Below are 461,373 nucleotides of genomic sequence, written 5' to 3'. Positions count from 1 at the left end.
TTTTTGCTAACGGAAATGCTCATACAAAATATCGTCTATGATATTAGGGAGCTGATACCGGGTTCCGATGCCCATCAAAATGCAAAGGCGTTACTTGATAAAACATATTGGAAGGTCAAGAAGCCCGGCTCGCGCATTGTCACCATCACTGCATCGCTTGGGGCGGAATTATTTATTGAATTCGAAAGCGTACAAAAACTGGTTCATTGATCATTCGCGCGTAGCGGCGCACGGCGCTTATTCTGGTTGACCGCTTAGTAAAAAGGCGCTGAATCTCCCGCCAAGGAAGAAGGCCCGCTATTGTGCGAGACTGGAACCCCGACACCGATGGCTGGTGGATCATTAAGGCACTTCTCGAAGATGTACGCAAAGGCGTCCGGCTTGCCATTAAAGGCCCGCGCGATAGCCTGTTTCCATCACCCTACAGCAGCAAGCCGTTGAGGAATCTCGTCGCGAGGTCCGTCCAGTACGATCCGGCCACCTGGCAAGCCCAGTTAGCTACCGCGCGCGCAGCCAAGGCTAGTGGCAGGGACACCTCAACGCCGCTTGGCGACGCGCAGCCGTTTGACTATCAGCCGGACATGCCCGATGTGGACGCCGTCCAGGTCGCGGGTAGTGAGGGAACACCTCGCAACAATCAGGTGCAAAACAAGCAGTTCAAGGCTGTTGTAAAGGCGCTCGGGCTGAATAAAAATCAGGCTAGGCAACTCCATGACGACATCAGTAAGCAAAGCCTCGGGTATCACGAAATGTTGGAGCGGGGGCAGGACATGTTTGGAGGTAGTGATGATTGATACGAGGACCGAAATTGCGGGGCGGCTTGCTGTGCTCGTCGGGCTTGATGTGAGCTGGGTTAGCCATGCGGGAGACATGGTCACAATGCAATTTGGCCCACAGCGACGGTACACGCTTAGGGGAAAAAGTCGGGAGGATGGAGCGTGGGCGCTTCATGTGCAATGTGCCTGGGAACTCGAACGAGAGGGCTTCACCGTAGCAACGAGAGAGGATCTGCGGGGCTCAGATGAAAAGGCGCACGCCACGGCCCGGCGCTTGCATCAAATGCTCGTAGAGCAAGGGCCTATCAAGGTCGAGGATGCGTCGGCAAACCTCGCGGGCGGCATCGTCGTTTCGTTCTCACGAGGGTATCGCCTTGTCGTGGTCCCGGACGGCGTTGAAGATGACGAGGACTGGCGCTTCTTCGCGCCGGGCAACGATGCTGCACATCTGGTAATTGAGGCGGGCGCGGTCGCCCCCGAGTCTTTCGACTGATACGCAAACGCCGACCCTCGCGAGTCGGCTTTTTTGTGCGGGCTTGGCTCCTTGACCTTCATGACGTCGAGAACGCGATCCATGAAGTTGCGCCACATCGCGTCCCATCTGTCGGCACACCCGGTCGCTTCGTTGAAGTAGTACTCGTCGTTTCGATTGCATAACAACCACGGCGCAACTAACACCGGGCGCGCGCCGAGGACCGTGTGCAGTCGCATGCTGTCGAGAAGGGCGGCGGTGGAAGCCTCTCTGAGACGTGGGGCATTCGATCCAGGAGGACTCGGCCATCAGTGTCCGCGATCTCTGTCGCTATGAGGCTCCTACTGGTCATCCCTCTCCCGCACCTCCCGCATATTCCCCCGCTCCGCACAAGCCCCCGTAACAGGCGGCCGCCCACGCGTCACCCCCGACAACGGCACCTGCTGCTGAATCCCAGCCTTCGCCAGCATATGAGCGCTAATCGGCGCCGTCAGAAACAGAAACGCCGGGATCAGCAACTCATGCAGACTCGCAAAGTTGTGATGCACGCTGAAATACACCACCGACGCGAGCACGATGCCGCCCACACCCAGCGTGGTCGACTTGGTCGGCCCGTGCAGCCGCATGAAGAAGTCGGGCAGCCGCGCGAGTCCGACCGCGCCGATCAGCATAAACAGGCTGCCGACGAGCAGCAGCAAACAGACGATCGTTTCGACAAAAATTTGCATCGACAGGCCCCTCGCTAGTTGAGTTCGATGATGTCGCCGCGCTGCAAGTACTTGGTCAGCGCGACGGTGCCCACGAACCCCATCACCGCGATCAGCAGCGCAACCTCGAAGAGGACGGTCGAGCGCAGGCTGATGCCATACACGACGATCAACGCGATCGCGTTGATGTTGAGCGTATCGAGCGCGACGATGCGATCGGGCAGCGACGGACCGCGCACGAGGCGCCAGAGCGTGAGCAGGAACGCGATGCCGAGGATCGCGAGCGAGATCGGGATCACGATGGCTAGCATGCGAAGATCTCCATCAAAGGGGCTTCATAACGGGACTTGATGAGCGCGATGAGCGCTGCTTCGTCGTCGAGGTCGAGCACGTGCACGGCGAGGCGAGTGCGGTCGTCGCTGAGTTCGGCGCACAGCGTGCCGGGGCTCAGCGAGACCACGCTGATCAGTAACGTGAGCGCAATCTCATGGGTGCTGTCGAGCGGCACTTCGATGAACGCTGGGCGCAGCCGCCGGGTCGGGCCGAGTACGAGCACCGCGACCTCGACATTGGCGACGATGATGTCGACCAACACACGCCATGCGAGCAGTGCGAACAGCCGCGGCCGGCCGAAGTGCACCGGCCGCAGCCACAGGCCTTCGGTTACGCGAAACGAGATCACGCACCCCAGCACCGCGCCGAGCAGTAGATTACCCGGCGAGATGTCGTTCATCAGCAGCACCCAGCAGACGATCAGCACGACAGCAAGCCAGGGGTGAGGGAAGATCCGTTTCAACATCGTCAGTTCCCCTTGACGTCGTCGGCAGGTGCAGGCAGCGCCGTTGGCGCGTCGCCCGCTGTGGCCAGGATCGCGAGCACGTAGGCGGGGCGATCGAACAGCTGGGTCGCCGTATCGGTCAGATAGTGCCGCACCGCGCCCGCACCGAGCGTGATGGCCACGACGCAGCCGAGCAGCAGCGCGCACGCGGCCAGCTTCGCGTGACTGCCCCGCGGTGCGCGTTCCTCCTTGCCGGCGGCGGCGCGCGCGGCGGGCTCCGCCCACATCAGGCGCGTGCCCGTGCGGCTCAGCGCAACGATCGAGAGCAGGCTCGCCACCAAGACGGCCGGCCACAGCACGGCTGCCGCGCCGCTCGGCGTGGCGGCCAGCACCATCGCCTTGCCGAGGAAGCCCGACAGCGGTGGCAGCCCCGCGGCGCCCACCGCGGCGATCAGATAGAGCAGCGCGGCGAGGTTCGAAGGCCACGGTGCATGTGTGCGCGGCGCCACCTCGACGTTGGCTTCGGCTTCGGCGTGAGCGCGTTCCACTGCAAGCGCGGCGAGCGCAGCGGCCGTCTCGACCGGCTTCGGCTGCACGCGCGCAAGCGTCGCCACTGCGTCGCCGTCCGGGTCGGGCAAGATGGCTGCCACGGCCGCGTCGTCGAGCGCCTCGAGCGAGCCGGGCTCGATCGGATCGATCGGGGCGGGATTGGCTAAAACGGCGGCAGCGGCGAGGTTCGGCGCAGCAGCCGCGTCGGCTTCGAGCGTGTCCGCGAGCAGGAACAGCGCGCCGGTGCAGAGCGTCGTGCTGATCAGGTAATAGAGCAGCGCGCTCCATGCAATCGGCGTCTGCTGCGAGACCGCCGCGATCAGCAGTCCCACCGAGACGAGCACGAGATAGCCCGTCGTCGTCTTGAGACTCGATACCGCGAGTGCGCCTAGCGCGCCGAACACGATCGTCGCGATCGCGAGCCACCATGCCCACTGATGCATGAACGCATCGAGCACGCCGCCCGCCGCGCCGAACATGAGTGCGTCGCAGCGCAGCATCGCGTAGATGCCGACCTTCGTCATGATCGCGAACAGCGCGGCCACCGGGCCGATGGCGCTGCGGTAGGCCTGCGGCAACCAGAACGACATCGGAAACACGGCGGCCTTCAGGCCGAACACGAGCATCAGCGTCGCGCCCGCGAACTGCGCGAGCGGCAGCGACTCCGGACCCAGACGCGCAAGACGTTCGCCCATGTCGGCCATGTTGAGCGTGCCCGTGATGCCGTAGAGCACACCGATCGCGATCAGGAAGAACGACGAGCCGACGAGGTTCATCAACAGATAATGCAAGCCGTTGCGCAGCCGTCGCGCGCCGCCGCCATGCAGCAGCAGCGCGTACGACGCGATCAGCAGCAGCTCGAAGAACACGAACAGGTTGAACAGGTCGCCCGCGAGGAATGCGCCGTTCAGGCCCATCAGCTCGAACTGGAACAGCGCACGGAAATAGCGGCCGCGCCGCGCGTCTTCGCTCGAGGTGCCGAGCAGGCAGCAGAGCGCGAGCACCGCCGTGAGCAGCAGCATCAGCGCGCCGAGCCGGTCGAGTTGCAGCACGATGCCGAACGGCGCGGGCCATGCGCCGAGCGCGTAGCTGGCGATTTCGCCTTGCGCGGCATGCGCCATCAGCACACCCGCGAGCGGCAGCAGCGCGATGATGGCGAGCGCATTCAACGCGCGCTGCAGGCGCTTCGCGCGCAGCGGCAACGCGACGATGAGCCCCGCGGTAAAGAGCGGAATCAGGATCGGGAGCAGGAGCACGTGGTTCATTCGCTGCGCGTCTCCTCGCCATTGACGTGATCGTTGCCCGTCATCGAAAACGAGCGAAGCGCGAGCACCACGGTGAAGGCTGTCATCGCGAAGCCGATCACGATCGCCGTCAGCACGAGCGCCTGCGGCACCGGATCGACGTATTGCGCCCCCGCCGCGATGACGGCCGGCTTGCCGATCGCCAGCCGGCCCATGCCGAGCAGAAACAGGTTGATCGCATACGAGAACAGCGTAATGCCGAGAATCACGGGCAACACGCGCGCGCACAGCAGCAGGTAGATGCCGCACGCGCAAAGCACGCCGACCGCGACGGCAAAGGCGGCTTCCATCAGCTTTTCTCCACGGATTGCATGTCTTTGTCGCGCACGCCGAGGTGCGAGACGATTGTCAGCGTCGTGCCTACCACCGCGCCCATCACGCCGAGATCGAACAGCATCGCCGTCGACAGCTCGATTTCGCCGACCAGCGGCAGATGCAGGTGCCCGAACGCGCTGGTCAAAAACGGCCGGCCGAACGCGAGGCTGCCGAGCCCGGTGGCCGCGGCGAGCAGAATGCCGTAGCCCGCGAGCGCGCGGTAGTTGATATGGATGCGCGACTCGGTCCACAGCACGCCATTCGCGACGTACTGCAGCAACAACGCGATCGAAATGATCAGCGAGGCGATGAAGCCACCGCCGGGCAGATTGTGGCCGCGCAGGAACACGAACACGGCGACCAGCACGGTGAGCGGCAGCATCAGCCGCGCGAGGATCGCCAGCATCAGCGGGTGCGATTGCGACGACCACGGCCGTCCGTCCGGCCCCGCATCGGGCGACTTCAGGCGCACGCCGCGCAGCAACGCTTTGACGGCGAGCCCAGCCACCACCAGCACGCTGACTTCGACCATCGTGTCGAAGCCGCGGAAATCGACGAGGATCACGTTGACGACGTTGTGACCGCCGCTGCCGGGCAGCGCATTGGCGAGGAAGTAAGGAGCGATGCCCGCCACCGGCGCGCTCGTCATGATCCGGTAGGTCACGCCGCCGAGCAGCACGCCGCCCGCGAGCGCGAGCACGCCGTTGCGCAGCCGCACGGGAAGCGGCTCGACGGCGCGCTGCAGCGTGGGCAGGAAATAGACGGCCAGCACGAGCAGCAGGATCGTGACCACTTCGACGGAGATCTGCGTGAGCGCGAGATCGGGTGCGGAGAAGCGCACGAAGGCGAGCGACACGAGCAGACCGCAGGTGCTCAGCATGATCAGCGCGTACAGCGTGTGTGCCCGCACGAGCACCACGCCGAGCGCGAGCACCGACATCAGCACGAGCCCGCCCAGCGTGAGCGGATCGAGCGGCAGGCGTGCGTAGCTGCCGCTCCATGCATCGAGCGCGACGAGCGAGGCACCCGGCACGATCAGCATCGCCGCGATCATCCATGCGAGGTAGGCCGGCAACGAGCGCGTCTCGAACCCACGCACGATCACGCCGGCACTGCGTTCGAGACGCTGCACGACGCGGTCGAAGATTTCGCTCGCGTTCAACTCGGTGAGCACCGAGCGGCGATGGCGAAACGCGTTGCGGCGCAGGAAGAAGAGGACCGCGCCCGCCGTGAACGACAGCACGCTCATCACGAGCGGCGTGTTGATGCCGTGCCACAGGCTCAGGCTGTAGTCGGGCACCTTGCCGCCGAGCGTGATCCACGCCGCCGACTCGAGCAGCCTGCCGATGCTTTGCTGCGGGAACAGGCCGATCAGCAGGCACACCGCCACAAGAATCTCGACCGGCAGCTTCATGAAGCGAGGGGGTTCGTGCGGCGGATAGTGCGGCAGATCGTGCGGCGTCTCGCCGTCGAAGAACACGCCCCAGACGAAGCGCAGCGAGTACGCCACGGAGAGCGCCGCCGCCACGATCGCGACGACCGGCACGGCGAGGTTCAACGGCCCGAACATGCTTTGCGCGAGCGTTTCGCCGAAGAACATTTCCTTGGAGAGAAAGCCGTTGAGCAGCGGCACACCGGCCATCGCCAGCGACGCCACGCCCGCGAGCGCGGCCGTGTGGGGCATGTACCGGCGCAAGCCGCGCAGACGGCCCAGATCGCGCGTGCCGGTTTCGTGATCGATGATGCCCGCGGCCATGAAGAGCGACGCCTTGAAGACGGCGTGGTTCACCGTGTGAAAGAGCGCCGCGACGGTGGAGAGCTGCGTATCGAGGCCGAACAACAGCACGATCAGGCCGAGATGACTGATGGTCGAATACGCGAGCAGGCCCTTCAGATCGCGCTGGAACAGCGCCATCGCCGCGCCGCCCACGAGCGTGACGAGCCCGGCGAGCGTCGCCGTGTATGCCCACAGGTGGCTTCCTTCGAACACGGGATAGAGACGCGCGAGCAGGAACACGCCGGCTTTCACCATGGTCGCCGAATGCAGGTACGACGAGACGGGGGTGGGCGCCGACATCGCGTGCGGCAGCCAGAAATGGAATGGAAACTGCGCCGACTTCGTGAACGCCGCGAACAGCGTGAGCAACAGGATGGCCGGGAACAGCCGATCGTGCTGCACCTTGTCCACCTGAGCGAGCACGTCGTTCAGCTCGTAGCTGCCGCATACGTGGCCGAGCAGCAGCACCGCGGCGAGCAGCGCGAGACCGCCGGCGCCGGTGATGGTGAGCGCCATGCGCGCGCCGCGCCTCGCGTCTGGCCGCCACGGCCAGAAGCCGATCAGCAGGAACGAGACGAGGCTCGTGAGCTCCCAGAAGATGACGAGCAGCAGCAGGTTGTTCGACAGCACGACGCCGAGCATCGCGCCCATGAAGAGCAGCAGCAGCAGGTACAGACGCGGCAGCGCGTCGCTGCCGGCGAGGTAATAGCGTGCGTAGATGAAGACGAGCAGGCCGATCGCGAGCACGAGCAGTGCGAACATGAACGACAGGCCATCGAGGCGCAGCGACAGCGCAAGGCCGATGTCGGGCACCCACTCATGACGCCATTGCATCACGTCGTGGTCGGCCATGCCCACGCGCTCGCTGAGCAGCAGCCCGCAGCCTAACAGTGCCGCTCCGAACGCGATCCACGTGCAGAGCGCGGCGGCGCGCTGCCTCGTGAGCGCAATGAGCGCCGCGGCGATGAATGGAAGTACGACGAGCCACCCCAGTACCATTCGATGCCCTCCGGGAGTTCGAAGCGTGCGCTACACGATGAGGCTGGCCGGCGGAGGCGGGCTGGAGTGCCGCCTGCCTGGAGGCTGTCCACGGCGCACCATCATAGCCGCAAACCGATGGCGGTTCACACCGGGAATTGTAAGGTCCTCGCAAGGCGTGGCCGGCTCAACTGCCCAACGGGTTCAATCCCAAGCTCTACCGCGAAGCGAATCCCGACGTCGCCCCGGCGGGTGTCGACGCGCTCGATCACTGCGTCGAGTTCGGCCGCGCGGAGGGCCGGCCGCTGCGGCCCTGTGTGACGCTGCGCACCGAGGCAGGCGAGGGCGGCCTGCTTCGGCGAAGTCGAAGATTGCCCCCGCCAGCCCCTTTCTGCACGCCCGCCGATCTTGCTCTAAACTAGCGCCCGCCCAACCTACGCTCCGCCGCGCCACGTCACGAGCAACAACCGATGCCCCCAGCCTCTTCCGATCCCGCCGATTCCCCGAATTTCAGCCTGCCGAAACACCTGCCGTTCCAGCGCTTCTGGTGCACCCGCATCCTCGCGTCGCTATCGTTCCAGATGCTCGCCGTCGCGATGGGCTGGCATGTCTACGCGCTCACGCATAGCGCGTTCGCGCTTGGCTTCGTCGGCCTCGCGCAGTTCCTGCCGATGTTCCTGCTGACGCTCGTCGTCGGCCATGTCGCCGATCGTTACGATCGCCGCCGCATCGCCGCCGTCTGCCAGAGCCTCGAAAGCGTCGCCGCGTTGCTGTTTGCGATCGGCACCTTCGGCGGCTGGATCACCGCACCGCTCATCTACGTGCTGGCCGCCTGCGTCGGCGCGGCGCGCGCGTTCGAATCGCCGGCGGTGTCGTCGCTGCTGCCGGCCGTCGTGCCGCGCGGCTATCTGCCGAAGGCGACCGCGTGGGCCACCTCCGCCAATCAGACCGCGCAGATCGCCGGGCCCGCGCTCGGCGGTCTGCTGTACGGGATCGGTCCGGGCGTGGCGTATCTCGCGTGCGCGCTGTCGTTCGCAGCCGCGGCGACTTCGGTGTGGAGCATTCCGCTGCAAACGAAGCCGGCGCGCCGCGCGCCCGTCACGCTCGAGTCGGTCTTCTCGGGCATCAGGTTCATTCGCCGCGAGCCGGTGATTCTCGGCGCGCTGTCGCTCGATCTGTTCGCGGTGCTGTTCGGCGGCGCGACCGCGTTGCTGCCGATCTTCGCGCGCGACGTGCTGCATGCGGGCCCGCTCGGTCTCGGGCTATTGCGTTCGGGCACGGCGATCGGCGCGCTGGCCGGCACGATCTGGCTCGCGCATTTCCCGTTGCGCAACCGGCCCGGTGCGGCGATGTTCGGCGGCGTGATCGCGTTCGGCATCGCGACGATCGTGTTTGCGCTGTCGCATCAGTTCTTCCTCTCGCTACTCGCGCTGATGGCGCTCGGCGCGTCGGACACGATCAGCGTGGTGGTGCGGCTCTCGCTCGTGCAGCTGCGCACGCCCGATGAAATGCTCGGCCGCGTCAGCGCGGTCAATTCGCTGTTCATCGGGACGTCGAATCAATTGGGCGAATTCGAATCGGGCCTGACCGCTGGATGGTGGGGCGCGCAGCCGGCGGTGCTGGTCGGCGGTGTCGCGACGATCGCTATCGCGCTGCTGTGGATGCGCCTGTTCCCGGAACTGCGGCACACGCGCACACTCGAGCGCGAAGAGGCGCTGGCGGCGAGCGCCTGATTGCCGGGAGTGGCCTTGTCCGCCATCGCCCCATCCATGACACGACGAGGAGACGAACCCCATGAGCCAGTCCGAACTGAATCCCGCCGCGCCGGTCGCGGCGACGATCTATCGCGGTGATTCGATCGAGAACACGCATCTCGCGCACGTCGCGGTCGTCGATGCGGACGGCCGTCTGCTCTATTCGTTCGGCGACGCCGCGCGCATGACGCTCGCGCGTTCCGCGGCGAAGCCGGCGCAGGCGCTCACCGTGCTCGAAACCGGCGCGCTCGACCAGTGCGGTTTCGACGAAGCCGATCTCGCGCTGATGTGCGCATCGCACAGCAGCGAGCCGCGGCATATCGAACGCACCCGCGGCATGCTCGCGAAAGCTCAGGCGAGCGAGGCCGATCTGCGTTGCGGCGGTCATCCGCCGTTATCGGATGCGGTGTACGTCGACTGGATCCAACGCGGCTTTACGCCCACCGGCGTGTGCAGCAACTGTTCGGGCAAGCACGCGGGCATGCTGGCCGGCGCGCGTTCGATCGGCGCGGCGCTCGCCGGTTATGAGCTGCCCGAGCATCCGTTGCAGGTGCGCGTGAAGCGGACGGTCGCGAGCGTCTGCGATCTGCCGGACGAGGGGGTGGAATGGGCGATCGACGGCTGCAATCTGCCGACGCCGGCCTTTCCGCTCGACCGGCTCGCGCGCCTGTTCGCAAAGCTCGCGGCGGCGCGCGATCAGCAGGAAGCGGGCGCCGCGACGCCGCCGCGCACGGCCGCGCTCGCGCGGATCTATCGCGCGATGACGTCCTATCCGGAACTGGTCGGCGGGGAAGGGCGCTTCTGCACGCTGCTGATGCAGGCGTTCGATGGTGCGCTGGTCGGCAAGGTCGGCGCGGACGGCAGCTATGCGATCGGCGTGCGCGCGTCGCATCAGACCGCACGGCTTGGCGCGCAAGGCGCGCTCGGCATCGCGCTGAAAGTCGAGGACGGCAGTCCCGGCGTGGCCTACGCGATCGCTGCCGAGTTGCTCGCCGTCCTCGGTATCGGCACGCCTGATCAACGCGCGGCGCTCGAAGGCTTTCGTGCGCCGAAGCGGCTCAACACGATGGGCATCGAGATCGGCCGCATGGGGTTCTCGATCGAGCTCGCGGCGCATCGTTGAGCACGGCTGCCGCGACCCGATTGGCTACTCGATGTAGCCGCCCTCAACCCGCCGCCACTTTTACCGGCGCGGCACCCAACGCCTGCCGAATCGCATCGGCGAGCTCGCTCGCCGCGAACTTCGCGACATAGCCGTTCGCGCCCGCATTCTTCACATGCGCTTCGTTCGCCGCGCCCGTCAGCGACGAGTGAATGATCACCGGAATATCGCGCGTGCGTGCATCGGCCTTGATCTGGCGCGTCAGCATGAAGCCGTCCATCTCCGGCATCTCGAGATCGGTCAGCACCAGCGCGATGCTGTCCTTCGCGCGCGTGCCGTTCTGCTGCGCTTCGCGCGCGACCCGCTGCAGCGTTTGCCACGCTTCTTCGCCGGTCTTCGTCATGATGTAGTCGGCGCCGATCGCGCTGAGCGCCTGCTCGATCAGCTTGCGCGCGAAACCGGAGTCGTCGGCGGCGAGGATCTTCGCGCCGGGGCGGATGCCGAGCGCCGCGCCGACCGACGTCGGATCGACGCTCGGATGCTGCGACGGAAACACGTCGCGCAACACCTGCTCGACGTCGATCACCTGGGCGAGCCGCGAGTCGCCGGTATTGCCGTCGATGCGCGCGATGCTCGTGACGAGCTTGCCGCCCGCCGAACCATCGGCCGACAGTACTTGGTTCCATTCGAGCCGCACGATCTCGTCGACTTCTTCGACCGCGAAGGCCTGGGTCGAACGCGCGAACTCGGTGACGAGCAGGATGTTCAGGCCGCGGGTCGGCTCGCAACCCATCAGTCGCGGCAGATCGATCACGGGGATGATCTGCCCGCGAATGTCGACGGCGCCCATCACGAACGGCGACGATCCGGCAATCGGCGTGATGCTCGGCATCGTCGAGATCTCGCGCACCTTGAACACATTGATCCCATACAGCTCGTGCGTGTCGCTGCCCGGCACGCAGCCGAGACGGTAGAGCAGCAGCTCGAACTTGTTGGAGCTCGTCAGGTTGCTGCGTTCGGTGTTGCGGTCGTGATTGGCACGGTGTTCATCTGCCATTGGAATCGTTCTCCGGGATTGCGGTGCTCAGCGGTGCCAAGCGGTGCTTCTCTCTGGTTATCGGCGTCGATGGCGAAAAGTTCAGCACTGCATGGCAGTTTCGCGGGGCGCATTCATCTGAGGGTTACCTAAGGTTACAGAAGCGACAGCAGCGTTTCACCTGCCTGACGACGTGGCTTCTAGAATCGGCAGCGATAAAAGCGTGGCGCCGCGCTGGGCTCGCAAGCCGGCCGCGGAGTTTGACATCGCACGCTTGATTCGCGGCGCACACGTGTCCTTCGTTTTACTTTCAGCTGCTTACACCTCAAGGAGAACGTATGATCCGCCTGCCTTCCGTCCCCTTCGCCCGCATCGCTGCCGCTGCCTGCTTCGGCGGTCTTCTGACGGCCGCCTCGGTGGCCAGCGCGCAGAGCGCCGCGCCCGCGGACACGGGCCGCCTGCATGCCGCCGACCAGAGCTTCATCGCGGACGGCACGCAAGCTGTCGCGACGCAGCGCGATGCCGCGCGCATCGCCACCGCGCGTTCGACGGACCGCGACGTGAAGGCGTTTGCCGAGCGCGTGTCGAACGACGACGCGAAGATCACCGACGCGTTGCGCGCGGCGAGTCCGCGCGGTGTCGACGTGCCGAAGAACGACCCCGATGCAGCCGTGCTCGCGAGCATCAACAATCTGCGCGGCGCGGAGTTCGACAAGACGTACATCGAACAGGTCGCGCTCGCCGGTGAACAGAAAGCGCTGTCCGCGTTTCAGGCGGAAATCGCATCGGGCCGCGACGAGCAGTTGAAGAACGCTGCGAAGCAGGCGCTGCCGACGATCCAGCAGCACTATGCGATGGCGCAGGATCTGGCGAAGCGCAAGCATCTGTCGGTGGCCGCGCAATAAGCAGCGCGAGGCTGCCACGACGGTCCTTCGAATCCGGGCTTTTCGGCGATAATCGAGCGCTTCTCGCGGTCACGTCACGTCACGCGCGACGCGACCGCTCCGACGATTCTTCGCGCCTTCGATTCCAGGTACCGCATGAGCAAGCCCGCCAGTCTCCCGCAACAGTTGGACCATCTGCTTCGACAAGCCGTCGCGCTCCAGCAGAACGGCGCGCTCGTCGAAGCGGAGGAGCTGTATCGCGAGATTCTCGACCTGAAGCCGAAGCACGGCGACGCGCTGCGCTGGCTCGGCGAACTCGCGCTGCAAACGGGCCGCTTGCACGACGGTGTCGATCTGCTGAAGAAGGCGCTCGCGGTCAACCCGAAACAGCCGGCCGTGCATTCGAATCTCGCCTACGCGCTGAACGCGTTGCAGCGTCATGACGAAGCGCTCGCCTGCGCCGAGCGCGCGCTCGTGACGCAGCCGAAATTCGCCGATGCGCTGAACAATCGCGGCAATGCCTTGGCGGCGTTGAATCGTCCGCTCGATGCGCTCGCGAGCTACGAGCGCGCGCTTTCGCTCGCGCCGGAGCTTGCGGCGGCGTGGAACAACCGCGCGTGCGTGCTGCGCGATCTCGGCCGTTATGCCGATGCACTCGATAGCTGCGACAAGGCGCTCGCGTTGCAGCCGAACTATCCGGATGCCTGGAGCAATCGCGGCAACGTGCTAGGCGATCTGAACCAGCCGGACGAAGCGCAGCGCTGCTATCAGCGCGCGCTGGAACTCGCGCCTGGGTTCGTCGATGCATGGAACAACCTCGGTCTCGCGCAGATCGATCTGAATCGGCGCGAAGCGGCGTTGTCGAGCTATGAACGTGCGCTGACGTTGAATCCCGCGTCGGTCGAAGCGCACTGGAACCAGTCCTTGTGTCTGCTGCAGATGGGGCGCTTCGAAACCGGCTGGCGCGAATACGAATGGCGCTGGCAGCGCAGCCGCATCAAGGCCGGCAAGCGCGCATTCGCGCAGCCGCTGTGGCTCGGCGATTTTCCGCTAGACGGCAAGACGATCCTGCTGCATGCGGAGCAGGGTCTCGGCGACACGCTGCAGTTCTGCCGCTATGCGACGCTCGTCGCCGGACTCGGCGCGAAGGTCGTGCTCGAAGCGCCGGGCGCGTTGTTGCGGCTGCTGTCGACGCTCGACGGTGTAGATCAGTTGGTCGAAGCGGGGCAGCCGTTGCCGCCCTTCGATTGTCATTGTCCGCTGTTGAGCTTGCCGCTTGCGTTCAACACGAACGAAGCGAGCATGCCGGCCGTGAAGCCGTATCTGTTTGCGCAGCCCGCGGCCGTGAGCGAATGGCGCGAGCGTATCGAACACGATCACGTCACTGACACCCAAGCAGGCAGGCCACTGAAAGTCGGCCTCGTCTGGGCCGGCGAAAACCGCGCGCATGTCGCGGAGTTGCGCAAGATCGACGCGCGCCGCTCGCTCGCGTTCGAGCAATTCGCGCCACTTCTCGCCCTCCCGAACGTACGTTTCTTCAGCGTGCAGAAGGGCGCGGCCGCGCCGCAACTCGCCGACAGCGCACACCGCGAACGGGTCGCCGATTACACCGACCTGCTGCACGATTTCGCCGATACCGCCGCGCTCGTCGCCAATCTCGATCTGCTGATTTCGGTGGATACGTCGACCGCGCACCTGGCCGGCGCGCTCGACAAACCCGTCTGGATCCTGAACCGCTTCGACACCTGCTGGCGCTGGCTGCTCGAACGCAGCGACACGCCGTGGTATCCGTCCGCGCGGCTGTTCCGTCAACCGGCGCTCGGCGCCTGGGACAGCGTGATCGACGCCGTGCGCGATGCGCTGGCGGAGTTGAGCGTGTCGCCGTCGTGACCTGTTTTCGCCCACGCGGGTAGACTGAACCTCCGTTCATCGACGGCAATGCCACGGAGATTCTTCAATGGAATACAGACATCTGGGTGCATCGGGTTTCAAGGTGCCGGTGCTGAGTTTCGGCACCGGTACGTTCGGCGGCAAGGGTGAATTTTTCGAGGCGTGGGGCGCGACCGACGTCGCCGAAGCGCGGCGTCTGATCGACATCTGCTTCGACGCGGGCGTCACGATGTTCGACACCGCCGACATCTATTCGAAGGGCGCGTCCGAGTCGGTGCTCGGCGAAGCGCTCAAGGGCAAGCGCGACAAGGCGCTGATCTCGACGAAGGCGACCTTCCGTTTCGACGACGATCCGAACGGCGTGGGCTCGTCGCGCTTCCATCTGATCCGCGCGGTCGATGCGTCGCTCAAGCGTCTGCAGACCGACTACATCGACCTGTTCCAGTTGCACGGGTTCGATGCGAAAACACCGATTCCCGAAGTGCTGTCCACGCTCGACGACCTCGTGCGCGCGGGCAAGATCCGCTATATCGGCGTGTCGAATTTCTCCGGCTGGCATCTGATGAAGTCGCTCGATATCGCGGACCGCTACGGCTATCCGCGTTACGTCGCGAATCAGACCTACTACTCGCTGGTCGGGCGCGATTACGAGTGGGAACTGATGCCGCTCGGCATCGACCAGGGCGTCGGCGCGGTGGTGTGGAGCCCGCTCGGCTGGGGGCGCCTGACGGGCAAGCTCAAGCGCGGTCAGCCGTTGCCGGAAACGAGCCGTCTGCACAAGACCGCCGACATGGGGCCGCCGGTGCCGCAAGAATATCTGTTCAGCGTCCTCGACGCGCTCGACGACGTTGCCGCCGAAACCGGCAAGACCGTGCCGCAGATCGCGCTGAACTGGCTGCTGCAACGGCCGACCGTCGCGACGGTCCTGATCGGCGCGCGCGACGAGGCGCAACTGCGGCAGAACCTCGGCGCGGTCGGCTGGAGTCTGACGCCCGATCAGGTCGCGAAGCTCGACGCGGCGAGCGCCGTGCGCCCCGCGTATCCGTACTGGCATCAGGAAGGCTTCGCCGAGCGCAATCCGAAGGCGGTTTGAGCGGCAGGTCGCGGTGGCCCGGCGCGGCGACGCGCCGGACCACCGTATGTCGTCAGGCGAGACCGCCGTTGGCCCGCAGCACCTGTCCATTGACCCAGCTCGCGTCCGGGCCGACCAGAAACGCGATCACGCCCGCCACGTCTTCCGGCTCGCCGAGGCGTTGCAGCGGCGGCATCTTCGCGAACGTCTCGATCTGTTCGTCGGTCTTGCCTTCGAGGAACAGCGCGGTCGCGATCGGTCCCGGCGCGACTGCATTCACCGTGATGTTGCGCCCGCGCAGCTCCTTCGCGAACACGCGTGTGAACGCTTCGACGGCCGCCTTGGTCGCGGTGTAGATGCCGTAGCCGGGCAGGTTCAGCGCGAGCACGCTGGTCGAGAAATTGACGATGCGTCCGCCGTCGTTGAGGCGCGCGGCCGCTTCGCGCAGCGTGTTGAAGGTGCCGCGCACGTTGATGTCGAAGGTCTGGTCGTAGAGTGCGTCGGGCGTGTCGGCGAGCGGCGTGGGTTTCATCACGCCCGCGTTGTTGACGAGCACGTCGACCTTGCCCAGTTCGCGTTCCGTGATCTCGAACAGGCGGCGCACGTCGTCGGGCTTCGACACGTCGGCTCGCACCGCGACCGCCTTGCCACCGGCTTCGCGGATCGCGGCGACGAGCGCCTCGGCTTCGCCCGCGCTCGATGCGTAGTTGACGGCGACCGCGTAGCCGTCCTTCGCGAGCCGCTGGGCGATCGCCGTGCCGATGCCGCGTGCGGCGCCCGTCACGATGGCGACTTTCGGTTGGGGTTGGTTGGTGTTCATGATTCGGTTCCTTTCAGAAGGGAGTAGATCGGTGAGGTGAATCATGAACGCTTTCGACGCTGGGATAATCCGGTTAGACTCGCCATCATCATTCCATTCGCTTTAATAATCCGCCGATATGGACCGTTTCGAGGAAATGCGCGTATTCGTGCGGATCGCTGAGCGCCAGAGCTTCACGCGAGCCGCCGACGATCTGCAGATCCCGCGCGCGACCGTCACCAACCTGATGAAGCGCCTGGAAGAGCGGCTCGGCGCGCGCCTGCTCGAGCGCACGACGCGCACGGTGCGGCTCACGCCCGACGGCGACGCGCACTACCAGCGCTGCGTGCGCCTGATCGCCGACATGGAGGAGGCCGAGGGGGCATTTACCGATCTCGCGCCGAAGGGGCTCCTGCGCGTGAACGTGCAGGGCACGCTCGCGCGACATTTCGTGGTGCCGGCGCTGCCCGCGTTTCTTGCGCGTTTTCCGGATATCGAACTGATGATCGGCGAGGACGACCGGCTCGTCGACCTGGTGCGCGAGGGCATCGACTGTGTGCTGCGCGCGGGCGTGCTGCAGGATTCGTCGATGGTCGGGCGGCGCGTCGCGCAACTGCAGCAGGTCACGGTCGCGAGTCCCGCGTATCTGGCCGCGTATGGCGAGCCGTCCGATCCTGCGGCGCTGTCGACACACCGGGCGGTCAACTACGTGTCGAGCGCGACCGGCAAGCCGGTGCCGCTCGAATTCCGCGTCGACGGTCGCGATACCGCGCTTGTGCTGCCGTCGGCGGTATCGGTGAGCGGCGCCGAGCTGTATGCGGGCGCGGCCATCGCCGGACTCGGCATCGTGCAGGTGCCGCGCTATCGGGTCGAAGGCGAACTGGCGGCGGGGCGGCTGCGGATCATTCTCGCGGACTATCCGCCGCCGCCGCTGCCCGTGTCGGTGCTGTATCCGCAGAACCGGCAGTTGTCGCCGCGAGTGCGCGTGTTCGCGCAGTGGTTGCGGGAGATTTTCGAAGCGGTGAGCTGAGCGAACGAAACCGCGCGCTCAGGCCGGGCGCGCCGGCGCACGCTGCCCGGCATCACGCAGATACTCGACGAACCGGTTTGCCACGGGCTCCGCGTCGCCGCTGCGCCGCAACAGCAGCACGTCGGAGCGCAGCGTTGGCCCGTTGAGCGGCACGAAGCTGACGCGTGGATCGTGGATCTGTCGCAACGTGTACGGCACGAGCGCGACCCCCATGCCGAAGCCGACCATCGTGACGACCGTTTGCCATAGCCGCGCCTCGTGGCGGATCAAGGGACTGAAGCCGGCGCCCACGCACTGCGCGATGATCAGATCGTGATAATGCGGCGACACGGTGCGCGGAAACAGGATGAACGGCTCCTGCGCGAGCGCGCGCAGATCGACCTTGCGCTTCTTCGCGAGCGCGTGATCGGCCGGCAGGCAGCACAGGAACGGCTCGGAAAACACCGTCGTCGACGTCACGTCCGACGGAAAATTGCCCCAATGCGCGTAGCCCATGTCGATCTGCATGCGCTGGATCGCTTGCACCTGCTCGCTCGTGTTCATTTCCTTCAGCACGATTTCGACGCCCGGATGATCGGCTTCGAAGCGCCTCACCGCCTGCGGCATGCCGCGATACAGCATCGAGTTCACGAAGCCGATGCGCAACCGGCCGGCGAGGCCATGCGCGGAGCGCACCGTGATGCGCTCGGCTTCGCTCGCCTGCAGCAGCAGCCGGTGCGCTTCGCCGAGCAGCGCCTGGCCCGCGTTGGTCAGCGCGACCGACTTGTTGGTGCGCGCGAGCAGTTGCACGCCGAGCTGCTCTTCGAACTTGCGAATGTCGAAACTGAGCGCCGGCTGCGAAATGAACAACCGCTTCGCTGCGCGCCCGAAATGCAGCTCCTCGGCGACCGCCACGAAATAGCGCAACTGCTTCAGATCCATCGCCGTCTCCGTTCTTCGATCGATAAGCACCGTCTATCGTACCGGATATAAGTTGTATTAGACGATTATCGAAGCCGCTTCTATGCTGCTTTCCACAACAGGAGACAAGCATGAGCGAAATCATCGCCGAGCCGGCCCACGGCTCGTCCAACATCCCCGATAGCCGCGGCATCAACTTCTTCTCCAGCGATCCCGAACTCGCGCGCCTGTTGAGGCTGCATCTCGGCGAGGCGCTCTATCAGGAACTCGAAAGCCAGTTCGTCTCGCTCGGTCAGCGCGCCTCGGACGAACTCGACCTGTGGGCGCTCTCGGCCGACAAGAACCCACCCACGTTGCGGCACCGCACGCGGCGCGGCGAAGCGCTGCAGAGCATCGACAAGCATCCCGACTACGTCGCGCTCGAACGCGTCGCCTACGCGGAGCTCGGCCTCGCGTCGATGAGCCACGACACGCGCGACGGCAAACGGACCCCGCCGCCGCTCGTCAAATACGCGCTGACGTTCCTGTTCGTGCAGGCCGAGTTCGGCCTGTGCTGCCCGGTCAGCATGACCGATTCGCTGACGCGCACATTGCGCAAATTCGGCGCGCCGGAACTGGTCGCGCGGTTTCTGCCGATGCTCGCATCGCGCGATTTCGACACGCTGTATCAAGGCGCGATGTTCATGACCGAGCAGGCGGCCGGCTCCGACGTCGCGCGCATCGCGACGCGCGCCGTGCTCGAAGCCGACGCGCACGGTGAACAGCAATGGCACCTGTATGGCGACAAATGGTTCTGCTCGAACGCAGACGCCGATCTCGCGATGGTGCTCGCGCGCCCCGACGGCGCGCCCGAGGGCATCAACGGCCTCGGTCTGTTCCTGCTGCCGAAGACGCTGCCGGACGGTTCGCGCAATCGCTACCGGATCGTGCGTCTGAAAGATAAACTCGGCAGCCGATCGATGGCGAGCGGCGAGATCGTGCTCGAAGGCGCGCTCGCGTATCTGATCGGCGAAGTGGGGCGCGGCTTCCACCAGATGGCCGACATGATCAACATGTCACGGCTGTCGAACGGCGTGCGCGCGGCGGGTCTGATGCGCCGCTCGCTGACCGAAGCGCTGCACATCGCGCGGCATCGCGAAGCGTTCGGCCGCAAGCTGATCGCGATGCCGCTGATGCAGCGGCAGCTGATGAAGATGATGCTGCCCACCGAGCAGGCGCGTTCGATGTTCATGCGCATCGCCCTGCTGCTGCCCCAGGCTGACGCGGGAGATCGCGTGGCCGCGAAGTGCGTGCGCATCCTCACGCCGCTCATCAAGTTCCGTGCATGCCGCGACGCGCGCCGGGTGACCGGCGACGCGATGGAAGTGCGCGGCGGCTCGGGCTACATCGAGGAATGGAGCGACGCGCGGCTCGTGCGCGACGCGCACCTCGGCTCGATCTGGGAAGGCACGAGCAATATCGTCGCGCTCGACATCGCGCGCGCCGCGAAGCGCGACGGCGCGCTCGAGCCGCTGCGCACGTATCTGCAGGATCTGCTCGGCGCGGCCGGCTTGCCCGCGGCAAGCCTCGCGCTGCTGCGTTCGACGCTGGCGCGTGCTTGCGACGCGCTCGCGAGCGTCGCTGAATCGGGCCGCGACGAATGGGTGCGCCAGGCGGGCTCCGCGCTGTACCACGCGAGCACCGCCGTGCTGATGGCCTGCGAAGGCGCGCGGCTCGGTCCCGACTACCGGCGTCTCGCGCTCGCGCATCTGGTCGTGCGCCACAAGCTGCTGCCGTCCGACCCGCTCGATGTGCGCGGCGGGCAAGACGAGATCGAGGTGCTCGACGCGCTCGTCAACGACCGTCCCGTCACGCTCGATCAGGCGCTGCGGCTGCTGCCGGCCGGAGGGGCGCAATGACGGCCTCGCTCAATCACGGCAAGCAGCGTTGCGACGGCGCGCTGCAAGGTATCAAGGTGGTCGATCTGAGCCGCGTGCTCGGCGGCCCGTACTGCACGCAGGCGCTGGCCGATCACGGCGCCCAGGTGATCAAGCTCGAACCGCCCGACGGCGACGAAACGCGCGGCTGGGGGCCGCCGTTCTTCGGCGACACCGCGTGGTATTTCGCGGGCGTGAATCGTAACAAGCAGGGCATCGCGGTCGACCTGTCGCGTGACGAAGGGCGCGAGCTTCTCTGGAAGCTGCTCGACGATGCCGACGTGCTGGTCGAAAACTTCAAGCCCGGCACGCTGAAACGCTGGGGCATGGACTACGAAGAAGTGCTGCGCGAGCGCTTTCCGAAGCTGATTCATTGCGCGGTGTCGGGCTTCGGCCCCGACGGGCCGCTCGGCGGTCTGCCGGGCTATGACGCGGCGATCCAGGCGATGACCGGCCTGATGAGCGTGAACGGCGAGCACGACGGGCCCGCGCTGCGCGTCGGCCTGCCGGTCGTCGATATGGTCACCGGTCTCAACGCGCTCGCCGGCATCCTGCTCGCGCTCGCCGAGCGCGCGAACAGCGGCCGCGGCCAGTCGATCGATATCGCGCTGTACGACTGCGGCGTGTCGCTGCTGCATCCGCATCTGCCGAACTACTTCGGCTCCGGCCGCACGCCGCAGCGCACCGGCAACGCGCATCCGAACATCACGCCCTACGACAGCTACCGCACCGCGAGCGCGCCGATCTTTCTGGCGGTCGGCAACGACCGGCAGTTCGCGAAGCTGTGCGCGCATCTAGGCGCGCCCGAACTGGCCGACGATCCGCGTTTCGCCGATAACCGCAGCCGCTGCGGGCATCGCGAGCCGCTCAAGGCGGCGCTCGAAAGCCTGCTCGCGAAGCACGATTGCGAGCCGCTCGCGCAACAGCTGATTCGCCTTGGCGTGCCGTGCGGACCAGTGCAGTCCGTCGATGTGGTCGCGAAGCATCCGCACACGCTGCATCGCGGCATGGTGGTCGACATGGGTGAGTACCGCGGCACCGCGTCGCCGATCAAGCTGTCGCGCACGCCGGCCACCTACCGCAGCGCGCCGCCGTCGCTCGGCGCCGATACGCGCGAGGTGCTCGACGCGCTCGGCATCGACGGCGAGACGCAGCGGCGTCTGTTCGAAGCGGGCGTGCTGAAGTCGGCGACGCCCGTCGTCGAAGCCGAAGCGGACGCGCTCAAAAGCTGACGCGTCGCCGCCGCGCAAGCGGGGCTATTCCGGTGACGGCACGCAGAAGCCGCGCCATTCATCAGCAGTACGCGGCAATCCGGTTGCCGCGGATAGGAGACAAAGACATGCATCGCGAGCCAGACGAAGCCGCCCATCACGTTCAACCTGCGCGCCAGCCCACGCGCGCGGCCGCCGCCGCGTTCGTCGGCACCACGATCGAGTGGTACGACTTTTACATCTACGCCACCGCGTCCGCGCTGATCTTCGGCAAGCTGTTCTTCCCCGGCAGCGATCCGTTCTTCGCGACGCTCGCCTCGTTCGGCACGTTCGCGGTCGGCTTCTTCGCGCGACCGTTCGGCGGCCTCGTGTTCGGCCACCTCGGCGACCGCATCGGCCGCAAGAAGGCGCTCGTCGCGACGCTGATCATCATGGGCGTCGGCACGGTCGGGATCGGCTTTCTGCCGACCTATGCGAGCGCCGGCGTGATGGCGCCGGTTCTGCTCGTGCTGCTGCGCGTCGCGCAGGGCATCGCGATCGGCGGCGAGTGGGGCGGCGCGGTGCTGATGGCGAGCGAACACGCGCCGCAGGGCAAGCGCACGTTTTTCGCGTCGTTCGCACAGCTCGGCAGCCCTGCCGGTCTGATCCTGTCGCTGCTTGCGTTTCGCGCGGTCGCGTCGATGGACAAGGACGTGTTTCTCAACTGGGGCTGGCGCTTGCCGTTTCTCGCGAGCGCGGTGCTGTTGCTGGTCGGTCTGGTGATCCGCGCGGGCGTCAGCGAATCGCCGGAATTCACCGCGGTGAAGGAGCAGCGCCGCGTCGCCGCGCTGCCGATCGCGGAAGTGCTGCGCGACGCGTGGCGCACCGTGCTGCTGTGCCTCGGCGCAAATGTGATCGGCGTGGCGGGCGCGTGGTTCGTCAACACCTTCATGCTCAATTACACGACGCAGACGCTCGGCCTCGATCGGTCGCTGATTCTCGATTGCCTGTTCATCGTCGCGTTCATCCAGCTGTTCACGCAGCTCGGCTCGGGCTGGTTCGCGCAGCGCATCGGCACCGGACGTTTTCTGAAAGGCGCGGCCGCGCTCGCGATGCTCTCGCCGTATCCGATGTTCGCGCTGGTGTCGACCGGGCGGCCGGTGGCGATCGTCGTCGGTATCGCGCTCACGGTGATGTGCATGTCGAGTTCTTACGCGGTGATGGCCGGCTTCATGTCGACCGCGTTCCCGGTACGGGTTCGCTATTCGGCGATCTCGCTGTCGTATCAGGTGTGCGCGGCGCTGGCCGGCGGTCTGACGCCGCTGATCGGCACCTTGCTCGCGCATCAGTATCCGGGCGCGTGGTGGCCGCTCGCGGGGTTCTATACGTGCCTCGCCGCGGTGTCGCTGGTCTGTATCGGCACGCTCGAGCGCCGCAAGCGCGATCTGACGCAGGGCGTGGCCGAGGCCGAGGCTGTCTGAGTTTGCCTTGGCGAGCATCGTCGTGTGCTCGCCCATCCCGCGCAAACGCAAGGCGATGTTTTTTTCGTGGTTAACCCCTGGACATGTGCGCGCCACATAATGTCATTCTCAAGCGCGCAGAAAGCCACCCGTGATCGAGGGTGGATGCACGGAAAGACGGGGGATCAGATCATGAATCGCTTTCGTTCGCTGGGTGTGGTGACGGGCGCGGCGCAGTTCGCCAGCGCCGACATTCTCAGCCGGATGAGCACGGCGTCGAGCCGGCCAGGCACGGCACGTCCCTACGATCTCATTTTCGAGCCGCGCTCGTGGCAGGGGACCGCCGTGCCCGCCGCAACCGATGCGCAGTTCAAGATCCACGTGTTCGACACGATGCGCGGGTTCGAAAAGCGCGGTGTCGATGCGATCGTTTTGCCCTGCTTCCTGAGTCACACCTTCATCGACGAACTCGCGGCCAACCTCGCCGTGCCGGTCGCCAACATCATGACCGCGCTGTTGGCGCACGTACGGCGCACCTATCCGTCGGCGCGGCGCATCGGCGTGCTGACGTCGGCGGCGATTCGTGCGAACGGTCTGTTCGAGCGGTATTTCGAAGCTGGCCAGTTCGACGTGCGCTACCCGCGCAACGAGTCCGGCTTCGACTGCGTGACGAGCGCCGTTTATGGCGACGAGGGCATCCGCCATGGGCATCTGTACGGCCGCTCAGTCGAACTGCTGCGCGCGGCATGCGCGGATCTGCTTGCGCAGGGCGTCGACGTCATCGTGCCGGGACTCGCGGAGATCGGTCTCGTGCTGCCCGCGCTCGGACGCGTCGAGGTGCCGGTCGTCGATACGAACCAGGTGTACGCGCGTTACGTCGCGGCGGCGCAATACACGCAGCCGGAGCGGGCGTTCCGGCTCGGCGTGGTCGGCGGCATCGGGCCGGCGGCGACCGCCGATTTCATGGGCAAGGTCGTGCGCAACACGCCGGCCGCGCGCGATCAGGACCATCTCAGGATCATCGTCGAACAGAATCCGCAGATCCCGGACCGTACCGCGGCGCTGCTCGGCCGCGGCGACGACCCGACGCTCGCACTCTATGCCGCGTGCCGAACGCTCGAGGATGGCGGCGCGGATCTGATCGCGATTCCGTGCAATACCGCGCATGCGTTCGTCGAGCGGATCCAGCCGGCGCTGCGCGTGCCGATCCTCAATATGCTCACCTGTACCGCCGATTATCTTCGAGAGACCTTTCCGGGCTTGCGTGAGGTCGGTGTGCTGGCGACCTCGGGCACGCTCGCGAGCCGCGTCTACGAACAGGCGCTCGGCGCGCGCGGCTTCGTGCAGATCGCGCCGTCCGCGGCCGCGCAGGCGCGTCTGATGAACGCGATCTACGGACCGTGCGGCGTGAAGGCCGGGCATCTGTCGGGCGAATGCTGCGACGACCTCGCGGCGGCCGTCGACGACCTGGTCGCGCAGGGCGTGCAGGTCATCGTGCTCGCCTGCACCGAACTGCCGTTGCTGTTGCGCGAACCGGCGCTCGCATATCCCGGCGGCCGGGTGGTGCGGCTGGTCGATCCGACCGACCTGCTGGCGAGGCGTTGTGTGGCCCATGCGCTCGGCGACCGTGCCGCGCGCGCGACGCCGGCGGGCTGCGCAACGCCGGCGGCGACCGGATGCTCGCAGGTGGAAAGCGCGCTTGGCTAATCAGGCGGTGTCGGCGCGGCGCGGCGCGGCGATTGCGCGCCTTGGCGCCTCCGCGCCGATCGAGGCGCCAGGCGCGCCTGCGCCTGTCATGGAAAACTGTATAAACATACAGTATAGTATCCCCCTACAGCCAGGCTTCCGGGCGCCCCTCGCGCCGTCCCGGCTGCACCGAACTTGCGCGGTCGCGAGAGCCGGCCGTGAGAGGTAGCCCACTCCTTCAGACGGTCGGAAAAATTGTCCTCCAACGACGCAACCCCTGACACCCTCGCTGACCAACCCCACGCCAGCACGCCGAGCAGCAACAAGATCCAGGGCACGATCCGCATTCGCGGCGCCCGCCAGCACAACCTGAAAAACGTCGACCTCGACGTGCGCACCGGCGAAATGACGGTCGTCACCGGGCCGTCGGGCTCGGGCAAGTCGAGTCTCGTGTTCGACACGCTGTACGCGGAAGGGCAGCGTCGCTACGTCGAAACCTTCAGCGCGTACGCCCGCCAGTTCCTCGACCGGATGGACCGGCCGCAGGTGGACCGGGTCGACGGCGTGCCGCCCGCCATCGCGATCGACCAGACCAACCCGGTGCGCAGCTCGCGCTCCACGGTCGGCACGATGACCGAGCTGAACGACCATCTGAAGCTGCTGTACGCGCGCGCGGCCGAGCTGTTCGACCGCCAGAGCGCGCACCCGGTGCGGCACGACACGCCCGAGACCATCTACGCGGAACTGCTCGAACGCACCGCGCAGGAGGAGCCGCGGCTCGTCGTCACGTTCCCGGTCGAGCTACCCGAGTCGGCGTCGCAGCAGGAGGTCGAGCAGTGGTTGTCGGCGAGCGGCTATACGCGCGTGCAGGCACAGCGAGAAGTCGATTCGCCGACCGGCAAGCGCAAGTTGCTCGACGTCGTCGCCGACCGCTTCCGGCTGCGCTCGGTGGACAAAGCGCGCGCGGTCGAAGCGATCGAAGCATCGCTGAAGCGCGGCGGCGGCCGCGTCAATATTTACGTGCTGCCGGCCGCGTCGGACGAACCGCAGGCTGAAGCTGCCGAGCCGCGCATCTGGCGTTTCTCCACCGGTCTGCACAGCCCCGAAAGCGATCTGCGCTACGCCGACCCGCAGCCGGCGCTGTTTTCGTTCAACTCGGCCTATGGCGCGTGCGACGCCTGCCGCGGCTTCGGCCGCGTGATCGGCGTCGACCTCGGCCTCGTCATTCCGGACGCCCGCAAGACGCTGCGCGAAGGCGCGGTCAAGCCGATGCAGACGCCCGCGTGGAAGGAGTGCCAAGACGACCTGATCCGCTACGCGGCGAAAGCCGACATCCGCCGCGACACGCCGTGGGGCGAGTTGAGCGAGCGCGAGCGCGAATGGGTCATCAACGGCTCGCCGGACTGGAACGGCAAGTGGCAGACGCATTGGTACGGCGTCAAACGCTTCTTCGACTACCTTGAATCGAAGGCGTACAAGATGCATATCCGCGTGCTGCTGTCGAAGTACCGCAGCTACACGCCGTGCGAAACCTGCGGCGGCGCGCGTCTGAAAACCGAATCGCTGCTATGGCGCCTCGGCAGCAAGGCGAATGCGAACGAGGTCCTCGCGCCCGCGCAACGCTTCATGCCGCGCGGCGTTCAGTGGTCGCGCGCGCAGCTCGAAGCGTTGCCTGGCCTGACCGTGCACGACCTGATGCTGATGCCGATCGAGCGCATCCGCCGCTTCTTCGACGGCATCACGCTGCCGAGCGCGTTGCTCGACGACGCGCTGAAGCTGCTGCTCGCGGAAGTCCGCACGCGCCTGAAGTATCTGTGCGACGTTGGCCTCGGCTATCTGACGCTCGACAGGCAAAGCCGCACGCTGTCGGGCGGCGAGGTGCAGCGCATCAACCTGACCACGGCGCTCGGCACGTCGCTGACCAAGACGCTATTCGTGCTGGACGAGCCGAGCATCGGCCTGCATCCGCGCGACCTGAACCGCATCGTCGAGGCGATGCACCGGCTGCGCGACGCGGGCAATACGCTCGTCGTCGTCGAGCATGATCCGTCGGTGATGCTCGCGGCGGACCGGCTGATCGACATGGGGCCGGGTCCCGGCGAGCGCGGCGGCTCGATCATTTTCGACGGCGCGCCCGAGGCGATCCGTTCATCCGGCACGCTGACCGGTGAGTACCTCGGCGGCCGCCGCCATGTCGCCGATGCCGCGCACTGGTCGCGTCGTCCGGTCGAGGCGGGCACGCCGCGCATCGTCCTCGAAGGCGCGAGCGAACACAATCTGCGCGACGTCACGGTGGAGATTCCGCTGCAACGGCTCGTGTGCGTGACCGGGGTGTCGGGCTCCGGCAAATCGACGCTATTGCAGGACGTGCTCTATCCGGCGATGGCGCGCCACTTCGGGCTCGCCACCGAAGCGCCGGGCGCGTTCAGGGCGCTGAAGGGCGCCGACCAGGTGACCGACGTCGTATTCGTCGACCAGTCGCCGATCGGCAAGACCGCGCGCTCGAATCCGGCCAGCTACGTCGGCGCGTTCGACGAAATCCGCAAGCTGTTCGCGAAGGCGCCGCTCGCGCAGCAGCGCGGTTACGGCCCCGGCATGTTCAGCTTCAACTCGGGCGACGGCCGCTGCCCGACCTGTGGCGGCTCGGGCTTCGAGCACATCGAAATGCAGTTCCTCTCCGACGTGTACCTGCGTTGCCCCGATTGCGACGGGCGCCGCTATCGCGCGGAAATCCTCGAAGTGAAGATCGAACGAGACGAGCCCGCTCGCGCGTTGAGCATCGCCGACGTGCTCGAGTTGACCGTCAGCGAGGCCGCTGCTTACTTCGCGAAGGACGCCGAAGTATTGCGTGTGCTGCAGCCGATCATCGACGTCGGGCTCGAATACGTGAAGCTCGGCCAACCGGTGCCGACGCTGTCGGGCGGCGAGGCGCAGCGGCTCAAGCTCGCGGGCTTTCTCGCGGAATCGGTGCAGGCGCGTGGCACGCGCGGCGCGAAGCAGGCGGTCGCGAAGCGCCTGTTCATGTTCGACGAGCCGACCACGGGCCTGCATTTCGACGACATCGCGAAGCTGATGCAGGCGTTCGGCAAGCTGCTCGCGAGCGGTCATTCGCTGATCGTGATCGAGCACAATCTCGACGTGATCCGCGCGGCCGACTGGATCATCGATCTCGGCCCCGAAGGCGGCGACGGCGGTGGCCGCGTGCTCTGCGCGGGCACACCGGACGAAGTGAAAGCGTGCGCCGACTCGCATACCGGCGAGGCACTGCTGCAGTACGACCGCGCGATGGACACCGCGGCCGCAGGGGAGCCCCAGGGCATCCCATTGCAGAAAGCGCTGAGCGCGGCCCGTGCGCGGCGCGCGATCGAAGGCGAGGACGTCGTGCGCATCGTCAACGCGCGCGAGCACAACCTGAAGGCGCTCGACGTCGATATTCCGCACGGCAAGTTCAACGTGATCACCGGCGTGTCGGGCTCGGGCAAATCGACGCTCGCGTTCGACATCCTGTTTCACGAAGGTCAGCGGCGCTACCTCGAATCATTGAATGCGTATGCGCGCTCGATCGTGCAGCCGGCCGGACGGCCCGAAGTCGACGCGGTGTACGGCATTCCGCCGACCGTCGCGATCGAGCAACGGCTCTCGCGCGGCGGCCGCAAGAGTACCGTCGCGACGACCTCGGAGGTGTGGCACTTCCTGCGTCTGCTGTACGTGAAGCTCGGCATGCAGCATTGCATCCACGACGGCACGCCGGTCACGTCGCAAAGCGCCGAGTCGATCGCGGCGCAGTTGCTGCGCGATCACAAGGGCCAGCATGTCGGCTTCCTCGCGCCGCTCGTCGTGAACCGCAAGGGCGTCTATACCGACCTGGCGAAATGGGCGAAGGCGCGCGGTAATACGCATCTGCGTGTGGACGGCGAGTTCGTGCCGGTCGATCCGTGGCCGAAGCTCGACCGCTTCCGCGAGCATACGATCGAGCTGCCGGTGGCGGACCTCGTCATCTCGGCCGATCATGAAACCGAGTTGCGCACGGCGCTCGAGCAGACGCTCGACCTCGGCAAAGGCATCATGCATCTGCTCGCGCCGCTCGACGGCCTGCACGACGCGATCAATGGCGGCCGTTCCACCGCCACGCTCGGCGACGTGAAGGTGCTGTCGACGAAGCGCGCCTGCCCGGTGTGCGGCACCAGCTACCCCGAGCTCGATCCGCGCATGTTCTCGTACAACAGCAAGCATGGCTGGTGCACGAGCTGCGTCGGCACCGGTCTGTCGCTCACGCGCGAACAGCGCGCCGCCTACGACGACACGATCGTCGTCGACGACAATCGCGGCCGCGAACAGAGTTTGCCGTCGGAGGAGCAGGAACCGGAAGGGCTCGTCGACGAGCCGTGTCCGGATTGCGCGGGCACGCGTCTGAATCCGGTCGCGCGCGCGGTTACGTTCGACTCGCAGGCGATCGTCGACGTCGCGCAATGGACCGTGTCCGACACGCGCGCGTGGATCGATTCGCTACAGATGACGGGCCGCGACGCAGAAATCGCGCGCGACGTCGTCAGCGAAATCGGCAGCCGGCTGCAGTTCCTCGAAGAAGTCGGGCTCGGCTATCTGAGCCTCGATCGCGCGGCGCCGAGTTTGTCCGGTGGTGAAGCGCAGCGCATCCGGCTCGCCGCGCAACTCGGCAGCAACCTGCAGGGCGTGTGCTATGTGCTCGACGAGCCGACCATCGGTCTGCATCCGCGCGACAATCAAATCCTGCTGAACGCACTGCGCAAGCTGGGCGAGAAGGGCAACACGCTCGTCGTCGTCGAACATGACGAAGATACGATCCGGCGCGCCGATCACATCATCGATATCGGACCGGGCGCGGGCAAGCGCGGCGGTACGCTGATCGCGCAAGGCAGTGTCGCGGACCTGTCCGCGCAGCCCGATTCGCTGACCGGTCGCTTCCTCGCGCAGCCGATCGTGCATCCGCTGCAGCCGCGTCGCCCGGTCGTCGCGCCGGGCAAGCGCGCGGCCGCGGTCCCCGAGAACTGGCTGACCGTGCATGGCGGCAAGCTCCATAACCTGCGCGACGTGACGGTCGGCATTCCGCTCGCGCGGCTCGTCGCGGTGACGGGCGTCAGCGGCTCCGGCAAGTCGACGCTCGCGCGCGACGTGCTGATGACCAATCTGCTCGATGCGGTCGGGCGCTCGGTGTTGTCGTCGCCGGCCACGCGGCGCGCGCGGGCGGCGGCCGAGGAAAAGCCGGCCGCGAATAGGCGTTCGAGCGTGCTCGCGCGCTCGGCGCCGCGCGCGCCGCTGAACGTCACGCACACGTGGCAGGGCTGCGATTCGGTCACGGGCTGGGAAAGCATCGACCGCGTGCTCGAAGTCGATCAGACGCCGATCGGCAAGACGCCACGTTCGTGTCCCGCCACCTACATCGGCGTGTGGGATGCGATCCGCAAGCTGTTCGCGGGCACGCTCGAGGCGCGGGCGCGCGGCTATACCGCGTCGCGTTTCTCGTTCAATACCGGCGAGGGCCGTTGCCCGGCGTGCGAGGGCCAGGGCGTACGCACGATCGGCATGAGCTTCCTGCCCGACGTGAAAGTGCCGTGCGACGTCTGCCACGGTCAGCGCTTCAATCCGGAGACGCTCGCGGTCACGTGGCGCGGCAAGAACATCGGCGACGTGCTGACCATGGAGATCGACGAGGCGGTCGAGTTCTTCGCGTCGATCACGAACATCGGGCATCCGCTGCAACTGATGAAAGACGTCGGGCTCGGCTATCTGACGCTCGGTCAGCCGTCGCCGACGCTGTCGGGCGGCGAGGCCCAGCGCATCAAGCTCGTCACCGAGCTGAGCAAGGTGCGCGACGACATCACGCGGCGGGGTCAGAAGCCGCCGCACACGCTGTACGTGCTCGACGAGCCGACGGTCGGCCTGCATATGGCGGACGTCGCGAAGCTGATTCGCGTGCTGCATCGGCTCGTGGATGGCGGGCATAGCGTGGTCGTCATCGAGCACGATCTCGACGTGATCGCCGAGGCCGACTGGATCATCGACCTCGGTCCCGAGGGCGGGGTAGGTGGCGGCACGATCGTCGCGGCGACCGATCCCGAAAGCCTCTCGCGCGTCGCCACGAGTCATACGGGCGCGGCGTTGCGGCCGGTGCTCGCGCGCACCGCGGCGCCGGCGACGCTGGCCGGCGAAGGGACGAATGGCTGAGATCATGTGACGAGTGGTGGTGTGCCGTTGCAACCTCGCCGGTTGCAACGGCCGCGTCTTTATCGCTCGCGCACCGCGTGCGATTGCTGCACTGCATCCAATCGTCTGAGGTTCGATCCGCGAGGCACGCGGCGCGCTTTTAAATCATACGAAAGCGGCTCGCGATGTTTCAATATAGAAACATTTTTAGAACCCTCGATAAATCTGCATTCAGGTATTAATTAGTGGGGCTCAAGGAATGGCCACGGAAACGCCTATTGCCGATGCCGATAAATTCCCGCTTTGCGAATAAAATACCGAATTACAGGGGCATTATCAGGGTGATAAGCCGTTCAGGTTTGAAACATTTTCGAACCGCGCAAGAAACGTACTCGGCAGCGCGAATCAGCCTGCTTCGCATTATCGGCAACTTTGTCTGAATGCGCGAGAGTGCCGTCCATAAAGGCTTTGCGGTAAGATATCGACACCATCAGCCGCGCGGCCTTGCAGCAGTAGTTCGCCCCGTTGCTGTGCTCATATCAAACGCTCAATAAACGGTTTTCGTCAGACGTTGGCTTTCATGATGAAATCTGTTTTTCAAATTTACTGTAGCGGGCCATTCCGCTAACATCACGCTTAATCCTTTATGCGGCGCCAGTCTGCTTTACCGCCGTAATAACGCATTCTCCACTCCGTCTGGTTACGGGGCATCGGGGTCCACAACGTATGACCGTTTGGGGAAAGATCATGCCGCACATGCACCTTGATACAACGAGAATTACGTGGCTACACACGCCTGCCTTGAACGTCCGTACTGCAGCGCGGCGAATCGGCGTTCTGCTGTTCGACGGCTTCTGGCTGCTCGGCCCAGGTACCGTCGTCGAAATGTTTCAGACCGCCAATGAGTTCGCGGGCACGCGAGCCGGCGAGGATCCGCCCTACGAAGTGCAGTTTCTGTCGATGGACGGCGGCAATGTCGCCAGCTCCTCGTCGGCCCGTATCTGGACCGAACGCATCGACACGCGCTTTGGCGGCGGTTTCGACGTGCTGTTCATCGCGGGCGGCTATGGCGCCCACGTGGCCGCGCGCGACGAACGCCTGCTGAACTGGCTGCGCGCGGTGCAATCGCGCACGCGCGCGATCGAAACGATCGGCGAGGGGCGCCTCGTGCTCGAAGCGGCCGGCCCGACCGAGCACGACAGCCTGATGAGTCGCTATCCGGGCGCGAGCGCGAGCGAAGGCGCGTTCAGCGCGGCCAACGACCGTCACGACTGCGCCCGCAGCGCGCTGATGTTCATCAAGCGCGACCTCGGCGCCGAGCTTGCGCGCAGCGTCGCCGATCGTGTGATGCCCGGCATGGCCGCGACGTGGGTGCCGCTGCCCGCCGAGGGCGGCACCTTGAGCGTCGCCGAAAAGATTCGCGCGGCCGCGCGGTGGATGGAGGCGAACTGCGACCGTCCGGTCTCGGTCGCCGATGCCGCGCAGGTCGCCGCGATGAGCGAGCGCAATTTCCTGCGCCGCTTCAAGCACGAGATGCAGGTCACGCCGTCGGACTACCTGCTGCAGGTGCGGCTGCGCATCGCGTGCAACTTCCTGACCGAGACCGAGTTGCCGGTCGACAAGATCGCCCGTCGCAGCGGCACGGGCAACGGAGATCGTCTAGCGAAAATCTTCCGCAAGCGCATGGCGTTGTCGCCAACGGAATATCGTGCCCGAAGCCGGGCGGCCACAGAGGCGTAGCATGTCTCTTTAGGCATACGTTTGCGCGCCCGCGCCGCGGGCGCGCCTCGTCTGTCGGACGCGGCCGCGAGAGCGGTCGTATCTTCGCTGGCCAGCCTTTTTACGAGCACAGTGGCGATGGGCAACAAGGTCATGGGGACGGCATTGCCGGAGGTGAAACTCATCGAGCCGGAAGTGTTTGTCGACGAGTTCGGCTTCTGCTTCGAGAGTTTCAGCGCGGACGAGTTTTCGGACGACGTCGCGCAGGGTTTCACCTTCGTGCAGGACCGCCATTTGCGCGCGGTGCGCCGCGTGCTGCGCGGCTTGCATTATCAGGTGCAGCGTCCTCAGGGGCGGCTGCTGCGCGTCGTGCGCGGCGAGGTCTTCGACGTCACGGTCGACGTGCGCCTGAACTCACCGAACTTCGGCAAATGGAGCGGCGAGTATCTGAGCGAAGCCAATCAGCGGCAGATCTGGGTGCCGCCCGGTTTCGCGCACGGTTTCGTCGTGCTGTCCGATGTCGCCGAGTGCGTGTGGAAGACCACCGAGTACTGGTTTCCCGAACTCGAGCGCTGCCTCCTGTGGTCCGATCCCGACATCGCCATCGAGTGGCCAATCGACTTCGAGCCGATTCTCGGCAGCAAGGATGCGGCGGGCCGGCGTCTCTACGAAGCCGAAAACATCGCGTGATCGGCCCCGGTTTTTACGACATTTTTTCTTGAGACGCTCACGGCCGAACCCTACACTTCGGGCACGCAGTCAGTACGAGGTGCTCAACGTGAAGCGTCGCGCAAGCCAGCCGAAAACCGTTCCCGTGCGTTATGTGTGTCGTGGCGTCGGCCACGTCGAACTCAGGCGCTTCGACGCGTCGCGCGATTCGTTCGTCGCGCTGACGGCGCTCCTGCATCGCGCGTTCGCGCCGCTCGGCGCGCAGGGGCTCAACTGCACGTGCGTGGATCAGACCATCGAGACGACCCGCGCAAGCGCGCTGCGCGGCGACTGCCATGTCGCGGTATGCGAAGGACAGATCGTCGGCACGATGACGCTTTATGCTTCGGATGGCGAAGCATCGTGCGAGTTGTACCGTCGCAGTGATGTCGCAAGCGTGCGGCAGTTCGCGGTCGATCCCGCGTGGCAGGCGCGCGGCATTGGCACCTTGCTGCTCGCATTCGCCGAGCACTGGGCCGCGACGCGTGGCTACGCGCAACTCGCGCTCGATTTACCGCAGTCGGCCACGCGGCAGATCGGCTTCTATCGGGGGCAGGGGTTTCGCATCGTCGATTTCATGCGCTTCGCGGACAAGTGCTATGACAGCGCGATTCTGAGCAAGCCGCCGGTCGCGATGCGTACGCTCGCGAACTGGTCGCGGCGTCTGCGTGCAGCGCCGCAGATCGCGCATGCGGCTTGAAGTTGGCGATGTGCCGCGAGAGGCGGCGAAATAGAAGCGGAGTAGAGGCGCCCGAGGAATCGGCAACTATTGCAATATGTTGCGGCAAGTATTGCAACGGCGAGAGGAGCGGTGCGAACGCCAACGCGACATCGACGCCGCACCGCCGGTTCTCATCGAGCGAGGCATGAACTCGCGGAACACTGGATGCAAGCGTCAGCGTCGGATCACGCCCATCAGCAGGGTGACGAGGAAGATCACGATGAAGATGAAGAACAACACCTTGGCGATTTCCGTTGCGCCCGCGGCAATGCCGCCAAAGCCGAACACCGCGGCGATGATGGCGATGATGAAGAAAATCACAGCGTATCGAAGCATGGTGCCTCCACCGGTGGATTGTTGAAATGACGTTGGAACGGCGACCCGTTGCGTACGTCACGCGGCTTCATGGCTGAGATGCCGGCGAGCGGAAATCAGCAATAGGTGTGCCACCGCGTCATTCGTGTCGACGGCCGCGCGAGGCATGCTTCGCGGCACGCGAAATCGCACCCTGCGTCCAAACCTCAACGCAACTGCGTAACCGCCAGCAGCAACACCATGCTGCCGATCGCGCCATCCAGGACCCGCCATGCGCTCGCGCGGCGAAACAGCGGCGCGAGCATGCGCGCCCCATAGCCGAGCCCGAGGAACCAGACCGCGCTGACGGCCATCGCGCCGAGCGCGAACGCGACCCGCGCGCCTTCGGGCTCGCGCGCGCCGGCCGTGCCGATCAGCAGGAACGTGTCCAGATAGACGTGCGGATTGAGCCACGTGAACGCGAGCGTCATCAGCACGATCGGCAACGCGCGTTGCGCGGGCGGCGCTGCATCGGCGGATGCGCCGCTCGACGTATCGAGCACCGCGTGCCCCGGCCGCACCGCGCGGCGTAACGCGCTGATGCCGAACCAGGCGAGATAGGCGAGGCCGACGTAGAGCATCGCGTGCACGAAGCGCGGGTAGCGCTCCATCAGCACCGCGGCGCCGCCGACGCCCGCGCCGATCAGAATGAAATCCGACAGCGTGCACAACAGCACGATCTTGCCGACGTGCGAGCGCATGATGCCCTGCCGCAGCACGAACGCGTTCTGCGCGCCGATCGTCACGATCAGCGACGCGCACAGCGCCGCGCCATGGGAAAAAGACAACCAGTTCATAAACGGTCTCAGGAAATCGAAGCAGAGGGGATAGACGGACAATTCCAACAGCGCTAGTCTGCGTGTTGCCAATCCCTAAGAGAAGCTAATTTACTTAACGCAGATTAAGGAACGCTAATGCTCGATTACGCCTTGCTCGACGCGCTGGCCGCCGTGGTCCGCCACGGCTCGTTCGACCGTGCCGCGGGCGAGCTCAATATCACGCCGTCCGCGGTATCCCAGCGGGTCAAGCTGCTGGAGGAGCGCGTCGGCAGCGTGCTCGTGAAACGCGGCCAGCCGTGCGTCGCGACTACTTCGGGCGCGCTGCTGTGCCGCCATACCGAGCGCGTGCAACTGCTCGAAGCGGAACTGAACGGCCGCCTGCCCGCACTGCCGGGCGCGCTCGTCGAGCAGTGGCCGGCGCTGCGCGTCGCCGTCAACGACGACAGCGTCGGCACCTGGTTCATCGACGCGGTGGCGCCGTTCTGCGTCGAGCGCGAAATGCTGCTCGATCTCGTGATCGACGATCAGGACTACACCGCGCAGCGCATCCGCGACGGTAGCGTGCAGGGCGCGATCACGACCCAGGCCGAACCGGTGCAAGGCTGCCGCTCGACACGCCTCGGCCGCATGCGTTACCTCGCGGTCTGCTCGCCCGTGTTTCGCGCGCGCTATTTCGCCGATGGCGTCACGCGCGACAGCCTGCGAAGCACACCGTGCGTCGATTTCAATCCGAAGGATCAGCTGCAAAAGCGCTTCATGCGACGCATCACGCGCGCGGAACTCGATCCGCCGTTGCACTGGATCCCGCACGTCGCCGGCTTTCTGCGTGCGTGCGTGATGAGCCTCGGCTGGGGCATGTGTCCCGAGCGGATGGTTGCCGGGCACCTTGCGCGCGGCGAACTCGTCGAAATCGCGCCGGGCAAGCATATCGACATCGATCTGTACTGGCAGAGCTGGCGGCTGTCGATCGGCTGGCTCGACGATTTCAGCGCAATGCTCAGAAAGCGAGCGGGCGAATTTCTCGATTGATGCGGCGGCTCGCCTGAAAAGCCTCGGCAGCCGCTACAGCAACAGCTCGATCGAATGAAACAGCCGGCGCTGCTCGGGGTCCTGCGAGCGCGCGCCTGTGTCGATCGTCTCGCGCAGGCAGTCGAGAAAACAGGCGGCCGCGGGGCTCGTGGGCGCGCCGCGCCGCGACGTGATGCTGATGATCGTTTCGTCCAGCGTTTCGCGCAGCGGCAAGGCCCACAGGTTTTCTTTCGCGCGTATCACCTCGACGAGCGGCCACGGAAAGATGCTGACCATGTCCGTGTGGGCGAGCAGGCCCAGCACGATCGCGAGCGAATGCGCGAGCACGATCGTGCGCGGCACCCGCATGCCGCGCTTGACGAACAGATTGTTCGACATCGATTCGCGGCTGGCCGGATCCCAGTTCAGTATCCATTGCTCGTCTTCGAGGTCGAGCAGCGTACGGCAACCGGCCTTCGGATGATCGCGCCGCGCGACCACCGCCGCATGCGTCGAAAAAAGCGGCACGTTCTGAAACTCCGACTGCGGCGAAGCAGGGGCCGGCCGGCCGATCGAGAAATCGAGGCTGCCGTCGCGCAGCCGCGGCTGCACGACCGCGAGCAGACCTTCGAAGAATTCCAGTTGCACGTCCGGCATCCGCTCGCGAAAGCGCTGGACGGCCGGCGGCAGAAAAGTCAGCGCGACCCACGGCGTGACGCCGATCGACAGCTTGCCCGCCGCGGCGCCGCGCAACGCCTCGATCTCGGCTTGCGCGCGCTGCAACTGGCCGAGCACGAGCCGCGCGTGCACGACGAGCGCGCGGCCGAACTCGGTGAACGCGACCCCGCTCGCGCCGCGCACGACGAGCGGCGCGTGCAGATCGGCTTCGAGCTCGCGCATCGCCTTGGTCACGGCGGCCGGGGAGAGCCCGAGCGAGCGGGCGGCGGCCCGGATACTTCCGGTATCCGCGATTGCCGCCAAGGTATTGAGTTGATGCAGTTTCATCCGGATCAGCAGCGTGATAACGGCAACCAGAAGTTGCCACTGCGAACGATTCTACGCCTGCCGCTCGAATATCGGCGGGGCTATGCTGGGTTCACGCTGACATGGAGACGAGACGACACATGAACACGATGGTCATTCCGGCGGGCATCGCCGAAGTCGAAGAAGAAATGATCGCGCTGCGACACACCATCCACGCACACCCGGAGTTGGCCTACGAGGAGTTCGCCACCGGCGATCTGGTCGCCGAACGCTTGCGGGAGTGGGGCTACACGGTTCATCGCGGGCTGGGCCAGACCGGCGTGGTCGGGCAACTGAAGCTCGGCAACGGCACGCGCCGGCTCGGCCTGCGCGCCGACATGGACGCGCTGCCGATCCACGAAACCACCGGCCTGCCCTACGCGAGCAAGCTGCCCGGCAAGATGCACGCATGCGGTCACGACGGCCACACGGCGATGCTGCTCGCCGCCGCCAAACATCTGGCGCGCGAAAAAAGCTTCGACGGCACGCTGAATCTGATCTTCCAGCCGGCCGAGGAAGGGCTTGCCGGCGCGAAGAAGATGCTCGACGACGGCCTGTTCGAGCAGTTTCCCTGCGACGCCGTGTTCGCCATGCACAACATGCCGGGCTTTCCCACCGGCAAGCTGGGCTTCATGCCGGGCTCGTTCATGGCGTCGTCGGATACGGTGATCATCAAGGTGATCGGCCGCGGCGGGCATGGCGCGGTACCGCACAAGGCCGTCGATCCAGTCGTCGTGTGCGCGCAGATCGTGCTCGCGCTGCAGTCGATCGTGTCGCGCAACATCGCCCCGCTCGATATGTCGATCATCACGGTCGGCGCGATTCACGCGGGCGAAGCATCGAATGTGATCCCCGAAACCGCCGAGATGCGTCTGTCGGTGCGCGCGTTGCGGCCCGAGGTGCGCGACCTTCTGCAGCAACGCATCACCGAGGTCGCGACCGGCCAGGCGGCGGTGTTCGGCGCGCGTGCCGAGGTCGACTATCAACGCCGCTACCCGGTGCTCGTCAACGATCCCGCCATGACCGCGCTGGCGCGCCAGGTCGCGCTCGACTGGCTGGGCGAAGACGGGCTGATTCGCGACATGCAGCCGCTCACCGGCAGCGAGGACTTCGCGTTCCTGCTCGAACGCTGCGCGGGCAGCTATCTGATCATCGGCAATGGCGACGGCGAGGGCGGCTGCATGGTCCACAACCCCGGCTACGACTTCAACGACGCTTGCCTCGCCACCGGCGCGGCCTACTGGGTCAAGCTCGCGCAGACGTTCCTCGTTTGACGCGACGGCGGCGCGCGAGCGCGTTGCCAAAACAGCAAGATCACGATGGAGACACAGATGGACTATTCCGCCACACCGCGCGCCGCGCGCGCCGATGGGCTCGAAACGCTCGATGCGCAGCGCCTCGCCGATGCGCCGCAAAAGCGTCTCGGTCACGCGAAGGCGATCGCTGCGATCACGCTCGGCAACGGCCTCGAGTTTTTCGACTTCACGATCTACAGCTTCTTCGCGACGATCATCGGCAAGCTGTTTTTCCCGGTCGAAGGACAGCTCGTGCAACTGATGCTCGCGGTCGGCACGTTCGGCGTCGGCTTCATCATGCGGCCGTTCGGCGGCGTCGTGCTGGGTGGCTACGCGGACCGCGCGGGACGCAAGGCCGCGATGAGCCTGACGCTGTGGCTGATGACACTGGGTTCCGCGATCATCGCGTTTGCGCCGACGTACGCGGCGATCGGCGTCGCGGCGCCGATCCTGATCATTCTGGCGCGGCTGATTCAGGGCTTCGCGCTGGGCGGCGAGGTGGGCGCGTCGACGGCGCTGCTGCTCGAGTACGGCAGCGATCGCACGCGAGGCTTCTACGGTAGCTGGCAGTTCGTGAGTCAGGGGATGAACACGGTGGTGGGATCGCTGCTCGGCGTCGCGCTGGCCTCGACGCTGGCGCCGGCCGCGCTCGAAAGCTGGGGCTGGCGCGTGCCGTTCGTGATCGGCATGGCGATGGGGCCGATCGGCATCTATATCCGGCGGCATCTCGACGAGACGCTGCCGGGCGTCGAAGATGGCACGGCAGCGGGTGGCGAAGGGGCGGCCAAGGCTGCTTCAAAGCCCGCTGAACAGCCTGCCTCGCTGCCGGTCCGCGACCTGTTCCGCGATCACGCGCGCTCGATCACGACCGGCGTGGTGACGACGATCGGCGGCACCGCGGCGAACTACATCGTGCTGTTCTATCTGTCGACCTACGCGATCCGCATTCTGCATCTGCCGATGGCGACCGCGCTGTGGGCCGCGTGGACCGGCGCCGTGGTCACGGTGATCTGCTCGCCGCTCGCGGGTACGCTGTCCGATCGCATCGGCCGCAAGCGCGTGCTGTGGGTGTCGCGCGTGCTGCTGATTTTCGCCATCTACCCGGCGTTCATGACGCTCAACGCGTCGCCGACGGTGCCGGTCCTGCTCGCGGTGGTCGCTGGCCTCGCGCTGCTCGTCACGTTCACCGCGGTGCCCAATATCGTGATGTTGCCCGAGCTGTTTCCGCGCGCGATCCGTGCGACCGGCATGTCGATCGTGTACTGCCTCGGGGTGTCGATTTTCGGCGGCTTCGCGCAGTTTTTCGCGACGTGGCTGATCGAGATTTCGGGCAGCAATCTCGCGCCGGCGTGGTATCTGATCGGCTGCAGCGTCGTGTCGTTGTTGCCGTTGCCGTTCATGCGCGAGACCGCGGGCAGGGCGCTCGATTGATCAGTGGAACAGTTCGGCGCGAGCGAAGATTCCGCGACCGAGTCCCCCCGCTATGAGCACTCTGCCGTCCGCTAGCAGCGTAGCCGTATGCTGCTCGCGCGCCAGGCTCATGCTGGCAGTCTGCGCCCAGGTGCCGGTAGTGGGATCGTAAAGTTCATCCGAGGAGAGATCGCTCCCGGCTGCTAGCCCGGCAGCGGCAAGCACCCGGCCGTTGGGCAGCAACGTGGCAGTCAGGAAGTCGCGCGCATGGATCAGGCTGCCGGTCTGCGTCCATGTCCCGACGGCGGGGTTGTACCGTTCGGCTGATGACAGCTCGGTGTTTCCGTCGGTTCCCGCTATCGCCAGCACGGTTCCGTCGGGCAGCAACGCGGTGGCGAAGTCGGTGCGTACCTGACTCAAGCTGCCCGTGGGCGACCAGGTCCCCGTTGCTGGATTGTAGAGTTCCGCCGACGAGAGGACGCCTGAATCGCTCGACCCACCCACGACGAGTACGAGGCCGTTGGCCAGCATCGTGGCCGTATGGGAAAAGCGCGCTTGCGCCATGCCGCCTGTTGGCGACCAGCTTCCCGTCGCCGGGTTGTACAGTTCGGCCGACGACAGGGCTCCCGCCTTGCCCTCGCCACCCGCTACGAGCACGAGGCCGTTGGGTAACAGCGTGGCCGTGTGCAAATCACGCGCATCGGTCATGCTGCCGGTGGGCGACCAGCTACCCGTGGCCGGATCGTACAACTCTGCCGACGACTGTTCACTGCCCGCGCCCGTTTTGAATCCACCCGCCAAGAGCACGCGGCCGTCTTGAAGCAGCGTCGCCGAGTGGGACTGGCGCGCCTGGCTCAGGTTGGCGGTCGATGTCCAGGTGTTGGCGACCGGATCGTACAGTTCCGCGGACGCAGTGGCTTGCTTTCTGGTTCCCCCAGCGACGAGAACCTGGCCATTGGGCAGCAGTGTCGCCGTGTGCCGGAACCGTGCCTGATTCATTGAATCTGCCGGTGTCCACTCTCCGGTCACCGGATCGTCGACGCCGATGACGATATGCACCGTGACGCTGCCCGCGCTGTTGCTGCCGGTAATCGTATAGGTCGTCGGCGGCTGCACTGTGGTCGGCGTACCGCTGATCGCGCCTGTCTGCGGATTCATGCTCAATCCGGCAGGCAGCGCTGGCGACACTGAGAAGAAGGTGATTTCATCGCCAGTGGACAGTGGCTCGTCGTATGAGATTGGCTGGCCCACGACGTAGATGGGAGCCGCATCCCAATAGCTCAGACTCGCCGGTGGCTGAGTCGCAGCGTGCACCTCGATCGTGAGCTGGGCCTCGATAGAATCGACGCTATTGCTGCCGGTTACGGTGTAGACGGTCGATTGGCTTGTTGCCACGGGCGTGCCGGAAATGATGCCGGTGTGCGGATCGAACTGAAGCCCAGCGGGCAAGGCCGGCGAGATGCTGTAGAGGGTGATTTCTCCGCCGGTGGCAATCGGTGTGTTGGGAATGATCGGTGCGTTGGTCGTGTAGATCACCGCGGCGTTCAGGTAACTCAGGCTTTCCGGGGCGACCGCTTCGGGCTTGACCTCGATCTCGACCTTGATGGACTCGCTACCCGCCGCGTTGCTGGCGTCGATCGTATAGATAGTGTCAGGTGAGGTGCCGCTCGGCGTGCCGCTGATCGCGCAGGTCTGAGGATCGAGCGATAGCCCCGCGGGCAGAGGCGGCGACACGCTGCACTGCGTGATGGGGCCGCCGCTGCTGCTGAGCGTATTGGGAATAATTTCAGTGCCTTGCGCATAGACCACCGCGACATCGCGTTCGGTCAATCCGGCCGGCGCCACTACTGGCGTGTTGTTGTTGACTCCATCATCATGGCTGCAACTCGCAGCCAGCATCGCGGCAAGTAGCAGCATGCAGGTCACGACTCGCTGGATATGCATGGAATCGACCCTCGCTCACTATCATCAGCTTAGGTCGGATGGCGAAAAAATCAGCCAAAAACTCGGTTCCGTTGGCTGCTTCAGAGATTCCCTACTGGCTGCGTTAAATACCCTGTGGTTAGAAGACATGCCCGGCAATTCCTGGAGTGGACAAGCCATCTGCATAGCGGCTGATCAGGCATTACACCTGACTTACGCCCTCCAGGGTTCAAATCGAAAGCCGAGTGTCGATAGAAATACGAACTGGGTGCACACGCAATCAATAAACCGCGGGCATGCCCTCTGGACGATGTTTGAAGCGTCGATGCACCCAATAGTACTGGGCGGGGATTTTCATTATCTGGGTCTCGAGAAACGCATTCATGGAACGCGCATCGCTTGTATCGCTGCCCGATGGAAAATCGTCGAGCGGTGCAAAGACGTTCAACTTATACCCTTTGAAGTCCGGCAGTACTTCCGTGACGAATGGCACGACGCGCGCGTGGCCCATTCGCGCAAGTCGCGAAACAGAAGTCAGCGTGCACGCGGGGACGCCAAAAAAAGGCACGAAAACCGAGTTTTCGATGCCGTGGTCCATGTCCGCGGCGAGCATGACAGGCGTGCCGTCCTGGAGGAGTCGCACGATCTTCCTGGCGCTTGTCGAACGTTCGATCATCTTTGCGCCGAATCGGCCGCGTTGACGTTTGGCCAGATCGCAAAGACGCGTGTTCGACATGTGCGTGTACAAGGATGCGGCAGGCATATTCAGCGAGTAATGCAGGCACCCGATCTCGACGCCGACGAAATGAAAGCCGAGAAAGATCGTGGGCGGAGCATTGCTGTCTTCGAGATCGATCGCGCTTTCGATCTGGACAAGATCGCGGATTCTTTGCGCGCTACCAAACCATTGAACGCCTCGTTCGAGATAGCTGCGGACCACATGGCGGAAATGTTCCCTCGCAAGCTCATCGCACTCACGTTCCGACTTTTCAGGAAAGCAGAGGTGCAGGTTGACGAGGACGATATGTTTGCGGCGGCCGGGAATCGCATACAAGGCCGCGCCGACCGCGCTGCCAAGCCTTGCAACCAATGGATACGGAAGTGTCGAGAGCGTGCGAAGCAAAGCTACGACGAGTAAATGACCCAATTGTCCCAAGACCAACTCCTGTGTGGTGGACAGCCATCCTACCTGAGGCGTCCACCCGCTGATCGAAACATTTAACAGGACTTGACCAAGGCTCCGTCGCAGTGGTGCGTCGCTCGTTCGCAATCAGGTAGCAAGACGGCCGACAAATTGCCGGAGGTTGTCGAGGACGGGTTGCTGATCGCCCGCGAAGACCCAGTGATCGGCGCCTTCGAGCTCGACGAACTTCGCCTGAGCGATGTGGCTCGCGAGATGCCGGCCGGCGCCGACGCGAACGGCACGATCGTCGTGACGGTGGAGCACCAGCGTCGGCATGGAAATCTGGCCGAGCAGGTGCCGCACATCCATGTCGCGCAACGCCTCGAGCACGCCCTTGAGCGCGCCCGGGCTCGACGCCGCGCGCAGCAATCCTGCCCACCAGGCTCGCGCCTGAGGATCGCCGGCCAGGGTCGGTGCGAATGTCTCGATGCCGGCGGGCCCGCCCCAGACCGCTACCAGTTTCTGCAGCCATGCGTCGTACTGGCTGGCCAGCAACGCGTGCGAATAGTCGGGCGTCGCACAGCCCTTGGCCAGCGAGCCAAACAGCACCAGGCCAGCGACCCGTTCGGGGTGGTCAGCGGCAAACTTGATGCATGCCGGGCCGGCCTCGGACGCACCGAACAGCACCACGCGGCGGCTCGCGGTAGCGTCCAGCACCGTGCCGATATCCTCCGCGGTCGCATCGACGCTGGGGTTGAAGCCAACCCGGTCGGAAAGGCCGATACCGCGACGATCGAACAGGATCAGACGACCCGTGCGGGCGATGGACGACAGCAGCGCGCGGCACCGTGGCTCCTCCCAAAGCCGTTCGACGTGAGACACGAAACCGGGCAGCACCAGTATGTCGACGCCGCCGGCGCCGTAGGTCTGGTAGGCCAGATGGACGCCACCTCCAGTGACGTAGCGCGTCGAAGGCGGGTCTTCGAGGGGCAACGTCGCGGCGCCGACGTTCAACAGCGACCGGGTTTCCAGTTCGGGCTCGATGTCGAGCTCGTCGCGCAGGCGCTGCGTCAAGGCCTCGAGGCTGCGCTCGGCAGCGGCCCGATGTCCCGCGAGCAGCAGATTGCGGATCAGATGCCGGCCGTACACCTCGCTGAGCGGATCGAGCTCGACAAGACGAGCCGCGTGCGCGGCTGCCGCGGCGTAGTCGCCGGCCGCATTCCTGTCGCGCACCTCCCGCTCCAGCGCCTGGATCAGGCGACCCCGCAGGGCCTCACGGCGAAAGAAGGCCCACTCGTCGAACTGCGGGCAATCGCCCGGCGAAAAACCCGCGAGAAAGTCGCCGGAATAATGGCGGCACGCCCACTCGAATTCGCCGCGGTCGCAGGCTTGCTCAAAGAGTTGGGAATCCACGCGCAGCTCGAGCGCCGATGACCATCGAACCGTGGACCGGTCGGTTGTTAGCACGTCGTCACCGAGCATCAGCTGAAGGCGATGCAACAGACGCCGCAGCCGCGCGCGGACGACGTCTTCGCCGCATTCCGGCCACAACATGGTTGCGATGACCTCGCGCGCGACGGCCCCTTTCGCTTCGGCCAGATAGATCAGCAGGGCGAGTCCTTTTCGCAGGGGCAGCTGGCACAGCTGCCCGTCCCGACGGATCTCAGGAAATCCGAGTGTCCGCACGCTGAACAGAGCCATGATGATGCGATCCTCGATGACAGCGTCCAGGGGACGCTCAAGGGACGAGGCGATCCTACCATTCGCGCCAGACGGTTGTCAGTGACTCGTCGCGCTGGACCGAACTGGAGGATTGCCATGAAGAATCTGGGTACGCATGCGATCGTGATTGGCGCCAGCATGGGTGGTCTGATGGCCGCCCGCGCGCTGGCGGATTTCTACACCACGGTGACCGTGCTGGAGCGCGACCTGCTTCCGGCAGCGGACACGCCGCGCAAGGGCGTGCCGCAGGGACGTCACACGCATGGACTTCTTGCGCGCGGCAACGCGGTGCTCGAGGAATTGTTCCCTGGCTATACGAATGAAGTGGTCACGCAAAGCGGCGGCCTGGTCGGCGATGTCGCCAACGATATTACGTGGATAGGCCGCAACGTCACGCTTGCCCACGGCAAGAGCGACCTGTTCGGCTTGCTGGCGAGCCGGCCCGTGCTCGAAGGTCATGTCCGCCGACGGCTGCTGGCATTGCGCAACGTGCGCGCCATCGACAATTGCGCCGTGCTGGGTCTCGCCAGCGATGCCGCTCGCCAACGCGTGACCGGTGTGCGCATGCGTGTCGACGCCGGAGCGGAACAAACCATCATCGCGGACCTCGTCGTGGATGCGACTGGCCGCGGCTCATCCGGTGCGGCCTGGCTCGAAGAACTCGGATATCCGCCTCCGGCTATCGAGAAGGTCGAGATCGGCATCAGCTACATGACCCGTACCTATCGCCGCCGGCCGACCGATCTTGGCGGCCGGCAGGGCATCGTCGTGGCGGGCAGTGCGCCGAACTGGCGCAACGGCGTGCTGCTCGCGCAGGAGGGCGATAGCTGGATCGTCAGTGCCGGCGGCTTTCTCGGCGACGACGCGCCGGATAACGATCAAGGCTTTCTCGCCTATCTGGCGACATTGCCCACCATGGAGATTCACGACGTGGTCGCAAACGCAGAGCCGTTGAGCGACTTCCGGCGCTACCGCTACGCCGCCAGCCAGCGACGACGCTACGAAGCTCTCGCACACTTCCCCGAACACTACCTCGCCTTCGGTGATGCGATCTGCAGCTTCAATCCGGTCTATGGACAGGGCATGACCGTGGCGGCACTGGAGGCGCTGGCGCTGCAACGATGCCTGCGCGCGGGCTCGATCGATCTTGCGCGGCGATTTTTCAGGCGTGCTGCGCGGATCACCGACATACCGTGGGAGATCGCAGTGGGCAACGACCTGCGCCACCCGCGAATCAAGGGCGAGCGAGCGCCGATGCTTCGCTTCCTCAACTGGTACATCGGAAGGCTGCATCTTGCCGCGACGCACGACAGCACACTGACCACCGCATTTCTGAAGGTCGTCAACCTGATGGCCCCACCGCCTTCGCTACTGGGCCCTGCGATTGCCTGGCGGGTCTGGCGTGGCAGCCGGCGGGTTGCGCCGCCCGTTTCTTCGCCCTGGATCGAAAGCTCGGACTGCACCCCGGCAGATTGATTTTCCATCATGAACGAGGTGACAAATGGAATACGACGAACAGAAGATAGAAGACTTCATGGGGCGCATGGTCGGCGAGTTTGGCGCGATTGCATCCGCGCCGCTCATTGCGCTCGGCGACCGGCTCGGCCTGTACAAGGCCATGGCCCAACAAGGCTGGATGAGCTCGACGCGGGTGGCCGAGCGCGCCGGGCTGGCGGAACGATACGTGCGCGAGTGGCTTGCGGCACAGGCGGCATCGGGATTTATCCAGTACGACGCGGCGACGGGAACCTATCAGCTTGAAAACGAAATGGCGTTGTGTTTTGCCGAAGAGAGCAGCCCGACTTTCGTTCCAGGTTTCTGCGACTGCGCCGAAGCCATGTTTCGCAGCCTGCCGAAGCTGGAAGCCGCGTTTCGCACCGGGCTAGGAGTCGGCTGGCACCAGCATCACCCGTCATTATTCAGGGGAACGGAACGATTCTTTCGGCCCGGCTATGCCGCCCATCTGATCAACGACTGGATTCCGGCGCTCGACGGCGTCGAAGCAACGCTCAAGGCGCAGGCTGCCCGGGTAGCGGATGTCGGCTGCGGTCATGGCGCATCCACGATTCTGATGGCGCAGGCTTATCCGCATGCTACGTTCGTCGGCTTCGACTACCACGCACCCTCCATCCAGAGAGCACGCGAAGCGGCGCACGAAGCCGGGGTCAGCGATCGCGTCAGCTTCGAAGTGGCCACCGCGCAGCAATACCCCGGCGCCGACTACGACCTCGTCGCATTCTTCGACTGCCTGCATGACATGGGCGACCCGGCGGGCGCTGCCGCCCATGTGTTGGGTTCGCTGAAAAGAGATGGCACGTGGATGATCGTCGAGCCCTTCGCAAACGATCGACTGGAAGACAATCTGAATCCCGTGGGACGCTTGTTTTACTCGGCCTCCACGATGTTCTGCACCGGGGCATCGTTATCACAGGAAGGCAGAATGGCGCTAGGCGCACAAGCCGGCGAAGCCCGGCTCATGCAGGTCGTGAGCGCGGGCGGCTTCACGCGCTTTCGTCGTGCGACGCAGACGCCCTTTAACCTCGTCTTTCAAGCGCAGGCGTGAGCCGATTCAAGATTTTTTGGGGGGCGCTTTATCAAATGTCCCGGGCGGAGGATTTGGAGAAACTGACGACCGACCCGAACGGCAGCGGTGCGTCTTGTGTGAAGAAAAACAGCCAGTGTCCATCGTGCCGGAAATAGGCGCGGTAGCGGGGCGTGCTACTGCAAGTGCAGGGTTCTTCAGCCGAGCACGGAAACCAATGGGTCGCTCCGTTCAGGACAGCGTGAGCGAGATGCCTCTCTGGCAATTCGGCGGCGCACAGCGCTTCAAAGGCCCGGGCAGTGCTGATCTCGCCGCCTGGCAGCGCGACCGTCACATGGCCCCGTACCCGATCACGGTAGGTCTGTTCGGCCTGAGCCGGGATCTCGTTGGTCGCGTGCCCTGAGTCGGTCGCCCGTAGCAACGACTGCACATGGGCGAGATGGAACTGAGACACTGCCTTTTCGCGGAACGTGAGAATGACGGGTTGCATACAGACCTCCTGTTTGCCTGCTGTCTTGCCTGTTACAAGGATAGGGCGTTTGCGGCAGCGCTCGGCGCGACGAACGGACGCGATTGAGTGCTCGCTCTAGCGTGCTTGAGCAGGAAATCGCTCATGTCCAGTTGCCCGTCGGTTGGATCGATGAAACTGAGCGGCTCCTGCTCGTCTGCATGGACGGCGGCGCAGGAGGCCGCGGTTACCGCAACGATCGCGGCAAGCCATCTGCGTCATCGCGATCGGCGATGGTGCCTTGCCAAAAGACCACGTCCAACCCGTCTCGCGTGCGGCATGATGTTTCCACATCGGGATCAACCGAGAGAACGCACGGCCCCTCCCGCAGGCGGCCGGCAACTTGATGGAGCGAGACGAAGCAATGCAACCCGACCAGGCAACGGCCGGCCCGCGTACGCTTTACGACAAGATCTGGGACAGTCACCGGGTCATGTCGCGCGACGACGGACAGGATCTGCTGTTCATCGACCGGCATTTCATTCACGACGTCACCGCGCAATCGTTCGACCTGTTGCGTGAACGCGGCCTCAAGCCGCGCTCGCCGGAGCGCATCTTCGGCACGGCGGACCACTACGTGTCCAGCGCGGCGAACGAGATGGCCGCCGTGGCCGACCCCGAGCGGCGCGCGATGATCGTAGCTCTCCAGCGCGATACGGCCGAGTCGCACATCACGCTGTTCGACATGGACGACTCGCGGCGCGGCATCGTCCACGTGGTCGGGCCCGAGCAGGGGCTGAGTCTGCCCGGCATGACCGTCGTCTGCGCCGATAGCCACACGTCGACGCACGGCGCACTGGGTGCGCTGGCGTTCGGCATCGGCGCGACCGAGGTCGCTCACGTGCTCGCCACGCAATGCCTGTGGCAGCGCAAGTCGAGCAACATGCGCGTCACACTCGACGGCACGCCCGGTCAGGGCGTCACCGCCAAAGACCTGATCCTGGCCGTGATCGCGCGGATCGGCGTGGCGGGCGCGGCAGGCCACGTGATCGAGTACGCGGGCTCCGCGATCGCCGGTCTGTCGATGGAAGGCCGGCTCACGTTATGCAACATGACCATCGAGGCGGGCGGTCGCGCTGGGATGATCGCTCCCGACGAAACCACGTTCGCCTATCTGGCAGGGCGCCCCTTTGCGCCCGCGGGCGAAGCGCGGGAGCGGGCCATCGCGCACTGGCGCAGCTTGTTCACCGACCCCGGCGCGAGCTTCGACCGCGAGGTGCATATCGACGTGAGCGAGATCGCCCCGATGGTGACCTGGGGCACCACGCCCGGTTATGCGTGTTCGATCGACGCTCGCGTGCCCGATCCCGCAGATGAGGCCGACCCCGATGTGCGCGCCGCGATGTCGCGTTCGCTCGATTACATGGGATTGGTCCCGGACGAGGCGCTCGAAGGGGTGGCGATCGACCGGGTCTTCATCGGCTCGTGCACCAACGGACGCATCGAGGACCTGCGCAGCGCCGCCGATGTCGCGCGCGGCCGCCACATCGCGCCGGGCGTCGAGGCGTGGGTAGTGCCGGGCTCGCACCAGGTGCGCGCCCAGGCCGAGGCCGAAGGGCTCGACCGCGTGTTCGTGGAAGCCGGTTTTCAGTGGCGCTTTCCTGGCTGTTCGATGTGCCTCGCGACGAACGGCGATATCGCGGCGCCCGGCCAACGCTGCGCCTCGACGTCGAACCGTAATTTCGTGGGCCGCCAGGGGCCCGGCGTGCGCACCCATCTGATGAGCCCTGCCATGGCGGCCGCAGCCGCGGTCACGGGACGTCTGACGGACGTGCGCCGTCTGCTGGGAGTCTGAACATGGAATGCCTGACGTACCTCGACTCAGTGGCCGTGCCGATCGCCAGCATCAACTGCGATACCGACCAGATCCTGCCGGCGCGCTTCCTGCAAAAACCCCGCTCCGACGATTTCGGCCAGTTTCTGTTCCGCGCGCTGCGCTTCGGACCCGATGGCGCGGAGCGGCCGGACTTCGTGTTCAACCAGGCGCCTTTCCGCGGCTCGCGCATCGTCGTGGCCAATCACAACTTCGGTTGCGGCTCGTCGCGTGAGCACGCCGTCTGGGCGCTGTACGACTACGGTATCCGCGCGGCGATCGCTCCGAGTTTCGGCGACATCTTCTTCATCAACTGCCTGAAGAATGGACTGCTGCCCATCGTATTGCCCGAGTCCGTGGTGCTGCCGCTGCTGGACAGCTTGTCTGCGAGGCCTGGCAGCCGCATCGCGATCGACTTGCCCGCGCAGACGGCGACGCTGCCCGACGGTTCCAGCCATGCGTTCGAGATGGAGCCCTTCGCGAAAGAGTGTCTGCTGCGCGGCATGGACGAGATCGACTACACGCTGTCGCATCGGGACCGCATCGATGCGTTCGAGCGCAACTACAAGGGCGCCTGGTGAAGGCGCGCTCCACCTGAGCACAACCCAGCGATAACAACCCAGGAGAAATTCAGATGAAGATTGCAGTCATGCCCGGTGATGGCATCGGTCCGGAAGTCGTGGCGCAGGCTGTCAAGGTGCTGCGGGTCGTGGCGCCTCATGCCGAGACCGAAGAAGCCGCTATCGGCGAGGCGGGCATTCAGGCGCATGGCGTGCCGCTACCCCAGCCCACGCTGGAGCTGGCGCGCAAGGCCGATGCGATCCTGTTCGGTTCGGTGGGTGTGGCCGACGAAGCCGACATTCCGCGCGAGCGTCGTCCCGGCACCGGGCTGCTGCAGTTGCGCGAAGCGCTGACCCTGTATGCCAATTTCCGCCCGGCGTACATGTTCCCCGAGCTGATCGGCGCTTCGACGCTGCGGCCGGAAGTGGTCGATGGGCTGGATATCGTGATCGTGCGCGAGTTGAACGGCGACGTCTATTTCGGCCAGCCGCGCGGCTTCGAGACCAACGAGGCGGGAGAGCGGGTGGGTTTCAACACGATGCGCTATTCGGAATCGGAGGTCGAGCGTGTCGCGCGTGCGGCCTTCGAGGCCGCGCGTCGGCGGCGCGGCAAGCTGTGCTCGGTGGACAAGGCTAACGTGCTGGAGGCGAGCCAGTTGTGGCGCGAAGTGGTCACGCGCGTCGGGCGCGATTACAAGGACGTCGAGCTGAGCCATCTGTTCGTGGACGCGGCGTCGATGATGCTGATGCGCCGGCCCAAGCAGTTCGACGTGATCGTCACGGGCAATATCTTCGGAGACATTCTCTCGGACGCCGCGGCCATGTTGACGGGGTCGATCGGCATGCTGCCTTCGGCCTCGCTCGGCTACAACCGCAAGGGGCTTTACGAGCCGGTGCACGGTTCGGCGCCCGACATCGCCGGCAAGGATATCGCCAATCCGCTCGCGGCGATCCTGTCGCTGGCGATGATGCTGCGCGAGAGCTTCGAGATGGAAGCCGCCGCGAGCCGCGTCGAGAAGTCGGTGCGTGCCGTGCTGGCCGCGGGCTATCGCACTGCCGACATCCAGCAGGAAGGCACGCAATGCATCGGCACGCGTGACATGGGCGATGCCGTCGTCGAGGCGCTTCGCAAGCAGGCGGCATAGACGGCAGACGCATCACACGGATCGGGTGCCACGCGGACTCCGGCCCGTCTTCGGCAGTCGTTGGTCACACCAGAATATCCCTCGAAAGGGAGGAGACAACCATGAAGCTGAAATTCGCCATTGCGCTGTGCGCAGCGTTCGAGCTTGTTTGCGGTTCCGTCGCGGCCGTGGCCAAGGATGTGCCTGAAAAGCCCGAGCTGCACATCGCGGCGGCATCGGTAGGCATCACCTATCTGCCGATGCTTGTCGCGCAGCAGCGCGGCTACTTCAAGGACGAAGGGCTGGACGTGCACATCGCCGCTTTCTCGGGCGGTTCGAAGACGCTGGAGGCCCTGCTGGGCGGTAGCTCCGACATGGTCGCGGGCGCCTATTCGAACACCATCACGATGGCCACCAAGGGGCAGCATCTGGTGGTGATCGCCGCGCAGGTCATTTGTCCGGGCTGGATCTTCGGCGTGTCCCAGAAGCGCCAGGGCGAAGTCAAATCGGCGAAGGATCTGAAGGGCATGCGTATCGGCGTGAGCGCGCCGGGTTCGAGCACGCACATGGCAGTCAACTACATTCTGCACAAGGCGGGGTTGCAGTCGTCGGACGTGTCGATCATCGGTGTGGGCCAGGCGGCGGGCGCGGTCGCGGCGGTACGGGCCGGGCAAATCGATGCGCTGATCGTCAACGATCCGAGCGCCACGATCCTGACCAAGGACGGCAGCCTCAAGCCGCTCGAGAACATGCGCACGGCCGAGGGTAACGTCAAGGTGTTCGGCTCCGACTACCCCGAGTCCAGCCTGTTCGCGACGCAGGACTTCATTAACAAGAATCCGAAGACGGTGCAGGCGGTCGCCAATGCGATCGTACGCGCCGAGAAGTGGATCGCGAAGGCGACGCCGGAACAGGTCGCCGACAACGTGCCGCCCGAGTACCTGGAGGACAACAAGGCGCTCTACGCCGAGGCCTTCAAGAACAGCCGACGCTGTATCGCGCAGAACGGCGAAATCACGCCGAAGGGCGCGCAGACCGTGCGTGACGTGCTGTCGGCCTTCGACCCGACAGTGGCCTCGGCGAAGCTCGACCTCGCCACGACCTATGACAACCACTTCGTCGAGAAGGCAGCGGAGATCCAGCCATGAGCACGGCGCCGTGTAGTGTCCCGCTCGATACCGGCCCCGCCCAGGTGCGCGAAGCGCTGCGCTTCGACAACGTGACGTGCACCTTCGCCGGCAACGGCAAGAACGCGCCGACGTACACGGCCGTGTCCGGCGGCAACCTGACGATCGGCGACGGAGAGTTCGTCTCGATCGTCGGGCCCACGGGCTGCGGCAAGTCCACGCTGCTGAACGTCGCGGCCGGGCTGACGCGGCCTTCGTCGGGCAGCCTGAGCGTATTCGGCCGCAAGCTGACCAACGGCCTGAACACGCAAGCCGCCTATCTGTTCCAGGTGGACGCGCTGATGCCCTGGAAGACCGCCGAAGAAAACATCGCGATCGGCCTGATCTTCCGCGGCATGCCACGCGAAGAGGCTCTCGGCGTCGCGCGCGAATGGCTGAAGCGGGTGGGCTTGCACGGGCACGGCAAGAAGTACCCGCATCAGCTGTCGGGCGGCATGCGCAAGCGTGCCGGGCTCGCGCAGGCGCTCGCGCTGAATCCTCGCATCATCCTGATGGACGAGCCATTCAGCGCACTGGACATCCAGACCCGGCATCTGATGGAAGACGAGTTGCTGCGGCTGTGGTCGCAAGACCGGAAGTCGGTGATGTTCGTGACGCACGATCTCGAAGAGGCCATCTCGTTGTCGGATCGCGTCATCGTGCTGTCGGCGGGGCCCGGTACGCGGCCTATCGCCGAGTTCGAGATCGACCTCGAGCGTCCGCGCGAAATGTCGGAAATCCGTATGTCGCAACGTTTCCTGCAACTGCACACCCAGATCTGGGACGTGCTTCGAGGGGAGGTTCTGAAAAGCTATGCGCGCAACCGTGTTTGACCCGAACAACAAGTTCACTGTGCTCGTCACCCGGATGGCGCTGCTGTTCGGCGTCCTGTTCCTGTGGTGGCTCGGTACCCACCAGAAATGGCTGTCGCCCTTTTTCTTCGGCGATCCCATCGGCGTCGCTCGTCGGATCGTCGACTGGATCGTGACGGGCTCGGTGTTTCGCCATCTCTATACGACGCTGGTCGAAACCATGCTGGCGTTCGCGATCGGCACGGTGTTGGGCCTCGGGTGCGGTCTGTGGCTCGCGCTCGACCCGTTCCTCGCGGTCGTGTTCGATCCGTTCATCAAGGCCATGAATTCCATGCCGCGCCTGATCTTTGCACCGATCTTCGCGCTCTGGTTCGGCCTCGGCATCTGGTCCAAGGTGGCATTGGGCGTGACGCTGGTGTTCTTCGTGGTGTTCTTCAACGTCTTTCAAGGGGTCCGCGAGGTCAGCCCGGCGGTGCTATCCAATACGCGCATGCTGGGCGCCAGCCCGCGTCAGCTGATGCGCCACGTGTACCTGCCTTCGGCGACGAGCTGGGTGTTCTCGAGCCTGCACAACGCGATCGGCATCGCGTTCGTGGGCAGCGTGGTGGGCGAGTACCTGGGCTCGGAGAAGGGCGTGGGTTATCTGATTCTGCTGGCAGAGGGTGTGTTCGACATGAACTCGGTCATCGCGGGCATCCTCGTGCTGACGGTGTTTGCACTGGCGCTCGATACGGCGGTGTCGATGGTCGAAGGTTACCTGCTGCGCTGGCGCCCCGTGGCCGGGCAGACCGTGGCCGCGAGCGCATGAGCGTACGCACGCATGCAGGTGAATGGGCCGCGCTCGACGAATCAACTTTGAGGAAAACATTTTGCAGACCAACGCTATCAACCTGAAGGACCGCGTCGCCGTCGTGACGGGCGGCGCACAAGGTATCGGCCTCGCGGTCGGCCGCCGGCTGCTGGGCTCCGGCGCGCGCCTCGTGATCTGGGACATCAATGCCGCGGGCATGGAACAGGCGCGGGCCGAACTGGGCAATCACGACGTTCACTTCGAGCGCGTCGACATCGCCGACTACGCGAGCGTCGAGGCGGCCGTGGCGGGCACGCTGAAAGCAACCGGACGTATCGACATCCTGATCAATAACGCGGCCATCGTCGGGCCCAATGCCACGCTGGCCGAGTATCCCGTCGACGTGTGGAAGCAGGTGATCGATGTCGACATCAACGGCACCTTCCACTGCTGCCGCGCCGTGGTGCCCGTGATGGTCGGCCAGAACTATGGCCGTATCGTCAACCTGGCGTCCGTCGCCGGCAAGGAAGGCAATCCGAACGCCGCCGCGTACAGTTCGGCGAAGGCCGCGGTCATCGCGATGACCAAGTCGCTCGGCAAGGAACTGGCGCGCCACGACATCGCGGTCAACTGCGTCACGCCTGCCGTGGCGCGCACCCCCGGCGCAATGGAGCAGGCGCCCGAGCACATCGAATACATGCTCGGCAAGATTCCGCGCGGACGTTTCCTCGAACTCGATGAAGCGGCCGCGATGATCGCGTGGCTTGCCAGTGAAGAGAATTCCTTTACGACGGCCGGGGTTTTCGATCTGTCCGGCGGTCGCGCCACCTACTGACGGGGACGTATCTATGAAGCTGCTGCGCTACGGTCCGGCGGGTCATGAGAAGCCGGGCCTTCTCGATGAAGATGGGAACGTGCGGGATTTGTCGGGCCACGTGGCCGACATCGCCGGCGACGTTCTGCTGCCCGGGAGCCTCGCTCGCCTGAGAGCGCTCGATGCCGCGTCGCTGCCGCGCGTGGAAGGCAATCCGCGCCTGGGTGCCTGCGTGGGCGGCACGCGCAAGTTCATCTGCATCGGCCTGAATTATTCCGACCACGCCGCCGAGACGGGCGCGCAGATCCCGCCGGAGCCCATCGTCTTCATGAAGGCTACCAGCGCGATGGTCGGCCCGAACGACACCATCGAGATTCCGCGCAACGCGCTCAAGACCGACTGGGAGGTCGAGCTCGGCGTCGTCATCGGCAAGACCGCGAAGTACGTGAGCGAACGCGATGCGATGGATCATGTGGCCGGCTATTGCGTCGTCAACGACGTGTCCGAGCGCGCGTTCCAGGCCGAGCGCCAGGGGCAGTGGACCAAGGGCAAGTCGGCCGACACCTTCGGTCCGACGGGCCCGTGGCTCGTCACTGCCGACGAGGTGCCCGACCCGCAGGCGCTGCCGATGTGGCTCGAGGTCAACGGCCATCGCTATCAGAACGGCAGTACCGCCACGATGATTTACGGCGTACGTTTTCTGGTGGCCTATCTGTCTCAGTTCATGTCGCTGCAGCCTGGCGATATCATTTCCACGGGCACGCCGCCGGGCGTCGGCTTGGGGCAGAAGCCGCCCACCTATCTGAAGCCGGACGATGTGGTGACGCTCGGCATCGCGGGCCTGGGCCAGCAGCGTCAGAACGTCGTGCAGGGCTGAAACACTGGGCCGCGCTGTTCCGCAAAACCTGGAGACAAACCATCGTGACAACGATCAGGCGCCTGCTCTTGCCAGTACTGTGCGCGTGCGCGGCGCTCATCAGCCAGTCGGCCGCGAGCGCCGCGCCCGTGCCGGAGAAATCCAAGGTTTACCTGGCCGCCGCGGGCGTGGGCTTTCCGTATCTGCCGTTCGTCATCGCGGACAGCCGGGGGTACTTCAAGCAGGCCGGGCTGGACGTCGAGATCGGCGTGTTCAGCGGCGGTGCGAAGGCGCTGCAGGCGATGCTGGGCGGCAGCGCCGACATCGTCGCCGGCGCCTATTCGAACACGATCACGATGGCGGCCAAGGGACAGAAGCTGGTGTCGTTCGTGACCCTGGCCTCCTGCCCCGGCTGGGTGTTCGGCGTGACCCGCGCGAGCCACGGCAAGGTCAAGTCGTATGCGGACCTGAAGGGCATGCGCATCGGTGTGAGCTCGCCAGGTTCGAGTTTCCACATGGGCGTGAACTACCTGCTGAACAAGGCCGGCGTGAAGCCGGGCGATGTGTCGATCATCGGCGTGGGCTCATCGGCGGGTGCGATTGCCGCGGCGCGCAGCGGGCAGATCGATGCGTTGATGAGCAACGATCCCGTCGCAACCGTGCTGCAGGGCAGTGGCGATCTCTACCCGCTGGCCGTGATGCGCGATCCCGCTGGAACCCGCGCGACGCTGGGCGGCGATTATCCGGAAGCGTCCATCTACACGACCCGAGAGTTCGCCGCGAAATATCCCAATACCGTGCAGGCGGTGACGGACGCCATCCTCGAAGCCGAGCGCTGGATGGCGCACGCGACACCTGAGCAGGTCGCGGCAGCCGTGCCGCCCCAATATGCTCTGGCGGACAAGGATGTGTTCGCGCGAGCCTACGGCAACATGCAGAGCTGCATTTCACGTGACGGCCTGATGACGGACGCCGCCGCGCATACGGTCCGCGACGTGCTGGCCGCTTTCGATCCCGAGATCGGCCGTGCGTCGATCGACCTGAAGGCCACTTACGACAATCACTTCGTCGAGAATGCAGGCAAGCACTGATTTGCGAGGAGGGGTAACGATGGAGAGCGGCATCCGCATCCTGGCCGAAGGACTGAAATTTCCCGAAGGGCCCGTGGCGATGGCCGATGGCTCGATCGTGCTGGTGGAAATCGAGCGCGAGACCCTCAGCCGCGTAGCCGCCGACGGCACGGTGAGCGTCGTGGCGGAGATCGGCGGCGGACCCAATGGGCTGGCGCTGGGACCGGATGGCGTGTTCTACATCTGCAACAACGGAGGTTTCCTGTTCCGTACCGTTGCCGGCTTGAATCGCACGAAGCCCGGTGTGCATCCGCGTTATACGAGCGGCCGCATCGAGCGCTTCGACCCGCGAACAGGCGCACTGACCACGTTGTACGACCGCTGCGGCGAGCATCCGCTGTGCGGGCCCAACGACATCGTGTTCGACCACGACGGCGGCTTCTACTTCACCGACTTCGGCAAGAACCGGCTGCGCGACCGGGATCATGCGGGTCTCTACTACGGACGCGCCGATGGATCGGCGATCGTCGAAGTCGCTTACCCGCTGACGACGGCCAACGGGGTCGGCCTCTCGCCGGACGACCGTGTCGTCTATGTGGCGGAGACCGAGACTGCGCGGCTGTGGGCGTTCGATCTGGAGGAGCCCGGCCGCGCGCGCAAGCATCCGTATCCGTCGCCGCACGGCGGCCGGCTCGTGTGCGGGCTGCCGGGTTATCAGCGCTTCGACAGCCTGGCCGTGGACGCGGAAGGAAACATCTGCGTGGCCACGCTCGTCACCGGCTGCATCACGGTGGTCGCGCCGTCGGGCGAGGTGCTGCGACAGGTGATGGTGCCCGATGGCATGGTGACCAACATCTGCTTCGGCGGCGCCGACATGAAAACGGCTTACCTCACGCTATCGGGCACGGGACGGCTCGGCACGATGCCCTGGCCGCAAGCCGGATTGAAGCTGGCGTATTCGTAAAGGGCTGGTCGTGACGATCAGGTGTCTACTGCATCGTGACGCGCGAGCAGGTGCTTGAGCAGGAGTTGCACGGGCGCCGGCAGCGACTCGGCTTCGCGCACGCAGATTTTCCAGTGCCGTTCGGCCCACGGCTCGTCCAGTTCGACGGCGACCACCGGCGCCGAGTTGACGTAGCGCCGCGCATGATGATCGGGCACGAGGCCGACGCCGAGCCGCGCTTCGACCATGCTGCGCACCGGCTCGAAGCCGTTGACGCGGATCGACAGCTTGAGCGGATGGTCGAGATCGGCCGCCGCGCGCAGCACCAGCGAATTCAGATAGCTGCCCGGCTGCGGCCCCACCAGCGGGTACTCGGCCACTTCGCGGAACTTCACTTTATCGAAGCGGCTGAGCGGGTGATCCGGCGGCATGATGACCACCAGCCGGTCGCTGCGGTACGGATAGACCTGTAGGCCCGTGGTGACGGTCGTGCCGCCGAACACGCCGATGTCGGCCGTGTTTTCGGCGACGGCGCGGACCACGGCCGGGCTCAGGCTGTCCTGCAGATCGATGCGCAGCCCCGGATGCAGCGCGAGGAAGTCGCGGATGTCGTTGGCGATGTACTGGACGATGGTCGAGAGACTGGCATGCAGCCGGATCTGTCCGCGCAGACCCTCGGCATGGTCGAGCAACTCGCTTTCCATCTGTGCGATGTCGCGCAGCAGGACGCGGGCATGCTGCAGGAGAGCCGCGGCTGCGGCCGTCAGTTCGAGCCCCTTGTTGCTGCGCACGAAGAGGGCGTTCTTGAGCGTGTCCTCGAGATGGGACATGCGCTTGCTGAGCGCGGAAGGCGCGATATTTTCGGCTTCTGCCGCGCGGGCGATGCTGCCATGCTCACAGACAGCGACGAACAGTTTCAGCGACTGCAAATCAAAACGCATTGCATCTCCGGGGAAGCGGTCTTCTCGCCGCGCCACGCTTTCATAGTGAAAAGAGAGTATGCACGGGGTCAATTACAAGTGCAAAAATCGGCGGTGCGCGAGAGTTCCTGTTGACCGATACCGGCGGATGTCCCCAAAAAAAGAGGCGCGATCTTTTCGATCGCGCCTCTTTCGCCATTTGCAGTGCGGCGTTAAAACGAACGCCGCGCATCACTCACGTGCCTCACCTCGCCGCCGACTTCCCCCGACCGGTCACAGGCGCGCCATCCCCATTACCGTTGCTGAGCGTCGCCGCATCGCGCGTCTCGGGCATCGCCGCCCACACCAGCAGCACCGCGAGCGCACCGGCCGCCGCGAGACCGAAGAAGCTCACCGTGTTGCCGAAACGATCGGCGACGAAGCCCGCCGCCGTCGTGCTCAGCGTCGCGCCGATCCCGGCCGCGAGCCCGAACAGACCGATGCACAGGTTGTAGCGGCCCTTGTCGCCGGCGACGTCGGCGGCGATCAGCGGCAGCATCACGCCGAACACCGCGGCGCTCAAACCGTCGAGCATCTGCACCGGCACGAGCAGATAAGGACTGCTGATGCCGGCGAACAGCAGCGCGCGGATCGGCAGCGCCGAGAAGCCGAGCAGCAGGATCGGCCGGCGGCCCCAGCGTTCGGCCGAACGCCCGACCCACGGCGACATCATCGCGACGATCGCCTGCGGCACGATGATGCACGCCGCGATCACGAGCTGCACGTTATCGCCCATGCCGGCCGTCACTTCGCCGGCGGCCAGGTTCAGCATCGCCGCGTTCGACAGATGGAACAGCACGATGCACGCGGCGAACAGCAGCATGCGCTTGTCGCGCAGCAGCTCGCGCAGGCTCTCGCGCCGCTCGAGCTGCTCGGGAGTGGGCACAGCTTGCGGCAGCTCGATCGTGTCGGTGCGCTGGATCATCGCCAGCGCGATCAGCGCGGGAACGGCGAGGCCCGCGGTCAGAAAGAACACCGCACGCGGCGAGTAGTACTCGCCGAACAGGCCCATCAGACCGGCCGCCACCGCGCTGCCGATCGACGCCCAACGCGCGTTGCGCCCGAGCCGGTCGCCGAGGTTCGCGCGTCCCACCAGCGCGAACGAGATCGCGGCGAGCGCCGGCGTCAGCATGCAGCTCGCGAAGCCGTGGAACACCTCGGCGGCGATCACCGGCAGCACGGTCGGGCTGATCGCGAGCAGCATCGCGCTGAGGATGATCGCGCCGATCGCCCACGCGGCCGCGCCCTTCTTGTTGCGCAACGCGTCGACCGCGGCGCCGCCGGGCACCTGGCTCACCATCGCGCTGATGGTGCCGACCGACAGCACCATGCCGATCTCGCCCTGGGTCCACTTGTGCGACGCGAGGTACGACGCGATGAACGGCCCGAAGCCCGTCTGCACGTTGGCGACGAAGAAGTTCAGCCAATCGAGCGCGCGCAGACTTCGCGCCGTGACCACAGTGCGGACCGTCATCGGACCGCCCGTGCGTTGGAAACCGCGACGGCCGTCGACGCGCCCGGCGGCGCCGAGGCCGTCGGCGCCGAGGCGGCCGGCGCCGAGGCGGCCGGCGCGGCGCTCGCCGCGGGCGCGGGGGGCGGGGCCGGCGACACCGCGCGGATCGGCTTGTCGCTCGTGTAGGGTGGCGTCGCGTTGATCTGCGCGTCGCTCAGATCGATCTGCGGATGCAACTCCTTGTCGCGCGTGACGAAGCGCAGCGCCGACCAGTTCGCGGCGATCGTGCGCCGGTCGGTGCTGACCATGCCGCTCACGTCGAGCACGACCGCCTGCGGCTGCGCATTGCCGTCGATCAGCACGTCGACCACGCGACCCACCTTGGCGCCGTTGGCGCGCTCGACGGTCGCATCGAGCAGTTGCAGCTCCAGCGCGTTCGACTTGTTCGGGCCGCTCGGCACGGCCGTCGGGGTCAGCGTGATCGGCGCACCCTTGGCGCCCGGCGTGAAGTGGAACGCGCCCCACGCGAAGTTGACCTTGCGGTCGCCGACGCCGAGGAAGCCTTGCAGATTGACCACCATCTCGCGCGGCTTGCCGGCCGCGTCGGCGGTCATGTCGACCGCGCGGCCGACCACCTTGCCGTCGGGCTTCTGTACCTCGCTGTCGAGCAGCGTGTGCGCGGCGCTGCGCTCGATCGTACGCAACACGATCAGCGGCGGCGGCGGCGGGGGCGGCGGCGGAGCCGGCGCGACGACGGGCGGCGGCGGTTCGACCTTGTGCGGCTTGACGACCGGCTTCTTCGGTTTCTTCGGCTCGCCGGGCCCCTCGCTCGCCTCGGCCTCGACCGGCTCCGGCGCGGAAGCCGCGACCGGCGCGCTCGCCGGCTCGACGGGCATCACCGTCGCATCGACGATCGGCGCCTGCTGCGGACCCCACAGCAGGCTGCTGCAGCCGGACAGCGCGGCGAGCGCGAACAGCGCGGCCACGGTGCACAGCAAGCGCAACTGACGAAACAGGTCGAGCGAATCAGGCGAATCGAGCGGGCCGAACGGGACAATCGGCAGGCGCCGGGCGGGGCGCGGAAAACCGCCAGTCATCAGGAAAAACTCCACGGGCTGGTGCGGACGGGCGCGATGAGCCGCCGCGGTTGGATGGGGCACGGCCCAGAGTTTAACCCGCGCGGCCGCGCGGACCGGCTTTCGCGGGCTGCCTGGCGAGCTGTTTTGCAGACCGCTGCAGACTGGCTGGCCGTACCGCGCTGCACGCCGCTTGCCCGGAACCTCGGCGCCGATAGCGGCCCCATGCCGTAGGTGTAAACGCGCGGCGCGGTGGCGCGAGCGACCGTCGCGCAAAAGTTATATGTCGCGCGACATGTCCGGCATGCCATTCATGCGATTGGACACATATTTGTCTTCACCTACATTGCGACTCAGAAAAGCGCGATTCACACCGATAAATCCACGAGACGAACCCTGATGACGGCCGCAGAAGCGGCCGTTTCAGCACGCTGATAAAGGAGGCACTCATCATGATGGAACCCCAGGCCCTCGCGAATACCGACGTCGCGAGCGAATCCTTCGATTCGAAGGGCTTTCTCGACCGCTACTTCGACATCACCGCACGCGGCAGCACGCAGCGTACGGAGATCGTCGCGGGCATCACGACCTTCCTCGCGATGGTCTATTCCGTGTTCGTCGTGCCGGGCATGTTCGGCAAAGCGGGCTTCGATACGAGCGCGGTGTTCGTCGCCGTGTGTCTGACCACGGCGTTCGGCTCGCTGCTGATGGGGGTGTGGGCGCGTCTGCCGATCGCGATCGGCTGCGCGATCTCGCTGACCGCGTTCACGGCGTTCGGCCTCGTGCTCGGCAAGGGGCTGCATCCGACCGTCGCGCTCGGCGCGGTGTTCCTGATGGGTGTCGTGTTCACCACGATCTCCGTGACCGGGGTGCGTTCGTGGATCCTGCGCAATCTGCCGGCCGGCATCGCGCATGGCACCGGGATCGGCATCGGCCTGTTCCTGCTGCTGATCGCCGCCAACGACGTCGGCCTCGTCGTCAAGAATCCGGGCGCCGGGCTGCCGGTGTCGCTCGGCAATATCACGGCGTTGCCGGCGCTGATGTCGGTCGCGGGACTCGCCGCGATCGTCGGACTGGTGCGGCGGCGCGTGCCGGGTTCGATCCTGATCGTGATCGTCGCGATCTCGGCGATCGGGCTGGCGATCGATCCGGCCGTCGCGTTCCACGGCATCTTCGCGGTGCCGTCGTTGAGCGCGCCGGGGCATGCTTCGCTGATCGGCGCGATGGACGTGAAGGGCGCGCTGTCGATGGCGGTGCTGCCGAGCGTGCTGGCGCTGGTGATGACCGCCGTGTTCGACGCGACCGGCACGATCCGCGCGGTCGCGGGCCAGGCGGGGCAGCTCGACGAAAACGGCCGCATCATCAACGGCGGCCGCGCGTTGACCGCCGATTCGCTGAGCTCGATCTTCTCGGGCCTGCTGGGCGGCGCGCCGGCGGCGGCATATATCGAGTCGACGGTCGGCGTCGCGGCGGGCGCGAAGACCGGGATGGCGGCGGCCGTCGTCGGTCTGCTGTTTCTGGTCGTGATGTTCTTCTCGCCGCTCGCCGCGCTGGTGCCGTCGTATGCGACCGCGCCCGCGCTGATGTACGTGGGGCTGCTGATGCTGTCGAACGTGAGCAAGCTGCATATGGACGACATGGTCGACGCGATGGCGGGGCTCGTGTGCGCGGTGTTCATCGTGCTGACCGCGAACATCGTGACCGGCATCATGCTCGGCTTCGCGACGCTCGTGATCGGGCGCATCGTCAGCGGCGAGTATCGCAAGCTCAACGTGGGTACCGTGGCGATCGCGGCGGTGCTGGTCGGGTTCTATGTCGGCGGCTGGGCGATCTGAGTTGGGTAGCAGGTAGTGAGTTGATCTCCACCTTGACGCGGCGCGTCGCGGATTGATCCGCGGCGTGCCGCGTCTCTTTTTTGCTCCCGCCCTTTGCCCGCTTTTCTTGACTTTCGCGTCTGCGCTTCTAAACCATAACCTTATGGTTGGGGCCTGCATTCAGCAGGAAAGGAGACGCAGATGGAACCGCAACATCGAATCGGCAGCCGCGAAGAGTGGCTCGCCGCGAGCCGCGCGCTGCTGGCCGACGAAAAAGCCCATATGCGCGCCGGCGACGAACTCGCGAAGAAGCGCCGCGAATTGCCGTGGGTCAAGGTCGACAAGCTCTATACGTTCGATACGCCGCAGGGCAGGAAGACGCTCGCGGAGCTGTTCAATGGCCGCAGCCAGCTGATCGTCTATCACTTCATGCTGGGGCCGGACTGGGAGGAGGGCTGCATCGGCTGCTCGTTCCTGTCGGACCATATGAGCGGCATTCTCACGCATCTCGAACATCACGACGTCAGCTACGTGACGGTCTCGCACGCGCCGCTCGAGAAGATCGACGCGTTCAAACGGCGCATGGGATGGACGTTTCCGTGGGTGTCGTCGAGCGGCAGCGATTTCAATTTCGACTACCACGTGTCGTTCACGCCCGAGCAACTGGCGAGCAGGAAGGCGTTCTACAACTTCACCGAGCAGGACGTCGGCATCGACGAACAGCACGGCCACAGCGTGTTCTTCAAGGACGAAAGCGGCGACGTGTACCACACGTACTCATGCTACGGACGCGGCGACGAGCGCTTCCTGAACACCTACGCGCATCTCGACATCACGCCGAAAGGCCGCAACGAGAAGAGCAATCTGATGGACTGGGTCAAGCATCACGACCGCTATGGCGACCAGGCGCACGGAGCTTGCCCGGCGTGCGGCTCGTACACGGTGTGAAGGGGTGAGGCGGGGTGGCGCGCTAGAGCGCCATCTCGAAGGCGGGTCGGAGAAACATCTCGATCGCCATCACGATGAGGCTCATCGCGGCGGCGGACAGCGTCAATACGCCGTATTCGTCGTAGCGCGTGTCGTACAGACACGCGACGACGAACAGAATCGCCAGCAGGTTGGTTAGCCAGTCGAAATTCAGCGCGAGGGTCATCGATCGAATCGGGCTCGTTTGCAACGGTGCGAAGCGCACCTCCAGATGCACGCGATTCTATCGAAAGGAGCTTACGGATTCGCAACGGCCGGGCTTACACAGCTTACGGCGCGCGCCGCTCTCGCGCGGCGCGCAACGCCTTGTCACACGGTGCTTTGCGACGCCATCATGTCGCGCTCGATCCACTCGATCACCGAGGTGCGCCGCGGTTGCCAGCCGAGCAGCTCGCGCGCGCGTTCGCCGCGCACGCGGCTGTTCGAGCCGAGACCGTACGAGGCCATTTCGTAGCCCCATTCCTGTTTCGCGTCGTCGAGCGGCCAGTCCTGCGGCGCGCCGAGCTTCATCGCGCGCGCGATCGCGGCGCTCATGTCGCGGAACGACGCTTCGCCGCTTTCGACGAAATAGAACGTGCCGGCAGGGGTTTTATCGAGCGCGAGGCGATACAGCTCGGCGACGTCGTCGATATGCACGTTCGACCAGATGTTGCCGCCGCTGCCCACATGACGCACGACGCCGCTCTTCTGCGCCTGGCGCACGAGGCGCGGCAACTGCACGCTCGCGCTGCCGGCCACCGCGCCGTGACCGTAGATCAGCGTGTTGCACAGCACGGCCGAGCGAACCTTGCGTTGCGCGGCGTCGAGCACGAGTTGATCGATCGCGACGCGCGCGGCCTTGTCAGCGGTCGGGGTCGGCAACGCGTCTTCATGATAGATGCGTGCTTCACCCGCTTCGCCGCCCGACGCATCGCCGACGATGCTCGAGCCGCTGGTGTGCAGCAATACCTTATCCGAACCCGCGAGTCCGTCGATCAGCGCGCGCACCGCGCCTTCGTGATCGCTGCTCGCGGCGTTGACGACGGCGTCGGCCGCTTGCGCTTCGGCGATCAGCAACGCGCGATCGTCGAGCGTGCCGATCACCGGTTCGATGCCGAGTCGTTGCAGCTCGGCGCTATGTTCGGGCTTGCGGATCAGCCCGCGTACCTGATGGCCGGCGCGCGCCAGATGCGCCGCGATCGAGCCGCCGATAAAACCGCTTGCGCCAGTAACGAAAATCTTCAAGACGTACTCCCGATGAAAAAACGAGGACAGGTGCGCAGTATCGCTCGCGCGGATTCTCGCAAAAAGCGTGTTAGTCTCAAATCAATCTTGATTTGAAATCAACAATGAAAACGTCCACCGACGAATTGCTCGTGTTCGTCACCGTGATCGACAGTGGCTCGATCACGGCGGCGGCCGAGAAGCTGGGGCAGACCGTCTCCGGCGTGAGCCGCGCGCTCACCCGCCTCGAACAGAAGCTCGATACGGCGCTCGTGCGGCGCACCACGCGTCGGCTACATCTGACCGAGGAGGGCGACGCCTTCCTGCGGCGCGCCCGCGCGATTCTCGACGCGCTCGAAGAGGCCGAGGAGTCGGTCGCGCGCGGCCGCGAACGGCCGTCGGGGCGCTTGCGCGTGGACGCGGCGTCGCCGTTCATGCTGCATTGCGTGGCGCCGCATATGAGCGCGTTTTCGGCGCTGTATCCGGAGATCCGGCTGGAGCTGACCAGCAACGAGCGGATCGTCGATCTGCTCGAACAGAAGGTCGACATCGCGATCCGGATCGGCGCGCTGCAGGATTCGACGCTGCACGCGCGCGCGCTCGGCGAGAGCCGGCTGCGCGTGCTCGCGAGCCCGGCGTATCTGGCCGAGCACGGCGAGCCGACGACGCTCGACGCGTTGCGCGGGCATCGGCTGATCGGTTTTACGGCGCCCGAGCATCTGAATCGCTGGCCGCTGCGCGCGGCCGGCAACAGGCGCCGCGGCAGCCGGGCGCAAGACGACGACACCGCGCTGCTGAAGATCGAACCGTCGATCACCGCGTCGAGCGGCGAAACGTTGCGGCAACTGGCGCTGTCCAGCTCGGGCGTCGCCTGTCTCGCCGACTTCATGACCGCCGCCGACGTGCGCGAACAGCGCCTCGTGCCGATTCTCGGCAACCTGCTCGTCGATCGACGGCAGCCGGTGCATGCGGTGTACTACCAGAGCGTCTCGCTCGCGGGGCGCGTGCAGTCCTTTCTCGATTTCATCGCGGCGCGGGTCAGGCTCTAGTCCGCGCCGCAAGCCGGCTCGCCTATAACTGAATGGTTGGGCGGGCCGGCGCGTCCGGCTTGCCGTGCGACCGGCGACGCGAAGGTGTATATACAAGTACGGGATCAACCCACAGCGGTCACACCGTCCCACGCATCCCGGACTCGCCGCCCCGACCCGCGGGCCAGCCTTCCGATCTCCCTCGCCGAAATGACGCGGCAAATAATGGAAATCCCCAGGCACAAAATCTCGAAAAAGAAGTTGTATATACAAGAACGGCCCGCTAGACTTATTTGAACTTGTATAGACAGGACGACAACCATGATTCTGAAGCCCGGCTACCTGACCCTCCCGCAACTGCGCCAGATCGCGCGTGAGCAGGTCACACTTCAACTCGATCCCGCCAGCCACGCCGCCATCGACGCGTGCGCACAAGCCGTCGCCGACATCACCGCCAAGGGCGAGCCGGCCTACGGTATCAATACAGGCTTCGGCCGTCTCGCCAGCACGCACATCCCGCGTGACCAGCTCGAACTGCTGCAGCGCAATCTGGTGCTGTCGCACGCAGTGGGCGTCGGCGAGCCGATGTCGCGCCCGGTCGTGCGTCTGCTGATCGCGTTGAAGCTCTCGAGCCTCGGCCGCGGTCATTCGGGCATCCGCCGCGAAGTGATGGAAGCGCTGATCGCGCTGTTCAACGCCGACGTGCTGCCGGTGATCCCGGTCAAGGGTTCGGTCGGCGCTTCGGGCGACCTCGCGCCGCTCGCGCATATGTCGGCGACCCTGCTCGGCGTCGGCGAAGTGTTCGCGAAGGGCGAGCGCATGCCGGCGACCGAAGGCCTCGCGCTCGTCGGTATGAAGCCGCTCACGCTGCAGGCGAAGGAAGGTCTGGCCCTGCTGAACGGCACGCAAGCTTCCACCGCGCTCGCGCTCTACAACATGTTCGCGATCGAAGACCTGTTCCGCACGGGGCTCGTCGCCGGCGCGCTGTCGGTCGATGCGGCAATGGGTTCGGTCAAGCCGTTCGATGCGCGCATCCACGAACTGCGCGGCCATCAAGGCCAGATCGACGCGGCGACGGCTTATCGCTCGCTGCTGCAAGGCTCGGCGATCAACGTCTCGCACGCCGACTGCGACAAGGTGCAGGACCCGTACAGCCTGCGCTGCCAGCCGCAGGTGATGGGCGCGTGTCTCGACCAGATGCGCCAGGCCGCCCAAACGCTGCTGATGGAAGCGAACGCGGTCTCCGACAATCCGCTGATTTTCCCGGACACCGGCGAAGTGCTGTCGGGCGGCAACTTCCACGCCGAGCCGGTCGCCTTCGCGGCGGACAACCTCGCGCTCGCCGCGGCCGAAATCGGCGCGCTTGCCGAACGCCGCATCGCGCTGCTGATCGACGCGACGCTGTCGGGCCTGCCGCCGTTCCTCGTCCGTGATGGCGGCGTGAACTCCGGCTTCATGATCGCGCACGTGACGGCCGCCGCGCTCGCCTCGGAGAACAAGACGCTCGCGCATCCGGCCTCCGTCGACTCGCTGCCCACCTCCGCGAACCAGGAAGACCACGTGTCGATGGCGACGTTCGCCGCGCGCAAGCTCGGCGACATCGCCGAGAACACCGCGAACATCCTGTCGATCGAACTGCTCGCCGCAGCCCAGGGCGTCGATCTGCGTGCGCCGCACAAGACGAGCCCGAGCCTGCAGAAGGTGATGGACCTCGTGCGCAATGACGTGGCGCATTACGAGCTCGATCACTACTTCGCGCCGGACATCGCGGCGATCACGAAGCGCGTGCAGGACGGTTCGATCGCGAAGCTGAGCCCGTTCTCGTTCGCGTCGGAACAATAAGCCGTCGGGAGCGCGGATCACTGCCATGAACGCACCGGCTTATCAGGGCATCAAGGACTTCATCCTCGCGCGCATCCATGCGGGCGAGTGGGCCGAAGGCGACCAGGTGCCCTCCGAAAACGAGCTTGCACGCGAGTTCAGCGTCGCGCGCATGACGGTCAACCGCGCGTTGCGCGAGCTGACCTCGGAGCAGGTGCTCACACGCGTACAAGGCTCGGGCACCTTCGTCGCCCGGCCCAAGTACGAGTCGACACTGGTGGCGATCCGCAGCATCTCCGATGAAATCGTCGCGCGCGGTCATCGCTATCAGGCGAAGGTGCTCAACATCGGCGCCAGCATCGCCGATGCGGCGCTCGCCGAAGAAATGCAGGTGAGCGCGGGCAGCCCCGTGTTTCATTCGCGCCTGCTGCATTTCGAAAACGACGAGGCGGTGCAGCTCGAGGAACGCTGGGTTAATCCCGCCGTCGCTCCCGAATACGCCTTGCAGGACTTCACGAACACGACGCCGAACCAGTACCTCGTGCGCGTCGCGCCGCTGCAGCGCGTCGAGTACCGCATCGAGGCGCTCGCCGCCGACGAGATGACGCGCGAGCTGTTGCACATGAGTGAACGCGAGCCGTGTCTCGTGCTGCACCGGCGCACATGGTCGCAAGGCGAGGTCGCCTCGATCGCGAATCTGTGGCATCCGGGCACCCGTTACCGCTTCACTGGACACTTCTGATTTCGTTTTTTGTCTTCGCAGAATCTTTATCGAACATCTTCACGCATCCCGAGGCACACCATGAACAATCCGAAACATATCGATCCGCGTCTTGACCCGTCTCGCACGATCCGCGCACCGCACGGCGCGGAAAAGACCTGCAAGACCTGGATCGCAGAAGCCGCGTACCGGATGATCCAGAACAATCTGGACCCGGAAGTCGCCGAGCACCCGCACGCGCTCGTCGTGTACGGCGGCATTGGCCGCGCCGCGCGCAACTGGGATTGCTTCGACCAGATCCTCGCGTCGCTGAAGGACCTGAACGAAGACGAAACGCTGCTGATTCAATCGGGCAAGCCGGTCGGCGTGTTCCGCACGCATGCGGACGCACCGCGCGTGCTGCTCGCGAACTCGAACCTCGTGCCGCATTGGGCAACGTGGGAACACTTTCACGAACTCGACCGCAAGGGCCTGATGATGTACGGCCAGATGACCGCGGGCAGCTGGATCTACATCGGCAGCCAGGGCATCGTGCAGGGCACCTACGAAACCTTTTTCTCGGTCGCGAACCAGCACTTCAACGGCGATCCGAAGGGCCGCTGGATCCTGACCGGCGGTCTCGGCGGCATGGGCGGCGCGCAGCCGCTCGCGGCGACGATGGCGGGCTTCTCGATGATCGCGGTCGAATGCGACGAGACGCGCATCGACTTCCGTCTGAAGACGCGCTACGTGGACAAGAAGGCGAAGACGCTCGACGAGGCGCTCGCCATGCTCGACGAAGCGAAGAAGAGCGGCAAGCCGGTCTCGGTCGGTCTGCTCGGCAATGCCGCCGACGTGTTCGCCGAGTGCGTCGCGCGCGGCATCACGCCGGACTGCGTGACCGACCAGACGAGCGCGCACGATCCGATTCACGGCTACCTGCCGCAGGGCTGGACGGTCGAAGACTGGCGCGAGCGTATGAAGACCGCGCCGGAAAGCATCGTCACGCCGGCCAAGCAGTCGATGGCCAAACAGGTGCAGGCGATGCTGACGCTGCAGGAACGCGGCGCGGCAACGCTCGACTACGGCAACAACATTCGCCAGATGGCGCTCGAAATGGGCGTGGAAAACGCGTTCGATTTCCCGGGCTTCGTGCCGGCGTATATCCGTCCGCTGTTCTGCGAAGGCAAGGGCCCGTTCCGCTGGGTTGCGCTGTCGGGCGATCCCGAGGACATCTACAAGACCGATGCGAAGGTCAAGGAACTGATCCCCGACGATCCGCATCTGCACAACTGGCTCGACATGGCGCGCGAACGTATCGCGTTCCAGGGTCTGCCGGCGCGGATCTGCTGGGTCGGCGTGAAGGATCGCTATCGTCTCGGCCAGGCGTTCAACGAAATGGTCAAGAACGGCGAGCTGAAGGCGCCGATCGTGATCGGTCGCGATCACCTCGACACGGGTTCGGTCGCGAGCCCGAATCGCGAAACCGAATCGATGAAGGACGGCTCGGATGCGGTCAGCGACTGGCCGCTGCTCAACGCGCTGCTGAACACGGCAGGCGGGGCGTCGTGGGTGTCGCTGCACCACGGTGGCGGCGTCGGCATGGGCTTCTCGCAGCACTCGGGCGTCGTGATCGTCGCGGACGGCACGGACGCCGCGCACAAGCGCCTGGGTCGCGTGCTGCTGAACGATCCGGCAACCGGCGTGATGCGTCACGCGGATGCGGGCTATGAACTCGCGCAGCAGACGGCGCGCGAGGCGGGCCTGAATCTGCCGATGCTGGGCCGCTGATCGTGCACGTGGCCAACGACGCGGGCGGCATGGCAAGCGTCACGCTGATTCGCGGCGCCGACCTCGTGGCGGCGCCGTGGAAAAACGGCGGCGGCGTCACGCGCGAGGTCGCGGCTTTTCCGTCGTCAGGCGGCGGGCAGGGCGCGGCGAGCGCCGACTTCGTGTGGCGCGTGAGCGTCGCCGATGTCGCGCAGGCGGGGCCGTTCTCGCGCTTCGACGGCGTTGACCGCACGCTCGTGTTGCTCTCCGGCGCGGGCATGCTGCTCGATGAACTGGGCGACGCGGGCGTCGTCAGCACGCATGTGTTGCGGAAGCCGCTGGAGCTTGCGCGCTTCGATGGCGAGACGCGCATCGACGCGCGGCTCGTCGACGGCGCCACGCGCGACTTCAACCTGATGGTCCGGCGCGACGTGGCGCAAGGCGAAGTGGACGTGTGGCGCACCGGCGCGCAGCCTGCGCTGCGCGCGCTCGACGGCGACGTGGCGCTGCTGTTTTGCGCGAGCGGCGCGGTCACGGTCGCACTGGCGGGGCACCATGCGCAAGCCGTGCGGCTCGACAGCGGCGATACGCTGCGCGTCGACGGGCCGCACGCGCTCGCTTGCACGCTAACGGGCGACGGCGCGGTACTTGCGATCACGATCCGTTACACGCGATGACGCTTCAACCGTGACGAGGCATTGCAGGCGACCCGTCACGGACCACTCATTCACAGACACGCAACGAGCTGCAAAGAGCACGCGATGAAGCAAACCGTCTGGCATCACCTGAACCTGTGCCCGCAGGGCGATCCTCACCACACCCTCGCCGATGCCGCGATCGCGGTCGAAGCCGGCCGCATCGTCTGGCTCGGCGCGGCTGCCGAACTGCCCGCGCAATACGCCGCGTGGCCGCGCGAAGATCTGCGCGGCGCGTGGGTGACGCCGGGTCTGATCGATTGTCATACGCATCTCGTCTATGGCGGCCAGCGCGCGGACGAATTCGCGCAGCGGCTCGCCGGCGTCAGCTACGAAGAAATCGCGCGACAGGGCGGCGGCATCGTCTCGACGGTGCGCGCCACGCGCGCGGCCGACGAAGCATTGCTGCTGCGGCAAGCTGCCGCGCGGCTCGAACCGCTGCTCGCCGAAGGCGTGACGGCGATCGAAATCAAATCCGGCTACGGCCTCGACCTGGCGAGCGAGCGCAAGATGCTGCGCGTCGCGCGGCAACTCGGCGAGCGCTATCCGGTCACGGTCTATACGACGTTTCTCGGCGCACACGCGCTGCCGCCTGAATTCGCGGGCCGCGCTGACGCGTATATCGACGAAGTCTGCAACACGATGCTGCCCGCGCTCGCGGACGAAGGCCTCGTCGATGCGGTCGACGTGTTCTGCGAGCGCATCGGCTTTTCGCTGGAGCAAAGCGAGCGCGTTTTCAACGCGGCCGCGCGCTACCAGTTGCCGGTCAAGATGCACGCCGAGCAGTTGTCGAACGGCGGCGGCACCGCACTCGCGGCTCGGCATCGCGCGCTGTCGGCGGATCACCTGGAGTTTCTCGACGAAGCCGGCGTCGCCGCGATGAAGGAAGCGGGCACCGTTGCGGTGCTGCTGCCGGGCGCCTACTACTTCATCCGCGAGACGCAATTGCCGCCGCTCGAACTGCTGCGGCGCTACGAGGTGCCGATCGCGATTTCGACCGATAGCAACCCGGGTACGTCGCCGGCAACCTCTTTGCTGTTGATGATGAACATGGCGAGCACGCTGTTTCGCATGACCGTGCCCGAGGTGCTGCAAGGCGTCACCACGCATGCGGCGCGTGCGCTTGGCAAAGCCGGCGAGCACGGGGCGCTGCAAGTCGGCCGCGCGGCCGACTTCGCGGTGTGGTCGGTCGATTCGCTGGCCGAGCTCGCTTACTGGATGGGCCGGCCGCTGTGCGCGCGGGTCGTGCGCGCGGGCGAAACCGTTTATACGCGGCGCGAGTCGAGTGTGAACCTGGAACCTGAGAAATGACGCAATCCAATCAATCGCTGTTCGCCGCCGACGCGTATCTGCCCGAGGGCTGGCGCCGCAACGTGCTGCTCGAATGGGACGCTCACGGCACGCTGAGCGCGGTCACGCCGGATCAACCCGAAGCGCCGGCGGGCGTGCCGAAAGCGGCGGGCCCGCTGATGCCTGGCATGCCGAACCTGCACTCGCACGCGTTTCAGCGCGCGATGGCGGGGTTGACCGAATATCGCGCCAACGCCACGGATAACTTCTGGTCCTGGCGCGATCTGATGTATCGCTTTGCCGCGCGCATCACGCCGGAAGGACTCGCGAGCGTCGCGCAGTGGCTCTACATCGAGATGCTGAAGGCGGGTTATACGTCGGTGTGCGAGTTTCACTACGTGCATCACGCGCAGGACGGCCAGCGCTACGCGAATCAGGCCGAGCTTGCGCAACGCGTGGTGGACGCGGCCTCGGCGAGCGGCATCGGCATCACGATGCTGCCGGTGCTGTATCAGTACAGCGGCTTCGGCGCGCGCGCACCGCGCGACGATCAGCGGCGCTTCATCAATACGCCCGAGAGCCTGCTCGATCTGCTCGGCACGCTGCGCGCGGCACGGCCCGAAAACGCCGCGCTGCGCTATGGCGTGGCGCCGCATTCGTTGCGCGCGGTTTCCGAGGCATCGTTGCGCGCGCTGCTGGGCGGCATCGATGCCAGCGCGCCCGTGCATATCCATATTGCCGAGCAGACCGCCGAGGTCGATGCCTGCATCGAAACCGAAGGCGCGCGGCCCGTGCAATGGCTGCTCGATCGCTTCGAAGTGAACAGCCGCTGGTGTCTCGTGCACGCAACCCACGTCGACGCGAACGAAACGCTCGCGCTCGCGAAGAGCGGCGCGATCGCGGGCCTGTGTCTGACCACCGAGGCCAATCTCGGCGACGGCATCTTCCCCGCGTACGATTATCTCGAGGCGCACGGCCGCATCGGTGTCGGCTCGGATAGTCATATCGGGGTCGACTGGCGCGCGGAGTTGCGCCTGCTCGAATACGGCCAGCGTCTGACGCGCCGGCAGCGCAACGTGCTGGCGTCGGCGGATGCCACGCATGTCGCCGATCGTCTCTACGCGGCCGCGCTAGACGGCGGCGCGCTCGCGACCGGCCGCGCGGTCGGTGAGTTGCGGCCAGGCCATCGCGCGGACTGGCTCGTGCTCGATGCCGATCATTCGAGTATCGCCGAGCATTCGCCACAGGCGTGGCTGTCGGGCGTTGTATTCTGCGAGCACGGTGACACGCCGATTCGCGACGTCTACGCGGGCGGCGTCAAGGTCGTCGCCGATCGCAGGCATCGCGACGAAGAGGGCGCCTATGCGCGCTATCGCGCGGCACTCGCGGAACTGCTCAAGTAACGGCGCCGATCCGCGCGATGCGCCGAACCGATTCTCCGATCTCACCGATTCCGGACTGACATGACTGCTTCGAACCTCACGCCGGTTTTCTCGCTGCATCAGGGAAGCCTGCCGCTTCTGATCTCGATCCCGCATCTGGGCACGCAAATCCCCGCCGACATCGCCGCGACGATGACGCCGGTCGCGCAACGCACCGACGATTGCGACTGGCATCTCGATCGCCTGTATGCGTTCGCGAAGCGCCTCGGCGCGTCGATCCTGACGCCGACCAACGCGCGCTACGTCGTCGACCTGAACCGTCCGCCCGACGGCGCGAACCTGTACCCGGGCCAGGACACCACGGGTCTGCTGCCGGTCGATACGTTCGACAAGGAGCCGCTCTATCTGGACGGCCATCTGCCCGACGACGCCGAAATCGCGCGCCGTCGCGACACTTACTGGAAGCCGTATCACGACGCGCTCGCGAGCGAGCTCGCGGCGCTGAAGGCGAAGCACGGCAAGATGTTGCTGTGGGAAGCGCATTCGATCCGCTCGCACGTGCCGCGCTTTTTCGACGGACGCTTGCCGGACTTCAACTTCGGCACGTCCAACGGCGCGAGCGCGGCGCCGGGCATGGGCGAGGCACTGGCCGCGCTGGTCGAGCGTCACGGCGGCTATACGGCGGTCGCCAACGGCCGCTTCAAGGGCGGCTATATCACGCGCCAATATGGGCAGCCGGAGCAGGGTGTGCACGCGGTGCAACTCGAACTGTCGCAGATCACGTATATGGAAGAGCAACTGCCCTATGCGTACGATGAAGTCCTCGCCGCGAAGGTCGAGCCGTTGCTCGAAGCGCTCGTGACGACGGCGCTTGCGCGCGTCAAAGCGGCCGACGCGAGTTAGCGTATCGCGAAGGTGTAACAGCATGTGTCCGTGATTGCATGCTGGCGCGTTCATATGGAATGGTTTGAGCGTCGAGCGCGCAGTGCGTATCGCGCGCCGGCTGTTTCACGACGCGGCGCGCCATGAAAAAAAGCCCCGTGAATGCGGGGCTTTTTTAATGTGCACCGCGCCCATTGGACGCGGTTTCACCGCCATTAATGGCAGCGCTTTTCCCAATGATGATGAACGCGCACCTTGTGGCACTCGTGATGATGCTCATCAGCTTGAGCGGGAGCGATCGCGCTCAGGGTTGCGACGGCTGCGGCAATAGCGAGAACGATTTTCTTCATTACAAAACCCTTAAGTCAATGTTGTGGAGCAACCAATGCAGCACGACGCGTGCCGCATCGGCGTGTAAGCATGCCACATGAGGCCGCCAAACGTAGGAACAGCGCGCGAATCCGTGTGTCAATGCAACACGCGATGTGTCGTCAGCCCTGTTTTAGCGCGCTTTGCGTTGAATTGGCCGGTGCGGACGGGCTGCCGCGTGTAACTTCGTCAAGCAGGGCACCGCGCTATGCGAAGCTGTACACGCATGGCACGCGGCATCGTGCGACGACTACCCTTTCAAAACGATGACATGCGCGACGCGGTCATCGATTCATCAGGCGAAAAGATGGAAGACCCAGCGATGGAAGATTCCGACGAATTGCTGCTGCCAGTCTGGCGCGCGAACCTGGTGTTGCTGACCAGCGAGGTCGGCGCCGCGACCCGGCTCGCACGCATGATGACGTTTTCCGCGAGCTATCTGAAGCTGATGCTGGCCGGCCAGCGCGAGTTCAGTGAGGAATTCGTGCGCGGCGTCGAGGCCGTCACCGGTTTGCCGGGCGGCTGGATGAACGTGCCGCACGCCGGGCACGAGATTCCGGCGAATGCGCGCGAGGCGATCGACAACGAGCAGCCGCTCGCGCGCTTTCGCGGCACCGCGCATCCGGTGCGCAAGAAGACGGTGCTGCGGCCCGAGCCGATTTTTGGGCAGCCGGGGCCCGCGCGGCGCATCGAGGAAGAAACACTCGACGTCGAAGCGCATCGTCGTCACGCGCATTTTCGCAAGGTGCGCGATATCGCGACCCAGGAAGTGCGGCGCTTCGAACGGCATCTGCTGCATTCGCCGGTGGAGCTCGCGTCGATGCGCGCGAAAGTCGAGGACGTGATGGCCGCGGCCGAGCTCGACGATCGCATCCAGGCCGACCTCGAGGGCCGGCTCGAGCAGATCGACAAGCATCGGCACATGCTGCTCAGGCACGTGGAGAAACTGCAGGCGCTGCTGAGCCAGCTCGACGACGGCGACTGACACCGGCCGCCGCGGGCCGGCGATGTGCTACAACCACGACACGAAGCTGGCCGAGGTGGATCTTGGGGAACAATGTCGTCAGGTTGGCGCCGCCGTCGATCGTCGGGTGCGCGCTCGCGCGAAACGTGCGGGGCATGGCGTTGTTTGCCGCGCTATTTGTCTCTGTCGCGAGCGGCGTCGCCTTGCCCTTGTGCGCGATCGCCGGCGAAATCACCACGTCGGGCAATGACGTCGCCCCCGCGACGATCGAGCGTGACGTCCATCTATTCGTGATCCAGAAAGACGGCTCGATCGAAGAACACGACGACACGGTGTTGCGCGCGGACACGGCCAGCGGCGTCGACGATATCGCGCAGCGTTACGTGTGGTTCAACAAGGACATCGAGCAGGTGCAACTGCTGGGCGCCGAAACGATCGATCCCGACGGCACCGCGCATGCGGTCGGCCCCGAGGCGATCCGCGACGTCGAGGAGCCGCGCTCGGCCGGCGCGCCGAGTTTCGAGGATGGCGTGTTGCGCACGGTGATCTTTCCCGGCGTTCAGACCGGCTCGCGCGTGCATCTGGCGTTTCGCAAGACGCGCGCAAAGGCGCTGCAGGCGGGCACCTTCGCGTATCTGGTCGAACCGTCGCTCGATCCCGTCGACGAGCAGCGTCTGATCTTCGATCTGCCCGCCGACGTGCCGCTCTACGCGGACGCGCGCGGCTACGTCGCGCTGCCGCCCGTCACCGCGAACGGCCGCACCCGCTACGAGTTCGACTACCGGCATGGCCCGTATGCGCGGCTCGAAGCGGGCGCGGTCGGCTACGCGAACTGGGGCGATCGGCTGATGGTCTCGACGGTGCCGGATTTCGCGAGCTTCGCCGAGCGCTATCGCGCTCCCGCCGACAGCGACACGACCCTGGACGATCCCGCGATCGTCAGCCTCGCGCAGCAACTGACGGCAGGCCTCACCGATCCCGGCGACAAAGCCCGCGCGCTGTACGACTGGATGCGTCTGAACATCCGCTACGTCGCGCTGTTTCTCGGCGAGACGGCGGCGGTGCCGCACAAGGCAGCCGATATCCTGCGCAACCGCTATGGCGACTGCAAGGACCACGTCGCGCTATACGGCGCGCTGCTGGCGGCGGCCGGCATTCGCAGCGAGCCGGTGCTGCTCAATCTCGGTCCGTACTACACGCTGCCCACGGTGCCCGGGTACGGCGCGAGCGCGATCAATCACGCGATCATCTGGATTCCTGAGCTGGCGCAATTCGCGGACACCTCGGCGGGCGGCACCGAATTCGGCTATCTGCCGAGCGCGGTGATGGACCGGCCGGTGCTGCTCGTCGACGACGGCGTGCTCGCGCGCACGCCGGCCACGCAACGGCGCGCACGCAACGCGCGCATGCAGATCGACATCGACGACAGAGGCACCGCGCACTACGCGTACCGCGTCGAGGATGCGGGCTTTACCGCGGAGCTCGAGCGCAACACGTTCCGGCGCGCGACGCGCCCGGGCGCTCAGCACCTGGCCGCGAGCCGTCTGCTGCAAACCGGCCTGCACGGCACCGCGCAGCTGCAGACCGACGACGTCAGTGCAACCGCCGGATCGTTCGCGACGTCGATGCAAGGCAGCGTGCCGCATCTGATCTGGCCGGACGGCACGAGCGCGGTGCCGGCGCTGACGAGCCTCGCCGGCGGCATGGCCTCGCAGGTCGAGGCCTGGCTCGCGGAGCCCGTCAGAACGCAACCGTGGGCCTGTATCGGCGGGGAATTCGATGAAACGCTGGAGATGAGCTTGCCGCGCTTCGTGCGCGTGACGGACCTGCCGACCGACAGCACGGTCGAAGACCCGCTGCTCACGTTCGCGTCGCACTACGTGTTCGATCCGGCAACGCGCACCTTGCAGGTCAACCGGCATCTGCGCGCCAGCTTCGGACATCAGATGTGCACCGCAAGCGAATTCGAGGCGATTCGCGACGACCTGGTGCGCATCGAGCGCGATCTCGATGCCGAGGTCGTCGTCAGGGCAGTGGGGGCGAAGTAGTGGCAGCCCCGCGTCGGCCGTAAGCCGGGCAGGGCCGCCACGCTTTACCCCCACGTCGTTACGTGCCGCTCTTCGTGACGACTGGCACCCACGCGCCGTTCTTCACCTGGTACAGCGTCGATGCGCCGCTCTTCAACGCGCCGGTGTTGTCGAACGAGATCTTGCCGGTCACGCCGTCGTAATCGATCGACTTGAGCACCGGACGGTACGTGTTCGGCGAGTCGGACTTCGCCTGCTGCATCGCCCGGATGGCCACCCACGCGCCGTCATAGCCGAACGGCGCGTACGACAGCACGTCCGCGCCGAAGCGCTTCTTGAACTTCGCGTTGAAGTCCTTGCCGCCCGGCAGTTGCGCGAGCGGACGGCCGTATTCCCAGGCCATCGCGCCGTCGGACGCATCGCCCGCGAGCTTGATGAAGTCCTCGTCCATCACGCCGCCGCCGCCGACCAGCTGGGCGTTCAGCCCGAGCTGCTTCATGCGTCGCGCGAAGCCCGCCGCCTGGCTGTCGAGTCCGGCGAAGAACACGAGGTCCGCATTGGCGCCCTTGAACTTGGTGATCTGCGTGCTGAAGTCGACCGCGTGGTTGTCGGTGTAGTCGCGCGCGACGATCGTGCCGCCGTGCGCCTTCACGGCCTTCTCGAACTCGTCGGCCTCGCCCTGGCCGAACGCGGTGCGATCGTCGATGATCGCGATGCGCTTGGCCTTCGTCACATCGACCGCATAGACGCCCGCGTTGCCGGCGTTTTGGGCGTCGGTCGAAATCACCATGAAGGTGTTGGCGAAGCCGCGGCCCGTGATGATCGGGTTCGTCGCCGCGGGGTCGAGCACCGGAATGCCGGCCTGCTCGTAGACCTGCGAGGCCGGAATCGTCGTGCCCGAATTGAAGTGGCCGACGACCACCGCGACGCCCGAGTCGACCAGCTTCTGCGCGGCCTGCACGCCGACGCGCGGGTCGGCCTGATCGTCCTGCGAGACGATCTCGAAGTGCGCGACCTTGTCGCCGATCTTGATCTTCTGCGCGTTGGCCTCGTCGATCGCGAGCCGCACGCCGTTTTCCAGATCCTTGCCGTAGCCGGCGTTGGCGCCCGTCAGCGGCGCGGCAAAACCGATCTTGACCGGCAGGTCGTCGGCGAAAGTGGCGACAGGCGCGACGACAAACATCGCACCCACGAGCATGGCCAACGGTTTCAGCGTGTTGCGTAGACTCATGGTCTCTCCTTGCATCGACGGTTGTTATGAAAGCGGCAAGACGGCAAAGCGGTGCGACACGTGAAGCATCGCAAGACTACGAAGGATCGGCCGCCGCTCACAATGCTGGAATACGCCAGTCGCGCAGAGCTTCGCAGCGTGTTTGTGCGGTCGATCTGGCCGGAATATAGAAAGCCAAATTGCCGTCGTCTTGGCAATTCGTGGCGTTTTGGGTGCGCATTTCGGCATAGGCCAGCGGATGGGCGCGACGTGCACATATAGCGTGCATGCGGCCTGCAAGCTGGCGTGCCGTGCGAAGGTCCGCCGGAGCTGCGGATTACGGCATATGCTTAAGAAGCCGGCGCGAGCGCGCCGGCGGGTGTTGCGGTGTTGCGTCGTTGCGGGGGAGGTTCGGGGCTTTCGTCTAGCGCTCGCCTTGCTGGCGCAGCAACTCCTCACGCAGACGCAACAGCGGCGCCTTGGTGTCTTCGTCGGCCCACGTGTCGAGATCGTCGATCGCGCGCTGGCAGCCGTCGAGCACCAGGTCGAGATCGACCGGCACGCCGTTGTTCAGCGCGAATTCGATCGTCTCGGCGAACTGCTGGCACTCGTCCTCGCCGTATGAGATGTCGAGATTGTCGGCGATGATCTCGGCGATGTTGCTGCGCTCCTTGTCCTCGGCGGTCACCATGTCGACGATGCCGCTCGCGACGGCGCGCGAGTAGTAGAGCGCGATATCGAGCCATTGCGCGGGATCGAAATCGGGCTGGTCGAACTGGTTCTCGAAGAACTCGATTGCTTCCTGTTCGTGCGCTTCGTCGGCGTCGACGCTCATGCACAACTGCTCAAAAAATTCTTCCCGCTCGCTGCGGATATGACCGTCCATCGATGCCTCGTCTACTGAATGCCGGATGCTGAAAAAAACCGTGAAGCGCGGGCGCAAGCCCGGTCCACGAGGCACGCATTATAGGACGGCCGCCGGCGAGGGCGCTCGGCAACGCGCGAGCTGCCGAAGTGACGGACCTCAGTGACGGACCTAAGTGACCAACCTAAGTGACCGACCTAAGCCGCCTCCGCGACCCACGCATCGAACCACTCGCGCGGCTGCGCGATTTCGTTCTGCATCGCGACCAGTTCGAGCTCGTAGCGCCCGGCCTGCCAGGTCGCTTTCACGACCGCGTTCACCGCGGCGAGGGTGTGCTCGAAGGCCGAGCGGACCGAGTCGCCGAGCAGCGTGCGCGCGACGAATATCGCGCTCGTCAGATCGCCGACGCCGACCGGTTGGCGCGCAAACGGATAGAGCGGACGCTGGCCCATCCACGCTTCGCGCTCGGTGACGACCAGCATGTTGAAGCGATCGGCGAGGCTGTTGCGATCGAGCAGATGCTTGACGAGCACGAGCTTCGGCCCGCGCGCGAGGATTTCACGGCACGCGGTGACCGCTTCTTCGAACGTCTCGATCTCTCGGCCGACGAGGCGCTGCAATTCGATGTGATTCGGCGCGATCGCATCGGCGACTTGCGGCATCTCGCGCACGAGAAATTCCTGGATGCCCGGCTCGGCCTTGTGGCCGCCCGCCGCGCTCATGACCGGATCGCAGAAGTACCAGGCGCGCGGATTGACCGCCTTCACCGCCTTGACGATTTCGATCACGGCCTGGGCCTGTTGCGTCGTGCCGAGATAGCCCGAGAGCACCGCGTCGCAGCGCGGCAGCATGCCGATCGCGCCGATGCCTTCGACGAGCTCTTCCATCTGCGAGGCGTCGATCGCGCTGCCGCTCCAGTGTCCGTATTGCGTGTGATTCGAAAACTGCACCGTGTTGAGCGGCCACACGTTGACGCCGAGCCGGCACATCGGAAACACGGCCGCGCCGTTGCCGGCGTGACCGAACACGACATGGGATTGAATGCTCAGAACGTTTTTCGTCATGGTAAGGCGCGCGCAACCGGTCAAGCGCGATCAACAAAGCGGCTAGGGGAGGGCCGCGCGAGCCACCCGATGGCCGTGGTGCCGCGCGGCAGACATGCCTGATACAAGATGGTGCAGGAAAAACGCACAAACCGCATCACCGGCAAGTCAGCCAACAATACAGGAGTTTGACAACCGCGAGGCGATCGGTCCCCGTGTTGTTGCGTCGAACCATCAAACGCGCCTGAAGATTAACGAAAGCTGACAATGCCGCACGCGGCCGGTGCGTCAGACCAGCTCCCGATACAAAGCCAGATAGCGCTCGGCCGACGCGCCCCAGCCGAAGTCCTCGCGCATTGCGCGCCGCTGCGTGGCCTTCCATTCGGTGCGGCGGCCATAGAGCGCGAAGGCTCGCCGGATCGCCGCGGCGAGTCCCTTCGGATCGAAGCGTTCGAACACGAAGCCGGTCGCGAGATCGTCGGCAAGGTTTTCGAGCGACGCGTCGGCGACCGTATCCGCGAGACCGCCGATGCAGTGCACGAGCGGCAGCGACCCGTAGGCGAGCGCATAGAGCTGCGTGAGCCCGCACGGTTCGAAGCGCGACGGCACCGCGACCACGTCGCTGCCGGCGATGATCGTATGCGCGAGCGTTTCGTCGAAGCCGAGCTCGACGGCGACCGATTCCGGATGCGCCTGCGCGACCATCTTCAGGCCGGTCTCGAGCGCCGGGTCGCCGGTGCCGAACACCACCAGCTGGCCGCCGCGCTTGACGATCTCGGGCACCGCGCCGAGCAGCAGATCGAGGCCCTTCTGCTCGGTCAGCCGGCTGACGACGCCGAACAGCAGCGCGTCGCTTTTCTGCGCGAGGCCGAAGCGCTTTTGCAGCGCTTCCTTGCAGGCGGCCTTGCCGGCCAGCCGCGAAGCGCTGTAGTGGGTCGCGAGCAGCGCATCGCTGGCGGGATTCCACACCGTGTAGTCGACGCCGTTCAGGATCCCGCTCAGATCGTGCGAGCGATGGCGCAGCAGTCCATCGAGCCCGCCGCCGTGGGCGATCGTCTGGATCTCGCGCGCGTAGGTTGGACTGACGGTCGTGATGCGGTCGGTGTAGTAGAGCCCCGCCTTGAGGAACGATAGCTGTCCGTAGAATTCGATGCCGCGCATATTGAAGAAATCGTGCGGCAGGCCGAGCAGGCTGAACTGATGCGCGGGAAAAATCCCCTGGTAGGCGAGGTTGTGAATCGTGAACACGCTGCGCGCGGGCGCGCGGCCGTGCTCGCGTTCGGCGGCCTTCAGATAGGCGGGCGCGAGCCCCGCGTGCCAGTCGTGCGCATGGACGATCTGCGGCGACCACGTCGGGTCAAGCTGCTGCGCGAGTTGCGCGGCGACCCAGCCGAGCAGCGCGAAACGCTGCGCGTTGTCGCCGTACGGCACGTGCGCGTCGTTCAGATACGGGTTGCCGGGCCGGTCGTACAGCGACGCGGCGCGGATCACATAGACGGTGAGGCCGTTGCCCGGCAGCGTGCCGCGCTCGAGCGACACGTTCGGCGCATCGAAACGGCTCCCCAGCGGCGCGACCGGTTGCAGATCGGTCAAGCCGGCGAGCACCGCCGGAAAGCCCGGCAGCAGCACCCGCACGTCGGCGCCGAGCTCGATCAGCGCGGACGGCAGCGCGCCCGCGACGTCGGCGAGACCGCCCGTTTTGAGGAGGGGATACAGCTCGCTTGCGACGTGCAGGGCGCGAATCGTCATAGGCCGGGTCTCTGTCGGGGTGGCGGGTCGTTTCAGTGATCCGCGAGGGTTCGGGTCCAGCGTTGCCGGCGGCTGCCCGCCGCCGGCATGCACGGGCGGCAGGCAGGCGCGCTACTTCTGCGGCTTGCGCAACGCCTCCTGGGTGACCAGCACGACGCCTTCGTTGGTGCGATAGAAGCGCTCGGCGTCGCGCACCGGGTCTTCGCCTATCACCGTGCCTTCCGGAATCGTGCAACCGCGGTCGATCACTACCTTCTGCAGCCGGCAGCTCGCGCCGACCGTGACCTGCGGCAACAAGACTGCCTCATTGATGTTACAGAACGAACTGACTTTCACGTTCGACGACAGCACCGAGCGCGAAATCTGCGAGCCCGAGATCACGCAGCCGCCGCAGACGATCAGATTGTTGCCCGAACCCTGCAGCCCCTTCATGTCGCGCACGAACTTGGCGGGCGGCAGCTGCTCCTGGTACGTCCAGATCGGCCAGCTCTCGTCGTACAGGTCGAGCGTCGGGATCGTCGAGGCGAGGTCGAGGTTCGCGGACCAATACGCGTCGATCGTGCCGACGTCGCGCCAGTACGGCTCGACGCTCGGGTCCGACGACACGCACGACATGCTGAACGGATGCGCGATCGCGACCCCCTGGGTGACGACGCGCGGCAGGATGTCCTTGCCGAAGTCGTGATCGGTGTCGATCGCGGCGATGTTCTCTTCGAGCAACGTGTACAGGTAGTCGGCGCTGAACACATAGATGCCCATGCTCGCGAGCGCCGTGTCGGGGCGGCCGGGCATCGCGGGCGGGTCGGCCGGTTTCTCGACGAAGCCGGTCACGCGGCGGTTTTCGTCGACCGCCATCACGCCGAACGCGACCGCGTCCATGCGCGGCACCTCGATGCAGCCGACCGTGCAGTCGGCGCCGCTGTCCGCGTGGTCGGCGATCATGCGGGTGTAGTCCATCTTGTAGATGTGGTCGCCCGCCAGCACGACCACGTACTTTGGACGGATCGAGCGGATGATGTCGAGGTTCTGGAATACCGCGTCGGCCGTGCCGCGATACCAGTGCGCGCCTTCGACGCGCTGCTGCGCGGGCCACAGGTCGATGAACTCGCCCATCTCGCCGCGCAGGAAGCTCCAGCCGCGCTGCAGATGACGCAGCAGCGAATGCGCCTTGTACTGCGTGACGACCGCGATGCGGCGGATGCCGGAGTTCAGGCAGTTGGACAGCGCGAAGTCGATGATCCGGTATTTGCCGCCGAAGTGCACCGCCGGCTTCACGCGCTTGTTCGTGAGCGGCCCGAGGCGGGTGCCGCGTCCGCCTGCGAGGACGATCGCGAGGGTAGTGCGCTGTAAGTCGTTCAGCCGTGCCGGAGTATTCATATCTGTCTCCTGTGGAGCGAAGCGGGCGCCTCTCTCCGATGCAAGATGGTTGCCTGATTGGTATGCCCCCGGGATGATCTGCTCGCTTGCTCTCCGCTGATGATGGGTGCTGCCTGGCAATCGTGCCGTCTCGCCGATTTTTCGCCGCGTGTTTTTCGCGGGCCCGTGTGCTAGTTCTAGCACCGATTGGAGGCGAGCGACGAGCGTTTATTGAGCGGGGCCGCGTAGCGGATCATCCTCGAACGATCGGCTGTTAGCGCGCGACGTTCGGTGCGGCGCAGCACATAGAGCACGAGGTCACGGTCCGACGATGTGCGATCCAGGTAGCCGCAATATGCATGCCACGACGCCGAGACCGGGCGGCGTGCTCCGCCATGCGCGGCTGACGCCAGAGTTCGGCGGCGCGTCGTAGAATCGTGCGCTCCGAACCTCGTCCGTTTCCTGTTGCGTTTTTTCCAGAACCTGCCGATGAATCTTCAGCGCCCATTCCTGCATGCCGTGTCGAGTGTCTGCGCGGGGGCCGCGCTGTGCGCGGCGTCCGTCGCGTTGGCTGCCACGCCGGCGAACGAGGCGAGCCCGGTCGTCGCGAGCGCCGCTTCCGCGTCCTCGCTCGCCGATGCCGGCCCGGCCTACGGTCCCGAGTTGCAGGGCTTCAACTATCCGGCGCCGGTCGGGCGCTTCGAGTTCACGTCGCAGGGCGTGCCTTTGCAGATGGCCTACATGGACGTGAAGCCGGCGCATGCGAATGGCCGCACCGTCGTGTTGCTGCACGGCAAGAATTTTTGTTCGGCGACATGGGACGCGACGATTCGCCGGTTGAGCGACGCCGGTTATCGCGTGATCGCACCGGATCAGATCGGCTTTTGCAAATCGAGCAAGCCCGAGCATTACCAGTACAGCTTCCAGCAACTCGCGCGCAACACGCATGCGCTGCTCGAATCACTGGGCGTCAGCGACGTGACGGTGGTCGGCCATTCGACGGGCGGCATGCTCGCGATTCGCTACGCGTTGATGTATCCGCGCGAAACGCAGCAACTGGTGCTGGTCAACCCGATCGGGCTCGAGGACTGGAAGGCGAAGGGCGTGCCGTCGCTATCGGTCGACCAGTGGTATCAGCGGGAGCTGAAGACCACCGCCGACGGAATTCGTCGCTACGAACAGGCGACGTACTACGCGGGTCAATGGCGCGCGGACTACGAGCCGTGGGTGCAAATGCTCGCGGGCATGTATCGGGGTCCGGGCAAGCAGATCGTCGCGTGGAATTCCGCGCTGCTGTACGACATGATTTACACGCAGCCCGTTTTCTACGAACTCGGCCAACTGCAGATGCCGACGCTGCTGCTGATCGGTCAGAAGGACACCACCGCGATCGGCAAGGATGCGGCGCCGCCCGAAGTGCGTGCGAAGCTTGGCCATTATCCGGAGTTGGGCCGCGCGGCCGCGAAGGTGATTCCGCATGCGACGCTGGTCGAGTTCGCGGGGCTGGGGCACGCGCCGCAGATGCAGGACCCGGACGCGTTTCATAAGGCGTTGCTCGACGGCTTGGCGGCGGTGCCGGCGAATCGGTGAGCACGGGAGCATTGCGCTCGGCCGAGGTAGAAAAGAAAACAACGCCTGAGCATGAGCCCAGGCGTTGCCCGGCATAGCGCGAGCGCCGCTCAGGCCTTGATGAACGCCAGCAGGTCGGCGTTGATCTGCTCCGCATGCGTGGTAGGCATCCCGTGCGGCAAGCCCGGATAGGATTTAAGCGTCCCGTGCTTCAGCAGCTTGACGGATTGCGCGCCAGTCGTCGGGAACGGGCAGATCTGATCGTCCTCGCCGTGCATCACCAGCACTGGGACGTCGATCATCGCCAGATCGTCGTAGAACTCCGTTTCCGACAGTACCTTGATGCAATCGTATTGGGCCTTGATACCGCCCATCATGCCCTGTCGCCACCAGTTCTCGCGGATGCCCTCGGAGACCGTCGCGCCAGGGCGGTTGAAGCCGTAGAACGGAATCGTGATGTCCTGATAGAACTGCGCGCGGTGATTCGCCGTGCCGTTGCGAATCTCGTCGACCACTTCCCTGGGAACGCCTTCGGGATTCCTTTCCGACTTCATGAAGAGCGGAGGAATCGCGCTAATCAGTACCGCCTTCGCCACCCGTCCGTTGCCCGTGCCGTGCCGGGCGACATAACGCGTCACCTCGCCGCCGCCCGTGGAGTGACCGATATGCACCGCATTCTTCAGGTCGAGAACCTTCACGAGTTCGGCGACATCGGCGGCATACGTATCCATGTCATGGCCATTTACCGTTTGGGTCGAGCGCCCGTGGCCGCGGCGATCATGAGCGATCACCCGATACCCTTGATCCAGGAAAAACATCAATTGGGCATCCCAGTCGTCGGCGGAGAGGGGCCAGCCATGATGAAACACCAAGGGTTCGCCTGTGCCCCAGTCCTTGTAGAAAATCTGGGTTCCGTCCGCGGTGGTGATGTATCCACTTCCAGGGTTCGCTTTCATCTCGTATCCTTTTGAGGGCGGTTATAACGAAGCAATGAATTTCCCACGAGCGCAGACGCGACTTCTGGAAACAGGTAACTTCGCGTTGATCCGAACGTCGGACCCTCAACGAACTGACCGTTTTAGAGCCTGGACACACCGACTCCCCGGCCGAACTTGCCCGGTCTCTGTCCAAATGGGTCTGCCGCTGTCAGCGTATTCGGCGCACCCGAACACCACAACGGACGAATCAGACAAAAACCATGGCAAAAACGGCACCGGCGTCGACTTCACGAATCGAGATTGGACTCGCTTGCGATGCGGGCTCTTCGAACGCGGGTATCTACGGGCTGACCGATCTGTTCACCTACGCGGGCGAGTTCGCGGCGAAACGGCAAAACCGCACCGCAGGGCCAGCCGTGCGAATCACGCACTGGCGTGTGGACGATCGCGCTGCCGAGGTTCGGTGTGCGTTTGACAGTTGTCCCGGTTCACCGCACGCGCTGTCGCTGGTGGTGATCCCCGGGAATGTGCAAGCTCCCGAGCAGCCCGAAAAGGAGAGCCCGCTGCTGAACTGGCTGCGTGAACACCATGCCGAGGGCGTAGTCATCGCCGCGGTATGCGGCGGCGTTTTCATCCTGGCAAGAACGGGTCTTCTAGGCGGGCGGCAAGCCACCACACATTGGTCATTCAGCGATCAATTCGCGTCGCAATTTCCCGACGTGTTGACGGAAACCGATCACATGATCATCGACTATGGCGACGTCGTCACCGCGGGGGGAGTGCTCGCATGGGCAGACCTCGGCCTGCGGCTCACCGAGAGGTTTCTAGGCACCACGGTCATGCTGGAAACGGCGCGATTCATGAACGTCGACCCGCCCGGACGTGAGCAACGCTTCTATAGTGAATTTGATCCGCGCACGAAACATGGCGACCGAGCCATCCTGAAAGCGCAGCAGTGGCTCCTCACTCAACGCGAGTCTGCGGTCAGCGTGGCGGACATTGCGCGGTATGCCGCTCTCGAGCCCCGCACATTTTTGCGTCGCTTCGTCGCGGCTACGGGGATGAAGCCCAGCGTGTACCAGCAGAGGCTGCGAATCACCCGAGCGCGGGAAATGCTGGAGTTTTCGCAGGCGAGTATCGAGGAGATTTCGTGGAATCTCGGCTACGGTGACGTCGCAGGGTTTCGTCGCGTGTTCCGCAAAGTCATGGGGCTGACGCCTTCTGACTACCGGAGGCGTTTTTGCCAGCCGGGTGCGCTACCGGCCACAGTTCCCGCTCGGGAGCTCAGTCTGAATTCACAGCGGTCGTTCGCGGAGAATGGGTGAGGGGGTGCGCCAGGCCAGCCGGATACACCTAACGACGATTGCGCAGGCACCTTGATGTGCGCGTTTCTGTAGTTGTCTAACCGAACGCAAAACTGCAACATGGCTCGAATCACTCAATCCCCAAGTCGCCGGAGCCCACGTCATGGTCGCCCAGCTCAATCACACCATCGTCTGGTGCTCGAATCAGAGCGCCTCAGCCAGGTTTCTGGCCGACATGCTGGGCCGACCGGCGCCGAGTCGTTTCGGCCCCTTCGACGTCGTCGAACTGGACAACGGCGTCTCGCTCGACTTTGCCGAAGTTGAAGGCCACGTCCAGCCGCAGCATTACGCCTTCCTGATCAGCGAGGCTGACTTCGACGCCGTCTTCACCCGCATCAAGGATCGCGCACTGGAATTCTGGGCCGATCCACGGGGCAGCCGGCCGGGCGAGATCAACCACAACGATGGCGGGCGCGGCGTCTATTTTCGCGATCCTGACGGCCACTACCTCGAAGTGATCACTCGGCCTTACGGTAGCGGCGGATGAGCGAAGTTCTACCATCCGCACGAGAGCGACGCATCATCGAACAACGCGGGGCGCCCTATGCGGGCTTTCGTATCGAAGGTCGCGACCAGCACGGATGCCGTGCTGCCCGATCGATTCGCGTACCGCTTATTTCCCCGCCATCAATTCATCGCGCACCTGCGCGCCGATCTCGAACGAGCGCAGCCGCGCGTCGTGATCGTAAATCTGCGCGGTCAGCATCAACTCGTTCGCGCCGGTCTGCTCGATGATCGATTGAAGACCTTCGCGGATGGCGTCGCGATCGCCGAGCACCGTGCAGGCGAGCGCGCGCGCGACGTTGTTCAGCTCCATCTCCGATGCGTCGAGCCGCTCGACCGGCGGCTGCAGTTGCCCAGGCGTGCCGCGTCGCAGATTGATGAACTGCTGCTGCAGCGACGTGAACAGACGGGCGGCTTCATCGTTCGTCTCGGCGGCGAACAGATTGACGCCGACCATCGCGTAGGGCTTCGCGAGCGTCGCCGAGGGCCGGAACTGCGCGCGATACACCTGTAGCGCGGTCATCATGTAATCGGGCGCAAAGTGTGACGCGAACGCGAACGGCAACCCAAGCGCCGCAGCCAGTTGCGCGCTGTACAGTGAAGAGCCGAGCAGCCACAGCGGCACCTGCAGGCCCGCGCCGGGCACCGCGCGAATGCGCTGGCCCGCGACCGGCTCGGCGAAGTAACGCTGCAACTCGACGACGTCATCGGGGAACGTTTCGGCGCTCGCCTGCAGATCGCGGCGCAGCGCGCGGGCGGTGGTCTGGTCGGTGCCCGGCGCGCGGCCGAGGCCGAGATCGATTCGTCCCGGATACAGGGACGCGAGCGTGCCGAACTGTTCGGCGATCACGAGCGGCGCATGGTTCGGCAGCATGATGCCGCCGGAGCCGACGCGAATCGTCTTCGTGCCGCCGGCCACGTAGCCGATCACGACCGAGGTCGCCGCGCTGGCGATGCCGGTCATGTTGTGATGCTCGGCGAGCCAGTAGCGCTTGTAGTTCAACTTTTCCGCGTGCTGCGCGAGTGACAGTGTGTTCCTGAATGCGTCCGCCGGTGTGGCGCCGGCGGTGACGGGTGAAAGATCGAGAACCGAGAAGGGGATCATTGTGGATTGATTGCAGTGGGCGGCGCTTTCGCGCGATGGGGCATTGTGGCAAAGCGGCGGTTTTTCTGCTGGCGCGCCGGCGATGTCCATGTCGCTCGAAGGGTTTGCAAGGCGCAGCACGGCGAGGCCGATTCGTGGCGCGAAAATTGCGCCTGCGTAGCATGTTCGCGCGGCGCTGCGGTGCATTCGCAGTGGCCGCGTATAAGCAATCACGCGAGTAACCGTGCGCCGATCGGCAATCGAGTGTACGGTTTAAGTATCGATGCGGTGACGCAAGCCGTCGCCGGAAATCCGCAGTGAAAGCGAAGGAGTTCCCGATCCCATGAATGTCGTCAAAGAGTTCCGTACCCGGTCATTCCAGGACGTGTGCCACGCCTTGCTCGATCGCGAGGAGATCGCGCTTATCGACGTGCGCGAGGAAGAGCCTCACGCGCGCAGTCATCCATTGTTCGCCGCCAATCTGCCGCTGTCGCGGCTCGAGCTCGACGCGCCGCCGCGGCTGCCGCGCCCGGCGGTGCCGATCGTCGTGTTCGATGCGGGCGAGGGCCTCGCGAGGCGCGCGGCCGAGCGCCTCGCCGCGCTCGGCTATGACAACGTCGCATTGCTCGAAGGCGGCCTGCAAGGTTGGCGCGAAGCGGGCGGCGAGCTGTTCAGGGACGTCAACGTGCCGAGCAAGGCGTTTGGCGAACTGGTCGACAGCGTGCGCCATACCCCGTCGCTGGCGGCGCAGGAGGTGCAGGCATTGCTCGATAGCGAGGCCGGCGTCGTGGTGCTCGACGCGCGCCGCTTCGATGAGTTTCAGATGATGAACATCCCCGGCAGCATCAGCGTGCCGGGCGCCGAACTGGTGCTGCGCGCGCGGCAGCTCGCACCGGATCCGGTCACGCGCATCATCGTCAATTGCGCGGGGCGCACCCGCAGCATCATCGGTGCGCAATCGCTGATCAACGCAGGGGTGCCGAATCCGGTCGCCGCGCTGCGCAATGGCACGATGGGCTGGACGCTCGCCGGTCAGCCGCTCGCGCACGGCAGCGTGCGGCGCGCCGAAGGCACGGTCGACGACGTCGCCCGTCTGGCCGCCGCCGAGGGCGCGCGTGCGGTCGCCGATCGCGCGCGCGTGCGCCGTACCTCGCGCGACGAAGCGCGGCGCTGGGCCGACGAGGCAGTGCGCACGGTGTATCGCTTCGACGTGCGCACGCCCGAGGAGTACGAGGCGGGCCACGTGCCCGGTTTTCGCAGCGCGCCCGGCGGCCAGCTCGTGCAGGAGACCGACGTGTTCGTGCCGGTGCGCGGCGCGCGCGTGATCCTCGCGGACAACGACGGTGTGCGCGCGAACATGACCGCGTCGTGGCTCGCACAGATGAACGTCGAGGTGTACGTGGTCGACGGTCTGACGGGGGCCGATTTCGCCGAGAGGGGGATCGCGCCGCTCGCGCGCAACGCGATCGCGCCACCCGATGTCGACGAGATCGCGCCGGCCGAACTCGCCGCGCTGCTGCAATCGCCGGGGACCGTGGTGCTCGACTTCACGAGCAGCACGAAGTACCTGAAGCGGCACATTCCGGGCGCGTGGTTCGTGATTCGCAGCCAGCTCGCCGACGCGCTGCGCACGCTGCCCGACGCGAAACGTTATGTGCTCACCTGCGGCAGCGACGTGCTCGCGCGCTTCGTCGCGCCCGAGCTCGCCGCGGCGACCGGGCGGCCGGTGCAGGTGTTGCGTGGCGGCACGATCGGGTGGATCGATGCGGGCTTGCCGGTCGAAGCGGGCGGCACGCGAATGGGCTCGCCGCGCATCGACCATTATCAGCGGCCGTATGAAGGCACCGATAACCCGCGCGAAGCGATGAGCGCGTATCTGGAGTGGGAGCATGGGCTCGTCGCGCAACTCGCGCGCGACGGCACGCACGGCTTTCGGGTGATATGAGGGGCCGGCCGGCCGCCTCTCCCGAGAATCTTCTGCCGATTCGGTGTAAACGCGCTCTCGTCGAAAGCCTCCAATGCGTTTAGATTATCGGCATCTGGAAGGCTTATCGAGGGACCAGGGCGGCCATAAAAGGCAGCGGTTTGTCATTCGGCGATGGCGCAAGGTGAGCAGCCAAGGTTGCTCATCGCTTCGTCCGAAGCGGACCGCTGCGCGTCGTCCGCGGTGCTTCGCGCAAGGCGGCTGGTGAGCCGCCGTCACTTCCGGTTGATCGTATCGACCGACATGGCGACGCTGTACACAGCGTCGCCTTTTTGCTTCTGGCGAACCCCTTTCCGTCGATCTTCGCCTGACCCCCGTCGACCATTTTCGCGCTGCGCGCAACACTTTGCGTGGGCAGCCGCACTTGCAGCGCCGGCGTCGCTCGCGGTTTTGTTCGTGCCCGGTTATCCTTGTAGCACACACTACAGACCGGCCATGCACCGGGACGGCTGATCCCGTGCGCATCCGGACAGGAACCGACGTGAGCCTCAAATCGCTGGGCGTCACGCTGCTGATGGCGTGCTTCGCGCTGACCGGCTGCGACCAACAGCAGAGCGACCAAGCCGTGCAAAAACTCAAGGACTTCTTCAACGCCGTCAAACCGGACGCGTTGCTGCTCAAAGACATGACGCCGGGTGTCACGACCGAAGCGCAGATCCTCGCGCAAATGGGCAAGCCCGAAACCGCGCGTACTTTCACCGACGGCTCGAAGCGCTTCGAATATCCGCGCGGCCCGCAGGGCCTCAACACGTACATGGTCGACATCGATCGCGACGGCAAGCTGCAGGCGATCACGCAGGTGCTGACCGCGGCCAACTTCGCGAAGATCCGCTCCGGCATGACCGAGGACGAGGTGCGGCGCTTACTCGGCAAACCTGGACAGATCGCGGTGTTCCCACTGAAGCCGGAGACCGTGTGGAGCTGGAAGTGGCGCGAGGGCGGCGTGACCGAAGAGGGTATCTTCAACGTGCACTTCGACCAGGGCCAGAGGGTGTACACCACGTCGCGCTCCGACGTGATACGGGGACGATAGGCGAGGACATACCGCCCAGAACGAGGACCGAAAAAGCGGGGTAAGCATGATACGTCGACGTCGATACAGCCGGATCGGGCTGGTGTTGGGAGGCGGCGCCGCGCGCGGCTGGGCGCATATCGGCGCGATTCGCGCGCTGCACGATGCGGGCATCAAGCCCGATGTCGTGTGCGGCACGTCGATCGGCGCGCTGGTCGGCGCGGTCTATGCGAATGGCGATCTCGACTGGCTCGAGGAGTGGGTGTCGCGGCTCACCTGGCAGACCGTGGTGCGGCTGCTCGATCTGCGCATCTCGGGCGGGCTGCTTGGCGGGCGCAAGGTGATCCAGCTATTCGCCGACAAATTCGCCGGCCGCTCGATCGCGCAACTGGACTTGCCGTTCGCGGCGGTCGCGACCGAGCTCGACACAGGCCGCGAAATCTGGCTGCAGGACGGCAGCACCATCGACTCGGTGCGCGCATCGATTGCGATTCCGGGCATCTTCACGCCCGTGTGGCATAACGGCGTATGGCTCGTCGACGGCGGGCTCAGCAACCCGGTGCCGGTGTCGGTCGCGCGCGGCATGCGCGCGGACTGCGTGATCGCGATCGATCTGAACAACGACATCCTGAACGGTCGCGACTTCGGCGGCCCGGTCATCGAAACGCCCGCGCTCGATCCCACCGCGCCGCCGCCCGTCGCGTTGCGCCGCAACGGCAAGCCGTGGCCGCGCTGGCTCGCGCCGGCCGAAGCGAGCGCCACCAACGACGTGCGCGTGCCGCCGAAGCCGAGCACGCATGTGCCGTCGATGCTGAGTTCGATTGCGCAAAGCATCGACATCATGCAGGTGCGTATCACGCGTAGCCGGCTCGCCGGCGAGCCGGCCGATATCCTGATCCAGCCGCGTCTGGGCGGCATGGGCATCTTCGATTTTCACCGCGCGGCGCCGGCCATCGAGGAAGGGCGCGCGGCGGTCGAGCACATGCTGCCGGCGATACGCGCGCGGCTCACGCTCGAGTGAGGTCGCCGTCAGATCGCGCCCACGGGTACGGCGGCGGCTCTACTGCAGCAGCGCCGCGAGCGCGGGCGGCGCGCCTTCGAACGCAAACGGATTGAGAAACTGGCGCCGCCACATCAGCGCGCGATCAACTTCGCTGAGTTGTGCGTCGGTGCACACGGCGTCCCACTGGTCGCGGATCATCTCGATCTGCTGCCGCGCGATTGCCACTGCCTCTTCGTGCGACAACAGGAAGAGCGGCGCTGCGCGTAGACACGTGTCGATGCGGCTAAAGCGATCGTCGCCGACGATCAGCATCGCCTGCGTTGCTTCGTTGCCGGCCCGCGCCTGCGGGCAGATGTCATAAGCTGGCGTCAGCGTCAGCTCGCGGCCGTCCCAGTAGGCGGCGTGATTGCGCGCATGGTCATCCGTATTACCGCACAGCACGTTGAAAAGCAGCCGTGCGAACAGCTGAATGAGCGTCGCGCCAGGGTTCGTGAAGCGATGCCGGATCAGTGTCGCGAACTCCTCGTAGCTCGCATAGCGCGCCATCATTTCGTCGAGCTCGAACATCGTCAGCGCCGACACCATCGCACGACGCTGCCAGCCATGCTCGCTACGGACGCGATCGAAGCGCTCGATCAGCAACACGTCCTTGCCACCTACGCGCTCGAGCTGGACCGGCGCAGCCTGAATGCCGACCAGCGACGCGAGGCGCATCGCGATGTATTCGGCCTTCACGACGCTGTAGATGTCGCTTTGCGACGAAAACTTCGCGATGAATTTGCGCTCGTGCGTAGTGATCATTGCCTTCGGGCGTGCGCCACCGATCGAGCTACCATGAAACAGCGCGCGCTCGAGGTCGGGGCTGAGCTTCACGCCCCGCTCGACACCCGATATCGCGTCTTGCAGATCGCCGAGCGACGCGCTCGGTGTCTCGCGTGGGACGTATTCGCTCGGCGACAGCTGGAAGTCGAGCGCGCCGATGCGGTCGGAGCCGGATTCGAGCAGGTAGGTCATCTCGTCCAGTTCGCCGGTGTCGATCTGCGCGCCGCGCATGCCGAGCTTGCGATTGATAATCACGCGCCGGCCCCATGCGTCGGGCGCCGCGTCGCGAATACAACCGGGCATCGTGAGGCCGTTAAGCAGCGGCAGCGTGCCGCGCCGCAGCGGCAGCTCGGGCGCATAGAGGGGAATCGCGTTGTCGCGCCCGAGGTAGCTCTGACCGTAGTTGAACAGCATCTGGCCGCCGGCCGCGGCGAGGCGCCCGGCGACCACCGGCTCTGTCATGCCGGGCAGCCAGGTCCATACGAAGGCTTCGTCGTAGGCGTCAGAAATCATCTTTGGGTTCCGGGTGAGGTGCACGCACCCTGCGCGGCAACAGCGTCAGCACGTCAGTGTTGGCGCGCATCGTGGCGCTGATGGCCGATGTGTCGGCATCGAACAGCCGTACGCCGACGACCGCCGCGGCTTCGAACACCGCGCCGATCGAGCAGCGCGGATCGCCTTTTTCGATTCGCTGCACGAGGCTGCGCGACAGCCCGGCGCGCTCGGCAAGCTGCGCCACGGTGATCTTGCGCTCGATCCGTGCGCGTCGAATCAGTTGGCCGAGCAGACGGGCAGCATCCAGACTGTAGCGCGAGGCGGCGCGGGTGGCAGTGGTGGGCATGAGGAGGAGTGGCTCGTATATAAGTCGTAATTGGCCTTTATGACTCATTTGTGAATCATTATCGGCAGACATTGGTGAGAAAGCAATCAATGATTCATATGTGAGCCACAAAATCGCTTTATGACTCACACATGAGTCAATCGAAGAGTATCCAGTGGAGCGCCGGCTGAAGCGACGGCCTCACAGCCTATCGAAAAAGCGACCCGAAACTTGCGAAATCGCGGCACGGCCGAGCGCGCCCCGCGCGCCTGACAAAACGATAACCCTCATGAAACCAAGCGCTACGAGCGTTCCGCCAAGCGTCGAGGCATCATGTTGCGTCGCAGCAAAATGATCGCCCGGTATTTGAGATATTGATTTTCGCTTGCGAGACTCCGCGCCATGCCGGAGTAGCGCGTAGCCCACGAAGCCGCCGCCATCCGCGCGATTTCAACAATCCTGGATGGAGACAAGCGTGTTCCTATACGGCTTTGGCCCGGTGCTGCTCGCCGGCACGATCCAGACGATCGAGCTGTCCGTTCTGTCGCTGGCGGCCGCGGTGTTGCTCGGGCTCGCGGGCGCAGCGGCGAAACTCTCGTTCAACCGGCCCTTGCGGGCCATCGCGACCGGCTACACGACGCTGATCCGCTCGGTGCCCGACCTCGTGCTGATGCTGTTGCTGTTCTACAGCATCCAGATGGCGGTCAACGATGTCACCGACGCGCTCGATCTGCCGCAATTCGACATCGATCCCTTCGTGGCTGGCGTGATGACGCTCGGCTTCATCTACGGCGCCTACTTCACCGAGACTTTTCGCGGCGCGTTTCTGGCGGTGCCGCGCGGCCAGCTCGAAGCGGGCAGCGCGTACGGTATGAGCGGCGCGCGCGTGTTCACGCGCATCCTGTTTCCGCAGATGATGCGCTTCGCGCTGCCCGGCATCGGCAACAACTGGCAGGTGCTCGTGAAAGCTACCGCGCTCGTCTCGATCATCGGTCTCGCCGACGTCGTGAAGGCCGCGCAGGACGCGGGCAAGAGCACCTTCAACATGTTCTTCTTCATCCTCGTGGCCGCGCTGATCTATCTGGCGATCACCACCGTATCGAACGTCGCGCTGATCTGGCTGAACCGCCGCTATTCGATCGGCGTGCGACACGCGGAGCTCTGAGCGTCATGATCGATATCATCAATCAATTCTGGAAGGCCTACCTGTTCTGGGACGGGCAGCGCCTGTCGGGTCTCGCGGTCACGTTGTGGCTGCTGGTCGCGTCGATTGCGATCGGCTTCGTGTGCGCGGTGCCGCTCGCGGTCGCTCGCGTGTCGAAGAAGCGCTGGCTCTCAACGCCGGTGCGTCTGTACACCTACGTATTTCGCGGCACGCCGCTCTACGTGCAGCTGCTGCTGATCTACACCGGTGTGTACAGTCTCGCGTTCGTGCGCTCGCACAGTCTGCTCGACGCGTTCTTTCGCAGCGGTTTTCACTGCGCGATCCTCGCGTTCGCGTTGAACACCTGCGCCTACACGACCGAGATTTTCGCGGGCGCGATCCGCTCGACGTCGCACGGCGAAGTCGAAGCGGCGCGCGCCTACGGCATGAGCTGGTTCACGATGTACCGGCGCATTGTGATACCGTCCGCGCTGCGTCGGGCGCTGCCGTTGTACAGTAACGAAGTGATCCTGATGCTGCACGCGACGACGGTTGCGTTCACGGCCACGGTGCCCGACATCCTGAAGGTCGCGCGCGACGCGAACTCGGCGACCTACCAGTCGTTCAACGCGTTCGGGCTCGCGGCGCTGATTTATCTCGTGGTGTCGTTCGCGCTGGTTGCGCTGTTCCGGCGCGCCGAGCGTCGCTGGCTCGCATATCTTGCGGTGCGCACGCACTAAGGGCGCGTCGGCGCTATAGCATCGGGCGCGCCGCGCTTCGGCACGGCGGCGTCCGCACCAGACTGATCCGTATTTTCACTGGGAGAGCATCTTGCTCCATACCACTCAAACCGAAGCTTGCAAGCTCGCCGTACAGGACATCCACAAGCGCTACGGCGACAACGAAGTGCTCAAGGGCGTGTCGCTCAACGCGAACAAGGGCGACGTGATCAGCATCATCGGCGCGAGCGGCTCGGGCAAAAGCACCTTCCTGCGTTGCATCAATTTTCTCGAGCGGCCGAACGCCGGGCAAATCGTCGTCGATGGCGAAGCGGTGAAGACGAAGACCGATCGCGCCGGCAATCTCGAAGTCGCCGATCACAAGCAGTTGCAGCGCATCCGCACGAAGCTCGCGATGGTGTTCCAGCACTTCAATCTGTGGGCGCACATGAATGTGCTCGAAAACGTGATCGAAGCGCCGATTCATGTGCTCGGCCTGAAGCGCAAGGAAGCCGAGGACCGTGCGCGTGAATATCTGGAGAAGGTCGGCCTCGCGCCGCGTCTCGAGAAACAGTATCCGTCGCATCTGTCGGGCGGCCAGCAGCAGCGCGTCGCGATTGCGCGCGCACTCGCGATGGACCCGGACGTGATGCTGTTCGACGAGCCGACCTCCGCGCTCGACCCGGAACTCGTCGGAGAAGTGCTGAAGGTGATGCAGAAGCTCGCCGAGGAAGGCCGCACGATGATCGTCGTCACGCACGAAATGGGCTTTGCCCGCAACGTGTCGAACCATGTGATGTTCCTGCATCAAGGCCGCACCGAGGAAGAGGGCAACCCCGCCGAGGTGCTCAGCGCGCCGCGCAGCGAGCGCCTGAAGCAGTTCCTGTCCGGCAGTCTGAAGTAACGCGCGGCTCGCTCGCGCGCTACTTCTTCCTTCACACCCTTCGTCACCGATGGCCCGCACGTCCAGCCCGGCTCGCACGACACAGGTCGCGATCGTCGCCCTGCCGCCGGTGTCGATGTCGGGCGTCGGACCGATCGTCGATGCGCTCAATCTCGCCAATGAAATCGACGGCCGCGCGCTGTATCGCGTGCAGGTCTGTTCGTGGGACGGCCGCGCGGTGCCACTCTCGGGCGGCGCGCAATGGCCGGCCGATGCCGCGTTCGGCGACGCGATCGTGTGCGACTGGCTGATCATCGTCAGCGAGCGTTTCCAGCAGTTCGCCGACTATCGGCTGTTTCTCGCGAGCCTCGCGCGCGTCGGCCAGCGCACGCCGCTCGTCACCGGCATTCATCACGGCGTGTGGTGGCTCGCGATGGCGGGGCAGCTGTCCGGCTATCGCGTGAGCGTGAATTGGGAAACCTATCAGCAGTTCTCCGAACAATTCGAACGCTCCATCGTCACCCAGCAGATCTTCGAAATCGACCGCGATCGCGCGACCTGCGCGGGCGGTCAGGCGACCGTCGACTTCATGCTCGCGATGATCGGCCGCGAGCACGGGCCCGAACTCGCGGAGCGCATCGCCGATACGCTCGGCGTCGGCGTGCTGCGCGCCGGCGAGGAGCGCCAGCGCATTCCGTTCGTGACCGCGCCGGGCGAGCGTCATCCGCGGCTGAACGACGCGTTGCTGCTGATGGAAGCGAACATCGAGGACCCCCTGACCACCGATGAAATCGCCGGCCTCGTCGGCGTCTCGCGGCGGCAGCTGGAGCGTCTGTTTCGCCAGTATCTCGGCTCGATGCCGTCCAAATACTATCTGGGGTTGCGGCTCTCGAAGGCGCGCACGCAATTGCAGCGCACCAGCAAATCGGTCGTGCAGATCAGCCTCGCGTGCGGGTTTTCGTCGGCGGCACACTTTTCCAACGCGTATCGCGAGCGCTTCGGCGTCACGCCGCGCGAGGATCGCCGCAACTGGATCGACCGGCAGACCGGCGCGCATGGCGGCGGCGCGAGCGAGCCGCGGCCGGCCGCGCTGATCGAGCGGCCCGAGGTGGAGTGACGCGCATGCGCGGGCGTTTGCCGGAAGCTTCCTGAAAGCAAGCTGACATGCGAGCGACCCAAACACGACACGAAGCGCGCACAGAGTACGCGCGAAGCCACGAGAAGTCGCCCGCACCGCGACACGAAGCCCGGAAACCTCATGGAAAGCGTCGCGTATGCGCAAGACTTGCCGCGCGCGGTTTCCTACACTAGCTGTATTACCTGTCACCCGTAAAAGGATTTGCCATGAACGACCTGACTGTGACACGCCAGACCTTCGACGAAGTCATGGTGCCGGTGTTTGCCCCCGCCGCCTTCGTACCGGATCGCGGTCTCGGCTCGCGCGTGTGGGACACGCAAGGCCGCGACTATATCGACTTCGCCGGCGGCATCGCCGTCACCGCGCTCGGTCATGGCCATCCCGAGCTACTGAAGGTGCTGCACGAGCAGGGCAGCAAGCTGTGGCACATCGGCAATGGCTACACGAACGAGCCGGTGCTGCGTCTCGCGAAACGCCTCGAAAACCTGACCTTCGCCGACCGCGCGTTCTTCGCGAACTCGGGCGCCGAAGCGAACGAGGCCGCGCTTAAGCTCGCGCGCCGCGTCGCCTTCGACCGTCACGGCGAACAGAAAGCCGAAATCATTTCGTTTACGCAGTCGTTTCACGGCCGCACGCTGTTTACCGTCAGCGTCGGCGGCCAGCCGAAGTATTCGGAAGGCTTCGGCCCGGTGCCGGCCGGCATCACGCATCTGCCGTACAACGACATCGAAGCGGCGAAGCAGGCGATCGGCGCGCAGACCTGCGCGGTGATCGTCGAGCCGATCCAGGGCGAGGGCGGCGTGATCCCGGCGGATCCGGCCTTCCTGAAGGCGCTGCGCGAAGCGTGCAACCAGCACGGCGCGCTGCTGATTTTCGATGAAGTGCAGACCGGCGTGGGCCGCAGCGGCTACTTCTACGCGTATCAGGACACGGGCGTGACGCCGGACATCCTGACCACCGCGAAGGCGCTCGGCAACGGCTTCCCGATCGGCGCGATGCTGACCACCAACGAGCTCGCCGCCCACTTCAAGGTCGGCGTGCACGGCACGACGTACGGCGGCAATCCGCTCGCCTCGGCGATCGCGGACAAAGTGGTCGAGCTCGTCAGCGACCCGAAGGTACTCGAAGGCGTGCGCGCACGCGGCGAAGCGCTGAAGGGCCATCTCGCGAAACTCAACGAGCGCTTCGGGCTTTTCACCGAAGTGCGCGGCAAGGGCCTGCTGATCGGCGCCGAACTGAACGACAGGTTCCGGGGTCGCGCGAAGGACTTCGTCACCGCGGCTGGCCAGAATGGCGTGATCATGCTGATGGCGGGTCCGGACGTGCTGCGTTTCGTGCCGTCGCTGATCATGCCGCTCGACGACATGGCCGAAGGCTTCGCGCGTCTCGAGAAGGCGTTCGGCGAGCTTGTCGGCGCGAACGCGCAGGCCGCGTCGCATTGATGCTCAGGCAGTCCCGCATGCCCACGCTGATGCAGCGGATCATGCGTCACATTCAACAGGAACGATGATGCTCTTCGTACGTCCAGGCCGCCTCGCCGATCTCGATGCGCTCGAGCATATGGCGCGCACCGCGCAACCGGTGCTGCATTCCCTGCCGCACGACCGGCGCGCGCTCGAAGCGCGCGTCGCGTTGTCGGAAGACTCGTTTCGCGCGGAAGTCGATTTTCCGGGCGAGGAGTTCTATCTGTTCGTGCTCGAGGACTCGGCGAGCGGCAAGCTGATGGGCACCGCGAGCATCGTCGCGGCGGCCGGTTACGCGGACCCGTTCTACGTGTTTCGCAACGACGCGCTAATTCATGCGTCGCGCGAGCTGCACGTGAACCGCAAGATTCACGCGCTGACGATGTCGCACGAGCTGACCGGCAAGAGCCGGCTCGCGGGCTACTACATCGACCCGTCGCTGCGTGGCGATGCGGCCGCGCAGCTGATCTCGCGCGCGCGCATGATGTACATCGCCGCGAATCGCAAGCGCTTCACGCCCGAGGTGTTCTCGCTGCTGCTCGGCGTCACTGACGAGAACGGTGTGTCGCCGTTCTGGGAAGCGGTGGGTCGCAAGTTCTTCGGCCGCAATTTCGCCGACATCGAAATCGAATCGGGCGGCCGCAGCCGCACCTTCATCGCCGAGGTGATGCCGACCTATCCCGTGTATGTGCCGCTGTTGCCCGAAGCGGCGCAGCGCGTGCTCGGCGAGCCGGACGCGAACGCGCTGCTCGCCTATGAGATTCACATCGAGGAAGGCTTCGAGACGGATCGCTACGTCGACATCTTCGACGCGGGTCCGGTCCTCACCGCGCAGGTGGATCGCAGTGTCAGCGTGAAGCACAACGAAACGCGGCTCGTGCGCGAGGCGCCGGCAACGCCTAGCCAAACCTATCTGATTGCGCACAACGGTGCCGACGGCGAGTTCCGTTGCGTGCTCGGCGATCTCGCGCCGGGCAAGCAGGCGGGTGCGGTGCTGTCGCAGGCGGCGCGTGCCGCGCTCGGCGTACAGGAGGGCGATGCGGTGCGTTGCGTGCCGCTGCATCAGCCGCAGGATGAACCATCGGGAGAAGCGCAATGATCGTCGTTCGCGTAGTCCAACGAGGCGATGTGGATGCGCTGATGCGGCTCGCGCAGGAAACCGGGCCGGGCCTGACCACCTTCAAGCCGGATCGCGATGCGCTGGCCGCGCGGGTCGAACGCGCGCGCCGCACGATGGAAGACAAGGCCGAGGCGCACGAGGCCGGCTATTTCTTCGTGATGGAAGACACCGCGACCGGCGACGTGGCCGGCGTCTGCGGTATCGAAACGGCGGTGGGTCTGCAGCAGCCGTTCTACAACTATCGCGTCAGCACGGTCGTGCACGCGAGCCAGGATCTCGGCATCTGGACGCGCATGCACGCGCTGAACATCTCGCACGACCTCACCGGTTATGCGGAAGTGTGCTCGCTGTTCCTGAGCCCGCGGTATCGCACGAGCGGCGTGGGTGGTTTGCTGTCGCGCTCGCGCTTCATGTTTCTCGCGCAGTTTCGCGAGCGCTTTCCGCAGCGTCTGTGCGCGGAGTTGCGCGGCCATTTCGACGAAGAGGGCACCTCGCCGTTCTGGCGCGCGGTCGGCTCGCACTTTTACCAGATCGATTTCAACGCAGCCGACTATCTGAGCTCGCATGGCCGCAAGGCGTTCCTCGCCGAGCTGATGCCGCGTTATCCGGTGTACGTCGAGCTGTTGCCGGAAGAGGCGCAGCGCTGCGTCGGCCTCACGCACAACGACACGATCCCGGCGCGCCGCATGCTCGAAGCCGAAGGGCTGCGCTACGAGAATCACGTCGATATTTTCGACGCCGGTCCGGTGCTCGAATGCCATATCGCCGACCTGCGCACGGTGCGCGAAAGCGTGCTGGCGGTGGTTGAAATCGGCGAGGCCGGGACTGATACCGGGACCGCGCCGCAGGATGGGCCGAAGTCGATGGTATCGAACACGTCGCTCGGCGATTTTCGCGTCGGCGTCGTCGCGGGTGTGCCGCGCAACGGCGTGTTCCGTCTGAGCGCTGCCGAGGCGGCCGCGCTCGACGTGAAGGCAGGCGATCCGCTGCGGGTGCTGCCGGGCAAACACAAACAAGGATGATCATGAGCGAGCTTTTCATCGACGGCGAATGGGCCGCCGGCACAGGACCCGTATTCGCATCGCACAATCCCGGCACGGGCGCGGTGGTGTGGCAAGGCAACAGCGCGTCGGCGGACGACGTCGATCGCGCGGTGCGTGGCGCGCGTCGCGCGTTCGCCGCGTGGTCGGCGCTGTCGCTCGACGAGCGCTGCACGGTGGTGCGCCGCTTCGCCGCGCTCGTGACCGAGCGCAAGGAAGCGCTCGCCGAAGCGATCGGCCGCGAGACCGGCAAGCCACTGTGGGAAGCGCGCACGGAAGCGGCCTCGATGGCCGCGAAGGTCGAGATCTCGATCCAGTCGTACAACGAACGCACCGGCGAAAAGCGCTCGGCGATGGCCGACGGCACTGCGGTGCTGCGGCATCGTCCGCATGGCGTGGTGGCGGTGTTCGGGCCGTACAACTTCCCGGGCCATCTGCCGAACGGGCATATCGTGCCCGCGCTGATCGCCGGTAACGCGGTCGTCTTCAAGCCTTCCGAACTCGCGCCGGGCGTCGCCGCGCTGACGGTGCAGATCTGGCGCGACGCGGGGCTGCCCGCCGGCGTGCTGAATCTCGTGCAGGGTGAGAAGGACACGGGCATCGCGCTCGCGAATCACCGTCAGATCGATGGTCTCTTCTTCACCGGTAGTTCGGATACCGGAACATTGCTGCACAAACAATTCGGTGGCCGGCCGGAGATCGTGCTCGCGCTGGAGATGGGCGGCAACAATCCGCTCGTGATCGGCCCGGTCGCGGACCTCGACGCCGCCGTGCATCACACGATTCAATCGGCGTTTCTGTCGGCGGGGCAGCGCTGCACCTGCGCGCGCCGCATCTTCGTGCCCGACGATGCGTTCGGCGAGCGTTTCCTCGCGCGCCTGACGGAGGTGACCGCGCGCATCGGCGTGGGCGAGTACAACGCCGAGCCGCAGCCGTTCATGGGCGCCGTGGTGTCCGCGCGCGCGGCCTCGCGTTTGATCAGCGCGCAGGAGCGTCTGCTCGCGAGCGGCGCGAAGGCGCTCCTGAAGATGGAGCAGCGCGATCCGCAGCTCGGCTTCGTCACGCCGGCGATTCTCGACGTGACCGATGTCAAGGAGCTGCCCGACGAGGAGCACTTCGGGCCGCTCGCGCAGATCATCCGCTACCGCAACTTCGACGACGCGCTCGAACAGGCGAACGATACCGAGTTCGGTCTCTCGGCGGGACTGCTGGCCGACGACGAAGCGCTGTGGACGCATTTCCAGCGCACGATTCGCGCGGGCATCGTCAACTGGAACCGGCCGACCAACGGCGCTTCTTCAGGCGCGCCGTTCGGCGGCCCGGGCCGCTCGGGCAATCATCGGCCGAGCGCGTTCTATGCCGCCGATTACTGCGCGTTCCCGATGGCGTCTGTTGAAAGCGCGCAACTGAACATGCCCGCGAGCGTTTCGCCGGGCCTTCAATTCTAAGGATCGACGATGCTGCAAGCCACTGAAGCCAATTTCGACGGCCTGGTCGGCCCGACTCACAACTACGCGGGATTGTCGTTCGGCAACGTCGCGTCGCAGAACAACGAGAAGTCGGTCGCGAATCCGAAGGCCGCGGCCCGCCAGGGTCTGCGCAAGATGAAGCAGTTGGCGGATCTCGGTTTCCATCAGGGCGTGCTGCCGCCGCAGGAACGTCCGTCGATGCGTCTGTTGCGCGAGCTCGGCTTTTCCGGCGACGACGCTTCGGTGATCGCACGCGTCGCGAAGAATGCGCCGGAGTTGCTGGCGGCCGCGAGTTCGGCCTCGGCGATGTGGACCGCGAACGCGGCGACCGTGAGCCCGTCGGCGGATACGCACGACGGTCGCGTGCACTTCACCCCGGCCAATCTGTGCAGCAAGCTGCATCGCGCGATCGAGCACGAGTCGACGCGCCGCACGCTGCGCGCGATGTTCAGCGACGCCGACCGCTTCGTCGTGCATGAGGCGCTGCCCGGCACGCCCGCGCTCGGCGACGAGGGCGCGGCGAATCACACGCGCTTTTGCGAGCAGTATCGGGCGCGCGGTGTCGAATTCTTCGTGTATGGCCGCAGCGAGTATCGGCGCGGGCCGGAACCGAAGCGCTATCCGGCGCGCCAGACGTTCGAGGCGAGCCGCGCGGTCGCGCATCGTCATGGCTTGCAGGAAGCGGCGACCGTCTATGCGCAGCAGAACCCGGAGGTGATCGACGCGGGCGTGTTCCATAACGACGTGATCGCGGTCGGCAATCGCAACACGCTGTTCTGCCATCAGCTCGCGTTCGTCGAACAGAGCGCGGTATACGACGAGCTGCGCTCGAAGCTCGCGGGCCTGCACGCGGACTTCAACGTGATCGAAGTGCCCGACGCGCAGGTCAGCGTCGCGGATGCGGTGACGTCGTATCTGTTCAACAGCCAGTTGCTGACGCGCCCGGACGGCAAGCAGGTGTTGGTGGTGCCGCAGGAGTGCCGCGAAAATCCGCGCGTGGCCGCGTATCTGGATGAGCTGACCGCGCACAGCGGTCCAATCGACGAGGTGCTCGTGTTCGATCTGCGCGAGAGCATGAAGAACGGCGGGGGCCCCGCATGCCTGCGTCTGCGTGTCGTGCTCGACGACGCCGAGCGCGCGGCGGTTGCGCCGGGTGTGTGGATCGACGACACGCTGTTCGGCCGTCTCGATGCATGGATCGAAAAGCACTACCGCGATCGTCTGGCGCCGACCGATCTGACCGATCCGAAACTGCTGGTCGAATCGCGCACCGCGCTCGACGAGCTGACGCAAATCCTCGCTCTGGGTTCGCTGTATGACTTCCAGCGCTGAGCACGCGATGCCGGCTGCGAGCGCGATGCTCGACGATTTTCTCGCCTTTACGCTCGCGGGTTCGCGGCCTCGCGCGGATGAAGCGCAAGGCACGTGCGCGAACGGCGCGCGCTTTACGTGGCAGGGTGACGGTATGCTGGTCATCGAGCCAACGAATCAGCATGCGGAGATTCGCAGCGTGCTGGTCTCGGCCGGCGTGCATGGCGACGAAACGGCGCCGATCGAACTGCTGTCGCGCATCATCGCCGATATCGCGCAGGGCCGTGCCGCGCTCGCGTGCCGGCTGCTCGTGATTCTCGGCAACATCGATGCGATGCGCGACGGCGGCCGCTATCGCGACGACGATCTGAACCGGCTGTTCAGCGGTCGTCATCTGCAACTGCCGCACAGTCACGAAGCGCCGCGCGCGGCTGCGCTGGAGGAAGCCGCCACGCGCTTTTTCGCGCAGGCGTCCGAGACGCCCGGCGCGCGCTGGCATATCGACATGCATACGGCGATTCGCGCCTCGGTGTTCGAGCGCTTCGCGCTGCTGCCGCATACCGGCAAGCCTTTTTCCCGCGCGATGTTTGAATGGCTCGGCGACGCGCGCATCAGCGCGGTGCTGCTGCACACGACGAAGGGCAACACGTACTCGCATTTCACCGCGCAAGCGTGCGGCGCCGATGCGTGCACGCTCGAACTCGGCAAGGTCCGGCCGTTCGGCGAGAACGACCTGACTCGCTTCGAGGGCGCGGATCTCGCGGTGCGCGCGCTGCTGGCCGGCACGCGAATCAATGCACAAGACGACGATGAAGCCACGCTGCCGCGCGTGTTCACCGTCGTCGATCAGCTGACCAAGCACAGCGACGCATTCGAACTGCTGCTCGCGTCCGACGTGCCGAATTTCACGCCGCTCGCGAAGGGCAGCTTGCTCGCGCGCGACGGCGACTATCAATACACGGTGCAGCGCGACGACGAGCGCATCGTGTTTCCGAACCCGACGGTCAAGCCCGGTCTGCGCGCCGGTCTGCTCGTCGTCGACACCACGGCCGAAACGCTGTCCAAGCTTGTCTAGACAGGTTGCGTGTACAATCGCGGGCGTCGCGGCTGTCGTCCCCATCGATTACGCCGGCCGCGCGAGTCCGCAGCGCGACGGGCGTCAATCGTCCGTGCGCGCCGTCCGGCTCCGTTTTAGTCAACACCGTAGAGGAACACCCGTAATGAAGATGAATTGGCCCAACCTGGCCGCGCTCGCGCTGGTCGCGACGGCGGCGCTGACGGCAGGCACCGCGTCGGCGGCTGAGATCAAGGAAGTGCGCTTCGGCGTCGAGGCGTCGTACGCGCCGTTCGAATCGAAGTCGCCGGCTGGCGAGTTGCAGGGCTTCGATATCGACGTCGGCAATGCCGTCTGCGCGAAGCTGAAGGCCAAATGCGTGTGGGTCGAGAACTCGTTCGACGGCCTGATCCCGGCGCTCGAAGCACGCAAGTTCGGCGCGATCAACTCGGACATGACGATCACCGACCAGCGTCGCCAGGCGATCGACTTCACCGATCCGATCTACACGATCCCGAACCAGATGATCGCGAAGAAGGGCAGCGCTCTGCTGCCGACGCCCGCGTCGTTGAAGGGCAAGCACGTCGGCGTGCTGCAGGGCACGATTCAGGAAACCTATGCGAAGGCGCGCTGGGCGCCGGTCGGTGTCGAGGTCGTGCCGTATCAGACGCAGGACCAGATCTACGCGGACCTCGCGTCGGGCCGTCTCGATGCGTCGTTCCAGGATGCCGAAGCGGCATCGAAAGGCTTTCTGAAGAAGCCGCAGGGCGCGGGCTTCGAGTTCGCCGGTCCGGCCGTCAGCGACGAGAAGCTGCTCGGCGCGGGCGTCGGCTACGGCGTGCGCAAGAACGACAAGGCGTTGAAGGACGCGCTGAACGGCGCGTTGAAGGAGCTGAAGGCGGATGGCACGATCGACCGTCTCGCGGCGAAGTACTTCGACGTGAAAGTCGTCCTGAAGTAACGGCGACTGCAATACGAAAAAAACGGCCGCTTATGCGGCCGTTTTGCTTTTCCGCGCGGGTCGCAAACGTTCAACAAATATTTCTGGATATTGCCTCGTAAGGGGTTCGCGCCCGATGACGCTGCGATAAAATTGCGACGCACGCTGCGTGCAACGAAAAACAGAACATAGCGGCGAGGCGCCAGCGGCGCCGAGCGGGGGACCGGAATGACCACCATCGCAATCGAGACTCTGAGCGACAGCGGCGCGAGCGGCGACGCATCGCTCACCGCCAGCTTTGCGCGGCAACCCATTCTGAATCGGGACGGCATGCTGTGCGGTTACGAGCTCAAGGTGCGTGCGCCTGATTTGCCGCTCGCCGACGCGGACCACGCTACATCGCAAGCCGATACTCCTGCTCATACCGACACCTTGACGGGCCGCGCGCCGACACCGGTGCAACGCGTCGCGCGCGCGATCGTGCGAGGCCTCCTGCAGGGCGACGTGCGCGGCGCGCTGACGGAGCATCCCGCCTACGTCGACGTGAGCCGCGAACTGCTGCTCGATGACGCGATCCTGCGATTGCCCGCCGAGCGCTTCATGCTCGAGCTGCCGGCATCGCTCGAAGTCGACGACGCGTTGATCGCGCGTGTCGTGTATCTGCATAGCCGCCGCTACCGCTTCGCGCTCGACGACGTCACGCAGCCCAACGAGACCTTCGCGAAGCTGCTGCCGTACGCCGAAGTCGTCAAGATCGACGTCGTGCGCGCGCCGCGCGCGCTGCTGCCGAAGCTCGCGAGCGTGCTGAAGTCCGCGGGCAAGCTGCTGCTCGCGTTGGGTGTCGATGCGCAGGCCGACTTTGAAATGGCGCATGAGCTCGGCTTCGACCGCTTCCAGGGCTACTACTTCGCGCGCGCGCAAAGCTCGGCGACGCGCCGTGTCAGCGCGCCGCGCCATGCGCTGCTCAATCTGCTGCAACTGCTCGCGGGCGACCCGACGGTCGCGCAGCTCGAAGCCGAGCTGAAGCTGAACCCGGTGCTCGTCATGCATCTGATGAAGCTCGCCAATTCGAGCGGCCTCGCGGTCGGTCACAAGGTCACGACGCTGCGCGACGCGATCAACGCGACCGGCACCGACCGCATCGCGCGCTGGACGCAACTGCTGCTCTACGCCGACGGCCGCAAGATCGCGCTCGAGGACGATCCGCTGCTGCAACTCGCGGCCACGCGCGCGCGCTTCATGGAGCTCGCGATCGAGCGCATGCCCGAGGCAGGGCGCGACGAAGCCGATGCGGCATTCCTGACTGGGGTGTTTTCGTTCGTCGACGCGGTGTTCGGCGGCTCGCTCGAAAAAACGCTGAATATCCTCACGCTGTCGCGGCCGATCCAGGCCGCGATCCTGCATCGCGAGGGCACGCTGGGTCTGTTGCTGAGCACGGTCGAAGCGCTCGAATGCGGCGCATGGGGGCACATCGCGGCGCTCAGCGAGCGTCTTGCGCCATTGACCCTGGAAGAGGTTGCGCAGATGGGTCTCGCGGCCGCCGCATGGGCCGGCGTCGCGGATCGCAGCGCGCAAGGGCTGGAGCGGATCGAGGACTGAGCGGGTCGAGCGGGTCGAGCGCCTCGCGAATCCGAGGCTCGACGACCCACCTGCTATCGACGCAATCGTTTTCGGGCAAACACGGAAGGGATCAAAGTGAAGCAGGGTGATCAACGATCACGCCAGGTCTTCACATCGTCTCCATTTCCCGCATCTGCCCCTGGCCGAAAAAACGTCCTAACTCCTGTGCCATTTCGTTGAGCACGCCCATCTCCTTCTGTGAGATGCGGCGCGCCTCCTGCGTATGCGACCAGTCGCCGTACATCAGCGCGACGGTCTGATCGGATTCGTCGAGGATCGGTAGCAACACGAAGGCTCGCGCGTCGTCGAACGAGCGGCGGAACCACGCGGGCAGCCGCGCCACCATCTTGGGATCGCGCGCATTTTCTATAAAGATGCCCACCGAGTTCGCGATCGCGAGATGAAACACGTCGGGCTCGAACGCGGTGTTGAACGCGAGCTGCGGCAGCGCCACGTCGATCTTCGGCCCGAGGCCGAGACGCGCCTTGAAGGTGCCGTTGCTGTGCTTGACGAATACCACGGCGCGTGCAAACCCAAGGGCCGCGAGCACGGTCTCCGCGGCCATCGCGAGTGCCGGCGCGAGCGGACTGCCTTCCGGCAGGCCGCGCAGGTCCGTTACGCCGACCGAGATGCGCGCCTCGGGCGTGAGCGCTTCGCGCGCGATCGCATCGGCATTCGCGCGCAGCTCGCTGATTTCCGCCATCACGCCGTCGCCGCCTTCCTCGCGCGCAAGCGCGACGCTCATCTGCAGCAGCACGTCCGGGTCGGTGTTCAGCGCGCCGCTGTACTCGGTCGCCAGCTCGCCGATGCGCGCCTCGCGTTCCCACTCGGGCATGTTCTGCTGCGTGAGCACGTCGGCGACCGCGGTCGAGTAATTGGTGATTGCGCGCAGCCACTGCACCTGGCGGGGCTGCGTCACGTCCTGGGGGTCGAATTCCCCCATGCCGGAGCGGATCGTGTCGGGCAGGCGCCAGCGCACCGCGGCTTCGGCGCCGATTTCATCGAAGGTGACGCCGAGCACGAGCACGCACGCATCGGTTTCGAGTGCGCCGTCGTCGATGTGCCGGCGAATCTGGTCCCACTCGGCGTCGAGATAGAACACGACCAGCAGCTTGCCGATCTGCCGCATCAGCGTGCAGACCACCGCTTCCTCGCCGGCGCGCAGGTCGCCGCGCTCGGTCAGCTTACGGGCGACGCAGCCCGACAGCAGCGTGCGGTTCAATTCGAGTTTCGCGTCGATGCGGCGCGGCGCGCTGTGATGAAAGTGATCGACGATCTTCAGACCGACGACCAGATGGCCGACCGCGTCCATGCCGAGCACCATCAGCGCGCGCGACACCGTCGTGATGTTGCCGCCGAACGCCATGTACATGGCCGAGTTCGCGAGTCGCAGCACCTTCTGCGTGAGCGCGAAGTCCGACAGCACCACTTGCACGAGGCCGGTGAAGTCGAGGTCGTCGTTGTTCACCGCCGCCATGGTGGTGCGCAGCGATTGCGCCAGCATCGGAAAATCGCCGCGCTCGCTCATTCGCGTCCAGAGCCGGTCGAGCACTGCCGCCTTTACCATGTGAGTCCCGCAAAAGCCATACGTATTCCAGTGAATGCCATGCCGGTCGTAAGCCGGCTTGTTCCGCTGCGCGTGCGTCGCGTCTGCATCGTTCGTTACGCGCAGTGCAGCTGAAGCTCGCGCGACTCGAAACGCTGCGCGAGTTCTTCGGACGGCAGCGCCTTGCAGACGAGCCAGCCCTGAATGTGATCGCAGCCCATCTCGGTGAGCAGCGCGCGTTGCGCTTCCGTTTCGACACCCTCGGCGACCAGTTCGAGATCGAGCGTCTGCGCGAGGCCGACGACAGCGCTAACGATTGCCTGATCGTTTCGCGAGGTTAGCAGATTCTCGACGAAACTCCGGTCGATCTTCAGCTTCGCCAGGGGAAAACGCTGCAGGTACGCGAGGCTCGAATAGCCGGTGCCGAAGTCGTCGACGGCGAAGCGGATGCCCATCGCGGTCAGGTCTTCGAGCAACGCCTTCGCATGCGCCGGGTCGTGCATCAGCAGACTCTCGGTGATTTCGAAGACGACGCGGCGCGGATCGATGCCGGTCAATTCGAGCGCCTCGCGCACCGAGTCCTTGAAGCGCGGGTCGCGAAACTGCTGCGGCGACACGTTGACGGCCACGTACTGCAGCGGGATGCCCTGCGCGTCCCACTGGATCAACTGCATGCACGCCACCTTCAGCACCCAGTTGCCGAGGAAGTTGATGAGCCCGATCGATTCGGCGAGCGGAATGAACATCGACGGCGGCACGAGGCCATGCACCGGATGCGTCCAGCGGATCAACGCCTCGACACCGACCACGCCCCGCGTGCGGCTGCTCGTGATCGGCTGGAAGTGTAGCGAAAACTCGCCGTTGCGCACGCCGTCGTAGAGGTCGGCCTCGAGCTTCAGGCGCTCGGCGTCGGCCGGGTTGTCGTCGGGCACGTAGAACGCGAGCGTGTTGCCGCCCGCGGCCTTCGCCTGCAGCAGCGCGTGGTCGGCCCAGCGCAGCAGATGGGTGTCGTGGCCGGCGGTGTCGTTCGCGTGGCGCACGTCCGGGTACAACGCGATGCCGATGCTCGCCGACAGGTGCACCTGCTGACCGTTGAACACGTACGGCTGCTGGATCGCGGTCAACAGACGCCGCGCCAGCGCTTCGGCGGCGGCGGCCGCATCGGTGCGGCTCGCGGCCGGCTTGACGAGGATCGCGAACTCGTCGCTCGCGACGCGCGCGATCGTTTCGTTCGGGCTCGTCATGTTCAACAGGCGCCGCGACGTGTCGCGCAGCATTTCGTCACCGGCGTCGTAGCCGAGCGCGCGGTTCACGCGCTGATAGTCGTCGAGATCGAGCAGCAGCAGCGCGACCGGCGTGCCGTGCGCGTCGGCCTTGTGCTGCGCGTCGAGCAGGGCGTGCAGCAGGCCCGCCTGGTTCGGCAGGCTGGTCAGCCGGTCCAGATGCAGGGCCTGGGTCAGGCGCTCTTCGGTGGCGCGCCACGACGACACGTCGAAGCCGGCGATCGCGTAGCCGTCGACGCCGTCGTGGCTGCTGCGCACGACCCGCAACTCGACCGTGATCGGGTAGGTGAGCGACTTGACGAGCCCGAGCGTCGCTTTCTCGACGTTGCCCGAGGCCGCTGCCTGCTTGAGCAGCGCGTCGAGACGCGGCACGTCGGCGGGCGCGACCAGATCGTGCAGCGTCGCGGTCTTCAGGTACTCGCGGTGATAGCCGATGAAGCGCAGGCTCGCGTCGGACACGTAGACGAAGTGCAACGCATCGTCGATGTGCGCGAGCAGGTCGACCGCGCCGACCACCTGTTCCAGTGGGGGCGGCGGGCGGCTCGTGCTGCTCGGACGCGGGTCGTCCTCGCGACGGCCGAACGCCCGCAGCCGGTCGAAGACCGTGCGCAAGGAGCCCCGGCGGGGCGCGGTGATCGTGTTCGCTTCCATGTCTGTCGCTGGCAACCTGGGTTCGTCCGCGGGCGGGCTGCTGGTCCGTTGGCCGGAGCGGCTGGCAGGTAGCAGCCCGCCCCATCAGAACGAGATAACGACGGCTGGCGGGAAATCTTTAGCGGCCGGCGGAGAAAAACATCCGGGTAAGGAGAAGCCTGATGCCGTGGCCGGGACGATTCGGTTAAAGTGACGCCGCTTCGCGGCCGTTAATACAACGAATCTCCATTAATGGCGACGCTCATGACGTCGCGCAGCCTAGCCTTTCCAAACCTTGCACCGATGACTCCTATTCGAACGCCTCGTCGCCAGGTCCGCCACACCCCGTCGCCCCGTCTTGCGGGGCGTCGAGGTGCGTGACGTATCCGCCGGCGCGTCGGCCGGCTCTCCCGGATACCCACAGCCGGACGTTGCTCCGCAGTACGTCTACGTCGGCCGTCAGCCGATTCTCGATCGCGACGGCGCGCTCCATGCGTATGAGCTGCTGTTCCGCGCAGGCACCTACAACTACGCCGAAATCAACGACGACGCGCAGGCCACCGCGCAGGTAGTCGCCCGCACGATCGGCGGAATCGGCGTGGCGGCCGTGCTCGGCCAGCATCGCGGCTTCGTCAATATCGATCGCGCACTGCTCTTTAGCGACATCGTCCACCTGATGACGCCGGAGCATTTCGTGCTCGAAATCCTCGAAACCGTGCGCTATGACGCGTCGCTCGCGCGACGTCTCGGCGAGCTGCGCCGCGCCGGCTTCCAGGTCGCGCTCGACGACGTGCACGACCTGTCCGACGAGCTGAGCGCGATGCTGCCCTACGTCGACATCGTCAAGATCGACTTCCTGCAGACGCCCCCGGGCACGGTCGCGAAGCTCGCGGCGATGCTGCGCGGCCACGGCAAGACGCTGCTCGCCGAGAAGATCGAAACCCGCGAGGACTTCGCGCTCGCCCACGAGCTCGGCTTCGATCTGTTCCAGGGCTACTTCTTCGCGCGCCCGCAGGTGCTGGCCACGCCGCGCAATCGCACGCTGCGCCCGGGCCTGTTGCGGCTGCTCGCGCTGCTGACGCGCGACGCCGGCATCGTCGAACTCGAAGCCGAGCTGAAGCTGAATCCGAGCGTGGTCGTGCAGTTGATGCGGCTCGTCAATTCGAGCGCCTTCGGCCTCGGGCGCAACATTTCATCGCTGCGCGAGGCGATCATCGCGACCGGCACGCAGCAGATCGCGCGCTGGGCGCAACTGCTTCTCTACGCGGACACCGGCGATCTGCCGTGGCGCGCCGATCCGCTCGTGCAACTGGCCGCGACGCGCTCGCGCTTCATGGAACTCGCCGCGAGCCGGCTGCGTCCTGCCGACGGCGAATTCGCCGATGCCGCGTTCATGACCGGGATTTTTTCGCTGGTGCACGTCGTGCTCGGCAGCACGCCCGAGGCGGTGCTCGAAAAGCTCGGCCTCGCGCCACGGATCCGCGAGGCGATCGTCGCGCGCAAGGGCGAACTGGGCGCGCTGCTGCTGATCGCCGAGGTCGCGGGCGAGGGCGGCGAGGCCGCGCCGGTCGCGGAGGCGGCGGGCCTCGCGGCGCTGACACCCGACGTGCTGTCGGAGCTGAACCTGGCCGCGGCGGCGTGGTTCGGCACGCATGTGACGGAGTCGGCGGCTTGAGGCGCTGAGCCGCACGCCACAAGCTTTCGATTCGCTTGGAATCCGTGCGGGGCCTGACGCGGTGTGGGCATCCGTGGTCCAATATATCGTTCAGCACCGGCCGTTGCGATGGCGGCCGAGCCCGCTGTCTTCGAAGGACCGGATCAAACGCGTGCGCTCACGCATGGAGGAGCAGATGAAGACAAGACACATACCGGCGGCGCTGGCCGCCGTCATGGCGTTCGGTTTCGCGATGTATGCGCCGCTCGCCTCGGCCACCCTGAAGCCCGGCGACACGGCGCCGGCGTTTACCGCCGAGGCCTCGCTTGGCGGCAAGACCTACACGTATTCGCTGGCCGACGAACTGAAGAAGGGGCCGGTCGTGCTGTACTTCTATCCGGCCGCGTTCACGAAGGGCTGCACGATCGAGGCGCACGAGTTCGCTGAGGCGGTCGACGAATACAAGAAGTACGGTGCGTCGGTGATCGGCGTGTCGCACGACAACATCGACACGCTGACGAAGTTTTCGGTCAGCGAATGCCGCAGCAAATTCCCGGTCGCGGCCGACGCCGACGCAAAGGTGATCAGCGCGTACGACGCGGGTATGCCGATGAAGGCCGGCATGGCGAATCGCGTGTCGTACGTGATCGCGCCCGACGGCAAGATCATCTACGAGTACACGGACCTGTCGCCCGAGAAGCATGTCGAGAACACGCTGAATGCGCTCAAGGAGTGGGCGGCCGCGCATAAGGGGCAGTGAAGCGGGCAGTAAAGCGGGGCGATGAAGCGGGGGCAGTGAAGCGCCGTGCGCGCGGCATCGCGTAGGCCGGTGCCGGGCTGAAACGTCTTACCGGATGAGCTTGCGATGCCGATTCTCGTAGGGTTGATTGCGCTGATCGCGCTGGGCTACGGCGCGGTGCGCGCCTTCGATGCGCTGCGGGCCGATTTCGGGCTGGCGGTCGCGGAGGGCGTGGCCGTGCTGGTTGCGTTGCTGATCGCCGGGGCGCTTGCGTACTGGCGGCAGCGGCGCCGCGAAGTCGCGCCGAACGCGCGCGACGGCGACTGGACGCACGAGCTGAAGGGCAACTGGGGTTCGGTGCGGCTCGCGGCGGCCAAGCGGCTGTGCGAGATTCACGTCGGCGATGAGCGGGGCTCGTATATCTTCGCCGATCTGCTCGGCGCCGAAGCGCAGGGCCGCGACGCAGAGGCGCGGCTCGCGCTGAAGGTCAAGGACGCAAGGCACGGCGAGTGGCTCGTGCCGATGTCGAGCGAGCGGATGGCGCGCCGATGGCAGCGGATTTTCTCGCTGGCCATCGAGCAGAAACTCTGAGCGCCACCCCTCATCACGTCACGACGACATCATGACGACGTCGGCGCGGCACCACCCGCGCGGCGCGCCTTTCTGGCCTCCCAGCGCACGCGGAGGCGATCCATATACAGATAGACGACCGGCGTCGTATAGAGCGTCAGCATCTGGCTGACGATCAGCCCGCCGACGATCGAAATACCGAGCGGCGCGCGCATCTCCGCGCCTTCGCCACTGCCGAACGCGAGCGGCAGCGCGCCGAGCAGCGCGGCGAAGGTCGTCATCATGATCGGGCGGAAGCGCAGCAGACAGGCCTGATGGATCGCGTCGCGCGACGACATCCCCTTGCGCGACGCCTCGATCGCGAAGTCCACCATCATGATCGCGTTCTTCTTCACGATACCGATCAGCAGGATCACGCCGATCAGCGCGATGATGCTGAACTCGGTATTGAACAGCAGCAGCGCGAGCAGCGCGCCGACGCCCGCGGACGGCAGCGTCGACAGGATCGTCAGCGGGTGGATGTAGCTCTCGTACAGGATGCCGAGCACGATGTACACCGCCGCCAGCGCGGCGAGGATCAGGATCGGCTGATCGGACATCGACTGCTGGAACGCCTGTGCGGTGCCCTGGAAGCTGCCGTGGATCGTCCCCGGCATGCCGATCTCGGCCATCGTGTCGTAGATCACCTGGGTGGCGGTGGACAGCGACACGCCCGGCGGCAGGTTGAACGAGATCGTCGAGGCGACGAACTGGCTCTGGTGATTGACCGACAGCGGCGTGGTGCCCGGCCCGAAGCTCGCGATCGCGGACAGCGGCACCATCGTTTCCTTCGCGGTCGACACTGCCGAGCCCGACGACGCGCTCGACTTGCCGCTCGCCGCGATCGAGTTGATCGCCTGATTGCGCGCGGAGTCGGCCGCGATGCTGGCCACGCTCGTGGCGGTGGTGGCCCCAGTGCCGCCCGTGGCCGCGCTGCTCGGGTTCGACGCGGTGCTCGCGCTCACCGTGCCGGCCGGCGCGTTCGTGGTCTGGGCGCCGCTCGCGCTGCCGCCCGACGTGCTGACGAAGATCTGCGGCAGGATGTCCGGGTTCTGCCAGTAGCGCGGCGCGACTTCCATCACGACGTGATACTGGTTCAGCGGGTTGTAAATCGTCGACACCTGGCGCTGGCCGAACGCGTCGTACAACGTGTTGTCGATCTGCGCGGGCTTGATGCCGAGCCGCGATGCCGTTGCCCGGTCGATCGTCACCATCGCTTCGAGACCGCCTTGCTGCTGGTCGGAGTTCACGTCCGCGAGCTCCTTGCGCGCCTGCAGCGCCTCGGTGAGCTTCGGCCCCCACTTGTACAGATCGGGCGTCGAATCGGCGAGCAGCGTGAACTGATACTGCGCGTTCGATTGCCGGCCGCCCACGCGGATGTCCTGCACCGCCTGCAGGAACGTGCGCGCGCCGGCCACGTCGCCGAGCGGCACGCGCAGCTGCGCGATCACCTGGTCGGCCGAGAGCTTGCGCTCGCTTTTCGGCTTCAGCGACACGAACATGAAGCCGGAGTTGGTCTGCCGGCCGCCGGTGAAGCCCGCCACGCTTTCGACCGCCGGGTTCTTGCTGACGATCGCCATCATCTCCGAGAACTTGCCCTTCATCGCCTGGAACGACGTGCTCTGGTCGGCCTGGATGCCGCCGATCAGACGCCCGGTGTCCTGCTGCGGGAAAAAGCCCTTCGGCACGATGATGTAAAGCGCGACGTTCAGCGCGATGGTCAGCAGCAGAACGATGACGACCGGCAGCGGATGTCGCAGCGCCCAGCCGAGCGTGCGCTCGTAGCCGCGCTGCATCGACATGAAGCCGCGTTCGAGCCAGCGGCCGAAGCGGCTTTCCTCTCCCTTTTCGTGCGGCTCGCGCAACAGGCGCGAGCACATCATCGGCGTGAGCGTCAGCGATACGATCAGCGATACCCCGATCGCCAGCGACAGCGTCAGCGCGAACTCGCGAAACAGGCGGCCGACGATGCCGCCCATCAGCAAGATAGGCAGGAACACCGCGACGAGCGAGATGCTGATCGACATCACCGTGAAGCCGACCTCGCGCGCGCCGAGAAACGCGGCCTTCATGCGCGGCACGCCGTCTTCGATGTGGCGCGAGATGTTTTCGAGCACGACGATCGCGTCGTCGACGACGAAGCCGGTCGCGATGGTCAGCGCCATCAGCGACAGGTTGTCGATCGAGAAGCCCATCAGGTACATCGCGCCGAACGTGCCGATGATCGAGATCGGCACGGCCACGCTCGGAATCAGGGTGGCGCGCCAGTTGCGCAGGAACAGGAACACCACCATGACGACGAGCGCGACCGCGATGACGAGCGTGCGCTGGGTGTCTTTTAGCGACGCCCGGATCGTGGTGGAGCGGTCGGAGGTGGGCAGGATGTCGACGTCGGCGGGCAGCGACGCATGCAGTTGCGGCAGCATCGCCTTCACGCGGTCGACAGTGTCGATGATGTTCGCACCCGGCTGGCGGTACAGGATCACGAGCACCGAGCGCTTGCCGTTCGCGAGGCCGAGGTTGCGCAGATCCTCGACCGAATCGACGACTTCGCCCATGTCCGACAGCTTGACCGGGGCGCCGTTGCGGTAGGCGATCACGAGGTCCTTGTATTGCGACGCCTTGCTCGCCTGGTCGTTCGTGTACAGCTGCACGCGGTTCTCGCCGAACTCGATCGAGCCTTTCGGGCTGTTCGCGTTGGCCGCGGCGAGCGCCGCGCGCACGTCTTCCAGGCCGATGCCATAGTGCGACAGCGCGTGCGGCTCCAGCTCGACGCGCACGGCCGGGTTGGCCGAGCCGCTCACGTCGACTTCACCGACGCCGTTCACCTGCGAGAGCGACTGCTGCAGCACGGTGGCGGCCGAGTCGTATAGCTGGCCGGGCGTCAGCGTGTTCGACGTGAGCGCGAGAATCAGGATCGGCGCGTCGGCCGGGTTGACCTTGTGGTAGGTCGGGTTGCTGCGCAGGCTCGCGGGCAGGTCGGCGCGCGCCGCGTTGATGGCCGCCTGCACGTCGCGCGCGGCGCCGTCGATGTCGCGGTTCAGGCCGAACTGCAGCGTAATGCGCGTCGAGCCGACCGAGCTCTGCGAGGTCATCTCGGTGACGTCGGCGATCGAGCCCAGGTGCCGCTCCAGCGGGCTCGCGACGCTCGTCGCCACCGTCTCGGGGCTGCCGCCCGGCAGCGTCGCCTGAACCGAGATGGTCGGGAAGTCGACCTGCGGCAGCGGCGCGACCGGCAGCTTCGTGAACGCGAAGATGCCCGACAGCGCGATGCCGATCGCCAGCAGCGTGGTGGCGACCGGGCGGGAGATAAACGGACGCGACAGGTTCATCGCTCAGTTCCCTGCATCGGTGGCGGGCGGCGTGGCGCTACCGGACGAATCGCCGCGGTGAAAGCGCTCGCGCAGCCGGCGGCCGAGCGAATCGAACGCGAGGTAGATCACTGGCGTCGTGAACAGCGTCAGGAGCTGACTCACGATCAGACCACCGGCGATCGCGATACCGAGCGGCCGGCGCAGCTCGGAGCCCGCGCCGGTGCCGAGCATCAGCGGCAGCGCGCCGAGCAGCGCGGCGAGCGTGGTCATCAGGATCGGCCGGAAGCGCAGCAGACACGCCTGGTAGATCGCCTCGCGCGGCGGCTTGCCTTCCTCGCGCTCGGCGTAGAGCGCGAAGTCGATCATCATGATCGCGTTCTTCTTCACGATACCGATCAGCAGCACGATGCCGATGATGCCGATGATGTCGAGATCGTGGCCGGTGATCAGCAACGCGAGCAGCGCGCCGACGCCGGCCGACGGCAGCGTCGACAGAATCGTGATCGGATGGATGAAGCTCTCGTACAGCACGCCGAGCACGATGTACATCGTGACGATCGCCGCGAGGATCAGGAACAGCTCGTTCGCGAGCGATGCCTGGAACGCGAGCGCGGCACCCTGGAAGCGCGTCTGGAACGAAGCGGGCAGGCCGATGTCCTTCTCGGCCTGCTGGATCGCCTGCACGGCCGCGCCGAGCGACGAACCCGGCGCGAGGTTGAACGACACCGTGGTGGCCGGGAACTGGCTCAGGTGCGTGACGAGCAGCGGCGCGGGTTGCTCGATGAACTTCGCGATCGACGACAGCGGCACCTGGCCGCCCGACGAGGTGGAAGAGGGCAGGTAGATCGAGTTCAGCGACTCGGTGTAGCGCTGCATCGTCGGCTGCGCTTCGAGAATCACGCGGTACTGGTTCGACTGCGTAAAGATGGTCGACACGATGCGCTGGCCGAACGCGTCGTACAGCGCGCTGTCGATCGTGGCCGGCGTGATGCCGAAACGCGCGGCGGTCGCGCGGTCGATCTCGATGAACACCGAGCGGCCGTTGTCCTGCAGATCGGTCGCGACGTCGGCGAGCTCGGGCGACTGCTTCAGGCGGTCGACCAGCTTGGGCACCCACGTCGTGAATTCGCTGATGTTCGGATCGGTCAACATGAACTGATACTGCGTCGGGCTCACGGTCGAATCGATCGTCAGGTCCTGCACCGGTTGCATGTAGAGCGACGCGCCCGGGATGTGCGCGACGTCCTTCTGCAACTGGCGAATCACGTCGCTCGCGGTGTTGCTGCGGTCGTCGCGCGGTTTCAGGTTGATCAGCATGCGGCCGCTGTTCAGCGTGATGTTGCTGCCGTCCACGCCGATGAACGAGGTCAGGCTCTCGACGTCCGGATTCTTCAGAATCTGCTCGGCGAGCGCCTGCTGACGGTCGGCCATCGACGCGAACGACACCGACTGCGGCATCTGCGTGATCGCCTGGATCACGCCGGTGTCCTGCACGGGGAAGAAGCCTTTCGGAATGAACACGTAAAGCAGGCCGGTCAGCACGAGCGTGAGCACCGCGACGACCAGCGTCGAGCGCTGACGGTTCAGCACCCACGTGAGCCCAACCGCGTAGCGCGCGATTACCCAGTCGATCGCGCGGTGCGCCTTCGCCTCGAAGCGGTGGCTTTCATGCGGCGGCGTGTGGCGCAGCAGCTTTGCGCACATCATCGGCACGAGCGTCAGCGACACGACCGCCGAGATCACGATCGTCACCGCGAGCGTGATTGCGAATTCGTGGAACAGGCGCCCGACCACGTCGCCCATGAACAGCAGCGGGATCAGCACCGCGATCAGCGAGACCGTCAGCGAGATGATCGTGAAGCCGATCTGCTTCGAGCCCTTCAGCGCGGCTTCGAGCGCGCTCTCGCCTTCCTCGACGTAGCGCGCGATGTTCTCGATCATCACGATCGCGTCGTCGACGACGAAGCCGGTGGCGATGGTCAGCGCCATCAGCGAGAGATTGTCCAGCGAGAAGCCGCACAGGTACATCACGGCCAGCGTGCCGATCAGCGAGAGCGGCACCGACAGACTCGGAATGATCGTCGCGTAGACGTTGGCGAGGAACAGGTACATCACCAGCACGACCAGCACGACCGACATCGCCAGTTCGAACTGCACGTCGCGCACCGAGGCGCGGATCGTCGTGGTGCGGTCGGTGACGACCTCGACGTCGAGCGCGGCGGGCAGCGACTGCTGCAGTTGCGGCAACAGCGCCTTGATGCTGTCGACCACCTGGATCACGTTCGCGCCCGGCTGACGCTGCACGTTCAGGATGATCGCGGGCGTGTTGTCGACCCACGCGCCGAGCTTGGTGTTCTCCGGTCCTCCCACGATGCTCGCGACGTCGGTCAGCATGACCGGCCGGCCGTTCTTGTACGCGACCACGGCGGACTGGTACTCCTCGGGGCTCGTCAGCTGGTCGTTCGAGTTGATCGTGTAATTGCGCGTCGGGCCGTCGAAGTTGCCCTTCGGCGTGTTGACGTTCAGGTTCGAGATCGTGGTGCGCAGGTCGTCGAGGTTCAGACCGTAAGCGGCGAGCGCGCGCGGGTTCGCCTGAATGCGGATCGCCGGGCGCTGGCCGCCCGACAGACTCACGAGACCCACCCCCGCGACCTGCGAAATCTTCTGCGCGAGCCGCGTGTCGGCGAGATCCTGCACCTGCGTGAGCGGCAGCGTCTTCGAGGTGATCGCGAGCGTGATGATCGGCGCGTCGGCCGGGTTGACCTTCGCGTAGATCGGCGGCGCGGGCAGGTCGGACGGCAGCAGGTTGCCCGCCGCGTTGATCGCCGCCTGGACTTCCTGCTCGGCGATGTCGAGCGGCAGGTCGAGGCTGAACTGCAGCGTGATGATCGACGAGCCGGCCGAGCTTTGCGAGGACATCTGGTTCAGCGACGGCATCTGGCCGAACTGCCGCTCGAGCGGCGCCGTCACGGACGAGGTCATCACGTCCGGGCTCGCGCCCGGATAGAAGGTCTGCACCTGGATCGTCGGATAGTCGACCTCGGGCAGCGCGGAGAGCGGCAAAAAGCGCAGCGCGACGAGGCCGACCAACATGATCGCCGCCATCAGCAGCGCGGTGCCGACGGGACGCAGAATAAAAGCGCGGGATGGATTCATGCGGTAAGTGCCGTGCCTTTACTTATGACGATGCCTGCGAGGCGTGCCGGCCGCGATGCGCGTGCGCGCCGGAGGCGCCGGCCGGGGCGCTCGCGCCGTGCGCGCCGGATGCGGCACGGGGACGTTCGGCCGGAATCGTGATCTTCGCGCCTTCGCGCAGACGGTCCGAACCGTCGATCACGACGCGCTCGCCAACCGCGAGACCGGACTGGATGCTGGTGCGCTCGCCGTCCACCGGGCCGGGCTTGACCTGGCGCACGGTGACCGTGTTGTCGTCCTTCACGACGTAGACGAACGGACCCATCGAACCGTTCAGCACAGCAGAGGTCGGCACGATGACCGCGTTCTTGATCGTATCGACGAGCAGCCGCGTGTTGACGAACTGGTTCGGGAACAGCCCGTTGTCCTTGTTCTCGAAGATCGCGCGCAGCTTGATCGTGCCGGTGGTCGTGTCGATCTGGTTGTCCATCGTCTTCAGCGAGCCGACTTCGAGCGGGTGCGTGTTGCTGCGGTCGTACGCAGTCGCCGACAGCTGCTCGCCGTTTTGCGTGTGCTGGATGATCTGCTGCAGATTGTCTTCGGACGTCGTGAAGACCACGCTGATGGGATCGAGCTGCGTAATCACGACGATGCCGTTGGTGAGCCCCGAGGTCACGTAGTTGCCCGGATCGACCTGACGCAGGCCGACGCGCCCCGACACCGGCGCGGTGATGCGCGCGTACACGAGGTCGAGCTTGAAGCTGTCGATGTTCGCCTGGTCGGACTTCACCGTGCCTTCGTATTGCCGCACCAGCGACGCCTGCGTGTCGACCTGCTGGCTTGCGATCGAGTCTTGCGCGAGCAGCGTCTGATAGCGCTTCAGATCGAGACGCGCGGTGGCGAGCAGCGCCTCGTCGCGCACCAGCGTGCCCTCGGCGTTGCGCAACGAAATCTCATAGGGGCGCGGGTCGATCTGGGCCAGCACGTCGCCCTTCTTGACCATCTGGCCTTCCTTGAAATAGACGTCCTGCAGCACGCCGCTCAACTGCGGCAGCACGGTGACGGTGGCGAGCGGCGTGACCGTGCCGAGCGCGGTCAGCACGACCGGCATCTCGCCTTGGGTGGCGGCGGCGACGTGCACCGGCTGCGCCTGGTTGGCCATCGCGTTCGGACCGCCGCGGCCGAAGCGGCCGCCGCGCGCGCCGCTCGCCGCACCGGGCGCGCTCGCGCCGCCGCTGGGCGCGCCCCACGGATGCCAGCGCCACAGCACGACGCCGAGCACGACCAGCGCCGCGACGATCAGCGCGATGGTGCGGCCACGACGGCGTTTCACCGGGCCGGGCGCGCCCGATGGCGCGCCGCTCGTGGACGGCTGGGAAGCGGCGGGGCGTTGGGTTTCCGGGTGCTTTTGTTGTTCGTCCATCGGTTCGGTCAGGTGGCAGGCTGGGTGATGTGAGCCGCTCGTGCGTTCGACGCCGTTGGAAGGGCGGCTAAGCGGCACATGGGCGGCAGGTCAGGCGGTTGTCGCAGCGGGCGCCGCGCAAAAGTTCAGCGCGATGCTACCCGAGGCGCGGGACAGAGATGTTAACGCAATGCGAAATCATCACGGATGGGCGGGGCCATTTTCGGCGGCGCTCACGACTCGCCGCGCGCGTTCCCACGACGGGATGCGTGATCGTACGTTGCGGCCTCCGTAACAGTCCAGCCACGTATTTTTCGTTTGATTACGAAGGTTACAGGATGTTGGCGAATTGTCGGGTGAGGGCGCCGTTGGGCAATCGTCGCGGCCGCCGGCTCACTCGTCGAGCCGGCGCCCCGGCGCGCCGCCGATCTCCAGCACGATCTTGTCGATGCATTCGAGCAGCGCGGGCGCGGCGCGCGAAATCAGCCAGTCGCGTGGACACTGATCGGCCGAGCCGCCGCAATTGACCGCGTAGCGCTCGCCCGAGGGCCCGACGAAACCCAGCGCGATCGCATTCAGGCCGTCGTACCACTCGCCGGTGGCGATCGCGAAGCCTCGCTCGAGCGTGTCCTGGATCGCGCTTTCGAGACGACTGCCGATATAGCCCCAATCGTCGCCTTCGGCGGTCTGCAGCCCGGCGAGCAGCCGGTCACGGTCCGCCTGCGTGAGCGATGCGAGGTAGGCCCGGCCGACGGCGGTGCGCGTCAGACTCATGCGCGAGCCGATTTCGAGACGCGACACGAGCACCGCCGAACGCGGCCGGATCGTATCGATCACGACCATGTCATAGCGGTCGCGCACCGCGAGATGCACCGACAACGCGGTGCGTTCGGCCAGCTCGATCAGGAAGGGCCGGGCACGGGAGCGAATGTCGAAATTGCGTAGAAAGCCGTTGCTCAGTTCGAGTACCGACGAGGTCAGCACGAAGCGTTCGCTATCGGGCAGTCGCAGCAGAAAACCGGCGCCCACGAGCGTGGCGGTGATGCGCGACACGGTGGGCTTCGGGATGCCGGTCAACTCGGCAAGTTCACGGTTGCTGAGCGGGGCGTGCGCGGCGGCGACCGCGCGCAGCACGGTGAGCCCGCGTGCGAGCGCGGTGACTTCATCGCCCGGGCTGTCCTTGTCTTTACTGGTCTGGGCCTTGGTGGGTGCGGTCTGGTTGGGCGCGGATCGATTCATGCGTTTTTTTGGAATGATATTTCAAATTACTCGTTCGACTGCCTGTTGACGAGCGCTTGCCGAGGGCGCTGGCATCTCCAAACCGGGGTATCCATTCATTTGTCTTTGAGAAAGGTCATTGTATCGAAGCGCATTGCCGATCGATCCGCGTTACTCGATGTTTTGCTTGACTTAGTCAGCATAACCATAAAAAATGGAACCTCATTTCGAAAGCCCGCTTCCGCTGACTGCTTTTGGTGCATGTAGGCGGAAAATCCCCGAAATCCAGGATCGACTGCCCATCCAATGGGCTCAATGGCTTCTTCGTGGCTTCCGAATACCGTCTCTCAGGTTCTAGCACGGCCCTCGGAATGGCTAGAACTTTTTAAGGCGTCACGGCAACGTGACGCCTTTTTTTTATTATCAGCGCAGATCGTAAACAAAGAAAGCTATCGGCACACACGGGGGCTGGAAGCTGCAAATATTGGGATGGAAATGCTTGCGTGGCAGCTACGCTAGCTTACATTTGCAACAAAGTAATTTTCGAATTGCCTGTCGGGCAGGTTTTGATTTTCCTGCTCCGGTTTTTGTTCATTTTTTCCGGCACCTGATTCTCATTATCGCGCGGGTAAAAGGGGCGGTGAAACCGCGCTTTTATCCGTCCCGCCTGTAAAACCCGGTTTTTGCGGCGCCATTAGGTGCGAAACCGCACATACCGCTTGCTGCCCGTCAATGAATCATGCTTGGCGTATTGAGTCGCGCAAATACTTTCAATTGAAAAAAGAAGAATCATCTGATTATGAAAGGGTGCGCAATAAATAGATATTTCCATGTAAGAAAAAGGAAATTGAAATGAAGGGGATGCTGCCCGGGCTGGACGTTCTGCGGTTCCTGCTGGCCTGCTATCTGGTCGTGTTCCACACGCTCGTGACCTACCCCGAGGCCCGGACGATGCCATTGGCCGACCTGTTCAAGTTCGGCGGCTGCGCGACGAGTATCTTTTTCATCCTGTCAGGATTTATTCTGTCGCACGTTTCGGTGGAAACTAAAACCGGTGAAATAAAAAGAGTTTCAGCATCGAAATTTTTTATCAATCGCTTTAGTAATATCTATCCGATTCACATTATTACGCTGGTGCTGAGCATTGCACTGCTGGCCGTGAATTCCCATCCATTTGACACCGACCTGAGTAATCTCGATTCGGCGCCGCCGATCATCCACACCATGAGTGGTGGAGAAATGGCTGTCAATGCGGTTTTGCAGATTCTGTTATTGCAGGCGTGGAATCCATTTTATCTGTCGTTCAATATTCCTTCGTGGTCGCTGTCGACGCTGTTCTTTTTCTATTTGTTGTTTCCGGCACTCGCGCCACGCCTGCTGTCGATGCGCCGCAAGTCGATGATGCTGCTGGCGATGTGGGCCGCTAGCCTGTTGCCGCCGCTGATCGTCGTCGCAGGTGGTTGGTATGGGGTGTGGACCATTGGCATGTTGCACACCAATCCGCTGATACGGCTCCCGGAATTTCTGGCGGGCATTCTTGCTTACGGGATATTCGCGGCGAATGCTGAACGCATTACCCGCATCATTACGCGTTATCAATGGATCATATTCGGGTGTTTAGGGGCGCTTTTCATCGGTGCGACTTTTCTGTTTACGGCGGGTCTGCGTTCCTGGGAAGTGCTGCTTCACAATGGCGCGCTATTACCTGCGCAAGTCGCCGTGATTTTCGTCGGCGCGAGCGTCATGCAGACTGCGTCGCCGCGCGTCACCGCGTGGACGAGGCGGCTTGGCAACGCTTCGTTGTCGATCTTCGCTCTCCAATACCCGATATTTATCGCGTTTCTCAAAGTGCAGAAGCTGCTTCGCATGCCGAATTCGCTTTTATCCTGCGTGCATCAACCGCATCTGTGCAGTCAGGCAGCGAGCCAGGTGCAGGTGCACTTTTCTGCCTATCCGGTCTATCTGGTCGTGGTTCTGGTGGCGTCGGTGCTGTTTCAGGAGCGGATCGTGGTGCCGGTCAGGACCGCCTTGCGCCGAGTGTTGAGGCGTCGTTGGGACACTGCGCGGCCCGCGCCGCTGTCCGTGCCATCGGTAGCCGAGACACCGTGAGACATTTGAGCTGATGCTGAGCCGGCCAAGCGCTGACGTGTCAGAGGCTGCGCGTCAGCGCGCCAGCAGCGAAACGGTCGCGATGCCGAGAATCGTCATGATCAGCGACGCGCTCACATGGATCGCCACTTCGCCCGCCGCCCAGCCGAGCCGGCCGTCCTGCAGCCGCTGCACGACCTCCGCGGAGAACGTCGAGAACGTGGAGAGGCCGCCCATCAGACCCGTGATCACGAAGAGCCGCCATTCCGGCGCGAGCTGCGGCACGCGCGCGAAGCCCGCCACCGCGACCCCGATGATGTAGCCGGCGATCACATTGGCGGCGAGCGTGCCGAGCGGCAGGTCGCTAAAGACCGCGTTCAGGCGAATGCCGAGGAACCAGCGGAACAACGAGCCGAGTGCGCCGCCGATCGCGACAGCGAGAAATGACCAATACATGGAAGAGGATCGAAACCGGAATGTCGACAAACCGGTTGAGGCGGGCGAGTTGATGCCGCGTCCGCATAACCGGGCGTAGCAGGCATCATCAGCCCCAAGGGCGGTTAATGGAGAATGCCATCTCCAGGCGCGCAGTCTAACACCGGCGCGGGCATTTGGGGACAGGCGCGTGAGCCGCGCCCGTGGTGTTTCCCTCGTGCGCCGCCGGGTCTTACTCTGCTGTTGCCGAGATCTTGTGAATCGACAGATCGGCGCCGTTGTACTCCTCTTCCTGGTCGAGCCGCAGTCCAACCGTCATGCGGATCACGCCGTACACGACGGTGCCGCCGAGCGTCGCCACGACGATGCCGCCAAGCGTGCCGATCAACTGCGACGCGAACGACACGCCGCCCAGGCCGCCGAGCGCGTGGCTGCCGAAGATGCCGGCCGCAATGCCTCCCCAGGCGCCGCACAGGCCGTGCAGCGGCCACACGCCGAGCACGTCGTCGATGCGCCAGCGGTTCTGCACGCAGGTGAACATGTAGACGAACAGCACACCGGCGATGCCGCCCGTGACGAGCGCACCGAGCGGATGCATCAGATCCGAGCCCGCGCACACGGCCACGAGTCCCGCGAGCGGACCGTTGTACGTGAAGCCCGGGTCGTTACGGCCCGCGAACCACGCGCTCAGCGTGCCGCCGACCATCGCCATCAGCGAGTTGACCGCGACGAGGCCGCTGATTTTGTCGAGCGTCTGCGCGCTCATCACGTTGAAGCCGAACCAGCCGACCGTCAGCACCCATGCGCCGAGCGCGAGAAACGGAATGTTCGACGGCGGATGCGCGGCGATGCCGCCGTCGCGGTGATAGCGGCCGTGACGCGCGCCCAGCAGCAGTACGGCCGGCAGCGCGACCCAGCCGCCGAACGCGTGCACCACCACCGAGCCCGCGAAATCATGGAACGGCGCGCCGAAAGCCTGCGTGAGCCAGTCCTGGATGCCGAAGCGGTCGTTCCACGCGATACCCTCGAAGAACGGATAGACGAAGCCGACCAGCACGAACGTCGCGAACAGCTGCGGGTTGAATTTCGAGCGCTCGGCGATGCCGCCCGACACGATCGCGGGGATCGCGGCGGCGAATGTCAGCAGGAAGAAAAAGCGCACGAGGCCATAGCCGTTGTGCTCGGCGAGCGACGCGGCGTTGCCGAAAAACTGCACGCCGTACGCGATCGTGTAGCCGATGAAGAAATACGCGATCGTCGAGACCGCGAAGTCCACCAGAATCTTGACCAGCGCATTGACCTGATTTTTCTTGCGCACGGTGCCGAGCTCGAGGAATGCGAACCCCGCGTGCATCGCCAGCACCATGGCGGCGCCGATCAGAAGAAACTCGGTATCGGCGCCGTATTTCAGACTTTCCATCGATGTGTCCCGCTTAGCCAAAAAAGTGCGCTATGTCAGCAAGAAGTGGGCCAATGTTGTGCCGATCGCGTCGACACGGTGCAATCGGGCACCGGGATGGGAATCCGGACGCGTTGGCGCGATGCGCCGCACGCAGGCGGCATGCACCTGATCGGCGAGAAAAAGCACAATAAAAGTGCATATCCTTGCGAGGGTGAAACGGATGACCCAACCGGGGGCGAAATATTCGATTTCAATTACACGGTCCTTCGGAATCCTGACGCATATGACGCCCGCCGGTCGCGCCGATGCCCATTCCTGGCGCACCATCGCCGTGTTTTCGACCCTCTTTGTTTTTGTCCGCAAACGCCGACATAATGTGCCGACTCCGTGCGTGATCCGCCGGCCAACTACTCCAATGCGCACGCATGAGACTGACCACTAAGGGCCTGTTGCTGATCGCGATCCCGGCCGTCCTCGAACTCGCGCTGCTCTCCGGGCTCGTGAAGGCACAAGCCGACGCGACGTCGGCGGAGCGGTGGGCGATGCACAGCGAGGAAGTGCTGCGCCAGACCACCGCGATTCTCGATCCGGTGCTGTCCGAATCGGTCGCGCTGCGCGGCGCGGTGCTCGCCAACGACGTGCATTTCACGACGCCGGTCTCGGTGTGGGTGGATGTCGACCGGCGCATCGATCAACTCGCCGAACTCGTCGCCGACAATCCCGCGCAGGTCGAGCGCGTGGTCGAGGTGCGCCAGGCGGTGCAGGCATACCGCCAGTGGTCGGACCGGATCCAGGACCTGCTGCACGCCGGGCGGCGTGGCGAAATTCTCAAGCGCTTCCACGATCTCGCCCAGGCCGATGTGCTCGATCGTTTTCGTCTGGAGGTGAGCGCGTTCCAGGCCGAGGAGCGCCGCCTCGACACCTCGCGCTCGAATACGGTCGCCGCCGTGCGCGAGCGCGAGCAGACGCTGATCGTCGCGGCCGCGTTGGGCTCGCTGCTGTTCGTCGCGCTCGCCATCGGGATGTTCACGCGCGGCGTGCGGGGCCGGCTCGCGCTGCTGTCCGACAACGCCGGACGGCTCGCCGGCAACGAGCCGCTCGCGCCGATCGGCACGGGCCGCGACGAGATCGCGCGGCTCGATCTGACCTTGCACGAGACGAGCCGGCGTCTGCTCGAAGCCGAGCGCATCGAGGCGCGCTTTCACGCGGACCTCGAGCGTCGCGCCGCCGAACTTGCGCGCATCAACGAGACGCTGCGCCAGCAGACCCAGGAAAACGAAATGTTCATCTACAGCGTGTCGCACGACCTGCGTGCGCCGCTCGTGAACCTGCAGGGCTTTTCGAAGGAACTGATCCGCGCCTGCGACGAGTTGCGCGACGCGGTGCGCGGCTCGTCGCTCGCGGTGAGCACGCGCGAACGTATCGAGCGGATCGTCGACGAAGACATCGGCGAGGCGTTGCATTATCTGCAGACCGCCGTGCTGCGCTCGTCGCACATCATCGACGCGCTGTTGCGGCTGTCGCGCGTCGGACGGGTCGAGTACCGGCGCCAGAAGGTCGACGTGCGCGACATCGTGCAGCGCGTCGTCGATGCGATGCAGGGCTCGATCCGCGCGCGGCGCGCCCGCGTGACGGTTGGCGAACTGCCCGCGGTCTGGGGCGATCCGACCGCGCTCGAACAGATCTTCGCGAACCTGGTCGGCAATGCGGTCAACTATCTGCACCCGGCTCGCGAAGGCCGCATCGAAATCGGCACCACGCCCGCGCCGCCGGGCGTGCATTCGCTGCGGATCTTCTACGTGCGCGACAACGGCCTCGGCATTCCGGCGATCGCGCTGCCGCGCCTGTTCATCGCGTTCCAGCGCCTGCATGACAATGCGGCGGTCGGCGAGGGCATTGGCCTCGCGCTCGTGCGGCGGATGGTCGAGCGGCACGGTGGCCGCGTGTGGGCCGAATCGAAGGAGGGGGTGGGGACGACGTTGTATCTGTCTCTGCCGGAGGCGGGGGCGGCGCGCTCGGCGTTGTCGGCGGCAGGCGCGCCTGCACTCGCCGTCGCGGGCGCGGCTCTGACGACGCAGGCGGCCCAGGCGACGCGTGGTGCGCCCGGGAGCGCGCAAGGCGCGGCAGGTTCTGGTTTGGTCGCGGGCAGTGGTTCGCCCGCACCTGCGATCGACGCGGTGCGAGGAATCAGTACGCGGTAGAAGCGGGTGGCTGCTGTTGCGCGCAGTTGCGGCGACCGTCGCTGCATGTCGACGCTCGCCGCCCGAGCGGGGTTCCGGCTCAGTGCTCGATACGCGTGCCGAGCAGCACGAGGAACTGGCGCAGCCACTCGGGATGCGCGGGCCACGCGGGCGCGGTGACGAAGTTGGCGTCGGTGATCGCGGCATCGACGGGGATGTCGGCGTACTCGCCGCCCGCCAGCTTGACTTCGGGCGCGCAGGCCGGATACGCGGAGATGCGCTTGCCACGGATCACGTCGGCGGCCGCCAGCAGTTGCGCGGCATGGCAGATCGCGGCGATCGGCTTGCCCGCCTCGGCGAACTGCCGGACGATGTCGATCACCTTCGGATTGAGCCGCAGATACTCGGGCGCGCGGCCGCCGGCGATAGCGAGCGCGTCGTATTGGCGCGGATCGACGTCCTCGAAGCTGGCGTTCAGCGTGAACTGGTGGCCGGGCTTTTCGGTGTAGGTCTGGTCGCCCTCGAAATCATGGATCGCGGTCTTCACGCGCTCACCCGCGCGCTTGTCCGGGCAGACCGCGTCGACCACGTGGCCGACCGCCTGTAGCGCCTGAAACGGCACCATCGTTTCGTAATCCTCGGCGAAGTCGCCGGTCAGGAACAGAATCTTCTTTGCCGCCATCGTATGTCTCCAGTTGATCAACGGAACACTGAGATGCTGATAGATGCTGGTCATTGCTCAGGCAGTCTACTCCCTCATGTTTGACAGAACCGCGACCGGCGCGCCGCTGCAGCGCAAACCGGCGGCGCGGCGCAACGGCGGTATCATGGCTGCATCTTCGCTTGCGCGAGCCGCCCCGCGCGGCTCCTTCCAGATCATGACTTCATCCCATTCCTCATCGTTATTGCGCCGCGCGGCAGTCGTGGTCCTCGTGTTCGGTGCGCTGGCCGCGTGCGAGAAGCACGACGCGGCGGCCGACCAGGCGGCGAGCAAGCTCAACGACGCTGCGCAGCTGGCCGGTCAGAAGCTCAATCAGGCCGCGAGCTACGTCGGCCAGCAGGTCGCCGCGACCAAGGACGCCGCGCAGCAGAACCTCGCAGCGGCGTCCGCGCCGTCGATCAGGATCGACCCGGGCGCATTGGCGTCGAGCGCGCAGGCCAATCTGCAGAACGCGGCGAGCGCGGCCAACGCGCAGATCGGCCGAGCCGCGTCGGTCACGGGCCAGGGCCTCGAAACGGCGGGGCGCAAGCTGCAGGCGTGGTCGGCGCAGAATGCGGGCACCTCGGCTTCGTCGAGCGCGTCGACCGATTCGTCCGACGCGCAGAAGCAGATGGACAAATGACGGGCGCCTCGTTCGATGCGCGCGACCCCGGTTTGACGTTGCGCAAAAGTGTAATTATCATGCGTACACATTGTCGTTGTGGGACGGGGTTGCGGTGAACACGAGTAGCCGGTTTTCGTTTGCGGTGCATGTGCTTGCGCTGCTGTCGTTGCAGGGCGGTGTGCCGTTGTCGTCGGAGATGATCGCCGGGAGCGTGAATACGAATCCCGTGCTGATCCGCCGGCTGCTGGGCATGCTCTCCGAAGCCGGGCTCACCACCTCGCAGATGGGCGCCGGTGGCGGCGCGCTGCTTGCGCGGCGGCCCGAGCAGATCACGCTGCTCGAGGTTTATCGCGCGGTGGAGGACGCGCGCCTGTTCGCGTTGCATCGCGAGGAGCCGAATCCCGCATGCATGGTGGGGCGCAATATCCAGGAAGTGCTGAGCGGTATCATCGACGAAGCCCAGCAGGCCATGGAAGCATCGCTGGCCGCACGCACGCTCGCGGATGCCACCGCCGACGTCGTGCGCTCGGAGAAGCGGCGCGAACGCAAGCGCCGCGCTTGAGTGTGCGTTCGCGCATGACAAACGGACAAGCGGACAAACGGACAAACGGACGGGGTGAACGCCCCGCTTTTTTTCTGGTTATATGTAACCTATTGGATTACATATAAGACAACCTGTGGAGTGTATTGAAATGAGCAAGCAACTGAAGATCGCCTTGTTTGGCGCGACCGGCATGATCGGTTCGCGGATCGCCGCGGAAGCCGCGCGTCGCGGGCATCAAGTGACGGCGCTCGTGCGCGATCCGGCGCGCGTGCCGGCCGGCGTCGCGAATCTGCAGGCGGCGCAGGCCGATCTGCTCGACGCCGCGAGTGTCGGCGCCGCGGTGCGTGGTCAGGACCTCGTCGCCAGCGCGTATGCGCCGCCCCAGGACGATCTCGCGACGCTGACGAAGGCCACCCGCGCGCTCGTCGAAGGGGTGCGCTCGGCCGGGCTGAAACGCCTCGTCGTGGTGGGCGGCGCGGGCTCGCTCGAAGTCGCGCCGGGCAAGCAACTGGTCGATACCGACGGCTTTCCTGACGCGTACAAGGGCATCGCGCTCGCGCATCGCGACGCGTTCGACTACTACCGCGGCGTGACCGATCTCGACTGGACGTTCTTCGCGCCGGCCGCGCTGATCGCGCCGGGCGAGCGCACCGGCAAGTTCCGCACGGGCGCGAATACGCTGATCGCGGACGCGGAGGGCAACAGCCGCATTTCGGCCGAAGACTACGCGGTCGCGTTCGTCGACGAGCTGGAGCAGGGCCGCTTCATCCGCCAGATCGCGACGGTGGCGTACTGACGACTGGCGTAGCGAATCCGCCGGGCGCGCAAGCGTACTAACATTCGGTTACGCATGTTCGGGCGCGCCGGGTAAAACTGCGGCTACACTGGCGTCTCCCGTTTTCTTACGGATTGCCATGCAGTCATGCCCGTCGCGGCGTGAGTCCGAGGCTGCGCCGTCTGACGGCGCACAGCAGCCGGCGATTCGCGACGCTGCCCATTTCTCCTTCGATCCCACCGCTCGCGATCCTTCCAGCGGCGCCGCCAGCCCGCGCGCGCCGGTGCGCGTGCGCGCGTCGGCCGGCGCCTGGTTCATCGCGCTGCTGTGCGCCGCGCTGGTTCTGTGCGCCGGCGCGCTGCCGCGCACCGCGCAAGCCGCGGGCCCCGCGGTCGGTGGTGGCACGCCGGTGATCCCGGCGTTGCAGAGCCTGATCAACAGCGCGACGGTCAACGCGGCGCCCGCGTCCGCGGCCTCGGCTGCGTCGGCGGCCGAGGCGGCCTCGGCGCCGTCGCCCGCAAGCCAGGCGGAGCTCGCGCGCTCGCTCGACAGCGTGATCGCCACGCTCGACAACGACCGTCAGCGCAGCGCGCTCGTCGCCCAGCTGAAAAAGCTGCGCGACGTGTCGCAAGGCGCCGCGCAGGCCGTCGGGCCGGCCGCGCCCGCGCAACCGAGCCCGGGCCTGCTCGGCGCGATCGCCTCGGGCATCGCGTCGTTCGAATCGGATGTGCATCAGGGCCGCACGCCAGTGCGCTACTGGAGCGGGCGCGTGACCGCGGCCGGCAACGAGCTCTACACGATCGTCTCGGGCCAGGGACGCGAGGGCCTCGGCGAGATCCTGTTGTCGATGGTGGCGATGCTGGCCGGCTGGGGCGCGTGTGCCGGCGCGCTGATCTATCTGCAGCACCGGCTGTACCAGCGCTTCGGCATCGAGTTCGCGCTGCGGCCCAATCCCACCACGCTCGAGCTCGTGATCTTCGCGCTGCGCCGCGTCGGACCCTGGATCATTGCGTTCATCGCGGCGCTGCTGTTCGTGCGCGCGATGCCCGATGCGCTCGGCCGCACGCTCGGCCTCGTGGTCGCGTACGCGATCGTCGCGGGCGCGGTGTTTTCGGCGATCTGTCTGATCATGTTTTCGCTGTTCGGCTCGGGCCACCGGCGCGTCGCGGTGCGCCTGCTGATCGATCACGCGCGCCGCGTGCTGTTCGTGATCGGCGTGTGCGGCGCGCTCGGCGACGCGGCCGTCAATTACGACGTCGAGCATCAGCTCGGCACCAATCTCGCCGCGCTGATTTCGACCGCGGCCAACATGACGGCCGCCGTGCTGACCGGCTATTTCGCGCTGGCGTTCCGCCGGCCGGTCGCGCACCTGATCCGCAACCGGCCTTACGAACAGCGCAACGACCACAAGGCCGCCACCGATGCGTTCGACGTGCTCGGCGCGCTGTGGCACGTGCCGGTGCTGGTGCTGGCGGCCGCATCGGTGGTCGCGACGCTCGGCGGCTCCGGTTCGAGCGAAAACGTGTTGCAGATCTCGATCGTCACCGCGCTGTTGCTGGTGCTGGCGTTCTTCCTGTCGGCGATCGTGCTGCGCATGACGCGGCCGCGCAGCGCCCGCGCGCGGCGCCGCTCGCCGTACCTGACGCGGCTACTGCGCTTTTGCGGCACGTTGCTCACGCTGTTCATCTGGCTATTTTTCTTCGAATTGGCGGCGCGCCTGTGGGGTGTGTCGCTCGCCGCGGTGATCGAGAAAAACGTCGCGGCGCGCGGCGTCGCGCATGCGATGACGGCCATCGTCGCGACGCTGTTCATCGCGTGGCTGCTGTGGATTCTGGTCGACACCGCGATCACCGAGTCGCTCAATCCGGCCGGCCCGCGCAACAAGGGGCGCAGCCCGAGCATGCGCGCGCGCACGATGCTGCCGCTGGTGCGCAACGTGTTGCTGGTGACCATCATGACGATCGCGGGCATCGTCACCGCCGCGAACCTCGGCATCAACGTGACGCCGCTGCTCGCGGGCGCGGGCGTGATCGGTCTGGCGATCGGTTTCGGCGCGCAGTCGCTGGTGACCGACCTGATCACAGGGCTCTTCATCATCATCGAGGACACGATCACGGTCGGAGACTGGATCGACGTCGATGGCGGCCACGCGGGCACGGTCGAGCATCTGTCGATCCGCACGGTGCGGCTGCGCGACGGGCAGGGCGCGATCCACGCGATTCCGTTCTCGCAGATCAAGATCGTGAAGAACCTGTCGCGCGATTTCGCGTACGCGGTGTTCGAAGTGCGCATGTCGTTTTCGACCGACGTCGACGTGATCACGCAACTGATCCGTGAAGTCGGCGCCGAGCTGATGGCCGATTTTCGTTACCGGCGCGAGATGCTCGGTCCGATCGAGGTGTGGGGCCTCGACCGCTTCGATCCGAACTGGATGGTCGTCAAAGGGCAGATCAAGACGCGGCCGCTGCAGCAATGGAGCATCGCGCGCGCGTTCAACCTGCGGCTCAAGCGCAAGATGGACGAGGCGGGGATCGAGATTCCGGTCGCCTACATGCGGGTGTACAGGTCATCGAAGGATCATGAGGGCGAGCCGTTGCGCGACGATGAGATGGCCGGTTTCAGCGCGCCTGCGGATACCGCCGGCGATGACGGCAGGCACTTGCAGGGCGACGTGCCGCAGCGGACGCGGGACAGCGGGCACGACAAGGCTCAGGGCGTGGCGTCGGAGCGAGGTCGCGAGAAAGTCCATGAAAGCGCGCACGAAGTTACGCACCGAGCCGCGCACGAAGGCCCGCGCGAAAGAGCCCGCGAAGCAGCGCACGGGTATCCGCGCGAAGCGGAGTATGAAGCGGGCGGTATGGGCCCGGCGGCGCGTGGGGCGGCGCATGTGCCGCTTGCGCCGGCGCGTGACGTGTCGCACGAACCGCGTCCGGCGCCGCCGCCGACCGGACAGAGCGAGCCGATTCCGCCGCAGATTCCGACGGCGGGTGATGGGAGTGGGAAGACTTGAGGCGGGCTTTGGCCGCGGGCCGTGCGACGACGGCCGCGCGCTGCGTCATGGTGTGATGGCGTGTTGGCGTAAGCCTGCGCGGTTATATCAGGTCGTAACCTGAGAACAGAACAACGTCAAACCAGCTCCGCCTCGTCCGCCAGACGCACGATGTCGTTCACGTGGGTGCCGATCCGCGCGCCTTCGACGCCATAGATATGCAGCGACACCGCCGGCGCATCGCTGCAGTTGCCGAGCCGATGAATTGCACTGCGGCCGCCGCGCACGAACGACACCGCGCCGCGTTTGCGCGCCTGAGCGCGCAGCGGGTTCGCGCATTGCTGCGCGTCGTCCCATTCGAAGATCGTTTCGCTCAACCTGCCTTCGACCACCGCGTAACCGCACCACGTTTGATGCGCGTGCACCGGACTCGCCTGGCCCGGCTGCCAGACCAGCGCCGCGATCGCGTAGCGGCCGTGCGGATCGGCGGCGAGCAGATGGCGGCGATAGGTCCCGGCGGAACCTTCGCGTTGCGCGGGCGCGAGCAGCGCCGGGTCGGCCGCGGCCTCGACGAGCGCGAGTCGCATGCTGCGGGCGAAGAACGTCGAATGCGACGGTTCCGGGAATTTCGCGCAGGCTTCGAACATCGCGTTCAGTGTGTCGCAGAGCCGCTCGAGCGGCGTGCGCCCGATTTCGCCCAGCGTGCCCGTCGGCAAAGAGGCGGCATCGAGTCGAGCCGGATCCGGCAACGACTTCAGGTAGTCGGGAAGATGCTCGTAAGCGGTGGCGTGCAGGTCGTCGCTCATGATTTTGAGGCAGCGTGTCCGCTGCTTATGGGCTATTTTCGGTATCGATATTTATACCCGTTTGACCGGAGAAAGAGTTTCCATATAATTCCCTCGACGCTTCGAAAAGTAGAATAATTTCCTATGAGGGGGTGGTGGTATGAGTATGGATATCATCGATCGGAAGCTGCTCGAACTGCTGCAAGCAGACGCGACGATGCCGATTGCCGAACTCGCGCAGCGCGTGAACCTGTCTCAGACGCCTTGCTGGAAACGGCTGCAACGCCTGAAGGAGGCCGGCGTGATTCGCGCGCAGGTGGCGCTGTGCGACGCGCGCAAGCTCGGCGTTGGGACCACGGTGTTCGTGGCGGTGCGCACGAATCAGCACACGGAGGCATGGGCCGCGGCGTTCACGCAGGCGGTGCGCGACATTCCGGAAGTGGTCGAGGTCTACCGGATGAGCGGCGAGACCGACTATCTGCTGCGCGTGGTGGTCTCCGATATCGACGACTACGACCGGATCTACAAGCAGCTGATTACGGCCGTACCGCTTTACGACGTGAGTTCGAGCTTCGCGATGGAGCAGATCAAGTATTCGACGGCGTTGCCGGTGCGCTCTTCGGCGGTGACCTGATAGTTCGGAAGAATGGGCGGGCGCCGGGTGCGCGGTTTGCTGCATCCGGACCAGGGGTGCCGCGGCGCGTCCAGGCCGCCCCGTCGGCTGCAAGCCGCGTGCAAGCCCACTGGGCGTAGAATGCCGCCTTCCCGACCCATCCGCGACTGCTTCGCGAACCGAGCCCGCTTCATGAACAAACCGCAGCGCAAGAAAAACCCGACCTTCGGCGTCGCCGTCTTTATCGTGGTGGCGATCCTGCTGGTGATCGCTACGCTGATCTTCAACGCGATCCGCGAAAAGCACGAGTTCGAAAGCCAGAACGCGCAGGCGCCGTCGGTGAGCTCGCAGGCGGCCGCGGCGGCCGATGCGATCAAACCGGCGAGCGGCGCCGCGCAATAACGCCGGCGCGCCTCTTCTTTCACTCCTCCGGCAGCCTGATCATGCTCGCGTCCTTGCGAATCTGCGCGGACGCCGCGAGCATCTGTTTGCATTGATGCGCGAGCAGCTTGGTGTCGTGCACGGCATCGGCCGTATAGTCCGGCGATTTCTCCGTTTCGACGACCATCGCATCGAGCTCGCGGTTCATCAGTTTGATCTGCTCGCCCTGCTCGGCAGGTAGCGCGGTACCGGATTCGGCCGCGCTCAGGTTGTCGCGCACGAGGCTCAAGGCGCGCTGCAGTGGCTGTAGCGAGATGTCCTCGACCTGCTGCTGTTGTTGCGCAGAGGTGCGCAACAGCGGCGCGGCAGCCGTGATCTGCGACGCGAGCACATGGCTGCGCACCAGCAGACCGTTCAGCTCCGGCACGAACTTCTGCGCCGACTTCGGTTCGAGCATCATCCGCTGGAACGCCTGCCCGAGATTCGCGAACGCGACGTGGACGTTCTTGCGCGCGAGCCGATAGCGATAGTCGCGGTCGAGCGCGGTCGCGGCCGCGCTAGCGGCAGCCGAGGTACCGCTTGCCGGCCGCGCGGCCGGGTTGCGAAGCGTGGTGGTGTCGGCGGAGGTGGCGCCCCGGCTCGCATCGGCACCGGCGTCGGCGCGCGGCTGGGCCGAGGTGGCCCGCCCAGCGCCGTGAGGCCCTGCACCGTTCACCACTTCGGCGCCGGCGACCGCGAGCGCCGGTTCGCCAAAGCCGATCGCCGGATCCGCCATCGCCGCCGCCGGCGCGCGCGCGCCGGCTTCGGTTACGGCTGCGACCACCGCCGCGGCCGGCTTGCCGCTCCACCACCAGCTTGCTTCGAGATACTGCCGCGTCGCGCTGATCATGTTGTTGACGAGCTTGCCCATCAAGCGGTATTCCCAGTACGGGAACAGATGGCTCGCCGCGATCGCGATCGCGCAGCCGACCACGGTGTCGATCGCGCGCTCGCCGATGATGCGCATGCTGCCCGGCGCGAGCAGATGGAACAGCAGCAGCACATACGACGACGTGAACACCACGCTCGCCGTGTAGTTGAACAGCAGCAGGCTGTAGCTCATCACCATCGACGCGAACATCACCACCATCAGGATGTGCGGCTCCTTTACGAAGATAATCAGCGCAATGCTCGCCGCGCAGCCGATTAGCGTGCCGATGATCCGCTGGCCATTGCGCTGCTTGGTCAGCGAGTAGCCGGGTTTCAGGATGATCACGGTGGTCATCACGATCCAGTACGCGTTCGTGAGCGGCAACAGGCGACCGAGCCAGAAGCCGATGGCGACCGCGATCGTCACGCGCAACGCGTGGCGAAAGCTCGGCGAGGCCATGGTCAGATTCGAGAAGATCTGCCCGAACGGTACGCGCCGGCTCGACACGAAGCGGGTCAGCGCCTCGTCGATGCGCAGTTCGGTTTCGGTCGGACTCGGCTCGGTGGTGAGGCTGCGCCGCATTCTGTCGATGAGCCGCGTGGCGCTCCAGATGCGGCGGAAATTCGACGACACCGCCGAATACGCCTCCGGGTTCTGCGTCGGCAGTTCCTGCTTGCGCATCAGTTCGATTTCATACTCGATCGCGCGCAATTCCGCCTTCACGTTCACGCGCCTGCGCGGCGCCTGGTTCTGTAGCACCGCGAGGCCGATCTCCTCGAGATCTTCGGCCGCCTTGCGGATCAGGTCGCGGTAGAACACCAGCAGATCGGAGCCGCCGAACGTGGTGCGCACGAGCGTGTAATCGGTTTGCGCGCCGACGAACAGCTCGTGCAGATCGACGGTATTGATGAACAGGTTGTACAGCATCGCGCGGCGGGGTTCGAGCTTGCCGCGCTTGAACTTGGGCAGATTGCGCAGCACGATGTCGCGCGCGGCATCCTGGCGCTCGACCGCGGAGATCTGCTTGTCGACGAGATTGCGGTAGCACTCGTCGAGATCGTTGTCGAGATCGTAGAAGGCGGCACGCGCGAGCAGATAGTCCGCGCAGGCGAACACGCTTTCGGCGAGCGCCTGCTGCTCGATCCGATACATCATCCAGCGGCTCACGAAGGTCGACCAGTACGTGAACCACAGGCCGCCGAGCAGGATCCACGACGCGTTGACGAGCGCCTGCATCGGGGTGAAGTGCTCCTCGAGCGTCATGATCATCATGAACAGCGTCGCGAAGCTGATCTGCGGCCAGCGGTTGCCGTACACGACGATCAGCGACAGCACGAACGTGAGCGGCACGACCGTGCACCACAGCGCGATCGGATTGACGGTGGCGAGGCCGGTGGCGAGCGCGGACAGAAAGCCGATCACCGTGCAGGCCAGCATCTCGTTGTGCTTGTACTTGAGCGGGCCCGGCATGTCGACGACGCAGGCGCCGAGCGCGCCGGTCGCGATCGTGAAGCCGAGCTCACGATTGTGAAACACGATCAGGCAAAGGATGGCCGGTAACGACACGCCGACCGCGATGCGCAGGCCGCCATAGAAATACTGGCTATAGAGGAATTTTCTTATTTCGACCGAATAGCGCATCGACTACCTGAATCCATTCACCGAGGGAACCGCACTTGGGAAGACAGCAGCGAAACTGCCGTCGAGTCTAACTGATTTTGCGGGCGTTCTGACCTCGTCCATTCGGCCAGGTTATGCCCTGGTGGATGGGTTTGTTATGCTGTCGCTTCAATGTCCGCCAAGGCTCGCGCGCATCGCTCGCGGGCCGTCGGCGAGCCAATCGCCATCTGGAATCCATGCTTCAGCTCTTCTACTCGAACCGCTACGAAACGTTGGTGGGCGCGCTGCTCGACGACCTCGCGCAGGCGCCGTCGGACCCATGGACCGCGCGGCCCGTGATCGTGCCGAGCGCGGCCGTGCGCCGGCGGCTCGAACTCGATATCGCGACGCGCCAGGGCATCTGCGCAAACATCAACTTTTGTTATCTCGCGCAATGGTTGTGGGCGCAAATCGGCGGAGTGATCGAGGTGCCGAAGCATTCGCCGTTCGCACCCGACCGGCTCGTGTGGCGTTGCTACCGGCTGCTGGGCGACGCGGACGAAGCGCTGCCATGGAATGCTTCGCCGCGTTTGCGCACCTACCTCGACGCGGCCGACGCGTCGATGCGCTACGAACTCGCACGGCGTGTTGCAACCGTGCTCGACCACTATCTGACCTATCGCCCTGAATGGCTGCTGCAATGGCAGAAGGGCGGCTCGATCTTCGCAAGCGGCGCGGCGGACGACACCGGTCCGCGTCTCCCCGGCGCGAGCGACGCGGCGCGCGAGGACGAGCGCTGGCAGGCGGCGCTGTGGCGCGCGGTGCTCGCGGAACTCGCGGAACTCGCACAAGCCGGCGCTCATGCGCAAACGTCCGCGGCCGCGCTGCCGCCCGCGTACCGGTTCCTCGATGAAATCGGCGCGCTCGATCTCGAGGCCATCTCGAACGCGCAATGGCCCGAGGCGGTCAGCGTATTCGCACTACCGACCATGCCGCCGCTGCATATCGCATTGCTGCGTGCGCTGTCGCGCTGGATCGACGTGCGTCTGTACGTGATGAACCCGTGCCGCGAGTTCTGGTTCGACGTCGTGAGCGAAGGGCGCGTGCAAGCGCTCGATGCGGCGGGGCAACTCGACTATCAGGAAGTCGGGCATCCGCTGCTCGCGGAATGGGGTCGCCAGACTCAGGCTCAGCTGCATATGCTGCACGAGCTGACCGAAAGTGCCGCCTCGGCCGAGACCGGCGAGTTCAGCGAAAACCCCGAGCCGAGCTGGCTCGCCGCCGTGCAGAACGGCATCCTCGAGTTGCGCGATGAAGCCGACGGCGAGCGGCCGATCGAGCGCGGCATCGAGGTGCATGTCTGCCATAGCCTGTCGCGGCAGCTCGAAGTGCTGCACGATCGCCTGCTCGGCTGGTTCGACGAGTTCGACGATCTGCAACCGTCCGACGTGCTGGTCGCCGTGTCCGATCTCGCGGCCGCCGGCCCGCTGATCGACGCGGTGTTCGGCACCACGCCCGCCGGCGACACGCGCCGCATTCCGTACCGGATTACCGGCTTGCCGCCGTCGCAGGCCAACCCGGTGGCGCGTCTGCTGCTCGACTGGCTCGCGCTGCCCGAGCGCAGTGTCGGCGCCCCGGATCTGATCGAATGGCTGCGCGTCGACGCGGTCGCGGTGCGCTACGGCATCGATGCCAACTCGCTCGAAGCCGCCCAGGAATGGCTCGCGGCGGCCGGCGCGCGGCGCGGGCTCGCGCCGCTCGAACCGGTCGGCGAGCACGTGCCGGTGGCGCGTCATACGTTCGCCGATGCGCTGACGCGCCTGTACCTCGGCTATGCGATGCCGGCCGGCGGCGAGCCGGTCGATGCGTGGCTGCCGGTCGAAGGCGCGGACGGTTCGGACGCCGAATTGCTCGGCCGCCTGTCGCGTTTCGTCGACGATATCGACAGCTTCGCGGCGAACTGCGCGATCGAGCGTACCCCGGCCGACTGGTCGCAGTTGCTGCTCGAAACGCTGGCGCAGTGTTTCGACGGCGGCGTCGAGTTCGCCGATTCGCTCGCGGCGGTACGCGACGCGCTCGATGCGATGAGCGCCGCGATGCAGGCAGGCGCGCAACATGTGCTGTTGCCGGCTTCGGTGGTGCGCACCGCGCTCACCGAAGCGCTCGACGATCCCGCGCGCGGCGGCGTGCCGTGGGGCAGCGTGACGTTCTCTTCGCTGACGAGTCTGCGCGGTCTGCCGTTTCGCGTCGTGTGTCTGCTCGGCATGGACGACGGCGTGCTGCCGTCGCTCGCGCGTGCCGACGAGTTCGATCTGATGGCCGCGTTCGGCAAGGCCGGCGACCGTCAGCGCCGCGACGACGAGCGCAATCTGTTCCTCGATCTGCTGCTCGCCGCGCGCGAGCGGCTCTTCATCGCCTACACGGGCCGCAGCATTCGCGATAACGCACCGCTGCCGCCGGCTGCGCTCGTCGATGAACTGCTCGATCATCTCGCGCAGGTGTCGGCGGGCGAGGACGCGAGTCCGGCCGAGGTCGACCGCGCGCGGCGCGAGTTCGTCGTCGAGCATCCGTTGCAGGCGTTCGCCTCGGACTACTTCGCGGCGCAGCCCGACCTGTTCACGTACGACGCCGATCGCGCCGAACTGGCCACGCTGCTCGCCGAGCCGCAGCATGCCGCCGCCGCGCCGTTCTTCGATCAACCGTTGCCGCCGGAAGACCTTCACGAGGTCGGGTTCGACGACTTCGTGCGCTTCTGGCGTCATCCGGCGCGCGCGCTGCTGCGCGACCGGCTCGGCATCGCGTTGTCGGATGCGCAGGGCGAGTTGCTCGATACCGAGCCGTTCGATCTCGACTACGCGGGCCAGGACGCGCTCGCGGAGCGTCTGCTGCCGGTCCTGCTCGACGCCGACACCGGCGACGACGCGATGTACCGCCGCGTGCAGCGCGTCGCCGAGGCGAGCCCCGAGTTGCCCGGCGGCGCGACTGGCGCGGTCTGGCGCGCACGCGAGCTGTCCTCGCTGCGGCAGTTGGCGCAAAGCGTACGGAGTGAAGTGGCCGCGGGCGTCGAGCGTTTGCCGTTCGTGCTCGATGTCGTGCCGCGCTGGCCTCAGGGCGGCGAGGGCATCGATAACACCGTCACCCTGTTCGGCGACTACGACGCGCTGCTGCGCGAGTCCGCCGAAACGCCGCTGCAATTGCGCGGCACGTTGAACCTGCTGACCGGAACCGGACAAGTGATCTTTCGTTACGCCAAAGCCAGCGCGCGCGACTATCTGTCCGCGTGGCTCGCGCATCTGGTCTATTGCGCGGCGCAGCCAGACGGTCCGCGTCGCACCGTGTGGCACGGCAGCGGCGACAGCTTCGAACTCGCACCGGTCGCGGCTCCGCTCGACGAACTCGCGCCGTTGCTGGCGCTCTTCAAGGCTGGCCGCCGGCTGCCGTTGCGCTTCTTCCCGAAGAGCGCATGGGCGAGCGTCAACAAAAGCGAATCGGTGGCGCAAGGCGTGTGGATCAACGACCGCGTGCGCGGCGAATCCGACGACCCCGCATTGCGCATCGCGCTGCGCGGCACGCCGCTCACGCTCGACGAACCGTTCGGCAGCCTCGCCGCGATCGTCTTCAAGCCCTTGATCCAGCACATGCGGAGCGCCTCATGAGCGACGCGCTGCGCCATCACAGTCTCGTCGCCGACGAACTCGACGTGTTCGCGTGTCCGCTCGACGGCGTGAACCAGATCGAAGCGTCGGCGGGCACCGGCAAGACCTGGAACATCTGCGCGCTGTACGTGCGGCTGCTGCTCGAAAAGAACCTGAACGCGGATCAGATCCTCGTCGTCACGTTCACGAAGGCGGCGACCGCGGAGCTGCACGAGCGTATACGTGGCCGTCTCGCGGAGCTGCATCGCGCGATCGAGATGGACGACGACGGCGATGATCCGTTCATCCGCCGGCTGTTCGAGACGACGCTCGCGCCGGAGAACGGCATCGAGCGCGAGGCCGCGTTGAAGGTCGTGCGCCGCGCGTTGCGCACGTTCGATCAGGCCGCGATCCACACGATTCACGCGTTCTGTCAGCGCGCATTGCAGGAAGCGCCGTTCGCCGCCGCGATGCCCTTCGCGTTCGAGATGGAAGCCGACGACGCGGCACTGCGTTTCGAACTCGCCGCCGATTTCTGGCGCGAGCAGGTCGAGCCGGTCGCGCATGCGCATCCGGCGTTCGCCGCGTGGCTGGTGGCCAGGCGCGCCGGTCCCGCGTCGCTCGACGCGCAGTTGGCGCGGCGCCTGAAAAAGCCGCTCGCGCAATTGCGCTGGGGCAGCATCGCAGCGGATGACGCAAGCACCGATCCGCAGGCCGGCTTCGATGCCGCGTGCGCGATCTGGCAGGCCGAACGCGACGTGATCGTCGCGTTGCTCGCCGAGGCACAGGAGCGGCTCAACAAGACCACCCACAAGCCCGATCAGGTGCGCGCCGCGATTGACGCGTGGACCGATTACTTCGCGCAGGGCGACTGCCATGCGCCGCCGCCAGACGCCGCGTCGAAGCTGAAGGCGTCGGCGTTGAAGAAGGCGACCAAGGGCAAATTAGTGCCGCCCGAGCACCCGTTCTTCGAGCACGCCGAAGCGCTGGCCGCGGCCGTGGTCGCCGCCGAAGACGCGCAGCGCGCGCGCTGGCTCGCGCTCGTGCAGACATGGCTCGACTATGCGCCGGCCGAGTTGGTCGCGCGCAAGCGCACGCGCCGGGTCGTGTCGTTCGACGATCTGCTCGCGAACCTGTATCGCGCGCTCGCCGCGCATGCGTGGCTCGCCGATGCGCTGCGCAACCGCTATCCGGCCGCGCTGATCGACGAGTTCCAGGACACCGATCCGCTGCAATTCGCTATTTTCAGCCGCATTTTTGCGCCGGCCGGACCGCTGTTTCTGGTCGGCGATCCGAAGCAGGCGATCTACAGCTTCCGCGCGGCAGACCTGCATACGTACCTCGCGGCGCGCGAGTCGGCGTCCGCGTGCTACACGCTCGCGGTCAACCAGCGCTCGACCGCGCCGATCGTCGACGCGTGCAACCGGATCTTCGAAGCCAATCCGCAGGCGTTCGTGCTCGACGGGCTCGACTATCAGCCGGTGCGCGCGGGCGAGCGGCGTCGCGCGCCGTTCGTCGATCCCGACGCGAGTGGCGGCGATTTCCGCATCTGGACGTTGCCGCAAGGCGAGGCCGCGCTGAGCAAACCCAATGCGCAGCGCGCCGCGAGCGAAGCGTGCGCGGCCGAGATCGTGCGGCTGTTGCGTGGCGCCCGTGAAGGCGTGGTGACGATCGGCGACGAGCCGCTGGCACCGGGCGATATCGCCGTGCTCGTGCAGACCCACAAGCAGGGCAGCCTCGTCAAACGCGTGCTGGCGGCGTGGGGTGTCGGCAGCGTGGAGTTGGCACAGGCGTCCGTGTTCGCGACGCTCGACGCCGAACAGATCGAGCGCGTGCTGGCCGCCATCGATACGCCCGGCGATCTGCGGCGTCTGCGCGCCGCGCTCGCCACCGACTGGCTCGGGCTCGACGCCGCCGCACTGTGGCGTCTGACACAGGTCGCCGATGCGCCCGCGGCCGAAGCCATCGATGAACCCGCGCCAGCACTCGATCCCGCCGACGCGATGGGCTGGGTCGAGCGTTTTTCACGCTACCGGATGCTGTGGCACGAACGCGGCTTCGCGGTGATGTGGCGCACGCTGATGCGCGAGCTGCGCGTCGCGCAACGGCTCGTCGCGGGAGTGGACGGCGAGCGGCGCCTCACCAATGTGAATCATCTCGCCGAGCTCGTGCAGGCGCGCGCGGCCACGCAGCCCGGCATCGCGCCGACCTTGCGCTGGCTCGCCGCGCAGCGCGAGCAGGGCGGTGGTGAAGAGGCGCAGCTACGGCTCGAGTCGGATCGCAATCTGGTGCAGATCGTCACGGTTCACAAGTCGAAGGGGCTCGAATACGCGGTCGTGTTCTGTCCGTTCCTGAACGACGGCGGCTTGCGCGAGCCGTCGTCGTCGGGCTTGCCCGATGCGCGCGAGTATCACGACGATAGCGGCGACGCCGTGCTGCACTACGGCTGCGACGACGAGGAAGCCGACCGCGCGTCGCGCTACGCGGTGCGCGAGCAGGCGGCGGAACGCGCGCGGCTCGTTTATGTGGCGCTGACGCGCGCGGTGTATCGCTGCTACCTCGTTGCCGGCACGTATCTGTCGTCGCGCTCGACGAAGGAATCGCGTCGCAGCGTGCTGAACTGGCTCGTGGGCGGCAGCGGCCATACCTTCGACGCGTGGCGCGACGAGCCGCCCGACGAAGCCGCTCTCGCGGCGAGCTGGCGCGCGCTCGCCGGCGGCCCGGTTACGTTGCAGGCGCTGCCCGAACTGACGCGCCGCGTGCCGCTCGAAAGTCTGCAGGATCAGGGTGCGCATCTGCATGCGCGCGCGAATCGGCGGCCGTTGCGCGATCAGTGGCGCATGGCGAGCTTCAGCGGCTTGATCGCGGCGGGCGGCAGGAGCGGGGATGCGCAGGCCCACGCGCCGCAGGAAGACGTGCGGCCCGATCACGACGAAATCGCCGATGCGCTCGGGTCCGCGCCGCTCATCGCGCCGCTCGTCGCGCCGCTCGGCGCGGCGAGCGCCCAGCCGCACGCGGAGGACGACATCCTCGCGTTCCCGCGTGGCGCGGCGGCCGGCGAGTGCCTGCATCGCATGTTCGAGCTCGCCGATTTCACCGACGCGAGCACGTGGCCCGATGCGATTCGCGGCGCGCTGCGCGAGCGTCCGGCGCCGGCCGCGCCCGAGCTTGCCGCGCGTTTGCCCGCGATGATGCATCGGCTGATCGGCGACGTCGTCTCGACCGAACTGGTGCCGGGCATGGCGCTCGCGCGGCTCGATCCGCGTCGGCGCCTGAACGAACTCGAGTTTCTGTTCGCGGCGCCCTCGCTCGATTTTCCGGGGCTGCGCGAGTTGCTGATCGAATACGGTTATCCCGATGTCGCGCTGGAGCCCGGCGTGTTGCGCGGATATGTCAAAGGATTCATCGACATGATCGTCGAACACGACGGCCGCTTCTGGATCGTCGACTGGAAATCGAACCATCTCGGCGACACCGCCGCCGACTACGCGGCCGCGCCGCTCGAAGCGGCGATGGCGAGTCACGCGTATCACCTGCAGGCGCTGCTCTATACGGTCGCGCTGCATCGCTATCTGAAGACGCGCGTGCGCGACTATGCGTACGACACGCACATCGGCGGCTATCTGTATCTGTTCGTGCGCGGCGTGCGGCCCGACTGGCGCGATGCCGAGGGTGCCGCCGGGGTGCATAGGCGGCGCGCGCCGTTCGAACTCGTGGCGCTGCTCGACGCGGCGATGATCGGAGGTGGCGCATGAGCACACCCGGCACGCTCGATGAGCACGCAATCGCGCCGCTCGGGCTCGAAGACATCGGCGTCAATCTGCCCGCGCCGGCCGATTTCAGCATCGCGCTCGCCGAAGGGTTCGCGCGCCGTATCGGCATGCTCGCGCGGCGCGGTGGCGCGTCGATCGAGGTGGTGAAGTGGGCTGCGCGCGCCGCGTTCGCGGCGAGCCGCGCGACCGCCGAAGGGCACGTGTGCGTGCCGCTGGCGACGCTCGCGCGCCGCTTCGACGCGTCGAGCGCCGAGGTGCGCACGGCGCTGCTCGCGAGCGGCATGGCAAGCACTGGCGCGGTGGACGCGGCGGCGTTGCGGCCGCTCGTGATCGACGCCGAAGGGCGGGTTTATCTCGCGCGCTATTACGACTACGAGCGGCGTCTGGCGCACGCCCTGGTCGCGCATGCGTCGGGCGAGGCGCAGATCGCGCAGGCCGAGGTCGACACTACTCCCGCCGCCTTGCGCGAACGCCTGCTGCGCTACTTCGGGCCGCCGAAAGACGACGAGATCGACTGGCAACGCGTCGCGGCCGTGATGGCGCTGTCAGGGCGGCTGACGATCGTCAGCGGCGGCCCCGGTACCGGTAAGACCACGACCGTGGTCGGCGTGCTCGCCTGCCTGCTCGATGCGCGCGCCGATCTGCGCATCGCGCTCGCCGCGCCCACCGGCAAGGCGGCGCAGCGGATGCAGGAAGCGTTGCTCGCGCGCGCGGGCGAACTGCCGCCCGAACTCGCCGCGCGTTTGCCGCAGACGTCGTACACGTTGCATCGTCTGCTGGGGTCGGGGCCGGGCGGACGCTTCCGGCATCATCGCGATAATCCGTTGCCGTATGACGTGGTCGTGATCGACGAGGCGTCGATGATCGACGTCGCGATGGCCACGCATCTGCTCGACGCGATCGCGCCGCACACGCGACTCGTGATGCTCGGCGACAAGGACCAGCTCGCCGCGGTCGAGGCCGGCGCGGTGTTCGCCGAACTGAGCGCGCGGCCGGCGCTGAGTTCGCCCGGATTGCGTCGCGTCGCGCAGGCGCTCGATATCGACGAGGCGCGGCTCGCGCGGGCTTTGCCGGGCGCGTCTCGTGATCCCGATGAAGCGCGGCTGGATGAGTTTTTTGTGCCGCCCGGGGCGCTGCATACCTTCGAGGCTTCACCGTCGGGCGATCTGTTCGACAGCGTCGTCACGCCGGAGGCCGGTGGGCAGGCGGGACCCGATGCGCGATTGGTGAACGAACGCAATCCGCTCGCGGACTGCGTCGTCTGGCTCGAACGCAACTACCGGTTCGGCCTCGAGTCGCCGATCGGCCGTTTGTCGGTCGCGATTCGCAACGGCTCGCCGAGCGACGCGCTCGAGGTCTTGCGGATCGACCCGACCGACGCCTGCGCCGCGGCCCTGCATGAGGACGCGCACGCGGCTCTGGCCGAGCGCACCATCGCGCGACTTGCCGCCGGTTTCGCGCCCTACGCTGAGGCACTGGCCGCCGCGCTCGCCACCGATGCGCCTGATCCATTGCCGCTCTTCGACACGCTCAATCGCTTCCGCATCCTGTGCGCGACGCGGCTCGGACCTCGCGGCGTCGATCAGGTCAACGCGGCGATGGCGGCGCAGGTGCGGCGCGCCGCGAGCGTCACGCTCGCGGTCGGCGCGCAATGGTTTGCCGGACGTCCGGTGATGGTCACCCGCAACGATTACGCGCTGGGTCTGTTCAACGGCGACATCGGCATCGCGCTGCCGGGCGCGGGCGGCGCGCTGCGCGTCTACTTTCGCACCGGCGACGGCGGCGTGCGTGCGGTATCGCCGGCCGCGCTGCCGCCGCACGACACCGCGTTCGCGCTGACGGTCCACAAGTCGCAAGGTTCGGAGTTCGAGCATGCGGTGCTGGTGCTACCGTCGGCGTTTAGCCGGGTGTTGTCGCGTGAGTTGGTGTACACGGCGATTACTCGCGCGCGCGAGCGCGTCGAGTTGATCGGTGCGCGGGCCGTGCTCGCGCAGGCGATCGCGACGCCGACGCAGCGGGATTCGGGGCTGGCGGCGCGGATTGCGGAGGCTGCGCGTTGATCGCGTGACAGCGGGCGGAACGTTGGGAGCAGGGGCTGATCGTGCGAAACGGTGCGAGCGGCGCTCAACCGGCCATCCCGCTCGCCCGCTCGTTCGTCTCGACGCGGCCGTGCATCGTCTTGCGGTACCACAGCGTCCAGAGCGCGAGGCATCCGTAGATGCCGTAGCCGATAAAGGGCGAGACGACGAGGAAGCGCTCGATCGGCCAAGTCAGCGCCATCCACGCGCGCAAGGCGGTTTCCGCGGTCAGACCGATGCCCCAGACGAGCGTCATCATGCGCATCGCGGTGGCGAGGCCTGGGCGGTCGCGCCACAGTGTCTCGAAATGCGTGGCGCCGCCTTCCATTTCGCGCGCGACCGTCGCGCGTGCGAGGTAGAAGATCAGCGGACGACGCATCGGCATCGACAGCAGAAACGCGACGCCGATCGCACCGGACACGAGCGACTCGCGCAACAGCAGCATGCGCGGACTGCCCCCGAGCGCCATGGCCGCGACCGACAGCACGATGCCCGCCACCACCATCACGCTGAGCGCATCGACGCGCCGGAAGCGGGCGAGCTCGATCACGCTCCATACGAGCGGCGGCACCGCGGACGCGATCAACGCGCCGGTCTCGCCGAGGCGCGGCAACGCGAGCCGATAGGCGAGCCATGGCAGCAGAAAGTTGACGGCCAGTTCGAGCACGAAACCCGGACGGATTTTCATATGGATTTACGCTGTAAGCGAAAGACCTAGTATCGATGAGCGAGCCGCGCCGACGCAAATGCTTTTTTGATAGCGTTTGCGAGCGCGTGCCACAGGGCGCGACATCCGGTGCATCGGGCAACTCGCTCCGCGCGCTTGTACACTGACGCATCTTCCTGTCCCATCACCGATGACATTCCGCTACCCGATCCCGCTCAACGAAATCGAATTGACCGCCGTGCGCGCGCAGGGGGCGGGTGGTCAGAATGTCAACAAGGTGTCGAGCGCGATTCATCTGCGTTTCGATGTGCGCGCTTCGTCGCTGCCGGAAGTGCTGAAGATGCGCCTGCTCGCGCTCTCGGACCATCGGCTCACGCGCGACGGCGTCGTGATCATCAAGGCGCAGGAGCATCGGACCCAGGAGATGAACCGCGCGGCGGCGCTGGCGCGGCTCGATGAACTGATCGAAAGCATCAGCGTGACCCGCAAGCCGCGGGTCGCGACCCGGCCGACACGCGCGTCGAACCGGCGACGGCTCGACAGCAAGGCAAAGCGCAGCGAGGTCAAGACGGGGCGCGGCCGCGTGCACGACTAGCGGGCGGCCCGCTAACGCTTCGCGCCGCGTCGGGCGGTGCGCACCTCGGGAGCCGACGACTCCGGCACGAAATCGACGCACAGCACGTGCGTGCCGTCGCGCTCGAACGCGATCGCCGCGGTGTAGCAGTCTTGACCATCGGCGAGCGAATAGTGCGGTCCCATCATCGCGACGCGTCCCGGCGCCGCGAGCGCGTGCCGGAAATACGCGCGCCGCGACCAGTTGCTGCGCGTCTCCGAATAGAGCGGCGCGAGGCGCTTTGGAGGAGGCGGGACCGATGCCGCCGTCACCGAAGGCTGGGTCTGTTCGCCTTGGCCGTCGGTGAGAAAGACACGGCGCGCCTCGGGCAGATGCCAGACCTTTTGCGCAGCCTGGTTGAGGTCTCCGGTTGCTTTATAGGTGTCGGCGGCGGCGAGCACCGCTTCGGCGAAGCCTTCGAATCCGAGCCGCTGGTGGCCGGCGTGTGCGCGCTCGTATTCGGCGAACTTGCTCCAGATCGACGCGACGAGCTCCGGCACCTTCGTGCAGGAGGCCTGCACGCTGCTCTTCGGCTGACCGAACCAGAAGCCCTGCACGAAATCGACGTCGGCCTGCATCAGGATCATCAGTTCTTCATCGGTTTCGACGCCTTCGGCGAGCACCAGCGTGCCCGACTGATGCAGCATCGCGATCAGATGGCTGATCATCGATTCGTCGCCCTCACGCCTGCCCGCGCGCGCGACCAGCGAGCGGTCGAGCTTGACGATGTCGGGACGGAAGCGCCACACGCGGTCGAAGTTCGAGAAGCCGGTGCCGAAGTCGTCGATCGCGATCAGGAAGTCGCGCGGCTGCGAGGCGGCGAGCATGCTGGCGACGGCGGATTCATCGTCGGCGGGCTGCTCGAGCACTTCGATCACGATGCGCTCCTGCGGCAACCCGAAGTGCGCGGACAGCTCGTCGATGAACGCCCGCTGCGGCCAACCGGTTTCGAATACCTGCGGGCGCGTGTTCAGAAACAGCCACCCGGTGCTGATGCCTTGCTCCATGAAGTTCGCCACGTGCAGGCAACGCGCGATGCGGTCGAGTTCGCGCGCTTCGGCGGCCGAGCGCGTGCCGGAGAACAGCACTTCGGGCGAGACGGGCAGGCCGACCGGGTCGAACGCGCGCAACAGCCCTTCGTAGCCGACCACGCATTGATGCGTGACCGACAGCACCGGCTGGAACACGCTGTGCAGTGTCAACGCGCGCCAGGTCGCGGTCCAGCCCGACTCGCCGCGGACCAGGTGCGGGAGCAGGCCGCTCACGGTCAATTCGCTGGCGGATGGCATAGAAGCGGGCATGAGAGCGGACATGGGATTTTTGCGGCAAGCGGGTGAAAGGGCACGCAAACCCATTCGGCGCGTAGCGCTCGCACATCCGAAGCGTCGACGGAACGAAACGGATTCGGCCCGCGAACACGGAGGGTGGCACCCGCCACGCTGGACTCCGGCGAATTGGTCAAAATCAGTCTATCAGTTTGCCGCGCGCGACAATGTGCGGGGTGTCACAAACGCATGAGCGCGAAAATTGCCCGCGAAACAGGCGCAGACGGCCGTGCGGCAACGCATTGCGGTAGTGCGCCGGAGGGTTTCGCGCACTTGCCTCGCGCGAAACCAATTCTCAATCGCAATCAGATGCCGTACCAAGCCGAGCGTAGCAGGGCGCCCAGTGGTCGCCCGCCAAACTCCAGGCGGCGACGGTGCTCACATGTTAGTGCCGCCGCGGGTGCGCGCGCGCTCGTCCGGGCGGGGGCTTGGCGCTGCTTTGCCTGGCGGGTTCCGGCCTGATCGGACGCTGGTGCGGCGTGGCGGGCGGAGGCGAGATTCGTGCGTTGCCATGCTGGCCGGTGCGCTCGTCGGCAGGTTCAGCGATCGACGGGTATGCTGCTGCTTTTCGCAAAAATGGAGATCAGGCATGGCGGAAATCGCGGTGGTCGCAATCTCGGTGGCGAAGCCGGGCTATGAGGAACAGTTGCGCGAGGCGCTCGAAGGGATCGTCGGACCGACGCGCAACGAAGCGGGCGCGTTGCAGTACGACCTGCACCGCGACGTGCAGGAGCCGCGCCGGTTCGTGTTTTTCGAGCGGTGGCAGAGTCAGGACGCGCTCGCGGCGCACGCGAAATCCGCGCATATCCAGGCTTATAAGAAAGCGGCCGCGGATTGGATCGAGCACGCGGAAATTCGCGTCGTGTCGAAGATCGCCTGAGTGTGCTGGCGCGAGCGGCGGCGCGCGGACACGCTGAGCAGGTGCCGCGGCGCGCCGTCGCCGATTAGTGGGTCGCTTGCGGGACGTCGAGAATCAGGATGATGGTCCAGTCGGCGTCGCCGTCATGGTGATACTGGCGCTCCGCCACGATGAACGGCTGCTGCTTGCCAGCCGGGCCGAGAAACAGCACGTCGCCTTCCATCGGCAGGCATTCGACGGGCGGCAGCGCGAGGTACGCTTCCTGGCCGCCACGCGGCATCAGTTTTTCGATCTTGCGCGATGCTGCTTCGGTCCATTCGATATCAAGCTGGATGTTGCTCATGCTGTCCTCCGCACCAGGGTGCGCACGGGTTAGGGGATGCCGGCGGCTCGCCGGTCGGTGCGCGACTTTAGCATACCGAAAGCATGCCGCCAGCGACCGCGCCGGCGCGGTGCACATCATTCGAGGTGCGTCGTCGGCATCGACCGGATCACGCAAATAAAAAAGCCGAAACCGGCACCGCCAGCTTCGGCTTTTTCACCTTCACGGCGAGACCGCGAGGCGTGATCCTGGCAGCCCCTCAGGTGCCTGCGTCAGCACCCTTCTTGGGATGATGCGGAGCCATCTTATGATGCTTGGCCGGCGCGGCGGGTGCGCTTCCCATCGATTGCTCGCGGTTTTGCAAATCTTGCGCACGCTGCTCGATGTCCGCAGCCTTGGCCGGATCGGTGCTGGTCATGATGCCGTTGTCCTGCGCGTAGGCCGCACTGGCTGCGGCACAGAGGGAAACCAGGATCGCCAGGGACACTTTCTTCATCGTTACCTCCGTAGAGTGGTGGTGGACCCGAGTATTGCCTGTCCAGTGGGAAAGACAATGCATTCTAGCGAGCAAACTCTGCTCCAGCCGATGGCTTTGTAACCGCACTGAACATTTGTTACTTTTTGTAATGGGTGAGCTGAGTCGTGAAAGCGGATCGGCCGTCGTCGTTCGTCAGAACCACCCTATCGCGCGATACACGTGAAATTGCGCGAGGCCGACCAGTTCGTGCAGCGCGATCTCCGCGGCCACGAGATTACCGTAGCGCGGCAACACGCCGAGCCGCGCACGCCGCGCGCTCGAAATCTGCGGCTGCGGCTCGATGCCGAAGCACTGGAAGTCGAGCAGGGCACGCGGCATGTGATAGGCGGATGTGACGAGTATCAACGTGTCGTAATGTGATTGGCCGACAATGGCAGAGACGTTGCGCGCGTTCTCATAGGTCGTGCGGCTGCTTTTCTCCAGCACGATGTCCGAGCGGGCCACCTGCTGACGCAGCAGATACGGCAGGTAGGTGTCCGCTTCGGTCGCGCGATGCCGCTGCGGATTGCCGCCGCTGACGATTATCCGGCACGTGTTCTCCGTGCGCTTGCAGGCCGCGTAGATCTGTACGGTGACCGCGATGCGCGAGAGCACGTCGGGCATGGGCACCAGCTCGTCGTCGTCGTAGGTCGTGCCGCCGCCGAGCAGAATGATCGCGGTGCGCGGCGCGAAGGTGGCGGCCGCGACGCTTTGTCGTTGCGGTTGCGCCAGATCGAGCAGCGGCGCGGTGAGCCAGCCAGCCGCGAGCAGCCAGAACAGCGCGATCCCGCCGACGATGAGCGGACGACGCGCGCGTTTCCATAGCACGATTGCTGCAAAAAAAAGCGCTAATAAAGTGAATAGAATCAATTTAAATGGGGTAACGTATGTCTTTCGGGACAAATCCACGGACTTGCCATCGCGCCGCGGCGGTTGCATCGCCGGTTTGTGGAGAGAACGCTACCATGCCGTTCTGACGGGGGTTCCGAAAGCGAGACCAGGCAGCACCTGGCGGAAATCCGCTGTCAGACAGGCGGTGAGCTTCTGACCAGGGGCGGGTGCTACGCGCGTCGCCGGTGGCGCAGTGACGCGTGGGCATGAATGTGTCATAGCTGCACTTTAAGAAAGAAGTGAGATGACCACGTATTCCAACGAAGCGGTACTTGAAGCGCTGCGGCGCGCGCAATATCGTCAGGTTCCCTGGGCCAGAAGGCCGGGCGTTTTCCAATATCTTCGCGCACTGGGACTGATGGACACCGTTCGGCAGCGAACTGTCGCGCCGGCACCGGGCTTTCATGCCCCCGTCGACATCGCCGTGCTCACCGAGCGCGGCAGAGCCGAGTTTGCGCGGCTCGAGCACGACGAGCGTCTGCTCACGTGGACAGCTCAACGCATGAACGACTACGTTCTCGGTGCGACCGAATCGCGGTCCCCCGCGACAGCCGAAGTCAGGCCTTAGCTCAAGGTTCATCGCTTATCCGAATCATTGTCCGCCCGGGCTTGTTACCCCTCGGCGGGCTGCACCTTCCGTCGACCGTTCGCCGTGCGCGTCCGGGGGCGAATCTCGGCTTCCCTATCGACCCAACGGCGGACGCAGCGGCGACGCGTTTCGCACCGTCTATTGCGCTTGAGCATCTTCCACGCCATCAACGTCTTGCGGGCGAAAAAAAGCCCGTATCGCGAAGATACGGGCATACCGGAATTACTACTGCCACGCTGTGCTAATGGCGTTGAGTCTGACTGGCGCCGCGCCCAGTGGTTCCCCGATTCTGCAGGCGCAACGCGACAGACCGCTTATAGGCTCTCGCGAGGCGCCGTCCGCGCGGCGGCCTGGAACATCAACGCCGCCGCTGATCCTCGCGCGGCGCATCAGGCCGTGCCCGTACGTTGCTGGCGATGTCGCCGCGCAGATCGCCGCGCGGCGCCGGTGGCGTGAACTCGCGATTGCGCGCCTCGCTTTGTTGCCACGCCTCCAGCGTCGCCGAACGGTCCGGGCGCCAGTTCCACCCCTGCGGGCGTTGTTGAGCGAATGCCGGCACGGCCATCGATGAAATCACAATGCCGCACAACAGCAGTGACATTGGTTTCATTCCGAAATCCCCTTCAACCTCGAGCCCATCGGTTCAAGGCCTGTTTGCATACGTATTAAGGTATGCCGCGGTGCGAAAGCACGCTGTAATTAATAGTAAATGGATGTTTCACCGGGAGTTATCCGGGGGATTGGGAGTCTGAGGCAGCGCGGGAGCAAGGCCGCGGCAGTTGTGTGCAAGGACCGCTAAAAGTGGTGAGTGCAGTAGGGAAGAGGCGTCTCGCCGCGACCGTCGAACCGAGCGGGACGATGCGGGTACGCAATGCGGTGGATGAGTCGGCTGAATAAAAAACCGGGCGCCCGCAGGCGCCCGGTGTCAACTACGTAGTATCGCGTCAGGCCATCTTGACCGGCGCGCGCCACGATTCCGGATTGGTCCAGAATGCGCCGCGCAGACGGTCACGGCTCGGCGGTGCTGGCGGTTTCGCAGCCGTTGCGCCGATCCGGCCACGCAACGAAATTTCACGGCCGCTCGTGCCAAGCCGCTTCACAATCTCAGTGAGCGTGCCGTCGGCCTGCCACTCGTCGAAACGCCGGCGGCAAGTCGGCGGGGACGGATAGCGCCCCGGCAGCTTGGACCAGCCTTCGCCCGTCGACAGCACCCAAAGCACGGCATTGACCACCGCCCGAGCTTCCACGCGCGGCCGACCGCGCCGTTCGCTGCGCGCCGGTTCGGCACAGAACAAAGCCTCGACCAGCGCCCACTCGTTATCTCTCAAATCGTCGAACAGCATCATGTTTCACCTCAGCGAAGCTAACTCCGGTGCGCTGCCCCGCGCCGCGCACTCTTCCTGCACTCGATGGGCGAGTGCCAAAGGGGACGGGCTTGCCACGGTTTGCCTGTTCAGTCGGAAATCATGGCGCCGACCCTGTGCGTCTCATAACGCACGAAGTGTGCCAATTTGTTTCCGATTCCCTGAGAGCCCCGTGGCGGCGGGCCAACGCGGGCGCCAACCAGGGCCGTATATGAATCCAAAAAACCCATCTCGCAAATCAGGACAATCACCAATCTTGTGCAAGGAGGCCCGGCCAGCGTGCGTCCGCGCCTTTTTGCTGCATTGCAGCGACCGTCATTGAAGCTGAAATACGACAGGCATTTCGACGTACAATGCGCATCAAATTGAGCTATTAATGAGGTGGACAAATGAATGTGACGCTGCGACAGCTCAGGGTTTTCATCGAGGTGGCGCGCCTGCAAAGCTTTAGCCGGGCCGGCGATGAAATCGGCCTCACGCAGTCCGCGGTCAGCCGCTGCGTGCGCGAACTGGAAAGCGAGATCGGCCTGAAGCTCATCGATCGCACGACTCGCGAGGTGCAACTGACCGACGTCGGCGGCAACCTCGTGTCGAGCGTCTCGCGGCTGCTGTCCGATCTCGACGATGCCCTGCGCGAGATCCGCGAAATCGGCGAGCAGCGCCGCGGGCGCGTGGTGGTCGCGGCGAGCCCGACCGTCGCGTGCCGGCTGATGCCGCGCGTGGTTGCAGCGTGCATGGAGCAGTTTCCTTATGTGACGCTGGGCCTGCGCGACGACGTGCAGAGCGACGTGGTGCGCAAGGTGAAGTCGGGGGAGGTGGACTTCGGCGTGATCATCGGCCCGTTCTCCGACGACGATCTGCTCAGCGAAACGCTGATGACCGACTCGTTCTGCGTCGTGTCGCGCGACGATCATCCGCTCGCGGCGCGCAAGCAGGTTACGTGGAAGGAACTCGACGGCGAGCGAGTCGTCATGCTCGATTACGCGTCCGGCAGTCGCCCGCTCATCGACGCCGTGATGCAGGCGCAGGGCGTGAGCGCCACCGTGGTACAGGAACTCGGCCACTCGGCGACGGTGTTCGGGCTCGTCGAGGCGGGCGTCGGGATCAGCGTGCTGCCGTGGCTCGCGCTGCCGCTGCCGGAAGGGGCGTCGTTGGTCGCGCGTCCGCTGGTGCCGCGCGCGGAGCGCCTCGTCGAGCTGGTGCGGCGGCGCGACCGGTCGCTATCACCCGCGGCCGAGGCGGTATGGAATCTGATCCGGCAGCTGCCGAGGCGGGCCGAGGAGTTGAACTGACGGGCGGGCCTCGCGCGCTCGACCACGGCTTGCCTGTCCGATCAGTTGGCGGCTGGCGCGGCCCCTCTCGAATCCGCCCGCTTCGCCGCCTCCCGGTCAACCGGCGCGCTAAACTACCGCCTTCATCGCGCACGCCTTCTCGGTTGCGCCCCGCGCCTCTTATCCTTCATCTCCCCGGAAGCCTCGATGAGCGAATTGGACCCGTCCGTGCCCTCCATCCCGAATGCGCGCGACGCCGTGCGCGCGCTGCGTCCATCGCAAATCCGTGAAGTCGCGAACGCCGGTTTTGGCGTGGACGACGTGCTGCCGTTCTGGTTCGGCGAGTCCGACCGCGTGACGCCCGCTTTCATCCGCGACGCCGCGAGCGCCGCGCTCGCCGCCGGCGCGACGTTCTATACCCATAACCTCGGCATCGCGCCGCTGCGCGCGGCACTCGCGGGCTACGTCAGTGAGTTGCACGGCGCGACGTCGGCCGAGCACGTCGCGGTGACGAGCGCGGGCGTCAACGCGCTGATGCTCGCGGCGCAGCTGGTGGTAGGCGCAGGCGACCGGGTGGTCGCGGTGACGCCGCTGTGGCCGAATCTGGTCGAGATTCCGAAGATTCTCGGCGCGCACGTCGAAACCGTGGCGCTCGGCTACGGCGACCACGGCTGGCAGCTCGACGTCGGGCAATTGCTGGACGCGCTGACGCCCGACACGAAGATGCTGATGATCAACTCGCCGAACAATCCGACCGGCTGGGTGATGAATCGCGACGACCAGCGCACTGTGCTGGAACACTGCCGGCGCCACGGCATCTGGATCGTCGCCGACGAAGTCTACGAGCGACTCTACTATCCCGATGATGGTGCCGCCCGGGCTGACGGCGCGCACACCGCGCCGTCGTTTCTCGACCTCGCGACGCGCGACGAACGCGTGATCTGCGTGAATTCGTTTTCGAAAGCCTGGCTGATGACCGGTTGGCGGCTCGGCTGGATCGTCGCGCCGACTTCTTTGATGGACGACCTCGCGAAGCTCGTCGAGTACAACACGTCGTGCGCGCCATCGTTCGTGCAGCAGGCCGGCATCGCGGCGCTCGAGCAGGGCGGGCGCTTTACGCAGGAGCTGGTGCGCGACCTGAGAGCGTCGCGTGATCATCTGGTGCGTGCGCTGTCGGCGGTACCGGGCGTCGATGTGAAGGCGTCGCTGGGCGCGATGTATCTGTTCTTCTCGATGCCGGGTTCGGCGCGCAGTCTCGATCTGTGCAAGGCGATGGTGCGCGAGGTCGGGCTCGGGGTGGCACCGGGCAGCGCGTTCGGGCCGCAGGGTGAGGGCTTCGTGCGCTGGTGCTATGCGTGCGATACGGCGCGGCTCGATGCGGGCGTCGAACGCTTGACGCGCTTTCTGGCGCGCCACCCCGGCGTCTGAACACTCGATCCGGCCGGCCCGCGCTGCGCCTTGCGCGCGGTCGGCGACGAGAACTCGCGCACGGCGAAATGATCGTTCTGGCGGCTCAGCCCGGCGCTCGTGAGCGCAGCGCTCCGCGACGCCGCAGAAGATGCACAGGGGATCGCAGCTTTACGCCCCGGTCGTTTTTGCGTAATATGGCGCTCAGTCACGCGATTCCTATCAGGAATATCGCCGCTCCGTCCGGCTGGGTCTGGCTCGATAAGTCTGTTCGCCACCCCCCGGTGCGTGCTCCCATCAATATGACCGATCAGAATCGGGCGAGCGCGTCTTCAGTTCCACATCGTCTGTTTGATCCGGTTCTTTGACCACAGGGTCTGACCTAGCTGCATGAATACCCAAGAGGCGAAGATCGTCCTCGAGACTGCCTTGATCTGCGCGCAGGAGCCGTTAAAGCTCAGCGAATTGCGCAAGCTCTTTGCCGACGGCGTGTCGGCAGACACTGTTCGGACCTTGCTCGAAGACCTGAAGCGGGATTGGTCTGGGCGCGGTGTGGAGCTGGTCGGGCTGGCGTCGGGCTGGCGGTTTCAAAGCAAGCCCGCGATGCGTACGTATCTGGATCGGTTGCATCCGGAAAAGCCGCCGAAATATTCGCGCGCGGTGCTCGAAACGCTCGCGATCATTGCCTATCGGCAACCGGTGACGCGGGGCGATATCGAAGAAATTCGCGGTGTGACGGTGAATACGCAGGTCGTCAAGCAGCTCGAGGATCGCGGCTGGATCGAGGTGATCGGTCATCGCGACGTACCGGGTCGTCCGGCGCTGTATGCGACCACGCGCCAGTTCCTCGATGACCTCGGCCTGACGGCGCTGGACGAACTGCCGCCGCTTGCCGATCCGTCCGCGCAACTGAACGCGGATCTGCTGGGTCAGCACGCCATCGAGTTTGCCGAGATCGACGCGCAAAGCGAGCAGCAGGCCGAGCAGCAAAGTGAGCGCGACGCGGCGCTCGAGGCTGGCGAGCCGGCTGCGGCGGAAGCGGGGCAGCACGCCGCGTTGGAATTTGAAGCGGAGCCGCACGAGAGCGGCGCCGAGTCGACGGTCGAGTCTGAGCCCCAGGCGCAAGGAGCCGAGCACGCCGGCACGACGAGTGCGTCAGAGGCGTCGAGCGCGGAGCACGGCACGCAACAACAGCCCGAACCGGCACCCGCTGCAGCGCAGGCCAGCGTCGCCGGTTTGGCACAGCATCACGATCCGGCAACACCCGCGCACGACTCGGGCGTCGCTCGCAATCCGGGGCGCGCCGCCGAGCCGAACCCGATCGAGGCGCCGCACGACGATCCGCAGGATCGCCACGATGCCACGCAGGACGCAGGCTTTCTGACCGACGACGAAACCGAGTCGCGCAGCGCCTGACGTAACCGAATTTTTATGCCGCGCCCGCAACGGGCGTGCGCGACCTGACATTTTGAGGTTGTTTTGACACATACCCACGACACCGATTCGTCCGAATCCGAACGCGCCGTGCCGTCGGCGCGGACCGACGAACGCACCACGCAAGCGTCGGCAGGCGAAGGCGAGCGCCCGGCTCCCAGCGCGGAAGTAGAAGGCGAGGACCGTCCGCGCCGCGGTTTGCGTCGCGGGCCGCGCAGTCTGATCGCGCGACGCCGCGCCGGCGCGAAAACGAAGGCAGCCGAGGGTGCGCCCGCGCAAGGCGCGCCGGTCGTCTCCGAAGCGCCGCCGGATGGCGAGGTCGTCGCGCAGGTGCGCACGCCGCGCAAGGATGCGGGTGCCAATGCGGGTGCCAAACAAGGCGGCCGACGCAACCCCGGCGCAGCGAAGCGCGAGGGCGCATCACGCGAAGGCCAACGCGAACGTCAGCCGCGCGAAGGTCAGCGTGAAGGTCAACGCGAGGGCCAGCGCCAGAGCCAGAGCCGCCGCGGTGCCGACGTGGCCGCGGATTCGGGTCAGGACGATCTGTTCTCGTACGTGACGTCGCCCGCGTTCGACGCGGACAACAGCACGACCGGCGGCGTGCGCGCGCCGATGCTGCGCCAGGGCAAGGCCGCCGGCCCGAAGCGCGTGCTGTCGCCCGACGACGACGCGCCGAAGCTGCACAAAGTGCTCGCCGAGGCGGGCATGGGCTCGCGCCGAGACATGGAGGAACTGATCATTGCGGGCCGCGTGTCGGTGAACGGCGAGCCGGCCCACATCGGCCAGCGCATCATGCCGACCGACCAGGTTCGCATCAACGGCAAGCCGGTCAAGCGCAAGCTCGCCAACAAGCCGCCGCGCGTGCTGCTGTACCACAAACCGACCGGCGAAATCGTCAGCCACGCGGATCCGGAAGGCCGTCCGTCGGTATTCGACAAGCTGCCGCCGATGAAAACCGCCAAGTGGGTCGCGGTCGGCCGTCTCGACTTCAATACCGAAGGTCTGCTGATGCTGACCACGTCGGGCGATCTCGCGAACCGCTTCATGCATCCGCGGTATAGCGTCGAGCGCGAGTACGCGGTGCGCGTCGTCGGCGAACTCGCCGAGGGGATGCGTCAGAAGCTGCTGCACGGTGTCGAGCTCGAGGATGGGCCGGCCAATTTCCTGCGCATCCGCGACGGCGGCGGCGAAGGCACCAATCACTGGTACCACGTCGCGCTCGCCGAAGGGCGGAATCGCGAAGTGCGTCGGATGTTCGAAGCGGCCGGCCTGATGGTCAGCCGATTGATCCGCACGCGCCACGGCCCGATTTCGCTGCCCAAGGGCCTGAAACGCGGCCGTTGGGAAGAGCTCGAGGACAACCAGGTACGGGCGCTGATGGCATCGGTCGGCCTGAAGGCGCCGGCCGAGGAGCGCGGCAGCCGCAATGCGGCGCCGGAGCGTCGTCAGCCGGATCCGATGCAGACGTCGATGGGCTTCATCAACCGCGAGCCGGTGCTGATGTCGCACAGCCGGTTCGAGCAGCAACCCCGCGGTCAGGGCCGTCGTGGTGCGGCGGGTGGCGGCTTCGGCGCGGGCGTGGGTAGTGGCACCGGTTTCGGTGCCGGCGCGGGCAATCGGGGTGCCGGTGGTCAGCGCGGCCGCGACGTCGACGGCAATCGCGCGCCGTCGCCCAACGGCAACCGTACCCGCACCGGCGGCAAGCGCGCTGGCGCGGCGCCAGGTAACGCCGGGGGCAATCGCGGACCAGGCGGCAACCGCGGCGGTAACCCCAATCGCGCCGGCGGCAACGCGGGTCCGGCCGGCGGCGGCGCCAACCGTGGCGGCGGCGCCCCGCGGGGGCGCTCGCGCGGACGGTAAGCGGCGCGCGGCACGACGCCAGAGGATTGGCCGGTCTTCGGCCGTCCTTTCATGACGGTCGCTTCAGACGGCTCGTCCGGCAATTGCGAGGCATCTACGCCGAGCGCTTGCCGGGCGAGCCGTTTATCGTTTCAGCGTGCTTTTTCAACCCATCGTTTTGTCGTAGTCGATCGAGTTCCGAAAGCGTCAAAACGCCATGTGAAACCGCGCTTAACGCGCAAAAAAGTGGTTTGCCAGAAAGCATTGGCGTGGTTCTTCCGGTTGTGGTTCCGGACCGCACGCGCGACCTTGAGAATGCGAGGACTTGCCGCCACATGGTCGAAAGATTCCCATGAAATCAAGCGGAAATGCGCGGCGCCCGGCGTACTGCGGATTGCGTTTGGGCCGAAAAATGGCTACAATCGCGAAGTCGCTGGGCGTACGGTTTCATGTGCGGCTCAGGTGCGACCACCGGCAATAAGATGATGGGCGTTTAGCCCATTTTTTTTTGCCGCTCAGTTAATCGTGGTTCGGCATCTCGGGTTCGCACGAACGTGCGCCGGCTTGGCGCGCGGCCCGCATTGGTTGTTTGCAGAAGAGGCGAGGCTCGCTGCGCGAACATCTAAGAGGGCACTGTGCAACTGACGGAACTGATTGAAACCACGGTCGTGGGACTCGGCTACGAGCTCGTCGATCTCGAGCGCACCGGGCGCGGCATGTTGTGTATCTATATCGACCAGCCGGCCGGCATCGCGATCGAAGACTGCGAGAAAGTCACGCGTCAGCTCCAGCACGTTCTGACGGTCGAAAATATCGATTACGAGCGGCTCGAAGTCTCGTCGCCTGGTCTCGACCGCCCGCTGAAAAAACTGGCGGATTTTGAACGTTTCGCGGGCAGCGAAGCGGTTATCACACTGAAAAAGCCATTCGACGGTCGGAAATCGTACCGGGGTATTTTGCATGCCCCGCAGGGCGAGACGATCGGTCTGGAATTTGAAGGAAAAGAAGGCGCCGCGATGCTCGATTTCACGCTCGCGGACATGGACAAGGCGCGCCTTGTTCCGAAAGTTGACTTTAGGAGCCGCAAACAATGAGTCGCGAAGTGTTGATGCTGGTGGATGCGCTGGCACGCGAGAAGAATGTCGATAAGGACGTGGTATTTGCCGCGCTCGAAGCGGCTCTCGCTTCGGCCTCCAAGAAACTCTTCGAAGAAGATGCGGATATCCGTGTTCACATCGACCGTGAAAGCGGCGAGCATGAAACGTTTCGCCGCTGGAAGGTGGTGCCGGACGAAGCCGGTCTGCAGGAGCCTGATCAGGAGATCCTGCTGTTCGAGGCGCGTGAGCAGCAGCCCAATATCCAGCTCGACGAGTACATCGAAGAACCGGTGCCGTCGATCGAATTCGGCCGTATCGGCGCGCAGGCCGCCAAGCAGGTGATCCTGCAGAAGGTGCGCGATGCCGAGCGCGAGCAGATCCTGAACGACTTCCTCGAGCGCGGCGAACACATCATGACTGGCTCGGTGAAGCGCCTTGACAAGGGCAACTTCATCGTCGAATCCGGCCGCGTGGAAGCGCTCCTGCGCCGCGACCAGCTGATTCCGAAGGAAAACCTGCGCGTGGGCGACCGCGTGCGCGCATATATCGCCAAGGTCGATCGCACCGCGCGTGGTCCGCAGATCGAGCTTTCGCGTACGGCGCCGGAATTCCTGATGAAGCTGTTCGAGATGGAAGTGCCGGAAATCGAGCAGGGCCTGCTCGAGATCAAGGCGGCGGCTCGCGATCCGGGCGTGCGCGCGAAGATCGGCGTGGTCGCCTACGACAAACGCATCGATCCGATCGGCACCTGCGTCGGTATCCGCGGCTCGCGCGTGCAGGCCGTGCGCAACGAGCTCGGTGGCGAAAACGTCGACATCGTGCTATGGTCGGAAGACCCCGCCCAGTTTGTGATCGGCGCGCTCGCGCCGGCAGCCGTACAGTCGATCGTCGTCGATGAGGAAAAGCATTCGATGGACGTCGTCGTCGACGAGAACGAACTTGCGGTCGCGATCGGCCGCAGTGGCCAGAATGTGCGGCTTGCCAGCGAACTCACCGGCTGGCAGATCAACATCATGACGCCGGACGAATCTGCGCAGAAGCAGAATCAGGAGCGCGGCGTTCTGCGCGACCTGTTCATGGCGCGTCTCGATGTCGACGAGGAAGTCGCCGACATCCTGATCGACGAAGGCTTCACGAGCCTCGAAGAGATCGCCTACGTGCCGCTCAACGAAATGCTCGAAATCGAGGCATTCGACGAAGACACCGTTCACGAACTGCGCAACCGCTCACGCGACGCGCTGTTGACGATGGCGATCGCGAACGAAGAAAAGGTCGAGAATGTAGCGCTCGACCTGAAGAGCCTGGACGGCATGGACGCCGACCTGCTCGCGAAACTGGCCGAACATCAGATCCAGACGCGCGACGAACTCGCCGAGCTGGCCGTGGATGAACTGGTCGAGATGACTGGGATGGGAGAGGATGCCGCTAAGGCGTTGATCATGAAAGCACGTGAACACTGGTTCCAGTGAGAAATGACCATGGCGCACTAAATTGACGCGGCCGTTAGGCCGCATGACACGATGCTAACCGCAAGGAATCGGTCCTTGCATTAAGAGGAATGAATGGCGAGTAACAACGTAGCCCAATTTGCCGCGGAACTAAAAATGCCTGCAGGCGTGCTGCTCGAGCAGCTGCAGGCGGCGGGCGTCACAAAAGCGAGCGAAGACGACAACCTGTCCGAGGCGGACAAGGCGCGTCTGCTCGACCACTTGCGCAAGTCCCACGGCTCGACTGATGCGGACAAGCGCAAGATCACGCTGACGAAACGGCATACGTCGGAAATCAAGCAATCCGATGCGACGGGTAAAGCTCGCACCATTCAGGTCGAGGTGCGCAAGAAGCGCACGTTCGTCCGCCGCGACGAGGCCGTCGCGGAAGGCGGGGATGCATCGAATCATGTGGCCGAGAACGCGGACGCCGAAGATCTCGAACTGCAGCGTCGTGAGGAAGAAGCACGTCACGAAGCCGAACTGCTCGAAAAGCAGGCGCAGGAACTGAAGGCGCGCCAGGAGCAGCTCGAGCGCGAAGAGGCTGAGCGTCAGGCGCGCGAGCAGGCTGCTGAAGCCGAGCGTCAGCGCGCGGAAGAAGACGCGAAGAAGCGCGCGGCGGCGGTGGCCGAGGCGGCAGCTCGCGAGAAGGCCCAGCAGGCTGCGGCGCAAGCCGCCGAACCGGTTGCTGCGAAGGCAAGCGAGCAGGACGACGAACGCGCGGCAGCTGAGCGCGCCGCGCAACGCGAAGCCGCGAAGAAAGCGGAGGACGCCGCGCGTCTGGCCGCCGAGAAGGCGCGGGCCGAGCAGGAAGAAATTGCCAAGCGCCGCGCGGCGGCCGAAGCCGAAGCACGTGCGATCCGCGAAATGATGAGCACGCCGCGCAAGGCGCAGGTGAAGGCGCCGGAGCCGGCACCGAAGCCCGTCGAGCCGCCCAAAGCTGCCGAAGCCAAGGGCACGCTGCATAAGCCGGCGCGTCCGGCTGGCGAGGCACCGGCGCGTCCGGCAGCCAGGAAGCCGGCAGCCGCGGCTCCGGCACCCGCGAGCGCACCGTCGGCCGGCGACAAGAAGAAGCCGGGCGCGGGCGGCAAGGGCGGCAACTGGCAGGACGACGCAGCGAAGCGCCGCGGCATCAAGACGCGCGGCGATTCGAGCGGCGGCGTCGATCGCGGCTGGCGCGGCGGTCCGAAGGGTCGCGGCAAGCATCAGGAGCAGGCCACCACGTTCCAGGCGCCGACCGAACCGATCGTGCGTGAAGTGCACGTGCCGGAAACCATCACGGTCGCGGATCTCGCGCACAAGATGGCGGTGAAGGCGTCGGAAGTCATCAAGGTGATGATGAAGCTCGGCCAGATGGTCACGATCAACCAGATGCTGGACCAGGAAACGGCGATGATCATCGTCGAGGAACTGGGCCACCACGCACTCGCGGCAAAGCTGGACGATCCGGAAGCCATGCTGGTCGAAGGCGAAGCGACCGACGCGGAAGCACTGCCGCGTCCCCCGGTCGTCACCGTGATGGGCCACGTCGACCACGGCAAGACCTCGCTGCTCGACTACATCCGCCGCGCGAAGGTTGCGGCTGGCGAAGCGGGCGGTATTACGCAGCATATTGGCGCTTACCACGTCGAAACGCCGCGCGGCGTGATCACGTTCCTCGACACACCGGGTCACGAAGCCTTTACGGCAATGCGTGCTCGCGGTGCGAAGGCGACCGACATCGTGATTCTGGTAGTCGCCGCCGACGACGGCGTAATGCCGCAGACGAAGGAAGCGATTTCCCACGCGAAGGCCGGTGGTGTACCGCTCGTCGTCGCGATCAACAAGATCGACAAGCCGGATGCGAATCCGGAGCGCGTGAAGCAGGAACTCGTCGCCGAAGGCGTCGTGCCGGAAGAGTACGGCGGCGACTCGCCGTTCGTGCCGGTGTCGGCGAAGACCGGCGCAGGCATCGACGATCTGCTCGAAAACGTGCTGCTGCAGGCCGAAGTGCTGGAGCTGAAGGCACCGGTCGAATCGCCGGCCAAGGGTCTCGTGATCGAAGCAAAGCTCGACAAGGGTAAGGGTCCGGTTGCAACGATCCTCGTCCAGTCGGGTACGCTGAATCGCGGTGACGTCGTGCTGGCAGGCAGCGCCTACGGTCGCGTGCGTGCCATGCTCGACGAAACCGGCAAGCCGACGAAGTCCGCTGGTCCGTCGATCCCGGTCGAAATCCAGGGCCTGTCGGAAGTGCCGCAGGCAGGCGAAGAAGTGATCGTCATGCCCGACGAGCGCAAGGCGCGTGAAGTTGCACTGTTCCGTCAGGGCAAGTTCCGCGACGTCAAGCTCGCCAAGCAGCAGGCCGCCAAGCTCGAGAACATGCTCGAGCAGATGGGCGAAGGCGAAGTGCAGTACATGCCGCTCATCGTCAAGGCTGACGTGCAGGGTTCGCAGGAAGCGCTGGTGCAGTCGCTGCAGAAGCTCTCCACCGACGAAGTGCGGGTGCAGATCGTGCACGGCGCGGTCGGCGGCATCAGCGAGTCGGACGTCAACCTCGCGACGGCGTCGAAGGCGGTCATCATCGGCTTCAACACGCGCGCGGATGCGCAGGCTCGCAAGCTCGCGGAAGCCAATGGCGTCGATATCCGCTACTACAACATCATCTACGACGCCGTGGATGAAGTGAAGGCGGCGATGTCGGGCATGCTGGCGCCGGAGAAGCGCGAAGTCGTGACGGGCACGGTCGAAGTGCGCCAGGTCTTCAAGGTGCCGAAGGTCGGCACGGTGGCCGGCTGTATGGTCACGGACGGTTTCGTCAAGCGCTCGTCGTCGGTGCGCGTGCTGCGCAACCACGTCGTTATCTTCACGGGCGAGCTCGATTCGCTCAAGCGCTTCAAGGACGACGTCAAGGAAGTCCGTCAGGGCTTCGAGTGCGGTATGTCGATCAAGAACTTCAACGATATCGTCGAAGGCGATCAGTTCGAAGTCTTCGAGGTTACCGAAGTCGCGCGTACGCTGTAATTCACGCGGCACGGCACAACAACGGGCGGAACGGGCTTGACGCCCGCTCCGCCCGTTGTTTTTGAGCCCGCTGTGTCGAGTTTGTCGCTGGCTTCGATGCCGCGTTCGTCGTGAGTGGGCCTACGGCGCGAGACCATCGCGCCGACAGTCTGCTCACTTGCCGCGGCGACGCGCGACGCCGCCGTATCGAATGAATAACAAACACGGCCCGCGCGAACCATTTTTTGCATCCGTCATCGCGGAGCACACAACACCATGTCTAAAAAACGTACTTCTCCCAATCGCAACGTGCAGATCGCCGATCAGATCCAGCGCGACCTGGCCGAGCTGCTGCGCGAGGTCAAGGATCCGCGCATCGGCATCGTCACGTTTCAGAGCGTCGAGCTGACGCCCGACTACGCGCACGCGAAGGTCTACTTCACGACGCTGACGGGCGACCCGCAACAGACGCTCGAAGCACTGACGCACGCGGCCGGCCATCTGCGCAATCTGCTGTTCAAGCGCCTGCATATCCATACGGTGCCGACGCTGCATTTCCACTACGACAAGACGATCGAGCGCGCCGTCGAAATGTCGCGTCTGATCGACGAGGCAAATTCCACGCGCGCGAAGGACGACTGAGCGACTGCTTCGCCGCGGCGTTCGATGTAGCGCGCGGCGCCGTTTTTCGCATTTCCCGAACGTTCTGCCTCATTCGATATGACCGCACCTCAACGCCCCCGCGTGCCGCGTCGCGCGCTCGACGGCGTGCTGCTGCTCGACAAGCCGATCGGCCTGTCGAGCAACGACGCGCTGATTCGCGCGAAACGTCTCTATCTGGCGAAAAAGGCGGGCCACACCGGCACGCTCGACCCGCTCGCAACCGGCCTGTTGCCGCTGTGTTTCGGCGAGGCCACCAAGTTTTCTCAAGATCTTCTCGAAGCTGACAAGACCTACGAGGCGACGATGCGCCTCGGCATCCGCACGACCACCGGCGACGCCGAAGGCGAGGCGCTCGAGATCCGCGCGGTCGACTGCGACGAAGCGGCGGTGCGGGCGGCCTTGCCACGCTTCATCGGCGGGATCGTTCAGATTCCGCCGATGTACTCGGCGCTCAAGCGTGACGGCAAGCCGCTGTACGAGTACGCGCGCGCTGGCCAGACGGTCGAGCGGGAGGGGCGGAGAGTGACGATTCACGCGCTCGAGCTGATCGCATGCGCATTGCCGGATGTCACGTTTCGCGTGACCTGCAGCAAGGGCACCTATGTGCGTACGCTTGCCGAGGACATCGGTGAGGCGCTCGGCTGCGGCGCGCATCTGGTCGCGCTCAGACGCACGGGCGTCGGCGCGCTGACGCTCGAGCATTCGATCACACTCGACGCATTGTCCGACGCGACCGAGGTCGAACGCGACGCATGGCTGCAACCGGTCGACGCGTTACTGTCGACGTTCCCGCAGGTCTCTCTCAATGACGACGACACACGCCGCTTCCTTCACGGTCAACGACTGAAGCTGTCGTCGTTGACGATCGCCGCCGACGCGCTGAGTGCTGCGCGCGTGAGGGTGTACTCGGCGCAGGGGCGGCTTCTTGGCGTCGCGAAGCCCGGCGATGGCGTGCTTGCGCCCGAACGTCTGGTCGTGACGGCGGAGAGCTAGATACTTCCGTTTTGCCAGTCGAACGCGGACGATAAAAAAGCGGGATCGCTCGATGGCGATCCCGCTTTTTTCATGCCCTCTGCTGCAGCCGTGTCGAACTAAAGCAACACCACGAACAACCCGCTCAATGCGCTGCGGCCGCCGCCGCTCCCGCGTCTCCGCCTGCGCGTTCCGGCCGCGTGATCCAGATCAGCGCGATCAGCGCGACAAAAATGCCGGCCGAAATGAAGAACAGATCGTTCACGCCGAGTTGCGCGGCCTGCTGCGTGACCATGGTGTTGAACAGACCATAGGTCTGCTGCTGATCCAGGCCCGCCGCACCCATCTGATGAATCGACTGACCAAACGTAGGGTTGTAGGCGTTCGCCTGCTCGGTCAGTTGCGCATGATGCATGATCGTGCGGTGATCCCATGCGGTCTGGAAAATCGACGTGCCGATACCGCCGCACATGATCCGCACGAAATTCGACAGCCCCGAGGCGGCCGGAATCCGATGGCCCGGCAAACCCGACAGCGTAATCGACACGAGCGGAATAAAGAAGCCGGCCATGCCGATGCCCTGGATCAGCGTGGGCAACATCAGCGAGTACGTATCGACGCCGGTTGTATAACGCGAGCGCATCCAGAAACACAGCGCGAAAATCAGGAACGACAGCGTCGCGATATAGCGCGGGTCGGTGCGCGGCAGCATCTTGCCGGTCAGCGGCGAGAGCAGGATCGCGAACAGACCGACGGGCGCCATCACGAGTCCGGCTTCGGTCGCGGTGTAGCCGATATCGGTCTGCAGCCACAGCGGCAGCAGCACGAGATTGCCGAAGTACAGTCCATAGCCGATCGACAGCGCGATCGTGCCGCCGGTGAAATTACGTCGGCTGAACAGCGACAGATCGACCACCGGATGCTCGGCCGTCAGCTCCCACACGATAAAAAACGCGAGCGCGATCACCGCGACGAGCGCGAGCACTACGATCGTGGTCGAGGAGAACCAGTCGAGGTCCTTGCCTTTGTCGAGCATGACCTGAAGCGAGCCGACCCAGACGATCAGCAGACCGAGGCCGACGCCGTCGATTGGCGCCTTTCGGATGACCGAATCGCGGTTGCGGAAGATCATCCACGTTGCCACGGCCGCGATCGCACCGACCGGAATGTTGACGTAGAAAATCCACGGCCACGAGATATTGTCGGAAATCCAGCCGCCGAGAATTGGGCCGGCAACCGGCGCGATCAGCGTGGTCATTGCCCACATCGATAGCGCCATCGGCGCCTTCGCGCGCGGATAGCTCGCGAGCAGCAGCGTTTGCGACAGCGGGATCATCGGGCCTGCCACCGCGCCTTGCAGCACGCGCGACGCAAGCAGGAACGGCAAGTTCGGCGAGAGTCCGCACATCCACGACGACAGCACGAACAGGATGATCGACGCCATGAACAGCCGCACCTGGCCGACGCGGTCGGTAAGCCAACCGGTCAGCGGCACCGAAATTGCATTGGCCACCGCGAACGACGTGATCACCCACGTGCCCTGGTCGGACGACACACCGAGGTCGCCGGAAATCGACGGGATCGACACGTTCGCGATCGAGGTGTCGAGCACGTTCATGAACACGGCGAGCGACACCGCGATGGTGCCGATCACCAGTTGCGCACCCTCGAGTGGCGGGTGAGCGACTTGTGCCTGAGGCTGAGCCATTAAGAGAGCCTTCTATGAATCGTCGCGCGGAGCCTTAGCTCTTCTTGTTTGCCGCCGATTTCGCGGCCGCGCCGTTCACCGCGGTCGACTTCTGCGAGCCGCCATTCACGTTCGGACCAGCGTTTTCCGCGATGATGCGCGCGATTTCCGCGTCGGCTTCCGCGCCGTACTTGTCGAACACGTTGGTCTGGTAAGTCGTGGTCGGCGCCTGGCCGAGCTGGCCGCCTGTGTCGTCCTTGATGTTCACGTCAGCCTGCATCGACAGACCGATGCGCAGCGGGTGCTTCTCGAGTTCTTGCGGATCGAGCGAAATACGCACCGGCAGACGCTGCACGACCTTGATCCAGTTGCCAGTCGCGTTCTGCGCCGGCAGCAGCGAGAACGCCGAACCCGTGCCGGCCGAGAAGCCGACCACCTTGCCGTGATACGGCACCGACGAGCCGTACACGTCGGCCGTCAGTTCGACCGGCTGGCCGATGCGCATGTGCTTCAGTTGCACTTCCTTGAAGTTCGCGTCGACCCATACGTCATGCAGCGGCACGATCGCCATCAGCGGCGTGCCCGGCGATACGCGCTGGCCGACCTGCACCGAGCGTTTCGCGACATAGCCGGTGACGGGCGCGGGCAGCGTGTTGCGAGCGTGGTTCAGGTAGGCGTCACGCAGCTTGGCGGCGGCTGCCTGCACGTTCGGGTGATCGGCGATCGTGGTGTTCGCGGTCAGCGCGCGGTTTGCCGCGAGCTGTTGCTTGGCGGCGTCGAGCCCGGCTTCCGCGGACTTGACGGCGTCGCGTGCGTGCGAGATTTCTTCCTGCGATACCGCGCCGGTCTGCGCGACCGTCATACGGCGCTTCAGGTCATCCTGGGCGCGCGACAGGTCCGCCTGGCGCGCCGCGACCTGCGCTTCGTACTGGCTGTCGTCGGCGAACAGACCGCGCACCTGACGCACCACCTGCGCGAGATTCGCCTCGGCCTGTTGGAGCGCAACGCGCGCGTCGGCCGGGTCGAGCACGACGAGCGGGTCGCCGGCCTTGACGACCTGGGTGTCGTCCGCGTTGACCGCGATTACCGTGCCGGTGACCTGCGGCGTGATCTGTACGACGTTGCCGCTGACGTAGGCGTCGTCGGTGTCTTCATGGAAGCGCGCGTCGAGGAAGTAGTACAGACCGTAGGCGACCGCGGCGATCAGGATCACGATGACGAGCAGCGTCATCATGCGCTTGCGTTTGCCGTTGTTCGCCGCTTGCGGTGGAGTGGCGGGCTGCTGGGGGGTGCTCATTGATGTGCTCCGGGTTCTTTTGAACGTCGTCGTTTATTCGGGTGTTCGTGCGTGTGCGTTGGCGCGGGCGGGCTCGCTCAGTTTGCGGCGGTGCTCGTGGCGTGGTTCGCTGCGTTGGCCGATGCGGGGCCATCGTTCGGCGGCACCACGAGACCGGTCTGCGTCGCGTCGAAGCCGCCACCCAGCGCCTTGATCAGGCCGATCTGCAGACTGCGGCGGCGCATCTGCAGACCCGTCACCGTCTGCTCGGCGGCGAGCCGGTTTTCGTCGGCGGTCAGCACCTGCAACTGCGGCGACAGGCCCGCCTTGTAGCGCACCACGGCGAGCTGGTAGGCCTTGGTCGACGCGTCGAGCGCGCGCTGGGCATCGCCCTGCTGGCGGTCGATCGAGCGGATCGACGAGACCTGCGTCGACACGTCCTGCAACGCATTGATCAGCGTCTGGTTGTAGCTCGCGACGTCGCCCTCGAAGTCGGCATAGCGGCCCTTCAGTTGCGCGCGCAGCGCGCCGGCGTCGAAGATCGGCAGATGGATCGCCGGTCCGAACTGGATCTGACGGCTCGACGCGGTCAGGAAACGGCCCCAGCCGAACGCGTCGAAACCGAAGCCGGCTGCGAGATTCACATCGGGGAAGAACTCGGCTTTCGCCTCCTTCACGTCGTGCATCGCGGCTTCGACCTGCCAGCGTGCGGCGACGATGTCCGCGCGGCGCGATACGAGATCGGCCGGGATATTGTCCGGCAGCGCGACCACGTTGCCGCCCGTGAGCACCGGCTTGTCGATCTGCAGGCCGCGATCCGGCCCTTTGCCGAGCAGCGCGCCCAACTGGTAGCGCACGACGGTGATCTGGCCGTCGAGGTCGGTCAGGTTCGACTGGCTCGTCGCGACATTGCCGGCGGCGGTCTGCTTCTCGACGTTGGTGTCGAGGCCAGCCGTCACGCGGTCATTCGTGATTCGACCGACATCCTGACGGTTCGCGATCTCACGCGCGGAGATGTCGCGGAACGCATACAACTGCGCGAGTTGGTTGTAGGTGCTCGCCACCGACGCGGCCAGCGTCACGCGTGCCTGCTGCACGTCGGCCTCGGCGGCCTTCTGCTGCGACACGGCCTGGCCGAGCCGCTGACGGTTCTTGCCCCACAGGTCGAGGTCCCACGACGCGCTCGCGAGCACGTTGTTCTCGCTATACCACGTGCCACCGAACGGAGGCGGATAGAGGGCGTTGGCCGAGTACAGCTCGCGGGTCCACGAATAGCTCGCATTGACCTTCGGGAACAGCGCCGCGCGCGAGCTTTCGATATACGACGAAGCCTTCGCGAGCCGCGCCTGCGCCTGGGCGATCGACGGGCTCCCCTCGAGTGCTTCCGCGATCAGCTTCGGCAGTTGCGGGTCGCCGAACTGGTTGGCCCAGTCGAGCGATGGCCACTGGCCGCCCTCGTTGGGCAGGCTCTGCGTCGACTCGTACTGCGTCGGCGAGGCGATCTGTTTGTCGCTTTTGACGCCGAAGTAGTTCGCGCACCCCGTGAGGGCGAGCGCTGTCACCGCGGCGGCGACAGCGGCCCGGCTTGACAGCGCGGGCGCGGACAGGGAAAGGGATTTCATCGCTCGACTCTTTGAGTGGAATGTAATGGTGGACGCAGCAAGCAACTTCTTAAGATTTGGTATCGAGATGGCTTGCGGCATCGCGGGAAAGTCCCGTTTGTTCGCCGGAATTGATCAGCACGCGGCGCAGCATGCTCTTCAGGAACCCGACTTCCTCGGGGGTGAACCCGTTCAGCAGGTTATCGAGCACGCCGTTGAAAATGCCCGGCATGCGGGCCGCGATCGCATGGCCTTCCGGCGTCAACGCGAGGCGCACGACGCGTCGGTCCTCGTTGCTGCGCACGCGCGTGAGCAGGCCGCGCTTCTCGAGCCGGTCGATCAGCCGCGTGACGGCGCTTGCGTCGATACCGTATTCACGGGCCAGTTCGGCCGCCAGCAGGCATTTGCCGCTCGCCACCATGAACAGGATGCTGCCTTGCTGGCTCGTGATGCCGAGTTCGGCCACGGTGCGTTGCGTGATCAGGTTCGACAGGGTCGATTTCACGCGCGAGAGGAGATAGCCAACGCTTTCGCCGAGCTGGTACTCGCTGAGGTCAGGCGTGGATTCGTGGGACGGCTCCGTCATGATTCTCGTGCGAATGCAATGGTTGACTAGGCATTAGTATAACGGGCTGTTGATTGACACGACAAGCGTTATTACAGCTTAGGCAAGGATTTCTTCGCGCTCAAGAAGCAAGCGGTACGGATTGACGTAGGGCGCGGGGGAGGGCCCGTGCGACCGCCGTTGATGAGGCGAAGAACGGACGGTCTATCGGGGAATACCAGAAAGGATCATTTGTACATGCTATAATGTTGGGTTCCCAAAAGTGCGCTTTGGGCTTGTTGTCGTGGTTTAGCTCTTCGACCAGCAGCATTAGCAAGCGGCGCACTCAACCGTCTTCAGGTTTCCTATGACCCGCGCCCTACGCAACATCGCCATCATTGCTCACGTCGACCACGGCAAGACTACGCTCGTCGACCAGCTCCTCCGTCAGACCGCCACGTTCCGCGAGAATCAGCAGATCGCCGAGCGCGTGATGGACTCGAACGACATCGAAAAGGAGCGCGGCATCACGATCCTGTCGAAGAACTGCGCGGTGGAGTACGAAGGCACGCACATCAACATCGTCGACACGCCGGGACACGCCGACTTCGGCGGCGAAGTGGAGCGCGTGCTGTCGATGGTCGACTCGGTGCTGCTGCTCGTCGACGCGGTCGAAGGCCCGATGCCGCAAACCCGCTTCGTCACGAAGAAGGCGCTCGCGCTCGGTCTGAAGCCGATCGTCGTGATCAACAAGGTCGACCGTCCGGGCGCGCGCATCGACTGGGTGATCAACCAGACCTTCGACCTGTTCGACAAGCTCGGCGCGAACGAAGAGCAGCTGGACTTCCCGATCGTCTATGCATCGGGCCTGAACGGTTATGCTGGTCTCTCGCCGGACGTGCGCGACGGCAACATGCGCCCTCTGTTCGAAGCGATTCTCGAGCACGTGCCGGTTCGCCCGGCCGATCCGGAAGGTCCGCTGCAGTTGCAGATCACGTCGCTCGACTACTCGTCGTACGTCGGCCGTATCGGCATTGGCCGGATCACGCGTGGCCGCATCAAGCCGGGCATGGCCGTCGCGGTGCGCTCGGGTCCGGACGGCGAAATCCTCAATCGCAAGATCAACCAGGTGCTGTCGTTCGAAGGCCTCGATCGCGTGCAGGTCGACTCGGCAGAAGCCGGCGACATCGTGCTGATCAACGGTATCGAGGAAGTCGGCATCGGCGTGACGATCTGCTCGCCGGAACAGCCTGAAGCGCTGCCGATGATCACCGTCGACGAACCCACGCTGACGATGAACTTCCTCGTCAACTCGTCGCCGCTCGCGGGCCGCGAAGGCAAGTTCGTCACGAGCCGTCAGATTCGCGACCGCCTGATGAAGGAGTTGAACCATAACGTCGCGCTGCGCGTGCGCGACACCGGCGACGAAACCACATTCGAAGTGGCGGGTCGTGGTGAGTTGCACCTGACCATTCTGGTCGAGAACATGCGTCGCGAAGGTTACGAGCTGGCCGTGTCGCGTCCGCGCGTCGTGATGCAGGAAATCGAGGGCGTCAAGCACGAGCCGTACGAAAACCTGACCGTCGACATGGAAGACACCCACCAGGGCGGCGTGATGGAAGAGCTCGGCCGCCGTAAGGGCGAAATGCTGGACATGGCGTCGGACGGCCGTGGCCGCACACGTCTCGAGTACCGTATTTCGGCGCGTGGTCTGATCGGCTTCCAGTCGGAATTCCTCACGCTCACGCGTGGCACGGGCCTGATGAGCCACACGTTCGATTCGTACCAGCCGGTCAAGGAAGGCGCGGTCGGCGAGCGTCGCAACGGCGTGCTGATCTCGCAGGACGACGGCGCAGCCGTCGCGTACGCTCTGTGGAAGCTGCAGGATCGCGGCCGCATGTTCGTGACGCCGGGTGATGCGCTGTATGAAGGCATGATCATCGGCATTCACAGCCGTGACAATGACCTCGTCGTGAACCCGATCAAGGGCAAGCAGCTCACGAACGTGCGCGCCTCGGGCACCGATGAAGCCGTGCGTCTCGTGCCGCCGGTTCAGATGTCGCTCGAATACGCGGTCGAGTTCATCGACGACGACGAACTGGTCGAAGTCACGCCGAAATCGATCCGTCTGCGCAAGCGCTATCTGAAGGAACACGAGCGCCGCAGCGCGAGCCGCAACAAGGTTGCCGGCGAGTAAGCAGGACTCGAACCTGTCCGGTTAGCAGGGAACGGAAGCCACCTTCGGGTGGCTTCTTTGTTTTCGGCGCAGCAATCTTGCGGCGCTGCATCATGCCCGCCGTATTCCTCGGCCGCCGATCAGTGGCAACCCGATCACGCTCTTCGTTTTCATTTCCCGCAGAACATTGTTGCGCGCCATGAAGAGGTGCCTGACTACCCGTGAAACGCCCGTCATCACGGCGTTTGCGCCTACGCGGTTCGCTATCTGGGCTATTCGTTCTGTGCTATGCTCCCGGGTGCAAAGTTTTAGGTCCTTCCAAGCAAGACTTGATTCGCGCAATCCGCTAAACGGTCAGGCCGTGTCGCGGAAGGTTCTGTAACCCGCTATTTCTCGAGAAGCTCGAAGAAAGGTGAGCGTAAAAATGATGAAGCAATTCCAGTCGAACTCTTATCTGTTCGGCGGCAATGCTCCGTACGTTGAAGAAATGTACGAAGCGTATCTCGATAATCCGGCGTCAGTGCCCGAGACCTGGCGCAGCTATTTCGATGCGTTGCAGAACGTGCCCGCATCGGATGGCAGTAATGCCAACGACGTGGCCCACGGCCCGATCGTCGAATCGTTTGCCCAGCGCGCCAAGGCCAATGCCTTCCTGCCGCGCGCAACGGCCGGCGGCGAAGATCTCGCAACCGCCCGCAAACAGGTTTACGTCCAGTCCCTCATCGGCGCATATCGCTTCCTCGGCTCGCAATGGGCCAATCTCGATCCTCTGAAGCGCCGCGAACGTCCCGCGATCCCCGAACTTGAACCCGCGTTCTACGACTTCACCGAAGCCGACATGGACGAGGAGTTCAGCGCAACGAATCTGTACTTCGGGTTCGAGCGCGCGACGCTGCGCGAGATCGTCAAGGCCCTGCGCGACACGTATTGCGGCACGATCGGCGCCGAGTACATGTACATCAGCGATCCGGAGCAGAAGCGCTGGTGGAAGGAACGCCTCGAGTCGATCCGTTCGACGCCGAGCTTCAGCAACGACAAGAAGAAGCACATCCTGAACCGCCTGACGGCCGCCGAAGGCCTCGAGCGTTTCCTGCACACCAAGTACGTCGGCCAGAAGCGCTTCTCGCTCGAAGGCGGCGAGAGCTTCATCGCGGCGATGGACGAAGTCGTGCGTCACGGCGGTCTGCGCGGCGTTCAGGAAATCGTCATCGCGATGGCTCACCGTGGCCGTCTGAATGTGCTGGTCAACACGCTCGGCAAGATGCCGGCTGACCTGTTCGCCGAATTCGAAGGCAAGCACGTCGACGATCTGCCGGCTGGCGACGTCAAGTACCACAAGGGCTTCTCGTCGGACGTCGCGACGGAAGGCGGTCCGGTTCACCTGTCGCTCGCGTTCAACCCGTCGCACCTCGAAATCGTCAACCCGGTGGTCGAGGGCTCGGCGAAGGCGCGTATGGATCGTCGCGGCGACGAAGACGGCCTCCAGGTGCTGCCGGTGCAGATCCACGGCGACGCGGCTTTCGCGGGCCAGGGCGTCGTGATGGAAACGCTGAACCTCGCGCAAACGCGCGGTTACGGCACGCACGGCACGCTGCACATCGTCATCAACAATCAGATCGGCTTCACGACGTCGGACCCGCGCGACTCGCGCTCCACGTTGTATTGCTCGGACGTCGTCAAGATGATCGAAGCGCCGGTTCTGCACGTGAACGGTGACGATCCCGAAGCGGTCGTGCTGGCCATCCAGATGGCCATCGACTTCCGCATGCAGTTCCACAAGGACGTCGTCGTCGACATCGTCTGCTTCCGCAAGCTGGGCCACAACGAGCAGGACACCCCGGCGGTCACGCAGCCGTTGATGTACAAGACGATCGCGAAGCACCCGGGTACGCGCGCGCTGTACGCTGAAAAGCTCGTGCAGCAAGGCGTGATCAAGGCCGACGAAGGCGACGAATTCGTCAAGGCCTACCGCAAGGCGATGGACGAAGGCCATCACACGATCGACCCGGTACTCTCGAACTACAAGAGCAAGTACGCGGTCGACTGGGTGCCGTTCCTGAACCGCAAGTGGACCGACGCGGCCGACACGGCCGTGCCGCTCGCGGAACTGAAGCGCCTCGCCGAGCGCATCACCACGATTCCGGAAAACTTCAAGGTTCACCCGCTCGTCGAGCGCGTGATCAACGACCGTCGCGCCATGGGTCGCGGCGAATCGAAGCTCGACTGGGGCATGGGCGAGCATCTCGCGTTCGCCTCGCTGGTCGCATCCGGTTATGCCGTGCGCCTGACCGGTCAGGACTCGGGCCGCGGCACGTTCACGCACCGTCACGCGGTGCTGCACGACCAGAACCGCGAGCGCTGGAACGACGGCACGTACGTGCCGCTGCAGAACATCGCCGAAGGCCAGGCGAAGTTCACGGTGATCGACTCGGTGCTGTCGGAAGAAGCGGTGCTCGGCTTCGAATACGGCTACTCGACCGCTGAACCGAACACGTTCGTCGCGTGGGAAGCGCAGTTCGGCGACTTCGTGAACGGCGCGCAGGTCGTGATCGACCAGTTCATCTCGTCGGGCGAAGTGAAGTGGGGCCGCGTGTCGGGCCTGACCATGCTGCTGCCGCACGGCTACGAAGGCCAAGGTCCGGAGCACTCGTCGGCGCGTATCGAGCGTTTCCTGCAACTGTGCGCAGACCACAACATGCAGGTCGTTCAGCCGACCACGCCGGCGCAGGTCTTCCACCTGCTGCGTCGCCAGATGATCCGCCTGTTCCGCAAGCCGCTGATCGTCTTCACGCCGAAGTCGCTGCTGCGCCACAAGGAAGCCGTCTCGGATCTGTCGGAACTCGCGAAGGGTTCGTTCCAGCCGGTCATCGGCGAAGTGGACGAAACCATCGACGCGAAGAAGGTCAAGCGCGTGGTCGCCTGCTCGGGCCGCGTGTACTACGACCTCATCGCGCATCGCCGCGAAGCGAAGGCGAACGACGTCGCGATCATCCGTATCGAACAGCTCTATCCGTTCGCGCACAAGCAGTTCGAAGCGGAAATGAAGAAGTACGACAACGCGACCGAAGTGGTGTGGGTGCAGGACGAGCCGCAGAATCAGGGCCCGTGGTTCTACATCGAGCACCACCTGAAGGAAGGCATGAAGGACGGGCAGAAGCTGGCGTACAGCGGCCGCCCGGCTTCGGCTTCGCCTGCAGTCGGTTACTACGCGAAGCACTACGAGCAGCAGAAGGCGCTGGTCGAAGGCGCTTTCGGCCGCCTCAAGAGCGCGTCGATCGCTAAATAAAGAAACAGACGAGCCGGGAGAGCGCAGGGCGCTTTCCCGCGCCGCGCCGAACGTTTCCCATGAGGGTCAGGCGCGGCGTTCATGGTTCGCAGGCGGTCGTGAAGAAGCGCCGTCACCCGATACGTATTCAGGATACTCATAATGGCTATTGTTGAAGTCAAGGTTCCCCAGCTCTCCGAGTCGGTCTCGGAAGCGACCATGCTGCAGTGGAAGAAGAAGCCCGGCGAGGCTGTCGCTCAGGACGAAATCCTCATCGAAATCGAGACCGACAAGGTCGTGCTCGAAGTGCCGGCTCCGGCAGCAGGCGTGCTCGCGCAAGTCATCTCGAACGACGGCGACACGGTCACCGCCGATCAGGTGATCGCGAAGATCGACACCGAAGGCACCGCAGGCGCCGCCGCTGTCGAAGCCGAAGTGAAGCCGGCTCCGGTCGCCGCACCGGCTGCCGCTCCCGCGCCGGCCGCTCAGGCTGCCGCCGCAACGGGCTCGAACACCGCTGCTTCGCCGGCTGCCGGCAAGCTGATGGCCGAGAAGGGTCTGGCTGCGGGCGACGTCGCCGGCACGGGCCGTGACGGCCGCATCACGAAGGGCGACGTGCTCACCGCCGGCGCTCCGGCTGCCAAGGCGGCACCGGCTCCGGCCGCCGCTCCGAAGGCTGCGAAGCCGTCGCTGCCGGACGTCAAGGCACCGGCATCAGCCGACCAGTGGCTGAAGGACCGTCCGGAACAGCGCGTGCCGATGTCGCGTCTGCGTGCGCGTATCGCCGAGCGTCTGCTCGAGTCGCAGCAAACCAACGCCATCCTCACGACGTTCAACGAAGTGAACATGGCGCCGGTCATGGATCTGCGCAACAAGTACAAGGACAAGTTCGAGAAGGAACACGGCGTGAAGCTCGGCTTCATGTCGTTCTTCGTGAAGGCGGCTGTTCACGCGCTGAAGAAGTTCCCGCTCGTGAATGCGTCGATCGACGGTAACGACATCGTCTATCACGGCTACTTCGACATCGGTATCGCTGTCGGCTCGCCGCGTGGTCTGGTGGTGCCGATCCTGCGCAACGCGGATCAGCTGAGCCTCGCCGACATCGAGAAGAAGATCGCCGAATTCGGTCAGAAGGCGAAGGACGGCAAGCTGTCGATCGAAGAAATGACCGGCGGTACGTTCTCGATCTCGAACGGCGGCGTGTTCGGCTCGATGCTGTCGACCCCGATCATCAACCCGCCGCAGTCCGCGATTCTCGGCGTGCACGCCACCAAGGAGCGCGCTGTGGTCGAAAACGGCCAGATCGTGATCCGCCCGATGAACTACCTCGCGCTGTCGTACGACCACCGCATCATCGACGGCCGCGAAGCAGTGCTGTCGCTGGTCGCGATGAAGGACGCGCTGGAAGATCCGGCTCGCCTGCTGCTCGACCTGTAAGCGCTCGTTCCACTGACGCCGGCCTGCGCTTTGCGTGAACCGGCGTCATCCGTAGTACGTCTTTAGCATTCCGCAGTACAGGAACGGCGCGCGCCACCCCAGGTGGCCCGGCGCCGTTCCGCCATCAAAGGGATTGTCATGTCCAAAGAATTTGACGTCGTCGTGATCGGCGCAGGCCCTGGCGGTTATATCGCCGCCATCCGCGCAGCGCAGCTCGGCAAGACCGTCGCATGTATCGAAAAGTGGAAGAACCCGGCCGGCGCGCTGAAGCTCGGCGGCACCTGCCTGAACGTCGGCTGCATTCCGTCGAAGGCGCTGCTTGCGTCGTCGGAAGAGTTTGAAAACGCGTCGCATCACCTCGCCGACCACGGTATCTCGGTCGAGAACGTGCAGGTCGATATCTCGAAGATGATGTCCCGCAAGGACGGCATCGTCGAGAAGATGACCAAGGGCATCGAATTCCTGTTCCGCAAGAACAAGATCACGTGGCTCAAGGGCCACGGCAAGTTCACCGGCAAGACCGACGCCGGCGTGCAGATCGAAGTGAGCGGCGAAGGCACGGATGGTGCAAGCAGCGAAGTCGTCACCGCGAAGAACGTGATCATCGCGACGGGTTCGAAGGCGCGTCACCTGCCGGGCATTCCGGTCGACAACAAGCTGATCGCCGACAACGAAGGCGCGCTCTCGTTCGACACGGCACCGAAGAAGCTCGCCGTGATCGGCGCGGGCGTGATCGGTCTGGAACTCGGCTCGGTGTGGCGCCGCCTCGGCGCCGACGTGACCGTGCTCGAAGCGCTGCCGGAATTCCTCGGCGCGGCTGACCAGGCGCTGTCGAAGGAAGCGGCCAAGCAGTTCAAGAAGCAGGGTCTCGACATCCACGTCGGCGTAAAGGTCGGCGAAGTGAAGACGAGCGAAAACGGCGTGACGATCGCCTACACGGACAAGGACGGCAACGCACAGACGCTCGAAGCCGACCGACTGATCGTGTCGGTCGGCCGTGTGCCGAACACCGACAACCTCGGCCTCGAATCGATCGGCCTGAAGGCCAACGAGCGCGGCTTCATCGACGTGGACGACCACTGCGCGACGGCCGTGCCGAACGTGTACGCGATCGGCGACGTGGTGCGCGGCCCGATGCTCGCGCACAAGGCCGAAGACGAAGGCGTGATGGTCGCGGAAGTGATCGACGGCCAGAAGCCGCACATCGACTACAACTGCGTTCCGTGGGTGATCTACACCGAGCCGGAAATCGCATGGGTCGGCAAGACCGAGCAGCAGCTCAAGGCAGAAGGCCGCGAGATCAAGACGGGCCAGTTCCCGTTCATGGCGAACGGCCGCGCGCTGGGCATCAACAAGGCGGATGGTTTCGTCAAGATGATCGCCGACGCGAAGACCGACGAACTGCTCGGCGTGCACATCATCTCGGCGAACGCATCGGACCTGATCGCGGAAGCCGTGGTGGCGATGGAGTTCAAGGCGGCGTCGGAAGACATCGGCCGTATTTGCCATCCGCACCCGTCGCTGTCGGAAGTCATGCGCGAAGCGGCACTCGCTGTCGACAAGCGCGCGCTGAACATGTAAGCACGCACGCCTGACCGAAACGCAATCTTGGCATCACCAAAGGCGGGCGGGGTTCACTCCCTCCCGCCTTTCTTTTTGCAGCAACACGATGAACGTCACCGAATACTACGAAAAAGAACTGCAGACGCGCGGTTATCAATCCGATCCGGCCCAGCGCGCGGCGGTCGACCGCCTGCAGCGGTGCTTTGAAGAGTGGACCGAATACAAGTCGCGCCGCTCGAACGCGTTCAAGAAACTGATCATTCACCCCGATCTGCCGCGCGGCGTGTACATGTGGGGCGGCGTGGGCCGCGGCAAGAGCTTCCTGATGGACAGCTTCTACACGATCGTGCCGTTGCATCGCAAAACACGTTTGCATTTCCACGAGTTCATGCGCGAAGTGCATCGTGAGCTCGAAGACCTCAAAGGCCAGGCCGACCCGCTCGACGAACTCGCGCGCCGCATCGCGAAGCGTTATCGGCTGATCTGTTTCGACGAATTCCATGTGTCGGATATCGCCGACGCGATGATTCTCTACCGTCTGCTCGACAAGCTGTTCGAGAACGGCGTGCAGTTCGTGATGACGTCCAATTACGATCCCGACACGCTATACCCGGACGGCCTGCATCGCGACCGCATGCTGCCCGCGATCGAGCTGATCAAGCAGAAGCTCGACGTGATCAACGTCGACGCGGGGATCGACTACCGGCAGCGCACGCTTGCGCAGGTGGAGGTCTATCACACGCCGCTCGACGCCGCCGCCGGCAAGGCGCTGCGCGACGCCTTCGCGCGCCTCGCCGCGGTACCCGACGAAAGTCCGCTGCTGCATATCGAGAAGCGCGAGCTGAAGGCGCTGCGCCGCGCGGACGGCGTCGTCTGGTTCGACTTCGCGACGTTGTGCGGCGGCCCGCGCTCGCAGAACGACTACCTCGAACTCGCGAGTCGCTTTCACGCGGTGATCCTGTCGGACGTGCCGCAGATGTCGGTGCGTATGGCGTCGGAAGCGCGCCGTTTCACATGGCTGATCGACGTGTTCTACGACCACAAGGTCAAGCTGCTGATGTCGGCCGCGGTGCCGCCGGAGCAACTGTACGTCGACGGGCCGATGGCCAACGAATTCACGCGTACGGTGTCGCGCATCGTCGAGATGCAGTCGAAGGAGTATCTCGACACGCCGCGCCGGATCGTCGATACATCGCTGACCTGAGCCGCAACGTACAACGCAGTTTGAGGAATCGGAGTGGTCTTATATTCTGCGCACGGATGACTGGCTATCTTTTGTCGTCGTTTTGACAAAGGAGAAAGCATGAACCCGTATCGCGATATCACAGATGAAGAATGGCAGCGCGTTGCGCCACTGCTGCCCGAACTCAGGCCACGTACCGAAATGCGTGGCCGCCCGCTTGCCAATACCCGCTCGGTGCTCAACGGCGTGCTGTGGGTCATGTATAACGGCGCCACCTGGTCGGCCATGCCGCGTCGGTACCCGTCGTATCAGACCTGCCATCGCCGCTTCAAGTCGTGGTACGAATCGGGCGTACTCAAGCACGTCATGGAGCAACTGCTCGGCGCCGCGAGCGAAGATCTCTGCAGTTTGATGGAAGCGCGTATGCGCACGCACGCGAACCCGCAGCACAAGGGCACCGCAGCTGAGCGCGTACCCCCGGCGTTCCGTGTTCCGCCCGTCGTATACAACCCGGCATCGGCCGCGCCGGTGTCCGCCTCGCCATTCGCTGGTGCTGCATCGTTCAAACAGGCCGCATGACCATTTCAAACAGCCCGCCACAATGGAAACGGCCGCGCGATTCGTGATCGCCGGCCGTTTTTTTATGCTGCATTTACTCTAACGACGTGTGAGGCGCTACCCATGCGCAGCACGTCGAATCTCACTGCTGCCGGATCCACGTCTGCGAGCGGCCGAGCAGCGCAACGCCAATGTAGCCGCGCACCACGAGCTTGTTGCCGCTGTCTTCGAGATGCATCTTGCACTTGTAGAGTTTGCCGTTTTCCGGATCGAGAATCTGACCGTGATCCCACGCGTCGCCATCCTTCTTCATGCTGTTGATGATCGTCATGCCGAGAATCGGCTGATCCTTCCGCGCGTCGGTGCATTCGGTACAGCGGCGATCCGGCTGGTTGTTTGCGCCGAGCCCTCTGATCACCTTGCCGCTCAGTTCGCCGTTACCGTCCTGGGTGATCTGTATGAGCGCCTTCGGCTGGCCCGTGTGATCGTCGATGGTTTGCCACGTGCCAATCGGCGTTTCGGTCTGCGCCATCGCGGTCGCGGCGCTGGCGAGCAGGGCGCCGGCCAGCGCGGCGTGGCGGACGGTGCGCATTGCGAGCGCGCGAGCACGTTGAGTGAATTGCGTCATTGTCTTCCTCCTTGATGTGAGTCCGCGCGATCATGGTCGCGCGGCGTTATGGGCATCGCGGTCGGGTGTGCGGCACCGGCCTTTGCGATGCAGGACGATGCCAGCGGCGTGCCGTTTTCATCGTCAGCGCAGAATACGCGAAAGCGCACCCGTCGTTTGATAGTGGGGCTTCTAATCAGCACGCGACGCTTCTAAAGCGCGTCAATGCGGCTGTGAGAAGAATGTCGCGTTCGCGGGGCGGACAGATCGAGGCTGCAAATCAATTTCCGCACCGGTTTGTTCGGTGCAATCGCGATCCTCTTGCTCGACGCATACGCCGACACGCAGCCGAGCACGTGGCGCGAGTCGCTCAGCAGCAACGGACAGAGCCCGAAACCCGCGAAAGTAAGTAATAATGGCCGGCTTCTACTAAAACAAAATCTGTTCAGCAGGTAATACATGGACCGAAACTCAAAGCTACGAGAGATTGCTCTGGCCGCATGCATCGTATTGGGGGCTCTTCGGGGCGCGGATGCACAGGCTCTGGAGATCACTGGCGCCAGCAGCGCAATCGTTTCACAACCGGGTGCGACGACCGCGTTGCCCGACACATCGCAGACCGGCCAGGCCGAGACCACTGCGCTGACGCCGGATGAAAACCGCCAATCCGCCACTGGCAATGTCGCGGAATTGCAGCAGATGATCCACGGCTCGGATCTGAGCGAACTGCGCACCACCTATAACGGCACGTATGGCGCGAGCCTGATGTTCTACGGCAAGGAGATGACCTACTACGTCGCGCTGTTCCAGCAGAAGAATTTCTGGCGCGTGATCAAGACCCAGGACGTCGCGCGCGCCGAGCTCATCTATAAGGATTTCGTGCGCCAGACCGTGCAGCTGTCGGACGTCGAAATCCGTCGCACGCAACTCGAAGCGCAGAAGGCGTTCACGCAACGCCTCGTCGCGTTGTCACAGGACCGCGCGAGCCGCCTGCAGGCCGACCTCGAGATCGCGCGTCAGCAGCAGAGCATCGTCGCGAGCCAGCAGGAGCAGAAGCGCGCCGAGGCGACCGAATTGGCACAGCAGAAGGCCGCCGCGCAGGATCAGTTGCGCGTCGCGCAGCGTCAGGTACGCGACCTGCAGCGTCAGCTCGATAGCGGCTTGCCGCTGCACTGAGCGCGACGAGCTGAGCCTTGGTGGATCGGCGGGACGGCGCGGGAATCGATGCGCCGTCCGGCCCGTCTGCGAGGTGAGGGCTGATCGGCGCTTTTCCGCATATCACTAACCGGCGCAACGCACTTCAGCCGCCGGGCGCTTCGGCATTTCCACTCCTCAACTCTTCGCTGCCCGCGACCGACGCAAGCCGGCTCGATTTCAATGCCGCTTGCGTGTGTCCGCCTGAGTTTTGCGTATCCGCGCCCGCGATGGCTCCGTCATGTCGACGGCGATCGGATCGCTGGCGGGAAAGCTTTCCATCAGCGCCTCGTCGAGTCGTGTCTCGGCGGAGGTCGGCGGCGCCCGGCGCGTGCGCGCAGGCTTGGAAGCATGCTGGCTTTTGCTGATCATGACGCGCTCCATCATTACAGGGTCAATCATTCAGCATAGCGCATCGCGGCCGCCGGCGAACGTGGGCCGAATGGCCTAAGTGCGTCGTTTGAAACCGGCCGCGCCCGGTTCGTTCTCCGGATGTCCGGCCGCGCATGGGCCGCGAACGACACACCGATCGATCACACAGCGAACCACATGAACGGAAAAAAGCCGGCGGGGACTGGGCGTGTGTTTGCAGCCCACGTCGTGGAAGCCGAACTGGAACACCTGGATTGGGCGACGCAGCAACCGGCACTGCAACTGTTCGACGCCGGCTACTGGCGGCGCCGCGTGCTGGCGGTCAAGGGGAGGTTCGAGCTGACCGATAGGCAGCTGATGCAACTGGAGAAAATTCTGCGGCGCCTCGGTTCGTCCACGGAGTAGCGAGGCGCGGCCGTTACCGCTTATTCGTATTTATTCCTGATTGCCACCGGAGCTGCCGCCGCCGTGGTTGCCGCCGTGGTTGCCACCGTGATTACCGCCGTCGCCGCCGGTGCCGAACAGACGCCGACGCCGCGTGACGACCACCGGGCCTTCGGAGTTGCCGCTGCCACGCTCGCCCGGCGAGCGCTCCGACGACGGCGCGCCATACGACTCACGCCCTTCGCGCGGTTCACGATGCTCGCGCGAGCCATGCGGGCCGCGCGCGCCATGCTCGCCATGCGAGGTTCGACCGGTGCGCGGCGCCGGCCGCGTGCCGGTGTCGAGCTGGATCGTGGAGATCGCGCGCTTGTAGATGCCTTGCAGGCCGACCGGCGTGCGCAGCATCACCAGGTACTGATCGAACGACTCGATGCATCCGGTCAGGCGGATGCCGTTGACCAGATAGATCTCGACGCGCTTTCGTTCCTTGCGCGCAGCGTTCATGAAGTCGTTTTGCGGATGCGATTCTGCGGAAGCCATGGACAATTCAAGTTAGAGAGACGGTGATTCGCCGCGATTTTACCCTTTCTACTCTACGCGGGGGCAGAACGCGTCGACGGGGCGAACTTTGCCCACTATAACGACTTGTGAGCACATAAGCATCCGATAACCCGGCACTGTAACGTTGAGTTACGAATCTGCTGCTCAATGGCGTCTTCTTCCGGTCTCTCCAGGCGTTGCCGGCATGTTTGGCGGAAAAGGAGGAACATGGCAGAGCGTTGGACGCCCACGGCCAGCGTCGACGCGCCGGGAAAAAGCTCCGCGAACAGGCGCTACGAAGGCGGTGGAATAAAACGCGCGATCGCGCCGTTAAGTCCAGTATGGCAGCACCGCATTGCGCGGCCTGCCGCCCGCCGCGCCGGTCAGTGGATCGCGCGCCGGGCATCTGCCAGGAGGCTCACCATGAAAGTGTCCCGTATTCTGTCAGCGCTCTTCGTGCTGCTCGCGCTCGCCTGTGGCTCGCTCGCGCACGCCGGTGATACCGACAACGCGGCGTCGGGCTCGAGCAGCAACAGCAGCAGCGGCGGCGGCTACTGACGCCGCGACCGAGCCTGACACGCCGGGTGACATTCGAAGCGGAAGTGATCGCGTGGTTGCCGCAGTTGCGCCGTTATGCGCGCGCACTGACTGGCGACCGCGCCTGGGCCGACGATCTGGTACAGGATACGGCGGAGCGTGCGCTCGCGCGCTGGTCGGCATTCCGGCCGAACAGCAATCTGCGCGCATGGCTGCTGACGATCCTGCGGCATCTGTACATCGACCAGCTGCGCGGGCGCCGGGAGATCGCCGTCGACGACGAAAGCGCGCCGTGGCGCAATCTCGAGGCACCGCACGGCGAGGTCGATGGCCTGGTGCTGCGCGACGTGCAGCGCGCGCTGTACTGCTTGCCGCACGAGCAGCGCGAGGTGCTGCTGCTGGTGTGCGTCGAGGAGCTCTCGTACCAGGAGGCGTCGCGGGCGCTGGGTGTGCCGGTCGGTACGGTGATGTCGCGGCTGTCGCGGGCGCGCGAGCATATGCGCGCGTTGCTGGGCGAGGAACCGCGAGGGCCGGTGCAGGGACCGCATCCCGGTGCGCCGCAAACGGCGCCGGCGCCTAAATTCGCGCCGCTGAAAGTGGTGAGAAACCGACAATGAACAACGATCGCTTCGAATCCGGTCTGCCCGACGAGCTCGATCTGCGCGCGTTGTCGGCCTATGTCGATGACGAATTGCCGCAAGAGCAGCGCGCCGCGATCGAAGCGCTGCTTCGCGAGCATCCGCAGGCCGCTGCGCGCGTTGCCGCATGGCGGGCGCAGAAAGCCGCGTTGCGCGCGCTGTGCGGTGCGCCGCACAGCGATACCGGGCGAGCGCAAGCAGGGCAGCAGACGCACGATCAGCGGCAAGCCGCGGAATCCGGCGAGCCCTCTTACGTTGGCAGCCCGCCCGCGGCGGCGGAGGACCCGGCCTTCATCATCGTGCGTCGAACCCGGCCGTGGTGGCAGCGCGCGGGTCTGGCCGCCTGCTGGCTCGCAGCCGGCGCCGGTCTCGCGCTGGCGCTCGGTCCGCTCGCGCCGCGGCTGACCGGCGGTGCGTGGGGCGGCTTCGGCGCCCAGCCGGCGGGTTTCGCGCAGCGCGCGGATATCGCCTACGCGGTGTACACACCCGAGCGGCGCCATCCGGTCGAAGTCGCAGCGAGCGAAGAGGAACATCTGATCAACTGGCTCTCGAAGCGGCTGAACCGTCCGCTGTCGGTGCCGTCGCTGCAGGAGTATGGTTATTCGCTGGTGGGCGGCCGGCTGTTGCCCGGCGAGGCGGGACCGGCCGCGCAGTTCATGTACGAGAACCAGAACGGCGTGCGCCTGACGCTGTACGTGACCGGCATCGCCCGCGACGAAACCGCGTTCCGCCTGCTGCGCGACGGCAATCGTCGCACCTTCTACTGGGTCAACGACGGCATGGGCTACGCGCTGTCCGGCGTGATTGGGGAAGGCAAGCTGCGCGAGATCGCGATCGACGTGTGTAGCGCGCTCGGCGGTAAGCCCGAAACCTGGCAGCAATAGAAAGGCATAGCATGTCGAGAAGGCCGTCCGGGGCGCTGCGCGAAGCGCCGCCCGCGCGATTGCGCCTGCCGCCTGCCTGACAAGGAGACGCCTTGCCCCAGACGCTGCCGCCCAACCTGTCCGCCGCGCAGTTCGATCGCGCGCTCGCCGGCTGGCGCGCGATCCTCGGCGACGCGCACGTGGTGAGCTCCGCTGCGGGCCTCGCGGCCTATCTCGATCCGTTCGCGCCCGGCGAGCCCGGCGCGTTTGCCGCAAGTGCCGCGTTGCTGCCCGCGTCGGTCGATGAAATCCGCGCGGTGCTGCGGGTCGCCAATCAATACCGGATTCCGCTGTGGACCGTGTCGACCGGGCGCAACTTCGCGTACGGCGGCGCCGCGCCGCGTCTGACCGGCTCCGTCGTGCTCGACTTGCAGCGCATGAACCGCATCCTCGAGGTCAATGAAACGCTCGCCTATGCGCTCGTCGAACCTGGCGTCAGCTATTTCGATCTCAACGCGCATTTGCGTGACAAAGGCTACAAGCTGTGGGTCGACCCGCCCGCCGCCGGCTGGGGCAGCGTGGTCGGCAACACGCTCGAGCGTGGCTTCGGCTACACCGACTACGGCGACCACGCGGCCGCGCAATGCGGCATGGAGGTGGTGCTCGCCAACGGCGACGTGCTGCGCACCGGCATGGGCGGCATCGAGATCGGCACGGGGTGGCAGCTGTATCAACCGGGCTACGGGCCGTCGTTCGATGCGATGTTCATGCAGTCGAACTACGGCATCGTCACGAAGCTCGGTGTCTGGCTGATGCCCGCGCCGCCCGCCTATCTGCTCGGCGAGATCCAGTTTCGTCGCGAGGCGGATCTGGAGGCGATCGTCGAGATTCTGCGGCCGCTGCGGCTCGACGGCACGATCCGCAATCATGCGGTGGTCGAGGGCGGATTGCGGCGCGCGGCGAGTCTGTCGGCGCGCCGGCAGTGGTACGACGGCACGGGCGCGATGCCCGAGAGCGCGGTGGCCGCCATGCTCGAGAAGCTCGGCGTCGGCCGCTGGAACCTGCATTTCGCGCTGTACGGCACGCCCGATCTGATCGACGCGCGCTACGCGCTGATGGAGCGCGCGTTCGCGCGCGTGCCAGAGGCGCGGCTCACGGCAGCGCGTTATGCCGGCGATGCACAGCCGACCGGCGGCGGCGACCGCAACATGGCCGGCATTCCCGCGATGACCGCGTTTCGCATGCTCGACTGGCGCGGCGGCGCGGGCGCGCACGTCGACTTCGCGCCGATCTGTCCGGCGACCGGGCGCGACGCGATGCGCCAGTACACGATGGTGAAGACGCGCGCGGCGGAATACGGTTTCGATTACTACGGCGGTTTCACGGCGGGCGAACGGCATCTGCATCACATCTTCGCGGCGATTTTCGATCGTGACGACGCGAACCAGGTGGAGCAGGCAGGCCAGCTGTTGCGCTCGCTGATGAGCGATACGCGCGCGGCCGGCTACGGCCAATATCGCGCGCATCTCGCGTATATGGATTTTGCGGCCGCGCAATACAGCTTCAACGATGGCGCGTCGCTGCGCCTGGCCGAAACGGTGAAGGATACGCTCGACCCGAACGGTATTCTCGCGCCGGGCAAGCAGGGTATCTGGCCGGCGGCGTGGCGCGACCGGCGGGGGTACACGTGAGCGGCCCGCGCGAACGCGCAGGGCCCACTGAATCGGACGTGCACACACATGGATCGACGCACTTTCATGCTGACCGGCGGGTGGCTCGCGACGGCCGCGGGCGGCGCATGGCCGTGGCTCGCGCAAGCCGCCGCGCGCGCCGATAACGCGCGCACGTTCGCAATCGTCGACTCGACGCTCGACTGCGGCGCATCGTTCGCGCGCTATGCCGCGCATCTTCGTTTGCCGACCTTCGAAACCGGCGACGACGCCGGCGCGCTGTGGTTCACCACACTCGCGCCGCTATTCGACGATGGCAAGACCCCGCAAGCACTTGCGTCGCTGATCGGCTTCACGCGCGCGTCCGATTATTTCGTCTTGCAACATCTCGCGCTTCGCACGACACGCTTCGTCGAGCACCGTCACGAAGCGCGCGAAGGGCGGCCGGCGCAATCCGCCTACGTGGCCTTCGCGCTGACGCCGCGCCACGCGCGTGACTAGAACTTATAGGACTTGTTCTTCGGATCGAACGTCGAGTCATCGAACGTCTTCGGCGTGATGTTCTCGAACACGATCCGCTCGAATATCTTGCCGTCGTTGTCGTAAGACTCGACGCTGCGAAAGAACGGATGCCGCAGGTCGAGCCCGAGCGTTTCCTTCTTCGCGTAGAACTGCGGCTGGCCGACCGGCGTTTCGAACGTGAAAGCGACGACGCGCACGCCGTCGATCGTCTTCACTTCGATCCGCGTCGAGCGCGGCAAGCCGGCCTCGGTGTATTTCTTGCCTTCGCTGAGGTATTGGTCGGCGATGTACTCGATGCCGAGATCGCGCACGTTGTGATTCGATTGCGAGCGCGCGAGCGCACCATCCAGCGACGTCCACAGCGGCATCACGTTCATGATGCCGCCGAGGTGGCCGTAGGTTTCGTCGCTGCGCTTCGATTCGTCGTAGATGATTTCCTGGCCCGCATGCTCGCCGTCGGGCAGCCACTTCGCGTAGATCCGCAGCGGGTCGTGCGCGACGCGCACGAGCATGTGATCGGGCTTGTCGGGCCACACGCCGCGAATCCGTTCGGAGCGCGACATCGTAAACTCGTACGACGGATAGCCGTTCGGCCCTTCCTTGATATAGCGCGGCAGCGCGAGCGGATCGAGCGACTGGAACAGCGCGACCAGTTGCGCGTCGTCGAGTTGTTCGAGCGCGCCGCTCTGCTGCGCGGCGCGCAGCCATTTGACTTGCCGGTCGAGCGTGAGCTTGCCGACCTGCGCAGCCGGCGTGGCGGGCGGTTTGACGGCGCTCGCGGTGTCGAGCGGGGGCGGGCGGTCGTCGTTCTGCGCGAAGGCTGTCGGCACTGAAAGCAGGGCGGCGCCGGCAACGAGCACACTGAGCAACGAACGGTGCTTCATGAATGCCTCCAGAAAGGTGCCACGGTCGATAAGGCAATAACGTAGCAACGCAAGCCTTATTCCCGTCAGGCAGACTTCTGCTTCGCGAGTTCCTCGTCGCGCAACGCGCGGCGCAGAATTTTGCCGACGTTGGTTTGCGGCAACTCGTCGCGGAACTCGACGAGCTTCGGCACCTTGTAGCCGGTCAGATTCTTGCGGCAGTACGCGATCACCTGCTCGGCGGTGAGCGTCGGCGTGCGCCGCACGATGAAGACCTTCACGCGCTCGCCCTGCGCGGGGTCCGGCACGCCGATCGCCGCGACTTCGCGCACGTCCGGATGCGCGGCGATCACGTCCTCGATTTCGTTCGGATACACGTTGAAGCCCGACACGATGATCATGTCCTTCTTGCGATCGATCAGCCGGATAAAGCCGCGCGAATCCATCACGCCGATGTCGCCGGTCGCGAGCCAGCCGTCGTCGTCGATCACTTTCGCGGTTTCCTCGGGCCGGTTCCAGTAGCCTTTCATCACTTGCGGACCTTTCACGCACAGCTCGCCCGCCTCGCCGATGTTGGCCCAACTGCCGTCGTCCTTGCGAAAGCGCACCTGGGTGGACGGCGCGGGCAGACCGATCGAGCCTTCGAAGTCGCGCAGATTGGTCAGATCGACCGGATTCATCGAGACGATCGGCGAGCACTCGGTGAGCCCGTAGCCCTCGACGATCGGCTTGCCCGTCACCGCCTTGAAGCGCTCGGCGACGGCTTTTTGCGTCGCCATGCCACCCGCCATCGCGAGCTTCAGGTCGGAAAAGTCACGCCGGCAGAATTCCTCGTTGTCGAGGAAGGCGTTGTAGAGCGTGTTGACCGCGGTCATGCCGGTGAATTTTTCGTGACGGATGATCATCATCACGCGCTTCATGTCGCGCGGATTCGCGATCAGGATGTTGCGACCGCCGAGCCCCATGAAGATCAGCGCATTCACGGTCAGCGAGTAGATGTGATAAAGCGGCAGCGGCGTGAGCACCGTTTCGCCTTCGCCGGACAGTTGCCCCGCGGCCCACGCCTTCGCCTGCAACAGATTGGCGATGATGTTCCGGTGCGTGAGCATCGCACCTTTCGCGACGCCGGTCGTGCCGCCCGTGTATTGCAGGAACGCGATGTCGTCGTGCGTCACGGCCACCGGGGTGAGCGGCCGCGCATAACCGGTCGCAAGCGCTTTCAGGAGCGGCACCGCCTGTGGCAGTTTGTAAGCGGGCACCATCTTCTTCACGCGACGCAGCATGAAATTGAGCAGACGCCCCTTCGGATTCAGGCCGTCGGCGAGCAGATCGCCGAGGCCGGTCACCAGCACGTTGCGCACCTTGGTACCAGGCAGTGCATCTTCGAGCGTCTTCGCGAAGTTCTCGAACACGACGATCGTCTGCGCGCCGCTGTCTTTGAGCTGATGTGCAAGTTCGCGCACCGTGTAGAGCGGATTCACGTTGACGACCACCGCGCCCGCCTTGATCGCGCCGAACAGCGCGACCGGATACTGGAAGGTGTTCGGCAGCATGATCGCGACGCGCTCGCCCGGCTGCACACCGATGCTTTGCAGGTACGCGGCGAACGCGGTTGCCTTGCGGCCCAGCTCGCCGTACGTCAGGTTCGCGCCGACGCTCACGTAGGCGACGCGCTCGCGGAACTGCGCGACGCAGTCGTCGAAGAACTGGCCGATCGACTCGTATTGCGTGACGTCGATGTCGCGCGGCACGTCGTGCGGGTAGGACGCGTACCAGATGCCGTCGGTGTTCGGCGCGCGAGTTGGTCCGCGGTTTGGTCCATCAGTGCCGCCTGCGTCGGACATTTGCAGCGGAGCCTGAATAGGCTGGGTCATCAGTCGTCTCCTGAGATGTTGGTATTCGTAGCCACGCTATCGTTCGAGAATCGCGACCACCCCCTGGCCGCCCGCCGCGCAGATCGAGATCAGCCCGCGCGCGCCGCCGGCCGGCTTGTCGAGTTGCGCGAGCATCTTCGCGAGCGCGGCGACGATGCGTGCACCCGTCGCCGCAAACGGATGGCCGGTCGCGAGCGAGCCGCCGTTCACGTTGAGCCTCGTGCGATCGATCGTGCCCAGTGCGCCGGCGAGTCCGAGCTGCGTGCGGCAATATTCGTCATCCTGCCATGCCGCGAGCGTACACAACACCTGGGCCGCGAACGCTTCGTGGATTTCATAGAAATCGAAGTCCTGCAACGCGAGGCCCGCGCGTGCGAGCATGCGCGGCACCGCGTAGGCGGGCGCCATCAGCAGGCCTTCCTTTTTGTCGAAAAAGTCGACGGCCGCCGTTTCCGACCAGCTCAGGTACGCGAGCACCGGCAAGCCACGCTCGGCCGCCCATGCTTCGCTCGCGAGCAGCACGGCGGATGCGCCGTCGGTGAGCGGCGTCGAATTACCGGCGGTCAGCGTGCCGGCATCGCGGTCGAACACCGGCTTCAGATTCGCAAGCTTTTCGAGCGACAGGTCGGCGCGCAGATTGTTGTCGCGCGCGAGGCCCTTGTACGGCGTCATCAGATCGTTGACGAAGCCGCGCGCATACGCGTCGGCGAGCTTGCGATGGCTCTCGTACGCGAGCACGTCCTGCGCCTCGCGCGAGATGTTCCAGCGCTTGGCCATCAGCTCGCAATGCTCGCCCATCGACAGCCCCGTGCGCGGCTCGACGTTGCGCGGCAACTGCGGCTTGAAGAACATGCCGGGCCGCAACTTGCTGAGCGCGCCGAGCCGTTGGCCGGTGCTCTTGCCGCGATTCGCTTCGAGCAGGATCTTGCGCATGCGCTCGTTGACGCCGATCGGCGCGTCGGAGGTGGTATCGACGCCGCCCGCGATGCCCGCGTCGATCTGTCCGAGCGCGATCTTGCCGGCGACGAGAATCGCCGCTTCGAGGCCGGTGCCGCAGGCCTGCTGCACGTCGTAGGCGGGCGTTTCCTTCGCGAGCGTGGTGGACAGCACGGACTCGCGCGTCAGATTGAAATCGCGTGAATGCTTGATGACCGCGCCCGCCGCGACTTCGCCCAGACGCACCCCATGCAGGCCGTAGCGATCGATCAGGCCTTGCAGCGTAAAGGTCAGCATGTCCTGATTCGATGCGCTCGCATACGCGGTGTTCGCGCGGGCAAACGGAATCCGGTTGCCCCCGACGATGGCGACGCGACGCACAGCGGGTTGCGGGTGGGACATGCTCGGCTCCTTTGGGTCGTGCCCGGGTGACAGGTCTATCGGCCTACGGTGCGCTCGCGGCTCATAGCAGCCGCCACTGCATGCGCCCGCGCAAATGCGGCTTGTCGCCGGCGATATCGCGCACCTCGAGATCGCGCTCGATCAGCGACGGCGATGCGCTCCACAGCGACGCTTCGCCCGGCAGCAGCATCGGCACCTTGAACTCGGCGCTGAGCGTCGCTTCGGCGAGCGGTTTCGGCGGCTGCAATGACGACGCGGCGCGCGCGAGCGTCCACATGCCATGCGCGATCGCGCGCGGAAAGCCGAACGCTTTCGCCGATAACGCGCTCATGTGGATCGGGTTGTAGTCGCCCGACACGCTCGCGTAGTCGCGGCCCAGTTGCGGCGCGAGCTGCCAGCGTGCGATCCGTTGCAGCGCATCGGGGCCGGGCGTCAGTGCCTGGAGTGGGTGGCCGATCGCCGGCACCGCGCGCTTCAGATAGATGCTGTCGCCGTCCCACACCGCCTCGCCGCGTCGAAAGATGCGCGTGTGCACGACGAACGCCTGGCCCTTGTCGTGACGCAGCAGCGCGCCGAATTCGACCTCGATGCGCAGCAGATCCTTGTACGCGAGCGGCCGGCGCAGCCGCACGTGATTGGCCAGATGCACGAGGCCGAGCGCGGGCCACGGAAACGCGGGATCGGTCAGCATCAGCAGATGCAGCGGAAACGCGAGCAGATGCGGGTAGGTGAGCGGCACGCCATGCTCGGGGATGAAGCCGCACACGCGCGCGTAGCGCCATACCGGTCCGGGGTCGAGCGCGACGGCGGGGCGCACGAGCCGCAGCGCCGGCAGCCGCGAGTCGCGGCCGCGTTTGACGATGCCGGTCAGCGCGCGCCCATACAACTTCGCCGGCGCGGGCAGCGTTTCGATGACGACGGTTTTCGGCCGCGCGCCGTCGCCGCCAGGCGTGGGCGCGGGCTGAAGGCTGCCGAACGGATCACCCGATTCGCTCATGCTGATGCTCCCGTTCAGGCGCCGATCAGGCTTTGACCGCACACGCGCACGACCTGACCCGTCACGCCGGCCGAGCCCGGATGCGCGAGCCATGCGATGGTCTGCGCGACGTCGACCGGCTGGCCGCCTTGGCTCATCGAGTTCATGCGGCGGCCGGCCTCGCGAATCGCGAGCGGAATTTTCGCGGTCATCTGCGTTTCGATGAAGCCGGGCGCGACCGCGTTGATCGTGATGCCGCGTGCGCGCAGATGAGGCGCCATGCTCTGCACGCGGCCGATCACACCCGCCTTCGACGTCGCGTAATTGGTCTGGCCGGGATTGCCCGCAATGCCGCTGATCGACGACACCGCAATGATGCGCCCGCCGTCGCGCAGGATGCCGCCCGCGAGCAGCGCCTCGTCGATGCGCTCCTGCGCGCTCAGGTTGATGTCGATCACGCTTTGCCAAGCGGTGTCGGTCATCTTCGCGATGGTCTTGTCCTTCGTGATGCCGGCGTTATGCACGACGATGTCGACCCCGAGCTCGTCGAGGGCGGCGGCGATCTGCGCGGGCGCTTCGGGCGCGGCGATGTCGAACGCGAGCGCGCTGCCGTTCAGCTGACGCATCGTTGCGTCGAGCGCATCGCGCGCGGACGGAACGTCGAGGCCGATCACCTGCGCGCCCTCGGCCGCGAGCACGCTCGCGATCGACGCGCCGATGCCGCGTGCGGCGCCCGTGACGAGCGCGCGGTGGCCGGCGAGCGGCTGTCGCCAGTCGAACGCGGGCGGGTTTTGCGGGAGCGCGCCGTGTGCCGCGATCCGCACCACCTGGCCCGACACATAGGCCGAGCGCGGCGACAGGAAAAAGCGCAGCGTCGCCTCGATGCCGCTTTCCGAACCTGGTTCGACATACACCAGATTCGCGGTGATGCCGCGCCGCGCTTCCTTGCCGAGCGAGCGCACGAACCCTTCGAGCGCGCGCTGGGCGGTCCACTGACGCGGGCTCGCGCAGGTCTCGGGCGGCCGGCCGAGCACGACGATGCGCCCGCACTTGCCGAGCGAGCGCAGCGTGTCGTGGAAAAAGCCGTGCAGCGGTTCGAGCAGGCTGCTGTCGTCGATACCGCTCGCGTCGAACAGCAGCGCGGCGAGCTTGCCCGGCGCAGCGGCTTCGGCCGGCTCGAAGCGGCCGGTCATCAGACCGTGGCGGCTGGCGAGCGGCACCCAGAGCCCGGCGCTTTCGTGCGCGACGCTCGTCATGCCGATGCTCGCGATCAGACTCGCGAGCGCGTCGAACAGGTGTGGCTCGCGGCCCGCGCCGATCGCGACCAGGCCGTCGAACTCGGGGCGATCCGCGCGGTAGCGCCGCAGCACCTCGGGCTTCGGCAGGCCGAGCGAGCGCGCGAGGCGGCCGCCGAACGGCGAGTTGACGAACTTCAGGTAGGAGTCGTTCATGTTATCGGTTGCTCCGCTGGACGCGCCGCGCTCAGCCTCTGGGGTGTTCAGGGGCGTTGGACGTGTGTCAGTGTGCCTTGAGTTGCGTGACTCCGGTACGATTTGCCGCGCCGCGTCGATAGTTTTTCCCCGTCGACCGGCTCATCAGGCCGCCAGTTCCAGGGCCTTTTCGAGCGCTTCCTTGCGCATTTGCAGACTCGCGAGCAGGTCGAAGTCGGCGGGGAAATCGTCGACCTTGACGACCTGCGCGGCATAGCGCGCGTAGTCGTCGAGCACGCGCCGTTCATCGGCATCGATGAAGCCCTGGCGCTCTGCCGTATCGGTCCACGCGGCGAGTTGCGGCAGGCTTTGCGGCATCGGTTCGAGTCGACCTTGCCGGAGCGCGTCGCGCAGCTTCTGCTCGATTTGCGTGAAGCGCGGATTCAGGGCGAATACGAGCTCGCCATAGCCGAGCGCGTCGACGTCGGGATGCGGCACGTACGAGCCGGCGACGAGCCGCTCGCGCGCGGCGCCCGGTGTTTGCATCAACTCGGCGATCTCGCCACCGAGCTGGTCGGACGGCTCGCGATGCGGCAGACCGAACGGGAACGCGAGCACGCGCACGAGCGTCGCGACGAGGAGGTTCGGGTAGTTCGCGAGCACGCCGTCGAGCGCGTGCTGCGCCCTGTAGAGCGCATCTTCGACGCCCCAGCGCACGAGCGGCAGGTCGTCCTGCTGACGGCCTTCGTCTTCGAAGCGCTTCAGGGTCGCCGAGATCAGATAGAGCTGCGACAGCACGTCGCCGAGGCGCGCCGAGATGCGTTCGCGACGCTTCAGCTCGCCGCCGAGCACCAGCATCGACACGTCGGCGAGCAACGCGAACACGGTCGACAGACGCGTCGCCGCACGATAGTACGCGTGGAGCGGCGCATGCGCGCGACGCGGCTTCGCGATCAAGGCGCCGCCGGTGAGCCCATCCACGACGCTGCGCACCGCATTCGACAGCGTGAAATTCACGTGACCGAAGAATGCCGCGTCGAACTCGCGCAAGGCCTTCGCGCGATCGGGCTCGCGCGTCGCGCTCATTTCCTTCAGCACGTACGGATGGCAGCGAATCGCGCCCTGGCCGAAGATGATCAGGCAGCGCGTCAGAATGTTCGCGCCTTCGACGGTGATCGAGACCGGCACCTGCTGATACGCGCGCGCCAGGAAGTTCGACGGCCCCATGCAAATGCCCTTGCCGGCCGTGACGTCCATGCCGTCGTTGATCACCATGCGTGCCCGCTCGGTGACGTGATACTTGGCGATCGCCGAAATCACCGAAGGTTTCTCGCCGAGGTCGACCGCCTGCGCGGACAGGCGCCGCGCGGCATCCATCACGTACAGATTGCCGCCCATGCGGCCGAGCGCTTCCTGGACGCCCTCGAACTTGCCGACGGCGGCGCGGAACTGACGGCGTATCGCGGCATACGCACCGGTGCCGCGTACCGCGAGCTTCGCCATCCCGACGTTCGACGACGGCAGCGAGATCGCCCGGCCCGCCGCCAGACACTCCATCAGCATCCGCCAGCCGTTGCCGACCTGGTCGCGTCCGCCGATCACCCAGTCGAGCGGAATGAACACGTCCTTGCCCGAGTTCGGGCCGTTCTGGAACACCGCGTTCAACGGCCAGTGCCGGCGGCCGATGTCGACGCCAGGATGATCGGTCGGAATCAGCGCGCAGGTGATGCCGGGTTCGTCGTTCGCACCGAGCAGATGGTCGGGGTCGAGCGCGCGGAACGCGAGGCCGAGCACCGTCGCAATCGGCCCGAGCGTGATGTAGCGCTTGTCCCACGTGACGCGAAAACCGAGTGTTTCGCGGCCCTCGTGCATACCCTTGCAGACGATACCGATATCGGGAATCGCGGCGGCGTCGGAACCGGCATACGGGCTCGTCAGCGCGAAGCAGGGGATCTCCTCGCCGCGCGCGAGACGCGGCAGATAGTGGTTCTTCTGCGCGTCGGTGCCGTAGTGCATCAGCAGCTCGGCGGGGCCGAGCGAGTTCGGCACCATCACCGAGACGGCCGCGGCCGAGCAGCGCGTCGCGAGCTTCATGATGACCTGCGAATGCGCGTACGCGGAGAACTGTTTGCCACCGTAGCGCTTCGGAATGATCATGCCGAGAAAGCCGCGCTCCTTGATGAACTGCCACGTTTGCGGCGACAGGTCCTGCCAGATCATCGTGGTGTCCCAGTCGTTAGCGAGGTCGCACAACTGCTCGCATTCGACGTCGAGGAAGGCTTGCTCTTCGGCGCTGAGCGTGGCCGGCCCGTAGCCCAGCAGCGTGTCCCAGTGCGGACGGCCCGAGAACAGCTCGGCGTCCCACCAGACCGTGCCGGCTTCGATCGCGTCGCGTTCGGTCGGCGACATCTGCGGCAGGATCGTGCGGAACGTATCGAGCGCCGGTTTGGCGAGCCATGCGCGGCGCAGCGGCCTGATCGTCAACACGAGGGCGGGGCACACCAGCACGATCGCGAGTAGTGTCGTGAGTAGCGGGCCTGCCGCGCCGCTGACGTGCGCGGCCGCGACCCAGACGATCAGCGTCGCGAGCCACCACGAGGCGCGGGCCTGAAAGTAGACGAGGGCAAGCGCGGCGATGAAGAGCGCCAGGATGAACCACGGCATGATGTTTCCTCCTCTGTCGATCTCTTGTGTGTGTCTCTTTTACGGTGACGCAATCGCCGCGCCACATGCGGATCGCTCTTCCTCTCCGCAAGCCATCGCGCAGTCCGCGGCAGCATCGCTTGCATCGCCGAGCACTGCGGCGAATGCGGCCAGTTGCGTGCCGTCCGGCAGCGGCGCCTTCAGTGCGGCGACCATCAGTGACGCAAGGCGCGCGATCAGTTGCAGATCGTTCATCGACTTGCCTTGCGAGAACTCGGCAATCAGGCTGTCGGTATCGGTGCCGGCGAGCACGCCCGAGAGCGCACCGATCGCGAAATGCAGCCGCCAGCCGAGTTCCTCGCGCGGCAGATGCGGCAGCGCGCGCTGGAACGCGTCGAAAAAACGCACCGCCACCGACTCGTAATGCGCGTTGAGAAAGTCGCGGATGAACGATGACGGATCGGTGTAGGCGCGCCCGAGCAGCCGTAGAAACGCCTTGCCGCCGACGCGCGGATCGCGCGACAGACGCAACGCCGGAATGAACATCGCGCCGAGCACGTGCTCGCAGGTGAGGCGCGCGCCGAGCATCGCGTCGAAGCGGTCGAGCAGTTTCAGGCGCTCGTGATTGAGCTGATCGAGCCGGCGCGAGAGCATCGAATGAATCAGCGATTCCTTGCTGCCGAAGTGATAGTTGACCGCAGCGAGATTGACTTCGGCGCGCGAAGTGATCTGGCGCAGCGACATCGCCTCATAGCCGCACTCGATGAACAGTGTCTCGGCGGTGTCGAGAATGCGTGACTTCGTATCGCCGGCATGTCGGCCGGTGGTGCGAACTGCCATGTTGCGTCTCCCAGTTGCCGGGGCTGCCGGCTCGCAAACACGTGATTCAAATCGGTATTTGAAACGATCGTTTTTTTCAGGATAAGAAAGGAGGGGCGCTTCGATCAAGGGGCGGGGTCGACTAAGTCCTCTAGAAGACTCGGGGAGGGCATGCTGGCGAGGCGCGGCGCGTGATGCGGCGCGGAAAATAGAAAGGTTCTTCCTGGATTATCGGGGAGACCGCTTGCGGACAGGCTCCTTGGAGGGTACGTACACGCCTCGGCACGGCGAACATCGGCGACGCGTTCGCGCGAATCGTCGTATAGGCTCTACGAAACGATTCGACAGGCACAGATGATCGCTCAGGTAGCAAACAGGTGTTTTCGAGCGGGGGATGAACGGTGTCATTGCGTCCATCCATGACTCGCAACCCTACTTCGGTGTAGCCGCCGCGTTGGCCCGCGCCTTGTGCAGTTTTTTGTAACTGTCGATCAGGCGGTGGTGCCTGTCGAGGCCCTCCAGTTTCATACTCGTCGGCGTTAAGCCGTAGAAGCGCACGCTGCCGTCGACTGACCCCATTACCGCATCCATCCGGGCGTTGCCAAACATCCGGCGGAAGTTGACCTCGTAGTCGTCCAGATCAAGGTCGTCATCGAGCAGCACCTCCAGCACCACGTTCAGGGCCTGGTAAAACAATCCGCGCTCGGCTGTGTTGTCGTTGTACTGCAGGAAGGCTCCCACCAGCTCCTGCGTCGCCTCAAATTGCTGCAAGGCGAGATTAATAAGCAGCTTCAACTCGATAACGGTTAGCTGCCCCCAGTCCGTATTCTCGTCAAATTCGATGCCGATCAATGTGGCGATATCGGAATACTCATCCAGTTCACTGTTATCCAGCCGCTCAAGCATTGCTGCCAGGGCGACATCGTCCAGACGGTGCAAGTTCAAAATATCAGCGCGGAACAACAGCGCCTTGTTTGTGTTATCCCAGATCAAATCGTCTACCGGATAAACTTCAGAATAACCCGGCACTAAAATCCGGCAGGCGACGGCACCCAACTGGTCATACACCGCCATGTACGCCTCTTTGCCCATGTCCTCGAGAATTCCGAACAAGGTTGCCGCTTCCTCGGCATTGGAGTTTTCCCCCTGGCCAGAGAAATCCCACTCGACAAACTCGAAATTCGCTTTGGCGCTAAAAAAGCGCCACGACACTACACCGCTGGAATCAATGAAGTGCTCAACAAAGTTATTTGGTTCAGTCACGGCGTTACTGACAAAGGTGGGCTGAGGTAAATCGTTCAGGCCTTCAAAACTGCGCCCCTGTAGCAATTCGGTCAGACTCCGTTCCAGCGCCACCTCAAAGCTCGGGTGAGCGCCGAATGAGGCAAAGACACCGCCTGTGCGCGGGTTCATCAATGTGACGCACATCAGCGGGTAGACCCCGCCCAGCGATGCATCCTTTACCAGCACAGGGAAACCCTGCTCTTCCAACCCCCGAATCCCGGCCAGAATGCCGGGGTATTTCGCCAGCACTTCCGGCGGCACATCGGGCAGTGCGATTTCACCCTCGATGATTTCACGCTTTACCGCCCGTTCGAAAATTTCGGACAGACATTGCACCTGCGCTTCGGCCAGCGTATTGCCGGCACTCATGCCATTGCTGACGAACAGGTTCTCGACCAGGTTGGACGGAAAGTACACCACTTCGCCGTCCGACTGCCGCACAAACGGCAGCGAACAGATACCGCGCTGCACATTGCCGGAGTTGGTGTCGTACAGATGCGAGCCACGCAACTCGCCGTCGGGATTATAAATCTCCAGGCAATACTCATCCAGAATTTCAGCCGGCAGCGCATCCTTGGGTCCGGGCTTAAACCAGCGCTCGTTCGGGTAATGTACAAACGCCGCATTGGCGATGTCTTCGCCCCAGAACGTACCGCCATAGAAATGGTTGCAATTCAGGCGCTCGATAAACTCTCCCAACGCCGACGCCAACGCGCTTTCTTTGGTCGATCCCTTGCCATTGGTAAAACACATCGGCGAGTGCGCATCACGGATATGCAGCGACCACACATTTGGAACGATATTGCGCCACGAAGCAATTTCAATCTTCATGCCCAAGCCCGCCAGAATGGCCGACATATTGGCGATGGTTTGCTCCAACGGTAGATCCTTGCCCGTGATATAGGTGCTGGCGTCAGAAGCCGGCTTCAATGTCAGCAACGACTGAGCATCGGCATCCAGGTTTTCTACCTCTTCAATGACAAACTCTGGTCCGGCTTGCACCACTTTTTTCACCGTACAACGGTCAATAAACCGCAAAATACCTCGGCGGTCTACTTCCGAGATATCCGGCGGCAACTCAACCTGAATCTTGAAAATCTGTTGGTACCGGTTTTCCGGATCAATAATATTGTTCTGCGACAGGCGGATATTTTCCGTAGGAATATTGCGATTTACGCAGTACAACTTCACAAAGTAAGCTGCACACAAGGCCGATGAAGCCAGAAAATAATCGAATGGGCCAGGCGCGGAGCCATCGCCTTTATAACGGATAGGCTGATCGGCCACTACCGTGAAGTCATCGAACTTGGCTTCAAGACGTAGTTTGTCGAGAAAATTGACTTTAATTTCCATGGGAGAATCCTAAAACGGTGCTCAAAATGATGTAGCCGCTATTATCCGTCACCCGGTGCAGTTGCTGTTGCAGATTGCTAGCGGTGGCCACTGAAGCGCTGGTGCTCTCCGTCAATTCCGCTAGCGCCGCTTTGCCCCTGGAGCACGAACCCACTGCCCGGAACGACGGACAAAGCGCGGCGCCATAACACTCTCACCGCCATCAGTACGAACAGTGGTGGAGGCCGCCGAAGAAACATCTCGAGTGCGAAACCGCCTGGCGTTTTTGATCTGCGCGCTGAGATGTCCGCGGTTCGAGGCGATGATATGCAGCGCTCAGACTCGCTTGCGGTCACAACTGGACCCGCGGATCGGGACCGCTCCAGATCGTTGGTTCCAGTTCGAACGGCCGTTTTGGAGAAATCCGGTCGACTGCTGTCGGTCGACTACTGTCCACCGCGCGGGACGGCGGTCGGCCATGAGCGGTCATTCCCACTGCTGCCGCAAACGACCGTAGACTGGCGCCAAGCTGACGTTACGGCTGTCGCGATGCGTGAATTCTGTGGGGCTCCCCGTTGTCGTTAATGGGTCAAATGAGCAGGAGTATCTATAGAGCACCAGCAGCAAGTGGTAGCGTCCGGCGCGAGACTTCTATCCGATGCGTGGAGTTGTTGTGCGTCGCTGTCTGCCAGACTTTACGTGCCCCATTTCAAGCGACATCATCCATGCACGATACCGCGATGGAAGAGAGTTGCAAGGATGTTCCGACGCTTGTCCGGAGATGCGTGGCACTCGAAGCGGCCAAAGCGGATACTGCCCGCAGGCTGGACGAGGCACTGGAGCGTATCCAGGCGCTTGAAACGTCTACTTGCTGGCGCATTACCGCTCCGATCCGAACCGTCAAGCGAGTCCTCTTTGGTTTGCGAACCCCCGCGTCACCCGAGGCGCTAGCCGATATGTCGGGACATCCCGACAAAGGCGCGCCGCCCACTCCAGTTATCGTTGCCCTGACACCGGCCAGCGCGGAAAATACTCCCTCGGTCGCGCTGGCCTTCGCGGGCCGCGAGGGGGGCGATTCTGCCCAAGACGCAAGCAAGCCTAGCTCGCTCGCTGACGAGTCTCCAATTCACCATAAAGCCAAGTCAGAAAGCCACGTAGTATTGCCCTCGGATTTCGATGCCGACCTGACGGGAGACGTTACGAGTTCCAATAAGCTGTCGCTGAAGGAAACCTATCAGGGCTGGGTCGATCACTGAAAGAATGCAGTCCCGGAAGACCACGACGTGGCAATGGAGATGGCGGTCGGCGGGTATTTCGACGCCATGGGCCCCATTCAGGCCGCTCTGGTAAAGAAATTCGGGCTCGGTGAGGACGGCTATCTTATCGATGTAGGTTGCGGCTCAGGACGTCTTGCCAAGCCCCTCTCGAAGATTCATACGGGCCGTTACTTCGGCTTCGATCTGGTACCAGAACTTGTCGCCCACGCCAAGAAAATCTCTGCACGTCCCGACTGGAAATTTGGCGTTATCGACCACATTGCTATCCCGGAAGAAGACCGCGCAGCAGACGTCGTATGCTTCTTCTCAGTTCTCACGCACCTGCTGCACGAGCAATCGTACTGGTACCTCGAAGAGGCGCAACGGATCCTGAAGCCGGGCGGCCGGATCGTGTTCAGCTTTCTCGAGCTCGACCAGCCGCCCCATTGGCCAATCTTCGAAGCAACGTTGAAAGATGCGAAGAACGGCGGCGATCAACCTCTTAACGTTTTGTAGATAGACTCGGCATACTGACGTGGGCGAAGCACCTCGGAATGCAGGTGGCAAGCATCCACGATCCACTAGAGCGCGTCGTGCAAGAAGGCGCGCTTGGCCAATCTATCTGCGTTCTGCAAAAAGTCTGATAATCGCCGCCGCAGGCGGCGGCGGATCTCATTGTGATGTTGTCGCTTGGTCAAGGACCGCGCCGAGAGGAACTGACGGCGTGCGTCTGGACTTTGCTTCTCAGTACTCCGGACAGGCTCAACGACACGACGGTCGATAACGAACGTGGCAGTTTTCGGGGCTGCGCAGCAATCACCGGAAATGACCTTCGCTTGCCTGCTGCCTCGACAGGTATAGCTGCCGCTATGCCTTGCAAACGGCCCTCACTAGTATGCGCTCGACGGGGCTCACCCAGCCCCAACCCGTTAGCGCGTATTGTCGTCGTGGCGGCTTGAACCGCCTTTGCGGTTACGGTGCCGCCCCAAGCCCCTAAACCCGCCCCCCAACCGCACCCCCCGACGCTTCCGCCCCAACAACTTCACGCGCGGACTGCGTCATGTCGATACCACGACGCTCGCGGCTGAACGGAATCAGCGCGCAGATCACGACCGCGACGATGCCGATCACGACCGCCATCACGAGCGCGTAGTCGTTGTTGTGCAGCTCGGCGATTTTCGATTGCAGCGGACCGTTGACCGACGCGATCAGATTGCCCAACTGATACACGAGACCGGGGAAGGTGGCGCGGATTTCATCGGGCGAGATTTCGTTCAGGTGCACCGGGATCACGCCCCAGGCGCCTTGCACCGAGATCTGCATCAGGAACGCGCCGAGCGCGAGCAGGATCGGCGTGCTCGAGAAGGCCCACACCGGCAGCACCGGCAGCGCGATCAACGCGGCGATGAAGATCGCGCGCTTGCGGCCGATCTTCTCCGACGCCCAGCCGAAGAACAAACCGCCGCAGATTGCGCCGATGTTCAGCGTGATCGTGATCAACGACACCGTGTGCGCGTCGAACTGGTGTTGTACGCGCAGGAAGGTCGGATACAGATCCTGCGAGCCGTGCGAGAAGAAGTTGAACGCGGTCATCAGGATGATCGCGTAGAGCGACAGGCCGATGTTCTGCTTGAGCGTCGTGACGAGGCCGGGGCGGACCTTCTTTTCGAGCGTCCGGAACGCGGGCGACTCCGGCACGTGCGCGCGAATGTAGAGCACGAGCAGCGCGGGCAGCACGCCGACGAAGAACATGCCGCGCCAGCCGATGTATTGATAGAACAGGCCGAACACGATCGACGCGAGCAGGTAGCCGCTCGGATAACCGGCTTGCAGCAGACCCGAGACGATGCCGCGCGACTTCGGCGGCACGGTTTCCATGGTCAACGCGCCGCCGACACCCCATTCGCCGCCCATCGCGATACCGAACAGCGCGCGCAGCACGAGCAACGTCATCAGGTTCGGCGACAGACCGGAGAGCAACTCGAGCAGCGAGAAGCACGCGATGTTGACCATCAGCGTCGGACGGCGGCCATACTTGTCGGCGAGCCAGCCGAAAATCAAGGCGCCGAGCGGACGCATCATCAAGGTCAGCATGATCGCGACCGCGACCGATGGAATGTCCGTATTGAATTCCTGCGCGATGTCTTTCAATACGAACACCATCAGAAAGAAATCGAATGCGTCGAGCGTCCAGCCCAGATAGGCGGCGATCGTGACGTTTCTCTGTTCCCGAGTCCAGCTCATTGATTGTTCTCCTGAGTCTCCACAAGCCCGTGTTTGACGACGGACGGCATCATTGGTCTCGCGCCTTATGCGAGGCGACTTCCGGCGAGTGTACGCCGAGCGTTAAGCGTCTGCATGGTTGAAGCCGTTTTTATCCGTGTTAATCCGGAGAGCAAGTTTCGTGCTGAATTAATAATGAATGTTTAATGTCGGTTAAATGTAATAATAAATTCAATTTACGTTCGATTTTTGTAATACCTATTGGGCATCGGCGAATATTTTTCAACAGGTTTATGGCCATGGCGTTTTGACCGGTCGACTGCGGTTCGAAGGTGGACGCTGCACGCCGTCCGCATCTCGCAACGTGGGCGCGAAGCCGAGCCATAGCACCAGCGAACCCAGCGAGACCGCACCGAGTGCGACGAACGCGCCGGCATAGCCGAAATGTTGCGCGAGCTCGCCACCGAGCAATGGACTGAGCGCGGCGCCGACACCTTGAGCGGTCGCCGCGGCGCCTTGCGCGACATTGACGCGGCCGGTACCTTCCATCAGCCGCACCACGAACGCAGGCACCGCGACGCTTTGGAGACCCGCGCCGATGCCGTCGAGAAACTGCACGGGCCACACGCCCGTGGCGTCCATCATCAGTGCGGCCAGTACGCCGCGCACGGGCAGGGCGAGCCACGAGATCAGCAGCACCCACCAGTAGCCATAGGTCCGCAAGAGGCGCGGGGCGAGCCATGCCGCGCCGACCATCACGAGTTGCGCGACCACGATGGTCTGCGCCGTGAAGGTGCTCGGATTGCCGCGATGCGCGGCGACGACGCCCATGCCATAGAGCGGCAGCATCGCCGCATTGCCCAGATGAAAAAGCGCGAGCGACGCGCCGAGCAGCACGAGCGGCCGATTGCGCAGCATCGTTCGCAGGCTGCCCGCATGCGGCGGCGCGCTCGCGGGCGGCGGGGTATCGCCTGGTTCGCTGACGACGGTTTCTGCGCTGCGGCGGCGCACGTCGCGGGGTTCGAGACCGCGCGCGCTCGCGTAGTCGATCGAGTCAGCCGGGATCAGCGCCACGCTGACGATCGCGAGCACGACGAACGCCGCGCCGAGCGCAAATACGGCGGCGAAGCCGTAGCGCCAGCCGAACCATCCCGCGAGCGCCGCGCCGACGACATTGCCGGTGTGATTTGCCATCTGGTTGCGCCCGAACTGCCGGTCGAAGCCGGCGGCGCGCACGATGCCGAGCGTGACGCCGGCGACGGCCGGCAGCAGCACCGAGGCGCTGAGCGCCGCCAGCATCTGCGAAGCGAGCACGGCCGTGTAGGCGCGCGCGGGCAGTAGCGCGAGCGACGCGAGCGTGGTCACGACCGTCGCCGCGACGATCAGTGCGCGCTTCGACCGGGTCGAGTCGACGAGTGCGCCGGCGAACGGCGTGGCGGCCAACGCGGCAAGGCCGGCCAGCGTCATCACGGAACCGATCTCGTCGGCATGCCAGCCGCGCGCGAGCAGATACACGCCGATGAACGGGCCGATGCCCGCCTGCACGTCGGCCATGAAGAAATTGAGCGCTTCGAGCGCGCGGGCCGGTTTCATGGCCTTACGCTTGCCGTCGGTCCGCGCGTGTTCGTGCATCCCGGACAGCATGGCTCGCGCTCCAGAAGGAGAACGAAATAACCAGGTAAGGCCGCTTTCAACGAGCAAGGATGCGGCACGTCGGTTCCGATTTTCAACTGCTGCTGTGGCATGGCATCCTCGTCCAGGGGGCGGCGGGCGAACGCTCGCCTCACGCTGACGCGGCGATCGAGTGGCTCCGCCGGACTGATCCAGCACAATGCGCGCCAGCCACGCGCGGATAGCCCGAGCGCACGCGGCACCGAACCTTCATGTACAGTTACCTCGCCAACCTATCGACATATCGCCATGTCCGTGAAGTCATCGCCGTCATTGCTGGACGAGACGCTCGACGCCGTCGCGCGTCGTTATCGTCTGCCGGCGCTCGCGGCGCTCTGCGCGCCGCCGCGGGGGGCGAGTCCCGTCGCCGTGCTCGCGCTCGCGATCGAGCAGGCTCGCGAGGCACTCGCACGTGGCGAAGCACCGGATGCGGCGAGCGAGCGGCTCTTCGTGGAGGCGCTCGCGCGCATGATTCGCGAGGCGATGCGCGAGGAAGCCGGCGACCCGGTGTTCCAGGCGATGCTGCTCCGGCATCGCAACGCAGTGGTGCGCGAGTACGCGTCGCTGGCCGCGCACGCGAACGTCGATCGCCGGCTGATTTACGCGGCCGTCAACGCGATCGCTCATCCGGCCAAACAGCAACGGCTGCTGCCGGGCCCGCACCGCGATGCGTTGGCGCGACTGCACGCGCTCGCGTTCGCCGAGGCGTGGCCGGAGTTGGGGGTGGCCGTGCAACGATGCATCGAGACGCCCTCGATCGCGCACGAAGCGGCGCTGCAGCGCGGCCTCGCGCAATTGCTCGAGAGTGCGGCGTTGCATCGGTTGCAGCGTCTCGTCGCGCTCACCGCCGATGAGCGCGTGCGTCACTACCAGTCGCTGTGGGATCGCCAGGGGCCGCGTCCCGGCAGCTCGACCGCGGTCGCACGAGGCTTGAGCTCGAAGCAGCGCGGCGCCGCGGTCGAAGCATCGGCCACCGATGCGCTCGACGCGCTCGCAAGGCGCCTGAACGACGCGCAGGGTGCGTATGCCACGTACCGGGTGGTGAACTCGATGCGCGTGCCGGCCGCGATTCCCGCGAGCCACGAGCGCGCGAAGACCGAGTGGGATGTGGTGCTGCTGAGCCAGGCGAAGCCGCCAGCCGACCCGACGACGTGGGATGTGTGCCTGCTCGTCGAAGCAAAAGCATCGGTCGATGCGGCCACCACCGATCTGCCGCGGCTCGTGCGCGGACTGACGCTGCTGGCGCACGCGGATGCGCATACCGTGTACTCGTTCCGGACGCACCAAGGGGCGGTGCGGCTGAGCGGCGCGTCGCTCGCCGCGCTAGCAGGCGACGCGGCCGCGCTGCGCAGGACTGTGCTCTATTGCTGCGACGCGCCCGTCGAAGCGGCGCCGCGCGTGTTGAGTCCCGCGAGCCGGATGCAACTGCTGTCGGCCCACGCCAGCCTCGAATTCGCGGGCGCGCTGACGGACGGGCGCGATGCCGAATGCGCGGACCTCGAACCGGTGTGGCGTCAGTTGCTCGAATCGCCGAGATGGCGGCCCGTGCTCGACCAGTATGCGACGCTGCGCGAGGTCCGCGAACTGATGGTTCATCCGGAAGACTTGCGGGCCGCGGTCGATATCGCCACGCAAGAGGGCTGAACGCGGCCCGGTGCCTCTCACGCGCCGATCGGCTTCGCCTGTCCTGCCGCGAAGTCCCAGTACAGCGCCTCTTTCGTCTCGACTGGCGCGGGCAGCAGTCCCGCGCGATAGAACGCGTCCGCGATGGTCTGCTGCTCGGCGAAGTTGCGCGGCGCGACCGATCGCACGAGGTAGCTGCGCCGGGCGTTCGCGCGTTCGATCGTCGCCGCGTCGAGACCCCACACCGGCGCGAGCGTGTTGGCGGCGTCGAGCGGATTCGCGCGCAGCCAGCCACCCGCCGTTTTCAACTGGTCGAACACGGTCTCGATGATCTGCGGATGCGCGTCGGCGAACGTGCGCGACGCGAGATAGTAGCGCTGGTAGGACGCGAGGCCCGCGCCGTCGCTCAGCACGCGCACGTCGCCGTCGCGCTCGACCGACGCTACATAGGGATCCCAGGTAATCCAGGCATCGACACTGCCGCGCTCGAACGCGGCACGCCCGTCGGCCGGGCTCAGGTAGTTCACGCCGACGTCGGCGGGTTTCAGCCCCGCGCGCGCGAGCGCCGCCAGCAGCAGATAGTGGCTGCCCGCTGCCTTCGTCACCGCGATGCGGCGGCCTTTCAGATCGGCCAGCGTGCGCAGCGTGCCGTCTTTCTTCACGATGATCGCCTGCGCGCCCGGCGAGGGCGCTTCCTGTGCGACATAGACGAAGCGCGCATGCGCGGCCTGCGCGAAGATCGGCACGGTGTCGGCGACATCGGCGCTGAAATCGACGGCATCGACGTTCAGTGCTTCCGTCAGCGGCAGTCCGCTCGCGAACTCGTTCCATGAGATGCGCACGTTGAGCGGCGCGAGTGCCTGTTCCAGCGAACCGCTTGCCTTGAGCAACGTGATCAGCGTCGAAGACTTCTGATAGCCGATGCGCAACGCGACAGGCGTTGCGCTGGTGTGGGTGCCGGTGGTCTGCGAGAAACCGCGAGGAGCGTTGGCGGCCAGTAGCGAGGCCAACGCGAAGCGGGTGAATGCGCGTCGTGTGATTTGCGCCATGGCGCGGGCGTCCTTTCGAGCGGTGGAAGCGGGGAGAATCCACCATCGTAGCAACGCGCCATGGTCACGCTAACAGATGGATCGAGCTATCGATCGCACCGATCGTCATAAGCGGCAAGCCGGGGCGGCCATCGGCCTGATCGCCCAAACCAGACCGGAGCTTGCAATCGCCGAGGTGGCGATGCCCTTATGGACGCGTGACGACCACCGTGGACTCGGATTCATACGCAATCTGTACGCGACTATGGCGCTTCAGAGATTGCATCACTTTCACGAGTTCGGGGCGGCTGACCCGGACCGAATGCGCCATCCCCGTCTTGTCCTCGACCGTCAGCAGGTTGAGCTTGTGATCCACGCCGGTGACTTCGGCCACGCCCCGGAAGACTCTGAGAGCCTGAAACTGCATCAATTCAGTGCCCGGCGAAGACCGGGTCAGCTTAACCGTGCGATCCAGGCGCGTGAGCGGTTCGCCTTTCGCGATGGAGAGCTCGGTGACGTACGGCTCGAGATAGTGGGTGGTGACCTTGTCGCCGACCTTGAGGATCTTAAGCGCGTCCTCGTGATCTTTTGCGTTGAAACTCAGATCCTCGCGGCCGGGGACAGTCACGACGACGATCGCGTTTTTCTGGTCGATCAGGCTGATGGTGCCGCTCTCGCTGTCAACCGACGCGCCGCTCGGGACGGCTTGCGCCGCCGACGCCGCGGCGGGGTCGGCAGCGCCGCACTCGGGAATCCATAGGGCGGACAAGCCGAGCGCCGCCACCAGGCAAACACAACGGCGAGTAAGGGGGAGGGAAAGGCTTGGATTCGATCGGAACGGCATGGCAGTCACCTTGTGCGTCAGGTTGTTGTTCGCGATGCACACGTTGCGCGCGGCCAGCTTTCATCTGCTGGTATGGGACTTCCGCGCACCATTCTGGTCCGTCTTTGGAGGTACTGGATATCAGTGTAGGACTTTCAGGCGCATTTTCCTCCCTGGTTCGCATTTGTACCGGCAAGCGACACTGCGCGGGCGCGCCGGTTCAATGCAATTCGTTGAACTCGACGCGGCCGCCCTTCATGACGAGCGGGATGTGCTCGCCTTGGCCGGCGAGGCAGCTCAAGTCGCGGAACGGGTCGCCGTCGACCACCAGCACGTCGGCATAGGTGCCCGGTGCGAGGCGTCCGAGCTTACCCGTCATGCCGAGAATTTCGGCGCCGATGGTGGTGGCGCTGCCGATGATCTCGGCGGGGCTCAGCACTTGCGCGCGGATCGCAAACTCGTCGCTTTGCATCCGATGACCCGGTCCGAGCAGATCGGAGCCGAAGCCCATCTTGACGCCGGCGCGCTTGAACAGCTCCAGCGACTTCAAGCCGCCTTCACGCACGATGTCGATCTTGGCCGCGCTCTCGGCCGAGAGGCCGAAGCGCACGCCCTCGATATGCAGTGCCTCGTAAGCCACCAGCGTGGGGACCACGTAGGCGCCGCACTCGGCCATCAGCGCGGCGGTCGGCGCATCGATCAGATTGCCGTGCTCGATGGTGCGCACGCCGCAGCGCACCGCGCGCTGGATCGATTCGGCCGTGTACGCATGCGCCATCACATAGGTGCCGCGCGCCTCGGCTTCGGCCACGACCGCGCGGATCTCGTCCTCCGAGTAGCCGAGCGCGCCGACCGGATCGGTCGGCGAGGCGACGCCGCCGGAGGCCATGATCTTGATCTGGTCGGCGCCCATCTGCAGTTCTTCGCGCACCGCGCGGCGCAAGGCGTCGACGCCGTCGACGACCCGGCTCAGCGCGCCGACGCGCACGCAGCAGTTGCAAGGCGCGTCGCCGGGCATGAAGTCGGTGCGAGCGCGTCCGTCGCCGTGGCCGCCGGTCTGGCTGAGCGCGCGCCCGGCCACGAACAGGCGCGGCCCTTGCGCGAGGCCCATTTCGACCGATTGCTTGAGCGCGAAGCCGGCGCCGCCCGCATCGCGCACGGTCGTGAAGCCGCGCCGCAGGATCCCGCGCATGATCGGCAACGCCTTGAGGGTGACGAAGACGTTGGGCATGCTCACCTGGCTCGGCAGATCGAACTGCGTCGCGACCATGTGCGCGTGCAGGTCGATCAGGCCCGGCATGATGGTCTTGCCTTTGAGATCGATGACCTGAGCGTCGGGGGCATCGATCGGCTGCTGCGATACTGCCTTGATCGTGTCGCCTTCGACCAGCAGGTCGTGACCCGGCTGCAAGGCCTGCTGCAGCGGATCGAGCAAAGCGCCGTTCTTGAACAGGATGCGGTCCATATGTTGTTCCTTGGGTTGCCGGGCGCGGGCGTGCGGTGCGCCGGCTGTCAGCGGGTTCAGCGTTCCAGCCGCAGCGCGGCAATTTCTTCCAGCGACCTGCCGCGGGTGGGCACGCCCATGATCAGAACGGCGAGCGCGCCGACGATCAGCATCAGCGTCGTGCCGCCGAAAACCCCGGCGAAGCCCAAACGCGGATAGAGATAGCCGACCAGAATCGGCGCGGCGATCGCACCGAGGCGTCCGATTGCCGAAGAGACGCCCATGCCGGTCGCGCGCACCTCGGTGGGGAACACTTCGGGCGTGTAGGCATAGACGCCGGCATAAGTGCCGTTCATGAAGAACGACAGCAAAAAGCCCGACATCAGAATTTCGGTGTCGCTGTGGGTCAGGGCGAGCCCCAAGGCGGAGATTCCCCCCAGCGCCATGTACGTGACGATGGTCGCGCGCCGGCCGATCTTTTCATTGAGCCACGCGCCCGAGAAGTAGCCGGGAATCTGCGCGAGGTACATGACCAGCGAATACGAAAAACTGCGCGTGATCGTCATGCCGCTTTGCACCAGCAGACCGGGAATCCAGGTGAAGAACGCGTAATAGCTGAACGTGATCGACAGCCACATCAGCCAGGCCATCACGGTGATGCCTGCCAGCTGGCGCGACCAGAGTGCCTTCAGTTGGCCCAGTGGCGTGCGGCGTTCGACAGGGGCCGGGGGGCTCGTGTCGAACGCTTGCTCCGGCAGGAGCGGCAAGCCGGCGGCGCGCACCACCGCTTCCATTCGCTCGACGATCACCGCCGCTTCGGCAGTTCTGCCGCGGCTGTCGAGCCAGCGCGGCGACTCGGGCAACGCGCGGCGCCACCACAGCAGCATGACGATCGGCAGCGCGGTGATGACCGAGACGGCACGCCAGGCGTCGGGCGCCAGCGGGATGACCAGATAACCGAGTATCGCGGCGGCGACGAAGCCGAACGAGAAGAATGCCGCGAGGCAACCCGTGAAAGCGCCGCGATACTTGCGCGCGCAGAACTCCGAGAGAAATGGCGCGACGATCGCGCTTTCGGCACCGGTGCCGACCCCCGCGATGATGCGCATCGCCATGAAGAAAGGCCAATCCTGCGCGGTGGCGCTGATCAGCGATGCAATGCAGTAGACGATCAGCGCCGACACCATGACCTTGCGCCGGCCGATCACATCGCCGAGGATGCCGGCGAACGCCGCGCCGAAGAAGTAGCCAATGAAGGTGCCGCTGGCGAGCACGCCGGTCTGCACGCTGCTCAGATGCCACTGGGTGCGCAGCACGGGCAGCATGAAGGCCAGCACGGCGGCATCCATCGCATCGAAGACGTAGCCCAGTCCGCCCAGCCACAGCAGTTTGCGATGAAAGCTCGAGTACGGCAGGCGTTCTATCCGTGCGGGAATCGTCGACATAGCTTCCTTCCAGAAAGGGGAGCGCCGTGGCGCCGGGGGCATCGTCGGACGAGTATAGGAAGCCGAAATGGACGGGTCTTGGACGAAAACCGCATCGAACATGCGGATTCCAGCATCACGGCGTCGCTGGCGCCGCCTGTGGCATGGCCTCTCGCAAGCTTGGGTGATCGCACCGGCGCACAGCCTGCGGTCGACGCCGCGCCACCGGGAAACCATTTTTCGATAGCTGTTTACTATGGAAAGATCGAAGCGCATCTGAGGTACGCATGGTTTGATCGATTCGATGGCACGGCATACAGTTGGCGAATGCGAAACACTTTCCTCGGAGATCGACGCCATGCCTTATCTACAGCTCGATGTAAACGAGCACTACGCGGTGGAGAGCAAGAAACAGCTCGCGGCGAAGATGAGTGAGACCTATGCCCGCATGATGTCGGTCGATATCAGGCGAATCACCGTGGCGATACGCGAACTCGGCCCGGGCAGCGTCTGGCGCATTGCGCAGGAGGACGGGGAACCCGTGCCGGTGGCGTTGATGATGCTCGATATCAGAAGAGGGCGGCCGCCGGAGTTGCGCATGGAGTTGGCCAAAGCCCTCTGCGCGCACTGCATCGAGATTCTGGGCTTGCACGAGCACCGGCTCAACGTCGAGTTCACCCAGCACTCGGGCGACGAGATGTATCACCCGGCGCTCGGCGGTTACAGCCCGGAATGGGAGCCGGGCCAGCGATGAGCGTGTGAGTTCTGCGACCGGTATTTCCAACCAGCGAGGGCGCGACGATCGGATGCCCATCCGGTGCGCCGCAACCCGAGCCAAAGTAGGAGGCGGACCATGAGCAGGCTTGCCAGAAAGCTGGCCGGCAACCGGCGGGCGCGACCGTGGTTGATGGTGGTGATGACGACGGTGTTCTGTTTCCTGTGGCAGAGCGCCTTCGCGCAAACGGACGACAGCGCGACTCGCCTGCGCGATAAATATCAGAGTCTCACGCAGCAACTCGCGCACAACCAGTTTCAACGACCGCTGTACCTCGAATCGCAGGAGTTGCCCTCGGCGCTCAAGGGCGATATTTACGGCGTGCTCAACCATCCGTTCGCCGTGGTCAGCGGCGCGCTCAGCGACCCGGCCGCGAGCCCGGCCAACTGGTGCGACGTGCTGATCCTGCATCTGAACACCAAATACTGTCATGCCTCGACCGGCGCCAGCGGTACGGTCCTCACCGTGAACATCGGCAAGAAAACCGAGGAATCTCTGTCGTCGTCGTATCGCGTGGAATTCAACTTTCGCGTGGCGGCAAGCACCCCGGATTATTTTCGCGTCGAGCTCAGCGCCGCCAAGGGGCCGCTGAGCACGAAAGACTACCGTATCGTGCTGGAGGCGATACCGTTGAGCGAGAACCGCACCTTTATCCATCTGACCTACGCGTACGGCTACGGCACGGCGGGACGGCTCGCCATGAAAACCTATCTGGCGACGATCGGCAGCGATAAAGTCGGCTTTTCGTCGACGCCCGATTCGTCGACGGGCGAGACGCAATACATCGGCGGCGTACGCGGTCTGGTGGAACGCAATACGATGCGCTACTACCTGGCCATCGAAGCTTATCTGGGCGCGTTGTCCAGTCCGGCTAGCGCTCGGCTCGACAAGCGTCTCGCCGACTGGTTCGATGCGACCGAGCTGTATCCACGGCAATTGCACGAGGTCAGTCGCGCCGACTACATGCAGATGAAGCACAACGAGTATCAACGTCAGCAGACGGCGCAGTAGTTCGCGCATCGACTCGAAGCTTTTTTCAGGTTGGGCGTCGATCCGGCGGATCGTCGATCGTCGTTGTCGGGTAGGACAATCGGTCACGAACCTCGGATTCGCCGTTCTTCTCCGGTTCTGGCCGCCATCGCAATCCGACTCAGGAGAACACACTGTGGACAAACTCAGTAATCCGATCCTGCAAGTCCTCGAGGACTATAAAGCTGCGGTATGGGCAAAGAACGTGGACGCGTTCGTCGCGCTCTACGACCGGGAAACGGTGGTCTTCGATATGTGGGGCGCATGGTCGCACAACGGCATCGCGTCGTTGCGGGCCGTGGCGGAGGGCTGGTTCGGCTCGCTGGGTCAGGAACGTGTGGTCGTGGATTTCAGCGATGCGCAAACCATCGCCGCCGGGGACCTCACCGTCGTTCACGCCTTTGCGAACTACAAAGCCGTCGACGCCGACGGCCTGGAATTGCGCTCGATGGACAATCGCCTGACCATGACGCTTAGGCGGCAGGCCGACGGGTGGAAGGTCGTCCACCAGCACACGTCCTCGCCGATCGAGGTCGGCACGGCGCAGGTTATGTTCAGGCGCTAACGGCGCGGATCGCCGGCCTGGCTCGGCCGGCTTCGCGGGTTCGACATCGGCGCTCGACTCGCGAATAATCAAGGGTGCTTCACTTTCTAGTCAATTTGCGAAGTGCCTTCTGATCAAGAGCAGCCATGAAACCCTTGCTTGCCGGCCGATGCCTTTGTGGTGCTGTCCACTACACCGTCAAAGACGAATTCGTGTATGCGTTGAACTGCCACTGTTCAAGCTGTCGGCGTTCTACCGGTTCGGCGTTCAAACCATTCGCGGGGATCGAGCGCGACAAGCTGCGCATCACCGAGGGCGAAGACAGCCTATTGATTTTCGGAGACGAACGAGCGGCGCACGATGTGCGCTGCAAGCAATGCGGAAGCCTGATGTTTTCCGTGGTTCGCCAAGGGGAATACGTTCACGTCACGCTCGGAACGCTCACGGATCCGCCCACCATGCGTCCCACTGCGCATATTTTTGTGGGTTCGAAGGCGCCGTGGTATTCCATCACCGACCAGCTGCCGCAACACGACGAATTCGGCTAAAAGAGCTGGCTCTTGAAGGCCCGGGAAGGGCCGCCGCCCGCTCTCGCGTCAGCAGAAGTTACCTGAACGAAGACGGCAATAACTGCCATTCCGACGCCAGGAAAATTATCGCGACGCGGATCGGTACTGCGCGTACTATGGGTCTGTCGCCCGACACCCGTGTTCGCCCTGAAACCCTCCCGATGGTTGGCGTATGCGTCGTGGTGAGGGCGACCTTGGGTTTCTGCGCGAATAGGGTCGCTGGACAACGACCGGTTGCCACTAGACTCCCGAAAACGTGCCGCCCGCGCGCGGCGAAGCAGAGGTATCTATGGCAAACGGTATTCACCTGTACAAGGGACTGGAAGTTTGTCCACTGATCTTCCCGCACGTTGCCACCCGGCCCGGTTTCGCTCACGACTACGATGGAGGCTTCGACGCGGCCGTTCGGATCAAGGAGCCGGACGGAGGCAAGTTCGAGGCAAGAAGTCGCGTCTTTCGGCTCCATGTCGAGAGGCCATTTCTGTGTGCGGGTGACGCAAGGCGCGCCTCAACCGCGTACGGCGAACTACTCATCGACAAATACACGCCGGGCAACATGATCTGGGATGGTGAGTAGCTAAACGGGCCCGGTTCGGCTCGATCCGCGGTGACCTTAATCTGGTACATGTCTGGCAACGCCCACGTGAGCGCGTTGCGTGCAGCGCTCGTCCCCTGAAGCGCATTCTTCGAACTACTGATCTCGTGAGATGCCATGTCCCGACTCGACGACCTGATCATGCAGCATCGCAGCGTGGAGACTGAGGTTGGACTTCGAGAAAGAGAACTGAATACCTGTCGGCTATCTATCGATGAACGCGAGGGAACCGGCACGACGATCTTTCCGCATCACGACACGCTGACGTTTCTGGAAGCGCAATTGCGGCAGTGCAAGCTGAGATGCGAACAACTGCGTATTGCGATCGCCCGAAACCGCGCCAGACGGCCGGCTCGGCAACAGGTCGAGCGTGGGTCGAATCCGGTTTCGTGCCCGTTGTCCAATGGGCAGGCTCAAGTCCGCGGTAGGCGGTGAGGAGAAACAGATGGGCGCTAACCCGGCAGTTTTTCATGTCGATCCCACGCCACGTCGGGCCGACGGTGAATATATCGCCCACGCGAGAATCAGTAGTAGCGGCGACGACGGGCGTGAGTACGACGTCCATCTCAGCGGAGATCTGGCCGGCTTCGACGCGCGCGAAGATGCCATTCGCTTCGCCGCCAATTGGGCCGCGCAATGGATCGAGACGCACCGAAGTTCGTCGCAGCGACCGGCCGCCGATCGTCTCGTGTGTTAATTCCGACGACGGCGTTGGCTCGAACGATAGAGGCGATCGTCACCACGGAAGCCGACGCTTGCGACGGTTTGGTTGCGCGCGTCTTCGAGCGCGCGTAGAGCGACGCTCAGCCTCGGTCGTCGACCCAGGCACGGGCCCAGCGGGCTGAGTGCTGCAATGCCTCGTCTTCGTTCCGAAAATAGTCGAGCGAATAGAACTGGTAACGACCTTCGTTGCGGGCGCAATCTGCGCGTTCGAGCAACAGGTCGGAGGAGAAGCTGCCATCGGGCAAACGATGCGCCGACGGTTGGACGGCATAGCCGTTGTAATGATGAATATATTTATTCTGCATTGTGTATTTTAGTGATGTATTAATGCGTGGCCGCTGGTTTGGCGCTCGCTGATCGGGCGATGCAGACGAGTTGCTCAAAGCCATTGCGAACCGGATCGAGACTGACTAGTCGCGAATCGAGCAATTCGGCACGGAAGCCGGGAGGGGAGAGTGACGTGCAATGAGACGTTGGGCGCACGGCAAGCTGCTTGAACCGCTGCTGCCGAAAATGTTTGCGCCAACTGGGAGCGACGAAGCTCCGCGAGGATGTCACTGCAGCCCGCCAACCGTTGTCGGATAGCGGGCTCTTCCAACTTACAGCGGCTTGATGTTAGCCGCTTGCAGACCCTTCGGGCCTTGCTTCGTTTCGAAGCTCACTTTCTGGTTTTCCGCGAGCGTCTTGAAGCCGTCGCTGCGAATTTCCGAAAAATGCGCGAACAGGTCGTCGCCGCCCTTGTCCGGGGTGATGAAGCCAAAACCCTTGCTGTCGTTGAACCACTTAACTGTACCGGTATCCATGAAGAATCCTTGACGAAAAAATAAATTAAAGAATTTGCTCAGGTAGCAAGCGCATGAAGCGTCAAGGAGGGAGAGGACAACGAATACCGCTGGGGGAGCGAGACATTGATGAACAGCAATCGGACTTCTTGAACTTCGGACGCAAGAGTAACCGCCTTCGTATGTCGCAGTCAACGCATATCTTGTAACTGCCTGTCACTCGATGCGGCGCCATCGCATTTGACATCGCGCATGCTGATCGTCGTCGGGCATCTGCATTCCTGCAGATGCCGTCTTCGAAACGCTCAGGTGCGGGTAATCGAAGCCCCACCGTCGACCAGCGAAGCCGTACCCGTCACGAACGACGAATCATCGGAAGCGAGATAGAGCGCCGAGCGTGCGAGCTCTTCCGGCTTTGCAACGCGCTTGAGCGCATGCAGGCCCGTCACGAACGCCTGCGATTCGGCCGTATCGTTCATCCCGCGATACATCTCCGTGTCCACCGCGCCCGGCAGGATCGCGTTGACGCGCACACCTTGCGGGCCGTATTCGGCCGCGAGCGCTTGCGTGAGTCCGATCAGCCCGGACTTGCTCGCGGCATAGGCGGCCGTCCCCGGAAACGCGAACGAGTAGCCGACGAACGTCGACGTGAAGATGATCGAGCCGCCGCCATGCTTGATCATTTCAGGAATCTGATGCTTGGCGCCGAGAAACGCGCTCGTCAGGTTGGTGGCGAGGGTGGCGGACCAGCCTGCTTCCGAGACCCCGGTGGACGGTCCCATTTCGCCGAGCGTCCCCGCATTGTTGTAGGCGATGTCGAGACGGTCGAAGCGGCTGACGGCCAGTGCGACCAGCGCCTTCGCAAATTCTTCGGATTGCACATCGCCTGCCAGCGAGACAGCGGTACCGCCATCGCGAGTGATCTCGGCCACGAGCGCGTCGAGTTCGGCCTCGCGGCGTGCCGCCACGACGACCTTCGCACCTTCCGCGGCGAACAACTTTGCGGCAGCGCGGCCAATGCCCCCGCTGGCGCCCGTGACGATAGCGACCTTTCCTGTCAGGCGTTGCATGTTCAATCTCCGGTTTTATCGTGAGCCGATGCCCAATGCGTCAGCTCGTTGAAATGCACTATAGGATTGCGTTATTGAGAAAGAAAGATCAAAAATATCGTCATGGCATTCACATTTTGTGAATGATCGGAGGGCGATATGGACCGGCTGCGCGCGTTCGAGGTCTTCGTCACTGTGGTCAATCGGGGCAGCTTTGCGCGCGCGGCCGATGCGCTCGAAACCTCGCCCGCGAACGTGACCCGCTATGTGAATGAACTGGAGGCGCATCTCGGTGCGCGACTGCTCAATCGCACTTCACGCAGGTTGTCGCTGACCGAGGGCGGTGAGACGCTCTATTCGCGCTGCAAGGCCATCCTCGAAGACGTCGCCGAAACGGAAGGGCTCGTGTCCGCGGCCTCGATCGAACCGCGCGGACGGCTGCGCATCAATGCACCGGTCAGCTTCGGCATCCGCCATCTCGCGCCGCTGTGGCCACGGTTCATGGAGCAATATCCCGACGTCGAACTCGACATCACGCTGATTGACCGCGTCGTCGATATCGTCGAGGAGGGCTTTGATCTCGCCATTCGTATCTCGCGCGCCGGCACGCTCGATCATGCGGCCCGCAAACTGGCGACATCGAGAAATATCCTGTGTGCGGCTCCCGGCTATCTGAAGCGTTGGGGACATCCGCAGAAGCCAGCGGACCTGCCCGGACATCGATGCATCGGCTATACGTATGCGGCCACGGCGGACGAATGGCAACTGATCGACAACCGCGGCAAAACTCATGCGATTCAGGTCAACTGTCACATGCATACCAACAACGGCGACACGGCACGCACGGCGGCGCTGGCGGGGCACGGCGTGATCTGGCAACCCACCTTTCTGATCGGCGCGGATCTCCGCGCGGGCAGGCTCGTTCAGGTCTTGCCCGACTACCGCTTGCCGGATATCGATGTGCTCGCACTGTATCCGAGCCGGCGCCACGTGAGCGCGAAAGTTCGTGCGGTCATCGATTTTCTGGTCAACGCGTTCTCGGGCGGGCCACCGTGGGACAAGACGTGACGCGGATGACGCTTGTATGCGCGTCTTCACCCCGCAATGATTCTTTCCTATGCTTGTTGCAGCGGCGAGCCCGCCAGAGCCGCCACCGCCGCGTCCTGGGGTCGAGACTCGCACGCCTGTGCCGTGAAGTCGAATACCCGCAGCCGACAACTCAATAAGGAGCAGCCACGATGAAAATGCAACGCAACACTCCCCGGATCGCATCGACCATGCTCGCCGCCGCGTTCGCACTCATTCAGGCAGCCGGCGCAGTGGCGCAAACCGCCGCTCCAGAGGCCGCCAGCGAGATCCACAGGACGGGCATGCCAGCGACGCAGCAGCAGGGCGACGTATCGTACGTGAGTGGCGGAGTCGGCCGCGACGAGTCGACTGCGCTGCGGCAGGCACGCAGGCAGTGGCCGCTGTCGCTGCAGTTCACGGGTCCCGGTGCGAGCTATGTCGCCGACGTCCAGGTGAAGATCGCCAAAGGTGGCACGACCGTGCTCGATACGACTTCGCATGGTCCGTACATGCTCGTCCGGTTGCCTCAAGGGCGCTATACGGTCAATGCCACCTACAGCGGCGTGACCAGAAGGCAGACCGTGAATGTCCGCGGCAATGGCAGCGCGCGCGCGACGTTCTCGTTCCCGTCCGGCGGCCACTGAGCGCGATCCCGTCGCGGTGTTCAAGGTCACGCGCGGCGGGTTCGGTTGGCACCGCTACTGACGTTCGCGTCGGCGCGCAGCTGCTGGCGGGCGCGCTCGCGGGTGCCGTACACGAAGCGGCGCGAGAGGGACACTTGCGTCGCCAGTCCTTCCTATCGCGGCATCGCCAGGAAAAACTGCACCACCTCGGCGTTGAATCGTTGGTGGAACGCCGCGCGGTCGAAGCCCGGCCGGCTGCCGCAGATCTCCGGGCGCCTGCGCGCAAGACGCGCATCGCACGGTGGCAGGAAGTCGTAGTGGCCTGCGCCGGCCACCGCGTGATAGTCGGGAGTGCGAGGCAAGTCGTCCCGTACCGGCTCGTCGTACCAGGAGTGCGGCTGATGAAGATCATCGGCGGCGCTCCAGAGTTGGACCGGGGCGCGCACGCCGCTGAGTCCCGGGCGGCCGAACGTAAATCCGAACGATGGCGCGGCAATGACGACCGCCTTGATGCGCGCATCGTGGACCCAGGCGCCAGCGGCAACCTTCGCGCCGAAATCGGGGGCGACGCCCGCATGCCGCAGGGTCTCGCACAGATCATGATCCGGATGGACTTCGCAAAACGGGGCGACCTTCGAAAGATCCGGAATACCGCCCGCGGCCACCAGCACGGTGAAGCCGCCGTTGGAAAAGCCGAAGGCGCCGACGCGGGCCGCATCGAGCCGCTCGTGTCCACGCCAGTTCTCGAGCAGGTAGTCGACCAGTCGATGAAGCTGCGCGGGACGGCGCCAGAGCTCCAGCACGTGGCTCTGGTCATCGAACGTGTCGCCGGCGTGACTGACCGCCGCTGCGACGAAGCCCGCATGAGCCAGCGCGAGCGCCGTGTCGTAATGGCTGCCGTACCAGCCTCCGCCGCCGTGCGACAACACCACCAGCGGCAGGCGATCACCCGCGATCGGAGCATTGGGCGCGACAGTCTGGGTGACGTTGCCCAGCGAGTGCGGCGCCGCGCTCTCGCTGGTCGGATACCAGATGCCGGCCGTGAGCGGCGGCGCGTCGCCATCCGGTATCTCGACCTCCTCGAAGCCGACCTCGGCCGCGAGAACCGGCACGGCCAGCATCAAGGCCAGAAGGGCAGCGACGAGGGGCATCCGTCTCACTGTGGTCTCCGTTGTCGTCGTCGCTGAGTTGAACTTCGGGCGCCCCGGGGCTATGAGACCAAAGTCCAATTGAATATTTCTGGATCGGGTTCAATAGTAGTGAAGAGTTGGGTTTTGTCGACCACAAAACCATCGCGACTCTTTTCTTGAAGATGCCGGAATTGCGGGCAGGTTCTGGTATTGCCGTCAAAAACGTTCCAGTGGGTTTGAGTTTTCGCGACTGCAGGCCTAACACGGTGTCGCCGCCGAATCGCGGCGAGATTTGGCGGGAGAACAATCTTATGCTGCTTACACCGACTCCCGAGCGGACTTCGTCCAGAGAAATGCTCGATGTACTGATCCGCGCCGGACTCATTGCGATCCTGGCCGTGTTCTGTTTCCGGATCTTCGCGCCGTTTCTTAACCTGATGGCATGGTCGGTGATTCTCGCGATCACGCTCTATCCGCTCCAGGTCCGTCTTCGCCCGATGTTCGGCGGCAAGGATGGTTGGATCGCCACGCTGATCGTCCTTATCGCGTTTGCCGTGATCCTGGTGCCAACCTATGCGTTGGGCATTGCGGTGGCCGATTCGATCGAGAAATCGATGGCCATTTTCAAAAGCGGTGGCTTCCGGATTCCGCCGCCCGCGGAGTCGGTATCGGGTTGGCCGGTGATCGGCCAGCGTGTGTACGACTTCTGGCTACAGGCCTCGACGGACCTGACCGGCCTTGCGCAAAAGTTCGCTCCGCAGCTGAAGGAGGCCGGCCTCGCCGTGCTTGCAACGTTGACGGGCCTCGGAGCCGGGCTGGTGATATTTTTCGTCGCGTTGATCATCGCTGGCATCCTGATGGCCCACGGTGAGTTGGGCTATCGCAGCGCGGTGCAAATCGCCTCGCGCATCTCGGGCCCCGAGAACGGCGTGCAGATCGCCGATTTGTGCACGGCGACCATTCGCGCAGTCGCACAGGGGGTGGTCGGCATTGCGTTCATCCAGATGCTGCTGATCGGCATCGGCTTCATCGTGATGGGGATACCCGGCGCGGGACTGCTCGCGCTCGCCGTGCTGCTGCTCGGCATCATGCAACTGCCGGCCACGCTGATCACGATTCCGGTGATCGTGTTCGTGATCCTCACGGAAGGCGTGAGCGCCGCGACGATCATCTTCTCGGTCTACATTTTCGTCGCGGGCCTCGCCGATAACGTGCTCAAACCTTTGATGCTGGGCCGCGGCGTCGCGGTGCCGATGCCCGTCGTGCTGATCGGCGCGCTCGGCGGCATGGTGACGGGGGGCGTCATCGGACTGTTCGTCGGGCCTGTGATGCTCGCGGTCGGCTATCAGCTGTTCTGGCGTTGGGTCAGGGACCAGCCGCAAGTCGAGCAGACCCAGCCACAGCCCCAGGAACAGAAGCCGGCCTGAAGGTCGAGGATGGTTCCGTGTCACCGTTCATGCGTCCGTACCGGATCGCGGTGCTGCTCGGGGCGCTCGGCCTGAGCGGATGCATGCGGGTGGGACCGGACTTTCAGCCGCAGCATGAAGCGTGGAGCGAGCACTGGAGCAGCGCGTCGATTACCCAGGTCACGCAGCAGGACACCCAGCCCGATGTGCGCCAATGGTGGCTGATCTTCGGCGACCAGAATCTCGAACGTCTGATCGCCGAAGCCGACGCGAACAACGGCGACCTGAAGATCGCCGGGCTGCGCGTGCTCGAGGCACGCGCCCAGCTCGGCATTGCGCTGGCGGGACGCTATCCGCAGGTGCAGCAGGTGAACGCCGATGCGCTCGCGTCCGCGCGCAAGCGCTCGGATGGATTCAATCCGCGCTCGGGTGCTTTCGTGCAGTACGGCGTCGGCTTCAGTATCGGCTGGGAGCTGGATTTCTGGGGGCGTTTCAGTCGGGCGATCGAATCGGCCGACGCCGCGTTCTTTGCCGCGCAAGCCAATCGCGACGACGCGCTGGTTCTGCTGCACGCCCAGGTCGCGGATACGTATTTCACGCTGCGGGTTGCGCAGGCGAGACTGCGCATCGCGCGTGAGAATGCCCAGTTGCAAAAGCGCAGCTACGACATCGCGCACAAGCTTTTCAAGGCGGGCGAGAGCGATGAACTCGACTTCCAGCAGGCGAAGACGCAGTACCTGGGAACCCTGAGCAGTATCCCCGATCTCGAAAGCCAGATCGTCCTTGCGGGTCACGCGCTGTCGGTGCTGATCGGACGGCCGCCGGGTCCGCTGCCTGAGCTCGACGTGCAGGCCGGCAAGGAGGGCGTCGTGCCGTTGGTGGATCATGCCGTACTGCAGGATGTGCCGGCCGATCTGCTGTTGCGGCGCCCCGACGTTCGCGCGGCCGAGTATCAGATGGCTTCGCAGTCGGCCTTGATCGGCGTGGCCAAAGCGGACCTGTACCCATCCGTATCGTTGCTCGGCTCGCTGACGTGGACCGCCAGTTCGCTCTCAGGCTCGCCGAGCACGCTGCTGTTCGCCGCGGGCCCGAGCGTGACGTGGAACGTGTTCGATTACGGCAGGATCAGGAACAACGTGCGCGTCCAGGACGCGCGGCTGCAAGAGTTGACGGTCGCCTATCAGAACACGGTGCGCGAGGCGGCGCGCGAGGCCGATGATGCCGCCACGTCGCTGATCGCCGCATTGCAGCGCGACACCGTTCTGAACGACGCGCAAAGCGCGGCGCGTCGCTCGCTCACGCTCGCCAACACGATCTATCGGGAAGGCTATTCGGACTTCCAGCGGGTGCTCGACGCACAGCGCGCACTGTTCGCGCAGGAGGACGCGTACGTGGTCAATCGCAGCAATGCCGTCGGCAGCGTGATCGCGCTTTACAAGGCCCTTGGGGGAGGCTGGGACACGGCCCAGCCGCTCGTCGACGCGGCGACGCGCGCGCAGATGCGGAAGCGCACCGACTGGGGCGACCTGCTCGACGATACGACGCCCGCCGCCGTTGCGCCCGGTCAAACTGAAGGGCCGTCACGATGAGCGATACCCCCGAGCCTCAGACTGCCGCCTCGCCGAAGCCGCCGGCACCTGCTGCCGATCCGTCGACGAAAGCGGTCAAATGGGTCGTGTGTCTGATCGTGCTGAGCCTGATCTGGTATCTGCTCGCCGACCGCTTCACGCCGTACACGCAACAGGCGCGGATTCAGGCCTATGTCGTGCCCGTCGCCGCCGAGGTGTCGGGACGTGTGACCCGGGTGTTCGTCCATAACAACCAGGATGTCAATGCGGGGGACGTGCTATTCGAAGTCGATCGCGAGCCCTACCGCATTGCCGCCGATAGGGCGCGCGCCGATCTCGAGTCGACGCGCCGCCAGGTTGGGGCGAGCACGGCCGGGATCGAATCGGCGCGGGCCGGATTGCGCGCCGCGATCGCGAACGAGGTCAAGGCGCGGCAGGATAGCGACCGGCTCGAGCGGCTCTATCGCGAGGACGAGGGCACCGTGTCGCTGCGGCGCCTCGAGATCGCGCGGGCGACGCACGAACAGGCGCAGAGCCAGGTGGAAGGCGCGCGTGCCGAAGTCGAGCGCGCCCGCGAGCAGCAGGGAGGGAGCGAAGCCGAGAATGCGCAGTTGCGCAGCGCCGCGGGCGCGCTGGAAAAGGCCGAGCTCGATCTCGCCAACGTGAGCATCAGAGCTCGTTCCAGCGGCGTGGTGACCGATCTGCGCACCGAAGTCGGCCAGTTCGCGGCGGCGGGCAACCCGGTGATGACGCTGATCGCGATCCGCGACGTGTGGATCAGCGCCGACATGACCGAGAACAACCTGGGCCATCTCGAACCGGGCACCCGTGTCTCGATCGCCCTGGACGGGCTGCCCGGCGACGTGTTCGACGGGCGGGTTCGCAGTATCGGCTATGGCGTGAGCGTAGGCCAGAGCACGCCGGCCGGCAGCCTGCCCACCGTGCAGAACAGCCGCGACTGGCTGCGTCCCGCGCAACGCTTTCCGGTGATCGTCGAATTCGACGCGAGCGAGCGCGCGCGTCTGCGCAATCTGCGCGTGGGAGGGCAGGCCGAAGTGATGGCGTTTCCGACCGAGGGTAATCCGCTCAATCCGCTCGGACGCGTGTTCTTCCGGCTGATGAGCTGGCTTTCCTACGTCTATTGAGCATCCTATGCAGCCCGTGACCCAGCGCCTCGGCTATCGCGCCATACGTGTTGCGACGGGAACCGCGCTCGCTCTGGTCGTCAGCTTTGGACTCGATTTCCCGATCCCGGTCGTCGCGCCGGTATTTGCGGTTTTTCTGCTGGCTACGCAGAGCCGTCCGCTGTCGTTGAAGGCCGGGCTGATTCTTTCGCTGGTGGTGGCGTCGACCACCGGCAGCGGCCTGCTGCTCGTGCCGCTGCTGCGTCATTACGCGTTGGCCGGCGTGATGCTGATCGGCCTCATGCTGTTCTTCGCGTTTCGTTATGGACTGCGCGGCGGTAACAATCTCGTCGCGACGTTTCTGGTCGCGGGGCTGACGATGATTTCCGCAGCGGGCACGGCCGACTTCGAGCTGGCCTTGACGGTCGTCGGCGCGCTGGCGAAGGGACTTCTGCTTGCCGTGCTGGTGTCGAGTCTGGCTCACACGCTGTTTCCGGAACGTGCGGGCGCGCGCGAGCAGCCCGTCAAGGCCGCCATGGCGGACGACCAGGCCGCCTATATCGCACTGCGCGCCGCGCTGGTCGTCATGCCGGCCTATCTGCTCGCGATGACCGATCCGGCCAGCTACATGCCGATCATCATGAAGTCCGTGAGCCTCGGCAGACAAAGCTGCACGACCTCGGCCCGCGGCGCCGCACGCGATCTGATCGGCTCGACGCTGTTCGGCGGCCTGCTCGCCATCGCGTTCTGGTTTGCGCTGAAGCTGTTCGTGGATCTGTGGATGTTCTTTCTATGGATGCTGCTGTTCGGCCTGTTCGTGGGACGCAAGCTCTACGGTCTTCACCGGACGCGTTGTTCGCCGGGCTTCTGGCTGAACAGTCTCGTGACGATGATCATTCTGCTGGGGCAGTCGGTGCAGGACAGCGTGGCGGGCAAGGATGTCTACACCGCGTTCGCAGTGCGGATGGGGCTCTTTCTGGCTGTCACGGTCTACGCGTGTTTGATGCTGCTGCTGTTCGAGCAACGCCGCCGTGTCGAATGAGGCGCCGCGGTATCACGCATCCGGACCCTGACTGATGGCCGCAACGCCGATCCGGTGATCGCAAGAGGAGCGCGCAATGGGAAATGCGAGAGGCGATGGTGCAGGCCGTCTCAAGGCCGGTGAGATCCTCAAGGAGATGGCGCTGACGCTCTGGTATCTGAGGGCAGTCCTGATGGGCCTGGTTCTATTGTTCGTCCTGCTGACGTTCGGCATGTACTACTGGGGCGCGCCCGTCGAGACAGCGAACCGGACGCCTTCGTCGATGGCTGAAACCGTGTACTTCTGCGCGATCACGGCGCTGACGATCGGGTACGGCGATGTCGTGCCGACTTCGACGTTTGGCCGGATCGACGCCGTATGCCTTGGGCTGATCGGATTCGTATTCACGGGGTTGTTCGTCGCCGCGGCTGTGCGAGGTGTGCAGGAGGCGGCGCAGCGGTCGGCGGCGGGTGGGGGCTCCTGACTCTTGACTACCGTCTGGAAAAGGGGGAGCGTGTCTGTCTGGGCTTGGGTTCGCTGTTGTCTCGATCAGACCGACTATCCGAGGTAACGATGTGGATCTTCCGTGTGGATGAGCCTCGTCTCGGGGCCATCCGGATTCGCGAATGGCGCCGCCGCGCGCGCCACACGATCGGCCTCCTCGTCCTGCTGCTGGGCAGTGCCGTCACCGGGCTGGTCATCCTCGATCAGTCCGATACCTCCTTTCCCGACAAAATGCTTGCCGCCCTGTGGAATGGGCTCAACCTCGTCACGACACTCGGCGCCTTCGGCCAGTTCAATCCGCCTCAAAAGGTCTTCATGCTGCTGGCCATGGTCGCGACGATGGTGATCGGCGGATTCGCGCTGTCGAGGCTCACGGGCATGCTATCCGGCGACGACGTGATGGCTTATCGGGAGAACAGACTCATGGAACGCAAGCTCGACCAACTCGCCAATCATGTCGTGGTGGTGGGATTCCACGCGCTCGGTGAACTGGTCGCCGAGCGCCTGCGCGACGCGGGACAGACCGTGCTCGTGCTGGTGGGCGATCAGGCTCAGGCCAACCGCGCGGCCGATCGCGACCATCTGGTCGTGCTCGGCCCGGCGGGCGAATTCGACGACGTGCTCAAGCGTGCGCGGCTGGAGCAGGCCAAAGCCCTCGTTGTCACGACCCCCGACAGCAATAACAATCTGGCGATCACGTTGCTGGCGCATACGCTGAATGCGTCGCTGCCGATTGCGGTGCCCGGCGAAAGCCCGTTGAGAAAGACGCTGTTCGAGAGCGCGGGAGCCTCCAACGTGGTGATCGCTGATGAGATCGTCGCGCACGCGCTCGTCGGCAAGCTCACGACGCGCATGGAGGTAGACAGATGAAACCAGCGGCGTCCACGCGGTCCCAGCCGCATCACATGCCCTTTCTGCAGGGGCTTTTGCCCGTCAATGCCGCTCAACTGCCGCACGACATCATCGCCGGACTCACGCTGGCGGCCCTCGGCATTCCCGAGGTGATGGGATACACGAAGATCTCCGGCACGCCCACCGTCACGGGTCTCTATACGATCCTGTTGCCACTGGTGGCGTTTGCGCTGGTGGGCGCCTCGCGTCAACTGGTGGTCGCGGCCGACTCCGCGACCGCCGCCATCCTCGCCGGTACGCTGACGGCCGTGGCCGCATTGGGCAGCAAGGAATACATCGGCCTCACGAGCACGGTGGCCCTGACCGTTGCCGTGATGCTGGTGATCGCGCGTATCTTCCGATTGGGTTTTCTGGCCGACTTTCTTTCCCGCAGTGCACTGATCGGTTTCCTGACGGGCGTGGGGATACAGGTGGCGGCGGGTGAACTCGCCGGCTTGATCGGGCTCGCGAAAGAGGGGCATGGCCCCCTGATGCAACTAGTCAGCGTGGTGCAACGGGTCGCCGGGGCGAACTATCCGACCACGCTTCTTTCGCTCGTCGTGCTCGCCGTGATCCTCGGCTGCAAGCGCCTCGCGCCGCGCGCGCCGGGTGCGCTGATCGCCGTGATCGGCTCCATCGTGGCCAGCGGAATGTTCAATTTCGCCGGACATGGCATCGCGGTCACGGGCGACGTGCCCGGCGGTCTTCCGTCGCTGTTCGTGCCGCCGCTGCACGCGAACGAGATCAACCAGGTGCTGGCGACGGCGGCCTCGTGCTTCATCGTCATCATCGCGCAGAGCGCGGCGACCGCTCGCGCGTACGCCAACCGCTACAACGAGAAGGGCGACGACAATGCCGACATCATCGGACTCGCGGCAGCGAACGCGGCGGCGGCGTTGACCGGTACCTTCGTCGTGAACGGCAGTCCGACCAAGACCGAGATCGTCGACGATGCGGGAGGGCGCACCCAGGTCGCCCATCTGACGACCGCGGTGATCGTGCTGCTGGTGCTGCTGTTCCTCACCAAACCGCTGAGCCTGATGCCGGCGCCCGTGCTGTCGGCCATCGTTTTCATGATCGGTGTGAAGCTGATCGACGTGAAGGGGATGGTCGAGCTCTATCGCATGCAGAAGGACGAATTCGTCGTTGCGTTGCTCGCCGCGGGCGTCGTCGTGTTCGTCGATGTGATGCACGGTATTCTTGCCGCCGTCGTGCTGTCGCTGATCGCGCATGCGCGGCATAGCTACCTGCTGCGCACGCGCGTGTTGACACGGGGCCCCACCGGCCATCTGATTCCCCATCACGTCGAGCCGAATCTGCTCGCGGCACCCGGCATCGTCGTCTACCGGTTCGAGGCGGACCTGTTCTATGCGAACACGGGGCGCTTCACGGCGGAAGTGCTGAAACTCGCGAACGAGGCGAGCGTTCCATTGCGCTGGATCGTGATCGACGCGACCGAGATCAACAATATCGACTACACGGCGGGCAAGACGTTGATCCAGCTGGGTGCGGAACTCGATCGGCGCGGTCTGGGTATCGCCGTGGTCGCGGTTCCGACGGGCGTGCGGCACGAACTCGACCGCTACAAGGCCCTGCGGATCAGTGGCACGCATCGCGAGATCTTTGCGACAGTCGATGAGGCGATCGACGCGCTGCGCGATCTCCCGCCGTCTACGTCCGCGTCCGCGCCGCCCCCGGACACCAAACCGCCAGGCAGCCCGGCGAAGTGACGCAACGCCCCCTGGCCTCGAATCAAAACAGGAGTGACACGTGTCCGATTCCACTGCTGCAAAGCCCAACCAGACCGCAACCCAGCCCGCAACCCAGCCCGCAACCGATCACGCTGACCCCACGACGCTGGCGGCACAGCAAGATCCGTCGACGCTGTTTGCCGGGCGTGGCTCGTTGGCCGCGCGCGTCGACAAAGGCAAGACGGCGCGCAAAAAGATGCCGCGCGCGCAACTGGCGGTCTGCAAGATCGACGATCGCGATCCCATCGCGCTGCTCGACGCGTCCAACGTCGGCCGCGTGACGGAACTGATACCGATCCGCTACGGACGCATGGTCGCGAGTCCGTTCGCGTTCTATCGCGGCGCCGCGCCGCTGATGGCGCATGATCTCGCGAAACTGCCGCATTCCGACGTGACCGTGCAACTGGGCGGCGACGCGCATCTCGCCAATTTCGGACTGTTCGCGAGCCCGGAGCGGCGCATTCTGTTCGGACCCAACGATTTCGACGAGACCCTGCCGGGCCCCTTCGACTGGGATGTGCGCAGGCTCGCCGCATCGTTCGTGATCGCCGCGCGCGAATGCGGCTTTGCGATCCGTGAGCAGCGCGCCGTGGTGCGCCGGCTCTGCGCGACCTTCCGGCAACGGCTCGCCGAGTTCAGCAGCATGGATACGCTCGACGTCTGGTACGGCCAGTTCAAGGCGTCAAGCATGCTGGAGATCGCCGATTCGCTGGAGGAAAGAAGGAAAGAACTGGCTGTGATCGAGAAGGCGAGGCAGCAGTCGTCGCGCACCGTGATGACGCATGCGACCGAGTTCGTCAACGGCAAGCTGCGCATCAAGGACGTACCGCCGCTCGTGTACCACGTTCCGCTCGAGAGCCCGCACGATCAGAAACAGTACCAGTCGATGGTGCGGCGCTTTTTCGCCGACTACCGGTTGACGCTGCCCGATGACAGGCGCGCCCTGTTCGACCGCTATGAACTGGTGGATGTCGCGATTCGCGTCGTGGGCATCGGGTCGGTGGGAACGCGTTGCTACGAGGCGCTCTTCATGGCCGATGGAGCGTGCCCGCTGTTCCTGCAACTGAAGGAGGCGCGGACTTCCGTGCTGGAGCAGTACCTGCCGCCGAGCCGTTATCCGAATCACGGTCAGCGCGTGGTGAACGGGCAGCGCCTGCTGCAGTCGGCGAGCGACATTTTTCTCGGCTGGTCGAAGATGCGTCACACGGGCAATGACTTCTATGTGCGGCAATTGCGCGACATGAAAGGCGCGTTCGACTTCACCACGTTCGACGTCGAAGATCTCGGCGAATACGCGGTGTCCTGCGCTCACGCGCTGGCCCATTCGATGGCGAAAGCAGGCGACCCCGCATTGCTCAGTGGTTATCTCGGCAAGTCGAATGCATTCGACGAAGCCATCGTGCAATTCGCGCTTGCTTACGCGGAACAGAACGAGGCGGACTGGACGGTGTTGAAAGGGGCGGTGAAGGCGGGGCGTATCCAGGTCATTCGGGATTGAGGATAGATCCCGTTACGGACGCTAATTGCCCTCTGGCATTTTCGATGAATGATGGCTGGTAATCAGCCACTTGTGCCCATTCCACGCATAGGTGAACGTATAGCGCGCCTTGACGACCGAGCCGTCTCCGAGCTTGAAGGTGTAGATACCCGCGTCGATCGCCGTGTTGCATTCGATCATGATGTCGCGAAAGTCGATCGTGCCGACGGGTTTGCTTTCGAGGAAGTGTTTGAAATAGTCGAGCTTTTCGTCGGCGGTCAAACGCGGCTTGTTCGAGACGGTCGGCAGCAGGATCGACTGCGGCGCATAGTTCGCCACGACCTTCTGCGGGTCGCCGGTTTTCAGCGAGTCGTTCCAGCGGTCGAACAGTGCGGCAATCTGTTTTTCGGAGGTGGAATGGCAGACTTCGGACCGGGCGAATGCGCCGCCATGGACCACGGCCGCCACCATCGCGACAACGACGGCCGGCCTGGATACGCTGATTCTCATGATCATCTTCGCAATTCGTTGCGGGGGGACGCTTCCTTCAGTAAATCGAATGTGAGTCGGGCGCATCCGCCACAGCATCGGCATTACAGGACAAGAGCCCGTTTTATTTTTCAGCGATCGAGGGCGATCCTCACCGGCTCGATCTTCCAGATCTTCTCGCAGTATTCGGCGATGGCTCGGTCGGAGGAGAACTTGCCCGCGCGCGCGGTGTTCAGGATCGACATGCGGGTCCAGCGCCGCGTGTCCTGCCAGGCGGCGCTGACGTCGTCCTGACGCGCGACGTAGGCGGCGTAATCGGCGAGCACGAGAAACGGGTCCGCCTGCGTCAGATTGTCGATGAGCGGACGGAACATCTCCCTGTCGCCGCGCGAGAAACGGCCGTCGGCGATCAGCTCCAGCACATCGCCCAGTTCCGCGTTCTCCTTCACGTAGTCCGCGGGGCGATAACCGGCACGCTTGACACGTTCCACCTCGTCGGCGGACAGGCCGAACAGGAAGAAGTTGTCGTCGCCGACCTCCTCGCGGATTTCGATATTGGCCCCGTCCAGCGTGCCGATCGTCAGCGCACCGTTCATCATGAATTTCATGTTGCCGGTGCCCGACGCCTCCTTGCCGGCCGTCGAAATCTGCTCGGACAGGTCGGCGGCGGGGTAGATGAAGTGCGCATTCTTCACATTGAAGTCCGGATAGAACACGACCTTCAGCCGGCCGTTCACCAGCGGATTGTGATTCACGACTTCGGCGATGCCGTTGATCAGGCGGATGATGAGCTTGGCCATCGCGTAGCCTGGCGCGGCCTTGCCGCCGAATACGAAGCAGCGCGGCGTCAGCGCGAGTTGCGGGTTGCGCAGCAGGCGCCGGTACAGCGTGACGATCAGGAGGGCGTTCAGATGCTGCCGCTTGTATTCATGGATGCGCTTGACCTGCACGTCGAACAGCGCGGCAGCGTCGACCTCGATACCGGTCGCGCCGCGGATGCGCTCGGCGAGCACGGCCTTGTTCGACTGCTTCACGTCACGCCAGCGCGCCTGGAACGCGGCGTCGTCGGCATACGCTTCGAGCTTGCGCAGTTGCGCGAGATCGGTCTCCCAGCCTGCGCCGATGGTGTCGTCGAGCAGCCGCGCGAGCGCCGGATTGCACAGCAGCAGGAAGCGGCGCGGCGTGACGCCGTTCGTGACGTTGTAAAAGCGCTCGGGCCACAGCTCGGCGAAGTCGCGCAGCACGGTCTGCTTGAGCAGCGCGGAATGCAGTTCGGCCACGCCGTTGATGGCGTGGCTGCCGACCGTCGCCAGGTGCGCCATGCGCACGAGCTTGTCACCGTGCTCGTCGATCAGCGACATGCGCGCGACGCGCGCTTCATCGCCTGGAAAGCGTTGCCGGACCTCGTCGAGGAAGCGGCGGTTGATCTCGTAGATGATTTCGATGATGCGCGGCAGCAGGCCGCGCATCAGCGGCAGTCCCCAGGTCTCGAGCGCCTCGGGCAGCAGCGTGTGATTGGTGTAAGCGAGCGCGCGCCGCGTGATCGCCCAGGCTTCGTCCCATGACACCTGCCGTTCGTCCACCAGCAAGCGCATCAGTTCGGCGACCGCGATCGACGGGTGCGTGTCGTTCAACTGCACGTTGAACACCTTCGCAAAGGACCCGACCGGCTCGCCTTTGATGTCGAGCAGGCGCAGCATATCCTGCAGCGAGCACGACACGAAGAAATATTGCTGCGCGAGACGCAGGCGCTTGCCGGCCTCGGGCTCGTCGTTCGGATAGAGCACCTTCGACAGCGTCTCGGAGATGACCTTTTCGTTGACGGCCTCGTAATAGTCGCCCGCGTTGAAGTCTTGCAGATCGAACGACTCGATCGCCTCGCTCTTCCAGAGCCGCAAGGTGTTGCATGTGTTGACGTGATAGCCGGCCATCGGGATGTCGCAAGCCACGCCTTTGACTTGCCGCGTGGGTGTCCAGCGCACGCACAGGCGCCCCTGGGCGTCCGTTTCATTGTGAGTGTGGCCGCCGAACCCCACGTAGAACGCGACCTCGGGACGCACGATCTCCCATGGATTGCCTTCCTGCAGCCACTTATCGGTGGTTTCGACCTGCCAGCCGTCGCGAATCAGCTGATCGAAGATGCCGAATTCGTAGCGGATGCCATAGCCGATCGCCGGTATTTCCAGCGTCGCGAGCGAGTCCAGATAACAGGCCGCGAGCCGGCCGAGCCCGCCATTGCCGAGCCCCGGTTCTTCCTCCAGCGCGAGCAGCATGTCGAGGTCGACGCCGAGCCCGCGCATCGCCTCGCGCGCGCTCGTCTCGATGCCGAGGTTGACGAGATTGTTGCCGAGCTGCGGGCCGATCAGGAACTCGGCGGAAAGATAGCAGGCCACCCGCACATCGGTTGCCGCGTAGGTCCGCACGGAGGCCGCCCAGCGCGCCAGCAGACGGTCGCGCACGCTGTACGCGAGCGCCATGTACCAGTCATGCGGGCGGGCGATCTCGGGATAGCGCGCCCGCAGGCAAAGCAGGTTGTCGAGCACGCCGCGCTGCAGCGCCGCGGCGCTCAGGCCGGTGCGTGGCGCATCCGCGCCATCGGGCGAGGTCGTGGTGGGTGCGTCGGCCATGGTGCGGGTCCCGGTGCAGGCTGCGCGTGAGGTTCAGAACGGCCAGACCCAGTCGGCGACCTCGGCGCGATCCGTGCCGTGCGTGTGCGCATAGTTCAGGTTGCTGACGATCGCGTTCCTCATGTCTTCGCGCAGGTGCGCCGATCTGCCTTGCAGGCGCGGCACGCGGTCGAGCACGTCGATCACCAGATTGAAGCGGTCCACCTGATTGAGGATCGCCAGTTCGAGCGGCGTGTTGATGTTGCCTTTCTCCTTGTAGCCCCGCACGTGCAGGTTCTCGTGATTGCGGAAGCGATAGGCGAGCTTGTGAATCAGCCACGGGTAGCCGTGGAAATTGAAGATCACCGGTTTGCTGGTGGTGAACAGGCTGTCGAATTCGCGTTCGGTCGAGCCGTGCGGGTGCTCGCTCGCCGGCTGCATCCTGAACAGGTCGACCACGTTGACGAAGCGCAGCTTGAGCTCGGGCAGGCGTTCGCGCAGGATCGCCGTGGCCGCCAGCGCCTCCTGGGTGGCGACGTCGCCGCACGAGGCCATCACCACGTCCGGTTCGGCATCCTCGTCGTTGCTCGCGCGCCGCCACACGCCGATGCCTTTGGCGCAGTGCGCGACGGCTTCGTCGATGGTGGTGAACTGCAGGTGTTTCTGCTTGTCTGCCACGATCACGTTGATGCAGTCGGTGGTGCGCAGGCAGTGGTCGGCGACCACCAGCAGCGTGTTGGCATCGGGCGGAAGGTAGACGCGGGTGACCGATGGACTCTTGTTGGTGACGAGGTCGATAAAGCCGGGATCCTGATGCGAGAAGCCATTGTGATCCTGCCGCCATACGGTCGAGGACAGCAGAATGTTCTCCGCCGATACCCACGCGCGCCAAGGCACATGATTCCGGCTGATGTCGAGCCACTTCGCGTGCTGGTTGAACATCGAGTCCACCACGTGCGCAAACGCTTCGTAGGTATGGAAGAAGCCGTGGCGGCCCGTCAGCAGATAGCCTTCGAGCCAGCCCATCAGCGTATGCTCCGAGAGCATCTCCATCACCCGCCCGTCGCGCGCGAGTTCGCCGCCGTCCTCGTCCTCGGGCAGCATGTCGGCCATCCACACCTTCTTGCTGACCTCGTAGATCGATTGCAAACGGTTCGACGCGGTTTCGTCGGGACCGAACACGCGGAACGTGTTCATGTTCGCGCGCATCGTGTCGCGCAGAAATTCGCCGAGCGGCCGCGTGTTCTCCTGCAGCACCTTGCCCGGGTGGTGCACATCCACCGCGTACGCGCGGATGTCGGGCAGCTTCAGTTCGCGGCGCAACACGCCGCCGTTCGCATGCGGATTGGCGCTCATGCGGCGCGGGCCTGCGGGCGAGAGCGCCTTGAGTGCGGGGATCAGCGTGCCGTTGGCATCGAAAAGCTCCTCAGGCCGGTAGCCGCGCATCCACTGCTCGAGCACTTCGAGGTTTGCGGAGTTGTTGCGCACATCCGCGAACGGCACCTGGTGCGAGCGCCACGAGCCTTCGACCTTGTGCCCGTTGATCTCCTTCGGACCGGTCCAGCCCTTGGGCGAGCGCAGCACGATCATCGGCCAGAGCGGCCGTTCGAGATTGCCCTTCGCGCGTGCCTGCTGATGGATCTCGCGAATCTGGCCGAGCACGGTATCGAGCGTGTGCGCCATCTTCTGATGCATTTCCGCGTGATCCGATCCTTCGACGAAATACGGGGTGTAGCCATAGCCGACGAACAGCGCTTCCAGTTCCCGGCTGCTGATGCGCGACAGGACGGTCGGGTTGGCGATCTTGTAGCCGTTCAGATTCAGGATCGGCAGCACGGTGCCGTCGCGGGCCGGATTGATGAACTTGTTCGAATGCCACGCCGTGGCGAGCGGTCCGGTCTCCGCCTCGCCATCGCCCACTACGCAAGCCACGATCAGGTCGGGGTTGTCGAGCACGGCGCCATACGCATGCGACAGGCTATAACCCAGCTCGCCGCCTTCATGGATGGACCCGGGGGTCTCCGGCGTCACATGCGAGCCGATATGGCCGGGAAACGAGAACTGCTTGAAGAACTTCTGCATGCCCTCGGCGTCCTGACTCTTGTCGGGATAGATCTCCGAATAGGTGCCTTCGAGATAGGTCGGGCCCAGCACGCCCGGTGCGCCGTGTCCGGGACCTGCCATGAAGACGACGTCGAGGTCGTCGCGTTTGATTACGCGGTTCAGATGCCCCCAGACGAACGAGAGTGCCGGGCTCGCGCCCCAGTGTCCGAGCAGGCGATACTTGACGTGTTCGACTTTCAGCGGCTCCCGCAGCAGCGGGTTGTCCAGCAGATAGATCATGCCGACCGAAAGATAATTGCAGGCGCGCCACCATGCATCGATCAGCTGAAGCTCGTCGCTGTCGAGCGCGGTCTGCTGCGAAGCGTCCGCCGTGGAATGCTTGCCCATACCGACGTCTCCTGTGCGTGCAGCCGGAACCCGAGGGTGTGGAGCGAGTCGGGTGCGCTGCGCAGGCGCTGCGATGAGTGATGGGGTCCGAGTCGCGCCTGTTGGCGGACCTCTACAGCGAGGGATGTTTCGTCAGCCGATCAACATTCAATTAGGCAGAATACGTTACTGCGCTGAGATTGCAAGGATGATCCGGGGGCGTGACAAGCCCATGAACCGGCGCCTTCACGCCGCGATCCGATGCTCGTAAAACGGCCGATCCCGATCGTCGAGAATCGCGTACAACGCGCCCAGATCGTGCGGATCGGGATTCAGCCACGCGTCGATATGCTCGAGCTTGATGGGAATGATGCAGCGATCATGCCCGGCCGCGGCGACCTCGGGTGGCGGCTCGTCGGTGATCGCCGCGAACGACAATAAATCCGCTTCGTCCTTGCCGCTCCAACGGGACCACAAGCACGCGACCAGCATGTCGTGCGGCGGGTTGGGCCTGAATTCGAGCCGGACGTTTTCATCCTTCTCGCCGGGCGCGAGCTCACGGCCTTCCATCTGCGCGCGCGACACGTTCTCATAGAAGGCGCTCGCGAGCACGAGTCCATGCGAATAGCCGAACAGCGTTTTCCAGAAGCCTTCGAGACTGTCTCGCCGGGCGTTGTAGGTGCCGGGATAGCGGGTGTCGTACGAGGCGGGCTTGCCGGCGAGGCGGCACTGATAGCGCATCGGCTTGACGACGCGATGGCCGTTTTCCATCACCATCACCGGCGCGTAGTAGGCGGGGAAGATGCGCGAGTCGGCGGCTTTGGGGTCGCTGCGCCGGAGGTCTTCGAGCCGCTCGAGCGTGCGCTCGATCTTGTCCTGCGCGATCCGCTTGCTCTCGCTGGCCGCCTTGGTGAGCTTGCTTTGCAGCGAGCGCTCGGCGTCGGCGAAGCGGGTGCGCTGTTTGAACAGTTCCTGTTCGAGCTTCACCGCCTGCTGCGATCTGAAGCGCTCGATCAGCGCCCAGACGGCCCGTTCCGCGTCGGACTGCGGTTGCGCGAAGGCGTCTTCCATCGCTTTGGGAATTTTGGCCTGACTATCTTCTGCACGTTCGAAGAAAAGCCGCGCGAATTCGTGAAGGCTCATCTGCGCGCCGAACATACGGACATAGCGGCGGTAGTCCGCCAGAATCTGAGCCGAATAGCACATGGACGTCTCCGTTGGCTGTTCCAATGATACGCATTTATATACGCGATCCGCTCAGCAGAAGTCCCGGCTCGTCGTCTGCAATTCGCCCAGCAGATGAGACATGTCGACGAGGCGCTGCGCCACGAGGTGCCGGACTTCTCCCTGGCATTGCCATGTGCCGTACACGGCGAGCAGCGCGGCGCCGAGCGCCTCCTTGCGCTGCTTGTCGAGCAGGGCCGGCCAGATGATCACGTTGACGTTGCCGGTCTCGTCTTCGAGCGTGACGAACACGACGCCCTTGGCCGTGCCGGGACGCTGACGCACCGTCACCAGTCCACAGGCGCGCGCGAGCCGGCCGTCGCGATAGGTCCGCAGCGTCGAGGCCGGCATCAGCCGGTTCGCGAGCAACTGCGGCCTGAGCAGTTCCAGCGGATGGCGGTTGAGCGTCAGGCCGAGCGAGCGATAGTCCGCCACGATGTCGTTCGCTTCGCTCGGCGCGCCCAGCTCGGGTGTTTCGTCCTGAGTCGCCGCGGCCGCGAGCATATCCTTGTCCGGCACCGCGACGACCGACTGCCACAGCGCTTCGCGGCGGTTTCCCGCGAGCGCGGCCAACGCATTGGCCTGCGCGAGCGCATGCAGGTCTTTGCGATCGAGCTGCGCGCGGCGCGCGAGATCGTTGACGCTCGCGAACGCACGCACCGCGCGCGCGTTCTCGATCCGTTCGGCTGCGCCGTCCTTCATGCCGCGCAGCAGCGAAAGACCGAGCCGCACGGCGGGGCGCGGCGCGTTGGCACGAGGTTCGAGCGAGGAATCCCAGCCGCTCACCGTCACATCGACCGGCAACACCTTGACGCCATGCCGCTGCGCATCCTGAACCAGTTGCGACGGCGAATAGAAGCCCATCGGCTGGCTGTTCAGCATCGCGGCGAGAAAGGCCTCGGGTTCGTGACACTTGAGCCAGCTGCTCGCGTAGACGAGCAACGCGAAACTGGCCGCGTGACTTTCGGGGAAGCCATATTCGCCGAAGCCTTTGATCTGCTCGAAGATCGCCTCCGCGAAGGCCTGGTCGTAGCCGCGCTCCTGCATGCCGAGCACGATGCGGTCGTAGTATTTTTCGAGTCCGCCCTTGCGTTTCCAGGCAGCCATCGCGCGCCGCAGCTGGTCGGCTTCGCCGGCCGTGAAGCCGGCCGCGAGAATCGCCACCTGCATCACCTGCTCCTGGAAGATCGGCACGCCGAGCGTGCGGCCCAGCGCGATCTTCAAGTCCTCGCTCGGAAAGGTCACCGGCTCGAAGCCCTGGCGGCGCTGCAGGTACGGATGCACGGCGCCACCCTGAATCGGACCCGGCCGCACGATCGCGACTTCGATGACGAGGTCGTAGAACTTCTCGGGCCGCATGCGCGGCAGCATGCTCATCTGCGCGCGCGATTCGATCTGGAATACGCCGACCGTATCGGCGGCCGAAATCATCGCGTAGGTCGCCTCATCCTCGGCGGGAATGTCCTGCATCTCGAAGCGCTCGCCGCGCTGCTCCGAAACGAGGTCGAGCGTGCGCCGGATCGCCGACAGCATGCCGAGCGCGAGCACGTCGACCTTGAGCAAGCCTAATGATTCGAGATCGTCCTTGTCCCACTCGATCACCGAACGGTCCGCCATCGCGGCGTTTTCCACCGGCACGAGCCGCGTGAGCTTGCCGCGGCTGATCACGAAGCCGCCCGAATGCTGCGACAGGTGGCGCGGAAAACCCAGCAGTTGCGAGGCGAGCTTCGCCCATGCCTGAATCAGGGGCTTGTCCGGATCGAGGCCGGATTCCGCGAAGCGCGCGAGCAGACCCTGGCTGGTATCGAACCACTGATGCGACTTCGCGACCGCATCGACGATCTGCGGATCGACGCCGAGCGCCTTGCCGGTTTCGCGCAGCGCCCCGCGCGGACGATAGGTCGACACCGCCGCCGCGATCGCGGCCCGGTCGCGGCCGTACTTGCGATAGATGTACTGGATCACTTCTTCGCGCCGCTGGTGCTCGAAGTCGACGTCGATATCGGGCGGCTCGCCGCGCTCCTTGCTGATGAAGCGCTCGAACAGCATGTTGCCGCGCGCGGGGTCCACCTCGGTCACGCCGAGGCAGTAGCAGACCGCCGAGTTCGCGGCCGAGCCGCGCCCCTGACACAGAATGTGCTGGCCGCGCGCGAAGCGGACGATGTCATAAACCGTCAGGAAATACGGCTCGTACTGCAGGTCCGCGATCAGTTCGAGTTCGTGCTCGATCTGCTGCTGCACGTGATGCGGAATTCCCGACGGAAAACGCCGCTGCGCGCCGATGTAGGTCTCCTGGCGAAGATACGAGGCCGGCGTATGGCCCGCCGGCACCAGCTCGTCCGGATACTCGTAGCGCAGTTCGTCGAGCGAAAACGTGCAGCGGCTCATGATGTCGACCGTCGCGGCCAGCGCGTCGTCCGGGTACAGGTTGGCGAGCCGCAAGCGCGAGCGCAGATGCTGCTCGGCGTTCGGCGCGAGATCGTAGCCGCACTCATGGACCGGTTTGCCGACCCGGATCGCGGTCATCGTGTCCTGCAGCGGCTTGCGCGAGCGCACGTGCATCACGACTTCGCCAAGCGCGACGACGGGTACATCCCGCCTCTTCGCGACGAACTCGACCGCGCCGCGATGCAGGTCGTCCATCGCGCGCTGATGCAGCACGAGGCCGACCCATGCGCGGCCGGTGAACGTGTCGTCGAGCCATTCGACCTGCGCGTCGAGCGCGTCTTCGCTGGCCGGGAAATCCGGCACGAGGATCGCGAGGCAGTCGGGCATGCCGAGCAGATGGCGAGAGTCCTTCTCCGGCCGCGACAGATCCTGCGGCGTGAGCCGGTATTCGCCCTTGGGCGCGCGCATGCGCGCCAGCGTGATGAGCTCGGACAGGTTGCCGTAGCCGTTGCGGTTGCGGGCGAGCAGGATCAGGCCGAAGGCCGGCGAACCATCGGCGTTGACGAGCCGGAAATACGCGCCGACGATGAACGGCAGCTGTGCCTGCTTCGCCGCGACATGCGCGCGCACGACGCCCGCGAGCGAGCACTCGTCGGTGATCGCGAGCGCGGAGTAGCCGAGTTGCGCGGCCCGCCCGGCCAGTTCCTCAGCGTGCGAGGCGCCGCGCAGAAACGTGAAGTTGGAAAAGCAGAACAGCTCGGCGTACGCCGGCAGCATCGTGAAGGGGGTGTCCATGGCCGCTCATCCGCGCCTGTCAGCCGAACAGGCCATGCAGGAACCAGCGTTGCTCTTCTTCCGCGTCGCGGCTGCTCACGCGTTCGCGGTAGATCCAGTAGCAGCTCTGGTCGTCCGCCTGCGCGACGAAGTAGTCGCGCGTGACGAGCTCGCCGTCGAACCAGCCGCTCTCGATGCGCTCGCCCGGCGACACCATCCGTAACGGCGAGCCATAGAACGGGCGGTGCTGGCGCATCAGCAGACGCACGGGCGTGTCGAGCATCCACGTCGGGCGCGGCAGATTCTGCGGCAGCGCTGCGGGTCTGATCGGCTGCGACACCGGCAGCCAGCGGTTCGCAATCTCCGGACGATGATCGGCGCTCGGCGCGGGCTTCAGCACGTTCTGCTCGCCGAGCCGCGCGACCAGCAGTTCGAGCAGGCGCTCGTGGTCCTCCTTCGAGCCGCCCGGTTCGGGAAACAGCGTGTCGGACGCGGGCGCGGCCGACTCGACGTTCGATGCATCGAGCCGCAACGCGATCACGGGCGCGGCGAGCTCGATACGATGCAGCCGCTCTTTCAGCAGGCGCATCAGATGTTCCTCGCGCCAGGTGGGCTCGCCGAGTGCGATGTCGATCGTGGTCGGCTCGATCGCATTGCGGCCGCGTTCGTGTTCGAGCGACAGGCGAATGCCGGTGAGCGCGAGCTGTTTCGCGCACAGCCAGCCGCACAGTTGCACGACCAGCCGCTGCGCGCCGAACACCGCGCCATCCGCGTGTTCGAGCCGGTCGGGCATCTCGATGCGCGCGCTGAACGTGGGTGGCAGCTCGAGCCAGTCGAACAGTTCGGGCGCGGTCCCGAACGCGCGGTCGAGCGAGTCGAGCAGATGTTCGCCGCAGCGGCGCTGCAAGCCGGCGCGGGGCAGGCGGCGCAGATCGGCGATGCGCTCGCATCCGAGGCCCGTGAACCAGTCGGCGAACGGGCGGACTTCGGGCACGGCGAGCATCGGCAGCGCAGCGAGGCGCTGTTCGAGCGACGCGAGCTTCAGCACCCGCCGGTTGCCATATTTCGCGAGCAGCCACGCGCCCTGGCCGGTCGGCGCGGCGCTGATGCGCGCGGTGAAGCCGAGCGCGGCGAGGATGGCTTTCGCGTCGCGGCACAGCGCGAGCAGGCCGCCGAAGAGCCGCAGACTCGCACCGATCTCGACCACGACCGTCGCCTCCTCGAGCAGCGCGACTTCGGGCGAGAAGCGCATCAACGCGACGCCCACCTCGCGATGGGCCGCCGCCTCGCGGCCGCTATCGCGCTCGAACATCTCCGTGTCCGGCGAGAGCGTCAGCACGCCCCCGCGCTTCATGCCGGGCCGCACGCCCGCCGAGCGCGCGGCGGGATCGGCCATGACCACCTTGTCTTTCTCCAGCACCGCGCAGCCATGCGCGGGCTCAGGCGACCACTTCGGTCTGAACACCTCGAGCGGCAACTTTGGCAGATGAACGGCGAGAAAGACGCGCATGTCGGGAAAGCAGAACGGGGGGGGGTTGAAGGGGAATCGACAGGGGCTCTGCGCGAGCGGGCCCTCGTCGTTTCACGATGTCGATGGTGAGGCCTTCGGCCGAGGGCCTGAGCGCGAGCCGCAGCAGCGCGGGCGAGGCGTCCTGCGCGGTGGCGAGCGGCCGCACCATGATGAAAAGCGTCTCCGACGACTGCGCGGCCAGATGCAGACGGCGCAGCGACGACGCCTGCGCGTACTGCGCCCAGAAGATCAGCGCGCCGCAACTGCCGGCGCGCAGGATCTGCTCGGCGGACCATAGCGCGTCGGCGGTTTTCGGCGCATTGATGCGCAGCACCTGCTGCAACGACAGGCCGATGTAGCTGAGCCCGAGGCCGTCCGGCGTGTGCGGCGGCTGCACGAAGGCGACCGGACGCTCGCCGACGGCGCTGAGCGCCGGCCGCAATAGCCTCAGCTCGCCGACGCCGGCCTGCTGCACGAGCAGATCGACCAGCGCGCCGAGCGGCCAGCCGCCGCCGGGCAATTCCGCCGACAGGGCCGGATAGCCGGTATCGATGCTGCGGCCGCGGCCCGCGCCAAGCTGGGACGCCCGCCACAGGGACGGGTGAATGGCTTCCGGTGCGGGCAGGGCGGCTGTCATTTGCGAAAATACCTGTATGGATATACAGTATCCTACATGGTTTTTAAGAGATAGCGAACAGGCATTTTTTTCGGGAGCGGATGAATGGACATGCGAGTGCGCAAGCCGGCCGGGCATCCGATGCCGGAGATCGCGGCGTTCGGCGAAGCGGGCATCGACGAAGCGATCCGCCGCGCCAAGGCGGGCGAGCCGACGTTTCACGCATGGGAAAACGGGCGCTCGGCGGGTACGGCCGCGCCGGCCGCCGCGAACGTCTGGCGGGTGGATCGCGCGGTGCGCGACCGCCATTACTGCGACGGTTGCGACGGCTCGTGCGTTGGCAGCACGAAGTCGTGCCGTCCATAATTGCCGTTGTGCCGTGCCCCCTCAACCTCGGAGAACCCCATGCTGCGCACGTACCGCGGAAGCTGCCATTGCCAACTCGTGAAGTTCGAAGCTCGCATCGATTTCGACCAGGGCACGTCGAAATGCAATTGCAGCTACTGCAGCAGGCTGCGCTTCTGGCACGTGCAGGTTCGCCGCGAGGACTTTCGTCTACTCAGCGAAGAAACCGCGCTCGCCGAATATCAGGGCGACAATCCGGTCGCGCATCACCCGTTCTGCAAACGCTGTGGGGTGCACGTATTCGATCGCATCGATATGCCCAACGGCACGGGGTATCCGTATATCAACGTGAACATCATGTGCCTCGATGAACTCGATCTCGACGCGGCGCTGAATGCGCCCGTGACCTATCGGGATGGGCTGCGCAACGACTGGGGCAATCCGCCTGACGAAACGCGGCATCTCTGATCGCGCCGCTCAGGGCGCTCTGCGCGGATGGTGGGGGATGTCCGGCTGGTGGGCGTCCAGTCGATGCCGCTCGCTCGCAAACTGAACGAATTCTGGTTTGAACCGCGCAGGCTCGTCGAGCGTGCCGGCATAGAGCGTCACGATGTCCGGCGCGTGATGCGGCGTGGCGAACAGCAGGCTGCCGCAATGAGCGCAGAAGTTGCGCGTCGTGGGCATGCCGCTGCCGCCGATCTTCGTATAAGGCCTGATTTCGCCTGTGAACGAAAAGTCGGCCGCTCTCACCACGACGACCGGCAATCCCGCCGAACCGGACGCACGCTGACAATCGCGGCAATGGCAGATCAGTTGCGCGAGCGAATCACCGCGCGCTTCGTATTGCACCGCGCCACAGAGGCAGTGCCCCAGCCAGGGTGTCGTCATCGATCTTCTCCGGTTCAAATGGATCCAGCGGTGTGCCGCCGGGTGCGCAGAGTATGCCATCCGGACGGCTTCGGCTTCGGCTGATGCGGATACCGATGCCGTTTCGTGCGCTCGGCGCTCCTTCACTGCATAGACCTTTCCAGCCGCAACAAAAGCGCATTGCCAGCGGCCTGCTTGGCCGGCGAGCCTTGAGCATCTACAGTTGTGCTGTCATGGCAACCACCTCCATTTCATGCCCGGCGATCCGAAACAGCTGGCTTCCGGCTACGAGCTGACGCGCGAACACCTGTCGCAGGGCACGCTGCTGCACGCGCTGCGTGCGGACCCGCCGGCCGGCCTGATCTTGCGTAGCGATGCGGAGCTCGAACGGACGCTGCAGGCGTTGCTCGGCTCTCATGAGGCCGGGCAGGACCTTCACGTGTTCGGCTACGGCTCGTTGATGTGGAATCCCGCGCTCGAGGTCGCCGAGAGCCACGTTGCCCGCGTACACGGCTGGCATCGCGGCTTCTGCCTGCGGATGATCTTCGCCCGCGGCACGCCCGAAGAGCCCGGCGCGATGCTCGGGCTCGACCGCGGTGGTGCGTGTCGCGGTCTGCTGCACCGCATCGATGCCGCCAAGGTCGAGGCCGAGTTGCGCCTGTTGTGGCGGCGCGAGATGCTGGCCGGCGCCTATGACGCGCGCTGGGTCCGAGCGACCGTCGGCGCTCGCCCCATCCGCGCGCTGACGTTCGTCGTCAATCGCGCGCACGAGCGCTATATCGGCGGCTATCCCATCGATCAGGTTGCCCACCTGATCCGCACGGGCCGCGGGCCGCTCGGCACCGCGCGCGGGTATTTCGACGAAACCGTGCTGACGCTCGAACGTCTCGGCTTGCTCGATGCGGGCATCGAACGCCTGCGGCGCGCGATCCGCGCCGCGGATGCAGCCGACTCCATCGATTGAACATGACCCGCGTGTCACCCACGCGTCACCGACGGCGCAACTCGTCGTCGCGCTCGAACAGTTCGACGAGCCAATCGATGAAGACCCGCACTTTCGCGCTCAGATAACGATTGGGCGGGTAGATCACATGCACCGGCATGGTCGGTTGCGGCCAGTCTTCGAGCAGCGGCACGAGTTTGCCCGCGCCGATCGCGTCGCGCACCGAGTAGGTCGGCGCCTGGATCAGGCCGAGACTGGCGAGGCCGGCGGCGAGATAAGCGTTCGTATCGTTGACGATGAGCCGGTGCTTCAGCTGCAAACCGCTTTTCCGATCGTCGTACAGAAATGGAAACGAGGGCGGGTAGCCCGCGTGCGACGGAATCATGCCGATGGTCGGCAGACCGCGTAACTGATCCGGCGAGTTCGGCTTGCCGTGCGCCGCGAGAAATGCCGGCGTCGCGCAGGTCGTGAAACCGAAACTGCCGATCTGCCGCGCGACCAGAAACTGCTCGTCGACCTTGCCGGCCCGGATCGCGCAGTCGAAGCCCTCGGCGATCAGGTCGGCGCGCTCATTGCCGACCTCGAGTTCGATCTCGATGTCGGGATAGGTGCGGTAGAAATCGTCGAGCGCGGGCACGAGCACGAGCGCGCCGATCGCGGTGGCCGCATCGACACGCAGTCTGCCCGACGGTTTCAGGCGCGCATGACTGGTCGACGATTCGATATCCGCAAGCTCCGCGAGCAGGCGCACGACGCGCTCGTAGTAGATCGCGCCTTCCGGAGTGAGCGTGACCGAGCGCGTCGTGCGATGCAGCAGGCGGACCTTCAGGTCTTCCTCGAGTTTCTGGATCAGCCGCGTCAGCGACGCGTTCGGCATGTCGAGCGTTTCGGCCGCCTTCGTGAACGTGCCGGCTTCCACCACACGGACGAAGGCGTTCATCGCAGCGATGCGGTCCATGACGGACGTCTCCATTCGATTTGGGGAGACCTCATTAGACCGCACAATTTCGCTGCCTGCTGTTTGGGCGCACTACCTGCGTTCGCGCTTAGCGCCCCTTGAAGTCCATCACCGGGCGCGGGCGTCCGGCTTTCAGCGCTTCGACCGCGGAACGGATGCCGCGCTGTGCGTCGTCGGATTCGAACAGAGGCATCGCGATGTCGAACATGGCCTGGTCCGCGGCTGCGACGCCGCCGACTGCCCACGCGCGCAACAGCGCCTTGTGCGCGGCATAGGCGCGGGTGGGGCCGAGCGCGAGCTGGCGCGCGAACGCGGCTGCGTCCTGCAAAAGATCGGCGTCGGCCACGACCCGATTGACGATGCCGAAGCGTTCCATCGTTGCGGCCGGGACTTTCTCCGAGGTCAGCGCCCACTCGGATGCGCGCGAGCGGCCCGCGCGCTCCGCGACCCGGTAGATGCCGCCGAGCACCGTGACGATGCCGAGCGTCTGTTCGGGATGGCCGAACGTCGCCGATTCCGCCGCGAAGATCACGTCCGCGCGCAGCGCGAGCTCGAAACCGCCGCCGAAGCACAGCCCTTGCACCGCGGCGATGACCGGTACCGGAAGATGCTCGAAGCGGTTGAACACGGACATGTAGTGGTCAAAGCGCGCACGCAGTTCACGCACGCTCGCATCGGGCCACGTCATGATGTCGCCGCCGAACGAGAAGTTTTCGCCTTCGCTGCGCACGAGCACCGCGCGCGCGTCGCTGCGCTCGATCGCGGCGACGGCCGTGGCCAGCTCGTCGATCATCCGGTCGTCGATGCGGTTTTGCGGAGGGCGGTCGATGACGATCGTAGCGAGCCCATCGTCGAAACTGACAGTCAGGTGAGCCATGGAAGATTCCTTGGTCGGAAGAAGGGAAGTTAGCCGAGGTGCTGCTTGAACCATTGAACAGCGGCTTCGCTCGAAACGCGGAATTGCGACAGATACGGATCGAAGTGGCCGCCTTCGATCGTCACGAGCCGCTTGGGTTGCAGCGCGCGTTCGTAGGCAGCGAGTTCGAGATCGGTCAGCGTGATCGCGTCGCGCGTGGCGACCACCATCAGGAGCGGCGTCGGCGAAACGCGCGCGATCCATTGGCCTGGCTCATACATCCGCGCGGCACGCGTCGAGCGGACCGTGACGTTGTTTTCCCAGGCACCATCGGGCAGCGGCTGCAGATAAAAATCGATTGCGTCTTTGGCGCGATACGACGCCGCCACGGCGGGGTCGCCACTGACGATCGCCTGACGGCGCGGCGGCTCGCCGCGCAGTTGCGCGCGGTCGTCGTCGGCGAACGCTTCTTCGATCGCGGCGACATTTTCCGGCGCAATGCGGCGCAGCCCCTGTTCGTAGCCGCTGATCGTCGGCACCTGAGCGACGACGCAGCGCAGGCGCCGCTCGGTCGCGCCGAGCACGATCGCATGACCGCCGGCGTAGCTCGTGCCCCACAGGCCGATGCGCTTGGGGTCGACGACGTCGAGACTTTCGAGGAAGCTGATCGCGCGCCGCCAGTCCGTGATCTGACGCCACGGATCGATGTCGTGGCGCGGCGTGCCTTCGCTCGCGCCAAAGCCGCGATGATCGTGCAGCAGCACGACGAAGCCCGCTTCGGCGAAGGCGCGTGCGAACGGCTCGAGCCCGTGTTGCTTCACGCCGGCGTAGCCGTGCGCCATCGTGATTGCGGGGCGCCGTCCCTCGCCGGGCGGAACGAACAGCCAGCCGCGCAGCTTGACGCCGCCGTCCACTTCGAATTCAACGTCGGTACGTTTGACCATATCCATCTCCGGGGAATGTGATTGAGCGCGCGCATTACGCGCTGCGATAAAAGAGGCTCGCGTCGAGCGCGCCTTGCAGCCGGTGGCCGAGTTCGGCCGAGAATTTCAAAGCACCGCCGAGCGGACGATGATGGATCGCGATGTGCACGATCTTGCCTTGCGGGTTCTTCGTCAGCACGGTAACGCCGCGCATCTGTTCGCCGCCGAAGGCCTGCACTTCCCATTCGAGGTAATCGCGCAGACCGCTGTGCGCTTCATGCGTGAACGAGAGCGCTTCGTAGATCCGGCTCGCGGTGGTCATGACGGTCTTAACCTGATCGATGCCGACGGCGGGCCTCGCCAGCACGCTCGCTTCGAGCACGACATCGGGCGAGAACGTTTCGGCGAACGCATCCGCGGATTTCTGCCCGAATGCCCGGGTCCACCCTTGCGGCGCGACCGGCACATCGGAGGTGCTCAGTACACCCTGGTGTCGATCGAGGTTCGCGAGAAACGAGGTGACGGCACGCGCGATCGCAGCCGGTTGCTCGACGTGCGGCCAGTGACCGGCGCGCTCGATCGAGACGAGCTCCGCAGCCTTGAAACGCGGCGTGACGCCGAGCGAGATCAGCTCGGCGGTGACGAAAGTGTCGCCGTCGCCGCGGACGATCAGCACGGGGCCGCGGTAGCGCGAAGGTTCCGCACCGCTCGGATGGCCCGCGTTCCAGAGGTCGGCGAAGGTGCCGGCCGCAGTTGCGTCGACACGGTCGCCGAGTTGGCCGAGGCGCTCGAGCTGGATGTCGTCGAGATGCACCGACACGTTGCGACGTAACGCGCGTTGCGCCGCCGGATTACCGCCGAGGGCATGGAAGCTTTGCATCGCCTCGGCAGCCAGGCCGGTGCCGTCGAGCGGTACTGGCGTCAGCAGGACGAGGCCTCTGACCAGCTCGTTCAGCCGTACCGCGACGAGTTCGGCGATCTGCGCGCCCATGCTGTGGCCGATCAGCACCACGGGCCGCGAAAGGGCGCGGATCTGCGTCGTGATGTCCGCCGCGAAACGATCGAGGCTGTAGGGGCCGGGCTCGGCGGCGCGCGCGCCCATTCCTGGCAGATCGACGCGCAACGCGTCGTTCGCGCGCTCGCCGAGCTGCGGCGTGAGGTCGTCCCAGACGGCGGCGCCATCGAGGAAACCGTGGATGAACACGAGGGCGGGCTGGGTCGGATGAGTGGGATTCATGGATATTCCGTCAGTCGATTCGAAACGAAGATCAGCGCGTCGCGCCGGAGGCGGACCAGTTCGCCGTGTCGATCGGCGAGTAGCCGTCCTCGAAGTCGTCGAGCCGGCCGATGCGTTTGTTTTGCAGACGCGCGAGCACCTGCGGGTCGAGCGGCGTCGTGAATGCGCTTTGCACGACCGTGTATTCGGCGGCAAGGCGACCGACCGCCTGCAGCGCGGCGGTGTCGATACGGCCGCGATCGAGATAGAGGTCGTCGCGAATCTGGAAGCGCAGCACTTCGCCGAACACCACATGGTCGTGCTGGTTGCCGATCGGGATGATCCGCTCCACCTTGCATTCGAGCGCGATCGGCGCGGCCTTCACGCGCGGCGGGCGGACCGTCAGCGATTCGGCCTTTTCAAGGCCGATCGCCTCGAACTCGTCGACCTCGGAAGGGAATTCGAAAGCACTGCGATGCAGCGCATCCGCGAGTTCGAGGTTCGCGATGTTGACGACGAACTCGCCCGTGTCGCGGATATTGACGAAGGTGTCCTTCAGCGTAACGCCGTCGGAGCGTGGCTGCATCGAGATCGAAATCATCGGCGGCTTGCGGCCGACCGCGGTGAAGAACGAGATCGGCGCGAGGTTCGCCACGCCGTCTGTTGAAAGCGTGCTGACCCACGCAATCGCGCGCGGCAGGATCGAGCCGATCAGCAGCTTGTAGTTTGAGGCGGCGTCCTGGGTGGAGGGATCGACGATCATGATGGAGGTCCTTGCGAAGTGGTGCTGAAGTGTTTGAATAAGCGGCGGCGTTACGCGGGGCGGCGAGCGACGATCAGTTTGGCGGTCATGTCCTGCACGGTCTGGCCGTGCTGATTGATCGTTCTCGAGCGCAGCACCAGCGTGCCGCGATCGGTGCGCGAGCGCGAAGGGATCAGTTCCACCACTTCGCTTTCGACGTGCAGCACGTCGCCGGGGCGCGTCGGCAGCGTCCATTGGAGCTCGCACCCGGCGCCGAGCACGCCGTTGGCGAGCTTCGGCCCCTCGCTGACGAGCAGACGCATCGTGATCGCCGCGGTATGCCAGCCGCTCGCGGCGAGGCCGCCGAACATCGAGTGGCGGGCGGCTTCGTCGTCGAGATGGAAGGGCTGCGGATCGAACTCGCCGGCGAACCGTCGGATCGCGGCGGCGCTGACTTCATACGTGCCGGTGGTCGTGGTGTCGCCGACCTTGAGGTCGTCGAAATAGAGCATCTCCTGACTCATGAGCGTGTCCTTGCAAGAGGGAGGCTGCGGGCTGGCCGGGTGGTCGCGCCGCTGTCCCGTGGATCGTGCAGCTACTGTAGGGAAGGGCTCGGGAAGGAGTAAGAGGGTGCCGCTGAATGCATCATTTCAGGCGGATCAATAATCGGCGGCGCTGGCGGCGCGCGAACGGTGTCGATCATGGCGATGGCGCGGCACACGATCGCGATTATTGTCGCGGGTGAAAAACCGGATTGATCAGGATTCGCTTTGGGCTCGATGTTCCGGCTCCTACACTGAATGCATGTCAGTCATGCAAGCCGGTCGACCGGAAGCGGCACAGGTTGGTCGTCGGCGAATTGGATATGTCGGCGCAAGCGAATCGATACTGGTGGCTAGCGGGGGACGGTACGAAGGTGCTGTTGCGCCCGATCGACCCACGCGATTTCGAACTCGAACGCGATTTTGTCCGTGGACTGTCGCGAACGACGAGATACCTGCGCTTGTTGTCGGGCAGGCAACCCTCTACCGATGAGATACGCCGCTGGACCGAAATCGATCGGTCCCGTGAAGGTGCGGTCATCGCGACGGTGCGGATGGACGGACTCGAACGGCAGATCGGCGTCGCGCGTTACGCGGCGCAGCCAGGCGAGCGCGAGGCCGAGATCGCGATCGTGCTCAGCGACGCGTGGCAAGGACATGGCCTTGGCGTAACGCTGCTGGCAAGCCTGATCGAACTCGCGAGGCAATCCGGCATGATCCGCCTGTTCGGTACGACGTTGAGCGAGAACGCCGCGATGATCGCGCTCGGGCGACGCCTTGGGTTCAGGCCGTCTCGCCAGCGGGGCGCGGCCTATTTGACGGAGCTGTCGCTCGACCTGTAGTGACGAGCCGCTCTCCCACAGCGCCTCAGGTCTCGCCGAGCCATTCAGCGATGTTGCGCACCGTATCGCGATAGAACGTCTCGTACAGCTCGCGCGACACATAGCCGAGATGCGGCGTGGCGAGCAGCTTGTCCGTCGTGCGCAACGGGTCTGCCGGGTCGAGCGGCTCGGTGTCGTAGACATCGATGGCGGCGCCCGCGATCCGTCCGCTGTTCAGCGCGGCGAGGAGCGCGGCCGTGTCGACGATCGGGCCGCGCGACGTATTGACGAGGCGGCTCGTCGGCTTCATGCGCGCAAGCTCCGCGGCGCCGACCAGACCTCGCGTCCGGTCGCTCAGGCGGACATGGATCGACAGAATGTCGGAGGCGGAAAACAGCGTGTCCTTGTCGACCCGTTGCACGCCCTTGGATTCCGCTCGCTCGTCCGTCAGGTTCTGGCTCCAGGCAATCACGTTCATCCGGAACGCGCGGCCGATCACGCCGACCGCCGAGCCGACGTGGCCGAGTCCCAGCAGGCCCAGGGTCTTGCCCGCCAGTTGCGTGCCGAGCGTGCGCTGCCAGCCGCCCTCACGCATGGAGCGCGTTTCCACGGGGATATTGCGCGCCATGGCAAGGATCGTGGCCCATGTGAATTCGATGGTTGGCGTGGACGAGTAGCCGGTGTGGACGACCTTGACGCCGCGTTCGGCCGCCGCCTCCATATCGATCGACGCGTTGCCGGGACCTGTCGAGGCGATCAGCTTCAGATTGGGCAGGCGCTCGATCAGCGTGCGCGTGAGTGGCGTGCGCTCGCGCATCACGCACAGCACGTCGAACGGCTTCAGACGTTCGATGAGCTGCGCGGTGTCGGCGACGTGGTCGTTGAAGACCGTGATTTCCGCGCGGTTATTCAGCAGCGACCAGTCCGCCAGTTCGAGTGCGACGTTCTGGTAGTCGTCGAGGACGGCGATGCGGATGAGCGATGGACTGGACATGGGGGACATTCTCCAGAGATCGAGCGGCGACGGGCAGAGGTGGCCACGCCGTCAGTCATGCATCAGCGGCAGATGAGAAAGATCATAGTCGCTGGGCCCGCCGATGACACAGTCAGTTACTCAGTGCGGAAATCGACGTTGCGAAAGTCGATCGTGACGAGCAACGGATCCTCGACCTTGCGTCCCGCTTCGTCGTAGGCGAAGACGCGCCGCGTCATCGGCACCATGATGCCTTGCACCTTGCGGTAGTTCGACGCGTAGTTCGCGCCCGGCGCCCCGCCCATCACATCGACCGTGTAGTCGTGGCGGCGCAGCAGTCCGTCCGCGCCGAAGTAGGAAACCTGCTCGCGGCTGTGGCTCGCGATCGAATCGGGGAACGTGACCTTCAGGCGCCGCCAGACTTCGCCGTTCTCCCGCCACTCGGGCAACTCTTCGGTCTCGAAGCCGGGAGTCGTGTAGAGAAAGGGGATCGACAGATAAGTCCACAGTGCGTAGCCGGTGAAGTACAGCGCGTGCAGACGATCCCACTGACTGTCCTGTACATGACCGCGGTACGACTCTCGCGGTGCGCGTCGTTCCTCGGCGGCGTCGCCGTCGAACGATTCGATGCGCACCGCGTCCGGTGTGAACGTGCCTGCCCAGCCGGCGGAGGGCGACGTGATCGACATATGCTGGCGTTGCAGGCTCGCCGCCAGCGCGATGTGGCGGAACATCCCGTCTCGACCTTTGAGAGGCCATATGGCGCCGCCGATATCGAGCGCGGCCGACGCGGTTCGCAGCCTGTTCCAGTTGTCGATTCCGCCGTGGGCCACTACGGCCTCTTCGAGCAGCGTACTCATTGTCTGTTCCTTGTCGGTTGCGGCATGGCGCCGGCGTTACTGTTCGCCGGGGAAGGCGTGGCCGAACATCGGATAGCCGCCGGCCGATTCGGCGCGCGTCGGTTCATCCTGCAAGACGTCCCAGTGCTCGACGAGCTTGCCGTCCTCGATACGCAGGATGTCCACGCCGATCAGCGCAGCGGGCATGGCCGAGCTCGTGTAGCGGCTGTGCACCCAGACGAAGTCGCCGTTGGCGGCGACCATGTCGTACTCGAAGCGCAGATCGCCGAACGAGCGGACGAGGCCGAACAGCCCATCGCGTCCGGCCGGCACATGCCGGCTGTGCTGGACGTAGGACTCGGACCAGAACTGCGCGGCTTTGTCGTAATCCTTGCGGTTGAACAGCGTGTCGAGCGCATCGAGAACGAGCGCGGTGTTCTCTTCTTCAAGAGTCGTAGTCATGGCGGACCTCATTCGACCGGAATCGGATTGTCGACGACGAACTGGTTGAACCGTTCGACGAAGGCATGCTCGTTGGGCCCGACGTTCTCGCGCATCGGCTTCGCGGCTTCGACGATGACTTCCGTCGTGGCGGTTTCGAGCAACGTCATCGTCTCGGCGATGAACGCATCGAGCGGCATCGCGCGCGGGTCGCCGCTCTTGTGAACGAGATCCGTATCGACCCACGGCGGCGCGATCTCGAGTACGCGAACGCTCGTATCGCGGAGCGCGAAGCGCTGCGACAGCGTGTACGAATGGATCGCGGCTTTGGTGGCCGAGTAGAGCGCGGTCGCTGCGAGCGGCACGTAGGCGAGCACCGAGCTGTTGTTGACGATCAGCGCCTCGGGCTGCCGCTTCAGGTGCTCGACGAAAGCCGCGCTCACGCGTACGGGGCCGAGCAGGTTCGTGTCGACGAGACGCACGGCTTGCTCGTCGTCAAGCGGGCCGCCGGCGTCGTCGAACGGCATGATGCCGGCGTTGTTGATCACGACGTTCAACGCCGGATAGCGGGCGATCAGTTGCGCGGCGACCTCGCGAATCTGGGCGGCGTCGCCGATATCGAGCTCGATCGTATCGATGCCGGGATTGCGCCGGGCGACCTCATCGAGCAGCGCCTTGCGCCGGCCCGCGATGATGACCTTGTTGCCGCGCTCGTGGAAGGCTTCGGCGAGACCACGGCCGATTCCGGAAGTACCGCCGGTGATCAATATCGTATTTCCGCTGAGTTTCATGATGGGTGTTCCTGCTGATAGAGAAGGGGGAGGGCTACCGGTGCGCGTCGTATTGGCCTCGCGCACTGCGCTCTCACTGAGACGAACAATGGTCGAATTGTGGTCTACGCTCGCGGGCCGATAAATCCCGCAATCACTTCAACAGTGTTTCGCCAGAGAAGAACAATGGGTGTTCCGCCGTGGCGCGTGCCTCGGCTAGGCGATCGGTTCCGCTTCGTCGCCGTCGAGATCGATCGGCTCGGCATCGGGGCCGGCGGCGCTAGTGGGGCGGCAGCGCGCATCGAGCTCGGGTGTGCTCGCGAACAACGGGCTATGGCGAAGCAGTTCGGCGATCCAGTCGATGAACGCGCTGACGGTCGCCGACAAATGGCGGTTGTGGGGATACACCGCGGAAATAGGAAGTGGAGGCGGCTTCCACGGCGAGAGAATCTCGATCAATGCGCCGGATTGCAGATAGGGCAGCGCCATGAAGCGTGCGCCCTGGACGATGCCGAAACCGCTGAGCGCGCTGCGCAGATAGGCCTCGGCGTCGTTCACTGCGAGCGCGCCGCGCATCTTCACCTCGACCACTTCGCCGTCCACTTCGAACGTGAGCGGCATGACGCGGCCCGTGCGGCTCCAGTAGTAGTTGACCGTGCGATGGTTGGCGAGCTCGGCCAGCGTTTGCGGCGTGCCCGCCTTCTGCAGGTAAGCCGGGCTGGCGACGGTGACGGCCTCGTAGATACCGACACGTCTCGCCACGAGCGACGAGTCCTGCAAGGTGCCGATGCGCACCACGCAGTCGATGCCTTCCTGGACGAGATCGAGCGGCTTGTCGCCGAGGCCGAGCATCAGGTCGATCTCGGGATACCGCTCGTGAAACTCGCCCAGCGCGGGCATGACGACGAGACGCCCGAGCGCGCCCGGCATGTCCACCCGCAGCCTGCCGCGCGGGGTGCGCTGCTTGCCGAGGAACGAACTTTCGATGTCGTCGATGTCCGCTAGCACGCGCAGGCAGCGCTCGTAGTAGGCGGCACCGTCCGTTGTGAGGTTGAGCGTGCGGGTCGTGCGTTGCAGCAGGCGTGTCTTGAGGCGTGCTTCGAGCGCCTGGACGGTCACGGTCACGCGGGCGCGTGGCATGTCGAGGGTTTCGGCCGCGCGGGTGAAGCTGTTCGCTTCGACGACGCGCGCGAACACTCTCATGGCCAGCACGATATCCATTGCCCACTCCTCGACGCAGTTGTGGCGAATGACGCTGGCCGGCCTCGACATCGGCCGTGGCGCACCGCTTCGACGCGCTCTGGAGACCGGGCCCTGCGCGCAGTCTAAACCGCGCGCGCGCAGGGCGCCAGATGCTCAAGTTCGTGGCGCATAGACGTTGCACCAGCCGTCAGCCGACACGGATTTGCCCGGGAACATCGGGCATGGGCCGGCGGCGTCGCCCGTTGCGCCGGTGTAGAAACGGCAGTTCGCGCAGGTCTGGCCGGCGTGGTACTTGGGGAACTTCGCCGCGTCGACGCTGCTCGCCTTCGCACGGTAGCCGAGCGAACTGGCCGTGGTGTCGTTTTCATCGACGGGGGGCGGCGCGGCGAGCGCGATGTCGGCGCTCGCGAGTGCGGCACACAGGCCCGCGGCCTGGAGAAGGAAACGTCTGCGGTGATGAGAGACCATGACGATGTCCTGAGCAAGAAATGGGTCGCCCGCGCCGCATTCCCGTGAAGCGGCGTGGCGAGGTGAACCAGTGCAAGGGAATACGACGCAATGCCCTAGTGGCGCGGTCCGGCGTTCAGCGGTGTCGTCGACGCTTGCGCGGCCTGCGCGGTCAGCTTCGCGCTGCCGGTGTCGTAGCCATTCGTGTAGAGCAGGAAGGCCATCAGGTCGGCGTAGTCCTCGTCGCTCATCTTGCCGGGATGATCGGCGGGCATGTTGGTCGACATGTACTGATAGATGCCGCCGATCGTCAGATGCGAGTTCGCTGCCGGCGCGAAGGCCGGGCCGCTCAACGATGGGGCGGTGTTGCCTTCGAGCTTCACACCGTGGCATTTCGCACACGAATCGGCATACAGGTGTTCGCCGTGCGCGACCTGATCGTGATCGAACGACGGCGCGTCGGCTGTCGCCGCGACCTTGATGAAGCCGCCGGTGGCCGGCATGCCGCTCGTGCGCCAGACGTCCGCGCGCGGCAATGCCTGGGTCGGGCCGTCGAGATAACGCGCGGGGCTATGCATGAGGCTCGCGTGCGTGCAGAGCGCGCTGGCCGCGGTCGACGGGTCGCTTGCGGTGCCTACGTTGCTGGCGGGTAGCGCCCATTTGCGGGTCAACGCGGCGAGCCGGCCATCGTTGCGCAGACGCGTGAGCGCCTCATCGATGCGCTTTTGCAGCGACTGCGTGCCGGGTCCCGATGCGAACACGAGATTCCAGTCGGCATAGGGCGAATCGGCGACGGCTACATCGAAGTGTTGCTGCGGGTGCGCGTGCCGGTAGGCCACCACGGCCGGGTACCAGACGATCGCCCGTTGGGCGCGTCCCTTCGCGAGCGCGTCGACGGTCGACTCGGAGGTGGTCTCCAGATCGAAGCGGGCGTTCTTCTGCTGGACCGCGATCAGTTGCGACGGGCTCGACCAGGTGGCGGCAATGGTGATCTTGCCATCCGGCGCCGCGACGCTGGTATGGTTTGCATGGGCGCCGCGCAGTGTGACGCTCACATAGCCGGAGTGCAGATAGCCCTGGGAGAACAGCAGGTGCGAGTCGGAGCTATCGGCCACGCTCGAACGCGGAAAGCCCGCGATCACATCGCAGTCGCGCTGCAACGATTTCGTGAGTTCGTGAGCGGAGATGCCGTCGTCGCCGCCGTCGTCGCCGCCGTCGTCGTCGATGCCGCGCGAGGCGAAGGTCGCGGCGATGCCCGCGGCGCTCAACACCGCGCGAGCGACCGACTTGTCGAGTTCGGCCGAGGGGCTGCCGGGCAGCGTGCAAACGCGCACGCTCGACGATGCGTGCGCGGGAACCTGAGCGGGAACCTGAGCGGGAACCTGAGCGGGAACCTGAGCGGGAACCTGAGCGGCGCCGGCGACGAGCGCGCTGGCGAGCGCGACGTGAGTGAGTCGAATGTTCATGATGGTGCGTTCCTGTGATGGCGGGAACACCGCGCCCGGGTGGGCTGCTGTCGGGCGCGGAGAGGTGCGACGGCGAGAGCCGGATGCGAAAGGCGACGGTGCGGTGGCGGCTCAGCCGCGATCGAGCGCGAACACGTAGAGCGTGCCGCCGCGCGGAACGTCCTTCGCGACATCGGCCATCGGGCCACCCCAGATCGGATTCGCACCGCCGTAGCCCGCCAGCACGGCCACGTATTCCTTGCCGTCGACTTCGAACACGGAAGGTTGCGCGACGATGCCGCTCGCGAGTTGCGGGCTCTCCCACAGCACCTTGCCCGTGGACACGTCGAACGCGTACAGATGTCCGTCGAGCGAGCCGCTGAAGGCGAGGCCGCTGGCTGTCGTGGCGACGCCGCCGTTCCACGGCATCTTGGTCCAGTGGCCCCACAGCTTCTTGCCGGTATTGACGTCGATGGCCTGCAGCTCGCCATAACCCTGGCTGCCCGGTTCAGGCTGGATCTCGAAGCCTTCGCCGAGGTAGGGCAGGCCCTCCATATAGCTGACCGACTTGCCGGACAGGCTCATGCACGCGTGCAGCGCGGGCACGACCGCGATGTGCCGCTCGGGATCGTAGGAGACGGACCACCAGTTCTTGCCGCCGAGAAAGCTCGGACAGGTATTGATCGTCGTGCCGGCCTTGGGAAAGCGGGTTTCGTCCTGCACCGGCTTGCCGTCGGCGGTGTAGCCCGTCACCGAGAGCGCCTTGACGAATGGCTCGGCGTAGATCAGCTTGCCGGTCTTGCGGTCGATCGCGTGGAAGAAGCCGTTGCGGTCGGCATGAATGATGGCGTCATACTGCTTGCCCTTGTAGCTGATGTTGGCAAGCACCGGCGTGTTGACGCCGTCGTAGTCCCACGTATCGTTACGCGTGTACTGGTAGTGCCACTTCAGGTCGCCGGTCTTCGGGTTGAGCGCGAGCAATGAATCGGAGTACAGATTGTCGCCGGGACGCAGGGCCGCAAGCCATGGCCCCGGATTGCCGACACCCCAGTACAGCGTCTGCGTTGCCGCATCATAGGTGCCGGTCAGCCACGCCGCGCCGCCACCGTGTTCCTGCATGCCGTCGGGCCAGGTGTTGCCGCCTTTGTCGCCCGCATTCGGGATCGTGTAGCGCTTCCATAGAATCGAGCCGTCGTCGGGATTGAGGGCGGCGATATAGCCGCGAATTCCGTATTCACCGCCGGACGTGCCCACGACGAGCGCGCCGTCGAGCGCGAGCGGCGCCAGCGAGAACGCGTAGCCGAGACCCGGTTCGAACATCTGTTTCTTCCATACGACGTTGCCGGTCTGCGCGTCGAGCGCGGCCACCTCGCCGCTCAGCATCGCCACGTAGACGTTCTTGCCATACAGCGCGACGCCGCGATTGACGACATCGCAGCAGGCGGTCTTGAACGATTCCGCGCCGAGCTTCGGCTCGTATTTCCAGAGCTGGGTACCGGTCTTGGCATCGAACGCATAGACGTTGTCTTTCGGCGTACTGACGAAAAGATAGCTGCCGTTGACGATCGGTGTCGCCTCGAAGCCCTGCTTGAGATCCGCTGGGAACTGATAGCTCCAGGCCTCCTTGAGCCCGCCGACATTCGATGCATCGATCTGCTTCAGCGGTGAATGCGACTGGCCGCTATAGCTGCGGTAGTAGGTGAGCCAGCCCGGGTCGCTCTGTGCTTTCGAGAGCCGCTCGTAGCTGACGGCGGGATAGTCCGGGGCGGCGTCCACCGGAGCCACGTTCGCTGCCATCGCAATCGCGAGGCTCGCTCCATAGACAGCCAGCCGGCCTGCGGCGGGCGCACGGTTCTTCATAGTCGTCTCCTGAGGGGATTGTCGATGCAGTGCCGGGGGAGGTGGGGCCTCGTTGTTCTGTGTCGATCCGGTTGCGATGCCCTTACTGCAAGTCGTATGCCATTCGCGGGAGCGAGTCGGCAAGGGCGGCGCGCCTGAATCGTGTGGCTGGGAGCGCTGGGCGCACGGCGCTCCATGTGTTGCATCCAGGTACAACCAGGGCGATGGAGTGTTGAGAAAAAGGACAGTTGCAGCGCTGTTGCACCGGGATCAGGGTGACGATCGCGGGCGATCGGCAACACTCGGGGGGTGCGGCTCCGCTTTTCGGCAGCTGCGACACATGGCCTGGAGCTTGCTTAATAGAACAGGGAAAAAGTCCGGCAAGTACCGGGCTTTCCAGGAGGGAGACAATGCGCGACGACGTTCACCCGGCCGTCACTCAGACGGCCGCACGGTCCGATGACCTGCCCGCGCCGGCGATTCAGAAGGCGCACGAACGGTCCGAGACCTTTGGTCTGTGCGCATCGGCGCGACCGGATTATGAAGTTCTTTCGAACGCGGGACTCGAGCTCCAGCGTGAGCAGAACCGCGTGCTATGCGCGCATGCGACGCCGGTCATGGAGACGCTGCACGAGCAGATTGCCGACACGCAAAGCATGATCGTGCTGACCAACGCGGAGGGGCTGATCCTGCATTCGGTCGGCGACGACGACTTCCTCGCGCGCGCGGAAAAAGTCGCGCTGCGGCCCGGCGCGAACTGGGCCGAGGACCGTCAGGGCACCAATGCGATCGGCACGGCGCTGGCCGAGCGCTGCGCGATGGTCGTGCACGGTGACCAGCACTACCTGGCGGCAAACCGCTTTCTGACCTGCTCGAGCGTGCCGATTCTCGATCCCTACGGCGACGCGATCGGCGTGCTCGACGTGACGGGCGACTACCGCAGCTACCATCAGCACACGATGGCGCTCGCAAAGATGTCGGTGCAGATGATCGAGAATCATCTCTTTACGACCACCTTTCACGAAACGCTGCGAGTGTCCTTCCATAGTCGTCCTGAGTTTCTGGGCACGCTGATGGAAGGCATCGTGGCGTTCACATGCGACGGCCGCTTTCTGTCGGCTAACCGGAGTGCCCAGTTTCAGCTCGGCATGTCGCTCGCCGGGCTGCGCGCGCATACGCTCTCGTCGCTGTTCCAGACGACCAGCGCGCAACTGATCGATCGCGCGCGCGTGAGCCTCGAGCCGCACCTGATGCTCAATCTGAGCAGCGGCGCGGTCGTCTGCGCGCGTGTGCAGTTCAGACGGCCGTCGCTGGCCGAAGGCAGCCGCCCGCTCGCCGTGCGCGAAGGGGCACGCACGGCGCCGCGCGAGGATGCGTCGCAGTCGGCCGTCGGGCTCTCGCGCCTGAGCTATCTCGACACCGGCGACCCGCAGGTCGCCGCGGTGATTGCGAAGGTCAAGCGGGTGATCGGCAAGGACATTCCGATCCTGATCAACGGCGAGACCGGCACCGGCAAGGAGTTGCTCGCGCAGGCGATTCACAACGATTCGCCCCGGCACGCCGCCCCATTTGTGGCGGTCAACTGTGCGTCGATTCCCGAGACGCTGATCGAATCGGAGCTGTTCGGCTACGAGGAGGGCGCCTTCACCGGGGCGCGTCGCAAGGGCGCCGTCGGCAAGCTGCTGCAGGCGAACGGCGGCACGCTGTTTCTCGACGAGATCGGAGACATGCCGTATTCGCTGCAAGTGCGGCTGCTGCGCGTGCTTCAGGAACGCGTGGTCAACCCGCTCGGCTCGACGAGGAGCATTGCGGTGGATGTCGCGATCATCTGCGCGACGCACCGCGATCTGCGCGAGATGATCGCCCAAAACCGCTTCCGCGAGGATCTCTACTACCGGCTCAATGGACTCGTGGTGCGGCTGCCGCGGCTCTCCGACCGTACCGATCTGGCGATCGTGATCCAGAGTATGTTGCTGCGCGAATCGATCGCTTGCGGAAACCGGCAACCGCTTCACGTCGCGCCCGATGTGATGGCGATGTTCGAGCAATGCCCGTGGCCGGGCAACTTCCGGCAACTCGGCAACCTGCTGCGCACGGCGGCGGCGATGGTCGACGCGGACGGCGAGATCCGCCGCGAACACCTGCCCGACGACTTCTTCGACGACCTGCGCTGCGGCGCTTCGCAGCGTAGCGCGGTGAATGCGTCCAGCGCGGGCAATGCGTTCATGCCGGAGAATGCACGCCTGCAGGAAGTGACCGTTTCGGTGATTGCCGCTGCGCTCGCGCGCCATGGCGGCAATGTTTCGGCGGCCGCGCGCGAGCTCGGCGTGTCGCGCAACACGATCTACCGCAAGATGCCGGGCGTCGAGCCGGGTCCTGCCGTGGACGACTTCTGAGCCAACTCTTCTGAGCCCACTGCGGCGTTCTTCTCAGCACACCTGTTTCGCCTGCGTGCTGTCACACCGCTGTTGCATCCCGCAGCAGCGGTGTTCCAAAACTCAACACTGCAACAACCGTCCCGAACGGCTCGTGCGGCGACGGGTTCGTGCTGCCTCTGTCAGCCGATTGCCGATGTCATGGCCGCAGTCCCTCGGCGGCTTGCGTGCGAAGTGTATGTGCCTCGCGTATCGACATCGGCATGTCGTTTGCTTTGAAGGGAGCGGCCGCGCATCAGGCGCGGTTTGCCATCCAATCGCCAACAAGGAGACATGCCATGCTTTGGATCACCCCGTCGTACACCGAGTTGCGTTTCGGCTTCGAAGTCACGATGTATATCGCCAATCGTTGAGCCCGTTGCGGCGTGCCGTCCGCGGTGCCCGAGTGGCGTCGCGGGCCGTGCGCGCTCGATATCCAGCGGTTCAGATTCGATCTTCTCTGCTCGATCCGCGATGCGACCGACAAGGCGTGGCCCCTATGAACCCGATTGACGCGGACAGCGGTGTGCCGCTGCGTCCCCGCCTGCGGAGCATCTTCCGCCTGCAGTGGGAAGCGGAGCAGGACGCCTACGTGCTGCTCTATCCCGAAGGCAGGGTGAAGCTCAATACGAGCGCCGGCGCAATTCTCGCGCGTTGCGACGGAGAGCACGAGCTCGACGACATCATCGGCGAGCTCGAGCGGCTTTTCAGCACGTCCGAGCTTGCGCCCGACGTCTACCGTTTTCTCGATCATGCGCGACTGCGCGGCTGGTTGGACTGACAGGGCACAGGACCATTCGCGAACATCAGCGTTGAGAATGTGGCCGCACGTTGAGCGTTCCTGTTCTGAACTCTGCTAGCGCATGTTTGGCGAGCTGCTCAGGCGTTGCCAATTTCAAGCCTCGCCCCTTGTTTCAGCAATACCGAAGTGACCACATTGACATGACTATGGCAATCGAAAAGCGGTTGCGATAATCTCCGGCGTGCGCGCCGGACCACCGGTCGCGGCTGAACCCGCTCAGGAACTTAACCAGGGGGCTCGATTCACGATGTCCGACCAAAGCGGTAGTCAATCTGTGGCGATGCCTGACCGAGCCGGTAGCAAATCTGCCTTGCGTCAAGTTGCAGGGTCGAGGTTTTTTCTCGGCGCAACGATTGCGATGTTTCTGTCGGGTCTCGGCACATCGGCGGCTGCACCACAGATCGTTCTGTTCCTGGTGAAGGAACTCGGCGCCTCGCTGCCGTTGGCGGGATTCTATTACTTGACGAGCCTTGCAGCGCCAGTCGCCGGGTATTTTGTCGGTCGCTACTCCGATCGCAGTGGCAATCGCCTCGGTCTATTTCGCCTCTGTGCCGTGGCAGGCTTCCTGGGCTGGGCCGGGATAGCCGTCTCTACGTCGATCTGGATGCCTTTCGTCATCGCCGTCGCATTGCTGGCGGTTTCCGGTGCGACTGCCTCGCAAATTTTTGCGGCGGTCCACGATGAACTCAGCGACAAGCCCGGCGACGCAAATGAAAGTGTCGTTGCCATCATCCGTATGGCGCTTACCGGTGGATGGATCGTCGGGCCAGTCCTGGGAGCGTGGGTGGCCGCTGCCTACGGCCTGCGCCCCATGCTTTGGATGACGGCCATCTGCATCCTTCTACAGATCGCACCTCTCGGTGCGCTGAACCCAACCGCCAGGCTCAAGCCGGAGTCGGTGAATGAGCCCGCGAGCCACTCCAGCTTGCGTGCCATGCTTCCACTCCTGACCTTCACTGGACTCTTTGTCCTGGTCTATGCAGGGGAGCCGGTGAAGTACGGATTTCTGCTGGTCTACATGGAAGAGCAACTCAAGTTGAGCCCGGCCGTACGGGGAGCGGTCATCGGGATACAGCCGTTCATCGAGTTGCTCATCATGCCCTTCAGCATCGGGCTGGGCCGCAAGCTGGGTAACCTGTGGTTGATGTGTCTCGCGGCCGCGTTGGGGATATTCGCCAATCTTTGCTTTGCGCTGTGGTCGTCCGCGGTGGGCATGTTCGCTGGACAAATCCTCATGGGCGGTGTTTGGGGCATCTTTATGGTTCTGGGCATCATCGTAGCCCAGCGGCTCCTTCCCAACGCGGTCGCAACGGCGTCAGCCATCTTCATGAGCTCGACGGCGCTCGCCTCGGCCCTGGGAGGCGTCGCGGGTGGTTTCGGAGTCGCATTGTTGGGCCTTCCCAACGTCTTCCTGCTGCCGGCGCTCTTCGGCGGCATTGCCGTGGTCGGACTGGCACTGATGGCACGCAGCGAAAACTTCGAGGCGTATTGATCTCGGCAAGTCACTTTGCGCGCTTTACCGACGCGACCGTGCTCCGGCTCAAAGACGGCAAAAGAATTTCCGCGAGACGCAAATGCCGCAGAAGGCGCAAGTGGTGTAGATTAGGACGCTGTTGCGACTTGCCATGGTGTCTTCGAACCGGTCGCCATCGGAGTCAGTTCTGAAGTTGCCAAGGAGCCGGCGTGAACACGAAACATAGCAAGAAAGGTCATCTCGAAGCGGCGGCGTCACACCACGAACAGGCCGCGCGACATCACCGCGAGGCGTCGCGGCATTTCGAGGACGGTCGAGACTTTGCCCACGCCGCACATCAGGCGATGCTGGCCCATGGCCACACGTTGCATGCGATCGACCAGGCACACGACGCTGGCGCGCACAGCACCAATACGTCGTCCATAACGCCGCCATCCACCGGGGCAGGCGTCACTGCCGCCGACGTCGCAAAACTTCATGCGGCAGCCGTGGAGCTTCACACGCAGGCGGCGCAGCATATGCGCCACGCGGTCAAGCTGTTCGATCAGGATCGTAGCGCGGTCTCCCACGACGCACAGCTAGCGCTCTCGCTCGCACTGCGCGCTTTGTCCCATGGCAACGAAGCGGCCAGACTATTTGTCAAGCTCGCTGCGAGTGGTCCTTCGTGAGTTGAGGCTCGTTGAATCCAGGCCGGTCACATCCTGTTGGGTGGAGGATTCGGGGGGTACGGTATCCGTTTGTTCTGCACGGCATGGACAACGTCAGGCACCACGTTGTCGCGCGGATCTACGGTTGTGGGACTGCCGTAATGATCCGCGCATCGCCAGGTATGGCGCAATTCAAGGTGCCACTCTCGACTAGGCCTTTTGCTCCAGCAGGTCTGTTGCGAAAGACTTGGCATGCGCTATGGCCTCTTTCGCGTCGGGGAAAACACCGAGCTGCTCCCAGCGCTCCTCGACCCCGTATGTTCCTTTCATACCGAGTGCCCTCTGAACGCGCAATTGCGCTGCGTACCTGCCGTCCTCCAATGGACGAGCGGCCGCGATTATCCTGTGCGGAAGATTGGGTCTTTCTGGCTGAACCAATTCGACAGGGCCGCCAGGTACACCAACATCTTTCAACTCGTTCCTGACTTTGCAATCCGGACAGTAGAAGCACCAACCCTCGTCCTCGCGATTGGATCTGACCTGCCCGCGGGCCAGCACGGCACGACATTCAACGTTTTCGCAGATGAACGGCATAGCAGTCTCCGGAGTTGTTTGAGGGAAATCCTAGCATGTCCGTCGACGGCTAACCATTGTCATTGTTGCCATGCCGGAGGCTAAGGAAAACCCTCAAACGCGAGCTGGCGAGGTCGCGTTACCCGGCCGCAGGGTCGTCATGATCAGGTATAGACCGCCGCAGATCGCCGCAGCCGGTGAGTCTGTTGGATCGCCTGAACGATCTCATCGCGTTGTTGCATCGACCGATCGAATCCGTCATGGTAGCTCGGTCATTCCTGATCGCAGTGAACCGCGAAGTGCGTTAGCACCGCGGGACCGAACGCATTGCTGATCGCCACATCGGCAGCGTCACGACCGTACGCCATCAATACGCGCCCAATGCGCGGCGCGTTGTTGCGCGGATCGAAGGTCTGCCAGCTACCTCCCACATAGGCTTCAAACCACCCCGCGAAATCCATCGGCGCGGCAACGGGCGGCAAGCCCACGTCGCTGATATAGCCGGTGCAGTAGCGCGCCGGAATATTCATGGCGCGGCATAGCGTGACGCCCAGATGCGCGAAATCGCGGCAGACGCCTTTGCGTTCGCGGTACACGTCGCATGCGGTCTTGGTCGGCCGCGCATGCCCGTAATCAAATTCGATGTGCCGGTGCACGAAGTCGCAGATGGCCAGCACAGTGTCGCGGCCCGGGGTGCATTGGCCGAAAATCTGCCACGCTGTTTCGACCAGCAGATCGGTTTCGCAATAGCGACTCCCCAACAGGAATGTCAGCGTATCGTCGGGCAACTGCTCGACCGGATGACCCCAACCGTCGCTGGGCCGTGTTTCCATGGCGCTTGATACATTCAGGAGCGCTGTCGTGCGCAATGCGACACGCCCGGCCGGCGCGACGATCCGGCTGCACAGGTTGCCGAACAGATCGCGATACTGCCTGATCGGCAGCGGCGGATCGGTAACGAGCAAATCCGCCACGACCATGTCCTTCGCATGCGAAAAATGCGTGTTCAGCATTAGCATCATCGGCGTGGGTTGCGGGCACTCGTATGACAGTTCGTATCCGACTCGAAGCTTCATGAATCCTCCTTGGTTCGGCTGATTCAGGGGTGGGCTGGCCTGGCATTTCGAAGGCGCATTGCCGAATGCAGCCGCAAGAGATGATCCCGCGATGCAGGCAATGAAGCGCGCGTTCAAAAACAGTCGCCCGATGTCGGTCGTACCCCATACGACCACTGAGTGCGCGGGGCGAGGGAACAAAGATGGAACTCAGTCGTCTGGGCCAAGTAATAAGTCGATTGCGGCTTGACCGGCGATTTCCGCTATCAGGTAGGCCCATCGTTCGGTAAAGGGGCCGTTGCGCAGCGGTATTCTGCCTCCCCGCGCGCCAAGCACCTCGAGGTTTGTGCCGCCTTTTACCTGAAAGGTCACGTCAAACGTGTCCTGAGTAGCCGGAGTCAATTCGACGTGAATCTCGAAGCTGCGATACGCAATCACCCGCTGCATGAAAGGCTCCCTCTGGTGATCAGAGACTAGCATGAACAACATTGAACGGGTTACGCGACTACTGGGCCAGATGGTCACGCATACACCACCATACGGCCTTGAAATGTCTGTTGGCGGGAACGTTCAGGATCACAATTACCGATTCGGTAAAGTGCACTACGATTGTTGGTGATTCAGACCGATGTGTCGAACATCGCTTACTGGACGAGGCTACGTGAGAAAGCAAGCCTGCTCAGCGGCTTGTACACCGAACCGCGCCGCTGACGGATGCTTTGGAGTAGCTTTCGAGAATCTCGATGATTCGCCAAAGGGAGCGCGGTCGCCTGCAGTGGCCGTCGAACCCGGCCTCCCTCATCGCATGAATGGGATCGAGTGGCCAGATATCGCTCATGGCCAGCATCAACATGTTGGCGGTCGTCGCTTCTGTTCGGATTTCCCGCGCAAGCTGGTAATTCAAACGCAAATCCAGACGTGTATCCATCAGGAATGCGTCCGGCTTCCAACTCCGCAGATACGTTCGCACCCGCGTGAGATCGGTTGCTTCCAACGTTTCATACCCTCGTAGCGATAAGAGACGCGACAGCGACTCTGCGATGGCTCTGTCCTTGTGGCCCACCAGGACGCGACGAAACGCATTCTTATTGGTCTGCCGCGCGGCTTTCCATAGCGAGAATTCTGTTTCGTCATCGAGCAGAATCTGTTTCGTCACATCGGACTCCAGTGACCTCGTGCTAATTCGATGTGATTCTCGAAGCCGCGATACGCGGTCAGTCGATTTCAAGTCGCTTTTCTCGACATTCGTCAAAGTTCAGGGGAAACGAGCGTTCATCGAATCCGAGTACGGGTCGGAGGTCTTTGAGCGTTGCGCTATGGACCTCGAACGTGATTTCCCGGGAATATTTATATTCCCTGAAAAACGCAATGCCTGGCGGTATCGTAGCGTCGGCTCGGATTCGGAATATCGAGCGTAACGAACGGCCCTTTTATGGTGTCAGCGGAAACCGCCACTTACTTGCGGTGGGATCGATGAGTGAATAATGGATGCGCCTCTGGTCTGCCCGGTCAGCATCCGCAGTTTTGAGCATGAGAAGCTGCGCCTGGCGATCCTGCTTGTAAGCAGTGTCATTTGCCGCGAGAGGGATTGCTTTCTTGATATTTGATCGCATGACTACCTCTGAAAGACCGGTCCACATAGTGTGGACGGTCTCTTCACTGTATACCCTTTCCGGCGCGCGAACTCTTTTTACGGTAAATCAGCGATACCAGGCTTCCGCGCTATCTCGGGTTAGGTGCGCGAATCAGTGGATTCCACACCAGCAGCCCTTTCACATGTCGATGACCGAAGCTCCGCTCACCTTTCCGTCGATGATGTCCTTTCCCTGCTGCCGAGCGGTACGCCTTGCCATACCGAAGTCGGAGAATGCATGCGGTTGATTCAGTCTGAAAACACGGCTTGCGATGGAGCTTGCAATTGCGCCCGGACGACAAATCCGTACTGCAATGTCATAACCTTCGGCGTAACGGGAATGCCCGTCAAAGCGGTTGAATGTGCGGGCGAAGACGAGGGGATGAAGTTCGTACCCCTTATAGAGAAGAAAAGCGTGCGTCGACATGGTGGTCACTCCACAGGGGGAGACTCACTATACTCCTGGAACGTGCGATTCGGGGCGGCGCAGAGATTGCTATGAGAATTGAATTGACCGAGGGCGCCCTCACGCGTATCTTGAATCAAGAGGTCTGCAAAGCGGATCACTGTCCGCACCGTTACCGGGTTTATTCCGAATGACCTGACGACGGCTATCAACCTCGGTCCCTCTCCACTGCCCGTGGCAACCGGCGGATCCAGGATGCCGGCTTCGTCGCACAAGCGACGGAAGCGGCCCCCGATGATGTAGCGAAAGTGAGGCGAAGCTGGCGGTGGCGCGTTTCGTGAATTCGGGGCAACGCGGTGTGCAAACGAAAACGGAATATCGGCTGAGCGAGCGCTTGCCGATGTGAAGTGCGAAGCTCGCAGGCAGGACGGGCGCAAAGCCGCTTAAATCACCGTTTGGTCCGTGTACCGGGTTTCTCGCCGAGAGGCTCGGATCCGGGCTGCTTCGCCTCGCTGGTGTGGCTCGCCAGGTGGTTCGGATATCGCCTTCGGCAAATCCGCACAACGATCAAATAAACGGCTGCGTGCTGCGGCCCAAAGGAGTTACATCATGACAACCATTCGCCATTATCGAGGCCTCGATATTTCCCTGCTCGTGTATCCACATCGCGCGACCCAGACGGGATATGGTCACAATTACGAGGACGGATTCGATGCGTCGATTCGTATCAGCGAACCCGATTCCGTGATGGACAGCCCCCGGAGCCGCTTATTCCGTGTGCCAGGCGAGCGTCCTTTCATGCACGCCGGCGACGCACGGCGCGCATCCATGGCCTACGCCGAAATGTTGATTGACGGTGATGGGTCTGATCGCACCATCTGGGAGCCCGCCTGAGTGGTCCTGAGTGGTCCATCCACAGCGGGCGGGTCGGTTACCCGTACGACAACTTTCGGTCAGTACAGCTGTTTCGGCGGCATCGACCGTTTGATCTGTTTTCGTAGCCGGGCCACAGCCGCAGCCTTCTTTCGCTTGCGCTTCGCAGTCGGTGTTTCATAAGCCATCCTGGCCCGCAGTTCCTTCAACAGACCAGTGCTCTCGATCGAACGTCGGAAGCGGCGCAGCGCGACTTCCACTGGTTCGTTCAGTTTGGGGGTAACGGTAGTCAAATTTTCTCCTGGTGGTGAGTTTGCGTCGTGAATCGTTTGGACGTTCGCGACGGTGTTCGCTGCTGTAAACCGTCGTCGATGAGTGATGTCTGATGAAGGGGGCAGGGACAGCGATCCTTGCTCCGGTGGCGCGTGCGATGACCTTCGATCGCATTGGATATAGTTCGAATTCCAAATTGAAGAAGGTCAGGCACAGCCGCTCTGCGAGCGGCCACTATACGCGTGATACTCCGCTACGTAACGATATTTCTCGCTCAATGTCAGGCAAAATCCGCGCAATTCGTGCTGTTACGTCTGGTACCGTGAAATCGGTTGACCGGGCCGCGGCGTACGAGCGACCGACCACGCCCATCGCGTTCGAATGCGTGTGACCCTTTAGCCGAAGTGTGCGTCCAGCCACTCCTGCGCCCAGTTCTTTGCATAGGCAATGGCATCGTCGCGTACGTCGAAGCCCGCAAGATCACCGCTTAGGCGAACGTCGTAGGCGCTGCCGTCCGCACGACTGGTGCTGATGCGGGCATGAGCCATGTACTCGCCGTCGGCTCTGCGTGGCGTCGGGTCGATGATGAATCGTGTCGAATTGAAGCGCATTCTCTTTCCTTGCCTGGTTGTCGCGCGGCCATGATCGTTTCGGGGCGCCTGGTGGGGGAGGGCCGAATTACGCGTTCAGAAGTGCCATGATCTGGCCGGCCTCACGGTCCGAATCACAGCTCGCCATGCCGCCCTTGCGTAGCAGTGCGCGAATTGACACGAACATCAGATAGGCATCCGAATCGACCTCGTGACGGCCATCGCGGATGACGCCATCCAACTCGGCACGTGCCCCCAACGGCAGAAACCGGCCAACAATGCTGGAACCGTCGCGTTGAATCCACATCAACAGATCAGTTCTGCTCATATCGAATCCCCAATGTTGCCTGCATGTCCTGCCGCGGGCGGGCGCCGATGGGTTCCGGCCTGGCAATGCGGATAGACCCATGAATAGATTTCCAGCCCACGGTAAAGACGGAAACCCGTTGTCACGAGAAACCTTTTGCGGCCGCGTCACTACGCGGTGGAACGAAGAAGGCGTGTGAACGACCGGATTCAGTCTCCACACGATAGGCCACGTTGTTCGGCCTGCGATGAAAGCGAGCGGCCCGATTCCGTTGGAAAAGGCTGCCGGGGAGGCGCCGGGAACGGGCGTGGGTCAATCATTGATTTCATGCTACGCCCATTGCGAGACTTGTACAGCGAAAGTTTTTCTGAATCCGGCCTCGGACGCGAGCCGGGTAAGGCGAGTCGAGTACGGGCATCCGTGCAGCGCCATGACATAGGTGAGGCTGCAGTCGATATTCGCGGACTACCTCGTCAACGACGGCGAAATGCCGCTCTTTGCGTGGGGGCGCCGCTGCGCTCGTCCTTGTGGCGAAAATTGATTCTTCCCTTCGTCAGGTCATACACCGAGAGTTCCAGCGTGACCCGATCGCCCGCCAGGATGCGAATGTGATTCTTGCGCAAACGGCCGGACGCATAGGCGCCCACCACCACGCCATTGTCGAGCGTGACGCGGTAGCGACTGTCCGGCAGCACTTCGTCGACGATACCGTCAAGTTCCAGCAGTTCTTCTTTTGCCATTCAAGGGTCCTGATGAAGCGATGGGACATCGCTGTGCGATGTCCGCTGAGAAAGAAGCCGGGAGCGTCGATCTGTGCACGCGCGTGATAGTCGGATGCACGGGGTTTGGTGGGCGGCTCCCGCGTTCTGGAAGTCGTGAATATCACCCTGTCCGGGCGATGAGTCAGGTACGCGAGGGGATTCGGTCAGACACGACAGCCCGCCATCCCGATCCGACGGAATTCGGGACGTGCAGTCCAACGGGCGCTACTATCGCCGGCCTTACTGGGCGATCAGTCAAAGGATGATTCGCGGTGAACCAACGCGCGATTTGTCGGCGTCGTGCGAAGAGGAGGAGGCAGCGCATTGTAACCGAAGGCCGCCTGTGCACGGGTACTGCCGACGGCGGCGGAAGGGCGTTGGTTGCTGTCGAATACGGGAGCGCGCTTTGATGCTTCGATGCAATCCGGCAAGAGCTGAAGACTGCGTGCTCTAGCGGCCGCCCGGCGCGCATCCGTAAGCGTGACCTCAGGGTAGGGACCGAGGATGAGGAACGCTCTAAGCAACAAAAAACCCCGTAAGACTTTGATCTTACGGGGTTTCTCGAACTACTTCGGCTTATGCCGGAACAACTTGTGGTGCCAGGAGAGGACTCGAATATTGATCGTAAGTGCATGAATATAAAGACTAAAATATACTATTCCAAATGGTATATACGCACCCGTATACGTAAAAATCGGGCATGTCAGCGACTTATCGCGCAGTGCGCCGAACAGATCAGTGCCCGACCAGTTATGGCGACCCGCTAGGGCGTTCAGTTCAACGGTCTTCGCCAGCGTGACGATCATCAATGCGTCCCGAACGGATTCGCACTTCGGAAACGAGCCCGGCTACGCGTCTCAGATACGGATGGCGGCACAGGCTGGAGTGCCAAGCGCACAATTCATGTCAGTTTCGAGGGGGCAGAGTCGTGATCGATGTCGTCGTTGCGAGTGACCATAAGTCGAACTCGAATTGCGACGCGATTTGGCGCTTGGCAAGCGCAGGGTTCGATGGACATGTCCGATGACCTGCCACTTTGTCGCATCATCGAACTTAAGCGGACCGGGCAGTACGCGAATGCGGCGGGATTTGTCGACCACTTGATGAAAGCGCAGTGGCGAGTGCGACGGCAAAGTTCGCCCGTTGAGCAGTGGAGGGTGTGAATGGTGCCCACTCGCGGCGTCGGGTTGCGCAGCCGCTTCGCCGCGTATGGGTCGATCTCGTGCCTGCCGCAATTTCATTTTGCCCTCATCGTGACTGTCTAGGTAGCAGGCACATGATATGCGCTTTGGATAGTTCTCGCGCAAAGCCGGCGTACTGACCAGGGCCTACCATGCAAAACCAAAGCTGCGTGCCATATCGCGGATACACCATCGATGTCCGGGTCACCCAGACAAAATCTCCGTCGCTTGACGGCCAGCAGCTTCGGTACGCCGTCTCCTGGTTGATCCTTCCCGCTGCTCCGCCCGCATCGGCCATTGCAAGCTTGCCGGAGCACCTTAACTTCCTCTCGGCTGAGGCCGCGTTCGCGTATGCAGAGCGGCAGGCGCGGCGATTCATCGACGGTTGCAACAGCGATCCCGAACTTGATGGGGCGGCAACGTAACTTTGTCGGTTTCGCGTCGTCACGTTGCAATTCCCCCGTTCCGATCACCTGTTTCCGGACGACAGCGCCATATGAGTGCGATTTGCCGGGATACTCCCAAATAAGACGATGTAACTCCTCGCATAGTCTGCGCTCCGACCCGTTGCTCGTGAGGCACGTGATTGTCGAGGTTGAACGAGTTTTTTCAGCAGAATGGGCAACCCGCAGACAGTGAGGCCGACCGCGGGAGTGCCGTCATCATGCCTGCTCACCCGGCACGGGTCGTTCGATCACGATGGGCAGTCGCAGTGTGAATTCGCTACCGGCACCGGGCCCTGCGCTGCTAGCCGATACGGTCCCGCCATGCGACTCGGCGACGGCTTTCACGACGGCAAGACCGACTCCCAAACCGCCTGCACTCGCCCCAATCGTTCTGCTGGATTGGGCGAAGAGGTCAAATATATGTGGCAGAAGCGCTCCCGATATGCCCAGCCCATTGTCCTTGACCAATACGACGAGGTCCTTTCCTTCAGAAAGTACACTCACGGTGATGCAACCGTTCTCGAGTGTGTATTTCACCGCGTTCTGCAGGAGGTTGTTGACGGCCTGTGCAAGACGAACCGGGTCACCCATAACACGTAGCGTCCTGTCGGCAAGCTGCACCGTGAACGTCTGGCCACGTTTGGCCGTCGCCATTGCCGCCGCGGCGAACGGGGCGGCCAGAAACGCGACCACGTCGACGCGGTCCCGGCGCAGGCGAAGGACGTCGCCGTCGATCCGTGTAGCGTCCATTAAATCCTCGGCGAGCCGCGATAACTGTGCGATCTGCCGGTCGATCATGTCGAGCGACCGGAGCACTTCTGGTCGATCCACTGACGCCCGGCGGATCAGCTGCGTGGCGAGTTGCAGCGGCGTGAGCGGTCCACGAAGCTCGTGCGCCACCACGGCCAGAACCTGGCTCTTCAATTTCTGCGTGCCGACATGGTCGCGAGCTGGACGGGACGAATTCAGGAGGACGACTGTAGACTGCCGCGGACGGCGTTCGATGATTTCGTCTATCAAGTCTGCGTGGCGCGCGTCACGCGTGGCATCCGAGCGTCGGAAAGACGTTGAACGTACTAACATGTTGATCCCCATATCACGCCTTTCGGGCGCGATGTACCAATACCAGGCGATTCGCTAATGCCTGCTACGCGAGCGTGATGCGAAGATCACTGCTACGGGCAGGTTGGAATAGCACGATCCCATGGACGATGAGGTAAGTCTGTACGGTGGCGTGCAGGTTTGACGCGTGCGAACGGTTGCCCGCTGCGTATCTGAAGTTGGTCGCTTCTGCGTCAGCATCCGGCTTCCTGGGCAGCTTCTGCGGGTGACATCCTCGCCATATTCACTCTGTAGGTCCTCCCGTTGACGGCACCCCCCTCATCTGCGCTCGGCCAGGTCGACCTGAAGTCGATGCCGTCAGCCGTAGCGCGGTACGGCACCGTACCGACACCGATCTCAATGATGTGCAAGGTATCGCTGATGCTATGTGTCTTCAGTTTCAAGGCACGTTCGACGCGGCCGGGCGATTATCTTCTGGCATGTGGAGGATGCGAAAAAGGCGGCGCTCGCCATCACGGATTATCGCGAGGCCATCGATGCGATTACCCATGGAGACCGCGATGAACCTTAGTCCTCTCGCCGGTAAGTCGGCGCCCCATGCGATGCTGGTCAACGTCCCACGGCTTGTCACGGCGTACTACACCGAAAAGCCGGACCCTGCGATCCCGGGCCAACGGGTCGCGTTCGGCACATCCGGCCATCGCGGCTCGGCGTTTGTGCGCAGCTTCAATGAGTGGCATGTGCTCGCCATTACGCAGGCCATCTGCCACTACCGGAAGCAGCAGGGTATCAACGGTCCGCTCTTTATCGGCATCGACACGCACGCACTGTCTGAACCCGCTTACGCGAGCACGCTCGAGGTGCTGGCCGCCAACGGGGTCGACGTCATGATCGCGCAAAACGGCGAATACACGCCCACGCCGGCGGTGTCGCATGCCATTCTTGCTTACAATCACGGCCGGACGGCGGGTCTTGCAGACGGCATCGTTATGACGCCGTCGCACAATCCGCCGGAAAGCGGTGGTTTCAAATACAACCCGCCGAACGGCGGCCCGGCCGACGAGACGGTAACCGGCTGGATCGAAAGAGCGGCGAACGGTCTGCTCGAAAGCAGGCTCGATGGTGTGCTGCGCGTGTGTTTGCCGAAGGCGCTGCGCGCCACGACGACGCATCGGCATGACTTCCTCAACGCCTACGTCGGAGATCTCGTCAACGTCATCGATATGGATGTGGTGCGCGGTGCGCCGATCCGTCTCGGCGTCGATCCGCTTGGTGGTGCGGGTGTGCACTACTGGGGGCCGATTGCCGAGCGTTACAACCTGAATCTCACCGTGGTCAACGACGAGGTCGATCCAACCTTCCGCTTCATGAGCGTCGATTGGGATGGACAGATTCGCATGGATCCATCGTCGCCGTATGCGATGCAGACGCTGATCGATCAGAAAGATCGCTTTGACGTGGCCTTTGCGTGCGACACCGATCACGATCGCCACGGTATCGTCACCCGGCAAGAGGGACTGCTGCCACCGAATCATTATCTGGCGGTCCTCATTCACTATCTGTACGCACATCGCCCGCTATGGCGCGCTCAGGCGGCAGTGGGCAAGACCGTCGTCAGCAGTCAGTTGATCGATCGGGTGACGGAAAATCTCGGCCGTCCGCTTTACGAAGTGCCGGTCGGCTTCAAATGGTTTGTCGATGGCCTGCTCGACGGTTCGCTGGGTTTCGCCGGTGAAGAGAGCGCGGGCGCTAGTTGTCTGGGGCTCGACGGTACGGCGTGGAGTACCGACAAGGACGGTATCGTTCCCGCTTTGCTTGCTGCCGAAATCACGATCCGCACGGGCCGGGATCCCGCTGAAATATACCGGGATCTGACCCAGCGGCTCGGCGAGCCGGTTGAGCGGCGCGTGCAGGCGGCCGCGACGGCGTCGCAACGCACGCTGCTTGCGCGGTTGTCGCCCGTGCAGTTTCCCCACACTGAACTTGCCGGCGAAAAAATCGAGCAGGTGCTTGACCGGGCGCCTGGCAACGGTGCGGCCATTGGCGGCATCAAGGTGGTGACGAAGAGCGGATGGTTTGCCGCTCGGCCGTCAGGCACCGAAGATATCTACAAGATTTATGCGGAAAGCTTCCGCGGCGAGGACCACCTGATGCGTATCGTCGAGGAGGCTGAGGCGTTGGTCGGCAGCGCGCTAGAGGCACAAGCGGCCACGGATGATGGCACGTAGGGATACGTTGCTCGCAACTTGAAGTGCAGACGGTACGCTCCCGTATCCACTTGTCCGCGCCACTTGACCGGCTCGCTCGGTCAGCGGCGCGTGAACACCGATTGATGCAGTGGGTGAGGGGCCTTGACCGCTACCGTACAGACCTGTTCAGTCGCACGTGAGAATGTGACGGTACACCCTGAGGCACGGGCCATTCCCCGATCGCAATGGAAAGGCTCGCATTCGCGTACAACCGGGCGCTGATTTCTTCGTTCCAGGAAAATTCTGGCGGTGAAGTTGCACGCGGCCGGGGTAGTCTCGAGCCATGCGCGACTAACCGCTTAAGTGGGGGGAACGTAAGGAGCGCGTCATGTACAACATCGTCTGGCTCGTGGGAGCCGTAGCCATCGTTCTGTTTGTGCTGGGCTATTTCGGATTGAGATAGACGTGCGAGGGGAATCGCGCCGCATCTTCCAGCCGCAGAGCGTGTTTTTGCCGTAACGCCACGCTTTGCCTCTTATGTCCCGAACATATCGACCCGCATACCCGTCACCGGAGGTCATCATGCGCGCCCATCGTCCCGAGAAACGTCCGAATAGTGAAAACAGTGAACACAATATCGACGAAGCCGTCGAGGGAACATTTCCCGTTAGTGATCTCCCCTCGATCGGTGGCGCGACGAAAATTTTCTCCGCACCCGATCACCGGAAATCGCACAGGAAGACATTGCAGACGAAACACAGGTAGCAGATTTGCCCATTTGATATCAAGTGGCCGCCTCGGTTGAGCGAACCGAATTCAACTGAAGAGCCAGCCATGATCCGATGGCTGCTGTTCGACGTGGGTGGCCAACTGCATCTCGATTCACGGCTTCTTTGTGGGTAATCGTACTGGCCGACTCCGGGCAGTTTGCGAATTTACGAATGTGACATGGCCGGCGCCCAGAACGGACGTCATGGATTGACATCGGAGAATCATCATGAGCAAAAAGCACGCCGCCGCGGAACCCGACAAGACTCGCTCCACTCAGGTCGCGCTCGTCGCATTGGCCAGTCACATCCAGACCCTGGTTGCTGATGGGTCGCTGGACGGTCGATGTGCAGCGAAGCTCGTTAAATGCCTGAGGAAGGAAGCGGTCGCCGTGGAGGACAGCAGCAGTGGGACGAGGGCGGAGCGAAAGATGCTACTGAAGACGTTTGACGCACTCGATACAGCGCTGTTTGAGCAGGGCGCGGCGATGCTGGTGGCGGCCAACGCGGCACTTCGAGCGGATGATGTGTCAGACGGTGCGGAAAAGAGAATGACGTGATGCGAAAATCGATGCGTTGCCGTCGTTCAGACTTTTGATTTCGAAGTGCGGTCGACCCCCACACGCCCGTCACGAGTCGAAGATAACGACCGGATCTTCACGAAGCGCTTCCATGACGACATGCTCTGACGCATATCGTCAACGTGGCTCAGGCAATGGTTGACGGCGCGCGTGCGTTGCAGGCCGATGGGGATCAGGGCGCCTGGCCGTAAAGGTCTGCCTTCGACCAGTATCCGTGTTTTCCATAAAACTGATGGAGCGCGACTTCGTAACTTCGATGGAGTGGAACCGAGTCGTCATAGGCCGGACTCTGCCGGATGATCTCGCGAGTCAGCGAGGTTGAAACAGTCGAGGCGAACCAGTCCACCTCGTCCAGCCAGTAAGTTGCGATCAGTATTTCCTTGCCGCCGGGCCACCAGTTACGCGTATCGACAACCAGATAACGAATGACCCAGGCTTCGTCGTCGTAAATGAAATCCGACACATGGCCAAGACTGCCGTCGGCCGTTTGCAGGTGGTAGCCTTTGATCGCTTCCGTACTGCGCAGATGAACGTCGGTACGTGAGCGGCTCACGTGCAGTATGGGCGGCGCCGGCAACTCCGATTCTTCATCTGACGTCGGCCCTGTCGGATCGAACGCGGGGTAGGCGCCCATTCCCCAAAGGTTGGGCCCACCCCAATACGTCGGATAGCTGTAGTAGCGCAGGTACTCGATTTCATTCTGTCGCGACACCGGCTTGTGCGCGTCGATATTCGGACTGTCTTTCACCTGTTGTCGGGTCAGGCTCACATGGACCGCGTGGACTGCCTGGACCGGATTTGACACCGCGCCCGCGTGCTCGACCGAGTACGGAGAAATCAGTACCTGCCGGTCGCTAAGCCAGTTACCCGTCTCGACCACCAGATAACGGACACCCCACGACTCGTCGTCGAAGTAGACCTGGTTGACAGAGCCTATGTCGCCGTCAAATGCGCGAACGACGCATCCGTGCAGGCTTCTTATGCTTCGCAACATGATTTCTCCGCAACCTGAAAATCAGGAACTCGTCACATGGGAGGTCCTTAGTGCGGCTCTCTAGTAAGATGTGAGCCGGGTGACTTTCGTGCCTTGAAGCGATGCGCCCGCCATCAACCCGCCGTTTGCCAGAACAAAGGCATCCACCTGGCCTGTAGCCGTGCTCGTATCGACTGCGCCGTTCGCCCCGAGTTTCAGTACGGCCACCGACGCGTCTGCGCCAGCCGACCAGCCGTCGGCGCTACGGAACCGGTTGAGCGACTGCTCGGTCATGAAGAGGAACACGATCGCGCGGGATTGCGCGCCGATCTGCCATCCGACAGAACCCGTTGCCGTGCTGTAGTACCCGACGGTATTTCCGCCAACGCGCAACGAGCCTTCCCCATACTGGCCACCGACCACGAAGCCCGCATCCATGACCGACGGAAATATCAGCACGCCGCGAGCCTTGCCGACCAGTTCACGCGAGCCATTTGCCGAGACATAAAGCCGGGCCAGGGTCGAGTCGACGCCTGCATCGATCGTGTGGCGCTTGTCCATCTGCTGACCGCGGGCGTCGGTCGAGTTGGTTGTCGTGCAACCAGAGACCGCGAGGCCCAGAGCCAGGATCGACCCCGGCGTAGTCCATATGAAGGTTCGCCTGAGCATGATGTTCTCCTGATTTTCGATGGTGACTCTGATCCTACGCCTTAGCGAAAGCAGATGCGGTACGACAGCGTACAGACGCAAGCCTTTATCGGTTGCACTATGCGTTCCTGCTTTCCACTCGTTCCGCATTCCACCAGAGGTGTCGACGCAATGCCTGCGACTAGCCGTCCCCCCTCCTTTAAGGGCACACCATGACATACGCAATGTGGGGAATCCTGATCGGGATGGCACTGATTTTCGGCGTTTCTTTGTACCGCTCGGCACATCCACTCGAGCATGGACAGCGTCCCAGCCAGTCGAGCGGAGAGGGCGAGCAGGCCAGGTTGCGTGAGCGATACGGCCTGTAGTCCACGAAGCGATCAAAGCGGCGAGGACAACGGGCTCTTCCGGGCCGCGATAGTGGTCATTGTTCAGGTCCCTACGCCTGCGCTTTCTCCCGCGAACAGAGACGCGCCAATGTGATCTCGTAAGGACCTGCCGTCGCCCTGGTACGAGCTTGTGCGTGAGCCATGACGTGAGCTGCGTCGTCGTGGACGGCCTGCGCCTCGCCGGCGGCAAGTCAGCCGGGAAACTGCTCGACGACGGCAAGCGTCATAGTGTGACGGTGACGCTCGGCAAGCCGTAGGGCCCCAGACTCGATGCGGTTACCAGTTGTCTTGCACGTAGGGCAGCCTAATCAGGCGCATATCTGAATTCGGGTAATGCTTTTAGCGATTCTTTGGTCGCGTCCGGCAAACGCATTTGCCGGTCGACGATCTGCAGGCTGTTCCATGGCACCGCGACCAGATGAGTTCCCATGCCGAGAAAGCCGCCTACCGACAGGATCGCATAAGGTACCGGATTGTTCGGGCCGATAATCAGATCATCGATCGTCCCGATCTTGTCGTGGCTGTGGTTGAACACCGGGGCTCCATCGATCTTCGATGCCCGGTATCCGGTCGCCAGTTGCACGACGTCAACGCGTTTCGCGTTGATCGGTTGTGGCGTTCCCTGAGCCTCTAGCGTGCCACTCGTCAGGGCAAAGATAAGCAGCGTCGCCGGCAGCGTCGCGATATAGCTTTTCATGGTGGACCTCTCTGTTCGCCTGCTCGTCATCTGTATGGTCAGTACGCGCTCGACGTCAACTTGACATCCAGAGGCGAAGCTGGCCCAGTTGCGCGGCGCATGAATACGGTGCTCGCAAGCGGAATTGATGTCGGTACGGTTCCGTACCGGAGACGACGGCAACAAACGTCGTGCCGGAGGCATCGGCATCGAATGAGGTTCGTCGATGGCGAAGATCGGCGCATGTCATGAAGCATTCTGTTGCTGGTTGATTCTCGCGGAGGCAGTCGCGCCATTGGCGACGCGCGGCATAACGGCCTTAAGATTGAACCTCATACGGCGGCAATGTGCAGAGGCGTTCATCGTCTACCGCACCCCCAACGGTAAAGTGATACAGGCTTTGCCAGGCGTGATTCTTTACTCCGAGCAGCGTGTGCATTTCATCATCGAAAAAGCAGCCTATCCCTGTTGCACGCACGCCAGCGGCTTCGGCCTCGAGATAGAGGACTTGGCCGAGAACGCCGCATTCCCAGAACAGCTGGCGATAACGCCATGGTTGTGCGAGGGCGATCTCGAGTCTTGTGATCATTCCCAGCGCAAAGCAGGAGTCGGCGGCGATATCCTGGTGGCAGCAGATCGTCTTTGCAATGGCGCGTAAATCGTAGGGCAGCAGAAGATAGAGCGGCAGACACTCCGGCCCGGTCTTCTCCCACAGCCATTCTGGCCGCAGAGACTGTCTGAGATCCAGCAGCGCTTGCGGATTCCTCACGAGCATATACAGACCCGGCGTCAGGCCATCGACGCGGTGTACCAGTAGCGCCACATGCACGGCCACGGCGGATGTCTGTGCGTTCCACGGTGGTGTCTCGCGACCGGGTAACAAACACGCCAGCATGCTAAAAAACGCCGCCTCGGTGATCGACGTTTTCCCGTCGAAATTCACAGCGCTGCGGCGCTGCCGTGCGATGTGGGCAAAGCTGAGATCAAGGGCGGGCGTCGTGGGCGAAGAATGGTGTTGCGGATTCGGCAAGTACGTTTCACGAGTACGGTACTTACGTGTGGCGCGTTGGATCGAATCGATCTCGGGCCACTTCACGTGTCCGGAGCTCAGCTGGTTCGCGTGTCCGTACCACGCAGCCTTATCCAACGCGGCCAGCATGAGTTCAAGATCCGGCTGTCGTTCAGGATTGCCGATCCAGAGTAAAACATCCGGCGCTTCCGCTTCGGCATCGACGAAATCTTCGCCGCGGTCCAGGCCGAGCAAACCGGCCGTAGCGTCATCGGCAGCCGCCTCCATTAGCCGCGTTTGCCAGCCGAGCGCTGCCGCCGCGTAACTCACCGCGGCGATGACATGGCCGCAATCGTGCTGGCAGTAACGCCAGGCACGAAGACCGTATTTCCATACCTCGCGCCAGTGGATCGAGCTTACGCCGACCAGGACACCGCTCTCGGCAAACGCCTCAGCCCATCGCGGATCGTCCACCGCCGCGCGATGTTCAAGCGCATGATCCCGGCTCAGGTAGTGGTAGACGCCTCCGGACAATCCGGGCAAAGAAGGACACAGAAGATAGCACTCGGTCGGATGCAGATTTCCGCTTGATGGATTGCAGCGCAATGCCCATCGCTGGGTGCCCCAGGATTTCCACGCCGACAGGCCGAGCGAGAGCTCGAACAGGATTGCCAGGCTGGGTAGATCGAATGCATGCGCGGGTGGCAGGGTACCGCAGCGCAACGTGTTGTAGCGAGTAGCCAACGTGTCCGCGGCTAACGGCAGATCCACGCGCGGTGCACCGGAAAATACCCGGAACGGATCAGGCTGCGTTGCCCAGTCGAGCTCCCGAGGGCCTGGAGCGTAGCGGTCGACGCGATGCTTGCTGCGTTCGTGATATTCAAGCAGGGCATGTTCTAACGGTTCCATGTTCCCTTCCGACCAGGAATGTGCGCGTATGAGGCAGTACTTAACCCGCTGGCAGGCTGCTGAGCCAGGTTCTTCGTGACGTCGTGGCGCAATGTGCGGGGATCGATCCTCGCGGTCTGTCTGTCGTCATCAGGCTGCACGACGATCAGCGCGTCCGACCCGAGGGTTGAGCAGAAGGACAAACGACATACCATTGCCGGGTGCGTCGACTCGACGCGTGGACGCTTCTACAGCGTCGCGCCCGGCTCGCGTGAACTGATCGCCAGATAGGAACCTGGCGATACCCTTGACGCTTGGAAGATCCTTGTGCACGCAGTAGATATGCAAGTACTCAAGGCGATCATCGCGCTTTAGGGGGACTCTTCGGGACGCGCCGCTTACAGGGCCTTGAGGTCTGGCAGCAGGCGGTCGAATTCCCGTCTGACCACGTTGTAGCACTCGCACACACGCTTTTCGAGTCCAGGGCGATCCAGCACTTCGATATGGCCGTGGCTATAGCGGATCAGCCCCGCATCCTGAAGCTTCAACGCCGCTTCGGTGACCCCGGATCGGCGCACGCCCAGCATGTTTGCGATCAGTTCCTGAGTCATCTTCAGTTCGTTCGATGGCAGGCGGTCGATGCTGAGCAGCAGCCAGCGGCACAGCTGCTGGTCGATCGAGTGGTGACGGTTGCAAACGGCGGTCTGTGCCATCTGCGTGATCAACGCCTGCGTGTAGCGCAGCAATAGCCGCTGCACGGGTCCCGCGCGGTGAAACTCCTCTTTCAGGATCCGTGCATCGAGCCGGTACGCCTCGCCGGCGCTTTGCACGATGGCGCGATTGGGCATGGTCTCTCCGCCCATGAAGAGGGCGATACCGATGATTCCTTCGTTGCCCACAATCGCAATCTCGGCGGAGGAGCCGTCTTCCATCACGTAGAGCAGTGAGACGATCGACGTGGTGGGGAAATAGACGTGATCGAGCCGGTCGCCGGATTCATAGACGACGCGCCCCAAGGGCATATCGACGACAACCAGATGGGGTGAAAGACGCGCCGACTCGATGTCCGGCAAAACGGAGAGCAGATGGTTGTCTTTCGCCTGACACTCGTTCGCCATGTGCCGCTCCTCAGAATCCTGCCTGAAAACTGCGCGATGTGGTCATCGCAGCGATTCCGGATGACAAACCGGGTCGCTACTTCGGATTATAGTTCTCGCGCGTATTGGGCACACTTTGGCATGTTTTAACAAATGGCGGAAAACGTCGCGTGTGTCCGTCAACTATTCCTACAGTTGAAAAACGCTCCGCCAGCGCCGTCAGGCGCGCGGGGGAAACTCCCCCGTGTTCTCCTGTTCGGCGATGGTTGGTCAGGACAGCAGCGTGCGGTCTGGATTACGTGCCGTTCCTGCTAGCGAAGCTGGATCGGTATGAACAAACTGATGCCAGGCGACTCATCGGGAGCGTAGACAACGGGCGGTGGAGAGTCGACGTAGTCCTGACGGCTGTAATCGTCGCCGTGGCGCCGGGCATCGTGCTGATAGTGTTGATCTCGGTGAGCGTCCTGATGTCCCTGCTCACGGTGATTTCCGCCATTGGTCGTATGTTGCTGCTGCTCGTGCTGATCGTTGTTGGCACCCAGCGCGGGCGAAACGAACAACCCGCTGACGACTAACGCGATAGCGGACGCCATCACAATCCGGCTCTTCATCGAATCCCTGTACGCGGTTCGTCTTTCCGTGCTTTTCATCATGTTCTCCTGTCTGCGGCCCGAAGCGGCGTACGACGCTGTTTCGAGTCACACCCATCGCGGGTGACCCGCGATCAGCCTTTCTTTGCCGAATCGTGGTGCTCTGTCCGGAAGATCAAATCGGTGTTCTTTTTCTGCTTGTCGGACATGCTGTCGTACAGCGTTTGGAACACAGGCGTGAGTTTTCTGATGCCCTCGGCATGCGCGTCGGCGGCCTGACCGTAGGACTTGAGATCATCCATGGCGCTCATGTTGTTCATTTGACTCATGCGAGTTTCTCTAAGCGCGTGCATCGTATTCTCATTGTCGCGCATGACCTGCGCGACCTTTTGCCAGAGCGCTTCCTGCGCCTGGGTGATCTGAAGCTTGCTGTGAAGGCTGTTGATGCGCGAGTCAATCGACTCGTGTGCCGCCACGGTAATGACGTGTGCTGGTGCCGGATTCTGTGCGGGTGTCGCAGCGTCCGCCGGGCAGGCGAGTGCCGTGATCGCGAGAAAGAGTGCTGCAATAGCTGCAGATGAACGTCCCGGCGGGAAGGTAGCGGTATTGCTTTTCATGGCGGTCTCCAAGGCGAGCCAGAGGCGCCCGCCAGCGTTTTCCTGTCATTGCGGGCGAGCTTTGATCAAACAATTGAGGTATGCGCTGATTCGTGACCGGCGTCTGTCCGGTGCCGGACGCATCCCGCAACCGAAGAAATGGATCACCTGGAAATTGTTAACTCGATCATCAGCCATGCTGCCCGAAGTGCGAAGGACCACTTGTCCGAAGCCAAACGAAACGCGAGTCACAAGATGTGCGCCTGTACGCACGTTGCGCTACAGCGTCGAGCAGGGTGTCGTATGGCCCGCGCAGCGTTTTTCGTCGATCGACTGTCGCAAGCAGCAAGGACTTGAATTCAAGAACAGGTACATTCTTGTAGAACACGAGGCCATCGCCAGCGAGGCTTCGAATTCATTTGCCGTCTAATCCGCATCGCCCGGCTCCATGGAGGCATCGTGCAACGGTTCTACCGCTCAGGCTGCATTTTGAATGGGTGGTTTGCTTTCAGGCTGTGTTCGATGCGGGTACGCGCTTGCGCTGTCGCGTCAGTGTCTCGCGATACATGCCCGGGACGGCAGCCAGTTCCGCCGGGGTACCGCTTTGAACCACTCGGCCCCGATTGATCACGACTATCCGATCGAAGGTCTGCAAGGTGGAGAGGCGGTGAGCGATGGCGATGACGGTACGGTTTTTCATCAACCGCTCAAGGGCGGATTGAATGGCGAGTTCGGAGGCCGTATCGAGCGCTGAAGTCGCTTCGTCCAGTATCAGGATTGGCGAATCCTTGAGAATCGCGCGCGCAATGGCGATCCGTTGCCGCTGCCCGCCAGATAGCTTTGCGCCGCGATCCCCAGCGATGGTGTCGAGCCCCGCGGGCATGGCGGCAAGAAAGTCCATACAGTTCGCGTCCTCGCATGCGCGGCGAACTTCGGCTTCGGTCGCGTTCGGAACACCATAGCGGATGTTATCCATCAGCGAGCGGTGAAACAGGGAAGCGTCCTGCGGGACGATCGAGATCGCCGCCTGCAGACTTTGCACGGTGACGGGCGAGATGTCCTGTCCCGAGATCCGCATGCAACCGGACTGCGGTTCGTAGAAGTGCTGGATCAAGGCAAAAATGGTCGACTTGCCGGCTCCGGAAGGGCCGATCAGTCCCACCCGTTCGCCGGCCCGAATGTGCAGGTCGAGTTCACTGAGCACGGGCCGGCGTTGGGGATAGGCGAAGGTGACCTTGTCGAAGTCTACAGTCGCCTCCTCTATCTGCAACGGGGCAGTGTTGCCGCGTTCTGCCATCTCGTGCGCGATATCACTGACGCTTCGAAGCCTCCTTCTTCAGCTTCTTCGCGTCTTTCTTTTCCTTCGGTGTTCTGGTGGCGGTTTTCTTCTCCGTCTTCCTGGCGTCGTGGGCTTTGGTCATGATGGACTCCCTTTATGTAGAACTCTCACAGAGGACGACGCGACGCCCTTTCTACGCAGGCATGCGTCGATTCAGAATATTTCGAGGCGTTTGCAACCACGGTCGCGTCGTCACCCGGGCGTTCGAGGATGTCTTTTTTCAAGTGTAGTCCTGTTATGCCCGGGAAACGCTAACTATCGGTCGGTTCATCGGGCAAACTTCCGCGCGTCCCGATGTCCGGGAAAGCGGACGGCGACCGTCTTGCTGGCGACGACGATCGAGCACGACAACGCGACCGCACTGGGCATATGGGTTGCTCAACAACGCGTTCTACCGTTGCAGTCAACCGCATGACCGAGGAGATAAGCATGGAAGCAACAAAACAGGACATAGGCGAAGCAGCATCCACGGCACCCGATGCACTGGCCTTTCTCGAGGCGGAGCATCGCGCGGTCGAGAAACTCTTCACGGCTTTCGAAAAGGCCGACGACCTTGAAGCGAAAGCTGCACTTGCGCAGCGCGCTTGCGAAGAGCTATCCATCCACACGATGCTGGAGGAGGAACTGCTGTATCCAGCCGCGCAGGAGGCATTGCCCGACAGCGACAGGGTCGACGTTGAAGAGGCGTATATCGAACATTTCCTCGTCAAGACCCTGATTGCGAAATTTGAAACGTTGAGGGCCGGCAACAGGGGCTTCGATGCGACCTTCAAAGTGATGAGCGAGATGGTAGACCATCATATCGAGGAAGAGGAGCGGGAACTCTTTCCGGAACTGCGCAAGTCAAAGTGCAACCTTCGGGCGCTCGGCGAAAAAATGACCAAGCGCAAAGCCGAACTGCAGCTCAAGCTCGACGAGGTGGGCAGCAGATCGGTAGGCGACACGACCACGACGCTTTAGGTCGGGTCCGCGATTGAAGACTGCGCGGCGTGCGCCGTCCACTGTGTGCAATACCTCATACGGCCTGAGCGATCACCTTGCGGGCTGTGCCCGCCAGCAACGCGGTAATCCCCGCACGTCCCACTATTCTGAGTGTTCTGTGAGGCCCCAGGGCGATTGCGCCGACGCATAAAGCCAGCAACAGCGTGACGCGCGGTGCGTCCGCGAGCGAAGTCATCAGACTGGCTGCGGGAGGCCTGCTCAGTCCGCGCGAGACCGGGACCGAGGCTGGCGCAGTGTGGTTCGCTGCGAGTAACGCTGCTCGCGATGCCGCCATGCGCGTCAGGATCTCGCTCTCTGCTTTGTTAGCGTCAGATGCACGGTTCATTTGAGGGCCTCCCTCAACGTATCGAGGTCGCTCCGGAGTTCGCTTTGCAGAACATGAAGCGATTGCCCAGGTTTCTGCGAGCGAACGATCAGCAGGGACACGACGGACACCACAAGCCACATCAACGCTACGCCCCAGACCACCGGAAGAAAATAGGATGTCCCCCAAGCCGTAGCAATGACCGCAATGCACACGAACGACAGCGTGAAAAGGCCAGCGGCCGCGAGTGCCACGAGGGCGCTCAATTCACGAACCAGGCGTTTCCTCGTCTCGTCGAGCTCGACGGCGACCAGCTCACCATAATCAGCGGCTCGTTCGACACAGAAGCTGCTGACGTTTCGCCATTGAGTGACTTTTGAACGTATGGACATCGCGCTACTCCTCAAGGGGCTGGCAGTTTTTTAAAAAGCGCAGCGACGGCCGGCCACGCGCTTGTTGTCTGCCTTCTTCGCCCTCGTCCGCGGGCAGGACCTGAATCACCTTACCTCCGGTTTCTCAAGTCGTGCGGTGCGTCGTTGGGGCGGGAGCGTGTTGCCGCGTGTAACGCGCCGAGTACGAAACCCACGCCGGCGGCTATCGCCAGTGCAGCGAATGGCCGCTCTGCGGTAGATTCGCGAACGACGTCCGTGAAATCATCATAGAGTTGCTGCGCTTTACCGCTCAATTCATTCGCCGTACCGCTAACTTGTGCGCCGACATCGCCCAGCAGATCACCGGCGGCTTGCTGTATGTCACCGGCCTTCTCCCGTATCGTTCCTTCTTCCTTCGTCGTTTCCATTGTCTGCTCCTCAAGTGAATGCGATCATGCTGCACGGGAAATGTGCCTCCGCGAACGTCGAGCCTCACGGTTCTGAAAATGTTAGCTCGGCAAGCGGAACGCCGTGCCAAATGATGCGCAAAAGCCGGGCCCGCTTCCGCAATTCATCGAGGCGCTGACGAGAATCGCCGGCGTGCTTCGCCTTCTGTTCTCGACGCATTTTCGCCGGACCTGACGCAAGCGGAGCACCGGTCGCCTGATCGGTATCAATTCGCCCGGCCGGTATCCATCGATCGCACACCGCGCGAGCCTGCCGGCTGGCTGCGGCTCGTGTCCGGAATCGAGCCCGGTGAAGAACAGTTCAATGAATATTTTGCAACGGACGATTCGTTGGACGACGGCAGTGAACCGTGTTCACCCTGACCCCCGGCGAGATTGGCGGCGCCCGAACGGCGGCCTGATATGAACTGCCCCACGCTTCTGATCGGCGATCGCAAGTGTGCGCACCCCCAAGCACGCCGACGCTCGATCCGTGCGGGGCACGTGCACGTGCGCTACTGACCGCGCGGCAGGCGCACGGCGAATACGGTTTCTGTCTCGTCGGACCGCGCCTCGATCTCGCCCCCATGAGCCTTGGCAATCTCGCGCGCGATATACAGTCCGAGCCCCAGACTGCCGTCAGCGTTATATGCGCCTTCCTCATTCAAGCCACGCTGAAGTGGCTCGAAGATCCGATCCAGCGTGATTCGCTCGATGGCGGGCCCGTAGTTCCTGACCTCGAAGCGAACATCCCGCGCGTCGCCAGTCACCACCACCTGCACCGGCGCATCGGGCGCTCCGTACTTGATCGCATTCAAAACCAGATTGCCGAGCAACTGCTGCAGACGACGGCCGTCCCAAACACCCCGACAGTCGCCGTTCACGTCCAGATTGAGCCGACGGTCTGGATGCGCTGCCCGCAACTGATCGAGTTCATCGGCAAGCAGTTTCTCCAGGTCGGCATCGGTCGGCGTGATATTGATACCCAAACCCAGCCTGGTTCGATTGAAATCAAGCATATCGTTCAGAAGGGCCTGCATGCGAGCGCCACTTCTGATCAAACGGGATGCGGCTCCGGATATCTGCTCCCCGGCGTTCAGCGCTGCAAGATATTGGGCCGTCATCAGGATGGTCTGGAGTGGGCTGCGCATATCGTGCCCGAGCATGCCAAGAAAGAGATTCCGAGCCTCGTCAACCTGTGAGCTGAAATGACCGACCGATTCCGCAAGCGCCTGATCGATGGCCTCGTTGAACCGGATGACATCATCGGGATGCGGGGATCCAGGCTGACAGTCGTCCATCCAGAGGCGCAGAACGCTGGCTCGCAGCGCCCGGTACTCCGCGGCCAACTGGTTGATGTCGAAACCGCCGCGCGCCCGCAAAAGGGCGTGCGTCTGCGCGGCTGTCGCTGGAGCGTCGATCCGTACCGGGGCTCGTCCCATTGACTTTTCGGTTTGCGCCTCCCTGGTCTGGTCCGTCGAAAGATCCTTCGCTACGGCTTGCAGAATCTGTTGCGCATGGTCTCGCAGCGCCAGGGATTGCATGTTCGCGGCTGCCGGCAACAGGGTGGCGGCAAACGCCTCCCAGTGCGCCAGAATCGTTTCCATGTCGCGGAGGATGAAGTCAGCCAGTCGCATGTTCGCCCTCGAAGAAGGAAAAAAAATCCGTATGGAGTATTCGCTGAATTTATATTAGCTGAAAAGATCCGCTTTGATTCTATCGGGTCCCTAAATTGCGTGACATAGGGGCAACCTACAGGAATCTATGTCCACCGCGAAAACGGAGCGCTTACTGATCGCCGACGACGACGCGGGTTTGGTCGAAGCCTACGTATTGTTCTTCGAAGCTTACGGCTACACCGTCCAGACGGCGGTAGATGGTGCAGGCGCGCTCGCCGCGTACTACACCTGGCGTCCGGACGTGGTGATGCTCGATATTCAGATGCCCGGCGTGGACGGCCACGCGGTGGCGAGAGAAATCCGGCGTATGGGTTTCACCCCGCGTCCGTTTCTGCTGGCTGTAACCGCACTGCGTGCGCCCGCAGAAAAAGCCGAATCGATCAAGGCCGGTTTCGATCATCATTTTGTAAAACCGGCCCGACTACCGGTCATTCTGGCTGCAATCGCGTCCCGCCCGACCATTTGAGACCGGACGTCCTATGAAAAAGGAAATCGACAGCGGCGTTGAGCGGTTGCGCCCGGGGCGCGGTCGACCACGCGGATAGGGCCGGTCCACGCGTTCTGTAAGCACAAGCGTCGGTCGGTATAAGTGGCCGTTGTTATCGGGCAATGTTCTTGCGCGCAATCGTACGAAAACCTGGGTCCACTGACGGCACGTTGCATCCCTGAGAGGGATCCATTGAAAACAGAACAGGAGAGTTGGAATGGCGAAGAAAGCGATCTCCGGCGCCGCGATGGCGCTGGGCCGTGTGACATACATGTTGGAAGTGGTAAGGGGTAGCTCGCACATCGCCAGTACGCGCAAACCGGAGACATTGCAACACGCCATCGTCGAGGTGCTCGAGGAGTTTCGCCAGTTGCACGGCGTACCGGGGTTGGGCGTTTTCCGGGAACTGCTCGCGCAGGACGTCGAGCAACGGGGGAATCTGGGCGCGGCTTCCGCTATACGCAGTTTTCGATCGGAGAGAGTCGACGAAAACACCCCCGATGCCGTATCGAAATCGGCCTGAAAAGCTTCTGGTTCTGACTAAGCCGCGATCGAATGACACCCGAATCCAATTACACATTTTATTCGCCATAATTCAAAACGGAAATATCTTCGTTTTTCCTGATTCGATCCGTAAATTGTACTTTCATAGTATTTTAAAGATCTGCAAATGTCTGTTGACTAAATAGCTTAATGCTGTAGGCTTGAAGATGTTGGTGCAGCGCAGCATGACAAGTGCGTCACGGCGAATTATTTCGTGCGTGACACTTCATTCGATATTGGAGGCGGAATGTTTTTTTACTCGCAACAGCAGATTTCAGACATTAATAAAGCAAACTATCAGTCGTTCGTAAATGTGGTTGGAAAATTCATGAATGGTTATCGGGAGCTGGCGGAACTGAACATGCAAACCGTCACGACGATTATCAACGAAAGCAATAATTTGCCGACAGATGCAATCGACGAAAAAACCGATAATCTTCCGGAATGGCAATCCAGCATGCTGAGTCAATTTCCTCAGAAGGCGGCCGCCTATAACCGTCATTTCCGCACGATAGTGTTATCGACCGGCGCCGAAGTTGTGCGCGAAGCTCGACGTCAGTATGAAACCCGCGGCAACCAGATCAACGCGATTGTCGCGGAGGCGGTAGAAAGCGCAACGACGGCGTCGACCAGAGCAGTTGAGAAAGTGGCGGACAACATCGTACAGCCAGCGCAGGACTCCTTTGACGCCACTGGGAAAGCGGTGGAGCGCTCTTCATCGGAAGCCCTTTCGCAAGGGACCAAAGCGGGCGACGATATCGAAGCCGCGATTGAAGGCCAGCAGCAGGCACACGCGAAATCAGGCAACAAGCGTTGAGCAATGCATTTTGCCGGTGGATGAACTGTTCCCAGTAGACGAGACCCGCCAGGCGCGGGTTTTATTTTGCACGTATCTGGAGCAAGGCCGCTGCATACAGAAAGGATGGCTAGTGGCGCTGTCTTTTTCGCTGTTCGCCTGGCTCCAAACGATCGCCGTGCCGTGCCGCTAACACGTTCTGTTTTAAATGGCGCGGCGGGCACCGACGCACGAGGGCAGTGGGTTCTGGCATGTCGAATTTGGCGCCTGTCCCGGTTCCGCTCGGCGTCATGAACCTGTTCCCTTCGCTGGCGGATGCGTGTTCGTCGCCCGCGCCGCATTACTCAATCAATGTAGGACCGTGAGTGGGCTCGCATCGCCCCAGGGTGGCCCAAATAGGTGCGATCCGCTCAGCCATTAACGGCCGCCGGGAAATGTCACTTATTTGTCCCGGCCGGCGCGATTAGAACCGGTCCGTTTTTACTCTTTGACTGTCTGCCGTCCGGTCTGGGAATAGCCGTTGCGCAAACAGGGATGGCGACGCGGCACGGACCCCGATCGTATTTCGGTTTCCGAAATACTGCCAACTCGTGCGCCGCCTGCGAATAGGTAGACAGCCACACGTATCTGCAGGTCATCACGCATAGGTACCTGTTGTGGGCCGGCGCCGGTTGCGACTTCAACTCTTTCAGGTAGGCAATATGCAAGACAAGATTGTCACTGCTGACGACGCGATCGGATTGATCCGTGATGGCGACGCCGTCTGTTGTTCGGGTTTTGTCGGCATTGGTACGCCAGACGAGTTGATCACGGCTCTGGCCCAACGTTTCACCGGCTCTGGCTTCCCCCGCGATCTGACGCTGGTGTTCGCGGCCGCGCCAGGCGACGGCAAGGATCGCGGACTCAACCGCATCGCGCTGAAGGGATTGATCAAACGCGCCATTGGCGGACATTGGTCGCTGGTGCCAAAGCTCGCTCGAATGGCGACCGACAATTTGATCGAGGCTTATAACCTGCCGCTCGGGACGATGTCGCATCTGTATCGCGACATCGCGGCGCATAGGGCGGGCACGCTTACTCAGGTGGGATTGGGCACCTTTGTCGATCCGCGTCAGGCGGGCGGGAAGATCAACGCGCGCACAACCGAAAACCTCGTTAGCACTATCGATATCGACGGCAAGACGTGGCTTTTATACAAGGTCTTTCCGCTGAACGTAGCGCTGATTCGCGGCACAACGGCCGATCCGGAAGGCAATATCACCATGGAACGTGAGGCGCTGGTGCTCGACACCCAGGCGGTGGCCATGGCGGTTCACAATTCGAACGGACTCGTGATCGCGCAGGTGGAGCGGATCGCGGCAAGCGGGACGCTCGACCCCCGCGCAGTTGTTGTTCCGGGCATCTTCGTTGACCGTGTTGTGGTCGCATCGCCCGATGCGCAGCCGCAGACTTACGGTACGACCTACAACCCCGGGTTTTCCAGCGAGATCACGATGTCGGCTGGAACGAACGCATGCCCGCTGCTCGATGAGCGGAAGGTGATGGCTCGTCGTTGCGCGTTTGAGCTTCCCCTCGGTGGCGTGATCAACCTGGGTATCGGTGCCCCCGAAGTCGTTGGTGCAGTCGCGGCGGAGGAACGCCTGCTGAGCCATCTGACTTTGACAGCCGAGCCTGGGATCATCGGCGGCGTACCGCAGGGCGGCTTGAACTTCGGCGCAGCCGTCAACATGGATGCGCTGCTTCACCAGAACCAGCAGTTCGATTTTTACGACGGCGGCGGCCTGGATCTCGCGTGCCTCGGTATGGCGCAGATCGACCGGAGCGGAAATGTCAACGTAAGCCGCTTTGGTTCACGACTAGCCGGAGCCGGCGGCTTTATCAATATCAGTCAGAATGCCTCGCGCGTGGTATTTGCTGGAACGTTCACGGCTGGTGGTCTCGAGGTCGTCGTGGAAGCGGGGCGACTTCGTGTCGTCACGGAAGGTGCGCAGAAGAAACTTGTCGAGTCGGTCGAGCAGATCACATTCAACGGCCAACTGGCTGCCGAACGCGGCCAACCGGTGCTGTACGTGACTGAACGATGCGTGTTCCGTCTGACGTCCGATGGGCTCGAACTGACGGAAGTCGCACCGGGCATAGACGTTGATCGGGACATTCTCTCGCATATGGACTTCGCGCCGATCGTGCGAAAGCTCCGACCCATGGATTCGCGAATCTTCCTGCCGCAACTGATGAATCTGGCAGCGGAGTTGCTCGATTCGCAACTCACCCAGCGGCTCAGCTACGAAGCCAGGCAAAACACCTTGTTTGCAAATTTCGAAGGGATGGCGGTTCGCTCGACTGGCGACATTGAAAGCGTGCAGCGCGTGTTCGAGACATTCTGCAAGCCCATCGGCCGGAGAGTTTCACTCATCGTCAACTATGACGGTTTCAGGCTGGACCAGGCGGTGGCCGATCAGTACTTTGAAATGGCAGCGCGGCTGCAATCGCAGTACTGCCGATCGGCGAGCCGCTTCACCAGTTGCGCGTTCATGCGTGCAAAGCTGCATGCGGCTTTCTGCGACGCGGCTTCGGTCTCCCACGTATGTGAAACACATGCCGACGCCATGGCGTTTGCGATAGAGCAGCACGAAGCTGTCGCCGACGGCGTGCTGCGGTTCCCCCGGCGTCGCCACCAGCCGTTCTGAAGGGCTGGCAGCGTATTGAAGAAACAAGGAGTCTATTTGTGAAAGCGTCCGACCTGTTCGTCATGGCACTGGAGAATGAAGGTGTCGAACGTATTTTCGCCGTGCCGGGCGAAGAAAACCTCGATGTACTGGAGTCGTTGCGGCACTCGGCTATCGAACTCATCGTGACTCGCCATGAACAATCGGCTGCCTTCATGGCCGCCACCCATGGCCGCCTCACCGGAAAGCCGGGAGTCTGTATGGCGACACTGGGCCCCGGAGCATTGAATCTCGTGACCGGCGCTGCGTACGCGCATCTTGGTGCGATGCCGATGGTACTGATCACGGGCCAGAAGGCCATCATGACAGCGCGCCAAGCGCGCTTTCAGATCGTCGACATCGTCGCCACGATGAAGCCGCTTACCAAAGCGTCGCGGCAGATTGTCAACGGCACCAGCATCCCGACCGTGGTGCGCGATGCATTCCGGGTGGCCTCAGAAGAGCGGCCGGGCCCAGTGCATCTCGAGTTGCCGGAAGACGTGGCGGCTTCGGAGGTGAGCGACGACATTCGTCTGGTTCCGTTGCATCCGGTCGAATTGCCGGTTGCGCGGCAGGCTGCAATCGAACAGGCTGCGGCATTGCTGAGAAGCGCCAGGCGTCCGCTTGTCATGTTCGGCGCGGCTAGCAACAGGCCGCGTCTTGCCGGTCAATTGACAGAGTTCATCCGGCGCACCGGCATGCCGTTTTTCAATACCCAGATGGGTAAGGGCACCGTCTCCGCAATCGGTCACGACGAAGCCTCGGAACTCTGGATGGGCACGGCCGCGCTGAGCGAGCGTGACTACCTGCACGAAGCGATAGACCGTGCCGACCTGATCCTCGCGATAGGTCACGACACAATCGAAAAGCCGCCATTTATCATGGGGCCCGACGGGCCGATGGTCATCCACCTCGGATATACGCCGGCAAATGTCGAACAGGTGTTCTTCCCGCATGCGGAAGTGGTGGGGGACCTCGGCGTGAGTCTTGCGCGGCTTGCGGAACTGGTCGAAGGCAAGCTGCCGTATGCGGCTGCGTTGGCGCCGCTGCGTGAAGGCATCCTGATGCGTACGCTGGAACGGGCGAATGAATCGCGCTTTCCTTTGACGCCGCAACGCATCGTCCACGACGTGCGGAAGATCATGCCGGCCGACGGTATCGTCGCGCTCGACAACGGCATGTACAAGCTGTGGTTCGCGCGCTGCTATAGAACCCGTAGCGCCAATACGCTATTGCTCGACAATGCGCTGGCGACCATGGGGGCAGGCTTGCCTTCGGCGATGATGGCCGCGATTCTTTATCCGGATCGCCGAGTCATGGCCGTTTGCGGCGACGGCGGCTTCATGATGAACTCGCAGGAACTCGAAACCGCTGTGAGGCTGAAGCTCAATCTTGTTGTGTTGATCATTCAGGACGACGCCTACGGAATGATTCGCTGGAAACAGGCCGTCGACAGCTTCGCGGACTGGGGGCTGACTTTCGGGAACCCCGATTTCGTCAAATATGCGGATGCATATGGCGCAAAAGGCAGGCGCATCGAGACGGCCGAAGCGCTGGCTCCGACACTGGAGAGCGCATTTCGCGAAGGCGGAGTGCAGTTGGTTATCGTCCCGGTTGATTACTCTGAGAACGTTCGTGTCTTCGTCGAGGAACTGGGCAATCGGGTCATGGAGGTCGCGCAATGAAGATCAAGGCAGCAGTGCTGGAAGCAATGGGCGCAGCGTATCCCTATACCGTTTCCCGTCCTTTACGCATCGACGAGGTCGATCTCTCACCACCCGGCGCTGATGAAGTGTTGATCAAGGTTGCGGCTGCGGGTCTGTGTCACTCAGACCTCTCGGTGATCAACGGCGATCGGCCTCGCCCCATGCCGATGGCGCTCGGACATGAGGCAGCGGGCGTCGTGGTGGAACTGGGAGCAGGTGTCAGCGATCTCCGGATTGGCGATCACGTCGTGGTGGTGTTCGTGCCGAGTTGCGGTCATTGCGCGCCTTGCGCCGAGGGACGGCCAGCCTTGTGCGAGCCGGGCGCCGCGGCGAACGGCGCGGGCACGTTGCTCTCCGGCGGGCGTCGCCTCACGCGTAGCGGGGAGCGATTGAATCACCACCTTGGATGCTCGGTATTTGCAGAGTACGCGACCGTGTCGCGGCGCTCGGTCGTCAGGATCGATGCCAACGTGCCGCTGGATGAGGCCGCGCTGTTCGGATGCGCCGTGTTGACAGGCGTCGGTGCTGTGGTGAACACGGCGCAAGTCCGCGTGGGCGCTTCTGTTGCCGTGGTCGGTCTGGGAGGAGTGGGCCTTGCGGCACTCATTGGCGCGCAAGCGGCCGGCGCTCGTCAGATCATCGCGGTCGACCTCTCCGATGCGAAACTGGACCAGGCGCTCGCGCTCGGCGCCACGCATACTGTCAACGCGAGTCGCGATGACGCTGTTGAGCAGATCCGGGCATTGAGCTCCGGTGGGGTCGAGTTTGCGTTCGAATTCGCAGGTGCCATTCGCGCGTTGGACCTCGCTTATCGCATCACCCGGCGCGGTGGAATGACCGTTACAGCTGGGCTGCCACCTGCTAGTGCGCTGTGGCCACTGCCGGCAGTGAGTCTGGTTGCCGAAGAGCGCACATTGAAGGGCAGTTATATCGGCACGTGCGTGCCGGCGCGCGACATTCCCCATTACATCGATCTTTACATGCAGGGCAGACTGCCGGTGAACAAGCTACTTACGGGCCATCTGACGCTTGATGATATCAATCATGGTTTTGATCTGCTTCACGAAGGCAAAGCGATCCGCCAGGTGGTGGTGTTTGAGTGATCCGCGATGCCGGTCCGACCATGCACCTCACCTCGTAGGACAGTTGTTGAAGAAGCGAGAAACGGTTTGCCGGCTCCACGTTCTGGTTGCGTTCGATCTCCGTGCGCAACGCATCGATTTCGCCTTCAATCGCGGCTAACCATGCCTGGCGGCTTTCCTCTGGCATCCCCGCGATTGCACGACCGGCGTTGGCAAGGCGTGCGGTCAGATTGCTGAGTTGCGCTTCATACATCTTGTGTCTCCGAGGCTGGGCCATTCGTGACGCGTAGACAAATACGTCGACGCTATCAACGCGCAACGCCTATTCCCGGAGTCCTGATCACCAAAAAATATATTCGAGACGTGAGCGTCGTTCCGGGAACGCGTCATGCGGAAGGGGGAGGTAGTCTCCCTGCCCATGTGCGGTGCGTTTGCCGCCCCTCGCCAGAACTCATCCTTCTGAGACCTCCGTTGTGAAAGCGGTGCGCGACAGCGCCGCCGCTCTCATGACTTCCGCATTCTGTTGCCTGGCGTTATGGACGGTGCTCCGTCCTTCCCAGGCCCTGAAAGGAGAACACCATGTTTGTGCATAACAAACGCCTCCAATACACGGTGCGTGTTTCCGCGCCTAATCCCGGCCTCGCAAATCTGCTGCTCGAGCAATTTGGAGGACCACAAGGTGAACTCGGCGCGGCTTGCCGGTATTTCACTCAGGCGGTGGGTGAAGATGACCCCGGTCGCAAGGACCTCCTGTTCGACATCGCAACGGAAGAACTCAGTCATCTGGAAATCGTCGGGTCTATCGTCGCGATGCTGAACAAGGGGGCCAAGGGTCAACTAGCAGAAGCGGTTGAAAGTGAAGCTGAGCTGTATCGAGGCATGACCGGCGGCGGCAACGACTCGCATATCACAGCGCTGCTGTACGGGGGCGGCCCGGCACTCACCAATTCCGCTGGGGTTCCGTGGTCGGCGGCCTATGTCGATACCATCGGTGAACCTACCGCAGACCTCCGTTCCAACATCGCGGCGGAAGCTCGGGCCAAGATTGTGTACGAACGGCTGATTAACGTGACCGACGACCCCGGCATCAAAGAAACATTGGGCTTTCTAATGACGCGCGAAATCGCACATCAGAAGTCGTTCGAAAAAGCGCTTCACTCAATCCTGCCGAATTTCCCGCAGGGAAAGCTTCCCGGTGTCCCGGAATTTACAAGCGTCTATTACAAAATGTCCGCAAGCGATGGGGCTCCACGAGGTCCGTGGAATGAGGGGCCCGAGTGGGAATTCGTCGAAGCGCCGAAACCGGCTGTGGACGGTGGCGACGGCACGGCAACAGTGAACGTGACTGCCGACGAGGCCGAGGTTCTTCGCGCTATGGCCTCGCGTACGGCGTCTGACACTTCCTCCGACCCCATGACCGGCGCTGACCTCGGTGTGGGAGAGGCTGTGAAGTGACAATCTGGCGGGGCTCCGGGTAGGAGCCCGTCCTCCAGATTTGCCATTGCTTCGTTATACCGAGAATAATTCGACCGATGAAGTCGGACTCGTTATCACGGCCGGGCGAAATGACTACGGCACGGTTGAAGTCAGAGGGACGCGCGCCGAGAACCACGCGTTGATGACCATGGCGTTGTCCGCCAAACCTGAGGAACTGATTGCATTGTCAACACGCCTCGCGAAGCCCACTGCGGAAAAATTCACGGCGTACAGCCGCCACGTCTACGAACTCTGCTCACCCCGGATCCGGACGGGCCTCGCGCGCCACGCCCCTTTAGTCCGCAACGCTACGCGCAGGTGCGTTGGGGCATTTCTTTGACGGTGCGCGGTGAATCATACATCGGTGCCTTGGGAGATTCGATGGACAGTCCAGCATTTAAGCCGCCCCCAGCAATCCTTCTCGCGCTGGAACCCCTTCGTGCCATTTCGGATTATTTTGCGAGTCTCGCGCCCTTATCGGAGCCGTTGCCACAAGGTGACGGCCATCCTGTTATCGTTTTTCCTGGGCTGGGTGCCAGCGGATACGCGACCGAAGGCTTGCGGGAGAGGTTAAGAGAACTGAATTATGAAGTCCATGACTGGGAGCAGGGCGTTAACCAATGGCCGGATACCGATTTCGACGGCTTTCTCGAGCTGTTGAGCGCTCAACTGAAGCAGATCTACAGTCGCAATAGTCGGCCCGTTTCATTAATCGGTTGGAGCCTGGGCGGGGTGTATGCGCGCGAACTCGCGAAAAAGCACCCGGAACTGGTGCGGCGGGTCATCACCCTTGCGACTCCGTTCGCCGACCAGGCGAACTCAACCCATGCCGGCTGGCTTTTCACGCTCCTGAACGGGGGAGTGTCGCCGATGGATGAGGCGCTGCTCCGGCAACTGGGTATCGACCCTGTGGTTCCCTGCACGTCGGTATATTCGCCATCCGACGGTATCGTGGGGTGGGCTGGATGCGTCGGGACGGAGTCCGAATATCATCAGAACGTCGAAGTGGATAACGTGAGTCACTGGGGCATGGTTCACCATCCGGAAGTGCTGCGTGTCGTGGCTCGCCTTCTTGCCGAGCCTCGGCACCGCTCATTTCGCTCGTTGCTCGAAGCCTGTGTCACCAAGCTGTTCTAGACGAAAAAAGCTCGAGTCACCGTCGCGCTTTCCTTTTTTTGGGTTTCGGCGGCGCGAGCGCCGCAGTCCAGAATGCCGCGGTTCCGCGCTTTGCGGCAGCCGTTGCGCGACCTCGCGCCGAGCCCGTCACGGCATTCGCCCCGCTTAACCACATACTGAGAAACGGGTTTTTCTTTGTCCATGGATTTTTCATGTCGTACTCGATCAATTGGAGCATGAGGCGGAGATTCCCGTCCGCAGCGGTATGCGGCCGACGGGAACCCATAACTGCACTTAGGGGCGCTTTGCGGGCAGTGAAGCTGCCTGATCGCCAGGCGAAGCAGACGGTTCAGCTTCGACGCGCTCGACCTCGACTTCCGTGCCTTGCAACGTCTCGTTGATCGTCTCAATGTGATCTGAAACCTCCTTGCCGACCGTTACCTCCTCGACCACGTGCGCAGTCTTCGCGACGACCGCGTGCTCTGCCGTCTCGCGGATTTCGACGGATGCCGCCTTGAGATCCTCGGCTGTCGCAATGCGGTCTACGGGTTGCCGCTCGATTGTGGCGTGCTCTTCGCGCAAGCTGACCGTCTCGGTGACGGGCGTTTCAGTGACACGTGAATAGACGCGTACACCACCGGTCTGCACCTCGCGCTTGCCGACCTCGAGCGACTCCCGCACAACCGCAAAGGACTGGCGCTCTGCGGCCGTCTCATCGGCGGAAAATCGTGCTGCGCTCGGGTCGTATCCCTCATATCCTGTGTTTTTCCACTGGGCAACACGCTCTTCAATATCCACTGCGCCAGCTTCGTGCAGGGCGGAGCGCACGGCGATCATCTGTGCTTCATCAACAACGGTGACCGTAACGACGGCGCTTCCTCGGCGCACGGCCTCCTGATAATGGCCGACCTCGGCAGGCTGCCCACCGGCGCCAAAAAGTTTGCCGAAGAAATGCCCAATCTTGTACGACGCGCTTTCCTCGGCGTGCGCGCCCGGTTCCACGGCGCGGTTGCGCTCCGGCAGTCCTGCGCTCTGGCTGTCTGTGTGAACCTCCATAGCGCTTCTGGCAATGCCAGTTTGCGACAGATGTTCCTGCGCCTCATCGGCCTGTTCAAGCGAATCGAATACACCTACAACGACTTGTGACATTTTCAATCCTCCGGGATTGTGTGTGAGTGGCTCTACGTCAGCCAGACGGAACTGCTGTACTTCATAATGCCGACTGCTCGCCATCGTCGGAGGACGGTGCGGCTGATTGCGCGATCCAGTCTCCATCAGTTCCGGTTCGCCGTTCCACCACGAGCTCCTGCCGTTGCACTTCGGCCTCGTGCACGCTCGTTTCTTCAATTTCTTCAAGTCGGATCCGGACTTCTTCTGTCAGCATCAATTTCATTTCGGTGACGGGCACATATTCGAAGACCGGAACGACAAGAACGCTTCCCTCCCGGAAGGGCTCGAATTCACTATCCACAAGCCGGTGCGCGGGGACGCGTTCAATGGTGACAACGCGCCGCGTGAGTACAACCGGGATTTCCGTCAACTCCTTGTGGATGACTGTTCTGACGCGCACGGATGCCGTTTCTTGTTCCGTGACGCCGACACACAGCCGCTCCTCCACTCTGGGGACTTTCATCGCCGCCGCGGGCGGCACGGATGAGGGATCGGATACCCGCTTGTCGGTCATGGCAGCTCCTGCAACTTATTTTTAACGACACAGATCAGGGAGCCTGATGTCCAGGCATCGCGCGGGCTGGATTGCGACGAAGGGGTACGCCATCAGTCGAAGCACCGCCAGCTTCTTCAAACGGCGGTTGATGCCGGAACCCGGCGCGCCCTGACACGATGGAGATAACTGCGCCGACAACGAGTGCCGCAAACGAAAACCATGACGCGCGCGCCGCGCCCCGTGCTGCGGTATCGGCCGCCTGACGTGCGTCGGCTTCGGCTTGCGGACTTGAAGCTTCGGCGCTGGCCGAGGCGATCACACCTTGCACCCGTTGCGTCAAAGAGCCCGTGATCGTCGCGGCGGCGCCCGAGGGACTTGCCGCAGCGCCGACGGTTGCACCAGTGGCCGCTACACTTCCTGCGGCGCTCACCGCGCTCCCGACGAGGGACGTCGTGCCATACACAATCATCAGGATCATGACTGCCCACGCAAGCAGGCCATGGAGCCAACCAAGCGCCGGTGCGCAGCGGCCCGCAAAGTAAGAGCCGATGAAGACTGCAATCACCGTCATCACGATTAGATAGGCACCCGACGCGAATCCAAAGCCTTGGAGCGGGTTCGGGCGAGACAGGGGAGAAAGGGCTGACATCCCGATCGCGGCCCCGAGCACACTAAGAATGAGATAGACGACGAGGGAGAGAATTACGCCGGCGATGACGGAACCCCATGAGACCCGGGGTAGACCGTCTTGGCTAGTAAGGAGTTGCATGGATAAGCCCTCAAGGGAACTGCGTGGATCGACCGGGCGGACGCTCCGGTTCGTGACGCAGCTGAGGGCGCAACGGCTGTACCTGGCTGTCCGCGGACGTCGCCGCAACCCTAAAGAAGTAGGGAGCTCGAGTCAGTGAATGCAAATGGGTAGATCCCACTTGTGGGCGCGAGCCGGTCGCGCGGAATCTGCCTCGCGGGCAGGTGTCGAAAGCATGGTCGACATGCACTTTTGACAACGACAGGTTCGACACGACAATTGCCGGGAGTGGCGCGTTTAAAGGTACAGCGACCGCGCAGTTTGCGAGTGCCGGCACGGACGTGGGGCGATTTGGCGACCGAGGAGTGCCGTGCGGAGGCAGTCATGATGAGAGAGTGCGGAATTGCCCATCAGCGCCGCATCAATCGCCAGGCTTCAATCGTTATCGTCAGACTGAGTGCTGCGAGCTTCCGGGCACGTCGCATGCGCGCACAGAGGGGCAGTTTTTCCGGTGCGTTACTGCGCGCACGCCAGGCCAGGCAATCGCTGTGAGACGACGGCCGGGAAATCCCGACACGCGTTCTTACCGCCCTCCAGCCTCTTTCCAGGACAGGCCTCCTGTGGTGGCAGCCTCAATGAAGAGCGCCTCGGGCGCCTGTGGAGAAGGGAATGCGCAGCTTCAGACGCATCATGCTGGGTTTGCAGCTGGCCGTGTGGTCAGTGGCACTGATTCTTTCGTACGTCGGGCCTCCGGGCTGCGCCGCGATCAGTCGCTGACCTGATGTCCGAGCAGGTCTGTCGGTGAGTCGGAGGGCCGGCCGCACGGGTCCGTAACCGGCACTCCTCATGCACCCGTGCGGGAGGCATCATGCTTCACACATTTCTGGCAAATAACCGCGACTTATATCGCGCTGCAGGACCAAAGTGGCCCAGCGGCCGGCGCGCGGCGCGTCTGTTGTGCAACTCGAAAACGGCGTGCCGCTGTTTCTCGGACAGCTCATTGAAACGTTGCGAAGTGAACAGACAGATTGCCCTGCAGACAGCGTCATCGTGTCAGGCTCGCCGGGAGGGAATGCCGGTCGTTCGGACATTGGAGAGGCGGCAGCCCAGCACGGACACGAGTTGTTACGGTTGGGGTACACGGTCGATCAGGTTGTCCATGATTATGGAGATCTATGCCAGGCCATTACCGACCTGGCACACGAACGCGATGCGCCGTTTTCGATCGACGAGTTTCGCACGCTGAACCGCTGCCTCGACAACGCAATCGCCGACGCAGTCACTGAGTTCAGTTATCAGCGAGATTTCAAGATGGCTACTCAACACGCCGTGGAAGAAGGCGAGCGCATGGGGTCGTTCGCCCATGAGCTTCGCAACTTTCTGCACACTGCAAATCTCGCATTCGCCGCGGCAAAAGCCGGAAATTTGCCCCTGTTTGGCGCTACCGGCGCCGTCCTGGAGCGGAGCCTGGCGGGCTTGGAGAAACTTATTGAGCATTCAATCGAAGACGCTCGCATCCCCTCAGGCGATAGCGCGAAATGGACGCTGTTTTCACTTGCAGACTTCATAAACGAAACAAAGCACGCCGCAAATCTGGCCGCAAAGCTACGCGGGTGCGGCCTGGTGGTAACGCCAGTCGATCTCCAACTGGCTGTTAGCGGCAACCGCGACCTTCTTTATTCGGCGCTCGGTAATCTCATACAAAACGCATTCAAATTTACTCAACCAAACTCTGACGTCACCCTGAATGCATATGCCGTCGCCGACAAGATTCTTATTGAAGTAAAGGATCATGGCGGTGGTCTCCCGCCAGGCAAGGCAGAACAGATGTTTCTGCCGTTCCAGCAGTTCGGAGTGGATAAATCCGGGCTTGGGCTCGGCCTGTCTATAGCACGTCGCAGCGTCGAGCTGAATGACGGCGTTCTGAGCGTGCGCGATATTCCCGGCGTGGGATGCATATTCACGATCAGTCTTCCGCGACACACGTTGATGAAGAAATAGCCGATGAACCGTTGATAGACAGACATCCAAAGACGAAACCTCGCCGGTGCCCGATGCGCGGCGCGATGTTGGAGGATCGAAGGTCTGCCCGCTACCCCTCACACAGGCTTCAAACCACCCGCGCAATCCATCGGCGCGGCAACGGACCGCGAGCGCACATCGCCGATATAACCGGTGCAGTAGCGCGTTGTTCCGTATGCTTTGCCCGATCTGTTCCTGACGCCGTGCAATCTTGTTGGTAGCGCCCAGGTGCGCAGCGGCTATCGACGGTTCAGGGCTTTCGGCCAGCTTCTCCGACTTGCTGGTCTGGTGATCTGCGGCAGCGTCGCAGGGACCGTGCGGCAGCAACGACGTATGCAGCGATCGGCGTCACGACCGCCGTCGTTATAGTACGGTCAGCCCAGTGTTATTGCGTACTCAAGCACGAGAACCACACCCTGCAGGAGCAGATTGCCGGACGGTCTCGCCGTCCGACGAGAGGCTGGCAAGTCGCTGTCATCTATTCTTGCGCCCGCAAGATTTAGTTTGCTTTGCAGTGCCATTGAGCGCATTGTGAAGTAATCCAGATGTACCTCTGGCCGCCCTTTTCAGCATCCGGATAGATAGAGTTCAATGACGGTCAGCACCTGCTTACGGAGCGCGTCATCATGACCATTCCCACCATTGAATACAGAGGGCACGAACTACGTGCGTACTCTCACCAGGAATTTCCGCTGCATCGTGACCCGTATGCCAAGGGTCCGCGTCAGTTTTCGTCCGTCGTGCGAATCGACACGATCCAGCCCAGCGAGGCCAAGGCCCAGCGCTATGCGACGGTGTTTGATATAGCGAGTCCCACCACTGCAGGCGATGCCATCGACCTTGCGATGCAATACGGGAAGGACATCGTCGACGGCAAGGTTCAGGCGAGCGGGCTTTGACACATCGAATTCCAGTCAGTCCGCAGTTCGAGTGGAGCAGATCATGCAATATCCGCTTTATGTCCACCGCGAAGGTGACGCCAGCTTTCGCGCCAGTTTTCCCGATTTTCCCCGCGCTGTTGCGCACGGCAAGTCAATGGACGAACTAAAGTTCGATGCGAAGCGGGCAGTCGAATTGACGTATGACCGTAGCGAGCAACTTATACCCGCTCCGACGTGCAGTACGTCGGAATTGCATGCGCTCGAGATGGACGATGGGGAAGGAATCTGGATGTTTGTCGACATCAATCTTGCGCGGGTTACTTCGCAAGCCACTAGCATTCAGGTTAGTTTGCTTAGCACCCTGCTGCAGCAAGTCGATCTGGCGGCAAGAGAACATCATATGACGCGCTCCGCGCTGATCACGCTGGCTGCCGTACACGAACTTGCGGGTCGGCACGCAGGACAAGTGCCCTACGTGCCGGTTTCCTGACGAGCTTTGGTGGACAGATGACATGCGCGGTGCGACACCGTCAGAAAATCAGTTCAATGCTCAATGGGTCGTGCAGATCACACGATTACGTGATGTTCGCTCAGACAGCCGACTCGGCGCAACATCCTTTGCCGAGCGGCAAAAGGGAGAAAGAGTTCATTCCTCGTGCCATCGAAAAAACGACGGGGAACGCAAAATATATCGCTACAGTCGTTCTCAAGGTGGCCCAACTGTAAGCGTCGGCCCCTATCTGATGCGAACGACGATTGAAGGAGTTGTAATGCAACGACTTGTTGATGTATTGAATGCCCGGGGCGCTGTGCTGCACACGTACCCCATCACCCTGGGGGAAATGGGAGATGCAACCGACGATAGCCTATACGAAGCGAAGGCACTGGAGGCTGCAGCGAACGGCCGTTTGGTTCCTGACAGTGAAATCGAACGTTTAACGGCTCGACTGCATGTCAGCCGGAGCCGGCAGATGACTTCCTATGGCGACGACCTTGAACGAAGCTCCGAAACGAAGGACGGACTGGAACAGTCGGTTCGTGAACGCGCTTATGCTCTATGGGAGCAAGACGGTCGCCCGGACGGGCGAGCGGCGCTGTACTGGCATCGGGCGCTAGATCATCACCTCAGCCAGCGCGCGTATGCATTGTGGCAGCGGGAGGGCTGCCCGGACGGGCGCGCGGACGAATTCTGGCACCGTGTAGTTGGTTTTGAGGCACAGTAGAGCGCGTCGGGCCCGCTACTGCCGCTGAGTTGACGTGGGATCGTCGAGCGCACGGCGATCCGTCACAAGCTGACGGGCGGCCACGTCTGGTCTGAAACGCCCACTATGGTCGCATTGGTCCAGACAGCGGAGGCATCTGCGGCCCGTCGCGGGCACTCGGCACATAAGTCAGGTTCGTCAACAACCGGTGCATATTTCACCGAATGATCATTGCGGTCCAGTCGCCTCCGGTTTGCAGCCTTTTAATATCGCATGGCGGAGCATGCTGGCAAGCGCGCATGGTAACGTCTGTGGCAACGAAAGTTTCCGTGCGACGCCTGTGCAGGATGCCGTAACTGTCAAGCGGATCGTTTTTGGATCCGCTCGAACGCAATCAGTAGACGCGTCACCCGCCGCGCACCATTTGGAAGCGATCCCTGAACTGCTTCCAGCGCTGCAATACGGTCACGCCAATAAGGGAGTCCGAGCGGGCTGTTAACGGCGAGTTGCGGGACTATGCGTTCGAGGTGAGCGAGATCGTCTTCAAAGTGATGATGCGACACATCGATCCTCGCTGCGTTAGAGCAGAACGGCAAGGACCTCGCCATCGAGGATGTCCTTGCCGGATTGCTTTCTGAAGGCTGCGTCGAGCATTCCGTCGGCCTGGACGCGGACCGGCTCTTTCATCACTGCTCTGACTGGCACTCCATTGCTACTTGAACACTGTCGTGGGCGGCGGCCGACACGTCGGGATTCGTGCGACCGTCGCATGCCTTGCCTCGTGGCCACACAGTGGCCCGCTGAATCGGCGTTCACTCCATGTTACGCGCCGGCGGTCACGGAATCCGTCCGGCACCGTACCGACTTCCACAGAGCAGCGCGCCCCTGCCGGTGATTTTCTCGCTGCTTTCCCTATTCCACGCTGGTGAAAGTTGCCAACGTGTGACAGAAATTCGCGATTCTGCGCGTCGGCAAACTTCGGAGCGTTGAAGGGACCGGGCTCTTCATGATCATCGCTAGCTGGCGTGTTGCCTGTGCCGATCACGACGGCGGCATAAGGAAAGCCGGGCAAATATTGCGAAACGCGAGCGCTCTTTCTGCAGATGCCGGGCAGCCTGACGAGGCCGTCCCGGTTTGTTGCGAACCGGTGGCTACAAACCTGGCCTCGCGCGCAATCTGTCGATCATGTGATGTTCATTCAGCCCGCGGATTTTCTCCCTTCGTGCCAGGTTTTGCCGATACCTGTAGAGCGAGAAGGCAAACATCATCGTCATTCCGGTCAGAATGCCCCACGTTGATTCGGTCATATTTTCCCTTTGGATTTGCCGAGTCCGTCACCATTGGGTGAACTGGCAGCGGAGAGTTGGGCTTTACATCTTTCCCATGAGAACCATCATGAGTAGAGCCATCACGACTGCACCTGGCGGCCAACCGTTAGTTAGCCGCTAAGCTCGAGCCTAATGAGTGCGCAGCGGCGTGTCTGTACGCTGCCGTACCGCTTCCGTACGGACTCTCGCGTAGCGTCGGACGCATCCGTTCAACAGGGAGACGGGTATGCACCGACGAACATTCCTCTGGGGCGTGCCGGGATCGATGATCGCTGCCAGCCTGTCGCTATCCAGCTGTACGACGACGCCTGCCGGGTCTGACACGATGGGCGAGCAGAAGGACAAGCGCCGTACCATCGACTCCGGTGTCGACTCTACGCTCACCCGGCTCTATAACGTGGCTCCGGGCGCCCGCGAACTGGTCGGCAAGTCGAACGGCTTGCTCGTGTTTCCGACGGTTATCAATGCCGGTATCGGATTGGGCGGACAGTATGGAGAAGGGGCGCTGCGTGTCGGTGGAAAATCGGTGGGGTACTACAGCACCGCGAGTGCTTCGGTTGGCTTGCAAGCCGGCGCGCAATCGAAGGCGATCGTCTTTCTGTTCATGACCTCGAGCGCACTCGATCGGTTTCGCAGCAGCGAAGGCTGGTCAGCGGGGGCTGATGCATCGGTGGCGGTATTGAAGATCGGCGCCAATGGCGATGTCGATACGGGCACGGCAACCGGTCAGATCGACGCATTCGTGCTGACGAACGGCGGCCTGATGGCCGGCGCGACGGTGGACGGTACAAAAGTGACCCGACTCAAGACGCTGTGACGGGCAAGGTCGTCGCAGCGGATATTTATCCTTCGTTCGGCAATCGTGAGTGCATTCATTGATGCCGTCCCACACATAGCAGGAGCATCGAATCATGTTGCGAAGTATCGAGAGTCTGAAGGGATGTACGGTGGCCGCGAGCGATGGCGAAATAGGCAATGTCGAAGAGGCCTACTTCGATCACGATGCATGGGGTATCCGCTACCTGGTGGTCAAAACAGGAAACTGGATCGACGGGCGGCGCGTACTGATTTCGCCCTATTCGGTCATCCGCATGGATCCGGGGTCGTTGAGCGTCCACGTCGATCTCACGCGGCAGCAGGTGAGCGACAGCCCTCCTCTCGATACCGACGAACCCGTCTCGCGTCAACACGAAGCCGAGTATCTTCGCTACTACGGTTACCCCGTGTATTGGGGCGGCATAGACGTGTGGGGCGCGGGCAGCCATCCGGCGTTCAGCCGTGCGGCGCTATCGCCTGTGTCACCGGAGACGCTAGCGCAACTCGCGTTGTTCGGCGACAAGCCGCCGGGCGCGAGCCATCTGCATAGCACTGACGCGGTGGATGGTTACCACGTCGAGGCGGCCGATGGCGACATTGGGCATGTGTCCGGATTCATTTTCGACGATGAGACCTGGACTATCCGCTATCTCACCGTGGATACGCAAAGCTGGTGGGCGTCAAAGGAAGTGTTGTTGGCAACTGAGTGGATCTTTCTTATTGACTGGCTCGATTCGACTGTTTCGACACAACTGACAATCGACGTGATCAATGATAGCCCGGACTACGACAACAGGATTCCGCTGGAGCGCGATTTCGAAGCGAAGTTGTACGCGTTCTACGGCAAGGCGGGGTACTGGTCGGAGGAAAGGGCGGCATTGCGACTCTAACAAACTGGCGCAAGCGGCTCTGCGGCGTCTTATGTAGAGCGATGAGATATTTCACTGTGTTTGGCAATCGATGTCGAGGTCAACTCGCGTGAGCCGGCCACCTGTGATGGCTCTTTAGCGGATCTCCTTTCAACACCCAGCCGTGGGTATCGCCCGCGGGGTCGACAGGTACGGAACCGTACCGACGCACGGAACAGGCGGGCGCACACTCTGCCTGGTGTCGTTGTAGTGCCATTGCGTTCCCGGACGGTTCAAGCTGAGCGTTGGTGTCCGCTGTCAATGTTGCTTCAAACAGAAGGTCCATTTGGTTACTTCCTTGTTGACGTTTTTCTCGCAGGGCCTGCTTTCGCTGCCGTGGTGGCAAATCCTGCTTACGACTCTGCTGCTGACGCACGTCACGATCGTCAGCGTCACGGTCTACCTGCACCGTTGCCAGGCACATCGGGCGCTTGAGTTGCATCCCGTTGCCTGCCATTTATTCCGCTTCTGGTTGTGGATGACAACGGGCATGCAGACGGGAACGTGGGCTGCCATCCATCGCAAACACCACGCGAGATGTGAGACCGATGAGGATCCGCACAGCCCTCAAGTCCGTGGGATATGGACGGTATTGCTGGGCGGCGCGGAACTATACCGCGCTGAAGCGAAGAACGAGGAAACGCTGCGGAAATTCGGCCACGGCACGCCGAACGACTGGATGGAGCGCAACGTCTATTCGAAGTATCCGAATCTCGGCATCAGTTTGCTCATGGTGATCGACGTAGCGCTATTCGGTGTAGTCGGCGTCTCGGTCTGGGCCGTCCAGATGATGTGGATTCCGTTCTGGGCTGGCGGTGTGGTCAACGGCGTTGGGCATTTTCTCGGCTACCGCAACTTCTCTTCGCCCGATGCGAGTACGAACGTAGTTCCATTAGGCATCCTGATAGGCGGCGAGGAATTTCACAACAACCACCACACCTATGCAACCTCTGCCAGGTTCTCGAGTAAATGGTTCGAATTCGATATTGGATGGATGTACATCTGCATCCTTTCTTCGCTGGGACTGGCAAAGGTGAAGAAGGTGGCGCCAACGCCGCACCTGGTCAAGAGCAAGACGGTGCTCGATGACGATACGGTTCAAGCCATCCTCCGCAACCGTTACGAAGTGATGGCGCGCTATGCCCGGTCGGCCGAACGCGCATACCGGCAGGAACTCGATCGTATGAGACACATCGGTCTCTGCGAACGATTTCTCCTCCGACGTGCGGTAAAAAAATGGCTTGGCGGGGCTTGCGTCGGTGCATGCAGCCATCGACGTCAGCAGCGATTGGCGGAAACGTTCGACGGTAGCCAGACGCTGCGCATCTACCTGGATCTGCACGATGGCTTGTTGGCAATCTGGGAGCGGTCGAACAGGTCGCGCGAGCAATTGCGATCACAGCTACAGGAATGGTGTCGTCGCGCCGAGCATAGCGGTATCAATCCACTAAGAGAATTCTCGGAGTGCCTGCGTCAGTACGCGTGATCGTTAGCAAGGGCTTCGCGGGATCGGCTTCACACCTCATGCGCACCGCGGAAGATGCATGACTGAAAACGCAATACGCAGTACAGTTTGAAGCCACTATCCCCCATGCCGAAATCGTTCCAGCTCCGCCTATTTTTACGCGGAGCAATGTCTTTTATGAGTAGCTGGCATTCAAGCCCGCGTTAAGCCGCTACCAGCACCCGGCCGGGCTCGCCCCCGCGGGCCCTGGCAATCTGGCGCGCCATGAAGCCATGTCCCTCCTGCGGGTTGTAGCGCGAAAGCGGCGCAAAAGCGTGGGCCGTGATCATTCTGCTCGTACGCGACGTGTGGGCAGCCCTTGGGACCGGAATACGTTGCGGCGCGCGCACATCGTGTCTTCAAGGATACGGGTGAAGGGCTGGGGGTCGCACGTCGGATTTGAACTTGCCTTGTTGCGAGCACTTCTCGGATAAAAATGAAATTGTCGCGCTCTTGCGGCACAGCGATTGCGCTTATACAGAAGCCACAAACCTACGAGGAGTGAATCATGACGCACACACCTGTTGAGCAACGCGCACCGGACGAAAGTCCCGACGGCGCTATTGACCAGACAATCGAAGACACCTTTCCTGCAAGCGATGCACCGGCCACAGGCGGAGCGGCGCGGATCGAAGATGAGGAAGAGGGTGGCCTGCCCAGCATCGATCCGGATGAAGAAGGCCCGGAAGACGACATGCCCGGTGAGCCGTCACCTGGCGATGTTCCACCCGACGAGGCTACACCTCAAGGGAAGAAGTAAAGCAGTGCGGCCGCACGAGACGCGGTCGCTCCAATCTTATCAAGCGCCGATTTTCTGGAATGCTGATCTTTCTTGCCTGTACCTTCTACAAGGGACGTCATGCCCACCTCTTTCAAGAAAGCCGGCTTATTTCGCGGCACGGCCGGAGCGGTCGCAGCCACGGCAATCGCCGGTGCAGCCACCGCGCTGTGGGTTTTGCATCGGGCACGCAAAGCCGAACGCGATAATCCGCCCCTGGGCCGCCTTATCGAAGTGGATGGTATTCGGCTCCACTTCATCGACAAAGGCAAAGGGCCAGTTGTCGTGTTGCTGCACGGGAACGCAGTCCAGTTGCAGGATTTCATCGGCTGCGGTTTGATAGACCGGTTAGCCGAACATCACCGGGTGATCGCATTCGACCGCCCGGGATTCGGACACAGCTTGCGTCCGCGAGATCGCCTCTGGACCGCGCAGGCCCAAGCCGCAGTCATACGGCAGGCACTCGTACAGATCAATGTGAAGCAGCCCGTCGTCGTGGGGCATTCGTGGGGCACGTTGGTCGCACTCGGCCTGGCAACAGAATTTCCGACTGAGGTACGGGGCCTCGTGCTAATTTCAGGCTATTACTATCCTTCGGCCCGCATGGATGTCGCGCTGGCGACGCCGGTGGCGCTTCCTGTGTTAGGCGATGCGTTGCGTTATACGGTTTCGCCGCTAACCAGTCGCGTCATGCTACGGCGCAGCGTGGAGGCCATGTTCGCGCCAGCGCCGATGCCCGACAGGTATTTGGATGTCGTGCCCCGTGAAATGTTGTTACGTCCCATGCAGATCCGGGCAGCGGCAGAGGATGCCGCGTTCATGATCCCGTCCGCAGCGCATTGTTGCGCTCACTACGCCACTCTAAAAATGCCAGTGAGTATCTTCGCCGGCGACGGCGACAAGGTCGTCGCCCCCGAAGCGCAATCCGTCCGGCTGCATCGGGATCTGCCACGCAGCGACCTGACCGTGATGCCCGGAGCAGGGCATATGGTCCACTACGCGCTCACTGAGGAAATCACCAACGCGATTGCTCGTATGAGCGCCGATACAGATACGAAAAAGATCGAATCCAGCAGGTCCATGGACGACGTTCCCCTGACCATGGCCGATTAAGCGGTTCTGTCTCGCCCTCGGATTCATGCTGGATTAACTCGCATCACGCTGCACTCATCCCGGGTGCAGTTTCGAAATTCAATCAAGGAGCAGTCATGCCTACGAAGACCCTTAAGGATCTGTTTATCCATTCCCTATCGGATATCTATAGCGCCGAAAAACAGATGACGAAGTCTCTGCCCAAGATGGCACGCGCGTCGAGCAGCCCCGATCTCAGGGCCGCATTCGAGAAACACCTCGAAGAGACGCTGGGCCAGGTTCAACGGATCGACCAGATCGTCGAGACGAGTGAAGTGAAGCTCAAGCGCGTCAAGTGCGTCGCGATGGAAGGCCTTGTCGAGGAGGGGCAGGAGCAAATCGAAGAGATTGAGAAAGGCCCTGTCCTCGACACGGCGTTGATCGCCGCAGCCCAGAAGGTGGAGCACTATGAAATCGCATCTTACAGTTCGTTGATTGCACTGGCCAGGCAACTGGGAGAAACAGGGGCGGCGAAACTCCTGGCCGAAACGTTGAAGGAAGAGAAGGCGACGGACGAGGCGCTTTCGTTGCTGGCCGAAGAGAAGGTGGCAGCAGAAGCAATGGGCAAGTAAGGGGTCGATGCGGCTACCTCCGCATCTGACAAATATCAAGCAATGCTTTATCTCAACACGGAGTATCAAAAGCTTTTTGATTCGCCACAGAAGATTGCGGATCTTCATAAAGCCAGTTACCGGTCATCAATCTGAAGCGCCCTTTACACACGATCATTCTGTCGACGGGCGCCGAAGTCGCGCGCGAGGTCCGACGCCAGTGCGAGAGTCGGGGTAGCCAAATCAACGCGATGTTCATCGAGGCGGTAGAAAAAGCGAACGCGGCGTCTGCAAGAACGGCTGAAACGTGGAGAACACTATTACAAAGCCAGCGCAGGACGCCGTCGGCTTCACGTAGCCGCGGGCTGCTGTTTTACAGGGTCCTGGAACTCGCCGTCGCCGATGACCCCGTGCGCTACCGGGATCTGACGCGCAAGATAGGTCCCAAGGCCATGCCGCCCACGCCGCCACGGAAACGCGGACATCCTCCCAGTCTCGAGCGCCCTCGTCAGAACCGGGCTTGGCGACGGTTTGATTCCGGTTAAATGGACACCCCAGACAGAAGTTGTCGCAGTAGCCAGATGTCGCAAGGGCGGCCGGCACGGATCGGCTGAGGTTGCCCGACTCGAAGTAGTACGACCTTTGGCTTTCCTTAAGGGCCCCGACCGACGCCACTAGAGGCCCGCTTTTCCGCAAAGCAGCCACCTCATGACGATCTGGCAATGATCGCAGTGGCCGACACCGGCAGGCCGCGACGACGCCTCTAACGCACGCTGTTCCTTGCAAGCAGTCTTGGACGATATAATGCCCGGCCTGGTGGAGTAGTCCGCGTTCAGTCTCTTAACGCCGCCGCAGACGGCGAGCTATTCGGCGGTCGCGAATCCAGTTCTCGATGTTCGCGTAAATCTGATCAATCACCCTACCGAAACACGCAACAGGGTCCCGGTCGACGCGAGAGCGGTTGTTGACAAGCGCAGGGCTACTGAGGCCGCAACCATGTTTAACTGGTAGAAGTTCATTGCACATGGCGCCCAAAACCGGCGATAGCCTATCCTGCTGTAAGGACTTTCGCTGTATGTCAACTACGGTTTATGGGTCGTGGATGATCGTCTCCGTTTGTGTTCTGATGCACACGGGGTTACGCAATCTATTCGCGCTTTCAGCTCCCCGGATACGCGGGGTTGTTGTCCGTGTGACACGTTTTTTCTGCGCAGCGCGTTGGTACCATTCGCGCTCGACGCTCATCGTATTTACGCGGACTGCTACCTGCCGACTTTGCAGGCACGCATGGGATTTGCGCGAAGGAGTGAACCTCTGCGCACGACGTTTGCCCGGTACGGTAGACGACTTGATTTTTAATGTCCGCGTGATTTGCGATTCCTTTGCCGTGAAGTTGTAGATGCTGCGCGTGTGCTTAGCCGTAGAGGTAGCAGACTGCATCCCTGTAACCGGCCTTGTCACGCCGGAGCTGCTGGCGCGGGCCACCATATCGAAGCCGCACGGGAACTCCCAATTCCATCCGAGACGCAGCCTGCGCGACGGGGATCAACCGCCGCGGAATGGGGCTGGCCAGCAGGATAGCCGGGGTTTGCTCCCGTTCGGTCTGACCTCATGTTGCTATTGCACGTTGCAGCGTGGGGGAGTGCCCGGTACTACACGGTCGCCGCCGGCGCGCGATAGCGCTGCCAGGCGAGCGGATCGTAGGCTTCGTCGTGAGCCAGCATTGCCCACAACATGCGGGCGTGCTTGTTGGCGATCGCGACGAGCGTCTTGTGATAGCCCTTGCGGTGGAACAGGTCGACGATCCAGCGCCCAAGGCGGGAGAGCTTGTCAGGTGGACAGCGCAAGGCTGACTGCAGGGCGCTGCGCGCACCCTGTACCAGCAGGCTGCGTAGATAGCCATCACCGTGCCGGGTCACCTTGCCCAGTCTGGATTTACCGCCGGAGCTATGTTGCTGGGGCGTCAGGCCAAGCCAGGCGCCGAACTGCCGGCCGTTCCTGAAACTGGACGCATTCGAAACAGTGGCTACCAGCGCACTGGCGGTAAGCGGTCCGATGCCGAGCAGTTCCCGCAGGCGCCGGGCGGGGCCGTTGCCAGCAAGATGTGCTGCAATTTCGGCATCACAGCGCGTGACACGCGCTTCAAGAGCGACGAATTGCTCGCGCGCTTCCAGCAGGAGTGCCCGGATCGGCGCGGGTAGTCGCTCGTCGTCGGCGAGTCGGGGCAGTGCAGCTTGCAACGTCGTGCGGGAGCGGCTGAGCGCGATGCCAAATTCGGCGAGTAACCCTCGCAGGCGATTGATCAGCGCGGTGCGTTCCTCGATCCATCCGAGACGGGCGCGGTGCCAGCTCAGGATGGCCTGCTGCTCGATCGTCTTGACGGTGACGAACCGCATCGTTGGTTGGCGGGCCGCCACGGCGATGGCTTCGGCGTCCGCAGCATCGTTCTTTCCGCCTTTGCGAAATGGAGCGACGAATTCAGGCGCGATCAGTTGCACGGTATGGCCGCGAGCCGCAAACCAGCGTCCCCAGTGATGAGCGGAACTACACGATTCCATCGCAATGGTGCCCTCGGATACCTGCGCGGCCCAGCGCTCGAATGCTGCGCGGCGCAACACCCGCCGTTCGCGGACAGCACCGCGTTCGTCGAGCACGCAAATCGCGAAGACTTCCTTGGCCAGATCGATGCCAACCGTGATGGGGCTGTTCATGGGTTCACCTCTTCGTTCGGGGGAAGACGGCACATGGTGCGCCCGTTTGCGCATGTCAGTACCGGGGCGAAAGTCCCTGATATTCCATCCCTTGTTTTCTGTGCATTTTTTGTGGTCCAGAGTAAACGCCGTGCGCAGAAGTTTCTGCGTTAGCGTAAACGGCCGATCGTGCCGTGGAGAATGGCATGCGTCGTGGTTGCGATGACGATGCGACGTTGGGTTGTGTCTCTGTCAACGCATTGCGTAAAACGATGTGTTAAGGGGGGCGCAGCCAGTGCGTCTTAAACTGCGAACCAGTGACGAACCCGATGTGTGAAGTCCGCGCGCTGGCGTGCATTGGGCGCTCACAAAAATGCGAATGGTTTGCTGGTTAAATGTGCTGATCGATGCGCTTCGCGAGGCGCATGAAAATTCAAAACGAGAGAGTGTGTTGGGAGCCAATGCAACGCTCGGAACCAGTGAAAGCATGTGAACGGTGCGATTCAAGCCGCGCGCTATGGGGCGAGCATCGAACGCGCAGACGAGAGCGATACACGATGAGCAGTTCCCGGCTAGGCGTGTACAGTCTGCATGCCTACCTGTGACGCAACCGAAACCGGAATCCGGCGTCAAGGTGATGGTCTCCGGAGTGAACGGCAAGCGCTGCCGCGACGCTCCTAGATGCGTCGGTGAAGCGTGTCGCGTGCGCACCACATACGCAAAAAAATGCATTGTTCTCCTACATTCCCTTCGCTGCCGGTGTGTTCCTGAGCGGGCAAGTCATGCGTAAAAGCCGTGTTGACGCGTGCTCAGGACGTGCGCACGATGATGTCACAGCGATGCGTAGCCTATGTTCAGGAGGGTAACGATGCCTGTTGCGAAGATCTATACGAAGTCGCAATGGGAGGCGTTTGGTCGCGCACTCGATGCGCTGCCAGAGAAGCCGGATACCGAACGTGGCGTGACGGTGCGCGATGCGATGAAGGACATGCGTGTGCGCGTGCGGACTGCGCTGGCGAAGGGCTATACGCTGGGTCAGATCGCGGAGCAGGCTCAGCAGCAGGGTCTTGACATCACGGCTGGGACGATTCGCTACGCACTGCGCTCGACCGGGAAAGGCAGTGGCGCGGGCAGTGTCGCGCGTTCCGCAGGTGCGCGCGCGCCTGGTGCTGAGAAGACGTTCACGGCGCAATCGCGTGCGCAGGATGCGACGTATCAGACAAAGCATGTTCGCACGGATGGGGGAAAGACGGAAGCCAGACCGCGATCCGGGCCAGTGCAGGGTGCACTCGGATTTGCGATCCGGCCCGACACCGACGATCTGTAGAGGAGTCGCGATGGATACGACAGTCAATCCCATCTATCTTGTGGGCGGCGGTAAGGGTGGCGTTGGCAAGAGCCTCGTCGCGCTCGCGCTGGTCGATCATCTGCAGCGGCGCGGCGTGAAACCCGTGCTGGTAGAGAACGACACGTCAAACCCTGACGTGATGAAGGCCGTGCAGGGCGAGCTTGATTGCGCCGCGTTTGATCTGGACGAAGCGGACGGCTGGATCAATTTCGTGAACTACTGCGACGAGCATCGCGACGCAGTGGTGGTGGTCAGCACGGCAGCCCGTAACCAGGATGGCGTCGCCCGCTACGGTGCGACGCTGGCCAGCACGCTGGGCGAGCTTGGCAGACGGCTCGTCGTGTTCTGGGTGATCAACCGGCAGCGCGACAGTCTGGAACTGCTGCGCCAGTTCGGGGAGACGTTTCCAGATGCGATTACACATGTTGTGCGCAATGGCCACTACGGCGCGCCGGAAAGGTTCGTGCTGTATCAGGACTCGAAAATCCGCAAGGGTGTCGAGGCGAAGGGCAAGTCGCTCGACTTTCCGGAACTCGCGGATCGTGTGGCGGACGATCTGCGCAGTCAGCGTCTGTCGGTGCGCAAGGCGGCAGAGTCGCTGCCCATCGGGCAACGCGCGGAACTGCTGCGCTGGCGGGCGCTCTATGACGCGATGTTCGCCGTGGTGACGGGCAATGCCTGAGCGGCGGGCGCGGCGCGGACGTCCTGTTGATCCACTCGCCCGGCTCTTTTACGACGTAACCGGGGAGAAGCCGGATGACGCGAGCCTGCTGCGCATGCGTCGGGTCTCTACGGCCCTGAACCTGCGCGACAATGATGCGCTCTGGTCGGTGCTGGCTGTGCTCGAATACTATGCTCGGCTTTACGAGGCGATGCCGGAGCGCATCCAGCAGGCAGGCAGGGGCAATCTGGACGCAGTGCGGGATGAGGCACGTGAGGCAACGGACGCGCTGATGGCGCAGCACCGCGACGCGCTCGCGCGCTGCAAGGCGACCATCGAACTCGCGGAACGGATGACCGTTGAACACGAGGCGAGGTATCGCGCGACGCTCGCGGCACTGAATGAACAAGCGTTGGTTGTGCAGGCGGGGCGCGCTGCTGACCGGATTGCGCGCATCGCGGGAAACAGGATGGTGGGCGCGGTAGCCGTTGCGGCGCGCGAGCACCGGCAGCAGCTCGACGCAGCAGTAGCTCTGTTTGAGCGGGAGATGAGCGAGGCAGCGGCGCGCGCCGCGAAGGTCGACCAGATGGCAACGCGACGGATGGTGAAGGCGTACCGCGCACTGGTTGTCGGAGCGCTGATCGTGATTCTGCTCGCGGCGGCAGCGGGTGGGCTGGCAGGCCGCTACTCCAGTAGTCATATGGAGCGGGCAGAGGGTTTTCCGTCTGCCCGCACGGGTCATACTTCCTTGATGTCGCCTTTCATGAACGCGAGCGCATCATCAAGCGTGCGCGAGGCTGGCAGCGGTTGGGAAGGGCCACGGCGGCTGCGTACCGGCTGAGGCGGGAGCCACGGCCGCATCGCAAGCTGTGTTGTTGATGCCACTGTGATTGCTTCCGGACTCGGAGGCACCTTCGTCGTCGTCCTGCGCCTCGTCAGAACCATTGCTGGTGTCCGGGCCGTGTTCGTCCTCCCCGGCACCTTCGTCGTCGTCGCGGGCTTCCCATGACGGCGTGCCCGGTATTTCGGTATCGGTGAGGATTTCCGGGAGCCACGCGACCTTCGCCAGTCGCAGTTCGGCTGCGGCAGCAGCGTCGGCCTTCTTCATCTTTCCGAGGTCGGCGGCAACCTTTGGCGAAACGGCTGCGGACACGACTTCCCCGATGCGCGCCTTGCTGACATGATCGAAATACGTGGCACGGGTCGGCGTCCAGTAACGGGTCATGTCGAGGTTCAGCGCGCCCGCGAGCGCGCTGATCGCCTGCGGCTTTTCCTCGCCCACGATGCCGTCGAGCAGGGTGCCGGTGCAGAAGGCAAGCAGGTCGAGCAGCGTCGTTCCGGGATCCTGTTTCGCGAGCCACGGCAACAGGTCGGCGCGTTTCGCGGGCAACTCTGCGGCCCATCGGGCGCGTTGTGCCTCGATGGCGTTCCATGCGGGGCAGGTGGGCAGGTCGTCCGCCGCGCGCAGCAGGCTGTCTTGATTGTTGTCGCCAGATAACGCCAGATAGTCAGGTGCGGACGTGTAACCGTAGTGCTCGGGCAGCGCTTGCGGAATGAGATGCCGCAACAGGGCGGCGAGCGCGACGGCGGGCTGCGCGACCATTTCGGCATGGATGGCGACGGTGCGGTGCGCGGTGAGTCGCTGGCAGAGTTTCGCACTGTGGAGCGGTTTGGTCCTCGGTACAGGACCATCTGCCGGGTCCGCAGCTTCGGCCTGCGGCGTGCCGGTGACAGTCGCACCTGCCGCGTCCAGCGCCGCACTGTTCTCGCGCCGCACGAGACCGCGCTCGATGAGCAGTTTTCCTTGCGGATCGATGATCACGAACGCGCCCGCCTCCGCCATCTGCTGTGTATCCCATACGAGAGCGCGGCTTTCGAGTGCGGCGATCGTGGCGTTGACCCTTCCGATTTCGGCATCAAGTCGGTCGGCTTCCTCATAGGCGTTTTCATCGTCCTCGGACAGCGCTTCCAGCTTCCCGGCCAGGTCGTCCCGCTGCGCGGTGAGCGCGTCCATCTCGCGCTGTTCGTCGTCCGTAAAGGGGCGCTGGATGGGGCGCAGCTTGCCATGGCGGTTAAGCTCCAGCACGTCGCGCTCGACGCGGGTTTCTGTCCAGCCCCAACCCTCGGCGCGCACTTCTTCTGCGGCTACGTCGAGCTTCTGTGCGACGAGCCGCTGCAGCAGTTCGGCATCGGCAATGTAGCCCGCATTCCCGTCGTCACTAAAGAGGTCACGGCGTACATACCCGCCTGCTGCTTCGTAGGTGTCGAGACCAATAAAGCGCACAAGGCGGCTGCGGCTCGCGTCGATTTCGGCCCGCGTGATCGCCTGCCGCAGATAGTTGGGCTGGCGCTGCCACTCGTTCGCATTGAACCAAATGTGTTCCTGCGTCTCGTGGTTGTCCGCGAGGGCGATTGCGGCAAGCTGGTCGAGCGTGATCGTGCCCTCCCGCAGCAGGGCCAACAGCTTTGGGGATACGCTGGCGAGCTTCATGCGCCGTTTGACTGTGAGTGGCGAGGCGGAAAAGAGCGCGGCGATGTAATCGACGCTTCTCCCTTCCTCGGCCAGCATCCGGTATGCGCGCAGCACGTCGAACGGATCGAGCCCTTCGCGCTCGGTATTCTCGATCAGGGAAATGGCGAGGGCTTCACCTTCACTGACGATCCGCACGGGGACCGGGTAGTCGGCGGCGATGTCTTTCTGTTCGAACAGGAGGTCGAGGGCGGCCTCGCGGCGCTGACCGGCGCACACGCCATATTTGCCCTGCCTTCCGCGCGATCCCTTGATCTCATGGACGACGAGGTTTTGCAGCAGACCCTTGGCCCGGATATTGGCAGCGAGGCCGGGAATGCCGGACAGGGGTTTCGTGCGCGCATTCAGTGGTGACGGCCGCAGGGTGGAATACGGCACGGTCATGATGGGCTGCTCGTTACCGAAGTGGGATTCGAGCACGGTAGCCGGTTCGGCGGTGTCTGCCGGGGTGGTTTCGAATTGGGCTTGCATGATGAATTGACTCCAGAAAGTAGAAAGGAAAGTTCCGGGTCGGGTACTATCGGATTCCGTCAGGACTTGACCCGGATAGGAGTCCTGATAGATATTGAGAAGGAGCGGCTTTCTTGCCCCTGTCGTGGCTACGCTTTCATCTGGCGCATTGCGTCCGCGAGCATCCAGAGGGCGCGGTTGAGCTTCACGTTCTGGTCGATGCCGGTGATAGGCCGGGTGGACATCGAGCGACCCGTGCGTGAGCGTCCATGCAGCCCGCCCTTGGTGAGGTTTTCCTGGACGCGGTTAAAGACGGTCCAGAGATCGTCGCGGCGATCCTCGAAGCGGCGCGGGGCGAGCAACTGGCTGTCGGTAACCGGGGCCGGTGCCTCCGCGTCGGTCGGGTCGTAGCGCAGCGCGAGTGCAGAGCGGGCGAACGCGTGCTGTTCGTCTCGGTCGAGCGTGACGGCGCGCATGCCTTCCTTCTGCTCGCGGATCAGGTCGAAGCCGTCGAGCACGTCGAATGCACCATTGATCACGTTCTGGACGATGTTGCCCTTGTGCGGGACGCGGATATCGGCGACGTTGTCGCCCGCCACCATGCCGTTCTGGCAGACGAAGCGCAGCATGCCCGCGAGCATCTGGTAACTGCTGGTGCCGTCGTGCGAGTTCAGCAGCACAATTTCGTTGGCTTCCTCGCCCGCAATCTGGTCGGGGTGGCGAAGCCGAAGCATGTGTTTCGTGTACTCGCGACGGTCGTCGTGCCGCACGCGCGTCTGACAGACCATGAAAGGCTGGAAACCCTCGTTGCGCAGTCCGCGCAGCACGTCGATGGTCGGAATGTAGGTGTAGCGTTCGGAGCGGCTTTCATGCTTGCCGTCCGCGAAAATGGACGGGGCAACGCGGCGAATCTGATCGTCTGAGAGAGGCGAGTCAGCGCGCAGCATTGGGGAGCCGTAACGGAAGGAAGAAGCGAGTTGCATGGCAATCTCCACAGTCAAGGTTGAGGACCTGAACCGGGCGAAGGGATGTGACTTGCCGTTGTGGCTGGACACCTCCCGGTGGAACTCGGGGTTGGCTTTGCTGCCGCCAGGTTCCCGGGTTCCCGCCCGTGCGACTGGAGGAGCCGATAGCGGGCAGGCGTCAAGGAGAAAGGCGAGGGAGGGGTGCGGGTAACACGGTCCCTCGCCCCTTGATGCCTGTCCGCTATCGGCTACGGTCGCGGGTCAAGGGCGGGGACCTGGGAATCGCGTGCATGCTGGGCCGCGAGTTGACCGGGCAGGGGTGAGGTTGAAAGGCTGGAGAATGAGCGGATTTGATTGCTGCGCTAGGCGTTGATGCCCTGCAGGGTCGAGACGCGGGGACGCGGCTCGACGCGCAGCGCGAAAGCCCGCTCATGACGCGTTAGCGGCGGGAGGTGACCGCTGCTCAAGACGGCGATTCTATGCGTTCACCATCGCCACGGGCTTCCACGAAGACAGGGCCACGGCCGTGCTGTACAGCATTCAACACCAGATTGACATAGGATGTCAAAGTTACCTTTCCGGTAGATAACCAAGAAATATTTGCCTTATACTGGGCGCAAAACATCAGTCAAAAGACGTGCCACGCTATGAACCTGAACATGGTACTCGAACAGCTGCGCGATCCCTACCAGAAGCAAGCCCGGATTTTTCCTGGGCTGCTGACGGTGTTGCCGCTTCTCGTTCCCTTGCTCTGGATCTTCGGGCCCAAAAGTCCAGTCCTGACTGCCTTGGTCGGCCTCGTAGGTGGCTGCGGGGCAATCTATGCGCTTGCCAGTGTCGCTCGCGGGCGCGGCAAACGACTCGAGGAGAAACTCGTTAAAGGTTGGGGCGGGATGCCAACGACGCTGATTTTGCGACATGGCGATCGATTCCTGGACAGCGTCAGCAAGAAGCGCTACCACGATGCGATCAGAACGAAGCTCGGTATAACGGTCCCGACGCCTGAAGAGGAGGCGCGCGACCTTGTTGCCGCAGACGACGTCTATAAAGGCGCAACGTGTTTGCTGCGAGAGTTGACTCGTGGAAAGGCCAATGCGCTATTGCTCAAGGAGAATATTGCCTACGGTTTTCACCGCAACATGTTTGCCATGCGACCGGTCGGTGTGTTCACGTGTGTCTTGGGAATCCTGCTCGGACTTGTACTGAGCAAAGCGCTCCAGTTTCATCCTCTTGCTTTTGATGTATTGAATCTTGCGGCACCCGGCCCAAGCGGCGGCATAACACTGGTGGTCTCCATTGCATTGCTTTTTTTCTGGGCGCATTTCAACGAGGATCAAGTTAAGCGAATTGGGTACGTCTACGCCGAGCGCCTTTTTGAATCGTTGAATTCGCTGCCGGAGAAGGGCCAGTCCGTTTCCGGCGCCCGAGCGAAGAAGCGAGCCGATTCCGTGGTAGATGGAAAACCCGATGCGCCGAAAGCAAGAAGAACCAGATCCGCCAGTTCCGCAGGGAATGGCTCCAACGGGGAATCAGATAAGTGAAGTGCGAAATTGAATTTCTACCCGTGGGTGATGCAAGCCGCGCGGGCGATTGCATTGTTGTCCGTTACGGGGAAGAAGACAGCTACGAACTGATGGTCATTGACGGTGGGACAGTTGATAGCGGGAAAAATCTGGTCAGGCATCTTCGCACGCACTATGGCAATGATGTGACCGTCTCGCATGCGGTTTTGACTCATGCGGATGCAGATCATGCTTCTGGCATGCGCGAGCTATTTGCTGAGATCAGAGTGGAAAAGCTTTGGATGCATATTCCGTGGCGACTCGCCTCGGAAGCGAAGCACCTGTTCGCGAGCAAGAACTGGACAGAGGAAGGGCTCAAGAAGGCCATCAAGGATGAATACGACATCCTAAGCGAGATACTCCGCATGGCGTGGGATGCGGGTACCAAAGTCCATTACCCGTTCCAAGGCAGTCGAATCGGCCCGTTTACAGTGCTATCGCCAAGCAAGCGGCACTATCTCCATTTGCTACCGCAGTTCGACAAGACTCCGGATCCCGACAAGGAAGCAATTGAGAGAGCGGGATTTTGGCTGATTCAAGCGACGAACGATGCTCTGGGTAAAGCCCTCGAGGCCGCTGCCAGTGACACGCAAAGCTGGATTGAGGAAACCTGGCACGAGGAACACCTCCGGGATGGCGCGTGCACGTCAGCCAGCAATGAGAGCAGTGTCGTACTCTATGCCAACATTGCTGACGGCGGGAGATTCCTGCTGACTGGCGACGCGGGCGTGTGTGCGTTGTCATGGGCAGTCGAGTATGCCAAAGCGAACAGCTTTCCGCTACGAAGCTTCAGTTTCGTGCAGGTTCCTCATCATGGCAGTCGGAGCAATGTAGGGCCGGCCATCCTGAACGAACTGATCGGCCCTGTGCGACCGGAAGGGACTCGGACGTTTACCGCTTTCGTGTCGGCTCCGGTAGACGACAGCTCGCACCCGAGAAAGATGGTGCTCAATGCCTTCATTCGCCGTGGTGGCGGGGTCCATGCAACGCAGGGAAGCAAGCGGGTGCATCGGGGTGGATTTGCGTCGAAAAAGGGATATGGGGCAATCGAAGCGATCGGATTGAGTCCGCTCGTCGAGGAGTACGACTGACCGTTTGCCGCCTCTCCGATTGAGCGGTAACCATTCGAAACGATTCATGCGGAGGGAGCGTGGCAGGTCTTCCGGTTCATGACGGGTTACTCCAGGTCTTTGACGTCGAGCATGGAGCATGTGCGCTGTTAACGGTGCCGGCTCCCGGCGATGAATGCCGGCGCATGCTCATCGATTGCGGGCACAATTCGACGACGGGCTGGAACGTTGGCTCCCACCTGCGCAATCTCGGGGTCTCATACCTTGAGCAATTCGTCATCACCAACTATGACGAGGATCACGCCTCTGGGCATCCGTACCTCGCTCAGAATAGTGTCAACGTAGCCTGGATGCTAAGAAACCCGACGGTGAGTGCTCAGGTTGTCAAGACTTTGAAAACGGATGATGGGATGGGGAAGGGCATTGATTCGCTCGTGAGTGCCCTTGGTCACTTTACGCTGACGCCATCTCAGGTAGTCCCGCCGGAGTTTCCCAATGTGTTCATCGAGTGGTTCTGGAACCCGTACCCGTACTTCACTGACGAAAATAATCTGAGCCTCGTTCTGCATCTCAAGATTCACGGATTTTCATTTCTATTTCCGGGAGACCTGGAGTGCGCTGGATTCAGGCACATGCTGAAAACCAACCAACGATTTCGCGAAGTCGTGTGCGGTATACACATACTAGTCGCGTCGCATCATGGACGGGAGAACGGCATTTGTCCCGAAATGTTCGACGTATGGGGGTGCCGCCCGAGACTCGTCGTGATCTCTGATGACTACAAGCAGTACGACACACAGGAGACGGTGCAGTACTACGCGAGCAAGTGCAGCGGGATATCGGATTTCAGGCGTCCAGGCAATGTTCGGCGCGTTCTGACGACTCGCTACGATGGAGAGCTTATCTTTACCTTTGCGAGCGGCAACTGCTACGTTTCCTGATTGGACCACGAATGCGGTGGTAACTGGGAGCGGAACTTAGGCCGTAAGCCGCGCAAGAAGCAGGAGGTCGAAGCATGAATCGATGCGTGCGGGGCGTCCGCGCTGCCTGCATCGGCAAGGGAACATGCTTCGCCGTCGCTGCGCGGCATTGATCCTTGACACAAACAAAAGTCCCCTGAATGATCATGGCAAAAAGTGTAACCGACCGGAATCTCGCAGCTGGCGAACGCGTTCGCGTCTGCAGCTACAACGTGCGGCATGGAGACTGTACGTTGGTCGAATACGTCCGCGATGAGGCCGTTCAGTTTCGATTGCTCGTTGATGCGGGGGAGCGTTTGCCTCATGCATTGATCGCCCATCTTGCGGAAAATCCACGCAATGACGGGCGTCCGGATATCGACGTGGTGATGTTGAGCCATGTGGACAACGACCACCAAGGCGGCTTGCCGCAACTTCTTGAGGGAAAAATTACGATCGGTGAGTATCTCGGACCTTGTCTTCCGGCCTTTCGTCGTCTTGCATGGCTCTTTGCTGACCGGGTGCGCAATGCGGTCGAGCGGGTACAGGAATGGGAGAACGCTCTGCTAGCCGCGAAGGTGCCCGTTTCATATCCGTTCGAAGGCTATTCCTCAAGGTTTGTGAACGGTCGCGTGGTCCTTTCCATTCTATCGCCGGCGTCACGACTCATCGAAGCCTTGGCGCTGTCCGACGGCGAAGAACTGGGCAACCTTTTGATGCGAGCGCCATTACCGAGCGAATGGCTACTGGAAGCCGACCTGAGCGATGCCAGCGACGACGGCGACGACTTTGCATTCCTGCGCAGTATCTTTCGCACCGGATCGTCGGCTTCGCCCGACGATTTTGCTACCGGACTTCCCCGTCCAGGCCCGCTGGATGCAGATGCGGTCCGCAGCGCGAATACACACGAAAGCGCGCAGCGCCTCGACCCCGAGTTTTTCGGGAATCACGTTCTCAATGACACCTCACTCGTCGCTGTTCTGGACGTTCATCTTGGAGGCGCGCATCGAAAGAGGATTGTTCTTGCGGGAGATCAGGAAAACTGGTCCTACATTGCTGCGAAGCATCCTGTTGGCCTCGGGATAGACGTATTGAAAGCACCGCATCATGGAGGCAAGCTGTTCATTGAGGGACGTTCTGATGCCCAGAACGACGTATATGCTTGGCTGAGGCCTCGCAGCGTCATGGTAAGTGCCAGCGGTCGACACGGTCTTCCGGAACTCAACTTCCGGAACGTGGTTCGATCGATCGGAGCATCGCTCGTTTGTCCAAACGTACGTCGTGTGGAGACATTAGCCGGCGCGTTGCCTGCAGCTAGTGACAGCGATTCATGTTTTTCCGTCTTCCAGTGCGAGTCTTCTGTTGAGAAGCGGTCGGTCACAGTTCTGACATTGACGGGCAGCAATAGCACGGCGGACGCCTATGCGTGCGTTCAGGGGTTAGGCGATCAGGCTTTCACTCCTATCGTCGTTCTTAACCAGAACGTTACTTCGCCCAGTGAGTCGTTCGTCCGATGGACGCAGGGTGAGCTGGAAAAGCACAGCAACTGGATTGCGAAGCAGCTCAAGCAAAATCATAAGAACTTTCTTTCGAGGCTAACAAGCTCGACTAAGCCACAGCTCGCCAAACTGGACCATCGGCTTGAACGCTGGACAGACCTCGCGATTCTGGCACGCAAGGATGGTCGGCATGCCCTTGTAGCGGATCCGGGGCCGGTCTTGCGATTCGGTCGGCGCCACAGGAAGTTCTTTGTGGCGCAATCGGAGTGGCGCAATGGCCGCACGTCCGATATCTACCGGATGCCTTCGAAAGCCGATATCGACGACACGATACGATGGGTAAGAGGAATCCTAAAGATTTATGTCCATTCGAATCCTGCCCCTGAATCGGTGTACGCACGTGACGCAATAGCGGTGCTGACTTCGTGTGACTGGGACATGTTGGCGGCGTTCATTGCCCTGCGTACCGGGTTGCCAATGGACGTTATTCTCGAAGAGATCGTTCCACTTCTTGTTCCAATCTTCGCTGACGAGTTCACAGCTCAGCTGTGTTCCACATATTATGGACACTCAAGGTGGACCAAAGGCGCGGCGACAATATGTTTGCGCAGGGACAGCGAGGAGGAGGGGCAGTTGAATGTGGACGAGTGGTCTGACGACATAATATGCGAACGGTACGCAGAATGGACTGGGTCCCATTTCGAAAAGGTGCTCAAGATGGCTGAGCGCGATGCCCTCATGCTCAACCTCGCATACAGGCATAAGGGTCAATGGACCACGTACTCGCACATGCAAGGGTTTCTTGAAAAAAATCGGTACTCTGGGAAAAGTGAGTTTCCCGAGGCGTTCGTGGAGGCAATAAGCCTGACGCCATGGATCCCCGTCTGGTAGGACCGTGCACGTTGTCGGACGGTTCACCACGTTAGGCTCCGCCATGCGCTCCTTTCATGCTACCAAGAGAGCCGGGGGTAATACTGCCCAAAGCCTTTAGTCGTAGGCAATGGCTTGCAGAATACGGACGTCCTCCTCGCCGATAATCAGCTGGACGGCAGGAAGACCGTCGTCGAGCATGCCATGGGCGAGGTGTGCCAGCTGTACGAGATCTTCACGGCTGGGCGACGCCGAGCAACCGGGCGGATGGCTGTGCCATTCGCCGATGTATCCAACCACGCCATTGGTTCGTCGGTGCGCTTCGGCGACGGCATCTGCAACTCCTGCCGTGCCGCGCTTGAATGAAGTTGGCGTTGAGACGCTGTCGTGCGGCGCCGACAACCCGGCCACTACCACGGCGGCGCCGACGTTGAAGTCGTAGTATCCGAGCAGGATGCCACCTGTCTCATTTGGGAACGCATCCTTTCGAAGGGAGCGCAGTTCAGCTTCAACTCCGGTATCGACGTACAGCTTGAATTCGTCGAATATCAACTGACGCTCGGAGCACACGGGCACGTCGTATGCCTGCACGGAACCACGCTCGGGATCGCGTTGCCAGATCCGGATTTGGCTATCTTTGCGCGCAGATAGAAGAACGACCTGTTCCGCCAAGGTGCCTGCCTGTGTGGCAATGCGCCAGTACGGCATTGCGAGCGAGATGTCGCGACAGCTATTGCCGCTCCAGAACGTATCCGTGTTTGTTCCGAGGTGATCGCGACCCCAGTCGTTGTTAATTATTGCCCGGTAGTACTGTGCTTCAAGACTTCGCAGGCGCACTGCTCTGGCGGTATCTTCCATGAGAAGAACTGCACCGTTGCCATCTGGGGTGACAAAAGCCGAAGCATGGCGCGCAAACGCGTCAACTGAGCTCGCTGCACGCGGATAGTCGAGTGTCGTCGATACGTCTATGACCAGCTCGCTTGCCGAAAGCGCGGCAGAGAGGGCCTGGTTGCCGAAATCGAGAGCGTTGGCGTTTAACGGTGTGACTGAAGTCGCTTCACCCACGGCAGCACGGTGCAGCTTCGCTGCCACGTCCACCTTCTCATGACCAATGTGCTCATCGAGCGCTACGTGACGAGTCAGGTTATGCGGCTTCACATGGTCATTATCGATTACTGTCCACGTGCCCCAGCCGGCTCGGCCCCACAGATTGAGCATCGCGCTGCCGAGCGACCCCGCGCCGATTAATACAGCTTTCGGCCCGGCGCTATCGATGCCCGATTGACGGCGAAATTGATCCGCGTCGTTTTTCTGGAGAACTTCCATCGGCAATATGGCTTGCGTTCTCCAGATGCCTGTATCGGCACCTCCGCCCAGGTGCGGGGCGTAGGTCCCATTTGCGAAGGTGAGCAGGCCAATGCTCACTCCTAGATCGAGCACGCTGACGGGTATGAAGAAGGCACGGTGCCCCATCGCCTGCGGTTCGCCGCCTTCGACCCGACAGATTGGAATGTGAAGCAACAAGACCGTCGTTTCTTTATTGGCAGGCTTATTCTGCGCGCGACCTCCAACGCGATCGCGAACCATGTCCTTCAAAAGAGAGGCGAAATCGACCCCTCGCTGCTCGAGGATAGTATCGAGTGCGCCTAACGTGTCGGGGTCCCGTGTGATTGCGCCGTGGACGACTGGGGGCAATTCAATTTCGATGGGGGTAATGTTTCCCTGAGGCAGATCGGCCGCGACTGGTATGGGTACGAGTTCGCAAGTCAAGCCTTCGTCCGCGCGATTTGCTTTCTTGTTCAGCCCGAAGCGGTACTCGCCACTGTTGCGTAGCTCGTCGTAGTTCCTGGGCAGAACAAGCTCATAGTTGCTGGAGAAGAACAGATGCTCGACCGGCTGGTCGGCGGGGTGCAGCTCGTCTCGAGCGCTGCGCGCGAGCCACCACTGGATCCGGCGAAGAAATGCTTCCGGTGTCCAGGTGCGCAAGACGGAAACAGCTGACTCAAAGTATAGGCAAAGGCTCGCGGGGCCCTCGTAGTAGCCGTGGTTTTGATGCATGAGCACCGGGAAGTCCTTGCGCATGGCAAGAACTTCCACAAGGTCGGAAGGATTGTCGCTCACGCAAAGAGCGACGCGTTCCCGATACAGAATCCCATGCGGGTTATCTGGGGGTACTTCGTCGGTTTCGACGTCCACGACGAGGCAGTCGAGCTGATGCCCGTCCGTGCTGGTAGCGCGCAGCACCTTGATGAGCGAAAAGTCGCGGGAACGTTCGATTGCGCGAACCAGTGACTTTGCGCGCGGAATGGCGGGTTCTTCGTCAGCCTCCAGTTCAGAAAAACCCGGGAGTTCATGATATTCAGTCACACGCACCTGCGCGGGGCGGAGATGAGAGCACCAATGCAGGAGCACCGATTGATGTCGTTTTCTTCCAGCTAACGCCGCTCCGACCGATCTCAAAGACGAGCGGCTCGGGCTTGCGTGCATTGGGCTCTTCCATGGTAACCACGAATTTGCGGCCCCTTACTTCGCGCAGATACCGTTCGTAAGCCTTCCGGGCCTGGATGTGGGGCGGCTGAATTTGCGTGTAAGACTCTTTCACATCCGGAGTCGGTTTGCTGCTGCTCACAATATAGGCATCAGGTTTTCCCTGCCGGAGCAGATATTTGACAAGCTCTTTCGGCTCGGTTTCCGATTCCCCTTTCTTGCCGTCTTCAGTCAGCGCAAGATAACTGCAGTGGTGGGAAATGTTAAACAGGTTCCATCCGAGTCGATCCCCGCGCTTGTGATACAGCGTCGTGCGCACGATGTCTTCGAGGTCTTCAGCGCAGCTGTCACCGACCTGCAGAAAGTCGTAGCGCTGGCCGTCGGCATCAAAGCGGACGTTGAAGACCAGTGAAGCGGAATTGCGTATAACGTCGGAGCCGTCGTCGCAATGCTTGATGAAGGGCGAGTGGCAGAAGAACTCCACGTTGTCACTCGCAAGCGAGAACCCCGGGACGAGTGTGCCGGCGTCCACAAACAGATGGTCCCGGGCATCCGGGCGTTCGCCACGCTCCTTGAGTTTGGGCTCAAGCCATTCCCGGAGCGCCTCCGGTTTCGAAAAGACGAGGATGCCCTGTCCATTCAGCAACCGATGACGGGCCTCCTGGCGCAACAGCACGTACTCTTCCTTCTGGTGGTCGTTGTCGGCCTCTTCCAGCAACATCGCAGCAGGTACCCACAGGTCCTTGATCTTTATCCGGCCCGCGCCATGGTAGATTTTGGCATGCTGGAGCTCGAAGAATTCGGTGCTGCCCTGAATGTGATCGAGATCGGCGTGCGTAAAGGCCACTACGTCGAAATAGTCGCGGTCGGCGTCCTTGAGCTCCTTCTTCAGAGTCGCTTTCAGATCGATCTCCGGTGTGTCCAGATCCTCGGCATTGCCGCGATGGCAAAAGTCGAAAAGCACGCGGCGACCGTTGTCGAGTATCACCTGGGCAGTATCGCCATTGGCGACGCCATAGAACTTCACGAAATGCGTTGTTGTCACTGTGGCCTCTTCGTAGCGTGCTGGAGGGGCCTATCGATATCGGAAGCCCTCCTTGTTTTCACTATATGGGCTACTGGATAAAACGTCAACCACAAGATATTGTGGTCTCTGCGAGGCTATGTAATTTAATTGTAATGTTTGGGCGTAAAGGTTCCGTCACCCGCGAACCGGTCCCGCGAAACGGGCGACGGACGTGCGCGAGCCGGTTTCCCGCATGTCCGGCACATGGAATCGGATGTGGTCCAGGCTTGGTCTACGAAGAGGCTCGCAGCGAGAACGCCTGACACAGGAGATCCTCACGTACTCTGTTCGCGGCGGGCATCAGCAGGTCGACGGCAAAGTCGATATCGGATTGGGTGAGGCGCTCGGCGTTGCGCAGCAACTGGATCAGGCAACGAAGAGCATTATCGAGCCAAGCCACGAGGTCAAAGCGTTTTGAGGTGTCAGCAATGAGACCCGGAATTGCCCCGTCCAGCATGTCCGATCGAAGTGTCAGCTTCCCGGCGATGTATCGTCTTTCTCCTTCGCCGCCTAGGCTGAGGAACCGCAGGACGAGTTGCAAAACATTGGTGGTCGTTTCTCGCTTAACGGGTACGCCCGACTTGTCGAGGTAGAAATGCCCCTGAAGATGTGTGCAGAATTCGATCAGTTCAGATACGGTGCGTGGCGAATGGAAATCCCGTCGCGGCAGAATCGCGTGGGAGTCGATATGCAGCTCGAAGGGCTCGGCAGGAGGGTGACCCCGGGTCCGCCTTAACCAGCCTGTGCGGGTTTCAGGCGCTTGCGTCTGCTTCGCCCAGTCATTTGCCCAGCCCGCGAAGGTATCTACCAGCCACTCATGTGCATGCTCGACGTCCCAATATCCAGCGGGGCCGACCAAGCTGCTGTCACCGGGCGCAACCGTCGGCGGCTGCCAGATTAAGAGAAGACTGTCTTGTTCCCACTGTAAAGCGCTCTCACCGTCTGATACCGCTTTAAGCACGAGGTGATGCACTGATGCCGTGGTTTGCCTGCTGCTTGGATTATAGATTTTCAGCAGGCCTGCGCTGCGGTCGAAAATGTGTCTTGACGTGTCGCCCTTCTCGAAATCATGCGTATTTGCGAAATCCAGCATCGCTCTCCAGGTGTCACGACTGACGCGCGCCACCACAAAGCCTTGTTCATCGTGCGTCAAACGAGGAAACCGGAGAAAGCGCCAATATTTTTCAAGTTCATTGGCAGCTTGCAGGAAACCTTCCCACGCTTTGCAAAGAATCCAGTCCAGGTCCTCAACTTCTTCGGCGTTTAGCGTCAGCCGAACACCGTCAGCGGAAAGAACGTACCGTCCAGGCACGGAACTTTGCTGTGCGTACGGCCGCTCAGTGTGCTTCATCGTTGCCCATACTCGCCATTGAGCCCACGTGAGGAGTGTCTTCGCGCTAATTGCAAAACTGATTCCGCTCAGGTCCGCACGCGCAAACGTCAGGATTCCACCAAAATGGGCGAATCTCTCGCAGGGGAGGTTGACGTCCAGTCGGGTTGTCACCTGTTCAAGAGCAAGCTGATTCTCGAACTGCCCGACGAAGTGTTGTCTGAATTGCGACGGATACATTCCCGATGGTGACGCCGGGTCGCAGAATCGTCGCGCACACTCAGCTCCGAAAAATCGCGTGACGATTGCGGGCCGCGTGCGCAGCAAATCATTCAGACGAGCGAAATCCCACAGCTCTGCCTCAACGTTTGCGACGATAAGCCGGTTGTATGCGTTCGTCCAGGCATCCACTGCAGCTGTCTCTTCACCCAGCGTTGTCGTCGTACAAAATATGTATTTGCTTGTGGAGCTAGCCTTCGGACCACTCAGGAAATCGTTGACTGCATCTTCTATATTTCTGGCTGACAATCGCCGCACGCGCTTACACTGAGCGACGATGTGCTTCTGTGCACCGATACGGTATGCGACGATATCGATGCCGTACTGATCTTGCCCCGGTCGTCCGTACTGTACCGCCTGACGAACCTTCTCTTCACCTCCATCGTTGAGGATCTGTGCGCATAGCGCTTCAAAGCGTGGCCACGGGATATTGGCGAGAGGCAGTGAGGTAATCGGCAGATCGCCAACGATCACATCTACCAGCGCGGGTGGGCCGAGCAGGACATCCAGTGATATTTCAACTGCGGTTACGTGCTGTTCTCGTGCTTCAGGTCTCTTACGATTGCGCGATCTTGCTTCGCCGGGTTTTGCACGCCTTCGTTTTGCTTTAGGTGACGAGTCGATGATGAATGCCATATTCAGGTTGTTGGAAAGACAAGCGTGCGTCTTCAAGTCCCAGGAGGCTGCCCATGCACATCGTCTGTTGCGCCGAACTATACAGGTTTCGCCACTTATCGAGCCGGATACTGCGCGAACAACAGCATGACCGACTGACCCGAAATCACACGCCAGGATTTGACGTTGCTCGTGCTACTGTGCCTCCCCGGCTCACACTTCTGAAGTGTTTTGTCAATCGTCGTCGTTAGACTCTGCGAATCGCACCTCGGGCAGAGGATCGTCTCGCGCGGATTCCAGAATTTTGAGAAGGCCGTCGTTGGGCTTCTCGCTTCGCTTTAAGATATCCCGCGCCAGTCGGACACACGCGGCGCGAACGGACGATGCGCTAACCGCTTCACGGCTCCCATACTGTATGCTGGCATAGTCCCTCTCCTCAAACAGCACAGGGATGCTGTCAGTCAAAACCGCTATCTCTTGCGTGTCGAGCCAACCGTTGTTGTGCATCTGTCGCGCGGTCCACAGTAGTGCGGCCAAACCGGCGGACCTGCCGGAGGCGAGCACGTAGATCATATGGCGAACCAGATTCGTGCAGCTGTCTGGTCCGGCAATTTCTCGCCACGTCAGAAGAGCATGTGAGGCATAGGCGACAACATTGGCCTCGCGGTCGTGAAGTCCGTGCCGGATTTCGGCCTCGATTTTCTCTTTCAGATTCGCCGCGCATTGATAAAAGTATGTAAGCCCGATCAGGGCCGAAAATGCTCCGACCTCTGAGTAGAATGAGTAAAGGCGTTCGAAGCGCTCCTCGCTCAGGGCGTTGCTGTCGAGAGCCGGTACGATGGAGCGCGATAGCACCTGGCCAATGAGAACGCCGCGCTGTTTCCTGTCACGGCTGGCAAGCCCCAACTCGTCGCTGGTTACGGGTTCGGGGCGCCACTGAACGAGCTTGTCGAAATACGCCATTGCCTGCTTTGCAGTGGGACGTTCCCGTACGGCTTTGTCGATTGCCGCATTTGCAATTGCTGCGAGCAGCGCAGGCTCAAACAATCTATCGTCGGTAATTCCGAAGAGAGCGTGTCTGATGCGTGCCCCGGTAACGTCCGGGTTCGGTGATGGCAACTTTAGCAAGACGTATAGAGAAAGGCCGGTCGTCGGTAGGGACTCAGCTTCTGCGCCACCTGCCCAGATTGAACCGGCAATTTTCTGTAACTCTGCTTCCGAAAGAAAATTGTGCTCGACCAGAGGCAGGAGTCGCTCTAACGCGGGGTGGCTTGCCACGGAGCAGGGGGCGATACGCTCGATGATTTCATCGATCCGCCTGTCAAGCGCCGCATTGGAGGTTCTTTTCCCGGGAAAGGTGATAACGGGATTGGGCCATTCTTTGAATGACGGGCCATCGATCTCGGCGTGAAGCGGGAAAAGTAGGGCGTCCAGCAACAGGTCCCGGTGTCGTTCAGCAGGAACGCTGCCCAGAGTATATTCAACCAGATGCTCCAATACGTCGAATAGCCAGTGGTGGCGCAGTTCTTTTGTCTTGCCGAGCTCCATGGCTAGCCGGAATATCTCCATGGCGTCGGTGGGCGTCGCCCGAATTGATACGCGTGCCAGAACTTCGACAAGTACGCGCAAGCGCGAGATGGAATTTGTCCCACCCCGCTTCGTTACCTTGCTAACCCAATATCGCACAGCCTGTATGCACTGACGTCGGAGCTGCTCTGCTTCTGTCGAGGTGATGCAGGCCATTCGGATACGAGAGAAGGTTCTCTTTAGCGAATCCGACGTATCGCTGTTCGCAGCGCGGATCGAAAGCGGGATTCTGTAAATATCTTCGAGGTCGTCAAGGCGCGTCATCGTTGACGCAGGGTCAGCCAGAAATCCGATGCCATTCCACCGCAGCGGCATACCAGCGCTAAGCGACACGCCTTCAAGCAGAAGCAGGGGGTGAAGGTCCCGATTAATCGTAACGGCTCCCGAATTACCCCTGAACATGCCGGCCTCGAATGCCGCGTCTATTTGGTTTCTCTCGTTTTGCTCATCAAGCTCTTTGGCGATTCGTTCCTTTATGTTATCAACGACGTCTGCAGGACTACACTTTGCATCGTTGTAAATCGATGGAAAACGCTCGAACGGGATGCTGCTCTTTAACATCTGGGTTCCGCGAAGGAGCCAGTGAGCCCATGCCAGTCGCGAGAATACATAGATGGAGTTCTTGTCGTTCCTATGACGAGACAGCAATTCACTATAGGATTCGGCGAGTAGCTGTTCTCCCTCCTCAAATCGATCGACGTCGGCCAGGAGCGAAGCCTTTCTCATTTTCCATACGGGGTCTGTTGCAGCAATTTCGTCAGCAAATTTTTCGACTGAGGCGTAGTCAAGGCGATCGCGGGCAGCGATTGCGCGATGGAAGCTGAGCTCCAATGTGATCTCCGGCCAGTGCTTTGCGTTGGCCTGCAAGATTGCAGTGGTTTTTTCTTCCGTCGCCATCGATTCTTCGCCTTCATGCCAACGCGTATCTTTCAGCAGCTTGAGGGCGATCTCCATTTGCTGCCTTATCGTCAGCGCGTTTGGTTCGGCTGGGTCACATACCTTGAGCAGCTCTCTAACGAGCCAAGGCAAGATGACCTCGAATGTCACACTGCGACGCCATGCGATTTCATACAGAAGCCTCGCCCTGTCGTCGGCCTTGAGCTTCGCGATGTTGTGTATGTTTGGAAAAGGGTCAATGATTTGCGACCCGATCTGGGAACGCACAGATGACGGGCATACCAGCCATCCGGGATAGGACTTGCGATCTGCCTCAAGTGTGGGAAGTTGCTGTTTTAGCAACGACGCTCCGTACTCGGCGTCGCGAACGGCACGTGACGCATCGTCTGCAGTCAGCCCGGTCCGGCGAAGCTTGCTCGGCTCCCACTCCCACGTGGCTTTCGGTTTCAGTCGCTTTAATGCGTCTAGGAACAGTTCAGTTGCCTTGACATGCTGGATGTCCCGGTCGTCGTAATCATCAACGAGCTCCGCAAGGTCGATGGGCGCAATTTTGATGGACTCCAGATATTTGCGCTTTGCTGAAGTAAGCCTCAGCGGTCCTGCAAGGTATATGCGACGTACATGTGTTGTCAGCTGGTCGCGTACCCATCCTGCCCATTGCAGAAAGTTTGGGTCATCACCCGAGAATCCGAGCAGGCACAACTCGTTCTCGACAAACACTTGACGCGCGAAGTTGACGAAGGTTGCAGATCGCTCGGGGTACCTCCGGTAGTCCTCCTGCGTGAACACCAGCTCGTCGGTGATGTTGACCGTGCCATGCAGTTTCACTATCCGGGGTGAGCGCGCACTCGAAAGCTCCTCCTGACGACGAACGACACTGTAGACCTGTGTATGTACGTCTTGCGCCGCGCGTTCGAGCAATGTGTCCCAGTTGGTCGTCAATACCTCGGACCACGGCAGCTCAAGAAGGGACTTGTAGAGTGGGCCTGGCGTCCACCCAAGATCGTTGATTTCCTTCGTGATGAGGTCGTACAGGTTCTGCTTTCCGAAGTAGGCGGAATACACTTCCGCGAGACGGAGGGGATCCATGGCGGCGCTCTCTTTGAGTTCGCCGGCCAGAAGTCTCGAAAAGTCGCCCCAGAGCGAGAGTTTCTTGTCAGCATCCCCTGTCGTCGCGGCGCCCCGGCTGAAGCCGGCGCCAACCATAACGGCCGCGCCGTGGAATGCATTGTCAAGTTGCCACAGTGCCGACGCGAACTTCTTCAAGGCGGCGTAATCCGGCAGGTCTTCGATTGAATTGTTTGCTTCGTTGTTCATCTTGAGATGTTTGATGACATTCGGATCGTCTTGAGTATCGTGAACCCGGTATCGGTGGTGCTTGTCGCACCGAGTTGCTTGCCCGCAGGGCTACTGGCCAGTCGTTGAGATGACGGTCGCACGAGGTCAATGGGCTGGAAGGGGCTTGAGATTTTAGAGTGGGCTAGGGGGCCTGCTGGTTTCGCGATGGATAGGCGCACCCCTTCAATCTCCAAGTGAAAAAGTCCGTTTCAGGCATAGCTTCGCCGACGGGATCATCGGATAGGTCACGAATTCGTAGTTGTCGCAGTGGCGGCATGTCGGTCGCAAGCGAACAGCTGACTGGGCTAATCCGTATTCGGCTGCGACCTTGCCCGACGGCGCGGAATTGCGATTCCACTATCAGCGATCCGCCGAGATTCCTAGAGGCGTACGTATGTCGAGACATCTATCCGGATGCTGTTGTGTCTGATGTCGTTCTAATCAGATGGACACCCGCAATCGCTTGGCACGCTCCTTGAACGCGCGTTCGCCACCTTCGAGGATGTCGCAGACATGCTGCCGGATCTGCGGGCTTTCGAGACTGCCACTCTCGTAGGTAATGACCGGCAACTGACCTGACCTATGTGGTCCGCATTGAGCGACGATCACCTGATCCGCATCGGTATTCACGACCAGGTTGGCATTGTGCGTCACGATAATGATCTGGCGTCGCTTCTTAGCGTCGCGGAATCGATGCACTAGTTCTTGGAAGATGGATTGCGGGTCAAGATTTTCTTCGGGCTGGTCGATGATGAGCGGTCGGTCGTCTTCCGCGTCGATGGCGAGGTACAACAACAGCAGGACGATGCCTCGGGTTCCGGGCGACAACTGTTCGATATCAACGCCGTCGTATTGCAGACCGTAGCCGACCGTAATGTGGTCGGTACTGTACAGCCAGTCCGATATGCTACGCGCCCATGCGCGAAACTCTGCATTCTCGGGCATATGCGTCTTGAGCGCCGCTTCCTTGGCCTTGACGAAGTCGAAAAGGGCGGTGGCGGCCTCCGTTGCATCCCCCGTCTCCCATGCCGCCATCAACCCCGCGTGTGCCGATCGCAGCAGTTCGCCGCGTCCCTTGAAGGGGCCGTTGGTACGCAAGTCCAGCAGGCCCTCGCCTCTGGCCGCCCATTTTTCGAGGTCGACCATTCGACGGACCGAGAATGACAGTTTCGACAACGAACCTTCGGCTTCATCGATACGCGTCTTGATCGGCGCGTACAGATCCGCAAGCTCTTTCTCTTCTTCGACGATGGCCTCAAAAATGGCGGCATACGCGGTGCGTCGCGCATTGACCAGTGCACGAATGCGTTCATCCGCTCCCTGAACGCGTTCGATCTGCTGGACCACCTTGGCCAATGCGGCCTCTGCCTTGGTAATCTTGTCCGACAACGTCGTGAAGCGTTTGGCGTTCTGTGCATCGACGCCGACCAGCTTACGCAGTCGAGCCAATTCTCGCTCAAGCAAGGAGAGCGTCTGATCGGCGAGACTCGCATGTGCGGGAATGAGTTCGATGGACGGGTCAGGACTTTCCTGAACCGCTGGATCGTTTTTCGCGGGCCCTTGTAGCGCAACGATCGAAAGATTCGCCTGTTTGATGCGCTCCGTTAGCAGAGAGTCCACTGGGCCCACGTAGTCGAGTTTGAAGGCCTCCCAGTCGGCGGCGCTGAGACCGGCATGTTCGCGCTCGTCTTTCAGATCGGCCAGTAGGGACGGTGCCTGTCGCAGCCGGAAGTCACTCACGTCCTCCTGCAAATGCAGTAGTGCCTGATGCCGGCGCTTCGCCTGGTCCACAAGTTGTCGCTTGGCATCGACGGCGAGCGACACCTGATCATGGCGTTTCGCGCGTTCCTCATTGCCCTTGGCGACCAGCGACTTGCGATCGGTCTTGTCCTTTTCGATCGCGCGTTTCTTCTCGTCCCTGTCTTTCTCCAGCGCCTTGAGACCGTCCTTCCTGACGCGCTCGTCGGTGAGGTCTGTGGAGGCCTTGGTCAGCGCCCCTTGTTGGCGTTCGCGCTTCTGGCGTGAGCCTTCCAGACGAATGTCCAGCAGTTCCTTGAAGGAATCGGCACCCTGTCGATCTGTCATGGGGTGCGCATTGAAGATCACGCGCTCGATCTCCATGACCAGCGCGTCGTTCAGGCCTTCCGCCGAGCAAAGTTGATCCACGAACTGCTGCGACAGGTACTGGACATAGGGACTGGCCAGCAAGTCCTCCATGTCGGTTTGAGCGAGTTCGTTGCCGGTCTTTTCGCCCGATGCCCATTGCAATTCGGCGTAACTGTCACCAAGGTATTGCTTGGCGCGAAGGATGAAGGAGCGTTCGTTCAGATGCGGGGAAAGTGCGAGGCCGCCTGCCGCAATCAGATCGGCCAGCGCGGTTTTGCCGGAGCCTCGCGCCCCGATCACGGCAACCAATCCCGCGTTCAAATCAACGGCGCCATTTGCAATCCAGGGCGCATTTGTCACGGACACGGCGTTGATGGTGTGGCTGTCCAGCGCGCCGCGTGGTGGCTCTGCGCCGATGAAAACGCGTTCTTCGGGTTCGATGCAGGTCTGCCGCAACGAGTCGAACGTCAGGTCACCCTTGATCCAGCAGCGGCGGTCACCATCGGGCTGTCCTGCTTTGGCAAGCGAATGCGCATCCGACCCGTGCAGGCAGGGTTTGCATCCGTTGTATTGGCTTTCGAGCTCGCTGACCGAAGCAGATTCCTTACCCAGCCAGAACCGGATCTGCTTGGGATTGGCGCTGAAGACGATGTGCGCCAGACCCTCGACGTTTTTGCGCTGTGCAGCGAAGGATGCCGTGGCATCCCGTAGACCCGATGTACCGTCTTTTTCACCACCGGCCACCGCGATCAGCGTGTTCTTCTTGATCCATTCGTTTTTCGATAATGCCTGCTTGAGCTGATCGAAGTTCACCTTGAACTGGTTGGCGCCTTCGGATCGTGCAGCTTCGTCGTCGGTCAGTGCCGGTTTGTGGGCTCGGCCCAGACGAATGAGGTCGTTACGCTGGCAACGATAGGACTCGCCCAGGTAGGAGAACTCGAACTCGAGGAGGAAGCGCTTGATGCGCTCGACATGGTCGGTATCCTGCGGCGAGAAGAGAAGGTGGATGTTGACGGCCGACGCCTTTGCGGTTTCGATGCCGAGGCGCAGCTCGACGTTGGGGAAAATCAGACCCACGCCAGGCAGACGGCCGCGGCGCTTTTCGTCAACGACCTGTTCGTAACGCTCGATGCCAAAATAGTCGGTGATACCGAGGGCGCGAATGGGTGGGGTCGAGGCCTCGATGGCGCCGAGAAACGCTTCCCATGGATCAGCGCCGGCATACTGGTCGTTTAGGGCGGTGCCGGGGGTATGGATGTGTGGATCCCAGCGATGCCAGATCGAACCTCGCTTGCTTTGTACCTCATATGCGTCGGCCATACGGTCCCCAGTGGTTTTCTTGTGGCGGTGTCCGCCGGGTCGCACGACATCGGTGCGATCTCATTGCAGTTGAAGCGTGGGAGTTGGAATCGGAATGCAGAGAATATAAGCCATTTTCCCAAGCTGGCTCAGCCGCTCTTCGTGGAATTCTTTGTCGCGATCGACTTGATGCCAGGCTGATGGCTACGAAGCGTTTCGGAGAGAAAAGTCCGTCAGTAATGTCATCAGTGTGCAAGACCAGTGGGGCAGCTCGATTGCTATGCGAATTGCATATTTCAGATCGCTAACTACGGGCGTCAGTGCATGTTTCGATATGCTCGCGGTAACTGCTTGCCGACCGTCTCTGAATGTTTCGGAGCGTCAAAGCCATTCAAGTTCTTCCATGTCCCGCCGTAATACGATGACAAACACTTTAAGGTCAGACGCCGGAACCCAGAGTGTTGGGTTCAACGAGATCGCCTGATTCGAGGGCTGCAAAGACGGCGGACTGACGCGACGAAGGAATCGAATGGACCTTGAGAATCTCGACATCTCGCCTGATGAGGCGAGGCAGCGTTTTTTTGAGCGGGTGTCAAGCGGATCCATTGCGCTGGATGGCGTGATGTCGCCGCTGACGCGAGAGCTGGCCGGCCGTTTCGGAACGGAAAGCGTCGATATGACTTTCGGGTGGGCATGTACCCCCACGGATTGGGTCTGCCCCGCCTGTGGAAGAGGCAAGCCAGAGATCGTTCGCTTGAACACGAACGGCCATCTGATGTGTCGGCTGGTCGAGCACCACGATCACATGAAAGACCTTGTCAAGGACGAATTCGAGCGTCAATGCAAATTGCAGAAGACCATCGTTGCTGACGAGTTTGCAAAGCGCTTTGCGACACGCGCTTCGCAGATGATTTCAGCGTACGACAATGCGATCATCTGCGACGACTGCAACGCTGCCGATCCGAAGGCCAAGGGTGCAGTGGGTACCCATAGGGACTTCTCCTATTCACCTCAGGAGATCAGGCGTTTCGTGCGGCCCCGACCCAATGTTCCGCACGAGATCGATGTGGAGGAGGCTGCAAGTATCTGGCAAGCCAATGAGGAAACGTTCGCGTTGCGGCTCAAAATTGTTGAACGCATCGCTGGCATCGCCGCGACCAACACGCATTGGTATCAGGAACTGCCTTATGGGCAACGCGCGGAGACGGTCTACCGCCAAGCCGAGTACCTGCAGGGACAATATCGCGTTCCCGGTGCGCTCTATGAGCTGACGGGCGACAAGCGGCGACCACCATCCCCGGACGCGAGCGCCTGGCGACGCGTCAAGCATAAACGTCCGCGCGTGGGACCGCGTCCTGAAGACGTTGGCTATCTCGCGAAGGTCTCCTTCGGCCGGCATTGGAGCGCCGTGACCGAATCATGGCGATGCCCCGCCTGCGACCGGACGAAACTGGAGACAGTGCGTAAATCCAACAAGGGCGATTGGGCGTTTCTGTTATCGGATCGCTCCTTCTACGCTCCCGGCGAACGGTGTGGCAGCAAGCGGGCCGTGGTCTGCGGCGACTGCGGCCGATTGGCGTCCGATCTTGGAAGGGAGGCGTGTCTGGTCGCAGAAGCCGCCACAGAAAGTAACTATGCGCAGTTCCTATCGGTTTCGGAAATAGCGCTTGTTGTCCTTCCGCAACCTCATGCCAGGCATAACGTCAAGAATGAGGCGGCCGACGATCTTGTGATGGACCTCGTCGAACGAATCACACTGCTTGAGCAGCAAGGTGACTAGCGATACGCGTGACTATATCCGAAGGGAAAAACTGAGATTTCAAGTATGCCAAGACCGGACATTGACCTTCGGCGTGACGATTTTCTGCTCGGGGATTTCCGAAATCTGGATAGATTGGCAAGGGTCGAACATCCGGGCCGGGATCAGGTCAGACTCCATGCTGCGACAGTACGGAGGCTACTGCTGGACGGGGAGTTAGGGGCTGCTGCCAGTCGGCGCGGGTTGCCGCTCAAATTTGCGGTTCCCGATTCCCAGCCGCTTGTTCGGTCAGCGAGTGGGGGGCATGTTGCTCAGTTTTGCTTGATGGGAATGGCGGGGTATGGAAATCTTACGGCGTTTATGTCGCCAGGTCCTGGCGGCTACGACTCCACTGCCGAGGAGTTCGATCCGAACAACGTTGTCCATCTCAATCTGGCGGAATTCCTCCGCCAGGAGGTGGCATTCTGCACTGGTGTGTTTCTTTCGTGGCACGACGTTATCGCTTATGTAGCGAACAAGGTTGCCGGCGTTCATTACGACACCTCTCCGACGGGGCGTCTCACCGAATCCAAGATGCGCGCCCTTGGTGAGTTGATGGACCGCTTTCAGATTCGCGCGGAAGGCGGATCGCTACTGTTGTACTCAGGTCGGCGCGCCGCCAATACTGAACCGATGGGAATCAGATACGAGCCTGACTCTATCGGGGGAGTGTTCTTGGAACTTCTTGCATGTGTCACGTACATTCTGGAAAGTGAATGCGTCCTCGTGCTCAGACGAAGCATTGAGCGAGACCTGTTCCTGTAAGGTCAAGAACGGTCCAACGTGAGTTTGGATTCGCGAGGGAACCTGGCGTAGGGTGCGCCTGGTACGTGTCAGCGAGCATGAACGACAGCGTTTGAAAAAGTGGGGGACGTGACGGTATTAATGACGGTATCGTCGACCTCAACTTCTCTTTTGGGCGATGGCCTCAACGATTTCGTCGAGCGGACGCCGGTGATTATCCAAAGCCGGCTGCCGAAAGCCGTCAAGTGCCGACCTGTAATGTCGGTATCGGCGACGGTATTCCCGTTACTCAAACGCGTGGCAGCGCCGTGTGCACAAACCTTTCAGCTTTCGATTGACAATCGAGTGGGTATATCGCTTAAGCTCGCTCGCTCAATCCCGCTTCTATTGTCGGCAGACTGAGCCGATCAATGTAGTCAGCCCACTCCTGCATAACGCGGCGACGATCATCATCAAACGTTGTTCTGTCGTAGGCCTTTTGCACATCGCCACGTTTGGCGTGTGCCAGTTGCGCTTCCAGTACATCGAGGTCTATACCGAGCCGTTCTCGTCCCACGGTACGAAGCATGCCCCGGAAACCGTGCGTCGCGTGCTTTCCTTGAAATCCCATTTCTCTCAGTGCTTTGCTCAGCGCGTCTCGATGTAAATGGGGAGTCTTCTGGCGGGCAGGGGACGGGAAGACGTAGTGCCCCTTGCCCGTGAGCAGCTGCACTTCGTTCAGGACCGCGATCGCCTGCTTCGGCAAGGGCACGATGTGATCGTGCCGCATTTTCATCCGCTCGGCGGCGACGTGCCATTCAGCTGTTTCCAGGTTCACTTCGTCCCACGGCACTGAAGCAACCACGCCGGGGCGAAGGCCAGTCAGCATCGTGAGTTTGAGGGCGGCGCGGGTAATGGGTGACTTGTACGCATCGATAGCAATAACAAGCGGGGCGATCTCAGTCGGTTTGGTTATCGCCGGTATGTGGCCTTTCTTGTGGCGCGGCACTACGCCACGAAGTGTCAAGGCAGCGCCATCTTCGCGTAATCCGTTCTGGACGGCGTAGGTCACGATGCCACCGAGGAACTGACGTGCTTTGGTTGCGAGATTAGGCGCGTGAGAGGCGATCGCTTCGAGTACAGGCTTAACCTCCGGCGTGGCAAGTGTCGAGATGGGCTTGTTGCGTAACGCGGGGGTGAGATATTCGCGTACAACAAACTCCGCTTTCCGGTAGGTCTCGTCTGCCCATTCCTTGCGCTTGAAGTCGAGCCAGCGCTGAGCCACGAGATGGAAGGCGCCTTTGGCTACGCGCCTGCGAGCGGCGACCTCGGCCCGGCGATGTTCGACCGGATCGGTGCCTTCACGTACAAGACTGCGTGCGGTCGCCGCGGACCGGCGCGCATCGTTGAGTGTGACATCAGGGTAGGGGCCGAGGCTGAGGAAAGTCTCCTTGCCCGTGCCTGGTCTTCGATAGCGGAATAACCAGGTCTTGGCGCCGTTTGGCCGGACCCGCAAGGCGAGCCCGTTACCATCCGCGAGAAGGTAGGGGCGTGCACGCGATCTGGCGGAGCGGAACACCAACTCCGACTTCGGTTCGACGCGTCTGGGCATGGGTTTGCCCTCGAATCTGGTATACGCAAGAGTATACGCAAAAATCGTCGACGTCAGCGGAATGTCCAGGATCTGTAGGCAACAAAAAACCCCGTAAGACTTTGATCTTACGGGGTTTCTCGGACTACCTCGGCTTACGCCGGAACAACTTGTGGTGCCCAGGAGAGGACTCGAACCTCCACGGTGTTGCCACCGCTAGGACCTGAACCTAGTGCGTCTACCAATTCCGCCACCTGGGCACGTCTTCAAACTAGACCGCTATTTTAGCAAGATGATTAAGTTTGTCAATCTCTGCTTCAAACAAACTTGCTTTTCTCATCTGCCCGGTTGAACGCGCAGCGAAGTGATGCAATCGCTACCGAACCACCGTCCTGCTCATCCGGAAATCGAAACACAAACAGCGATTTCAACGACCGGGTCTTACACAAAAAAGAGAGCCGCCAGAAGGCGGCTCTACTTTTGAATATGGTGCCCAAGAGAGGACTCGAACCTCCACAGTGTTGCCACCGCTAGGACCTGAACCTAGTGCGTCTACCAATTTCGCCACCTGGGCAGGTGATGAACAGCAAAGACCGCCATTATAGCGACCGATTCCGGCCTGTCAAGCGATTTGCCCAAGCCGAGCGAACCTCGCGGCAAGCTGGCGCACGACGGCTTCGAACGACCGCCGCAGGCCCGCCTGGCGCCCGACACGGGTGTTAGAATGCCTCGCAGTAGTTCGTTGGCACGGTGCGCATCCGGTGTCCCGACGCGAGTGTCCAGATGCGGGTCACCGATACGCGCGTCGAGCTGGCGTTGAACGAGCGGGACCCCGGCAGTGTCCGGTGCAAATCGCAGTAGTTGCAGTAGAGCAGAGAGCAGCAGGTGCAATGACCGAGGCAGCGCAGCCGCCCTGCAGAAGCAGCCGAGCGAGACTGCGCGCATTACGCAAACGCCTTCCAGGCCGGACCCCATCGCCGACCGCCGTCCATGCAACGAGAAAAAATCATCGACAAGCCCTTGAGCAAATTTCCGTATCCGATTCCAAGCCGCGAAGAAATCCTCGGCGTGCTGCGCACGAGTGAAACGCCGCTTGCCGCGAACGACATCGCCGAAGCCCTGTCGATCAAGCGCCAGGAGCGCGAAGGATTTTTCAAGCGTCTCGGCGCGATGGAGCGCGACGGCCAGATCCGGCTCGATCAGCGCAATCTCTATCAATTGACCCATCCGTCGAATTTCGTCGCGGGCCGCGTGCAAGGTCATCGGGACGGCTACGGCTTCCTGATTCGCGACGACGGCCAGGACGATCTGTTCCTGCCCAACGGCGAGATGCAGAAGGTCATGCACAACGACCGCGTGCTCGCGCGCATCGTCGGTTATGACCGGCGCGGGCGGCCGGAAGGGCACATCGTCGAGGTCACGGACCGCGCGAACAAGCGTGTGATCGGGCGTCTGCTCAACGAGAACGGCGCGCTGATCGTCGCGCCCGAAGACAAGCGCATCGGCCACGACATTCTGATCACGCAGAACACCCGCAAGGCGAAGGTTGGTCAGGTGGTGGTGGTCGAGCTGACCGATTTCCCGAGCCGTCATTCGCAGCCGCTCGGCCGCGTGGTCGAGGTGCTCGGCGATATCGACGACCCCGGCATGGAAATCGAAATCGCCGTGCGCAAGTACGGCGTGCCGCACGAGTTCAGCGAGGCCGCGCTCGGCGAAGCGGCGAAACTTCCCGACGAAGTGCGCCCGGCCGACACCCGCCATCGCATCGATCTGCGCGACGTGCCGCTCGTCACGATCGACGGCGAGGACGCGCGCGACTTCGACGACGCCGTCTATTGCGAGCCGGTCAAGGTCGGCCGCGGCGACGGCTTCCGGCTGATCGTCGCGATCGCGGACGTGTCGCATTACGTGCTTCCGCAAAGCGGGCTCGATACCGATGCGATCGAGCGCAGCACGTCGGTGTATTTCCCGCGCCGCGTGATCCCGATGCTGCCGGAGAAGCTGTCGAACGGACTGTGCTCGCTCAATCCGCATGTCGACCGCTGCGTGCTCGTGTGCGACATGATCGTCACCGCGCGTGGCGACGTGAAGGCGTATCAGTTCTACCCGGGCGTCATGCATTCGGCCGCGCGGCTGACCTACACCGAAGTCGCCGCGGTGCTGAAAAACACCAAGGGTCCGGAAGCGATCCGCCGCGCCGCGTTGCTGCCGCAGCTGCAGAATCTGTATGGCGTCTACAAGGCGCTCTTCGCCGCGCGCCAGAAGCGCGGCGCGATCGACTTCGATACGACGGAGACGTACATCGTCTGCAACGCGCAAGGCAAGATCGAGCAGATCGTGCCGCGCACGCGCAACGACGCGCACAAGCTGATCGAGGAATGCATGCTGGCCGCGAACGTGTGCGCAGCCGATTTCCTCAAACGCAACAAGCATCCCGGTCTGTTCCGCGTGCATGCGGGTCCGAGCGCGGAAAAGCTCGAGAACCTGCGCACCTTCCTGCGCGGCATGGGCTTGACGCTCGGCGGCGGCGACTCGCCCCACGCGAGCGACTACGCCGCATTGATGGCACAGATCCGCGACCGGCCCGACGCCTCGATGCTGCAGACGATGCTGCTGCGCTCGATGCAGCAGGCGGTCTATAGCCCCGACAACATCGGCCACTTCGGTCTCGCCTACGAGGCGTACGCGCACTTCACGAGCCCGATTCGCCGCTATCCCGATCTGCTCACGCATCGCGCGATCTACGCGATCCTGCAGGGCCGCAAGTATCAGCCGCAGCCGCCGCACGGCGTCGAGCTCAATACCGCGCTGTCGCCGCGTGCCCGTGCGATGCAGCAGGCCGACGAGGAAAAGCGCGGCCCGCGCGCGCGCGCGAACAACGTGGCGATCTGGGAAGAGCTCGGGCTGCATTGCTCGGCGAACGAGCGCCGCGCGGACGAAGCGTCGCGCGACGTCGAAGCGTGGCTCAAGTGCTACTTCATGCGCGACAAGCTCGGTGAAGAGTATGGCGGCATGATCAACGGGGTCACGTCGTTCGGCATTTTCGTGCAGCTCGATTCGCTGTTCATCGAAGGTCTCGTGCATGTGACCGAACTCGGCTCCGACTACTTCCAGTACGACGAGATCAAGAACGAGCTGCGCGGCGAGCGCACCGGGATTCGCTACCGGCTGTCGGATCGCGTGCGCGTGCAGGTGAGCCGCGTCGACCTCGACGCGCGCAAGATCGACTTCCGCCTCGTGCGCGACACGCCGATCAAGCCGCCGGTGGCACGCGGCATCGCGGCCGACAAGGGCGAAGGCGCCGGCCCGCGCGTGCGCGCGTTGCCGTCGGAGGACGGCGCTGGGTCGATGCCGGGGCCGCGGCGCAGGAAGGCCGCGCCCGCGCAGAGCGCGGCGGTCAAGGAGGCGCGCGCGGCGCGCGGCGCGGCGAAGAAGCATGGCGTCGCGACCAAGGCGACGTCGAAGCAGGCACGCAGGAAGCGCTGAGACTGTTGCAGCGCCGGGACCGCGCGCGGCGGGCACGTCGATACGTGTCGGTTGCGCGCGGTCTCGCGTTTTATCGAGGGTAGTGTGGGCTGTTTCGGTGACGCGAATCGACGCACAGGTATCCGGTTTCATCTTCATCATCGTGGCGCGCGTTGCACGCGCGCCCAATCAAAGGTTGTTCAGTCATGGCACGTCATAAGGTTTTATACGGTTTCCACGCAGTGACCGCGCGTATCCGGCACGATGCGTCGACGGTCGAGGATGTCTATTACGACGCGACGCGCAAGGACCGTCGTATGACCGAATTCCTGCAGGCCGCGAAGGACGCGGGCGTGCGTCTGATCGCCGCCGACGAAACGCGTCTGTGGGGCCTCGCGCGCACCGAGCGTCACCAGGGCGTGGTCGCGCGCGCGGGCGATATGCCGCTCGCGCAGAACCTGGCCGAGCTGCTCGACGGCATCAGCGGCTCGCCGCTGATCCTCGTCCTCGACGGCGTGACCGATCCGCACAATCTCGGCGCCTGTCTGCGCGTGGCCGACGCGGCAGGCGCGCACGCGGTGATCGCGCCGCGCGATCGCGCGGTGGGACTGAACGCGACCGCCGCGAAGGTCGCGAGCGGCGCGGCCGACACCGTGCCGTACATCACGGTCACGAATCTGGCGCGCGCGCTGCGGGAGCTGAAAGACGCGGGCGTGTGGGTGGTCGGCACGGCCGGCGACGCGGAAAAGAGCGTCTACGACACGGAGCTCGACGGACCGGTGGCGCTGGTGCTGGGCGCCGAAGGCGAGGGCATGCGACGCCTCACACGCGACACCTGCGATGTCGTCATGCACATTCCGATGGCGGGCACGGTGGAGAGCTTGAACGTGTCGGTGGCGAGCGGCGTGTGTCTGTTCGAGGCGGTGCGGCAAAGGGCGGTGAAGAAGTAGTTTTTATCGTCGCTTTGGTCGACGGTCAATGGTCGATTGTTGGCGCCCGGAACGCGGTGGTGGTTCCGGGCGCTTTGCTTTGAGCGCGGGCCATGCGGCTCATAGAGCAGCAGGATTCTGCAGCTGATTCGGTTCGATCCATCCAAACCCCGCTCGGTGCGCGCCACTCCGGTAAACTATCGATTTTTCACGCCTCTCCCGCCTCTCCCATGACTCAAGACGAACTGAAGCAACTGGTCGGCCAGGCCGCCGCCGATTACGTGAACGCCAACGTGCCGCAAGGCTCGGTGATCGGCGTCGGCACCGGCTCCACCGCGAACTGTTTCATCGACGCGCTGGCCGCCAGCAAATCCCGCTATCGCGGCGCGGTATCGAGTTCGCTCGCTACCACCGCGCGTCTGCAATCGCACGGCTTCAAGGTGCTCGACCTGAACGAGATCGACTCGCTGCCGGTGTACGTCGACGGCGCCGACGAAATCGATCACAGCGGCGCGATGATCAAGGGCGGTGGCGGCGCGCTCACGCGCGAGAAGATCGTCGCGTCGGTGTCGGACGTATTCGTCTGCATCGCGGATGCGAGCAAGGTCGTCGCGACGCTCGGCAACTTTCCGCTACCGATCGAAGTCGTGCCGATGGCGCGCACCGCGATCGGCCGTCGGGTGACCGCGCTCGGCGGCGTGCCCGTCGTCCGTGTGACGAAAGAGGGCGCGCCGTTCATCACCGACAACGGCAACGAGATCATCGACGTCAAGGGCTTGAGCATCAGCGACCCTCGCACGCTCGAGGCGCATATCAACGCCTGGCCCGGCGTCGTCACGGTCGGCCTGTTCGCGGGCCGCGGCGCGAATCTGTGCCTGCTCGGCACGGACTCTGGCGTGCAAACGATCACGTACGATCAGAAGTAAGCGGATCGCGTTTCTGTTCGCACCGACGCGTGTGAGCCGTGCCAACGGTTCACACGCGTTTTTTATTGAGCTTGCTCATTACAGCATCGCGACCCGGCGCATTTCAACCAGCGCGGAGACGTGGGGCGCGGCATTACGCGCATAGCGCAGAGGAAAGCGAACGAGTGAAGCGCTGAATTCGCAGGAGGAAAAGACCTTCCGAATGACTCGAGCACTGTCGCGCGTCGAATGTGGTCACCCGCACGCACAGCCAGGAAAGGGGCACATACACTCTTCTCTGAGGCCAGGTGGCGTTGTGTGACAGACAGGACGGAATATGAAAGTGGCGATCGTGCACGATTGGCTGGTCGCTCGCGGCGGCGCAGAGAGAGTGCTCGCGCAGATCATCGAGTGCTTTCCCGACGCCGATCTTTTCAGCATCGTCGATTTTCTCGAAGATCGCAAGGCGCTCGCCGGTAAGCCCGTTACCACGTCGTTCATTCAACGTCTGCCGTTTGCGCGCACTCGCTATCGCTCCTATTTGCCCTTGATGCCGCTCGCCATCGAACGTTTCGATCTGTCGAGCTACGACCTGATCATCAGCAGTTCTTGCGCGGTCGCGAAGGGCGTGCCGGTCGGTCCCGAGCAGACCCACATCAGCTACGTGCATTCGCTGATGCGATATGCGTGGGATCTGCAGCATCAGTATCTGCGCGAAGCGAATCTGCTCAAGGGGCCGAAGTCGTGGGCCGCGCGCGTGATGCTGCATTATCTGCGCGGCTGGGATGCGCAATCCGCGAATGGCGTCGACCGTCTGATCGCGAATTCGCAAGCCGTCGCGCGGCGCATGCTGAAAGCCTATCGACGCGATGCCGTGGTGATTCCGCCGCCCGTCGATGTGAACGAATTCGAACTGCGCGCCGAGAAAGACGATTTCTATCTGACCGTGTCGCGGATGGTGCCGCACAAACGCATCGATCTGATCGTCGAGACGTTCAACGCGACGCCGCAGCGCAAGCTGATCGTGATCGGCGATGGGCCTCAGATGGCGTCGGTTCGCGCGAAAGCCGGACCGAACGTGACGATCCTCGGCTATCAGCCGTTCGGCGTGTTGAAGGACTATCTGGCACGCGCGCGCGCCTTCGTGTTAGCCGCCGACGAAGATTTCGGCATCGTGCCGCTCGAAGCACAGGCCTGCGGCACGCCGGTCATAGCGTTCGGCAAGGGCGGTGCGCTCGAAACCGTGGTGCCAGTCGGCGACCCGCATCCGACCGGCGTTTTTTTCGCGCGCCAGACGGTGGCGTCGATGCTCGATGCGATCGACCGCTTCGAGCGGCTGAGCGCGTACATCACGCCTGCGGCCTGTCGCGCGAATGCCGAGCGGTTTTCGGTGCTGGTGTTCCGGCGCGCGTTCATGGCCGAGGTCACGCGCACGATCGTGGCGGCCGGTCACCGTCTGTCGCCGGCGGAATTGGGGGCGCTGAGGGAGCGGGTGGAGTGGGCCCAGCCCGATCCGGCAAGCCGGGAACTGGGCCTCGCCGCCGACGCAGCGTCAAAAAACAGGTGGGGGAACTGAGGTGAGGGTCTTGCGCTGTTCTCGCCTCGTGGAGGGTTCGATAGGAGAGCAAGAGGTTTTCGTCGTCATGCAGTGAGTTCGCAATAGGCAGTAACGAGCCGTTCTGACCTGCGTGTCCGGGCGGCTATCGGTGTGGGCGCGTGCGCTTTGCGCTTTGTATCGGCAGCGCGTTTCGCGTATCGCGCGAAACGTGCCGCGCGTGCAAGGCCAGCCGCGGCGGGCCCTTGTCAGGCAGGCAGGGTTTTACTTCAAAAACGACATCGGGGTGCGCGCCACGCGCTAGGGCGAGATATTCGCTGGCGCGGCATGCCTCGCGTGGCCATAACGACCTGAAGCAGACGTTCGCTAGCGTGTCCGCTTGACTGCCTCACTGCGAAGTTCGCCGTGGCGGCAGCGCAGCGTGCCGTGGCGATTCACTACAACGGGTAGTCGTCGTTAGCGCGTCATCCATTAACGCGCAGGCGACTTTTGGACGAGGACGAATTTAATCTCATGAATGCCGATCGCCTTCCGGGACCCTTTCCCGACATCTCCGCAACCTGGGCTACGTTGCAAAGCCAGTTGCCAATCACGCCGATTCGCACCGACGAGGATTATCAGCAGATGGTGCGCGTCGCCAACTCGCTATCCGATCATTTGAGCGGCAACGCCAACGATCCGCTCGCCGATCTGCACGCGATCGTGAAGGAACTGGTCGGGCACTGGCAAGCACGCAACCTGACGATTCCAAAAGCGGAGCCGCGCGAAGTGCTGCGTCATCTGCTGACCACGCATGGGCTCAAGCAGAAGGATCTGGCCGGCATCGCATCGCCGACCGTGGTCAGCGATATTCTCGCGGGCCGCCGCGCCATCAGCAAGAAGGTCGCCAAGGCGCTCGCGGTGCGATTTCAGACCGACGTCAGCGCGTTCCTGTAGAGGCGGTGTCGCGCGGACCCGTCCACGACGTGGTCCGGCGCGGCTGCTTTGCGGGGGCGCCAACGCAGGTGGCTGTCGATCGGGCCGCCGGCGTTGGCGTTTGTCGTTGGCGTTTGTATTTGCGGTGAGGTGAGCGCGGGTGTCGTTTCGGTTTCGCGTGTTTTCGGTAAGCCTCACGCGATCACCGGCACGCGCGGATGCGGCGGCGGTGACGGTGATGGTCTGGTCAGAACGCGTTGCGGCCGACAAAGCCCTTGAAGACCGTGATGAAGACGATTTTCATGTCGAACCAGAACGACCAGTTCTGGATATAGAACAGATCGAACTTCACGCGCGCTTCCATCTTTTCGACCTTGGTGGTCGCGCCGCGATAGCCGTTGACCTGGGCCCAGCCGGTGATGCCGGGCTTGATGCGGTAGCGGTGCATGTAGCCATACACCTGGTCCTTGTACAGATCGTCGTGTTCGACCGCGTGCGGACGCGGCCCCACCACCGACATCTGACCGAGCAGCACGTTCAGAAACTGCGGCAACTCGTCGAGACTCGTGCGGCGCATGAAGCCGCCGAGCTTCGTCACGCGCGAGTCGTTGCGGCTCGCCTGCGTGACCTGGCCGTGCGCTTCGTGGTGCACGGTCATCGAGCGGAACTTGTAGATGCCGAACGGTTGACCGTCGACGCCCTTGCGGGTCTGCCGGAAAAACACCGGCCCGGGCGAGCTGAGCTTGATGCCGATCGCGAGCACGACGAACACCGGCGCGAGCGCGAACAGCGCGAGCGCGGCGAACAGTCGGTCGAACATCAGCTTCGGCCACATCTGCGGCGGCGAGAGCGGCGTCGCGCTCAGATTCAGCGTCGGCAAACCGACGACATCGACGATCGTCTGGTTGAACAGCGACAAGCTGCGCACATCGGGAATGAAACGCAGATTGACGAAGTCGTGTCTGAAGGTGCGCGTGAAGCGGTAGATCGTGTGCTCTTCGCATAGCGGCAACGCGAGCCACACTTCGCTTACGTGTTCGTCGCGCACCTTGGCCGCGAACGCGTCCAGATCGGTCAGCACCGGCAGGCGGGTCAGACGCGCGCCGTACGCGTCGTGGCCTTCCACGCTGGTGTCGAACACGCATACGGGTCTGAAGCCCGCTTGCGGCGCACGCTCGAGATGCGCGAGCAGCGTGCGCGCAAAACCCGGTGCGCCGACGATCGCGACGGTGCGCGCGTTCAGGCCGCGGCGTCGCACGAAACGCAGCACCACGTGCATGACGCAGCGGGTCGCGATGATCAGCGCGCCGGAGATCAGCGTCGAATAACCGAACCACAGGCGCGAGACCGCATCCATCCGATGCAGCGTGAACGCGAGCACCAGCGCGGTCGCGACCACCACGAGCCACGCGAGCGCGAGTCTCGCGAGCACCGGCGCGAGCGCCTTGCCGCGCCACGTCTCATAGACTCCAAAGCCGGGAAACAGCAATAGCACCAGCACACAGTTGAACGCGATCAGGAGGCGCTCGGTATCGGCTAACGCGATTGGCGTGGAGAAGCGCATCCAATGCGCGAGCAGACCACCTGCAATCACGAAGAGCGCGTCGAGACATCGCGCAGTTGTCCTGAACATGGCCGAATCGATCCCGGTCATCGAGCGGCGTGCCGCTTATTCAACAGTCTCGGCCTGGCGCAGACGCGGCAGAAGACGATCGAACTCGCGCTTCACGAGGCCATAGCATTCGCACGCGCGGTCTTCGAGACCCTTGCGGTCGAGTACCTTGATATGGCCGCGGCTATGATGAATGAGACCCTCGTCGTGCAGCTTGCCGGCCGCTTCGGTGATGCCTTCGCGGCGCACGCCGAGCATGTCGGCGATCAGCTGCTGCGTGACCGTCAGATCGTTCGACGCGACACGATCCACTTCGATCAGCAACCAGCGGCACAGCTGCTTGTTCAACGCGTGATGGCGATTGCACGCGGCGGTCTGCGCGACCTGGGTCAGAAGCGCGTGCATGTACAGCAGCATCAGACGGCGCAGAAAGTCGGAACGCGCGAACTGCTGCTTGAGCGCCTGTGCGCTCATCCGGTAGGCGAAGCCCGCGCATTGCACCTGCACGCGGTTCGGCATGGTTTCGCCGCCAGTGAGGACCGGCACGCCGGTCATGCCTTCGCGGCCGACCGCGGCGATCTCGACGGAGCTGCCGTCCTCCATCGTCGAGAGCATCGAGATGATCGCGGTAGTGGGGAAGTACACGTGGTGGATCCGTTGACCCGAGTCGCACAGCAGTTGCTCGGTGCGCAGATGAACCAGTTCGAGGTGGGGAGCTAGCGCTTGCCATTCGTGCGACGGCAATGCGCCAAGCAGATGGTTACCGTGCAGATCGGATTGAAGTGTCAACATGATCGGTCCTCGCATGAAAGTCGCGCGTCGCGTGACTCTCTTCGTTTCTTTGATCCGATGCCCACATCCTGGACTGGGCTGCCTGGCGAGCAGCCTGGATGAAAAGCCTCGGCCCCGTTTTAGGCCTGTGTGCCGCCGCTTCTGTTGTAGCGCTCGTGTGCGGTAGCACTCTGTTGCGCAAGGGTATTAGCGAGGACCGTGCCAACGTTAGGGAAAACACGTGCTGATGCGGCGCAGCGAAGGAAGCCTCAGCGCGTCGAGAGGCGAAAAGCGGCTTTTTGTTTCAATTCTGCACACCCCCGCCCCGCGGGGAATGCATCGTATGAAAGCTTCGGGTTTCGGCCAATCCCTTGATATCACGGGCCTCGCGGCCTGATACAAGGGGGCTGTCGAACCTGTCTCAAATTTGAACCTGGCGCCGCATGCACGTTTTGAGGCGCTCTACGCGAAGTGCCGGAAATGATTCAGAAGTGTTAAGTGCGATCCGTGCGTTGTCGCACGCAAGGCCTTTCAGACGGGGCAACAGTCGCGTTCAGGCCAACAGTGAATGAGCCGGGCAGACAGTTCGAGACGTGCGAAGCGGGTTTTGGCGCGTTTCGCGGGCATGCGACCAGTTCAGAATGACCACTAGCCGTAGAAGATGGCGGATAGCGCATTGATCGCGCGGACTTCACCGGTGGGTGCCGCACTTGTTTCACCCGCTTTAAACGCTGCATTTGCTGCAGGTGCAACGACGTCTTGTGGTGCGGTCGCGCACGCGTCCGGCAGCAGCGGCTCGAGCGCAACCAGCGGCACGATACAACGCCGGTTCGGCGCCAGATGGAACCAGTCGCGCGTCGCGCGGTAGTGCGAATCAATGATATGAACGAAGCGCGCAAAGCGCTTCGTTTCGATCGCGAGCTGCCAGCCGTCGTCGTCGCTACTGCGTTCGACGTCGACCGTCATACCGAGGTCATCACGGGCATGCACGCTACGCTCGGGCAGATGGAAGGCTTCGGAGACGATCTCGCCGCTCACGGCGTCATATAGCGTTGCAATCGTGACATCGTGCGCGCGCGGGCCGAAGCGGTACGCATGCGTGAAATCGAAGAACTGGCCGAGGTGCGCGGCCGCGCTCAAGCGTTGCAGGCTGCGCGGAGCGAGCGTCAGCGCGCGGCGCGCTGACATGACCTTGACGCCGCCGTCGCGCAGGCAGGCCAGTTCGAGCTCGCCGCTAAACGTTTGCGCGCGCTCGTTGATCAGATGAATATCGAGGCCGTTCAGGCCTTCGTCGGTGAGCGTGACCTGCAACGGCTGCAGCGTGTGCGCGAAACCGTGCAGTGCGCTTTTGGGCCGTCCTGTTGCATCGATCATGCCCCAGCCCGCGCCCGCGCGCAGATCCTGCAACTGCCACACGAGCGCGCCGCTGCACGATGAGCCCGCTCGCCGCCATTCGGCGAACACATCGCTGATCAGTTCGGCCACCACCGCGCGCGACAGATCCAGATAACGCGCGGGGTCTTCATAGCGTATGCGCGCCGGCTCGACGCCGTAGAGCGTTTGCAGGTAGTAGTCGCGCACGTCGTCGAAGTCCCAGCCTGCGCCGGGATCGCGCGGCACGGCGGCTTTCCAGCGCGGATCGTGCGGCTGGATCGTGCCGAGCGCGTCGCGCAGCGTTGCATCGTCGGGAACGTTGGCGAACGCCAGGCATTCGGCGGCGAAGCGCACCTGCGCGCGACGCGCGTCGGCGAGCGGGCGCTGATAGGCGCCGACGCCGTAGTAGTGCGTGATGCCTTCGTTAGTCGAAAAAGGCCAGGGGCCACCCGAGGGCGAGTTACTCACATAGGGCACGTCGGCGCGTTCGCGCGCGACGAGCGCGGGCAATAGCTCGGTAAACAACGCTTGCTCGCGCCGCGCCGCCGGCAGTCCGAGCATGGCCGCCTGCTGGTCGACCTCGCTGCCGCCGCACAGCACCGCGAGCGAGGCGAAGCGACGCGTGCGGATCAGAAACTGGCTCGCTTCGCGTTCGATCAGTGCGCTGAACGCGGCATCGCTGGGGTAATCGAAATTCGCCAACGCGAAGTCTTGCCAGATCAGCAGTCCGTACTCGTCGGCGAGTGCATAAAACAGATCGGACTCGTAGAGCATCGTGCCGCCGACGCGCAGCATGTTCATGCCCGCCGCGCGTGCGAGCTCGAACGTCTCGCGCAATTGCGCTTCGGTGCCCGCGAGCGTGACGAGATCGGCGCTGGTCCAGCACGCGCCGCGGCAAAACACGGGCACGTCATTCACGCGTAACGTGAAGTCGCTACCGTTGGCGCCACGGTTCACTTCGATACGACGAAAGCCGATCGAACCCAAAGACTCGGATATCGCGGTGCCGTCGTCGAGCTGCAACGTCAGAGGATATAAAGTGGGCACCCCGTGCGTATGCGGCCACCAGCGTTTTGCATCGGGCACGCGTACGTTGCCGGTGAGTGTATATGCATCGTGCCATTGCAAACTCGAAACATGGCCCCCGCAAGAAAGTGTCGCGCGACAGGTGTCGGTGTCGTGGGGGTGCAGGAAACGTAACGTCAACGAAACAATCCCATCGTCGCGCTCGAGCCGACTAGTCAGATCAATCGTGTCGAACGCGTGCGGCGCGTCGCCGAGCAACTCGATGGGACGCCACGGACCGACCGCCTGAATCGCGGGGCACCACCCGGGCATGTGGCCGAGCAGCGTGGTGCGCACATTGCGAAGTGTCGGCGGTGAGGCGAGCCGCGGCCGCCAGCGCGCACGCGAGCGTTTGGCCGCCAACGCCGGCGTCAACGAGCGAAAGCACAGCACGAGCGTCGCGGCGCCATTCAGTTCGATGTCCAGATCATGTGCGATGAACATCGATTCGGATTCGAGCTGCTTCACCTCGTCGAGCCAGACTTCGGCGAGCGTCGCGAGCCCATGAAAACGCAAACGACGCAGGCCCGTCCCGATCAGCGTGAGGCGATACCAGTGATCGTCGAACGCGAGCGGCGCGGGGTGAGCGACATCGAGCAGACCCGCGGCACGCCGCGCGCTCGCGACGGTGCCAGGCACGGGCGCGACGAGCCAGCCTTGCGCGGGCAGCTCGGCCGGCGACGTATAGGCGCCGGCCAAGGTGCTCAGACATTGCCAGCCTGTGTCGAGACGCTGCGGCCACAGCGGGGACGCGCAGAACGTCATGCGCGTGCCGCGCGCGTCAGCCGCCGGATCGAGTGTCGATACATCCACGGTCAGGTCCCGGAAAAACGGCGCGCCACGAAGCGCGCGCATCAACGGATCAACGGATCAGTGCATCAACGCATCAACGCATCAACGCATCAACGCTTTAGCGCAGCAGAGCGGCTAGCGGCGGCAGCGTTTTTTCGTAAGCGCTTTCGAGCACGTCGAAGCAGTCTTCGCATGGATCGCGACGACCTCGCGCGATCGCGCGAATGAGCCGGAACTGCATCACCATCGACTCCGACGCGATGCATTGCGCGGCGGCCGGTATCGTCGGCGCAATCTCGATGCCTTGTGCGCAGAGCCACAGCAGATACTTCGACAGTAGCTCGAAGTTCGCGCCGAGCTGCCGCATCAGATTGAACGAGTACAAATGAAAGTACGCCTCGTCGCGTTCGAACAGCGTGTCGAGATGCGCGGGAAACGCGGCACGCCATTGCGATATCGGATTGATCAACGGACGCCGTTCCAGATGCGCGCGCAGCAATTGTGCCGACGCTTGCGCGAGCGCGGTACCTTCGAGCGCGGGCCGCGCCTGCTTGGCGAACTCGACGTACGGAAACAGCAGATCGGGTAGCGCGGCGAAATGCGGCAGCTTGCGAAACACGCCGTCGTAGTCCTCGCCCTCGAGCTGGTGATAGCCGGTGTTATGGAAATAACCGATGCGGCGCGCGGCGGTGTCGACGAAGTCGATGCCGATCGTGGTCTTCGGATGCTCGCGGCGATACGAGGTCGCGCGCGTATCGGGCAAGTAGTAGCCGTCCACTTCGACGAGCACGGTGTGTCCGCGCAGCGTCTGCGCGAGCACGCGTGCTTCGAGCGAGTCATAGATCGCGAGTTCCTGCACCTGGGTGCCGTACAGATGGTCGAGATCGCCGAGCGGAAACTTGAAGAACGTGAACTGATCGTCTTCGAAATCCTGCGTGACGGTAAACGCGAGCGCGGCGCGCGGATCGAGCCCGAAGCCGTGCAGCAGTTCAATCCACAGGTCGACGTAGCAATTGGTCTCCTGCCACACGCGCTCGCCCTGATGCAGTGTGTGCGATACGTGCTCGCGCAACTGCGCGCCAGAGCGCCCCGGCAGGGATGAGTTGGCGAGCACGCTGGGAAGCACCGAGGCCGGCGATCGATTCATGAGCGCTCCCCGGCAACGCCTGCCGTTTGCGTCGATTGCGTCGCTTGCCCGGCCTGCAGCGCATGCACGACGCGGCTTTCGGTGTCGCCCCACAGCAGCGCGCGCACGTCATCGGGCCACGCGTTGACGTCGAGCCCATGATGACGGAACAGCGCGAGCGTGATGCGTTCCATGCCGAAGCCGACGCAGCCCGTATGCGCGGTCGCGCCGTCATCGCAGGCGATCTTCCAGATCGCGCCGAAGTGGTCCATGTGATAGTTGAACGACAGGCAGGCCGTCTTGCCACGCGGATCGGCGATCGGGATCAGCAACTCGAACTTGAGCGCTTGCGCGCGCTGACTGTCGGCGACGATCTTGCCGCCGCGGCCGAAGAACGGATCGTTGGCGAGATCGACTTCGACAGGCAAGCGCAGCAGATTCACGAGCAGCGAACCGCGTTCGATCCACATCTGCCGGAACGCCATCACCTGCTCGGGACTGCCGAGGCGCACATATTCGCGCTGGCGGAACATCTGCATGCGGCCCGGATCGAGCGACGGCTCGTGGCGGAAGCAGTACGACAGCACGTCGATCGTGCGGCCCTCGGCGGGAAGGGGACCACGCCGCGCCATCACCGGATAGATCGGATAGCAGGCAGCCGGGGTCAACACGACCCGCGTTGGTTTCTGCTGCGCGAGCCATGCATCGCTGCGCTCGCCGTCGCCCTCGGCAAGCGCATCGTCGAGCGCGCGCAGCAGACGGTGGTGGCCCATGTCGTCGCCGCAGAACGAATGAACGGTGCCCGCGAGATTCGGAAAGCTCTTCAGATATTCGCTATCTTCGAAGTCGGTCCGTCGCATCGCGGGCGGAAAGCGCAATACCTCGGGCTGCTGATCTTTGCCGAGATGCGTAATCGCCACGTTCAACCGGTCGATCACGTCCTCGAAAATCTGGCTACGCCCATACAGGCCGTTTTCACCGGTATCGATCAGCAGGCCGGCGGCCAGCATCTCGTCGCGCAAGGTGAGCGACGAACCCATCTCGGCGGCGGTGGCGGCCGCGGCGACAGCGGCGCTATCGGTCGTCAGCTTCATTCAGGGTCTCCCCGGCGCGGCAGGTCGTTGCGCGAGCAGCAGACTCGCGGTGTTCTGCGCGATACGGTCGTTATTGATCATCAAGGGCGCCGAGTGCAGGTCGCGCAAATGACGGCCCACGCTATACGGCGTGCCGTTCTTGTAGCCCGCCATGCCGCAGATCATCAGCACCTCCTGCACGACCTGCAGCGCGGTGGTCGAGATGCTGGTCTTCAGCGTGTTCATGTCCGACGCGAAACCGAGCATCGCCGCTAGCGGCGCGTCCGCTTGCGCTGCGCCTTCGCGTGCCTGATGCGCGGCGCGCGCGGCGTCGAGCGCGACCGACAGACGTGCCTGCATCATCTGCAGCAGGCCGACCGCCTCGGCAAGCCGCAGACCCGCCGGCGGTATCGTGCCCGGCGTCGCGCGCGCCTGCGCGCGGAAGAATGTCTTGGCGCGATTGACCGCGTCGGCCGCGATGCCGGTCCACACCGACGCCCACAGCGTGTGCGACACCGGCAGCATGGTCTGATCGGCGATCTCGGCGAACGGCGTCGCGAGGATCTGTTCGGCCTGGCCCGTCGCGACGAGCCGGAAGCCCTCGCTGCAGGTGCCGCGCATGCCCATCGCGTCCCAGCCGCCGCGCCGCTCGAGCTGCGTGTCGGCGCGCAACGCGACGATCAGCACCTGGTCGGACGCGGCCGCGTCGGCGGTGCGCCGCGCGGTCACGAGGATGCCGTCGGCGTGGGCGCCATAGGAGATCGTCGGTGCGAGCTTTTCGATCCGGAAGCGCGCACCATCGAGTTCGACCGAGCACGCGCTCGTACGCATGTTGCCGCCGATCGTCTCTTCCGAGGTCGCCGACGCGAGCAGCCATTGCTGTTCGGCTAGCTGGCTTAGCAGGTGCGCCTGCCAGGCCGAAGCGCCGCGATGGGAGTCGATGCAGGCAACCTGGATCTGATGCATCGCATAGATCATCGCAGTCGACCCGCAGCCCTGCGCGAGCGTTTCGCAGATCGCGCCAATGTCGGCAAGCGACAAACCCGCACCGCCGTACTCGGCCGGCACCATTGCCGACAGCAGGCGTTCGCCCTTGAGCGCCTCGAATGCTTCGAGCGGAAAGCGTGCCTCGCGGTCCACGGCGTCCGCATGCTGCGCTGCGATCGCGGCGCAACGCTGCGCCGCAGCACGCCATTCGGGGCCGGACGCGAGCGCGGTCAAGGGGACGGTGGCCGCGGCCGGAGCGTCGCCGGTCGGTGCGCCGGTCGTCGGGTTCGCGGCCGACCCGGATGCCGCCGCGGCGGCCTGATCCCGCAGCGGCGCGGTCATGCTGCCGCCTTGGCCCGCAGCAACTCCGTCATCGCGGCGGCCATCGAGTCGATGCTGGAGAACAGGCGGCGCGTCAGCATACGGTCGGGAATTTCGACGTCGAATTCGTCTTCCATTGCGAGCATCAGATGCACGGTCGCGAGCGACGAGAGTCCGGCGGCGTAGAGGTCAGCGTCGTCGGCGAGGCCCTCCACCGGGACGTCCAGGCGTGCGGATTCGGAAAGGATGCGTCTCAATGCAGTCTTCATGCAGTGGTCCCCCCTGGGGTCGAAAGATCTGCCGATGGGTGCCGACGTCGGACGGAACGCCGGCACTTGATTTTCGTGTGTAGGGTCGGGCGGTGCGATGACCGCTGCGCGCATGCGCGGTGTTGCAGTGCGGTGATGCAGAAGGCCTCAGTGAAGCCCACTGCGATACCGGACGCACATGGGTGAGTCTGCGCTTTTTATTGACCCGTATTTAAGAATTGTCAACGCCGAGCGTCAGTGCGATGCCGCACGGAAGCGCAGGATTCGCGCACGTACCGTGTAGCTCATGACGAGGGACCGTCATGGATCGACCTGTCGTCGCGCACGCCAGGCATCGCCGGTTCCGCCGAAGTTCCTGACCACCGGGGGCGTAATGAACTGGAAAACGCTGGAGTTCGATCAGCTATCTGCACGTGAGTTGTATGTCGTGCTGCGTGCGCGCAGCGCGGTATTCGTCGTCGAGCAGTCGCATGTGTGCCTCGACGCGGATGGTCGCGACGAGCAGGCCCTGCACGTGTTCGCGGTCGAGGACATGGCGCGGCCGATGCCGGTCCTCGCCTATGCGCGGGTGCAGCCCGGCGATTCCGAAGATCCGGAAGTCACCATCGACAAGGTGCTGACGAGCCCGCTGCGGCGCGGCGACGGCACGGCAGAGATGCTGATCGAGCGCGTGCTCGATGCGATCGCCGAACGCTGGCCGGGCCGTGCCACGCGCGTGAGCGCACCGCTCGAATTGCGTGGCTTCTATGAGCAATTCGGCTTTCGCAAGACGGAGGGGCCCTATCTCGAACACGGGGTGCCTTTCATCGGTCTCACGCGTCAGGTGCGTGGCGCTCAGGCGCGTTTCGGTCCGCGGCGCCGCGAGCGTGAGGGCGTATCGTTCGTCGATACGTTCGAGCTGTTGTGATGCCACGTGGGCGGGGGCTCAACCTCGCGCCTGACCGGACGACGGCACCAGACGCAGCCAGAGCTTATGGAGCGCGGCGCGCAGTTCGCTAGAGCCACGCAACGACATCCCGAAGTTCGCCGCGCTCAAGACGAGCGCGGCGACGATCGCCAGCAGCAACGAGTCGATCGAGTTCGCGAGCGCCAGCGCGACGAGCAGAAACGCCAGATGAGCGAGCATGTTGCGCACGATGGTCCATGCATGCAGCCGTGAGAACGCTAGCAATACTGAGTAATCGAACAGCGCCTTCAGCACGACGACGACCCCCGCGCCCATGATGCCGAACCAGTGGATGCCGCACCACAGCGCGCCGGCGAAGAACGGCAACTGCAGCCAGCTGATACTCGCCACCGCCACCGGATGGGTTTGCGCCTGCAACAGGCCGCCGAGGATCAGCGACTGGCCGCTGAGCCACACGCCGAGGATCAGCACGCTCGCGACCGGCGCCGAGGCGGCCAGTTGCGGGCCGAGCCACAGCAGCAGGAACGGTTTCAGGGCGAACAGCGCGCCGATCACGCACGGCGTGAATGCCCCATTGAGAAACGCGAGCGCGTTGTGCGCGAGCGCATTGGCATCCTCGCGCGAGGCCGCCGACAGACGCGGAAACAGCGTGCGCACGATCGCGATCGGCAGCAGGTTCAAGCGGGTGATCAGGTTTTGCGGCGTCGCGTAGTAAGTGACGTAGCGCGCGCCAAGCAGGCTGCCGACCAACACGCGGTCGAGCGTCGACGCAATCATGTTGGCGCCCGAGAACATCAGCAACCAGCGGCCCTGACGGAACAGCCCGATCATCAGGTGCCATTGCGGCATTCGCAGGTGGCGAATGCCGAGCGAGCGAATCGCGGCCACGCCGAGCATCGCTGCGCCGATGAAGCGCGCGAGCACGGCGGCCGGAATCACGACCGCCAGCGAAGGAGAGAAGCAGAAGATGGCCGCGATCGGCAGCAACTGGAACAGCGCGGTGCCGAGCGTCTGATTGATGTTGTAGCTCGCGAAGCGCTCGACGCCGACGATCGCGCCCGCGAATACCCAGGTGACGTTCGCGATCGGCACGGCCACTGCGATCCACGGCAGGCTCGCCATCACTTCGCGCTGGAACGTCGGCTCGATTTTGACGCCGTACGTGATGTAGACGATGGTGCCGACATAGATCAGCGCTCCGCCGATGATGCCGGTGCCGAGATTCATGAAGCACGCGCTCCAGAAAATCGGCTCGATCGAATCGTCGTTGGCCGCGCGCGCCTTGGCGATCTGGTTTTCCGTCGCCAGACTGGTGCCCAGATCGAGCACGCTGAAGTAGCCGATCAACGCCCACACCAGGTTGATCACCCCGTAGCGTTCGGCACCCAGCAGATGAATGTAGGCGGGCACCGTCACGAGCGAAACGAAGGTCGGCGCGACGGCGCCGACAAAGTTGATGAAGATGTTCCTGACGATGCTTCGTTCCATGTTCCAGTGTCCGGCCGGGGAGGGGCGAGCAAATCGGGTGATTTTGCGCGTCGGCGCTGTTGCAGGGGCAGAGGTATCTGCGCGAGGACATGGGCGGCGGCATCAACGCGCCGCAGGTCTTACATCTTGCCCTGGGGGGCCGCGTGACTGTGTGGGTGGCCGTACAGATAGGGTCGATCAAGACGGAGTTAAATATTAAAAGTCATTACAAGGGCGTGCTGCACTGCATCTAAGCCCATTAGCCAATACACACAAGCCGCGGACTGAATCGTAGTCCAGAACAATGCGGCAGGACGCACATACGGGCGAGAACACCAGGACTGTAATAATCGAAAGGAAAAAACTCGTAAGGAGTGGACCGTGAGACCCATCGTCTTCGACGGCAAATTCGGCTGGTTGCATTCAGCCAACGGCCATGATGGCGTTGTGATGTGTTCCCCGTTTGGTTTTGACTCTCTGTGCACCTATCGCGGCATGCGCCGGCTCGCCGAGCACCTTGCCGCGCGCGGCATGCCGGTGCTGCGCTTCGACTATCCGGCCACCGGCGATTCAGCCGGCGATCCGACCGACCTCGGCCTGTGGCGCGCGTGGATCGATAGCGTCAAGCAGGCGGTCGCGCAGTTGCGCGCGATGACCGGCGTCAAGCGTGTCAGCGTCTGCGGTCTGCGGCTTGGTGGCATGCTCGCCGCGCTGGCCGCGCAGGAACTCGGTGACGTGCACGGTCTCGTGCTGATGGCGCCGGTGCTGTCGGGCAAGAACTACCAGCGCGAATTGCGCGCGCACTACCGGCAATGGCTGAAGTTGCCGGAGGCGATGGATTGCGTGGTCGAGCCCGATACCGGTGAATTCACCGAAGCCTATGGTTTCCGCATGTATCGCGACACGCTCGATGGTCTGCGCCCGGTCGATCTGTTGCGAGACACGACGCGGCCGGCCGCGCGCGTGCTGCTGCTCGATTCGCTCGACCCCGCGCGCGTCGATGCGCTGGCCGCCCATTACACGGAACACGGCGTCGAGGTGGAGCGTCAATCGTTCAACGAATACGGCCGCTTCATGATGGAGGCGCTTCAGAGCGAAATTCCGCACGCCGCGTTCGAGTCGATCGAGAACTGGCTCGTGGCGGGCACGGGTCAACCTCCGCGAACCGCGAAGCCGGTACCACAGCGAGGCGAAGAACCGGCGGGCGGCCATTATGTCGCTCCGCGGTTGCACGAAACGCCGGTGTGGATCAACGACGGCACGGTGTTCGGCATCTACTGCCGACCCGACGGCGCCGCGGCGGCGAGCGCGCCGGCGGTGCTGCTGCTCAATACCGGCGCGGTGTCGCGAATCGGCAATGGGCACTTCGCCGTGCGTTTCGCGCGGCGCCTCGCGCGTCAGGGGATCGCGTCGCTGCGCATCGACGTGGGTGGCGTCGGCGACAGCATGCCGTCGTGCGATACGGTCAGCCTCGACGCGCTGTACTCGAAGTCGTGCGCGGCCGATGCCGCTTGCGCGTCGCGCTGGCTCGCCGCGCGCGGCCATGCGGGCGCGGTGCTGCTCGGCATCTGCTCGGGCGGGTACGCCGGTCTGCATGCGGCGACGCGCGAACCCTCGGTAGTGGGCGCGGTCATCGTCAACGTGCAGAAGTTCCGATGGCATAACGTCTGTGACGAACACGGCAAGCCGATGATCCCGGTGTCCGCGTTCGGTTCGACGCGCAACTACATGCGCTCGATGAAACAGCCGGGTAAATGGCTGCGCGTGTTCAAGGGCGAGACGGGCGGCTGGGGCGTCGTGCGCGAGCTGGTGGTGCGAGCGCTCGCGCGCAGCGGTGCAACGCTGGCGGACCGGATCGAGCAACTGTGCGGCATCGAGATCGGCACGCGCGAGGAGCGGCATCTGTTCGCCGAGCTCGATGCGCGAGGCGTTGACACGCATCTGGTGTTCGGCGTGCTGGACGAGGGCGTCGAGGAGCTCGAGCGCTACTTCGGCGCGCGCGGCACGCGGCTCGCGCGCTTCACGCGCATTCACGTGGCCTTCTGCAAGCACACCGATCACGGGATCGTGTCGTCGGTCGCGCAGGAGAACATCATGTCCTACGTCGAGAACGTCTGTCGCGGCGGCTTCACGAAGCTGCGTCACCACGAGAGCGCGGCGCACGACGGCGAACTCCACAGACCGCACCCGGAGCATGACGAACATCGCAGCGCACGCGCGTTGCGTCCGTTCGGAGAGGCATAGCGCGCGTCCAGGGCCTGGACCACACAGGATCGGATAAAAATGAATCAGATAGTAGAGCCAGGTAATCCGCTAGCACCGCACACCGGGTCCACCGTCGCGCTTCACGAGCTGAGCGTGCAACCGGTGATTCTCGCGGGCGGCTCCGGTACGCGGCTGTGGCCGCTGTCGCGCGAACGCAATCCGAAGCAGCTGATCGGGCTGATGGGCGACGAATCGTTGCTCGAAGCGACGCTGCGCCGGCTCGACGACGCGTTCGACTCGGCCGCGCACGACGCGGCGCGCACCAGGCCCCCCGCTGTACCGTTGGTGGTGTGCTGCGAGGAGTTACGACTGCCCACGCTCGAGCGCGTCGAGCAGTACCGCAAGCCGGTGCGCATGCTGCTCGAACCGGTGGCACGCAACACCGCGCCGGCGCTGACCGTCGCGGCGCTCGCCGCGCGCGCGTCGGCCGCGGCCGGAGACGATCCGATCCTCGTCGCGCTGCCCGCCGATCATCTGATTTCCGATCACGCGGCGTTCGGCGCGGCGCTCAACGAGGCGCTCGCGCATGCTTCGCGCGGCGCGATCGTCACGCTCGGCGTGCCGCCGCAGCGCGCGGCGACCGGTTATGGCTATATCCGCACCGCCGCGGCCGTGGGCAACCAGGGCGCGCGGGCGATCGAGCGCTTCGTCGAGAAGCCCGATGCCGAGCTGGCCGAGCGCTACTTCGCATCGGGCGAGTACTGGTGGAACAGCGGCATGTTCGTGGTGCGCGCGTCGGTGTGGCTCGATGCGATCGGTCTGTGCAGTCCGCTGATCGCGGCGGCCTGCCAGGACGCGTTCGCGGGCGCGAGCATCGACGCCGCCGGCGCACTGCATCTCGCGCGCGACGCGTTCGCCGCCTGTCCGGCCGACTCGGTCGACTACGCGGTGATGGAGCGCATCGGACACGACGCGCGACTCGCCGGCGTGACGGTGCCGCTCGAGGCGGGCTGGTCGGAGGTCGGCGCGTGGGACTCGGTGTGGGACGCCTCGAGCAAGGACGGCGACGGCAACGTCGCGCGCGGCCGCGTGGTGTTCGACGGTTCACGCAACAGCTTCGCGCATTCGGACGGCCGGCTCGTCGCATGCGTCGGCGTGAGCGGGATGGTGGTGGTCGAGACCGCCGACGCCGTGCTGGTCGCCGCGAAGGATCGCGTGCAGGACGTGAAGGCGATCGTCGGACGGTTGAAGGCGCAGCGCGACAGCGAGGCCGACGAGCATCGCAAGGTCGGGCGGCCGTGGGGCTTTTATGATTCGCTCGATCGCGGCGAGCGCTTTCAGGTGAAGCACGTCGTCGTGAAGCCGGGCGGGCGGCTGTCGTTGCAGATGCATCATCATCGCGCCGAGCACTGGATCGTGGTACGCGGCACCGCGCTCGTCACGCGAGGCGACGAGCGCTTCCTGCTGTCGGAGAATCAGTCGACCTTCATTGCGCTCGGCGTCACGCATCGGCTCGAAAATCCGGGCAAGACGCCGCTGGAGATCATCGAGGTGCAGTCGGGCGGCTATCTCGGCGAAGACGACATCGTGCGCTTCGACGATCAATATGGCCGCGACGAGGGGAGCGCCGACGCGCGCCACGGCAGTTCAGACCGATAAGCCCTGCGATCAGGCGGCGCGCCGCGATCGTCATTCGACGAGCGGCGCTTGCACCACGTGCCGGGACGCTTCGCGACCCGCCTCCATTCCTTGCGTCTGATGCCAGATTTGTTCGCTTGAGCACGCAGGCGTCTGACCACGTCCGTGCAAATCAGACAATTTCGTCTCGCAACGTGCGTATTCGCACTAAATAAACCCCACAACACAGGCACGCTTCGACAAGCAAGCTTTGGAGCCTGGCGAAACAGACCGCGTTACACGAACGAAACAAATCTTCAGAGGGATAACCCTGTCAGGAAGTGTCCCAACTGGCGCATCCGTTTCGAAGCTAGCAACGTATCGGATAACGATCCGATTTGCATAAAAACGATACGTTCGGGCCTTTCAATTAACAGGCTACGCGGGGTCAACACCGCTTCGGGGATATCTCATGGAACAGGCAAACAAGGATCGCTCGCTGGTGAGCAAAGTCATGGATGGGCTCGTCAGCGGCATCGTCGAGGAGAAGTACGGCGCGATACTGCCGCCGCAGGATGTGCTGTCGAAGGAATTCGACGTGAGCCGCACCGTGATGCGCGAGGCGCTATCGATGCTGCTCGCGCGCGACATGCTCGACGTGCGGCCGAAGATCGGCACGCGCATCCGGCCGATGAGCGACTGGCGCATGATCGACGAGGACGTCGTCAACTGGCGTTTTCGCGCCAAGCCCGATCCGATGTTTCTGCGTGACGTCATCGAGTTCCGCATCCTGATCGAACCGCGCGCCTCGGCGCAGGCGGCCGCGCGCGGCAGCGCCGCCGATGTCGCGGCGATTCGCGAGGCGTTCGAGGCGTTTCGCGTGATCCGTCCGGGCGAGGCCGGTTATCAGGAAGCCGACGAACTGTTCCATACCCGCATCGTGATCGCGAGCGGCAATCAATTCTTCAAGCAGATGGCGGCGATCATTCGCGGCGCGCTGTCGACCGTCAATCCGATCGTGCGCGACCGGGACGGGTTGTGGGAGAACGCGATCGCGTCGCATCAGCGCGTCGTCGAGGCGATCGAGCGGCGCGATCCGAAGGAGGCCGAGATCGCCTCGCTCGCGATGATCGATTACAGCGCCGAGGAGATCGGCGGCCGGTTTTCCGCGGAGCCGCCGGCGCGGGTGTGAGCGCGGCATCCCGGTATCGGTGAGCGTCCGCCCGCGAGGGCGGCGGGGCGGCTGTCGAAGGTCGGTACGCGGCAAGCGTGCCGCGCGGTTCGTGGTGGCCAGGTTCGCCGCATGCATGTTCGGCATGCGCGACAATAGCGGCTCTTCGAACCGCATGGACCTTTGCACAGACGATGACAGATACGAAAGCGGCACCGCAGGCAGCCACCGTCCAACCGACCCCACCGACCCAACAGGCAGCGAAGCACATCCCCTCATCGCGCGAGATCCGCTGGGGGATCGTCGGCACTGGCCGGATTGCGCGCCGCTTCGCACAAGGGCTGGGCCACGTACCGCATGCGCGGCTCGCCGCGCTGTGGTCGCGTCGCGTGGAGCCGGCGCAGGCGTTCGCCGACGAATTCGGCGGGACCGTGTGCGAGAGTTTCGACGCGCTGCTCGCGAGCGGTATCGACGCGCTGTACATCGCGACGCTCCAGGACAGCCACGCCGACTACGCGATCGCCGCGTTGCAAGCCGGCCTGCACGTGCTGTGCGAAAAACCCGCCTGCATCAATCTTCCGCAACTCGAACGCGTGCTCGCGGTCGCGCGCGCTTCGCAACGGCTGTTCATGGAAGCGATGAAGCCGCCGTTCTATCCGCTCTACAGAAAGTTGCGCGAGCAACTCGCGGCCGCGCCGATCGGCGAGGTGGGCCTCGTGCGCGCGGGCTGCTCGGTGCCGGCCGTGCCGGCCGATCATCCGTCGCTGTCGTTTGAGCATGCGGGCGGCGCGTTGCTCGATATCGGCATCTACGAGATGTTTCTCGCAGTGGACTGGCTCGGCGCCCCCCGCGACGTGCAGACCTTCGGCCGGCTCGGCACGACCGGCGTCGATACGTTCGCGAGTCTGAACAGCCAGCACGAAGGCGGCGGCATCGCGCAGCTATTCTGCGGGCTCGATCTGCATGGCAAGGGCGATGCGCTGCTGATGGCCAAAGGCGGTCACGTGACGCTGCACGAACCGTGGTGGAATCCGTCGCGCGCGACGATCCGTTATGCGGACGGTCGCGTCGTCGAACTCGATGAGCCGTTCGAAGGTGGGGGATTGAACTACGAGACCGCGCACTTCTGCGAGCTGATTCGCGCGGGTCGGCTGGAGAGTCCGCTGATGCCGCACGACACCTCGCGCCAGATGATCGCGATGGCCGACGCGGCGCGCGCGGCGCTCGGTCTCAGGTTTGCCGGAGAGTGAGCTGAATGACGGGGGGTAGCGCTCAGTGCCGCGTCGGCAGCGACAGACGCCGCTCGTACCAGCGCTGCGCCCATTCGAGCACCTGGCACAGCACCCAGTACACGGCCGCGGCCGCGAGATAGAGCGGCAGCGGCTGATAGGTCGACGCGATCATCTCCTGCGCGCTGCGCAGCAGCTCGGTCACCGTGATCACCGAGACGAGAGAGGTGTCCTTGATCAGGCTGATCAGGCTGTTCGACAGGCTCGGCACCGCGATGCGCAGCGCCTGCGGCGCGATAACGTAGCGCAGCGTCTGACGTCGCGACAGGCCGAGGCTGTACGCGGCGAGCCACTGACCCTGGTGGATGCCCAGAATCGCGCCGCGCATGCTCTCCGACAGATACGCGGCAACGTTCGCCGACAATGCGATCACGCCGGCCGGCGTCGGATCGAGCGAAATGCCGAAGCTCGGCAGACCGTAGTAAATCACGAAGATCTGCACGAGCAGCGGGGTGCCGCGCATCACGCTCACATAGACGCGCGCGATCCAGTTCAGCGCACGGTTGTGGCTGATGCCCATCAGCGCGAGCACGGCGCCGCCGATCAGGCCGAAGATCATCGACAGGATCGCGAACTTGATCGTCAGCAAGGCGCCCTGTATGAGCACCGGCAGCGATTGGAGCAGCAGGGAAGTGATGGACATGGGCGGTGTTCTTATTGGCGCAGAAAGCGCACATCATAAACTTTGGCGCGCGATCAGGCGCGGTTCGCGCGATGCGGCTTGGGGTATACCTGACGCGCGGTGCGAGGCGAATGTCGACGGCGTGCCGCAAAAAAGCGAAGGGCGGCATCGCATCACGATGCCGCCCTTCGCTTCACTCCAAGCGTGTTACTTGATCGGCTTGCTCACGTCGATGCCGAACCACTTCTCCGAGATCTTCGTGAAGGTGCCGTCGGCTTCGAGCTGGGTCATCGCGTCGTCGATCGCTTTCGCGAACTCCGGGTTGCCCTTTTTGAACGGAATGCCCGACGGGTTGCCCGGGCCGACGTTCGCGCCGGTGCGCAGCGGCAGGTTCGAGTTCTTCAGCAGGTACGCGAGCATCAGGCGGTCGTTCAACGCCGCGTCGAGCCGGCCGGCGGCCAGATCACGCAGGTATTCGGGCGCGCCCGGGTAGGTCTTCACGTCGATGCCGGGGACCGCCTTGGCCATGTCCATGTAGTTCGTGCCGAGACCGACGCCGAGCTTCTTGCCTTTCAGCTCTTCGAGCGTGGTGAACTGGCGGGTGTCGTCCTTGCGCTGGATCAGCTGCGCGGCCGAGTACGTGTACGCCGGCGAGAAGTCGAGCGTCTGCTTGCGCGCGTCGGTGATGCCGACCTGATTGACGATCACGTCGAACTTGCCCGCCTGCAGACCGGCGATGATGCCGCTCCACTCGGTCGTGACGAACTCCGGCTTCACGCCGAGCTTGGCCGCGACCGCCTTGGCGATGTCGACGTCATAGCCGACCAGCTCGCCCGACGGCGCTTTCGAGTTGAACGGCGGGAAGGTACCTTCGAGACCGATGCGCAGCGTGCCGCGCTGCTTGACCTGGTCGAGCAGGTCGGCCGCGTGCGCGGTGACGGCGGTCAGCGACGCGCCGATCAGCGCGGTGGCGAGGAGCTTCTTCAGCAGGCCAAATTTCATCGTGTTCCTTTATACGTCTGGCGTTTTGACGGTCGAGAGCATAACAAACGGGACTATCGCAACCTAAATATCGTTTGTTTATGTCTATATGCGCGAGTCACGCGGATCCCTGGCGCAGTGCCTGCGCGCATTCGGCGACGAGCGCCGGACCGCGGTAGATGAAACCAGTATAAAGCTGCACCAGTGACGCCCCGGCCGCGAGCTTCGCGCGCGCATCGTCGCCCGAGAAGATGCCGCCGACGCCGATGATCGGCACCGTCTCGCCGACTTCGGCGCGCAGCTTGCGGATCACCTCGTTCGACGCGTCGAACACCGGCTTGCCCGACAGGCCGCCGGCTTCGTCGCCGTGCTGCATGCCGGTGACGGCGGTGCGCGAGAGCGTCGTGTTGGTCGCGATCACGCCTTCGAAGCGGTGCCGCAGCAAGGTGTCCGCGATCGATTTGATCTGCTCGTCGTCGAGGTCAGGCGCGATCTTCAGCGCGAGCGGCACGAGCTTGCCGTGCATGTCGGCGAGCCGTTGCTGCTTGTCCTTCAGCGCGGCGAGCAGGGCGTCGAGTTCGTCGGCGCCTTGCAGCTGACGCAGGTTCTTCGTATTCGGCGACGAAATGTTGACCGTCACGTAGCTCGCGAACGGGTACACGCGTTCGAGGCAGTACAGGTAGTCTTCGGCGGCGCGCTCGATCGGCGTGTCGGCGTTCTTGCCGATGTTCAGGCCGAGGATGCCGCGATAGCGCGCGGCCTGCACGTTCTTCACGAACTGGTCGACGCCGGCGTTGTTGAAGCCCATCCGGTTGATCACCGCGTTCGCCTGCGGCAGGCGGAACATGCGCGGGCGCGGATTGCCCGGCTGCGCGCGCGGCGTCACGGTGCCCACTTCGATGAAGCCGAAGCCGAGTGCCGCCAGACCGTCGATGCAGGCGCCGTCCTTATCGAGACCCGCCGCGAGTCCGACCGGGTTGCGGAACGTCAGGCCCATCACGGTGCGCGGCGAATCCGGCACGCGCGCCGCGAGCGCGCCGGCGAGGCCGGTGCGGCCGGCGGCGCCGAGCATGCGCAAGGTCAGATGGTGAGCGTCTTCCGCGTCCATGCGAAAGAGTTGGGCGCGAATGAGCGGATAAAGGGAACTGAGCACGGGATGAGGCCGGACGGCCGGAAAAATGGGAACCCGCTATTTTACCGGCTTTGGGCTTCGATGAGACTGCCAGGGCTTGGCTGGCGACAGCCGCGACCCGACGCCAGGTATCGACTACGGCCGCAGCGGTCCGCGTCGCCCATGCATGGCGAAATCGACGGGCGGCAACTCGATGCTGGCCGGATCGAGCACGCGCCATTCGCCATCGATCAAACCTTCGAGCGGCCGGAAATTCGCCTTGTACGCCATTTTCGGGCTTTCGCGAATCCAGTAGCCGAGATACACGTAGGGCAGGTTCAGACTGCGCGCCTGCTCGATCTGCCACAAGATGTTATAGGTGCCGAAGCTCGCGTGCGGCAGATCCGGCTCGAAGAACGTGTACACCGAGGACAATCCATCGCCGAGAATGTCGATCATGCTGATCATGCGCAGCGCGCCCTGCGGGTCGGGGCGTGTGTCTAGCCGCCCATCGGGTCGCATTTCGGGTCGCTTCGGCGACGGCTCGCGAAACTCGACGAGCCGCGAGTTGATCCGGCTTTGCAACAGGAACTGCTCGTACTGGTCGCGGCTGTCGCGATCCATGCCGCCGCCCGCGTGGCGCGCCGACTGGTAGCGCATATACAGCGCGTAATGTTCCTCGTCGTAGTGCAGCGGTGCCACGGTCGCGATCAGATCGCCGTGCTTTTTCCAGACCCGCCGCTGCGTGCGGTTCGGCTGGAAACGCTCGACCGGCACGCGCACCGGCACACACGCGCGGCAGCCGTCGCAATACGGGCGGTACGTGAACACGCCCGAGCGCCGGAAGCCCGCCTTGACGAGGTCCGTGTAGACGTCCGAATTGATCAGGTGACTGGGGGTGGCGACCTGCGAGCGCGCGATGCGGCCGTCCAGGTAACTGCAGGGATAGGGCGCCGTTGCATAAAATTGCAGCGCGGAAAGCGGAGAAAGAGGCAGCTCGTTGGGATGAGTCACGTTGGCAGCTCTCGAAGCGTCTCTGTATTGCAAATCCGGCGCACCTGGCGGTTGATGCCGCGATTCGATTGGCGGCGGACCCGGATTCGGCCTGATTTTTCCTACGCCGCTCGCGTGACGATTTCGAGCAGGGCGGTCTTGTCGAACCGCCACGGGATCGCCGGTGCGCCGACAGACGCGCGGACATGCGCGACGAACGCCTTGCGCGCTATCTCGCGGCCGCCGAGCGACGCCAGATGTGACGTATTCTGCTGGCAGTCTATCATTTCTATTTCGTGACGTCGCAAGTGGCCGACCAGCGCGGCCAGCGCCATTTTCGAGCCGTCGGTGACGTCGGTGTACATCGATTCGCCGAAGAACATCCGCCCGAGCGACACACCATACAAACCGCCTACGCGCCTGCCCTCGAACCATGTTTCGATGCTGTGCGCGTTACCGAGGCGGTGTAGCGAGGAGTAGGCTTCGACGACGTCGGCGGTGATCCATGTGCCGCGCTGGCCGCGTCGCGGCGCTTGTGCGCAGGCGCGCATCACCGCGGCAAAGTCCTGATCGACGCGGATTTCCCACGCGTCGTCGCGCAACACGCGCTTGAGCGTTTTGCGCAGCGACGGCGACAGCTTGAACTCGGCCGGGCGCAGGATCATGCGCGGATCGGGACTCCACCACAACACCGGCTGGCCGTCCGAATACCACGGGAAAATGCCGCGCTGGTAAGCGTCGATGAGGCGCGAGGGCAACAGATCGCCGCTTGCCGCGAGCAGACCCGGCGCGCCGCTCGCGGCGCCGAGCGCGCGTTCGACGGGCGGAAACGGATCGTCAGCGCCGAGCCAGGGAACCATGCGCGCCGCTCAACCTTCGCGCAGCGAGCGGAAGATGTCGCCGGTATGCAGGCCGAAACTGCCGGCCGCGCGGTCGGCGAAAAAAAAGCGCAGCGTCTGGCCGACGGTCGGGAACGCGATCTCGTCCCACGGAATCTCGTGCTCCTCGAAGAGCTTGACTTCGAGGCTTTCCTCGCCGGCGGCGACATCGAGATCGAGCAGTCGCGCCATGTAGAACAGATGCACCTGATGCACGTGCGGCACGTTCAGCAGCGAAAACAGGTTCTGCACCTCGACGCGCGCGCCGGCTTCCTCGAGCGTTTCGCGCGAAGCCGCCTCGGCCGTCGTCTCTCCCATTTCCATGAAGCCGGCCGGCAGGGTCCAGTAACCATAGCGTGGTTCGATCGCGCGACGGCACAGCAGCACCTTGTCGTCCCACACGGGAACGGTGCCGACCACGTTACGCGGATTCTGATAATGCACGGTGCCGCAACTGCCGCATACGAAGCGCTCGCGATTGTCGCCCGGCGGAATGCTCAGACTGACGCCGTGGCCGCAGACAGAACAGAATTTCATTGGAAGGGGGACGAGAAAGGGTGATAGGAGTTTATCACCGGGGCGGGGGATTACTGAGGCGCCTCCGGAGGCTGCGCGATAAGACGTTCAATGCGGCGAGCGCCGTCGCGTCTGACATTGCTTGACAGTGGCCTTTCGGATCCGCTGATAGCATCGGTGCTGATAGTTGCGATGGAAGCCCCTGCATCCACTGCAATCATCTTTCTCTCTTGTACATTGCCTCGTAGTCTTGGCGCGTCATTCACCTGACGCGTTTTTTTTCGTTTGAGGCTGGCGTGAGTATGCGGTTGCCCCTGGAGTGCAGGTATTCGAGGCGACAAAAACAAAAAAGGGTTACACGCCAATGCGTTGTAACCCTTCAATGATTTCGTTTTGGTTGCGGGGGTAGGATTTGAACCTACGACCTTCGGGTTATGAGCCCGACGAGCTGCCAGACTGCTCCACCCCGCGTCCGTCGAAGAAAAGATTATAGACCAACCAGACGGCCCGCGCAATAGTGATGTAAGAATTGGCTTCATTAGTTTCGCGCGAGCGCGCGACGTCGCTGATCGGAACGGCTGCGCAAAGCCGCGCGCGGATGCTGCGCTAGAATTCAGATTCCCTCCTTGGCTCGCCGGATCTTCATGACGGCGGGCCCTCCGACTCTCCGCTCCGTTCTGAACTCCATGGATATCGCTCACGATCTGCAGGTCATCGCCATTCAGGAAAAGACCCTCGTGTTTCCCCGCTTCGATGCCGACCGCGCCTGGCAAGTCGGCGCGTATCTGCACGAGGTCGCGAAAGCGCGCGGCATTGCCGCCGCGATCGACGTGCGCACGTTCGGCCAGCCGCTCTTTTTCAGCCTGCTCGATGGCGCGACGCCGGACAATGTCGACTGGGCGCGCCGCAAGGGCAACACCGTCGCGCATTTTCGTCGCAGCTCGTACGCGATCGGTCTGAAGATGCAACTCGCGGGCGCGACGCTAGCCGACAAGCACGGCCTGCCGGCCACCGAGTACGCATCGCACGGCGGCGCCTTCCCGCTGACGGTGGAAGGCGCGGGCGTGATCGGTTCGATCACCGTGTCCGGTCTGCCGCAGCGCGCCGATCACGAACTGGTGGTCGAAGCGCTGTGCGCGCATCTCGGGCACGACTACGGCAAGCTCGCGCTCGCGAAGAGTTGACCGATGCGCGTACCCCCGTATGCGCTGCTCGCGCTCGCGATCGTCGCCGAGGTGATCGCCACTTCCGCGCTGCGGGCGGCGGACGGTTTTTCGCGCTGGCTGCCGTCGACGGTCGTCGTGCTCGGCTACGGCATCGCGTTCTATTGCCTGTCGCTGACGCTCAGGAGCATTCCGGTCGGCATCGTCTACGCGGTCTGGTCCGGCGCGGGCATCGTGCTGATCACGCTGGTCGCCTTGGTGCTGTACCGGCAGGTACCGGATGTGCCGGCCATCATCGGGCTTGGACTGATCGTCGCCGGCGTCGCTGTATTGAATCTTTTCTCGAAGATGCAGGCACATTGAGCGTCTGCGCAACGCGCGACGATCGGCTTACTTGCAGCGCACGATCATCGAGCGGTTTTTCACGTTCGCCGACACCACGTTCGTGACGCTGCCGCCAGCGGCGCCGCCTTCGTCGTTGTCCTTCGACACGATGTCGTAACCGGTCGCGCCGCAGGCCTTGCCCGCTTGCACGTAGCACGAGGCCCAGCTCGAGCCGGCGTCGGCGCCGCTGCAGTTGACCGCGAAGCCTGTCTGGCCGTTCGGCAGATTGATCAGCGTGGTCGTGTTCGACGACGCGCAGCCACCCAGTCCCACGGCGAGCAGCAACACGGCGGGCAACGCGGCCGGCAGCGACACCCGACGCACGAGGGCAAGCGCGGCGCTGGATCGAGGGCGTTGGAATCGGCCGGCGCGCCGCGGTTGCGTCGTGAATTGCATCGTGTTGTGTCCTTTCATTCAGATAGAGGGGGCTGCCGGAGAGGGAGCCGGCACCTACGTCGATGGCGCGCGCCGCGTGTCAGGGCGCTTCGACCGTAATGCCCGCTGCGCTGACGAGCCGCCGGGCTTGCGCGCCTTCTTCCGTGGCCGCGTCCTCCCAGATGCTGATCGCTTTCGGGATGTCGATGCCATGACTTTCGGCGTACGCAAACCAGCGGTTCGCCGCATCCGGCTCGGGCAGTTCGTGATTCTGTAGAAAATATTTTCCCATATTGCGCTCACTGGTCTCGAAAAGGCGTCGTAACAGGCGCGGATTGGACAGCACGGAACATGCCATCACGGAGGTTCGACCGGCCTGCGCGGCAGAAGTGCGGGACGACGCAGGCGCGGTGCTCTCGCTCGTCTCGCGGGCAGAACTTATCGCGCGGCGGCGCGCCTTATCTTCATGGCGCCGTCGCGACTGGCGGCAGCTCACCCACCGCAAGAGGAGAACGAAGATGGCTGAACGGGTCAGTGGCCCTTATCGCGGCTATTACATCAGCGCCAGCGCACGTCTCGTGCCGGTTGGCAGCGCGTCAGGCGCTCCGCAGGACGCCGACGCGCACCCTCATGAGGGTGGTACTTACGTCGGCTCGGTCAGTCTCGCCGAACTGGGTCCGGACGATCCCCATCGGATGGAAACGCTGCTGGAACTCGGCGACCGGGAACGCTTCGGCAGCGAAGAAGAGGCGCTCGCGTTCGTCGAACAGGCGGCGCGCGACTACGTCGATCGATTGCTGGATGGGCAGTGAGCGTGGCGGCGAAGCGCGGGCAAAAGGTTGGCCGAAGTGCTCGCCAAGGCGGCGCGCGACGCCCTGAATCAGCCGCCCACGCACGCTGGACCGCAATCCGGCGGCGCGAGTACCATAGCGGGACCCGCGAGGATGGGCGGCGCTGTGCTGCCGTCCGCGTGTGCCACCGTCCCGCCGCCACCTTCTGACGAGGCGAACATGGAAATCCGTTTTTCCGCCGACGCGCCTGCTTACCGCGACTCCAACCTGACCGTCGTCTTTTCCGCGCTGGTGGACGGTGAGCCGGTGCCGTGCGCGATCTCGGTCGAAGCGCTCGAGGATCATTTCGGCGCGTACAGCGAGGATCTCGAAGGCTGGCTGCGCGCGTTCGATGCGGGTCGGCCGCGTATCGAGGCCGTCGCGCGCGAACATCTGCAGATCAGCAACGGCACGCCGGTGCTGCTCAAGAGCGGCCACTTTCCGCCGGGGCAAATGGCGGGTTAGGCGCATCCGCCGTCAGACCATCGGCGCGAGCGGCCGGGCGCTCGTCCAGCGGGTCGGTCAATCTGCCTACGCATCGCCAACGATTTGCCGCTAATTCACACTGCGCGCCGCCACCGCTTCGCGTGCCGCTTCGAAACTCCGCCTGATCCCTTCCTGATATGACGTCTTCCTGAGCGGCCCGATCAACGTCGCGAGCGCCGAGTCGTCGAGCACGACCGGCTCGGTCATCAGATAGTTCATCTCGACGAGTTCGCGCATCAGCGGATTGAAGAGCCCGAGCACGCGCAGCATGCCCTTGCCGGCCACCATCAGCTTCGGCTCGCGGCCTGCGAGCGCGTAGGCCTCGCGCGCCACTTCGCGCTGCGTGATCGTACCGGCGCCCGCGAGATGCCACCAGCGGCCATAGGCCTCGGGCGTGCGCGTGAGTCGTTCGACCACCGGTCCGACGTCGGGCAGATAGATGAATTCGTGTGGCACGTCGATGGGCCCGATCAGCTGTGCGCGCCTCGCCGTCGCGGCGCCGACGAACACATCGTGCAGCAGGCTGCGCTCGACGCCCGGTCCGTAAAAATCGGGCAGCCGCAATACCAGCGTTTCGAGACCGTGTCGGCCATGCGCGGCCAACACGAGCTTTTCCTGCTCGAGCCGCATGCGGCCCTTGAACGTGTGCGGCTCGCGCGGATGATCTTCGCGGATCGGGTTGCCGCGCGCGCGGCCATATGGATAGACGGTGCCGATCAGAATGAAGCGTTCGACGCCTGCCGCCGTCACGCCGGCCAGCGTTTTCTCCATCAACGGCGGATGCTGGGCGAACTGGTCGTAGGGCACGCCGACGAGGTAGATCACGGTCTGCAGACCGGCGGCCGCGGCCAGGATCGACGCGGGATCGTCGGGATTCCAGGTGACGATTTCAGCATGCGGGTCCTGGCCGAAGCTCCGTTGCAGCGCATCCCGCGAGCGGCCGACCACCCGGTAGTCGCGGCCCGCCGCGCCAAGCGCCGCCGCGATGCTTTGACCTGCCGCGCCCGCGGCACCGAACAGACCGACCTTTCCTGTGACTTCCATGACGACTCCCTGGATGGCGCCGCGACGTCGTCGCGCGACCTCGTGGCATCGAAATTTGAGTGATGAAAATTTACTGAACATCGTTCAGTAAACGGTGTTCAGTTTAATTTGACTTTTCAGTTTGTCAACCTGAAAATTGCCAGTCATGGGAATCGCTGAAAGAAAACACCGCCAGAAGCAGGCGCTGCGCGAACGCATCCTCGATGCCGCGCGGCGCATCGTCGTGCGCGAGGGCTTCGACGCGCTATCGATGCGCAAGATCGCCGACGCGATCGAATATTCGCCCGCCACGTTGTATCTGCATTTCGCGAGTCGTGACGACATCGCGCGGGCTTTGTGCGCCGAGGGTTACGCGCAGTTGCTCGCGACCTTCGTGCCGCTCGTGCAGATCGCCGATCCCGCCGAACGGCTGAAGGCGCTCGGACGCGCGTACGTTGCGTTTGGCGTCGAGCATCCGGAGACGTATCGGCTGATTTTCATGGAGGATCCGAGCTATACCGGCGCGGCGCTGGGTGGCGATGCAACCGCGAACCCCCAGACCGGTGATTCGAGCCAGGCGCCGGGCCAGACAGGCGACGACCCCGGCGACGCCGCGTTGCACATCATGATCGACGCGCTCGACGAGTTGCGCGCCGCGGGGCGTCTGTCGGCGTCGGTTGCCTCGGTGGAGCCGGCGGTCTGGGCCGAGGCGTTGTGGGCGAATCTGCATGGCATCGTCGCGCTGAATCTGACGTGCCCGGTGTTTCCGAGCGCGCCGCTCGACACGCTCGTCGGGCTGACGCTCGACGCCTGGCTCGGCGCGCCGCAATCCGTGGCGGCGGACGCATCAACGGGCGCCGTCGCGCGTGGCAAAGAGGCCGCCGATTCCACGCGGCCGACGCCCGCGCCCGCCGGCAAGCGAAAAGCCGGCAGCGCGTGATAACGTTCAGTTCCACCTGATACCGCGCCGCCGCGCCCCGTTCTCCATGCCCACGTCCGTCTCGCCCGCCACTAGCGACGAAATCGCGACCCACGTCGCCAACCGCATTGGTTTCATCGAACTGGAGCGGCCGAAAGCGCTGAACGCGCTGTCGACCACCATGATCCGCGCGATCCACGCGGCGCTCGACCAGTGGCGCGAGGACCCCGAGGTGCTGGCCGTCGTCGTGCGCAGCCGGCACGCGCGTGCGTTCTGCGCGGGCGGCGACATCCGCTTCATGTACGAGGCGGCGCAACGCGGTGACCAGCCGGCGCGCGACACGTTCTTCGGCGAGGAATACCGCCTCAATCACGCGATCTTCACGTACCCGAAGCCGTATATCGCATTGATGAACGGCATCGTGATGGGCGGCGGCATGGGTATTTCGCAGGGCGCGCATCGCACCGGCGGCCTGCGCGTCGTCACGCAATCGACGCAGATGGCGATGCCCGAAACACGCATCGGCCTTTTTCCCGACGTTGGCGCGGGCTGGTTTCTCGCGCGCACACCCGGCGCGATCGGCCGCTACCTGGCGGTGACCGGCGCGACGATCGGCGCGGCCGACGCGCTATATGCAGGCCTCGCCGATGCCTATATCGACGACGAGGCGTTGCCAGCGCTCATCGATACGTTGTGCCGGGAACCGTTCGAGAGCGATGCGGATGTGCTTGCCTGCATCGAGCGCGAGACACGCGCGTTTCAGGTCGCGCCGCGGCCCGAGGAGAGCGCGCTTGCGAAGGCACGCACGCTGATCGACCGGCATTTCGCGCAACCGGACGTCGCGCGGATCCTCGCTTCGCTCGAACGGGAGCGTGAGTGCGGCGACGATGCGGCGGAGTGGGCCGAGCAGACGATCGCGGTGCTGCGCGAGCGCTCGCCGCTGTCGATGGGGGTTTCGCTCGAAGTGGTCACGCGCGCGGAAGGGTCGATGGCCGACGTGCTGCGCACCGATCTCGATCTGACGCGCTCGAGCTTTCTGCTCGGCGACACGGTGGAAGGCATTCGCGCGCGCATCATCGACAAGGACAACGCGCCGCGCTGGCGCTTCGCGCGCATCGAGGACGTCAAGCCGGCCGATGTGGAGAAGATGTTCGAGAGCCCGTGGCCGGCGAACGAGCATCCGTTGCGCGATCTGCGCGATCTGCGCGGGTAAGCGCCCGCAAAACGCGCCGCGGCCGATCCCGCCCGCGTGAATCTACGCGCTGCGCGAAGTCACGCGCACCGCGCTTATTCCTCTTCCTCGCTCGCCATGAACGCGCGCATGAACACGAGCGCGCCCCAACCCCACATCGCGTTCGCCGCGAAACCGACCGTGAGACGCGGCAGCATGTTGCCGCTCGGCCAGATGCCGCGCAGCGGATCGACGACGAACACGCTCGCCGCCGTCAGCACGATGCCGCCGAACACGAAGGCGGGTAGCCACGGCGCGTGCCGATGCGGCGCGACGCGCAGCAGCCAGGCCATCAGCACGGCCCAGCACGCGCTCCAGATCGCATTCGCGATGAATTCAGGCAGACCAAGGGGCAAGAAAGGTGCGGTCGAAAAACCGCTGGGTTCGATCATGCCGGCGGCGTGCATCAGTCCCAGCGTCGATTCGCGAAAGAACAGGGAAGCCAGAAAACCGGCGACAAACGGCAGAATAATTTTATGCATGCATTGCACCGGCAACGTACAGGCGACGCGAATCGCAAGACCTGCACCGGGTGATTGGAAACGTGCGCCATTATATCGACCGGGGTAGGCCGGCCGGGGCCGCGTGTATAAAGCGCAACATCTGTATGCGGTAGCGCCGGGCTAATCACGAAAGCGGAAATCCTAAGCTCAAAAAAATCGTTCAAAAGCCGCGGACCGCTCCATAGACTGTTCCCTCATACAGACGGCGCCGGTGTCGCCGTGATCCGTTGAATCGAGCGCATCGCGCGCACGCTGGTGGTGTGAAGCCATCGTCCGTTTCTCAATCCATTAACCCGTCGCAGCGCCTCGCCGGCAACCGGCTCGATGCGCGCGGCCGGCGCTCGCGCGCACCGTTTTCATCCCGTTAAGAACAGGCAGGAGCAACAACATGAATGTGTTCTGGTTCATTCCGACTCACGGCGACAGCCGCTATCTCGGTACGTCCCAAGGCGCACGCGCAGCCGACTACGACTACTTCCGGCAGATCGCCGTCGCCGCCGATACGCTCGGCTACGAGGGCGTGCTGCTGCCCACGGGCCGCTCGTGCGAAGACGCGTGGGTCGTCGCGTCGAGCCTGATTCCCGCGACGCAGCGGCTGAAGTTCCTCGTCGCGATTCGCCCCGGGCTGTCGTCGCCGGGGCTCGCTGCGCGCATGGCCGCGACGTTCGACCGGCTCTCCAACGGACGCCTGTTGATCAACGTGGTGACGGGCGGCGACGCGGCCGAGCTCGCCGGTGACGGCGTGATCGTCGATCACGACACGCGCTACGAAATCACCGACGAATTCCTGCATATCTGGCGCAAGCTGCTCGCTGCATCGCACGGCAACGAAGCGATCGATTTCGACGGCAAGCATCTGCAGTCGAAGGGCGGCAAGGCGCTGTATCCGCCGGTGCAGAACCCGCATCCGCCGCTGTGGTTCGGCGGCTCGTCGGCGGCCGCGCACGACATCGCGGCCGAGCACATCGATACCTATCTGACGTGGGGCGAGCCGCCCGAAGCGGTCGCGAAGAAGATCGCCGACATTCGCGCACGCGCCGCGGCGCGCGGCCGGCAGATCCGCTTCGGTATCCGTCTGCACGTGATCGTGCGCGAGACCGAAGAAGAAGCGTGGGCCGCCGCCGACAAGCTCATCAGCAAGCTCGACGACGACACGGTCGCGCGTGCGCAGGCCTCGTTCGCGAAGATGGATTCGGAAGGGCAGCGTCGCATGGCCGCGTTGCACGGCGGCAAGCGCGGCGGGCGCGAGCAGCTCGAGGTGTATCCGAACCTGTGGGCGGGCGTCGGGCTCGTGCGCGGCGGCGCCGGCACCGCGCTGGTCGGCAATCCGGAGCAGGTGGCCGCGCTGATGAAGGAATACGCGGCGCTCGGCATCGAGACGTTCATCCTGTCGGGCTATCCGCACCTCGAAGAATCCTATCGTTTTGCCGAACTCGTGTTTCCGCTGCTGCCACAACGCTTCAGCAAGGTCGCCAACGGGCCGTTGTCGGGGCCGTTCGGCGAGATCGTCGGCAACAGCTATCTGCCGAAGGCGGCGAGTGCGAGCTGAGGGCGCGCGCTCGACGAACGACAAGGAGAACAGCAACATGAGTGACACTGCTTTGAGCGCGGCAACGGGGGCGACCCGGCAGACCGCGTCCGCGGCGCGCGCTGCCGCGCTGCGCCGCTTCGGCGCGCATCTGCTGCCGTGGCTCGCGCCGCTCGCGATCCTGCTCGCGTGGGAAATCGCCGCGCGCAGCGGCGCGTTGTCGACGCGTGTGCTGCCCGAGCCGCTCGCGGTCGTGAAGGCCGCATGGTCGTTGATCCAGTCCGGCGAAATGTGGGCGGACGTGAAGGTCAGCACGTGGCGCGCGGTGTCGGGCTTTGCGATCGGCGGGGGCATCGGTCTCGTGCTGGGACTCGCGACCGGGCTCTTCAAACCCGCCGAAATCGTGCTCGATTCGAGTGTGCAGATGATCCGCAACATCCCCGCGCTCGCGATGATTCCGCTCGTGATCCTGTGGTTCGGCATCGAGGAAGAAGCGAAAGTGTTCCTCGTCGCGCTCGGTGTGTTTTTCCCCGTCTACGTGAACACGTTTCACGGCATCCGTTCGGTCGATGCCAACCTGATCGAGATGGCGCGCAGCTATGGCGTCAAAGGCTTCGCGCTGTACCGCCACGTGATTTTGCCGGGCGCGCTGCCGTCGATTCTGGTCGGCGTGCGCTTCGCGTTCGGGCTGATGTGGGTCACGCTGATCGTCGCCGAGACCATCTCCGCGCAATCGGGCATCGGCTACATGACGATGAACGCGCGCGAATTCCTGCAAACCGATGTGGTGGTGGTCGGCATTCTGCTGTATGCGGCGCTCGGCAAACTCGCGGACATGCTCGCGAAGAGCCTCGAGCGCGTGTCGCTGCGCTGGCATCCGGCCTATCAGCGAGGAGCGAAAGCATGAGTGCAACGACGCTATCGACGACCTTCGGCGGCATCGCGGGCAGCGATCTCGAGGCCGAACTCGCGCAACCGCGCGTGGCGGATCACGACGCGAACGACCTGTTGGAGATCGAGCGAGACGGGACGCATCACGGCTTGCGCCCCGCGGCCGCGCTCGCGCGCAACGACGCACGTCCGAGCAGCGACGTCGCCGTGCAACTGCGCGGCGTCGGCAAACGCTATGGCGAGCGCGAGGTACTGTCGGGCTTCGATCTGTCGATCGAGCGGGGCAGCTTCGTCGCGATCGTGGGCCGCAGCGGCTGCGGCAAGTCGACGTTGCTGCGGCTCGTCGCGGGTCTCGAAGAAGCCAGTTCGGGCGCGCTCGAAAAACGCGCCGAGGATGGCGGTCCGCTCGATACCCGCATCATGTTTCAGGATGCGCGTCTGCTGCCATGGAAAAGCGTGCTGCAGAACGTCATGCTCGGCCTCGGTCGCGGCGCGCGCGACGATGCGCGCGCGGTGCTCGCCGAAGTCGGGTTGCTCGAACGCGCCAACGATTGGCCCGCGCAACTCTCGGGCGGCCAGCGGCAGCGTGTTGCGCTGGCGCGGGCGCTCGTGCATCGACCGCAATTGCTGCTGCTCGACGAGCCGCTCGGTGCGCTCGATGCGTTGACGCGCATCGAAATGCATACGCTGATCGAACGGCTGTGGCGCGAGCATCGCTTCACCGCGCTGCTCGTCACGCACGACGTGCACGAAGCCGTCGCGCTCGGCGACCGGATTCTGCTGATCGAGGACGGCCGCATCGCGCTCGATCAACCGGTCGCGCTGGCGCGTCCGCGCGCGCGGGCGTCGGCGGGCTTCGCCGCGCTCGAAGACCACGTGCTGCAACGCGTGCTGAAGAACGCGCCGAACGACGACTCGCTGGCGCATCGCGCGTATGAGCCCTATGACCCGTACGGCTTGCCCGAATCCGGCCGTCTCGCGCGGCCGACCGAGGTGCGCTGGGCCGTCTGAGTCGTCTGAGTCGTCTGAGTCGTCAGCCGATTCGATTTGATCCGATCCGTTGTTAACCGCTTCTGTGGAGTCATCTGAAATGAGTATTACCGCCATCAACGTGCGCAATCAGTTCAAAGGCAAGGTCAAGGAAATCATCCGCGGCTCGGTGGTGTCCGAAGTCGATGTGGAAACGCCGTTCGGCATCGTCACGTCGGTGATCACGACGCGCTCGGTCGACGAACTCGAACTGAAAGTCGGCTCGGAAGTGGTCGCGCTCGTGAAATCGACCGAGGTCTCGATCGCGCGACTCTGATGACGTTTCACCGACGCGAGCGGCGCGCGCGATTATTTCGCGTTCGCGCCGCTGGCGGGCGGTTCGTGCGACATGCGATCGTTGGTCGGTCTCGCCGGCCGCTTGATCGGCATGTTGTCGGGATTACTCGCACCGCCGGCACTCGATGCCGCGTCGGGCGATTTGGCCATCGGCGCATGGCTGTCGGGCGGCGCGCTCGGCGCCGTCTGCGCGACGGCGTTCGCGCCGCTCGCGAGGAGCGCCGCCAGCGCAGTGCCGGCGGCCGTTGCCGCGGTCCATTTGCCTCGCTTCATATCGTTCTCCTTCGATGTCGCGTGCCGTCGGTCGACAGGCGGCTTTGGGCACACCTGCCTCGCTAGTAGCAGGCCGTGTTCCGGGGGTGCCATCGCCGGCGCGATGAACCGTCCTCTTACTTGTGGTCGTGCCCGCCACGACGGCTCCAGACGCCAATTCCCAGCTTCGGCGCTCCATGCGGCGGGCTCGTCGGCCGCGTTCACCTGCATCCGCCGATGAAACTTGCTACGATGAATTGAGCATTCCGACGGAGACGGCCATGTCGAAGTCCTTGAGTCCCGAAGCAGTCGAAGCGTTGCGGCGTCTGAACGACGTCGGCGTCGGACAGACGGCGCCCGAAGTCGCGCAGTCCGTCGTGGCGGAGTTGCTGGCATGCGGCCTCGTTGCCGAAGCGGGCAGCGGCGAGGTCGAAATCAACTGCAGCGGCCGGCAATATCTTTCCGGCGATTGCGACTGATCCGCCGATTGGCGGACGGCCACAAGTCAGGTCTGGAGAGCAGGGCGGCGCGTCGCGGGTGAGTCGTGGGTAGAGGGTTGGCCATCGCGACGCCCGCCCGACGCGCGTGTACGCTTGCCCGCGATCAGCGATACAGCGATACAGCGATACCACGGAGGTCAGCATGGAGCCGAAGGGCGTCGACATGGGCGACTACCAGGCGCGCTATGGCGACTACGACATCGAGGTGGCGGTCGAGCAGGTGCTGACCGGCGTCAAGGCGCATTTCCGGGTGCTACGCGACGATTCGACGGTGGTCGACTGGCAACTCGTGCATATCGATACCTTGTGGTCCACCGAGCATGCGGCCGCTGAGGCGGGGTTTCGCGCGGCGCGTGAGCTGATCGATGCGGGGCTGGCGAGCTAGAAGCGGGTAGGCGCGTCGCGACGAAGGCGGACGGCGTAAAGAGGGCCGGCAGAAGGGCTGCACGCGGGGTAGGCCGCTTGGAGGAGTGTGCTTGGCACCACGGCCGCCGTAAACGCAACGAGGCGCCGGCATCGATACAGCATGCGCGGCGCCCAGTTCAATCGCTGCCCTCACGGGGCAGCAGATCCGATGGTGCTGGCTGGCGGCTTAGTGGCCGAAGAACACCGATCGCGGACCCGAAGTGGGTTCGCTGTGCGTGCCCGATTGCGTCGACACGCTATTCACGCCGCCGTACGAATTCGATTGGGCGTTGGCTTGTTCAGCCGCGACGGTCTGCGCGCTCTGGCCTTGTTGCGAAGCCGGTGCGCCAACCGACGGACGATAGTACGGTGCCGGACCGTAGCCGCTTGCGAAAGCGGGAGCGGCGATCGAGGCAGAAGCGGCAACCAGCAGGGCGGCGATGAACTTGGTCTTCATGGTAGGACTCCGATAACGTTTCGACTGCATTTCAGGAAGGCGTCGCAGGAGCCGGTGAGGAGGGTGTCTGCAACGTCGATGGAAGGCAGTGTATACCCCTACTATCGATTTTTTATGCCGATAATTTGAAATTACTATTCCTCATCGGGAAACAATCGATCAGACGTAAGCGCGGCAAGACAGAGCGGTGATCCGGCCCTGTTGAGCAAGTGGATTTTGAGGAAGGGAAGGAGGGGCTGAGGCGGGTCGCAAAACAAAAACGGCGTTGTGATTGCTCACAACGCCGTTCGCGCGAATTCTTTGGGGTGGCTGATGGGACTCGAACCCACGACGACAGGAATCACAATCCTAGCCAACTGTAATTCCCGGTCAACACGAAGCATCCCGATATCTGCCTGAAACGAAGACTGCAAGCCGGTCTTGCCATATTTGCCTACATTATCCGCGTTGACGTACGTTGATTCGAATGTACAATCCGTGCCTACACAGTGCCTACTGTAGGCGCTGACCAACGCCGGGGAAGTGCCATGTGGCTATTGATGAATGACTCGATGCTGTCGGTGATTGCCAGTGACAAAGATGAAAACCTGCTTGTGGTCCGCGCTCGCCGCCCCAACGACATCCGCCGCGTGTTCGGCGCTGACGTGGAGGAGATTCACATTCCGGGCCGCGACTACCAGGTGCGTGCGTTTCTGCCGCGCCAACAGGTCGCGGACGTAATCGCGAACCGGCTGCTGACGACGCCGTACCTCAATTTCAAGGATTCCGTCGATTGCCGGAAGGACAACGACCTGCACCACGCGTACGTCGATATTTGGCACACGCTCGCAGCCATTCAGCCAATCCCGCCGTACTCCTGCGCTCAGAGGGGTTGACAATGAAGGTCAATTTCACCCAGCAGCGCGTAATGTCGGAGTTGGTCTGCGAAGTGGGCAAGTCGCAGACCCTGCACCAAGACGCCAACACGCCCGGACTGGGATTGAGGGTAACGGCTGGCGGGGCCCGCTCGTTCATTTTTGAGGCCCGCCTGCATGGCAAGACTGTCCGCGTCACCATCGGCGACGTGAAGGCGTGGAAGCTCGACGTCGCCAGAACCGAAGCCAGCCGCCTGCGTGTGCTGGTGGACGGTGGCAAAGACCCGCGTGAGGAATCCGTCGCTCAGGCAGTAGCCCACGCCGCCCGCAAGGCCGAAGCCGCCCGCAAGACCGCGACGCTCGCGGAGGCGTGGGCTGTCTATACCGAGGCTCGCCGGTCTAAGTGGTCTGAACTGCATTACCGTGACCACGTTGACCTGTCGCAGTTGGGCGGCGTGCCGAAGCTGCGCGGCAAGGGCCTGACGGCACCCGGCCCGCTCGCGCCGCTCATGGGCGTGAAGCTGGCGGACCTGACCGCCGACCGCGTGGCCGACTGGCTGGCGGACGAAGCCGACACGCGCCCGGCCCGCGCCCGCAAGGCGTTCGATCTGTTGCGAATCTTCGCTGGCTGGGCCGACGAGCAGCCGCAGTACACCGGTCTGGTGGATAGCAAGGCCGTCAGCGCCAAGCTTCGGAAGGAACTGCCAAAGCCGTCCACGAAGGATGACGTTCTACAACGCGAGCAGTTGACCGCATGGTTCGCGGCCGTACGCCAGCTAGATAACCCGGTGATGGAGGCGTACCTTCAGGGGCTGTTGTTGACCGGCGCGCGGCGCGAGGAACTAGCCGGTCTCAAGTGGGGTGACGTGGACTTCAAGTGGAACAGCCTGCACCTAGCCGACAAGGTCGAAGCGGCTGGCCGCACGATTCCGCTCACGCCGTACTTCAAGACCTTGTTGCTCAAGTTGAAGGCCATCAACGACACGCCGCCGACCGTCCGCGCGCTGCGCGAGCAGTTCGAGCGCCGGGGCGAGACGTGGAGGCCGAGCGAGTTCGTGTTCGCGTCCAAGACTTCAGGTGAAGGCCGGTTGACGAGCCCGAACCGCGCGCTGGCCCGCGTTTGCGCGATTGCAGGCGTGCCGCACGTAACGTTGCACGGTTTGCGTCGTAGCTTCGCGACCCTCAGCGAGTGGTGCGAACTGCCGGTGGGCGTCACCGCTCAGATTCAAGGCCACAAGCCGAGCGCGACCGCCGAGAAGCACTACAAGCGCCGCCCGTTGGACTTGTTGCGCTCATGGCACGACAAGCTCGAAACGTGGCTACTGGAGCAGGCCGGTATCGACTTCCAACCGGCCGCCGCCGAACAGAAGCCGCCAATGCCGAAAGCGGTCTGAAGTCATGACGAACATGAACCGCGAGAACCGGCTACCGCTCGCCGATATCGTCAAGCGCATCATTGGGCACGAGGCAGCGCTGGCGACCGACACCCCGAAGTTCGAGGTCCACTGGGACCGTGAATGGCCGCTGCTCGACAAACTGATGGCTTCGGCAAGGTCTGGAACCCTGAAGGTCTATGAGCGCGGCACGTTCCAAAGCATCGCGCCTGGCAAGCTGCCGCCGCCCACGTTGCTGATGAATCGCGAGGCGTATCTATCCGACGTGGACGCATGGCTGGACCTGCACGAGCCGCACACTCCATTCCGGTTTCATCCGGCCGAGCAAGACCTGATCGAACATGATCGAAATCCGATCTACCCCGGCAACTCCGTCATGACGAACTTGAAAACGACCGCCAACAGCAACGTCGTGCACCACTTGGCCAACGGCAGGCGCACCAACGTGCTGACCGCCGAGATTGAACGCGCCGTTGAGCAGGTAGGCAGCACCGACACCAGCGCGGTGCTCCACTACCTGCGCGAGCGCGCAGATAACCAAGCTGGCCCGTTCACGGGCGTCATGCCGAACGGCAGCCTGAAGTACACAGACGACTACGGCCAACCGAAGACACTCAGCCGGGACGCGCTGGGCCAGCGCCTTAAGCGCCGCTGATTGACGAAGTGCGGCTGCGACGCAGAGATAGCGCCTGAAGCGCCCGCGAAGCCGCGTCGTTATCCCACGTTAAGCAACGTTAAGCGACGCCAGCCGTCGCATCTATATGAGGGCTCCGGAGCCCCTAATAGAGTCCGTTCACCGACGCACCCGCGTTGACTTTAAGGTGATACGGAATGACAACTACTCAGGAATCGGCCCTCGACCCGCTCACAACCGAGAAGCTGGCCGCACTGCTTGGCTTGAAGAAGCAGAGCCTGCGCAAGCGCTTCTGCCAGACCGGCAGTTACTTCGGCGTGGTCCCGACGAAGTTGCCGAATGGCCGCCTGCTGTGGCCCGGCGACTCCATCGCCCGCCTGACGGGGGCATAAGGCGATGGCCCAAAAAAATAGCCCGACCGCCACTAAGAGCGAACCGGACCTGAACGAACGCGCACAGGATAACGTAGGCCACGACTGCGAACAACTGGAACTGCCAGACATTCCGAAACCGGCGTTCTGCCCGTCATGGCCGGGCCACGCCACGATGTGCGGATTGACGCTCGACCTGATGCTGACCGGCGCACGCATCAACATGTTCGACATGCCTGACGAGTACCGGCGCATTAGTGCCTACATTCAGGATTTGGAGAATAAATTCGGCTGGCCGGTGAAGGCTGCCCCGCTCAAGCACCCGCGCAAGAGCCACGAAATCGCACAGTACTGGCTCGACCAAGAAATCATTTTGCAAGCGAGGGCGATTCGCCCTGACGGCCTGATGGTCACGCAGGCCGAGCACGTCGCTGACGTGAAAAACCGCGCCACGATTCGCGGCAGCGACACCAACGCCACCGGCAAGTCCGTCGGCAACTCCGTCAAGGTCAACGTGACGAACTTGACGGCGGCCGGAGCACTGGATTCAGCAATCGAGTTCGTCAAGCGCGTGCTCACCGGCAAGGGCCATGTGCCGACCAAAGAGGTCGAATCTCTGGCGGCAGAGGCACGCGTCGCCCCGAAGACTTTGGAGCGCGCAGGCAAGGCGGTGAAGGTGAAGAAGATCAAGGTCGGCACGCGTTGGTTCTGGACTCTGCCCGCAAGCCGCACCGCCAGCGACGACAACCTTGACGAGGGTCCGGCATGAGCAACATCACGTCGAAAGTGGAAGCCGCCTGCGCGTTCCTGCGCGCCCACCTTCGCCTCTGTATCGCCGCGGGCGATGGCGTCTATGTACGTGCTCAGGAAGCCGGTCACAGCCGCCGCACTATCGAGCGCGCGTGCGCCGTCCTGCGCGTGGTGAAGACCCGCAGCACTCGCTTCGGCACGTCGCACTGGGAACTGCCGCGCCGCGAGGTTCGCTCATGATTCAGTGGAACGACTACGACGTAGGCGAGCACCGTATCCAGTGCCCGGCATGTGGCCGTGGTCCGCGCGATAAGACGTGCGGCCTTACCATCAAGCTCGACTACTCCGGCGTGGCGCACTGCCACCGCTGCTCATTCGTGGAGACCTACCGCCCTGAGCGTGGTGCTCATATCGCGGCACCGTCTACGCCTCGTATTACTGGCCGCCAGCGGGCTCCGAAGCGCGAGACCTTGTCCGACTATGGTTGCGACCTGTGGGACGCCTGCGAGCCGCTCAAGGGCAGCGTTGCCGTCGACTATCTGGCGTCGCGCAAGTGCGTACTGCCGCCCGACGACGGCGACCTGCGTCAGCACCCGAACCTGAAGCACCCATCCGGCTACGTCGGCCCGGCACTGGTCGCGCGCGTCACCGATGCTGTGACCGGCGATGCAATCAGCCTGCACCGCACATGGGTTCGTGCAGACGGTCGCAAGGCCTACGTGGGCGTGTCGCGCATGTTGCTGGCGGGGCACCGCAAACAAGGTGGCGTAATCCGCCTGTGGCCGGACGAAGCCGCTACGAGCACGCTGGGCATTGCCGAAGGCATCGAGAGCGCCTTGTCGCTCGCATGGGCCGTGCAGCCGGTATGGGCGCTCATCGACGCCGGGAACTTGGCGAAGCTGCCGGTGTTGGCTGGTATCGAGACCTTGGTCATCGCGAAAGACAACGACCCGGCGGGCGTCGCTGCCGCCGACGAATGCGGACGCCGCTGGGTAGAAGCTGGTGCCGAAGTGCTGGTCTCGCAGCAGACCGAAAACGACTTGAACGACACGATTTTGGAGATGACGGTATGAGCGCCGAGATGAACGTAGAGATGGATGCGGAGGCAACCATGCGCGCCGCCGTCGCCAACATGAAGCTGGTGAAGTTGAAGCCGGTAAAGAATCCCGAGCCGAAAAAGAAGTCCAAGCCGGTTAGCGACGCAGGACAATCGCACTACGCCGTTACGGATGGCGGCCTGTACTTCATCAACGTCGTGCCCGGCAAGGATGGCGAGTCCGACCGCAAGGTGCCGACGTGGCTGTGCGACGAGTTGGAAGTGCTGGGCAACGGTCGCGATGACGCTGGTAACCAGTACCGGCTGTTGCAATGGAAGCGCCAAGGCAACGGCGAGCATATCCAGATGGCAATGCAGAACGCCGTCATTGGCGAGCGCGAGTGCTGGGCGACCATGCGCAATCAAGGGCTGGCTGTCGCGACGACGGCCACGGCCCGCAGCCGCCTGAGCTACTACCTGCAAAAGGAAGGTGGCGATGACTGGTACGAAATCGTCAGTCTGTCCGGCTGGCAACAGGGCTGCTACGTCATGCCGAACGGCGACATGGTAGGCACGCCGACGAAGCGTATCTTCTACAACGGCGGCACACCCAAAAAAGCCACCTACGAGCCCGCCGGCAGCCTTCAGACGTGGCGCGATACCGTTGGACACCTTGCCCGCGAGAATCCGCTTGTGGTGGCTGCTGTCGCGTGCTCGTTGGCTGGCCCGCTGCTCAGTCTCATTGGCGTGCGTGATGGCATCGGCCTGCACCTTCACGCCCGCACGTCGTCCGGCAAATCCACGGCGGCCGACAGCGCCGCGTCCCTATGGGGCGACCCTATGAGCGTGTTGCACTCATGGGACGGCACGACGTTCGGTCTTACCAGGACTGCGGAGTACGCCAACGACGGGTTGCTGTACCTGGACGAGATTGGCGCTGGTGACGCTCGCAAAATCGGTGCTGCGATTTACTCGATGTTGAACGGCACATCGCGGCTTCAGGGCACGAAGGACGGCGGCGTGGTGGCGTCGCGCTCGTGGCGTCTGACGATGGTCAGTACCGGCGAGGTCGGCATGGCGCAATACCTGGCCGAAGGTGGTCAGACGCCGCGTGGCGGACAGGAAATCCGCCTGCTCGACGTTCCGGCTGACTCCGGTGCATACCGTGTCTTCGACTGCCTGCACGGTCGCAAGAATGGCGGCGACTTTGCCGTGGAACTGACCAAGGCCGCGCGCTCGAACTACGGCACGGCTGGCCGCGCATTTGTCGAATGGCTGGCTGCTCATAAGGATGAGGTCATGGGCTGGGTGGCGCAGACCGAGGCCGAAATGCTGGCTGCACTGGAGACCGAACATCCGGGCGCAGCGCCTGCCGCGCAGCGTGCGACACATAAGTGGGCCGTGCTTGCTGCTGCTGCCGAGATGGCGTCAAATGCTGGCATTACTGGCTGGACAGCCACCGAGGCTCGCGCGTGGGTCATGCAGGCATGGGCTCGCTGGCTGGCGGCATTCGGCACGGCTGACCGCGACAACGAGCGTCTGCTCGAACAGGTGGACGGCATCCTGCGTGCTCATGAGCTTGGGCGCTTTGTGCTTCTGCCGATTGACCCGTCCAGCGAGCCGACCACTAGCAACATTCTCGGGTACAAGCGCTACGTGGACGGCGAGCCAGTGTTTCTGATTCTGCCAGCCGCGTTCAAGGATGAAGTAATCAAGGGCTACGAGTTGCGCCACGCCTGTCGCGTGCTGCACGAGGCTGGAATGCTCGACCGCAACGACAAGCGTGGGGAGTTCGTAGTCAACGCCGGAAAGCCTGCCGGGACTGTGTACCGGGCATACACTCGCAATGTCGCTCACGGGGATGGCAGCGACGACGAGTAAGTCGGACGCTATGCGCGCGAGAAAGTACCCCAAACACCCCGAAGCCCCAAACAGATACCCAAAACCATTATGGAATAAGGCTCTCGCTGTTCGGGGTTTCTTCGGGGTTGTTCGGGGTTCGGGACGCACCTTCGGCTCGATGATGGGGGAGTGCAGGCGCACCCCGAACATAACCCCCAACAGATAGAGCCTTGCTGGATAAGGCTTTCAGGCCTGTGTTTGGGGTTTCGGGTCGTTGGGGGTGGGTTTTGTATCTATAGGGAGATTCACACGATGACGAGCAGGCAGAGACGCCTCACATGGGACCGGAACCAGCGCCCCTCGCACAGCGAGCACACGGACAGCACGCCGTCATTCGAGCAGCGCCGCATCGGGCAAGTGGCGCCCCCGTGCATACAGAATTCAAAGGTTATACAGCGCTTTTAACTCCCTATCGATTACATGAAACGTCGCCTGCACGGTGCCATTGGGATATCGCGCGTAGACGATGCCCGCAAGATTGGTCGGAATACTTACACCCTCTTCGTGAAGAAGGATTACTCGCTGGCGGCCGAACTTCCCATGAAAGAATCCGATTTCATGCATGACGTTTTCGCGTACTTTGGGTTTTCCTTCTTCGTCGGTATCGTCCCCGCTCATAACGATAACTGCCGAATCACAATCATCCGACCGGGTTTCAAGCTTCTCGACTATAGTAAGGCTGCCGCTTACCTCTTGCGCCAACTCCATGGTTTCAATCTTCAAATCCCTTTCTATGTGGGCCTGCACCTCGTACCAGTCTTTTGCCCTGCCATGAGAAATAAAAACACGTCGCGGGCTTTTGCGCTCCCGTGCTACCTCGCCACTGTTAACTTGTATCTCGATTATCTGGGCTATGTCGCGTGCAAGTCTTTCCATTTGCTGCCTTGAGTAATGGAAAACCGTATTACCGGCCGCATCCTTAAGAGACATTTGCGTCTCAGGGGAAACACCGCCTAAAACAAAATCTTCATACTGATTTGGTAGTTCTGTTCTTAACGTCGCAAGGTTCGCGGCGGCCTGATCGAAATATTGGCCTACCTGTCCCGGATCGAAATTAGAGCGCTCATGAATAGTCATTCCACCGCGCCCTACTTTCTCACTCAGGGCTGATCTAACCGCGCCCTGGATACCTGCCAGCTTGGCCATCGCAATAGCAACCGTAGTCATGGGTTACATCCCTTGTTTGGATACTATCCATCCTAGCACTCGCCGGTACCGTTACTGGGCGTTGCCGCTGGACCTGTTGGCCCGCGTGAAGGCCATGTTGTCAGCCCGCAGCAATCAGTAAATGACCCGGAACGCACCGTCCATAAAGGGAATCAGGGCCGCCGGTTGTCGGAGTGCATATCGGCGAGCCAAGTAAACGAATACCGCCCGGGTCTGCCGTTTTCAGGGTGTTTCAGCTCGTCCCGGAGCGTGTAAGCTATCCGGCAGCCATGGGGCTCTGAAACGCCACCACCATCCGCGAAACTTTTCCTCAGGCCCACGGAAAGGTCTGCTCAGGTGAGCGGTCTACTAGTCAGGCCTCTTGTCGACGGCGTTGCTCACTGCCTCTTTCCATCTTTTGTTGCCGACAAGCGTGGAACGGAAAATCCTCAAGGAGTTGCACCCTGGGATTGACTTGAGTGTTGCCTTAGTAGCATCAACGAGCGCGGGCGCGAGCCACGGGTTCAGGTAAATAGCGTCAATCGCATTAAGTGGTATCGAAATGTCGACAGCGTTTAATTCATCGACGGAGTCTTCCCAAATTACTCTGAATTCTTTCTCGTCAACGAAGCCCGCACGTTTAACGAACGGCAGTTCATTGACCGTGACGCTGCCACCGCCTATTTTTACCAGTGTGCGATACTCAACCTTCTGATGTCTGACGCCGATATATTCGTCGAAGGCAGCCAGTAAACGTTCCCTGTTGAATTCGATGCAAGCCCCCCCGTTTCCACCGGCAAAGACATGCCAGTGGTGATATGTCTCGGCTGTCTCTGTAAAGCACAGGGCAAGCAGGCTCTTCAGTTTTCGTTTTTCCTTGTAGACACTTAATGAGTAAGAGTCGTTCGTGTCATCCCAAGTCGCAGGATTAAGAAGGGTAATCGCCTTGTTCTGCAACAGATAAATCAATGCGGGAATGTTGGTGTAGCGTCTAAGTTTTTCGCCTGGCACGGAATCCTCCTTTTAGTTGTTGTAAGCCGCCCCGAAATTTCGAACTTGCCTATAAATCGCGAGTCAGTCGCCTAGCGGTGGAATCAGGGTATTTTGCCTCAAAAAATTGTTCTTCAAGCCAATCACACAGTTCTTCAACTGCGTCGATAGCGGCAAACAGCTTATCCCGATCTACGCTAACAACCGGTGTAAGAATCCATCTAACACTTTCGTTTTCGGCGGCCTTGCCACCGCCTATAGCCTGGAGCATTTCAGCTTCACTCTCGCTGATGAAGAAATTCTTTGGATGAGTTTTCAAATCATCTTCGCTGTGACGGACGTCCAACGCAGAGATATTGTCGGGATGCTGGTCCCGGTTGCGGGCAAGTACAATCTGCTCGATCAAGTCAAGGTGTACCGGGGTGTCGCCCCAAACGATTCCCGCCCGTTCACCGAGCGCGTTTTGGTACGCCTGAAGCCAACCTTCGCCTTTCTTCTTTTTGAATGGTTTCACGCCTAGCTGGTGCGCCCAGGTCGAGAAGTAGAGATTTAGCGATGCAGCGAGCATAGACAGACAAGCGCGGCCCTGAATCTGGATAGCGTACTGCGCATTCTCCCACTCGGCCATGAACGCGGGTTCATCCGTTCCGATGTATTCGCCTTCTTCGTCGTAGCCGTAGTCTGACGGCGTTTCGAAAGGTGCTTCCTTGGCCTCAATCTTTCTGACCACTTCGAGGAAAGGAGCCGCAGACTGGTCGTAGAAATCGCGGATGAATCTTGTGCGTCGTTCGAGAAAATATTTGACCTCCAATCTTGCCTCCTATTTCCCTTATGACCTGTATTCTACGTCTCAGGAAGGCCAGTTCGGAAAGGAAGGACTCACCAATGGACACGGTAAAAGTGGGGGATTTTCTCAATACATTGGGCCGAATTCTGGACGCCATGCGAGATCTGATCGTGCGGGCGCGTCCTCCAAAGGGTGGGCCCGACCGCATGCGTGTTGTGCTTGTGTTGACTATTGCGGAGCAGTTTGAGGCGGCATTACGGCTCGGAAACGCACACATGAGCACTCACGCTGCTACTCATGTTCGCTCCATGATCGAAGCACTTGTTGTCATGCGAAAGCTTGAGACCGATTGTAGCTACGTGAATCAGTTGCGTTACGACAAGCTACATGGAGAAAAGCGGGTTTACGAGGGACTTATCGGAGACCCCAACATTCCCGATGACTGGAAGCAACCAATCAGAATCCTCCTCGACGAATGCTTGTCGGAGTTCAGTTCGTTACATGCCGGCAAATATCGGCCGAAGAAGATCAGTAAGGAATTCGGAAATACTGGGCTTTTCCATCTCGTCGGCCCATACGCGCTGCTTTGTGGATTCTCGCACAATGACCTGGCGGTTCTTGCATTCCGACACCAGGGCGACAGCGGGATGGTATTCAAGCAGGAGGACGATCCGACCTTCGTGCAGTCGATTTTCTCTACCGCCCTGATGGTGCTTATGGATGCCGCCCGCCAGTTTGGAGAGGTCGCAAAATTTTCAGATGGTCATTTTGAGTCGGTCTTTGCTTCCATGAACAAGGACTGGCAGGGCGTGCTCAACAAGACCGTTGTACGTTAAAGTCATTCAAGACTCACGCGCAACCGAACCGAAATCATCGCGGGTACGATTGGGGCCGACGACTTAAACCAACGGGGGCACGATGAAAGAGGAGCACGAGACATCAATCGAGATAGTCCACGGCCTGCGTGACTTCTGCATAGACTTGCGGACGCAGATGAACTCTCACACGCCCGGCTTCGAGGGCGACAACATCGCCGTCATCATCGGGAGACAGGCCGAACACCTTGCGGAATCCTTCCTGCACGAGAACGCTTTCCAACTGCTCATGCATGCCGCGAAGATGACGCTGGCCGCGCGTATCAGCATCGAGCAGGGAATGGACGAGGATGAGGCGAACGCGAAGCTCGAACTCGTCCTCTCGGAGGTGGTGAAGCACCTGGACGAATAGGCCGTCGTTTCCTGGCAGCGCCTACGTGGTGCCTACACGGCTCTAGAAAGCAAAAAGCCCGGTCATCGAAACCGGGCTAAGTGCTTGAATTCTTGGGGTGGCTGATGGGACTCGAACCCACGACGACAGGAATCACAATCCTGGACTCTACCAACTGAGCTACAGCCACCACTAACATCTGCTTGACTTGCTTGAAAAAGCTGTCTCGCCGACGAAGAAACGAGATTATAGGGACTAGATTTGCGTTTGCCTAGTCCTTAATTCAACCTTTATTCAAAAATCTCGACGGGCTCGCGCAGATGCTGTCTTGCTTCGTCGAAGATGGTCAGATCGCGGGCCGCGAGCCGCTTGCTGTCGGACAAAACTCGGCGCCAGCCGCGTGCGCCTGCTTCGCCGCGATAGAGCCCGAGCGCATGTCGCGTGATCGCGCCGAGATAGGTGCCGCGCGCCATTTCGCTCGCGCAATACTCGATCAGCTTCGCTTCGACCTGATCGCGCGTGAGGGGCGCCTGTGCCGACCCATAGAAGCGCGAGTCGACCTCGGCGAGCAAGTAGGGGTTGTGATACGCCTCACGCCCGAGCATCACGCCGTCGACATGCTGAAGATGCGTCTCGACTTCATCGAGCGTCTTGATGCCGCCATTGATGATGATCTCCAATTGCGGAAAATCGCGCTTCAGTTGATACGCGTAGTCGTACTTGAGCGGCGGAATCTCACGATTTTCCTTCGGGCTCAAGCCCTTCAGGATCGCGTTGCGCGCATGAACGATAAAGACCTCGCAGCCGGCCTCGGCAATCGTGCCGACGAAATCCCGCACGAAGCCGTATTCCTCGACCGCATCGACACCGATCCGGTGTTTGACCGTGACCGGCACGGACACGACGTCGCGCATCGCCTTCACGCAGTCGGCGACGAGTTGCGGCTCGTTCATCAGGCATGCGCCGAACGCGCCGCGTTGCACGCGCTCCGACGGACAGCCGCAATTGAGGTTGATTTCGTCGTAACCCCATCGCTCCCCGAGCTTCGCCGAGCGTGCCAGATCGTCGGGCTCGCTGCCACCGAGCTGCAGCGCGACCGGCGCTTCGTCGGGTGTAAACGCGAGATGACGCGGCACGTCGCCGTGCAGCAGCGCACCGGTCGTCACCATTTCCGTGTAGAGCCACGTATGGCGCGAAATCATCCGATGCAGTGAGCGGCAATGACGGTCCGTCCAGTCCATCATCGGTGCTACGGAAATTCGGCGAGGGCTTGAATTCATTGTGTTTCGGCGCCAGTACTGGGCTTGGCGGGTGTTTGGGTGTTGGGTGATTGCACGCGGTTTCGGTGCGATTTCCAGTGGTTTTCGGTCGAGCGCTACGAGGTGGGACCGAGATCTGGCCTGTAGCACCGGGAAAACGATGGAACGATATCGGCGCGGGAGCGCACGGACAGGAGTATACGCTACACCGTGCAGATACGTCTGAAGGCAGGCGGGAAGGTCGTCCACACGGAGTCGAAGACTTCGACCGGCGCCAGGCGGCGCAGCCGTGGATCGACAGGCATGAGCGTGAGCTGGTGCAGCCCGGCGCGCCGGAGTCTATCTTTCTGCTCCGGTAAGCCGTCTTCGCGACATCGGTATGAGGCGGACATCATTCGCCTTCACTCAACGCGCTGTGTAGATTGTCGTCCGCTCTGGCGCGCCGTAAGAGCCTCTGCCACCAGAAATGGATGTTTCTGCATCGGTTACGTCCGCAATTTGTCATTGCGGACGCAAACCTCGCGACGCGTCGTATCAGAACCGATGACGGAGTCCCGCCAAAATCGCGATCTGGTTTTTCTGGTTCGTACCAGCCGGACCGAAGAAGTTGATGGCGGTTGCCTCCGCGTCACCGGCCTGGCGTTGGAAAACGACGGACGCGTGCAGATCGGTGCGTTTGGACAGAAGATAGGAGGCCCCAGCATTGACCTGATGCCAGCGCGGATGACTGCCACTCGCGTACGACGTCGCACCGGTGCCTGTGAAGCCCGATGCATCGGTGAAGATGTAGCCAATACCCGCCGAAATCGCCGGTGTGAACATGTACCTTGTATTGACTTCGTAATTGTCCACGCGCGTGGATTGATCACCCCTGTAGTTCAGATGTGTATCGGTAAAAACGGCGTTCACCGACAGCTGGCCGAAGTCATAACCGGCGCCGACAGCCGCGATGCGTTGACGCTCCACAAAACCCGCGTTGTAGAAGATGGCCGTCGAGAAAGTGTACTCACCGCCGTTCGCGCCGTTCGGGTTGCTGCCGCCAGGTTGACCCGCGGAAGGCTGATCCAGTTGCAGGTAAGTTGCTGCCGCGTGCAAGCCGCCGCGCTTGTACGTGGCACCAAAGCCGAACGCGCGGTTATTGGCGAAACCTTGACCGTCCGGGCCGCCCGCCTGATTACTGAAAGCGTAGATCGCGCCGAGTTTCAAGCCTTGCAGCGGGCTGACTTCATATTTGACGGTGTTGTTCAGACGTACCGTCTGGAACGTGTTGTCCACGTCGCCAACGTGCGCGCCGTAGATACTGCCGAACTGAAGCCACGAGAGCATCGGGGCGATGTAGTCGAATGTGAAGTCGTATTGGCGACCCATCGTGAAGCGCCCATACGTATTCGAATCCAGCCCGACGAACGCCTGACGACCGAACAGACGGCCCCCTTGCGACGAAGTGCCGTTCACGGCACTGAAGCCCATTTCGAGCGTGAAAACTGCGGCGAGCCCACCGCCGAGGTCTTCACGACCAGTGAAGCCAACGCGGTCACCGCTACCCCAGCCGGTTTGCATCGACCAGCGCGATGCACCTTGCGTCGTGATCGAGGAGGCGACTGAGTTTGTATAGGCAATACCGTTGTCGATAATGCCGTACAACGTCACCGAGCTTTGCGCTTGAGCCATCATCGGCGTCGCGCATGCGGCCAGGACCGCAGCGGCACAGATTGCAACCTTCATTGTGTTTCCTCTAGATGGAATAGTTGTTTTACTTAATTGGTATTGAATTAGTAAAACTTAGTAATAAGAGGTACCCATAGCGCGTTAATGAGCAGCTTCCGCTACGACTTCTTCGGAAATGTCATCTGAGCCACGGTATGCGCGTCCGAGAATAAAAATCAGCGCGGTCACCGCCGCAACCGGGATCGCCGCGAACTGGAACAATTGCGCGACAGGCATATGACTGGCGAGCAACGCGCCACCAATCATCGGGCCGGAAATCGAACCGATCTTCGCGATGCCGATGGCTGTACCCGTCCCCTTCGCGCGAAAGCTGGTGGGGTAGACCATCGATCCCACCGCATTCAAGCCCGATTGCGTGCCGGACACGCAGAAGCCCACACCGAACACAATCACGGTGAGCACACCTGCACTGAAGCCCATGCCGAGTGCCGCAACGAGCGGGAAGCCGATAAGCGGAAGGATCGTAACGAGCTTGACACCCTTCGTATCGATGAAACGCATCAGCACCAGGCTACCCACCGTGCCACCGACAGAGAACAGCGTGGAAATCATCGCGGCATGGTGCGCGTCGATACCGGTTGCTTCGATCAGGACGGGGAGCCAGTTCTGCAAGAAAAACAGCGCCATCGAATTCGCGATGTAGGCGAGCCACAGGGTCGTGGTGATCTGGCGCAGGTTGCCCTGGAACAGCATACTTACCTTGAACCTGGTCACGCTGCGTTCATCGCTGACGATGAACTTTGCATCGGCGGGAACCGACAGACCAGGCGCGAGGCGCTTGAGCGTTTTCCTGATACCCGCTTGCGGCCAGTTGTTAAGCACCCGATAGCGAAGCGATTCGTGCATGACGAAGGACAGAATGCACGCCGCGATGATCGGTGCGAGACCGCCAACCACGAAGACGGCGGTCCAACCGAATTTAGGCACGAGCCAGACAGCAACACCGCCGCCAAAACCCGCACCCAGCGTATAGCCGGTGAACATCGTCGTCACCCAGGTGGCGCGCAGTCGTTTCGGGGCAAACTCCGACACGAGCACGAACGCATTGGGTACCGCACCGCCGATGCCGACGCCCGCGACAAATCGCAGCCACAGAAGATGGTGAACCGTGGTTGCCCATACGGTCGAAAGCGTGACAAGACCGTAAAACACCGCACCGAACAGAATGGCACGCTTGCGGCCGATCTTGTCGCCGATCCAGCCGAACAGGATCGAACCCACCATGATGCCGAAGATGTTCGCGCCGAATACCGGACCCAGTGCGCTTCGTTGAATGCCCCATGACTTGATGAGCGAAGGTGCGGCGTAGGCGAGTGCGCCGAGTTCGTAACCATCCGTGAGCATGATGAGCCATGCCGTGAAGATCACGACCACTGCGAACCAACCGACCTTTTGCTCCTCGATGAGACGCGACACGTCGATCGTGCGCCCAGCATTTGATGCTTGAGTCATTGTCTCCTCCGTTTGAACGCCGCGTCAGGTACCGGCCATCTCCAGTACGCTGCGCGGAGTTTCTTTATGCCGGCGACTCTGAGTCGTCGGCTCTTTGCTGCTCTAGTCGTTCAAATGTGGAGGATTGATGCGATCCACGTTGTCGAACAGGCGTTCGCGCAGCGCCTTGCGATCCACCGCCGAAATGGCCTTGCCGTCCGCGAGGTCGAAGGCGTGCGCTACGGCCGCGCCCATCGCGATACACGGACCCATAACACGAACGCTCGACAACGCCGTCGCATCCGCGTCGATACAGCGACCAGCGGCGAGCAGGTTTTCCGCACCCTTGACAACCAGGCTGCCGAACGGGACCGTGTGCAGGTGGTCATCGCCGAACGGCTCCCACACGTAACCATCGGCGCGGTCGTGCAGTTCGATAGGCCAGGAGGTACGCGTCACGGCATCGTCGAATTTGACGGCCCGGATAACGTCATCGGAAGTCAGTTGTTGCTCGCCGACGATCCAGCGCGTTTGACGGATACCCGGCAGTGCGTACGCGCGGATACGGGAATTCTTGTAGATTTCCGGGTATTCGCCTTTGAGGAATTCATAGGCAACATCCGCCTGATCGCGGCCCGACAGGGCGATACGTGACGCTTCAATCGGGTCGAGCGGCGTTTCGATGTGCGTCATGTTGGCCATGGCGACGCCAGTGCCGCGCAGATAGAACATGAGACCGTCTTTTCGCTTAAGGCCATAGACGTGGGCACGCGCTTCGACACGTTCACGGAATTCCGGGTAGGTCGGCAGGTTCGTTTCGTCCAGGCCTTCGACCACGAACATCTGCGTACCCTGGACGTGCGTGACCGGCTCCTGGCAATCGAAACCAGCGAGGTAGGTGAGGGCAGCGTCACCGCTCGCGTCAACGAAGCCATTCGCTGCAACGCGAACGTCACCGTAGCGCGTTGCGACTTCGAGTTCCTGTACGCGCGAGCCTTCGCGTTTCACTTCACGCAGTACCGCGCCGAGCACGAGCGTCACGCCTGAAGCGAGAATCTGTTTGTCGATCCAGCGGGCGAGTGCGACTTCGTCATACAGAACAACGGTCGTGAGCGGGCCTTCCTTGTAGGTCAGCGCGCCTTGCGCGCCGAGGTCCTTCAGGATGCCATCGGCAATACCGTGCGTGACCTGGAAGCGCTTCGGCCCATTGGAAAAAAGACCGCAGAACGTACCGATAACCGAATTGACAGCCTGACCGCCGAGCGCCGGAAGGCTATCGACGAGCACGACTTTGCGGCCGAGTTTGGCTGCTTCGAGCGCGGCGGAAATGCCGGAGATTCCTGCGCCTACGATACAAATGTCCGCTTGCAGTTTCCAGCTTTTCGACTTTTCGTTACTTTGAACAATTTTGGTTTCTCGTGCCACCATCTTCTCCATAAAATCCGGCATGCGCGGGAGAGGCCCCCGCTGCATTCAAACCCGCTTTTAGTCTTGCTTCTAATCCCGCCTGCGCCGAGTCACTTCAACGATGCCCCGATCCGCATCCACCTTGACCCAATCGCCCGTTTCGATCACGTCGAGCGGATCGATGTCGAAATCGGTCATGGACGGCGAATGCGTCACCACGGCACCCAATGCGATCTTGGTCGTCATCTGGTTGAACAACATCGCAGCCGGGGCAGTACCCATGAGGCGCGCGATATGGAATTGACTCGACCAACCCGACGATCCCTTCGCACCCGGAAACACGAGCACCTTGCCCGCGAAGCTTTGGCCGCGAAGTTCGTGACGTGTTTCGATGATGTTGCCCGTACGCGGATCGATACCACCCCAACCCGAAATCTGTTCACGCGTGACGAGTGCTTCACCTTCAACCACGCCACCCACCACTTTGCGGCCGTGCAGAACGATCTTGAGTTCGTCTGCCGCTTCAACTGTTCGCTCGCTCATGCCGTGAGCCCTCCTTGCCATTTCCCGGTGACTGCGGCTTCCACACATTCAGCCGTCGTGCCGAACCATGCTTCGACGCCCATAATTGCGGGCAGGTAGTGCGCCTGCTTGGCGGAATCCAGTGCAACCACACGCGCGCCCTTGGGCATGACTCGACCGATTGCCGAACAGGTGTCCGTCATTAGCACGGCACCCGCGTTTTTCAGACGTTCCGTGTAGCCAGCCTGGTCAGCGAGTTGACGCGTCGCACGAGCCGTGAAGATCCACAGCGCGCTATTTGCGCCCACCTTGCGGCCTTCGAGTAATTCGCAAACTTCCCAAATCTGTTCGATGGAGTAGTGCGGGCAACCGAGCATCACGAAATCGACTTTCGATTCGCGCGCAGTCGTGTTCACGCGCTCGTACGCAAGACGACGTTCCGCTGCACCGTAACGAATCACTTCGACCGGCTTGCGGCCACGCAACGCTTCTTCGCGCGTGCGAGCTTCAGGCGTCTGACCCACGATGTGATACATCTCGACGCCGCCAGAGGATGCGGCGGCGGCACCGAAATGCTTCAATTTTGCGAGGTTCGCGGCGCCTCTCAGGCCATCGATGACAGGGATCTGGTCCTGCACGGCTTCACCGACGTAGTAGCCGAGCAGCCCCCAGTCCTGCACCGTCTTGATCTCGATATCGAGCTCGATCAGGTGCGTGCCGGCGCGGTTTTCTTCGAGGTGCAGACCCCAGTAAGGAATCTTGCCCGTGAGCATCGCAGCGCCCGTGCTTTCACGTCCTTCAGCATTCGTGCGCGCGCCGAGGACCGCATTGATATAAATGACGGCCGACGATTCCATCCAGGCGCAGTGTTCGCCAAGCACCGGCACGTTGCCGGTGAGGTAGGGCGCACACGTGTTCATGGGCTGAATACCGAGTTTGGCCTTGTACTCCTCACCCATCCTGTAGACCTTGACGACTTGCTCATCAATGCCTTGAAGATGTGCGTTTTCAGGGTCGAGGCCCTGTTGCAGGTGCGTGCTGAATACCTTGACCTTCGGAATGTCGAGCTTGTTCGGGGTATCGAGGCTGAATTCCGAAAAGACGGAATCCATGCCGCTTTCCTTCAGTGCGTAGTCGCGCAGAAACGGCATCGTCGCGCCGACCGTCCCACAGACGTTATTCGTGTCTACGAGACGTTCAGCGCCGAGCGCGTCGCCGTAGCGCACCAGCAGATCCATGGCTGCCTGAGCGGCCGCACCGTCGCGGCCGTCCAGCATGGCGCGTTCATCATCATTCAGGCGCATTTAATTCGCTCCGTGTTCAGCCGTAGCGGCCGTGGCGGCTGTAGCGGCCGTGCGGTCGATATCCTGGGTCGTCGCGCGGCGCAGTTCGCGGTGCTGCGACAAATCGTAGTGACGGCCACGATGCAGCGTGCAGCGGTTATCCCAGATCACCAGGTCACCGGCTTGCCACGAATGCGTGTAGACGAACTGGCGCTGCGTGGCGTGCTCCAGCAGGTCAACCAGCATCATGCGTCCCTCGGCGACGGTGCGACCCGGCACATGCGTTGCGTGTGCGCCGATGTACAGATGCTTGCGATGCGACCCCGCGTGCTGGCGAACGAGGGGCCATTGCACCGGCGGAAGCGCGGCGCGCTGGGCTTCGTCGTAGTCCGTATCGCCGAGGAAGAAACGCGAGTGCAGCGCATAGTGCTCGACTTCCAGACCGTCGAGTTCGGCTTTGCGGTCGTCTTCGAGTGCGTCATACGCCGCGCGCATATCGGCGAATTCCGTCTCACCACCCTTCGCGGCCGGGACGACACAGTGCAGCATCGAGTAACGCGCGGACGGCTTCTGGAACGAGCTATCGCTGTGCCAGAGCTGGTTCGCAAGATTGCCCACGATACGGCGGTGATTGCGGTCGGCGATTTCGCCTTCTTCGTTCAGGTTCGAAATATCCGCGAGCTCCTGATATTTCAATCGGGCATGGGGCGAAGCCACGCGCTTGAAGCCGACATCGAGCGGACCGAGCCCGCGCGCGAAGTCAAGCTGTTGATCTTGCGTCAGCGGTTGACCGCGGAACACCAGAACGGCGTATCGATTCATCGCGTCGTCGATCTGGGATGCGAGCGCTTCGTTGACAGGCTCGCTCAGGTCAATGCCGGTTGCGAGACCAGCAAAATCAGGACGCGCTGAATCGAGGGGAGTCACGTTAAACGGCATGGTTCATTCCTTTCTCAGAGATTGCATCAGGCGTGGCGCGTTCACGGCTGCGCTGCAACAGACCTAAAACAAATGCGAGGACAGCGACGATTGCAACCGGCACTGCAACCCAATAGAAAACCTGTGCGATGGGAACATGCGCGGAAATCAGCATGCCGCCAATGAGCGGACCCGCGATTGCACCAATTTTCTGGATACTGACCGCCGTCCCCGTTCCCTTTGCGCGAAGCGCGGTCGGGTAAATCAGCGACGCAACCGCATTCAAACCAGATTGCGTTCCGACCACGGTGAAACCAGACAGGAATGCGAAACACCACAGCAGCGGTACCGGCAGGCCCGTTCCGATCAACGCGACAACTGGAACGCCAACGATCGGCAACACGGTAATGACGATCGCGCCGCGCGTGTCAACGAAACGCATCAGCGCGAGGCCGCCGACCGTTCCGCCAATCTGGAACATCGTGGTAACGAGGGCAGCGTCGTGCGGGGACAGGCCAACACGTTCGATCAGCACCGGCAACCAGCTACTCATGAAGAACAGGGCGAACGAATTGGCGATATACACGAGCCACAGAACCGGGGTAATCGCACGCAGCGAACCGGCGAACAATTCTGAAAAGGCCCCTGATTTGGCCGGTTCTTCTGCGATCACGAATTTCGTGTCAGGCGTGAGCGAAACGCCCGGCGCGCTACGCGCAAGGATTTTCGCAACGTCTGCGTGGCGACCCTTGAGGGTCAGGAACCGGATTGACTCGGGGACAACGAACGCCATCATGATCGAAGCGAGAATCGGTGCAATACCGCCGATCATGAACACGACTTGCCAGCCATGCGTCGGAATGAATTGCGCTGCGATGATGCCGCCCAGGCTGCTACCGATCATATAACCGCAGTACATCAGCGTGACCCACGTTGCACGCTGACGCTTCGGTGCAAAATCGGTCATATACGCGATCGCATTCGGCACCACACCGCCAATACCGAGGCCGCCAAGGAATCGCAGCCACAACAGCTGGCTCAGATCCGTTGCTTGCGATGCCGCGAGTGTGAACACCGCGAGCACGAGGCTACCGAGGATGATCACGCGTTTGCGACCGAGCACGTCACCGAGATAACCGAGCGCAAATGCGCCGATCATCGTTCCGAACACGAACGCGCTGAACACAGGCCCAAGCACGCCGTGATCCAGATGCCAGGCGCGACCGAGTGCAGGGGCTGCGAAAGCCATTGCGGCAAGGTCATAGCCTTCGGTCATCATCACCACAGCCATCGCGATGATCAGCAGAACGCCGAAACTGCGCGTCTGCTCCCGCTCGATCACCGCACCAATATCGACTACGGATGAGCGGTTCATGTCAGCGGCCGCTTTGCGTACGCGATGCGTTGAGCACGACGCCTTGCGGAGTTTCGCTGACCGTAGCGCGGTAAATCTTCAGCCAGCCCGTGTCGTTGACCGGCGCGGGTTTTTTCCACACGGCGCGGCGCTGTTCGAGCACGGCCTCATCAACGAGCAGGTCGCACACGCGGCGATCCAGGTCGATGTCGATCAGGTCGCCATCTTCCACGAGTGCCAGCGGTCCGCCACTTGCGGCCTCCGGTGAGACTTCCGCGACCACGAGACCTTTGCACACGAGGCCCGAGAGGTGGCCATCGGTGAGCATGGCGACTTCTTCGCCGAGGCCTGCACCGTCGATGGCGAACACGACACGCGACGCACCGCCGCCCATTGCCGGACCACCGCAAGCACCCGCGCCCCGCATGACGACCACCTTGCCGGGCTTCACGCGACCGTCCTTGATTGCCGCGATAGCTTCATCGGAAGTCCAGAAGCAGATCGCTTCGCCCTTGAATACGCGAGCCTTGGTCGGCGATATACCGAACTTGACGATACCGGTTTGCGGCGCCAGGTTGCCGCGCACCAGGATAATCGCGGCGCTATTGGCAAACGGGTTATCGACGGGACGGATAACGTCGGCGTCGGCAATCGTTACGTCAGCGAGATTTTCCGCAACGGTCTTGCCCGTCACCGTCATTGCGCTCGTGTCCAGCAAGGACTCGAGACGCTTCATTACGCCGCGCGCGCCGCCGGCTGCTTCCAGTTGCTCGATGGTGTGCGAGCCAACCGGACGAACGCCGGTGATGACCGGTGTCTGATCGGCGCAATCTTCGAACAGCTTGTAAATATCGACGTCGATCTGGCCTTCCGTCGCAACGGCCTGCAGGTGCTTGACGGAATTGATCGAGCCGCCGACTGCGAGAACCGCCTTCACGGCGTTGGCGAAGGCGCCCGGCGTGAGAATGTCGCGCGGACGCTGGTCATCGAGGACCATCTGAACGATGCGCGCACCGGCTTCACGCACATGGCTGAACATTTTTTCGCTGTTGGCTGCGACCGGTGTGCTACCCGGCAGGGCCATGCCCAGCGCCTCGCAGACGATGTGCATCGAATTGGCCGTGCCGAGACCCGAGCAAACACCCGGGCCGCGAATGGCGTTCTGGCTCATGCCGATCAGGTCCTCGACAGGCAGCTTGCCGGTGAGCGTATGCATCGCGCCGACAAACACATCTTCGATGTCGACGTGCTCGCCCTTGTATTCACCACTCGGCTGGTAGCCGCAGGCCACAACGATGGTCGGCACATTCAGGCGTGCCGCGGCCATCAGCTGACCCGGGATCGTCTTGTCGCACGAGACGAGGCACACCATACCGTCCAGCTGCGCGCCTTCAACAGCAACTTCGATGTCGTTCGTGATGAGATCGCGCGCCGCCAGCATGTACGCGCCGCGCGCACCTGCGCCGGTGATGAAATCGCTCGGCGCCGCAGTTCGGATTTCGAACGGCAGCGCGCCCGCTGCGCGGATCGCGTCCTTCAGTTGGGCGGCAATGCCGTCGAGGTGGCTGAAGCAGGTTGCGAGCTCGGATGAGGAATTGACGATCGCGATCTTCGGTTTGGTCAGGTCTTCTTCGCTGATGCCGAGATTGCGCCACTGGGCGGCACGCACTGCGCCGAGGTAGGAACCGCGCGGGAAATTGCTGCGCAACGGGCGTTGCGGCTTTTGTCCTTCAGACATGGCGTCTCACTCCTTTGGTATGGAAACGATGTTAGGAATCGGGATAAAATCCGTCAATTATGTGATATCGATAGGGATCATCCAAATTATGGATATTCGTCAGGTCGATCTGAACCTGTTAAAGGTTTTCGACGCGCTGCTGAGGAAGCGGCACGTGACCCAGGCGGGTGCGAGCATCGGGCTGAGCCAGCCGGCGATGAGCTACGCGCTGTCGAAGTTGCGTGAAATGTTCGGGGATCCGCTATTCGTGCGCACCGGGCGCGGGATGGAACCGACGCCGCGCGCGCAGGCGCTCGGCGATCCAGTGGCGCGGCTGCTCGATCTCGTGCAGGTCGAGATTCTGCCGGCCCCCGAGTTCCGGCCGGCGGAGTCGTCGCGTAACTTCGTCCTGTGCATGTCGGATATCGGCGAGATGGTGTTTCTGCCGCGCCTGCAGAGCTTTCTGGCGAAAACAGCGCCGCACATCAGCATCAAGACAGTAGCGCTCAGCATGCCGGATCTGGAAGAGGGGCTGGCGAGCGGTGATGTCGATCTCGCGATCGGCTACTTTCCGGGGTTGAACAGCGAATCGCTCAAGCGCAAGTCGCTGTACCGGCACGAGTACGTGTGCATCGCGCGCGACGACCATCCGCAGATTGGCGGCACGTTATCTCTCGACCAGTATAAGGAGGCCGCGCACGTGGTGGTCCACGCCGACGGCCGCGAGCAGGATGTGCTCGAACGCGCGCACGAACGGCTCAAGATCCGCGTCAACGTGCGTTTCAGCGTGCCGCGTTTTATCGGCGTGCCATTCATCGTCGCCGGATCGGACATGATCGCGGCGGTCCCTCAGGCGGTCGGGCGACGCTTCGCGGAATTCGTGAACGTCAAGCTGCTGCCGTTGCCGTTTCCCGCTCCGACGTATGACTTCTATCTGCACTGGCATCCGCGTTTTCACCACGAGCCGGCCAACCGCTGGATCCGCGACGCGATGAGCGACCTCATTAAGGGACCGATGCGGCTTGAGCCGCTGGCGAACACGAAGCGGATGCGTATGAACACTGCGTCGTAGCGTTCGGTTAGATGCTGTCTTCATGACCAACCCGCACTCTCAGGGTGCGACACGCGCTCACGCCCGTCCTGCGGCTCCTGCACCTTTCCGGTCGCTCGCCTCCATCATCGGTGCGTAGACACATCAATGCCCGTGCCCATGTCCCCCCATCCCGCCACCACTGTTCCACGCGCTCCCGCCGCCGTGCATGCCACCGTCTCCACCGCCGTGCCATCCGCCGTGCCCACCGTCCCCGCCGTGCCAGCCGCCGCCATGCCATCCACCGCGGCCATGCCAGTAGCCATGTCCGTAATAGCAGCACGCCCCGCCAAAGCCGCCGTAGATGCCGACCGAGCCGTACACCGGCCCGTAGTAAGGCGGTCCATACGCGTACGGATAGTAGGGCTGCTCATACGGGTAGCCGTATCCCGCGGGCGGCGCGACGACGCATCCTGTAAAGCTCGCTGCCGCGGCCGCCAGCAGCGCCATCGAAGCAATGAGCCTGTTCACGATTGCCTCCTTCACATAAACATCAGAAAGACCGCTCGCCATGGAGTTCAGGGGCATTTGTGTCCGGGCGTTACCGCAGCTGCGCGGTGACGTGAGCTCCGGGCATTAACCAGGCGAACCATTGCCGGGACGGCCAATCCTTCCATCAATCTTCCCGCGTATTACCGAACGGCGTTGCGGTAACACTTCGTTAACGATCCGAAACGCTACTGAAGGGCACGGCTGCTAAGTTCCGTCGGACGATTCGCTTTTGAGCGGCAAGCGCTGTGCCTGCCTGCACGCTGATTCGCGTTTCCGCCGTTCGCCGTCGCGACAGTTTTTCTCCAGCCCTCACCAGCGATCCACCGCCGTCAATGAATCCCGATCCGCATCCGGACACCGCCCCGCAATGGCGCGCCGAAGGCGACGCCTGTGTCGCGCGCGGCGATATCGAAGCCGCGCTGCGCTGTTTCGAATCCGCGTGCGCGCTCGAGCCGGCCGCTGCAATCCATCACGAGCGCCTCGCCGCGACGCTTGCCGTGCTGAGCCGTTATGCCGAAGCGGAGGTCCGTTATCGCGAGGCGATCTCGTGCGATCCGCACAACGCCGATTTGCATCACGGACTCGGCTGGACCCTCGAGCAATTGCATCGGCTCGAAGCTGCCGTCGACGCCTATCGCGAAGCCGTGCGATTGAATCCGCGCGCCGATGGCTCGAGCAACAACATGGGCAACTGTCTGCAGGCGCTCGGCCGTTTCGACGAAGCGCATGAAGCGTACCGGCGCGCGATCGACGGCGCGCCGCGCGTGCCGCTCTACTACCGCAACTTCGTGCAGACCAAGCGCCTCGCCGCCGACGATCCGGTCTTCGTGCAACTGGAGCAACTTGCCGGCGACGCCGCCTCGCTCGAGCGCGCCGATCAGGCCGAGTTGCACTTCGCCTATGCCGCGGCGCTGTCCGGCGTGAGTCGCGACGATGCTTCGTTCGATCATCTGCTCAAAGGCAACGCGCTGTATCGCGAGGGCTTGCGCTACAACGAGGCGGAATCGTCAGGACTGTTCGCGCGTCTGGCGCAGCTGTTCGACGCGGATGCACTCGCGGCGGTGCGCGGTCTCGGCGATCCGTCGGCGGCGCCGATTTTCATCGTAGGTATGCCGCGGTCCGGCTCGACCCTCATCGAGCAGATTCTCGCGAGTCATCCTCGCGTGTCGGGCATGGGCGAGCGCACCGAATTCGGCGAGGCGCTGGTCCATTGCCTTCGCCGTGATCCGGGTGATCCGTTGCGGATCGACATCGAGACGCTGCAGGAAGCGGGCGCGTCGCAGTGGAATGCGCTCGGCGCGGACTATCTGCGGCGGATGGAGCGCGTGTTGGAAGAATCCGAAGGACCGGTCGCGCGTTTTACCGACAAGTATCCGTTCAACTTCATCAATGTCGGCCTGATTCATCTCGCGCTGCCGAACGCGCGCATCATCCATAGCCGTCGTTCGCCGCTGCAGACTTGTCTGTCGATTTTCTCGCGCATTTTTCACGACGTGCCGTTCGGCTACGACCTCGGCGAGCTGGGCCGCTATTACCGCGCCTACGATGCGTTGATGGCGCACTGGCGGCGCGTACTGCCCGCGGGCGTGATGATCGAGATCGAGTACGAGGAGCTGGTCGAGGATTTCGAAGCGAACGTGCGTCGCATGCTCGCGCATTGCGGACTCGAATGGGACCCACGCTGTCTCGCGTTTCATGAGACGACACGGCGTATCAGCACCGCGAGCTCGGCACAGGTGCGCCGGCCGCTGTACCGAACCTCGATGCGGCGTTGGCAGCCGCGTCGGGAATTGCTCGAACCGCTATGGGAGGGTCTCGGACCAGAACTGGCGGCGGCCGACGCTCAACGCGCGAGCCCCGACACGTGATGCAGCCACGGATACACGCCGGCGATGAACGCCGCGTAGAGGGCGGCCATCGTCACGCCGGCGGCCGTGCCCCAGACATCGCGGGAGGCCGCACCCTGGCGGAAGTGCACAGGCAATCCGACCACGACGTAGCCGATCACGAAGAACAGGATGACCGCGCGCACCGGCGACAGATCGTGGCCGATAAATTCGAGCAGCGCGGACAGGTTGAATTGGGACATGGACAGACAGGCGATCAGCAGGGCGAGGGATCGCACGGCGCCGGAACGCATCGAAGCGCTTGAACGAACAACGACTGAAGCGCTTCACGTATCGACGTTTCACAACGCGACGATTTATGCCGATTAAAGGCCACGCCGACGCGATGCGCAAGAAAAAACCTGTATGAATTTTTTACGGCTCTAACATTGCTTGCAGCTTGCCTGCGGCGCGACTTTCAGCCGGCTTGGCAAGACTTCGTGCGGCTTGCGGAGCGACGGTCTCAACGCTCTTTGGGCAACGATTTGCGCAGCGGTTCGAGCAGCGGTTTCAAGCCGTTGTGATCGATCTCTTGCATCAACGCGAGCAGACGGCCGATCTCGCCGGGCGGAAAGCCCTGGCTCGCGAACCAGTTTAGATAATGGCCGGGCAGGTCGGCAATCACGCGACCTTTATATTTTCCGTAGGGCATCACGCGCGTGACCAGCAATTCGAGGTGTTCGTGATTCATGGCAACGAAGTCGTGATGAAGCGCGCATCCGGAGCGCGATGCAACGCATGGGCCCCGCATTCTAGCCTTGCTGCAGGTATTGCGCCGGCGTGGTAACGTCTGCGCTTTCCGATCACCTCTTCAACAGGACAAGTTAGATGGAATACCGCAGACTCGGCGACTCCGACGTGCAGGTCAGCCTGATTGGTCTCGGCACCATGACGTGGGGCGAGCAGAACACCGAACAGGAAGCGCATGCGCAGATTGACTACGCGCTCGATCACGGCGTGAACCTGATCGACACCGCCGAAATGTATCCGGTGCCGCCGCGCGCTGAAACGCAAGGCTCGACGGAGCGCTATATCGGCACGTGGCTCGCGCAGCACAAGAGCGCGCGCGAGAAGATCGTACTCGCCACCAAGATCGCGGGCCCCGCGCGTCAGCCGCACAATCCGCGTCATATTCGCGGCGAGGGCAACCAGTTCGATCGAAAGAATCTGACCGAGGCGCTCAACGACAGCCTCAAGCGTCTGCAAACGGACTACGTCGATCTGTATCAGCTGCACTGGCCGGATCGCAGCACGATGACGTTCGGCCGCCCGGCGTATCCGTGGGTCGACGACGCCTACACGGTGCCGATCGAGGAAACGCTCACGGTGCTCGCCGAATTCGTGAAGGCCGGCAAAGTACGGCATATCGGCGTGTCGAACGAAACGCCGTGGGGCGTCGCGCAGTTTCTGCGCGCGGCCGAAAAGCTCGGCTTGCCGCGCATCGTCAGCATCCAGAATCCGTACAGTCTGTTGAATCGCACGTACGAAGCGGGTCTGTCGGAGTACGCGCATCGCGACAACATCGGTCTGCTCGCGTATTCGCCGCTCGCGTTCGGCTGGCTGTCGGGCAAGTACGAAGGCGGCGCGCGTCCCGCCGGCGCGCGCATCACGCTGTTCGAGCGCTTCGCGCGCTACAGCAAGCCGCAAGCGGTGCAGGCGACCACGCGTTACGTCGAGCTCGCGAAGCGGCACGGCCTGTCGCCCGCGCAATTCGCGCTCGCGTTCGTCAATAGCCGGCCATTCGTGACCAGCAATCTGATCGGCGCGACTTCGCTCGAGCAACTGAAGGAGAACATCGCCAGCGCGGACGTGAAGCTGTCGGCGGAAGTGCTCGCGGAAATCGATCGGCTGCACGAACTGCAGCCGAATCCGGCGCCTTGATGTCGAGGTAATCGCGATACGCTTGCCGTGGCCGTCCCGCTCGATCGACGGGGCAACTGCGGCAAGCGGATCGAATCAACCAGCGTGAGCGGAATTCAACCCGCGGCCTTTGCCGCGTCCGCGTCGCGCTTTTCCGTATGCGGCGAATTCTCGCCGAGATCCCAGAACAGCCCAGCCATCATCTGCAGGCCCTCGCGCACCACCGGCGCGAGCAGGTGCTCGTTCGGCGCATGCTGCGAGCAGGCCGGATACGAGTGCGGCACCCAGATCGTCGGCAGACCGAGCGTGTCGGCGAATACCTCGTTGGGCAGTGTGCCGCCGAGATTCGGTAGCACCGCGGTCGGCTTGCCGGTGGTTTTTTCCAGCGACGCGATCGCCCACGTGACCCAAGGATCGTCCGGGTCCAGGCGCGTGGCGGGCGCGCCGCGTTCGACGTCGAGCTCGACCAGCTGAAAACCGTGCGCATCGAGATGCGCGCGCAGATGCTTGCCGAGGTTTTCCCAATCGGTGCCGACCACGAAACGCAGCTGGCAGACCGCAAACGCCGACGGCGGAATCGCGTTGACCGGGTTCTCTGGATTGCCCGCCTTGAAGGCAAGCACCTCGAAGCTGTTCCAGCCGAATACGCGCTCGGGCGCGGAAAGGCCCGGCTCGCCCCAGTTGTCGTCGACCGTCGGGTCACCCGGGCCGCCGCCCACCGTGATGTCGGCCAGCGCGCGGCGCACCGCCTCGGGAATCGGCGGCGGACGCAGGCCCTCGACCGCAATCACGCCGCGCGCATCGACCAGACTCGCGAGCGCGTTGGCCAGCACCGTCGCCGGATTGCGCAGCAGGCCGCCCCAGTTGCCGGAGTGATGCGCGCCGTCGCGCAGGTTCAGCGACAGCCTGAAATTGACCGCGCCGCGCGAGCCGAGAAACACGGTGGGGCGACGCGCGGCGAGGCGCGGACCGTCGGAGGCGATCAGCACGTCGGCGGCGAGTTCGTCGCGATGCGCGTGGCAAATCGCGTCGAGGCCCGGCGAGCCGGTTTCCTCGCCCATTTCGATCAGCAGCTTCGTATTGAAGCCGAGCTTGCCGTCGCGCGCGGCGAGCACGCTCGCGAGCGCGGCCAGGTTGATCGAGTGCTGGCCCTTGTTGTCGGCGGTGCCGCGGCCGAACCAGCGCTCGCCTTCGACGGTCACCGCCCACGGCGTCAACGGCGCGCGCCACTGGCTGTCGTAGCCGCGCACGACGTCGCCGTGGCCGTAGATCAGCACCGTCGGCAGATGATCGCCTTCGTGACGGTTCGCGATCAGGAACGCTCCGAAGCCTTCGACGGGGTTGTCGACGATGCGCGTCTCAAAGCCGAGGCGTTGCGCTTCAGGCTTGATTTCGTCGTTCAGATAGGCCAGCAGCAGCGCGCCGCGATCGCTCTCCTGGCTTTCGGTGCGAATCCCGACGCGGCGGTTCAGGTCGGCGAGAAAAGCGCCGGATTCGAAGTGCCGGGTGGCAAGCTCGATAGCCTGGTTGCGGCTCATGTCGATGTCTCCAATGCGGGGATGGGTGATGTCGTTGCGACCGATTCTAGAAGCGCGTCATTTTTGTCACAATGATCATGTTTCGAAGCTTGCGTTGCCGGAAAGGCAAAGCGTCGCGGCACGGCTCGAGCCGCAACTCCAACTCACGGCCAACTCACGGCCAACTCACGGTGTCCCGGATGGCACGTTCACTGCATGGCATCGCGTTGCGTTATTTCGTCGAGGTCGCGCGCAGCGGCTCGCTGAGCGACGCGTCCGAACGGCTGCACGTCGCGGTATCGGCGATCAGCCGACAGATCGCGCGGCTCGAAAGCGAGCTCGGCGTCACGCTGTTCGAGCGGCGTCCGCGCGGCATGACGCTGTCCGAGGCCGGCGAGCGGCTGCTCGCGTATGCGCAACGCAGCCTGCTCGAAGCCGAACACGTGATGAAGGAGATCGGCGGTCTCGCGAGCTTGCACGGCAGCCGGATCAAGATCGCGACCACCGAGGGCTTCGCGGTCGACTTCCTGCCGTCCGCGATCGCGGATTTCCGTGGCGAGCACCCCGGCATCGATTTCACGCTGACCGTGATGTCGCCGGCCGATGCGACCCGCCAGGTGCGCGACGGCGACGTCGATATCGCGCTGTCGTTCAGCCTCGCGCCGGAGAAGGGCGTCAAGGTCGAGCACACCGAACGCGCGCCGGTGTTCGCGCTGCTGCGGGCCGATCATCCGCTGGCGGCGCGCGCGAAGCTGTCGCTCGCCGAGGTGAGCCGCTATCCGGTCGTGCTGTCGGAGGCAGGCACGACGATTCGTCAATTGATCGACATCACCTGCGCGCTCGAAGGCATCCCACTCGAGCCGGACCTGATCTGCAACCACAGCGGCGCGATCTATCGCTACGCGCAGAAATCCGGCGCGATCATGTTCACGGGGCTGCTGTCGGTGCGCGACCGCTATGCCGAGGACGGCTTCGTCATCGTTCCGTTGACCGATCCGCAGATGCGCCAGCGCAGCATCCAGGTGCAGACGATGGCCGGGCGTGAGCTGCCGCCGTCGGTGTATGCGTTTCGCAATCATTTGATCGCGCGGATCGTCGGCGCGAAACCGGCCGCGGCGCTCGGGTCGAAGGCGGCGCGAAGTCGCGGCAAGCGTACGCCGGGCCGACCGCGAACCGATGCATGAAATGCGACACATGCCACGCACTAAGCGGCAAATGTTCTCCCGCGATCCGAATCACGACCTAAACTGTGGTGGACGGGCAAGGGCAGCCCTGTCGAAACGACCCTGATGGTGCGCGCAACGATCAGGAAAGCGGCACAACAATGACAGTCGAGCCGCGGACATGCCGCGTAGCCCGCGATGTTGCAACGCACACAAGCGGCAATATCTGGACCCAAGAAGAAACGCGACGCGCCGTCCCGATGGCGCGTTGCCCACAAGGACAGAGCGATAGGACCAACACATCCATGGCGCAACAGAAAACCAATCCGAAACTCGAGCAGGCGCTCACGCGCGGTGATCTCGCGATCCGTCAGGCGAACTCGGCGAGAGCGACCGCCTTGTTGCGGGCGCTTGCCAAGATGATCGTCGATGCGTCGGCGACCATCGGCGTGGAAGCTTTCACCCTGATTCACGATGGCGACAAGATCTATGACCCCGCCGACGGCCTGTGGCCGCAGGCGCTGCTGGTCTCGCTGGACGGTCCGGTCGAGGACGCCGATCCCGACGAATTGCGCACGGTGCGGTTGATCGCGGACGATCCCGCCACCGTGTTCCGGGTCGAGTGGCAGCGCGCCGATGGCAAGATCGGGCGTCACGAGGGCGGCCCGTTCGCGACGGTCGCGTTCATCTCCGACGTCGATATTCCGTGGACCGATGACGAGGATTGAGCGCCCGCGCCGATAGCAGGCACGGATAGCGACGACTAACGCGGGTGCAGACTCGATGCGCCCGCGCGTCGGGCTCACTTCATCATGCGGCGCCGAAACAGGATCGCCGACACGATGAAGCCGCCGATCGCATAAGCGGCCAGCACGCTCACGTGCAGCGCGGCATGCTCGATCGGTCGGGCGAGCATCGCCGGGCGCATCAGATCGACCGCGTTGGCGAGCGGCAGCGCGCCGGCTACGGCTTGCGCGGCGGCCGGCAGTTGCGAAGTCGGAAAGAACACGCCGGAGAGCAGCAGCATCGGCGTGAGCACGAGCGTCTGATAGAACATGAAGAAGTCGTACGACGGCGCGAGCGCCGTCACGATCATCGCGAGGCTCGCGAACGCGAGACCGGCTAGTACGACGATCGGCAGCGCGAGCAGCATCGACGGAAAACTCGCATAGCCGAGCACGCCGGCCACCAGCATGATCGCCGCACCTGACAACACCGATTTGCTCGCGGCCCACACCACCTCGCCGAGCACGATGTCGCCGAGCGTGAGCGGCGTGTGCATGATCGCTTCCCATGTGCGCTGCACGTGCATGCGCGAGAAGCCCGAATACATCGACTCGAAGCTCGCCGACATCATCACGCTCGATGCCACCGTACCCGCCGCGAGGAACGAGATATACGACACACCGTCGACGTGCCCAACCATCAAGCCAAGCCCGAGGCCGAGACCGAACAGGTAGATCATCGGATCCGCGAGGTTGCCGAACATCGACGCGATCGCGAGCTTCTTCCACACCAGATAGTTGCGCCGCCATACCGCGATCCAGTTGCTGGCATTGGCGGGGAAGGCGCCGAACGGCTCCTGTGCCGATGGCGTGTCGTCGTGAGTCTCGTAAGTGCGTGCGTCCATGAGGTTTCTCGTTGCGTAGTCAGTCCTGCATCTCGCGTCCGGTGAGTCGCAAGAACACATCCTCGAGATTCGCCGGCCGATGCAGATAGCGCAGATCGGCCCGCTGCTTGAGCCGCGCATGCACGGGTTGCGCATCGGTCACATAGCAGAACAGCGTCTCGCCGCTGATCTCGGTGCGCTCGGCGAGGGGCGCGAGTTCGTCGCGCAACGCAAACGGATCGGGGCCGTAGATTTCGATCACGTCGCAGCCGATCTCGGATTCGATCAGCTCGCGCGGCGCCCCTTCGGCGATCTTGCGTCCTTCCTCGATCACGCACAACCGATGACAAAGCCGTTCGGCTTCCTCCATGAAGTGCGTGGTCAACAGGATGGTCTTGCCGCGCACGAGCAGCGAGCGCAAGCGCTCCCAGATCAGATGGCGCGCTTGCGGATCGAGGCCGGTGGTCGGCTCGTCCATGATCAGCACGTCGGGATCGTTGATCAGCGCACGCGCGAGCGTGAGGCGTCGCTTCATGCCGCCCGACAGTTCGCTGACGCGGGCGTCCGCCTTGTTCTCGAGGCGTGCGAATTCGAGCAGGTCGGGCACCGCCGCGCGACACTGCGCGGCGGAGAGGCCGAAGTAGCGGCCGAACACGAGCAGATTTTCACGCACCGTGAAATCGGGATCGAGGTTGTCGAACTGCGGCACCACGCCGACGCGCGAGCGCGCGATGCGCGCGCGGCCCGGGATCGACTCGCCGCATAGGCGGATCGCGCCGGCGTCGGGCGCCGCGATGCCGAGCAGCATGCGCAAGGTCGTGGTCTTGCCGGCGCCGTTGGGGCCGAGCAGGCCGAAGCATTCGCCGGCGTTCACATGAAACGACAATCCATCGACGACTGTTTTATCGCCGTAGTTTTTCCTGACCTGATGAAATTCGATGGGGGCGGCGGGCATGGGTCGAGCAAGGCTCCGAAAAGAAGACACAAGGTACGCGCAAGACACAACATACCTGCGACGCGCGTATTGCGCACGCGCGGCCGCAAAGCTGGCTATGTCGGAGTATCGGTTGCCGGTTCGATCGGGTGTTCGGGAACGCGGTATGCATGCGCTGGGTCGTGCCGGCACGCGGCGCTGATTGGCGGTGCCGCGACTGGCGCGCCAAACGGCCCGCGCAGCGCCGATACAGCGGGCGGCCACGAGATTTTGCGTTGCGGCATCCGCATGCAAACGCTGCTTCGAGGCGCCCAACGCCTGTGCAGACTGGATCGACATGCACCGACTATGCACTTAGCGTTTTCCATCCCTTGCAAGCTGAATTGCGGCGCACCATGATTGATTCAGACCGCGCTTTCCGCGCGAACGGAGAAAACTGATGGCGAGCTACCAGAAAATCCTGTTGTGCTACGACGGCTCGCGCGAAGGCCGCAAAGCCCTGCGTTGCGGTGCCGATCTGGCGTTGGACCTGAAGGCGGAAACGCATCTGCTGTCGGTCGTCGACATGCGTTCGAGCATTGCGCAAAGCGCGGGCCTATTGACCGACGTGGCCTGCGGCAGCTTCGAAAAAACGGCCCGCGAGATTCTGCAGGAGGGCGTGAACTGGCTGACCGAGCGCGGTGTGAACGCCCAAGGGCATTTCGCATTCGGTCACCCGATCGACGAGATCGCCAATCTTGCCAACGAGTTGCAGGTCGATCTCGTGGTGGTCGGCCATCGCTGCCGAACCGGTTTGTCGCGCTGGTGGATGGGGGCGGGCAACACGCCGCTGCTCGACCGGGTGTCGTGCAGCATTCTGGTGGCGTGCTCGTCCGCGCAAGAGCAACAGCAAGCGGCTGCGGCGTAATACGCCAGGGCGGGACGCGAAACCGTGTGTCCCGCAAGGTGATCCAGATGTGAACAAACCTGTCACGTGGCTGGCCTCGATGGCCAGCCACGCATCCCGTCAGACATCGCTTCCAGCCAGGCTTCAACCTCACTCGTTCAGGTTGATCGCCGCGAGCTTCCACGTAACCAGACCTTCGCGACGGAAGATCGCCGAGTAATTCGCGTTGCCTTCGCCACGCCGGTACGTAATGACAAATTCGTTGAGACTGCGATAGCCGGCCGTGCTTTCACGCGCGGGCGGTGTCGCACTGGCCTGGTTGGCGGCTTCGCCCGCGGCCGGTGCGGCCGGCGCTTCGCCGCCCGCGGCTGGCGGCGCCGACGGTTGCTCGCCCGGCGTGCCGCGCGGCGGCATGCCGTTCAGGAGCGCCGCGACGCCGTCGGGTGTCGCATAGGCATCGACGAGCGGGCCGATCAGCGTCACGCCGATCACCGCGCCGATCGTGGCCATCTTGTTGCCGGCGTCCGCTTCGAGCCGGCGTGTCAGCATGGCGCCGACCTGCTGCTTCAGGCTGTCGCGTAGCGCCGGAAAGTCCACGTACGAATTGACGGTTTGTACGTCTCGGGCATCGGCCGCGCGTTTGAGATTGTTCACCGCGAGATACGGCGACGCATAAACAAACCCCAGCGCGGCAATCACGATCACTACGATCAGTGTGATCAGCAGCGGCCGGGTGGCGCTGCCTTGTATGCGTTTCGGAACTGTCATCGAATGGGACTCCACGTCAGTGATGATCTACTGTCGACCACGGCGAGGCCGAAACGATCCCATTACTCGCGAGTATCTGAACATCCGAAATGCGCCTTGGATGCGTGCTCAGAACTCACTCACGCTTCGAACACCGCGCCGTGCACGTTGGCTTCTTCGGCTATGCAACGGTCGATCATACGGCATACGGCGTCGACCGTGCCGACCATGATCAATCGCGACGGCCCATGATAGACCCGCACCGGTGCGCGACGCGCTGGCTCGGCGATGTTCAGCGCCGAATTCAGCGACACGCGCGCGAACGCCGGCAACGACGACGGCAGACCGGACGCTTCGACGGGCGCGTCGAACAGCGACGGCGTGCGCGCCGCGGGCGCCTCGATCAGCGCGCAGGGCGTGAGCTTGCGCAGATGACGCAGACGACCGAACTGGCGAAAAGGTAGCAGGCGGGCAAGGCGTTCCATGAGTCTCTCCAGGCTATACGGCGTAGATGCGGCTTGGTTTGAACAAACCGGCGCGAGCGTTCCGGCGACAGCGAAGGATCAGAACTCGCTGGGGCGAATCAGTCCGACCGCGATCCCTTCGAGCGCGAAATCCGCGCTGCCGGTTTCAACGAAGATGTTGTCGTAGTCGGGGTTTTCGGCGATCAGCTCGATGCCGTTCGGCCGGCGTTTCAAACGCTTGACCGTCACGTCGTCGCCGAGCCGCGCAATGATGATCTGGCCATCCTTCGCTTCGCTGCGCTTCTGCACCGCGAGCAGGTCGCCGTCGAGAATGCCCGCGTCGCGCATCGACAGGCCCCGCACTTTCAACAGGTAGTCGGGCTTGCTCGAGAACAACGCCGGGTCGCACGCGTAGTGCTGCGAGATATGTTCCTGGGCGAGGATCGGGCTGCCCGCCGCGACCCTGCCGATCAGCGGCAGCGACAGCTGCATCAGGCCCGCATGCGGCAGCGTGAACTGGTGCGGCGCATCCTCCCCGGACAGCAGGCGGATGCCGCGCGACGCGCCAGCCGCGAGTTCGATCACGCCCTTGCGCGCCAGCGCGCGCAGATGCTCTTCCGCGGAATTGGCCGAGCTGAAGCCGAGTTCGGCCGCGATTTCCGCGCGCGTGGGCGGAAATCCGGTGCGTTCGATCGCGCGGCGGATCAGATCGAAAACCTGCTGCTGTCGTGCGGTGAGTTTTGTCATGGCCACTGTATGTATGAACAGGTGACTGTATTTTTATACAGTATTCGGCGCATTTCAAGCTTTACTTTAAGTTCGTCGCGAGGGGGCGCTGCGGCGTCGCTGATCGGCCACATAACATCACTTTTGCCGCTCGAGCAGCGCTCGCCTCTGTCGTTACCACTTTTGAGTATTAAAAAATGAAGAAACATTATTTTTAATGATGAAAGCCCTTCGATAGACTGGCCTCCGGGTTAGCGCTCATGTGCACGTGACCGCAACGCAGAACAACACCAGACGCTCATCAGCGGACATCACGCGGAGAAAAATCGAGATGAAACATCGGCACACGGGGCTTGCGGTTCGAGGCAGAAAACTGATCGCGGCGCTCGCCGTCGGCGCGGTGGGGGCGCTCGGCATGCTGGGTGCGAGCGGCGTCGCGCATGCCGACACCACGCTTCTGAACGTGTCCTACGATCCGACGCGCGAGTTGTATCAGGACATCAATCAGGCATTCGGCAAGGAATGGAAAGCGAAGAGCGGCGAGACCGTCACCTTCAAACAGTCGCACGGCGGCTCGGGTGCGCAGGCGCGCTCGGTGCTCGACGGCCTGCAGGCCGACGTCGTCACGCTGGCGTTGGCTTATGACATCGACGCGCTCGCGAACAAGGGCATCGTCGACAAGAACTGGCAGAAGCGTCTGCCGGACAACGCGTCGCCATACACCTCGACGATCGTGTTTCTGGTGCGCAAGGGCAATCCGAAGCACATCAAGGATTGGGACGATCTGGTGAAGCCGGGCGTGTCGATCGTGACGCCGAATCCAAAGACCTCGGGCGGCGCGCGCTGGAACTATCTGGCCGCGTGGGCGTACGCCGAGCATCAGCCGGGCGGCAATGCGCAGACCGCCAAGGCGTTCGTCGGCAAGCTGTACAAGAACGCCGGCGTGCTCGACTCGGGCGCGCGCGGCGCGACCACGAGCTTCGTGCAGCGCGGCATCGGCGACGTGCTGATCGCGTGGGAAAACGAGGCGTTCCTGTCGCTGAAGGAGTTTGGTCCGGACAAGTTCGAGATCGTCGTGCCGTCGGTGAGCATTCTCGCCGAGCCGCCGGTCGCGGTGGTCGACAAGGTCGTCGACAAACACGGCACGCGCAAGCTCGCCGAGGCTTACCTGAACTTCCTGTATAGCGAGGAGGGCCAGGAGATCGCCGCGCGCAATTTCTATCGTCCGCGTTCGAACAAGGTGCCGGCCGATCTGACCGCGAAGTTTCCGAAGCTGAAGCTGTACACGATCGACGATTCGTTCGGCGGCTGGGCCAACGCGCAGAAGACCCATTTCGCGGACGGCGGCGTGTTCGATTCGATTTATCAGCCGCAGTAGGGCAGTTAGGGCGCGCCTTGGAGAACTTCGAGGCGCGCTTCCGGCTAACCGGATCGCCCGGCAAGTCGCGCAAGCAAGCAGGCATGAACATGAAAACAGAGTTCCCAGCATGACCACGTTGACCTTCCGCAAACCGAGCGCATTGCCCGGTTTTGGCCTGACACTCGGCATCACGGTGGCTTATCTGAGCCTCGTGGTGCTGATTCCGTTGGCGGCGACCTTTCTGAAAACCGCCACGCTCGACTGGGACCAGTTCGTGCGCGCGGTCAGCTCGCCGCGCGTGCTCGCGTCGTATCGGCTGACGTTTTTCTCGGCGCTCGGCGGCGCGCTGATCAACGCGGTGTTCGGCTTTCTCGTCGCGTGGGTGCTGGTGCGCTACACGTTTCCGTTCAAGCGCATCGTCGATGCGGTCGTTGATCTGCCGTTCGCGCTGCCCACCTCGGTGGCCGGCATTTCGCTCGCGGCCGTGTATGCGAGCAACGGCTGGATCGGCCAGTTCCTCGCGCCGCTCGGTATCAAGATCGCGTTCACGCCGGCCGGTGTGCTGGTCGCGCTGACGTTCATCGGCTTGCCGTTCGTCGTGCGCACGGTGCAGCCGGTGCTCGAGGAGTTCGAACGCGAACAGGAGGAGGCCGCCGCATGCCTCGGCGCCTCGCGCTGGCTCACGTTTCGCCGCGTCGTGTTGCCGGCCGTGTTTCCGGCGCTCCTGACCGGCTTCGCGCTCGCCTTCGCGCGCGCGCTCGGTGAGTACGGCTCGGTGATCTTCATCGCCGGCAATGTGCCGATGAAGTCGGAGATCACGTCGCTGCTGATCATCACGAAGCTCGAGCAATACGACTATGCGGGCGCGACCGCGCTCGCGGTCGTGATGCTGGTCGTGTCGTTCCTGATGCTGCTGTTGATCAACACGCTGCAGTGGTTTCTGCAGCGGCGCACGAGCCGCGGCAGCGCAGGGCCGGCGCCGGTGGTCCTGAATGGCACCACCAGCGTCGCCGCGATCGGTGGAGGTGTGCAATGAGCCGCGTTCCGACGAATCCGGCGAGCGTCGCCCGTCGCCCCGATCCGGTCAGCGAGCCGCCTGTCGTGCGTTGGCTGCTGATCGGCCTCGCGCTGCTGTTTCTCGCGCTGTTTCTGGTCGTGCCGCTCGCCGCGGTGTTCTATCAGGCGCTGAACAAGGGGCTGCGGTTCTACTTCGAAGCGCTCGCCGATCCCGATGCGCTGTCCGCGATCAAGCTCACGCTGATCACCGCGGCGATCGCGGTGCCGCTGAACCTCGGGTTCGGCCTCGCGGCGTCGTGGTGTATCGCGAAGTTCGAGTTTCGCGGCAAGGCGCTGCTGACCACGTTGATCGATTTGCCGTTCTCGGTGTCGCCGGTGATCTCCGGTCTGATCTACGTGCTGATGTTCGGCGCTCAGGGCTGGTTCGGCCCGTGGCTTCAGGATCACGACGTGCAGATCATCTTCGCGGTGCCGGGCATCGTGCTCGCGACGATCTTCGTCACGTTCCCGTTCGTCGCGCGCGAGCTGATTCCGCTGATGCAGGCGCAGGGTAACGACGAGGAAGAAGCCGCGCACGTGCTCGGCGCCTCGGGCTGGCAGACGTTTCGCCGCGTCACGCTGCCGAACGTCAAATGGGGTTTGCTGTACGGCGTGATTCTGTGCAATGCGCGCGCGATGGGCGAGTTCGGCGCGGTGTCGGTCGTATCGGGCCATATTCGCGGGCAGACCGACACGATGCCGCTGCACGTCGAAATTCTCTACAACGAGTACAACTTCTCGGCCGCGTTCGCGGTGGCGTCGCTGCTCGCGCTGCTCGCGCTCGTGACGTTGGGGCTCAAGCTGCTGGCCGAGCGCCATATGTCGGCGGAACTGTCGGCGGCGCGCGAGGTGCCCGCGCATGCGGGACCGGTGCCGAGTGGCGCTTCACAGCCCGGCAGCGCGCAGTCCGCTTCCCGTTCGATTTTCGTCAACGCCACGCCTGCGTCGCAGCGACATCCGCTCAAGCAAGGAGAGCTGTAAATGGGTATCACCGTTCGTAACCTGCAAAAGCGCTTCGGCGATTTCGTCGCGCTCGACAACGTGTCGCTCGACTTTCCGCCGGGCGAACTCGTCGCGCTGCTCGGGCCGTCGGGTTGCGGCAAGACGACCTTGCTGCGCGTGATCGCGGGCCTCGAATACGCGGACGGCGGCCAGGTCGAGCTGCAAGGCCTGGACGTCGCGACGGTCGGCGCGCGCGAGCGCGAAGTGGGCTTCGTGTTCCAGCATTACGCGCTGTTCCGTCATATGACGGTGTTCGAGAACGTCGCGTTCGGGCTGCGCGTGAAGCCGCGCAAGGAACGTCCCTCGGAGAAGGTGATTCGCGAGAAGGTGCACGAACTGCTGAAGCTCGTGCAGCTCGACTGGCTCGCGCAGCGCTATCCGTCGGAGCTGTCCGGCGGTCAGCGCCAGCGCATCGCGCTCGCCCGCGCGCTGGCGGTCGAGCCGAAGGTGCTGCTGCTCGACGAGCCGTTCGGTGCGCTCGACGCCAAGGTGCGCAAGGAACTGCGCAGCTGGCTGCGGCGTCTGCACGACGATCTGCATATCTCGACGATCTTCGTCACGCACGATCAGGAAGAAGCGCTCGAAGTGGCCGACCGGATCGTCGTGCTCAATCGCGGGCATGTCGAGCAGGTGGGGAGTCCGCAGGAGGTGTACGACCATCCGCAGACGCCGTTCGTCTACGAGTTTCTCGGCGCGGCCAACCGTCTGCACGGCAACGTCGATGCGCAAGGTTTCGTCGTCGATGGCGCCGCGCTGCCGGTCGCGATCAGCGCGGGCTTCAACGGCCCGGCGTTCGCTTACGTGAGGCCGCACGATCTGCAGTTGTATCCGCAGGCGGCCGGGCATCGCGAGGGCATCGTCGTCGATGTGCGGCGCGTGGTGACGCTCGGCGGCTCGGTGCGCGTCGAGCTCGCGGGGCGCGAGGGCAATCTGCTCGAAGCCGAACTCGATCGCGAAACGTGGCGCGAGTTGCAACTAACTGTCGGCGACGGCGTGACCGCGGTGCCGCGCGCGTTGCGCGTGTTTCCGGCGCAGTGAGATGGCGGCGCTGGTGTACAGCGCTGAAGACAAGAGAGAAACGTATCGGCCAGTTCTGGTGGTTTCACCGGGCGGCTCCAATAACTCAACTCTGGCAGAACCGGAGACACAACGATGAATTTCCAGCAATTGCGCTTCGTGCGCGAGGCCGTGCGGCAGAACATGAATCTGACCGAAGTCGCGAACGTGCTTTACACGTCGCAGTCGGGCGTATCGAAGCAGATCAAGGATCTCGAGGACGAACTCGGGGTCGACATTTTTGTTCGCCGCGGCAAGCGTCTGACGGGGCTCACCGAGCCGGGCAAGGCGGTGCATCAGTTGATCGAGCGCATGTTGCTCGATGCGGAGAATCTGCGCCGCGTCGCGCGTCAGTACGCCGATCAGGACAGCGGCCACCTCGTCGTCGCGACCACTCACACGCAGGCACGCTACGCGCTGCCGAAAGTGGTCCGGCAGTTCACGTCGGTGTTCCCGAAAGTGCATCTGGCGCTGCGCCAGGGCAGCCCGCAGCAGATCGCGCAGATGATCATCAACGGCGAGGCGGATATCGGCATTTCGACCGAAGCGCTCGACCGTTTCCCGGACATCGTCACGTTCCCGTGCTATTCGTGGCATCACGTCGTGGTCGTGCCGAAGGATCATCCGCTCGTCGGCCGGGAAAATCTGACGCTCGACGAGATTGCCGAATTCCCGATCGTCACCTACGACCAGGATTTCACGGGCCGCTCGCATATCGACCAGGCGTTCGCGAAAGCAGGCGCGTTGCCCGACGTCGTGCTGACCGCGATCGATGCCGACGTGATCAAGACCTACGTCGAGCTCGGCATGGGCATCGGCGTGGTGGCGGCGATGGCCTATGACCCGAAGCGCGACACCGAACTCGTCGCGCTCGATACGCAGCATCTGTTCGAGGCGAGCACGACGCGCGTCGGCTTGCGCAAGGGGGCGTTCCTGCGCGCGTACGCGTACCGGCTGATCGAAATGTTCGCGCCGCAGCTGAATGAGGCGGACATCGCGGCGCAGTTGCGCGAGGCGGCTTAAGCCTCACGCCTTCGCATCAGATTGGCGCGGGCGCGGCGTGAATTTTCGTTCGCGTTCCCCGCGCTTTCACGCATGGCGGCGCCTGGCGCATCGCTTACAATCGCCGCCATGAATATCTCGACTTCCTCTCTCCCGACTCCTCCCGCGACGTCGTCGCTGCCGCGCATCGCCGTGCTCGCGACCGGCGGCACGATCGCTGGCGCGGCCCCCGATGCCGCCAACACGTCCGGCTACCAGGCAGGTGTCGTCGGCGTCGATCAGTTGCTGGCGGCGGTGCCGGCGCTGTCCACGGTTGCGCGCATCGCGCCGGAGCAGATCGCCAGCATCGACAGCAAGGACATGGCGCTGCCGCTATGGACCGCGCTCACCCAGCGCATCAACGCGCTGCTCGCGAGCGACGACGTCGACGGCGTGGTCGTCACGCACGGCACCGACACGCTCGAAGAAACCGCTTATCTGCTGCATCTGACCGTCAAGTCGGAAAAACCGGTCGTGCTGACCGCGGCGATGCGCCCGGCGTCGGCGCTGTCGGCCGATGGCCCGTTGAATCTGCTGAACGCGGTGACGGTGGCCGCACATGGGGCGTCACGCGGGCAGGGCGTGCTGGTCGCGTTCAACAACCGCATTCATAGCGCGCGCGACGTCGTAAAGACGAGTACCTATGCGGTCGATGCGTTCCAGTCGCCGGAGATCGGTGCGCTAGGCTGGGTGCAGGATGGCCGCGTCGAATTCCAGCGCGGCGTGGTGCGCGCGCATACGGTCGCGAGCGAATTCGCGATCGATGCGGCGTGGCCGCAGGTGGAAATCGTCACGAGCTATGCGGGCGTGTCGCGAATCGCTATCGATGCGCTGGTCGCCGCGGGCGTGCGCGGCATCGTCGTGGCGGGGACGGGCAACGGCTCGATCCACCAGTCGTTGCAGCAGGCGCTGGCCGACGCCGCGTCGCGCGGGGTGGCGGTGGTGCGCTCGTCGCGCGTGGGTTCGGGGCATGTGATGCACAACGGCGCAGCCGCCGACGACGCGCTCGGCTTCGTCAGCGCGGGTACGCTGAATCCGTACAAGGCGCGTGTGCTGTTGATGCTGGCACTGGCGGCGGGCCATACGGCGCCGGCAGCGCTGCAGAAGATGTTCGATACGTATTGACTGACGAATCCGACAGCCGGACACCCGACGACGACGTCTGACCGACCAAGGCTTCCCCGGCGCCGCCGGGTGCCGCTGCGGATCCCACTTGCCGCTCTCAGCCCAGAGCGGCGCGATTTGCCCGTTGCACCGCGCCAGCAACCGGAGTTGCCAGGCGACGAACGGGCGCCCCACCTGCGCTCACCGTGACCTCGCCGATGCCGAAGCGGCAAGCGGCGCAATCAACGGTGAGCTGAATCAAAGACGAAGACGTCAGGCCGCCTTCGCTGCCTCGCTATCCGGCGTCTGCGCGACTTCATGATTCGCCATGATCTCGAGCGCGCGCACCATCGCCGAGTGATCCCACGCCTTGCCGCCGTTCGCGGCGCATACGCTGAACAGCTGCTGCGCGCTCGCCGTATGCGGCAGTGCGATGCCGAGCTTGCGTGCGCCATCGAGCGCGAGATTCAGGTCCTTCTGATGCAGCTCGATCCGGAAGCCCGGATTGAACGTGCGCTTCGTCATGCGCTCGCCATGCACTTCGAGAATCCGCGACGACGCGAAGCCGCCCATCAACGCGCGGCGCACGCGCTCCGGATCGGCGCCCGAGCGCGACGCGAACAGCAGCGCTTCCGCGACCGCTTCGATGTTCAGCGCGACGATGATCTGGTTCGCGACCTTGCAGGTCTGACCCGCGCCGTTATCGCCGATCAGCGAGATGTTCTTGCCCATCAAATCGAACAGCGGCTTGGCCAGCGCAAAGGCCTTTTCGGGGCCGCCGACCATGATCGTCAGCGATGCTTCGCGCGCGCCGATTTCGCCGCCGGACACCGGCGCATCGAGATAGTCGACGCCGAGCGCGTTGATCTTCTTCGCGAACGCCTGCGTGTCGAGCGGCGAGATCGAGCTCATGTCGATCACGAGCTTGCCTTTGGTGAGGCCGGCGGCGACGCCGTCGTCGGCGAACAGCACGTTGGCGACGTCCGGTGTGTCCGGCACCATGATGATGACGATGTCGGCCGACTGCGCGACCGCGGTCGAACTGGCCACCACGCTCGCGCTCTTCGCGATGTCGTCCGGCACCGGATACGCGCCGTTCACGAACAGCGAGTGACCGCCCTTGATGAGGTTGCGCGCCATGTGCGCGCCCATGATGCCGAGCCCGATGAAGCCGATCTTTGCCATGTGTGTGAATCTCCAGGGTGATAGGGGGCGTGCGTTAAGGAGCCTTAGGGAACCCGAAGGAATCCCCGGAAGCCTCAAGCCGCCGCATGCGCCGCGCCGCGCGCCTGACCGGCGACGCTTTGCACCCAGCCGAGGCCGGCCTCGGTGGTCGTGCGCGGCTTGTATTCGCAACCGACGTAGCCGTCATAGCCGAGCGAGTCGAGCAGCGCGAACAGATACGGATAGTTGATCTCGCCGGTGCCCGGTTCGTGGCGGCCCGGGTTGTCCGCGAGCTGGATGTGCGCGATCTGCGCGAGGTTCTTTTCGATCGTTGCGGCGAGCTCGCCCTCCATCCGCTGCATGTGATAGATGTCGTATTGCAGGAATAGATTGTCCGAGCCGACCTCGCGGATCACGTCGAGCCCGTCGCGCGATCGGTTCAGCGCGAAGCCCGGAATGTCGTACGAGTTGCACGGTTCGACGAGCAGCCGGATGCCGGCCTTTTTCAGCTCGCCCGCGGCAAACCGCAGGTTGTCGACGATCGTCGCGCGGGCGGTGTCGGCATCGACGTTCGCGCCCGGAATGCCGACGAGGCAGTTCAGCTGCGGCACCTTCAAGGCGCTCGCGTATTCGATCGCGCGGCCCACGCCTTCCCGAAACTCGGCGACCCGATCGGGCAAACACGCGATACCGCGTTCTCCCGCCTCCCAGTTGCCGGCCGGCAGGTTGTGCAGCACCAGCTTCAGGCGGTTTTGTTGCAGACGTTCGCTCAAGTCAGCGATCGAATACGGATACGGGAACAGGAATTCGACGGCGTGAAAGCCGGCATTGGCCGCTGCCGCGAAACGGTCGAGGAACGGCACTTCGTTGAACAGCATCGTCAGATTCGCTGCGAATTTCGGCATGGTGCGTAGGTCTCTCAGGTCGGTCAGGGAATGGCGCGCTGGTTGGGACAAGGCGAGGGTGCGCGCCACAGGCTCGGCCCTCGCGCATCGTGCGCGCTGAATGCTTCAGATGCCGCGAAAGCGCAACGCTCAGTCGAGCAGGCTGATCGCGGTCGGCGCGTCCTCGCGCTTTTCGGCGAGCTCTTCGAACTCGTTGATCGCGTCGATTTCGGTGCCCATCGAGATATTGGTCACGCGTTCGAGAATCACTTCGACGATCACCGGCACGTTGAACTCGGTGAGCATCGACTGCGCTTTTTGCAGCGCGGGCTTCAGCTCTTCCGGCTTGAGCACGCGAATCGCCTTGCAGCCGAGACCTTCGGCGACCGCGACGTGGTCGACGCCATAGCCGTTCGTCTCCGGCGAGTTGATGTTCTCGAAGCCGAGCTGCACGCAGTAGTCCATGTCGAACGCGCGCTGCGCCTGACGGATCAGCCCGAGGTACGAGTTGTTCACCACGACATGCACGTACGGCAGCTTGAATTGCGCGCCGGCCGCGAGCTCCTCGATCATGAACTGGAAGTCGTAGTCGCCCGAGAGCGCGACGATCGGCCGTTGCGGATCGGCCGCCCGCACGCCGAGCGCCGCCGGAATCGTCCAGCCGAGCGGGCCCGCCTGGCCGCAGTTGATCCAGTTACGCGCCTTGTACACGTGCAGGAATTGCGCGGCGGCGATCTGCGACAAACCGATCGTGCTCACGTAGCAGGTATCGCGGCCGAACACCTGGTTCATCTCTTCGTAGACGCGTTGCGGCTTCATCGGCACGTTATCGAAGTGCGTCTTGCGCAGCATCGTGCGCTTGCGCTGCTGGCAATCGGCGACCCACGCGCTGCGATCCTTCAGCTTGCCGGCGGCCTTCCATTCGCTCGCGACTTCGACGAACAGTTCGAGCGCCGCCTTCGCATCGGACACGATGCCGAGATCCGGGCCGAACACGCGGCCGATCTGCGTCGGTTCGATATCGACGTGCACGAACTTGCGGCCTTTCGTATAGACATCGATGCTGCCGGTATGACGGTTGGCCCAGCGATTGCCGATGCCGAGTACGAAGTCGGACGCGAGCATCGTCGCGTTGCCGTAGCGATGCGAGGTCTGCAGACCGACCATGCCGACCATCAGCGGATGGTCGTCGGGAATCGCGCCCCACGACATCAGCGTCGGGATCACCGGCACGCCGACCGTTTCGGCGAACTTCACGAGCAGGTCTTCGGCCACGGCGTTCAGCACGCCGCCGCCCGACACGATCAACGGCTTGTCGGCATCGTTGAGCAGCGTGAGCGCCGCCTCGATCTGCTTGCGGGTCGCCTTCGGCTTGTAGACCGGCAGCGGCTCGTAGGTCTCGATATCGAATTCGATTTCGGCGAGCTGCACGTCGATCGGCAGATCGACCAGCACCGGGCCCGGACGGCCCGAGCGCATCAGGTGGAACGCCTGCTGGAACACGCGCGGCACCAGCGCCGGTTCGCGCACGGTCACGGCCCACTTGGTGACGGGCTTGGCGATCGATTCGATATCGACGGCCTGGAAGTCTTCCTTGTACAGACGCGCGCGCGGCGCCTGGCCTGTGATAGCCAGAATAGGAATCGAGTCGGCCTGAGCGGAGTACAAACCGGTGATCATGTCGGTGCCGGCGGGGCCCGAGGTGCCGATGCACACGCCGATGTTGCCCGGCTGGGCGCGGGTATAACCCTCGGCCATGTGCGAGGCGCCCTCGACGTGACGCGCCAGCACGTGGCTGATACCGCCGGCCTTGCGCATCGCCGAGTAGAACGGGTTGATCGCGGCGCCTGGCACGCCGAACGCGGTATCGATGCCTTCTTTTTCGAGCACCAGAACGGCTGCGTCGACGGCTCTCATTTTGGCCATGGAATGTCTCCTCAATGTCGGGGAAATAGGTCGGTTGAGGGAGACTGTATGCCTGCGCCAAAGGTTTGATAAGATCAGTCCGGGTCGCTTATTCCGAAACAAAAAGTATTGAATCGCGCGAAGCCCGGCGCACGGCCGAACGCAGCCGGACAAGAGACTGGACGGAGACCAATATGGACCGCTTCAAACAGATCGAAACCTTCGTGCGGGTCGCCGATGCGGGCAGTCTGGCCGCGGCGGCGCTCGAGGAGGGGGTGTCGCCGGTGATTCTCGGGCGGCGCATCGATGCGCTCGAAAAGCGCCTCGGCGTGAAGCTGATGTACCGCACGACCCGGCGGCTGGTGGTCAGCGAAGATGGCGCCGCGTTTCTCGAACGCTGCCGGGGACTGCTCACCGAATGGGATCAGGCGGAGAACGAACTGAGCGCGGGGCGCCGCGCGGTGAACGGCCATCTCATCGTATCGGCGCCGGCCGCGTTCGGGCGCAAGCACGTCGCGCCGCTCGCGCCCGCGTTTTTGCGCGGCAAACCCGACTTGCAGATGTCGTTCAATCTGACCGACCGGGTCGTCGATCTGGTGCGCGAGGGCTATGACCTGTCGATTCGCATCGGCGGCACGGTCGATCCGAACTTCGTCGCGGTGAAGCTCGCGTCGAACCGGCGTGTGGTGTGCGGCACGCCCGACTATTTCCGCCGCCACGGCAAGCCGAAGACGCTCGAGGATCTGCCGGCCCACAACTGCCTCGCGTTCAATCTGCAAGGCGGACAGAACCGGGGCTGGTATTTCCGCCGCAACGGCAAGCTCGCGACGGTGCGGGTAGGCGGCTCGCTCGACTGCAACGACGGCGAGTTGCTGCACCGGTGGGTCTCGGAAGGGCTCGGACTCGGCTGGCGGTCTACATGGGAAATCCAGCAGCAACTCGCACGCGGCGAGCTCGAAACCGTGCTCGACGAGTATGCGCTGCCCGATTACGACATCCTCGCGGTGTATCCGCAACAGCGCTACGTGCCGGCGCGGGTGCGCTATTTCATCGACTATTTGAAAGAGGTGTACGCGAGCGACGACTACTGGAATCAGCCGTCATACTAGGTGGTGAGCGGCGTGCGCACAGGTCCCGATATTTTTGCGAATCCTCGCGCGAGGCGGGAATAAACTTGGCCCATGGCCAGTTCTGCTGTGAAAGACAAGTCAGGAACGACACCACGCGGGACGCGCAACAGCGACCCGCACGACGCAGCCGCCATGCCCTTGGAGGGGCCCACGTGGTCCAGACCGATTCAGACGCCGCCCGCGCGCGAGGCGAGCCTAAGGCTGACGCCAACGCCGATGCCGATGCAGCGAAAAGCCGCCGCTTCCAGCAGCTGGCGCTGCCGCATCTCGACGCGGCGTACAACCTCGCGCGCTGGCTGTGCGGCAACCCGAGCGATGCCGAAGACGTCGTGCAGGAAGCGTTCATGCGCGCGTTCCGCTTCTTCGATACGTTTCGCGGCGACTCCGCGCGGCCGTGGCTGCTCGCGATCGTGCGGCGCACCTGGTACACGGAATGGCGCCGGCGCGCGCCATCGCACGACATGCTCGAATTCGACGAAACGATGGACGACGCGACGCTCGACGGCTGGAGCGCCGGCGGTGACGATCCGCAGACGCTCCTGATTCGCGACGAGGACGCACGCCAGGTGCACGAGGCGCTCGCGCGGTTGCCGGTCGAGTATCGCGAGGTGCTGATCTTGCGCGAGCTCGAGGAAATGGGGTATCGGGAGATCGCGGTGGTGGCCGACGTGCCGATCGGGACGGTGATGTCGCGGCTCGCGCGCGGGCGGCGCAAGCTGGCGGAGGTATTGATGGCGCAGCAGCGAGGCGGGGGAGAGCCGGTGGGCGGCGGGCGCAAAGGCGGGCAGGGTCGCCGGCGCGGGCCGACTGATGTGCCCTCGTCCGATCTGGGTGCGCAGTCCGGGCGACCCGCGCCGTCGGCGGCAGCCGGGCCCTCGGCGTCCTCTACGCCCTGCGCGCCCGCCGCCCGGTCGGCACGAAGTTCCGGCGACGGCGGCGCGGCATCGTCGGCGGGTGTGCCCGCCACGGCAAAAGTGACACAGCTCCGGGCGTTTGCGGACGGCCGGCCCCTCAACATTCCCGGCGCTACCGCCGACCCCGCCCAGGAGACGCCGGATGGACTGTAACGAAGCTCGGCCGCTCCTCGATGCGAATGCCGATCACGAACTGCCGGCGCCCGATGCGCGCTGGGTCCAGCAGCATATCGAGAGCTGCGACGACTGCCGGCGCGCGAGCGACAACCTGCGCGCGCTGAGCGGCGCGCTGCGCGCGGCGCCGTATCATCGGGCGCCGCAGTCGTTGCGGGCGCGGATCGTGGCGGGCTTGCCCGGCGCGCTCGAAGAAACAACCGCGGTGTCGGCCGCGACGGCGGCGCCTGAGGACGCACCTAAGGAATCTGCCGGGAGCGTCGCCGTCGACATCAAGGACGCGGCGGCGCACGAACCTCGGCGTGGGCGCCGCGGGGCGCGGTGGCCCGCATGGCTGGACAGCTGGCTCCGGGGCTTCAGCGGATCAGGTGAGCCGGGCCGCTCGAGCGGCTCGGGCGATTCGCGCGGTCAGCAAAGCGGCGCAGGCGGCTGGGCCGGCTTCGGCGGCCCGCTCGCCGCGGGTGGCGCGAATCGCGCGGCCGCGCGTGGTGGTCTCGTGGCGCTCGTGATCGCGTTGTGCGCGGCCGTGGCGGTCCTCACGCTGACGCTGCACCGTCCCGCCGAATCCACGGCGTTTGCCGACGAACTGGTGGAAAGCCACGTCCGCGCACAGGTTTCCGGCCGCGACATCGACGTGATCTCGACCGACCGTCACACGGTCAAGCCGTGGTTCAACGGTCGGCTCGACTACGCGCCGCCGGTCGAGGATCTCGCCGCGAGCGGCTTCGCACTGGAAGGTGGCAGGCTCGACTACATTGCGCATCAGCGGGTTGGGGTGCTCGTGTATCGCTACGGCAAGCACGTGATCGACGTGTACGTGTTCCCGCAGGCTACGGCGGGAGAGGCGGCGCGCGGCATCGACGGCGCGGCGGCATCGCTCGCTCACGACGGCTATTCGATCGCGCACTGGGACGTGGCGGGCATGACCTGGTGGGCGATCTCGGACGCCGCACCCGACGCGTTGAGCGGCCTCGAAGCGGCGCTCAGAGCGCGTTTGCAGAGTGGTAGTCAAAGCAAAGAAGCGGGTTGAGTGGCTGGCACGGTCCGAGTTCCGCGGTCCTGTCACGCCTAAGCTCTTGAAAACACGTCCGATTCCGCGGCCGAATCCGCGGAATGCCTTGCAACCCGTCCCCATTCGGGTTACACTCTTTGGCTTCTCACTTGCCGCACCGGTTCCGACGCCCGGGCGGCTTCTATCCAAAAGTCAGCACAAGGAGTGTGTAATGCGTCATTACGAAATCGTCTTTATCGTGCATCCCGATCAAAGCGAGCAGGTGCCCGCCATGATCGAGCGTTACAAGACCACGATCACGTCGCACGGTGGTCAGATCCACCGCGTCGAAGACTGGGGCCGTCGCCAACTGGCCTACATGATCGAGAAACTCGCGAAGGCTCACTACGTCTGCATGAACATCGAATGCGACCAGACCACGCTCGACGAGCTGGAACACGCATTCAAGTTCAACGACGCCGTTCTGCGTCACCTCATCGTCAAGCTGAAGAAGGCCGAAACCGGCCCGTCGCCGATGATGAAGGAAGTGCAGCGCGAGGAAGCCAAGAAGTCGGCAGCCGCTCAGCCGACCGAAGCGCAGGCTTAAGACACACTATTTAAGCTGCCAGATACGCAGCGTCGCTCCGCTCACGTACACGAAGGACCATCAGGTACATGAACCGGCTGCAACTTACGGCGAGCGTCGTCGAACGCGAACCGGTGCGGTACACCCCCGCCGGCGTTCCGATTGCAAGCTGCACGTTGCACCACCGCACGGAAGTCGTCGAGGCGGGCATTGCCCGTCAGGTCGAACTGACCATGCAGGCGGTCGCCGCGGGCGAAGCGAGCGGTAGGCTCGAAAGCTGTCAGATGGGCGTCGAAACGCTCTTCACAGGTTTTCTGGCGAAAAAGCACCGTAACGCGCGAACTCTGGTATTTCACATCACAGCATTGCAGGACATTGGAAAGGACTAATCATGCCCCGCCCGACTGGTAAGAAATTCGACAAGCGTCGTCAGCAACAGAACCCGCTCTTCAAGCGCAAGAAGTTCTGCCGTTTCACGGCTGCTGGCGTCGAGTACATCGACTACAAAGACATCGAAACGCTGAAGGACTTCATCGGCGAGAACGGCAAGATCACGCCGGCACGTCTCACGGGTACCAAGGCGCATTATCAACGCCAGCTGGACACGGCTATCAAGCGCGCACGTTTCCTCGCGCTGGTGCCGTACACCGACCAGCACAAGGCCTAACCCGACGACGCGATAAGGAGCATCCCAATGCAAATCATTCTTCTGGAAAAAGTCGTCAATCTGGGTAACCTGGGCGACATCGTGAAGGTCAAGGACGGTTACGCACGTAACTTCCTGATCCCGAACAAGAAAGCTCGCCGTGCAACGAAGGACGCCCTGGCTGAATTCGAAGTGCGCCGCGCAGAACTCGAGAAGGTCGCCGCTGAAAAGCTGGCAGCCGCTCAGGCTCAAGGCGAAAAGCTGGCAGGCCAGACCGTTCAGATCAATCAGAAGGCTGGCGTCGACGGCCGTCTGTTCGGCTCGGTGACGAACGCCGACATCGCCGAAGCGCTCGGCAAGCAAGGCTTCGAAGTCGAGAAGTCGCAAGTGCGTCTGCCGGAAGGCCCGTTGAAGCTGGTTGGCGAGCACCCGGTTCAGGTTTCGCTGCACACCGACGTTCTCGTCGATGTGACGGTGGCCGTGGTCGGCGAGCACGTCTAAGCATCAGGCAGGTTCAGCCAGCGTATCGCTGGTGAAGAGCAGGGGCCGGGTAACCGGCCCCTGCTTTTTTTGTGCCCGAATTTCGCTCGTCTATCCCCGAATTTGCGCTTTTTCCGCTCGCGGCCGCCGCCGGATTGCCCGATAATTCCTCCCCATGAACGCACCGTCCAAAGATCCCCAACTCGAGTCGCTGAAAGTCCCGCCGCATTCGATCGAAGCCGAGCAATCGGTTCTGGGCGGCCTGCTGCTCGACAATGCGGCGTGGGACCGCATCGCCGACTTCCTCGCGCAGAGCGACTTTTACCGCTACGACCACCGCATCATCTTCGAGCACATCGGCAAGCTGATCGCGGCCACGCGTCCGGCCGACGTGGTGACCGTCTACGAAGCGCTCGGGACCTCCGGCAAGGCGGAAGAGGTGGGTGGCCTCGCGTACCTGAACGCGCTCGCGCAAAACACGCCGAGCGCGGCCAATATCCGCCGCTATGCGGAAATCGTGCGCGACCGCGCGGTGCTGCGCCGGCTCGTGTCGGTCGCCGATGAAATCTCCGCCGACGCGTTCAATCCGCAAGGCAAGGAAGTCCGGCAATTGCTGGACGAAGCGGAATCGAAGGTGTTCTCGATCGCCGAAGACGGCGCGCGCGGCACCCAGGGCTTTCTCGAGATCGGGCCGCTGCTGACCCAGGTGGTCGAGCGGATCGACACGCTCTATCACACTGCCAATCCGAGCGACGTGACCGGCACGCCGACCGGCTTCGTCGATCTGGACCGCATGACCTCGGGCATGCACGGCGGCGAGCTGATCATCGTCGCGGGCCGTCCGTCGATGGGTAAGACGGCGTTTTCGATGAACATCGGCGAATACGTCGCGGTCGAGTACGGGTTGCCGGTCGCGGTGTTCTCGATGGAAATGCCGGGCACGCAGCTCACGATGCGTATGCTTGGCTCGGTCGGCCGGCTCGACCAGCATCGCATGCGAACCGGACGGCTGACCGACGAGGATTGGCCCAAGCTCACGCACGCGGTGCAGAAAATGAGCGAGGCGCAGATCTTCATCGACGAAACCGGCGGTCTGAACCCGATGGAACTGCGCTCGCGCGCGCGCCGGCTGTCGCGCCAATGCGGCAAGCTCGGGCTGATCATCATCGACTACCTGCAGCTGATGAGCGGCTCGTCGTCGGGCGAAAACCGCGCGACCGAAATCTCGGAAATCTCGCGTTCGCTGAAGAGCCTCGCAAAGGAGCTCGACGTGCCGGTGATCGCGCTGTCGCAGCTGAACCGCGGCCTCGAGCAGCGGCCCAACAAGCGCCCGATCATGTCGGACCTGCGCGAATCGGGCGCTATCGAACAGGATGCCGACGTGATCCTGTTCATCTACCGCGACGAAGTGTACAACCCGGACAGCCCCGACAAGGGCACCGCGGAGATCATCATCGGCAAGCAGCGGAATGGTCCGATCGGTCCCGTTCGACTCACGTTCCACGGCCAATACACGAAGTTCGACAACTTTGCCGGTGCGCAGAACTTCTACGGCAGCGAGTGACGCGAAACCCCGCGCGCTGTTGTAACGATGCTGCCGCGAGTGCGGCAACATTGGCGCGACGGTACAATATGGCGGTTTTATGTCAGCCATTATGTGACCCATATCCAGGATCCCAATGTTCGGTCGATTCATGCCCACCGAGGGCAAGTTCTTTGAAATCTTCAATGCGCACGCAACGTGCATCATCTCGGCAAGTCGCGAACTCGAGCTGCTGATCGACAATCTGCAGGAAGCCGAAACCCACAAGCAAAACGTTCAAAAGGCCGAGAAAGCGGCCGACAAGCTCACGCACGAAGCCATCGACCTGCTGCACAAGACCTTCATCACGCCGCTCGACCGCGACGAGATCCACAAGCTGATCACGACGATGGACGACATCCTCGACCTGATGGAGGACGTCGCCACCGCGATCTCGCTGTACGACGTGCAAGCGGTCACGTCGGAGGCGAGCCAGCTCGCGCATATCTGCACGGCGACCTGCGAGCGCGTGCAGTTCGCGGTCAGCCTGCTGTCGGACATGAAGCAGGCGAGCCAGATCCTGAAGGCCTGCGAGGACATCGACCGGCTCGAATCGGAAGCCGACCGCGTGCTGCGCGCGGCGATGTCGAAGCTGTTCCGTGAGGAAGACGACGTCAAGACGCTGATCAAGCTGAAGGCGATCTACGAGCTGCTCGAAACGATCACGGACAAATGTGAGGACGTGGCGAACATCATCGAAGGCATCGTGCTGGAAAACGCATAATGCAATCGATACAACTTGCTATCTGGGTCGTCGCCGGCCTGGTTGCCGTTGCGCTGGTGTTCGACTTCATGAACGGCTTCCACGACGCGGCAAATTCGATCGCCACGGTCGTGTCGACTGGCGTGCTGAAGCCGCAGCAGGCGGTGGCCTTTGCGGCGGCGTTCAACGTCATCGCGTATTTCGTGTTCCACCTGAAGGTGGCCGCGACCGTCGGCAAGGGCACGATCGACCCGGACATCGTCGACCATTACGTGATCTTCGGCGCGTTGGTCGGTGCGATCGCGTGGAACGTGATTACCTGGGTCTACGGCATTCCGTCCAGCTCGTCGCACGCGCTGATCGGCGGACTCGTAGGCGCGGCGCTCGCGAAGTCGGGCTGGGGATCGCTGAACTGGGACGGCCTGATGAAGACCGTCGCGTTCATCTTCATTTCGCCGCTGCTCGGCTTCGTGCTCGGCTCGTTTTTCATGCTGCTGGTGTCGTGGCTGTACTTCCGCACGCCGCCTAGCAAGGTCGACCGGCGCTTTCGCCGCCTGCAATTGATCTCCGCTGGCCTGTACAGCCTGGGTCATGGTGGCAACGACGCGCAGAAAACCATCGGCATCATCTGGATGCTGCTGATCGCCACCGGCTTCGCGTCGATGAAGGCGGACGCGCCGCCGCTGTGGGTGATCGGCGGCTGCTATCTGTCGATGGGTCTCGGTACGCTGTTCGGCGGCTGGCGCATCGTGCGCACGATGGGACAGAAAATCACGAAGTTGAAGCCGGTCGGCGGCTTCTGCGCGGAGGCGGGCGGAGCGATCACGCTGTTTACCGCCTCGGCGCTCGGCATTCCCGTGTCCACCACGCACACGATCACTGGCGCGATCGTCGGGGTCGGCGCGACCCAGAAGCTGAGCGCGGTGCGCTGGGGTGTCGCCGGCAACATCGTCTGGGCCTGGATTCTGACGATCCCGGCTTCCGCCGTGCTGTCCGGCGGTGCCTGGTGGCTGGGTCACCACTTTCTGTAATCACGCTGCGATGCAAGCCTGCGCTGCAAGGTTCGGCTGAGTTCGGCTGAACGGCACGCGCGGGTTTCGGCGTCATGCCGCCCGTTGCATCGCATCGTCTCCCCTCGGCAGTTCGACCAAACCACGCGTTTTGCGCCGTCTCGAAGGCCGGCGCGATGCCTGAGCCGTTCAGATCAGCGGCGCGTTCGCACCATCCATCGGAATGATCGCGCCGGTCACATAGCTCGCCCGCCGACTCGCGAGAAACAGCGCCACGTCGGCGATCTCCTCGGGTTTTGCATAGCGGCCGAGCGGCGTTTTCGCCTGACCGCGCGCGAGCGCTTCTTCGTTGCCGATACCCTGTTGCGCCGCCTCCAGCCTGACCGCTTCCTCGACGCGCTCAGTGAGCGTCGCGCCTGGATTGATCGCGTTGATGCGGATGCCGTAGCGTGCATAGTAGTGGGCGAGGCCGACGGTCGCGAGCATCAGCGCCGCGTTGGCCGCGCCGCCCGCGATATGGATGTCGCTCGCGATCTTGCCGCCCATGCCGATGATATTGACGATCGTGCCCGGCTCCGCGCCGCCGTTGGCCTTCGCGCGCTCGGCCATACGGCGCAGCACTTCCTGCTGCGGATAGATGTACGGGAAGTACTTCGCTTCCATCGTCGCGCGGAATGCGTCGGCATCGAGCGTTTCGGGATCGTACCGGCGCGCGGCGCCGGCGCTATTGATCAGCACGTCGATCGGGCCCACCGCGGTGCTGACTTCCTCGACGATATCGGCGGCGCTGTGCGGCTCGTGCAGATCGGCGCGCGTGCGGTGCACGTGGAATCCTTCCTCTTTCAGCTGTTCGTAGGCGCGCGCCAGATTGGCGGGATCGCGCGACACGATCGCAACCTTCGCGCCTTCCTGCGCGAAAGCGCGCGCGCAGGCGAAGCCGATGCCTTTGCTGCCGCCGGTGATCAGCACCACCTTGTTTTTGAGCCCGAGTTCCATCGTCGTCACCCGCCATCGGAAGAATATCGATGACGATAGCAGATCACGGCGTCAGTCGTTGCCGTTCGCGAATCGGGCGATCGGGTCGTCGCTGCTTTGCGTGGGCGCGGGCGCACCGTGGGAAGCCGTCGACGCGCGCATCAGTTGCACGCCGCCATTGCCTTGGGTCTGCTGCGCCTGCCGGGCCTGGCGTTCCGCGATGGAGACGGGCGGCGCAGGTTCGAACGCGTCGGCGGCGGTATCGATTGCATCGGGCGCGGTCTGCGGCAGGGCGCGCGCGGTCGTTACCGGCTGCATCGGTTGGATGGGTGAAGCAGTGCCGCTTTCATCTGTGCTCGCCTGTGCCGCGGGTACCACCGTCGGCGCGACGGCACCTGCGGCGCGCGCTTGCAGTTGCGCCGCGCTCAGGCCTGACGGCGGCGGCTCGAATTGATCGGCTTGCGCGACGGGCGCGCGGCCGCTTGCGCTGGCTGTCGTGGTCGTGTCCACGGCCGGCTGCGCCGGCGCCATCGACGGCGTGCGGGACATCGGCGTCACGCCGGCGCCGGCATAAGCGGATGCCGCCGGCGCCGCCACGGTCGTTGCCGTGCCCGTCGCGCCACGTTCCGTGCGCGGCGCTGCCGCCTGATAGCTCGGCGTATCGAACGGCGCCGGCGCCGTGGCCGGACCCGCCATCCGGCGGATGCCGTCGAAGCGCTTGGCCCAATAGGGATTGGTCAGATAGTCGAGCCGGACCGTGCCGCCCGTCGACGGCGCATTGACGAAGCGCAGCTTGCCGACGTAGATGCCGACGTGCGAATGCGGCCGCCCGGTCGTGTTGAAAAAGATCAGATCGCCGGGCGCGATTTCGTCCGGTTCGATCGACTCGCCGCGTCCGCTCATCTCGGCGGTCGTGCGCGGCAGGTCCACCGACGCCGCGCGCTGCACCACGTAGCGCACGAGCCCGCTGCAATCGAAGCCGCTATCGGGTGTATTGCCACCCCAGCGATAGGGAACGCCGACGAGGCTCATCGCCTGAATCGAGATTTCCTCGCGGCCGATGCTGTGATCGACGAAGTGGGGAAAGCCGGGCGGCGGCGGGTGATAGGCGCCGTTCGCGACGACGATGCCACCCGAGCGCGAGCTCTTTTGCGGCGCGCCGGCGCAGGCGGCGAGCAGCAGGAGGGGCAGCAGCGATAAGGCGACTCGGCGCATGAAGACGGTCGGGCGGTCAGCGCCCATGGACTCACTGAATATGTCGCGATGGTAGCCGCCGAACAAGGCTGCCGCAAGAAATGTTGATAAATTACTTGAAGTTTGTGCGCTAAATGTTGCCCACGTGGAACGCCGGGGCAAGAAAAAAGCCGCGTCCGGAACGAACCGGACGCGGCTTGCGATGAAACGCCGGAAAAACCGGCCAACCCTTAGAGGATCTCCGACGCGTAGTCGGCGAGGCGCGAGCGCTCGCCGCGCGCGAGCGTCACGTGTCCGCTGTGCGCCCAGCCCTTGAAGCGATCGACCACGTAGGTCAGGCCCGAGCTGCCCTCGGTCAGGTAAGGCGTATCGATCTGCGCGATGTTGCCGAGGCAGATGATCTTCGTGCCCGGACCCGCGCGCGTGACGAGCGTCTTCATCTGCTTCGGCGTCAGGTTCTGCGCCTCGTCGATGATCAGATACTTGTCGACGAACGTACGGCCACGCATGAAGTTCATGCTCTTGATCTTCAGTCGCGAGCGGATCAGCTCCTGGGTCGCGGCGCGGCCCCATTCGCCGGCGGCGTCGTCGGTTTTCTGCAGCACTTCGAGGTTGTCGTCGAACGCACCCATCCACGGCTGCATCTTTTCTTCTTCGGTGCCCGGCAGAAAGCCGATGTCTTCACCGACCGGCACCGTCGCACGCGTCACGATGATCTCGTTGTAGCGCTTGTCGTCGAGCACCTGCGCGAGGCCAGCCGCGAGCGCGACCAGCGTCTTGCCGGTGCCGGCCTGGCCGAGCAGCGTGACGAAGTCGATTTCCGGATTCATCAGCAGGTTCAGCGCGAAGTTCTGCTCGCGATTACGCGCCGTAATGCCCCACACGTTGTTCTTGTGGTGGCCGTAGTCGCGCAGCGTTTGCAGCAGCGCCGTCTTGCCGTTCAACTCGCGCACCAGCGCATGAAACGCGGGCTCGCCGTTCTGCGGCTCCAGATAAACGAACTCGTTGACCAGCATCGACGCGCACAGCGGACCCGTCACCCGGTAGTACGTGGTGCCGGTTTTCGTGTCCTGCCAGCTCTCCATGCCCTTCGCGTGCCGGGTCCAGAAATCCTGGGGCAGCGCGCGCACGCCCGTGTACAGCAGATCGCTGTCCTCGAGCACCTGGTCGTTGAAGTAGTCTTCGGCCGGCAGACCGATGGCATGCGCCTTGATGCGCATGTTGATGTCTTTCGACACCAGCACGACCTGGCGATCCGTGCGGTCGCGCTGCAACGCGCGCACGACGCCGAGGATCTGGTTGTCGGCCTTGCCTTCGGGCAGACCTTCGACGGGCTCGATCGCAGTCAGCCGGGTCTGGAAGTACAGCCGCCCGGACGCCTCGCGGCTGCCCAGACGCGCGAGCGAGATGCCGTCGGCCATGTCGCCCGCGTTCGCGACGAGCGCGTCGAGCGTGCGGCTCACCTGACGCGCGTTACGCGCGACTTCCGACATCCCCTTCTTGTGGTTGTCGAGCTCTTCCAACGTCATCATCGGCAGATAGACGTCGTGCTCCTCGAAGCGGAACAGGCAGCTCGGGTCGTGCATCAGCACGTTCGTGTCGAGCACGAACAGTTTCTGCACCTCGGCTGGCGTCGCGCCGGTGCCGCGTTTTTTGCGGGTGGTGGCGGGCGCCGCGGCAGGTGCGGCGGCTGGTTCGGCCGCCGGCTGCTTCGCGGAAGGTGCGCGCGCGACGACCGGCTGCGCGTCGGCAGCTTCGTGCTGCGGGCGCGCGGCCGGCACCGGCTGCAACAGCGCGGCGGTCTGTTTGGTCCTGCGGCCGCGCGCCGGCGCGGGTTGCGCGGGCGCGGGCGAGTCGACGGCGGGCACGGGTCGCAGCGTGGTGGCGGCGTTGGCGGCGTGCGCCATCGGCGTGGCGACATTGGCGCGGCCGTAGTCGGCCGACTCTGCGGATTCCCCTTCACGCGCCTGTTTTTTCGCGGTGGAGCGCGCGGGCGTGACGGCTTTGGCCTTGTAATCGTCAGGCGACAAAAGATTGCCGAGCTTGCTGGGGGGAGTAGGCAAAGGCATGGTTTCCCTCGAAATGATCGGGTCACATATCGTGCGCCGCCCGTCGCATTCTGACGATGCCCTCATGGAGCACCCAGTTTGCGCGAGGAGGCGCGCATTCGGTCTAGAGATGCCGGTTCGCCTGGTCTTCGATAGGCTCCTTGACGGAAGCGTGCGGCCTGGTAAACGGACGGCCGCGCGCAATTAAAAAAGCCGCCGCCCCGACATTCGGGGCAAGCGGCTCGACGATGATGCTCGCATTGCGCCTCACGCTCCGAACGGCACCGGTGGATTCGGTCAAATGGCCGTCAGAGCTGGCGCAGCGGAGAAAAATGTGGGGTGGACAGGCACTCATTGCGGCCCAATATAGCGCGCATCAAAGCGCTTGTACAGCCTCCAGAATGTCGTCGACGTGACCCGGCACTTTCACGCCGCGCCACTCCTGGCGCAGCACGCCATCGGCGTCGATGAGGAACGTGGAGCGCTCGATTCCCCGTACCTCTTTGCCATACATTTTCTTCATTTTGATGACGGCGAAAAGGGCACACAGCGCTTCTTCCGGATCCGAAATCAGCGGGAAGGGCAGTTCGAGCTTGGCCTTGAAATTCTCATGCGAGCGCAGGCTGTCGCGCGACACGCCGATCACCTCCGCGCCGGCCTTCTTGAACTTCGGGTACAGATCGCGGAACTGCAGCCCTTCGGTCGTGCAGCCCGGCGTGTTGTCCTTCGGATAGAAATACAGCACCACCTTTTTGCCCCGCAGCTTGGACAGCGTAATCTCGCCGCCCGTCGCGGCGGCGGTGAAGTCGGGGATGGGTTGGTCGACTGCGATGGACACGAGGTTCTCCGGTTGTTGGCGCCGGCGTCGCCAGGTAACGCGGCGTCGGCTGGTCTGTCGTCGAGGTTGTTGTTGTTCGGGACCCGGAGGGCGCGCGGCCTTGTGGCTGCCGCGCACGCGTCCGATCCTCGGACCCGGCAGCGAGCGCGCCGCGCCGTGGCCCTTCAGGGCTGGACGATCAGCTCGCCGGAGCGTCCCGGAATTTCACCCCAGGTAACAGGGTACGATGGCAGCGTGTCGCGGTCTAGCGTGGCGTAGTAATCGCCCATCGTCGCGAACGTGTGGCCCTGAGCGCGCCAGCCTTCGAGCAGCTGTTCGAATATCGGTGCGAGCTTCTGTCCTTCGAGTTCGGCGTGCAGCGTGAACACCTGGTCGTGCGGATTCTTTTCGGTCTGCTTCAGCATCCACGCGGCGACGTTGTGCGTGTCGACGCCGTCGACGCCGAGCACTTCGTCGAGCGTCGGCAGCGTGGTCGGCATCTGCACGTGCGTGAGCGTTTTGCCGTTCACCACCGGCAGATAAGGCGAGTGGCCGCGGCCGTCGGACGCGTAGCGCATGCCCCACGCGTCGATCTGCTCGAACGCGTGGCCGTTCATCTGCCAGCCTGCCGCGCCGTGCGTGACGGGCGGCGCGCCGAATACTTCGATGAAGCGCGCGTGGCTCTGCTGCATCTGCGCGACGGTCCACGCGCGATCTTTGGCGCGCACATTGTCCTGCCAGTACACGTGATCCCACGTATGGATGCCGCATTCGAAGCCGGCCTCGTGGATCGCGCGCATTTCGGCCGAGGCCTTCGCGCCGATGTCCGGACCGGGCAGCAGCACGCCGTACATCAGCTGCCGGACGCCGTAATGCTCGACCACCGACGTGCGCGACACCTTCTTCAGAAATCCCGGGCGCAGCACGCGGCGCATCGCCCAACCGGTGTGGTCGGGCCCGAGGCTGAAGAGGAAGGTGGCGCGCGCCTTGAAGCGGTCGAAGATGCGCGCGAGATTCGGCACGCCTTCGCGGGTGCCGCGTAGCGTGTCGACGTCGATCTTCAGGACGATGCGAGCCAAGGACGCGCCCTTATTGCTGTTCGACGAGGGCGCGGGCTTCCGCGACGTGGCCGCGATACGCCTCGAAAATCTTGCGCAGCGCTTCGTCGAAAGTCGACGTGGGGGCCCAGCCGAGTTCCTGCATCGTGTTGTCGATCTTCGGCACACGGTTCTGCACGTCCTGATAGCCGTTGCCGTAGTACGCGCCCGACGACGTTTCGACCAGTTGCACCTGCTTGGCCAAATCCGCGTATTCGGGGAATTCGGCCGCGAGTGCCAGCATCTTGTGCGCCAGCTCACGCACCGAGAAATTGTTGGTCGGGTTGCCGATGTTGTAGATCTTGCCGGTGGCGACGCCGTTCTTGTTCTCGATGATCTTCATCAGCGCGCCGATGCCGTCGTCGATGTCCGTGAACGCGCGCTTCTGCGCGCCGCCGTCGACGAGGCTGATGTTCTCGCCGCGCACGATATGGCCGAGGAACTGCGTGACCACGCGCGAGCTGCCTTCCTTCGGGGTGTAGATCGAGTCGAGGCCCGGGCCGATCCAGTTGAACGGACGGAACAGCGTGAAGTTCAGGCCTTCCATGCCGTAGCCCCAGATCACGCGGTCCATCAGCTGCTTCGAGCACGCGTAGATCCAGCGCGGCTTGTTGATCGGGCCATACGACAGCTGCGATTCTTCCGGATCGAACTGCTCGTCCGTGCACATGCCGTAGACCTCGGAGGTCGACGGAAACACGAGGTGCTTGCCGTACTTGACGGCCGACCGCACGATCGGCAGGTTCGCCTCGAAGTCGAGTTCGAACACGCGCAGCGGCTGCTTCACGTAGGTGGCGGGCGTGGCGATCGCGACGAGCGGCAGGATCACATCGCATTTGCGGATGTGATATTCGACCCACTCCTTGTTGATCGTGATGTCGCCTTCGAAGAAGTGCATCCGCTCATGATTGACGAGGTCGCCGAGACGTTCGGTCTGCATGTCCATCCCGAACACTTCCCAGTCGGTCGTTTCGAGAATGCGTTTGGACAGGTGATGGCCGATGAAGCCATTCACACCCAGAATCAGGACTTTTTTCATGAATGAGATTGGATGAGCTGGGCGAATTTCGCCGGACTGACGGCAGTCTCGCCGCCGTCGTGCTGGTGCCGCAATTCGTGGATGTTGATCGCACGGCCGTCGCCGCAGATCGCGAAAACGGCATTATCGCTTACGTGCAGGCCCGGCGGCAAATCGGAGCGGAGCGCGCCGGGCGCCGCCAGACGCGCGCGCGCGACGATGAAACGATGTCCGTTCAGGTCGGCGAAGGCGCCCGGATAGGGCGGCGCGACCGCGCGGATCAGGTTGTACACCTGCTGCGCGGGCTGGCTCCAGTCGATCCGGCCGTCTTCCGGTTTGCGGCCGCCGTAGTAGCTGCCGTGCGCGAGATCGTTCGGCAGATGCGGCGCCTCGCCCGCCAGCAAGGCCGGCAGCACGCGCCACAGCGTCTGCTCGGCCGCGACGGTGACCTTGTCGAAGACCTGCGCGGCGGTGTCGTCGGGCAGGATCGGCACCGGGGTTTGCGCGATGATCGCGCCCGCGTCGGGCTTCGCGGCCATTTCGTGCAGCGTCGCGCCGGTCTCGCTCTCGCCGTTGAGGACCGCCCAGTTGGTCGGCACGCGGCCGCGATACTTCGGCAGCAGCGAGCCGTGCATGTTGTAAGCGCCCCGTGCAGCGATCGCGAGCAGGTCGAGCGGCAACATGTGGCGGTAGTAGAACGAAAAGATGAAGTCCGGCCGCGCGGCGCTGACCGCGGCGCGCAGTTCCGGGCTTTTCGGATCGGCCGGCGTGACGACGGCGATGCCGTGTTCGGCCGCCACCGATGCCACGCTGCCGAACCAGATGTTCTCGCTTGGGTTGTCTTCGTGCGTGACGACCAGCGCCACGTCGACGCCGCGCGCGAGCAGCACCTGCAGGCAGCGCACCCCGACGTTGTGATACGCGAATACGACGGCGCGCGGCTTCATGGCGTGCGCCCCTGATCGCCGACCGGCACCGGTTGCACGCCTTGCACGACCGCCTGGCGCGGCGCTTCGACAATGGCCGCGCCGTCGCGTTCTTCCAGAATGGTCTGCACCAGATAACGCGGCCGGGCACGCACCTGCTGATAGATCCGCCCGATGTATTCACCGAGCAGCCCAAGCGCGAAGATGATCACGCCGAGCATGAAGAACGTGATAGCGAACAGCGTGAACACACCTTGCACTTCTGCGCCGATGATGAAGCGGCGAATCAGCAGCAGGACGAACAGCGCCGCAGACCCCAGCGACAGAATCACGCCGATGAACGACAGCCATTGCAGCGGCACCACCGAGAAGCCGGTGACGAGGTCGAAATTCAGACGGATCAACGAGTACAGCGAGTACTTCGATTCGCCGGCGAAGCGTTCTTCGTGCGCGACCTCGATTTCGACCGGATTCTGCGCGAACGTGTAAGCGAGCGCCGGAATGAACGTGTTGATTTCGCCGCATCGGTTGATCGTATCGATGATGTGGCGGCTGTACGCGCGCAGCATGCAGCCCTGGTCGGTCATCTTGATGCGGGTGATGCGCTCGCGCAGATGATTCATCGCGCGCGACGCCTTGCGGCGCCACAGGCTGTCCTGGCGCTGCCGCCGGATCGTGCCGACGTAGTCGAAGCCCTCGCGCATCTTCGAAACGAGCTTGCCGATTTCCTCGGGCGGATTCTGCAGGTCGGCGTCGAGTGTGAGGACGATGTCGCCGCGCGACTGTTCGAAGCCCGCGAGAATCGCCATGTGCTGGCCGTAGTTGCCGTTCAGCAGGATCACGCGCGTCGTGTCGGGCCGCGCGCGGAACTGCTCGGCGAGCAGCGCGGCGGATTTGTCGCGGCTGCCGTCGTTGATGAAGATCACTTCATAACCGGTGCCGAGCGCGTCGAGCGCCGGATAGAGGCGCGCGAACAGCGCGGCCAGCCCGGCTTCCTCGTTGTACACCGGAATGATGATCGACACTTCCGGTGCGACGGCGCGATGTTCCGAATAAGTCATGTCCGCTTACTTTCCGTAGTGTTCGCAAATTTCGTTGACCGCGCGGCACACCCGCTCGACATCGCCTTCGGTCATCAGCGTGAAGAGCGGCAGCGTGACGGTGGAGGCGCCGAAGCGCTCCGCGTGCGGGAACATGCCTTCCTTGAAGCCGCGCGCGCGGTACAGGGAAAACAGGTGCAGCGCCGGGTAATGCACGCCCGCGCCGATGCCGCGCTCTTTCAGCTCGCCCATGAAGCCGGCGCGGTCGATCGACAGTTTTTCGAGCGGCAGCGTGATCTGGAACATGTGCCAGTTGCTGTTCTCGAAGTCCGCGAACGGCAGGCCGACGCCGAGCTTCACGGCCGCGCCGCCTTCGAGCTGCGCGAAGTACGCGCGCACGAGCTTTTTGCGCTGCGCAATGAAACGCTCGAGATGCGGCAGCTGGCCGAGGCCGACGCGCGCGGCGACGTCGGTCAGGTTGTACTTGCCGCCGAGCACGTCGCAGTCCATGCCGTCGAAGCCGGTGCGGGTGATGCCCTGCAAGCGGTACTTCTGCGCGAGCACCGCTTCTTCCTCGTTGTTCAGCACGAGCGCGCCGCCTTCGATCGAGGTCAGGTTCTTGTTCGCGTGGAAGCTGAACGAGACGATGTCGCCGAGCTTGCCGATGCGCTCGCCGTTCCAGCTGGAGCCGAACGCCTGCGCGGCATCTTCGATCACGCGCAGCTTGTGCGCGCGGGCGATCGCGTACAGGCGGTCCATGTCGACCGGCAGGCCGGACAGGAACACCGGCAGGAGCGCCTTGGTGCGCGGCGTGATGGCCTTTTCGAGCAGGTCGAGATCGATGTTGCGCGTGATCGGGTCGATGTCGGCGAATACCGGCGTCGCGCCGGTTTCGAGGATCACGTTGCTGGTCGACACCCAGGTGGCCGGGGTCGTGATGACTTCGTCGCCGGGACCGACGCCGGCGATGCGCAGGCCGATTTCGAGCGTCGCGGTGCCGGAATTGAAGGTGCGCACCGGGCGGCCGCCGCAGAACTCCGAGAGCGCGGCCTCGAACTTCTGGTTCTGCGGGCCGGTGGTGATCCAGCCGGAGCGCAGCACGTCGGCGACGCCCTGGATCGTTTCCTCATCGATCTCGGGTTTGACAAACGGCAAAAACGGGACTTGTGACTGGGTCATGAATGCATCGCTCGATTGAAAGGGGCGCAGCCCGACGGGCGCGAAGTAAACCACAAAGTACGCGCAAACCCAAGGCCGCGGCTGAAAAAAGCGCAACCGTCAAGCTTACCCCGGATAACCTTATGTCTGGCTTAGGCGGCTCGGGCGCCGCTCGGGTTCCTGCGGGTGCCGCGCCTAGCTGCGCGCGAGCACGACCACGCCGACCAGGATGATGCCGATGCCGACCAGTTTTTGCACCGACATCACTTCGCCGAACAGGTACCAGGCGGCGACCGCGTTGACGACGTAGCCAAGCGAGAGCATCGGATAGGCGATCGACACGTCCACGCGCGACAGGCCGATGACCCACACCGCCACGCTGACCACGTAGCAGGCGAGCCCGCCGATGATCGGCGGCTGGGTTGCCAGCTTGAAGCCGATGGGCAGGATGTTCGCACGGGTGAATTCGAAGTGTCCAACGGCATTCGTGCCGGCCTTGAGCAGCAGTTGCGCGCCGGCGTTCAGCGTGACGCCGGCGAGGATGCAGAAGAGGGAAATCGGGTTCATCGGACGGTCTGGTTCTCGATAGGGTTACGGCTTGGCCGCGGGGGCCGCGGGGGCGGCGGCGGCGGCGGGGGCTGCGGGGGCTGTGGGGGCGGCGGCGTCGGCCGGGGGCGCGGCGTCGTCAAGCGGCTTCATGACCACCACGCGACGCGGATCGCGCGCGATCACCTGCATCGGCACGCCTTGCTTCACCAGGCTGTCGTAGGTCGGCGGCGGGATCAGCGCGAGCGCGTAGCGATCGGACTTCCAGCGCTCGATCCACGCGTCGACCGTCGGCAGCCATTTTTGCGGCTCGACGGACACGCCGAACGCGAGTTCGTCCGGGTGCGCGACCATGATCATCGTGTGGCCGATGTAGAACGGCAGGGTGTGGTCGAGCACGCCGACCGAGTAGAACGGCGTGTCGGGCGGCAGTTTGGCGAGTTGCGCCTTGATCGCGGGCGCGAGCGGGGCGCCGGAGCTCAGGCGCCCGAACACGTCGTGGCCGGTGCCCGCGATCGTGGCGAGCAGCAGCCAGCCCGCGCCGAACGCAGCGAGGCTGCCGAGGCCGACCCGCGCGGTGGCACCCACGCCACCTTCACCGCGGCGGTTCAGCCACAGCGCCAACAGCGTGAGCACGAACGCGACGGCCAGCGCCGCGAGCACCCACACGCGGAATTCGGCATACAGCTCGGCGGGATTGCGTGCGGTGCCGAGCCGCGGCAGGAAGAGCGCCGCGAACGCGGCGACCACGAAAAACAGCGCGTAGCCCGCCAGATGGCGGCGCAGCTGGTCGCGCGTGACGAGCGGCAGGTACAGGCCGATCAGCATCGCGATGGGCGGCGCGATCGGCAGCGTGTAGGACAGCAGCTTCGAGTGCGACGCGCTGAAGAACAGGAAAATGAAGACGATCCAGGTGAGCATCAGCGTGACCGGCGCGAAGCCGTTCGGCTGGCGCGGCTGGCGCCAGGCGTGGCGCACGCTTTGCACGGTCAACGACAGCCACGGCAGGAAGCCCACCAGCAGCACCGGCACGAAATAGTAGAACGCGCCGGGCCGATTCTGCTCGGGCGTCAGATAGCGCTGGAACTGCTGGACGATGAAGAAGAAGTTCAGGAACTCCGGATTGCGCTGCTGCACCAGCACGAACCACGGCGTCACGATCGCAAAGAAGACGATCAGGCCGCTCACCAGATGCAGGCGCTTCCACAGCGCCCAGTCGCGCGCGATCAACGTGTAGAGCACCAGCACCGCGCCCGGCAGGATCACGCCGATCAGACCCTTGGAGAGCACCGCCAGCGCCATCGACGCCCAGCACACCCACATCCAGCCGCGCACGCACGAGGGCCGCAGATTGGGGCGCTGGGCCAGCATGAGCGCGCATAACGTGAGCGTCATCCAGAACGACAGGCCCATGTCGAGCGTGTTGAAGTGGCCCATCAGGTTCCAGTACGGCGAGCAGGCGAGCACGAGTGCCGTGAACACGCCGGTCGCCGCGTTGAACACGCGCGCGCCGGTGAAACCGATCAGCAGCACGCCGGCGAAGCCGGTGAGCGCGGTGTAGAGGCGCGCCTGCCATTCGCCGATGCCGAACCACGCGAACGTCAGCGCGTTCGCCCAGGTCTGCAGCGGCGGCTTCTCGAAGTACTTGTAGGCGTTGTAGCGCGGCGTGATCCAGTCGCCGGTCAGGAACATTTCGCGCGCCATTTCGGCGTAGCGGCCTTCGTCGCTCGGCAGCAGATGGCGCCAGCCGAGCGGCACGAACCAGATCACGGCGAGAACCAGCACCAGCAACAGGATCGCGGTGCGGTTGAGCGGTAGCCTCGACGGCGTATCGTTCATCAATTTCAACCTTTTTGTTATCGACAGCGCGCGCACGGGCGCACGCTGGGGGCCGGAACGGGCGGCTCGGGCCCGCGCGGGATGCGCCGGCGCCGGGCTCGGTCAGGCTTCGATCAGTAGCGCGGCCGCGACCTTGCGGCCCTCGGCCATCAGAATGTTGTAGGTGCGGCAGGCGGCCTTGAAGTCCATCGTTTCGACGCCGATGCGTTTCGCGGTGAGCGCGGCGGTCAGGCGCGGATGCGGAAAGCGCAGCCGCTCGCCGCTGCCGAACACGACCACTTCGGGCGCGGGCTCGATCAGCATCGCGAAATGCTCGGCGCTCAGCTGCTCGAACGACGAGACGGGCCAGGCAATGACCGGCGCGTCCGGCAGCACGAGAATGCTGCCGGCGTGACGCACCAGATTGATTTCGACGTAGTCGGCGCCGTAGCCGGTGACGGTATTGAGCGCGCCGCTGGAATCCTGATGTAATTTCAAATTGGTTTTCCGAAGTCGTCGTGAGACGTCATGCGTGTTGCCGGCCTGGCTGCACGTCCCACAGGCCGCGCGGTTCGACGCGGGCCACACACGAGAAGGCCGAAAAGGCTTGCCGCTGCGGGTGCGTTGCAGGTGGTGCATTGCGGAAGTCGGCCAAAATCCGCTAAATTATAGCTTTTTAGCCGCCTTGCGGCGCCCCTCGCTCAAGTGCCGCCACAAGCCGCGCTGGGCGCATCGGCGTGGCCCACCGGCTACCTGTGTTGGCATCGCCCGCTTTCGCTGCGTTTTTTCCCGCGCCCGAACCCGGAAAGCCGCGGCGGCTCGACAGTTCGACCCAATTCGCGGATGGCCGCCGTCGCTGGCGCCCCCGCGTCCGAATTCTCCGTAGCGGTGAATCTGAGCGGCCCGGCGTCGTCTGCCGGACCCGTTTGCCCAAGGTTTGCCCCAGCCATCAACCAGGATGAAGTGCCCGCCGTGAAACCGATTCTCAAGTCCAACAAGTTGTTGAATGTCTGCTACGACATTCGCGGGCCCGTCCTCGAACATGCGAAGCGGCTCGAAGAAGAGGGCCACCGCATCATCAAGCTGAACATCGGCAATCTGGCGCCGTTCGGCTTCGATGCGCCGGACGAGATCATTCAGGACATGATCCTCAATCTGCCCAGCTCGTCGGGCTACTCCGATTCGAAGGGCGTGTTCGCCGCGCGCAAGGCGATCATGCACTACACGCAGCAAAAGGGCGTGCACGGCGTCGAGCTCGACGACATCTACATCGGCAACGGCGCGTCCGAACTGATCGTGATGGCCTTGCAAGCCTTGCTCAACGACGGCGACGAAGTGCTGCTGCCCGCACCCGACTACCCGCTGTGGACCGCCGGCGTGAGCCTCGCGGGCGGCACGCCGGTGCACTACATCTGCGACGAGTCGAATAGCTGGATGCCCGACCTCGACGACATCCGCGCGAAAATCACGCCGAACACGCGCGCGCTCGTCGTCATCAATCCGAACAACCCGACCGGCGCCCTGTATTCGGACGAACTGCTGCTCGGCCTGATCGGGATCGCGCGCCAGCACGGCCTGATGATCTTCGCCGACGAGGTGTACGACAAGATCGTCTACGACGGCAAGACGCACACCTCTGTCCTGTATCAACATCTTAAGCCG

The 461,373-nt window shown here is 63.7% G+C and carries 405 protein-coding genes, 4 tRNA genes, 1 pseudogene and 1 riboswitch (1 of these 411 only partly in view); of the genes and pseudogenes, 219 read left to right on the top strand and 191 right to left on the bottom strand.

What is annotated here, in order from left to right:
• The 3 genes from CI15_RS02005 to CI15_RS01995 all read left to right on the top strand — a co-directional run.
• On the top strand, nt 1-210 hold the 3' portion of the coding sequence (locus tag CI15_RS02005; protein ID WP_062123783.1) for a hypothetical protein. The gene continues 141 nt to the left of window position 1, outside the view; 210 of the gene's 351 nt are visible here — the last part of the coding sequence; its start codon lies off the left edge, out of view; the stop codon is at nt 208-210.
• A gap of 92 nt (nt 211-302) precedes the next feature.
• Nucleotides 303-794: a hypothetical protein gene (locus CI15_RS37570; RefSeq protein ID WP_241495782.1), complete on the top strand. Its 492-nt coding sequence runs from the start codon at nt 303-305 to the stop codon at nt 792-794.
• Nucleotides 787-1,269, top strand: coding sequence for a hypothetical protein (locus tag CI15_RS01995; protein WP_062123781.1), 483 nt, complete (start codon nt 787-789; stop codon nt 1,267-1,269). The genes CI15_RS37570 and CI15_RS01995 overlap by 8 nt, the downstream gene beginning before the upstream one ends.
• A gap of 320 nt (nt 1,270-1,589) precedes the next feature.
• On the opposite strand, the gene CI15_RS01990 is transcribed toward CI15_RS01995, so the two are convergent.
• The 6 genes from CI15_RS01990 to CI15_RS01965 are packed head-to-tail and all read right to left on the bottom strand — an operon-like array spanning nt 1,590 to nt 7,677.
• Complete coding sequence (locus tag CI15_RS01990; RefSeq protein WP_062123779.1) at nt 1,590-1,976, bottom strand: Na+/H+ antiporter subunit G; 387 nt, start codon at nt 1,974-1,976, stop codon at nt 1,590-1,592.
• A 14-nt stretch (nt 1,977-1,990) separates the two neighbouring features.
• The gene (locus CI15_RS01985; RefSeq protein WP_008922284.1) at nt 1,991-2,266 is read right to left on the bottom strand and encodes a K+/H+ antiporter subunit F; all 276 of its coding nucleotides are present in this window, start codon (nt 2,264-2,266) and stop codon (nt 1,991-1,993) included.
• Nucleotides 2,260-2,754 (bottom strand): Na+/H+ antiporter subunit E, encoded by a 495-nt coding sequence (locus CI15_RS01980; RefSeq protein WP_062123777.1) that lies wholly within the window; start codon nt 2,752-2,754, stop codon nt 2,260-2,262. The genes CI15_RS01985 and CI15_RS01980 overlap by 7 nt, the downstream gene beginning before the upstream one ends.
• A 2-nt stretch (nt 2,755-2,756) precedes the next feature.
• Complete coding sequence (locus CI15_RS01975; RefSeq protein ID WP_062123775.1) at nt 2,757-4,547, bottom strand: monovalent cation/H+ antiporter subunit D; 1,791 nt, start codon at nt 4,545-4,547, stop codon at nt 2,757-2,759.
• Nucleotides 4,544-4,876 (bottom strand): Na+/H+ antiporter subunit C, encoded by a 333-nt coding sequence (locus tag CI15_RS01970; RefSeq protein WP_062123773.1) that lies wholly within the window; start codon nt 4,874-4,876, stop codon nt 4,544-4,546. The genes CI15_RS01975 and CI15_RS01970 overlap by 4 nt, the downstream gene beginning before the upstream one ends.
• Nucleotides 4,876-7,677 (bottom strand): monovalent cation/H+ antiporter subunit A, encoded by a 2,802-nt coding sequence (locus CI15_RS01965; protein ID WP_062123771.1) that lies wholly within the window; start codon nt 7,675-7,677, stop codon nt 4,876-4,878. The genes CI15_RS01970 and CI15_RS01965 overlap by 1 nt, the downstream gene beginning before the upstream one ends.
• A gap of 449 nt (nt 7,678-8,126) precedes the next feature.
• Between CI15_RS01965 and CI15_RS01960 the strand changes: the two genes are divergently transcribed.
• Nucleotides 8,127-9,389, top strand: a complete 1,263-nt coding sequence (locus tag CI15_RS01960; RefSeq protein ID WP_062123766.1) for an MFS transporter — start codon at nt 8,127-8,129, stop codon at nt 9,387-9,389.
• Between the two features lie 61 nt (nt 9,390-9,450).
• The gene (locus CI15_RS01955) at nt 9,451-10,533 is read left to right on the top strand and encodes an asparaginase (protein WP_062123765.1); all 1,083 of its coding nucleotides are present in this window, start codon (nt 9,451-9,453) and stop codon (nt 10,531-10,533) included.
• A 43-nt stretch (nt 10,534-10,576) separates the two neighbouring features.
• Here CI15_RS01955 and CI15_RS01950 read toward each other — a convergent pair whose 3' ends face one another.
• On the bottom strand, nt 10,577-11,569 hold the full coding sequence (locus CI15_RS01950) for a chemotaxis protein CheV (protein ID WP_062123764.1): 993 nt from the start codon (nt 11,567-11,569) through the stop codon (nt 10,577-10,579).
• Nucleotides 11,570-11,886: 317 nt separating this feature from the next.
• On the opposite strand from CI15_RS01950, the gene CI15_RS01945 reads away from it, so the two are divergent.
• The 3 genes from CI15_RS01945 to CI15_RS01935 all read left to right on the top strand — a co-directional run bounded on the left by CI15_RS01945 (nt 11,887) and on the right by CI15_RS01935 (nt 15,415).
• Complete coding sequence (locus CI15_RS01945; protein WP_062123760.1) at nt 11,887-12,453, top strand: DUF4142 domain-containing protein; 567 nt, start codon at nt 11,887-11,889, stop codon at nt 12,451-12,453.
• Nucleotides 12,454-12,588: 135 nt separating this feature from the next.
• Nucleotides 12,589-14,322: a tetratricopeptide repeat protein gene (locus tag CI15_RS01940; protein WP_062123758.1), complete on the top strand. Its 1,734-nt coding sequence runs from the start codon at nt 12,589-12,591 to the stop codon at nt 14,320-14,322.
• Nucleotides 14,323-14,389: 67 nt separating this feature from the next.
• Complete coding sequence (locus CI15_RS01935) at nt 14,390-15,415, top strand: aldo/keto reductase (RefSeq protein ID WP_062123756.1); 1,026 nt, start codon at nt 14,390-14,392, stop codon at nt 15,413-15,415.
• A gap of 52 nt (nt 15,416-15,467) precedes the next feature.
• Here CI15_RS01935 and CI15_RS01930 read toward each other — a convergent pair whose 3' ends face one another.
• The gene (locus CI15_RS01930; protein WP_062123754.1) at nt 15,468-16,214 is read right to left on the bottom strand and encodes an SDR family oxidoreductase; all 747 of its coding nucleotides are present in this window, start codon (nt 16,212-16,214) and stop codon (nt 15,468-15,470) included.
• 118 nt (nt 16,215-16,332) lie between these two features.
• Here CI15_RS01930 and CI15_RS01925 point away from each other — a divergent pair, with 118 nt between their 5' ends.
• Complete coding sequence (locus tag CI15_RS01925) at nt 16,333-17,223, top strand: LysR family transcriptional regulator (RefSeq protein WP_062123752.1); 891 nt, start codon at nt 16,333-16,335, stop codon at nt 17,221-17,223.
• An 18-nt stretch (nt 17,224-17,241) separates the two neighbouring features.
• Here the strand turns inward: CI15_RS01925 and CI15_RS01920 are convergent, their stop codons facing one another.
• Complete coding sequence (locus CI15_RS01920; protein WP_062123750.1) at nt 17,242-18,144, bottom strand: LysR family transcriptional regulator; 903 nt, start codon at nt 18,142-18,144, stop codon at nt 17,242-17,244.
• Between the two features lie 110 nt (nt 18,145-18,254).
• Between CI15_RS01920 and CI15_RS01915 the strand changes: the two genes are divergently transcribed.
• From CI15_RS01915 to CI15_RS01880, 8 genes are all read left to right on the top strand, one after another.
• Nucleotides 18,255-20,021 (top strand): acyl-CoA dehydrogenase family protein, encoded by a 1,767-nt coding sequence (locus CI15_RS01915; RefSeq protein WP_062123748.1) that lies wholly within the window; start codon nt 18,255-18,257, stop codon nt 20,019-20,021.
• Entirely contained in the window at nt 20,018-21,271 is a 1,254-nt protein-coding gene (locus CI15_RS01910) for a CaiB/BaiF CoA transferase family protein (RefSeq protein WP_062123746.1), read from the top strand. The genes CI15_RS01915 and CI15_RS01910 overlap by 4 nt, the downstream gene beginning before the upstream one ends.
• Before the next feature lie 107 nt (nt 21,272-21,378).
• On the top strand, nt 21,379-22,710 hold the full coding sequence (locus CI15_RS01905) for an MFS transporter (protein WP_062123744.1): 1,332 nt from the start codon (nt 21,379-21,381) through the stop codon (nt 22,708-22,710).
• 171 nt (nt 22,711-22,881) lie between these two features.
• Complete coding sequence (gene cuyB / locus CI15_RS01900; protein WP_062123908.1) at nt 22,882-24,396, top strand: cysteate racemase; 1,515 nt, start codon at nt 22,882-22,884, stop codon at nt 24,394-24,396.
• Between the two features lie 234 nt (nt 24,397-24,630).
• Nucleotides 24,631-30,579, top strand: coding sequence for an excinuclease ABC subunit UvrA (uvrA, locus tag CI15_RS01895; protein WP_062123742.1), 5,949 nt, complete (start codon nt 24,631-24,633; stop codon nt 30,577-30,579).
• A 726-nt stretch (nt 30,580-31,305) separates the two neighbouring features.
• On the top strand, nt 31,306-32,298 hold the full coding sequence (locus tag CI15_RS01890; protein ID WP_062123740.1) for a GlxA family transcriptional regulator: 993 nt from the start codon (nt 31,306-31,308) through the stop codon (nt 32,296-32,298).
• Nucleotides 32,299-32,415: 117 nt separating this feature from the next.
• Entirely contained in the window at nt 32,416-32,967 is a 552-nt protein-coding gene (gene rfbC, locus CI15_RS01885; RefSeq protein WP_062123738.1) for a dTDP-4-dehydrorhamnose 3,5-epimerase, read from the top strand.
• A gap of 88 nt (nt 32,968-33,055) precedes the next feature.
• Nucleotides 33,056-33,685: a GNAT family N-acetyltransferase gene (locus CI15_RS01880; RefSeq protein ID WP_062123906.1), complete on the top strand. Its 630-nt coding sequence runs from the start codon at nt 33,056-33,058 to the stop codon at nt 33,683-33,685.
• Between the two features lie 195 nt (nt 33,686-33,880).
• Here CI15_RS01880 and CI15_RS35125 read toward each other — a convergent pair whose 3' ends face one another.
• Both CI15_RS35125 and CI15_RS01875 read right to left on the bottom strand, forming a co-directional pair.
• A complete protein-coding gene (locus CI15_RS35125; RefSeq protein WP_075643641.1) occupies nt 33,881-34,042 on the bottom strand; it encodes a DUF1328 domain-containing protein in 162 nt (53 codons plus the stop codon).
• A gap of 185 nt (nt 34,043-34,227) precedes the next feature.
• Complete coding sequence (locus CI15_RS01875) at nt 34,228-34,857, bottom strand: LysE/ArgO family amino acid transporter (protein ID WP_062123736.1); 630 nt, start codon at nt 34,855-34,857, stop codon at nt 34,228-34,230.
• A 117-nt stretch (nt 34,858-34,974) separates the two neighbouring features.
• On the opposite strand from CI15_RS01875, the gene CI15_RS01870 reads away from it, so the two are divergent.
• Nucleotides 34,975-35,868 carry a LysR family transcriptional regulator ArgP gene (locus tag CI15_RS01870; RefSeq protein WP_062123734.1) on the top strand — a complete coding sequence of 298 codons (894 nt, stop codon included), beginning with the start codon at nt 34,975-34,977 and terminating at the stop codon, nt 35,866-35,868.
• A gap of 33 nt (nt 35,869-35,901) precedes the next feature.
• Here CI15_RS01870 and CI15_RS01865 read toward each other — a convergent pair whose 3' ends face one another.
• The gene (locus tag CI15_RS01865; protein ID WP_062123732.1) at nt 35,902-36,852 is read right to left on the bottom strand and encodes a LysR substrate-binding domain-containing protein; all 951 of its coding nucleotides are present in this window, start codon (nt 36,850-36,852) and stop codon (nt 35,902-35,904) included.
• Nucleotides 36,853-36,971: 119 nt separating this feature from the next.
• Here CI15_RS01865 and CI15_RS01860 point away from each other — a divergent pair, with 119 nt between their 5' ends.
• On the top strand, nt 36,972-38,144 hold the full coding sequence (locus tag CI15_RS01860; protein WP_062123730.1) for a M20 aminoacylase family protein: 1,173 nt from the start codon (nt 36,972-36,974) through the stop codon (nt 38,142-38,144).
• A gap of 57 nt (nt 38,145-38,201) precedes the next feature.
• Entirely contained in the window at nt 38,202-39,596 is a 1,395-nt protein-coding gene (locus CI15_RS01855; protein ID WP_062123728.1) for an MFS transporter, read from the top strand.
• On the opposite strand, the gene CI15_RS01850 is transcribed toward CI15_RS01855, so the two are convergent.
• The 3 genes from CI15_RS01850 to CI15_RS01840 all read right to left on the bottom strand — a co-directional run bounded on the left by CI15_RS01850 (nt 39,597) and on the right by CI15_RS01840 (nt 44,322).
• Nucleotides 39,597-41,492, bottom strand: coding sequence for a Kelch repeat-containing protein (locus CI15_RS01850; RefSeq protein WP_241495781.1), 1,896 nt, complete (start codon nt 41,490-41,492; stop codon nt 39,597-39,599).
• 286 nt (nt 41,493-41,778) lie between these two features.
• Complete coding sequence (locus CI15_RS01845; protein ID WP_062123724.1) at nt 41,779-42,654, bottom strand: lipid A biosynthesis lauroyl acyltransferase; 876 nt, start codon at nt 42,652-42,654, stop codon at nt 41,779-41,781.
• Nucleotides 42,655-42,768: 114 nt separating this feature from the next.
• Nucleotides 42,769-44,322 (bottom strand): bifunctional AfsR/SARP family transcriptional regulator/alpha/beta hydrolase, encoded by a 1,554-nt coding sequence (locus tag CI15_RS01840; protein ID WP_174543187.1) that lies wholly within the window; start codon nt 44,320-44,322, stop codon nt 42,769-42,771.
• A gap of 117 nt (nt 44,323-44,439) precedes the next feature.
• On the opposite strand from CI15_RS01840, the gene CI15_RS01835 reads away from it, so the two are divergent.
• Both CI15_RS01835 and CI15_RS01830 read left to right on the top strand, forming a co-directional pair.
• Entirely contained in the window at nt 44,440-45,819 is a 1,380-nt protein-coding gene (locus tag CI15_RS01835) for an FAD-dependent oxidoreductase (RefSeq protein ID WP_062123720.1), read from the top strand.
• A 25-nt stretch (nt 45,820-45,844) separates the two neighbouring features.
• Entirely contained in the window at nt 45,845-46,906 is a 1,062-nt protein-coding gene (locus CI15_RS01830; protein ID WP_062123718.1) for a class I SAM-dependent methyltransferase, read from the top strand.
• A 31-nt stretch (nt 46,907-46,937) separates the two neighbouring features.
• On the opposite strand, the gene CI15_RS01825 is transcribed toward CI15_RS01830, so the two are convergent.
• Nucleotides 46,938-47,375, bottom strand: coding sequence for a hypothetical protein (locus tag CI15_RS01825; protein ID WP_062123716.1), 438 nt, complete (start codon nt 47,373-47,375; stop codon nt 46,938-46,940).
• A gap of 382 nt (nt 47,376-47,757) precedes the next feature.
• On the opposite strand from CI15_RS01825, the gene leuC reads away from it, so the two are divergent.
• The 10 genes from leuC (at nt 47,758) to CI15_RS01775 (ending at nt 57,362) form a co-directional block, all read left to right on the top strand.
• Nucleotides 47,758-49,188: a 3-isopropylmalate dehydratase large subunit gene (gene leuC / locus CI15_RS01820; protein ID WP_062123714.1), complete on the top strand. Its 1,431-nt coding sequence runs from the start codon at nt 47,758-47,760 to the stop codon at nt 49,186-49,188.
• Nucleotides 49,189-49,190: 2 nt separating this feature from the next.
• Nucleotides 49,191-49,787: a 3-isopropylmalate dehydratase small subunit gene (gene leuD, locus CI15_RS01815; RefSeq protein ID WP_062123712.1), complete on the top strand. Its 597-nt coding sequence runs from the start codon at nt 49,191-49,193 to the stop codon at nt 49,785-49,787.
• Nucleotides 49,788-49,840: 53 nt separating this feature from the next.
• Entirely contained in the window at nt 49,841-50,911 is a 1,071-nt protein-coding gene (leuB, locus tag CI15_RS01810; protein ID WP_062123710.1) for a 3-isopropylmalate dehydrogenase, read from the top strand.
• A 101-nt stretch (nt 50,912-51,012) separates the two neighbouring features.
• Nucleotides 51,013-52,038: an ABC transporter substrate-binding protein gene (locus CI15_RS01805; protein WP_062123708.1), complete on the top strand. Its 1,026-nt coding sequence runs from the start codon at nt 51,013-51,015 to the stop codon at nt 52,036-52,038.
• A complete protein-coding gene (locus CI15_RS01800) occupies nt 52,035-52,889 on the top strand; it encodes an ABC transporter ATP-binding protein (RefSeq protein WP_062123706.1) in 855 nt (284 codons plus the stop codon). Before CI15_RS01805 ends, CI15_RS01800 begins: the two co-directional genes overlap by 4 nt.
• A complete protein-coding gene (locus CI15_RS01795) occupies nt 52,870-53,676 on the top strand; it encodes an ABC transporter permease (protein WP_062123704.1) in 807 nt (268 codons plus the stop codon). Before CI15_RS01800 ends, CI15_RS01795 begins: the two co-directional genes overlap by 20 nt.
• Before the next feature lie 61 nt (nt 53,677-53,737).
• Nucleotides 53,738-54,493 (top strand): SDR family NAD(P)-dependent oxidoreductase, encoded by a 756-nt coding sequence (locus CI15_RS01790; protein ID WP_062123903.1) that lies wholly within the window; start codon nt 53,738-53,740, stop codon nt 54,491-54,493.
• Between the two features lie 13 nt (nt 54,494-54,506).
• Nucleotides 54,507-55,349, top strand: a complete 843-nt coding sequence (locus CI15_RS01785) for a fumarylacetoacetate hydrolase family protein (protein WP_062123703.1) — start codon at nt 54,507-54,509, stop codon at nt 55,347-55,349.
• A gap of 44 nt (nt 55,350-55,393) precedes the next feature.
• Entirely contained in the window at nt 55,394-56,419 is a 1,026-nt protein-coding gene (locus CI15_RS01780; RefSeq protein WP_062123700.1) for an ABC transporter substrate-binding protein, read from the top strand.
• 19 nt (nt 56,420-56,438) lie between these two features.
• Nucleotides 56,439-57,362, top strand: coding sequence for an SMP-30/gluconolactonase/LRE family protein (locus tag CI15_RS01775; RefSeq protein ID WP_062123698.1), 924 nt, complete (start codon nt 56,439-56,441; stop codon nt 57,360-57,362).
• Nucleotides 57,363-57,379: 17 nt separating this feature from the next.
• Here CI15_RS01775 and CI15_RS01770 read toward each other — a convergent pair whose 3' ends face one another.
• The 3 genes from CI15_RS01770 to CI15_RS01760 all read right to left on the bottom strand — a co-directional run bounded on the left by CI15_RS01770 (nt 57,380) and on the right by CI15_RS01760 (nt 60,850).
• Nucleotides 57,380-58,282, bottom strand: a complete 903-nt coding sequence (locus tag CI15_RS01770) for a LysR family transcriptional regulator (RefSeq protein WP_062123696.1) — start codon at nt 58,280-58,282, stop codon at nt 57,380-57,382.
• Nucleotides 58,283-58,505: 223 nt separating this feature from the next.
• The gene (locus CI15_RS01765) at nt 58,506-59,774 is read right to left on the bottom strand and encodes an MFS transporter (protein WP_062123694.1); all 1,269 of its coding nucleotides are present in this window, start codon (nt 59,772-59,774) and stop codon (nt 58,506-58,508) included.
• Nucleotides 59,771-60,850: a photosystem reaction center subunit H gene (locus CI15_RS01760; protein ID WP_075643640.1), complete on the bottom strand. Its 1,080-nt coding sequence runs from the start codon at nt 60,848-60,850 to the stop codon at nt 59,771-59,773. Before CI15_RS01760 ends, CI15_RS01765 begins: the two co-directional genes overlap by 4 nt.
• 431 nt (nt 60,851-61,281) lie before the next feature.
• Between CI15_RS01760 and CI15_RS01755 the strand changes: the two genes are divergently transcribed.
• Both CI15_RS01755 and CI15_RS01750 read left to right on the top strand, forming a co-directional pair.
• Nucleotides 61,282-62,664, top strand: a complete 1,383-nt coding sequence (locus tag CI15_RS01755) for an NCS2 family permease (RefSeq protein WP_062123692.1) — start codon at nt 61,282-61,284, stop codon at nt 62,662-62,664.
• Between the two features lie 180 nt (nt 62,665-62,844).
• The gene (locus tag CI15_RS01750) at nt 62,845-63,591 is read left to right on the top strand and encodes a DUF899 domain-containing protein (RefSeq protein ID WP_062123690.1); all 747 of its coding nucleotides are present in this window, start codon (nt 62,845-62,847) and stop codon (nt 63,589-63,591) included.
• A gap of 22 nt (nt 63,592-63,613) precedes the next feature.
• Here the strand turns inward: CI15_RS01750 and CI15_RS01745 are convergent, their stop codons facing one another.
• Together CI15_RS01745 and CI15_RS01740 are read right to left on the bottom strand one after the other, a co-directional pair.
• Nucleotides 63,614-63,796 (bottom strand): hypothetical protein, encoded by a 183-nt coding sequence (locus CI15_RS01745; RefSeq protein WP_062123900.1) that lies wholly within the window; start codon nt 63,794-63,796, stop codon nt 63,614-63,616.
• A 143-nt stretch (nt 63,797-63,939) separates the two neighbouring features.
• On the bottom strand, nt 63,940-64,854 hold the full coding sequence (locus CI15_RS01740) for an NAD-dependent epimerase/dehydratase family protein (protein ID WP_062123688.1): 915 nt from the start codon (nt 64,852-64,854) through the stop codon (nt 63,940-63,942).
• 104 nt (nt 64,855-64,958) lie between these two features.
• Between CI15_RS01740 and CI15_RS01735 the strand changes: the two genes are divergently transcribed.
• The 8 genes from CI15_RS01735 to hutG all read left to right on the top strand — a co-directional run bounded on the left by CI15_RS01735 (nt 64,959) and on the right by hutG (nt 74,422).
• Nucleotides 64,959-65,882, top strand: a complete 924-nt coding sequence (locus tag CI15_RS01735; RefSeq protein ID WP_062123686.1) for a LysR family transcriptional regulator — start codon at nt 64,959-64,961, stop codon at nt 65,880-65,882.
• 300 nt (nt 65,883-66,182) lie between these two features.
• Nucleotides 66,183-67,703 (top strand): histidine ammonia-lyase, encoded by a 1,521-nt coding sequence (gene hutH / locus CI15_RS01730; RefSeq protein WP_062123684.1) that lies wholly within the window; start codon nt 66,183-66,185, stop codon nt 67,701-67,703.
• A gap of 25 nt (nt 67,704-67,728) precedes the next feature.
• A complete protein-coding gene (gene hutC, locus CI15_RS01725) occupies nt 67,729-68,424 on the top strand; it encodes a histidine utilization repressor (protein ID WP_062123682.1) in 696 nt (231 codons plus the stop codon).
• A 60-nt stretch (nt 68,425-68,484) separates the two neighbouring features.
• Nucleotides 68,485-70,173: a urocanate hydratase gene (hutU, locus tag CI15_RS01720; protein WP_062123680.1), complete on the top strand. Its 1,689-nt coding sequence runs from the start codon at nt 68,485-68,487 to the stop codon at nt 70,171-70,173.
• Between the two features lie 29 nt (nt 70,174-70,202).
• Nucleotides 70,203-70,829 carry a HutD/Ves family protein gene (locus tag CI15_RS01715; RefSeq protein ID WP_062123898.1) on the top strand — a complete coding sequence of 209 codons (627 nt, stop codon included), beginning with the start codon at nt 70,203-70,205 and terminating at the stop codon, nt 70,827-70,829.
• Nucleotides 70,830-70,913: 84 nt separating this feature from the next.
• Entirely contained in the window at nt 70,914-72,158 is a 1,245-nt protein-coding gene (gene hutI, locus CI15_RS01710) for an imidazolonepropionase (protein ID WP_062123679.1), read from the top strand.
• Nucleotides 72,155-73,540, top strand: coding sequence for a formimidoylglutamate deiminase (locus CI15_RS01705; RefSeq protein ID WP_062123677.1), 1,386 nt, complete (start codon nt 72,155-72,157; stop codon nt 73,538-73,540). The genes hutI and CI15_RS01705 overlap by 4 nt, the downstream gene beginning before the upstream one ends.
• A 60-nt stretch (nt 73,541-73,600) precedes the next feature.
• Nucleotides 73,601-74,422 carry an N-formylglutamate deformylase gene (gene hutG / locus CI15_RS01700; RefSeq protein ID WP_062123675.1) on the top strand — a complete coding sequence of 274 codons (822 nt, stop codon included), beginning with the start codon at nt 73,601-73,603 and terminating at the stop codon, nt 74,420-74,422.
• Nucleotides 74,423-74,616: 194 nt separating this feature from the next.
• Here the strand turns inward: hutG and CI15_RS38010 are convergent, their stop codons facing one another.
• Nucleotides 74,617-74,751: a hypothetical protein gene (locus CI15_RS38010; RefSeq protein ID WP_277621025.1), complete on the bottom strand. Its 135-nt coding sequence runs from the start codon at nt 74,749-74,751 to the stop codon at nt 74,617-74,619.
• Nucleotides 74,752-75,092: 341 nt separating this feature from the next.
• Between CI15_RS38010 and CI15_RS01690 the strand changes: the two genes are divergently transcribed.
• Nucleotides 75,093-75,755, top strand: a complete 663-nt coding sequence (locus CI15_RS01690) for a hypothetical protein (RefSeq protein WP_062123896.1) — start codon at nt 75,093-75,095, stop codon at nt 75,753-75,755.
• Nucleotides 75,756-75,817: 62 nt separating this feature from the next.
• A complete protein-coding gene (locus CI15_RS01685; RefSeq protein WP_062123672.1) occupies nt 75,818-77,782 on the top strand; it encodes a DUF3857 domain-containing transglutaminase family protein in 1,965 nt (654 codons plus the stop codon).
• 58 nt (nt 77,783-77,840) lie between these two features.
• Here the strand turns inward: CI15_RS01685 and CI15_RS01680 are convergent, their stop codons facing one another.
• The 5 genes from CI15_RS01680 to glgC form a co-directional block, all read right to left on the bottom strand.
• Nucleotides 77,841-78,992 carry a branched-chain amino acid ABC transporter substrate-binding protein gene (locus CI15_RS01680; RefSeq protein ID WP_062123669.1) on the bottom strand — a complete coding sequence of 384 codons (1,152 nt, stop codon included), beginning with the start codon at nt 78,990-78,992 and terminating at the stop codon, nt 77,841-77,843.
• A gap of 403 nt (nt 78,993-79,395) precedes the next feature.
• Nucleotides 79,396-79,857 carry a hypothetical protein gene (locus tag CI15_RS01675; RefSeq protein WP_062123667.1) on the bottom strand — a complete coding sequence of 154 codons (462 nt, stop codon included), beginning with the start codon at nt 79,855-79,857 and terminating at the stop codon, nt 79,396-79,398.
• Between the two features lie 176 nt (nt 79,858-80,033).
• A complete protein-coding gene (gene pdxY, locus CI15_RS01670) occupies nt 80,034-80,900 on the bottom strand; it encodes a pyridoxal kinase PdxY (protein WP_062123665.1) in 867 nt (288 codons plus the stop codon).
• Nucleotides 80,901-81,167: 267 nt separating this feature from the next.
• Nucleotides 81,168-82,628 (bottom strand): glycogen synthase GlgA, encoded by a 1,461-nt coding sequence (gene glgA / locus CI15_RS01665; RefSeq protein ID WP_062123663.1) that lies wholly within the window; start codon nt 82,626-82,628, stop codon nt 81,168-81,170.
• Nucleotides 82,629-82,739: 111 nt separating this feature from the next.
• Nucleotides 82,740-84,005 (bottom strand): glucose-1-phosphate adenylyltransferase, encoded by a 1,266-nt coding sequence (gene glgC / locus CI15_RS01660; protein ID WP_062123661.1) that lies wholly within the window; start codon nt 84,003-84,005, stop codon nt 82,740-82,742.
• A 468-nt stretch (nt 84,006-84,473) separates the two neighbouring features.
• On the opposite strand from glgC, the gene CI15_RS01655 reads away from it, so the two are divergent.
• On the top strand, nt 84,474-85,574 hold the full coding sequence (locus tag CI15_RS01655; RefSeq protein WP_062123894.1) for an alpha/beta fold hydrolase: 1,101 nt from the start codon (nt 84,474-84,476) through the stop codon (nt 85,572-85,574).
• Between the two features lie 89 nt (nt 85,575-85,663).
• Here the strand turns inward: CI15_RS01655 and CI15_RS01650 are convergent, their stop codons facing one another.
• Complete coding sequence (locus CI15_RS01650; RefSeq protein WP_062123659.1) at nt 85,664-86,509, bottom strand: alpha/beta fold hydrolase; 846 nt, start codon at nt 86,507-86,509, stop codon at nt 85,664-85,666.
• Between the two features lie 242 nt (nt 86,510-86,751).
• Here CI15_RS01650 and CI15_RS01645 point away from each other — a divergent pair, with 242 nt between their 5' ends.
• Nucleotides 86,752-87,816: a GlxA family transcriptional regulator gene (locus CI15_RS01645; RefSeq protein ID WP_063910518.1), complete on the top strand. Its 1,065-nt coding sequence runs from the start codon at nt 86,752-86,754 to the stop codon at nt 87,814-87,816.
• Between the two features lie 142 nt (nt 87,817-87,958).
• Nucleotides 87,959-88,342 (top strand): VOC family protein, encoded by a 384-nt coding sequence (locus tag CI15_RS01640; RefSeq protein ID WP_062123657.1) that lies wholly within the window; start codon nt 87,959-87,961, stop codon nt 88,340-88,342.
• Between the two features lie 126 nt (nt 88,343-88,468).
• On the opposite strand, the gene CI15_RS01635 is transcribed toward CI15_RS01640, so the two are convergent.
• Nucleotides 88,469-89,464, bottom strand: coding sequence for an LLM class flavin-dependent oxidoreductase (locus tag CI15_RS01635; RefSeq protein WP_062123655.1), 996 nt, complete (start codon nt 89,462-89,464; stop codon nt 88,469-88,471).
• 322 nt (nt 89,465-89,786) lie between these two features.
• Here CI15_RS01635 and CI15_RS01630 point away from each other — a divergent pair, with 322 nt between their 5' ends.
• The 3 genes from CI15_RS01630 (at nt 89,787) to CI15_RS01620 (ending at nt 93,460) form a co-directional block, all read left to right on the top strand.
• Nucleotides 89,787-91,388 (top strand): rhodanese homology domain-containing protein, encoded by a 1,602-nt coding sequence (locus tag CI15_RS01630; protein ID WP_062123653.1) that lies wholly within the window; start codon nt 89,787-89,789, stop codon nt 91,386-91,388.
• Nucleotides 91,389-91,908: 520 nt separating this feature from the next.
• Entirely contained in the window at nt 91,909-92,460 is a 552-nt protein-coding gene (bamE, locus tag CI15_RS01625) for an outer membrane protein assembly factor BamE domain-containing protein (protein WP_062123651.1), read from the top strand.
• 46 nt (nt 92,461-92,506) lie between these two features.
• Nucleotides 92,507-93,460 (top strand): patatin-like phospholipase family protein, encoded by a 954-nt coding sequence (locus CI15_RS01620; protein WP_062123649.1) that lies wholly within the window; start codon nt 92,507-92,509, stop codon nt 93,458-93,460.
• Nucleotides 93,461-93,499: 39 nt separating this feature from the next.
• On the opposite strand, the gene CI15_RS01615 is transcribed toward CI15_RS01620, so the two are convergent.
• Together CI15_RS01615 and CI15_RS01610 are read right to left on the bottom strand one after the other, a co-directional pair.
• Complete coding sequence (locus CI15_RS01615; protein ID WP_062123647.1) at nt 93,500-94,777, bottom strand: type II toxin-antitoxin system HipA family toxin; 1,278 nt, start codon at nt 94,775-94,777, stop codon at nt 93,500-93,502.
• On the bottom strand, nt 94,767-95,153 hold the full coding sequence (locus CI15_RS01610; protein ID WP_206597762.1) for a helix-turn-helix transcriptional regulator: 387 nt from the start codon (nt 95,151-95,153) through the stop codon (nt 94,767-94,769). The genes CI15_RS01615 and CI15_RS01610 overlap by 11 nt, the downstream gene beginning before the upstream one ends.
• Before the next feature lie 406 nt (nt 95,154-95,559).
• Between CI15_RS01610 and CI15_RS01605 the strand changes: the two genes are divergently transcribed.
• The 12 genes from CI15_RS01605 to CI15_RS01550 all read left to right on the top strand — a co-directional run bounded on the left by CI15_RS01605 (nt 95,560) and on the right by CI15_RS01550 (nt 108,964).
• Nucleotides 95,560-96,249 carry an ABC transporter permease gene (locus tag CI15_RS01605; protein ID WP_062123892.1) on the top strand — a complete coding sequence of 230 codons (690 nt, stop codon included), beginning with the start codon at nt 95,560-95,562 and terminating at the stop codon, nt 96,247-96,249.
• A 5-nt stretch (nt 96,250-96,254) separates the two neighbouring features.
• Nucleotides 96,255-96,968 carry an ABC transporter permease gene (locus CI15_RS01600; protein WP_062123643.1) on the top strand — a complete coding sequence of 238 codons (714 nt, stop codon included), beginning with the start codon at nt 96,255-96,257 and terminating at the stop codon, nt 96,966-96,968.
• A gap of 91 nt (nt 96,969-97,059) precedes the next feature.
• Nucleotides 97,060-97,851, top strand: coding sequence for an ABC transporter ATP-binding protein (locus tag CI15_RS01595; RefSeq protein ID WP_018418518.1), 792 nt, complete (start codon nt 97,060-97,062; stop codon nt 97,849-97,851).
• Between the two features lie 49 nt (nt 97,852-97,900).
• Nucleotides 97,901-98,947: a GlxA family transcriptional regulator gene (locus CI15_RS01590; RefSeq protein ID WP_062123641.1), complete on the top strand. Its 1,047-nt coding sequence runs from the start codon at nt 97,901-97,903 to the stop codon at nt 98,945-98,947.
• Between the two features lie 227 nt (nt 98,948-99,174).
• On the top strand, nt 99,175-100,410 hold the full coding sequence (locus CI15_RS01585) for an aspartate aminotransferase family protein (protein WP_062123639.1): 1,236 nt from the start codon (nt 99,175-99,177) through the stop codon (nt 100,408-100,410).
• Between the two features lie 67 nt (nt 100,411-100,477).
• The gene (aruF, locus tag CI15_RS01580) at nt 100,478-101,530 is read left to right on the top strand and encodes an arginine/ornithine succinyltransferase subunit alpha (protein WP_062123637.1); all 1,053 of its coding nucleotides are present in this window, start codon (nt 100,478-100,480) and stop codon (nt 101,528-101,530) included.
• The gene (gene astA / locus CI15_RS01575; protein ID WP_062123635.1) at nt 101,527-102,573 is read left to right on the top strand and encodes an arginine N-succinyltransferase; all 1,047 of its coding nucleotides are present in this window, start codon (nt 101,527-101,529) and stop codon (nt 102,571-102,573) included. The genes aruF and astA overlap by 4 nt, the downstream gene beginning before the upstream one ends.
• 2 nt (nt 102,574-102,575) lie before the next feature.
• Nucleotides 102,576-104,039, top strand: a complete 1,464-nt coding sequence (gene astD / locus CI15_RS01570) for a succinylglutamate-semialdehyde dehydrogenase (protein ID WP_062123633.1) — start codon at nt 102,576-102,578, stop codon at nt 104,037-104,039.
• 12 nt (nt 104,040-104,051) lie between these two features.
• Nucleotides 104,052-105,392 carry an N-succinylarginine dihydrolase gene (gene astB, locus CI15_RS01565; protein ID WP_062123890.1) on the top strand — a complete coding sequence of 447 codons (1,341 nt, stop codon included), beginning with the start codon at nt 104,052-104,054 and terminating at the stop codon, nt 105,390-105,392.
• Nucleotides 105,376-106,446 (top strand): succinylglutamate desuccinylase, encoded by a 1,071-nt coding sequence (astE, locus tag CI15_RS01560; protein ID WP_241495780.1) that lies wholly within the window; start codon nt 105,376-105,378, stop codon nt 106,444-106,446. The genes astB and astE overlap by 17 nt, the downstream gene beginning before the upstream one ends.
• A 145-nt stretch (nt 106,447-106,591) precedes the next feature.
• The gene (locus CI15_RS01555) at nt 106,592-107,386 is read left to right on the top strand and encodes an ABC transporter substrate-binding protein (protein ID WP_062123629.1); all 795 of its coding nucleotides are present in this window, start codon (nt 106,592-106,594) and stop codon (nt 107,384-107,386) included.
• Between the two features lie 207 nt (nt 107,387-107,593).
• Nucleotides 107,594-108,964 carry an EAL and HDOD domain-containing protein gene (locus CI15_RS01550; protein WP_062123627.1) on the top strand — a complete coding sequence of 457 codons (1,371 nt, stop codon included), beginning with the start codon at nt 107,594-107,596 and terminating at the stop codon, nt 108,962-108,964.
• A 130-nt stretch (nt 108,965-109,094) separates the two neighbouring features.
• Here the strand turns inward: CI15_RS01550 and CI15_RS01545 are convergent, their stop codons facing one another.
• Together CI15_RS01545 and CI15_RS01540 are read right to left on the bottom strand one after the other, a co-directional pair.
• On the bottom strand, nt 109,095-110,552 hold the full coding sequence (locus CI15_RS01545) for an HDOD domain-containing protein (RefSeq protein WP_062123625.1): 1,458 nt from the start codon (nt 110,550-110,552) through the stop codon (nt 109,095-109,097).
• A gap of 95 nt (nt 110,553-110,647) precedes the next feature.
• A complete protein-coding gene (locus tag CI15_RS01540) occupies nt 110,648-112,465 on the bottom strand; it encodes a putative bifunctional diguanylate cyclase/phosphodiesterase (RefSeq protein ID WP_062123620.1) in 1,818 nt (605 codons plus the stop codon).
• A gap of 352 nt (nt 112,466-112,817) precedes the next feature.
• Between CI15_RS01540 and CI15_RS01535 the strand changes: the two genes are divergently transcribed.
• The 3 genes from CI15_RS01535 (at nt 112,818) to CI15_RS01525 (ending at nt 115,428) form a co-directional block, all read left to right on the top strand.
• Nucleotides 112,818-114,119, top strand: a complete 1,302-nt coding sequence (locus CI15_RS01535; protein ID WP_062123618.1) for an EAL and HDOD domain-containing protein — start codon at nt 112,818-112,820, stop codon at nt 114,117-114,119.
• Between the two features lie 175 nt (nt 114,120-114,294).
• Nucleotides 114,295-114,858, top strand: coding sequence for a peroxiredoxin (locus CI15_RS01530; protein WP_062123611.1), 564 nt, complete (start codon nt 114,295-114,297; stop codon nt 114,856-114,858).
• Nucleotides 114,859-114,963: 105 nt separating this feature from the next.
• Nucleotides 114,964-115,428: a hypothetical protein gene (locus CI15_RS01525; RefSeq protein WP_062123609.1), complete on the top strand. Its 465-nt coding sequence runs from the start codon at nt 114,964-114,966 to the stop codon at nt 115,426-115,428.
• A 29-nt stretch (nt 115,429-115,457) separates the two neighbouring features.
• On the opposite strand, the gene CI15_RS01520 is transcribed toward CI15_RS01525, so the two are convergent.
• The 4 genes from CI15_RS01520 to CI15_RS01505 all read right to left on the bottom strand — a co-directional run bounded on the left by CI15_RS01520 (nt 115,458) and on the right by CI15_RS01505 (nt 124,536).
• Nucleotides 115,458-118,778, bottom strand: a complete 3,321-nt coding sequence (locus tag CI15_RS01520; protein ID WP_062123607.1) for an efflux RND transporter permease subunit — start codon at nt 118,776-118,778, stop codon at nt 115,458-115,460.
• Between the two features lie 3 nt (nt 118,779-118,781).
• The gene (locus CI15_RS01515) at nt 118,782-121,916 is read right to left on the bottom strand and encodes an MdtB/MuxB family multidrug efflux RND transporter permease subunit (RefSeq protein ID WP_062123605.1); all 3,135 of its coding nucleotides are present in this window, start codon (nt 121,914-121,916) and stop codon (nt 118,782-118,784) included.
• Between the two features lie 22 nt (nt 121,917-121,938).
• Complete coding sequence (locus CI15_RS01510; RefSeq protein ID WP_062123603.1) at nt 121,939-123,318, bottom strand: MdtA/MuxA family multidrug efflux RND transporter periplasmic adaptor subunit; 1,380 nt, start codon at nt 123,316-123,318, stop codon at nt 121,939-121,941.
• A 372-nt stretch (nt 123,319-123,690) separates the two neighbouring features.
• On the bottom strand, nt 123,691-124,536 hold the full coding sequence (locus CI15_RS01505; protein ID WP_062123601.1) for an IclR family transcriptional regulator: 846 nt from the start codon (nt 124,534-124,536) through the stop codon (nt 123,691-123,693).
• Nucleotides 124,537-125,367: 831 nt separating this feature from the next.
• Between CI15_RS01505 and CI15_RS01500 the strand changes: the two genes are divergently transcribed.
• On the top strand, nt 125,368-126,624 hold the full coding sequence (locus CI15_RS01500; protein ID WP_062123599.1) for an acyltransferase family protein: 1,257 nt from the start codon (nt 125,368-125,370) through the stop codon (nt 126,622-126,624).
• 54 nt (nt 126,625-126,678) lie between these two features.
• On the opposite strand, the gene crcB is transcribed toward CI15_RS01500, so the two are convergent.
• Nucleotides 126,679-127,059: a fluoride efflux transporter CrcB gene (gene crcB, locus CI15_RS01495; protein ID WP_062123597.1), complete on the bottom strand. Its 381-nt coding sequence runs from the start codon at nt 127,057-127,059 to the stop codon at nt 126,679-126,681.
• Nucleotides 127,060-127,131: 72 nt separating this feature from the next.
• Nucleotides 127,132-127,193, bottom strand: a riboswitch (Fluoride riboswitch).
• 77 nt (nt 127,194-127,270) lie between these two features.
• Entirely contained in the window at nt 127,271-128,458 is a 1,188-nt protein-coding gene (locus tag CI15_RS01490; RefSeq protein WP_062123595.1) for an ammonium transporter, read from the bottom strand.
• Nucleotides 128,459-128,865: 407 nt separating this feature from the next.
• Here CI15_RS01490 and CI15_RS01485 point away from each other — a divergent pair, with 407 nt between their 5' ends.
• A complete protein-coding gene (locus tag CI15_RS01485; RefSeq protein ID WP_062123593.1) occupies nt 128,866-130,641 on the top strand; it encodes a sensor histidine kinase in 1,776 nt (591 codons plus the stop codon).
• A 79-nt stretch (nt 130,642-130,720) separates the two neighbouring features.
• Here CI15_RS01485 and CI15_RS01480 read toward each other — a convergent pair whose 3' ends face one another.
• On the bottom strand, nt 130,721-131,302 hold the full coding sequence (locus CI15_RS01480; protein WP_062123887.1) for a DJ-1/PfpI family protein: 582 nt from the start codon (nt 131,300-131,302) through the stop codon (nt 130,721-130,723).
• Nucleotides 131,303-131,498: 196 nt separating this feature from the next.
• On the opposite strand from CI15_RS01480, the gene CI15_RS01475 reads away from it, so the two are divergent.
• The 4 genes from CI15_RS01475 to CI15_RS01460 all read left to right on the top strand — a co-directional run bounded on the left by CI15_RS01475 (nt 131,499) and on the right by CI15_RS01460 (nt 136,274).
• Nucleotides 131,499-131,963, top strand: coding sequence for a BCAL1086 family glycoprotein (locus tag CI15_RS01475; RefSeq protein WP_062123885.1), 465 nt, complete (start codon nt 131,499-131,501; stop codon nt 131,961-131,963).
• 94 nt (nt 131,964-132,057) lie between these two features.
• A complete protein-coding gene (locus tag CI15_RS01470; RefSeq protein WP_062123883.1) occupies nt 132,058-132,507 on the top strand; it encodes an Rrf2 family transcriptional regulator in 450 nt (149 codons plus the stop codon).
• Nucleotides 132,508-132,637: 130 nt separating this feature from the next.
• The gene (locus tag CI15_RS01465) at nt 132,638-133,285 is read left to right on the top strand and encodes an NAD(P)-dependent oxidoreductase (RefSeq protein WP_062123591.1); all 648 of its coding nucleotides are present in this window, start codon (nt 132,638-132,640) and stop codon (nt 133,283-133,285) included.
• Nucleotides 133,286-133,403: 118 nt separating this feature from the next.
• A complete protein-coding gene (locus CI15_RS01460) occupies nt 133,404-136,274 on the top strand; it encodes a mechanosensitive ion channel family protein (protein WP_062123588.1) in 2,871 nt (956 codons plus the stop codon).
• A gap of 116 nt (nt 136,275-136,390) precedes the next feature.
• On the opposite strand, the gene CI15_RS01455 is transcribed toward CI15_RS01460, so the two are convergent.
• The gene (locus CI15_RS01455; RefSeq protein WP_062123585.1) at nt 136,391-137,059 is read right to left on the bottom strand and encodes a cysteine dioxygenase family protein; all 669 of its coding nucleotides are present in this window, start codon (nt 137,057-137,059) and stop codon (nt 136,391-136,393) included.
• A gap of 139 nt (nt 137,060-137,198) precedes the next feature.
• On the opposite strand from CI15_RS01455, the gene CI15_RS01450 reads away from it, so the two are divergent.
• Both CI15_RS01450 and CI15_RS01445 read left to right on the top strand, forming a co-directional pair.
• Nucleotides 137,199-137,672 (top strand): Lrp/AsnC family transcriptional regulator, encoded by a 474-nt coding sequence (locus tag CI15_RS01450; RefSeq protein ID WP_062123584.1) that lies wholly within the window; start codon nt 137,199-137,201, stop codon nt 137,670-137,672.
• A gap of 171 nt (nt 137,673-137,843) precedes the next feature.
• Entirely contained in the window at nt 137,844-138,053 is a 210-nt protein-coding gene (locus CI15_RS01445) for a hypothetical protein (RefSeq protein ID WP_062123581.1), read from the top strand.
• 19 nt (nt 138,054-138,072) lie between these two features.
• Here CI15_RS01445 and CI15_RS01440 read toward each other — a convergent pair whose 3' ends face one another.
• On the bottom strand, nt 138,073-140,583 hold the full coding sequence (locus CI15_RS01440) for an FUSC family protein (RefSeq protein ID WP_062123578.1): 2,511 nt from the start codon (nt 140,581-140,583) through the stop codon (nt 138,073-138,075).
• 215 nt (nt 140,584-140,798) lie between these two features.
• Between CI15_RS01440 and recC the strand changes: the two genes are divergently transcribed.
• The 3 genes from recC to CI15_RS01425 are packed head-to-tail and all read left to right on the top strand — an operon-like array spanning nt 140,799 to nt 150,009.
• Nucleotides 140,799-144,197 carry an exodeoxyribonuclease V subunit gamma gene (gene recC, locus CI15_RS01435; protein WP_062123575.1) on the top strand — a complete coding sequence of 1,133 codons (3,399 nt, stop codon included), beginning with the start codon at nt 140,799-140,801 and terminating at the stop codon, nt 144,195-144,197.
• Nucleotides 144,194-147,931 (top strand): exodeoxyribonuclease V subunit beta, encoded by a 3,738-nt coding sequence (gene recB, locus CI15_RS01430; RefSeq protein WP_062123572.1) that lies wholly within the window; start codon nt 144,194-144,196, stop codon nt 147,929-147,931. Before recC ends, recB begins: the two co-directional genes overlap by 4 nt.
• Complete coding sequence (locus tag CI15_RS01425) at nt 147,928-150,009, top strand: AAA family ATPase (RefSeq protein WP_062123571.1); 2,082 nt, start codon at nt 147,928-147,930, stop codon at nt 150,007-150,009. The genes recB and CI15_RS01425 overlap by 4 nt, the downstream gene beginning before the upstream one ends.
• A gap of 64 nt (nt 150,010-150,073) precedes the next feature.
• Here the strand turns inward: CI15_RS01425 and CI15_RS01420 are convergent, their stop codons facing one another.
• On the bottom strand, nt 150,074-150,715 hold the full coding sequence (locus tag CI15_RS01420) for a VC0807 family protein (RefSeq protein WP_062123562.1): 642 nt from the start codon (nt 150,713-150,715) through the stop codon (nt 150,074-150,076).
• Nucleotides 150,716-150,884: 169 nt separating this feature from the next.
• Between CI15_RS01420 and arfB the strand changes: the two genes are divergently transcribed.
• The gene (gene arfB / locus CI15_RS01415) at nt 150,885-151,289 is read left to right on the top strand and encodes an alternative ribosome rescue aminoacyl-tRNA hydrolase ArfB (RefSeq protein WP_062123559.1); all 405 of its coding nucleotides are present in this window, start codon (nt 150,885-150,887) and stop codon (nt 151,287-151,289) included.
• Between the two features lie 11 nt (nt 151,290-151,300).
• Here arfB and CI15_RS01410 read toward each other — a convergent pair whose 3' ends face one another.
• Nucleotides 151,301-152,596, bottom strand: coding sequence for a sensor domain-containing phosphodiesterase (locus CI15_RS01410; protein WP_062123556.1), 1,296 nt, complete (start codon nt 152,594-152,596; stop codon nt 151,301-151,303).
• Between the two features lie 625 nt (nt 152,597-153,221).
• Here CI15_RS01410 and CI15_RS01405 point away from each other — a divergent pair.
• The gene (locus CI15_RS01405; protein ID WP_062123553.1) at nt 153,222-153,512 is read left to right on the top strand and encodes a putative quinol monooxygenase; all 291 of its coding nucleotides are present in this window, start codon (nt 153,222-153,224) and stop codon (nt 153,510-153,512) included.
• 64 nt (nt 153,513-153,576) lie between these two features.
• On the opposite strand, the gene CI15_RS01400 is transcribed toward CI15_RS01405, so the two are convergent.
• From CI15_RS01400 to CI15_RS01390, 3 genes are all read right to left on the bottom strand, one after another.
• The gene (locus CI15_RS01400; protein ID WP_008923870.1) at nt 153,577-153,834 is read right to left on the bottom strand and encodes a hypothetical protein; all 258 of its coding nucleotides are present in this window, start codon (nt 153,832-153,834) and stop codon (nt 153,577-153,579) included.
• A 238-nt stretch (nt 153,835-154,072) separates the two neighbouring features.
• Nucleotides 154,073-154,309: a hypothetical protein gene (locus CI15_RS01395; RefSeq protein WP_062123550.1), complete on the bottom strand. Its 237-nt coding sequence runs from the start codon at nt 154,307-154,309 to the stop codon at nt 154,073-154,075.
• Nucleotides 154,310-154,483: 174 nt separating this feature from the next.
• Entirely contained in the window at nt 154,484-155,200 is a 717-nt protein-coding gene (locus tag CI15_RS01390; RefSeq protein WP_241495779.1) for a YdcF family protein, read from the bottom strand.
• Between the two features lie 265 nt (nt 155,201-155,465).
• On the opposite strand from CI15_RS01390, the gene CI15_RS01385 reads away from it, so the two are divergent.
• On the top strand, nt 155,466-155,789 hold the full coding sequence (locus CI15_RS01385; RefSeq protein WP_062123546.1) for a hypothetical protein: 324 nt from the start codon (nt 155,466-155,468) through the stop codon (nt 155,787-155,789).
• Nucleotides 155,790-156,168: 379 nt separating this feature from the next.
• Here CI15_RS01385 and CI15_RS01380 read toward each other — a convergent pair whose 3' ends face one another.
• Both CI15_RS01380 and CI15_RS01375 read right to left on the bottom strand, forming a co-directional pair.
• On the bottom strand, nt 156,169-156,420 hold the full coding sequence (locus tag CI15_RS01380; RefSeq protein ID WP_062123545.1) for a hypothetical protein: 252 nt from the start codon (nt 156,418-156,420) through the stop codon (nt 156,169-156,171).
• Between the two features lie 334 nt (nt 156,421-156,754).
• On the bottom strand, nt 156,755-157,156 hold the full coding sequence (locus tag CI15_RS01375; RefSeq protein WP_062123544.1) for a transposase: 402 nt from the start codon (nt 157,154-157,156) through the stop codon (nt 156,755-156,757).
• Nucleotides 157,157-157,563: 407 nt separating this feature from the next.
• On the opposite strand from CI15_RS01375, the gene CI15_RS01370 reads away from it, so the two are divergent.
• From CI15_RS01370 to truB, 9 genes are all read left to right on the top strand, one after another.
• A complete protein-coding gene (locus CI15_RS01370; protein ID WP_062123543.1) occupies nt 157,564-158,466 on the top strand; it encodes a LysR family transcriptional regulator in 903 nt (300 codons plus the stop codon).
• Nucleotides 158,467-158,652: 186 nt separating this feature from the next.
• Nucleotides 158,653-159,873, top strand: a complete 1,221-nt coding sequence (locus tag CI15_RS01365) for a pyridoxal phosphate-dependent aminotransferase (RefSeq protein ID WP_062123541.1) — start codon at nt 158,653-158,655, stop codon at nt 159,871-159,873.
• Between the two features lie 369 nt (nt 159,874-160,242).
• On the top strand, nt 160,243-161,268 hold the full coding sequence (gene scpB, locus CI15_RS01360) for an SMC-Scp complex subunit ScpB (RefSeq protein WP_062123538.1): 1,026 nt from the start codon (nt 160,243-160,245) through the stop codon (nt 161,266-161,268).
• A 63-nt stretch (nt 161,269-161,331) separates the two neighbouring features.
• Nucleotides 161,332-163,146 (top strand): 23S rRNA pseudouridine(2605) synthase RluB, encoded by a 1,815-nt coding sequence (gene rluB / locus CI15_RS01355; RefSeq protein WP_062123535.1) that lies wholly within the window; start codon nt 161,332-161,334, stop codon nt 163,144-163,146.
• A 614-nt stretch (nt 163,147-163,760) separates the two neighbouring features.
• Nucleotides 163,761-164,219 carry a ribosome maturation factor RimP gene (gene rimP / locus CI15_RS01350; protein ID WP_062123533.1) on the top strand — a complete coding sequence of 153 codons (459 nt, stop codon included), beginning with the start codon at nt 163,761-163,763 and terminating at the stop codon, nt 164,217-164,219.
• Nucleotides 164,216-165,691, top strand: coding sequence for a transcription termination factor NusA (gene nusA, locus CI15_RS01345; protein ID WP_062123531.1), 1,476 nt, complete (start codon nt 164,216-164,218; stop codon nt 165,689-165,691). Before rimP ends, nusA begins: the two co-directional genes overlap by 4 nt.
• Nucleotides 165,692-165,784: 93 nt before the next feature.
• The gene (infB, locus tag CI15_RS01340) at nt 165,785-168,709 is read left to right on the top strand and encodes a translation initiation factor IF-2 (protein ID WP_062123529.1); all 2,925 of its coding nucleotides are present in this window, start codon (nt 165,785-165,787) and stop codon (nt 168,707-168,709) included.
• 255 nt (nt 168,710-168,964) lie between these two features.
• Nucleotides 168,965-169,330 carry a 30S ribosome-binding factor RbfA gene (rbfA, locus tag CI15_RS01335; protein WP_062123527.1) on the top strand — a complete coding sequence of 122 codons (366 nt, stop codon included), beginning with the start codon at nt 168,965-168,967 and terminating at the stop codon, nt 169,328-169,330.
• A gap of 78 nt (nt 169,331-169,408) precedes the next feature.
• Nucleotides 169,409-170,344, top strand: coding sequence for a tRNA pseudouridine(55) synthase TruB (gene truB, locus CI15_RS01330; protein ID WP_062123524.1), 936 nt, complete (start codon nt 169,409-169,411; stop codon nt 170,342-170,344).
• A 124-nt stretch (nt 170,345-170,468) separates the two neighbouring features.
• Here truB and CI15_RS01325 read toward each other — a convergent pair whose 3' ends face one another.
• The 4 genes from CI15_RS01325 to CI15_RS01310 all read right to left on the bottom strand — a co-directional run bounded on the left by CI15_RS01325 (nt 170,469) and on the right by CI15_RS01310 (nt 175,473).
• On the bottom strand, nt 170,469-172,031 hold the full coding sequence (locus CI15_RS01325) for a DHA2 family efflux MFS transporter permease subunit (RefSeq protein ID WP_062123521.1): 1,563 nt from the start codon (nt 172,029-172,031) through the stop codon (nt 170,469-170,471).
• 34 nt (nt 172,032-172,065) lie between these two features.
• Nucleotides 172,066-173,307 (bottom strand): EmrA/EmrK family multidrug efflux transporter periplasmic adaptor subunit, encoded by a 1,242-nt coding sequence (locus CI15_RS01320; protein ID WP_062123519.1) that lies wholly within the window; start codon nt 173,305-173,307, stop codon nt 172,066-172,068.
• A 77-nt stretch (nt 173,308-173,384) separates the two neighbouring features.
• The gene (locus CI15_RS01315) at nt 173,385-174,908 is read right to left on the bottom strand and encodes an efflux transporter outer membrane subunit (protein ID WP_062123517.1); all 1,524 of its coding nucleotides are present in this window, start codon (nt 174,906-174,908) and stop codon (nt 173,385-173,387) included.
• Nucleotides 174,909-174,957: 49 nt separating this feature from the next.
• Nucleotides 174,958-175,473, bottom strand: coding sequence for a MarR family winged helix-turn-helix transcriptional regulator (locus CI15_RS01310; RefSeq protein ID WP_062123515.1), 516 nt, complete (start codon nt 175,471-175,473; stop codon nt 174,958-174,960).
• A 325-nt stretch (nt 175,474-175,798) separates the two neighbouring features.
• On the opposite strand from CI15_RS01310, the gene typA reads away from it, so the two are divergent.
• The 6 genes from typA (at nt 175,799) to CI15_RS01280 (ending at nt 185,634) form a co-directional block, all read left to right on the top strand.
• Entirely contained in the window at nt 175,799-177,628 is a 1,830-nt protein-coding gene (gene typA, locus CI15_RS01305) for a translational GTPase TypA (RefSeq protein WP_062123512.1), read from the top strand.
• A gap of 403 nt (nt 177,629-178,031) precedes the next feature.
• The gene (locus tag CI15_RS01300) at nt 178,032-180,893 is read left to right on the top strand and encodes a 2-oxoglutarate dehydrogenase E1 component (protein ID WP_062123509.1); all 2,862 of its coding nucleotides are present in this window, start codon (nt 178,032-178,034) and stop codon (nt 180,891-180,893) included.
• A gap of 141 nt (nt 180,894-181,034) precedes the next feature.
• Nucleotides 181,035-182,309, top strand: a complete 1,275-nt coding sequence (gene odhB, locus CI15_RS01295; protein ID WP_062123506.1) for a 2-oxoglutarate dehydrogenase complex dihydrolipoyllysine-residue succinyltransferase — start codon at nt 181,035-181,037, stop codon at nt 182,307-182,309.
• Nucleotides 182,310-182,447: 138 nt separating this feature from the next.
• Entirely contained in the window at nt 182,448-183,890 is a 1,443-nt protein-coding gene (lpdA, locus tag CI15_RS01290; RefSeq protein ID WP_062123503.1) for a dihydrolipoyl dehydrogenase, read from the top strand.
• A gap of 88 nt (nt 183,891-183,978) precedes the next feature.
• Entirely contained in the window at nt 183,979-185,076 is a 1,098-nt protein-coding gene (gene zapE, locus CI15_RS01285; protein ID WP_062123500.1) for a cell division protein ZapE, read from the top strand.
• Between the two features lie 99 nt (nt 185,077-185,175).
• Nucleotides 185,176-185,634 (top strand): transposase, encoded by a 459-nt coding sequence (locus CI15_RS01280; protein ID WP_062123497.1) that lies wholly within the window; start codon nt 185,176-185,178, stop codon nt 185,632-185,634.
• Nucleotides 185,635-185,755: 121 nt separating this feature from the next.
• On the opposite strand, the gene CI15_RS01275 is transcribed toward CI15_RS01280, so the two are convergent.
• Nucleotides 185,756-186,241: a DUF2147 domain-containing protein gene (locus CI15_RS01275; protein ID WP_062123495.1), complete on the bottom strand. Its 486-nt coding sequence runs from the start codon at nt 186,239-186,241 to the stop codon at nt 185,756-185,758.
• 438 nt (nt 186,242-186,679) lie between these two features.
• Between CI15_RS01275 and CI15_RS01270 the strand changes: the two genes are divergently transcribed.
• Entirely contained in the window at nt 186,680-187,396 is a 717-nt protein-coding gene (locus CI15_RS01270) for a DUF2968 domain-containing protein (RefSeq protein ID WP_062123492.1), read from the top strand.
• Between the two features lie 198 nt (nt 187,397-187,594).
• On the opposite strand, the gene CI15_RS01265 is transcribed toward CI15_RS01270, so the two are convergent.
• On the bottom strand, nt 187,595-187,786 hold the full coding sequence (locus tag CI15_RS01265; protein WP_062123881.1) for a hypothetical protein: 192 nt from the start codon (nt 187,784-187,786) through the stop codon (nt 187,595-187,597).
• A gap of 177 nt (nt 187,787-187,963) precedes the next feature.
• Between CI15_RS01265 and CI15_RS01260 the strand changes: the two genes are divergently transcribed.
• Nucleotides 187,964-188,191, top strand: a complete 228-nt coding sequence (locus tag CI15_RS01260; RefSeq protein WP_062123878.1) for a hypothetical protein — start codon at nt 187,964-187,966, stop codon at nt 188,189-188,191.
• 30 nt (nt 188,192-188,221) lie between these two features.
• On the opposite strand, the gene hfq is transcribed toward CI15_RS01260, so the two are convergent.
• A complete protein-coding gene (gene hfq, locus CI15_RS01255) occupies nt 188,222-188,710 on the bottom strand; it encodes an RNA chaperone Hfq (RefSeq protein ID WP_062123489.1) in 489 nt (162 codons plus the stop codon).
• 423 nt (nt 188,711-189,133) lie between these two features.
• Here hfq and CI15_RS38005 point away from each other — a divergent pair, with 423 nt between their 5' ends.
• The 5 genes from CI15_RS38005 (at nt 189,134) to CI15_RS01235 (ending at nt 192,919) form a co-directional block, all read left to right on the top strand.
• Complete coding sequence (locus CI15_RS38005; protein WP_277621024.1) at nt 189,134-189,268, top strand: hypothetical protein; 135 nt, start codon at nt 189,134-189,136, stop codon at nt 189,266-189,268.
• A 26-nt stretch (nt 189,269-189,294) separates the two neighbouring features.
• Nucleotides 189,295-189,864, top strand: a complete 570-nt coding sequence (locus tag CI15_RS01250; RefSeq protein WP_062123486.1) for an RNA polymerase sigma factor — start codon at nt 189,295-189,297, stop codon at nt 189,862-189,864.
• Complete coding sequence (locus CI15_RS01245) at nt 189,861-190,769, top strand: anti-sigma factor family protein (RefSeq protein ID WP_062123483.1); 909 nt, start codon at nt 189,861-189,863, stop codon at nt 190,767-190,769. Before CI15_RS01250 ends, CI15_RS01245 begins: the two co-directional genes overlap by 4 nt.
• Nucleotides 190,770-190,861: 92 nt before the next feature.
• A complete protein-coding gene (locus CI15_RS01240; RefSeq protein WP_062123480.1) occupies nt 190,862-192,439 on the top strand; it encodes an FAD-binding oxidoreductase in 1,578 nt (525 codons plus the stop codon).
• A 48-nt stretch (nt 192,440-192,487) separates the two neighbouring features.
• A complete protein-coding gene (locus tag CI15_RS01235; RefSeq protein WP_062123479.1) occupies nt 192,488-192,919 on the top strand; it encodes a hypothetical protein in 432 nt (143 codons plus the stop codon).
• Here the strand turns inward: CI15_RS01235 and CI15_RS01230 are convergent.
• From CI15_RS01230 to CI15_RS01195, 8 genes are all read right to left on the bottom strand, one after another.
• Nucleotides 192,916-193,824: a DUF1571 domain-containing protein gene (locus tag CI15_RS01230; RefSeq protein ID WP_062123476.1), complete on the bottom strand. Its 909-nt coding sequence runs from the start codon at nt 193,822-193,824 to the stop codon at nt 192,916-192,918. The two genes, CI15_RS01235 and CI15_RS01230, sit on opposite strands and share 4 nt — an antisense overlap.
• Nucleotides 193,825-193,889: 65 nt before the next feature.
• Nucleotides 193,890-195,677 (bottom strand): AMP-binding protein, encoded by a 1,788-nt coding sequence (locus tag CI15_RS01225; RefSeq protein ID WP_062123473.1) that lies wholly within the window; start codon nt 195,675-195,677, stop codon nt 193,890-193,892.
• Between the two features lie 36 nt (nt 195,678-195,713).
• Nucleotides 195,714-197,015 carry an acetyl-CoA C-acetyltransferase gene (locus CI15_RS01220; RefSeq protein ID WP_062123471.1) on the bottom strand — a complete coding sequence of 434 codons (1,302 nt, stop codon included), beginning with the start codon at nt 197,013-197,015 and terminating at the stop codon, nt 195,714-195,716.
• 61 nt (nt 197,016-197,076) lie between these two features.
• Nucleotides 197,077-198,012: a MaoC/PaaZ C-terminal domain-containing protein gene (locus tag CI15_RS01215; RefSeq protein ID WP_062123468.1), complete on the bottom strand. Its 936-nt coding sequence runs from the start codon at nt 198,010-198,012 to the stop codon at nt 197,077-197,079.
• Between the two features lie 14 nt (nt 198,013-198,026).
• Nucleotides 198,027-199,442 (bottom strand): 3-oxoacyl-ACP reductase, encoded by a 1,416-nt coding sequence (locus CI15_RS01210; RefSeq protein WP_062123465.1) that lies wholly within the window; start codon nt 199,440-199,442, stop codon nt 198,027-198,029.
• Between the two features lie 144 nt (nt 199,443-199,586).
• The gene (locus CI15_RS01205) at nt 199,587-202,085 is read right to left on the bottom strand and encodes an acyl-CoA dehydrogenase (protein WP_062123462.1); all 2,499 of its coding nucleotides are present in this window, start codon (nt 202,083-202,085) and stop codon (nt 199,587-199,589) included.
• A 39-nt stretch (nt 202,086-202,124) separates the two neighbouring features.
• Nucleotides 202,125-202,904, bottom strand: coding sequence for a TetR/AcrR family transcriptional regulator (locus CI15_RS01200; protein WP_062123459.1), 780 nt, complete (start codon nt 202,902-202,904; stop codon nt 202,125-202,127).
• Between the two features lie 411 nt (nt 202,905-203,315).
• Complete coding sequence (locus CI15_RS01195) at nt 203,316-205,520, bottom strand: OsmC domain/YcaO domain-containing protein (protein WP_062123456.1); 2,205 nt, start codon at nt 205,518-205,520, stop codon at nt 203,316-203,318.
• A gap of 704 nt (nt 205,521-206,224) precedes the next feature.
• Between CI15_RS01195 and CI15_RS01190 the strand changes: the two genes are divergently transcribed.
• Together CI15_RS01190 and CI15_RS01185 are read left to right on the top strand one after the other, a co-directional pair.
• Entirely contained in the window at nt 206,225-206,755 is a 531-nt protein-coding gene (locus CI15_RS01190) for a hypothetical protein (protein ID WP_153041032.1), read from the top strand.
• A 33-nt stretch (nt 206,756-206,788) separates the two neighbouring features.
• Nucleotides 206,789-207,271: a class I SAM-dependent methyltransferase gene (locus tag CI15_RS01185; protein WP_062123450.1), complete on the top strand. Its 483-nt coding sequence runs from the start codon at nt 206,789-206,791 to the stop codon at nt 207,269-207,271.
• Nucleotides 207,272-207,748: 477 nt separating this feature from the next.
• Here CI15_RS01185 and CI15_RS01180 read toward each other — a convergent pair whose 3' ends face one another.
• The gene (locus CI15_RS01180; protein WP_062123447.1) at nt 207,749-208,999 is read right to left on the bottom strand and encodes an MFS transporter; all 1,251 of its coding nucleotides are present in this window, start codon (nt 208,997-208,999) and stop codon (nt 207,749-207,751) included.
• A 270-nt stretch (nt 209,000-209,269) separates the two neighbouring features.
• Nucleotides 209,270-210,571, bottom strand: a complete 1,302-nt coding sequence (locus tag CI15_RS01175) for an MFS transporter (RefSeq protein ID WP_062123876.1) — start codon at nt 210,569-210,571, stop codon at nt 209,270-209,272.
• A 327-nt stretch (nt 210,572-210,898) separates the two neighbouring features.
• Between CI15_RS01175 and CI15_RS01170 the strand changes: the two genes are divergently transcribed.
• Nucleotides 210,899-212,293 carry a hypothetical protein gene (locus CI15_RS01170; protein WP_062123445.1) on the top strand — a complete coding sequence of 465 codons (1,395 nt, stop codon included), beginning with the start codon at nt 210,899-210,901 and terminating at the stop codon, nt 212,291-212,293.
• Between the two features lie 17 nt (nt 212,294-212,310).
• Here the strand turns inward: CI15_RS01170 and CI15_RS01165 are convergent, their stop codons facing one another.
• The 4 genes from CI15_RS01165 to CI15_RS01150 form a co-directional block, all read right to left on the bottom strand.
• Nucleotides 212,311-213,321 (bottom strand): aliphatic sulfonate ABC transporter substrate-binding protein, encoded by a 1,011-nt coding sequence (locus CI15_RS01165; RefSeq protein WP_062123443.1) that lies wholly within the window; start codon nt 213,319-213,321, stop codon nt 212,311-212,313.
• 187 nt (nt 213,322-213,508) lie between these two features.
• A complete protein-coding gene (locus CI15_RS01160) occupies nt 213,509-214,186 on the bottom strand; it encodes a hypothetical protein (RefSeq protein ID WP_153041031.1) in 678 nt (225 codons plus the stop codon).
• Between the two features lie 157 nt (nt 214,187-214,343).
• Complete coding sequence (locus tag CI15_RS01155) at nt 214,344-215,588, bottom strand: metal-dependent hydrolase family protein (protein WP_062123437.1); 1,245 nt, start codon at nt 215,586-215,588, stop codon at nt 214,344-214,346.
• A 56-nt stretch (nt 215,589-215,644) separates the two neighbouring features.
• On the bottom strand, nt 215,645-217,012 hold the full coding sequence (locus CI15_RS01150) for an MFS transporter (protein ID WP_062123436.1): 1,368 nt from the start codon (nt 217,010-217,012) through the stop codon (nt 215,645-215,647).
• A gap of 337 nt (nt 217,013-217,349) precedes the next feature.
• On the opposite strand from CI15_RS01150, the gene CI15_RS01145 reads away from it, so the two are divergent.
• The 6 genes from CI15_RS01145 (at nt 217,350) to CI15_RS01120 (ending at nt 221,200) form a co-directional block, all read left to right on the top strand.
• The gene (locus CI15_RS01145; RefSeq protein WP_062123874.1) at nt 217,350-217,745 is read left to right on the top strand and encodes a tautomerase family protein; all 396 of its coding nucleotides are present in this window, start codon (nt 217,350-217,352) and stop codon (nt 217,743-217,745) included.
• A 99-nt stretch (nt 217,746-217,844) separates the two neighbouring features.
• Nucleotides 217,845-218,777 (top strand): hypothetical protein, encoded by a 933-nt coding sequence (locus tag CI15_RS01140; RefSeq protein ID WP_062123433.1) that lies wholly within the window; start codon nt 217,845-217,847, stop codon nt 218,775-218,777.
• Nucleotides 218,778-218,931: 154 nt separating this feature from the next.
• Nucleotides 218,932-219,360, top strand: coding sequence for a YybH family protein (locus tag CI15_RS01135; RefSeq protein ID WP_062123430.1), 429 nt, complete (start codon nt 218,932-218,934; stop codon nt 219,358-219,360).
• Nucleotides 219,361-219,485: 125 nt separating this feature from the next.
• Nucleotides 219,486-219,887 carry a GFA family protein gene (locus CI15_RS01130; protein WP_062123427.1) on the top strand — a complete coding sequence of 134 codons (402 nt, stop codon included), beginning with the start codon at nt 219,486-219,488 and terminating at the stop codon, nt 219,885-219,887.
• A gap of 310 nt (nt 219,888-220,197) precedes the next feature.
• Complete coding sequence (locus CI15_RS01125; RefSeq protein WP_062123424.1) at nt 220,198-220,485, top strand: hypothetical protein; 288 nt, start codon at nt 220,198-220,200, stop codon at nt 220,483-220,485.
• Between the two features lie 463 nt (nt 220,486-220,948).
• Nucleotides 220,949-221,200, top strand: a complete 252-nt coding sequence (locus tag CI15_RS01120; protein WP_062123413.1) for a hypothetical protein — start codon at nt 220,949-220,951, stop codon at nt 221,198-221,200.
• Nucleotides 221,201-221,306: 106 nt separating this feature from the next.
• On the opposite strand, the gene CI15_RS01115 is transcribed toward CI15_RS01120, so the two are convergent.
• From CI15_RS01115 to CI15_RS01105, 3 genes are all read right to left on the bottom strand, one after another.
• On the bottom strand, nt 221,307-221,531 hold the full coding sequence (locus CI15_RS01115) for a hypothetical protein (RefSeq protein WP_062123411.1): 225 nt from the start codon (nt 221,529-221,531) through the stop codon (nt 221,307-221,309).
• Between the two features lie 294 nt (nt 221,532-221,825).
• Nucleotides 221,826-222,029 carry a cold-shock protein gene (locus tag CI15_RS01110; RefSeq protein WP_028225987.1) on the bottom strand — a complete coding sequence of 68 codons (204 nt, stop codon included), beginning with the start codon at nt 222,027-222,029 and terminating at the stop codon, nt 221,826-221,828.
• A gap of 284 nt (nt 222,030-222,313) precedes the next feature.
• Nucleotides 222,314-223,078 (bottom strand): SDR family oxidoreductase, encoded by a 765-nt coding sequence (locus CI15_RS01105; protein WP_062123408.1) that lies wholly within the window; start codon nt 223,076-223,078, stop codon nt 222,314-222,316.
• A gap of 138 nt (nt 223,079-223,216) precedes the next feature.
• On the opposite strand from CI15_RS01105, the gene CI15_RS01100 reads away from it, so the two are divergent.
• Together CI15_RS01100 and CI15_RS01095 are read left to right on the top strand one after the other, a co-directional pair.
• Entirely contained in the window at nt 223,217-224,125 is a 909-nt protein-coding gene (locus tag CI15_RS01100; protein WP_062123405.1) for a LysR family transcriptional regulator, read from the top strand.
• Between the two features lie 170 nt (nt 224,126-224,295).
• Complete coding sequence (locus CI15_RS01095; protein WP_062123403.1) at nt 224,296-224,769, top strand: hypothetical protein; 474 nt, start codon at nt 224,296-224,298, stop codon at nt 224,767-224,769.
• A 152-nt stretch (nt 224,770-224,921) separates the two neighbouring features.
• On the opposite strand, the gene CI15_RS01090 is transcribed toward CI15_RS01095, so the two are convergent.
• On the bottom strand, nt 224,922-225,899 hold the full coding sequence (locus CI15_RS01090; RefSeq protein ID WP_062123400.1) for an alpha/beta hydrolase family protein: 978 nt from the start codon (nt 225,897-225,899) through the stop codon (nt 224,922-224,924).
• A gap of 290 nt (nt 225,900-226,189) precedes the next feature.
• Here CI15_RS01090 and CI15_RS01085 point away from each other — a divergent pair, with 290 nt between their 5' ends.
• The 8 genes from CI15_RS01085 (at nt 226,190) to CI15_RS01050 (ending at nt 235,641) form a co-directional block, all read left to right on the top strand.
• Nucleotides 226,190-227,305 (top strand): AI-2E family transporter, encoded by a 1,116-nt coding sequence (locus tag CI15_RS01085; RefSeq protein WP_062123872.1) that lies wholly within the window; start codon nt 226,190-226,192, stop codon nt 227,303-227,305.
• Between the two features lie 17 nt (nt 227,306-227,322).
• Nucleotides 227,323-228,873: a TolC family protein gene (locus CI15_RS01080; RefSeq protein WP_062123397.1), complete on the top strand. Its 1,551-nt coding sequence runs from the start codon at nt 227,323-227,325 to the stop codon at nt 228,871-228,873.
• Nucleotides 228,870-229,997: an HlyD family secretion protein gene (locus CI15_RS01075; RefSeq protein ID WP_062123394.1), complete on the top strand. Its 1,128-nt coding sequence runs from the start codon at nt 228,870-228,872 to the stop codon at nt 229,995-229,997. Before CI15_RS01080 ends, CI15_RS01075 begins: the two co-directional genes overlap by 4 nt.
• Nucleotides 229,998-230,004: 7 nt before the next feature.
• The gene (locus CI15_RS01070) at nt 230,005-231,018 is read left to right on the top strand and encodes a DUF2955 domain-containing protein (RefSeq protein ID WP_062123391.1); all 1,014 of its coding nucleotides are present in this window, start codon (nt 230,005-230,007) and stop codon (nt 231,016-231,018) included.
• A gap of 76 nt (nt 231,019-231,094) precedes the next feature.
• On the top strand, nt 231,095-231,481 hold the full coding sequence (locus tag CI15_RS01065) for a potassium channel family protein (RefSeq protein ID WP_062123386.1): 387 nt from the start codon (nt 231,095-231,097) through the stop codon (nt 231,479-231,481).
• Between the two features lie 89 nt (nt 231,482-231,570).
• Nucleotides 231,571-232,371: a potassium channel family protein gene (locus tag CI15_RS01060; protein ID WP_082814160.1), complete on the top strand. Its 801-nt coding sequence runs from the start codon at nt 231,571-231,573 to the stop codon at nt 232,369-232,371.
• A gap of 35 nt (nt 232,372-232,406) precedes the next feature.
• Nucleotides 232,407-234,122, top strand: a complete 1,716-nt coding sequence (locus CI15_RS01055) for a SulP family inorganic anion transporter (RefSeq protein ID WP_241495778.1) — start codon at nt 232,407-232,409, stop codon at nt 234,120-234,122.
• A 40-nt stretch (nt 234,123-234,162) separates the two neighbouring features.
• A complete protein-coding gene (locus CI15_RS01050; RefSeq protein ID WP_062123380.1) occupies nt 234,163-235,641 on the top strand; it encodes a DUF2252 domain-containing protein in 1,479 nt (492 codons plus the stop codon).
• A 21-nt stretch (nt 235,642-235,662) separates the two neighbouring features.
• Here CI15_RS01050 and CI15_RS01045 read toward each other — a convergent pair whose 3' ends face one another.
• The 7 genes from CI15_RS01045 to imuA all read right to left on the bottom strand — a co-directional run bounded on the left by CI15_RS01045 (nt 235,663) and on the right by imuA (nt 247,678).
• Nucleotides 235,663-236,136 (bottom strand): SgcJ/EcaC family oxidoreductase, encoded by a 474-nt coding sequence (locus CI15_RS01045; protein WP_420915843.1) that lies wholly within the window; start codon nt 236,134-236,136, stop codon nt 235,663-235,665.
• Between the two features lie 104 nt (nt 236,137-236,240).
• Entirely contained in the window at nt 236,241-238,736 is a 2,496-nt protein-coding gene (locus tag CI15_RS01040) for a glycogen/starch/alpha-glucan phosphorylase (protein WP_062123377.1), read from the bottom strand.
• 33 nt (nt 238,737-238,769) lie between these two features.
• On the bottom strand, nt 238,770-241,166 hold the full coding sequence (locus tag CI15_RS01035; RefSeq protein ID WP_062123375.1) for a phosphoketolase family protein: 2,397 nt from the start codon (nt 241,164-241,166) through the stop codon (nt 238,770-238,772).
• A gap of 225 nt (nt 241,167-241,391) precedes the next feature.
• The gene (locus CI15_RS01030) at nt 241,392-242,351 is read right to left on the bottom strand and encodes an SOS response-associated peptidase family protein (protein WP_062123372.1); all 960 of its coding nucleotides are present in this window, start codon (nt 242,349-242,351) and stop codon (nt 241,392-241,394) included.
• A gap of 51 nt (nt 242,352-242,402) precedes the next feature.
• On the bottom strand, nt 242,403-245,552 hold the full coding sequence (locus tag CI15_RS01025) for an error-prone DNA polymerase (protein ID WP_062123369.1): 3,150 nt from the start codon (nt 245,550-245,552) through the stop codon (nt 242,403-242,405).
• Between the two features lie 19 nt (nt 245,553-245,571).
• Nucleotides 245,572-247,041 carry a Y-family DNA polymerase gene (locus CI15_RS01020; RefSeq protein ID WP_174543186.1) on the bottom strand — a complete coding sequence of 490 codons (1,470 nt, stop codon included), beginning with the start codon at nt 247,039-247,041 and terminating at the stop codon, nt 245,572-245,574.
• Complete coding sequence (gene imuA / locus CI15_RS01015; protein ID WP_062123366.1) at nt 246,971-247,678, bottom strand: translesion DNA synthesis-associated protein ImuA; 708 nt, start codon at nt 247,676-247,678, stop codon at nt 246,971-246,973. Before imuA ends, CI15_RS01020 begins: the two co-directional genes overlap by 71 nt.
• A gap of 84 nt (nt 247,679-247,762) precedes the next feature.
• On the opposite strand from imuA, the gene CI15_RS01010 reads away from it, so the two are divergent.
• Together CI15_RS01010 and CI15_RS01005 are read left to right on the top strand one after the other, a co-directional pair.
• Nucleotides 247,763-248,023, top strand: coding sequence for a hypothetical protein (locus CI15_RS01010; protein WP_062123363.1), 261 nt, complete (start codon nt 247,763-247,765; stop codon nt 248,021-248,023).
• Between the two features lie 39 nt (nt 248,024-248,062).
• A complete protein-coding gene (locus CI15_RS01005; RefSeq protein WP_062123360.1) occupies nt 248,063-248,470 on the top strand; it encodes a GFA family protein in 408 nt (135 codons plus the stop codon).
• A 9-nt stretch (nt 248,471-248,479) separates the two neighbouring features.
• Here CI15_RS01005 and CI15_RS01000 read toward each other — a convergent pair whose 3' ends face one another.
• Nucleotides 248,480-248,890 (bottom strand): GFA family protein, encoded by a 411-nt coding sequence (locus tag CI15_RS01000; protein ID WP_062123358.1) that lies wholly within the window; start codon nt 248,888-248,890, stop codon nt 248,480-248,482.
• Nucleotides 248,891-249,122: 232 nt separating this feature from the next.
• Between CI15_RS01000 and CI15_RS00995 the strand changes: the two genes are divergently transcribed.
• Entirely contained in the window at nt 249,123-249,833 is a 711-nt protein-coding gene (locus CI15_RS00995; RefSeq protein ID WP_062123357.1) for a gamma-glutamylcyclotransferase, read from the top strand.
• Between the two features lie 25 nt (nt 249,834-249,858).
• On the opposite strand, the gene CI15_RS00990 is transcribed toward CI15_RS00995, so the two are convergent.
• The 6 genes from CI15_RS00990 to CI15_RS00965 all read right to left on the bottom strand — a co-directional run bounded on the left by CI15_RS00990 (nt 249,859) and on the right by CI15_RS00965 (nt 255,031).
• Entirely contained in the window at nt 249,859-250,770 is a 912-nt protein-coding gene (locus tag CI15_RS00990) for a LysR family transcriptional regulator (protein ID WP_062123355.1), read from the bottom strand.
• An 88-nt stretch (nt 250,771-250,858) separates the two neighbouring features.
• Entirely contained in the window at nt 250,859-251,647 is a 789-nt protein-coding gene (locus tag CI15_RS00985; RefSeq protein ID WP_062123353.1) for an enoyl-CoA hydratase/isomerase family protein, read from the bottom strand.
• A 29-nt stretch (nt 251,648-251,676) separates the two neighbouring features.
• The gene (locus CI15_RS00980; RefSeq protein WP_062123350.1) at nt 251,677-252,570 is read right to left on the bottom strand and encodes an alpha/beta hydrolase; all 894 of its coding nucleotides are present in this window, start codon (nt 252,568-252,570) and stop codon (nt 251,677-251,679) included.
• A 34-nt stretch (nt 252,571-252,604) separates the two neighbouring features.
• Entirely contained in the window at nt 252,605-253,786 is a 1,182-nt protein-coding gene (locus tag CI15_RS36005) for an alpha/beta fold hydrolase (RefSeq protein ID WP_082814158.1), read from the bottom strand.
• 31 nt (nt 253,787-253,817) lie between these two features.
• Nucleotides 253,818-254,528, bottom strand: coding sequence for a flavin reductase family protein (locus tag CI15_RS00970; protein WP_062123343.1), 711 nt, complete (start codon nt 254,526-254,528; stop codon nt 253,818-253,820).
• A 50-nt stretch (nt 254,529-254,578) separates the two neighbouring features.
• Nucleotides 254,579-255,031, bottom strand: coding sequence for a MaoC family dehydratase (locus CI15_RS00965; RefSeq protein ID WP_062123340.1), 453 nt, complete (start codon nt 255,029-255,031; stop codon nt 254,579-254,581).
• Between the two features lie 341 nt (nt 255,032-255,372).
• Here CI15_RS00965 and CI15_RS00960 point away from each other — a divergent pair, with 341 nt between their 5' ends.
• Complete coding sequence (locus CI15_RS00960) at nt 255,373-255,891, top strand: GNAT family N-acetyltransferase (RefSeq protein WP_153041029.1); 519 nt, start codon at nt 255,373-255,375, stop codon at nt 255,889-255,891.
• Nucleotides 255,892-255,916: 25 nt separating this feature from the next.
• Here CI15_RS00960 and CI15_RS00955 read toward each other — a convergent pair whose 3' ends face one another.
• From CI15_RS00955 to CI15_RS00920, 8 genes are all read right to left on the bottom strand, one after another.
• On the bottom strand, nt 255,917-256,864 hold the full coding sequence (locus CI15_RS00955) for a D-2-hydroxyacid dehydrogenase family protein (RefSeq protein WP_062123333.1): 948 nt from the start codon (nt 256,862-256,864) through the stop codon (nt 255,917-255,919).
• A gap of 116 nt (nt 256,865-256,980) precedes the next feature.
• Nucleotides 256,981-257,703 carry a hypothetical protein gene (locus CI15_RS00950; RefSeq protein WP_062123330.1) on the bottom strand — a complete coding sequence of 241 codons (723 nt, stop codon included), beginning with the start codon at nt 257,701-257,703 and terminating at the stop codon, nt 256,981-256,983.
• A gap of 36 nt (nt 257,704-257,739) precedes the next feature.
• The gene (locus CI15_RS00945; RefSeq protein WP_062123327.1) at nt 257,740-258,144 is read right to left on the bottom strand and encodes a nuclear transport factor 2 family protein; all 405 of its coding nucleotides are present in this window, start codon (nt 258,142-258,144) and stop codon (nt 257,740-257,742) included.
• A gap of 8 nt (nt 258,145-258,152) precedes the next feature.
• Nucleotides 258,153-258,914, bottom strand: coding sequence for an SDR family oxidoreductase (locus CI15_RS00940; RefSeq protein WP_062123324.1), 762 nt, complete (start codon nt 258,912-258,914; stop codon nt 258,153-258,155).
• Between the two features lie 195 nt (nt 258,915-259,109).
• Complete coding sequence (locus tag CI15_RS00935; RefSeq protein WP_062123321.1) at nt 259,110-260,114, bottom strand: LysR family transcriptional regulator; 1,005 nt, start codon at nt 260,112-260,114, stop codon at nt 259,110-259,112.
• Between the two features lie 135 nt (nt 260,115-260,249).
• The gene (locus CI15_RS00930) at nt 260,250-260,564 is read right to left on the bottom strand and encodes a high-potential iron-sulfur protein (protein WP_062123318.1); all 315 of its coding nucleotides are present in this window, start codon (nt 260,562-260,564) and stop codon (nt 260,250-260,252) included.
• 95 nt (nt 260,565-260,659) lie between these two features.
• Nucleotides 260,660-262,009 (bottom strand): c-type cytochrome, encoded by a 1,350-nt coding sequence (locus tag CI15_RS00925; protein ID WP_062123315.1) that lies wholly within the window; start codon nt 262,007-262,009, stop codon nt 260,660-260,662.
• A 111-nt stretch (nt 262,010-262,120) separates the two neighbouring features.
• Nucleotides 262,121-263,848, bottom strand: coding sequence for a methanol/ethanol family PQQ-dependent dehydrogenase (locus tag CI15_RS00920; protein WP_062123312.1), 1,728 nt, complete (start codon nt 263,846-263,848; stop codon nt 262,121-262,123).
• A 389-nt stretch (nt 263,849-264,237) separates the two neighbouring features.
• On the opposite strand from CI15_RS00920, the gene CI15_RS00915 reads away from it, so the two are divergent.
• The 5 genes from CI15_RS00915 (at nt 264,238) to CI15_RS36930 (ending at nt 269,185) form a co-directional block, all read left to right on the top strand.
• A complete protein-coding gene (locus CI15_RS00915; RefSeq protein WP_062123309.1) occupies nt 264,238-266,223 on the top strand; it encodes a sigma-54-dependent Fis family transcriptional regulator in 1,986 nt (661 codons plus the stop codon).
• 317 nt (nt 266,224-266,540) lie between these two features.
• A complete protein-coding gene (gene pqqA / locus CI15_RS38220) occupies nt 266,541-266,615 on the top strand; it encodes a pyrroloquinoline quinone precursor peptide PqqA (protein ID WP_153041034.1) in 75 nt (24 codons plus the stop codon).
• A 125-nt stretch (nt 266,616-266,740) separates the two neighbouring features.
• Nucleotides 266,741-267,022 (top strand): pyrroloquinoline quinone biosynthesis peptide chaperone PqqD, encoded by a 282-nt coding sequence (gene pqqD, locus CI15_RS00910; RefSeq protein WP_062123307.1) that lies wholly within the window; start codon nt 266,741-266,743, stop codon nt 267,020-267,022.
• 268 nt (nt 267,023-267,290) lie between these two features.
• The gene (locus tag CI15_RS00905; protein ID WP_062123303.1) at nt 267,291-268,535 is read left to right on the top strand and encodes an MFS transporter; all 1,245 of its coding nucleotides are present in this window, start codon (nt 267,291-267,293) and stop codon (nt 268,533-268,535) included.
• 191 nt (nt 268,536-268,726) lie between these two features.
• Complete coding sequence (locus tag CI15_RS36930) at nt 268,727-269,185, top strand: hypothetical protein (RefSeq protein WP_161950032.1); 459 nt, start codon at nt 268,727-268,729, stop codon at nt 269,183-269,185.
• Between the two features lie 189 nt (nt 269,186-269,374).
• Here the strand turns inward: CI15_RS36930 and CI15_RS00895 are convergent, their stop codons facing one another.
• The 4 genes from CI15_RS00895 to CI15_RS00880 all read right to left on the bottom strand — a co-directional run bounded on the left by CI15_RS00895 (nt 269,375) and on the right by CI15_RS00880 (nt 271,948).
• A complete protein-coding gene (locus tag CI15_RS00895; RefSeq protein ID WP_062123297.1) occupies nt 269,375-269,758 on the bottom strand; it encodes a hypothetical protein in 384 nt (127 codons plus the stop codon).
• A 251-nt stretch (nt 269,759-270,009) separates the two neighbouring features.
• Complete coding sequence (locus tag CI15_RS00890; protein WP_062123294.1) at nt 270,010-270,813, bottom strand: transglutaminase-like domain-containing protein; 804 nt, start codon at nt 270,811-270,813, stop codon at nt 270,010-270,012.
• A gap of 189 nt (nt 270,814-271,002) precedes the next feature.
• Nucleotides 271,003-271,239 (bottom strand): hypothetical protein, encoded by a 237-nt coding sequence (locus CI15_RS00885; RefSeq protein WP_062123862.1) that lies wholly within the window; start codon nt 271,237-271,239, stop codon nt 271,003-271,005.
• Nucleotides 271,240-271,471: 232 nt separating this feature from the next.
• Nucleotides 271,472-271,948, bottom strand: coding sequence for a response regulator (locus CI15_RS00880; RefSeq protein WP_062123291.1), 477 nt, complete (start codon nt 271,946-271,948; stop codon nt 271,472-271,474).
• A gap of 328 nt (nt 271,949-272,276) precedes the next feature.
• Here CI15_RS00880 and CI15_RS38000 point away from each other — a divergent pair, with 328 nt between their 5' ends.
• Nucleotides 272,277-272,399 carry a hypothetical protein gene (locus CI15_RS38000; protein ID WP_277621023.1) on the top strand — a complete coding sequence of 41 codons (123 nt, stop codon included), beginning with the start codon at nt 272,277-272,279 and terminating at the stop codon, nt 272,397-272,399.
• A 165-nt stretch (nt 272,400-272,564) separates the two neighbouring features.
• Here CI15_RS38000 and CI15_RS00875 read toward each other — a convergent pair whose 3' ends face one another.
• Nucleotides 272,565-272,852 (bottom strand): hypothetical protein, encoded by a 288-nt coding sequence (locus CI15_RS00875; RefSeq protein ID WP_062123288.1) that lies wholly within the window; start codon nt 272,850-272,852, stop codon nt 272,565-272,567.
• Between the two features lie 588 nt (nt 272,853-273,440).
• Between CI15_RS00875 and CI15_RS00870 the strand changes: the two genes are divergently transcribed.
• Complete coding sequence (locus CI15_RS00870; protein ID WP_062123286.1) at nt 273,441-273,725, top strand: hypothetical protein; 285 nt, start codon at nt 273,441-273,443, stop codon at nt 273,723-273,725.
• A 59-nt stretch (nt 273,726-273,784) separates the two neighbouring features.
• On the opposite strand, the gene rpsU is transcribed toward CI15_RS00870, so the two are convergent.
• The 4 genes from rpsU to infA all read right to left on the bottom strand — a co-directional run bounded on the left by rpsU (nt 273,785) and on the right by infA (nt 275,614).
• Complete coding sequence (gene rpsU, locus CI15_RS35115; RefSeq protein ID WP_075643638.1) at nt 273,785-273,997, bottom strand: 30S ribosomal protein S21; 213 nt, start codon at nt 273,995-273,997, stop codon at nt 273,785-273,787.
• A 375-nt stretch (nt 273,998-274,372) separates the two neighbouring features.
• Complete coding sequence (locus CI15_RS00865; RefSeq protein WP_062123283.1) at nt 274,373-274,588, bottom strand: hypothetical protein; 216 nt, start codon at nt 274,586-274,588, stop codon at nt 274,373-274,375.
• A 67-nt stretch (nt 274,589-274,655) separates the two neighbouring features.
• Nucleotides 274,656-274,874 carry a hypothetical protein gene (locus CI15_RS00860; protein WP_241495777.1) on the bottom strand — a complete coding sequence of 73 codons (219 nt, stop codon included), beginning with the start codon at nt 274,872-274,874 and terminating at the stop codon, nt 274,656-274,658.
• 473 nt (nt 274,875-275,347) lie between these two features.
• On the bottom strand, nt 275,348-275,614 hold the full coding sequence (gene infA / locus CI15_RS00855) for a translation initiation factor IF-1 (RefSeq protein ID WP_062123277.1): 267 nt from the start codon (nt 275,612-275,614) through the stop codon (nt 275,348-275,350).
• Between the two features lie 1,354 nt (nt 275,615-276,968).
• Here infA and CI15_RS00850 point away from each other — a divergent pair.
• Nucleotides 276,969-277,241 (top strand): hypothetical protein, encoded by a 273-nt coding sequence (locus tag CI15_RS00850; protein ID WP_062123273.1) that lies wholly within the window; start codon nt 276,969-276,971, stop codon nt 277,239-277,241.
• Between the two features lie 237 nt (nt 277,242-277,478).
• Here the strand turns inward: CI15_RS00850 and CI15_RS00845 are convergent, their stop codons facing one another.
• A complete protein-coding gene (locus CI15_RS00845) occupies nt 277,479-278,357 on the bottom strand; it encodes a sensor histidine kinase (protein ID WP_062123270.1) in 879 nt (292 codons plus the stop codon).
• A gap of 515 nt (nt 278,358-278,872) precedes the next feature.
• On the opposite strand from CI15_RS00845, the gene pgm reads away from it, so the two are divergent.
• Both pgm and CI15_RS00830 read left to right on the top strand, forming a co-directional pair.
• On the top strand, nt 278,873-280,552 hold the full coding sequence (gene pgm / locus CI15_RS00835; RefSeq protein ID WP_241495776.1) for a phosphoglucomutase (alpha-D-glucose-1,6-bisphosphate-dependent): 1,680 nt from the start codon (nt 278,873-278,875) through the stop codon (nt 280,550-280,552).
• A gap of 958 nt (nt 280,553-281,510) precedes the next feature.
• Nucleotides 281,511-281,840, top strand: coding sequence for a hypothetical protein (locus CI15_RS00830; RefSeq protein WP_062123264.1), 330 nt, complete (start codon nt 281,511-281,513; stop codon nt 281,838-281,840).
• Nucleotides 281,841-282,033: 193 nt separating this feature from the next.
• Here CI15_RS00830 and CI15_RS00825 read toward each other — a convergent pair whose 3' ends face one another.
• Together CI15_RS00825 and CI15_RS00820 are read right to left on the bottom strand one after the other, a co-directional pair.
• Nucleotides 282,034-282,855, bottom strand: a complete 822-nt coding sequence (locus CI15_RS00825) for a PRC-barrel domain-containing protein (RefSeq protein WP_062123261.1) — start codon at nt 282,853-282,855, stop codon at nt 282,034-282,036.
• Nucleotides 282,856-282,915: 60 nt separating this feature from the next.
• On the bottom strand, nt 282,916-283,503 hold the full coding sequence (locus tag CI15_RS00820; RefSeq protein ID WP_062123258.1) for a BPSL1445 family SYLF domain-containing lipoprotein: 588 nt from the start codon (nt 283,501-283,503) through the stop codon (nt 282,916-282,918).
• Between the two features lie 502 nt (nt 283,504-284,005).
• Between CI15_RS00820 and CI15_RS37995 the strand changes: the two genes are divergently transcribed.
• Nucleotides 284,006-284,128 (top strand): hypothetical protein, encoded by a 123-nt coding sequence (locus CI15_RS37995; RefSeq protein WP_277621022.1) that lies wholly within the window; start codon nt 284,006-284,008, stop codon nt 284,126-284,128.
• Between the two features lie 47 nt (nt 284,129-284,175).
• Here the strand turns inward: CI15_RS37995 and CI15_RS00815 are convergent, their stop codons facing one another.
• From CI15_RS00815 to CI15_RS00790, 6 genes and pseudogenes are all read right to left on the bottom strand, one after another.
• Complete coding sequence (locus CI15_RS00815; RefSeq protein WP_082814157.1) at nt 284,176-284,568, bottom strand: PRC-barrel domain-containing protein; 393 nt, start codon at nt 284,566-284,568, stop codon at nt 284,176-284,178.
• Between the two features lie 298 nt (nt 284,569-284,866).
• Nucleotides 284,867-286,465 (bottom strand): SagB/ThcOx family dehydrogenase, encoded by a 1,599-nt coding sequence (locus CI15_RS00810; RefSeq protein ID WP_062123255.1) that lies wholly within the window; start codon nt 286,463-286,465, stop codon nt 284,867-284,869.
• Between the two features lie 377 nt (nt 286,466-286,842).
• The gene (locus CI15_RS00805) at nt 286,843-287,562 is read right to left on the bottom strand and encodes a Crp/Fnr family transcriptional regulator (RefSeq protein WP_062123253.1); all 720 of its coding nucleotides are present in this window, start codon (nt 287,560-287,562) and stop codon (nt 286,843-286,845) included.
• A 290-nt stretch (nt 287,563-287,852) separates the two neighbouring features.
• Nucleotides 287,853-288,194, bottom strand: coding sequence for a hypothetical protein (locus CI15_RS36265; RefSeq protein ID WP_153041027.1), 342 nt, complete (start codon nt 288,192-288,194; stop codon nt 287,853-287,855).
• Nucleotides 288,195-288,265: 71 nt separating this feature from the next.
• Nucleotides 288,266-288,748: a Spy/CpxP family protein refolding chaperone gene (locus CI15_RS00795; protein WP_082814163.1), complete on the bottom strand. Its 483-nt coding sequence runs from the start codon at nt 288,746-288,748 to the stop codon at nt 288,266-288,268.
• A 487-nt stretch (nt 288,749-289,235) separates the two neighbouring features.
• Nucleotides 289,236-290,030: pseudogene (locus tag CI15_RS00790) on the bottom strand (ABC transporter ATP-binding protein); the annotation flags it as partial.
• 465 nt (nt 290,031-290,495) lie between these two features.
• Here CI15_RS00790 and CI15_RS00785 point away from each other — a divergent pair.
• The gene (locus CI15_RS00785) at nt 290,496-291,026 is read left to right on the top strand and encodes a hemerythrin domain-containing protein (protein ID WP_062123857.1); all 531 of its coding nucleotides are present in this window, start codon (nt 290,496-290,498) and stop codon (nt 291,024-291,026) included.
• A gap of 363 nt (nt 291,027-291,389) precedes the next feature.
• On the opposite strand, the gene CI15_RS00780 is transcribed toward CI15_RS00785, so the two are convergent.
• The 3 genes from CI15_RS00780 to CI15_RS00770 form a co-directional block, all read right to left on the bottom strand.
• Nucleotides 291,390-291,764 (bottom strand): phage holin family protein, encoded by a 375-nt coding sequence (locus CI15_RS00780; RefSeq protein ID WP_062123248.1) that lies wholly within the window; start codon nt 291,762-291,764, stop codon nt 291,390-291,392.
• A 110-nt stretch (nt 291,765-291,874) separates the two neighbouring features.
• Complete coding sequence (locus CI15_RS00775; RefSeq protein WP_062123245.1) at nt 291,875-292,171, bottom strand: CsbD family protein; 297 nt, start codon at nt 292,169-292,171, stop codon at nt 291,875-291,877.
• 533 nt (nt 292,172-292,704) lie between these two features.
• A complete protein-coding gene (locus CI15_RS00770; RefSeq protein ID WP_062123242.1) occupies nt 292,705-293,826 on the bottom strand; it encodes a sensor histidine kinase in 1,122 nt (373 codons plus the stop codon).
• A 127-nt stretch (nt 293,827-293,953) separates the two neighbouring features.
• On the opposite strand from CI15_RS00770, the gene CI15_RS00765 reads away from it, so the two are divergent.
• The 6 genes from CI15_RS00765 (at nt 293,954) to CI15_RS00740 (ending at nt 301,208) form a co-directional block, all read left to right on the top strand.
• A complete protein-coding gene (locus tag CI15_RS00765; RefSeq protein WP_062123235.1) occupies nt 293,954-294,334 on the top strand; it encodes a response regulator in 381 nt (126 codons plus the stop codon).
• A gap of 238 nt (nt 294,335-294,572) precedes the next feature.
• Nucleotides 294,573-294,878, top strand: coding sequence for a hypothetical protein (locus CI15_RS00760; protein WP_063910516.1), 306 nt, complete (start codon nt 294,573-294,575; stop codon nt 294,876-294,878).
• Between the two features lie 267 nt (nt 294,879-295,145).
• Entirely contained in the window at nt 295,146-295,715 is a 570-nt protein-coding gene (locus tag CI15_RS00755) for a phasin family protein (protein ID WP_062123232.1), read from the top strand.
• Nucleotides 295,716-296,395: 680 nt separating this feature from the next.
• Nucleotides 296,396-298,381 (top strand): acyl CoA:acetate/3-ketoacid CoA transferase, encoded by a 1,986-nt coding sequence (locus CI15_RS00750; RefSeq protein WP_063910515.1) that lies wholly within the window; start codon nt 296,396-296,398, stop codon nt 298,379-298,381.
• 38 nt (nt 298,382-298,419) lie between these two features.
• Nucleotides 298,420-300,084 (top strand): acetolactate synthase large subunit, encoded by a 1,665-nt coding sequence (locus CI15_RS00745; RefSeq protein ID WP_075643635.1) that lies wholly within the window; start codon nt 298,420-298,422, stop codon nt 300,082-300,084.
• Entirely contained in the window at nt 300,081-301,208 is a 1,128-nt protein-coding gene (locus CI15_RS00740; RefSeq protein WP_062123221.1) for a zinc-dependent alcohol dehydrogenase family protein, read from the top strand. The genes CI15_RS00745 and CI15_RS00740 overlap by 4 nt, the downstream gene beginning before the upstream one ends.
• Here CI15_RS00740 and CI15_RS36260 read toward each other — a convergent pair.
• Nucleotides 301,144-301,440 carry a hypothetical protein gene (locus CI15_RS36260; protein WP_153041026.1) on the bottom strand — a complete coding sequence of 99 codons (297 nt, stop codon included), beginning with the start codon at nt 301,438-301,440 and terminating at the stop codon, nt 301,144-301,146. The genes CI15_RS00740 and CI15_RS36260 overlap by 65 nt on opposite strands.
• A 326-nt stretch (nt 301,441-301,766) precedes the next feature.
• Between CI15_RS36260 and CI15_RS00735 the strand changes: the two genes are divergently transcribed.
• The 3 genes from CI15_RS00735 to CI15_RS00730 all read left to right on the top strand — a co-directional run bounded on the left by CI15_RS00735 (nt 301,767) and on the right by CI15_RS00730 (nt 303,800).
• A complete protein-coding gene (locus CI15_RS00735; RefSeq protein ID WP_062123219.1) occupies nt 301,767-302,642 on the top strand; it encodes a manganese catalase family protein in 876 nt (291 codons plus the stop codon).
• Nucleotides 302,643-302,805: 163 nt separating this feature from the next.
• Nucleotides 302,806-303,003 carry a phasin family protein gene (locus tag CI15_RS36255; protein WP_153041033.1) on the top strand — a complete coding sequence of 66 codons (198 nt, stop codon included), beginning with the start codon at nt 302,806-302,808 and terminating at the stop codon, nt 303,001-303,003.
• 41 nt (nt 303,004-303,044) lie between these two features.
• Nucleotides 303,045-303,800: an alpha/beta hydrolase family protein gene (locus CI15_RS00730; RefSeq protein WP_062123216.1), complete on the top strand. Its 756-nt coding sequence runs from the start codon at nt 303,045-303,047 to the stop codon at nt 303,798-303,800.
• Here CI15_RS00730 and CI15_RS35090 read toward each other — a convergent pair.
• The 4 genes from CI15_RS35090 to CI15_RS00715 all read right to left on the bottom strand — a co-directional run bounded on the left by CI15_RS35090 (nt 303,797) and on the right by CI15_RS00715 (nt 306,214).
• Nucleotides 303,797-303,982, bottom strand: a complete 186-nt coding sequence (locus CI15_RS35090) for a hypothetical protein (protein ID WP_161950031.1) — start codon at nt 303,980-303,982, stop codon at nt 303,797-303,799. The two genes, CI15_RS00730 and CI15_RS35090, sit on opposite strands and share 4 nt — an antisense overlap.
• A gap of 91 nt (nt 303,983-304,073) precedes the next feature.
• A complete protein-coding gene (locus CI15_RS00725) occupies nt 304,074-304,928 on the bottom strand; it encodes a YsnF/AvaK domain-containing protein (RefSeq protein ID WP_062123213.1) in 855 nt (284 codons plus the stop codon).
• Between the two features lie 61 nt (nt 304,929-304,989).
• Nucleotides 304,990-305,463: a YsnF/AvaK domain-containing protein gene (locus CI15_RS00720; protein ID WP_062123211.1), complete on the bottom strand. Its 474-nt coding sequence runs from the start codon at nt 305,461-305,463 to the stop codon at nt 304,990-304,992.
• Nucleotides 305,464-305,497: 34 nt separating this feature from the next.
• On the bottom strand, nt 305,498-306,214 hold the full coding sequence (locus CI15_RS00715) for a YrzE family protein (RefSeq protein ID WP_062123208.1): 717 nt from the start codon (nt 306,212-306,214) through the stop codon (nt 305,498-305,500).
• A 903-nt stretch (nt 306,215-307,117) separates the two neighbouring features.
• Between CI15_RS00715 and CI15_RS00710 the strand changes: the two genes are divergently transcribed.
• The 10 genes from CI15_RS00710 (at nt 307,118) to CI15_RS00665 (ending at nt 317,335) form a co-directional block, all read left to right on the top strand.
• Nucleotides 307,118-308,194: a sensor histidine kinase gene (locus CI15_RS00710; protein WP_062123205.1), complete on the top strand. Its 1,077-nt coding sequence runs from the start codon at nt 307,118-307,120 to the stop codon at nt 308,192-308,194.
• Between the two features lie 647 nt (nt 308,195-308,841).
• Entirely contained in the window at nt 308,842-309,114 is a 273-nt protein-coding gene (locus tag CI15_RS00705) for a hypothetical protein (protein ID WP_062123203.1), read from the top strand.
• Between the two features lie 43 nt (nt 309,115-309,157).
• Nucleotides 309,158-309,586, top strand: coding sequence for a type II toxin-antitoxin system HicB family antitoxin (locus CI15_RS00700; protein WP_062123851.1), 429 nt, complete (start codon nt 309,158-309,160; stop codon nt 309,584-309,586).
• A gap of 280 nt (nt 309,587-309,866) precedes the next feature.
• Nucleotides 309,867-310,319 (top strand): DUF2934 domain-containing protein, encoded by a 453-nt coding sequence (locus CI15_RS00695; RefSeq protein WP_241495775.1) that lies wholly within the window; start codon nt 309,867-309,869, stop codon nt 310,317-310,319.
• A 1,533-nt stretch (nt 310,320-311,852) separates the two neighbouring features.
• On the top strand, nt 311,853-312,443 hold the full coding sequence (locus CI15_RS00690) for a BPSL1445 family SYLF domain-containing lipoprotein (protein WP_062123197.1): 591 nt from the start codon (nt 311,853-311,855) through the stop codon (nt 312,441-312,443).
• 94 nt (nt 312,444-312,537) lie between these two features.
• A complete protein-coding gene (locus tag CI15_RS00685; RefSeq protein ID WP_062123194.1) occupies nt 312,538-313,332 on the top strand; it encodes a PRC-barrel domain-containing protein in 795 nt (264 codons plus the stop codon).
• 304 nt (nt 313,333-313,636) lie between these two features.
• Nucleotides 313,637-314,836 carry a DesA family fatty acid desaturase gene (locus CI15_RS00680; protein ID WP_062123191.1) on the top strand — a complete coding sequence of 400 codons (1,200 nt, stop codon included), beginning with the start codon at nt 313,637-313,639 and terminating at the stop codon, nt 314,834-314,836.
• 526 nt (nt 314,837-315,362) lie between these two features.
• The gene (locus CI15_RS00675; protein ID WP_062123188.1) at nt 315,363-315,614 is read left to right on the top strand and encodes a hypothetical protein; all 252 of its coding nucleotides are present in this window, start codon (nt 315,363-315,365) and stop codon (nt 315,612-315,614) included.
• Nucleotides 315,615-315,713: 99 nt separating this feature from the next.
• Nucleotides 315,714-316,745, top strand: coding sequence for an alpha/beta fold hydrolase (locus tag CI15_RS00670; RefSeq protein ID WP_062123184.1), 1,032 nt, complete (start codon nt 315,714-315,716; stop codon nt 316,743-316,745).
• A gap of 95 nt (nt 316,746-316,840) precedes the next feature.
• The gene (locus CI15_RS00665) at nt 316,841-317,335 is read left to right on the top strand and encodes a YciE/YciF ferroxidase family protein (protein WP_062123181.1); all 495 of its coding nucleotides are present in this window, start codon (nt 316,841-316,843) and stop codon (nt 317,333-317,335) included.
• A 1,631-nt stretch (nt 317,336-318,966) separates the two neighbouring features.
• On the opposite strand, the gene CI15_RS00660 is transcribed toward CI15_RS00665, so the two are convergent.
• A complete protein-coding gene (locus CI15_RS00660; protein ID WP_062123178.1) occupies nt 318,967-320,025 on the bottom strand; it encodes an IS110 family RNA-guided transposase in 1,059 nt (352 codons plus the stop codon).
• Nucleotides 320,026-320,872: 847 nt separating this feature from the next.
• Between CI15_RS00660 and CI15_RS00655 the strand changes: the two genes are divergently transcribed.
• The 3 genes from CI15_RS00655 to CI15_RS00645 are packed head-to-tail and all read left to right on the top strand — an operon-like array spanning nt 320,873 to nt 322,854.
• A complete protein-coding gene (locus CI15_RS00655; protein ID WP_062123175.1) occupies nt 320,873-321,331 on the top strand; it encodes a hypothetical protein in 459 nt (152 codons plus the stop codon).
• Nucleotides 321,332-321,341: 10 nt separating this feature from the next.
• Nucleotides 321,342-322,034, top strand: coding sequence for a nucleotide-binding protein (locus CI15_RS00650; protein ID WP_062123172.1), 693 nt, complete (start codon nt 321,342-321,344; stop codon nt 322,032-322,034).
• The gene (locus CI15_RS00645) at nt 322,027-322,854 is read left to right on the top strand and encodes a hypothetical protein (RefSeq protein ID WP_062123169.1); all 828 of its coding nucleotides are present in this window, start codon (nt 322,027-322,029) and stop codon (nt 322,852-322,854) included. The genes CI15_RS00650 and CI15_RS00645 overlap by 8 nt, the downstream gene beginning before the upstream one ends.
• Here CI15_RS00645 and CI15_RS00640 read toward each other — a convergent pair.
• Nucleotides 322,795-325,014 carry a ParB/RepB/Spo0J family partition protein gene (locus CI15_RS00640; protein ID WP_062123167.1) on the bottom strand — a complete coding sequence of 740 codons (2,220 nt, stop codon included), beginning with the start codon at nt 325,012-325,014 and terminating at the stop codon, nt 322,795-322,797. The two genes, CI15_RS00645 and CI15_RS00640, sit on opposite strands and share 60 nt — an antisense overlap.
• A gap of 128 nt (nt 325,015-325,142) precedes the next feature.
• Nucleotides 325,143-325,976, bottom strand: a complete 834-nt coding sequence (locus CI15_RS00635; RefSeq protein WP_062123164.1) for a DUF932 domain-containing protein — start codon at nt 325,974-325,976, stop codon at nt 325,143-325,145.
• Between the two features lie 629 nt (nt 325,977-326,605).
• On the opposite strand from CI15_RS00635, the gene CI15_RS00630 reads away from it, so the two are divergent.
• The 4 genes from CI15_RS00630 to CI15_RS00615 all read left to right on the top strand — a co-directional run bounded on the left by CI15_RS00630 (nt 326,606) and on the right by CI15_RS00615 (nt 331,939).
• On the top strand, nt 326,606-327,499 hold the full coding sequence (locus CI15_RS00630) for a hypothetical protein (RefSeq protein ID WP_241495774.1): 894 nt from the start codon (nt 326,606-326,608) through the stop codon (nt 327,497-327,499).
• 23 nt (nt 327,500-327,522) lie between these two features.
• A complete protein-coding gene (locus tag CI15_RS00625; protein WP_161950030.1) occupies nt 327,523-328,611 on the top strand; it encodes an MBL fold metallo-hydrolase in 1,089 nt (362 codons plus the stop codon).
• 59 nt (nt 328,612-328,670) lie between these two features.
• Nucleotides 328,671-329,531 carry a ComEC/Rec2 family competence protein gene (locus CI15_RS00620; protein WP_153041024.1) on the top strand — a complete coding sequence of 287 codons (861 nt, stop codon included), beginning with the start codon at nt 328,671-328,673 and terminating at the stop codon, nt 329,529-329,531.
• Nucleotides 329,532-329,710: 179 nt separating this feature from the next.
• On the top strand, nt 329,711-331,939 hold the full coding sequence (locus CI15_RS00615; protein WP_082814156.1) for an MBL fold metallo-hydrolase: 2,229 nt from the start codon (nt 329,711-329,713) through the stop codon (nt 331,937-331,939).
• 96 nt (nt 331,940-332,035) lie between these two features.
• Here CI15_RS00615 and CI15_RS00610 read toward each other — a convergent pair whose 3' ends face one another.
• From CI15_RS00610 to CI15_RS00590, 5 genes are all read right to left on the bottom strand, one after another.
• On the bottom strand, nt 332,036-334,285 hold the full coding sequence (locus CI15_RS00610; RefSeq protein ID WP_062123154.1) for a ThiF family adenylyltransferase: 2,250 nt from the start codon (nt 334,283-334,285) through the stop codon (nt 332,036-332,038).
• Nucleotides 334,278-335,450 carry a ComEC/Rec2 family competence protein gene (locus tag CI15_RS00605; protein WP_062123152.1) on the bottom strand — a complete coding sequence of 391 codons (1,173 nt, stop codon included), beginning with the start codon at nt 335,448-335,450 and terminating at the stop codon, nt 334,278-334,280. The genes CI15_RS00610 and CI15_RS00605 overlap by 8 nt, the downstream gene beginning before the upstream one ends.
• A 253-nt stretch (nt 335,451-335,703) precedes the next feature.
• Entirely contained in the window at nt 335,704-337,716 is a 2,013-nt protein-coding gene (locus CI15_RS00600; RefSeq protein WP_082814155.1) for a restriction endonuclease, read from the bottom strand.
• Nucleotides 337,717-337,929: 213 nt separating this feature from the next.
• Nucleotides 337,930-341,496, bottom strand: a complete 3,567-nt coding sequence (locus CI15_RS00595) for an SIR2 family NAD-dependent protein deacylase (RefSeq protein ID WP_063910513.1) — start codon at nt 341,494-341,496, stop codon at nt 337,930-337,932.
• A gap of 462 nt (nt 341,497-341,958) precedes the next feature.
• The gene (locus CI15_RS00590) at nt 341,959-344,943 is read right to left on the bottom strand and encodes a TrlF family AAA-like ATPase (protein WP_062123146.1); all 2,985 of its coding nucleotides are present in this window, start codon (nt 344,941-344,943) and stop codon (nt 341,959-341,961) included.
• A 508-nt stretch (nt 344,944-345,451) separates the two neighbouring features.
• Here CI15_RS00590 and CI15_RS00585 point away from each other — a divergent pair.
• Complete coding sequence (locus tag CI15_RS00585) at nt 345,452-346,702, top strand: hypothetical protein (protein WP_062123143.1); 1,251 nt, start codon at nt 345,452-345,454, stop codon at nt 346,700-346,702.
• 339 nt (nt 346,703-347,041) lie between these two features.
• Complete coding sequence (locus CI15_RS00580; RefSeq protein WP_062123141.1) at nt 347,042-347,485, top strand: hypothetical protein; 444 nt, start codon at nt 347,042-347,044, stop codon at nt 347,483-347,485.
• Nucleotides 347,486-347,822: 337 nt separating this feature from the next.
• Here CI15_RS00580 and CI15_RS00575 read toward each other — a convergent pair whose 3' ends face one another.
• The 3 genes from CI15_RS00575 to CI15_RS00565 form a co-directional block, all read right to left on the bottom strand.
• Nucleotides 347,823-349,055, bottom strand: coding sequence for a tyrosine-type recombinase/integrase (locus CI15_RS00575; protein ID WP_062123139.1), 1,233 nt, complete (start codon nt 349,053-349,055; stop codon nt 347,823-347,825).
• 152 nt (nt 349,056-349,207) lie between these two features.
• Nucleotides 349,208-349,294 (bottom strand) — tRNA-Leu (locus CI15_RS00570).
• Between the two features lie 227 nt (nt 349,295-349,521).
• A tRNA-Leu gene (locus CI15_RS00565) sits at nt 349,522-349,608 on the bottom strand.
• Between the two features lie 416 nt (nt 349,609-350,024).
• On the opposite strand from CI15_RS00565, the gene rnr reads away from it, so the two are divergent.
• The 5 genes from rnr to CI15_RS00540 all read left to right on the top strand — a co-directional run bounded on the left by rnr (nt 350,025) and on the right by CI15_RS00540 (nt 356,824).
• Nucleotides 350,025-352,520 carry a ribonuclease R gene (rnr, locus tag CI15_RS00560; RefSeq protein WP_062123137.1) on the top strand — a complete coding sequence of 832 codons (2,496 nt, stop codon included), beginning with the start codon at nt 350,025-350,027 and terminating at the stop codon, nt 352,518-352,520.
• Nucleotides 352,521-352,705: 185 nt separating this feature from the next.
• On the top strand, nt 352,706-353,449 hold the full coding sequence (gene rlmB / locus CI15_RS00555; protein WP_062123135.1) for a 23S rRNA (guanosine(2251)-2'-O)-methyltransferase RlmB: 744 nt from the start codon (nt 352,706-352,708) through the stop codon (nt 353,447-353,449).
• A gap of 209 nt (nt 353,450-353,658) precedes the next feature.
• Complete coding sequence (rpiA, locus tag CI15_RS00550; protein WP_062123133.1) at nt 353,659-354,354, top strand: ribose-5-phosphate isomerase RpiA; 696 nt, start codon at nt 353,659-353,661, stop codon at nt 354,352-354,354.
• A gap of 316 nt (nt 354,355-354,670) precedes the next feature.
• Complete coding sequence (locus CI15_RS00545) at nt 354,671-355,909, top strand: glycosyltransferase family 4 protein (RefSeq protein WP_062123130.1); 1,239 nt, start codon at nt 354,671-354,673, stop codon at nt 355,907-355,909.
• Between the two features lie 492 nt (nt 355,910-356,401).
• Nucleotides 356,402-356,824, top strand: a complete 423-nt coding sequence (locus CI15_RS00540; protein ID WP_062123849.1) for a helix-turn-helix domain-containing protein — start codon at nt 356,402-356,404, stop codon at nt 356,822-356,824.
• Between the two features lie 226 nt (nt 356,825-357,050).
• Here CI15_RS00540 and CI15_RS00535 read toward each other — a convergent pair whose 3' ends face one another.
• From CI15_RS00535 to CI15_RS00505, 7 genes are all read right to left on the bottom strand, one after another.
• Nucleotides 357,051-358,436 carry an undecaprenyl-phosphate glucose phosphotransferase gene (locus CI15_RS00535; RefSeq protein ID WP_062123842.1) on the bottom strand — a complete coding sequence of 462 codons (1,386 nt, stop codon included), beginning with the start codon at nt 358,434-358,436 and terminating at the stop codon, nt 357,051-357,053.
• A gap of 36 nt (nt 358,437-358,472) precedes the next feature.
• Nucleotides 358,473-359,207, bottom strand: a complete 735-nt coding sequence (locus tag CI15_RS00530) for a Crp/Fnr family transcriptional regulator (RefSeq protein ID WP_062123840.1) — start codon at nt 359,205-359,207, stop codon at nt 358,473-358,475.
• Nucleotides 359,208-359,834: 627 nt separating this feature from the next.
• Complete coding sequence (locus tag CI15_RS00525) at nt 359,835-362,480, bottom strand: glycosyl hydrolase 2 galactose-binding domain-containing protein (RefSeq protein ID WP_062123127.1); 2,646 nt, start codon at nt 362,478-362,480, stop codon at nt 359,835-359,837.
• A 55-nt stretch (nt 362,481-362,535) separates the two neighbouring features.
• Entirely contained in the window at nt 362,536-363,564 is a 1,029-nt protein-coding gene (locus tag CI15_RS00520) for a DUF1839 family protein (protein WP_062123123.1), read from the bottom strand.
• On the bottom strand, nt 363,561-364,637 hold the full coding sequence (locus tag CI15_RS00515) for an amino acid--[acyl-carrier-protein] ligase (RefSeq protein WP_062123120.1): 1,077 nt from the start codon (nt 364,635-364,637) through the stop codon (nt 363,561-363,563). The genes CI15_RS00520 and CI15_RS00515 overlap by 4 nt, the downstream gene beginning before the upstream one ends.
• Entirely contained in the window at nt 364,638-365,945 is a 1,308-nt protein-coding gene (locus CI15_RS00510) for an acyl-CoA dehydrogenase family protein (protein ID WP_062123117.1), read from the bottom strand. It lies immediately after the preceding gene.
• The gene (locus tag CI15_RS00505) at nt 365,942-366,193 is read right to left on the bottom strand and encodes an acyl carrier protein (protein ID WP_062123114.1); all 252 of its coding nucleotides are present in this window, start codon (nt 366,191-366,193) and stop codon (nt 365,942-365,944) included. Before CI15_RS00505 ends, CI15_RS00510 begins: the two co-directional genes overlap by 4 nt.
• A gap of 373 nt (nt 366,194-366,566) precedes the next feature.
• On the opposite strand from CI15_RS00505, the gene CI15_RS00500 reads away from it, so the two are divergent.
• Nucleotides 366,567-367,100, top strand: coding sequence for a GNAT family N-acetyltransferase (locus CI15_RS00500; protein ID WP_062123111.1), 534 nt, complete (start codon nt 366,567-366,569; stop codon nt 367,098-367,100).
• Between the two features lie 18 nt (nt 367,101-367,118).
• On the opposite strand, the gene CI15_RS00495 is transcribed toward CI15_RS00500, so the two are convergent.
• Nucleotides 367,119-368,588: an oligosaccharide flippase family protein gene (locus CI15_RS00495; protein ID WP_062123108.1), complete on the bottom strand. Its 1,470-nt coding sequence runs from the start codon at nt 368,586-368,588 to the stop codon at nt 367,119-367,121.
• A 360-nt stretch (nt 368,589-368,948) separates the two neighbouring features.
• Here CI15_RS00495 and CI15_RS00490 point away from each other — a divergent pair, with 360 nt between their 5' ends.
• The 4 genes from CI15_RS00490 (at nt 368,949) to CI15_RS00475 (ending at nt 374,810) form a co-directional block, all read left to right on the top strand.
• Nucleotides 368,949-370,811 carry an alpha/beta hydrolase family protein gene (locus tag CI15_RS00490; protein WP_062123106.1) on the top strand — a complete coding sequence of 621 codons (1,863 nt, stop codon included), beginning with the start codon at nt 368,949-368,951 and terminating at the stop codon, nt 370,809-370,811.
• Nucleotides 370,812-370,850: 39 nt separating this feature from the next.
• Nucleotides 370,851-372,431: a mannose-1-phosphate guanylyltransferase/mannose-6-phosphate isomerase gene (locus tag CI15_RS00485; RefSeq protein ID WP_062123103.1), complete on the top strand. Its 1,581-nt coding sequence runs from the start codon at nt 370,851-370,853 to the stop codon at nt 372,429-372,431.
• 430 nt (nt 372,432-372,861) lie between these two features.
• Nucleotides 372,862-373,581: a FadR/GntR family transcriptional regulator gene (locus CI15_RS00480; protein WP_062123100.1), complete on the top strand. Its 720-nt coding sequence runs from the start codon at nt 372,862-372,864 to the stop codon at nt 373,579-373,581.
• 173 nt (nt 373,582-373,754) lie between these two features.
• Nucleotides 373,755-374,810, top strand: coding sequence for a Gfo/Idh/MocA family protein (locus CI15_RS00475; protein WP_062123098.1), 1,056 nt, complete (start codon nt 373,755-373,757; stop codon nt 374,808-374,810).
• A 22-nt stretch (nt 374,811-374,832) separates the two neighbouring features.
• Here the strand turns inward: CI15_RS00475 and CI15_RS00470 are convergent, their stop codons facing one another.
• The 7 genes from CI15_RS00470 to CI15_RS00440 form a co-directional block, all read right to left on the bottom strand.
• Complete coding sequence (locus tag CI15_RS00470; RefSeq protein WP_062123095.1) at nt 374,833-375,492, bottom strand: amino acid ABC transporter permease; 660 nt, start codon at nt 375,490-375,492, stop codon at nt 374,833-374,835.
• Nucleotides 375,493-375,678: 186 nt separating this feature from the next.
• Nucleotides 375,679-376,473: a cystine ABC transporter substrate-binding protein gene (locus CI15_RS00465; protein WP_062123092.1), complete on the bottom strand. Its 795-nt coding sequence runs from the start codon at nt 376,471-376,473 to the stop codon at nt 375,679-375,681.
• A gap of 97 nt (nt 376,474-376,570) precedes the next feature.
• Complete coding sequence (locus CI15_RS00460; RefSeq protein ID WP_241495783.1) at nt 376,571-377,560, bottom strand: quinone-dependent dihydroorotate dehydrogenase; 990 nt, start codon at nt 377,558-377,560, stop codon at nt 376,571-376,573.
• Nucleotides 377,561-377,719: 159 nt separating this feature from the next.
• Nucleotides 377,720-378,577, bottom strand: coding sequence for an arginyltransferase (locus CI15_RS00455; protein WP_062123086.1), 858 nt, complete (start codon nt 378,575-378,577; stop codon nt 377,720-377,722).
• Nucleotides 378,578-378,678: 101 nt separating this feature from the next.
• Entirely contained in the window at nt 378,679-379,416 is a 738-nt protein-coding gene (aat, locus tag CI15_RS00450) for a leucyl/phenylalanyl-tRNA--protein transferase (protein WP_062123084.1), read from the bottom strand.
• A gap of 9 nt (nt 379,417-379,425) precedes the next feature.
• Complete coding sequence (locus CI15_RS00445) at nt 379,426-379,971, bottom strand: NUDIX hydrolase (RefSeq protein WP_035494591.1); 546 nt, start codon at nt 379,969-379,971, stop codon at nt 379,426-379,428.
• Nucleotides 379,972-380,344: 373 nt separating this feature from the next.
• A tRNA-Met gene (locus CI15_RS00440) sits at nt 380,345-380,421 on the bottom strand.
• Nucleotides 380,422-380,636: 215 nt separating this feature from the next.
• Between CI15_RS00440 and CI15_RS00435 the strand changes: the two genes are divergently transcribed.
• Together CI15_RS00435 and CI15_RS00430 are read left to right on the top strand one after the other, a co-directional pair.
• Nucleotides 380,637-381,134 carry a heme-degrading domain-containing protein gene (locus tag CI15_RS00435; protein ID WP_062123081.1) on the top strand — a complete coding sequence of 166 codons (498 nt, stop codon included), beginning with the start codon at nt 380,637-380,639 and terminating at the stop codon, nt 381,132-381,134.
• A 3-nt stretch (nt 381,135-381,137) separates the two neighbouring features.
• Complete coding sequence (locus CI15_RS00430) at nt 381,138-381,476, top strand: DMT family transporter (RefSeq protein ID WP_062123079.1); 339 nt, start codon at nt 381,138-381,140, stop codon at nt 381,474-381,476.
• 27 nt (nt 381,477-381,503) lie between these two features.
• Here CI15_RS00430 and CI15_RS00425 read toward each other — a convergent pair whose 3' ends face one another.
• Entirely contained in the window at nt 381,504-381,893 is a 390-nt protein-coding gene (locus CI15_RS00425; protein ID WP_062123077.1) for a hypothetical protein, read from the bottom strand.
• Between the two features lie 79 nt (nt 381,894-381,972).
• On the bottom strand, nt 381,973-382,164 hold the full coding sequence (locus CI15_RS00420; RefSeq protein WP_062123074.1) for a hypothetical protein: 192 nt from the start codon (nt 382,162-382,164) through the stop codon (nt 381,973-381,975).
• 226 nt (nt 382,165-382,390) lie between these two features.
• Between CI15_RS00420 and CI15_RS00415 the strand changes: the two genes are divergently transcribed.
• Complete coding sequence (locus CI15_RS00415) at nt 382,391-382,684, top strand: hypothetical protein (RefSeq protein WP_062123071.1); 294 nt, start codon at nt 382,391-382,393, stop codon at nt 382,682-382,684.
• A gap of 198 nt (nt 382,685-382,882) precedes the next feature.
• The gene (locus CI15_RS00410) at nt 382,883-383,167 is read left to right on the top strand and encodes a DUF1488 family protein (RefSeq protein WP_062123069.1); all 285 of its coding nucleotides are present in this window, start codon (nt 382,883-382,885) and stop codon (nt 383,165-383,167) included.
• 90 nt (nt 383,168-383,257) lie between these two features.
• Here the strand turns inward: CI15_RS00410 and CI15_RS00405 are convergent, their stop codons facing one another.
• Complete coding sequence (locus tag CI15_RS00405) at nt 383,258-384,232, bottom strand: NAD-dependent epimerase/dehydratase family protein (RefSeq protein WP_062123067.1); 975 nt, start codon at nt 384,230-384,232, stop codon at nt 383,258-383,260.
• Between the two features lie 145 nt (nt 384,233-384,377).
• On the opposite strand from CI15_RS00405, the gene CI15_RS00400 reads away from it, so the two are divergent.
• Nucleotides 384,378-385,151 (top strand): TetR/AcrR family transcriptional regulator, encoded by a 774-nt coding sequence (locus CI15_RS00400; RefSeq protein WP_062123065.1) that lies wholly within the window; start codon nt 384,378-384,380, stop codon nt 385,149-385,151.
• 46 nt (nt 385,152-385,197) lie between these two features.
• Entirely contained in the window at nt 385,198-386,343 is a 1,146-nt protein-coding gene (locus CI15_RS00395) for an enoyl-CoA hydratase/isomerase family protein (RefSeq protein ID WP_062123058.1), read from the top strand.
• A 74-nt stretch (nt 386,344-386,417) separates the two neighbouring features.
• Here the strand turns inward: CI15_RS00395 and CI15_RS00390 are convergent, their stop codons facing one another.
• Nucleotides 386,418-386,843 carry a hypothetical protein gene (locus CI15_RS00390; protein ID WP_062123054.1) on the bottom strand — a complete coding sequence of 142 codons (426 nt, stop codon included), beginning with the start codon at nt 386,841-386,843 and terminating at the stop codon, nt 386,418-386,420.
• Nucleotides 386,844-387,252: 409 nt separating this feature from the next.
• Here CI15_RS00390 and ssuD point away from each other — a divergent pair, with 409 nt between their 5' ends.
• The 4 genes from ssuD to CI15_RS00370 all read left to right on the top strand — a co-directional run bounded on the left by ssuD (nt 387,253) and on the right by CI15_RS00370 (nt 390,589).
• Nucleotides 387,253-388,413: an FMNH2-dependent alkanesulfonate monooxygenase gene (ssuD, locus tag CI15_RS00385; protein ID WP_062123051.1), complete on the top strand. Its 1,161-nt coding sequence runs from the start codon at nt 387,253-387,255 to the stop codon at nt 388,411-388,413.
• A gap of 37 nt (nt 388,414-388,450) precedes the next feature.
• Nucleotides 388,451-389,299 (top strand): aliphatic sulfonate ABC transporter permease SsuC, encoded by an 849-nt coding sequence (gene ssuC, locus CI15_RS00380; RefSeq protein WP_062123839.1) that lies wholly within the window; start codon nt 388,451-388,453, stop codon nt 389,297-389,299.
• Nucleotides 389,296-390,294 (top strand): ATP-binding cassette domain-containing protein, encoded by a 999-nt coding sequence (locus CI15_RS00375; protein WP_062123049.1) that lies wholly within the window; start codon nt 389,296-389,298, stop codon nt 390,292-390,294. Before ssuC ends, CI15_RS00375 begins: the two co-directional genes overlap by 4 nt.
• Nucleotides 390,295-390,373: 79 nt before the next feature.
• The gene (locus CI15_RS00370; RefSeq protein WP_062123046.1) at nt 390,374-390,589 is read left to right on the top strand and encodes a TOBE domain-containing protein; all 216 of its coding nucleotides are present in this window, start codon (nt 390,374-390,376) and stop codon (nt 390,587-390,589) included.
• A 32-nt stretch (nt 390,590-390,621) separates the two neighbouring features.
• Here the strand turns inward: CI15_RS00370 and CI15_RS00365 are convergent, their stop codons facing one another.
• On the bottom strand, nt 390,622-390,882 hold the full coding sequence (locus CI15_RS00365; protein ID WP_062123043.1) for a hypothetical protein: 261 nt from the start codon (nt 390,880-390,882) through the stop codon (nt 390,622-390,624).
• A gap of 260 nt (nt 390,883-391,142) precedes the next feature.
• Between CI15_RS00365 and CI15_RS00360 the strand changes: the two genes are divergently transcribed.
• Together CI15_RS00360 and CI15_RS00355 are read left to right on the top strand one after the other, a co-directional pair.
• Nucleotides 391,143-391,340, top strand: a complete 198-nt coding sequence (locus tag CI15_RS00360; RefSeq protein ID WP_062123040.1) for a hypothetical protein — start codon at nt 391,143-391,145, stop codon at nt 391,338-391,340.
• Between the two features lie 163 nt (nt 391,341-391,503).
• Nucleotides 391,504-391,746 carry a DUF6566 family protein gene (locus tag CI15_RS00355; RefSeq protein ID WP_062123037.1) on the top strand — a complete coding sequence of 81 codons (243 nt, stop codon included), beginning with the start codon at nt 391,504-391,506 and terminating at the stop codon, nt 391,744-391,746.
• 207 nt (nt 391,747-391,953) lie between these two features.
• Here CI15_RS00355 and CI15_RS00350 read toward each other — a convergent pair whose 3' ends face one another.
• On the bottom strand, nt 391,954-392,223 hold the full coding sequence (locus CI15_RS00350; protein ID WP_062123034.1) for a hypothetical protein: 270 nt from the start codon (nt 392,221-392,223) through the stop codon (nt 391,954-391,956).
• A gap of 527 nt (nt 392,224-392,750) precedes the next feature.
• Between CI15_RS00350 and CI15_RS00345 the strand changes: the two genes are divergently transcribed.
• The 8 genes from CI15_RS00345 (at nt 392,751) to CI15_RS00310 (ending at nt 399,143) form a co-directional block, all read left to right on the top strand.
• Nucleotides 392,751-393,098 (top strand): hypothetical protein, encoded by a 348-nt coding sequence (locus CI15_RS00345; protein ID WP_062123031.1) that lies wholly within the window; start codon nt 392,751-392,753, stop codon nt 393,096-393,098.
• 2 nt (nt 393,099-393,100) lie between these two features.
• Complete coding sequence (locus CI15_RS00340; protein WP_062123028.1) at nt 393,101-394,471, top strand: tyrosine-type recombinase/integrase; 1,371 nt, start codon at nt 393,101-393,103, stop codon at nt 394,469-394,471.
• A 4-nt stretch (nt 394,472-394,475) separates the two neighbouring features.
• Nucleotides 394,476-395,126: a hypothetical protein gene (locus CI15_RS00335; RefSeq protein WP_062123026.1), complete on the top strand. Its 651-nt coding sequence runs from the start codon at nt 394,476-394,478 to the stop codon at nt 395,124-395,126.
• Between the two features lie 176 nt (nt 395,127-395,302).
• Complete coding sequence (locus CI15_RS00330; protein WP_062123023.1) at nt 395,303-395,497, top strand: hypothetical protein; 195 nt, start codon at nt 395,303-395,305, stop codon at nt 395,495-395,497.
• Nucleotides 395,498-395,501: 4 nt separating this feature from the next.
• Nucleotides 395,502-396,245, top strand: coding sequence for a hypothetical protein (locus tag CI15_RS00325; RefSeq protein ID WP_062123022.1), 744 nt, complete (start codon nt 395,502-395,504; stop codon nt 396,243-396,245).
• Nucleotides 396,242-396,466 carry a hypothetical protein gene (locus CI15_RS00320; protein WP_062123021.1) on the top strand — a complete coding sequence of 75 codons (225 nt, stop codon included), beginning with the start codon at nt 396,242-396,244 and terminating at the stop codon, nt 396,464-396,466. The genes CI15_RS00325 and CI15_RS00320 overlap by 4 nt, the downstream gene beginning before the upstream one ends.
• Nucleotides 396,463-397,299: a DUF7146 domain-containing protein gene (locus CI15_RS00315; protein WP_062123020.1), complete on the top strand. Its 837-nt coding sequence runs from the start codon at nt 396,463-396,465 to the stop codon at nt 397,297-397,299. The genes CI15_RS00320 and CI15_RS00315 overlap by 4 nt, the downstream gene beginning before the upstream one ends.
• Nucleotides 397,296-399,143, top strand: a complete 1,848-nt coding sequence (locus CI15_RS00310; RefSeq protein WP_062123018.1) for a DUF927 domain-containing protein — start codon at nt 397,296-397,298, stop codon at nt 399,141-399,143. Before CI15_RS00315 ends, CI15_RS00310 begins: the two co-directional genes overlap by 4 nt.
• A 402-nt stretch (nt 399,144-399,545) precedes the next feature.
• On the opposite strand, the gene CI15_RS00305 is transcribed toward CI15_RS00310, so the two are convergent.
• The 3 genes from CI15_RS00305 to CI15_RS00295 all read right to left on the bottom strand — a co-directional run bounded on the left by CI15_RS00305 (nt 399,546) and on the right by CI15_RS00295 (nt 402,111).
• Nucleotides 399,546-400,331 (bottom strand): TIR domain-containing protein, encoded by a 786-nt coding sequence (locus CI15_RS00305; RefSeq protein WP_062123016.1) that lies wholly within the window; start codon nt 400,329-400,331, stop codon nt 399,546-399,548.
• Nucleotides 400,332-400,679: 348 nt separating this feature from the next.
• Nucleotides 400,680-401,321 carry a hypothetical protein gene (locus CI15_RS00300; RefSeq protein ID WP_062123013.1) on the bottom strand — a complete coding sequence of 214 codons (642 nt, stop codon included), beginning with the start codon at nt 401,319-401,321 and terminating at the stop codon, nt 400,680-400,682.
• Between the two features lie 49 nt (nt 401,322-401,370).
• Nucleotides 401,371-402,111: a hypothetical protein gene (locus CI15_RS00295; protein WP_062123010.1), complete on the bottom strand. Its 741-nt coding sequence runs from the start codon at nt 402,109-402,111 to the stop codon at nt 401,371-401,373.
• Nucleotides 402,112-402,185: 74 nt separating this feature from the next.
• On the opposite strand from CI15_RS00295, the gene CI15_RS00290 reads away from it, so the two are divergent.
• The gene (locus CI15_RS00290) at nt 402,186-402,923 is read left to right on the top strand and encodes a DUF5677 domain-containing protein (protein ID WP_062123006.1); all 738 of its coding nucleotides are present in this window, start codon (nt 402,186-402,188) and stop codon (nt 402,921-402,923) included.
• Nucleotides 402,924-403,005: 82 nt separating this feature from the next.
• Nucleotides 403,006-403,314 carry a hypothetical protein gene (locus tag CI15_RS00285; RefSeq protein WP_062123003.1) on the top strand — a complete coding sequence of 103 codons (309 nt, stop codon included), beginning with the start codon at nt 403,006-403,008 and terminating at the stop codon, nt 403,312-403,314.
• 93 nt (nt 403,315-403,407) lie between these two features.
• Here CI15_RS00285 and CI15_RS00280 read toward each other — a convergent pair.
• The 10 genes from CI15_RS00280 to ilvD all read right to left on the bottom strand — a co-directional run bounded on the left by CI15_RS00280 (nt 403,408) and on the right by ilvD (nt 414,933).
• A tRNA-His gene (locus CI15_RS00280) sits at nt 403,408-403,483 on the bottom strand.
• A gap of 100 nt (nt 403,484-403,583) precedes the next feature.
• Nucleotides 403,584-404,534 (bottom strand): tRNA dihydrouridine(20/20a) synthase DusA, encoded by a 951-nt coding sequence (dusA, locus tag CI15_RS00275; protein WP_062123837.1) that lies wholly within the window; start codon nt 404,532-404,534, stop codon nt 403,584-403,586.
• Between the two features lie 552 nt (nt 404,535-405,086).
• The gene (locus CI15_RS00270) at nt 405,087-406,277 is read right to left on the bottom strand and encodes a porin (RefSeq protein WP_062123000.1); all 1,191 of its coding nucleotides are present in this window, start codon (nt 406,275-406,277) and stop codon (nt 405,087-405,089) included.
• 84 nt (nt 406,278-406,361) lie between these two features.
• The gene (locus CI15_RS00265) at nt 406,362-407,732 is read right to left on the bottom strand and encodes an MFS transporter (RefSeq protein ID WP_062122997.1); all 1,371 of its coding nucleotides are present in this window, start codon (nt 407,730-407,732) and stop codon (nt 406,362-406,364) included.
• A 102-nt stretch (nt 407,733-407,834) separates the two neighbouring features.
• Nucleotides 407,835-409,148: an FAD-dependent oxidoreductase gene (locus CI15_RS00260; RefSeq protein ID WP_062122994.1), complete on the bottom strand. Its 1,314-nt coding sequence runs from the start codon at nt 409,146-409,148 to the stop codon at nt 407,835-407,837.
• A 60-nt stretch (nt 409,149-409,208) separates the two neighbouring features.
• Nucleotides 409,209-409,661 carry an aconitase X swivel domain-containing protein gene (locus tag CI15_RS00255; protein ID WP_062122992.1) on the bottom strand — a complete coding sequence of 151 codons (453 nt, stop codon included), beginning with the start codon at nt 409,659-409,661 and terminating at the stop codon, nt 409,209-409,211.
• Nucleotides 409,658-410,944, bottom strand: coding sequence for an aconitase X (locus CI15_RS00250; RefSeq protein ID WP_062122989.1), 1,287 nt, complete (start codon nt 410,942-410,944; stop codon nt 409,658-409,660). Before CI15_RS00250 ends, CI15_RS00255 begins: the two co-directional genes overlap by 4 nt.
• Nucleotides 410,945-411,862, bottom strand: a complete 918-nt coding sequence (locus tag CI15_RS00245; RefSeq protein WP_062122987.1) for a TauD/TfdA dioxygenase family protein — start codon at nt 411,860-411,862, stop codon at nt 410,945-410,947. It lies immediately after the preceding gene.
• Nucleotides 411,852-413,216 (bottom strand): MFS transporter, encoded by a 1,365-nt coding sequence (locus CI15_RS00240; RefSeq protein ID WP_062122984.1) that lies wholly within the window; start codon nt 413,214-413,216, stop codon nt 411,852-411,854. The genes CI15_RS00245 and CI15_RS00240 overlap by 11 nt, the downstream gene beginning before the upstream one ends.
• Before the next feature lies 1 nt (nt 413,217).
• On the bottom strand, nt 413,218-414,933 hold the full coding sequence (ilvD, locus tag CI15_RS00235; RefSeq protein ID WP_062122975.1) for a dihydroxy-acid dehydratase: 1,716 nt from the start codon (nt 414,931-414,933) through the stop codon (nt 413,218-413,220).
• Between ilvD and CI15_RS00230 the strand changes: the two genes are divergently transcribed.
• Nucleotides 414,893-415,984, top strand: coding sequence for a LysR family transcriptional regulator (locus CI15_RS00230; RefSeq protein ID WP_241495773.1), 1,092 nt, complete (start codon nt 414,893-414,895; stop codon nt 415,982-415,984). The genes ilvD and CI15_RS00230 overlap by 41 nt on opposite strands.
• Before the next feature lie 123 nt (nt 415,985-416,107).
• Here CI15_RS00230 and CI15_RS35080 read toward each other — a convergent pair whose 3' ends face one another.
• Nucleotides 416,108-416,473 carry a hypothetical protein gene (locus CI15_RS35080; protein ID WP_075643643.1) on the bottom strand — a complete coding sequence of 122 codons (366 nt, stop codon included), beginning with the start codon at nt 416,471-416,473 and terminating at the stop codon, nt 416,108-416,110.
• A 353-nt stretch (nt 416,474-416,826) separates the two neighbouring features.
• On the opposite strand from CI15_RS35080, the gene CI15_RS00225 reads away from it, so the two are divergent.
• Nucleotides 416,827-418,362, top strand: coding sequence for a tetratricopeptide repeat-containing sulfotransferase family protein (locus CI15_RS00225; protein WP_062122969.1), 1,536 nt, complete (start codon nt 416,827-416,829; stop codon nt 418,360-418,362).
• On the opposite strand, the gene CI15_RS00220 is transcribed toward CI15_RS00225, so the two are convergent.
• On the bottom strand, nt 418,338-418,583 hold the full coding sequence (locus CI15_RS00220) for a hypothetical protein (protein ID WP_062122967.1): 246 nt from the start codon (nt 418,581-418,583) through the stop codon (nt 418,338-418,340). The genes CI15_RS00225 and CI15_RS00220 overlap by 25 nt on opposite strands.
• Nucleotides 418,584-418,843: 260 nt before the next feature.
• The gene (locus tag CI15_RS00215) at nt 418,844-419,071 is read right to left on the bottom strand and encodes a DUF3820 family protein (protein ID WP_062122965.1); all 228 of its coding nucleotides are present in this window, start codon (nt 419,069-419,071) and stop codon (nt 418,844-418,846) included.
• 137 nt (nt 419,072-419,208) lie between these two features.
• Between CI15_RS00215 and CI15_RS00210 the strand changes: the two genes are divergently transcribed.
• The gene (locus CI15_RS00210; RefSeq protein ID WP_062122962.1) at nt 419,209-420,261 is read left to right on the top strand and encodes an NADP(H)-dependent aldo-keto reductase; all 1,053 of its coding nucleotides are present in this window, start codon (nt 419,209-419,211) and stop codon (nt 420,259-420,261) included.
• Between the two features lie 95 nt (nt 420,262-420,356).
• Here CI15_RS00210 and CI15_RS00205 read toward each other — a convergent pair whose 3' ends face one another.
• Nucleotides 420,357-421,778: a M20 family metallopeptidase gene (locus CI15_RS00205; RefSeq protein WP_062122960.1), complete on the bottom strand. Its 1,422-nt coding sequence runs from the start codon at nt 421,776-421,778 to the stop codon at nt 420,357-420,359.
• A gap of 179 nt (nt 421,779-421,957) precedes the next feature.
• On the opposite strand from CI15_RS00205, the gene CI15_RS00200 reads away from it, so the two are divergent.
• Together CI15_RS00200 and CI15_RS00195 are read left to right on the top strand one after the other, a co-directional pair.
• Nucleotides 421,958-422,941, top strand: a complete 984-nt coding sequence (locus CI15_RS00200; protein WP_062122958.1) for a LysR family transcriptional regulator — start codon at nt 421,958-421,960, stop codon at nt 422,939-422,941.
• Between the two features lie 284 nt (nt 422,942-423,225).
• The gene (locus CI15_RS00195) at nt 423,226-423,648 is read left to right on the top strand and encodes a hypothetical protein (RefSeq protein WP_062122956.1); all 423 of its coding nucleotides are present in this window, start codon (nt 423,226-423,228) and stop codon (nt 423,646-423,648) included.
• A 74-nt stretch (nt 423,649-423,722) separates the two neighbouring features.
• Here CI15_RS00195 and CI15_RS00190 read toward each other — a convergent pair whose 3' ends face one another.
• Nucleotides 423,723-424,550, bottom strand: coding sequence for an ABC transporter permease (locus tag CI15_RS00190; RefSeq protein ID WP_062122954.1), 828 nt, complete (start codon nt 424,548-424,550; stop codon nt 423,723-423,725).
• Between the two features lie 19 nt (nt 424,551-424,569).
• Nucleotides 424,570-425,484, bottom strand: coding sequence for a nodulation factor ABC transporter ATP-binding protein NodI (gene nodI / locus CI15_RS00185; RefSeq protein ID WP_062122951.1), 915 nt, complete (start codon nt 425,482-425,484; stop codon nt 424,570-424,572).
• 418 nt (nt 425,485-425,902) lie between these two features.
• On the opposite strand from nodI, the gene CI15_RS00180 reads away from it, so the two are divergent.
• Nucleotides 425,903-426,370, top strand: a complete 468-nt coding sequence (locus tag CI15_RS00180; protein ID WP_062122949.1) for a universal stress protein — start codon at nt 425,903-425,905, stop codon at nt 426,368-426,370.
• A 129-nt stretch (nt 426,371-426,499) separates the two neighbouring features.
• On the opposite strand, the gene CI15_RS00175 is transcribed toward CI15_RS00180, so the two are convergent.
• The 3 genes from CI15_RS00175 to lexA all read right to left on the bottom strand — a co-directional run bounded on the left by CI15_RS00175 (nt 426,500) and on the right by lexA (nt 428,307).
• Entirely contained in the window at nt 426,500-427,117 is a 618-nt protein-coding gene (locus tag CI15_RS00175) for a DUF2939 domain-containing protein (RefSeq protein WP_062122947.1), read from the bottom strand.
• 119 nt (nt 427,118-427,236) lie between these two features.
• Entirely contained in the window at nt 427,237-427,581 is a 345-nt protein-coding gene (locus tag CI15_RS00170) for a hypothetical protein (RefSeq protein ID WP_062122944.1), read from the bottom strand.
• A gap of 78 nt (nt 427,582-427,659) precedes the next feature.
• Nucleotides 427,660-428,307 (bottom strand): transcriptional repressor LexA, encoded by a 648-nt coding sequence (gene lexA, locus CI15_RS00165; protein ID WP_062122942.1) that lies wholly within the window; start codon nt 428,305-428,307, stop codon nt 427,660-427,662.
• A 310-nt stretch (nt 428,308-428,617) separates the two neighbouring features.
• On the opposite strand from lexA, the gene CI15_RS00160 reads away from it, so the two are divergent.
• From CI15_RS00160 to CI15_RS00135, 6 genes are all read left to right on the top strand, one after another.
• Nucleotides 428,618-429,664, top strand: coding sequence for a sulfate ABC transporter substrate-binding protein (locus CI15_RS00160; protein ID WP_062122940.1), 1,047 nt, complete (start codon nt 428,618-428,620; stop codon nt 429,662-429,664).
• Between the two features lie 109 nt (nt 429,665-429,773).
• On the top strand, nt 429,774-430,682 hold the full coding sequence (cysT, locus tag CI15_RS00155) for a sulfate ABC transporter permease subunit CysT (RefSeq protein ID WP_062122937.1): 909 nt from the start codon (nt 429,774-429,776) through the stop codon (nt 430,680-430,682).
• Nucleotides 430,679-431,683 carry a sulfate ABC transporter permease subunit CysW gene (gene cysW / locus CI15_RS00150; protein ID WP_062122935.1) on the top strand — a complete coding sequence of 335 codons (1,005 nt, stop codon included), beginning with the start codon at nt 430,679-430,681 and terminating at the stop codon, nt 431,681-431,683. The genes cysT and cysW overlap by 4 nt, the downstream gene beginning before the upstream one ends.
• Entirely contained in the window at nt 431,684-432,742 is a 1,059-nt protein-coding gene (locus CI15_RS00145; RefSeq protein WP_062122932.1) for a sulfate/molybdate ABC transporter ATP-binding protein, read from the top strand.
• 114 nt (nt 432,743-432,856) lie between these two features.
• Nucleotides 432,857-433,783 carry a CysB family HTH-type transcriptional regulator gene (locus CI15_RS00140; RefSeq protein ID WP_062122929.1) on the top strand — a complete coding sequence of 309 codons (927 nt, stop codon included), beginning with the start codon at nt 432,857-432,859 and terminating at the stop codon, nt 433,781-433,783.
• A gap of 108 nt (nt 433,784-433,891) precedes the next feature.
• The gene (locus tag CI15_RS00135) at nt 433,892-434,926 is read left to right on the top strand and encodes an asparaginase (protein WP_062122926.1); all 1,035 of its coding nucleotides are present in this window, start codon (nt 433,892-433,894) and stop codon (nt 434,924-434,926) included.
• 252 nt (nt 434,927-435,178) lie between these two features.
• On the opposite strand, the gene CI15_RS00130 is transcribed toward CI15_RS00135, so the two are convergent.
• From CI15_RS00130 to gcl, 3 genes are all read right to left on the bottom strand, one after another.
• The gene (locus CI15_RS00130) at nt 435,179-436,090 is read right to left on the bottom strand and encodes a 2-hydroxy-3-oxopropionate reductase (protein WP_062122923.1); all 912 of its coding nucleotides are present in this window, start codon (nt 436,088-436,090) and stop codon (nt 435,179-435,181) included.
• A gap of 74 nt (nt 436,091-436,164) precedes the next feature.
• Nucleotides 436,165-436,974 (bottom strand): 2-oxo-tetronate isomerase, encoded by an 810-nt coding sequence (otnI, locus tag CI15_RS00125; RefSeq protein WP_062122920.1) that lies wholly within the window; start codon nt 436,972-436,974, stop codon nt 436,165-436,167.
• Nucleotides 436,975-437,103: 129 nt separating this feature from the next.
• Nucleotides 437,104-438,879: a glyoxylate carboligase gene (gene gcl, locus CI15_RS00120; protein ID WP_062122917.1), complete on the bottom strand. Its 1,776-nt coding sequence runs from the start codon at nt 438,877-438,879 to the stop codon at nt 437,104-437,106.
• Between the two features lie 173 nt (nt 438,880-439,052).
• On the opposite strand from gcl, the gene CI15_RS00115 reads away from it, so the two are divergent.
• From CI15_RS00115 to CI15_RS00070, 10 genes are all read left to right on the top strand, one after another.
• Nucleotides 439,053-439,967, top strand: coding sequence for a LysR family transcriptional regulator (locus CI15_RS00115; protein WP_062122914.1), 915 nt, complete (start codon nt 439,053-439,055; stop codon nt 439,965-439,967).
• A gap of 173 nt (nt 439,968-440,140) precedes the next feature.
• Nucleotides 440,141-441,055, top strand: a complete 915-nt coding sequence (locus tag CI15_RS00110) for an RNA polymerase sigma factor (protein WP_062122911.1) — start codon at nt 440,141-440,143, stop codon at nt 441,053-441,055.
• Complete coding sequence (locus CI15_RS00105; RefSeq protein WP_062122908.1) at nt 441,045-442,106, top strand: anti-sigma factor family protein; 1,062 nt, start codon at nt 441,045-441,047, stop codon at nt 442,104-442,106. Before CI15_RS00110 ends, CI15_RS00105 begins: the two co-directional genes overlap by 11 nt.
• A gap of 193 nt (nt 442,107-442,299) precedes the next feature.
• Nucleotides 442,300-442,674, top strand: a complete 375-nt coding sequence (gene rpsF / locus CI15_RS00100) for a 30S ribosomal protein S6 (protein ID WP_062122905.1) — start codon at nt 442,300-442,302, stop codon at nt 442,672-442,674.
• Nucleotides 442,675-442,742: 68 nt separating this feature from the next.
• On the top strand, nt 442,743-443,042 hold the full coding sequence (priB, locus tag CI15_RS00095) for a primosomal replication protein N (RefSeq protein WP_062122902.1): 300 nt from the start codon (nt 442,743-442,745) through the stop codon (nt 443,040-443,042).
• Between the two features lie 2 nt (nt 443,043-443,044).
• A complete protein-coding gene (gene rpsR / locus CI15_RS00090; protein WP_013588504.1) occupies nt 443,045-443,320 on the top strand; it encodes a 30S ribosomal protein S18 in 276 nt (91 codons plus the stop codon).
• Between the two features lie 27 nt (nt 443,321-443,347).
• Nucleotides 443,348-443,800 carry a 50S ribosomal protein L9 gene (rplI, locus tag CI15_RS00085; RefSeq protein ID WP_062122899.1) on the top strand — a complete coding sequence of 151 codons (453 nt, stop codon included), beginning with the start codon at nt 443,348-443,350 and terminating at the stop codon, nt 443,798-443,800.
• A gap of 154 nt (nt 443,801-443,954) precedes the next feature.
• Nucleotides 443,955-445,343: a replicative DNA helicase gene (locus CI15_RS00080; RefSeq protein ID WP_062122896.1), complete on the top strand. Its 1,389-nt coding sequence runs from the start codon at nt 443,955-443,957 to the stop codon at nt 445,341-445,343.
• 115 nt (nt 445,344-445,458) lie between these two features.
• Nucleotides 445,459-446,085: a DUF47 domain-containing protein gene (locus CI15_RS00075; RefSeq protein WP_062122893.1), complete on the top strand. Its 627-nt coding sequence runs from the start codon at nt 445,459-445,461 to the stop codon at nt 446,083-446,085.
• Nucleotides 446,085-447,095, top strand: a complete 1,011-nt coding sequence (locus CI15_RS00070) for an inorganic phosphate transporter (RefSeq protein ID WP_062122890.1) — start codon at nt 446,085-446,087, stop codon at nt 447,093-447,095. Before CI15_RS00075 ends, CI15_RS00070 begins: the two co-directional genes overlap by 1 nt.
• Nucleotides 447,096-447,263: 168 nt before the next feature.
• On the opposite strand, the gene CI15_RS00065 is transcribed toward CI15_RS00070, so the two are convergent.
• The 12 genes from CI15_RS00065 to CI15_RS00010 form a co-directional block, all read right to left on the bottom strand.
• Nucleotides 447,264-448,070: an SDR family NAD(P)-dependent oxidoreductase gene (locus CI15_RS00065; RefSeq protein WP_062122887.1), complete on the bottom strand. Its 807-nt coding sequence runs from the start codon at nt 448,068-448,070 to the stop codon at nt 447,264-447,266.
• A 51-nt stretch (nt 448,071-448,121) separates the two neighbouring features.
• Nucleotides 448,122-449,264: a C40 family peptidase gene (locus tag CI15_RS00060; RefSeq protein ID WP_062123835.1), complete on the bottom strand. Its 1,143-nt coding sequence runs from the start codon at nt 449,262-449,264 to the stop codon at nt 448,122-448,124.
• A 209-nt stretch (nt 449,265-449,473) separates the two neighbouring features.
• Nucleotides 449,474-451,312, bottom strand: coding sequence for a PhoH family protein (locus CI15_RS00055; protein ID WP_062122886.1), 1,839 nt, complete (start codon nt 451,310-451,312; stop codon nt 449,474-449,476).
• A 355-nt stretch (nt 451,313-451,667) separates the two neighbouring features.
• Complete coding sequence (locus tag CI15_RS00050; RefSeq protein ID WP_062122883.1) at nt 451,668-452,129, bottom strand: peroxiredoxin; 462 nt, start codon at nt 452,127-452,129, stop codon at nt 451,668-451,670.
• A 164-nt stretch (nt 452,130-452,293) separates the two neighbouring features.
• Nucleotides 452,294-453,187, bottom strand: coding sequence for a polysaccharide deacetylase family protein (locus CI15_RS00045; protein WP_062122880.1), 894 nt, complete (start codon nt 453,185-453,187; stop codon nt 452,294-452,296).
• A gap of 10 nt (nt 453,188-453,197) precedes the next feature.
• Nucleotides 453,198-454,244 carry a bifunctional UDP-4-keto-pentose/UDP-xylose synthase gene (locus CI15_RS00040; protein ID WP_062122878.1) on the bottom strand — a complete coding sequence of 349 codons (1,047 nt, stop codon included), beginning with the start codon at nt 454,242-454,244 and terminating at the stop codon, nt 453,198-453,200.
• Nucleotides 454,241-455,170 carry a formyltransferase gene (locus CI15_RS00035; RefSeq protein ID WP_062122875.1) on the bottom strand — a complete coding sequence of 310 codons (930 nt, stop codon included), beginning with the start codon at nt 455,168-455,170 and terminating at the stop codon, nt 454,241-454,243. The genes CI15_RS00040 and CI15_RS00035 overlap by 4 nt, the downstream gene beginning before the upstream one ends.
• Entirely contained in the window at nt 455,167-456,210 is a 1,044-nt protein-coding gene (locus CI15_RS00030) for a glycosyltransferase (protein ID WP_062122872.1), read from the bottom strand. Before CI15_RS00030 ends, CI15_RS00035 begins: the two co-directional genes overlap by 4 nt.
• A 6-nt stretch (nt 456,211-456,216) precedes the next feature.
• On the bottom strand, nt 456,217-457,368 hold the full coding sequence (locus CI15_RS00025) for a DegT/DnrJ/EryC1/StrS family aminotransferase (RefSeq protein ID WP_062122868.1): 1,152 nt from the start codon (nt 457,366-457,368) through the stop codon (nt 456,217-456,219).
• A 174-nt stretch (nt 457,369-457,542) separates the two neighbouring features.
• Complete coding sequence (locus CI15_RS00020) at nt 457,543-457,914, bottom strand: SMR family transporter (protein WP_062122865.1); 372 nt, start codon at nt 457,912-457,914, stop codon at nt 457,543-457,545.
• Between the two features lie 24 nt (nt 457,915-457,938).
• Nucleotides 457,939-459,732, bottom strand: coding sequence for an ArnT family glycosyltransferase (locus CI15_RS00015; protein WP_062122862.1), 1,794 nt, complete (start codon nt 459,730-459,732; stop codon nt 457,939-457,941).
• 102 nt (nt 459,733-459,834) lie between these two features.
• Nucleotides 459,835-460,209, bottom strand: a complete 375-nt coding sequence (locus tag CI15_RS00010; protein WP_062122858.1) for an Mth938-like domain-containing protein — start codon at nt 460,207-460,209, stop codon at nt 459,835-459,837.
• Between the two features lie 465 nt (nt 460,210-460,674).
• Here CI15_RS00010 and CI15_RS00005 point away from each other — a divergent pair.
• Nucleotides 460,675-461,373, top strand: a 699-nt coding sequence (locus CI15_RS00005) for an aminotransferase class I/II-fold pyridoxal phosphate-dependent enzyme (RefSeq protein ID WP_153041022.1), incomplete at its 3' end; no start/stop codon positions are given.

This window comes from Paraburkholderia monticola (assembly GCF_001580545.1).
Taxonomy (GTDB): Bacteria; Pseudomonadota; Gammaproteobacteria; order Burkholderiales; family Burkholderiaceae; genus Paraburkholderia; species Paraburkholderia monticola.
The sequence above is the reverse complement of the archived record's forward strand: the minus strand, read 5'-3'. Positions and strand labels throughout refer to the sequence as shown.

Excerpts from the sequence above, each read along its gene's own strand:
- CI15_RS00210 (WP_062122962.1), top strand. The coding sequence starts at position 419,209 with ATGGAATACCGCAGACTCGGCGACTCCGACGTGCAGGTCAGCCTGATT.
- CI15_RS00480 (WP_062123100.1), top strand. The coding sequence starts at position 372,862 with ATGGAACAGGCAAACAAGGATCGCTCGCTGGTGAGCAAAGTCATGGAT.
- CI15_RS00940 (WP_062123324.1), bottom strand. The coding sequence starts at position 258,914 with ATGAAACTCAGCGGAAATACGATATTGATCACCGGCGGTACTTCCGGA.
- CI15_RS01745 (WP_062123900.1), bottom strand. The coding sequence starts at position 63,796 with ATGACCCTCGCGCTGAATTTCGACTGGCTAACCAACCTGCTGGCGATT.
- CI15_RS01520 (WP_062123607.1), bottom strand. The coding sequence starts at position 118,778 with ATGAACCTGTCGCGTCCGTTTATCTCCCGCCCGGTCGCCACCACGCTG.
- CI15_RS01410 (WP_062123556.1), bottom strand. The coding sequence starts at position 152,596 with ATGCCATCCGCCAGCGAATTGACCGTGAGCGGCCTGCTCCCGCACCTG.
- CI15_RS00245 (WP_062122987.1), bottom strand. The coding sequence starts at position 411,862 with ATGCCGTTTAACGTGACTCCCCTCGATTCAGCGCGTCCTGATTTTGCT.
- CI15_RS01585 (WP_062123639.1), top strand. The coding sequence starts at position 99,175 with ATGAACGACCTGACTGTGACACGCCAGACCTTCGACGAAGTCATGGTG.
- CI15_RS00665 (WP_062123181.1), top strand. The coding sequence starts at position 316,841 with ATGCCTACGAAGACCCTTAAGGATCTGTTTATCCATTCCCTATCGGAT.
- CI15_RS00145 (WP_062122932.1), top strand. The coding sequence starts at position 431,684 with ATGGGTATCACCGTTCGTAACCTGCAAAAGCGCTTCGGCGATTTCGTC.
- CI15_RS00815 (WP_082814157.1), bottom strand. The coding sequence starts at position 284,568 with ATGAAAAGCTATATCGCGACGCTGCCGGCGACGCTGCTTATCTTTGCC.
- CI15_RS36260 (WP_153041026.1), bottom strand. The coding sequence starts at position 301,440 with ATGTATGAAGCGCAACTCAGCAATCTGACCGCACGCCTTGCCAACGCC.
- CI15_RS00105 (WP_062122908.1), top strand. The coding sequence starts at position 441,045 with ATGGACTGTAACGAAGCTCGGCCGCTCCTCGATGCGAATGCCGATCAC.
- CI15_RS01395 (WP_062123550.1), bottom strand. The coding sequence starts at position 154,309 with ATGAAGAAAGTGTCCCTGGCGATCCTGGTTTCCCTCTGTGCCGCAGCC.
- CI15_RS00705 (WP_062123203.1), top strand. The coding sequence starts at position 308,842 with ATGACCATTCCCACCATTGAATACAGAGGGCACGAACTACGTGCGTAC.
- lpdA (WP_062123503.1), top strand. The coding sequence starts at position 182,448 with ATGTCCAAAGAATTTGACGTCGTCGTGATCGGCGCAGGCCCTGGCGGT.
- typA (WP_062123512.1), top strand. The coding sequence starts at position 175,799 with ATGACCCGCGCCCTACGCAACATCGCCATCATTGCTCACGTCGACCAC.
- CI15_RS00475 (WP_062123098.1), top strand. The coding sequence starts at position 373,755 with ATGACAGATACGAAAGCGGCACCGCAGGCAGCCACCGTCCAACCGACC.
- CI15_RS00865 (WP_062123283.1), bottom strand. The coding sequence starts at position 274,588 with ATGCGCTTCAATTCGACACGATTCATCATCGACCCGACGCCACGCAGA.
- CI15_RS00370 (WP_062123046.1), top strand. The coding sequence starts at position 390,374 with ATGAGTATTACCGCCATCAACGTGCGCAATCAGTTCAAAGGCAAGGTC.
- CI15_RS00435 (WP_062123081.1), top strand. The coding sequence starts at position 380,637 with ATGGATATCGCTCACGATCTGCAGGTCATCGCCATTCAGGAAAAGACC.
- CI15_RS00515 (WP_062123120.1), bottom strand. The coding sequence starts at position 364,637 with ATGAAGCTGACGACCGATAGCGCCGCTGTCGCCGCGGCCGCCACCGCC.
- CI15_RS00200 (WP_062122958.1), top strand. The coding sequence starts at position 421,958 with ATGGCACGTTCACTGCATGGCATCGCGTTGCGTTATTTCGTCGAGGTC.
- lexA (WP_062122942.1), bottom strand. The coding sequence starts at position 428,307 with ATGACAAAACTCACCGCACGACAGCAGCAGGTTTTCGATCTGATCCGC.
- aat (WP_062123084.1), bottom strand. The coding sequence starts at position 379,416 with ATGGTTCCCTGGCTCGGCGCTGACGATCCGTTTCCGCCCGTCGAACGC.
- CI15_RS01545 (WP_062123625.1), bottom strand. The coding sequence starts at position 110,552 with ATGGTAAAGGCGGCAGTGCTCGACCGGCTCTGGACGCGAATGAGCGAG.
- CI15_RS00290 (WP_062123006.1), top strand. The coding sequence starts at position 402,186 with ATGGACACGGTAAAAGTGGGGGATTTTCTCAATACATTGGGCCGAATT.
- CI15_RS01465 (WP_062123591.1), top strand. The coding sequence starts at position 132,638 with ATGAGCAAGCAACTGAAGATCGCCTTGTTTGGCGCGACCGGCATGATC.
- CI15_RS01965 (WP_062123771.1), bottom strand. The coding sequence starts at position 7,677 with ATGGTACTGGGGTGGCTCGTCGTACTTCCATTCATCGCCGCGGCGCTC.
- CI15_RS00240 (WP_062122984.1), bottom strand. The coding sequence starts at position 413,216 with ATGAACCGCTCATCCGTAGTCGATATTGGTGCGGTGATCGAGCGGGAG.
- CI15_RS01275 (WP_062123495.1), bottom strand. The coding sequence starts at position 186,241 with ATGACGCAATTCACTCAACGTGCTCGCGCGCTCGCAATGCGCACCGTC.
- CI15_RS38010 (WP_277621025.1), bottom strand. The coding sequence starts at position 74,751 with ATGAAGAAAATCGTTCTCGCTATTGCCGCAGCCGTCGCAACCCTGAGC.
- CI15_RS00965 (WP_062123340.1), bottom strand. The coding sequence starts at position 255,031 with ATGAGTCAGGAGATGCTCTATTTCGACGACCTCAAGGTCGGCGACACC.
- rlmB (WP_062123135.1), top strand. The coding sequence starts at position 352,706 with ATGGCACGTCATAAGGTTTTATACGGTTTCCACGCAGTGACCGCGCGT.
- CI15_RS00195 (WP_062122956.1), top strand. The coding sequence starts at position 423,226 with ATGGCGCAACAGAAAACCAATCCGAAACTCGAGCAGGCGCTCACGCGC.
- CI15_RS00255 (WP_062122992.1), bottom strand. The coding sequence starts at position 409,661 with ATGAGCGAGCGAACAGTTGAAGCGGCAGACGAACTCAAGATCGTTCTG.
- pdxY (WP_062123665.1), bottom strand. The coding sequence starts at position 80,900 with ATGACGAAAAACGTTCTGAGCATTCAATCCCATGTCGTGTTCGGTCAC.
- hutU (WP_062123680.1), top strand. The coding sequence starts at position 68,485 with ATGAACAATCCGAAACATATCGATCCGCGTCTTGACCCGTCTCGCACG.
- CI15_RS01420 (WP_062123562.1), bottom strand. The coding sequence starts at position 150,715 with ATGAAAATCCGTCCGGGTTTCGTGCTCGAACTGGCCGTCAACTTTCTG.
- CI15_RS01485 (WP_062123593.1), top strand. The coding sequence starts at position 128,866 with ATGAGACTGACCACTAAGGGCCTGTTGCTGATCGCGATCCCGGCCGTC.
- CI15_RS00460 (WP_241495783.1), bottom strand. The coding sequence starts at position 377,560 with ATGGACGCGGAAGACGCTCACCATCTGACCTTGCGCATGCTCGGCGCC.
- CI15_RS01065 (WP_062123386.1), top strand. The coding sequence starts at position 231,095 with ATGGGAAATGCGAGAGGCGATGGTGCAGGCCGTCTCAAGGCCGGTGAG.
- CI15_RS01315 (WP_062123517.1), bottom strand. The coding sequence starts at position 174,908 with ATGAAATCCCTTTCCCTGTCCGCGCCCGCGCTGTCAAGCCGGGCCGCT.
- CI15_RS00545 (WP_062123130.1), top strand. The coding sequence starts at position 354,671 with ATGAAAGTGGCGATCGTGCACGATTGGCTGGTCGCTCGCGGCGGCGCA.
- CI15_RS00215 (WP_062122965.1), bottom strand. The coding sequence starts at position 419,071 with ATGAATCACGAACACCTCGAATTGCTGGTCACGCGCGTGATGCCCTAC.
- leuC (WP_062123714.1), top strand. The coding sequence starts at position 47,758 with ATGCAACCCGACCAGGCAACGGCCGGCCCGCGTACGCTTTACGACAAG.
- CI15_RS01450 (WP_062123584.1), top strand. The coding sequence starts at position 137,199 with ATGAGTATGGATATCATCGATCGGAAGCTGCTCGAACTGCTGCAAGCA.
- CI15_RS36005 (WP_082814158.1), bottom strand. The coding sequence starts at position 253,786 with ATGAATCCCACTCATCCGACCCAGCCCGCCCTCGTGTTCATCCACGGT.
- recB (WP_062123572.1), top strand. The coding sequence starts at position 144,194 with ATGAGCGACGCGCTGCGCCATCACAGTCTCGTCGCCGACGAACTCGAC.
- CI15_RS00060 (WP_062123835.1), bottom strand. The coding sequence starts at position 449,264 with ATGCGCCGAGTCGCCTTATCGCTGCTGCCCCTCCTGCTGCTCGCCGCC.
- CI15_RS00970 (WP_062123343.1), bottom strand. The coding sequence starts at position 254,528 with ATGATCGTCGATCCCTCCACCCAGGACGCCGCCTCAAACTACAAGCTG.
- CI15_RS01960 (WP_062123766.1), top strand. The coding sequence starts at position 8,127 with ATGCCCCCAGCCTCTTCCGATCCCGCCGATTCCCCGAATTTCAGCCTG.
- CI15_RS00890 (WP_062123294.1), bottom strand. The coding sequence starts at position 270,813 with ATGAAGCTTCGAGTCGGATACGAACTGTCATACGAGTGCCCGCAACCC.
- CI15_RS00520 (WP_062123123.1), bottom strand. The coding sequence starts at position 363,564 with ATGAATCGATCGCCGGCCTCGGTGCTTCCCAGCGTGCTCGCCAACTCA.
- CI15_RS01490 (WP_062123595.1), bottom strand. The coding sequence starts at position 128,458 with ATGGAAAGTCTGAAATACGGCGCCGATACCGAGTTTCTTCTGATCGGC.
- CI15_RS01455 (WP_062123585.1), bottom strand. The coding sequence starts at position 137,059 with ATGAGCGACGACCTGCACGCCACCGCTTACGAGCATCTTCCCGACTAC.
- CI15_RS00930 (WP_062123318.1), bottom strand. The coding sequence starts at position 260,564 with ATGGTCTCTCATCACCGCAGACGTTTCCTTCTCCAGGCCGCGGGCCTG.
- CI15_RS35090 (WP_161950031.1), bottom strand. The coding sequence starts at position 303,982 with ATGGACAAAGAAAAACCCGTTTCTCAGTATGTGGTTAAGCGGGGCGAA.
- CI15_RS00075 (WP_062122893.1), top strand. The coding sequence starts at position 445,459 with ATGTTCGGTCGATTCATGCCCACCGAGGGCAAGTTCTTTGAAATCTTC.
- CI15_RS01645 (WP_063910518.1), top strand. The coding sequence starts at position 86,752 with ATGGCAAAAACGGCACCGGCGTCGACTTCACGAATCGAGATTGGACTC.
- CI15_RS00925 (WP_062123315.1), bottom strand. The coding sequence starts at position 262,009 with ATGAACATTCGACTCACTCACGTCGCGCTCGCCAGCGCGCTCGTCGCC.
- CI15_RS00065 (WP_062122887.1), bottom strand. The coding sequence starts at position 448,070 with ATGGAACTCGGGCTCAAAAACAAGGTGGTGCTGATCACCGGCGGCAGC.
- CI15_RS01170 (WP_062123445.1), top strand. The coding sequence starts at position 210,899 with ATGTCCGTGAAGTCATCGCCGTCATTGCTGGACGAGACGCTCGACGCC.
- CI15_RS00315 (WP_062123020.1), top strand. The coding sequence starts at position 396,463 with ATGATTCAGTGGAACGACTACGACGTAGGCGAGCACCGTATCCAGTGC.
- CI15_RS01775 (WP_062123698.1), top strand. The coding sequence starts at position 56,439 with ATGGAGAGCGGCATCCGCATCCTGGCCGAAGGACTGAAATTTCCCGAA.
- crcB (WP_062123597.1), bottom strand. The coding sequence starts at position 127,059 with ATGTATTGGTCATTTCTCGCTGTCGCGATCGGCGGCGCACTCGGCTCG.
- CI15_RS01635 (WP_062123655.1), bottom strand. The coding sequence starts at position 89,464 with ATGATCCCCTTCTCGGTTCTCGATCTTTCACCCGTCACCGCCGGCGCC.
- CI15_RS00260 (WP_062122994.1), bottom strand. The coding sequence starts at position 409,148 with ATGGAGAAGATGGTGGCACGAGAAACCAAAATTGTTCAAAGTAACGAA.
- CI15_RS01110 (WP_028225987.1), bottom strand. The coding sequence starts at position 222,029 with ATGGATACCGGTACAGTTAAGTGGTTCAACGACAGCAAGGGTTTTGGC.
- CI15_RS00445 (WP_035494591.1), bottom strand. The coding sequence starts at position 379,971 with ATGAAATTCTGTTCTGTCTGCGGCCACGGCGTCAGTCTGAGCATTCCG.
- gcl (WP_062122917.1), bottom strand. The coding sequence starts at position 438,879 with ATGGCCAAAATGAGAGCCGTCGACGCAGCCGTTCTGGTGCTCGAAAAA.
- CI15_RS00035 (WP_062122875.1), bottom strand. The coding sequence starts at position 455,170 with ATGAAGCCGCGCGCCGTCGTATTCGCGTATCACAACGTCGGGGTGCGC.
- CI15_RS01840 (WP_174543187.1), bottom strand. The coding sequence starts at position 44,322 with ATGGCTCTGTTCAGCGTGCGGACACTCGGATTTCCTGAGATCCGTCGG.
- CI15_RS01890 (WP_062123740.1), top strand. The coding sequence starts at position 31,306 with ATGCCGCACATGCACCTTGATACAACGAGAATTACGTGGCTACACACG.
- CI15_RS00485 (WP_062123103.1), top strand. The coding sequence starts at position 370,851 with ATGAATCAGATAGTAGAGCCAGGTAATCCGCTAGCACCGCACACCGGG.
- CI15_RS01950 (WP_062123764.1), bottom strand. The coding sequence starts at position 11,569 with ATGGCAGATGAACACCGTGCCAATCACGACCGCAACACCGAACGCAGC.
- CI15_RS01985 (WP_008922284.1), bottom strand. The coding sequence starts at position 2,266 with ATGCTAGCCATCGTGATCCCGATCTCGCTCGCGATCCTCGGCATCGCG.
- arfB (WP_062123559.1), top strand. The coding sequence starts at position 150,885 with ATGACATTCCGCTACCCGATCCCGCTCAACGAAATCGAATTGACCGCC.
- CI15_RS00655 (WP_062123175.1), top strand. The coding sequence starts at position 320,873 with ATGCCTGTTGCGAAGATCTATACGAAGTCGCAATGGGAGGCGTTTGGT.
- CI15_RS00750 (WP_063910515.1), top strand. The coding sequence starts at position 296,396 with ATGCAAGACAAGATTGTCACTGCTGACGACGCGATCGGATTGATCCGT.
- CI15_RS00175 (WP_062122947.1), bottom strand. The coding sequence starts at position 427,117 with ATGACAGTTCCGAAACGCATACAAGGCAGCGCCACCCGGCCGCTGCTG.
- CI15_RS00780 (WP_062123248.1), bottom strand. The coding sequence starts at position 291,764 with ATGTCCATACGTTCAAAAGTCACTCAATGGCGAAACGTCAGCAGCTTC.
- cuyB (WP_062123908.1), top strand. The coding sequence starts at position 22,882 with ATGAATCGCTTTCGTTCGCTGGGTGTGGTGACGGGCGCGGCGCAGTTC.
- CI15_RS01085 (WP_062123872.1), top strand. The coding sequence starts at position 226,190 with ATGCTGCTTACACCGACTCCCGAGCGGACTTCGTCCAGAGAAATGCTC.
- CI15_RS00405 (WP_062123067.1), bottom strand. The coding sequence starts at position 384,232 with ATGGAAGTCACAGGAAAGGTCGGTCTGTTCGGTGCCGCGGGCGCGGCA.
- CI15_RS01500 (WP_062123599.1), top strand. The coding sequence starts at position 125,368 with ATGAAGGGGATGCTGCCCGGGCTGGACGTTCTGCGGTTCCTGCTGGCC.
- CI15_RS00950 (WP_062123330.1), bottom strand. The coding sequence starts at position 257,703 with ATGAGTACGCTGCTCGAAGAGGCCGTAGTGGCCCACGGCGGAATCGAC.
- CI15_RS00995 (WP_062123357.1), top strand. The coding sequence starts at position 249,123 with ATGCCCGGCGATCCGAAACAGCTGGCTTCCGGCTACGAGCTGACGCGC.
- CI15_RS00765 (WP_062123235.1), top strand. The coding sequence starts at position 293,954 with ATGTCCACCGCGAAAACGGAGCGCTTACTGATCGCCGACGACGACGCG.
- CI15_RS01610 (WP_206597762.1), bottom strand. The coding sequence starts at position 95,153 with ATGAGTCATAAAGGCCAATTACGACTTATATACGAGCCACTCCTCCTC.
- CI15_RS01930 (WP_062123754.1), bottom strand. The coding sequence starts at position 16,214 with ATGAACACCAACCAACCCCAACCGAAAGTCGCCATCGTGACGGGCGCC.
- CI15_RS00595 (WP_063910513.1), bottom strand. The coding sequence starts at position 341,496 with ATGAACAACGAAGCAAACAATTCAATCGAAGACCTGCCGGATTACGCC.
- CI15_RS01975 (WP_062123775.1), bottom strand. The coding sequence starts at position 4,547 with ATGAACCACGTGCTCCTGCTCCCGATCCTGATTCCGCTCTTTACCGCG.
- CI15_RS00715 (WP_062123208.1), bottom strand. The coding sequence starts at position 306,214 with ATGCAACTCCTTACTAGCCAAGACGGTCTACCCCGGGTCTCATGGGGT.
- CI15_RS00690 (WP_062123197.1), top strand. The coding sequence starts at position 311,853 with ATGCACCGACGAACATTCCTCTGGGGCGTGCCGGGATCGATGATCGCT.
- imuA (WP_062123366.1), bottom strand. The coding sequence starts at position 247,678 with ATGACAGCCGCCCTGCCCGCACCGGAAGCCATTCACCCGTCCCTGTGG.
- CI15_RS01320 (WP_062123519.1), bottom strand. The coding sequence starts at position 173,307 with ATGAGCACCCCCCAGCAGCCCGCCACTCCACCGCAAGCGGCGAACAAC.
- CI15_RS01185 (WP_062123450.1), top strand. The coding sequence starts at position 206,789 with ATGGAGATGGCGGTCGGCGGGTATTTCGACGCCATGGGCCCCATTCAG.
- CI15_RS00530 (WP_062123840.1), bottom strand. The coding sequence starts at position 359,207 with ATGTTGACACTTCAATCCGATCTGCACGGTAACCATCTGCTTGGCGCA.
- CI15_RS00080 (WP_062122896.1), top strand. The coding sequence starts at position 443,955 with ATGAACGCACCGTCCAAAGATCCCCAACTCGAGTCGCTGAAAGTCCCG.
- CI15_RS00670 (WP_062123184.1), top strand. The coding sequence starts at position 315,714 with ATGCCCACCTCTTTCAAGAAAGCCGGCTTATTTCGCGGCACGGCCGGA.
- CI15_RS00265 (WP_062122997.1), bottom strand. The coding sequence starts at position 407,732 with ATGACTCAAGCATCAAATGCTGGGCGCACGATCGACGTGTCGCGTCTC.
- CI15_RS00270 (WP_062123000.1), bottom strand. The coding sequence starts at position 406,277 with ATGAAGGTTGCAATCTGTGCCGCTGCGGTCCTGGCCGCATGCGCGACG.
- CI15_RS00305 (WP_062123016.1), bottom strand. The coding sequence starts at position 400,331 with ATGACTACGGTTGCTATTGCGATGGCCAAGCTGGCAGGTATCCAGGGC.
- CI15_RS01200 (WP_062123459.1), bottom strand. The coding sequence starts at position 202,904 with ATGGCAGTTCGCACCACCGGCCGACATGCCGGCGATACGAAGTCACGC.
- CI15_RS01755 (WP_062123692.1), top strand. The coding sequence starts at position 61,282 with ATGATGGAACCCCAGGCCCTCGCGAATACCGACGTCGCGAGCGAATCC.
- pgm (WP_241495776.1), top strand. The coding sequence starts at position 278,873 with ATGGAGACCGCGATGAACCTTAGTCCTCTCGCCGGTAAGTCGGCGCCC.
- CI15_RS00810 (WP_062123255.1), bottom strand. The coding sequence starts at position 286,465 with ATGGAACCGTTAGAACATGCCCTGCTTGAATATCACGAACGCAGCAAG.
- CI15_RS00025 (WP_062122868.1), bottom strand. The coding sequence starts at position 457,368 with ATGACCCAGTCACAAGTCCCGTTTTTGCCGTTTGTCAAACCCGAGATC.
- CI15_RS01325 (WP_062123521.1), bottom strand. The coding sequence starts at position 172,031 with ATGGCTCAGCCTCAGGCACAAGTCGCTCACCCGCCACTCGAGGGTGCG.
- CI15_RS01230 (WP_062123476.1), bottom strand. The coding sequence starts at position 193,824 with ATGAAGCACCGTTCGTTGCTCAGTGTGCTCGTTGCCGGCGCCGCCCTG.
- infB (WP_062123529.1), top strand. The coding sequence starts at position 165,785 with ATGGCGAGTAACAACGTAGCCCAATTTGCCGCGGAACTAAAAATGCCT.
- CI15_RS01940 (WP_062123758.1), top strand. The coding sequence starts at position 12,589 with ATGAGCAAGCCCGCCAGTCTCCCGCAACAGTTGGACCATCTGCTTCGA.
- CI15_RS01225 (WP_062123473.1), bottom strand. The coding sequence starts at position 195,677 with ATGACCCAGCCTATTCAGGCTCCGCTGCAAATGTCCGACGCAGGCGGC.
- pqqD (WP_062123307.1), top strand. The coding sequence starts at position 266,741 with ATGAACCCGATTGACGCGGACAGCGGTGTGCCGCTGCGTCCCCGCCTG.
- CI15_RS00990 (WP_062123355.1), bottom strand. The coding sequence starts at position 250,770 with ATGGACCGCATCGCTGCGATGAACGCCTTCGTCCGTGTGGTGGAAGCC.
- CI15_RS00140 (WP_062122929.1), top strand. The coding sequence starts at position 432,857 with ATGAATTTCCAGCAATTGCGCTTCGTGCGCGAGGCCGTGCGGCAGAAC.
- CI15_RS00040 (WP_062122878.1), bottom strand. The coding sequence starts at position 454,244 with ATGAAAAAAGTCCTGATTCTGGGTGTGAATGGCTTCATCGGCCATCAC.
- CI15_RS01515 (WP_062123605.1), bottom strand. The coding sequence starts at position 121,916 with ATGAATCCATCCCGCGCTTTTATTCTGCGTCCCGTCGGCACCGCGCTG.
- CI15_RS00055 (WP_062122886.1), bottom strand. The coding sequence starts at position 451,312 with ATGCCTTTGCCTACTCCCCCCAGCAAGCTCGGCAATCTTTTGTCGCCT.
- CI15_RS01955 (WP_062123765.1), top strand. The coding sequence starts at position 9,451 with ATGAGCCAGTCCGAACTGAATCCCGCCGCGCCGGTCGCGGCGACGATC.
- CI15_RS00135 (WP_062122926.1), top strand. The coding sequence starts at position 433,892 with ATGAATATCTCGACTTCCTCTCTCCCGACTCCTCCCGCGACGTCGTCG.
- CI15_RS00760 (WP_063910516.1), top strand. The coding sequence starts at position 294,573 with ATGGCGAAGAAAGCGATCTCCGGCGCCGCGATGGCGCTGGGCCGTGTG.
- leuD (WP_062123712.1), top strand. The coding sequence starts at position 49,191 with ATGGAATGCCTGACGTACCTCGACTCAGTGGCCGTGCCGATCGCCAGC.
- CI15_RS00330 (WP_062123023.1), top strand. The coding sequence starts at position 395,303 with ATGACAACTACTCAGGAATCGGCCCTCGACCCGCTCACAACCGAGAAG.
- infA (WP_062123277.1), bottom strand. The coding sequence starts at position 275,614 with ATGGCAAAAGAAGAACTGCTGGAACTTGACGGTATCGTCGACGAAGTG.
- CI15_RS00830 (WP_062123264.1), top strand. The coding sequence starts at position 281,511 with ATGAGCAAAAAGCACGCCGCCGCGGAACCCGACAAGACTCGCTCCACT.
- CI15_RS01765 (WP_062123694.1), bottom strand. The coding sequence starts at position 59,774 with ATGACGGTCCGCACTGTGGTCACGGCGCGAAGTCTGCGCGCGCTCGAT.
- CI15_RS01925 (WP_062123752.1), top strand. The coding sequence starts at position 16,333 with ATGGACCGTTTCGAGGAAATGCGCGTATTCGTGCGGATCGCTGAGCGC.
- CI15_RS00505 (WP_062123114.1), bottom strand. The coding sequence starts at position 366,193 with ATGAAGACTGCATTGAGACGCATCCTTTCCGAATCCGCACGCCTGGAC.
- CI15_RS01475 (WP_062123885.1), top strand. The coding sequence starts at position 131,499 with ATGACTTCATCCCATTCCTCATCGTTATTGCGCCGCGCGGCAGTCGTG.
- CI15_RS00920 (WP_062123312.1), bottom strand. The coding sequence starts at position 263,848 with ATGAAGAACCGTGCGCCCGCCGCAGGCCGGCTGGCTGTCTATGGAGCG.
- CI15_RS01030 (WP_062123372.1), bottom strand. The coding sequence starts at position 242,351 with ATGTGCTATTCGGCTCAGATTCTGGCGGACTACCGCCGCTATGTCCGT.
- CI15_RS00650 (WP_062123172.1), top strand. The coding sequence starts at position 321,342 with ATGGATACGACAGTCAATCCCATCTATCTTGTGGGCGGCGGTAAGGGT.
- scpB (WP_062123538.1), top strand. The coding sequence starts at position 160,243 with ATGAATACCCAAGAGGCGAAGATCGTCCTCGAGACTGCCTTGATCTGC.
- hutG (WP_062123675.1), top strand. The coding sequence starts at position 73,601 with ATGACTGCTTCGAACCTCACGCCGGTTTTCTCGCTGCATCAGGGAAGC.
- CI15_RS38005 (WP_277621024.1), top strand. The coding sequence starts at position 189,134 with ATGAAAGTGTCCCGTATTCTGTCAGCGCTCTTCGTGCTGCTCGCGCTC.
- CI15_RS00580 (WP_062123141.1), top strand. The coding sequence starts at position 347,042 with ATGTCGCCAGGTCCTGGCGGCTACGACTCCACTGCCGAGGAGTTCGAT.
- CI15_RS00935 (WP_062123321.1), bottom strand. The coding sequence starts at position 260,114 with ATGGATATCGTGCTGGCCATGAGAGTGTTCGCGCGCGTCGTCGAAGCG.
- CI15_RS00805 (WP_062123253.1), bottom strand. The coding sequence starts at position 287,562 with ATGGCGAACGAGTGTCAGGCGAAAGACAACCATCTGCTCTCCGTTTTG.
- CI15_RS00905 (WP_062123303.1), top strand. The coding sequence starts at position 267,291 with ATGTCCGACCAAAGCGGTAGTCAATCTGTGGCGATGCCTGACCGAGCC.
- CI15_RS00430 (WP_062123079.1), top strand. The coding sequence starts at position 381,138 with ATGCGCGTACCCCCGTATGCGCTGCTCGCGCTCGCGATCGTCGCCGAG.
- CI15_RS01145 (WP_062123874.1), top strand. The coding sequence starts at position 217,350 with ATGCCTTATCTACAGCTCGATGTAAACGAGCACTACGCGGTGGAGAGC.
- CI15_RS01300 (WP_062123509.1), top strand. The coding sequence starts at position 178,032 with ATGATGAAGCAATTCCAGTCGAACTCTTATCTGTTCGGCGGCAATGCT.
- CI15_RS00030 (WP_062122872.1), bottom strand. The coding sequence starts at position 456,210 with ATGACTTATTCGGAACATCGCGCCGTCGCACCGGAAGTGTCGATCATC.
- CI15_RS00860 (WP_241495777.1), bottom strand. The coding sequence starts at position 274,874 with ATGTGGATTCAACGCGACGGTTCCAGCATTGTTGGCCGGTTTCTGCCG.
- CI15_RS01865 (WP_062123732.1), bottom strand. The coding sequence starts at position 36,852 with ATGAAACTGCATCAACTCAATACCTTGGCGGCAATCGCGGATACCGGA.
- CI15_RS01990 (WP_062123779.1), bottom strand. The coding sequence starts at position 1,976 with ATGCAAATTTTTGTCGAAACGATCGTCTGTTTGCTGCTGCTCGTCGGC.
- CI15_RS01770 (WP_062123696.1), bottom strand. The coding sequence starts at position 58,282 with ATGCGTTTTGATTTGCAGTCGCTGAAACTGTTCGTCGCTGTCTGTGAG.
- CI15_RS00700 (WP_062123851.1), top strand. The coding sequence starts at position 309,158 with ATGCAATATCCGCTTTATGTCCACCGCGAAGGTGACGCCAGCTTTCGC.
- CI15_RS00375 (WP_062123049.1), top strand. The coding sequence starts at position 389,296 with ATGAGTGCAACGACGCTATCGACGACCTTCGGCGGCATCGCGGGCAGC.
- CI15_RS00985 (WP_062123353.1), bottom strand. The coding sequence starts at position 251,647 with ATGGCTCACCTGACTGTCAGTTTCGACGATGGGCTCGCTACGATCGTC.
- CI15_RS00130 (WP_062122923.1), bottom strand. The coding sequence starts at position 436,090 with ATGGCAAAGATCGGCTTCATCGGGCTCGGCATCATGGGCGCGCACATG.
- glgC (WP_062123661.1), bottom strand. The coding sequence starts at position 84,005 with ATGAATACTCCGGCACGGCTGAACGACTTACAGCGCACTACCCTCGCG.
- CI15_RS00795 (WP_082814163.1), bottom strand. The coding sequence starts at position 288,748 with ATGAAAAGCAATACCGCTACCTTCCCGCCGGGACGTTCATCTGCAGCT.
- CI15_RS01870 (WP_062123734.1), top strand. The coding sequence starts at position 34,975 with ATGCTCGATTACGCCTTGCTCGACGCGCTGGCCGCCGTGGTCCGCCAC.
- CI15_RS00205 (WP_062122960.1), bottom strand. The coding sequence starts at position 421,778 with ATGAGCCGCAACCAGGCTATCGAGCTTGCCACCCGGCACTTCGAATCC.
- CI15_RS01165 (WP_062123443.1), bottom strand. The coding sequence starts at position 213,321 with ATGGCGCAAATCACACGACGCGCATTCACCCGCTTCGCGTTGGCCTCG.
- CI15_RS01180 (WP_062123447.1), bottom strand. The coding sequence starts at position 208,999 with ATGAGCTGGACTCGGGAACAGAGAAACGTCACGATCGCCGCCTATCTG.
- ilvD (WP_062122975.1), bottom strand. The coding sequence starts at position 414,933 with ATGTCTGAAGGACAAAAGCCGCAACGCCCGTTGCGCAGCAATTTCCCG.
- CI15_RS00510 (WP_062123117.1), bottom strand. The coding sequence starts at position 365,945 with ATGACCGCGCCGCTGCGGGATCAGGCCGCCGCGGCGGCATCCGGGTCG.
- CI15_RS01270 (WP_062123492.1), top strand. The coding sequence starts at position 186,680 with ATGGACCGAAACTCAAAGCTACGAGAGATTGCTCTGGCCGCATGCATC.
- CI15_RS01760 (WP_075643640.1), bottom strand. The coding sequence starts at position 60,850 with ATGACTGGCGGTTTTCCGCGCCCCGCCCGGCGCCTGCCGATTGTCCCG.
- CI15_RS00395 (WP_062123058.1), top strand. The coding sequence starts at position 385,198 with ATGCCCACGTCCGTCTCGCCCGCCACTAGCGACGAAATCGCGACCCAC.
- CI15_RS01590 (WP_062123641.1), top strand. The coding sequence starts at position 97,901 with ATGGCCCGCACGTCCAGCCCGGCTCGCACGACACAGGTCGCGATCGTC.
- CI15_RS00640 (WP_062123167.1), bottom strand. The coding sequence starts at position 325,014 with ATGCAAGCCCAATTCGAAACCACCCCGGCAGACACCGCCGAACCGGCT.
- CI15_RS00740 (WP_062123221.1), top strand. The coding sequence starts at position 300,081 with ATGAAGATCAAGGCAGCAGTGCTGGAAGCAATGGGCGCAGCGTATCCC.
- CI15_RS00770 (WP_062123242.1), bottom strand. The coding sequence starts at position 293,826 with ATGCGACTGGCTGACTTCATCCTCCGCGACATGGAAACGATTCTGGCG.
- hutC (WP_062123682.1), top strand. The coding sequence starts at position 67,729 with ATGAACGCACCGGCTTATCAGGGCATCAAGGACTTCATCCTCGCGCGC.
- CI15_RS35125 (WP_075643641.1), bottom strand. The coding sequence starts at position 34,042 with ATGCTTCGATACGCTGTGATTTTCTTCATCATCGCCATCATCGCCGCG.
- CI15_RS01175 (WP_062123876.1), bottom strand. The coding sequence starts at position 210,571 with ATGAAACCGGCCCGCGCGCTCGAAGCGCTCAATTTCTTCATGGCCGAC.
- CI15_RS00915 (WP_062123309.1), top strand. The coding sequence starts at position 264,238 with ATGCGCGACGACGTTCACCCGGCCGTCACTCAGACGGCCGCACGGTCC.
- CI15_RS01205 (WP_062123462.1), bottom strand. The coding sequence starts at position 202,085 with ATGCCGTGGTTCATCCTGGCGCTCTTCATCGCCGCGCTTGCCCTCGTC.
- CI15_RS01530 (WP_062123611.1), top strand. The coding sequence starts at position 114,295 with ATGAAGACAAGACACATACCGGCGGCGCTGGCCGCCGTCATGGCGTTC.
- CI15_RS01910 (WP_062123746.1), top strand. The coding sequence starts at position 20,018 with ATGACGGCCTCGCTCAATCACGGCAAGCAGCGTTGCGACGGCGCGCTG.
- CI15_RS01105 (WP_062123408.1), bottom strand. The coding sequence starts at position 223,078 with ATGCAACGCCTGACAGGAAAGGTCGCTATCGTCACGGGCGCCAGCGGG.
- CI15_RS01715 (WP_062123898.1), top strand. The coding sequence starts at position 70,203 with ATGGCAAGCGTCACGCTGATTCGCGGCGCCGACCTCGTGGCGGCGCCG.
- CI15_RS01025 (WP_062123369.1), bottom strand. The coding sequence starts at position 245,552 with ATGGACACCCCCTTCACGATGCTGCCGGCGTACGCCGAGCTGTTCTGC.
- CI15_RS01440 (WP_062123578.1), bottom strand. The coding sequence starts at position 140,583 with ATGCGCTATTCGGTCGAAATAAGAAAATTCCTCTATAGCCAGTATTTC.
- ssuD (WP_062123051.1), top strand. The coding sequence starts at position 387,253 with ATGAATGTGTTCTGGTTCATTCCGACTCACGGCGACAGCCGCTATCTC.
- CI15_RS00955 (WP_062123333.1), bottom strand. The coding sequence starts at position 256,864 with ATGTCCAGTCCATCGCTCATCCGCATCGCCGTCCTCGACGACTACCAG.
- CI15_RS01875 (WP_062123736.1), bottom strand. The coding sequence starts at position 34,857 with ATGAACTGGTTGTCTTTTTCCCATGGCGCGGCGCTGTGCGCGTCGCTG.
- CI15_RS01680 (WP_062123669.1), bottom strand. The coding sequence starts at position 78,992 with ATGAGTCTACGCAACACGCTGAAACCGTTGGCCATGCTCGTGGGTGCG.
- CI15_RS01365 (WP_062123541.1), top strand. The coding sequence starts at position 158,653 with ATGAGCGAATTGGACCCGTCCGTGCCCTCCATCCCGAATGCGCGCGAC.
- CI15_RS00170 (WP_062122944.1), bottom strand. The coding sequence starts at position 427,581 with ATGGAACGCCTTGCCCGCCTGCTACCTTTTCGCCAGTTCGGTCGTCTG.
- CI15_RS00870 (WP_062123286.1), top strand. The coding sequence starts at position 273,441 with ATGACAACCATTCGCCATTATCGAGGCCTCGATATTTCCCTGCTCGTG.
- CI15_RS00660 (WP_062123178.1), bottom strand. The coding sequence starts at position 320,025 with ATGAACAGCCCCATCACGGTTGGCATCGATCTGGCCAAGGAAGTCTTC.
- CI15_RS01140 (WP_062123433.1), top strand. The coding sequence starts at position 217,845 with ATGAGCAGGCTTGCCAGAAAGCTGGCCGGCAACCGGCGGGCGCGACCG.
- CI15_RS00675 (WP_062123188.1), top strand. The coding sequence starts at position 315,363 with ATGACGCACACACCTGTTGAGCAACGCGCACCGGACGAAAGTCCCGAC.
- ssuC (WP_062123839.1), top strand. The coding sequence starts at position 388,451 with ATGAGTGACACTGCTTTGAGCGCGGCAACGGGGGCGACCCGGCAGACC.
- CI15_RS00540 (WP_062123849.1), top strand. The coding sequence starts at position 356,402 with ATGAATGCCGATCGCCTTCCGGGACCCTTTCCCGACATCTCCGCAACC.
- nusA (WP_062123531.1), top strand. The coding sequence starts at position 164,216 with ATGAGTCGCGAAGTGTTGATGCTGGTGGATGCGCTGGCACGCGAGAAG.
- CI15_RS00115 (WP_062122914.1), top strand. The coding sequence starts at position 439,053 with ATGGACCGCTTCAAACAGATCGAAACCTTCGTGCGGGTCGCCGATGCG.
- CI15_RS01805 (WP_062123708.1), top strand. The coding sequence starts at position 51,013 with ATGAAGCTGAAATTCGCCATTGCGCTGTGCGCAGCGTTCGAGCTTGTT.
- CI15_RS01245 (WP_062123483.1), top strand. The coding sequence starts at position 189,861 with ATGAACAACGATCGCTTCGAATCCGGTCTGCCCGACGAGCTCGATCTG.
- CI15_RS01525 (WP_062123609.1), top strand. The coding sequence starts at position 114,964 with ATGCCGATTCTCGTAGGGTTGATTGCGCTGATCGCGCTGGGCTACGGC.
- CI15_RS00320 (WP_062123021.1), top strand. The coding sequence starts at position 396,242 with ATGAGCAACATCACGTCGAAAGTGGAAGCCGCCTGCGCGTTCCTGCGC.
- CI15_RS01445 (WP_062123581.1), top strand. The coding sequence starts at position 137,844 with ATGAACAAACCGCAGCGCAAGAAAAACCCGACCTTCGGCGTCGCCGTC.
- CI15_RS01800 (WP_062123706.1), top strand. The coding sequence starts at position 52,035 with ATGAGCACGGCGCCGTGTAGTGTCCCGCTCGATACCGGCCCCGCCCAG.
- CI15_RS00345 (WP_062123031.1), top strand. The coding sequence starts at position 392,751 with ATGTGGCTATTGATGAATGACTCGATGCTGTCGGTGATTGCCAGTGAC.
- CI15_RS00820 (WP_062123258.1), bottom strand. The coding sequence starts at position 283,503 with ATGCTCAGGCGAACCTTCATATGGACTACGCCGGGGTCGATCCTGGCT.
- CI15_RS01375 (WP_062123544.1), bottom strand. The coding sequence starts at position 157,156 with ATGATGCTGTTCGACGATTTGAGAGATAACGAGTGGGCGCTGGTCGAG.
- CI15_RS00600 (WP_082814155.1), bottom strand. The coding sequence starts at position 337,716 with ATGGCATTCATCATCGACTCGTCACCTAAAGCAAAACGAAGGCGTGCA.
- CI15_RS00250 (WP_062122989.1), bottom strand. The coding sequence starts at position 410,944 with ATGCGCCTGAATGATGATGAACGCGCCATGCTGGACGGCCGCGACGGT.
- CI15_RS00360 (WP_062123040.1), top strand. The coding sequence starts at position 391,143 with ATGTCGAAGTCCTTGAGTCCCGAAGCAGTCGAAGCGTTGCGGCGTCTG.
- CI15_RS00845 (WP_062123270.1), bottom strand. The coding sequence starts at position 278,357 with ATGGGGATCAACATGTTAGTACGTTCAACGTCTTTCCGACGCTCGGAT.
- CI15_RS01040 (WP_062123377.1), bottom strand. The coding sequence starts at position 238,736 with ATGGCCGACGCACCCACCACGACCTCGCCCGATGGCGCGGATGCGCCA.
- CI15_RS01750 (WP_062123690.1), top strand. The coding sequence starts at position 62,845 with ATGGAACCGCAACATCGAATCGGCAGCCGCGAAGAGTGGCTCGCCGCG.
- CI15_RS01035 (WP_062123375.1), bottom strand. The coding sequence starts at position 241,166 with ATGGGCAAGCATTCCACGGCGGACGCTTCGCAGCAGACCGCGCTCGAC.
- CI15_RS01220 (WP_062123471.1), bottom strand. The coding sequence starts at position 197,015 with ATGTCCCACCCGCAACCCGCTGTGCGTCGCGTCGCCATCGTCGGGGGC.
- CI15_RS00410 (WP_062123069.1), top strand. The coding sequence starts at position 382,883 with ATGGAAATCCGTTTTTCCGCCGACGCGCCTGCTTACCGCGACTCCAAC.
- CI15_RS00960 (WP_153041029.1), top strand. The coding sequence starts at position 255,373 with ATGTCGGCGCAAGCGAATCGATACTGGTGGCTAGCGGGGGACGGTACG.
- CI15_RS00415 (WP_062123071.1), top strand. The coding sequence starts at position 382,391 with ATGGCTGAACGGGTCAGTGGCCCTTATCGCGGCTATTACATCAGCGCC.
- CI15_RS00590 (WP_062123146.1), bottom strand. The coding sequence starts at position 344,943 with ATGGCCGACGCATATGAGGTACAAAGCAAGCGAGGTTCGATCTGGCAT.
- CI15_RS00695 (WP_241495775.1), top strand. The coding sequence starts at position 309,867 with ATGCAACGACTTGTTGATGTATTGAATGCCCGGGGCGCTGTGCTGCAC.
- CI15_RS01620 (WP_062123649.1), top strand. The coding sequence starts at position 92,507 with ATGATACGTCGACGTCGATACAGCCGGATCGGGCTGGTGTTGGGAGGC.
- CI15_RS00015 (WP_062122862.1), bottom strand. The coding sequence starts at position 459,732 with ATGAACGATACGCCGTCGAGGCTACCGCTCAACCGCACCGCGATCCTG.
- CI15_RS00340 (WP_062123028.1), top strand. The coding sequence starts at position 393,101 with ATGAAGGTCAATTTCACCCAGCAGCGCGTAATGTCGGAGTTGGTCTGC.
- cysT (WP_062122937.1), top strand. The coding sequence starts at position 429,774 with ATGACCACGTTGACCTTCCGCAAACCGAGCGCATTGCCCGGTTTTGGC.
- CI15_RS00525 (WP_062123127.1), bottom strand. The coding sequence starts at position 362,480 with ATGCGCGCGCTTCGTGGCGCGCCGTTTTTCCGGGACCTGACCGTGGAT.
- CI15_RS01915 (WP_062123748.1), top strand. The coding sequence starts at position 18,255 with ATGAGCGAAATCATCGCCGAGCCGGCCCACGGCTCGTCCAACATCCCC.
- CI15_RS01855 (WP_062123728.1), top strand. The coding sequence starts at position 38,202 with ATGGACTATTCCGCCACACCGCGCGCCGCGCGCGCCGATGGGCTCGAA.
- CI15_RS01735 (WP_062123686.1), top strand. The coding sequence starts at position 64,959 with ATGAAAACGTCCACCGACGAATTGCTCGTGTTCGTCACCGTGATCGAC.
- CI15_RS00575 (WP_062123139.1), bottom strand. The coding sequence starts at position 349,055 with ATGCCCAGACGCGTCGAACCGAAGTCGGAGTTGGTGTTCCGCTCCGCC.
- CI15_RS01075 (WP_062123394.1), top strand. The coding sequence starts at position 228,870 with ATGAGCGATACCCCCGAGCCTCAGACTGCCGCCTCGCCGAAGCCGCCG.
- zapE (WP_062123500.1), top strand. The coding sequence starts at position 183,979 with ATGAACGTCACCGAATACTACGAAAAAGAACTGCAGACGCGCGGTTAT.
- CI15_RS00945 (WP_062123327.1), bottom strand. The coding sequence starts at position 258,144 with ATGACTACGACTCTTGAAGAAGAGAACACCGCGCTCGTTCTCGATGCG.
- CI15_RS01505 (WP_062123601.1), bottom strand. The coding sequence starts at position 124,536 with ATGAATCGATCCGCGCCCAACCAGACCGCACCCACCAAGGCCCAGACC.
- CI15_RS00400 (WP_062123065.1), top strand. The coding sequence starts at position 384,378 with ATGGGAATCGCTGAAAGAAAACACCGCCAGAAGCAGGCGCTGCGCGAA.
- CI15_RS00615 (WP_082814156.1), top strand. The coding sequence starts at position 329,711 with ATGATCATGGCAAAAAGTGTAACCGACCGGAATCTCGCAGCTGGCGAA.
- CI15_RS00755 (WP_062123232.1), top strand. The coding sequence starts at position 295,146 with ATGTTTTTTTACTCGCAACAGCAGATTTCAGACATTAATAAAGCAAAC.
- CI15_RS00720 (WP_062123211.1), bottom strand. The coding sequence starts at position 305,463 with ATGACCGACAAGCGGGTATCCGATCCCTCATCCGTGCCGCCCGCGGCG.
- CI15_RS01280 (WP_062123497.1), top strand. The coding sequence starts at position 185,176 with ATGAACCCGTATCGCGATATCACAGATGAAGAATGGCAGCGCGTTGCG.
- CI15_RS00850 (WP_062123273.1), top strand. The coding sequence starts at position 276,969 with ATGCAAAACCAAAGCTGCGTGCCATATCGCGGATACACCATCGATGTC.
- CI15_RS01130 (WP_062123427.1), top strand. The coding sequence starts at position 219,486 with ATGAAACCCTTGCTTGCCGGCCGATGCCTTTGTGGTGCTGTCCACTAC.
- otnI (WP_062122920.1), bottom strand. The coding sequence starts at position 436,974 with ATGCCGAAATTCGCAGCGAATCTGACGATGCTGTTCAACGAAGTGCCG.
- CI15_RS01010 (WP_062123363.1), top strand. The coding sequence starts at position 247,763 with ATGGACATGCGAGTGCGCAAGCCGGCCGGGCATCCGATGCCGGAGATC.
- glgA (WP_062123663.1), bottom strand. The coding sequence starts at position 82,628 with ATGACGATTCGCGCCCTGCACGTCGCAAGCGAGCTGTATCCCCTCCTC.
- CI15_RS00500 (WP_062123111.1), top strand. The coding sequence starts at position 366,567 with ATGAACTGGAAAACGCTGGAGTTCGATCAGCTATCTGCACGTGAGTTG.
- CI15_RS01945 (WP_062123760.1), top strand. The coding sequence starts at position 11,887 with ATGATCCGCCTGCCTTCCGTCCCCTTCGCCCGCATCGCTGCCGCTGCC.
- CI15_RS01155 (WP_062123437.1), bottom strand. The coding sequence starts at position 215,588 with ATGGACCGCATCCTGTTCAAGAACGGCGCTTTGCTCGATCCGCTGCAG.
- CI15_RS00355 (WP_062123037.1), top strand. The coding sequence starts at position 391,504 with ATGGAGCCGAAGGGCGTCGACATGGGCGACTACCAGGCGCGCTATGGC.
- rfbC (WP_062123738.1), top strand. The coding sequence starts at position 32,416 with ATGGGCAACAAGGTCATGGGGACGGCATTGCCGGAGGTGAAACTCATC.
- CI15_RS00310 (WP_062123018.1), top strand. The coding sequence starts at position 397,296 with ATGAGCGCCGAGATGAACGTAGAGATGGATGCGGAGGCAACCATGCGC.
- CI15_RS01555 (WP_062123629.1), top strand. The coding sequence starts at position 106,592 with ATGAAGATGAATTGGCCCAACCTGGCCGCGCTCGCGCTGGTCGCGACG.
- CI15_RS00730 (WP_062123216.1), top strand. The coding sequence starts at position 303,045 with ATGGACAGTCCAGCATTTAAGCCGCCCCCAGCAATCCTTCTCGCGCTG.
- rpiA (WP_062123133.1), top strand. The coding sequence starts at position 353,659 with ATGACTCAAGACGAACTGAAGCAACTGGTCGGCCAGGCCGCCGCCGAT.
- CI15_RS01795 (WP_062123704.1), top strand. The coding sequence starts at position 52,870 with ATGCGCGCAACCGTGTTTGACCCGAACAACAAGTTCACTGTGCTCGTC.
- CI15_RS01630 (WP_062123653.1), top strand. The coding sequence starts at position 89,787 with ATGAATGTCGTCAAAGAGTTCCGTACCCGGTCATTCCAGGACGTGTGC.
- nodI (WP_062122951.1), bottom strand. The coding sequence starts at position 425,484 with ATGCCCGCCGCCCCCATCGAATTTCATCAGGTCAGGAAAAACTACGGC.
- CI15_RS00285 (WP_062123003.1), top strand. The coding sequence starts at position 403,006 with ATGAAAGAGGAGCACGAGACATCAATCGAGATAGTCCACGGCCTGCGT.
- CI15_RS00535 (WP_062123842.1), bottom strand. The coding sequence starts at position 358,436 with ATGTTCAGGACAACTGCGCGATGTCTCGACGCGCTCTTCGTGATTGCA.
- CI15_RS00325 (WP_062123022.1), top strand. The coding sequence starts at position 395,502 with ATGGCCCAAAAAAATAGCCCGACCGCCACTAAGAGCGAACCGGACCTG.
- CI15_RS01310 (WP_062123515.1), bottom strand. The coding sequence starts at position 175,473 with ATGACGGAGCCGTCCCACGAATCCACGCCTGACCTCAGCGAGTACCAG.
- CI15_RS01000 (WP_062123358.1), bottom strand. The coding sequence starts at position 248,890 with ATGACGACACCCTGGCTGGGGCACTGCCTCTGTGGCGCGGTGCAATAC.
- CI15_RS00785 (WP_062123857.1), top strand. The coding sequence starts at position 290,496 with ATGGAAGCAACAAAACAGGACATAGGCGAAGCAGCATCCACGGCACCC.
- CI15_RS00635 (WP_062123164.1), bottom strand. The coding sequence starts at position 325,976 with ATGCAACTCGCTTCTTCCTTCCGTTACGGCTCCCCAATGCTGCGCGCT.
- recC (WP_062123575.1), top strand. The coding sequence starts at position 140,799 with ATGCTTCAGCTCTTCTACTCGAACCGCTACGAAACGTTGGTGGGCGCG.
- CI15_RS00885 (WP_062123862.1), bottom strand. The coding sequence starts at position 271,239 with ATGCAGCGGGTGATTGCGTATCGCAGCTTCGAGATTCACGTCGAATTG.
- dusA (WP_062123837.1), bottom strand. The coding sequence starts at position 404,534 with ATGGACTGGACGGACCGTCATTGCCGCTCACTGCATCGGATGATTTCG.
- CI15_RS01045 (WP_420915843.1), bottom strand. The coding sequence starts at position 236,136 with ATGATCATGAGAATCAGCGTATCCAGGCCGGCCGTCGTTGTCGCGATG.
- CI15_RS01905 (WP_062123744.1), top strand. The coding sequence starts at position 21,379 with ATGCATCGCGAGCCAGACGAAGCCGCCCATCACGTTCAACCTGCGCGC.
- CI15_RS01970 (WP_062123773.1), bottom strand. The coding sequence starts at position 4,876 with ATGGAAGCCGCCTTTGCCGTCGCGGTCGGCGTGCTTTGCGCGTGCGGC.
- aruF (WP_062123637.1), top strand. The coding sequence starts at position 100,478 with ATGCTCTTCGTACGTCCAGGCCGCCTCGCCGATCTCGATGCGCTCGAG.
- CI15_RS01100 (WP_062123405.1), top strand. The coding sequence starts at position 223,217 with ATGGACCGGCTGCGCGCGTTCGAGGTCTTCGTCACTGTGGTCAATCGG.
- CI15_RS01405 (WP_062123553.1), top strand. The coding sequence starts at position 153,222 with ATGGCGGAAATCGCGGTGGTCGCAATCTCGGTGGCGAAGCCGGGCTAT.
- CI15_RS01055 (WP_241495778.1), top strand. The coding sequence starts at position 232,407 with ATGCCCTTTCTGCAGGGGCTTTTGCCCGTCAATGCCGCTCAACTGCCG.
- CI15_RS01995 (WP_062123781.1), top strand. The coding sequence starts at position 787 with ATGATTGATACGAGGACCGAAATTGCGGGGCGGCTTGCTGTGCTCGTC.
- CI15_RS01385 (WP_062123546.1), top strand. The coding sequence starts at position 155,466 with ATGACCACGTATTCCAACGAAGCGGTACTTGAAGCGCTGCGGCGCGCG.
- astD (WP_062123633.1), top strand. The coding sequence starts at position 102,576 with ATGAGCGAGCTTTTCATCGACGGCGAATGGGCCGCCGGCACAGGACCC.
- CI15_RS01675 (WP_062123667.1), bottom strand. The coding sequence starts at position 79,857 with ATGGACGGTCATATCCGCAGCGAGCGGGAAGAATTTTTTGAGCAGTTG.
- CI15_RS01425 (WP_062123571.1), top strand. The coding sequence starts at position 147,928 with ATGAGCACACCCGGCACGCTCGATGAGCACGCAATCGCGCCGCTCGGG.
- CI15_RS01370 (WP_062123543.1), top strand. The coding sequence starts at position 157,564 with ATGAATGTGACGCTGCGACAGCTCAGGGTTTTCATCGAGGTGGCGCGC.
- cysW (WP_062122935.1), top strand. The coding sequence starts at position 430,679 with ATGAGCCGCGTTCCGACGAATCCGGCGAGCGTCGCCCGTCGCCCCGAT.
- CI15_RS00420 (WP_062123074.1), bottom strand. The coding sequence starts at position 382,164 with ATGGGAAAATATTTTCTACAGAATCACGAACTGCCCGAGCCGGATGCG.
- CI15_RS00685 (WP_062123194.1), top strand. The coding sequence starts at position 312,538 with ATGTTGCGAAGTATCGAGAGTCTGAAGGGATGTACGGTGGCCGCGAGC.
- CI15_RS01380 (WP_062123545.1), bottom strand. The coding sequence starts at position 156,420 with ATGAAACCAATGTCACTGCTGTTGTGCGGCATTGTGATTTCATCGATG.
- CI15_RS00020 (WP_062122865.1), bottom strand. The coding sequence starts at position 457,914 with ATGAACCCGATTTCCCTCTTCTGCATCCTCGCCGGCGTCACGCTGAAC.
- leuB (WP_062123710.1), top strand. The coding sequence starts at position 49,841 with ATGAAGATTGCAGTCATGCCCGGTGATGGCATCGGTCCGGAAGTCGTG.
- CI15_RS01830 (WP_062123718.1), top strand. The coding sequence starts at position 45,845 with ATGGAATACGACGAACAGAAGATAGAAGACTTCATGGGGCGCATGGTC.
- CI15_RS01235 (WP_062123479.1), top strand. The coding sequence starts at position 192,488 with ATGGATCGACGCACTTTCATGCTGACCGGCGGGTGGCTCGCGACGGCC.
- CI15_RS00980 (WP_062123350.1), bottom strand. The coding sequence starts at position 252,570 with ATGGTCAAACGTACCGACGTTGAATTCGAAGTGGACGGCGGCGTCAAG.
- CI15_RS00465 (WP_062123092.1), bottom strand. The coding sequence starts at position 376,473 with ATGAAATTTGGCCTGCTGAAGAAGCTCCTCGCCACCGCGCTGATCGGC.
- CI15_RS00895 (WP_062123297.1), bottom strand. The coding sequence starts at position 269,758 with ATGCCGTTCATCTGCGAAAACGTTGAATGTCGTGCCGTGCTGGCCCGC.
- CI15_RS00585 (WP_062123143.1), top strand. The coding sequence starts at position 345,452 with ATGGACCTTGAGAATCTCGACATCTCGCCTGATGAGGCGAGGCAGCGT.
- CI15_RS01510 (WP_062123603.1), bottom strand. The coding sequence starts at position 123,318 with ATGGACGAACAACAAAAGCACCCGGAAACCCAACGCCCCGCCGCTTCC.
- CI15_RS01150 (WP_062123436.1), bottom strand. The coding sequence starts at position 217,012 with ATGTCGACGATTCCCGCACGGATAGAACGCCTGCCGTACTCGAGCTTT.
- CI15_RS01125 (WP_062123424.1), top strand. The coding sequence starts at position 220,198 with ATGGCAAACGGTATTCACCTGTACAAGGGACTGGAAGTTTGTCCACTG.
- CI15_RS01095 (WP_062123403.1), top strand. The coding sequence starts at position 224,296 with ATGAAAATGCAACGCAACACTCCCCGGATCGCATCGACCATGCTCGCC.
- priB (WP_062122902.1), top strand. The coding sequence starts at position 442,743 with ATGAACCGGCTGCAACTTACGGCGAGCGTCGTCGAACGCGAACCGGTG.
- rnr (WP_062123137.1), top strand. The coding sequence starts at position 350,025 with ATGCAACGAGAAAAAATCATCGACAAGCCCTTGAGCAAATTTCCGTAT.
- CI15_RS00225 (WP_062122969.1), top strand. The coding sequence starts at position 416,827 with ATGAATCCCGATCCGCATCCGGACACCGCCCCGCAATGGCGCGCCGAA.
- CI15_RS01480 (WP_062123887.1), bottom strand. The coding sequence starts at position 131,302 with ATGGCGGCAAAGAAGATTCTGTTCCTGACCGGCGACTTCGCCGAGGAT.
- CI15_RS01070 (WP_062123391.1), top strand. The coding sequence starts at position 230,005 with ATGCAGCCCGTGACCCAGCGCCTCGGCTATCGCGCCATACGTGTTGCG.
- CI15_RS01615 (WP_062123647.1), bottom strand. The coding sequence starts at position 94,777 with ATGATTTCTGACGCCTACGACGAAGCCTTCGTATGGACCTGGCTGCCC.
- CI15_RS00220 (WP_062122967.1), bottom strand. The coding sequence starts at position 418,583 with ATGTCCCAATTCAACCTGTCCGCGCTGCTCGAATTTATCGGCCACGAT.
- CI15_RS01835 (WP_062123720.1), top strand. The coding sequence starts at position 44,440 with ATGAAGAATCTGGGTACGCATGCGATCGTGATTGGCGCCAGCATGGGT.
- rpsF (WP_062122905.1), top strand. The coding sequence starts at position 442,300 with ATGCGTCATTACGAAATCGTCTTTATCGTGCATCCCGATCAAAGCGAG.
- CI15_RS00725 (WP_062123213.1), bottom strand. The coding sequence starts at position 304,928 with ATGTCACAAGTCGTTGTAGGTGTATTCGATTCGCTTGAACAGGCCGAT.
- CI15_RS00735 (WP_062123219.1), top strand. The coding sequence starts at position 301,767 with ATGTTTGTGCATAACAAACGCCTCCAATACACGGTGCGTGTTTCCGCG.
- CI15_RS01860 (WP_062123730.1), top strand. The coding sequence starts at position 36,972 with ATGAACACGATGGTCATTCCGGCGGGCATCGCCGAAGTCGAAGAAGAA.
- CI15_RS00630 (WP_241495774.1), top strand. The coding sequence starts at position 326,606 with ATGAACCTGAACATGGTACTCGAACAGCTGCGCGATCCCTACCAGAAG.
- CI15_RS01115 (WP_062123411.1), bottom strand. The coding sequence starts at position 221,531 with ATGCAGAATAAATATATTCATCATTACAACGGCTATGCCGTCCAACCG.
- CI15_RS00645 (WP_062123169.1), top strand. The coding sequence starts at position 322,027 with ATGCCTGAGCGGCGGGCGCGGCGCGGACGTCCTGTTGATCCACTCGCC.
- CI15_RS01400 (WP_008923870.1), bottom strand. The coding sequence starts at position 153,834 with ATGAGCAACATCCAGCTTGATATCGAATGGACCGAAGCAGCATCGCGC.
- CI15_RS01190 (WP_153041032.1), top strand. The coding sequence starts at position 206,225 with ATGCACGATACCGCGATGGAAGAGAGTTGCAAGGATGTTCCGACGCTT.
- CI15_RS01215 (WP_062123468.1), bottom strand. The coding sequence starts at position 198,012 with ATGAGCGAATCGGGTGATCCGTTCGGCAGCCTTCAGCCCGCGCCCACG.
- CI15_RS01120 (WP_062123413.1), top strand. The coding sequence starts at position 220,949 with ATGGGCGCTAACCCGGCAGTTTTTCATGTCGATCCCACGCCACGTCGG.
- CI15_RS00495 (WP_062123108.1), bottom strand. The coding sequence starts at position 368,588 with ATGGAACGAAGCATCGTCAGGAACATCTTCATCAACTTTGTCGGCGCC.
- rpsR (WP_013588504.1), top strand. The coding sequence starts at position 443,045 with ATGCCCCGCCCGACTGGTAAGAAATTCGACAAGCGTCGTCAGCAACAG.
- CI15_RS38000 (WP_277621023.1), top strand. The coding sequence starts at position 272,277 with ATGGATGCGCCTCTGGTCTGCCCGGTCAGCATCCGCAGTTTTGAGCAT.
- CI15_RS01980 (WP_062123777.1), bottom strand. The coding sequence starts at position 2,754 with ATGTTGAAACGGATCTTCCCTCACCCCTGGCTTGCTGTCGTGCTGATC.
- hutH (WP_062123684.1), top strand. The coding sequence starts at position 66,183 with ATGATTCTGAAGCCCGGCTACCTGACCCTCCCGCAACTGCGCCAGATC.
- CI15_RS00825 (WP_062123261.1), bottom strand. The coding sequence starts at position 282,855 with ATGTTGCGAAGCATAAGAAGCCTGCACGGATGCGTCGTTCGCGCATTT.
- CI15_RS01195 (WP_062123456.1), bottom strand. The coding sequence starts at position 205,520 with ATGGAAATTAAAGTCAATTTTCTCGACAAACTACGTCTTGAAGCCAAG.
- CI15_RS01260 (WP_062123878.1), top strand. The coding sequence starts at position 187,964 with ATGAACGGAAAAAAGCCGGCGGGGACTGGGCGTGTGTTTGCAGCCCAC.
- astE (WP_241495780.1), top strand. The coding sequence starts at position 105,376 with ATGACTTCCAGCGCTGAGCACGCGATGCCGGCTGCGAGCGCGATGCTC.
- CI15_RS01460 (WP_062123588.1), top strand. The coding sequence starts at position 133,404 with ATGCAGTCATGCCCGTCGCGGCGTGAGTCCGAGGCTGCGCCGTCTGAC.
- CI15_RS01650 (WP_062123659.1), bottom strand. The coding sequence starts at position 86,509 with ATGAAAGCGAACCCTGGAAGTGGATACATCACCACCGCGGACGGAACC.
- CI15_RS01210 (WP_062123465.1), bottom strand. The coding sequence starts at position 199,442 with ATGAACGACTCCTACCTGAAGTTCGTCAACTCGCCGTTCGGCGGCCGC.
- odhB (WP_062123506.1), top strand. The coding sequence starts at position 181,035 with ATGGCTATTGTTGAAGTCAAGGTTCCCCAGCTCTCCGAGTCGGTCTCG.
- CI15_RS00335 (WP_062123026.1), top strand. The coding sequence starts at position 394,476 with ATGACGAACATGAACCGCGAGAACCGGCTACCGCTCGCCGATATCGTC.
- CI15_RS01540 (WP_062123620.1), bottom strand. The coding sequence starts at position 112,465 with ATGGAAGCGAACACGATCACCGCGCCCCGCCGGGGCTCCTTGCGCACG.
- astA (WP_062123635.1), top strand. The coding sequence starts at position 101,527 with ATGATCGTCGTTCGCGTAGTCCAACGAGGCGATGTGGATGCGCTGATG.
- CI15_RS01935 (WP_062123756.1), top strand. The coding sequence starts at position 14,390 with ATGGAATACAGACATCTGGGTGCATCGGGTTTCAAGGTGCCGGTGCTG.
- CI15_RS01655 (WP_062123894.1), top strand. The coding sequence starts at position 84,474 with ATGAATCTTCAGCGCCCATTCCTGCATGCCGTGTCGAGTGTCTGCGCG.
- hfq (WP_062123489.1), bottom strand. The coding sequence starts at position 188,710 with ATGGCTTCCGCAGAATCGCATCCGCAAAACGACTTCATGAACGCTGCG.
- CI15_RS00070 (WP_062122890.1), top strand. The coding sequence starts at position 446,085 with ATGCAATCGATACAACTTGCTATCTGGGTCGTCGCCGGCCTGGTTGCC.
- CI15_RS01600 (WP_062123643.1), top strand. The coding sequence starts at position 96,255 with ATGATCGATATCATCAATCAATTCTGGAAGGCCTACCTGTTCTGGGAC.
- CI15_RS01705 (WP_062123677.1), top strand. The coding sequence starts at position 72,155 with ATGACGCAATCCAATCAATCGCTGTTCGCCGCCGACGCGTATCTGCCC.
- CI15_RS00160 (WP_062122940.1), top strand. The coding sequence starts at position 428,618 with ATGAAACATCGGCACACGGGGCTTGCGGTTCGAGGCAGAAAACTGATC.
- CI15_RS00875 (WP_062123288.1), bottom strand. The coding sequence starts at position 272,852 with ATGTCGACGCACGCTTTTCTTCTCTATAAGGGGTACGAACTTCATCCC.
- CI15_RS01690 (WP_062123896.1), top strand. The coding sequence starts at position 75,093 with ATGGAAGATTCCGACGAATTGCTGCTGCCAGTCTGGCGCGCGAACCTG.
- CI15_RS01090 (WP_062123400.1), bottom strand. The coding sequence starts at position 225,899 with ATGCCCCTCGTCGCTGCCCTTCTGGCCTTGATGCTGGCCGTGCCGGTT.
- CI15_RS01785 (WP_062123703.1), top strand. The coding sequence starts at position 54,507 with ATGAAGCTGCTGCGCTACGGTCCGGCGGGTCATGAGAAGCCGGGCCTT.
- CI15_RS01640 (WP_062123657.1), top strand. The coding sequence starts at position 87,959 with ATGGTCGCCCAGCTCAATCACACCATCGTCTGGTGCTCGAATCAGAGC.
- CI15_RS00365 (WP_062123043.1), bottom strand. The coding sequence starts at position 390,882 with ATGAAGCGAGGCAAATGGACCGCGGCAACGGCCGCCGGCACTGCGCTG.
- CI15_RS00190 (WP_062122954.1), bottom strand. The coding sequence starts at position 424,550 with ATGGACGCACGCACTTACGAGACTCACGACGACACGCCATCGGCACAG.
- truB (WP_062123524.1), top strand. The coding sequence starts at position 169,409 with ATGACCGCACCTCAACGCCCCCGCGTGCCGCGTCGCGCGCTCGACGGC.
- rplI (WP_062122899.1), top strand. The coding sequence starts at position 443,348 with ATGCAAATCATTCTTCTGGAAAAAGTCGTCAATCTGGGTAACCTGGGC.
- CI15_RS01265 (WP_062123881.1), bottom strand. The coding sequence starts at position 187,786 with ATGATCAGCAAAAGCCAGCATGCTTCCAAGCCTGCGCGCACGCGCCGG.
- CI15_RS00350 (WP_062123034.1), bottom strand. The coding sequence starts at position 392,223 with ATGAAGACCAAGTTCATCGCCGCCCTGCTGGTTGCCGCTTCTGCCTCG.
- CI15_RS00470 (WP_062123095.1), bottom strand. The coding sequence starts at position 375,492 with ATGTCCATCACTTCCCTGCTGCTCCAATCGCTGCCGGTGCTCATACAG.
- rbfA (WP_062123527.1), top strand. The coding sequence starts at position 168,965 with ATGTCTAAAAAACGTACTTCTCCCAATCGCAACGTGCAGATCGCCGAT.
- CI15_RS01020 (WP_174543186.1), bottom strand. The coding sequence starts at position 247,041 with ATGCGCGTCTTTCTCGCCGTTCATCTGCCAAAGTTGCCGCTCGAGGTG.
- CI15_RS01825 (WP_062123716.1), bottom strand. The coding sequence starts at position 47,375 with ATGCAACCCGTCATTCTCACGTTCCGCGAAAAGGCAGTGTCTCAGTTC.
- CI15_RS01060 (WP_082814160.1), top strand. The coding sequence starts at position 231,571 with ATGTGGATCTTCCGTGTGGATGAGCCTCGTCTCGGGGCCATCCGGATT.
- CI15_RS00775 (WP_062123245.1), bottom strand. The coding sequence starts at position 292,171 with ATGGAAACGACGAAGGAAGAAGGAACGATACGGGAGAAGGCCGGTGAC.
- hutI (WP_062123679.1), top strand. The coding sequence starts at position 70,914 with ATGAAGCAAACCGTCTGGCATCACCTGAACCTGTGCCCGCAGGGCGAT.
- CI15_RS36265 (WP_153041027.1), bottom strand. The coding sequence starts at position 288,194 with ATGATGAAAAGCACGGAAAGACGAACCGCGTACAGGGATTCGATGAAG.
- CI15_RS00180 (WP_062122949.1), top strand. The coding sequence starts at position 425,903 with ATGGCGAGCTACCAGAAAATCCTGTTGTGCTACGACGGCTCGCGCGAA.
- CI15_RS36255 (WP_153041033.1), top strand. The coding sequence starts at position 302,806 with ATGACCATGGCGTTGTCCGCCAAACCTGAGGAACTGATTGCATTGTCA.
- CI15_RS01550 (WP_062123627.1), top strand. The coding sequence starts at position 107,594 with ATGACCACCATCGCAATCGAGACTCTGAGCGACAGCGGCGCGAGCGGC.
- CI15_RS01005 (WP_062123360.1), top strand. The coding sequence starts at position 248,063 with ATGCTGCGCACGTACCGCGGAAGCTGCCATTGCCAACTCGTGAAGTTC.
- CI15_RS01850 (WP_241495781.1), bottom strand. The coding sequence starts at position 41,492 with ATGCTGCTACTTGCCGCGATGCTGGCTGCGAGTTGCAGCCATGATGAT.
- CI15_RS01920 (WP_062123750.1), bottom strand. The coding sequence starts at position 18,144 with ATGGATCTGAAGCAGTTGCGCTATTTCGTGGCGGTCGCCGAGGAGCTG.
- CI15_RS00425 (WP_062123077.1), bottom strand. The coding sequence starts at position 381,893 with ATGCAATTCACGACGCAACCGCGGCGCGCCGGCCGATTCCAACGCCCT.
- CI15_RS00390 (WP_062123054.1), bottom strand. The coding sequence starts at position 386,843 with ATGCATAAAATTATTCTGCCGTTTGTCGCCGGTTTTCTGGCTTCCCTG.